Source organism: Stenotrophomonas sp. WZN-1, assembly GCF_002192255.1.
Lineage (GTDB): Bacteria > Pseudomonadota > Gammaproteobacteria > Xanthomonadales > Xanthomonadaceae > Stenotrophomonas.
Map to the genome: position 1 here is coordinate 3,321,868 of NZ_CP021768.1, position 457,972 is coordinate 3,779,839.

A 457,972-nucleotide genomic window follows, 5' to 3' on the forward strand; every position below is an offset into this window, starting at 1 on the left:
GGTCCACCTGCTTGATGCGCAGGTCGATCATCTGCATGCCAAGGCCGGCCACCGCTTCGTTGATCCCCTTCAGCTGCTCGGCGATCAGCTCGCTGCGGTCGCCGGACACCAGCTGCTGCAGCGTGCGCGAGTTGATCTGGTTGCGCAGGGAGTCGGTGATGATCGGTGCAAGGCGGGCATTGGCGATGCGCGGATCGCCGCCAGTGGCACGGAAGTAGTCACCCACGTTGGAGATGTAGCCGATGGCGAAGAAGTCGACGCTGACGTCCTTCTGCTCGGCGGTGAAGTAGCGCGCCGGCGCGGTGTCGAGCACCTGGAAGCGGCGGTCGAAGACCTTCACCGTTTCCACCACCGGCACCTTGAAGTGCAGGCCCGGCTTGATGTCCGAACGCACCACCTTGCCCAGGTTCAGGACCATGGCGGTCTGGTCCTCGCGGACCACGTACACCGAGCCGAGCAGGCCCAGCACCACCGCCACGATCACGGCGATCCAGATAGGACTCTTCATCGGCTGCCCTCCTCACGGCCGCTCGGTCGCCCGGTCGGGCGGCCCACCGGCCGGCCCGGATCACGGGAAGCTTCCACCGCTGCACCCGGCAGCGACGGCATCACCACGTCCGGGTTGGCCACTACGGCCGGGGCCGACGTGGTGGGACGGGTGTCGCCGGTCATCGGCACGTAGATCAGCTGGCGGCCATCGCCACCGATCACCTTGCGGTTCTCGCTCAGCACCTGCTGCACGGTCTCCAGCCACAGGCGCTTGCGGGTCACTTCCGGGGCGTCCTTGTACTGGGCCTGCAACAGGCTGAAGCGCTGCGCGTCACCCTCGGCCTTGGACACCACGGCCTGCTTGTAGCCTTCGGCGGTGGTACGGGCGCGCGAGGCCTGGCCTCGGGCTTCCGGCACGACCTTGGCGGCGTAGGCCTGGGCTTCGTTGATCAGGCGTTCCTTGACCTGCTGGGCACCGTTGACCTCATCGAAGGCCGGCTTCACTTCCTCCGGCGGACGGGCGTCCTGCAGGGTCAGGCCGGTCACGGTCAGGCCGGTCTTGAACGCCTTCAGCAGCGCCTGCAGGCGCTCCTCGGCGGCCACGGCCAGCGGGCCACGGTTGTTCAATACCGCGTTGAGGTCGGCGCGGCCGACTTCCTCGCGCACCGCGCTCTGCGCCGACTGCTCCAGCACCTGGTTGGCATCGACGGTGCCGAACAGGTACAGCTGCGGGTCGTCGATGCGGTACTGGACGTTCAGCGAGACGTTGACGATGTTCTCGTCGCGGGTCAGCACCGGCACCTGGATCGAGAAGGTTTTGATCTCGGTGGCATTGACCTTGGTGACCGATTCGATCGGCCAGGGCAGCTTGAAGTTCGGGCCGGGCTGCAGGATGCGCGAGAACTGGCCGAAGCGCAGCACCACGCCGCGCTGCTGTTCGCCGATCAGCTGGAAGCTGGAGAACAGCACCAGCAGCACCACGGCCGCCACCACCCAACGCATGATGCCGCCGTCGAACAGGTCCTTCAGCGGCCCGGGCAATCCGCCCCAGCCACCACCATTGCCACCGCCGCGCGACCCGAACGGCCCGCGTCGATTGTCCTCGGGGCCTTGTCCGCCCTTGTTGCCGCCGGGTGTATTCCAGGCCATGCACGCTCCATCAAGATGTGGGCTGCGGCGCGGGCCCTTCCCGCGGCGCCAGCCGTGAAACCATTACCGATCATACAAGATGGGGCGGATCGGCAGGATCGAAAGGGGGGCGACGGGGTAAGGTGGCGTTTTCCTCGAAGTCAGGCAACGCCGATGGCCCCCACCACCCCGTTCACCGCCTTCCGCATCGAAAACGACGACGCCGGCTACCGTAGCGGCCTGGCCCAGCTCGGTGTCGACGACCTCAACCCCGGCCAGGTGCTGATCCGCGCCCACTGGTCCTCGGTCAACTACAAGGACGCCCTGGCCGGCACCGGCAAAGGCAGGATCCTGCGCCGCTTCCCGCTGGTGGGCGGCATCGACGTGGCCGGCACCGTGGTCGCCAGCACCGATCCGACCTGGCGTGAAGGCGACGCAGTGCTGGCCACCGGCTGCGGCCTCAGCGAGACCCGTGACGGCGGTTACAGCCAGTATGTGCGGCTGGAGTCGCGTGCGGTGATTGCCCAACCGGCCGGGTTGAGCCCGCGCGAGGCAATGGTGCTGGGCACCGCCGGCTTCACGGCGGCGCTGGCCCTGCTGCGCATGCAGGACAACCGCCAAACCCCGGAACTCGGCCCGCTGGCGGTCACCGGCGCCAGCGGCGGCGTCGGTGCGCTGGCGCTGTCGATCTTCAGCCGTGCCGGCTATACCGTGCACGCGATCAGCGGCAAACCCGACCAGACCGATTTCCTGCGCGCCATCGGCGCCAGCGAGGTGCTGCCGCGCGAGGCGCTGTCCGACACCGGTCCGCTGCAGTCGGCGCGCTTCGGCGGAGGCCTGGACAATGCCGGCGGCGGAATGCTGGCCAGTCTGCTGGCGCAGACCGTGCCCTACGGCAGCGTGGTCAGTGCCGGCCTGGCGGCCAGTCCGGCGCTGGACATGACGGTGATGCCCTTCATCCTGCGCGGCGTGTCGCTGCTGGGGGTCTCTTCGGCCAATGCACCGCGTGCACTGCGCGAAGAGGTGTGGTCGCGCCTGGGCGGCGAATGGAAGCCACAGCACCTGGACCGCATCTGTACCGCCGAGGTCGGCCTTGATGGCCTGCCGGCGGTGTTCGAGCGGATGCTGGCCGGTGGCTCGCTGGGCCGCACCGTGGTGCGGATCGACTGAACGTCGCAGGCAGGCGACGGACGGCAGATGCGCCCCTCCCGCCGGTAATGAGCCCGCACTACACTGCGGGCATTACATGGGGAACAACATGGCACGCATTCTGATTGTCGACGACTCACCGTCGCAGCTGTTGGGGATACAGCGCATCGTCGAGAAGCTCGGGCACCAGATCCTGACCGCCACCGATGGCGCCGCCGGGGTCGAAACCGCCAAGGCCGAGCTGCCCGACCTGGTCCTGATGGACGTGGTGATGCCCAACCTCAACGGCTTCCAGGCCACCCGCACCCTCGCCCGCGACGAGGCGACCCGGCATATCCCGGTGATCCTGGTGACCACCAAGGACCAGGACACCGACCGCATGTGGGGCATGCGCCAGGGCGCCAAGGCCTACATCACCAAGCCGTTCTCGGAAGACGAGCTGTCCGAGGTGCTGGAGCGCGTGTTCGCCGGGCAGGGCTGAGACCGCCCTGGTAGGTGCCAACCTTGGTTGGCACGCGTTTGAAACCGCCGGGCATGGCCCGGAGCTACCGCACACGTGGTCAGATTGACTCGCCGAACGCCTTGGCCAGATTCCGGTACGCCTTCTTCTGCGCCTCGTCGGTCGCGGCCGGAGCCACGATCTCGATCTCGACGATCTGGTCGCCCTCCGGATTGCCCGGCAGGCCACGACCGCGCAGGCGCAGCTTGCGACCGGCATCGGAATCGGCCGGGATCTTCAACTCCACCGCACCGCCCAGGGTCGGCACGCTGATGCTGGTACCCAGCGCGGCCTGCCACGGCGTCACCGGCAACGTATAGAGGATGTTGCGGCCATCGACTTCGAACTGCGGGTGTGCGGCGTACTCCACTTCCAGCAGCAGGTTGCCGCCATGGTTGCCCTGCCCGGCCAGGCGGATCACCTGGCCCGGACGGATGCCCTTGGGCACGCGCACGTCCAGCTGCTTGCCATTGACGGTGATGCGCAGGCTGTCGCCGCTGTAGGCCGCTTCCAGCGGTACCGACAGCTTGGCGCGGGTATCGCGGTTGGGCGCATGTCCCTGGCTGCTGAAGCCCGGCCCCGGACCAGCGCCACCACCGCCACGCTGGCGCGCGAACAGGCTTTCGAAGAAGTCGCTGAAGCCGCCGTTGGGGCCACCACCGCCGAACACTTCCTCGAAATTGAAACCACCGGCGCCGCCGTAGTTCGGCGGCACGTTGAACTCCTCGCCCGGGCGATAGCCCTGCGCGCGCAGCTGGTCGTAGGCCGCGCGCTTTTCCGGATCGCGCAGCGCCTCGTAGGCCTCGTTGACCGCCTTGAACTTGTCTTCCGCCCCGGCCTCCTTGCTGACGTCCGGGTGGTACTTGCGTGCCAGCCGGCGGTAGGCGGTCTTGATCTCCGCCTCGCCCGCGCTCGGTTCCACCCCCAGGGTGGCGTAGTAATCCTTGAATTCCATCCAGCTACCTCGATCTGCTTCGGCCGCGCCGGTGGCGCCGCCCCGGGTTCATTCTACGCGCCGGCGATGCTACGCCGCCCCTCGTGCGGCCCCGGTGAGGCCGACTGATCCTGCGCAATGCGGCTGCCATCCCGATGCCCCAGGCTGTGGCTGGAAGCCGGCGCTTCAAAGCCTGAAGATGGGGCCTGCACACCGGTTTTCCAATGTCTTGACGTCCCTGTCCCATCCGGCCCACTAGCCTGCCCCAGCAAGGAGTTCCCCATGACCATCCATGTCGGCGACCGCATTCCGGAAGTGACCCTCAAGCGCATCCGCGAGGGCATCGAAACGCTCGATACGCATTCGCTGTTCGACGCGCGCAAGGTGGTGCTGTTCGCCGTGCCCGGCGCGTTCACCCCGACCTGCTCGGCGCGCCACCTGCCCGGCTACGTCGAGACGTTCCAGGCGTTCCGCCAGCGCGGCATCGACGTCTACTGCATGGCCGTCAACGATCCGTTCGTGATGAAGGCCTGGGCCGCCGACCAGAGCGTGCCCGAGGGCCTGCTGATGCTGTCCGACGGCAATGCCGAACTGACCCGCGCGCTTGGCCTGGAACTCGATGCCAGCGCCTCGGGCATGGGCATCCGCTCGCGGCGCTTCGCGCTCTACGTGGTCGATGGCGTGGTGCGCGCAGCCTGGATCGAGCAGCCGGGCCAGTTCGAGGTGTCTTCGGCCGAGTACGTGCTGGAGCACCTGCCTACCTGATTCCCCCACCGCAAGAGGAAACGGCCAGCCATGTCCAGCAAGCCAGCCAAAACCGCAAAGCCCGCCGCAATGGTGCCCGGCATCAGTGACCGCAAGACCCTGCGCGACCGCGCCCGGCGCAACATCGAAGACGGGGCGATCACCGACAGCTACAGCGCCGACCGCAAGGTGGTGATCAAGCTGCTCAACGACGCACTGGCCACCGAATACGTGTGCGTGCTGCGCTACTACCGGCACTACTTCATGGCCAAGGGCATGCTGGCCGACGCGGTCAAGGCCGAGTTCCTCGAGCATGCGCAGCAGGAACAGGCGCATGCCAGCAAGCTGGCCGAGCGCATCGTCCAGCTTGGCGGCGAGCCGGATCTCAACCCCGACACGCTGACCGCGCGCTCGCATGCCGAATACAAGGAGGGCAGCGACCTGCGCGACATGGTCCGCGAGAACCTGGTGGCCGAACGCATCGCCATCGACAGCTACCGCGAGATGATCAACTTCATCGGCGACCGCGATACCACCACCAAGCGTATCCTCGAAGAGATCCTGGCGCAGGAAGAGGAACACGCCGACGAGTTTGCCGACCTGCTGGATGGATGGATCGGGGAATGAGCTGGCAGATGCCCACCTTGGGGGGGCGCCTTTGCCGCGTGCCAACCAGGGTTGCCACCTACCGGAGGACGTTGAACCGCACCTGCGTCCACGCGCCGTCGGCCGCCAGTGCGGTCAGCGTATGTGCACCCGGTTCGGCGAATTCGCGCTGCATCAACTGCGCACCGTGGGTCTGCGCGATCCAGCGTCCATCCAGCAACCAGTCCACCGCCTGCTCGCTACCCAGCGCGCGCAGCTGCAGGCGTACGCCATGTTCCGAATTCGGCGCGCGCGCCAGGGTAGCGCCATCATTGAGCCCGTCCACATGCAGCGCCACGCTCGCCTCACGCCCATCGTCGCGGCAGTCCGGCGACAGCGCCGGCAGCTGCGAAGCCTCGCGCATGGCCTTGGGCAGCCACGGTGACAACAACGCCGGCCAACGCGCGATCTCTCGCGCGACTTCCTCATGCGGCAAACGGCAATCAGCGGATACACGCAGACCGGTCCGCGCGTCGGCCAGGTAACGCTGCCGCCCCGGCTGCCAGCGCCGCGCTTCGCGCTCGGGGAAGGTCGGCGGCACCGCGCCGTCCAGCAGATAGGCCGACATCCGCCGTTGGCACAGCGCCGCCGGGAGACCCTCGGCGCGTTCGCCGGTGGGCCAGCAGATGTCTTCCTGGCTGACACTGGCCGGCATCGGTGCGGCCGCAGAATCACCACGTTGGCGCGGCAGGCTGTCCACCACCTCGAACATCAGCGGCAGCGCAGTGACCGCGCCGTACTGGCCCGGCAACGGCGTGCCGTCCGGCCGGCCCACCCACACGCCCACGGTGTAGTGGCGGGTACTGCCGATCGCCCACGCATCGCGATAGCCATAGCTGGTGCCGGTCTTCCACGCTACCCGCGGACGGCCACCGACATCGAAGGTGCCGACGCTGTAGCCCGGGCGCGGGTTCGATTCCAGCATCTCGCGCACGATCCAATTGGCGCCCGGCGAGGCAAGTCGCCGCTCGATCATCGGCTCGTCGTTGGTGTAACGCACACGGCCGGCGATGCCGTTGCGGTTGAGCGCGGCGAAGGCGCCAACCAGATCCTCCAACCGCGCGCCGGTACCGCCCAGGATCAGCGACAGGTTGGGCGTGCTGCCGGGTGGGAAGCGCAGCTGGATGCCAGCGTGCGACAGGCGAGCAGCGAAGCGCGCCGCGCCCACCCGCTGCAGCAGGTCCACCGAGGGCACGTTGAGCGACAGCCGCAATGCGCTGGAGGCACCAATCGGCCCATTGAAGGCCATGTCGAAGTTGCCGGGGCGGTAGCTGCCGAAACTCTGCGGCGCATCGACCAGCAGGCTTTCCGAATGGATCAGGCCATCGTCCAGCGCCATCGCATACAGGAACGGCTTGAGCGTGGAGCCCGGCGAACGCCAGGCCTGCACCATGTCCACGTGGCCCAGCCGCTGGCGGTCACCGAACGCCAAGGTGCCAACATAGGCACGCGCCTGCAGGGTCTGGTTGTCGACCACCAGCAAGGCGGCCGAGGTGCGCTCGGGCAGCGTCGAGAAATAGCTGGCCACGCGTTCTTCCAGCGTGCGTTGCAGGCCGATGTCGATGCTGCTCTGGATGCGTGCCTGGCCGGGGTACGCCGAATGCAGTCGCTGCGCCAGCAGTGCGGCATGCAGTGGCGGCCGCAGCGAGCGCGCCACCACATTCTCGATGCGCGCGTCCTCCACCTCCTCCGGTGTCCACGCGCCCAGTTCGGCCATGCGTGACAGCACCTTGTCACGCGCCTTCTGCGCCGCTTCCGGGTGACGATCCGGGCGCAGCCGGCTCGGCGCCTGTGGCAGCACCGCCAGCAACGCGGCTTCGGCATGCGACAGCTGCGCCGCCGGCTTGCCCAGATAGGCCCAGCTGGCCGCTTCCACGCCCTCGATGGTGCCGCCGTAGGGCGCGCGCTCCAGATACAGGGCCAGGATCTGCTGCTTGCTCAGGTGCACTTCCAGCTGCACCGCGCGCAGCATCTGCTTGAGCTTGCCCCAGGGCGTGCGCGTATGCGGATCGAGGATGCGGGCGACCTGCATGGTCAGGGTCGAGCCACCGGACACAATGCGGCCGCCGCGCAGCAGCTGGCCGCTGGCACGCAGGATCGCCAGCGGGTTGATGCCCGGATGGCGCCAGAACCAGCGGTCCTCGTAGGTCAGCAGCGCCTGCAGGTACAGCGGCGAGACGCTGTCGATCGATGCCGGATAGCGCCACACGCCCTCGGCATCGGCAAACGCGCGCAATGGCGTGCCGTCGGCAGCCACCACCAGGGTGCTGGTATCGCGCTGCTTCGGCAGCGGCGGCGGGAAGGCGAAATCCAGCACCAGCAGCAGCGCCAGCGTGGCGGCCGTGCCCCAGCGCAGCCACGGCCACAGCGGCCGCAGCCGGCGGCGCAGGGCCGCCAGCCGGGTCGTCATCGTGTTGTTCATTGCGGCGTGCCGGATTGGAGCTTGCCAGCAGGACGGGCCGCGCCGTCGCGGCCCGTCCGCGCGGTCACGGCTGTACCACCGTGATCGTGGTCGGGTTGCTGCGGCCGACGCCGCGCAGCTGCGGCCGGTACATGTCCTCCACCAGCGGCGGCGGCACCGAGTAGGTCCCCGGCGTCACCGCGCGCACCAGGTAGAACACGTTGGCCTTGCTGCCACGCGAGAGCTTCAGCGCGGCCACGTAACGGTCGTCGCGGAACTCCTCGTGCTTGGTATCGGCGGCTTCACCACGATCGCTGATGGTGATGCCATCGACCACCACGTCGGCCCACTGCTTGGCATCGCCCAGGTTGAAGTTCTCGATCTCCAGGCCCGCCGGCAGCAGGTCGGTCAGCAGTGCATCGGGCATCGTGGTGTCGGCGGTGACGGTGACGCGCACGATCAGTGCTTCGCCCTCCTTCAGTGGGCGCGGCGACCACGGCTTGCCATCGGTGCCGTAGTAGCTGCGCTCGACGCCCAGCACGCTGTTGTCCGGCGCCGGTGCGCTGCGCGGAATGCCGGCCACGTCGATGCTGGCGAACATCGGCGGCTGCCCCTGCGGGGTGAAACGCACGCCGCTGGCCAGCTCGCTGGCGCTGAAGTTGCGGCCGAACAGCTTGCGCTCGCCGATGGCTTCGGTGTTGCCACCGATCACCAGCTCACCGGCCACCAGCGCCTTCTGGTTGGCAGCAAGCGCCTTGCCGAGGCGGGCAATCGCCACCTGTTCCTGCGTGCTCAGCCACATCCAGCCGGCACTGCGGCGGGCATCCAGGCCACGGCCGAGATCCACCGCACGCGCGTCCCACGCCGGCTTGGCCAGCTTGTTTTCGTGGGTCAGCGCGATCATCAGCGCGTCATCACGGATCGCACTGCCGTAGTCGCCGAAGTACGAGGGGCGTTCGCTGCTGGACTTGGCGAAGGCCGCCGCCAACGCGGCCTGGCCACGCTTGGCATCGCCCTGCAACGACAGCGCCACGCCCAGGTGGACCAACGACAGGCCGCCGACCGCCTTGCTGCGCTCGTTGTCGTACAGCGTGCGCAGGGTACCCAGCGGCGCACGGTTGACCCGGGCCAGCACGTAGCCCGAATACGCCTGGTTGGCGAACTTCAGCTTCTCGCGGTCGTCCTGGCCGTAGAACTGGTTGCCGCCGGAAAGCAGATCCTCGCTGAGACGGTTGAGCGCCTTCTGCAGCACGTTGTCGGGCACCGCGAAACCGGCGTCCTTGGCATCGAGCAGGAACTCGGTGATGTACGGGGTCAGCCACGGGTTCACGTAGCCGTCGTCACCCCACATCGAGAAGTTGCCATTGGCCACCTGCATCGACGCCAGGCGACCGAACGCACCTTCCATGCGTTCGCGACGGGTCTTGGCATCCAGGCCGTCGGCACCGAGCATCGACGACGTCGCCTGGTCCAGGATCAGCGCGGCGTAGCCCTTGCTGGTGGTCTGCTCGGCACAGCCGTACGGGTAGTTCAGCGCGCCCTGCAGCGCACTGGCGAACGGGATCGGCGGCAGCGGGCTGACCAGCAGGCGGGCATTCACCGACTCGGACATCAGGCCATCGGTCAGGCTGTTGTCGAGACTGACCGCGGCCAGCGGATCAAGCGTGCGCACCTGCGAACGCAGCACCTGCGGCCACGCCGCACGCACCGGCAGGTCGTAGCGGCGGTCGGCCTTGAAGCCGTTGCCATCCACCCGCACGCGCACCTTGGCCACGCTGTGGCCCTCGCGCGCCGACAACGGGAAGCTCAGCGTGGTCTTGGCATCGGCATTCAACTGCACGCTGCGGCTGCCCTCGCCCAGGTTCAACGGGCCTTCGCTCTCTACCTTCACGTTGAACTGGCCCGGCTTGCCGGTGAAGTTCTGCACGTCCAGTGTCACCGTGCTGCGGTCGCCCGGGGCCAGCACGCGCGGCATGCTGGCTTCGGCCAGGATCGGCGCGCGCACAATGGTTTCCACGTCGCGCTTGCCGTACTGGTCATCGCTGTAGACCAGCGCCGACACGCGCAGGGTGCCGTTGAAGTCCGGCACCTTCAGGCGGATGCGGGCATTGCCCTTGGCATCGAGCTGCACCGGGCCGGAGAACAGGTCCACGGTCTGCACGCGTGCCGTTGGGCGCTTGGCCTGCGGCAATGCCTGCAGCGCCATGTCGCCACCGAACTTCAGCTTGCCGCTGCCACCATCGAAGCTTTCGATCACGCGGCTGTAGATGTCATAGGCATCGATGCCGAGGCGACGCTGGGCGAAGAAGTGCGCGCCAGCGTCGGGCACCGGGAAACGGGTGATGTTGAGGATGCCCACGTCCACCGCCGAGACGGTCACGTGCGCGGTCTTGCCGGCCAGCTGCGGCGCGCTGACCGTCACCGGCAGGTCCTGTTCCGGCCGCATCTGCTTGGGTGCGACCAGGCCGACGGCCACGGTGCGGCCCTTGCGGTCCATCGGCACATGCACCACGCCCACGGCACGGGCCGGGGTGATCTTGCTCGGCGCACTGCCGCCGCGGAACACCAGCGCGGTGATGTAGACATCGTGGCGTTCCCAGTCGGCGGTGACCGGAATCTTGAAGGTCGAACCCGGCTTGGCCTCGATGTCCTGCACGTACAGCATGCGATCGGTCTCGACCATCAGGATGCCCTTGCCGGCATGCGGCGGGGTCACCGTCACTTCCAGGGTGTCACCGGCTTTGTAGCCGGTCTTGTCCAGGCCCAGCTTGACCTTGTCCGGACGTGCATCCAGGCCACGGTTGTCATCGCCCCAGCTCCAGCCGGCGCGGAACGGGTAGCGGCTGGTCAGGCCGGTGGACGGATCGAACACGTCCACCCGGTACTCGCCCCACTCCACCGGGAAATCGAAGGCGACCGCGCTGCTGCCGGCATCGACGGTGCGGGTTTCCTTGTTCTCGAAACGGCGGGTGAAATCGTAATCCCAGCGATTGTCGTTGAAGGTCCAGTGGTAGTCGCGCAGTTCGCGCACCAGGGTGATCTTCAGGCCCTTGGCTGGCTGCGGCGCACCGGCAGCATCCACACGCATCAGCTCGAAGCGCGCGTTGCCGTTGGAATCGGCACCATCGTCAGGGTTGAACAACGGGCGTACACCGACCAGCGCGTTGGCCGGCCACATCACCCGCTTCAGGGTACGGGTGACCGTGCGGCCACCGGTTTCATACAGGCTGCCGGACAGCACCACGGCGATCGGTGCCTTGGCCTTGGCCGCCTCTTCCGGCAACGCCACGTCCTCACGCAGCTGGCCATTGGCCGGCAGCGTGGTATCGATCACGTCCTTGGCCTCGCGCGGCAGCTGCAGGGTCGGGTCACCGAAGAAATAGCCCGGCAGGCCGTCCACCGGCTTCTGCTCGGCGGCCACCGCCATGCGCGCGGTGAAGCGGTTGCCATCGGCCGGCGCCCCATACAGATAGGCGCCATTGGCCTGCAGGCGCAGGTCCTCACCCGGCTTCAGCGTCTTCTGCGCGCTGTCCAGGTCAAGCTTCATGCGCTCGGGCAGGAACTCTTCGATGCGCAGGGTCATGCCTTGGATCGCTTCCTTGCTGGCAGGGTCGGTGCGGAACTCGACCTGCCAGCGCCCGGTCGGCGCCTCGGCGGGGATGACCTGCTCGAAATTGATGTAGCCCTGGTCACCCGGCTGCAGCCGGGTCTCGCGGAAGGTCTTGCCATCGGGCTGCTTCAGGCGCAGGAACACCGGCTGAGCCTTGACCGGCTTGCCGTCGTTGTCGCGCAGCAGCGCGGACAGGCGCACGGTTTCGCCCGGCCGGTACAGGTCGCGCCCGGACCAGGCATAGACGTCGAACCAGGCATTGTCACGGCCGGCCACGGCGAATTCGCTCAGGTCCAGCGCCGGCTGGTTGAACGGCAGGAAGCTGGTGTCCTTGCCACTGCTGGCGACCAGCACGTGGGTGGCATCCAGAGTGTAGTTCAGCAGCGCATTGCCATTGCCGTCGGTGCTGCCCTTCATTACCACCTCGCCCTTGGCGTCGAGCACGCGCAGGTCGATGCCCTTCAGCGGCGCACCGTCCTTGAGGCCGGCGGTGTGCACGAACAGCTTGTCCTTGTAGGCGCGGGTATGCAGGCCGATGTCGCTGACCGAGAAGAACGCGGTATCGAACTCGCCTTCGTAGTCACCGGTGCGCTTGAGCAGGGCGAAGTACAGGCCCGGCTCCTGCAGCTCCTTGATGTCCTGGGTCGGCAGGTAGGTCAGCACCCGCTCGTTCTTCTTGCCGCCGAGGATGAAGCGGTTGACGTAGACCGGCTCGGCCAGCTTGTTGATCGGGCTGCGCTCGTAGTCGCTGCTCAGCTCCCAGCTGCCGCGGCGGCCGCCGCGCTGGTACTGGCTGAAGAAGGTCGGCAGGTCCTTCTCGCGCACGCGCAGGAACTCGACGTCGACCTCGGGCACGTTCACCGACACCACCGGCAGGCCGCGGCTGTCCTTGGCCGGCAGCACGCTGCCCTGCGAGGCGAAGCCCACCACCGGCTTCAGCTCGCCGCTGAACACCTTCTGCTTCAGTTCCTTGCCCAGCCGGCTGCCATCGGCGGCCAGCAGGTCGGGCGAGACCACCAGGCTGAACTCCTTGCCGGCCTCGACGAACGGATAGCGCAGGGTCAGGCCGTCATCGGACAGCGTCCAGCTGCTGTCGTCGGTGCCGACCTTCTCCTCGAAGCGCACCAGCTTGTCGAAATCCTGGGTGCCGACCAGTGGGCGCGAGAACTCCAGCGCGAGCGACAGGCCGTCATTCTTCTGGTCCGGGTAGGCGCGCAGCAGGGTGAACTCCTTCACCTGCTCGGCCTTGGTGGTGATGGCTTCACCACTGGCCTTGGGCAGCTGCCCGCTGTCATTGCGGCAGCCGGCCAGGCCCAGCAACAGGCCTCCTGCCAGTATCGCCGCCGCCCATCCCCACCGCTTCCGCCGTGCCGGACCGCTCATGTCGTCACTCCTTGATCGAGGCGGCCATTATAGGCAGGCCGCGTCAAGGTGTTGGCGCGAATCCGGCAATTGCCCGGGGCGGGTAGTGCCGGCCGCTGGCCGGCAGGACCGGTAGCCGCCAACCTCGGTTGGCGATAGCCGTGGCAACCAAGGTTGGCACCTACCCAAGCGCCCCTCCCCCGCCGCGCCAGGCACAGGCCGATGCCGGCAACCTGTCTGGCTTGGGATCGGGCGCCCCTCCCAATCGTGGCCCGCAACGTCCCGGCGGAGAGAAGGCCGAAGTCGCCCCAAAGTGACGGGTTCAACCCTCGATTGAGCGACTTCCCAATCGGCCTTCAGTCGCCGCTGTAGCATCGGCATCAGGCCTTCTGAACAGCAGTGAACATTGCAATGACACGAGTACGCATGATTCAGGATCCAGCGACCGGTAAGGTCTGGGGTACGCGATGTGACCGAGGTACTGTCGAAGTCACCTCCGGAAGCCCCGGGAAGCTGAAGTCACAGTTGAAAGACTTCCCGAGTCCCGACGAGGCACTGAAATGGGCCATCAAACAGGAGTGGTCGCGGCTGAAAAAGGGCTTCGTACTCGTGAACCCTGCTGCTGCCGCAGGCGAACCCTGCATGCATCGTTACATTGGCGGGGGGTACACGGGAGCCCTGATGATTGCGGGTTGCAATGGGAAGCTGGCGACCAATCAGCACCAGGACGAAGACACGCATGGTGCGGCAACCGACATGTTGCTGCTCATTGGTGAAGACGCTGAGATCATCCATGGTTGGCGATCAAGCAAAACGGACCTTGCCTGGTCGGCACTACCTACGGATGACCGGACAGGATTCCTGATTCGATTCGACTCTGGAATCTACCTTTGGACTTCAGATGGCAGTCCTCCCCAGCGGATCAGCGATGCATCCGTACTGTCATCGCCCTTCCTGACAAGGTCCAACGGGCATGCCGCATGGCATGACGGTGAGCAGGTAACGGTAATGAGACTCGACGATGGAAGGCACATCATGCAGCTGGCGCGCTCCCCTGCGATGGTTGGCGGGCATTCCGAGCAGATGATGGGCACGCTCTCAGCGGATGCCACGATGCTTGCCTGCTGTGCCAATCCCGGTGAGATCGAGTACATCGATGTCGCCCAGGCCAAGACCGTGCGCCGACATCAGGCTGATTTTGAAATGATCGTCAAGATGGAGTGGAGCGCGGATGGACGCTGGTTGTTGGCCTTGGAAGAGTATGGACGGTGGCGCCTGCTGTGCCTGGACGCGGCAACAGGCGAATCCCGCCCCGGGTGGCCGGAGTTCACTGATATGACACGAACTGACTTTGCACTGGACTGCGATAGCAAGCGATTGGCCGTCATGCACCGCGGTCATATTGCACTTTATGACTTTGCAGACATGAGGGAAATTCGACGCTTTCCCGTCGATCATGTGGTCCGTACCGCGCATATTGCATGGACGGGAGACAATGCCATTTCGGTACGCACCGACTATGGATGCCTTTCCACATATGCGATCTGATCCGGCTTAGTCGATCGCTATCGCGGGATTACACTATCTCTGAGGAACCTCTGCAGACTGCAGCGTGGACCAAAGCATCCCGGTAGATGCCAACCCTGGTTGGCGTCGGCCGTGCCAACCAAGGTTGGCACCTACCAAAGCAGGTGCAGCCACGTGCCCAGCAAGCAGGCGCAGCGCCATATCCGGCGAAGCCCCCTACCCCGGCAGGTACAGGTCCACGTAGTCGGTCACCGGCATTGCCGCCAGCGCCACCGGGTCCAGCGATGCGGCCAGGATGCGTTGCTGCTGGGCGGTCGGGAAGCGGTGGGCCAGGTGCCGGCGGAACTTGTCCATCAGCAAGGGGATTCCCTCCTCGCGGCGACGGGCGTGGCCAAGTGGATATTCCACCAGCACCTCCGGCAGTTCGCTGCCATCGCTGAAGCGGACGCTCAGGCCATTGGCGATACTGCGCTTGTCCGGGTCCAGATAGTCGGCACTGAGCTGCGGATCCTCATGGCAGGCCATCTTCGCACGCAGTGCGTCGATGCGTGGATCCGCCGCCACGTCGTCCTCATAGTCCTCGGCCACCAGCCGCCCATGCAGCAGCGCGATGGCGACCATGTACTGCACGCAGTGGTCGCGGTCGGCCGGGTTGTGCAGCGGCCCCTGCTTGTCGATGATGCGGATGCAGGCTTCCTGGGTCCGGATCGCGATATGCGCGATGTCCTCGACCCGCCGCCCCATCGCACGCAGCTGCTGGTGCAGCACGATCGCTGCCTCCACTGCGGTCTGCCCGTGGAACTCGGCCGGGTAGCTGATCTTGAACAGCACGTTCTCCATCACGTAGCTGCCCAGCGGTCGCCCCAGCGTCAACCTCTGGCCATGCATGGACACCGCCTCGAAACCCCAGGTCGGCGCGCTCAGCACGCTGGGGTAGCCCATCTCGCCGCTGGCCGCCATCAGCGCCAGGCGCACGCCACGGCTGGTGGCGTCGCCGGCCGCCCAGCTCTTGCGCGAACCGGTGTTGGGCGCATGCCGGTAGGTTCGCAGCGCCTGGCCATCGACCCAGGCCAGCGACAGCGCATTGAGCATGCGTTCGCGATCCAGCCCGAGCAGCTGCGCCACCACCGCGGTGGTGGCCACCTTGACCAGCACCACGTGGTCCAGCCCAACCCGGTTGAAGGAATTCTGCAGGGCCAGCACGCCCTGGATCTCGTGTGCCTTGATCATCGCCAGCAGCACGTCATGCAGGGTCGGCGCCGGGCGATGCAGGGCCTGCGCGTTGCGCCCCAGCCAATCGCAGACAGACAGGATGCCGCCCAGGTTGTCCGACGGGTGGCCCCATTCGGCGGCCAGCCAGGTGTCGTTGAAATCCAGCCAGCGCACCATCGCGCCCAGGTTGAAGGCCGCCTGCACCGGGTCCAGCACGTAGTGCGTACCCGGCACGCGCGCACCGTTGACCACGCTGATGCCCGGCACCAGTGGACCGAGCAGCTTGCTGCAGGCCGGGAAGGACAGCGCTTCCAAACCGCAGCCCAGCGTGTCGAGCAGGCAATGGTGCGCGGTCTGGAAAGCAAGCGGTGAGTCGATGCGCGCGTCGCGCACGTAGTCGACGATGTCCACCAGCAGCGCATCCCACGCTGCACGCTCGTTGGAGGGGGTGTGGCTGTCGGACATCGTCGATCTCCTCTTCAGAAAGCAGGTCAGGCCGCGCATCCCGGTAGTCGCCAACCTTGGTTGGCGCTGGACGTTGCCCAGCGGGTGCCGATGCCATGCCAACCAAGGTTGGCATCTACCGAAGCGTGTGATGCCAGCGCCGACCGCCTGGTTACTCGACCGGCACCCGCACCTTGCCTTCCATCAGCACACGAGCGCTGCGGCTCATGATGGCCTTGGTCACTGTCCACTGGCCGTCAACGAGCCCTGCCTGCGCGCCGACACGCAGCGTGCCGGAGGGGTGACCGAAGGTCACCGCTTCGCGTTCACCACCACCGGCCGCACGATTGACCAGGGTGCCCGGAATCGCCGCTGCGGTGCCGATCGCCACGGCCGCAGTGCCCATCATCGCGTGGTGCAGCTTGCCCATCGACAGCGCACGTGCGTGCAGGTCGATGGCTGAGGCCGGAATGGCCTTGCCGCTGGACGACACGTAGTCCTGCGCCGGCGCCACGAAGGCCACCTTCGGCGTGTGCTGGCGGGTCGCTGCGTCTTCCAGGCTCTTGATCAGCCCCATGCGCAGCGCGCCATGTGCGCGGATGGTCTCGAATTTCTGCAGTGCGGCCTTGTCCTCGTTGATCGCCGGCTGCAGTTCGGTGCCGGTGTAGCCCAGGTCGGCGGCGTTGAGGAAGATGGTCGGGATGCCGGCGGTGATCATCGTCACCTCGAAGTTGCCCACGTCGGGGACCTCGAGGGTATCGACCAGGTTGCCGGTCGGGAACATCGCGCCCGCATCGCCGTCATCGGACGGATCGATGAATTCCAGCTGGATCTCGGCCGCCGGGAAGGTCACGCCATCCAGCTCGAAATCGCCGATCTCCTGCACTTCGCCATCGCGCATCGGCACGTGGGCGATGATGGTCTTGCCGATGTTGGCCTGCCAGATGCGCACGGTGCACAGGCCATCGCGCGGTATGCGGGCCGGATCGATCAGCCCATTGGCGATCGCGAACGGACCCACCGCAGTGCTGAGATTGCCGCAGTTGCCGCTCCAGTCGACGAAGGCGGTGTCGATCGACACCTGGCCATACAGGTAGTCCACGTCGTGGTCAGGCACCGAGGCGGTGGAAATGATCACGCACTTGCTGGTGCTGGAGGTGGCGCCGCCCATGCCATCGGTCTGCTTTCCATACGGATCGGGCGAGCCGATCACGCGCATCAGCAGCGCATCGCGCGCGGCGCCGGGCACCTGTGCGGCTTCGGGCAGGTCCTGCAGGCGAAAGAACACGCCCTTGCTGGTGCCGCCGCGCATGTAGGTGGCGGGAATACGGAGTTGCGGGAGGAAGGTCATGGATCAGTATCCTGGGTGCGACGAACCAATATCGGGGTTGAGCTCCTCGTCTTCGAACAGTGCTTCCATGCCCCGCGAAGCATTCCAGATGCGCACGATGGAAACGTGCGCAGGTAGCTCCACGTAGTAAACCAGGTAGCCGTCGAAGCGACGAACCGGATGAAAACGCAACGGCGCTGGCAGCAAGGTCAACAGACCCGCATGCAGTGCGGAACCAGCACCTGGGTGGGCCTCGATCAGCTTTACAACGGATTCCACCGCATCGATGAAGCCGATTTCCAGCACTTCTCCGCCTTGATCTGCATACCAGCCTGCTGCCTGGTCAAGATCTCGAACCGCTGCGGGGGACCAGTGCGAGGGCTTCACTTGCGGTTCCGTGCACGCTCACGCAGCTTGTCGAAGTGATCCGGCGGCAGAGGCGCCGAAGGCCCCGACGCCAGCCCCTCGGCTATCAACTGCTTGAGCAGCTCTTCAGCCTTGCTGCGCTGACGCTGGCGGATCAGGTCACGCACGTAGTCCGACGTACTGGAGTAGCCGCCTTCGCGCACTTCTTCGTCCACGAACTGCTTGAGCGGATCAGTCAGCGAAATGTTCATGGTGGCCATGGAACTCTCCTTTGGCAGTTTTTGCCAAGTCAGTGTGCGCCCCGCCCTGGTGTCGGACAAGCCCGCCCCCGGCCGCCGGGGGCAGGCATTCAGCCCGGCATCACGCCACCTTGGCCCCTTCCAGGAAGTCCTGGGCGAAGCGCTGCAGCACGCCGCCGGCTTCGTAGATCGCCACTTCCTCGTCGCTGTCCAGGCGGCAGGTGACCGGCACGATCACGTCCTGGCCGTCGCGGCGGTGGATGACCAGGGTCAGGTCGGCACGCGGGGTGCGCTCGCCGATCACATCGAAGGTCTCGGTGCCGTCGATGCCCAGGGTCAGGCGGGTGGTGCCCGGCTTGAACTCCAGCGGCAGCACGCCCATGCCGATCAGGTTGGTACGGTGAATCCGCTCGAAGCCTTCGGCCACGATCGCCTCCACGCCAGCCAGGCGCACGCCCTTGGCGGCCCAGTCACGCGAGCTGCCCTGGCCATAGTCGGCACCGGCAATGATGATGAGCGGCTGCTTGCGGTCCATGTAGGTCTCGATCGCCTCCCACATGCGCATCACCTTGCCTTCCGGCTCCACGCGCGCCAGCGAACCCTGCTTCACGCTGCCGTCGTCGTTGCGCACCATCTCGTTGAACAGCTTCGGGTTGGCGAAGGTGGCGCGCTGCGCGGTCAGGTGGTCACCGCGGTGGGTGGCGTAGGAATTGAAGTCCTCTTCCGGCAGGCCCATCTTCGCCAGGTACTCACCGGCGGCACTGGACGCCAGGATCGCGTTGGACGGCGACAGGTGGTCGGTGGTGATGTTGTCCGGCAGCACCGCCAGCGCGCGCATGCCAGACAGCGTGCGCTCACCGGCCAGTGCGCCCTCCCAGTACGGCGGACGGCGGATGTAGGTGCTCTGCGGGCGCCAGTCATACAGCGGGCTGACCGCTGCGCCATGCTCCACGCGCACGTTGAACATCGGGTTGTAGACCTTGCGGAACTGCTCCGGCTTCACCGAAGCCTTCACCACCGCATCGATCTCGGCGTCACTCGGCCAGATGTCCTTCAGGCGCACTTCGTTGCCATCGGCATCCACGCCCAGCACGTCCTTCTCGATATCGAAGCGCACGGTGCCGGCGATGGCATAGGCGATCACCAGCGGCGGCGAGGCCAGGAAGGCCTGCTTCGCGTACGGGTGGATGCGGCCATCGAAGTTGCGGTTGCCCGACAGCACGGCGGTGGAATACAGGTCGCGATCGATGATCTCCTGCTGGATCGCCGGATCCAGCGCGCCACTCATGCCGTTGCAGGTGGTGCAGGCGAAGGCGACGATGCCGAAGCCGAGCTTTTCCAGGTCCGGCAGCAGGCCCGCCTCTTCCAGGTACAGCTGCACCGCCTTCGAGCCCGGCGCCAGCGACGACTTCACCCACGGCTTGCGCAGCAGGCCACGCTCGTTGGCCTTGCGCGCCAGCAGTGCGGCGGCGATCACGTTGCGCGGATTGGACGTATTGGTGCAGCTGGTGATGGCGGCGATGATCACCGCGCCATCGGGCATCAGCCCCTGCGCCTGCTCGGCCTTGCCCGCTTCCAGCTTGGCTTCGTCGGCAATGCCGCGCTCGGCCAGCTCGGCGGTGGCCACGCGCTTGTGCGGGTTGGACGGGCCGGCCATGTTGCGCACCACGCTGGACAGGTCGAAGCGCAGCACGCGCTCGTACTGCGCGGTGGCCAGATCATCAGCCCACAGGCCGGTGGTACGCGCGTAGTTCTCCACCAGCGCCACCTGCGATTCCTCGCGGCCGGTCAGGCGCAGGTAATCGATGGTCTGCCCGTCGATGTAGAACATCGCGGCGGTCGCGCCGTACTCCGGGCACATGTTGGAGATGGTGGCGCGGTCACCGATGGTCAGCGCCGCGGCACCCTCGCCGAAGAATTCAAGATACGCACCCACCACGCGTTCCTTGCGCAGGAACTCGGTCAGTGCCAGTACCACGTCGGTGGCAGTGATGCCCGGCTGCGGCCTGCCGGTCAGCTCGACACCGATGATGTCCGGCAGGCGCATCCATGACGCGCGCCCCAGCATCACGTTCTCGGCTTCCAGGCCGCCAACACCAATCGCGATCACGCCCAGCGCATCCACGTGCGGGGTATGGCTGTCGGTACCCACGCAGGTATCCGGGAAGGCCACGCCGTCCTGCACGTAGACCACCGGCGACATTTTCTCCAGGTTGATCTGGTGCATGATGCCGTTGCCCGGCGGAATCACGTCCACGTTCTCGAACGCCAGCTTGGTCCAGTCGATGAAGTGGAAACGGTCTTCATTGCGGCGATCTTCGATGGCGCGGTTCTTCTCGAACGCCTGCGGATCGAAACCTCCGCACTCCACCGCCAGCGAGTGATCGACGATCAGCTGCACCGGCACCACCGGATTCACCTTGGCCGGGTCACCGCCCTTGTCGGCGATCGCATCACGCAGGCCGGCCAGGTCGACCAGTGCGGTCTGGCCGAGGATGTCGTGGCACACAACGCGCGCCGGAAACCACGGGAAATCGAGGTCCCGGCGGCGCTCGATCAGCTGCTTCAGCGAATCCCCGAGCGTGGCCGGATCGCAGCGGCGCACCAGGTTCTCGGCCAGCACGCGCGAGGTGTACGGCAGGGTGGCATAGGCGCCGGGCTGGATCGCATCGACAGCGGCGCGCGCGTCGAAATAATCCAGCGCGCTGCCGGGGAGGTTCTTGCGGTAATCGGTATTCATGGGCTGGCGGAGTGCTTGGGGCGGGCCGGGTGCCGGCGGTGCGGCGGCGAAAGCATCCGGCCGGCACGCGGCCGGCCGGATGGGTACAGCAGGTGGATCAGACGCGCTTGTCGATGGCGACGAAGTCGCGGTCTTCCGGACCGATGTAGTTGGCGCTCGGGCGGATGATCTTGCCGTCGATGCGCTGCTCGACGATGTGCGCGCTCCAGCCGGCGGTGCGGGCGATCACGAACAGGGGAGTGAACATCGCGGTCGGCACGCCCATCATGTGGTAGCTGACGGCACTGAACCAGTCCAGGTTCGGGAACATCTTCTTGATGTCCCACATCACCGATTCCAGGCGCTCGGCGATGTCGTACATCTTCATGCTCGACTGCTCTTCGGACAGCTCGCGGGCCACGTCCTTGATCACCTTGTTGCGCGGATCGGAGACGGTGTAGACCGGGTGGCCGAAACCGATCACCACTTCCTTGCGCTCGACGCGGGCCTTGATGTCTTCCTCGGCCTCATCGGGAGTGTCGTAGCGCTTCTGCACTTCGAACGCCACTTCGTTGGCGCCGCCATGCTTCGGGCCGCGCAGCGCGCCGATGCCACCGCAGATCGCGCTGTACATGTCGCTGCCGGTGCCGGCGATGACGCGGCAGGTGAAGGTCGAGGCGTTGAACTCGTGCTCGGCGTACAGGATCAGCGAGGTGTGCATCGCCTTCACCCACGACTCCTGCGGCTTCTCGCCGTGCAGCAGGTGCAGGAAGTGGCCACCGATCGAGTCGTCGTCGGTTTCCACGTCGATGGCGCGGCCGTTGTGGCTCCAGTGGTACCAGTACAGCAGCATCGAACCGAGGCAGGCCATCAGCTTGTCGGCGATGTCACGCGCGCCCGGATGGTTGTGGTCGTCCTTCTCCGGCGCCACGCAGCCGAGCACGGACACGCCAGTGCGCATCACGTCCATCGGGTGCGCCGACGGCGGCAGTTCTTCCAGCGCGGCCTTCACCGCGGCCGGGATGCCACGCAGCGACTTCAGCTTGGCCTTGTACGAAACCAGCTCGGCGCGGGTCGGCAGCTTGCCGTGCACCAGCAGGTAGGCGATTTCCTCGAACTCGCTGGTGTTGGCCAGGTCCAGGATGTCGTAGCCACGGTAGTGCAGGTCGTTGCCACTGCGGCCCACGCTGCACAGCGCGGTGTTGCCGGCAGCGGTGCCGGACAGGGCGACGGACTTCTTCGGCTTGAAGGTCGGGGTTGCGGTCGTATCGTTCATGTTTCCCTCCGAAAACTTGATGGTGCAGGGTACTGCTTATTTCTTGGCGGCGAACAGTGCGTCGAGCTGCTGCTCGAAGGCGTGGTAGCCGATGCGGTCGTACAGTTCTTCGCGGGTCTGCATGGTTTCCACCACGCTGCGCTGGTGTCCATCGCGGCGCACCGCTTGGTAGACGTTTTCGGCGGCCTTGTTGGCCGCACGGAACGCCGACAGCGGGAACAGCTGGATGGCGACGCCAGCCGAGGCCAGTTCGTCGCGGCTGAACAGCGGGGTGGCACCGAATTCGGTGATGTTGGCCAGCACCGGCACCTTCACCGCGTCGACGAAGCGGCGGTAGGTATCCAGGTCGTAGGCGGCCTCGGCGAAGATGCCATCGGCACCGGCCTCGACACAGGCGATGGCGCGCTCGATGGCCTTGTCCACGCCGTCCACCTGGATGGCGTCGGTACGTGCGATCAGGAAGAAGTCCGGATCGGTCTTGGCATCGGCGGCCGCCTTCACCCGGTCGACCATTTCACCCTGCGAGACGATCTCCTTGCCCGGGCGGTGACCGCAGCGCTTGGCGCCGACCTGGTCCTCGATGTGGCAGGCGGCCGCGCCGGCCTTGATCAGCGACTTCACGGTACGCGCGATGTTGAACGCGCTCGGGCCAAAGCCGGTGTCGATGTCGACCATCAGCGGCAAGTCGCAGACATCGGTGATGCGGCGCACGTCCACCAGCACGTCTTCCAGGGTGTTGATGCCCAGGTCCGGCAGGCCCAGCGAGCCCGCGGCAACGCCGCCACCCGACAGGTAGATGGCGCGGAAGCCGGCGCGCTTGGCCAGCAGGGCGTGGTTGGCGTTGATCGCGCCGATCACCTGCAGCGGCGATTCGGCAGCCAGCGCCTCACGGAAGCGGGCACCGGCGGAAAAAGGAGTGGAAGCAGTCATGCGGCAATCCAGGTTGAAGAACGGATGGGTAGGCGCAAGCACCATGCCAAGCTGCAAGCCGTTGATTTCACTGGAATGACCGTCGCACCATGGTGAAACATATGAAACACTGAAACAGATGTATCATGAAACATTCCACCCGACCCCACCCGCCATGTACCTGCCCCGCTCACCCCTGCGCCATGCCGATGCCGACCCCGGCCGCCCGGTGATCTGGACGGTCAGCGTCTCGCGGCTGACTGGCCTGCTCGGCGACGTCATTCCCGAGTTCGACCGCCGCGCGCGCATCGAGCAGATCAATCTCGGCTTCGAGGAAGCGGTGGAGGTGATCGGCCAGCGCCTGCGCCGCGAGCATTGCGATGTGGTGATTGCCGGCGGCTCCAACGCCGCCTGGCTGCGCGGCCGGCTGGAGCTGCCGCTGGTGCCGATCCAGGCCAACGGCTTCGACCTGATGGAAGCACTGGCCCGTGCCCGCCGCATCGCCAGCCGCATCGGCCTGGTCACCCACGCCAGCGACGTGCCGGTGTTCAGCAACTTCCAGCAGAGTTTCGGCCTGGATATCGAGCATCGCCGTTTCGTCACCCGCGAGGACGCGCGCGACTGCATCGCCGATCTGCGCGCCAACGGCATCGAAGTGATCGTCGGCACCGGCATGGCCATCGACCATGCCGAGCAGGCCGGGCTGCCCGGGGTGCTGCTGTATTCGGCCGACTCGGTGCGGCAGGCGTTCGAACATGCGCTGGAACTGACCCAGACCCTGGCACGTTCCGGCAGCAACCGCCCTGCCCCGCGCCGGCGCCCGGCAGCGCGTGCCGATGCGCATGAACTGCTCGGCGACAGCGACGCGATGGCGCAGGTGCGCGCGCAGATCGCGCTCTACGCCCCACATGACAGCACCGTGCTGGTCAGCGGCGAAACCGGCACCGGCAAGGAACTGGTGGCGCGCCAGCTGCACGCCGCCAGCGGTCGTCGCGGACGCTTCGTGGCACTGAACTGCGGCGCGATCAGCGAATCGCTGCTGGAAGCGGAGCTGTTCGGCTACAGCGATGGCGCCTTCACCGGCGCACGCCGTGGCGGCCGCGTCGGCCTGGTTGAAGCCGCAGACGGCGGTACGCTGTTCCTGGATGAGATCGGCGAACTGCCGCTACCACTGCAGACCCGCCTGCTACGTGTGCTGGAGGAACGTGAAGTGCTGCGTGTGGGTGCCACCGAACCGACACCGGTGGACCTGCGCGTGGTCGCCGCCACCCTGCAGTCGCTGGAGCAGCGCGCGGCCGTCGGCAGCTTCCGCCGCGACCTGTACTACCGCTTGGCAGCGCTACGCATTGCCCTGCCCTCGCTACGTGCCCGGCGCGGTGACATCCCGCTGCTGGCACAACATTTCTTCCGCCAGCTGCGTGGCATCGACGCGCCATTGGATGAGGATGCGCTGGCGGTGCTGACCGCCGCCGAGTGGCCAGGCAACGTGCGTGAGCTGCGTAATCTGGTGGATCGCCTGCGCATCCACTGGCAGCCAGGAGAAGGCCTGATTGATGCCGCGCGACTGCTGCAGCTGGCACCCGAGCTTGTGAATGAAGGTGTCGCGGCATTGACGGTGGAAAGCAACGGCAAGCGGCCACCGCGTGCGCAGCTGGAAACACTGCTGCAGGAACACCGCAATGACCGCGAGGGGATGGCGCAGGCGCTGGGCGTCTCACGCACCACGCTATGGCGCTGGCTGCGCGCGGAGGGCTTGTAACCACTCGTTGTCTGGTGGGTGCGAACCCTGGTTCGCACCGCTCTTCCGTCAAGCATCTCGTCCACGCATGGCGTGGATCTACCGGAACACACCAGATGCTACAGACGCGCTCCGGCTGCGTGCGGACGAGGAACGCTCACCGCGCCCAACGCGCCTCGAAGGCGAACCGACCGCTCCCCACCGCAGCAATCCACAGCAACAGCACGCCCAGCGGCACTTCGCTGAGGTAGAAGAACCAGCTCAACCAGTCCGGCACGCTCAGCCCCGCAGGAATGCGCGCTATGCCATCGGTAAGCGCCGCCACCGCGCAGATCCCCGCCAGCAGCAGGGCCGAAGGCCGGCTGAGCAGGCCCAGCACCAACATCCCGCCGGCGATCCATTCGATGCCGCCGAGGACCGGCGCACTGAACAGCGGGAACGGAATGCCCGCATCAACCAGCGTGTGCACCATGCGCTCGCGCCCCGCGTCGGTGAACACCTTGTTCCAGCCGGATACGCAGAACATCACGCCGGCGACGATGCGGGCAAGCAGCAGCAGGAAGGCTTCCACGCCGCGGCGCGGTGGAGGCACGGCAAACAGACAACGCCAGGAAGGCACGGCAATTCCGGAAGTCGAGAACATTCGTTGGAGTGTGCCGGTTGGTTGCCTGCCGGCAGATGAAGCGCATGGGCCCGAATGCGACAATCCGCTCTTGTAGAGTCGAGCCATGCTCGACTGCTTTACGCGCCAGAGCAAAAGCAGCCGAGCATGGCTCGGCTCTACAACAGCCGCCCGTCGGCCAGCAGCAGCTCGATTTCCTCCACCTGCACCACCGGCACCTGCCACGGGTGATGCGGCACGATGCCCTGTTCGAAGATGCGCTGCAGCCGCTGCGGATTACGAGGCAGGCAGAACTCCAGACGCACGCTGTCGACCACCTCGGTGCGACCCGCCTCACCCTGCCCGGGCGACGCGCCCACGCGCGGACGGAACTGCTCGAACCCCGGCGCCGACCACCACATTCCGTGCTCGTAGTCGCCGGCCGCCAGCGCGTCCACTGCGAGGATGCCCTGCTTCACCGCATCCAGTGCTGCCGGCGGCACGAACACCACCACACGGTACAGCGGCAGGCGTTGCATCGCGCAGCCTTACGGATACAGCAGGCGCTTGCTCCAACGCCCTTCGGCACCGGCTTCATAGCACCAGCGTTCATGCAGGCGGAACTGCGCGCCGTACCAGAACTCGATGCGGTCGGGCACCACGCGCAGGCCGCTCCAGCCATCCGGGCGCGGCACGTCCTTGCCCTCGAAGCGGGCTTCGATCTCGGCCACGCGCGCGTCGAATTCCTCGCGCGTCGACAGCGTCTTCGACTGCTGCGAGGCCCAGGCGCCGATCTGGCTCATGCGCGGGCGGCTGGCGAAATAGGCGTCGGCCTCGGCGTCGGCAACCTGCTCGACACGGCCTTCGATCCGCACCTGGATGCCGGCCTCGCGCAGGCTGCGCCACAGGAACAGCAGTGCAGCCTGCGGATTGGCCTGCAGTTCCTGGCCCTTGTGGCTGTCCAGGTGGGTGTAGAAGACGAAGCCGCGCTCGTCGAAGGCCTTCAGCAGCACGGTACGCGCCGAGGGACGGCCCTGCGTATCGGCGGTGGCCACGGTCATCGCGTTCGGCTCGACCTCGCGGCTCTGCTTGGCCTCTTCGAACAGGCCGGCAAACGTGGACAGGGCTTCGGCGTACAGGTCGCTCATGATTGCGTTCTTCTCACACGGATTGGGCTATTGTGGCTGCATGGCCGCTGCTGCGTATATGCCCCAGGTGAAAGGATTCCCCGAAACATTGGCCGAGCAGGCGCTGGATGATGCGCTGGACAGCGGTGCAGCGGTTCCAGTATTGGCGATCAGCGGCCTGCAGGGGAGTGGCAAATCGACGCTGGCCGCGCAGGTGGTGGCGCGCGCCCAGGCACGCGGCCTGAACGCGGCCACGCTGTCGATCGATGACGTCTACCTCACCCGTGCACAGCGCCAACGGCTGGCCCGCCAGGTGCACCCGTTGCTGATCACCCGCGGCCCGCCCGGCACCCACGACCTGCCGCTGGCCCACGCCGTGCTGGACGCCGTGGCCGCACGCAAGCTCTTCGCCATGCCGCGCTTCGACAAGCTGGCCGATGAACGCCTGTCCGAAGCGCAATGGCCGCAGCTGCAGCAACCATTGGACCTGCTGGTATTCGAGGGCTGGTTCCTGGGCACGCCCGCGCAGCATGACGATGCGCTGGACAGCCCGCTGAACGCGCTGGAACGCGAGGCCGACGCCGATGGCCGATGGCGTCGCTGGTGCAACCAGGCACTGGCCCGTGACTACCCGGCGCTGTGGCAGCGCTGCGACCGCCTGTGGTTCCTGCAGCCGCCGGATTTTTCGGTGGTGCCGCGCTGGCGCTGGCAGCAGGAGCAGAACCTGCAGGCCGCGCAGCCGGGCCGGCACGGAATGAGCCGGCCACAGCTGGAGCGCTTCGTGCAGTACTACGAGCGGGTCAGCCGGCAGGCACTGCGCGCCCTGCCCGGCCTGGCCGACCACGTGGTGGTGCTGGACGGCCAGCGCCAGGTGCAGGACGTGCGCTGAGCGCGCCTACTCCACCAGGAAGGTCACCCGCAGGTTGACCCGCCATTCGGTGATCTCGCCGCTGCCGTTGGTGACCACCTTGGTCTCGTTCACCCAGGCGCCCTGGATGCCCTTGACCGTCTCGGAGACCTTCTTCAGCCCGCTGCGTACGGCGTCTTCCACGCTCTTCGGCGAGGAGGCGGTGATTTCGATGACCTTGGCGACCGTCATGGCCTGTACTCCGGCTGGCGCGGGAGACCCCGCAGGAACGCCTACCCTGACGTGAAGAACGTAAAGGCCAGGGCACGGAGGTGTTAGCATCAGAGGGCATGAATCCTGCTCCGAACCTGATCCTGATCGGCCCGATGGGCGCCGGCAAAACCTGCATCGGCCGTCGCCTGGCCGAGCGATTCACGCTGGACTTCGTCGATGTCGACCAGGCCATCGTCGATGCCGCCGGCGCCAGCATTCCGACCATCTTCGAGCACTCCGGCGAAGCCGGCTTCCGCAGCCATGAACGCCAGGCGCTTGCGCGGGTGCTGGAAGGCCGCGGCCAGCTGGTCTCCACCGGTGGTGGCGCGGTACTGGATCCGGACAACCGTGCACTGATCGCCCGGCGCGGCTTCGTGGTCTATCTGCGGGTCAGCGTGGCCGAACAGCTGGAGCGCCTGGCCCGCGACAAGGGCCGGCCGCTGCTGCAGCGTCCGGACCGCGAGCAGGTGCTGCACGATCTGGCCGCACACCGCGACCCGCTGTACCGCGAGCTGGCCGACCTCATCCTCGACACCGACCCGTACACCGCTGCCGATGCGACCGCCCAGCTGGTGGTCAAGCTGGCCACGCAATGGCAGCGCCAGGACCTGACCGCATGACCTCCCCCGCCCTGCTGCAGGTCGCCGTTGGCGGCGACCGCCCCTACTCCATCACCATCGGCGCCGGTGCCCAGGCCGACGGCACCGCGCTGGCCTCGCACGTGCGCGGCCGTCATGTGCTGCTGCTCAGCGACAGCGAAGTCGCCCCGCGCTATCTGGCGTCGGTCAAACAGACGCTGCTGGCCGCACGCCCGGACCTGATCATCGGCGAGCACGTGCTGGCCGCCGGCGAAGCCTCCAAGACCCTGGCCGAGTTCGGCCGCGCGATCGAAGCGCTGGCCGCGCTTGGCGCCACCCGCGACGCCTGCGTGTTCGCCCTGGGCGGCGGCGTGGTCGGTGACCTTGCCGGTTTCGCTGCCGCCTGCTGGATGCGCGGGGTGGACTGTCTGCAGCTGCCGACCACCCTGCTGGCGATGGTTGATTCGTCGGTGGGCGGCAAGACCGCGGTCGACATCCCGGCCGGCAAGAACCTGGTCGGCGCCTTCCATCCTCCGCGTGCGGTCATCGCCGATACCCGCGTACTGACCACCCTGCCGCCGCGCGAGCTGCGCGCCGGCCTGGCCGAAGTGGTGAAGTACGGTGCACTGGGCGACGCGGTGTTCTTCGAATGGCTACAGCAGCATGCCGATGCACTGCTGGCCAGCGAAGACGCAGTGCTGGCCGAAGCCATCGCGCGCAGCTGCCGGCACAAGGCCGCCATCGTCGAACGCGATCCGTTCGAGAAGGGCGAGCGTGCCCTGCTCAACCTCGGCCACACCTTCGGCCACGCCATCGAGACCGAACAGGGCTATTCGGCCCCGGGCCGCGATGCGCTGAACCATGGCGAGGCGGTGGCGGTGGGCATGGTGCTGGCGGCGAAGCTGTCCACCGACCTGGGCCTGGCCGACGATGCCGACCGCGCACGCCTGCAGGCCCTGCTTGAGCGCCTCGGCCTGCCGGTGGCGATCCCGGCCGGGCTGGACCCGCAGGCCCTGCTCGGCCGCATGCGTCTGGACAAGAAGAACGTGGCTGGCCGCCTGCGCCTGGTGCTGTGGCGCGGCATGGGCCGCGCCGAAGTGGTGCCGGACGTGGATGAGGCGGCGGTGCTGAAGGTGCTGGGCGCGGCCTGACCGTTTCCGCGTTCGCCGGGCATGGCCCGGCGCTACCGGGGAGGTTTCATGACGTTGCCGGCCAGCGGCCGGCACGACCGCGTTGCGGCCGGGGTCACCCTGGCCCCGCTACAATCTGCACCATGCACGTCTACCTGCAACATCCCGGCGCCGGTGCGCAGGCACCGCGCTTCCTGCGCCTGAGCCTGCTGCCGGACCTGTTCGGCGGCTGGGAGCTGCTGCGCGAGAGCGGCCGCGTCGGCAGCCGCTCGCAGCTGCGGCGCGAACTGTTCCTGCAGGCCGACGAAGCCCGCCGCGCCTTCGAGAAGGCCCGCGATGCCGAACTGCATCGCGGCTTCCAGATCCTTTCGCACGGCGACTGACGCCGCTGCCAACTTTCGTCCAAGGAATGCCCATCGTGACCAGCCCTCTCCGCAACGATCGCCTGCTGCGCGCCCTGCGCCGCGAACCGGTGGACTGCACCCCCGTCTGGCTGATGCGCCAGGCCGGACGCTACCTGCCGGAGTACCGCGCGACCCGGGCCAAGGCCGGCAGCTTCCTGGCCATGGCCAAGAATCCGGAGATCGCCTGCGAAGTCACCCTGCAGCCGCTGCGCCGCTTCCCGCTGGACGCGGCCATCCTGTTCTCGGACATCCTCACCATTCCCGATGCGATGGGCCTGGAGCTGTACTTCGTCGAAGGCGAAGGCCCGAAGTTCCGCCATCCGGTACGTGATGAAGCGGCCATCGCCAAGCTGGCGGTGCCGGACATGGAACAGGACCTGGGCTACGTGATGGATGCGGTTCGCCTGATCCGCCGCGAGCTGGACGGCCAGGTGCCGCTGATCGGCTTCTCCGGCAGCCCGTGGACGCTGGCCTGCTACATGGTGGAAGGTGGCGGCAGCAAGGATTTCGCACGCATCAAGGCGATGGCGCTGAACCATCCGCAGGCCCTGCACCGCCTGCTGGAGGTCACCACCGACGCGGTGATCGCCTACCTCGGCGCGCAGCGCGCGGCCGGTGCGCAGGCGCTGCAGGTGTTCGACACCTGGGGCGGCGTGCTGTCACCGGCGATGTACCGCGAGTTCTCGCTGCGGTACCTGCAGCGGATTGCGCAGGGCCTGGACCGTGGCGAGGGCAGCGAGCGCACGCCGTTGATCCTGTTCGGCAAGGGCACCGGCCTGCACCTGGAAGCGCTGTCGCAGACCGGCGCCGATGCACTCGGCCTGGACTGGACGCTGGACCTGGACGAAGCGATGCGCCGTACCGGTGGCCGCGTCGCCCTGCAGGGCAACCTTGACCCGACCACGCTGTACGCCTCGCCGGATGCGATCGCCGCAGCCGCCGCGCGCGTGCTCGACACCTATGCGGCCGGCAACGGCGGTTCGCGCGAGGGCCATGTGTTCAACCTCGGCCATGGCATGTCACCGGACATGGACCCTGCGCACGTACAGGTCCTGGTCGACGCGGTGCACGCGCACAGCCAACGCTGAGCATTCCGCATGCAGGTACGGCGCGACCTTGATCGCGCCGTGACCCGCATTGCGCGATCATGACGACCCCCACGCTGCACCGGCCGCACGCCATGCCTACATCGTCATCGACCTACAACCGCCACCGCCCCCTGCTGTGGCTGGTGTCCTTGGCGATCTTCATGCAGATGCTGGACTCGACCATCGTCAACACGGCGTTGCCGGCGATGGCGGCCAGCCTGGGCGAGAGCCCGCTGCAGATGCAATCGGTGGTGTTCAGCTATGCGCTGGCGGTCGCGACCTTCATTCCCGCCTCGGGCTGGATCGCCGACCGCTACGGCACCCGGCGCACCTTCCTGGTGGCGATCATCCTGTTCACCCTCGGCTCGCTGGCCTGCGCGCTGGCCCAGCACCTGCACCAGCTGGTCGGCGCGCGCGTGCTGCAGGGCATCGGCGGTGCGATGCTGCTGCCGGTCGGCCGGCTGGCGGTGATGCGTTCGGTGCCGCGCGAGGATTTTCTGCGCGCGATGAGCTTCATCGCCATCCCCGCGCTGGTCGGTCCGCTGATCGGCCCGACACTCGGCGGCTGGCTGGTCGAGATCGCCTCATGGCACTGGGTGTTCCTGATCAACCTGCCGATCGGCGTGATCGGTTTCATCGCCGCGATGAAGATCATGCCCGATCACTACGCCAGCCATCGCACCCGCTTCGACCTGCGCGGCTACATCATGCTGGCCTTCGCGATGGTGGTGCTGTCACTGGCACTGGACGGCATCTCCGGGCTCGGCACGCCACACGCACTGGTGATGCTGATGACCGTGGCCGGCCTGGCCGCACTGGTCGGCTACTGGCTGCACGCGGCAAACTCGACTGCGCCGTTGTTCTCGCTGGCCCTGTTCCGCGTGCCCAGCTACCGCATCGGCATTCTCGGCAACCTGTTCTCGCGCATCGGCAGCAGCGCCATGCCGATGCTGATTCCGCTGCTGCTGCAGGTCGGCCTCGGCCTGGGCCCGATGCATGCCGGCCTGATGATGGTGCCGGTGGCGGCGGCCGGCATGGTCTCGAAGAAGCTGGCGGTCAAGCTGGTTGAGCGCTATGGCTACCGCCGCGTGCTGATGGTCAACACCATGCTGGTGGGCCTGGCGATGGCCAGCTTCATCCTGATGACACCCGGCCAGCACCTGGCCTGGCGCCTGCTGCAGCTGGCGTTCTTCGGTGCGGTCAATTCCCTGCAGTTCACCGTGATGAACACCGTGACCCTGCGCGATCTTGACCGCGAATTCGCCAGTTCCGGCAACAGCCTGCTGTCGATGGTGATGATGCTGGCCGCCGGTTTCGGCGCAGCCGCCGCCGGCAGCCTGCTGGCCGCGTTCGGCACCCACCTGGACAGCACCGATGCTACTGCGGCGTTGCATGCCACGTTCCTGTGCGTGGGCGCGATCACGCTGACTTCGACGATGATCTTCTGGCAGCTGCCCGACACCAAGCCCGAACCGCGGCAGGTCGAACACGTTGCGGAGTGAGGGTGGTTCGGCAGGACCTGCGGCCCTGCACCCGCAGAGGCCGAAGCCGAAGCAACAGCAACAGCAACAGCGAGCATTCCGTGGGTTGGCGAGGCGGTGTGGGCTTGCAGGACACGCCGTAAACCCGTCCATGGGGGCTCGATGGCGCCATCCATGGCGCCAACGGTCCTGCAAGCCCACACCGCCCCACCTCTGACAGATGGTCGCTGCTGTTGGTGGGTGTCGACCTTGGTCGACACATCTGTCAGATATCGAAATACATCTGGGGTCAGATCCGTTTTCCGAAGGAAAACGGATCTGACCCCGAGAGTCGTTCCAACAGATCGCGGAAAACTGTCGAAGGCGGGGTGGGTCCGGTTGCGGGAGTGTCCGCGGCATGGATGCCGCGGCCAAGCCCCCAGGGAGGGGTTTACGGCGTCTCCCGCCACCGGGCCCACCCCGCCATCCCACGGATTGCACGCTTTTGACGTTGATCCGGCAGGTGCAGGGCTGCAAGCCCTGCAATAATCCCTACCTTCCCATCACCCTGGCGATCGCTTCCACCAGCAGTTCGCCGGTCACCGGCTTGCGCAGGAAGCCGCCGATGCCGGCCGCTTCCACCTGCTGCTGAAGGTCCGGATCGGTGCGCGCGGTCACCGCCAGCAACGGCAGCATGTAGCCCTGGTTGCGCAGGTGCTGGGCCAGTTCGAAGCCGCTCAGGCCCGGCAGGTCCAGATCCAGCAGGCCGACGTCGAAATCGCCGGCACTGATCTCGCGCAGCGCCGCCAGCGCATGGCCGGCATGCACCACCTCGTGGCCGCGTGCACTCAGCAGCCCCCGCACCACATCGGCCACGGTGGCATCGTCCTCGACCAGCAGCACCCGCAGCGGTGGCATGTTCGCCGCCTCGTCGCGATGCCCCTCCCCGGACGCCTCGGCATCACTGTCCACCACCAGTGGCAACGGCAGGGTCACGCCGAAACAGGTGCCTCGGCCCAGCTGGCTCTCCACCTGGATCCGCCCCTGCATCGCATGTGCCAGCTCGCGGCAGATCGCCAGGCCGAGGCCGCTGCCACCGTACTGCGCTGCGGTACGTGCACCGTCGGCCTGCTCGAAGCGGCGGAACAGGCGCTGCTGCTGTTCCTGGCTGATGCCGGGGCCGGTATCGCGCACTTCGAAATGCAGCGCGCGCAGCTCGCCATCGCAACGTGCGTGCAGGGTGATGGTGCCGCGGCTGGTGAATTTCACTGCGTTCGACAGCAGGTTGAGCAGGATCTGCCGCACGCGCATGGCATCACCAGTGGCCTGCAGGCCCGGCGGCAGCTGGTTGTCGAGGGTGAAGCGCAGGCCCTTCTGTGCGGCCAGTGGGCCCATCAGCGCCGCCAGATCCTGCAACAGGCCATTCAACGCAAACGACTGCGACTGCAGTTCCAGGCGCCCGGACTCGATCCGCGCCAGGTCCAGCGCATCGTTCACCAGGTGCAGCAGGTGCTCGCCAGCATGCCGGATCGACTGCGTGTAGCCGCGCTGCTGCGGGTCCAGTGGCGAGGCCAGCAGCAGTTCGCTCATGCCCAGCACGCCGGTCATCGGCGTACGGATCTCATGGCCAAGGTTGGCCAGGAAGCGGGTCTTGGCCGCCGAGGCCTGCTCGGCCAGTTCCTGCTTGTGCAGCGCCAGCTGGTAGGCGTGGCGCCGCTGCAGGCGGCGTCGGTACAACCAGGCGAACCAGCTGGTCAGCAGCAGCCCGACCGACGCCAGCACCAGCAGGCCCGACAGGCTGCGCCACCACGGCGGCTGCACGCGGAATTCCAGGCTCTGCACCCGCGACCACACATGGTCGGCCGAGCGTGCCTGCACCTCCAGCCGGTAGCTGCCCGGCGCCAGGCGCGAGAACAGGCGCTCGCCAGCCGGCCCGACTTCGACCCAATCCGGGTCGTAGCCGGCCAGGCGGTAGCGATAGGTATTGGACGCCGAGTCGGCGAAGGACAACAGTCGCGCGACGATGCGCAGGTCGCGGTCGCCATCGGCGATCTGCAACGGCGCATCGTGGGTCATGTCCAGCACCTGCTCGTTGCGGCGCACTTCCACCCGCTCGATCACCAGTGGCGCGCGACGTACCGAAGGCCGCACCTGCTCCGGATCGAACACCACCGCGCCTGCCGCCGTTCCAGCCACCAGGTGGCCATCGGCCGCTGCAATCAAAGTGTGTTCGCGGAATTCCTGGCTTGGCAGGCCGTCGTGCACGCCGTACAGGCGCACGCTCTGCCCATCGGCACTGACACGGACCAGGCCGCGTGCGCTGGTCGCCCAGGCCACACCCTGCGCATCCACCACCAAGCCGGAGGCGGAGATCGCCGGATAGCCCTGTTCGGCACCGACCACCGCCTGCCGTTCCAGGCGCCCCTGGCTCCAGCGGTATCGCGACAGGCGCCCGTCCTCGGACAACCAGACCTGGCCGTCGCGGCCTACGTGCAGCGCATGGATGGCCGTTGCCGGCGCACCCGGCACCGGCTGGAAGCGCTCGCTTTCCGGCAGCCACTGCAGCAGGCCACGGCTGCTGGCCAGCCAGATATGGTCCTGCGGACCGCATTCCACATCGAGGTTGAGCTGGCCCTGCTGCAGGCCACGCTGGCCATTGTCCAGCTCGCGCCGCACGCGCCCGTCGAGGTCGCGCTGCTGCAGGCCCGCAGGCAGCATCAGCCAGAGGCTGTCGCCGTCGCAGGTCATCATCGCTTCGATGACACCTTCCATCGCCGCATCGGCGCCAGCGTCACGCCCCCAGCGGCGCAGCTCGCGCCGTTGCGGGTCGTAGCGCACCAGCGCATCGGTCGAGCCGATCCAGACCTGGCCACGCCGGTCCTCGCGCACCGACGACAGCCAGTGCATGCCGTTGACCCAGGTACGGTGCTGCTCGATCCTGCCGGTTTTCGGATCGAAGCGATCCAGCGCACCATGGCTGCCCACCGTCCAGACGCCGCCATTGCTGGATGGGCTGGTGCCCAGCACGAGCGCATTGCGCAGCGAGCTGGGGTCGTCCTCCAGGCGCGACAGCACCGAGAACTGCCACCAGCGTGGCAGCAGGTGCCACAGCCCGGCATTGGTGCTGGCCAACCAGATGCCACCTTCGCGGTCCTCGTAGGCACCGGTCCAGTTCGGCCGCACCGGACCGCGCGCGATCGCGCTGTACAGCGGCACGGTCTGGTACTGGCCATCAACCGCCCGCCCCAGACCGGTGCGCGTGTCCAGCCAGTGCCCGCCCTGCTCGTCGCGCAGCATCATGCCCAGCACCTGCTCGCCCGCCGGCAGCTTCCACGGGGGGGCTTCGAAGCGCCCATCCGGGCGGCGCACGGTGGCCCCGGCCAGCGTGCTGATCCACAGGCTGCCATCCGGTTCGGCGGTCAGCCCGTTGATCAGCAGGCTGGGAATGACGTCCGTACCGACACGCTCGAAGTCGGTCCCGGTCCAGCGCGCCACGCCATGCTTGGTCCCGATCCACAGGCTGCCATCGGCCAGCGTGGCCAGGTAGGGCACCGACGACGAGGGCAGGCTGCGCGGATTGTTCGGCTCAGGCAGGAAGCGCTGCAGGCGGTCCTGGCTGTCCAGGCGGTACAGGCCGCCTTCGTGGGTGCCAAACCAGATCGAGCCATCGGGCGTGCTGGCCAGGCTCCAGACCGTGTTGGTGCCCATCAACGGCTGGCTGCTGCGGTCGTAGAAGTGCAGCTGCCGGCGGTCGGCGGACATGCGCACCAGGCCGGCATTCTCGGTCCCTATCCACAGCTGGTTGCGGGCATCGACCAGCACCGTCCAGATGCGGTTGTCCCGCAGCCCGTCCTCCGAGCGCCACACCCGGTAGGTACGACCGTCATAACGGGCCAGGCCATCGTTGGTGGCGATCCACAGGTAGCCGTACCGGTCCTCGGCCATGCGGTTGACGGTATTGGACGGCAGGCCATCGAACACCGTCACCTGCCGCGGGCTCGGAGGCACCGGCTGTGCCGCAGCGGGCAACGCGCAGCACAGAAGGACCAGCAGCAGCATCGCCGCCCGCAGATACACCACCGATTGCCTCCTCACGCTGGTCCTGATCATTCCCGCGCTGCGGGCGTCGGCATGGTAAACCGAAAGTCGCGCCGTTCACGCCCGGCGCCGGCGCAGTCACGCAGTCGCCTGTCGTTTCGCACGCGCCTGGGCGATGGCCGCCACCAGCAGGTCGCCGGTCACCGGCTTGCGCAGGAAGCCATCGAAGCCTGCGGCCAGCACCTGGGTTTCGGCGTAGGCATCGGAACGGGCGGTCACTGCCACCAGCGGCAGTTCATAGCCCATGGTGCGCAGCTGGCGGGCGATGGCCGTACCGTCCAGCGCGGGCAGATCGAGATCGAGCAGGCCGACGTCGAAACCATCGGTGGCGATCTCCGACAGCGCGCCCAGGCCATGCAGCACGTGGACCACCTCATGCCCGCGCACCCGCAGCAGGCCGGCGATGACCTCGGCCACCGTGGCATCGTCCTCGACCAGCAGGATGCGCAGCGGCGGCAGTTCCGGCAGGGCCGCCACCTCGCCCGCGGTGCTGGCGGCCTGGCGCGTCCACGGCAATGGCAGCCGCACGCGGAACCGCGCGCCTTTGCCTGGCTGGCTGTCCACTTCGATGCATCCGCCCATCGCCATCGCCAGCTCCTGGCAGATCGCCAGCCCCAGCCCGCTGCCACCGTAGCGCGACGCGGTGCGCGGGCCGTCGGCCTGTTCAAAACGATGGAACAGGCGCTGCTGCTGCTCGGCATTGATGCCCGGGCCACTGTCATGCACTTCGAAACACAGCCCGCCCTTTTCTTCCAGGCGCACGGCCAGGCCGACGTGACCACGCTCGGTAAACTTGATGGCGTTGCCGAGCAGGTTCAGCAGGATCTGGCGCACGCGCATCTCGTCGCCGCTGACACTGACCGGCCCGGGCGGGTCTTCGCCGCGCTGGAACTCCAGCTGGCGCTGCTGCGCCATCGGCTGCATCAGGCCCTGCACCTGGTCGAGCAGCTCCCCCAGGTCGAACGGACGCAGGTCCAGTTCAAGCCGCCCGGCTTCGATGCGGGCCAGGTCCAGCGCATCGTTGACCAGCCGCAGCAGATGGCTGCCGGCCTGCTGGATCGACCCCGCATAGCCGCGCTGCACGGGATCCAGTGGGGTCGCCAGCAGCAGCTCGCTCATGCCCAGCACGCCAGTCATCGGCGTGCGTACTTCGTGGCCCAGCGTGGCCAGGAAACGGCTCTTGGCCTGCGAGGCCTGCTCGGCCAGCTGCTGCTTGTGCACCGTCAGCTGCCATTGCTGGCGACGGCGCAGCCGCGCGCGGATCGACCAGACCAGGACCACCAGCAGCAGCGACCCCAGCAGGATGTAGCCGAAGATCGCCATGCCACTTCGCCACCACGGCGGCAGCACCTTCACCTGCAACTGCTGCGAAGGTGTCCACGCGCCCCGGGCGGTCGCCGCCTGCACCTCGATGACATAGCTGCCGGTCGGTAGCCGCGACAGGGTGCGCTGGCCATCGCCGCCCTGCTCCACCCAGTCCTGATCGTAGCCCTGCACGCGGAAGCGGTAACGGTTGCCCTGCGGGCTGGCATAGGACAGCAGCCGCGCATCGATCTGCAGATCGCGGTCATCCGGTCCCAGCAACAGGGTGCCGGTGAGCGGCAACGGTTGCCAGCCGCGCGCATCGTCTCGGCGTACCCGCACTTCGGCGATCACCAGCGATGAAGACGGCAGCACGGTGTCGTCGGCATTCACATCGAAGGCTACCAACCCGGTCTGGGTGACGGCCAGCACGCGGCCATCGGCATTCACTGCCGGTGGCCGGCCGGTGAACTCCGCATCGGACAGGCCATCGCGCTCGTTGAACTGCTGCAGCCGCCGCGTTTTCGGGTCCCACCGCAGCAGGCCGCGCGGCGTCGTGGCCCACAACTGGCCATTCTCGGCCAGCGCCAGCCCACCCATGGTGACCGGCGGCACGCCTGCACTGCCGTCGATGCGCTGGATCAGGCGCAGGCTCATGCCATCCCACTGGTAGCGCTCGAACGCGCCTTGGCGCGCCAGCCACAACTGCTGCGGATCGATCCACACCAGGTCGTAGATGGGCCCGCGCGAAATACCCGGCACTGCCTCGAAGCGTCCAGCCTGCTCGCGCCAGATGCCCATGTCGCCCATCACCCAGGGCCGGCCATGGGCGTCGAAGCGGATCTGCTCGATCGGTGCATCGGCGGTCCCGCGGAAATGCTCCAGCGGATAGCTGTGCAGCAACCGACCCTCTGCATTGCGCTGCTGCAGGTCCAGTCCCATCACCGACACCCACACCGTGCCGTCAGGCGCCTGTCGCATCAGGTCGATGCGCTGGCGAAGATCCGCACTGCCATCGATCCGCAGATCGCGCAGCGCGCCGGTGGCCGGATCGTAGACGGTGATGCGACCGCCGCGTCCCAGCCACAGGCGACCATCCGGGCGCGGCAGCACCGACCACACCACGCCGTTGCCCAGCTGCCGGTCGCTGGCCAGCAGGCGCAGGGTGCCCTGCGCATCCAGCTGGTAGACCCCTCGCGCCGAGCCGACGTAGTAGTTCTTGCCGTCGCTGGCCGCGCTCAACAGGTACTGGCTGTCCAGCGGCTTGCCGTCGAGCTGGTTCCAGATCGAGAAGCGCCGCCAGTCCGGTGGCAGATAGGCCAGGCCCTGGGTCAGCAGCGCCACCCACAATCCGCCCTCGTGGTCCTGCAGCAGATCGAGCACACCGCTGTGCGCGGTCAGGAAGCCGCTGCCGCGGTCGCCCTCCAGCCGGCGCAGCGCCGCCGCATCCCCCCGCAACAGACCATCGGAGGTGCCGGCCCAGTACCCCCCCTGGCGATCGGCCAGGACCAGGGCCGAGCGCAGCTGGGCGCTGTCGGCCCATCGCGGACGACTCACCCGGTCCTGCCCATCGATGCGGTACAGGCCATCGTTCTGGCTGCCCACCCAGATCGAACCCTCCGCATCACGGCTCAACCGGAGCACGCTCAGCGTGCCCAGTTCCCGCGCGCCCACCGGCTCGAACCTGCTGCCGTTCCAACGCGCCACGCCGGCTTCGGTGCCCACCCACAGGCGGCCCCGCGTATCGACCAGGCTGGTGAAGATGCTGTTGCTGGGCAGCCCCCCCGGCTGCGCTGGATCATGGGTGTAGAGGCGCACGCTGCCGTCTTCGCCAAGCCGGCAGACGCCATGGTTGTTGGTCCCGATCCACAAGGCGTCGTCGACATAGGCCAGTGCCCAGAACTGCCCCTGGCAGGTGGAGTTGACCATGTCGAAGGTCCGGAAGCGCTCGCGGTCGGCATCCAGGCGGGCCACGCCCTTGCCGTTGATGCCCACCCAGATCCGGTCCAGCGGATCGATCAGCAGGGTCTCGATCTCGTTGCCAGGCAGCGAGCCCGGCTGCTCCGGGTCGTGCTCCCAGACCCGCAGGCTGTTGCCGTCATAACGGGCGAGCCCACCATCGGTGGCGGCCCAGATGTGGCCCTGGCGGTCCTCGGCCAGCGCCACCACCATGCGCGACGGCAAGCCTTCGGCGGCACCGAAGCGGCGCAGGCGCGGTGTTTCTGCCATGTCCAGGGTCGCAGCCGCCGTGGCCATCGCCATCAGCAGCAGTCCCATACCTGCGATGCCACGGCACCACCGGCGCCAGCCGCTCGTCATCCTGAACCCCCTGTCCTGGACCGATTGTCACACAGGGCCGGGTTCATGGCTGCAACAGCCCGTTTCCAGCGGTGGCACCACCACGAACTGTTGCAGCCATGCACGCAACGTTGGCAGGGGGCTGTGCGTATGATCACAGCGTCCCCTTCCGGAGCCCGCCATCGATGCGTCCCTGCCTGGCCCTGCTGCCGATGCTGCTCGCCACCGCCCCCGCCTGGGCGGCCACCGACACCTATCGCCTCGATCCGGTGCACACGCGGGTGCTGTTCTCCATCGACCACGCGGGCTACTCGCAGGCCATGGGCACGGTGTCCGGCAGCGAAGGCCGCGTGCAGTTCGATCCCGACAACTGGCGCGACGCCACCCTGCAAGTGGACATCCCGGTGTCGCGTCTGGACCTTGGCGACGCCAAGTGGAACCAGGCCACGCTGGCCCGCAGCCTGCTCGACGGCGAGCGATTCCCCAGCGCACGCTTCGTCTCCAGCCGGGTCGAGCCGATCGACGCCAAGCGTGCGCATGTGATCGGCACGCTGACCCTGCGCGGGGTCAGCCAGGAAGTCACCCTGGACGTGACCCTCAACGCGCTCAAGCGCTACCCGCTCCCTCCATTCCGACGCACCGCCGGGTTTTCCGCCAGCACGACGCTGAGCCGGCGCGCGTTCGGCATCACCGCCTGGCCGGGCGTCATCGGTAATGCGGTACAGGTGCGGATCGAGGCTGAGGCCACCCTCGACCGCAGCGACGCGCCGGGAACTCCGGCTCCCGTTCCACACTCCGACCACACGACGGCCCCCAAGGACCCTTCATGACCGCCAAGAACACCCCCGCCGCCTGGGGGAGTGTCAGCCAGATACTGCACTGGTTGATCGCACTGCTGATCCTCGCCCTGGGCGTGGTCGGCCTGACCATGGGCGAACTGCCCAAGACGCCCAAGTACTTCTGGGTCTACACCGCGCACAAGTCGATCGGCATCACCGTGCTGGCGCTGGTGCTGTTCCGTCTCGGCTGGCGCCTGTATGCCGGGGCACCGAAGCCGGTGCCGGGCGTGCCCAGCTGGCAGGAACGCATCGCCAGTGCCACCCACGTGCTGTTGTATGTGCTGATGTTCGCCATCCCGCTGTCGGGCTGGCTGTACGATTCGGCCAGTGGCCTGCGCCCGTTCCGTTGGTTCGGCCTGGTCGACGTGCCCAAGCTGAGCGGCCCCGACCCGCAGGTCGTCGCGGTGTCCCATGCCCTCCACGAATACGGCTTCTGGCTGTTGATCGCGGTGGTGCTGGCCCATGCCGGCGCTGCTTTCTACCACCACCTGTTCCAGCGCGATGCAACGCTGTCCCGCATGTTGCCGCGCGGCTGGCTCGCCTCCCCTCAGAAGGACTGACCGATGAACCTGAAACTGACCACTCCGGCCGCCGTGGCCGCCGCCCTGGCCGGCATGCTGGCAACCGCCCCGGCGCTCGCTGCGGACTATGCGCAGGCCCCGGGTGCCGGCTCGATCCTGGTGTTCGCCACCAAGTACGACGGCGAAGTGTTCACCGGCAGCTTCCCGGGCTTCGCCACCAAGCTCAGCTTCGATCCGGCCAACCCGGCCGCCGGTTCGCTGGATGTGGTGATTCCGCTGGCAGGCGCCAAGAGCGGCAACAGCGACCGTGACTCGACCCTGCAGGGCGCCGACTTTTTCAATGTCGGCAAGTTCGCCACTGCGCGTTACACCGCCAAGGGCTTCCGCGCCGTGGGCAACGATCAGTTCGCCGCCGATGGCACCCTGGAGCTGCGCGGCGTCAGCAAGCCGGTCACCCTGACCTTCACCTGGAAGCCGGGCACCCAGCCGGTGCTGACCGGCAAGGCCACGGTCAAGCGCCTGGACTTCGGCGTCGGCGGTGGTGACTGGGCTGATACCAAGACCATTCCGGACGACACCGCGATCAGCACGATCGTGAAGTTCGACGCGAAGTAAGACGCTTCCGGTTGTGCCGGCCGCTGGCCGGCATTAACGGATATCGGGTGGTTGCCGGCCAGCGGCCGGCACTACCTGACCGCCTTCGGCCAACCACGCCTGCACCGTGGCCGCATCGAACGGCCAGTCCAGCTCGCGCTCGCCGCGCTCGTCACGCAGCACCGGCACCCGCGCGCCATAGCGCGCTTCCAGCGCCGGCTGGTCATCCAGGAACACCGATTCGAACTCCGGCGTCCGCGCTTTGGCCAGTTCGGCCAGGGCCAGGTCGCACAGGTGGCAATCGTCACGCTGGATCAGGGTCAACACCAGTCAGGCTCCCGTGGCGGAAATGCTGCGCCGCAGCCATCGGATGGCCCGGCAAGCCGCTAGAATAGCCGCTTGTCCGGTACCCGCAGTTTGGCATCCATGGCTGTCAGCACGTTCGACGTTTTCAAGATCGGCATTGGCCCGAGTTCCTCGCACACCGTCGGGCCGATGAAGGCCGCCGAGCGATTCATCCATCGCTGGCTGCTCGATCCGGGCCGCCTGCACGAGGTCGCACGCATCCGCGCCGATGTCTATGGCTCGCTGGCGCTGACCGGCCGCGGCCATGGCACCGACAAGGCGATCCTGCTGGGCCTGGAGGGCCAGCGGCCGAACCTGATCGACCCGGACATCATCCCGGCCACTCTGGAGCGCATCCGCAGCAGCAAGCGCATCCAGTTGATGGGCCAGCATGAGATCGCCTTCGACGAGAAGCGCGACCTCGGCATGAACAAGCGCCAGAAGCTGCCGTACCACACCAACGGCATGCGCTTCACCGCGTACAACGCCGAGGACGAAGTGATCGCCACCCGCGATTACTACTCGGTCGGTGGCGGCTTCGTGGTCAACCAGGACGACGCCGCCGATGACCGCATCGTGCCCGACGAGACTCCGCTGCCCTATCCGTTCAAGAGCGGCGACGAGCTGCTGGCGCAGACCGCACGCAGCGGCCTGAGCATCGCCCAGCTGATGTTCGAGAACGAGAAGTGCTGGCGCAGCGAAGACGAGATCCGCGCCAACCTGCGCGAGATCTGGAGCGCGATGCAGTCGTGCGTCGCGCGTGGCATCCGCGAGGAAGGCGTGCTGCCGGGTGGCCTGAAGGTCGGCCGTCGCGCACCGGCGCTGTACCGTGAGCTGTCGTCGAAGCCGGAAGCGGCGATGCGCGATCCGCTCACCACGCTGGACTGGGTCAACCTGTACGCACTGGCGGTGAACGAAGAGAACGCCGCCGGTGGCCGCGTGGTGACCGCACCGACCAACGGCGCCGCTGGCGTGCTGCCGGCGGTGCTGCATTACTTCGACCGTTTCTGCCCCGGCGCCAACGAGCAGCGCGTGTTCGACTTCCTGCTGACCTCGGCGGCGATCGGCATCCTGTACAAGGAAAACGCTTCGATTTCCGGCGCCGAGGTGGGCTGCCAGGGCGAAGTGGGCGTGGCCTGCTCGATGGCGGCCGGTGGCCTGGTCGCGGCGCTGGGTGGCAACCCGAGCCAGATCGAGAACGCCGCGGAAATCGGCATGGAACACAACCTCGGCCTGACCTGCGACCCGATCGGCGGCCTGGTGCAGATTCCGTGCATCGAGCGCAACGCGATGGGCGCGGTGAAGGCGATCAATGCCTCGCGCATGGCGATGCGTGGCGACGGCAAGCACAAGGTGTCGCTGGACAAGGTCATCAAGACCATGCGCGATACCGGCCGCGACATGCAGGACAAGTACAAGGAAACCAGCCGCGGTGGCCTGGCGGTGAACGTCATCGAGTGCTGAGTTGTAGCGCCGGGCCCATGCCCGGCTCTACATCGAACGACACCGTCACCGCGTTCCGGTTAGGCTCGGGGCTCCCTCGCCCCGGATTGCCCCATGCGCGTGATCGCTGCCGCCCTGATTGCCTGCCTTCCGCTGCCTGCCCTGGCCGCGCCCACTTACGGGCCGCGGCTGGAGGGTTTCGATTACGGCTATCCGGTGAAGACCTTCGCGCTGGAGTCGCAGCGGCAGCCGCTGGAGATGGCGTACCTGGACATCGCGCCTAAGAAGGCGCCCATCGGCGTGGTGGTGCTGCTGCACGGCAAGAACTTCTGTGCCGCCACCTGGAAAGAATCCATCAAGCCGCTGGTTGCCGCTGGCTACCGGGTGATCGCCCCGGACCAGGTGGGTTTCTGCAAGTCCAGCAAGCCGGAGCGCTATCAGTACACGTTCGCGCAGCTGGCGGCCAATACCCATGCGCTGTTGCAGCAACTGCAGCTGGGGAATGTACCGGTGCACCTGGTCGGGCACTCGATGGGCGGCATGCTGGCGGTGCGCTACGCGCTGATGTTCCCGCAGGACCTGCGCAGCCTGTCGCTGGTCAATCCGATCGGCCTGGAAGACTGGAAGGCGCTGGGCGTCCCCTGGCGCAGCGTGGACGCGTGGTACGCCGGCGAAATGAACATCAGCTATGACAGCATCCGCCGCTACCAGCTGGAGGTGTACTACGACGGCAAATGGAAGCCGGCGTATGAGCCGTGGGCGCGGATGCAGTCGGGCATGTACGAAGGCCCAGGCAGGCAGGCCGTTGCATGGAGCCAGGCGCTGGCCTCGGACATGGTGTTCAACCAACCGGTGGTGTACGAACTGAAGAACCTGCAGGTGCCGACCACGCTGTTCATCGGCCAGAAAGACCGCACCGCGATCGGCCGCGACCAGGCACCGCCTGCGGTGAAGGCGGCGCTGGGCAACTATCCGGTACTCGGCAAGGCGGCGGCCGCAGCGATTCCCGGCGCGACGCTGGTCGAGTTCGCCGAACTGGGCCATTCGCCGCAGGTGCAGGACCCGAAGCAGTTCAACGCCGCATTGTTGAAGGCCTTGAAGTCCCGCTGACCGACGGCTCCCTTGTAGAGCCGAGCCCATGCTCGGCTCTACACAAGCGATGCGATCAACCCTTGATCCGCAGCACGTCATCCAGCAACGCGGCCGCAGTGACTTCCGCGCCGGCGCCCGGTCCCTGGATCAACAACGGCTGGCGGCGGTAGCGATCGCTGTGGATGGCCACGCGGTTGTCGGTGCCCGCGCCCTGCGCCAGGGGATGATCGGCCGGCAGCTCGCGCAGGCCTACCTGCGCACCTTCATCGTCAACACGGCCAACGAAACGCAGCACGCGACCGTTGTCACGTGCCTGCTGCCAACGCGCCTGCAGCGGCGCATCCAGCTGCTCCAAGGCAGCCACGGCATCTTCCAGCGGCAACGCCGCCAGCGCATCAGGCACCAGCGAATCCACCTGCACCTGCGACGCATCCAGTGCCAGCCCGCTGCTGCGCGCCAGGATCAACAGCTTGCGGCGCACATCCTCGCCGGACAGATCCAGGCGCGGATCGGGTTCGGTGTAACCGGCCGCCAGCGCCTCGCGCACCGCCGCCGAGAACGGCGACTGGCCGTCATAGCGATGGAACAGCCACGCCAGCGAACCGGACAGCACGCCCTCGATGGCATGGATGTGATCGCCACCGGCCACCAGCGCGCGCAGGCTGCTCAACAGCGGCAGGCCGGCGCCCACCGTGGCGCTGTCGCCATAACGTGCGCCACTGTCGGCACAGCTTTCGGCAATGGCCTGCGCGCGGGCGAGCTGCGCGCCTCGGCCCAGCTTGTTGGCGGTCACCACGTGCACGCCGCGCGCCAGCCATTGCACGTGGCGGGCGGCCACGTCTTCACTGGCCGTGGCATCAACCACCACGTCGCCACGCTCCAGCCCCTCGGCACTCGCCCACGGTGGCGAACTGTGGCCATCGCGTGGTGCCCGGCGTGCCAGTTCCAAGGGCAGCGCCAGGTCGCGATCGATCTCCAGCGCCGTGCGCGAGTTGGCCAGCCACTGCACGCTGGGCAGCTCCAACCCGCGTGCCTGCAGCGCCTGGTAGCGCTGTACGAAGGCCGTACCCACCGTACCTGTACCGAGCAGTGCCAGGCGCCCCGCGCCCAGCACGGGAATGTCAGCGGCGAGCGCGCTCATGCATCCACCACCTGTTTGCGACGCGCCGCTGCATCGATCACGACTTCGGCACGCTGCAGCGCAGCGCTCAGATCGGCCAGCAGGTCACGCTCGGCCTCGATGCCGACCGACAGGCGCAGCAGGCCTTCGCTGATGCCGGCCGCCGCGCGTGCTTCGGCGGTCATCGCTGCATGGGTCATGGTGGCCGGATGCGCGATCAGGCTTTCGACGCCGCCCAGCGATTCGGCCAGGGTGAAACAGCGCAGGCCATCGACAAACGCACGCACCGCCGCATGCGGATCATCACCGGCGCAGTGCGCCAGTTCGAACGACAGCATCGCGCCGAAGCCATGCTGCTGGCGCGCGGCGATGGCGTGGCCCGGGTGATCGGCCAGGCCCGGGTAGTACACCGCGCCGACCGCCGGATGCTGGTCCAGCAGGGCAACGATCGACGCAGTGTTTTCCTGGTGCACGCGCAGGCGCGCATCCAGCGTGCGCAGGCCGCGCAGGGTCAGGAAGGCATCGAACGGCGAACCGGTCAGGCCCAGCGCATTGCCCCACCACACCAGCTGCTCGTGCAGCGCCGGATCGCGCGCGACCACCGCGCCGCCCACCACATCGCTGTGGCCATTGATGTACTTGGTGGTGGAATGCAGCACCAGGTCCGCGCCAAACGACAGCGGCTGCTGCAGCGCCGGCGACAGGAAGGTGTTGTCGACCACCACGAGTGCACCGGCCTTGTGCGCGGCATCGATCACGAAGCGCAGGTCGGTGACGCGCAGCAGCGGATTGGACGGGGTTTCCACCAGCACCAGCTTCGGTTGCGTGGCCAGCGCCTGCGCCAGTGCGCGCGGATCGGTCAGGTCGGCGGTGACCAGTTCGAAGTGGCCCTTCTTCGCCAGCGCGTTGAACAGGCGCCAGCTGCCGCCGTAGGCATCGTGCGGCACCACCAGGGTATCGCCCGGCTGCAGCAACGCGTTCAGCACCAGGTTGATCGCACCCATCCCGGTCGCGGTGATGACGCCACCGGCGCCGCCTTCCAGTTCGGCCAGCGCTTCGCCCAGCAGGTCGCGGGTGGGGTTGCCGCTGCGCGTGTAGTCGTACTGGCGCTTGTTGCCGAAGCCTTCAAAACTGAAGTTCGACGACAGCACGATCGGCGGCGTGACCGCGCCATGTGCGGTGTCCCGATCGATGCCGGCACGGACGGCGGCAGTGGTGCGACTACAGGACGGCTCGTTGGCGTGCAGGCTCATGCGGACTCTCCAGAAGTGCGGAAGGCGGTGGCGAGGATCGCGTCGATGCGATCGGTTTCTTTGAGGAAGGCGTCGTGGCCATAGGGCGAGCGCAGCACGCGCAGGCTGCCGCGCGGGCCCAGCCCTTCGACCAGGCCGACCAGGTCGGCCAGCGGCACCAGGCGGTCGCCCTCCACCGCCACCACCACGGTCGGCGGCAGGATCGCGGTGGGATCGACGCGGTGCAGGTCGATCGATTCGGACAGGCGCAGGTAGGCGGTCACCGGCGTGCGCGCGACGTACTGCGCACCGGCCGCGTCGAGATAGTCTTCGGCAGCCACGCGCACGCGGCCATTGATGACCTCCGGCGCAGCATCGAAGCGCTCGCCGAACTCTTCCGGCGTGCGGTAGCTGAGCATGGCGAACTGCCGGGCCAACGCCAGCCCGTGGTCTTCACCGCACTGCAGCTGGCCCAGCGCAACCGCACGGCGTTGCAGTGCGCGCCAGGCGGCGGCATACGGATGCGGGCGATGTGCACCGCTGGCCAGCACCAGCTGGCGCACGCGGGCACGGTGGCGGATCGCAAACTGCTGGCCGACCAGCGCGCCATAGGAGTAGCCCACGAATGCCTTCAGCGCGCGGATGCCGAGGTGGTCCAGCAGCAGCGCCAATGCATCGGCCTGGTCGGCGGTATCGATCGGCACATCCAGTGCACCGTCGGCACCGATGAAATCGAAGGCCAGCACCCGCAACTGCTGCGGATCCAGCGCGCGCCCGCTGCCCACCAGGTCTTCGGCCCAGCCCTTCTCGCTGAACTGTGCGTTGGACGCCACATGGCGGTGGGCGGAAATGCCACCGGCCAGCACCACCACCGGTGCACTGGCCGGGCCGACCCACTCATAGCGCAGGCGCACCGGGCTGAGGCCGGCGTGGCGCATCGACAGCACCGCGGCGAACTCACCGCGCTCGGCATGCACGCAGTCTTCGACCGACACGCTGACGGGGACAAAGGGTTCGGGGCGATGCGCGGTACTGGCGGCGAAACTCATGGCGGGATCCGGTTGGGGAATCGGCCATCGAGCCTTCGCGGGGCCCGCGTTCGAGATGCACGTGTGGTGCATGGTTCGAACCATCTTTCGGTGGACGCCACGGTCCCCGCAGGATTTGGCACCTACGCAGACGCTTGCGCGCCTGCGGGCTGCCCCGGCTTCAAAGGGCCTGTCCCTCTGCCGGTCTCGATGGTGGGGCCACGATGCCAGCCCTTTTCCGCACTGTCAATCCCTTCATGCGGATAAAGCGATGAATATTTTTGGAGCCGCTATGCGAAGGCCGTCCCGGTCGTCCCGTTCAGGATCAGCTACAGTCCCGGCGGTCCTTTTCGCTGGAAACGCTGATGCCGCGCCTGCCCCTGTCCTGCCTGCTGTTGACTCTGCTGGCGAGCGCGACCGCACACGCCGGCGACTGGCGCCAGGGCTGGGGACTGGTTTCCTCGCCTGCCCCGGCAACCCGTGCAGGCAGCGCCGAGGGGCCCCCCCCCATGGCCCGGCTGCGCCTGCAAGCGGTCGGCGGGCAATGGCAGGCCCGGATCGATAACGGGCTGGCAGGGCCGCTGCAGATCCAGCTGCGCGCCGCCCCCGGACACCCGGTCGAAGGCCTGCCGGTCGAGTCGCTGATCCAAGGCGACAGCAGCCTGGTGGTCGGCCACCTGCCCGCCCCGAACGATGGCCGCATGCTCGATCTGCGCCTGCAGTCGGTGCCGGGCAACCCGGCCGCACAGGCCGAAGATGTCGCCTACCGCCTGCCGTTCGACGCGGCCCGCCTGCGCGTGGACCAGGCGCCGCAGGGACGCTTCAGCCATGACGACGAGGAGAACCGCGACGCGGTCGACTTCGCGCTGCCGGAGGGCACCCTGGTGCTGGCCGCGCGCGAGGGCACGGTGATGCAGATCCAGGATGGCTTCCGTGGCAACGGCCAGGACCGCGAGCGCGATGGTGCCCGCGCCAACTTCATCCGCGTGCTGCACAGCGACGGCAGCATGGCCCTGTACGGCCACCTGCAGGCCGGCGGCATGCGCGTGCGCCGCGGCCAGGCGATAGGGGCCGGACAGCCGATTGGCCTGTCCGGCAACAGCGGCTACAGCAGTGCCCCGCACCTGCACTTCGTGGTGCAGGTCAACCGCGGCATGGGCCTGCGTTCGGTGCCGGTGCGCATCTTCGCCGAGCAGGGGCAGCTGCAGTTCGCCCGCCAGGGCGACCCCAACGGCGGTACCGGGCGCTGACCGGCCCCGGCCGGTATAATCGGGCGCTTATCTCTTTGAAAAGCGCCCCGGGCGGGCGCCACTGCCATGTCCGAAGTCGCCAACGAAGCGTCGCGTCGCCGCACCTTCGCCATCATTTCCCACCCTGACGCCGGCAAGACCACGCTGACCGAAAAGCTGCTGCTGTTCGGAGGCGCGATCCAGATGGCCGGTTCGGTCAAGGGCCGCAAGGCCGCCCGCCACGCCACGTCCGACTGGATGGCGCTGGAAAAGGAACGCGGCATCTCCGTCACCTCCTCGGTGATGCAGTTCCCGTACGAAGGCAAGATCGTCAACCTGCTCGACACCCCTGGCCACGCCGACTTCGGCGAGGACACCTACCGCGTGCTGACTGCGGTGGACTCGGCGCTGATGGTGATCGACGTGGCCAAGGGCGTGGAAGAGCGCACCATCAAGCTGATGGAAGTCTGCCGCCTGCGCGACACCCCGATCATGACCTTCATCAACAAGCTCGACCGCGAGGGCAAGGACCCGATCGAGCTGCTGGATGAAGTGGAAACCGTGCTCGGCGTCCAGTGCGCGCCGGTGACCTGGCCGATCGGCATGGGCCAGCGCCTGAAGGGCGTGGTCCACCTGCTGACCGGCGAAGTGCACCTGTACGAACCGGGCCGCAACTTCACCCGCCAGGACTCGACCATCTTCCCGTCCATCGATGCCCCCGGCCTGGCCGAGAAGATCGGTGCACAGATGCTGGCCGACCTGCGCGACGAGCTGGAACTGGTGCAGGGCGCCAGCCATCCGTTCGACCTGGATGCCTACCGCGCCGGCAAGCAGACCCCGGTGTTCTTCGGTTCCGGCGTGAACAACTTCGGCGTGCAGCCGCTGCTGGACTTCTTCGTCGAGCATGCTCCGTCGCCGCAGGCACGCTCCACCACCGGCCGCGAGATCGCCCCGGAGGAAAACAAGCTGACCGGCTTCGTGTTCAAGATCCAGGCCAACATGGACCCGCAGCACCGCGACCGCGTGGCCTTCATGCGGGTCTGCTCGGGCCGCTTCAGCGCCGGCATGAAGACCTTCCACGTGCGCACCGGCAAGGACATGAAGCTGGCCAACGCGCTGACCTTCATGGCCAGCGACCGCGAAATCGCCGCCGAGGCGTGGCCGGGCGATGTGATCGGTATCCACAACCACGGCACCATCTCCATCGGCGACACCTTCACCGAAGGCGAAGCGGTGACCTTCACCGGCATCCCCAACTTTGCCCCGGAACTGTTCCGCCGCGCCCGCCTGCGCGATCCGCTCAAGCTCAAGCAGTTGCAGAAGGGCCTGGCCCAGTTGTCCGAGGAAGGCGCGACCCAGTTCTTCCGCCCACTCACCAGCAACGACCTGATCCTGGGTGCGGTCGGCGTGCTGCAGTTCGACGTGGCCGCCTACCGCCTGAAGGACGAATACGGCGTGGAAGCCACCTTCGAGCCGGTCAGCGTGACCACTGCGCGTTGGGTCCACTGCAGCAACGAGAAGAAGCTGGAAGAGTTCCGCGAGAAGAACGCGCTCAACCTGGCGCTGGATGCGGCCGGCCACCTGGTCTACCTGGCACCGACCCGGGTCAACCTGCAACTGGCCCAGGAACGCTCGCCGGACGTGCGCTTCTCGGCCACCCGCGAAGCGGCACATACCGTTTCGGTGGGCTGATGCCACGGGGTCGGATCCCTTTCCGGCAGGAAAGGGCTCTGACCCTGGCCGTCGCGGGCGGTTCATCCACGCAACACAGGGATTCACCGACCATACGGTGACGGGCGTGCACATGTCGCCCATCGCGGCGATGATAGGGGGGTGCGGGTCCCCCTCCCCGCGAACGATGCCTACGTCATGTCCACGACTTCCGTTGCTTCGATCCGCGAAGAAATCGCCAGCGCCCTGACCCACGGCCTCGGTGCCGTGTTCGCCCTGGGTGCCGGCGCTGTGCTGATCACCCTGGCCGCCATCTACAGCGATGGCTGGCAGCTGGCCGGTGCCATCGTGTTCGGCATCGCGCTGCTGCTGCTGTACACCGCCTCCACCCTCTACCACGCCATCCAGCACCCGGTCGCCAAGGGGCGGCTCAAGGTGTTCGACCACTGCGCGATCTACGTGCTGATCGCCGGCACCTACACCCCATTCACCCTGATCGGCCTGCGCGGCCCGTGGGGCTGGGGCCTGTTCGCCGCGATCTGGACCCTGGCCCTGGCCGGCGTGGTGTTCAAGCTGTTCTACACCGGCCGTTTCAAGCGCCTGTCCACCGCCATCTACGTCGCCATGGGCTGGCTGGTGATCGTCGCGGTCAAGCCGATGCTGGCCTCGATCGACGGCTGGACGCTGGGCTGGCTGCTGGCCGGCGGCCTGTCGTACACGCTGGGCACCTATTTCTACCACCGTGAATCGATCCCCTACTCGCATGCCATCTGGCACCTGTTCGTGATCGGTGGCAGCGTCTGTCACTTCGTCGCGGTCACCATGCAGGTGCTGTAGCACCGGCCCGCGCGTGGCGTGTGCACGCCACGCACATGGACGCTTCGCGCCCCGTCCACGATGAGGGGGCAACCATGGCAGCGTGAATGCTGCCGCCTCCCCTGCTGCAAAGCGCACGTCCCGCTGGCGCCTCCGCCGCCCCGGCCCACGAGGCCGGCGCTGGCTGACGCTGCTGATCTTCCTGCTGGCGGCGATCCTGGTACTGATCGCGCTGTGGGACTGGAACTGGTTCAAGGGCCCGGTTGAGCGTGCGGTGCAGGCCCGTACTGGCCGTGCGCTGCACATCGGCCACCTGGATGTCGACCTCGGCCGCACCAGTACGATCCGTGCCGATGCGATCACCTTCGCCAATGCAGGCTGGGCGAAGCAGCCGGACATGGCCAGCGCCGACCGCGTCGAGATCGACCTGCGGGTCTGGCCCCTGCTGCGCGGCAGCGTCCAGCTGCCCGAAGTGCGCCTGACCCGGCCGGACGTGCTGCTGGAAACCGCCCCGCGCAAGGGCGAACCGGGCAACTGGGATTTCCTCGGTGACCGCGCCGGCGGGGCAAGCCTCCAGCTCAAACGGTTGCGCATCGATGACGGTCGCCTGCAGTTCCTCGATGCGCTCGGACGCACCGATATCCGCGTGGACGTGCGCAGCGGGCAGCCGAAGCAGGCCGACGCCGCGCCACCGCTGCTGGTGCAGGGCAAGGGACACTGGCAGGGTAATCCATTCACCCTGCGCGGCGGCACTGAATCACCGCTGGAGCTGACCGACAGCGACCACCCGTTCCGCATCCACCTCGACGGCCGCGCCGGCGCCACTCACGCCGTCGCCAGCGGCACATTGACCAACCCCTTCCAGCTGCGCGTGTTCGACCTGCAGTTCGCGCTCAGCGGCCAGGACCTGGCCGACCTCTACCCCTTGCTCGGCATCGCCATTCCGCCGTCCCCGCCCTACGCGTTGAATGGTCGGCTCAAGCGTGACCACAACCTCTGGCGTTACGAGCAGTTCACCGGCAAGGTCGGCGACAGCGACCTAGGTGGCAACCTGCAGTTCGAAGTGGGCGGCGCGCGCCCGCGGCTGACCGCTACGCTGGAATCCAAACGCCTGGACTTCGACGATCTGGCCGGCTTTATCGGCGCCCCACCAAAGACTGGTGGCGGTGAAACCGCGAACGCAGAACAGAAAGCAGAAGCTGCGCGCATCACCGCAAGCGCGCGGGTATTGCCCGATACCCCCTACAACCTCGGCAAACTGCGTGCGATGGATGCCGACGTGCGCTGGAAGGCGCATCGCATCAACGCACCCTCGCTGCCGCTTGACGACATGGATGCACACCTGTTGCTGGATGACGGCGTGCTGCGGCTGGACCCGCTGAACTTCGGCGTCGCCGGCGGCGATATCCGCAGCACGATCCGCATGGACGCGCGCCACCCGCAGATCAGCACCGCGCTGAAGGCCAGCGTGCGCGGCGTGCAGTTGGGCCAGCTGTTCCCCGACGCGAAGCTGGCCGAGCAGGCCAAGGGCGGCATCGGCGGCGAAGTGGACCTGAGTGGCCGTGGCAATTCGATCGCCGCGATGCTCGGCAGCAGCAACGGCAAGGTCGGCCTGGCGATGGGCCGCGGCCATGTCGGCAACCTGGTGATGGAGCTGGCCGGCCTGGACATCACCGAGTCGCTGAAATTCCTGGTGACCGGCGACAAGCAGATCCCCCTGCGCTGCGCCTTCGCCGACTTCGGCGTGCGCGACGGCCTGATGACCAGCCAGGCGCTGGCGGTGGATACCACCGACACGATCCTCATCGGCGAAGGCACGGTCAGCCTGCGCGATGAGACCCTGGACCTGCTGTTGAAGCCACGCCCGAAGGACAGGAGCATCCTGGTACTGCGCTCGCCGTTGCACATCGCCGGCACCTTCAAGGACCCGTCATTCCGCCCTGACTTCAAGGCGCTGGGCATCCGCGGCGCGGTGGCCCTGGCACTGGGCAGCATCGCCCCGCCGGCGGCGTTGCTGGCGACCATCGAACTGGGGCCGGGCAAGGACGCCGACTGCGGTGGGCAGTATGCGAAGTAGGAGCGGGTGTTCGCGGCGCTTGGATTGATCGTGGTTTGAGGGGGACGGGTGACAATTTCCTGCGCGCGCGGAACGAGAGCGGAAATTCAAAGTCAAAAGAAAAAAGCAAAGTCAAAAGCTGTTGCCAACCAAGGTTGGCAGCTACCAAAGGCAGTCAACCGACGCTGCAATCCACCGCACTCGCGGGACGAGTCCAGAGGCGGAGAGGGTATGGCCGTGCAGCACCGTTGGCGCCATGGGCCCGAGGCATGCCTCGGGCGGGTTGGGCAGGACGCCCAACCCAGGTCTTGCCGTGTGCGCAGGACAGCGCACACGAGCAAGGCGCCATCGAGCCCCCATGGATGGGTTTACGGCGTGTCCTGCACGGCCATGCCCTCCGCCTGCCGACGTATCAGATAGGCGCTGCTTTGGCTTTGGCTTTGGCTTTGGCTTTGCCTTTGGCTTTGAGCTTCAAAAAGCGGGCCGGCGGGCCGCAGGCCCGCCAGCAACACCTCACCCTGCCACGATGTACTGCTGCAGCTGATCCAGCTCCCGCCGCTGCGCATCGATCACCGACTTCACCAGGTCGCCGATGGAGATCACACCCAGCACCTGCGCGCCCTCGACCACCGGCAGGTGGCGGATGCGGTAGTCAGTCACCAGTTGCAGGCAGTGCTCCACCTTCTCGCCCGGCGACACGGTTACCACCTGCGCCGTCATGATCTCCGCCACCGCGGTATCGCGCGACGAACGATCACGCAGCACGATCTTGCGCGCGTAATCACGCTCGGACAGGATCCCGACCAGCCGCGGCCCGTCCATCACCAGCACCGCACCGATGCCCTTTTCCGCCATCAACCGGATCGCATCGATCACCGCCGCATCCGGCGCGACCGCATGTACTTCAGGAGACTTGCCGTCCAACAGTTGCCGTACCGTCGTCATCTGCCTGCCCTCCGAGGGTGGGTTGCAGGGCCGAGTCTGCCACGGCGGATGCTAGCCACGCGTCAACCAGGTACAACGGCCGCTGCTTGGACTCTTCGTACAGCCGCCCCAGGTACTCACCGATCAGGCCCAGCGCGATCAGCTGCACCCCGCCAAGGAACAGGATCACCGCCATCATCGTCGGCCAGCCCGCCACCCGGTCGCCATACAGCGCCGCCTTCGCGATCACCCACAGGCCGAACACGAACGCGACTGCTGCGGTTGCCAGGCCCAGGTAGGTGGCGGTCCGCAGCGGCACGGTCGAGAAGCCGGTGATGCCTTCGAGGGCGAAATTCCACAGCCGCCACAGGCTGAACTTGCTGGTGCCGGCCACGCGCGCGTGGCGGTGATAGGGCACGGCAATCCGTTTGAAGCCTACCCAGCTGAAAAGCCCTTTCATGAAGCGGTGGCGCTCACGCATCCCGCGCAGGGCGCTCAGCGCGCGCGGCGACAGCAGGCGGAAATCTCCGGTATCGGCCGGAATCGGCGTACGCGACAGGCGGCCCATCACCCGATAGAACATCGCTGCCGTGGCGCGCTTGATCCAGGACTCGCCATCGCGGGCCATGCGCGTGCCGTACACGTTGTCATGGCCCTCGCGCCAGCGGGCGACGAACTGCGGCACCAGCTCCGGCGGGTCCTGGCCGTCGGCATCGAGGATCATCGCTGCCCCCTCGTGCACCAGATCCAGGCCTGCGGTCAGCGCCGCCTCCTTGCCGAAGTTGCGCGACAGTTTCAGCGCCGACACGCGCGCATCGGCCTGGGCCAGCCCCGCGATCACCTCCCATGTGCGGTCATGACTGCCGTCATCCACATAGAGGATGTGGCCGTCGATGTCGGGCATGCCGTCCAGCACCGCGCACAGCCGTGGATGCAGCAGCGGCAGTGCCAGGGCCTCGTTGTAGGCGGCGATGACGAAAGTAAGGCGTTCGCGGTTCATGCCCGGATTGTACGTTGCCTGCAGGCGCATGGCCCGCCGCCCCGAGGGCATCTGCCCTCAATCTTCCGACAGGTATGACGCGCCACCCAGCTGGCGTGCCTGGCGCTGGATCCATGCCGCGCGCCGCTGCACATACGGCCCTGGTTTTGCCGCGTTGTAGCGCCTCGGTGCCGGCAGTACCGCCGCCAGTCGCGCGCTCTCGGCCGGACTCAGCCGGGCCGCGTCCTTGCCCCAGAATTTCCGGGCTGCCGCCTGCGCGCCGTACACACCATCACCGAACTCGGCGATGTTGGCGTACATCTCCAGGATGCGCTCCTTCGGCCACAGCGCCTCGATCAGCACCGTGTACCAGACCTCCAGGCCCTTGCGGATCCAGCTGCGGCCCTGCCACAGGAACAGGTTCTTGGCCACCTGCTGGCTGATCGTGCTGGCGCCGCGCAGGCGCCCGCCCCTGGCATTGTGGTCGCGGGCCTTTTCGATGGCCTGCAGGTCGAAGCCATTGTGGTCGGGGAAGCGCTGGTCCTCGGCCGCCACCAGCGAGATGGGCAGGCTCGGGGCCATCTGGTCGAGGTCGCGCCACTGGTAATGCAGCCGATAGGACCAGTCGGCCTCGCCCAGCGCCTCGCCATAGCGCCACAGCATCACCATGGACACCGGCGGGTCGATGAACCGCAGCACCAGCACCTGCAGACAGCTGAAGGCGGCCAGCAGCACCGGCAGCCACAGCAGCCGCTTCCAGCGCCAGCGCCGCCGGCGCGGCGTGGCGACCACTGCCTCTACCTTGTGCTGCTCTCCCGCTGCCCCCATTACTGGTGCATCCTTCTTCTGTCTGGTTGTCGGCGCATTATCCGGCAACCGCCCCCGTTTACGCGCGATGTGAGCCGATGACCGCCAACTCCGATTCCCTGATCCGTTTCCTGCTTCCCGACGCCGGCGTCCGCGGCGTGCATGTGCACCTGCAGGCCACCTGGCAGGAAATCCTGTCCCACGCCGCATACCCGGACGCCGCTGCCGAGCTGCTCGGCGAGGCCTGTGTCGCCTCGGCACTGTTCACCGGCCACACCAAGATCGACGGCCGCCTGTCGGTGCAGCTGCGCAGCAGCACTGCCCTGCGCACCCTGTTTGCCGAATGCACCGCCGCCGGCACCCTGCGCGGCATCGCCCAGCTCAGCGAGGGCGCCGACGCGCCGCGTGACCTGTCCAGCCTCGGCGAGGATGCCATCCTCGCCATCACCATCGAGAACCCTGGCCTCGACCCGCGCGAGCCGCAGCGCTACCAGAGCCTGGTCGCGCTGACCGCGCCGGAACTGGACGAAGCCTTCGAGGACTACTTCCGCCAGTCGGAGCAGCTGCCGACCCGCCTGCTGCTGGCGGCCGACCGCAAGGGTGCCGCTGGCCTGCTGCTGCAGAAGCTGCCGGGCGACGAAGGCGACGAGGATGGCTGGGCCCGTGCCAGCGCCCTGTTCGAGACCCTGGGCAAGGCCGAACTGCTGGCCACCCCGGCCGAGCAGCTGCTGCACCGCCTGTTCCACGAGGAGCGACCGGAAATGCTGGGCGACAAGCCGCTGTCCTTCGCCTGCTCCTGCTCGCGCGAGCGGGTGGCCGGCATGCTGCAGTCGCTGGGGGAAGAGGAGGCCCGTGCGGCCGCCGAGGACACCGGCGCCGTCGAGGTGCGTTGCGAATTCTGCGGGCGTGAGTATCACTTTCCATTGACGGAGTTCGGCATACTGTTCCACGGCGCCCAGGGGGCTGTACCGGCGCCTGAACGACTTCAGTAAACGGCAGTCTTGTACCTGGGGAGGATCAAGGCTTGTTAAGAATTCATAAACACCCTAGGATCAGGTTCCCGTCCCCACGGGAACTTCCGTTGTCCGTCCCTGTCTGAACTGGTCCGATGCGTACCTACCTGCGTCTACCGCTGGCCCTGCTGATCGCCCTTGGCGCGATCACGGGCGTGCATGCGCAGAGCAAGGACACCCGCACCGTCCTGCCGGTATGGAACAAGGGGAGTGGCAAGGTCGAGGCGCTGCTGTACCTGGAGCCGACCGGTGAACAGGCAGCCGGCGCCCGCTGGCATTTCGGCCGCAATTCGCTGGACGCGGCCTTTGGCCTGTCCTCCGGCGATTCGCTGGGCCTGCTCTGCAACAGCAGCAGCGGTACCAGCATCAGCGGCCTGGCCAGCCATTGCATGCTGGCCAGCCTGGGCGACGAGGATGATCTGAACAGCCGTCGTTTCAGCGGTACCGCCGCGCTGAACCGCGGCAACAGCCGCCTGGGCATCACCGCCGGCACCGGCCGTGAAACCCTGCCCGCCTGGTTGTCTGGCCCGAACAAGACGCCCTCGCTGCGCGCCGAGCAGAACGATCTGACCGTGTTCGCGCAGAAGAACATCGGTCGCGAAGGCTTCGTCTCCATTGCCGGTACCTATGCCAAGGCGCGCCTGGTTCCGCTGGCCGACGCCTCGCCGGCCATCGTCGATCGCTGGGACAGCAAGAGCCTGAGCATCGGCGCCGGTTACGGCAACTTCACCGGCAGCATCATCGGCCGCGTGGTCGACGTCCCGGGCAAGCCCGGCAAGTGGGAAGGCCTGGGCATCGGCCTGACCTGGCGTACCCCGTGGTCCGGCCAGCTCACCGTCGGTGCCGAGAATGTGATCAGCCGCGGCAAGAATCCGTTCTCCCCGCGCAACGAAAGCAACGACGACGGCACCGTGCCGTATGTGCGCTACGAACAGGATCTCTGATCCGCTCACGCCGCTTCCGCAACGATTCCCGAAGGCGCCGTAAGGCGCCTTTTGCATATGCGTGCCTGCCACCGACCAATGGAAGCGATATCGCCGCAGGGTGATGAAATAGAACGCGTTGACATAGTGAGATACATATCAATCGAAACTTTTTTCATCATTCTGCGTTAACAAACGAGGCATAACGACATGACCATGCCAGCAACCTGTTGATTGGAATGACAAAAGCATGTTTTTACCAAAATCACAGACTTCATTAACACAGCTTTAATTCTTGGCGAGCGCCCGTTACTATCGGGTCAGCCTCGCGATTTGGGAGCGCTTTTTCGCTCCCCCGCCGGGCATTAACCCCAGCCAAGATTTCTTGGAGAGAGAGAGCCAATGAAACTCAAGTCCAGCCAGCTGCGTGACGCAGTTGTGATCGCGCTTGTCGCCGGTGCCACCACCGCGACGGCCCACGCCCAGGAAGCCACCAACCTCGACCGTATCGAGGTCACCGGTTCGCGCATCCGTCAGGTCGATACCGAAACCGCCCAGCCCGTCCTGAGCATCAGCCGTGCTTCGATCGAGAAGAGCGGCTTCAAGACGGTTGCCGACGTCCTGCAGAACATCGCTGCCGCCGGCAGCCCGGCCATCAGCCGTTCCGAGCCGCTGTCCTCCGGTGAAGCCGTCGGTGGCTTCTACATCGACCTGCGCAACCTCGGTGCCGAGCGCACCCTGGTGCTGGTCGACGGCAAGCGCCTCGGCGCCAGCGTCAGCGGCCTGCAGGACGTGTCGCAGATCCCGTCGGCCATCGTCGAGCGCATCGACGTGCTGAAGGACGGCGCCTCGTCGATCTACGGCTCCGACGCGATCGCCGGCGTGATCAACATCATCACCCGCAAGAACTTCCAGGGCCTGGAAGCCAACGCCTACGTCGGCCAGTACGGCGAAGGCGACGGCCAGAAGACCAGCTACGACTTCGTGGCCGGCTTCACCGGTGACCGTGGCTCGATCACCATCGGCGCCGAGTACGCCGAAGAAAAGGAAGTGTGGGCCAAGGACCGCTGGTTCAGCCGTTATCCGCGCACCACCTTCCACCCGGCCCAGAACTGGAGCCCGGTCAGCCAGTGGGGCACCATCATCGATCCGGACACCGATGACTGGCTGGTGCTGAATCGCGGTGGCGATTACCGCGACGTCAACCAGTACCACGACCAGGACTTCGCCGGCATCACCGGTGACACCAGCAACTCCAATACGCAGATGCACCTGCTGACGCCGACCAAGCGTCGCTCGGTGTTCGCCAACGTGCAGTACGACCTGACCGACAACATCCGCTTCGTCTCCGACCTGCTGTACACCCGTCGTGAGTCGCAGGCCCAGGTCGCCGGCTATCCGTTGCAGTCCGCGTCGTATGAGCGCCTGGGTGCCAAGTGGGACGCCGACAGCTACTACAACCCCTTCGGCAAGGACATGGGCTTCATGCGCCGTGGCTGGGAAGTGCCGCGCCTGTCGACCAACAAGCTGACCACCTTCCGCTTCACCGGCGCCCTGCAGGGCAGCTTCCAGTTCAATGACAAGTACTTCGACTGGGAAGCCGGCTACATCTACCAGAACTCGGAGAACCAGCAGAGCCAGACCGGCAACTACAACGTGCTGGCGGTCAATGCCGCCACCGGTCCGTCGTTCTTCAACCCGGCCACCGGCCGCGTCGAGTGCGGCACCGCCGCAGGCCTGGTCGACGGTTCCAATCCGATCTACGGCCCGGGCGCCGGCGGCTGCCTGCCGTGGAACCCGGCCATTCCGTACGGCCGTACCGGTGACGGTGGCCTGACCGGCAACCCGGATCTGCAGCAGTTCCTGTTCCCGACCACCAAGAACACCGGTGAAGTCACCACCAAGACCTACTACGCGAACATCGCCGGCAGCCTGTTCACCCTGCCCGCCGGCGACCTGGGCTTCGCGCTGGGTTACGAGTACCGCGAAGACAAGGGCTCGTACAATCCGGACGCCCTGTCGCAGACCGGCTACTCGACCGACCTGGCCGCCGGCCCGACCGGTGGTGGCTACAACGTCAACGAAGTGTATCTGGAGCTGAATGTTCCGATCCTGGCCGACCTGCCGGGTGCCAAGGAACTGAGCTTCAACGCCGCGACGCGCTACTCGAAGTACAACACCTTCGGCAACACCACCAACAACAAGTTCGGCCTGAAGTGGAAGCCGATCGACCAGTTGCTGGTGCGTGCGACCTACGCCGAAGGCTTCCGTGCGCCGACCATCGACAATCTGTACGGTGGCAGCTCGCAGACCTTCGCGTACTTCACCGATCCGTGCGACACCTCGTTCGGCTCAACTGATCAGCCGGGTGTCGCGGCCCGTTGTGCCGCGGCCATCGGCCCGACCGCCAGCACCTTCCGCCAGCTGCGCCAGGGCTATGTGCCGGCCAGCGGTCCGGATGAGCAGACGCCGGATCCGTTCAATGCCGTCTCCAATCCTGACCTGACCCCGGAGAAGTCGAAGTCCAAGACCGTCGGCCTGGTGTGGAGCCCGACCTTCGCCCAGGGCCTGAACATGAGCCTGGACTGGTGGAACATCAAGATCACCAACACCATCGTCGTTGACAGCCCGGATGACCAGTTGAACGACTGCTACGTACTCGGCATCGCCGAGCGCTGCAACTCGTTCACCCGTGATCCGAACCGTCACAACGTGACCAACCTGACCTACGCCCCGCGTAACGCCGGTTACCAGGAAACCGAAGGCTTCGACTTCGACGTGGCATACCGCTTCGAGACCGACAGCTGGGGTACCTTCAACGCCAACCTGCAGAACAGCTACGTTACCAAGAACGTGTTGAAGACCACCAACGCGCAGCAGGTGCCGGTGTCGATCCTCAACGGCTTCGGCAGCAACTTCCGCCTGCGTTCGAACCTGGTGCTGGGCTGGGAGCGTGGCGACTGGGGCGTGACCTGGGGCACCCGTTACTTCTCCAGCGTCAAGGAGCGTTGCTACTACAGCGACGAGTGCAGCCTGCCGGACTTCGGTTCGCCGGATCCGGTGCGCGACCAGGCGATGAACAAGCGTGGTTCGACCATGTTCCACGACGTCCAGGTCTCCTGGAACGCACCGTGGAATGCGACCATCGCCGTCGGTGCGCGCAACGTGTTCGACCACTACGGCCCGCAGATGTACTCGGCACCGAACTCGCAGTTCTCCTACTACGGTGGCTACGACATCGGTCGCTTCATGTACATGCAGTACAAGCAGAAGTTCTGATCGGCAGTCTGATCAGCTGATGCAGCAACGGCCCCGCAAGGGGCCGTTGTTCTTTGTACGCCATGGAAGGAGGCTGGCCGACGCGCAAAAAAAAGGCCGCGGCATCGCCGCGGCCTTGCTTCGGCATCATTCCCGGGCGCTCATCCGTTCGGAATCAGCGTCTCGATCAGATGCTCGACGTACGCTTCGAAATCCTCGCGCGCCTGCTTGGGCTGCTGCAGCTGCAACGACAACTGCAGGAAGCCGACGTAGGCGGCATAGGCCAGGCGCGCGCGATGGCGTGCATCGGTCGAGCTGAGCCCGGCCTGGCGGAACGAGGCGACCAGATAATCGAGGCGGCGCTGCGAGACGCGGTCGATCACCGGCCGCACCATCGGATGGTCCAACGCCTTCAGCAGCTCGCTGTAGATGATGTGCGGCTGCACTTCATGCGCCACCATCTGGAACAGCTGGCGCAGGCGCACGCGCGGATCCGGCACGTCTTCCAGGCTGCCGAACACCTGTTCCTGTTCGAACAGTTCCCAGCGCTCCAGCGCCGCCTGCAGCAATGCATCGCGCGAAGGGAAATGCCAGTAGAAACTGCCCTTGGTGACACCAAGCCGCCGTGCCAGCGGCTCCACCGCGACGGCGCCGACACCTTGTTCAGCAATCAGATCGAGGGCCGCCTGGGCCCAGTCTTCGGCACTCAGGCGGCTGTTGCGGCCGGCGCGCGGTTCGCCGGCGGAAGCGTCAGGTTGATTCATGGGCTGATTTAACCATACGCCGGGGTTCGTTGCAGTACGCGGTTGCGGTCGAAACCGTCGCAGGGGCTCCGGGGCGGTCCATTCAGGCGCCTTCCGCAGTGCACCATACCGTACAGTATTGACTTCCCCCCGAAGCAATCCATACTAGCAAGTATGGTTACGTCCCCACCTCCCGCTGCGTTCCATGACCTGCGCCTGGACGCCGCCCATGGCGCCCGCCTGGCAGCCACCGCCAGCGACCATGGCCGACGCGGCCGGGTGCTGTTCGCGCATGGCTTCGGCCAGACCCGCCACGCCTGGAATGCCACCGCCCGCGCACTGAACGCGGCCGGCCTGCAGACGCTGGCCTATGACGCCCGCGGCCACGGCGATTCGGACTGGAATGCCGCCGACCTGCCCTATCACGGCGAACAGTTCGCCGATGACCTGATCGTGCTGGCCGGCGAGCAGCCGCGCCCGCCGGTACTGGTTGCAGCATCGATGGGCGGGCTGTTCGGCCTGTTGGCCGAATCACGCTGGCCGGGCCTGTTCTCGGCGATGGTGCTGGTCGACATCACCCCGCGCTGGGACACGGCAGGCGTCGAGCGCATCCTGGCCTTCATGACCGCCCATCCCGACGGCTTCGCCTCGCTGACCCAGGCCGCTGACGTGATTTCGGCGTACATGCCGCACCGTCCGCGCAAATCCGAGCAGTCGCTGCGTGCACTGCTGCGCGAGGACGGCCATGGCCGCTGGCGCTGGCATTGGGACCCGCGCCTGGTGGCCGAGCTGGCCCGCGACAGCGAGCAGCACCAGGACGCACTGGCCGAGGCCGCGCGCCAGGTGAAGTGCCCGCTGCTGCTGGTCAGTGGCGGACGCAGCGACCTGGTCACGCCGCAGACCGTGGCCGAATTCCTGGCGTTGGCGCCGCATGCGCGCCATGTGCAGCTGCCGCAGGCCACTCACATGGTCGCGGGCGATGACAACGACGCCTTTACCGCTACTGTGTTGGACTATCTGGACGTGTTGCCCGCAGCGGACGCTGCGGCTTCGTCCGCCACAAACGAGCACGTCACCGGAGCACGCTCATGAGCATCGTTCTTCCCTTCCTCGCCCTGCTGCTGGCAGGCGCGTTCGTCGCCTACCACCGCATGCGGCTGGTTACCTGGACGCTGATCAGCGTGGCCCTGCTGGCCGCCTGCTGGTTCATTCCCTACGTCAACCAGACCGCCACGATCGTCGCGGCCGCCGTGCTGGCCGTCATCGCCGTGCCGCTGCTGCTGCCGTTCATCCGCAAGCCGCTGCTGACCGGCCCGATGATGAAGGTGTTCCGCAAGGTGCTGCCGCCGCTGTCGCAGACCGAGCGCATCGCACTGGAAACCGGTTCGGTCGGTTTCGAGGGCGAACTGTTCACCGGTGATCCGGACTGGAACATCCTGCTCAACTATCCCAAGCCGCAGCTGACCGCCGAAGAACAGGCCTTCCTTGATGGCCCGGTCGAAGAGCTGTGCACGATGGTCAACGACTGGGAAATCACCCACGTCCACGCGGACCTGCCGCCGGAGCTGTGGGCCTTCATCAAGAAGAACAAGTTCTTCGGCATGATCATCCCGAAGGAATATGGCGGCCTGGGCTTCTCCGCGCTGGCCCACCACAAGGTGATCCAGAAGCTGGCCTCGGTGTCCTCGGTGGTCAGCTCCACCGTCGGCGTGCCCAACTCGCTGGGCCCGGGTGAACTGCTGGTGCATTACGGTACCCAGGAACAGAAGGACCAGTACCTGCCGCGCCTGGCCGATGGCCGCGAAGTGCCCTGCTTCGGCCTGACCGGCCCGTTCGCCGGTTCCGACGCCACCTCGATTCCGGACTACGGCATCGTCTGCAAGGGCGAGTGGAACGGCGAGCAGGTGCTCGGCGTCAAGCTAACCTTCGACAAGCGCTACATCACCCTGGCTCCGGTCGCTTCGCTGATCGGCCTGGCCTTCCGCATGTACGACCCGGATGGCCTGATCGGCGATACCCGCGACATCGGCATCACCCTCGGCCTGCTGCCGCGCGACACCGCCGGTGTTGAAATCGGCCGTCGCCACTTCCCGCTGAACTCGACGTTCCAGAACGGCCCGATCCGCGGCAAGGACGTGTTCATTCCGCTGACCCAGCTGATCGGTGGCGCAGCCATGGCCGGCAAGGGCTGGAACATGCTCAACGAGTGCCTGGCCGTAGGCCGCTCGATCACCCTGCCGTCCACCGCCAGCGGCGGTGCCAAGGCCGGTGCCGCCGTGACCGGCGCCTATGCGCGCATCCGCAAGCAGTTCGGCCTGTCGGTTGGCCGCTTCGAGGGCGTGGAAGAAGCACTGGCCCGCATCGGCGGCAAGGCCTACAAGATCAGCGCGCTGTCGCAGGCCACCGCCGCCGCGGTTGACCGTGGCGATGTTCCGTCGGTGCCGTCGGCGATCGCCAAGTACCACTGCACCAGCATGAGCCGCGAAGTGATCTCGGACATGATGGACGTGATCGGCGGCAAGGGCATCATCCTGGGGCCGCGCAACTTCGCCGGCCGCAGCTGGCAGGCCGCGCCGATCGCGATCACCGTGGAAGGCGCCAACATCATGACCCGCAGCCTGCTGATCTTCGGCCAGGGTGCGATCCTCTGCCACCCGTGGGTGCTGAAGGAAATGAAGGCCGCGCAGGATCCGGATACCCGTGCCGGCCTGCAGGACTTCGACCGCAGCCTGTTCGGCCACATCCGCTTCGGCATCTCCAATGCCGTGCGTTCGTTCTGGTTCGGCCTGACCGGCGCGCGCTTCGGTGCCGCCCCGGGCGATGCCTATACCCGCCGCTACTTCCGCAAGCTGGACCGCTACTCGGCCAACCTGGCGCTGATGGCCGACATCTCGATGATGACCCTCGGCGGCAAGCTGAAGTTCAAGGAATCGCTGTCCGGCCGCCTGGGTGACGTGCTGAGCCATGTCTACATGACCAGCGCCATGCTCAAGCGCTACCACGACGAAGGCGCACCGCAGGCCGACCAGCCGCTGCTGGCCTGGGCCTTCCATGACAGCGTGCACAAGATCGAAGAGTCGCTGTCGGCCGCACTGCGCAACTTCCCGATCCGTCCGATCGGCTGGCTGATGTGGGCGCTGATCTTCCCGCTGGGCCGTCGCGCCGAGGCCCCGGGCGACCGCCTGAGCCGCCGTGTTGCCGCCCTGCTGATGGCACCGAATGAAGCCCGCGACCGTCTGGCCAGTGGCGTGTTCCTGACCCCGTGCGAGAACAACCCGGGCGGACGCATCAACAGCTACCTGAGCAAGGCGATCATGGCCGAGCCGGTGGAGCGCAAGTTCCTGAAGGCGCTGAAGAGCAAGGGCATCGAAGCGCTGGACTTCAAGAGCCAGCTGGATGAAGCCGTGGCCGAGGGCGTGATCACCCAGGACGAGCGCAGCCTGCTGGAAGAGCTGCGTACGCTGACCCTGGACACCATCACCGTGGACGACTTCGACACCCACGAACTGCGCGCGGCCAGCTACTACGACCGCCAGCACAAGGATCCGCACTCGCAGGCGGCCTGATCGCCCGCGACACGCGTTGCCTCGACGGCGGGCCTCGGCCCGCCGTCGCTTTATCCGCCGACCGGAATATCCACCATGTCCACGCCCCTGCTCTCGCTTTACCACCGCCTGCAGCGCTGGCCCGCCGGCAACTGGCTGTTCTCGCGTGCGGTGTGCTTCAAGGCGCCCTACTTCGCCAGCATCGCGCCGCGCATCACCCGCCTGGAACACGGCCGCTGCGAAGGCACGCTGGCCGACCGCCGCAGGGTGCGCAACCACATCGGCACGGTGCACGCCATCGCGATGTGCAACCTGGCCGAACTGACCGCCGGGCTGATGGTCGACGCCTCGCTGCCGAAGGGCATGCGCTGGATCCCGAAAGGAATGCAGGTTCAGTACCTGGCCAAGGCACGTGGCACGCTGCAGGCGGTGGCGTTGCCAGCGCAGCCGATTGCCGTTGCGGCCGAGGGCTATGCGCTGCCGGTGACGGTGAGCGTGCGCGACCGTGCGGGCACCGAGGTGTTCAGCGCGGTCATCGACATGTGGATGTCGCCGGCGAAGTAGGGTTCCCGCGAACGGCGCAGCCCCTCGTGGGTGGACGGTTGGTCACGGAAAGCCTGGGTTTGGCTGGGGGCGGTGGTTTCGCGGGGGACGCCGTGAACCCGTCCGTGGGGGCTTGGCCGCGGCATCCATGCCGCGGACACCCCCGCGAACCCACCGCCCCCAGCCTCTGACAGATCTCTGCGGCGTCCAGCCCACGGAAGAGAAAAAAGAAGAGCAACAGCAAAAGCGGCCCACCGGCCGCATTTTTTCATGCACGCAGAACCCACGAGCGCAGCGACCCGCTGTTGCCCTTGATCTTCTCTTTTCTTCTCCGTGGGCTGGCCGCGCACGGAACCTGTCAGGGGTGTGGCGGGTGGGCCGTGCAGGGGCGTTGGCGCCACGGATGGCGCCATCGAGCTTACATGGACGTACTTGCAGCGTCCCCTGCACGGCCCGCCCGCCACACCCATCACATGACCCGCTCTACGCGACCACCCCACGAGGGGCTGCGCCGTTGGCTGGAAACTACGCTACCGCGCGAAACACCAACGCCAGGATCGCCGGCACCGCCTGGATCATGAAAATGCGGCGGCTCACGCTGTAGGCGCCATAGCACCCGGCCACCACCACGCAGGCCAGCGAGAACGTCACCAGCACCGGCTGATCGATCAGCAGCCCCACCACGATGCCCGCCGCCAGGAAGCCGTTGTACAAGCCCTGGTTGGCCGCCAGCACGCGCGTGGTCTCGGCCTTCTCCGGCGTGTTGCGGAAGGTCTTCAGGCCCAGTGGACGGGCCCACAGGAACATCTCCAGCACCAGGAAGTACAGGTGCAGCACCGCGACCAGCACGGTCAGCAGCAGCGCGATCAGCGACATCGTTTCTCTCCTCGGGAAGATGGGGCCGCGTCAGCGGTCGCGCGGCAGTTTCTTTTCTTCGCGCAGCACGCCGAACGCGGCCAGGGTCATGAAGCCGGCCACCAGCACGCCGCCGATGAACACCACGTGCGAACCGAACAGGGTCAGCGCCTTGTGGACCCAGGTGAAACCCAGGTCCGCGCCGCGGTACACCACGGTATCGATCGCCGCGCCGGCCTTGTAGCGCCACTGCCGGTCCACGCGCGTGTAGATCGTCTCGCGTGCCGGCTTGGCCAGCGCGAACTCGCTGGCGCGGGTCATCACCTGTACCACCGCGACCATCAGCGGCATGGGCGAGGCCGCCAGTACCGAGAAGCCGATCAGGATCGCGAAACCGGGAATCAGCAGCGCCGGCGCGATGCCATGGCGCGACAGCAGCCAGCGGGTCAGGCCCACCTGCATCAGCAGCGCCAGCGCGTTCACCGCCAGGTCGATGCGCGAGAAGAACGCGGTACTGGCCGCCGGGTCAGTGAAGGCCGCGCGCACGATGCTGGCCTGCTGGTTGTACAGCAGCGTGCCGACGCCCACGCCGAACACCACCATCACCGCCAGCCAGCGCAGCAGCGGCTCGCGCACGATCAATTTCAGGCCGTCGAGCACGCTGCCGCCCATCGGCTGCTCGCCGGACACCAGCTGCTGCTCGCGTTCGCGCAGCAGCGCCCAGTGCCGCAGTCGCCAGATGCATAACAGGCACACGACCAGGAATCCCGCCGAGACCAGCATCAGGTTGGCGATGCCCACGCGCTGCACCAACGCACTGGTGATCAACGGACCCAGGAAGGCACCGAGGGTACCGGCGGCGCCGATGTAGCCGTAGTAGGCACGCGCCTGCGTGTTGGAGAACACATCGGCCATGAAGCTCCAGAACACCGCCACCGCGAACAGGTTGAACACCATGACCCAGAAGAAGAAGGCCATGCCCCGGCCGGGTACGCCGCTGTCGAACAGCACGTAGAACCCCAGCAGGGTGACGATGAAGAAGCCATATACCGCCGGCAGGAACACCCGCCGCGGGAAGCGGCTGACCAGCCAGCCGTACACCGGCTGCAGCACCAGCATGATCACGAACACGCAGGAGAACAGGAACTGCAGGACGAAGTCCTTCAACGCGATGCCGTGGCTGGCGAACCAGGCGATCAGCACGGGCGGGAACACCGTTTCCAGGTCTGCCGAGGCGGCCATGGCCTCACGCACCGGGCGCAGCACGTAGTAGCCGCTGAGCAGGCAGAAGAAATACAGGAACGACCACCACAGCGCAGGCGACTCGCGGAGCGCCGCCGTCAGCCCCCGCAGCGGCCCCTTGCCCGGTGCAGCGCTCACGCAGCGCCCCTCGCCCACAGACGGCGGTTGGACAGCAGCATGGCAGGCTCCGGGGCAGTGAAGCGCGTACGTTAGCCAATGCACTGCAACATCGCCAGCGTAACGCGCCATCGCGCCTGCGGATGGGTGCGACGACCGGCCGGGATGACACGTTCCGATACACACTTTCGGAGCGTCAAAATTCCAACTTTTTCAACGAGATGCGCATTCATCTTCGCTTTGTTTGTGCACAAGGGAAAAGCGGCGCTAGAATCGCCATCAGCAGTCGCGCACGGGTCCAACCGATGAAAAAGAACAGCCTGCGTCGTCCGATCCGTTCGGCGGCCACCGGTTTGCTGGGCATGTTGATGCCCGTTGCCTTGTCCACCACCGCGCAGACACCGCCGGCATTGCCGCCGATGCCGACCAACATCGAATCCGCGACGGCTCCCTCCGTCGCCCACACCCAGCCGGCGGCCTACCGCACCGGCCTGGTGCCGCACGTCCAGGCGCCGGCCGCCGGCTTCAACGTCGCCAACATCGAATCGATGGCGCAGCAGCTGACCTATGGCGAGCGCGTGCCGGGCATGGCGGTGGCGATCGTGCAGGGCGGTCGCATCCTCAGCGCGCGCGGCTATGGCGTCACCGACGTCAACAACCCGCTGCCGGTCGATGCGCACACCGTGTTCCGCCTGGCCTCGCTGTCCAAGGCTTTTGCCGGCACCATGGCCGGCCTGCTGGTCAACGACGGCACGCTGCGCTGGGACAGCAAGGTCACCGACTACGTGCCGGGCTTTCGCTTGAACTCGCCGGAAGCCACCGACCGCCTGACCGTGGCCGACGTGCTCAGCCATCGCGTCGGCCTGCCGTACAACGCCTACGACCGCGACATCGAAGGCAACGCCGAGTACTACTCGCTGACCCAGAAACTGGCCAACACCAGCCTGAAGTGCCTGCCGGGCGACTGCTACGCCTACCAGAACGTGGCCTTCAGCCTGATCGGCGACGTTGTCTATGCGGCCTCCGGCAGCTTCTACGAGCAGTCGGTCGAGCGCCGCATCTTCAAGCCGCTGGGCATGAATGATGCCAGCCTCGGCCTGGCCGGCATCCAGGCCAGCTCGCGCTGGGCGCGTCCGCACGTGCGCAGCCGCAACGGCTGGGTCTCGCTGACGCCCAAGCCCACCTATTACCGCGTTGCCCCGGCCGCTGGCGTCAACGCCAGCGCCAGCGACATGGCGCAGTGGCTGCTGGCCCACACCGGCCATCGCCCCGACGTGCTGCCGGCACCACTGCTGGCCACGCTGCATTCGAGCCTGATCAACACGCCAGGCGAGATGCGTTCGGGCTGGCGCCGTGAGCGCCTGCACTCGGCCGGCTATGCATTGGGCTGGCGTACCTTCGACTACGCCGGCCACGACGTGGTGTTCCATGCCGGTGCCGTGCAGGGCTATCGCGGCCTGGTGGCGCTGGTGCCGGAACGCGATCTCGGCATCGCCATCCTCTGGAATGGCGAAAGCGGCCTGCCAAGCGGCCTGTTGCCGACCGTGCTCGACTCGGCACTCGGCCTGCCGGCGCAGCGCTGGCTGGACGTCGACACCGACTTCGGCAGCGACAACCTGATGGCCGAGGGCGCAAGCCCGGCGCAGCAGGACAAGCGCAAGGGCAAGGGCGCCTCGGGCAATCGCGCGGTGGCTTCGCCGCGCTGATCAGGCGGGCCCGACCGTGAACGTAAAGGGCGGCCTGCGGGCCGCCTTTTTCATGCTTTTGACCCGTCCTGAATTGAGTTGACACCTTTTCCCACAGGAAGAGGAATGTTCAATGAATTCAACACTCAGGCGCAGCCAGCGGGATTACTCACTGGCCTTCAAATTGGCGGTGGTCGACCAGATCGAGCGTGGGGAGCTGACCTATCGTCAGGCCCAGGATCGGTACGGCATCCAAGGCAGCAGTACCGTGCTGAAGTGGCTTCGCCGACATGGTCGGCAGGACTGGTCGGGTGGTGCATCATCTGCCCCCATGACCACGTCACCCAAAAGCGGGGCGGCCAAGCCGCTGACGCCGGAACAACAGATCAAGGCCTTGCAGGTGCAACTGCGGGAAGCCAACGAGAAAGCGCAGCTTTTCGAAGCCATCGTCGATGTTCTCAAAGAGGACTACGGGGTACGCATCGTAAAAAAGCCTTCCGGCAAGTCCTCACGCAAGGGCGCCTCCAAGGCCTAAGCGTTGCGAGGGCTTGCCGACATTTCGGCATTAGTCGACAGGCGTACTACCAAGCCGGCCATCGCCAGCAACGGCAGCTGGTCCAGGGCGCACGGGCGATCGCTTTGGTGCGTGGCTATCGGGCGCGACAGCCCCGCATCGGCACTCGCAAGCTCCATGGTCTGATCAGGCCGGCACTGCAGGCATCGGGGATAGCGATGGGACGGGACCGCCTGTTTGGAGTCCTTCGTGATGCCCGGCTCCTGGTTCCGATGCGGCGGGCGTATCACAAGACAACCGACAGCCATCACCGCTTCCGGCGTCACCCCAACCTGCTCAAGGCTGGCGAGGGGCGCGTGGCGCCCACTGGCAGCGAACAAGTCTGGGTAGCCGACATCACCTACCTGCCGACGCAAGGGAAATTCGTGTATCTGAGCCTGATTACAGATGCGTGGTCACGCAAGATCGTAGGCTGGAGCGTGCATGACACGTTGCAGACAGAGCAGGTCGCCCAAGCCCTGCAAATGGCGTTGAAGGGGCGAAAAACGCGCCAACGGCTGGTCCACCACTCCGACCGAGGCATCCAATATTGCTCGGACTACTACCAGAAGATCCACGCCAAGCACGGCGTGACCTGCTCGATGACCGATGGCTACGACTGCTACCAGAACGCTCTCGCAGAGCGGGTAAATGGGATCTTGAAAGGCGAATTCCTGCTGTATCGGCCTCGAGACCTCGCGCAGGCACGCCAGATGGTGGCCGAGTCGGTAGAGATCTATAACGCCGAGCGGCCACATCTGTCCCTTAAAATGCAGACGCCCAATGCGGTGCATCGAGCGTCTTTGGCCGCCTGACGGCGGTCAGTCCATCCGCCACAGGTGTCAACCTATGGCAGGACGGGTCATTTTCTAGATCTGCGGCGCTAGTGCGCGAAGTAGTGCATGCCGCCATCCACCGGAATCACCGCACCGGTGATGTAGCCGGCCAGCGGCGAGGCCAGGAACGCCACCAGCGGCGCCACTTCCTCCGGTTCACCGAAACGTCCGATCGGGATGTTGCGGGCGATGAACGTGCGTCGGCTTCCCTCGGTGGGGTGCAGGCGCTCCAGGATCTGCGCGCTATTGATGCGCCCCGGTGCAATCGCGTTCACCGTGATGCCCTGCCCGGCCACCTCCGACGACAGGCCCTTGCTCCACAGGTGCAATGCCGCCTTCGCCGCGGTGGCGGCGTTCACCGCACGCGGTTCCATCGAACCGCTGAAATTGATCACCCGTCCCCATGCCTGCGCCTGCATGCCGGGCAACAGCGCCTGGGTCAGCCGTCGCGCGGCGGAGAAGTTCAGGGCGATCGCTTCCTCCCAGATATCATCATCGGCATCGACCGTGGTCGGCCGGGAACCGCCTGCGGCATTGACCAGGATGTCGACACGCTGCAATGCCTCACGGGATGCGTCCGCGATGTACCGGACGTCGCCGGCAACCGTGACATCGCCGGCCACGATGACCGGTGCAGCGCCGCCTTCGGCTTCGATCCGCGCCGCCAGCGCCTGCAGGGGTGCGCGCTGCCGCGAGGTGATGGCAACACGTACGCCCTGGGCCGCCAGCTGCCTGGCGACGGCGGCACCGATGCCGCTGGCCGCGCCCGTCACCAACGCGGTACGGCCTGCAAGATTCAAGTCCACGGTGTTCTCCTGTCAGCGCGGCCGGGGAATCCGGCCCGTGCACGACATGCTGTTTGATCACCCCTGATTGATAAACTCCGCGCAGGTTTCAGCATTCAACACCCGGGGTGTCAGATGAACCTGCTGGAAAGCATGCAGGTCTACGTGCTGATCGTGGACAAGGGCAGCCTCAGTGCGGCAGCCGCGGCGATGGACATCTCGGCGACGATGGCCGGCAAGCACCTGCGTGCATTGGAAGCACGGCTGGGCATGCAGCTGTTGAGCCGTACCACGCGCCGCCAGCACATGACGCCGTTCGGCGAGGACTACTACACCCGCTGCAGGGAGATCCTGCGCCTGGTAGAGGAAACCGACGCGCAGGCGCAGCACCAGCACCTGGCACCGGCAGGCACGCTGCGCATCAGTGCACCGGTGATCTTCGGCACGCATGCGCTGGTACCGGCACTGGCCGAGTACATGGCGCGCCATCCGGATGTCCGGGTCGACGCTACGTTGACGGATCGCGTGGTCGACCTTGCCGAAGAGGGCTTCGAAGCGGCGCTGCGCATCGGCACGCTGGCCGACAGCAGCATGCTGGTGGCGCGTGCGCTGACCCCTTATCGCCTGATGATGTGCGCCTCGCCGGCGTACCTGGCCAGGCATGGCACGCCACTCAGCGTGCAGGCACTTGCCGGCCATCAATGCCTGTCGTTCGAACCCAGCGCACTTGCACAGTGGCTGCAGGCCGATGCTGGCGGGCTCGACCGCGTGCCCGACGGCCGGCTGCAGATCAACAATGGCGAAGCGCTGCGTTCGGCGGCGCTGCAGGGTCTGGGCATCGTCCTGCAATCGACGTTGCTGCTGGCCGCCGATGTCGAGGCTGGGCGTCTGGTGCAGCTGCTTCCGGAACATGGCCAGGCCGGTCGGCCGATGCACGTGGTCTATGCGCACGACCGTTACCACTCCACCCGCCTGCGCAGCTTTCTCGACTTCCTGGTGGAGCGTTTTCCAGCGGCGCCGCACCGCTAGCGCCGCTACAGGCAGACCATAAAAAAACCCCCTCCCCGCTGGGCAGCCAGGGAAGGGGGTTTCAGGATGCGGCTATCGGGAAGTACTTAGATCAGCGGCGCCGGGGTTGCCGGCAGAGCGACCGGAGCGGCCTTCTTCTTGCGGGCGGCCGGCTTGCGCTTGGCAACCTTCTTCGCTGCCTTCTTCGGGGCAGCCTTCTTGGTGGCCTTCTTCGCGGTCTTCTTTACTGCCTTCTTGGCGGTCTTCTTGACGGCCTTCTTGGCAGTCGCCTTCTTCGCGACCTTCTTGGCCGGCTTGCGGGCCGTGGCCTTCTTGGCAGTCTTCTTGGTGGCCTTCTTGGCTACCTTCTTGACGGCCTTCTTCGCGGTCTTCTTGACGGCCTTCTTGGCAGTGGACTTCTTGGCTACCTTCTTCGCCGCCTTCTTCACTGCCTTCTTCGCAGTGGTCTTCTTGGCGACCTTCTTCGCAGCCTTCTTCACTGCCTTCTTGGCGGTCGCCTTCTTCGCGACCTTCTTCACTGCCTTCTTGGCAGCGGCCTTCTTCGCGACCTTCTTCACCGCTTTCTTGGCGGCGGGCTTCTTTTTCGCAGCTTTCTTGGTTGCCATGGGATGGCTCCTCGTCAGTGATAGGGAGTTGAAACGCCCAGTTGGATCAAACCCGCTGATGCTGCGTGCGGGGACCGCCGGCGCGTCAGGCGCGCCGTTACGGATGCGGCAATGCCCGCCTCGATCGGCGGAGCGGGCATCGGAACGGGAGTTGCCTTGCATTTCTCCGGGGGAAGCGGGGCCATATCCACCGTCATCAGGGTCGCGGTGGTCTTGAAGGGGCTGCTTCGCATCGGACGATTGATTCTGCGCACTCGGTTGGGCAGGCAAGGTCTGCTGAGGCGAAACCTAATCACGGTTTTTTTTACTGTCAACAACCCCCGCGAAAAATTTTCACATCCGCGCCGTTCCGGGCGCCTTCGGCGCCACCACTCTGCACGGCCTGCAACGACGGTGGAAGCGGCGCGCACGCGCGTTGCCTGCATTGATGCCAACGCAGGCGTTGATCAAAAAACACTTGAAATAAGCACTCCGCGCAGATAGGCGCAGGTTGGGCGCGACGGCGTGCGCGCATCGTCGATGGTCACCGGCACCGCCGCCAACGCCAGCACAACGGCGCCGCAACAGGGGGCGAAAAGTTTTCACATTCGAACGCCTCGGCGCGGGGCTGAAACGCGGATTTGCGCAAAACTGCGCACGTCCATCGGCACCGTTCGTCTGTCGGCTGATGCCACGCCGAGGGTGTGCAGCGAACCCCGCGTCATGAGTCCGACGCGGTCGCCAAAACAAAAACGGCCACCCGAAGGTGGCCGTTCCAGAATCCGGAAACGACGACTCAGTGGTCGTCGTTCTCCAGGACTCCAGCGTACGCGTCCGGGTCCAGCAGCTCGTTGAGCTCTTCGGCGTTGGTCAGTTCGACCACGAAGATCCAGCCTTCGCCGTAAGCATCTTCGTTGATGGTTTCCGGCTTGTCGGACAGGGCCGAGTTGACCTCGACGACCTTGCCGCTGATCGGGCTGTAGACGTCCGAGGCGGCCTTCACCGACTCGACGACGGCGATCTGTTCGCCGGCCTTGGCGTCGGCGCCGACTTCCGGCAGTTCGACGTAGACCAGGTCACCCAGCAGGCCCTGGGCGTGGTCGGAAATACCGACGGTGACGCGGCCATTGCCTTCGACACGGGCCCACTCATGGGACTTGAGGAACTTGAGGTCGCCGGGGATCTCGCTCATGGGACTGCTCCAGAGATATGCAGGGGTGGAAAAAACGGGGCTAGTGTAACCAACCGGCCGCCACTGCTGTCAGTGACGACCGGCACGTACGGATCAGGCGTCGGCGAGCACGCCGGGCTGGGCCTGGCCTTCGCGCACGAACGGGAACTTGACCACGCGCACCGGCACCTGCCGGCCGCGGATGTCGACGGTGACCTCGCCGAGTTCACCGGCCGGCACGCGGGCGAAGGCGATGCCCTTGGCCAGGGTCGGCGAGAAGGTGCCGGACAGGATCTCGCCCTGGCCGCCCGCGGTGGTCACCGCCTGGCCGTGGCGCAGCACGCCCTTCTCGTCCATCACCAGGCCGATCATCTGGCGCGCGGTGCCGGCGGCCTTCTGCGCCTCCAGCACGTCGCGGCCGATGAAGTCGCGGCCTTCGTCCAGCGACACGGTCCAGGCCAGCGCCGCTTCATACGGGCTGATCGCTTCGTCCATGTCCTGGCCGTACAGGTTCATGCCGGCTTCCAGGCGCAGGGTGTCGCGCGCACCGAGGCCGGCCGGCTTCACGCCTTTCGCCAGCAGGCGGTTCCAGAAGGCGACCACGGCATCCTGCGGCAGCAGGATCTCGAAACCGTCTTCACCGGTGTAGCCGGTGCGGGCGACAAACAGCTCGACGCCGTCGTCGGACTGCGCCTTCAGGGCGGCGAAGCGGCCCAGCTTGGTCAGCGCTGCACGGTCGGCTTCGCGGGCGAGGCGGATCACGTTGTCGCGCGCCTGCGGGCCCTGCACGGCGAGGATGGCCAGGTCCGGACGCTGCTCGACGGAAACGCCGAACGGCGCCGCCTGCTCGCGCAGCCAGGCCAGGTCCTTCTCGCGGGTGGAGGCGTTGACCACCATGCGGAAGAAGTCGTCGTCCAGGTAGTAGACGATCAGGTCGTCGATGACGCCGCCGCTCGGATTCAGCATGCACGAGTACAGCGCCTTGCCGGTCACCTTCAGCTTGTCGATCGAGTTGGCCAGCAGGCGGCGCAGGAACGGTTTGACCTGCTCACCGCGCAGGTCGACCACGGTCATGTGGCTGACGTCGAACACACCGGACTCACGGCGCACCAGGTGGTGCTCGTCCAGCTGCGAGCCGTAGTGGATGGGCATGTCCCAACCCCCGAAATCGACCATCTTGGCGCCAAGGGCGCGGTGGGTATCGTTGAGCAGCGTCTTCTGGGTCATGACCGGGTCCGGCAGCAGAGGAAACAAGAACCCCCATTATCCCAGATCGGTCGCCCGCAGGCGTGCCGCAGCGCAGCGGTGCGTGGAGGCGGAAGCGCGGCCCGCCCCGCCCTTTCCCTTTCGGGCGAGGCAATGGCTGCGCCCCTCCGCAACCGCCTGCTACAGGCGCACCCGCCCACGCAGGATGTCGGCGAACATGACCCAGTCACCCATGAATGAATACAGCGGATGCCGGAAGGTCGCCGGGCGGTTCTTCTCGAAGAAGAAATGGCCGACCCAGGCGAATCCGTAACCGCAGAACAGCGCGGCCAGCAGGAGCAGCGGCTGGCCGCGCAGCACGGCAGCAGCCACCAGCAGCAGCACCCCGCAGCTGCCGATGAAATGCAGGCGCCGCGAGACCGGGTGGCGGTGCTCGCTGAGATAGAACGGATAGAACTCGCGGAAGCTGGCGAAGCGGGACATGCGCGTGCTCCGGGGGCCGTGGTCACCGCCATCATGCGCCTTCCGGGGAGGTGGCGCTGCGCGCTTGCCGGGCATGGCCCGGCGGCCGTTGCAAAGCCTGGTTCGACGCTACACCGAAGGTGCGCGCGGACCGAACATGATCACCGCCATGCCGGCCAGGCACAGGGCTGCACCGAACAGGTCCCAGCGGCTGGGGCGGATGCCGTCGACCAGCCACAACCAGAACAGCGCGGTGCCGATGTAGACGCCACCGTAGGCGGCATAGACCCGTCCACTGGCGGTGGGGTGCAGGGTCAGCAGCCACGCGAACAGGGCCAGGCTGGCCGCCGCCGGCAGCAGCAACCAGGCGCTGCCCCCTTTGCGCAGCCACAGCCACGGCAGATAGCAACCGATGATCTCGGCCAGCGCGGTCAGCAGGAACAGGCCGAGCGTCTTCACGCCTTTTCCGCTGCCTTGGCGTGCTGCCACAGCGCTTCCTGCGCATCCAGGTCCAGTGCGGCCAGCGCCTCGCCCTGCGCGGCGGCCTGCGCTTCCATCGCGCGGAAGCGCCGTTCGAACTTGTGGTTGGCCCCGCGCAGTGCGGCGCCCAGATCGATATCGGCGTGCCGGGCCAGGTTGGCGCAGACGAACAGCAGGTCGCCCAGTTCTTCCTGCAGACGCGCCTTGTTGCCCGCGATATCGCCGCGCTCGAATTCCTCACGCAGCTCCTGCAGCTCCTCGGCCGCCTTGTCCAGCACCGGCAGCGGGCCCGGCCAGTCGAAACCGACCTTGGCCGCGCGCGACTGCAGCTTCACCGCCCGCTGCCATTCCGGCAGGCCACGCGAGATACCGGCCAGTGCGGAAGTGTCCTGATCGCCCTTGGCGGCACGCTCGGCGCGCTTGATCGCCTCCCAGTTGCGCATCACCCCGTCGGCATCGTCGACGCTGACATCGGCGAACACGTGCGGGTGGCGGCGCTGCATCTTGTCGCTGATCGCACGGGCGACCTCGGCGAAGGTAAATGCCCCCTGCTCCTCGGCCATGCGTGCATGGAACACCACCTGCAGCAGCAGGTCGCCGAGCTCGTCGCAGAGATCGTCCAGGTCACCCCGGTCGATCGCATCGGCGACCTCGTAGGCTTCCTCGATGGTGTACGGGGCGATGGTCGCGAAGTTCTGTTCCAGGTCCCACGGGCAGCCGCCCTGCGGGTCGCGCAGGCGCGCCATGATCGACAGCAGGCGCTCGAGTTCGTTGCTGGCGGCGCTGCCGGTGGTGGGGGTGTCGTGCGCGCTCATGCGGCCTCCAGGATCAGTCGGACAACCAGTCGCGCCACGGCAGGCTGGTATCACCAAGGGCAATGAAATCGCCGTTCAACAGGGTCTCGCGGCGGTTGTAGCGGAACGGCTTGCCGGTCGCGGCCGACAGCACCGCACCACCGGCGGCGTGCAGCACGCACTGGCCGGCGGCGGTATCCCATTCAGAGGTCGGGCCGAGCCGCGGATAGACATCCAGGCCGCCTTCGGCGATCCGGCAGAATTTCAGCGACGAGCCCTGCGCGATGGTCTCGATGCGGCCCATGCGCGCCAGCAGCGCCTCGGTTTCCGGCGAGCGGTGCGAACGACTGGCGGCGACGCGCAGCGGGGCAGTGGCCGGCGTGCGGGTGCGCAGCACGGTGTCGTGCAGGCCCTGCCGCCGATAGGCCAGTTCGCCGCGCATGGCATGCCAGACGATGCCGGTGACCGGCGCCAGCACCACGCCGAAGGCCGGCGCGCCCTGGTAGATCAAGGCGATGTTGACGCTGAACTCACCGTTGCGCTTGACGAACTCGCGGGTGCCGTCGAGTGGATCCACCAGCCAGTACGCGCCCCAGTGGCGGCGCTGCTCCCAGCCCACCTGCGCCGATTCCTCGGACAGGATCGGCAGGTCCGGGGTCAGCTGGCCCAGGCCCAGCTCAATGACCTGGTTGGCGGCCAGGTCGGCCGCGGTGACCGGGCTGTTGTCGTCCTTGATCTGCACGTCGAAGCCATCGGCATACACCTGCATGATGGCCTGGCCGGCTTCCTGGGCGATGGCGATGGCGGTCTCGCGCAGGTCCGTCGTCAGCTTGATCATCGCGTTCCCTGCAGCCACTGGCGGGCAATGAACAGCGCCGCCAGCGAGCGTCCCTCGGAGAAGTCCTCGCGCAGCATCAGCTGGTCCAGTTCGGCCAGCTTCCACGGCACCACTTCCAGCTCCTCCGGCTCGTCGCCGGCCAGTTTTTCCGGGTACAGGTCGCGCGCCACCACCAGCCACGACTGGTGGCTCATGTAGGTTGGGGCCAGGGTCATCGCGCGCAGCACGTCGACCCGGCGCGCACCATAGCCGGCCTCTTCCTTCAGTTCGCGGTCGGCCGCCTGCTCAGGCGTCTCGCCGGCATCGATCCGGCCTTTCACCAGCCCCAGTTCGTAACGGTGCATGCCGGCGGCGTATTCACGTACCAGCAGCACGGTTTCGTCGTCGAGCATCGGCACCACCACCACAGCACCGTGCCCACGGCTGACCAGGCGCTCGAAGCGGCGGCGTTCACCGTTGGAGAACTCCAGGTCCAGATGCTGGCGCTGGAAGGGGCCGTTCTCCTCATCGGTGATGCGATGGATGATCGGCAAGCGACGGCCGGCACGGTCATCGTTCATGCGGAACCTCCGCGGCGACCGGCGACTGCGCCGGGGCCGATAGAATGTGCAGGCAGCAACATGTTCATGAGCCCGAAATGCTAGCAGACCCAACCCCCTCCCCGCTGGCCCGCCACTGGCGGCAGCGCGACCTGCAGGTGCTGTGGCACCCGTGCACGCAGATGCGTGAGCATCCGGACACCCTGCCGCTGGTGCCGATCGCCCGTGGCGAAGGCGCGTGGCTGATCGACCACGACGGCAACCGCTATCTGGATGCTGTCAGCAGCTGGTGGACCAATCTGTTCGGCCACGCCGAACCACGCATCGGTGGCGCCATCGCCGCCCAGGCCGGGCAGCTGGAACAGGTGATGCTGGCCGGCTTCGGCCACGAACCTGCGATCACCCTGGCCGAGCGCCTGCTGGCACTGGCACCTCGCCAGCCCGGCCGCGAGCCGCTGGCCAAGGTGTTCTATGCCGACAATGGTTCGGCCGGCGTGGAAGTGGCGCTGAAGATGGCGTTCCAGTACTTCCAGAACCGGGGGGAGCCGCGGCGCACGCGCTTCATCGCGCTCGAGAACGGCTACCACGGCGAGACCCTGGGCGCGCTGGCGCTGGGCGACATTCCGCTGTATCGCCGCGTCTATGCACCGCTGCTGGCCGAAGGCCTGTTTGCCCCCTCGCCCGATGCCTACCTGGCCGAACCCGGCCAGAGCGCGGCCGATCGCGCGCGGCAGGCCGCCGATGGCCTGGCCACGCTGTTCGACCAGCACCCGGGCGAGATCTGCGCGGTGATCCTGGAACCGCGCCTGCAGTGTGCCGGCGGCATGCGCATGCATGACCCGGTCTACCTGCAGCGCGTGCGCGAACTGTGCGATGCCCATGGCGCGTTCATGATCGCCGACGAGATCGCCACCGGCTTCGGCCGCACCGGCACCCTGTTCGCCTGCGAGCAGGCCGGGGTGATGCCGGACCTGATGTGCCTGTCCAAGGGCCTGACCGGTGGCTTCCTGCCACTGGCCGCCGTGCTGGCGACGCAGGCGCTGTATGACGCCTTCCTCGACGACTCGCGCGAGCGCGCCTTCCTGCATTCGCACAGTTACACCGGCAACCCGCTGGCCTGCGCTGCGGCGCTGGCGACGCTGGACATCTTCCGCGACGACGATGTGATCGCGCGCAACCGGGACATCGCCTCGGTGATGGGCACGCTGGCGGCACCGTTTGCCGACCACCCGCACGTGGCCGACGTGCGCCAGGCCGGCATGGTGGTGGCGTTCGAGCTGTCGCGCGACGGCAACAAGCGCACGCCGTTCGACCCGGGCCTGCGGCTGGGCCTGCAGGCCTACAAGGCCGCCCTCAGGCGCGGCGTGGTGCTGCGCCCGCTGGGCGACGTGCTGTACTGGATGCCACCCTACTGCGTGGATGACGAACAACTGGAGCTGCTGGCACACACCACGCTGGCGGCCATCGACGAGGCGATTGCATGCGCGTGACCCGCTGCCCCATCGACCTGGCGCTGCACAGCGGCCAGACCGTGACCCTGCCGGAAGAGACCGCCAACCATCTGGTGCGGGTGATGCGCCTGCGCGAGGGAGACACCTGCGTGCTGTTCAACGGCGACGGCCATGACTACAGCGCAACGCTGACCGTGGCCGGCAAGCGCGAGGTGCAGGTGCGCATCGACGCGGTGCAGGCCATCGGCAACGAATCCCCACTGGCGATCACCCTGCTGCAGGGCATCGCCCGTGGCGAGAAGATGGACCTGATCCTGCAGAAGGCGACCGAGCTGGGCGTGGCCGCGATCCTTCCGGTCAACGCCGAGCGCACCGAGGTGAAGCTGGATGCGGCACGGGCCGAGAAGCGCGTGGCGCACTGGAACAACGTGGTGACCTCGGCCTGCGGACAATCCGGGCGTGCGCGCATTCCGCAGGTGGGCTCCCCGCTGTCGCTGGCGCAGGCTGCAGCGGCACTGCCAGCCGATTCGCTGCGGCTGACCCTGGATCCGCAGGGGGCGCATCGCCTGTCGACGCTGGAAGCCGCTCCCGCCGGCGGCATCGTGATTGCGATCGGCCCGGAAGGCGGCTGGTCGCCGCGCGACCGCGATCAACTGGCCGCGGCAGGATTCCAGGGGTTGCAGCTGGGGCCGCGGATCCTGCGCACGGAAACGGCCGGACTGGCCGCGATCGCGGCGTTGCAGGCGCGGTTGGGCGATCTGGGGTAAGGCTGGTTCGTAGTTGTGCCGGCCGCTGGCCGGCATCCACCGGATCATGAGGTTGCCGGCCAGCGGCCGGCATTACCGGGAATCCGACCGGCGGGTTCCCGATCAGGCCGCCAGCGAATCCAGCGCCGCTTCCAGCGCATCCAGGTTCGGCAGCAGCGCGCTCTGCTCACCCAGCAGCACGCGCATGTGCACGATCTGCGGCAGGGTTTCTTCGGAAGCGTCGGCCAACAGGCCGTCGCGCGGCACCGAGATCAGCTGCGGGAAGTTCTGCGTCAGCAGCGCGTAGTACGGGCGCTGCGCATTGCCGCTGAGGGACTTCAGTACCACCACTTTGTTGTGGCCGGCCACCGTCTCTTCGCCCAGCCCGGAAAGACGTGCGAACGACACCAGCGGTACCTGCCAGCCATGCCAGCCGATTTCACCAACCAGCCAGCGCGGGGCATCGGAGACCGGCTGCACCGGGACGCGCGACATCATTTCAGCCACGGTGGCATTGGGCAGCAGCACGCGCTCGTTGCCGGCCTGGATCAGGACGCCGCGGATTTCGTCATTGCTGGCGTAGCTCATGGTGCTTCTCCGTTGTCGTCCTGCTCACCCCAGCGCGCGGCAATCGCCTGCGCCAGTTCCTGCGGTTCACCAGCCACCATGCCGGCAGCAACCACCGCAGTGGCTGCAGCCGGGTCGTAGCAGCCCTCGCCCACCTGCCCGGCCACCCACGCACCGGCAGCCGCCAGGTCCAGCGCCGGGCCGACGTGGGCCAGGTCGGCGCCGCTGAGCAGCACCAGCGCGGTGTGTTCGGCCGGCAATGCAGCGAGCGAAATGCCAGTGGCATCGCTCTGGAAATGCAGGCCATCGCTGGCCGCGCGCACGCCAATATCATCGGCCAGCACGTGGACCTCGCCCGGTATGGCGTGCTGGCCGGCCTCGGCCAGCTGCACCGGCAACGGCGAAACGCGCGACATCTGCTTGACCAGGTTGCCGTAGCGGCCACCATCCAGGCGCATGTGCACCAGCACCGGCACGCTCAACGACGCGGGCAGCGCGCCGAGCAGGCGACGCAAGGCATCCGGGCCACCGATGCCGGCCAGCACCAGCAGCGATGCGGCGCGCGCACCGGCCGGGGCGGCGGCATCCAGATCGACCAGGCTCAGATGATCGGTATCGAAGGAGGGCTGCGGCGCGGCGACCGGCGCCACGGCTTCTGCCGGTACCGGCGCGTCGATCGATTCCTCGACCAGCGACCAGGCGGTGTGATCGAAGGAGACCGGCGGAGCCGCAGGCATCGCCGGTTCGGCCAGCGCCTGCGGCGGCGGCGAAGGCGGCTCCAGGGATTCGGGCAGGACCGGCTGCAGCGCCGCCAGGGCCTGCTCCAGCGCGATCGGTTCGTGCAGGTGTGCCGGAGGCGAATACAGGCCGTCTGCCGGAACCTCATCGGCCCAGCTCAGCGCCTGCTCCAGGTGCGGCTGCAGGGCTTCTTCCTGCGGCGCCGGCGCGGGCGCCGGATGGCCGGGCTCCAGCTGCAGGCTGGGCTCTTCCTCGGCACCCGGCGGCAACACCTGCTGGTGGCCATGCAGCTTGGCGGCCAGATGGCGCCCCCAGCGCTGGGCCTCCCAGCCGTCGCGGCGTGCGGCGAGCTCGGCCTCATCGAACACCAGGGTCAGCCCCGGTGCCGAGAGCACGGCTTCCAGCCGTTCCAGTGCGTCCTCGATGGCAGCTTCCAGCGCGATCACCACGAACTGCGGATCTGCCGCCTGCAGCACCTGTGGCTCCAGGCCGTTCGGATCATCTTCCAGGACCAGCTGCACATCTGCATGCGACAGCGCCTCGCGCAGGCGTTCGCGCGCCGCACCGGGGCGGGCCAGCAGGGCAACGGCCGGAGCCGGATGGGTTTCACTCACGGACACGGGCGATCCCCAGCAGGTCGTACACGTTACGCATCAGGTCCAGTTCCTGGTACGGCTTGCCCAGATAACGCTGGACACCGATCTCGAAGGCGCGCTGGCGGTGCTTGTCGCCGCTGCGCGAGGTGATCATCACGATCGGCACATCCTTGTAGCGCGGGTCGGCGCGCATCGCGGTGGCCAGCTCGTAGCCATCCATGCGTGGCATCTCGATATCCAGCAGCATCAGGTCCGGCACGCGCTCTTCCAGCCGCTCCAGCGCTTCCACGCCATCGCGGGCAACACTGACTTCGAAGTTGTGACGTTCGAGGATGCGGCCGGTCACCTTGCGCATGGTCAGCGAGTCATCGACCACCATCACCAGCGGCACCTGGCGTTCGTCGCGCGGCGCATTGGCCAGCACCGGTGCGGTCGGATTGGCCAGGAAACGGCGCACCAGCGGCGCGACGTCCAGGATCACCACCACGCGGCCATCGCCGGTGATGGTGGCACCGTAGATGCCCGGTACCGATGCGATCTGCAAGCCGACCGGCTTGACCACGATTTCGCGGTTGCCCAGCACCTGGTCGATCGCCACGGCAGCGCGCAGGTCACCGGCACGCACCAGCAGCAGCGGCACCTGGTCCTGGCCATCGGCACGTGCCGGGGCCTGCCCGACCAGGCTGCCGAGGTCATACAGCGGATAGTCTTCGCCGCTGTAGCGGTAGCTGCTGTCGGCGGCCTCGAAGCGCTCGCGCGACAGGCGGCCGATACCACTGACCGAGGCCACCGGCACGGCAAAGGTGGTTTCGCCGATCTGCACGAACACCGCCTGGGTGACGGCCAGCGTCTGCGGCAGGCGCAGGGTGAAGCGCACGCCCTGGCCACGCACCGACTGGATGTCGACCGAGCCGCCGAGCTGGCGCACTTCGTTGCGCACCACGTCCATGCCCACACCGCGACCGGCCAGCTGGCTGACCTGGTCGGCGGTCGAGAAACCGGAGGCGAAGATCAGGTTGTCCAGTTCCTGCTCGTTCGGCTGCGCGTCGGCGGCCAGCAGGCCACGATCGATGGCGCGGCGGCGGATCGCTTCACGGTCCAGACCGGCACCGTCATCGGCCACTTCCAGCACGATTTCCGAGCCTTCACGGTGCAGGCGGATGGCGACTTCGCCCTCTTCCGGCTTGCCGGCGGCACGACGCTGTTCCGGCGCTTCCAGGCCGTGGGCCACGGAGTTGCGCAGCATGTGCTCCAGCGGCGCGACCATGCGGTCGAGGACGTTGCGGTCCAGTTCGCCGTGGGTGCCTTCCAGGGTCAGGTGCACCTGCTTGCCGGTATCCATGCCGGACTGGCGGACCACGCGGCGCAGGCGCGGCACCAGGCCATCGAACGGCACCATGCGCGCGCGCATCAGGCCGTCCTGCAGCTCGGAGCTGACGCGCGACTGCTGTTGCAGCAGCGAGTCGTACTGGCGCGACAGGTCGTCGAGCACGCCCTGCAGGCCCCCGAGATCGGCCGCCGACTCGTTCAGCGCGCGGCTGAGCTGCTGCAGGGTGGAGAAGCGGTCCAGTTCCAGCGGATCGAACTTCTGATCGGCCTGGTCCTGCTCACGCTGGTAGCGGGCGACGATCTGCGCTTCGGTTTCCAGGTCGAGGCGGCGCAGCTGGTCGCGCAGTCGTGCATTGGTGCGCTCCAGTTCGCCCATCGCACCGCGGAAGGCGCCGAGCTGCTGTTCCAAGCGCGAGCGGTAGATCGCCACTTCACCGGCATGGTTGACCAGGCGGTCGAGCAGATCCGCGCGCACGCGCACCTGTTCCTGCTGCGGGCGCGCCAGCGGGTCTTCATCGACCACGCCTTCGGCCGGCAGCGGTGCCGACAACGGCGCATCGAGCAGTGCCGGCGCCGGGCTGGCGACCGGTGCCGACGCGGCTTCTGCGACGTTCGCCACGTTGGCGGCCGCTGCCGCGGCTGCCGCCGCAGCGGCGATATCGGTCGTGGTACGCACTTCGAACGCGTCGACCAGATCCTGCGCCGGTTCCACCACGCGGTGGTCACCGGTGCGGGTCAGCAGCTGGTGCAGGCGATCGAATCCGCGTTCCAGCAACTGCACATCGCGGCGTTCGATCTCGGTGCGACCGGCGGCGACGGCTTCCAGCAACGATTCGATGCTGTGGCCGAGATCGCCGATGGCGTTGATGCCGGCCATGCGTGCACCACCCTTCAGGGTGTGCAGGTCACGCTGCAGGCCGGCCAGCACCTCGCGGTCCTGCGGTGCATCACGCAGCTCGCTGATCAGGCCATCGCAGTGGTCGAGCAGGTCCTTGCCTTCCTCGACGAAGATGTCGACCAGCTCGCGATCGTAGACGCTGAAGTCGAGCGCATCGGCCCTGTCTTCCGGCACCGGGATGGCATGGACGTCAGGTGCCACGGTTTCAGGCACGTCGGCTTCAGGCACGCCGATTGCTGCGGCATCCGGCACGGCAACCGCATTGACGTCGGCGGCTTCGGCTTCGGCGTGGACATCCGCCTGGCCCGGCGCGTCTTCCAGTTCGAAGAAGCGCACCGGTTCGGCGGTGGCGGGCGCAGCGGCCTCCGCGATCTCCTCATTCACCGTCGCCGGGGACGGCTGATCGGCGCTCTCTCCTTCACCGATCGCCGCCTCCCCGCCGACGTCCGCATCCTCGGCAAAGGCTTCCGCCTCGCCCGGCGCGAGTTCGCTGGCCTGCAGGCCGAGCACGGGCCATTGCCCGTCGTCGGCCAGGGGCTGCTCTTCGTCGATCACGTGCAGGCCGGCCTCGAGCGCGGCTTCCAGCGAGACCGGTTCTGCAAACCCCGGCGCAGCCATTTCATCCTGCAGGCTCGACAGCTCGCTGTCGAGCGGCAGTGCAGCAGGCATTTCGAACGCCACGGCATCAGCGACGTACGCGTGATCGACCGATGGCGCATTCAGGTCAGATGCGACGGCTTCGACAGCAGCCGGGATCTCTTCGGCGTCGCGGTCGTCGACCGGCAGCGCACTGGCATCCAGGTATGGCGACAGATCATCTACGACGGTCAAACCGGCATCGTCGGACAACGGCGGCACGCCTTCGGACTCCGCCTCGACGCCGGCTACGGCAACGCCTGGCACATCGTCGGCCACCTGGATCGATTCGACCACCGACGGCCATCCGGCATCGAAGTAGCGCGAAAGATCGTCGCTGGCGGTCAGCTCACCGACCTCCAGCCCGGCCTCGATCGCCACGTCGGCGACCGGGGCTTGCGCAGCATCGGCATGTACCTCCGGTTCCTGCTCCGGTGCCACAAACGAAAGCGGCACGGCATCGGTTCCGGACGCAATGGCCGTCGATGCGTCCACATCCGATTCCGCTGCGGGTTCGTCATCCAACGCCAGGTCGTCTTCTTCGTCTTCCAGGCCTGCCATCGGCCAGCGCGCTTCCGGCAGCGCGCCGGCCAGCGCCTGCAGACGCTGTGCCAGTACCTGTTGCGGCGCAATGCGCGGCTGTTCGGCCTGCAATGCTTCCATGGTGGCGGTGATCGCCTGCGCGGTCGCATCCAGGGCGGCCACGCCTTCATCACCCGGTACCACCTCGGCGGCCAGTGCACGCTTGATGTAAGACTCGGCGCCGCCGGTCACAGCCGTGATCTCGGGCACTTCGGTCATCGCGAAGGCGCCGTTCATGGTATGCACCGCACGCAGCAGTGCATCGCTGACCGGTTGCGGTGCCTGCTGTGCCGAACGCAGCCAGTCCTGCAGGGTGGCCTGGTGGACTTCCACCTCGGCCTCGAGAATCTCGCGCAGCACGCTGTCGATGTTCGCCGGCGTGCCGGCGACTTCGGCCTCCACGGCGGCATCGGTCGGCGCCGAAGCGGCGGACTCGGCGTCGAGAATGCGGCTGATCTCGTCTTCACCGTCGGCTTCGGCAACCGGTACAACCGGCGCGCCCGCACCCGGCAGCGGTACGTAGTAGGTTTCCTCGCCTGCACCGACACGATCGGCAATGGCCTGCATGGCCTGCAGGTCGACGCTGATGCGCTGGCCGTGGCGCAGCGCTGCGTTCAGCTGTGGCAGCGCCGCATGTGCGTTGTCGACCATCGCCAGCACCGCCGGCGACGCGGCGCGGCTGCCATCCAGCACGCGGTTGAGCATGCCTTCGATTTTCCACGCGAACTCGCCCAGCGTGCGTGCGCCCACCAGGCGGCCACTGCCCTTCAGGGTATGGAAGATGCGGCGGATCGGACGCAGCCGGTCCATGTTGTCCGGCTGCATGCGCCACGCCGGCAGCAGCGTGCCGAGATTGGCCAGCTCGTCGTCAAACTCTTCCAGGAACACCTCGCGGATGTCCTCGTCGATGTTCTCGGCGTCGTCGTCGAAGCCGGCGTCGAAGCCCGCATTCGCGTCGGCATTGGCGTCGGCGTCGGTCGCAACCATCGCCTCCGGTGCCGCCGCAGCGGGCATCGCCTGCGGATTGAAGCCGGCAGCGGCTGCACTCAGCTCGGCAAAGAACTGGGCATCGGCCTCGCTGAAATCGATCGGCGCGATGGTGTCGATATCGATCATCGACACGGCCGGTGCCGAGGTTTCCGCTGCCTGGGCGGGTGCTTCGATCGACGGCGGTGTGATCGACGATGCCGGCAGGTCATCCGGAGCCTCACCCACATCCACCTCGACCTCTGCCGCTGGCGATGCATCGGCCGGCGGCGGCGCCACGGCGTCCACGATCTCCAGCGACGGATGCAACCCGGCGTCATCGTCCAGCGACAGCGTTTCCATCGCATGCAGCGACAGCACGTCGTCAGCGTTGTCCAATGCATCGGCGTCGAAGCGGAACACCACGTCGTCGGCCTCGGCAACCGCATCCTGCTCGGCCGCCACCGGATCGAACACCGGTGCAGCATCGAATCCGGTCGCGGACGAAACCACGGCGTCCGTCGTCTCGTCGATCGCAGGCGCTGCGCTTTCCTCAAGCACCTGCGGCGCCTCGGACAGCGACCACTGCGGTGCATCGGAGTGACCGCTGTCAGCCAGCTCGAAGCTGACTGGATCGAAACTGGCGAAGGTCGGGCTGCGCTCGTCATCGGCAGGCGCGACCGCGTCGGCCTCCGGATGGAACGGCGCCAGCTCCCATTGTGGGACATCCGGCGCAGGTGCGCTGGACGCCGCAAAGACCAGCGCTGCCTCCGCATCATCGTGCGTCGGCAACGGCGAGGCATCGGTATCAGCCGTGCTGGCAGCCACGGCTGCGACAGTGCCCAGTGCGCCGAACATCAGGCGGTTGTCGGACACCATCGGCGCCGGCGTGGCCGGCGGCGGATCAAAGGTGAAGTCCGGCAGCGGCACCGGCACGTCGCCGGCGGCGGGCGCGGCAGACTGCACCGGAATCTCGATGCGCTCCGGCTGCAGCGGTTCGGCCTGCAGGGTGACCGGCTCCGGTTCGACCGGCAGTACCGCCAGCGCTTCCGGCGCGACGGCATTGCGCTCGGGCAGCGGCCAGTAGCGCAGTGCCTCGAGGCTGCTGCGGGTGATTTCGAGGATATCTTCGCGGCCCGGGCGGCGGTCGCGCAGGGCTTCCAGGTAGTACTCCAGGCTGGCCATGGCATCGGCCAGGGTGTCCAGCTGGCGGCCGCTGGGCACGCGCTGGCGGCCGATCAGTTCGGCCTCGATGTATTGCTGTACGCCACGCAGGTAATCGGCGGCGGTGCCCAGGTCGAGCATTCGCAGCGCGCCGGACACATCGCCCAGCAGGCGCGGCACGTCCTGCAGCTCGGCATGGTTCCAGCTGGTTTCGATGAAGGCGACGAAATGCTCGCGGGCGGCGGCGAAGTTGGCGATGGCTTCATGGGCCAGCACTTCCACCGTGCGCCGGTTCTCGACCGCGCTCGGGTCGTCCTCGCCACTGCCGCCGGCGCCCAGATGGGCGACCTGGTCGTCCAACGAGGCATCGACGTACAGCAGTGCACCGGCAATATCCAGCAGCAGGTTCTCGTCGATCTGCTGACGGCCCTCGACCACGCCACGCAGCGCGTCGCGCTGCTGCACGACGACGCCGCGGGCCACGCCCAGGCCCATCATGCCCAGCGTATCGGCCACGGCGCCAAGCTCGTTGGCCTGGGTCTGCAGCTGTTCCGGCGCACCGCCGGTGCGCAGGTGCAGGTCAAGCGCATCCTTGATACGCAGCAGTTCTTCCTTCACCGCGCTGCCGACCGTATCGAGCAGCTCGCGGTTGCGCCCGCTCAGGCTGCCACGAGCATGGTCCAGCTCGGCCTCGGTGGCGGTGACGCTGTCCGGCGCAAAGGCCAGCAGCACGCTGTCAGTGACGCCCTCTTCGCCACGCGACGCGCGGATCTCGTTGAGCAGCGGCATCAGCACGATCGGAATGTCGCGATGGCCGTTCTGCAGGCGTTCCAGATAGTCCGGCAGCAGCACGCTGCCGCGCATCAGGGTCGCGCAGGCCTCATCACGGTCGGTCACGCGGCCGGCGCCGATGGCGTTGGCGAGCTGCTCCAGTTCCTCGGCCACCATCGCCGGGGCATACAGCTCGACCATGCGCAGGGTGCCCTGCACCTGGTGCAGGTAGCCGGCACAGATGCGCATGCGGCTGGCATCGGTCGGATCTTCCGCGTAGTACTCGACCTCGTTGCGCACCTGGCGCAGGGTCTCGTCCAGCTCGGGCTTGACCCAACCCAGCGCTGCATGGCTCATCGCATCGCGCAGACTGCTCATGGACGCGCTCCGTTCGCCGCCGCGCGGAAGCCGCGCGAGTTCTGGCGTGGGGAATGGAAATGCTTCATCGACTGGTTCCTTGCTCGCCGCCCTGCCCGCGTCACGCCGGCAGCTTGAAGTCGGCGACCGAACGGCGCAGGTCCGCCGCCAGCTGCGCGAGGTGGCCGATCGACTCTGCCGTCTGCCCTGCACCCTGCGAAGTCTGGCCGGTGATCTGCCGGATCACGCCCATCGTGCGGGTGATGTCCGAGGCGGCGGCCGACTGCTGCTGGGCGGCGATGGAGATGTTCTTGATGAGGGTGTTCAGGGCGTTGGACACGCGCTCGATCTCGGTCAGCGCGGTACCGGCGTCCTCGGCCAGGCGCGCACCGGACACCACTTCGGCCGTGGTCTGCTCCATCGAGGTAACCGCTTCGTTGGTGTCGGCCTGAATGGCCTGGACCAGGTTTTCGATGCGTCGGGTCGCGCCCGAGGTACGTTCTGCCAGGCGCTGCACTTCGTCGGCCACGACCGCGAAACCGCGGCCCGCTTCACCGGCCGACGCCGCCTGCACCGCCGCGTTCAACGCCAGGATGTTGGTCTGCTCGGAAATGTCGTTGATCAGTTCCACGATCGAGCCGATTTCCTGCGACGACTCGCCCAGGCGCTTGATGCGCTTGGAGGTTTCCTGGATCTGGTCACGGATCTGGTCCATGCCCTGGATGGTTTCGCGCACCACGCCGGCACCTTCGGCGGCGATCACCACCGAACGTTGTGCCACGTCGGCCGACTCGGCCGAGTTGCGCGACACCTGCTCGATGCTCGCCGCGATTTCGCCGATGCGGTCCGAGGCCGAGGTGATCTGGTTGGCCTGGTGGCCCGCCGCCTCTGCCAGCTGCATGGCGGTGGCCTGCGTTTCCTGGGTGGACATCGCGACCTTGGCCGAGGTGTCGTTGATGGTGGTCACCAGGTGGCGCAGCTCGTCGACGGCGTAGTTGATCGCGTCGGCGATCGCGCCGGTCATGTCCTCGGTCACCGAGGCCTTCACCGTCAGGTCGCCCTCACCGAGCGAGGAGATTTCGTCCAGCAGCCGCATGATCGCCTGCTGGTTGCGGCTGTTGAATTCCACCTGGGTCTGGTAGCGCAGTTCCTGCTCCCGCGAGCGGCTGCGCACGTTGGTGGAGACGAAGCCGATGATCGCGATCAGCGACAGCGCACCGGACACCACGCCGATCCAGAAATTCGGGAACAGGCGAGTGTCGGACACCGAGCCGAACGAGGAGAACGCGTCGAACAGCTTGCGGCTGTCATCCAGCATGTGGGCCGAGCCCTGGCCCAGCGCGGTGGCGGCGGACTGCGCCGCGAACAGCTGGCGCGAGCTGGCCAGGATCGCGTCGGCGTCCTGCTTCATCGCTTCCCACTTCTGCTGCGACTGCTCCAGCGCGGCCACGGCGGCGGCACCGCGCACGGCGGTGATGCCCAGTTCCTCGTTGCCGTTGCGCAGGCCGTCGAGCACCTGCGAGAACACGGTGATGTCACGCGCCAGTGCATCGCCGGAGGTCGCCGCGGCGCTGCCACCGGCACGCATTTCGGTCACGCGGCGGGCCATCGAACCGGCTACCACGACCTGCTGCAGTGCGCTGTACACCTGCGACGACGGCGCGCCGGAGGCGGACATCGCGCGCACCAGCTCGTTCAGCTGGGCCTGCAGGCCCGGCACCGCACCGGTGAAGTTGTTGGCATTGCCGGCCAGCGCCAGCACGGCCGGCTCACTGGCCACCAGCTGCCCGGCCTGCTTGCCCAGCGGCGCCCAGGTCTCGCCCAGGGTGGCGATGGCACCGGACACGCCCGGCTCCTTGCCATAGCGGCCCTGCAGCGTCGACACGTTCTGTTCGATCGCGTTGCGGGTGGCCTTGAAGGCGGTGAAGGCCTGGGCGTTGCCGCCGACCGCGTCACGTCCCTGGTTGGCCAGCTGCTGTGACAGCACCTGCAGGTCGGCGGCCTTGGAGCCGGCGTCGGCAAGGCGGCTGCCCTGCCAGGTGGCGACGCCGGTGTTGACGCCGAACAGGATCATCGATGCCAGCAGCAGGAACAGCCAGAGGTTGCTGCCGCCCAGCCGCAGCTTGCCGGTCTTGGTGGCGTCCGAAGCAGTACTCATCGTTCAACCTCGATCTTCAATGCAGGGGGCGATGCCCGGCCTCAGGCCGCGGCTTGCCGGAATTCAGGGGTGCGCGACAGCAGCGAGAGCGAGAACACGCCCCAGTCATGGCCGTCGGCATGGAAGGCACGGTCAACGAAATGGCCGTAGCGACCTTCGGCCAGGGTGCCGGCCTCGATCTGCTGGTCCAGCTCGAAGCTGCGCTGGCCGAACAGTTCATCGATGGTCAGTGCGACGTCGCCGCCGGCCTGGCGCATGATCAGCACGCGCTGGCCTTCCTGCTGCACGGTGCGCGTGCCTTCCAGGAAGTACTTCAGGTCGACCACCGGGAACAGGTTGCCGCGCAGGTTGCCCACGCCCAGCAGCCAGGGCTGCGCGCAGGGCACCGGGGTCACCGGCGGCATCGGCACGATTTCCACCACTTCGCGGAAATCGGACACCAGCCGGCGCTGGCCGACGCGGAAACCGACGCCACGCCACAGGTCCTGGGCGAACTGCCGCCCGGGCAGCTGCACCGCGTGGGCCAGGCTGCGCCGTTCGTAGGCTTCAAGGATGTCGAAGGGCGAGCGCATCAGGCCACCAGTTCGTTGATCCGCGCGATCAGTTCATCCTCGCGCGGCGGCTTGACGATGTAATCGGCTGCGCCCTGGCGCAGGCCCCAGGCCTTGTCGGTTTCCATCGCCTTGGTGCTGACGATGATCACCGGGATGTGCTTGATCGCTGCATCACGGGCCATTGCACGGGTGGCCTGGAACCCGCTCATGCCGGGCAGGACCACGTCCATCAGCACCAGCTGCGGCACCTGGTCGCGGACCAGCTGCAGGCCATCCTCGGCGTTGTCCGCTTCCAGCACCTCGTGGCCGGCACGGCGCAGCCACTGGGTGAACACCGCGCGGTCGGTCGGTGAATCCTCGATCAGGACGATACGAGCCATTGTGCCTTTCCCCCCTGGTCAGGCGTTGACGTATGTGCGGATGGCACCCAGCAGTTCTTCGCGCGTGAAAGGCTTGGTCAGGTATTGCTCCGAGCCGACAATGCGCCCCCGCGCCTTGTCGAACAGACCATCCTTGGATGACAGCATGATCACCGGGGTTGCCTTGAACAGCTGGTTGCCCTTGATCAGCGCGCAGGTCTGGTAGCCATCCAGGCGCGGCATCATGATGTCGACGAAGATGATCTGCGGCTGCTGGTCTGCGATCTTGGCAAGCGCTTCGAAGCCGTCGGTGGCGGTGACCACCTCGCAGCCTTCGCGCTTGAGCAGCGTTTCCGCAGTCCTGCGGATGGTCTTCGAATCATCGATGACCATCACCCGGAGTCCTGCGAGTTCCCCGCCCGCAGTCGTGTTTTCAGTCATTGCCTATCCCCAAGCGCACGGCCCAATCTCTGGCGGGAGCCGCTGCGAAAGCGTATCTATATCGCACTTTCCGCGCCCGCTTCAAGGCCGGCTTACCGCGCAGGGGGTGGCGCCCGGCTGAACGTGACCGGGTTCGCAATGACTGCGCCGCCGGCAGGCGGACGCTGCGTTGCAGTACGGCGGGGAGGCGCGCGGCCGGCGTTGCCGCTACCATCAACGCCTTGCCTGACAGGTGCGCCCATGCCGTTGAACGTCATCGTGGTGATGGACCCCATCGCCCACATCAAGATCGCCAAGGACACCACCTTCGCCATGCTGCTGGAAGCCCAGCGCCGCGGCCATGCCCTGCACTACGTGCGGCCGGGCGGGCTGGCCCTGGAAGGTGGCGTGGCGGTGGCCCAGACCGCACCGCTGCAGGTGCGCGACGACCCGGCCGGCTGGTATGAGCTGGGGGCGTTCAGCCGTACCGAGTTCGGTCCCGGCCAGATCGTGCTGATGCGCAAGGACCCGCCGGTCGACGCCGAGTACATCTACGACACCCAGGTGCTGGACGTGGCCGCCGCTGCCGGTGCCTGCGTGGTCAACAACCCGCAGGGCCTGCGCGACTACAACGAGAAGCTGGCCGCCCTGCTGTTCCCGCAGTGCTGCCCGCCGACCCTGGTCAGCCGCGATGCCAAGGCATTGAAGGCCTTCGCCCTGGAACACGGCCAGGCCGTGCTGAAGCCGCTGGATGGCATGGGCGGCCGCTCGATCTTCCGCAGCGGCCAGGGCGATCCGAACCTGAATGTGATCCTGGAAACCCTGACCGATGGCGGCCGCAAGCTGGCGCTGGCCCAGAGGTTCATTCCCGACATCACGGCCGGCGACAAGCGCATCCTGCTGGTCGACGGCGAACCGGTCGACTACTGCCTGGCGCGCATTCCCCAGGGTGACGAGTTCCGCGGCAACCTGGCGGCCGGTGGCCGTGGCGAAGGTCGCCCGCTGAGCGAGCGTGACCGCTGGATCGCCGGCCAGGTGGGCCCGGAGATGAAGCGTCGTGGCATGCGTTTCGTCGGCCTGGACGTGATCGGCGATTACCTGACCGAGGTCAACGTGACCAGCCCGACCTGCGTGCGCGAGCTGGACGCGCAGTACGGCCTGAACATCGCCGGCACCCTGTTCGACGCGCTCGAGGCCGGCCTGCGCTGATGGCGGCCGCACCTGCCGTCCTGCCCCCGCCGCCGCGTGAAGCGCAACGGCTGGGCGCGACCATCGCGCTGTCGGTCGTGGTCCACGCCCTGCTGATCGTGGGCGTGGGCTTTGCGGTGAAGGGCGACGCACCGCTGGTGCCGACGCTGGAGGTGATCTTCAGCCAGACCCGCACCGCACTGACGCCGAAGCAGGCCGATTTCCTTGCCGCCGCCAGCCAGCAAGGTGGTGGCGAGCACGACCGTGCGCAGCGCCCGCGCGACAACCAGGCCGGCATCGTGCCGCAGGCGCAGGCGGGGCTGAGCCCAGTGCCACAACAGCAGCAGTCGGCCGCACCGGTTCCGCCGCCGCAGGCGCGCGTGGTAAGCAGCCGCAATGGCGAAGAGACGGTGGCCCAGGCCCAGCCGCGGCCGACACCGGAGCAGCCCGAACCGGATGCACCGCTGACCGCGCGCGAACAGCGCGACGCCGAGATGGCACGACTGGCGGCGGAGGTGCATCTGCGTTCCGCGCAGTACGCCAAGCGCCCGAACCGCAAGTTCGTGTCGGCCAGCACGCGCGAATATGCCTATGCCAACTACCTGCGCGCCTGGGTCGACCGCGCCGAGCGCGTCGGCAACCTGAACTACCCGGACGAGGCCCGGCAGCGCCGGCTCGGCGGCCAGGTGGTGATCAGCGTGGGCGTGCGCCGCGATGGCAGCGTGGAAAGCAGCCGGATCCTGCGTTCAAGCGGGACGCCGTTGCTGGATGAGGCGGCGCTGCGGGTGGTGCAGCTCGCGCAGCCGTTCCCGCCGCTGCCGAAGACCGAGGACGAGATCGACATCCTGCAGGTGACCCGCACGTGGGTGTTCCTGCCCGGCGGCACCCTGCACGACGACCGGTAGGTTTTTGTTGCCCGGGCCTGCGGCCCGGGACCCGCAGAGGCGACGGCCACAACCGAAGCAACAGCAGAAGCGGCGGCGGAGATGCCGGACCTGGCGGGGCGGTGTGGGCTTGCAGGACACGCCGTAAACCCGTCCATGGGGGCTCGTTGGCGCCTTGCTCGTCTGCGCTGTCCTGCGCACACGGCAAGACCGGGGTTGGGCGTCCTGCCCAACCCGCCCGAGGCGTGCCTCGGGCCCATGGCGCCAACGGTCCTGCAAGCCCACACCGCCCCACCTCTGACAGATCCCGGCGCATCATTGCTATTGGTAGGTGTCGACCTTGGTCGACACACATCCACGCCAACCGTGGATGCTAGCGAAGCGACCCGCTTTTGACTTTGATTTTCTTTTGATTTTCCGTGGCGAACGCACACGGAAACTGTCAGAGGCCGGGCGGGGGGGGCGCGGGGGTGTCCGCGGCATGGATGCCGCGGCCAAGCCCCCAGGGACGGGTTCACGGCGTCCCCCGCGAACCCACCCCGCCCGGCCAAGCGCGGCTTTTGATTTACGCGATCAACCAACCCCGCCACGAGGGGCTCAGCCGTTGGCCTTCGCCTTCGCTTCGCGCGCCGCCTGCTGCTCGACCAGGGTCAGTGCCACGTTGTCGCGCAGGTAGGCCGGCTCGACCTTCTCCGGTGCGATGGCTTCACCGCGCGCGAAGGCCGGCACCGCCAGTGCCAGTACGTCCGACGCGCGCGGCAATGCGGCGGCATCGAATCCACGCAGGCCAGCACCAAGCTGCGCCACCAGTGCGCCCTCGGCTGCGCCGAAACCGGTACCCACACCGTAGGCGGACAGCCCATCCGGCAGCGCCACCGCGGCAGGCGCACAAACGCGCTCGGCATCCCGCGCGACCGGCAGGCCGTCCACCCGCTCGAAACGCGCGACATAGAGTTCGCCCATCCGCGCATCGATCGCTGACAGGATCTGCGTTTCTTCCGCCGGTGCCCGCAGCGCCAGCACCTGCAGCGTCGAGACCGGCAGCAGCGGGCGGTCCAGTGCCAGTGCGATGCCCTGGGCGATGGCAATCGCCAGGCGCACGCCGGTGAACGCACCCGGACCGCGACTGAGCGCGATGCCATCAAGCTGGCGACGGCTGATGCCGGCGTCGGCCAGCAGCGCCTCGGCCCACGGCAGGCTCAGTTCGGCGTGCCGGCGCGGGGCGATCTCGAAGCGTTCCAGCACCTGCCCATCGACGTGCAGGGCAACGGAGCAGGCTTCGGTGGCGGTTTCAAAGGCGAGCAGTTTCATCGGATCAGGTCAGAACAAGGGGAACGTGGCACCGGGAGCCGGCTCCGGCCCTGCCGCAACGGCGGCCGGGGCAGCTGCATCATCGGCCACGGGCAGCCATTGTGGCGCAAAGAAGGCCTGCACATCGGCCAGGCTGCGGGTGCGCCGGAACGGCGGCAGCGACTCAAGGAAGACCCGGCCATAGCCGCGGTTGAGCAGGCGCGGGTCGCACAGCACCAGCACGCCCCGGTCGCTTTCGCTGCGGATCAGGCGACCGACGCCCTGCTTCAGCGCGATCACCGCCTGCGGCAGCTGCTCGTCGCGGAAAGGATTGCCGCCCTGGCTGCGGATCGCCTCCAGCCGCGCCTCGTATACCGGGTCATCCGGTGCTGCGAAAGGCAGCTTGTCGATCACCACCACGCTCAGCGCTTCGCCGACCACGTCCACGCCCTCGCGGAAACTGGCCGAGCCCAGCAGCACGCCATTGCCCGATTCGCGGAAGCGCTGCAGCAGCGTCGCGCGCGGCGCCTCACCCTGCACGAACAACGGCCACGGCCCGTCGCGCAGTGCCTCGGCGGCCTCACGCAATGCACGGTGCGAGGCGAACAACAGGAACGCCCTGCCCTGCGAGGCCTGCAACACCGGCCGCAGGGTCTGGATCAGCGCGGTGCCGAACCCGCGCGCCGCCGGATCGGGCAGCCCTTCGGGCAGGTAGCACAACGCCTGCTCCGGCCAATTGAACGGGCTCGGCTGGACCAGCGTGTGCGGATCGTCCAGGCCCAGGCGCGTGGCGATGTGGTCGAAGCCACCGCCCACGGTCAGCGTGGCCGAGGTGAATATCCATGCCGCGCGGCTGCGCTCGCGATGCTCGCGCAGCGGGCCGGACACATCCATCGGCGTGCGCTGGCAACGGAAACCACGCGGCGTGAGCTCGTACCAGAGCACATCGGCGGCACGGGGGGCCTCTGCAGGATCGGCATCGAAATCGAGGGCAGGCTCATCATCGCCCAGCCAGCGCTGGAGCCGCGACACAGCTTCGCGCGCCCGCGCATGACAGGCATCAAGACCCGCCGCCGCTTCGCGCAGCGGCTGCAATGCCTGCTCCAGCGCCACCAGGCTGGCCATCACCGTATCGAATCCATCGCGCACCTGTGGCATCGCCAGCGCGCGCCACTGCGTACCACGTGGCGGCAGCCCCTCCATCGCCGAACGCAACGCCAGCAACGCCTGCTGCAACTGGTCGACCGGCTCCTGCAGGGCCGACTGCGCACCGCCCACGCCGCGTGCTTCGGCCAGGCAGTCACGGCCCAGTTCCTGCCACGGGCGCATGCCGAAGCCTTCGCCGAAGAACTGCGCGGCCAACTCGGGCAGCTGATGCGCCTCGTCGATGACAAAGGCCTGCGCCCCCGGCAGCAACTCACCGAAGCCATCCTGCTTCAGGGCCAGGTCAGCCAGCAGCAGGTGATGGTTGACCACCACCACGTCGGCGGCCTGCGCACGTTGGCGCGCACGCACCACGAAGCAGTCGTCCCAGAACGGGCAATCGGTGCCCAGGCAGTTGTCGACCGTGGAGGTGACCATCGGCAGCAGCGGCGAGTCATCGGCCAGGCCTTCCAGTTCTGCGATGTCACCGAACTCCGAACGACCGGACCAGGCCAGGATGCGTTGGAACTGCGCAGCCTGCTCCGGGCTGGAAAAACGCGGTTCGCCCCGCGCCTGCTGCAGTCGGTAGCGGCACAGGTAGTTCGCGCGCCCTTTCAGCAGCGCGCTGCGCAGGCCGACGCCCAGCGCCTGGCGCACGCGCGGCAGATCGCGGTGGTAGAGCTGGTCCTGCAGCGCGCGGGTGCCGGTGGAGATGATGGTGCGCAGCCCGGACAGCAGCACCGGCACCAGATAGGCGAAGGTCTTGCCGGTGCCGGTACCGGCCTCAGCCAACAGCAGGTCCCGCTGCTGCAGCGCATCGGCGATGGCCTCGGTCAGGTGCAGCTGTGCCGGACGCGGGACAAAGGCATCCAGGTGCGAGGCGAGCGCGCCGCCTTCGCTGAGGGCTTCGCGGCTGGCATGGACAAGGTCGGACATCAGAGGGAAAGGATACCCGGCCGGGCGCTGCCCGGCACCCGTTTCAAGCCAGAGCCAGAGCAACAACAACGGCAACGGCGTTGTTCACGGCTCTGGGTTTCTACGTGCTGGGTGGGGCGGGAGGGGCAGGCAGGACACGCCGTAAACCCATCCCTGGGGGCTCGATGGCGCCATCCATGGCGCCAACGGTCCTGCCTGCCCCACCCGCCCCACCCTCGACAGTTTCCCAGTGACGGATGCACGCGCGGCGTAGCGTCGAGCTTGCTCGACTGCCATTTCAGAAGCGGTTGGTGGAACGGGGAAGGAAAAGGAAAATGGCAAGTGCGCGCAGCGCGCGACCCGCTTTTGATTTTCTTTTTCTCTTCCGTGGCTGGCAGCACACGGAAACTGTCAGAGGTCGGGCGGGGTGGGTTCGCGGGGGTGTCCGCGGCATGGATGCCGCGGCCAAGCCCCCAGGGACGGGTTCACGGCGTCCCCCGCGAACCCACCCCGCCCGGCCAAGCGCGGCTTCTGCTTCTGGCTTCAGCGACCAACCCACAGCCACGAGGGGCTGCGCCGTTGGCTGAAAACTCAGTACCGCTTGATCCCCGGCACCGTGCAGCCTTCAATCTGCGCATGCGCCGACACCGCATTTTCCTTCTCGCCGCGCGCCAGGCGCGACTGCTCGATCGTCGCCCAGTGCCGGCGGCACAGCGGCCCGGTCTTCGAGCCCAGATCCACCGCCTTGCGCGCGAACGTTTCCGCCTGTGCCCACTGGCCCTGCAGCAGCGCCAGTTCGGCACGTTCCTGCAGCACCGCCGGGTCGCCGGCGACGATTTCCAGCGCATGGTCCAGGCTGCTGGCGGCACCGGCCAGATCGTTGGCCTGGCGCTGCGCCTGTGCGGTCAACCGCAGGTCTTCCACCTGCGAATCACGCAGCGGCTGCACCGACAGTTCCTTGTCGTCCGGGCCTGCTGCTGCATCCACCGCAGCCAGGCGCTGCGCCGGCGTGGTGGTATCGACCGGCTTGACCACTGGCGGTGCGCTGCTCACGCAGGCAGAAAGGGCCAGGCTGAGGCCGGTCAGGAACAGGGGCTGCAACAGGGATCGCATGTTCATCGGCATCATCGGCTCGGGGGAGGAGTAGCGGCGGCAGGTTCGGCAGGTGCATCCGGCTTGCGGTCCAGGCCGAACCAGCTGCGCCAGCCACCGCCCTCGCCTTCTGCCTCGCCCTGCCCGTCCGGCGACACCGCCGGTGCGCACGGCGCATAGGCCGGTGCATAGCCCACCACGAACGGGAAACGACGCGCGCCGGGGCAGCCTTCATCGGTGCTGTTGAGCCCGGTGGGCGCCACCGACTGCCAGTCCAGGCCCTTGTTGCTGACCCGCAGCGGCGCGCTCGGCAGGCGCTGGAAGATGCCCGACCAGACCCGCATCGCGCCGGTGGCGCCATACAGGCCGGCCTGTTCGTTCTGATCGTTGCCGATCCAGATCACCGCCAGATGATCACCGGTGTAGCCGGCATACCAGCTGTCACGGCCATCATTGGTGGTGCCGGTCTTGCCCGCGGGCTGCAGGCGGCCGAGGCCATCGGCATTGAGCCGCTGCGCGGTGCCGCTGGCAACCACCTGCTGCAGGCCGACACTGATCAGGTTGGCGGCAATCGAATCGCCTTCCTGTGCCGGTGCCGGGGTCTTGTCGTAGCGCTTGAGCAGCTTGCCCTGCGGATCGAGCACGCCACGCACCGCGTGCAGCGGCTGGATCTCTCCGCCGGACGCGAGGAACTGGTACAGCTGCGCCATCGCGTACGGACTCTGGTCGGTCGAGCCGAGGATCACCGCAGGGTTGGCCTCGGCCTTGATGCCGGCCAGTACGTGGATCAGCTGGGTCACGCGCTCGGGGCCAACCTGCATGCCCACGCGCACCGTGGCCTGGTTGTAGGAATGCGCCAGCGCGTCGATCAAGCGCACCGTACCGTGGCTGCGGTTGTCCGCGTTGCCTGGATTCCAGTTGCGGCCGCGGCCGAGCTGCACCGTGACCGGCGAATCATCGACCCAGCTGGCCAGCGAGTAGCGGTCCGGCTGCGCCAGCGCCAGCAGGTACACGAACGGCTTGAGCAGCGAACCGACCGGACGCTGCGCCTCGATCGCGCGGTTGAAGCCGACCTCGGACACCTCGCGGCTGCCGATCACTGCCAGCACGTCACCGTTGTGCACGTCGGTCAGCACCATGCCGGCCTGCAGTTCAGGACGACGCTGGCTTTCCAGCGACTTGATGGTGCGGGTCACCGCGCCTTCGGCATAGGCCTGCGCGGACGGCGACATGCCGGTCATCACGCTCAGGCCCGCGCCCTGCAGCGCCGATTCCGGATAGTCATGGCCGAGCTGGCGGCGGACCAGGTCAACGTAGGCGGGGAAGCGGTTGGCCGCCACCAGGCCCGGCGTCTTGGGCACGCCCAGCGGTGCCTTCAGCGCGCGCTGGTACTCGGCATCGTCGATCAGCGTGGCCTCGTGCAGCTTGCCCAGCACGAAGTTGCGGCGATCCAGCGCGCGCTCCGGGTTGCGCCGCGGGTCGTAGAAGGACGGACCCTTGACCAGGCCGATCAGCAGTGCGATCTGCTCGGTCTCCAGTGACTGCAGGTCACGCCCGAACCAGAACTCGGCGCCGGAGGACATGCCATGGATCGCCTGGCTGCCGCGCTGGCCCAGGTACACCTGGTTGAGATAGGCCTCGAAGATGGTGCGCTTGTCGTAACGCGCTTCCATGATCAGCGCGTACAGCACCTCATTGAACTTGCGGGTGACCGTCTGTTCCTTGCCGATGCCGAGCAGGCCGCTGCGCGCCAGCTGCTGGGTCAGCGTCGAAGCGCCCTGGCGGCTCTGGCCACCGGAACGGATCGTCACCCACACCGCGCGCGCAATGCCGGACAGGTCGATGCCGTGGTGGCGGTTGAAATCCTTATCTTCCACTGCCTGCAGGCCGGTCACCAGCAGGTCCGGCGCCTCGTCCATGCGGATCAGGCGACGCTCTTCCTGCTTCTGGCCGTACAGGGTGGCGATGCGCGCCGGATCCAGCCGCGCGGCCTTCAGCGCCTTGCGGTTGTCAGCGTCGCGCAGCGAGGCCACGCCGCCATCGGCCAGCGACAGCTCCACCCGGCGCGGGGCCACCCGGCCATCGACGTCGTTGTAGCCGCGGCTGGAGATGACAAAGCGCCCGCCGTTCACCGCATAGGTGGCCGGCTCCTTGCCCTGCCCGTCATCGCGGTAGGCAGAGGCGGCCAGCTCGGTCTTCAGCGTGGACGCATCCATCGCCTTGCCGGGGGTGAGCACCAGCGGGCGCGCGTACACGCGCGTCGGGATCTGCCAGCGCAGTTCACCGAAACGCTGGGTCACCTGTTGGTTCAGGTACAGCGTATAGGGAATGAGGAAACCCAATCCCAACGCGACCGCAGCCATGCTCCAGGTGATCAGCCGGCGCCGCCACAGCGGACCGTTGTCCTGCTGGTCGTCGTCGTCGAAATCGTCGATGTCGTCGGAATCGTAGCGTCGGGGCACGGGAGAAACATGGCAGGGGCGTCAGCGGAGTCTACCCCAGCCCATTTCCCCAAGGCAGGTTCACCAAACCGCCTGTTCAGTGACTTACCGGAGGCAGAGGCCCGGCTTTGCCCCGAATCCCATCCCACAGCCCTTTCAACATGAACCGCAACCGAACCCGGCGAGGGGCGAGGAACACGCTGTTGCCTATCAGCTTCAGCAGCAGACGCGGCACATCCTGGGCAATCCACACCCGTGGGGTATAGGCACGTCCATAGAGCAGGACACGATTGCGCATGATGAAGTAAAGGCGGAAGGGCTTGTGGACAATCACGCCATCCGACTTCGTGCGTGATGGCAGCAGCTCCTCGCCGATGCTATGGGTCATCTGCGCATCGCAGATGCCATACAGCGCATGGCCGCTGCGCTTGGCGCGGAAGCACCAGTCCATATCCAGATTGTCGATGAACAAGGCCTCGTCCATTGCGCCGATGTCCCGCAGTGCGGTCATCGGAATCAGCGAGCCGGATGTGATGAGGAAATCGCAGAAAATGCGTTGACCAGGCCCACCACGCAGCTTGTGATTGAACGGAAAGCCAAAGCGCACGAACGGCGCAAGCATGCCACTGCGTGAGTCCCGGAATTGTGGACCAACCGCCGCCACGCGCTCATCACTAGACAGTTCGACCAGTGCGGTACCCAGCAGATCGACCATTCCCGGGGCCAACAGGCTGTCCTGGTCCATCAGCAGCACATAGTCGAAACCCAGCACCTGTGCCCGCTCGTAGGCCCGGTTCAAAGCGCTACCCAGCCCGACATTGCACACCGAAACCACAATGCTGACCCCCTCTCGATTTCCCAGCAATGCCGCAACGTCAACGCTGCTGCTGCCATTGTCGAACACTACCAGATGCCCGACCTGCTGGAGTACGCTGTCGACCACCCTGCGCAGCAAAGCCGGATCGGGCCCATAGGTGACGATCACAGCGCAGACACGGGTGGCATCGAAGGCAGTCCCGGGCGTGGGCTTCTTCGGGATCACTGGATTCATGGCATCAGATCACTGGCTGCAGATCGCAGGCCGTTTGAAAAACGATGGTAGCGGCCGCTGGCCGCTTCGCGGAAAACCTGCAGCAACCGCACCGGCAACGAGGCAGCCAGTCCGGCGCGTGCCTGCGCGTGGTGCAGGCGTTGCTCAAGCGTCGCAGACTGCGCGGCGTCCAACAGTGGGCGTCCACTCTGCGCGCGCGCCTGCAATGAGCGCAGGCGCCGCAGTGCCGCCCTGAGGTAGTTGCGACGCACCGTTCCACTGCCCAGCGCGCGCTCGAGCACGCCCCGCCGATGTGCTCCCACCTGGTTGCCACCGTGCTGCCGGTAGTCGGTGGTGATGGCTTCGATGCAGTCCAGTCCACCGCCGACGGCAGCGACCAACGCCAGCCATTCGTCGTGGATCCAGCCATCGGCCACTGGCAGCGCCTCGGCGATCAGATCACGACGCAGCGCGGTGACTGCGCCGGTAACGATATTCCGGCCCATGAGCACCTCAAAGCCTTCGCCGCGATGCTCACGCTCGATATCACGGCTATCAATGGCCAACGCCTGGAACAAAGTCTCGCCCAGAGGCACACCATTACCATCAACCAGCTGCGCATCGCTGTGCAGGAGCTGCACGTCCGGGCGCGCATCAAAGGCATCCAGGAAGGTGGCGATCTTGTTGCCGCGCCAGAGGTCGTCCTGATCGCAAAGGAAAACGATCCCGCCACGGCACTGCGACAACGCGCTCTCGAAGTTGCGGACGTAGCCGACGTTCTGCGGCTGCTGGAAGAGCACCACCTCGATGCCCCGCGCACGCAGGGCGGCGGCCTCATGCCCGAGCACCGCCCATGTGCCATCGGTAGAGGCGTCATCGGCCACCACCACCTGCGCAGGCAGTATGCTCTGCGCACCGATGCTGCGCAGCTGGGCGGCGACGTAGCGCTCCCCCTGCCAGGTACACAAGGCAACAGAGACGGTGGGTGCGACGCTGGACATGATCACAAGAGCGGCCGGAGCGGCTGGACTATACCCGACTGGCACGACCTGCACGAATGGCGACACCATCAGTGTGACCTTGATTCGCCACCGGCGCGACGCAGGCGATCTTCGAACGCCGGCAGTTCGGCCAGATCCGGTTGCAGCAACCGCGCCTGTTCGGCGGCGTGCGCAGCGAAGGCCAGGTCGCCATTGCCGAGCCGTTCGCTGCCGATCGCCAGCCAGCGCTGGGCCAACCGCAGCCGCGCCGAGGGCAGGCCCGCTGCGGTCGGTGACAGCGTCTGCCAGGCCTGCAGGCAGGCGCCTGCCGCCTGTACCCGGTTCTGCCGCAGATTGTCGTCGAAGCAGCGGCGGCTGGCGGGCAGCAGGCGTGCTGCGGCGGCCTTCACCCGCGCGTCGCGGGGGGCCAGTGACTGGGCTTCGCGCAGTGCGTCGAACGCGCTGTGCCCCGGTGGGCTGATCCACTGCCCTGCACGCTCGGCACGCTCGATCTTGCGCAGGTGGTCGCGCAGCTGGCGTTCGCGCTGCGCCGTACTGATCGCGGGCTGCTGCAGGGCCTGTTGCGCCTGCTGCGCACGCTGCAGGCGCTGCGCCAGTTGTTGGCGTATGCCCTGCGATGCCCCCAGCTCCGCCGCCATGGCCGAATCGCGTTGTGCCGCATCGAACTGGAAGTCGTCGGCGGATTTCTGGCTGCGCGCCACCACCGCCTGCAGCGCCTGCTCACGCCCCCGCTGGGCGTTGGGATCATCGGCAGCCACCGCCAGCACTGCCAGGAAGCCCTTGGCCGCGGCTTCCAGCTGCTGCCGTTGCAGCGCCCGCTGCGCCTGCCGCAAGCGCTGGTCCACCGCGTGCGCCAGGGCTTCCTCGCTGGCCGGCAGATCGGCATGACCGGCATCGAACTGGCGGGCACGGCGCAGGATCGCGGCCGCCTCGGCCAGCTCTCCGCGCCCCGCCAGCGTGCGCGCCTGCAGCAGCAGGTCGCTCAGCGCATCTTCGCGCCCTTCCAGCGCCGGCAGGTTGTCCGGCTGCAAGGCGAGGATGCGCTGGAACAAGGGCAACGCACTGCTGTCGCCGTCATCCAGGCGTCCGGCCGCGAACGCGTTGCGCGCCTGTGCCAACAACGCACCAATACCCGCTCCGGCACTGCGTCGCGCCTGCAGCTGGCGGGCGACCGAATCGGCTTCACCCTGTGGCACCTGCAGCTCACGGGCCAGTGCCAGCGCCTGCGCGCTGCCATCCAGGTCATCGGCCTGCAGGCGATCGCGCGCCTGTTGCAGCGCTGCCGCGCCGGTATTGGCCAGTCCCTGGCGCGCCTGCGGGCGATCACCATCCAGCGCCAGCACCGCCTGGTAGCGCTCGCGCGCACCACTGCCATCGGCATCACTCAGGCGACCGGCAGCCAATGCACGGTCCCCCTCGGCCAGCAGTTGTTCGATCTGCGGCTCATCCCAGAACCAGTCGGCCAGCGGCTTGCGCAGCAGCACCAGCAGCACGAACACGGCCAGCGCGGCGAGCAGCGCCCAGCGCCAGATCCGGCGCGCATGGCGCGCCTGCAGCCACCACCACCGCCCCTCTCGACGGACGCGGTCCAGCGCAGGATGTTCAGCGCCATGCGGGCGATGCGGGGGCTCGCGTTCCATGCGTGCAGGGTAGCCGGGGCAGCGTGAAGCTCAGCCGAGGCGACGCGCCTCGCTCACGCCCGGCAGCGCATCCAGTTTGCCAAGCAGGGTCGACAACTGCCCGTAGTCGCTGACCTTCAGCCGCAGCCGCAGGTGGGCACGGCCACTGTTGCGCACGTTGTCACTATGGATGTCGAGCACGTAGGCGTCTTCCTGGGCGATCAGGTTGGTGATGTCCTTCAGCAGCCACCGGCGGTCAACGGCAGTCACCACCACGTCCACTTCGTAGCCGCCGCCGGCCTGGCCCCATTCCACCGGCAGGATGCGCTGCGGGCTGGTAGCGGCCAGCCGGGCCAGCGCGGCACAGTCTGCACGATGCACGGTGACACCACGGCTACGGGTCAGGTAGCCGACAATCGGCTCGCCGGCCACCGGCTGGCAGCAGCGTGCCAGCTGCACCAGCAGATTGCCCACGCCCTGCACGGTGAACTTGGACTTGCCCAGGTTCTCGCGGCGCGCGGTCGGCCGCGGCAGGGTCGGCGCGGGTGCGGGCTGGCTGGCGGCACGCTCTGCTTCCAGCAGCGTACGGCTGACCTGGTTCGGGCCGGTATCGCCCAGCGCCACCTGGATGTACAGGTCATCGACGCTGTCAGCATGGAACTTCTTCGCCGCTACCGCCAGGTCCGAGTGCTGCAGGCCCAGCCGCTTCAGTTCGCGCTCGAGCAGCTCGCGACCGGCCTGTACGTTGCGCGCACGGTCGAGCTTGTGGAACCAGCTGCGCACCTTCTCGCGCGAGCGGTTGCTGGCCAGGAAGCCGTTGGCCGGCATCAGCCAGTCGCGGCGCGGATCGGCCTCCTTGCCGGTCAGGATCTCGACGCGGTCGCCGCTGCGCAGCCGATAGGTCAGCGGCACGATACGGCCGTTGACCTTGGCGCCGCGGCAGCGGTGCCCGACCATGGTGTGCACCTGGTAGGCGAAATCGAGCGGCGTAGCACCCTGCGGCAGGTCCAGCACCTCGTCCTTCGGGCTCAGCGCATAGACCCGGTCCTCGGTCAGCTCGGCATCGAGCGCCCCGGCCAGTTCATTGCCCTGCCCGTCCTGCGCCTGTTCCAGCAGCTGGCGCATCCAGGTGATCTTGCGGTCGAAGGACTTCTCCGCGCCCTTGCCACCTTCCTTGTATTTCCAGTGCGCGGCCACGCCCAGCTCGGCCTGCGAGTGCATCTCGTGGGTACGGATCTGCACTTCGATGGTGCGCCCTTCCGGGCCGACCACGGCGGTGTGCAGCGAGCGATAGTCGTTGGCCTTGGGCCGGGCGATGTAATCATCGAATTCGCTCGGCACCGGCGCCCACAATGCATGCACCACGCCCAGCGCGGCGTAGCAGGCGGCGACGTCGTCCACCATCACCCGCACCGCACGGATGTCGTACAGCTGGTCGAAGGCCAGCCGCTTCTTCTGCATCTTCCGCCAGATGCTGTAGATGTGCTTCGGGCGGCCGCTGACTTCGGCCTTGATGCCCTGGGCAACCAGCTCGCGCGACAACACCTTCTTGACGTTCTCGACGTAACGCTCGCGGGCGATGCGGGTTTCGTCCACCTCCCGTGCGATGCGGCGGTAGGTCTCCGGTTCCAGGTGGCGGAACGCCAGGTCCTCCAGCTCCCACTTCAGCTGCCAGATGCCCAGGCGGTTGGCCAGGGGCGCGTGGATGTCGCGGGTCAGCTGGGCCAGCGCACGGCGCTGCTCTTCGTCCAGCTTGTCGGCCGCACGCATCCGCGCCAGCTGGCGTGCCAGCAGGATCGGCACCACGCGCAGGTCGCGGATGATGGCCAGCAGCAGCCGGCGCAGGCCTTCACTGTTGCGTCCGGCCTCACGGCCGGCATGCAGCGCCCACACCGGATCGGCGGCATCCTGGCCATCGAGCAGGCCGATCACCGCCGCCTTGTGGCTGCCCAGCGGCAGCTGGTCCAGGCTGGCGCGCAGGCCCGGCAGGTCGAACAGCAATGCTGCCACCACCGCTCCCTCGTCGGCCGAGAGCATCGACAGCGCATCAAGGGTATCGCCCAGTACCGACCAGGTAGCGCGCATCTGGTGGTCGCACTCCGGCGCTTCCCAATGCTCGCGCAGGGCCTGGCGCAACGGAGCAGGCAGCACTGCTGCCGAAGGACGGTTCAACAAGGCATCCAGGCCAGGGACGGAAGCGCGGTTCACAGCATCGAGCAGGCAAGACAGAGGCCTCTACACTAGCGCCGGCGCCGTTCAGGGACAATCACCGCGGCCACCATCACCCGGCATGAAGACATGCCGCTACACTCGCCAGCACACCCAGGAGAGACCTGCCATGCCTTCGATTGCCCTGCGCATCCATCCCCGGATGCTGGCCTGTGCCGCCGTGCTGCTGTCCCTTTCCGCGCCAGCGCTGGCCCAGCGCGTGGTGGAGGGCGACCTGCAGCAGCAGATGTCGCCCGCCGAGTTCAAGGCCGCCGGCCTGGAAAAGCTCAGTGCCAACGAACTGGCCACGCTCAATCGCTGGCTGCAGGGCAAAGTGGAGGCGGCCACCACCCAGGCCGTCGCCGCAGCGCGCGAAGAAGGCCGCCAGGAAGTGATCAAGAAGAACCGCGGCTTCCTCGACTTCGGCAGCAGCGAGCCGATCGAAAGCAACCTGCAGGGCGAATTCCGTGGCTTCAGCCAGGGCCGCCGCTACGTGCTGCAGAACGGCCAGGAGTGGGAGCAGATCGATGCCACGCACTATTCCGGTAGCCGCAAGGAAGCCCCCAGCGTCAGCATGCGCCCCGGCGTGATGGGGGCGTGGTACATGAAGGTGGACGGCGTGAACGTGCAGCCGAAGGTTCGCCGCACCAAGTAATACCCGGGCATTCCGGCCGCGCCGGATCCATGCCCGGCGGCAATGGCCGCCCGATGGGCGGCCATTGCACGCGTTTACGCCTGGCGCAGTGCGGCCACCCGCTGCGCCAGCTTCTTCGCTGAGATGCCGGTACGTGCGCCCAGCTCCTGGGCGAACAGCGATACCCGCAGCTCTTCCAGGTCCCAGCGCAGGGCCTGCCACTGCGGCCGCTCGCGCAGCCCCTGCTGCTCGCCCGTCTCCAGCGCCTCCAGGAACGGATGCAGTTCCAGCATGCGCGCCTGGTCGCGCGGCGGATCACGCTTGGCGCGCTCGGTGCGCAGGATCATCGCCTTCAGGTAGCGCGGGTACTGCGCCAGCGCATCGGCCGGCGTATCACGCAGGAACCCGGGGTGGATCAGGCCGGCCAGCTGCGCTTCCATATCGTCCAGGTTGCCGCGCGCCCAGCCCATCAACGGTGCTTCCAGCATCGGCTTCAGTTCCGCCACCAGCGCCAGGATGCTCTCGGCCAGCTTCAGTCGCGACATCGCCTCGCCGAACAGGGCCTTGGCGGCATGCTCGCGGCGCTGCTCGAAGGCCGCCGCATCGCGGATGTCTTCCAGGCCCTCGGCCAGCACTGCGTTCATCGCCGCATCGACCAGGTCACCGCGCAGGCGCTCCTGCGATTCGATGGCGGCATACAGCAGTCCGGTCTTGGCACCGACCGGCAACTGCTTGCGTGCCTGCTTCACCTTCTCGGCCAACGCGATCTCCAGCAGGCGGCGCACACCCAGCGGGTGGGCCTCCTGCGCCTGCTGGCGGTCGGCGAAGATACGCAGCGCCACGCTGTCGCCCTCGTCCAGCAACGCCGGATAGGCAGGTACACCCGCTTCACCGGGCACCTGCAGCGGAATCGGCGCGGCCGGGAAGGTGCGCAGGCCATCGGCCGCCATCTCGCGGCCGGCACGTGCAGCGAAGGCATCGCCGGCACGGCCGCCGAACTTCGCGCGCAGTGCGTCCAGATCGCGCGAAGTCGCCAGCACCTTGCCCTGTTCGTCGCGCAGGCGCAGGTTCATGTGCAGGTGCGGTTCGATCGAACCGGGTTCGAAATCGAGCGCGGTCACAGTGGCGCCGGTGGCGCGTGACAGGAAGCGCGCCAGTTCGCCGGTGATGGCATCGGCCCTGGGCTGCGGGAACGCCTCGTAGAACGCGTGGCCGAAGTCCGGCGCCGGCACGTAGTTGCGGCGCATCGCCTTGGGCAGGCTGCGGATCAGTGCCGAGGCCTTGTCGGCGACGAAGCCCGGCGCCAGCCAGCCCAGCTGCACCGGGTCCAGCGCATTGAGCAGGTGCAGCGGCACGTCCAGGGTGACGCCGTCATCGTCGGCCCCCGGCTCGAAGCGGTAATGCAGCGGCAGGCGTGCCTGGCCCAACGCCAGGTACTTCGGGTAGCGCTCCTGCTCGCTGCCCTCGCCCGGCAACAGGTCGACCAGTGACCACTGCAGGGTCTTGCGCTGTTCCGGCGCCAGCCCCTTCCACCAGGTATCCAGTCCTGCGGCCGAATGGATCTGCGGCGGCACCCGGTCCAGGTACCAGCGCGCCTGCCAGTCCTCGTCGGCCACGATGCCGGCGCGGCGCAGCTTCGCTTCTTCCTCGCGGGCGATCTCCAGCACTTTCTGGTTGTCGGCCACGAAACTGGCGCGGGTGTTGATCTCGCCGGTCACCAGCGCCTGGCGCACGAAGATGTCATGCGCTTCGCCCGGCGCGATGCGGCCGTAGTGCACCGGCTTCTTTGGCGCCAGCACCAGGCCGAACAGGCTGATCTGCTCGGAGGCCAGCACCTGGCCCTGCGCGCGCGACCAGTGCGGGTCGAAGTGCTTGCGCAGCAGCAGATGCGGCAGTTCAGCGATCACCCAGTCCGGCTCGATCGCGGCCAGGGTCATGCCCCACACCTTCTGCGTATCGAGCAGATTGGCCACCAGCAGCCACGGCGGCGGCCGCTTGGACAGCGCCGAACCCGGGAACGGCAGGAAGCGACGCTGGCGCGGCGCCTGGAAATCGCCCTTCTCGGTGCGGTGGCCGATCTGCGTCGGCAGGCCCGCCACCAGCGCGCGGTGCAGGGTCTGGTACGCAGCGGCACGCACGCGCTCGCTGAAACCGCCGCCCACCGGCGCCTGTTCCTTCTGTGCACGCACGGCCACTGGCGCCGGCGCCGCTTCGGCCTTGCCTTCGCGGGCCAGGCGCGCGGCACGGTGCAGCTGGCCACGGGTGGCTTTCACTGCGGCGGCATCATCACGCGCCGGGGCCGGTGCACTGCTGCCGGCCAGCAGCGGGGCCATCGAGGCATCACTTGCTTCTTCCTTCCAACCCAGTTCCTCGCACAGCAGGCGCAGCTGGCGGTGCAGCTCGCGCCACTCGCGCATGCGCAGGAAGCCGAGGAAATGACGGCCGCACCAGTCACGCAGCTTGGACTGGGTCAGGTCTTCATGGGCCTGCCGGTAGGCATCCCACAGGCGCAGCACGCCGACGAACTCGGAACGACCATCGGCGAACTGCGCATGCGCGCTGTCGGCTGCACCGCGGGCTTCGGGCGGGCGTTCGCGCGGGTCCTGGATGCCCAGGAACGAGGCGATCACCAGCATCGGCCGCAGGCAGCCGGCAGCCTGCGCGGCGACCAGCATGCGCGCCAGCTTCACGTCCACCGGCAGGCGTGCCATCTGCTTGCCGATGGTGGTCATGCGCCGCTCGGCGTCGATCGCGCCCAGTTCGGTCAGTTGCTGCCAGCCATCGGCCACCGCGCGCTCGTCCGGCGCCTCCAGGAACGGAAACTCCTCGATGCGGCCCAGCCCCAGCTGCAGCATGCGCAGGATCACCCCGGCCAGGCTGGAGCGGCGGATTTCCGGATCGGTGAACTCCGGTCGCGCCTGGAAATCGGCTTCGGCGTACAGGCGGTAGCAGATGCCCTCGGCGATACGTCCGCAGCGGCCCTTGCGCTGGTTGGCGCTGGCCTGCGAGATCGGCTCGATGTGCAGGCGGTCCAGCTTGTTGCGCGGACTGTAGCGCTTGACGCGGGCGAAGCCCGGATCGACCACGTAACGGATGCGCGGCACCGTCAGCGAGGTTTCCGCCACGTTGGTGGCCAGCACGATGCGCCGGTTCGGCCCGGGATTGAACACCCGGTCCTGGTCCTGGTTGGACAGGCGCGCGTACAGCGGCAGTACCTCGGTATTACGGTACTTGCGCCGTTCCAGCGACTGGTGCGCATCGCGGATCTCGCGTTCACCCGGCAGGAAGATCAGCACGTCGCCGCGCGCATCCAGGCGGGTGATTTCGTCGATGGCCGACACGATGGCGTCGTTGACGGTGCGTTCGCCCTGGTCTTCGCCCTCGCCTTCCAGCGCGCGATAGCGCACTTCCACCGGGTAGGTACGGCCTTCGACGCTGATCACCGGCGCATTGTCGAAATGCTGGGCGAAGCGTTCGGTGTCGATGGTGGCCGAGGTGACGATCAGCTTCAGGTCCGGGCGCTTGCGCAGCAGCTGCTTCAAATAGCCCAGCAGGAAGTCGATGTTGAGGCTGCGTTCGTGCGCCTCGTCGACGATGATCGTGTCGTAGTTCGACAACCAGCGATCGCTGGCGATCTCCGCCAGCAGGATGCCGTCGGTCATGAACTTGATGCGGCTGTCTTCGCTGACCTTGTCGTTGAAGCGCACCTGGTAGCCGACCAGCTGGCCCAGTTCGCTCTGCAGCTCCTGCGCCACGCGGCTGGCCACCGCACGTGCGGCAATCCGTCGCGGCTGGGTGCAGCCGATCATGCCGGCCTGGCCACGGCCTGCGGCCAGGCACAGTTTCGGCAGCTGGGTGGTCTTGCCCGAGCCGGTTTCACCGGCGATCACCACGACCTGGTGGTCGCGGATCAGCCCGATGATGGCGTCGGCTTCACGCGCAATCGGCAGCTGCGGGTCCAGAGTAATGGACGGCTGCTGCTGCGCCCGTGTCATCCGGCGCTGCACCGACGCCTGCAAGGCCTGCTCGAAGGTGGCGGCCAGTGCCGCATCCTTTGGCTTGGCCTGGCAACGCGAGAGCATCCCCAGCAAACGGCCCCGGTCGCGGCTCATGGCGCCGTCGATGGCGGCGCGCTGTTGGCGCAGGCGGGGCGATGGATTTTTATCGATAGAGTTCATCAATCGGTTCGTTCAAAACTTTGAAAGCGACCGGTCATCACGACCGGTTTATTGTGAAGGCCAACGATTCCACAAGGAGGAACCCCATGGCGAAGACCAAGAGCACGACCAAGGCCAAGACCGGCAAGCAGAAGCTTGCAGCGGCGGCACCGTCGGCGCCGAACATCGATATCGGGATCACCCAGGGCGACCGCAAGAAGATCGCCGACGGTCTGTCGCGCTTCCAGGCCGATGCGTTCACGCTCTACCTGAAGACGCACAACTTCCACTGGAACGTGACCGGGTCGATGTTCAACTCGCTGCACACCATGTTCGAGACGCAGTACACCGAGCAGTGGGCGGCGCTGGACGACGTGGCCGAGCGCATCCGCGCGCTGGGCTTCAATGCCCCGGGCTCCTACCGGGAATTCGCTGCGTTGACCTCGATCGCCGAGGAACCGGGCCTGACCGACAGTGCGGACTGGCGTGAAATGGTACGCCAGTTGGTGGTCGCCAACGAAGCGGTCTGCCGTACGGCACGTGAAGTGCTGGATGTGGCGGCCAAGGGGGACGACGCCCCGACCGAGGATCTGATGACCCAGCGTCTGCAGACGCACGAGAAGTACGCCTGGATGCTGCGCTCGCTGCTCCAGTAAGGATTGAGGGGGTCGGCAGGGCTTGCAGCCCTGCACCCGCCGAATCAACGTCAACATCAACGTCAAAAGCTGGTTTCCTGTGGGTAGGCGGGGTGGGTCCGGTGGCAGGGGACGCCGTAAACCCGTCCATGGGGGCTTGGCCGCGGCATCCATGCCGCGGACACCCCTGCCACCGGACCCACCCCGCCTTCGACAGGTCTCCGCGATCTGCCGGCAAAGCCATTGGGGTCAGATCCGTTTTCCTGCGGAAAGCGGACCTGACCCCATTTTGTTTGTCGATATCTGACAGATTTCATCCACGCATGGCGTGGATGGCCCCACCGTCACCGGGAATCGGTCAGGGGTGGGGCGGTGTGGGCTTGCAGGACCGTTGGCGCCATGGATGGCGCCATCGAGCCCCCATGGGTGAGGGCGCTTTGCTTGCGAAGCACTGCTTCGCAAGCGCCCGAACGCACAGCCGCCAGCGGCTGGGCCGGACCCCGGAGGGGGGTTTACGGCGTGTCCTGCAAGCCCACACCGCCCCGCCTAACCAGCAGACACCCCAGAGCCGGCTGTTGCCTTTGACGTTGCTCTGGCTTCTAGCAGGTGCAGGGCGCAGCCCTGCCGAGACACCCCCGCCGGGGTAAACTAGCCGGATGGCTTCCCGTCCCGCGCACGACCTGCTCCAACGCGTCTTTGGTTACGACGATTTCCGTGGTCCCCAGCAGGACATCGTGGAGCATGTGGCTGCCGGTCACGATGCCCTGGTGCTGATGCCCACCGGCGGCGGCAAGTCGCTGTGCTACCAGGTGCCGGCCCTGCTGCGTGATGGTTGCGGCATCGTCATCTCGCCGCTGATCGCGCTGATGCAGGACCAGGTCGAAGCCCTGCGCCAGCTCGGCGTGCGTGCCGAGTACCTGAACTCGACCCTTGATGCCGACACTGCCGGCCGCGTCGAGCGCGAACTGCTCGCCGGCGAGCTGGACATGCTCTATGTCGCCCCGGAGCGGCTGCTGACCGGTCGTTTCCTGTCGCTGCTGTCGCGCAGCCAGATCGCCCTGTTCGCCATCGACGAAGCACACTGCGTGTCGCAGTGGGGCCATGACTTCCGCCCCGAGTACCGCCAGCTGACCGTGCTGCACGAGCGCTGGCCGCAGATCCCGCGCATTGCGCTGACCGCGACGGCCGATCCGCCGACCCAGCGCGAGATCGCCGAGCGCCTCGACCTGCAGGAAGCGCGCCACTTCGTCAGCTCCTTCGATCGCCCCAACATCCGCTACACCGTGGTGCAGAAGGACAACGCCCGCAAGCAGCTGACCGATTTCCTGCGCGGCCACCGTGGCGAGGCCGGCATCGTCTACTGCATGTCGCGGCGCAAGGTCGAGGAGACAGCCGAATTCCTCTGCGGACAGGGCTTCAACGCCCTGCCCTACCATGCCGGCCTGCCGCCGGACGTGCGCGCCAGCAACCAGCGCCGCTTCCTGCGCGAGGACGGCATCGTGATGTGCGCCACCATCGCCTTCGGCATGGGCATCGACAAGCCGGATGTGCGCTTCGTGGCGCATACCGACCTGCCGAAGTCGATGGAGGGCTACTACCAGGAAACCGGCCGCGCCGGCCGCGATGGCGAAGCCGCCGAGGCCTGGCTGTGCTATGGCCTCGGCGACGTGGTGCTGCTCAAGCAGATGATCGAGCAGTCCGAGGCCGGTGAAGAGCGCAAGCAGCTCGAGCGGGCCAAGCTCGACCACCTGCTGGGCTACTGCGAATCCATGCAGTGCCGCCGCCAGGTGCTGCTGGCCGGCTTCGGTGAGACCTATCCCCGGCCCTGCGGCAACTGCGACAACTGCCTGACCCCGCCCGCCTCCTGGGACGCGACCATTCCTGCGCAGAAAGCCCTGAGCTGTGTCTACCGCAGCGGCCAGCGCTTCGGCGTCGGCCACCTGATCGCCATCCTGCGTGGCAGCGAGAACGAGAAGGTGAAGCAGCAGGGCCATGACAAGCTCAGCACCTATGCGATCGGCCGTGACCTGGATGCACGCACCTGGCGCAGCGTGTTCCGCCAGCTGGTCGCCGCCAGCCTGCTGGAAGTGGACAGCGAGGGCCACGGCGGCCTGCGCCTGACCGATGCCAGCCGCGACGTGCTGACCGGCCGTCGCCAGATCAGCATGCGCCGCGATCCCGCCAGCAGCTCCAGTGGCCGTGAGCGCAGTGCGCAGCGTACCGGGCTGTCCGTGCTGCCGCAGGACCTGGCACTGTTCAACGCCCTGCGCGGCCTGCGTGCCGAACTGGCCCGCGAACAGAACGTACCGGCCTTCGTGATCTTCCACGACAGCACCCTGCGCAACATCGCCGAGCAGCGCCCGACCAGCCTGGATGCGCTGGCCCGGGTCGGCGGCATCGGTGGCACCAAGCTGAGCCGCTACGGCCCGCGCCTGGTCGAGATCGTGCGCGAAGAGGGTTAGCGGCGGGCTGGGCTCTACATTGGTGTAGCTCCAACCTTGAACCGGCCATTCAGCCGGAAGTGCATCCGCGCCCACTTGCAGCTAGATTAGCGCCATGTCCCTGGCCTCGACCCTGCTCCGTGTCGTGCTCATGCTCAGCCTGTTGCTCAACGGGCTGAACGCGGCCATGGCCAGCGGTCACGAGGAAATGGGCCGGATGGCCCACGCCGTGGCCACTGCGGTTGATGGCGGCACTGCCGACTGCCACCACCACGCCGGCATGCAGGCCGACCCGGCCCCGCAGGCCAAGGCCCCGGCCCACGACGCCCACTGCCAGATCAAGGACTGCGTGCGCAGCTGCGCCCAGCACCCGCTGCTGGTGGTGCAGCCGCTGCCGTTCATGGCCGGCCCCGCACTGTCGCTGGCACCGCAGCCGATGCCGGCCACTGGCCGTCCGGCGCCGCCGCTGCCGCCGATCTCGCGTCCTCCCATCGGCTGATTCCACACGCACCGTGCGCCCTGCGCACCGTAGCCGGCCGCCTGCCGGCGTCTTTACGTGTCTGGAGTCACCACCATGAATACCCGCATTCCCCCCGGTCCGGGCGCTGTGCCCATGCCGTCGCGCCGCCTGTTCGTACAGGGCCTGGCCGCCGGTGGCGTAGTTGCCGGCATCGCCGCTGTCGGTGTGCCGCAGCGCGCGCTCGCCACCGCCACGGCCGCCCCACGCCTGGCCGGCGCCCCCGCCGTGCTCAGCGACACCCACATCGAACTGGCCATCGGTGAATCGCTGGCCAATTTCACTGGCCGCACCCGCCCGGCGATCACCGTCAACGGCTCGCTGCCGGCCCCGATCCTGCGCTGGCGCGAAGGCCAGACCGTGGACGTGTTCGTGCGCAATACGCTGGAACGCCACCCGACGTCGATCCACTGGCACGGCATCCTGCTACCGGCCAACATGGACGGCGTGCCGGGCCTGAGCTTCAACGGCATCGGCCCCGGTGAGACCTACCACTACCACTTCGAGCTGAAGCAGTCGGGCACCTACTGGTACCACAGCCACTCCATGTTCCAGGAGCAGGCCGGCCTGTACGGCGCGCTGATCATCGACCCGGCCGAGCCGGCGCCGTACCACCACGACCGCGAGCATGTGATCATGCTGTCCGACTGGACCGACATGGACCCGGGCGCGCTGTTCCGCCGCATGAAGAAGCTGGCGGCCTACGACAACTACTACATGCGCACGCTGCCGGACTTCCTGCGCGACGCGAAGCGCGACGGCTGGTCAGCGGCGCTGTCCGACCGCGGCATGTGGGGACGGATGCGGATGACGCCGACCGACCTGTCCGACGTCAACGCCAACACCTATACGTACCTGATGAACGGCACCGCCCCGGCCGGCAACTGGACCGGGCTGTTCCGCAGTGGCGAGAAGGTGCTGCTGCGCTTCATCAATGGCGGGTCGATGACTTACTTCGACGTGCGCATTCCCGGTCTGAAGATGACCGTGGTCGCCGCCGATGGCCAGTACATCCACCCGGTGAGCATCGATGAATTCCGCATCGCCCCGGCCGAAACCTACGATGTGATCGTCGAACCGAGCGGCCAGGATGCCTACACCATCTTCTGCCAGGACATGGGCCGCACCGGCTACGCCGCCGGCACGCTGGCGGTTCGCCACGGCCTGCAGGCGCCGATTCCCGAGCGCGACCCACGCGTGCTGCTGACCATGGCAGACATGGGCCATGGCATGTCGGGCCATGACATGGGTGGTGGTGGCCACGGCGGCCACGACATGGCCGCGATGAAGGGCATGGAAGGCGGCTGCGGCGCCAGCATGGGCCACGGCGCGCGCGCCGGCGGCGATACCGCCAGCAAGGCACCGAAGCATCCGGCCAGCGAGCACAACAACCCGCTGGTGGACATGCAGAGTTCGGCCACCGAACCGAAGCTGGACGACCCCGGCATCGGCCTGCGCGACAACGGCCGCCAGGTGTTGACCTACGGTGCGATGCGCAGCCTGTTCGAGGATCCCGATGGCCGCGAGCCGAGCCGCGAGATCGAGCTGCACCTGACCGGCCACATGGAGAAATTCTCCTGGTCGTTCGATGGCATTCCGTTCGCCAGCGCCGAACCGCTGCGGCTGAACTACGGCGAGCGCATGCGCATCGTGCTGGTCAACGACACCATGATGCAGCACCCGATCCACCTGCACGGCGTGTGGAGCGATCTGGAAAACGCGCAGGGCGAGTTCCAGCTGCGCAAGCACACCATCGACATGCCCCCGGGCACACGCCGCAGCTACCGCGTGCGCGCCGATGCACTCGGCCGCTGGGCCTACCACTGCCATCTGCTGTACCACATGGAAGCGGGCATGATGCGCGAAGTGAGGATCGAAGAATGAGCCGCTCGCTGTTTTCCCCCAGCCTGCTGGCGCTGGGCCTGGCCGCCGCGCTGCCGGTGTTCGCGCAGTCGCACGAAGGTCATGACATGGCCGTGATGGATCTGCCGGCAAAGACCGCGAAGGCACCCGTCGATCCGGTCGATCATTCGAAGATGGATCATTCGAAGATGGATTCGGGCGCAATGGACCACTCAGCCATGGATCACTCGAAGATGGACCATGGCGCGACGCGGCCGGCGGCGATGGACCACGCCGCGATGGGCCACCGCACGCCTGCGCCTACCGAACCGCGCGAACCCATCCCGGTGCCGACCGATGCCGACCGCGCCGCGGCCTTCCCGCCCATCGCCCATGGTGCGATGGAGCATGCGCCGGAGATCAACAGCCTGCTGCTAATCGACCGCCTCGAACACTGGGATGGCAAGAGCAGCAATGGCCAGGCCTGGGAGGCGACCGGCTGGATCGGCGGCAACATCAACCGCCTGTGGCTGCGTACCGATGGCGAACGCAGTCGTGGCCGCACCGAATCGTCGTCACTGGAAGCGCTGTACGGCCGCAGCGTGTCGCCGTGGTGGGACGTGCTGGTCGGCGTGCGCCAGGACTTCCGCCCGGCCGACTCACGCACGTGGGCAGCCGTCGGCATCCAGGGCCTGGCGCCGTACAAGTTCGAAAGCTCGGCCACGCTGTACATGGGCTCCGGTGGCCAGGTGCTGGCCAAGGCCGAGGTCGAGTACGACGTGCTGCTGACCAACCGTTTGATCCTGCAACCGCTGCTGGAAGCAACCGTCGCGGCCAAGGATGAACCGGAATATGGCATCGGCCGTGGCCTGAACAAGGTGGAGGCCGGTCTGCGCCTGCGCTATGAGTTCAGCCGCCGCTTCGCACCGTACATCGGCATCAGCCACGAACGCACGTTTGGCGACACCGCCGACCACGCCGGTGACCACGCGCGCGACACGCGCTGGGTGGCCGGCGTGCGCATGTGGTTCTGAGCAGCGGTTTGTGAGCAATGGCCAGCCCCGGCTGCCGCCGGGGCCGGCTACACTGCGCCACGCTCCGTTGCAGGCCCCGCCATGTCGTTGCAGATCCGCCGCGCCACCCTTGCCGATGTCGACGCCCTGTCGGCGATCGCCATCGCCACCTACAACGAAACCTGGGGCGACTCGTACCCAGCGCAGGAGCTGCAGGATTTCCTGCAGGCGCACTACAGCAGCGAACCGCAGCGGATCGAACTGTCCGACCCACGCAGTGCCATCTGGCTGCTGATGGATGGTGAAACCGTGGTCGGCTATCTGGCGGCCGGTGCCAATACCCTGCCGCATGCGGATGCGCGCGAAGGCGACGTCGAACTGAAGCGGTTCTACATCCTTGCCGCGCACCAGAACGGCGGCCACGGCGCACGCCTGATGGACGCGTTCATGGCCTGGCTGGACCAGCCGCAGCGCCGCACCCTGTGGGTGGGCGTGTGGGAAGAGAACTTCGGTGCGCAGCGCTTCTATGCACGCTATGGCTGCCGCAAGGTCGGCGAGTACGACTTCATCGTCGGCGACACCCACGACCGCGAGTTCATCCTGCGCCGGGCGTGATCTCGACGCTACAGACTAGAAGTCGAACAGCTCCGACAGGAAGCTGTCCTTCTTCTTTTTCCTGTACCCGTGGCCACGGTTGTCCTCGTAGCGCTGGCCGAGGTGGCGGGTATCACGATGCATCACCGGTGGCGGCACAGACGCCGGCTGAGCCTGCACGGGCGCTGGCGGCGGCACGGCCGCACCGGCACCGGCGCGCTCGATGATCTTGTCCAGCTCGCCACGATCCAGCCACACGCCCCGGCAACCCGGGCAATAGTCGATCTCGATGCCATGGCGTTCGGCCATCTGCAGGGTCTGGGTCTTGCACACGGGGCACAGCATCGGCGTCGCTCCTGTCGGTCTGGCTTCGACTGTACCTGCGTGGTGATGACTGTGCGGCAACGCATGACCGAAGGCACAGGGACTTCCGGCGCGTGCCCGCCTGCATGCTGCGCAGCACACTGCGGCCTCACCCCGCAGGAAGTACGTACATGACAGTGCTGTCCCGCCTGCCTGCCGCCGCACGCCTGTTGCTGGTCCTGCTGGGCGTTGGCCTGGGCCTGAACCTGCGCGATATCGCCGCAGCCGCAGGAACGCCGATTCCTGCTCTGCCGATACCCTACGGCGGCAGCCTGCTCGACAACGCACTGGCGATGCTGCTCGCCGTACTGCTGGCACTGCTGCTGCGCCCCCGAGGAACGGGCCTGCTGGCCAGCCTCGGGCTGCGCGGAAATGGCTGGGCCGGACCGATGTGGGTGCTGCTGGCCAGCCTGCCCTGCTGGCTGGGACTGGCGCTGCTCGGTACCCCGAACACGGCGCTGACCACGCTGGATGCCACGATGCTGGCCGTGCTGTTCCCACTGGCCGAGGAAGTGCTGTTCCGTGGCCTCGGCTTCGTGCTGCTGGTGAAGATCGTGCGCGGTCCGTGGCCGCTGCTCGCGCTGCCGCAGGCACTGCTGTTCGGCATGGTGCACTGGCTCGGCTTCGGCGGGTTCGACGGCGGCGGCATCGCACTGTTCATTGGCGCGGTGATCGCGCTGGGCGGCTTCATCTTCGCCTGGCTCGACCACCTCGACGGCGACACCCTGTGGTGCGGCCTGGTCCTGCATGTTTCGATGAACCTCGCCTGGAACGTGTTCAGCCTCGACGACGCCGTCGCACTGGGTTGGCAGGCCACCAGCCTGCGCATCGGCACCGCACTGCTGGCGGTCGCGGTACTGGCCTGGCACGTGCGACGTAGGCGCCAGACACGCCTGTAACGCCCACTTAGCCTGCCGTGCACGCCGGGCTCACTACTGGCTTGCGCATACTTGCGCGCCTTTTGCTCCCCCTGTTGTCCGGAGTTGCCGCGTCATGTTGCTGTCCAAGCGCTTTGTGGAACCACGCGTCCTGCTGATCGAGGACGCCGAGGAAACCCAGGAACTCAGTCGCCTCGCCCTGGAAAGCCAGGCCTGCCAGGTCACCGCTGTCAGCAGCGCCGAGGCCGCGCTGGGCCTGCTCAACGCAGGTGAACCGTTCGACCTGCTGTTCACCGACGTCTGCCTGGGCGGCATCAGCGGCATCGAAACCGCCAACCGCGTGCGCGAGCACCTGCCGCAGCTGCCGATCCTGGTCACCTCCGGCATGGACCAGCACCGCGTGCTGCCGCAGCTGCGCGCCGGCATCCACTTCCTGCCCAAGCCGTACAGCATGAGCGAACTGCTCGATGCCATCCGTCTGTGCTTCCGCCATGCAGCGGATGCCACGTTGATGCCGCCGCCGCAGGCCAGCGCGGCCTGAGGCAATCATCCACGCAGGGCGTGGATGCAACCGGCCGTCAACCGCTGCTGTACGGCCCGGTACCCGGGAACACCTTCATCAACGCACGGGTGATCATGTCCGGGTAGACCGTGAAGTGGTCCTCGTCGTCGATCACCATGTTGTCCACCGTCAGCGAGCGGCCACTGCCGCGCAGCTGCTCGGCGAACTCGGCATTGTGGCGCAGCATGTCGTTGCGGGTGAAATAGCGCGGCTCCGGCTTGACCGTTTCGAAGCTGCCGATCGACAGCACCACCGTGGTCGGCTGCGTGGGCACCTTGGCCTCGGCCTGCAGTCGCGGCACAAGGTGGTTGTCGAACCACAGCGACGGGCTGGACAGAATGTAGGTACGGAACATGTCCGGACGCGTGGTCAGCACGTAGGCGCCGAACAGGCCGCCATAGGAATGGCCGGCATAGGCACGCCGTGCCGGATCGGTGCGGTAGCGCGCATCGATCATCGGCAGCACGCGCTCGGCGAGGAAGTCGCGGTAATGCGCGGCGCCGCCGTAGCTGACGTCATCGCTGTAGTCACGCGGATCGCTACGCGCCGGATCGCTGGGCGTGTAATCCCGCGAGCGGCTCTGCTTGGACGTCAGGCCTTCCTGCGGCGGCAGCCCGACCAGGATGAAATCCTCGATGTTGACGCCCTTCTGCCCGACCATGTTGCGCACGCTGCGCACCAGCGGGAAGCTGTACAGCGCATCGGTCACGTACAGCACCGGATAGTGCTTTTCCGGATGTGCGGCGTAGTCGGCCGGCAACGCCACCCAGATCGGGTAATCGCGGCCGACCGGATCGTGCGCGCGCAGCGCCTCGGTATCCGGCAGCACCACGCCCGGCGCGGCGGTGGCCGCGCTTTCCTTCGCTTCATTCTGGGTTGCCGGTGGCGCCACCGACATCGCACAGCCACTCACGGCCAGGCAGGCCGCCACACTCCATCCACGCACACGCTGCATCCACACTCTCCCGTTGCGGGCGACGCACCCGGGTGGCGCCGCCACCGCATCCTCACACGTCGCGCGGCGCCGCGCCACGCGCGGTCAGGGCGAGGCCGGCGGCGGTGCCGGGAACAGAGTGCGCAGCGCCTGCAATGCGGCCGGGTGGTAGATCGTCGCGTGGGTTTCCTCCGGCAGCGGCAGGTACTTCACCAGCGGCGACGGCGAAGCCTGCTGCAGCAGCGCAGCCAGTCGTGCCGTGGAGGCGGCCAGTTCCGGCTGCCCGCTGCTGGCCAGGAACACGTGCGGCTGTGCACGCGCCACCGCCGGTAGCTGCTTGGCCGCCCCGGCCAGCATCGCGCCACGGTTCCACCACAGGCTGGGGTCCAGCGCGATATAGCTGTTGAACAGCGTCGGCTCCTGCAGCAATGTCTCGACCACGAACAGCCCGGCCAGCGACTCACCGATCAGCGCGCGCTCGTCGGTGGTCGGATAGCGCTGGCGTACCTGTGGCATCAGTTCATCGCGCAGGAAGCTGCGGTAGGCCGCCGAGCCACCGATGCGCGGCGCGATCTTCTGGTCCTGCGGGTCGCTGCTGGGGCCGGTCATGTCGCGGCGGCGCTCGGTGTTCTCGATGCCGACCAGCAGGAACGGACGCATGCTGCCATTGCCGGTCAGCACCTGCACCAGCCCTGCCACATGCAGGAAGTCCTCGCCGATACCGCCATCGGCCATGTACAGCACCGGCAGCGGCGCCTTCGGGTCCAGGCCCCAGGGCTGCGGCCGATAGACATTGATACGGCGAGTCTCGCCCAGTGCCTTCGACTGCACGGTGAAGGTCTCGCCGATCACCAATGGTGCGGCCGTAGCGGACGATGCCGGCGGCGCCTCCTGCGCAGCAGGACCCGCTGCAAGGGCCGGCCACGCGGTGGCCAGCAGGATCAGGGCGGAGAGAGCGACGACGCGCATGCGAACTTCCATTTTCGAGAGGACGGCCAGCATAACTGCGCCGGCGCCCTCAACGGCGATCCAGTTCGATCACGGCCTGGCAGGCACGGAGCTGGTCGTCGGCATCGCGTCCGATTCGAACAAGCGCTGCCGCAACCTCTGCTCGTAACTGGGCGCCCGCATCACGTTCGCCGGTGCGGGCGGCGGCTTCGGACAGACGGCCGGTGTGGCACGCGGCGAGGTCGTCGCGCAGGCGGAGAGTGCCAGCACGCAGGGCAGCCACCACATCAGCATCCACCTCGGCCGCGCGCTCACGATCTTGTTCATGTTGCTCCCCCAATGAGGCCATCGCCTCGCTCCGTTCTTCCTGTTCCCGGCGCAACCGTTGTTCGGACAGAACCGCGCCGGCGTGACGTGCCGCATCGGCCCGCACCATTGCCAGATCACTGCGATCACCGCGCCAGCGCCAGCCGGCCATGAACATCAGCAGCGACCACAGCAGCAGCGACGCCATCACCATCAACATGCGTGGCATATGTCACTGCTCCGCCAGGCAACGCGCATGGCGCTGCTGCTGGCGCTCCCACACGCCCCAGCACACGGTGTTGGGACGGCCATCGATGCGGGCCGAACAGTCATAGCCCCCTGCCCGCTTCCACAGCAGCAACGCATCGCAGGCCTGGCGATACTCACCCTGCAGCAGATGCCGGCGCATTGACGACGCGCGCCAGTTGCCGATGCCGTACTGGTAGAGGAAGTCGACATAGACGTCATACTCGCCCTGGCTGAGCGCCACGCCTGGCAGCGACGCGCGGAACTGCCCTTCCTCCCTGGCCAGATGGGCCTGCACGGTATGCAGCGCGCGTACCGGCGTGGTGCGGTCGCCCATCCTCACCGGGGTGCCATCCTCGCGAACGGTCGAGCCGAAGCCATAGGTTGGTCGGTCATTGCGCGTCGGTACCACTGCGGCGTCGGTGTATCCCTCGCGGTCAACGATGGCGATCAGGCCCGCAGCACTCAGCGCAAGCGCGGCGACCAGGCTGCGCACCGGCAATGTACTGCTGGGCCGGCTCATTCGCGCTCCCTGCGGCGCCATTCGCGCAGCCAGCGCCAGCCCAGATAGGCAATCTGCGCCGCCAGGTAGATGATGGTGAGGACCACGACTAGGCGGTCCAGGGTGATGCCGGCTGCAAGCGCACCGGCGACGGTGACCGGCGGCGCCGACTTGATGGCCGCCGCGCCGGCCGTACTGATGATTTCTTCTTTCATGATGGGTCCTGGAGGGAATGCAGGCCGCGTCGCATCGACATGGCCCGAAGAGATGCCCGCCCCGCTGCCGGCTCGGCACGAGGGTTGTTCCGGTCGGGAGGCGGGCGAAAGATCGGTTCCGCCGCTCATGCGGCCTGGGCGATACCCTCCATCCAACCGCGCACGCGCTGGAAGCCAAGTTCGACCAGGTTGAGGTAATGCCGGTTGGATACCGGTCGCTGCCCGCTGTTGGCCAGCAGCAGATTCGCCGTTTCGAATCGTTCGACCTTGCGTCGGCCACGGCCGCAGTAGTAGCCGCGCAGCGCACAGGCCATCGCCACGTTGTCACGCGCGACCGCCGTGATGATGTCTTCGATCTGCTGCGCCAGCTGATCGGTTTCCAGAGGCTTGTAGCCCTGGGCCCGCCCCGGCATGTCACCACGATGCTCGATCAGCACCGCCAGCAGGTTGCGCGACTGGAAGCCGAGGTATTCGCAGTCCCGATGCAGCGCATATTCGCCGCCCCAGTGCTCCAGGCGGCTGCGGACATACTCACCGAACGTATCAAGCTGCATGGGGGGCTTCTCCTTTGAGGGACGACGGGGCCGGACCGAACACATCCGGGCGCAGGGATTCGCGGCGCACGACGCCCGCAGTGGCCAGCTCGATGCGGCGGCACAGTCGCGCGCCGGGCAGCTTGTGGCCGCGGGCGATCATGTAGAGGGTCCGCAGTGCGCAACCGGTCTGGTGGGCCAGGCGGCGCATGACGGGGCAGCTGGGGGTGCCGTAGCCCCCTTGGGAGATGGCGTAGTCGATGAGGTTCATGGGCCACACATTACCGTCAAGGTAATGTGCAGTCAATACCGTTTTGGTCATTTGCTGGATTGGTAATGCAGCGCACCATCTACAGATGGACGCCAGTACTGCTCGCACCCTCAACATGCGCCTTCGCGTGGCCGCCGCCGGTGGCCCGGCCGAATGGGCCCGCCTGTTCGGTGGCACCCGCTGGGCGCAGCCCCAGGTCAGCCAGTGGATTTCCGAGAGCAACCCGAAGAGCATCGGCCATCGTCTTGCGCGCGATCTTGAATCAGTGATGCAGCTTCCACATGGAACGCTGGATCGCGTCGATCAGGACGGAGACGTGTCGCTTCAGTCTCAATCTACGGGACTGGATTTCGCGAAAATGAGCGCTGCGGTCAAGGTGCTTTCGCACTACCTGGAGCTGGTCGGCGATCCACCGGAATGGATCTACGATCCCGTGCTGCTGGAGACCGCATTCATGGTCGTGGACGAGTTCGGTCAGCCCTCTGCGCCGGACAATGTGCTCGACCTGACGAAGCTTCTGGCAAGACGGATCAGGGAGGCAAAGGATGACTCACACGCGACTCGAGGAGCTCGCACAGCGGTTGGCCGCTAGGACCCAGGAACTGCGCGGCGAGCGCACCCCGGCCCCGGCATTGCGGGTGGTGGCGGGAGACGCGCATGGGGTTCGCGGGGAGAGGCGCATGGACGCGATCATGCGCGAGTGGCATTGCCGCATGATCCGCAACGTACGCCGGCGCTGGGGCGAGCCCATGCAGCATGTGATCGACCAGGCCTGTTGCGGTGTGGTCAACATCGAGCAGCTCGCCGACGACGCACTGATCCAGCTGCACAAGGACATGGAGCGCGCCGAGGAGTGCATCCGCGAAGGCATTTCCTTCCATGACGCCGGGCTGCTGCGCGCGCATTACGGCTGAAAGAGGCCCTGGCCGGTCGGCGAGGACCGGCCAGAGGTGAATTTTAGTTACCAATTATTCCCAAATAACTACCTTTAAGGTAATTGCAAAGCTGTACCCGAGGCGGTTGATACGCCTCGCCCTCACCGCCAGACCCACAAGGAAGTACACATCATGCTGAGCGCCTTGATTGCTACCGTTCTCGCGGCCGCAGCGCCTGCGGTACCTGCGGCCGAGGCTGCATCGGCGCGCTACGCCGATTGCCTGCTGGGCCACCTGCAGGCGGGAATGTCCGACCAGACCGCGCAGCTGGTGCAGCAGGCATGCGCTGCCAAGTACCCGCAGGAGCGTGCCGATGCGGCGATTCTGGAAATGGAGGCGGGCAAGAGGCGCGAGGCCGAGTTCCAGCGGATCAACGCTGATGCGGTGAAGTCCGCCAACGAAGCGGCTGCCGCCGCCGCACAACAGGCCAACCAGGACGCTGCGGCAACATGGGAAGATGTTTCGCGCGGGAAGTGATGTCGATGGCGGTGCGTCGGCTGCGTGCTGGGGGTATCGATCAGGATTCAGCACGCATGCCGCTCGTGCACGTGGAACCACATTGGTTCTTCCGGCATTTTTTCCGACGGCACGAAAAAGGCGCCCATTGGGCGCCTAAGTCGTTGATGCAATGGTGGGCCGTGATGGATTCGAACCATCGACCAAAAGATTAAAAGTCTTCTGCTCTACCGACTGAGCTAACGGCCCATGCATGGCCCCAGCCTTTCGGCGGGGTGGGCATTCTACCCCACTTTGCCGGGCTGGGTGAAGCCGGGCATCTGCGAGGTTGCCGGCCAGCGGCCGGCACTACCTGGCAACGGGCCTCTAAACCCTTTCGCCGCGCGTCGCATCCCTACTGCAACCCGATCCCGGAGCAACGGATGCGCCTGCTACTGCCGCTGATTCTCGCCCTGCTGCTGCCAGCCACTGCCACCGCCGCGACGCCCACCCACGTGCGTACTGACGACATCACCCGCTTCTGGGCCACCTACGATGCGGTTCGCGCCGAATCCGATGCAGCCAGACAGGTGGCCCTGGTGCAGCAGCGCTACATCGATCCGGGAAGCCCGGGCCTGCAGGCGTTGATGCAGGTCCGCAACTACACCGCCCGCGAATATGCCGAGGCCATGCGCGCCTGGCCACGCTTCTGGTCTTCGGTACGGCCGTTGACCGCCAACGCGCAGCAGGCCAGCGCCACGTTGGAGCGGGACCTCGCCGCCTTCCGCGCGCTCTACCCAGCCCTGCGCCCTGCCACCATCACCTATGCGGTCGGCGTGCTGCGTACCGGTGGCACCACGCTGGGCGACAAGGTGCTGATCGGGGCGGAGATGGCGCTGGGCGACGAGCGCGTGGACGTGAGCGAGCTGCCCGAGCCGATGCGCAGCCGGCTGCGGATCTTCTACGACAGCCGACCCGGTGCGAACAACGCGCAGAACAACCTGCACGAATACGTGCATACCCAGCAGCGCGAGACCACCGGCAACCTGGCCCAGTATGCGGTGCGCGAAGGCGTGGCCGAGTACGTGGCGGAGCGCATCAGCGGGCGTCGGCCGGCGCTGCCCTTCTATGACTATGGTGCAACCCACGAGGCGGGGATCCGCGCGCGCTTCATCGCCGAGATGGACAGCGATGACCTGGACAACTGGCTCTACAACAGCGCCCGCAATCCGTTCGGTGTCAGTGATGTGGGCTACTACGCCGGCTATCGCATCGCGCAGGAGTACATGCGCCGGCAGTCGGACGAGAAGGCGGGTATCGCGCGGATGATCGAGCTGGATTATGCCGATCCGGAGGCGGTGCGTGCGTTCATCGAGACGTCGGGGTGGTTGCGGCAGCGGTAGCGCTGGGCCATGCCCGGCGCACAGTGCCAACCAAGGTTGGCACCCACCAAGGACGGTTCACCCCCACCGATGAAGCCGGCCAGCGGCCGGCTCTACCGCAAGGTCAGGCGTACAGCGTCGGGTCGGCGACGCCGGCCTCGGCGAAGCCCTGCGCGCGCAGGCGGCAGGCGTCGCAGTGGCCGCAAGCGGCGCCGTTGGCGTCGGCGTTGTAGCAGGACACGGTCAGGCCGAAGTCCACGCCCAGGCGCACGCCTTCGCTGACGATCTGGCCCTTGCTGAGGAACTGCAGCGGTGCGTGCACCTTGATGCCCGCACCTTCCACGCCCGACTTGGTGGCCAGGTTGGCCAGTGCCTGGAAGGCCGCGACGAACTCGGGACGGCAGTCCGGATAACCGGAGTAATCCACGGCGTTGACGCCGCAGAAGATGTCGTTGGCGCCGAGCACTTCGGCCCAGCCCAGGGCCAGCGACAGCATGATGGTGTTGCGTGCCGGCACGTAGGTGACTGGGATGCCGGCACCACCGGCCTCGGGCACGTCGATATCGTCGGTCAGTGCCGAACCGCCGATGCTGCGCAGGTCCACGTCCACGGTCTTGTGCGCGACCACGCCCTGGGCCTTTGCAACGCGGGCGGCGGCATCCAGTTCGGAGGTATGGCGCTGGCCATAGCGCACGCTCAGTGCATGCACGGCGAAGCCCTGTTCCTGGGCCATGGCGATGACGGCGGCTGAATCCATGCCGCCGGAGAGAAGCACGACTGCCTTCTTCATGGGAAAACGTCCGGTTGGGAGGGGAAAGCCAGCACGCTGTCCCGCGCCGGAGGTACATCAGGGAACGCTGCGCGGGCTCATCGGCCCGGCTCGTCGTTCCACAGGATTTTATGCAACTGCATCTGGAAGCGCACCGGCAGCCGGTCTTCGACGATCCAGTCGGCCAGCTGCCGCGCGGTGATCTCGCCCTTGCTCGGCGAGAAGAACACGGTGCAGCGCTTCACCAGACCGTGCTCGGCGACCATGGCCTTGGCCCAGTCGTAATCCTCACGGTTGCAGATGACGAACTTGATCTGATCGCGCGCGGTCAGCAGCGGCAGGTTTTCCAGGCGGTTGCGGGCGGCTTCGGCCGAGCCTGGCGTCTTGATGTCGACCACGCGCGACACGCGCGGGTCCACAGCGCTGACATCCAGCGCACCCGAGGTTTCCAGCGAGACGTCCATGCCGGCGTCGCACAGCTTCTGCAACAGCACCAGGCAACGCTTCTGCGCCAGCGGCTCGCCACCGGTCACGCAGACGTGGCGCACGCCCTGGGCCAGCACCTCGGCCACGATGTCGTCGATATCCCACCAGGTGCCGCCGTGGAAGGCATAGGCGGTGTCGCAGTACTGGCAGCGGAGCGGGCAGCCGGTCAGGCGCACGAACACGGTCGGCCAGCCGGCGGTATCGGCTTCGCCCTGCAGCGAGGTGAAGATCTCGGTGATCTTCAGGCGTGGCAGGGGCGACTGCACGATCTCACTGGGCGTGGCGGCGGCGCTGGACGGGGTAACGGCGGTCATGGGCGGGTACTTCTTGGTGGGACACGTGGCGGGGGAGCTACCGTGGCCGGTAACGAACGCAGCCGAGCATGGCTCGGCGCTACAGAGAACAACCGGTCCGGGCATGGCCCGGCGCTGCCGGATCCGGGCGGGTTTGCCGAGCCGGAAACGAAAGCAGCCGAGCGTGGGCTCGGCTCTACAGGACACGTAGTGTAAGCCCGGTCAGCGGATCAGCGGATCTGCCTGCCGAGGCGGATCGACTGCAGGCGGTCCTGCGCGGTGCGAGCGGCGTCCGAGCCGGGGTACTGCGCCACGACGGCCTCCAGCGTCTGCTGGGCCTGGTCGACCTTGCCCTCGCCATACTGCGAGAGGCCGACCTTGAGCAGGCCGCCTGCGGCCTTGTCGTGGGTCGGATAGCGCGAGAGCAGTTCACGGAACTGGGCCTCGGCCATCGGGAAATTGCGGGTGGCGTAGTAGCTCTCGCCCAGCCAGTACAGCGCGTTCGGCGCGTACACGCCGTTCGGGTACAGCTGCAGGAAGCTCAGGAACAGCTGCGCCGAATCATCGTACTTGCCAGCCTTCAGCGAATCGAAGGCGACGTTGTAGGAGGTGCGCTCGTCGCCGGTGGCGGCAAGGCTGCCGGCATCACCGTGGACGGAAGGCGGCCGCTCGGAAGTGGCCGCCACTGCGGGTTTTGCCGGGGCCGGGGCGGCCTTCGGCGCGCTGGCCGGAACGGGCGGCAGGGCCGGGGCGGCATTGCCCCCTTCCAACCGGTTCAGGCGGCTGTCCAGATCCAGGTACTGGTCCTGGGCGGACTGCTTGAGCTGGGCGTTGTCGTGCTGCAACTGCTCGATCGAGGCCTGCAGGCTGGTGACCTGCTGCCGCAGCTGATTGATCTGGTTCAACAGGTCCTGGTTGGCACTGTTGTTGTACATCTGCTGCTCGAGCGCGCCGACACGGTCGGCCAGGCTCTGTCGCTGTGCATGTGCCGGTGCGGCAGCCACGAGGGCTGCCGCAACGACCAGCATCAATTTGATGCCAATGCGCATGGATTACTGCGCGGTGTAGACGATTTCGACGCGACGGTTCTGCGACCAGCAGGACTCGTTCGACTCGGTGCAGACCGGACGCTCTTCACCGTAGGACACGACGGTCAGCTGCGAAGCCGAGCCACCGTTGGCCTGCAGGGCCGAGTTGACGCCGTTGCCACGACGCTCGCCCAGGGCCTGGTTGTACGCGCGCGAACCGCGCTCGTCGGTGTGGCCCTGCAGGGTGATGCGCGAGGACGGACGGTCACGCAGGTACTTGGCGTGGCAAGCCATGATGGCCTGGAATTCCGGCTTCACGTCTTCCTTGTCCAGGTCGAAGTAGACAACGCGCTGGCGCAGGCAAGCGTCGGTGTCCAGGTCGCCCGGGCCGTACAGGCCGGAGGTCGACGGACCGGTCGGGGTGGTGGTCGAGGTGCCGGTGTCAACCGGGGCTGCCGGCTCTTCCTTCACCTTCTTCGAGCAACCGGCCAGGACGGCCACAGACAGCAGGGAAACAAGCAGAACGCGGGTGGACTTGTTCATGGCGATACCTTTGTGGCTCCTAGGCCGATGAGGGGTTCAAGACAGCGAAAATATTAACACTCTTTTAGCGCTGGGTACGGTATGGGGACCATGCCGGTTCGCGCACATCTCCGTCAGCCAGAACCAACCGCTGGCGCACGCGCGCATCGGCGGAAACGGCGTACAGCACACCACGGCCACCCTCGCGGGCGGCGTACAACACCATGCTTGCGTTGGGCGCAAAGCTCGGAGATTCATCCAGCGAACCCGGGGACAGCGTGCTCCAGCGGGGCGAACCCAGCGAGCTGTCCATCATCGCGATCTTGTAGCTGTTGCCCGAGCCTTGTGCGACGGCGATCTTCTTGCCGTCGTAGGACACCGAGGGCTTGGCATTGTAGTTGCCCTGGAACGTCACGCGCTCGGCGCTGCCGCCACCGGCGCCGACCTTGTAGACCTGCGGACGGCCGCCACGGTCGGAGGTGAAGTACACCGCGCTGCCGTCCGGCGCCCAGGTCGGCTCGGTATCGATGGCGAAGTGGTTGGTCAGCTGGGTCAGCTGCTTGCTGCCAAGGTCCATCACGTAGATTTCCGGGTTGCCCGAACGCGACAGGGTCAGGGCCAGCTTGCGGCCGTCCGGCGAGAACGCCGGTGCGCTGTTGATGCCACGGAAGCTGGTGACCAGCTCGCGCGCGCCGGTGCCGATGTTTTGGATGTAGATCGCCGAATTGCCACGCTCGAAGCTGACGTAGGCCAGCTTGCTGCCATCCGGGCTCCACGACGGCGACAGCAGCGGCTCGGCCGAACGCACGATGGTCTGCGGGTTGTAGCCGTCGGAGTCGGCCACCATCAGCGCATAGCGCATGGCGTCGCCCTTGCCGCTGGCGGTCACGTAGGCGATGCGGGTCCAGAAGGCGCCGCGCACACCGGTGATCTTCTCGTAGATGGCGTCGGCCATCTGGTGGGCAACGTCGCGCATGGCGTTGCCTCGGGCGGTCATCGCCAGGCCCAGCAGGCGCTCGCCCTTGGGCACGTCGAACAGTTCGTACTCGACGCGGTAGGCGCCGGCACCGGCGTCAAGCACGCGGCCGACCACGATGTAGTTCTGCTTCAGCGCGCGCCAGGTGGCGAACTGGATGTCGCCGCCACGCACGGGCTTCTCGACGATCTGCGCTTCCGGCAGCGTGCGGAACTGGCCCGAACGCTCCAGGTCGGCGCGGACCACGCCGGCGACGTCGGTCTGCGGAGCGGCCGACGAACCCTGGTAGGGCATCGGCACGATGGTGATCGGCAGGGCGGAGGCATTGCCGCCGATGATGTCGATATCCAGCCCCTTCTGCTGCGCGACGGCAGCAAAGGGCAGCAACAGGGCCGCAAACACGGCAAGCCAGCGAGGCATCTTTTTCATGGAGCGCTCAATAGGGGGAAACCGGAACGAGGGATAACAAAGCGGGAGTGAACCGCTTCGCAATCATGAACCAAGGGTACGTGAATTCCGGGTCAGTTCCAGCCCGTTTTCTCACGCACCGTTAACGTCGTGGCTAACATCGCACCTGCCTGCCCCGGCCACACCGCCCCTACAAGGCAGTGTTCGACAGCAACCCACAGCCTGCCCGGTCGAAACCGAGCGCACCAGAGGCAAGCGCGACAGTCGTGGGCGCGGGTGGCCTGACGACCGCCCTGCCCCGCTCGATCAATCCTGCGCAGTAAAGGTCAGGTTGAGCGTGCGGTTGAACACTGACTCGAAGCCCCGGTACGGCAGCGGCTGGGCATTGAGCACGGCGGCCTCGATCGAGCGCTTGCCGGCCTCGTCATAGGGGCAGTTCGCACCAACCTTGGCCTGCAGCACCTGCCCACCCGGGATCTGGGTGATGGTCACCTGGCACTTCTGCCCCAGCGGCACGCTGTCCGGGCGGGTCCAGGTGTCGCGCACCTTGGCCTGGATCGCCGCAGCGTACTTGGCGGTCAGATCATCGCTGCTGCCACCCCCACCGGCGGCCGGCCGGGAGGCACCACTGGCACCGGCAGCGGCACTGCCGGCCGCGTTGCGCGCGGCGGCGACCTGGCGCAGCTTCTGCTCGGCCAGCTTGGCTTCCTTCTCGGCCTGCTCGCGGCGGGCACGGATCTCGGCGATCTTCTTCTGCTTCTCGGCCTCGGCCTTGTCAGCGGCCACGCGCTCCTGCTCGGCCTGCTTCTTCTTCTCGTCCGCTTCCTGCTGCTTGGCCAGGCGCAGCTTCTGCTCCGCTTCTTCCTGGCGCTTGCGTTCGGTCAGGTCGATCTGCTCCTGGCGGCGCTTGGCTTCCTGTTCCTGCTTGGCCTTCTCCTGCGAGATGGCCAGCGCACTCACCGCTTCCTGGTCCTTGGTATCCGGCTGCGCGACACGCTCCTGCGCTTGTTGCTGCTGGGGCGTGGGGGCATCCTGCGGGCGCGGCTCGGGAATCGGCTGCGGCGGCGGGATGGTGTCTTCCGGCACGGGGATCGGCTCGGCGACCGGCGGCGGCAGGTCCTCCAGCTTCTCCGACTGGCGCAGGGCCTGGCGTGCGGCGGAGGCCTCGGACGCGGACAGCGCCAGGCTGGCCTCGACCGACGGGTCGCCAGCGGCGGCGTCGGTGTTGCGCTCGGGCGACCAGAACCAGGCCACGATGAACACCAGCGCGACCAGCAGGTGCACCAGCAACGCCAGCGCCAAGGGCAGGCCCCAGCCGGGTTCGCGCTGATGCGGGGGTGGCAGGGCGTCAGCGTGCATCGGTGGCCAGGCCTACCTTGTCTACCTTGGCGCGCTTGATCACATCCATCGCGGCGATGACCTTTTCATAGGCCACGGCGCGGTCGGCGGCGACGATCACGCGCACGCCCTTGTCCTGGGCGGCGATGCCGGCCAGGCGGCCTTCCAGTTCCTCGGCCGACACGGCGGCCGGTTCCTTGGCGTCGGGCAGCTTCAGGCTGAGCTGGCCGTCCTGGCGCACCGAGACGATCACCGGGTCCTGCTTGCTCTCCAGCGCCTTGGCGTTGGACTGCGGCAGGTCGACGTCGAAGCTCAGGGTGAGCAGCGGTGCGGTGACCATGAAGATGATCAGCAGCACCAGCATGACGTCGATGTAGGGAACGACGTTGATTTCCGATTTCAGCTTGCGGCGCTTGCGGCGACCGATGGCAGCGGACATGGCATGGACTCCCGGGTCAGGCGCTTACTCGTCGCCAGCGCTCTGGCGCTGCAGGATGGAGCTGAACTCTTCGGCGAAGGTCTCGAACCGCACCGACATGCGCTCCACGCGGGTGGTGAAGCGGTTGTAGGCCCACACCGCCGGGATCGCCACGAACAGGCCGATGGCGGTGGCGAACAGCGCTTCGGAAATGCCCGGCGCGACAGCGGCGATACCGGCCTGCGCACCACTGCTGATCATGTCGTGCATGGTCACCATGATGCCGAACACGGTACCGACCAGGCCCACGTAAGGCGCGGTCGAGCCGATGTTGGCCAGCAGCTCCAGGTTGCGCTCGAGCTGGTCCACTTCGCGGGTGTAGGTGGTGCGCATGGCGCGCTGCGCGCCTTCCAGCTGCGCGCGGCCATCCAGGCGGCGCTTGTCGCGCAGGCGGGTGTACTCGCGGAAACCGGCCTCGAAGATGGCTTCCAGGCCGCCGACATTGCGGCTGCGGTCGGTGGCCGAGCTGTACAGCTTGCCCAGGTCGGCGCCGGACCAGAAGCGGTTCTCGAACTCGTCGGCTTCGCGGGTGGCCTGCTTGAACACGCGGGCCTTGCGGAAAATGATCACCCAGCTGACGAACGAGCCGACCAGCAGCAGCAGCACGATGATCTTCACCGGCAGGCTGGCCTTGGCCATCAGTTCGAGGTAGTTGATGCCGCCGCCGGTGGTGGCCTGGGCAAGGGTCTGTGTCGCGGCGTTGCTGACGTCGGCCGGCAGTGCCTCGGTGACCGTGGCCTGCAGGGCCAGGAGCGTTGCGATCATCCGTTGTTCCTCAGTGTTCGGATTCGGGGTGGAGGTGGGGTTGCAGCACGGCAAGGACGGCCTCGTCCATGCCACGCGGGCGGAAACTGGCCGCTTCCAGTGCGGCGATGCGGACCTGCGCCGACAGCAGCAGCTCGCCGTCGCGCAGGATCTGCTGGTCGAAGACCATGCTGGCCTTCTTCAGCTGGACCAGGCGGGCGCTCACCTGCAGGGTGTCATCCAGCCGTGCCGGCCTGATGAAATCCATCTGCATCGAGCGCACCGCGAAGACCATCCCGTGCTCGGCGCGCATGCGCTCCTGGCCGTAACCCAGCGCACGCATCCATTCGGTCCTGGCCCGTTCCATGAAGGCCACGTAGCGGGCGTGGTAGACCACGCCACCAGCGTCGGTATCTTCCCAGTAAATGCGTGTCGGCCAACTGAATCGGGGCTCAACCGACATCGGGAACCTCCGCGAACAGGTCCTGCGGCGGGTTCTTCGGCTTCAGGCCCATGTGCCGGTAGGCCTTGTGGGTGGCCATGCGGCCGCGCGCGGTGCGCACCAGGAAGCCCTGCTGGATCAGGTAGGGCTCGACCACGTCTTCCAGCGTGCCGCGCTCTTCGGACAGCGCCGCCGCCAGCGATTCGATGCCGACCGGGCCGCCATCGAAGTAGTCGACCATGGTCTTGAGCAGGCGCCGGTCGAGCTCGTCGAAGCCCTCCGGATCGACCTTGAGCATTTTCATCGCGGCCTGTGCCACGGCCTCGTCGATGTGGCCGCCGGCCTTGACCTGTGCGTAGTCGCGCACGCGGCGCAGCAGGCGGTTGGCGATACGCGGGGTGCCGCGCGCGCGGCGCGCGATCTCGCCGGCACCATCGGCGGTGCAGTCGATGGCCAGGATGGCCGCCGATCGGCGCACGATGCGGGTCAGCTCTTCAACGCTGTAGAACTCCAGCCGCTGGACGATGCCGAAGCGGTCGCGCAGCGGCGCAGTCAACAGGCCGGCACGCGTGGTGGCGCCGATCAGGGTGAACGGCGGCAGGTCGATCTTGATCGAACGGGCCGCAGGGCCCTCGCCGATCATGATGTCGATCTGGAAGTCTTCCATCGCCGGGTACAGCACTTCCTCGACCACCGGCGACAGGCGATGGATTTCGTCGATGAACAGCACATCGTGCGGCTGCAGGTTGGTGAGCAGTGCGGCGAGGTCACCGGCCTTCTCGATCACCGGGCCGGAGGTGACCCGCAGGGCCACGCCCAGTTCATTGGCGATGACGTGGCTGAGGGTGGTCTTGCCCAGGCCGGGCGGGCCGAAGATCAGCACATGGTCGAGCGCGTCGCCACGGGCCTTGGCCGCTTCGATGTAGATCTCCATCTGCTCGCGCACCGGGGCCTGGCCGAGGTAGTCGGCCAAGCGCTTGGGGCGGATGCTGGCGTCGGCGGCGTCATCCTCGCGGGTGGCGCCGGCGCCGATGATGCGGTCGTCGGTCATGTGCTGATTATGCGGCAAAAGCGCGGGTTTCGGCCGGGCTGCGCCCGGCACCCGCAGAAGCAACGGCAAAGGCCGAAGCAGAAGCGGGCATGCCGTGGAATGGCGGGGTGGGTCCGGTTGCGGGGGACGCCGTAAATACGTCCATGTAGGCTCGGTCGCGCCATCCATGGCGCTCACGCCCCCGCAACCGGACCCACCCCGCCTTCGACAGTTTCCTGCGGTCTGTCGTAACGGCATTCTGCTTTGGCGGGTGCCGACCGTTGGTCGGCACAGTAGATCCAGGCGTGGAGGAAACTGGAGAGCAGAGTGGGCCAAGCTTCAAGCGCGCGGCGCCTCCGCAAGTGGAGCCCCCTTGTTGTTCAAGGGGGCGCGCCGACAGGCGCGGGGATAAGGTGGAATGCGCGCGGGGCCCACGGTTTGCGCAGCAAATCGTGGGACGTAGCGCAGGTGGAGATTAAATCTCCACCTGCGCGCCCAGTTCCACCAATCTGTTGCCCGGAATCCGGAAGAAGCCGGTCGCCGGGGCGGCATTCCGGTGCATCAGCGCGAACAGCTTGTCGCGCCAGATCGGCATGCCGCGGTTGGCGGTGGCGACGATGGTCTCGCGGCTGGCGAAGAAGGTGGTATCCATCGGGTCGAAATAGATGCCGCCGTGGTCGCACGAGCGCATCAGCGCCAGCGGTACGTCCGGGGTTTCCATGAAACCGAAGCGCACGTAGACGCGATAGAACTCGTCGCCCACCGATTCGATCTTCAGTCGCTGCCCTTCCATCGCATACGGGATCGGCAGGGTTTCCACGTGCAGGAACACGTTGCGCTCGTGCAGCACCTTGTTGTGCTTGAGGTTGTGCATCAGCGCATGCGGCGCCACGGTCGGGTCGGCGGTGAGGAAGACCGCGGTGCCCGGCACGCGTACCGGCGGCGCCAGCATCAGGCCCGGCAGGAAGGTATCCAGGCGGATGCCGTCCTTGCGGATCTCATCGCGCAGCAGCTCGCGGCCACGGCGCCAGGTGCGCATCATGGTGAACAGGAAGATGCCCAGCACCACCGGGAACCATGCGCCCTGCAGCAGCTTGGCGCCGTTGGCGATGACGAAGCCGAGGTCGATGATGAAGAACACCACGCACAGCGGCAGGATCCACTTGCGGGCCTTCGGCCACAGCGAACGCGCGACCAGTGCCAGCAGCAGGGTGTCGATCAGCATCGTGGCCGACACCGAGATGCCGTAGGCCACGGCCAGGTTCGACGAGCTGCGGAAGGCAAGTACCAGGCCGATCACCATCACCGCGATACCCCAGTTGATGCCCGGGATGTAGATCTGGCCGATGGTGTCGTGCGAGGTGTGCTTGATGCGCATGCGCGGGATGTAACCCAGCTGCATGGCCTGGCGCGAGACCGAGAACGCACCGGTGATGACCGACTGCGACGCGATCACCGCCGCCATCGTGGCCAGGATGATCATCGGGTAGAGCGCCCACGGCGGCACCGCCTCGAAGAACGGGTTCTTCAGCGCCTCGGGGTGGTTGAGCACCAGTGCGCCCTGCCCCAGGTAGTTCAGCACCAGGCACGGCAGCACGAAGAAATACCAGGCGTGGCGGATGGGTTTGGCGCCGAAGTGGCCCATGTCGGCGTACAGCGCCTCGCCACCGGTCACCGCCAGCACCACCGCGCCAAGGATGAAGATGCCGTGCCAGCTGTGCTCCATGAAGAAGCGGATCGCCCACCACGGGTTGAAGGCCTTCAGCACTTCCGGCGCGTCGACGATGTTGTAGATGCCGATCGCGGCCAGCGAGATGAACCAGACCGAGGTGATCGGGCCGAACGCCTTGCCGATCTTTTCGGTACCAAAGCGCTGCGCGGCAAACACCATCAGCAGCACCACCACGGTGATCGGCACGATGAAGGCATGCAGGCCGGGCGCGGCCACCTCCAGGCCCTCGACCGCGCCAAGCACGGAGATCGCCGGGGTAATCACGCCGTCACCGAAGAACAGCGAGGCACCGAAGATACCGAGGATGCCGACCACGTAAGCCGAGCGCGACCCGTTGCGCAGCGTGCGCTGGGTCAGCGCCATCAGCGCCATGATGCCGCCCTCGCCGTCATTGTCGGCGCGCATGATGATGGTCACGTACTTCAGCGTGACCACGATGTTCAGCGCCCAGAACGCCAGCGACAGCACGCCCAGCACGGTGTCGTGGTCACTGTTGAGCCCGTAGTGCGGCGAGAACGCCTCCTTCAGGGTATACAGCGGGCTGGTACCGATATCGCCGAAGACCACGCCGATCGCACCGATGATCAGCGCCATGCCTCCGGCGGGAGGGGCGTGACCGTGGCCGCCGGGGGCAGCTGCGTGCGGGGTTTGACTGCTGGACATGGGACTCCTGGCGAAGCTCAGGCGGTTCGTTGAGGGAAAGGGAGGTAGGTCAGCGCAGCGCCGACTGCAGCGCCTTGCGGATCACGGTGGCCACTTCGTCGCCTTCATTGAAGGCGTCGCGGGCCATGCGTGCGGCTTCGGCCGGCTTGTAACCGAGCTGCTGCAGGGCCACGGTGGCATCGGACAGCGGGTCGGCCGGGGCCGGGCCACTGCCGGTGGGCAGCGCGCCACCGGCACCGAACTGGGCGGCGCGGTCACGCAGCTCCAGGACCATGCGTTCGGCGGTCTTCTTGCCGATGCCCGGAATGCGGGTCAGCGCGGTGATGTCACCGGCCTGGACCATGCGCGCGAACTCTTCGACGCTGACGCCGGACAGCACGGCCAGCGCGATCTTCGCGCCGATGCCGCTGACCTTCTGCACGTCGCGGAACAGGCGCCGCTCACCCTCGCGCAGGAAGCCGTACAGCGAGACGCTGTCTTCTTTCTGCGAGTAATGGGTGTACAGGGTGACCTCGCGGCCGAGCTCGGGCAGGTCGTAGAAGGTGCTCATCGGCGCCTCCAGTTCGTAGCCCACTCCGTTCACGTCCACCACCAGCCACGGCGGCCCCTTGTAGGCGATGATGCCGCGCAGTCGACCGATCATTGCGTGCAGCTCCTCATTTGCGGCCCCACGCCTGGCGGGCACTGAGCCCCAGGCGGTTGGCCGTTGCCCTTACGTGGGCATGGGTGATCGCCACCGCCAACGCGTCGGCCGCGTCGGCCTGCAGCTTGGTTTTCAGGTTGAGCATGAGCCCGACCATGTGTTGAACCTGTTGCTTTTCGGCGCCACCGCGCCCGACCACCGCGAGCTTGATCTCGCTGGCGGCGTATTCGTGCACCGGCAGGTCGCGCAGCACCACGGCCGAGATCGCCGCGCCACGGGCCTGGCCCAGCTTCAGCGCCGAATCGGGATTGCGGGCCATGAACACCTTTTCGATGGCCACTTCATTGGGCTGGTATTCCCGGCACAGGTCGGCCAGGCCCAGCACCAGCAGCTTCATGCGCTGCGGGAAATCGTCGGCGCCCAGCAGCACCAGCGGCTGGTGGTGCACGTGGCTGACGCGGCCGGCGGCGTCGACATCAATGATGCCGACCCCGGTCCGCTGCGAACCGGGGTCGATGCCGAGGATGCGGGTCATGCTGCGCTCCTGGCGGGGCGGAACGGGAGGCGCTGGCAGGCGTATGGGCTCATGACTGTCCGCGGTGACCGTTCAACGGCCCGCGCCCAAGCCGTCGAAGACGGCTCAGGCGTAGGCGTCGGCGCCGAGTTCGGCGTTGGAATACACGTCCTGCACGTCGTCCAGGTCTTCGAGCATGTCCAGCAGCTTCTTGACCTGAAGGGCAACGTCGCCTTCGACCTTGATGTCGTTGTCCGCGCGGAAGGTGACCTCGGCGTGGTCGGCGACATGGCCGGCGGCGGCCATTGCGTCCTTGACCGCGTTGAACGCGTCAGGGCTGGTGACCACGTCGATCGAGCCGTCGTCCGGGTAGACCACGATGTCATCGGCGCCGGCCTCGATGGCCGCTTCGGTGATGGCTTCCTCGTCGGCACCCGGGGCGAAGCTGAGTACGCCCAGGCGCTTGAACATGAAGGCGACCGAGCCTTCGGTGCCCATGTTGCCGCCGCACTTGCTGAACGCATGGCGGACATCGGCCACGGTGCGCACGCGGTTGTCGGTCAGGCAGTCGACGATCACGGCCACGCCACCCGGGGCGTAGCCCTCGTAGCGGATTTCCTCGTAATCGACGCCTTCCAGTTCACCGGTGGCCTTCTTGATGGCGCGCTCGATCACGTCCTTGGACATGTTCACGGCCAGGCCCTTGTCCACGGCCACGCGCAGGCGCGGGTTGTTGTTGGGGTCGCCTCCACCGCCGCGCGCGGCCACGCCGATCTCGCGGATGATCTTGGTGAAAATCTTGCCGCGCTTCGCGTCGGACGCGTTCTTGCGGGCTTCGATGGAGGGGCCTCTACCCATGGGTGCTACCGTCTGGCTGCTTCAGGATCAAGGCGCGGATTCTACCTGATCGGGCGCTGCAACCGTGTCTAGGGCGGAGGGATATCGGGAAGGCGCCATCCACGCATGGCGTGGATCTACTGCCGCCGGGCATGGCCCGGCGCTACCGAGAGTGCACCGCCCTGCCCGGCGAACCGCCTTACGCGGCGGCGGCGTCGCGGCTGTGGTCGAACTGGCCGTGGCGCAGGAAATGCGCGGTCTGCCGCGCGGCATCGGGCGACACCACCAGGCCACTGTGGCTGGTACGCACCACGCAATGGTCGGCCAGGCCCGGCAGGCGGGTCTCGGCCAGGGCCACGGTGCCGTCGGAGGCATCGTCGATCGCCCCCAGCAGGCTGCCCAGCCCATGCGGCACCGAGCCGGCGATCAACCCGACTTCGGCCTTGCCCTGCCAGTCCGGCAGCCCATCGAGCAACAGTTCGCTGCTGCGCCCCAGCGCCAGTCCCCAGCCGTGCTCGGACAACGAGCGCGCGGTGCCGCTGCCGCGCAGCGGCGAGCCCAGGCAGACCACGCGCTGCACGTCCAGCTGCGGCTGGCGGCGCAAGGCCTCCAGCGCGAGCAATCCGCCCAGGCTGTGGCCGACCAGCGACAGCGGCCCGGCATCGGCCAGGCGTTCCAGCAGCTGTGGCACGGCCACGTCGGGGCCACCGAACACCGAGGAATAGCCGAACGCGTGCACCTGGAAACCGCGCGCGCGCAGGCGCCAGGCCAGCGGCCCGACCCAGGCACGGGCATTCCAGATGCCATGCAGCAGCAATACGGGGGGAGTCATGCAAACAGCCTGGCGGTCAGCGGGGCAGGAACGTGAGGTGATTGAACACGCGCGCGCAGCAAGCGGCGGTGAACGTCAGGCCGCGCGCGGTGCGCGGCGCAGGATGAACTCGAGGTCCTGGGTGTCACCAACCGGGAACAGGTACTCGCCGGCCTTCTCGAAACCGTAGCGGGCGTAGAAGCGTTGCGCGCCGAAGTTCTCCGACCACACGCCCAGCCACAACGTGCGCGGGCCTTCGTGTTCCAGCCAGGCCAGCGCGGTTTCCAGCAGGCGGCTGCCCCAGCCGCAGCTCTGCTGCGTCTTGATCAGGTACAGGCGCTTGAGTTCGCCGTCACCGGGTTTCACATCCGGATGCGGCAGGCCGCAAGGGCCGGCGGCGGCATGGCCGACCGCCTCCCCATCCAGTTCCAGCAGCCACACCGCGTAGTCCGGGTGGGCCAGGATCACGCGCTGGCGCTCGACCGTGTAGGCCTCCTCGAGGAAGGCCTGCAGGTCCTGCGGCGGATACAGATGGCCGAAGGTTTCGGTGAACGTGCGTGCAGCCAGCGCCGACAGGGTCGGCGCGTCGTCCAAGGTGGCGCGGCGGATCGAATACATGCAGGAAGTTGACGTCAGGGCGAAGCGCGGGTCAAGCCTTTTCAGGCGATTCCGATTCCGCTTCTTCTTCCTCGTCCTCTTCCTCGTATTCCTCTTCGTCCTCGTCCTCTTCTTCCCCGCCTTCCTCGTCCTCGTCGTACTCTTCCTCTTCGTCGTCCTCGTAATCCTCGACGCCGAAGTCTTCACCGTCCCAACGGCCTTCGCCATCGGCGACGAAGGTCAGGGCCATCGCCGCCGGGTTGGTACCGACGCGGACCAGCCAACCACCGAACACGCGTGCACGCTCGGTGACCAGGGTGGCCTCGGAGCCTTCATTGCCCAGCATTTCCCACTCCAGCGAAAACGCAAACTCGGTCATTGCCTGGATCTCCTGATCAGTTGGTCTTGGGGCGAACCTGGATGTGCACTTCGGCCAGCTGCGCGTCGACGATCGGCGACGGCGCGTCGGTCATCAGATCCTGTGCACCGGTGGTCTTCGGGAACGGGATGACGTCGCGGATCGATTCGGTGCCGGCCATCAGCGCGGCGATGCGGTCGATGCCGAAGGCGATGCCACCGTGCGGCGGCGCACCGTAGTTCAGCGCGTCGAGCAGGAAGCCGAACTTGGCGCGGGCTTCCTCGGCACCGATGCCGAGCAGCTCGAACACCGCGCTCTGCATGTCCGGACGATGGATACGGATGGAACCGCCGCCGATCTCATTGCCGTTGAGCACCATGTCGTAGCCGCGCGAGACGGCGGTACGGGCGTTGGCGCGCAGGTCGGCGATGTCGTCCACGGCCGGTGCGGTGAAGGGGTGATGCAGGGCGACGTAACGCTGTTCTTCCTCGTCCCACTCGAACATCGGGAAGTCGGTGACCCACAGCGGCGCCCAGCCGTCGGCGACCAGGCCGAAGTCCTTGCCGGCCTTCAGGCGCAGCGCGCCCATGAAGTCGGAGACCTTGTTGTAGCCACCGGCACCGAAGAACACGATGTCGCCATTGCCGGCGCCGACGTGGGCCACCAGCGCAGCGAAGGATTCCTCGCTGAAGAACTTCTGGATCGGCGAGCTGACTTCGCCGTTGTCGGCGATCTTGATGTAGGCCAGGCCCTTGGCGCCGTACTTGGCGGCATGCGCGGCATACTCGTCGATCTGCTTGCGGCTCAGTGACGCACCGCCCGGAATGCGCAGCGCGGCGACGCGGCCTTCGGCATCGTTGGCCGGGCCGGTGAACACCGGGAACTCACTGTTCCTGACCAGCTCGGCCACGTCGACCAGTTCCAGCGCGATGCGCAGGTCGGGCTTGTCCGAACCGTAGCGACGCATCGCCTCGGCCCAGGTCATGCGCGGGAAGCTGGCATCCAGCTGGACGTCGACCACTTCCTTGAAGATGGCGCGGATCATGTCTTCGACGAAGTCCTGCACGTCGCGTTCGCGGACGAAGGCGAACTCCATGTCCAGCTGGGTGAATTCCAGCTGGCGATCGGCACGCAGGGCCTCGTCGCGGAAGCAGCGCGCGATCTGGTAGTAGCGGTCGAAGCCGGCCACCATCAGGATCTGCTTGAACAGCTGCGGGCTCTGCGGCAGGGCGTAGAACTCGCCCGGATGCATGCGCGCCGGCACCAGGAAGTCGCGCGCGCCCTCCGGGGTGGCCTTGGTCAGGATCGGGGTCTCGATGTCCTGGAAGCCCTTCTCGTCCAGGTGGCGGCGCAGCGCCTGCACCAGCTTGATGCGGGTGCGCTGCATGCGCTGCATTTCCGGGCGGCGCAGGTCCAGGTAACGGTACTTCAGGCGGGTTTCCTCGCCCGGGTTCTCGTGGGCGTGGAACGGCAGCGGCGCGGCCTTGTTCAGCACGGTGATGGCGGTGGCGATCACTTCCACCTTGCCGGTGCGCATCTTGTCGTTCACCGCATGGCGGGCGCGCACGACGCCTTCCACCTGCAGCACGTCCTCATAGCCCAGCGACGCGGCCACGGCGAACACGTCGGCGTTGTCGACTTCCACGGTCACCTGCACGATGCCTTCATGATCCCGGAGATCGATGAAGCAGACGCCGCCCTGGTTACGGGCCACGTCGGTCCAGCCGGCGAGGGTGACAGTCTGGCCAATCAGGGTCTCATCGACCAGGCCGCAGAAGTGGGTACGCATGGGGGGAAGCTCCGCTGGAGAACGCCGGCACCGGATGGGGGCCGGAAAGCTCCGTATTCTGCGGCCGAGGCCCCGGCCGGGGCAAATCCGGCCAGTCACACCGGCTTGATCGCCCCCTTCCCTATAGTCAGGCACCTGCCACCGTATGGGATGCCGCCATGAAACCGCTGTCCCTGGCCCGCCTGGCCGTGACCCTGAGCCTGGGCACCATCGCCACGTTCGCCCTGCCCTCCGCCCCGGCCGCCGCGCAGAACGGAGTGATCCGCTGCGAGAGCCAGAACAACCGAGAACGCGTCTGCACTACCGGCTGGCGCAATGCGCAGCTGGTCCGCCAGCTGTCCGGCAGCGCCTGCGACGAAGGCCGCACCTGGGGCAGCCGCAATGGCAGCATCTGGGTCACCAATGGCTGCCGTGCCGAATTCGTCGAGGCCCGTGGTGGCTGGAGCGGCGGCAATGGCGGTGGCTGGGGTGGCAACAACGGCCGGCCCGGCGAAACCATCCGCTGCGAGAGCCAGAACAACCGCGAGCGCAGCTGCCCGGTCGGCTGGCGCAATGCCCGCCTGGTCCGCCAGCTGTCCGGCAGCCCCTGCAACGAAGGCCGCACCTGGGGCGTGCGCAATGGCGCGATCTGGGTCAGTGGCGGCTGCCGCGCCGAATTCGCCGAGGCCCGCGGCTGGGGCGGTGGCGGTGGTGGATGGGGCGGCGGCAACAGCAACTACTCGATCACCTGCAGCAGCAACAACAACCGCACGCAGAACTGCGACTGGGATGAGCGCCAGGGTCGGCCGGTGCTGCAGCAGCAGCTGTCCGGCAGCGCCTGCCAGGAGGGCCGCAGCTGGGGCTACGCACGCGGCCAGGTGTGGGTGAGCAACGGCTGCCGGGCACGCTTCGGCACGCGCTGAGTGAAGGGTCGGTTCCCTGGCCCATGGCCAGGGCCCTGCCCCCCTGCCGGGTATCCCGCATCCACGCATGGCGTGGATCTACCGGGAATCTTTCTGGGGTCGGAGCCCTCCGCAGGAGGTATCCGACCCGAAGATCAGGGTGCGGGCGCCTTCTCGTCGCCCCACGGTGCGGGCGGCAGGTCGACCGGCTTGCTCAGGTCGAACTTCACGCGGAATCGGCGGCCCTCCGGGCGCGTCAGTTCGTAGACGAAGGTCTGGTCGGGGTCGATCTCCATCGCCCAGGTGTTGTGCGTGGACGCCAGCATGTCGGCACGCCGGAACATCGCCACCGAATCGGAGTCGGCCGGGAACTGCTGGCGCTCGGCGGTGCCCGGTGGCGTGCTGTCGCCGCCGTAGAGGGTGATGGCATCCGCGCTGCCATCCTGATGGCGGTGATCGTGCTTCAGGCGCAGGCCGTTTTCGGTGCGGGTCAGCACCCAGGTGCGTGAGTGGTCATCGCCGACATGGAAGGGAATCCGCAGTTCATGGGCGGGATCGGCACAGCCTCGCACATGCATGACCAGGCGCTGCCCGGCGAACGGGTCCTTGCCGGTCGGTGCCGGCGTGTCCTCCACCACCCGGCCCTCAAAGGCCTGGCCGCAATGCGCGGCGATGGCGGCCATGAAGGCATCGGCCGGTGCGGTCGCCAGATCATGGGCGACCGTATCGGAACGCTGCGAGCAGGCAGCGAGGCTGAGCAGGAGGGCGGAAGCGGCAACAACGGCAGGCAGTCTCATGCCCCAACCCTAACGGTCATGGCCGACGGGCGCAAACCGCGCGCGACAACCGATCAGCGTTCGGCGATGTGCGGTTCCGGCAGCGTCTCGGTGGCCGCCACCGGCGCGGACTCGCCCTCGCCCGCCGGCTCCTGTTCCACCGGATCGACATCGAACGGTGTGCGGAACACCAGCGACGGCAACAGCGTGGTCAGTGCGGCGTACAGCAGCAGCGCGCCGAACAGCACCGCCGGAATCTGGAAACGCTCGCGCATGATCGCCGCCAGCACCAGGGTGAAGATCAGGGTCGGGGCCAGCGCCAGCGAGACCCGCAGGCTGCTGCGGAAGCTCTCGCCGAACATCACCCGGCGCTGCAGCCAGACTACGCCGATGCGCAGCGGCAGCACCACCAGGGTGATCACGATGCCCAGCCCCAGCGCTTCGAAGCTCAGTGCTTCGCTGGGCACCTTGGTGCCGGCGTTGAAGAAATAGAACGGCACGAAGAACGAGGCGAACAGGCGCAGCGCATGCAGGTTCTCGTGCGAGGCCAGCAGCGGCATGCGCTGGTGCAGCAGGCGCGCGACCAGGCCGGCGATGAAGGCACCGACCAGGTAATACACACCCAGCAGATAGGTGATATAGGCGGCCACCATGCCGACCATCACCAGCAGCGAGAACTCCGAGCCCGGCGCGTGCGGCGCCACCCAGCGGCCCAGCGCGATGAACAGCAGCGGCAGGCCGATCATCATCGCCAGCAGCGCCAGACTGGACAGCGCCATGTGGCCAGGGTCGCCGGCCTGCAGCACGATGAACAAGGCGGCCAGCGCCAGCAGTTCGCCGGCGATGGCCTTGCTGGTCACCCAGAATCGCTCGTCCTCGCTCAGGCCCAGTCGCGACAGCGAGTCCATGATGAAGCCGGTGGAGGGCGTCAGCAGCGCCAGCGCCAGCAGCCCGGCGGCCTGCCACGGCAATCCCGCGTAACGCCAGGCCAGCCAGCCCACGCCGAACAGCGTGCCGGTACGGATCACCAGATGCGCCAGCAGCGGCCACATGCCACGGCGCAGGGCCTGCAGATCCACTTCCAGGCCGGCAAACAGGAACAGCGAGGAAATGCCCAGCGTGGCCAGCAGGCCGATCACCGCATCGTGCGCCTGGTCGCCCAGCCAGAGCATGCCGATGATGCCGAACAGCAGGCAGGTCAGCGGCGCGGGCAGGCTGAAGCGCTGCAGCGCGCGCGGGATCACCAGCAGCGCGAAGATCAGCAGCAGGTAGATCAACTCATGGCTCATCGGGGTCTTCCGTGGGGTGCGAACGCGCGCAGGATGCGCGTGCCCGACCGATCCGGCAAGCCATTTCCGAATGACCCCGGTTACCTCATCCGATCATCGCGTCGGCCAGCGCCCCCACCCGTGCAAGCACCGCTGCACGCTGGTCGTCATCGACCGACGCGCCCTGCAGATAGGCGGTGACCACCCACGCTGCGCCGCCCGCATGCGGCCACAGCACGGCGATGTCGTTGCGCGTGTCATCACCGTTGCTGCCGGTCTTGTCCCCCACCCGCCAGCGCTTGCCCAGCCCGGCGCGCAGGCAGGCATCGCCGGTCTGGTTGTCGATGAGCCAATCGGCGAACTGCTGGCGCGATGCGGGCTGCAGGCCATTGCCCACCGCGAAGCGGGCCAGGCTGGTGGCCATCGCGGCCGGGCTGGTGGTATCGCGCGGGTCTCCCTTCGCGAACAGATTCACGTCCGGCTCGTTGCGGTCATTGCGGGTAACGCTGTCGCCCTGCCCGCGCAGGAATGCCGTCAGCGCCGACGGCCCGCCCACCACCTCCAGCAGCAGGTTGGCCGCCGTGTTGTCACTGGTGGTCAGCGTGCCCCGGCACAGGTCGCGCACCGTCAGGTCCTTGTCCACATGGCGGCGCGCCACCGGGGCATAGGACAGCAGATCCTTCCCGGCGATGGGCACACGGGTGTCGAGCGAAACGCGGCCTGCATCGGCAAGGCTCAGCACATGGGCAACCAGCATCGACTTGAACGTGCTGCACATCGGGAAGCGCTCGTCCTGCCGATGCCCGCCGATGCGACGGCCATCACCGGTGTTCAGCACGGTGACGCCCAGGCGGCCACCGCTGGCTTTTTCCAGCGCGGCGAAATCGGCGGCGCCAGCAATGGCGGCGTTCGCGGCGGGTGTGCCGGACGAAGGGGCAACGTCCCGCGCCAGCGCCGGGACAAGCAGCGAGGAAGCAACGGCAGCACCACTGAACTGCAGGAATCGGCGACGGGCGAGCATAGGGGTTCTCCTGGTGACCGCCCGATTATTGAAGCCCCGCCCAGCGCCTACCAGCGCGAAAAATCAGCGAGAGCCATGAGCTGAATTCATACCTGCCGCAATCAACTCGTTGCAATTTACGAAATTCCTCATTGAACGGTAGGATCAGCCATCACCCTGGCTCACGGCTTCCCGATGCTGCACCCCACCCTGCCGCTGAACGCGCTGCGCGCTTTCGAAGCCGCCGCCCGCCACCAGAACTTCACCCGCGCCGCGCTGGAGCTGTGCGTCAGCCAGGCCGCGCTGAGCCACCAGATCCGCGGGCTGGAGGACCGGCTCGGCATCCGCCTGTTCCATCGCCTGCCGCGCGGCGTGGCGTTGACCGAAGAGGGCGCGGCGCTGTATCCGGTCCTCAACGAATCATTCGAGCGCATCTCGGCCAGCATCGCGCGCTACACCGGCGGGCCGGCCCGCGAAGTACTGACGCTGGGCGTGGTCGGCACCTTCGCCACCGGTTGGCTGCTGCCACGGCTGGCCGCGTTCGAAGCGACGCACCCGGACATCGAGCTGCGCCTGCAGACCCACAACAACCGCATCGACCTGGCCGGCGAAGGGCTGGACCTGGCCATCCGCTTCGGTGATGGCGACTGGCAGGGCCAGGCCTGCACGGCAATCCTCGATGCGCCCTTCGCACCGCTGTGCGCCCCGGCATTGGCGCGGCGGCTGAAGCAACCGCGCGACCTCGCCACACTGCCGTTGTTGCGCTCCTACCGCAGCGACGAATGGCCGCGCTGGCTTCAGGCAGCCGGGGTCAGCGGCGTGGAAGCCCGCGGGCCGGTGTTTGATTCGTCGCTGACGGTGGCGATGGCCGCCGCCGGGGGGGCCGGGGTGGCCTTGCTGCCCTTGCGCATGTTCGAGCAGGAACTGGCCGAAGGCCGCCTGCTGCAGCCCTTCGGCACCACTCTGGAGCTGGGCCGCTACTGGCTGACGCGGCTGCGCTCGCGCGCCGAGCGCGAGCCGGCCAAGCGCTTCCGCGAGTGGCTGCAGGCGCAGGGCGCATAACAAAAAGGAGTCAGGACTCCAGCAGCTCCATCCACGCCGCTTCGGCCTTCTCCAGCTGTGCGGCGGCGGTTTCGCGGTCGCGGCCGATCACTGCCATGCGGGTGGCGTCGGCGTAGTTGGCCGGGTCGGCCAGCTGGCGGTCCAGCTCGGCCACTGCGCCTTCCAGCTCGGCCACCTTTGCTTCGGCGGCAGCCAGCTTGTGCGGGTTCACCGGCTTCTTCTGCACCACCTGCGCCACCGGGGCGGTCTTGACCACCACCGGCTCTTCCACCTGTTCCATGCGCGCCTTGGTGCCCTGCGCCTGCGGACGGGTGCGCAGCCATGCGGCGTACGCGTCCAGGTCGCCGTCGAAGGGCTCGACCACGCCATCGGCCACGCGCCAGTAGGTATCGCAGACCAGGCCGATCAGGTGGCGGTCATGCGAGACCATCACGATCGCGCCTTCGAAGGTGGCCAGTGCTTCGGCCAGCGCTTCGCGCATTTCCAGGTCAAGGTGGTTGGTCGGTTCGTCCAGCAGCAGCACGTTCGGCTGCTGCCAGGCGATCAGCGCCAGCGCCAGGCGCGCACGCTCACCACCGGAGAAGCCATCGACCGGCTCGAATGCACGGTCGCCCGGGAAGTTCCACTTGCCGAGGAAATCGCGGAACGACTGGTTCGGTGCGTCCGGGGCGATCTCGCGGAAGTGCTCCATCGGCGACTGGCCTTCGTGCAGCGACTCCACCGTGTGCTGGGCGAAGTAGCCGATCTTCAGGTCCGGATGCGCCATGCGCTCACCGACGATCGGCGCCAGCTCGCCCACCAGGGTCTTCACCAGGGTGGTCTTACCGGCACCGTTCGGGCCGAGCAGGCCGATGCGCTGGCCCGCTTCCAGGCCGAAGCCGACGTTGTGCAGGATCACCGCGTCCTTGCCGTAGCCGGCCTCGACGTGGTTCAGGCGGATCAGCGAGAACGGCAGCTTGGCCGGCGGCGCGAACTCGATGCGGAACTCGCGCTCGGCGCGCACCGCTTCGGTGCCGGCCAGCTTGGCCAGGCGCTTCATGCGGCTCTGCGCCTGCGCCGCCTTGCTGGCCTGCGCCTTGAAGCGGTCGATGAAGCTCTGCAGGTGGGCGCGCTCGGCCTGCTCCTTCTCGTGCGCGATCTGCTGCTGGCGCAGCTGTTCGGCGCGCTGGCGCTCGAAGTCGGTGTAGCCGCCCGGGTAGAGCTTGGCGCCACCGCCGTGCAGATGCAGGGTGTGGGTAGCCACGTTGTCGAGGAACTCGCGGTCATGCGAGATCAGCAGCAGGGTGCCCGGGTACTTCAGCAGCCACTGTTCCAGCCAGTACACCGCGTCCAGGTCCAGGTGGTTGGTCGGTTCGTCCAGCAGCAGCAGGTCGCTGGGCATCATCAGCGCGCGCGCCAGGTTCAGGCGCACGCGCCAGCCACCGGAGAACGAGGACACCGCGCGGTGGTGAGTCTCGGCCGGGAAACCGAGGCCGTGCAGCAGCTTGCCGGCGCGCGCTTCGGCGTCGTAGGCATTGAGCTCGGCCATCTTCGTGTGCGCCTCGGCCACCGCTTCCCAGTCCTCGCGAGCGGTCGCCTCGGCCTCGGCGGCCAGCACCGCGGCCACTTCGATGTCACCGCCGAGCACGAAGCTCAGCGCCGGGTCGGGCAGCGACGGGGTTTCCTGGGCAACGCTGGCGATGCGCACCTTGCCGGGTAGGTCGACATCGCCCTTGTCCGCCTCCAGCTCGCCCTTCACCGCCGCGAACAGGCTGGACTTGCCAGCACCGTTGCGGCCGACCACACCCACCCGGTAACCGGCGTGCAGGGTCAGGTCGACATTGGACAACAGCAGCCGCTCGCCGCGGCGCAAGGCGAAATTACGAAGCGAAATCATGGGGGAAGGCGTCCATATAACCGAATGGAATGTGCTGGTGAGCACTGTTCCTGCGACGCAATTCTAGCGTTAACGAATACTTGACGCGCCCCGGGATGCGCGGCGGCCGGCGTTCCTCTCTCCCACGTCCTCGCCGCGCGCCTCCCGGGCCCCCTCCCCGCGAGTGCCAATCCGGGCTAAATGGTTGCTGCTGCAACGTTTTTCCCGATGACCGGCATTTGACAGCCACTGAATATCCCGTTAATTCCTGCTTTGCGCACCGCAACAACCGCCGTCCGCCTCACCCCCGTGATGTCGATTCCGGTGCCGCCCCCGCCAACCGGAGCCCCATCCCGATGACCCGCAAGACCAGCCTGATCGCCGCCGCCGTCGCTGTCGCACTCGGTGGCTCTCCGTTCGTCGCCGCTGCCCAGCAGACCGGCACCGCCGCCAACACCCTGGACACGGTGATCGTCACCGGCACCCGCGTGGCCGACCGCACGGTCGCCGAATCGCAGTCGCCAATCGACATCATCACCCCCGAAGCCCTGCAGTCCACCGGCACCAGTGAACTGGCCACCGCGCTGTCGCGCGCGCTGCCCTCGCTGAACTTCCCGCGCCCGGCCCTGACCGACGGCACCAGCGGCGTGCGCCCAGCACAGCTGCGCGGCCTGTCGCCGGACCAGGTGCTGGTGCTGGTCAACGGCAAGCGCCGCCATACCTCGGCGATGATCAACGTCAACGGCAGCATCGGCCGTGGTTCGTCGGCGGTGGACATCAACGCGATCCCGATCGCCGCCATCGAGCGCGTGGAGGTGCTGCGTGACGGCGCGTCGGCGCAGTACGGTTCGGACGCCATCGCCGGCGTCATCAACATCGTGCTCAAGGGCAGCGGCAGTGGCGGCAGCCTGGCGGTGGACTACGGCCAGTACTCGGCCGGTGACGGCAACAAGTACCAGCTCTCCGGCGATACCGGCGTCGAGTTCGGCAACGGCCGTGGCCGCGTGCACGTAGCCGGCCAGATCAGCCAGCAGGACGAGAGCAATCGTGCCGGCCCGTACCGCGGCACCACCCCGAACACCGGCAACTACCCGAGCATCGGCCAGAAGACCTTCATCGTCGGCGACCCGCGCGTGGATGCCACCGCTGCCTCGATCAATGCCAGCTTCGATTTCAGCGACCGCGTGACCGGCTACGCCAGCGCGCTGCTCAGCAACCGCGACATCACCTCGTTCGCGTTCTACCGCTCGCGCAACCACAACGGGCAGACCGCGCTGCTGGCGCAGACCTACCCGGACGGCTTCGTGCCGGAGATCAACCAGTACTCCAAGGACCGCTCGCTGGTGGCCGGGGTCAAGGGCAGCACCGACAACGGCTGGGCCTGGGACCTGAGCCTGAACCATGGCGAGAACACCCTGGACTTCCACACCCGCAACAGCATCAACTACAGCCTGGGTGCGACCAGCCCGCGCTCGTTCTACGACGGTACGCTGAAGTACCAGCAGGACATCTTCAATGCCGACCTGACCAAGTCGCTGGACTGGGGCCTGGCCTACCCGGTCACGCTGTCCTTCGGCGGTGAATACCGCAAGGAGAAGTGGGACCAGAAGCCGGGCGAGCTGAACTCGTACACCGGCAGTGGCGCGCAGGGCTTCGGTGGCTTCACCCCGACCAATGAAGTGCATGCCGACCGTCACAACTACGCGGTCTACGCCGGGCTGGAAGCGGACCTGACCGAGAAGTTCTCGGCCGGCATCACCGGCCGCTACGAGGATTACTCGGACTTCGGCGACCGCTTCTCCGGCAAGCTGTCGGCGCGCTACGCATTCACCGACAAGGTCGCGCTGCGGGCCACCGCCTCCAGCGGGTTCCGCGCACCGTCGCTGGCGCAGCAGGGCTACCAGGCGGTCACCAGCCAGTTCACCAACGGCGTGTTCGTCGAGCGCGGCACCTTCCCTACCACCAGCCAGGCCGCGCAGGCACTGGGCGCCTCACCGCTGAAGGCCGAGACCTCCACCTCCTACAGCCTGGGCCTGGTGCTGCAACCGGTCGATCGCCTGTACATCACCGTTGATGCGTATCAGATCGACATCGACGACCGCATCGCGCTGTCGTCGAGCATCACCACCAATGCCGCCAGCAGCGCGTTGCTGACCACGCTCGGCCTGCCGCAGGTGACCGCGTTCTCGTACTTCACTAACGGCCTGGATACGCGCACCCGCGGTGTCGACTTCGTGTCCAGCTACACGGTGCCGTTCAGTGCCAGCAGCCTGGAACTGACCGCTGCATACAGCTACAACGACACCGAAGTGCGCCGCGTTGGTGGCACCCCGGCGGTGTTCGGGACGCTGGGCCTGAACCAGTCGCTGATCGGCCGCGATGAGATCGGCCGCATCGAGGACAGCTACCCGCGCGACAAGGCGATCCTGAGCGGCACCTGGCGTTCGGACCACTGGGAACTGGGCCTGGCGGCGACCCGCTACGGCAAATTCACCGTGCGCAACTCGGCCACCGCACTGCGCGACCAGACCTACGGCGACGCCTGGGTGGTGGATGCCTCGGCCAGCTACAAGCCGAGCAGCAACTGGACCCTGACCGTGGGCGCCGACAACCTGCTGGACAAGTACCCGGACCGCACCGAAGACCTGCAGAACTCCACCTTCGGCATGCTGCCTTACAGCAACTACTCGCCGTTCGGCTTCAACGGCGCGTATGTGTACGGCCGGGTCAAGTACACCTGGTAAGCGAGGCTCTGGTAGTGCCGGCCGCTGGCCGGCAACCCCGCGCCGCATCTGGAGGAGAGCCCCTTCTTGTTGAAGGGGCGCGCCGAAGGCGGGGGTAGAGGAGAAATGCGTGGGCAAACCCGCCGGCCACGGCGCGTGGACGGCGGGTTTGCCGTATCTGGCCTCATCGGTGAAAATCGGGATACCCCCGATTGCCTGCGAGTGCCGATGCACCATGACACCGACCTGATCAACATCGTTGCCGTTGGCCTCGGGCTCGCCTTCATCTTCGGCGCGCTGGCCAACAAGCTCCGCTTGTCTCCCCTGGTCGGTTACCTGGTTGCTGGCATCTGCGTAGGCCCGTTCACCCCCGGCTTCGTCGCCGACCAGGCGCTGGCCAACCAGCTGGCCGAACTGGGCGTGATGCTGCTGATGTTCGGCGTCGGCCTGCACTTCTCGCTGAAGGACCTGATGGCGGTCAAGGCCATTGCCATCCCCGGTGCCATTGGGCAGATCGCGGTCGCTACCCTGCTCGGCTGGGGCGTGGCCTCGCTGATGGGATGGCCCGCCATCCATGGCGTCATCTTCGGTTTCTCGCTGGCCACCGCCAGTACCGTGGTGCTGCTGCGGGCGATGGAAGAACGCCGCCTTCTGGAGACCATGCGCGGCAAGATCGCGGTCGGCTGGCTGATCGTGGAAGACCTGGCCTGTGTGCTGGCGCTGGTGATGATGCCGGTGATGGCCGGTGTGTTCGGCCCCGATGCGGCGAAGGAGTCGCACTCGCTGGGCAGCGTGCTCGCCGACATCGGCTGGACCTTCGTGCAGCTGGGCCTGTTCGTAGCGGTGATGCTGGTGGTCGGCCGGAGGGTCATCCCGTGGATCCTCGAACGCATCGCCGGTACCGGTTCGCGCGAACTGTTCACCCTGTCGGTGCTGGCGATCGCGCTGGGCGTGGCGTTCGGCTCGGCGATGCTGTTCGGCGTCTCGTTCGCGTTGGGCGCGTTCTTCGCCGGCATGCTGCTCAACGAATCGGAGCTGAGCCACAAGGCCGCGCATGATTCGCTGCCGCTGCGCGATGCGTTCGCGGTGCTGTTCTTCGTCTCGGTCGGCATGCTGTTCGACCCGAACATCCTCATCCAGCACCCGTGGCAGGTGCTGGCCACCGTGCTGATCATCATGTTCGGCAAGTCGGCCGCCGCCTTCTTCATCGTGCGCGCGTTCGGCCACCCGACCAGCACTGCGCTGACCATCTCGGCCAGCCTGGCGCAGATCGGCGAATTCGCCTTCATCATCGCCGGCCTCGGCGTGGCGCTGCAGATCCTGCCGAAGGAAGGCCAGTCGCTGGTGCTTGCCGGCGCGCTGGTGTCGATCATGCTCAACCCGCTGGTGTTCGGCCTGCTCGACCGTTGGCAGGCCAAGCAGGAGCAGCAGCCCCAGCCGGCCGAGCCGGAAGAGGCGACCGGTCCCTCGCGCGATCTGCATGACCATGCCATCGTGATCGGTTACGGCCGGGTCGGCAGCGAGCTGGCGCAGGTGCTGCGCGATCGTGGCGTGCCGGTGCTGGTGATCGATGACAACAAGGAACATGTCGAGCAGGCACATGCCAAGGGCCTGGCGGCGATCCGCGGCAGTGCCGCCGCCGACCGGGTACTGGCCGAGGCCCATCCCGAGCGCGCGAAGATCGCAGTGCTGGCCATTCCGCAGCCGCTGGAGGCCGGTGAGGCACTGGCCAAGCTGCGGGCGATCAACCCGGAGTTGACCCTGCTGGCGCGCGCGCACAGCGATGCGGAGGTGAAGCATCTGTTGGAGCACGGTGCTGATGGCACGGTGATGGCCGAGCGCGAGCTGGCGTATTCGTTGGCGGAGATGGTGATGTCCACGCCGCCATACCGGAATCTGGGGCAGCACAGCATTCCGGTGGTGTAAGACGGGCGTGCGGCAGGGCTTGCAGCCCTGCACCTGCCGAAGCAACGGCAACAGCAAAAGCTGGCATAGCGTGGGATGGCGGGGTGGGTCCGGTTGCGGGGGCCGCTGCAAGTACGTCCATGTAAGCTCGGTCGCCGCATCCATGCGGCTCACGCCCCCGCAACCGGACCCACCCCGCCTTCGACAGTTTCTTGCGAGCTGTCGGAACGGCGCCCTGCTCTGGTAGGTGTCGACCTTGGTCGACACGGCGACGCATGGGGTCAGATCCGTTTTCCACAGGAAAACGGATCTGACCCCGGAAACAAAAAAATCCCCGGTCGACCCGCATCGACCGGGGATCTGGATCGCCACGTTGCCACTGCCTTGGAGAGGCAGATCCACCGTAGCGCATCGCGCTGCCAGTGGTGATCGCCTGTGGCGATATGCACCAAGCGTGCGGCTATCAGGCGCCGGCCAGTGCCTGCTCCAGGTCGGCGCGCAGGTCGCCGATGTGTTCGATGCCGATCGACAGCCGCACGGTGTCCTCGCTGACACCGGCCTTTGCCAGCTCCGCTGCATCCAGCTGGCGATGGGTGGTCGAGGCCGGATGGGTGGCCAGTGACTTCGCATCGCCCAGGTTGACCAGGCGGGTGAACAGCTTCAGTGCATCGAGGAAGCGCGCGCCGGCTTCTCGACCACCCGGCAGGCCGAAGGTCAACACGCCCGAGCCGTGCCCACCCAGGTAGCGCTGCGCGGCGGTATGCTCCGGGTCGTCGGCCAGTCCGGCGTAGCGCACCCAGGCCACCTTGGCATGCGCCTTCAGGAACTGCGCGACGGCCAGTGCGTTGGCGTTGATGCGTTCCATGCGCAAGGCCAGGGTCTCGATGCCCTGCAGGATCAGGAAGGCATTGAACGGCGACAGTGCCGCGCCGGTGTTGCGCAGCGGCACTACCCTCGCGCGGCCGATATAGGCCGCCGGCCCCAGCGCTTCGGTGTAGACCACGCCGTGGTAGCTCGGGTCAGGCTGGTTGAGGCGGGCGAAGCGTTGGGGCTGTGCGGCCCAGTCGAAGCGGCCCGAATCGATGATCGCACCGCCCAGGCTGTTGCCGTGGCCCCCGAGGTACTTGGTCAGCGAATGCACCACGATGTCGGCGCCGTGCTCGAACGGGCGCAGCAGGAACGGGGTGGCCACCGTGTTGTCGACGATCAGTGGCACGCCGGCGGCATGCGCGACCTCAGCAATGGCGGCAATGTCGGTGACGTTGCCGCGCGGGTTGCCGATCGATTCGACGAACACCGCCTTGGTGCGGTCGTCGATCAGCGCGGCGAACGCGGCAGGATCGGCCGGATCGGCGAAACGCGCCTGGATGCCGTACTGCGGCAGCGTGTGCGCCAGCAGGTTGAGGCTGCCGCCATACAGCGCACTGGAGGCGACGATGTTGTCGCCGGCCTCGGCGATGGTCTGGAGGGCATAGGTGATCGCGGCCTGCCCCGAGGCCAGCGCCAACGCGCCGATGCCGCCTTCCAGCGCGGCCAGGCGCTGCTCCAGCACGTCGGTGGTGGGGTTCATGATGCGGGTGTAGATGTTGCCCGGCACCTTCAGGTCGAACAGGTCGGCACCGTGCTGGGTGTCATCGAACGCATACGCCACGGTCTGGTAGATCGGCACCGCCACCGCGCGCGTGGTCGGGTCGGGACGGTAGCCGCCGTGCACGGCCAGGGTTTCCAGTTGCCACTGCGGGTCACTCATTGCACCAGGTTCCATCCGGGGAAACCGCCACCATAGGCCAGCCGGGGCCGGCCGCTGAAAGCCGCTGGCGATGACGTCCGTACCCGCGGTTATCAGGTTGGCCGCGATTCAGGCAGCCGTCATGGGCCGTTGCTAGGCTTCGCCGCCGGGCGCTCCTGCCCGGGCACGGAGGCCCCACGCATGCAGCCATCCCCTTGGACTCCCCCTGCCAGCAGTTCGCCCACGTCGGTCCTGCTGGTGGAGGACGACCGTCGCCTGGCCGAACTGGTCAGCGACTACCTGCACGAACATGGCTTCGCCGTGCAGCACGTGGCCCGCGGCGACCTTGCCGGTGCGGCCTGCCGCCAGCATGCCCCGGAACTGGTGGTGCTGGACCTGATGCTGCCCGGCCTCGGTGGCATCGATGTGTGCCGGCAGATCCGGAGCTTCTCCGATGTGCCGATCCTGATGCTGACCGCCTGCGAGGACGACATCGAACAGGTGCTGGGCCTGGAATCGGGTGCCGATGACTATGTGCACAAGCCGATCGAACCACGCCTGCTGCTGGCGCGCCTGCGCGCCCTGCTGCGCCGCCGCCATGGCAGCAGCAACACCGGCACCCCCTGCCGCCTGATGCACGGCGAGCTGCTGATCGACCGCATGCAGCGCGAGGTGCATCTGCACGGCCAGCCGGTGGACATGGGCACCACCGAATTCGAGATCCTGTGGCTGCTGGCCAGCCAGCCCGGGCAGATCCTGTCGCGTGACCAGATCCTGCAGGCGGTGCGCGGCATCGGCTTCGACGGCCTGGACCGCAGCGTTGACGTCTGCATCGGCAAGCTGCGCCGCAAGCTCGGCGATGATGCGCGCGAGCCACGGCGGATCAAGACCGTGTGGGGGCGCGGCTACCAGTTCAATCCTGCGGCCTGGTCGGAATGAAGCGCCTCTTCCTGTGGCTATGGTTCGTCACCGGCGCCTGCTTCCTGGTATCGGTGTTCTTCCTCAACCACATCCTGGATGGCATCTACACGCCCGTGCAGGATCGCGTGTTCGTGCAGCAGGTTCGCGGGCAGGTGTACGCCCTGCGCAGTGGCCTTGCCGGCCTGGACGCCGGCCAGCAGCGTGAGCGCCTGCGGCAGTGGCAACCACACTACGGCATCGCCCTGACCCTGCTCGACAATCCTCCCGCGCTCGAGCGGCAGGAACAGGCGGCCGTGCAGGCCGATGGCTTCATCGTGCGCGATCAGTACCAGCAGGTCCTGCTGCCCATCGATGGCGTCGGCGGCCGATGGCTGCACCTGCACCTGCCCGGCGCGGTGCAGATGACGATGTACATGACCATCGCCGCCTACCTCAGCATCCTGCTGCTGGTCGGCGCCAGCCTGTATGCCTGGGTACGCCTGCTCTGGCGCGACCTGGAAGCGCTGCGCCGGCACGCCGATCGCATCGGTGCCGGCGACCTGCAGGCGCGCGCGCAGGTTTCGCCACGCTCGCAGATACGCGTCATCGTCGACCATTCCAACCGCATGGCCGCACGCGTGGCCGAGCTGGTGCAGCGCCAGCGCGACCTCACGCATGCCATTTCGCACGAACTGCGCACGCCCATCGCACGCGTGGCCTTCGGCCTGGACCTGATGCAGGACAGCGACGATCGCGAACGCCGCGCGCGGCTGGCCCAGGGCCTGCATGGCGACCTGGCCGAGCTCAACCGGCTGGTCAGCGAACTGCTGGCCTACGAACGGCTGGAGCATCCCAATGAGGGCGAACCGATGCAGCGGATTGAAGCCAACGACTGGCTGCAGGCCTGCCTGGCCGATGCCCGCCGCGATGCCGAACGTGCCGGCCTGGCGCTGCGTGTGCAGCCTAGCGCCCTGCCGCGCGTGGATGCCGAGCCACGCCTGCTGCAGCTGGCGCTGAGCAACCTGCTCGGCAACGCACTGCGTCATGCGCGCTCGCAGGTCGAAGTCTCGCTGGTGGGTGTTGGCGGCCGCGCCTGCCTGCGCGTGGACGATGACGGCCCCGGCATCGCCGAGGCTGACCACGAAAAGGTGATGCGCCCGTTCACCCGCCTGGATGACAGCCGCAGCCGTGACACCGGCGGCTTCGGCCTGGGCCTGGCCATCGTCGGCCGTATTGCAGCCCGCCACGGCGGCGAGCTGCGCATCAGCCGCGCCACGCTGGGCGGCGCACGCCTGGAAATGCACTGGCCGCTGGCTGCCAGCTGAACGCGCTGGGCCGCGATTACAGTTGATTACAACTCCCGCACAACTGCGGACGGATCGGTCGCCGGCGTATCGCCACGCTGGCGACCCTGCAGCACTCGCCGGATGCGCGCGCTGCTTTCCTCCCATTGTCGAGAGTTTCCATGTCCCAGCTTCGCCGTTCCCCCACCCTGCTCTGCCTGGCCCTGCTGCCGCTGTTTGCCGCCCCGATCGCCCACGCCAAGGATGACCACTGGACCTTCGAGCTCGCCGCCGGTGGTGGCGTGACGCCGCGCTACAGCGGCAGCGAGGAGTATCGTGCGACGCCGTCACTCTCCTTCGATGTCACCTCGCCGGGGGGCTGGTTTCTGGGCACCAGTGGCATCGGCTGGGGCACCGCCCTCGGCGAGCACACCCGCGTGCGCGCCTACGTCGGCGGCAGCGGCATCCGCAAGGACAAGGACTCCCTGCTCGGCGGCTCGGACTTCCTGCGCGGCATGGGCGATATCGATACCCGTCCCCTGGTCGGCGTCTCGGCTGGTTATACGCTGGGCGAGGCCGTGCTGAGCGGCTCCTGGCAGTTCACCCGCAAGGACGAGGACAAGGCCGAGAACGGCCTGGCCACCCAGCAGATCCATCTGAACCTGACCCTGCCGCTGTTCGACCTGGCTGGCGGTGTGGTCAGCGGCAGCGTGTCCACCGACTACGGCAACCGCGGCTACATGCAGACCTGGTACGGCGTCAGCCCGGAACAGGCGGCGCGAACCGGCTTCGCCGAGCACAAACCGAAGGCCGGCCTGGTCAGCGCCGGTGTCGGCCTGAAGTGGAGCCACCGCGTGGGCCGCAACGGCAACTGGTATATCTCGGCCGAAGGCACGCGCCTGCTCGGCGATGCGGCCAACAGCCCGATCGTGCAGAAGCCCAACCAGTTCGGGCTGATGAGCGGGTACACGCACCGCTTCTGAGAAGTCGCCGGGCTGGGCGTTACTCACAGGAAACGGGGCGCTGCGGTCAGGCAGCGCCCCGATTGACTCACGCCTTGGCGAACACCAGGTGGCCGCCATCGTTTCCGACTTCGATGGTGTCACCGTTGACGAAGGCACCGGACAGGATCTGCTGCGCCAGCGGATTCTCCAGCTGCGACTGGATCGCGCGCTTCAGCGGGCGCGCGCCATACACCGGATCGAAGCCAACATTGCCGAGCAGGTCGAACGCCGCATCGGATACCTCCAGCTTCAGCCCGCGCTCGGCCAGGCGCTTTTCCAGGCCACGCATCTGGATGCGTGCGATCTGCTTGATCTGCTGCTTGTCCAGCGGGTGGAACACCACGATGTCGTCCAGGCGGTTGATGAACTCCGGGCGGAAATGCGCCTGCACCACGCCCATCACCGCCGCCTTCATCTGCGTGTAGGCCTCCGGGCTGTCATCAGCACTCATGTCCTGGATCTGGTGCGAACCCAGGTTCGAGGTCATCACGATGACGGTGTTGCGGAAGTCCACGGTGCGGCCCTGTCCATCGGTCAGGCGGCCATCGTCCAGCACCTGCAGCAGGATGTTGAACACATCCGGATGCGCCTTCTCCACTTCGTCCAGCAGGATCAGCGAATACGGACGGCGACGCACCGCCTCGGTCAGGTAGCCACCCTCTTCGTAACCGACGTAGCCCGGGGGCGCACCGATCAGGCGGGCGACGCTGTGCTTCTCCATGAACTCGCTCATGTCGATGCGGATCATCGCGTCGGCACTGTCGAACAGGAACTCGGCCAGCGACTTGCACAGCTCGGTCTTGCCGACGCCGGTCGGGCCGAGGAACAGGAACGAACCGGCCGGGCGATTCGGATCGGACAGGCCCGCACGCGAACGACGCACGGCATCGGAGACGACCCTGATCGCTTCCTCCTGGCCGACCACGCGGTTGTGCAGCACCTCTTCCATGCGCAGCAGCTTGTCGCGCTCGCCTTCGAGCATCTTGTTGACCGGGATGCCGGTCCAGCGCGACACGACCTCGGCGATCTCCTCGTCGGTGACCCGGTCCTGCACCAGCTTGAAGTCCTTGTGCTCGGCTTCCTGGGCGGCGGCCAGCTGCTTTTCCAGCTGCGGCAGCAGGCCGTACTGGATCTCGCTCATCTTGGCGAAATCCTGGCGGCGCTGCGCCGATTCCAGCTCCAGCTTGGCCTGCTCGACCTGCTCCTTGATCTTGGTTGCACCCTGCAGCGCGGCCTTCTCCGACTTCCAGATTTCATTGAGGTCGGAGAACTCGCGCTCCAGCGCATCGATGTCGTTTTCCAGGTCGGCCAGGCGCTGCCGCGAGGCCTCGTCCTTCTCCTTCTTCAGCATCTCGCGCTGGATCTTCAGCTGGATCACCCGGCGTTCCAGGCGGTCCAGTTCTTCCGGCTTGGAGTCGATCTCCATGCGCAGGCGCGAAGCGGCCTCGTCCATCAGGTCGATCGCCTTGTCCGGCAACTGGCGGTCGGTGATGTAGCGGTTGGACAGCGTCGCAGCGGCGACGATGGCCGGATCGGTGATCTCCACCCCGTGGTGCACCGCATACTTTTCCTTCAGCCCGCGCAGGATGGCGATGGTGTCCTCCACCGACGGCTCACCCACGAACACCTTCTGGAAACGGCGCTCCAGCGCAGCATCCTTTTCGATGTACTTGCGGTACTCATCCAGCGTGGTTGCACCCACGCAGTGCAGTTCGCCACGTGCCAGCGCCGGCTTGAGCATGTTGCCGGCATCCATCGCGCCGTCGGCCTTGCCGGCGCCAACCATGGTGTGCAGCTCATCGATGAACAGGATGATCTGCCCTTCGCTCTTGGCCAGGTCGTTGAGCACGCCCTTCAGGCGTTCCTCGAATTCACCACGGAACTTGGCGCCGGCGATCAGCGCGCCCATGTCCAGCGACAGCACGCGCTTGCCGCGCAGGCCCTCGGGCACTTCGTCGTTGATGATGCGCTGGGCCAGGCCTTCCACGATCGCGGTCTTGCCCACGCCGGGTTCGCCGATCAGCACCGGGTTGTTCTTGGTCCGGCGCTGCAGCACCTGGATGGTGCGGCGGATTTCCTCGTCACGGCCGATCACCGGATCGAGCTTGCCGCTCTCGGCACGCGCGGTCAGGTCGATGGTGTACTTCTCCAGCGCCTGCCGCTGTTCCTCGGCATTCTCCGACTGCACGTTCTCGCCGCCACGCAGCTTGTCGATGGCGGCCTGCAGGCGGGTCTTGTCGGCACCGGCGGCGCGCAGCGCCATGCCCAGCGTGCCGCCGTCGTCCAGCGCTGCCAGCACGAACCACTCGCTGGCGATAAAGGCATCGCCATTCTGCTGGGCCAGCTTGTCGGTCTGGTTCAGCAGGCGCCCCAGGTCATTGCCCATCGAGACGTTGCCGGCCTGCCCGGACACCTTCGGCAGTGCGTCCAGCGCCTCGGTCAGGCGCTCGCGCAGCACCGGCACGTTCACCCCGGCCTGGGCCAGCAACGGGCGCGTGCTGCCGCCCTGCTGGTCCAGCAGCGCGCTGAACAGGTGAACCGGTTCGATGATGCTGTTGTCGCGGCCCACGGCCAGCGACTGTGCGTCTGCCAGCGCCTGCTGGAAACGCGAGGTGAGCTTGTCCATCCGCATTGCGAATCCTCATCGGTCATCAGGGCCGGCCCGCGCCGGCGATGCTGGAAAGATGCGGTTGCCCCACCCCGTTTCAAGGGTGGCTGCGACTGCACCCCGAGGCCAGTCAGCCTGCGGCCAGCATGCCGGAACGGGTGTGGTCGGCGCGTTGATCCCGATCAGTTGCGCGCGTTGGGCGGGTTCAGCGTGTGATCGCGCTGCGGATTGCCCGCAGCTGCTGTTTGACCGCCCGCGCCTGCGCGGCGTCCATGCGCAGCAGGGCCTTCTGCCCGATCGAGCGGGACTGCAGGGTGGGATCGACGAAGCGATAGCGGCCGCGGTCATCGCGCTGTACCAGCGGCGCCTGGACCAGCTCCGGGGTCTCCAGCAGGTGGTCGATCACCGTGACTAGGCGGTCATTGAAATAGCCCTCGGGTCGACCAAGGTCGACATAGGCCTGCTGGATCAGCGGATAGAAGCGCTTGTAAGCCGTGGCCGTTGCCGCCGGGTCGAGTGCAGTGAACGCCTGCACGTAGGGCGCATAGCGCGCCGCATTGCTGGCGGCGATGCGTTCACCGCCTTCGCCTGGCTCGGCCTGCAGGTTGCCCGGCAGCGGGCGCGCGGCCAGCGCGGTCGGCGGCACGCTGGGCTTGTCCAGATTGTCGACCTGGGTAACCAGGCGCTGGATCAGATGATCACGCAGCAGCAGGGTCAGCGGACCCTCGCCCTGGAACAGCTGGCCCAGTGCGCCCCAGGCCGCGGCATCGCTGTCAGCCAGCTTCGGCAGTGCCGGGTCGGCGGCGGCCTCGGTATCCAGCGGATGTTTGATCGGGGGTGGTGCTGGCGCGGGTTCTGCGGCGGCCGTGGGTTGTGGCGGTGCGGCAGTACTGGCGGGAGTTGATTGCACCGGCACCGAGACACCGTCTGCCAGGCTCTTGAGCTGATCGCGGAACAACCAACCGCCCGCGCCACCGATCACCACAACGCCCAATATCCAGGGCCATACTGCCTTTCCACTCTGCATGATGCAGTCCCTCATCTATTCACCTGCATGGAGAAGGTGTGACCCGGCTGATTCCAGCCGGTTCCCCGCCTGTTCCGCTGCCGTTCGGGTTCAGGCCTGCACCAGAACCGCGCTCACGCCTGCTTTGCACTGCCCGCGCGAGGCTATGAGTTCTGTCCTGTGGAGACGCTGCCATGCAGTACGCGCTGTACTACTGGACCGGCATCCAGGGCCGTGGCGAGTTCGTGCGCTTGGCGCTGGAAGATGCCGGCGCCGACTACATCGACATGGCACGGGTGCACGGCGATGCGGTGATGCAGCCGTTTCTCGATGGCAGCAGTGACGGTGCGCAGCCCTTCGCACCACCATTCCTGAAGGCCGGTCGCCAGGTCATTGCGCAGGTCGCAGCGATCCTGGATTTCCTGGGCCCTACGTTGGACCTGGTGCCGCAGGCGGCCTCGCGTCGGATGCAGGCGTTGCAACTGCAGCTGACCATCGCCGACCTGGTGGCCGAGGTGCATGACACCCACCATCCGATCGCCGCATCGAAGTACTACGAACAGCAGAAGACCGAGGCCAAGGCACGTGCCACGTCCCTGCGCAGCGAACGGCTGCCGAAGTTCCTGGGCTACTTCGAACACGTGCTGGCCGCCAACGGTGGCCGCCATGCGCTTCGCGAGCATTCCTATGTGGACCTGTCACTGTTCCAGCTGCTGAGCGGGCTGGACTACATGTTCCCGCGCCGCATGCAGGCGCTCGGCCCCACCCTGCCCCTGCTGCGCGCGCTGCAGGAGCGGGTGGCGAAACGACCCAACATTGCCACCTATCTGGCCTCGGCGCGGCGGTTGCCGTTCAACACCAACGGCATCTTCCGCCACTACCCGGAGCTGGATGGGGAACGGTAGTGCCGGCCGCTGGCCGGCAATCGCACGATGTGTCCAAGTTCCATGAACATGCCGGCCAGCGGCCGGCAACTACCGTGGGGTCAGCTGCCCCCACCCAGCGGTTTCACCGCCTGCTTCTGCAGCGACAGCAGGCCCAGCAGCAGTGCCAGTGCCACGTAGGCGCCGGCGAACTGCCAGCTGATGATGCGTGCCAGCCCGTCCAGGTCCCACGGCAGGTAGATGCCACCGCGCGGATCCACCGAATGGATCAGGCCGAACAGGGTCAGACCCGCGGCAACCAGCAGGAAGCCGCAGGCACGGCGCAGGCGCCCATCGACCATCGCCGCCACCGCCGAAATCCACAGCATGGAGGTGATGATGAAGCCGTTGCCGAGGGTGAAGATCACCGCCAGCTCAGGCAGGCCGTGGCCGTCGAGCTTGGTCAGCAGCTGCGGCAGCTGGTCGGGCGCGATCCAGCCCGGCGCTTTGATCGCCAGCAGGTACGCCACTGACGGCAGGAAACCGAACACCATCGCGCCGGTGTGGTGGCGCGGCGTTGCCTGGAAGGCCTGCGTGGTGATGTCGATGGCCACGTACACGATGATCGGTGCCAGCACCGCCAGCGGCAGCCACTGCACCAGCCCGGAGATGATGCCGAGCATGCCGCCGATGCCGACGAACAGGCCGGTCAGTAGCGTGTAGCCGCTGCGCGCGCCCATGTGCTTGTACGCCGGCTGGCCGATGTACGGTGTGGTCTGCGCCACGCCGCCGCAGACACCGGCCACCAGCGTGGCCACCGCTTCCACCAGCAGGATGTCGCGGGTGCGGTAGTCATCACCGGCCGCGCGCGCGCTTTCGGACACGTTGATGCCACCGACCACCATCAGCAGGCCGAACGGCAGCAGCAGCGGCAGGTAGGTCATCGCAGTGGGCAGGCCGTCGAGGAAGCCCAGCGTCGGCAGCGGAAGCACCACCTGCGGCGGCACCCACTCCGGCACATGGAAGCCGGGTGCGCCCAGCCCGGCCAGGCCGAGGCCGTAATACAGCACGGTGCCGAACACGAAGGCCAGCAGCACGCCCGGGCCACGCACCGGCAGCTTGCCCTTGGCGATCAGCACGTACAGCAGCAAACCGAGCGTAGTGAAGCCGACCAGCGGCGAACGCAGCGTTTCCAGCAGCGGCAGCAGGCCCATCAGCACCAGCGCGATACCCGCGATGGAACCCAGCAGCGCGGCACGCGGCAGCGCGCGGGTAACCGCTTCGCCGAAGAACGACAGCACGAACTTGAGCACGCCCATGATGACCAGCGCGGCCATGCCCAGCTGCCAGGTGGCGATACCCGCCGCATGCGGGTCCATGCCATGCTGCTTGAAGGCGATGAAGGCCGGGCCGAGCACCAGCAACGCCATGCCGATGCTGGTCGGTGCATCCAGGCCCAGCGGCATGGCGGTGACATCGTCGCGGCCGGTACGCGCGGCCAGCCGGCGCGCCATCAGGGTGTACAGCAGGTTGCCGACCAGCACGCCAAAGGCGGTGCCGGGGAACATGCGGCCGAACACCACATCTGCGGGGAACTGGAAGATCCCGACCAGGGCCATGGCGATGAAGCCGAGGATGGAGAGGTTGTCGACGACCAGGCCGAAGAAGCCGTTGAAGTCGCCGGCGACAAACCAGCGACGCGGTGCGGCGGAAGCGGGAGCGGACATGGAAGGGGCGGTGGGGGTGGGGACCGCCGATGGTAGGCCCAGCGGGGCCGGCGCGCCAATTCCGTCGTGGAATGATGGGTTCCAGCCAACGGCGGAGCCCCTCGTGGCTGGGTTGGTCGCGGACAGCGATTTCTGGGTTGGGCCGGTCGGGATGGGCTGCGCAGGACACGCCGTAAACCCATCCTTGGGGGCTCGATGGCGCCATCCATGGCGCCAACGGTCCTGCACAGCCCGTCCCGCCCGGCCCCTGACAGTTTGCTGCGCGCGGCGGCCACGGAAGAGAATCAAAAGATCAAAAGCAAAGGCAGGCGCTCGTTGTAGAGCCGAGCCCATGCTCGGCTGCTGTACGCGAAGCCTCTGAGCCGAGCATGGCTCGGCTCTACAGAAGATCATTTCGATCATTCTTGCGTTATCCACGCATCGCGTGGATCTACCGGCAGATCGCGATGATCTGTCGAAGGCGGGGTGGATCCGGTTGCGGGGGCGTGAGCGCCATGGATGCGGCGACCGAGCTTACATGGACGTACTTGCAGCGCCCCCCGCTACCGGACCCACCCCGCCCACTCACGGTAAACCAGCTTTTGACCTTGCTTCGGCGGTTGCCGTGGTTTCGGCGGGTGCAGGGCGCAGCCCTGCATCGACCAACCACTACTTCTTCAGGAAGTTGTCCACCAGCAGATGCTTCACGTCGTCGAAGCGGCCATTCAACACCGCTTTGGCGGCATACAGCGCCGTACCGGCCACCTGCTTGGCCTCGATCTGCGGCGGCATCACCAGCTCGGCGCGGCTGGTATGCACGTCCAGCAACGCCGGACCGCGCTGGGACAGGAAATCCTGCACCGCCTCCTCCAGATCCTCGCTGCGGGTAACCGTGCGGCCATGGAAGCCGATCACCTCGGCGAGGCGGCCGAAGTCCGGGTTCTTCAGGTCGGTGTAGTTGTCCAGCAAGCCTTCCACTTTCTGCTCCAGCTCGACGAAATTCAGCGAGCCGTTGTTGAACACCACCACCTTGATCGGCAGATTCTCCTGTACCGCCGTCAGCAGGTCGCCCAACAGCATTGCCAGACCGCCATCGCCGGACAGCGAGATCACCTGCCGGCCGGGGAACGCCTTCTGCAGGCCCAGCGCCTGCGGCATCGCGTTGGCCATCGTGCCGTGCAGCAAGCTGGTCAGCGTGCGGCGGCGGCCATTCACCCGGATATGCCGCAGCACCCACACCATCGGCGAGCCGCCGTCGGCGGTGAACAGCGCATCGTCGCTGGCATGCTTCGACAGCAGCGCGGTCAGGTGCTGCGGATGGATCAATTCGCCTTCACCCGGCTGTTCTTCCTTTTCGCGCTTGTTCAGTGCCTTGTCACGACGCTCGATGCATTCGTCCAGGAAGCTGCTGTCCTCGCGTGGCGGCAGCATCGGCAGCAAGGCGTCCAGCGTTGGTGCGACATCACCGACCACGCCCAGATTCACCGGATGGCGGCGGCCGAGGTGACTGCCATCGCGGTCGACCTGGATGATCGTGGCCTTGTCCGGGTAGAACTGGCCCCACGCGAAATCGGCACCGAGCAGCAGCAGCGTGTCGCACTCCATCAGCGTGTGGAAGCCGGATTCGATGCCGAAGATGCCGGTCATGCCCATGTTGTACGGGTTGTCCGGCTCGACGAAATCCTTGGCGCGTGAGGTATGCGCGACCGGGGCCTGCAGGCGCCGGGCCAGTTCCAGCAGTTGCGCGTGCGCACCCTGGCAACCGGCACCGGCGTAGACACCAATGCGCTTGCCCTGCCCCAACAACTCGGCGATCCGCTGCAGTTCAGCGTCGGAAGGTCGCAGCACCGGGTGGGTGTAGTGCACCGAGAACGGCACATCGTGCTTCACCTCGGCCTGGCTGATATCGGCCGGCAGGATCACCACCGCCACGCCGCGGCGACTGATTGCGGCCTGGCAGGCCAGTGTCACCACGCGGCGCGCCTGTTCGGCGCTGTGCACCTGCTCGCAGAACACCGAACAACTGGCGTACACCGCCTTGAAGTCCACTTCCTGCGGGAATTCCATGCCCAGCTCGCTGGTCACCACCTGGCTGGCGATCAGTACCATCGGCGCACGGTTGCGGTTGCTCTCGAAGACGCCGTTGATGAAATGCAGGCTGCCGGGGCCGCAGGAACCGGCGCAGGCGGTCAGCTCGCCGCTCACCAGCGAATCGGCGCCGGCAGCGAATGCGGCCACTTCCTCATGGCGTACATGCACCCAGGCGATCTCACTGCCATGCATCGCATCGGTCACATGGTTGAGCGTATCGCCCACGATGCCGTAGCAACGGCGGACACCGGCCTGCTGCAGGGCATCCACCACGATTTCGGCCACGCGCTTGCTCATCGGATACATCCTCGAACGGGGGAACGTCCGAGGCTAGACCCCGCGAAGTGATGCCCCCGTGGGCAAGACGCGCATCGCCTCGTTCTGCAAACCCGGGGCGGATCCCTCGTCAATCGTTGACGTTGATCCAGCCCACCACCGCGCCCTGCTTCGGGTTGCGGTAGCGCAGCTTCATCCAGCCATCCTGTTCATCCAGCATTTCCACGCGGTCGCCCTGCACCAGGTAACGCTTGGTGCTGGACGCGCCGGGCCGGTCGAACAGGAACAGGCGCGCGGGTACCACGGTGGCCTGCTGACCACGCAGCGGCCCGTCGGGCGGTGCGCCCAGGCCATCGGCAATCGCGCTCTCCAGCACGCGACCGGCAGGATCGTAAGTACGCCAGACCGCCAGCGGCCCCTGCTCGTCGGTCTGTTCCCAATGCAGCGCGGCGTTCAGCGTGTCGCCCAGCATCAACACGCTCTCGGAGCGGTACAGATAGAGCTTCGTACCTGCAAACCGGTACTGATCGGTGTACCACATCGGGCCACTGCGGCAGCTGCTGGTCAGGGTGCGGCTCGAACGATCAACCGTCAGCCCCATCAGGTCACCGCAGCTGTCCTTGCCATGGGTGTCGGCCTGCAGCGCGCGGAACCCGGCACTGGCCGGGTCGAAGCGGTACACCGCCACCGCCTCGTTGACCATGCCCACCGAAGCGCGTGCGACCAGTTCCGGGTAGCCATCGAAATCGGCGTCCTCCAGACCCCAGCGCGAATTGCCGTCGGCGTCCGCCGCGCCCGCCAGCGTCTGACGCTTGCCCGACGGTGACAGCTGCACCGCGATGCTGCCGTCCTGCTGGGGATCCGCGTGCGCCTGTACGTGCGCGGCCACTTGGAACCGCAGCGTTTCGCCGTCATCCCCACGCGCCTGCGCCGACGCTGCCAGCACGCCTGCCAACACCAGGCCCAGCATGCACTCCATGTAGTTCATCATCGCTCCCTGCGGCACCGCACTGGCACCTTCACCTCAGAACGATACGTCAACCGCCTGCCGCGACCACAGCACCGACTGATGCTTGGTCTGCTGCTTCCAAGCCAGGCGGATCGCTTCGATGTCGGCGCGGCGCTGGGGGGTGTCCTCGTGCAGCACCACCAGCACCTTGGTGCGCAGGCGGTTGGGCGCGGCATCGCCGCGGAACAGCCACTGGCCGTAGGCATCGAACACGGTCAGGCCATCCGGGAAGCGCGGGGTCACTTCCTTGTCCAGGAAGGTGCGCCACTGCGCCTCGCTGATGGTGTCGGCCTGCGGGCGGTTGCCGGCGCCCTGCTCCTCGCCCACGCCGAAGTACAGCTCACTGCGCACCCAGCCGTGGCCGGCGGACGGGCGTGCGGCATCACCCTTCAGTTCGGCGGTGGTGGCTGTGGCATAGGCACTGGGCGCCTGCGAAGAGAGGCTGGCGCAGCCGCTGGTGGCCAGCAGCACGGCGAAGACGAGGCCAAGGTGTTTCATCGGTACAGCTCCGGGGAAGGGGGACAAGGCGAGCCGGCAGCGTACAGCGCCACCGGCCCGGCATGCTGATGCCAGCAGGACATCAACTCATGCCGGACCGGCAGGGGCTTGCATCCGCAGCGGTCATCACGCGAAGATAATATATCGCTTCATCCGGATGGATGTAAGTGAAACTACCCCCCCCTTCCCCGTCGTCGTTGTTGCCGGAGCCCCTCAATGTCCGCCCGCCTGCCCGCGTCGCCGCTCGGCCTCGCCATTGCCCTCGCGCTTTCCTCTGCCGCCGTCCCGGCCCTGGCCCAGGACGCCACCAACCTGGACACGGTGATCGTCACCGGCACCCGTGCCGCCGACCGCACTGTGCTCGAATCCACCTCGCCGGTGGATGTACTCACCGCCGAGGACATCCGCAAGGCCGGCGTGGTCAATGGTGAACTGGGCAGTGCGCTGCAGGCATTGCTGCCCTCGTTCAACTTCCCGCGCCAGTCCAACTCCGGCGGCGCCGACCACGTGCGCGCGGCGCAGCTGCGTGGCCTGTCGCCGGACCAGGTGCTGGTGCTGGTCAATGGCAAGCGCCGCCACCACACTGCGCTGGTCAACACCGACAGCAAGATCGGCAAGGGCACCACGCCGGTCGACTTCAACTCGATCCCGGTCAGTGCGATCAAGCGCATCGAAGTGCTGCGTGACGGCGCTGGTGCGCTGTACGGCTCGGATGCGGTGGCCGGCGTGATCAACGTGATCCTCGACAACGGCGGTGACGGCGGCGAGATCGAGGCCAGCTACGGTTCCAACCACACCGACCTCAAGCCGATCGGCCGCACTCTCACCGACGGCCAGACCGGCAACATCAGCGCCAAGGTCGGCACCTCGCTGGGCGAAGATGGCGGCTTCCTGCGCGTCGGCCTGGAGTACAAGCACCGCAACGGCACCAACCGCGCCGGCTTCGACCAGATTCCGCCGTGGGACCAGACGCCGGACAACCTGGCGCTGCAGGGCAAGCGCAACTATGTGCTGGGCGATGGCAAGAGCAAGGACATCAACCTGTGGCTGAACACCGAGATCCCGGTGGGCCAGACGTCGACGTTCTACGCGTTCGGCACCTTCAACCAGCGGGATACCGAAGGCGCGAACTACTTCCGCTATCCCGATGGCGATGCCAACTGGAAGCAGGTCTATCCGAACGGTTACCGACCGATCTCCGAAGGCGAGAACCGCGACGTGCAGGCCGTGGCCGGCGTACGCGGCCAGTGGGGTGAATGGAGCTACGACGGCAGCCTGGATTACGGCCAGAACGACTTCACCTACCGACTGCGTGATTCGCTCAACGCCTCGCTGGGCCCGACCAGCCCGACCCGCTTCAAGACCGCCGACTACGAGTACGCGCAGACCGTGGGCAACCTCGACCTGAGCCGCGTGTTCACCCAGAGCGACAGCATCAGCCACACCCTGGGCCTGGGCGTGGAAGCGCGCCATGAGCGCTACCAGACCCGTCCCGGCGACCCGGCCAGCTACGCCGCCGGCCCCTACACCGATCGCCCGACCGGCTCGCAGGCCGGTGGTGGCCTGACGCCGCAGGATGCGGCCCGCCTGTCGCGCGACGTGGCCAGTGCCTACGCCAGCCTGTCCAGCCAGTTCGGCGAGAAGTTCTCCACCGATCTGGCCGCGCGCTACGAGCACAACGACGACTTCGGCGGTGAACTGACCGGCAAGCTCGGCCTGCGCTATGAATTCACCCCGGCGTTCGCGTTGCGCGGTGCCATCTCCAACAACTTCCGTGCTCCGTCGCTGGCGCAGATCGGCTACGAGTCCACGTCCACCGGCTACAACGCCGGCGGACAGCTGGTGCAGGGCCGCCTGTTGTCGGTCAACAATCCGATCGCGCGTGGCTTGGGTGCGCAGAACCTGCAGCCGGAGAAGTCGATCAACACCTCGCTCGGCTTCACCAGCCGCATCGGCGAGCACCTCGACCTGTCGCTGGACTTCTTCCAGATCGATATCGATGACCGCATCGCGCTGTCGGAGAGCATCACCGGTGACGCACTGACCGATTACGTGGCCGCCAACTACGGCGTCAGCGGCCTGCAGAGCGCCAGCTTCTTCGTCAATGCCGCCGATACCCGCACCCGTGGCGCCGAGCTTGTCACCAACTGGCGCCAGTCGCTGGGCGATGGCCAGCTGCTGCTGACCGGCACCTATGCGTACACCAAAACCACGCTGAAGAACGTGCTGGCCACGCCGGCGCAGCTGCGCGCGCTGAACCCGGACTACGTGCTGTTCGGCATCGAAGAGACCAACACCCTCACCGATGCCACGCCGCGCACGCGTGGCAGTTTCTCGGCCGCATGGAGCAACGACCACTGGTCGCTGAGCACCCGCGTGAACCGCTATGGCAGCGCCACCCGCGTGTTCAACTTCGGTGATGGCTACATCCCGCGCCAGACCTACCAGGCCGAATGGCAGCTGGATGCGGAAGTGGAGTACCGCATCACCCCGCGCTTGAGCGTGGCCATCGGCGGGCAGAACCTGACCGACAACTACCCGGATCGATCCAACAGCGATATCCACTACTTCGGCAACCTGCCATATGACGTGCTGTCGCCGATCGGCAGCAACGGCGCGTACTACTACGGCCGCGTCCGCTACACGTTCTGATTGCATTGGGTGTAACTGCCTTGGGTGGGTGCGGACCGTTGGTCGGCACTACCCAATCCGTAGCCTGCCCTCGACCCGACGTACACGCCCACGCTGGCAAGCTGGGCGTCATGGCTGAACCGCTCCCCCTGCGTCCGCCACCGCCATTGCTGGACGACGCCTGTGCGTTGTTCCTCGATGTCGACGGCACCCTGATCGAATTCGCTGCACGCCCGGATGCCGTGCAGTTGCTGCCGGATGTGCGTGAAGCCATCGGCCGCATCAGCGACCGCCTGGAAGGTGCCGTGGCACTGGTCAGTGGTCGCCCACTTGAACAGCTGGATCAACTGTTCGCGCCTTTGAAGCTGCCCGCCGCCGGCCTGCATGGCCACGAACTGCGTGGCGAAGACGGTCGCGTACTGCGTGACGAACATGACGACGACACCGCCGAGTGGCTGCACGCGCTGCACCAGCAGGCGATGCGCTTTGCCCACGGCCATCCCGGCGTGCTGGTGGAAGACAAGGGCGTCGGCCTGGCACTGCACTGGCGCGGTGCGCCGCACGCGGCAAGTGATGTGCGCGCCTTCGCCGACCGCCACGTGCGTGGCCGTGCCAGCTACCGCCTGCAACCGGGCGACCACGTCGTTGAGTTCGTTCCCGTCGGCACCGACAAGGGCCGCGCCGTGCGGCGGATGATGCAGTACCTGCCGTTCCGTGGCCGCCTGCCGGTGTTCCTCGGCGATGACCTGACCGATGAGTTCGGCTTCGACGCCGCCAACGTCCAGCATGGCTGGAGTGTGCTGGTGGGCGAACGTGAACCCAGCAAGGCGGTGTTCGCGCTGCCTGACATACGCAGCGTGCACGCCTGGCTGCGTGAGAATGCCTATTGACCCGGCCAACCCCACGGCCGCAACCGAGATGTACCGCGTGATGACCCAACCCGATCTTGATCTGGGCGTGGTCGGCAACGGCAGCTTCGGCGCCCTGGTCGACAAGCGCGCCCGCGTTGTCTGGAGCTGCCTGCCCACCTTCGACGGCGACCCCACCTTCTGTGCCCTGCTCGGCCCCAACCAGCAGACCGGTGGCGACTTCGCCATCGAGCTGGAGGACTTCGCCAGCAGCGAGCAGGAATACCTGACCAACACGGCGATCCTGCGCACCGTGCTGCGCGACGCGCACGGCGGCGAACTGGAAATCCTCGATTTCGCCCCGCGCTGGCGGCAGAACGACCGCTTCTACCGCCCGGTCAGCCTGATCCGCCAGGTGCGCCCGCTGGCCGGCAGCCCACGCATCACCGTGCGCGCACGGCCGCTGGCCGACTGGGGCGCGCGCGTGCCCGAGTCCACCTGGGGCAGCAACCATGTGCGCTGGATCCTGCCCGAGCACGTGCTGCGGTTGACCACCGACGTACCGGTACGCTTCATCCGCGATGGCCTGCCGTTCGTGCTCAACCACCCCATCCACCTGATCCTGGGCGTGGATGAATCGCTCAACCGCTCGATCAGCGGCTACGTACAGGAAGCCTTCCAGCGCACCCGCGACTACTGGCGTGAATGGGTGCGTTACCTGTCCATTCCGCTGGAATGGCAGGACGCAGTGATCCGCAGTGCGATCACGTTGAAGCTGTGCCAGTACGAGGACAGCGGCGCGATCATCGCGGCGATGACCACCTCCATACCGGAAGCCCCCGGCAGCGTGCGCAACTGGGACTACCGCTACTGCTGGCTGCGCGATGCAGCGTTCGTGGTGCGTGCACTGAACCGCCTCGGCGCGACGCGCACGATGGAGCAGTTCCTCGGCTATATCTTCAACCTGGCCACCACCGATGGCACGCTGCAGCCGCTGTACGGCATCGGCTTCGAGGCCAAGCTGGACGAAGACGAAGTACCCAGCCTGTCGGGCTATCGCGGCATGGGCCCGGTGCGGCGCGGCAACCTGGCCTGGGTGCAGCGCCAGCACGATGTCTACGGCAGCGTAGTGCTGGCCTCCACCCAGCTGTTCTTCGACCGGCGCCTGCAGGACCCGGGTGATGCGCACACCTTTGCCCGCCTGGAGCCCCTCGGCGAGCAGGCCTTCGCCCTGCACGACGTACCCGATGCCGGCCTGTGGGAGTTCCGTGGCCGCACCGAAGTGCACACCTACACCAGCGCGATGTGCTGGGCCGCCTGCGACCGCCTGTGCAAGATCGCCGTGCGCCTGAAGCGCGACGACCGCGCCCATTACTGGCGCGAGCGCGCAGACACCATCCACGCGCGCATCATGGCCGAGTCCTGGAGCGAAGAACGGGGCCACTTCACCGATACCTTCGGCGGCCATCGGCTGGACGCTTCGCTGCTGCTGCTGGCCGACATCGGCTTCATCGATGCGCTGGACGCGCGCTTCATCGCCACCGTCGAAGCCATCGGCCGCGACCTCAAGCATGGCAATTCGCTGTACCGCTATGTCGCACCAGATGACTTCGGTGAGCCGGAAACCAGCTTCACCATCTGCACCTTCTGGTACATCGATGCGCTGGCCGCCATCGGGCGCCTCGACGAGGCACGCGGGATGTTCGAACTGCTGTTGAAGCAGCGCAACCACCTGGGCCTGCTGTCGGAGGACCTGGCCTTCGACAGCGGCGAAGCCTGGGGCAACTTCCCGCAGACCTATTCGCACGTCGGCCTGATCACCGCCGCGATGCGCCTGTCGCGGTCCTGGCAGGAGGCATCGTGAGTCGTCTGGTAGTGGTTTCAAACCGCGTGGCCGTGCCGGGTGAAAATCGTGCCGGCGGCCTGGCCGTCGGCCTGCTGGCCGCGCTGAAGGAGCGCGGCGGCATGTGGTTCGGCTGGAGTGGCAAAAGCGTGCGCGAGGGTAGTGGCACGCTGCACACGCAGAAGGACGGCGACATCGAGTTCGTCACCCTGGACCTGAGCAAGCGCGAGGTCGATGGCTACTACAACGGCTTCGCCAACCGCACGCTGTGGCCGCTGCTGCACTTCCGCCTCGATCTGGTCGACTACGACCGTGGCACCCGCGAGACCTATCACAAGGTCAATGCGCTGTTCGCCGACAAGCTCGCGCCGCTGCTGCGCGAAGATGACATCGTCTGGATCCACGACTACCACCTGATCCCGCTTGGCGCGCTGCTGCGCGAGCGTGGCATCGGCTGCCGCATCGGCTTCTTCCTGCACATCCCGATGCCGTCGGCCGACCTGCTGCAGGCGATGCCGGACCACCTGCGCCTGTTCTCCGCCCTGTATGCCTACGATCTGGTCGGTTTCCAGACCCAGCGCGATGCCGATCGCTTCCAGACCTACCTGCGCCTGTTCGGCGGTGGCCGCGTACTCGACAACGGCGAACTGGAAGCACCGGGCGGGCGCCGTTTCCGCGCCGCGGCCTTCCCGATCGGCATCGACACCGAACTGATCGCACGCCAGGCCGGCACCGCCGCCACCAAGGCCGCCGTAAAGAACCTGCGCGCCAGCCTGCGTGATCGCCAGCTGGCGATCGGCGTCGATCGCCTGGATTATTCCAAGGGCCTGCCCGAACGCTTCCTCGGCTTCGAACGGTATCTTGAGCGCCATCCCGACCAGCGCGGCTCGCTGACCTACCTGCAGATCGCTCCGGTCTCGCGCGGCGATGTCACCGAGTACCGGCAGCTGCGCAGCCAGCTGGAGCAGATCGCCGGCCACATCAACGGTGGCCACGCCGAGCCTGACTGGACACCGCTGCGCTACGTCAACCAGAACTTCACCCATGCCACCCTCACTGGTTTCTACCGAGCGGCGGCCGTCGGCCTGGTCACGCCGCTGCGCGATGGCATGAACCTGGTGGCCAAGGAATACGTAGCCTCGCAGGACCCGGAGGATCCCGGCGTGCTGGTGCTGTCGCTGCTGGCCGGTGCCGCCGACGAGATGAAGCAGGCGCTGCTGGTGAATCCGCACGACCTGGACGGCGTGGCCGACGCCATCGCCACCGCGGCAACCATGTCGCTGCACAGGCGCAAGGAACGCTGGCACGCGATGATGGAGCACCTGCGCACTTACGACATCAACCACTGGCGACGCAGCTACCTGGACGCACTGGAAGGTTGAGGCACGCGTTCCTGTAGCCGAGCCATGCTCGGCTGCATTTTGTAGAGTCGAGCTTGCTCAACTGTTGTCGGCAGGCAGTCAAGCAAGCTCGACGCTACAGGGAATGCCAGCCGAGCATGGGCTCGGCTCTACAACAGGCGGTCAATCCAAAAACCGCCCAGCCTGCTCGGGTGCGGGCAGATGGCAGGCGTCATGCCGCCCGAACCAGCGATAGCGGTTGCGCGCCAGCGCGCGGTACGCCGCGTCGCGCAAGCCGCGCGGCAGCGCCTTCAGTACGCCGCTCAGGCGCCAGGCGCCGCCCAGCCCCGCCAGTACGCGCAGGATGGCATCGGTATCGGTCCAGGCGCCCTGCGCGTCCAGCAGCAGGAACGACGCGGGATCCTGCGGGTCCAACCCGTGCGAACGCAGCAGCGCACTGCCCTGCTCGCCCTGCATCGCCGCAAAGCGGTAGCGCCCTCTGCGGTCGAAACGCAGCAGGAAGCGCACCCAGCGGTTGCACAGTGCGCACACGCCATCGAACACGATCACCGCGCTGCCAGCCTCGGCGGTGCCGTCACTGCGGTTCGAGCCAGCCTTCATAGCGGATCAGGGCTCCGGCCCAGGGCAGCGTCACATCGACCAGGAAAGTGTAACGCTCGCCCTGCCAGGCTTCACGGCAGCGCACACCACCAAACCAGCGCCTCGGCAGCGGCAACAGCCCGAACGCCCAGACCCGCCGCACCGACCAGTCGATGCCACCCTCGCGGGCCTGCAGGTCGAACTCGAACCGCACCGCACCCAATTGCTCGCGCAGAAACCCTTCGTGCGCCCACAGCCGCGACACCATCGGCCAGCAGCCAAACCGCCGCGCCCACTGCTCGCCCTCCCCACGTGCACTGAACGCCACTTCGGTGGGCAGCGCGTCGCCGTCCTTCGGCAACCGCGCCAACGCGGCCAGCAGCGGCACCAGCCAGTGCCGTCCCCTCACGATGCGCGCCTGCCCAACGTAGCGGCAGGGCAACGGCGCGGCATGCAGGGCCTGTACCGGCGCTGCCAGGGTGGCGAAGGCCGGCCCCAGCACGCGCGCGAACAGCGGCGGGGTCAGGGCGCGATCCAGGCCAGGGTCGCCATGCGCCCGGTACGACGGTCGCGCCGGTGCGAATACAGGTCAGGATCGGCCATGGTCGACACCGTGCCGCCATACACCTGCGCCGGGTCCATCCCCGCCGCCTGCAAGCGCTGCCGCGCCAGCCCGAACAGGTCCACCTTCCAGTGGCCTGCGCGGGTGGCCACGAACGCCGCCTCGGCGGCCGGATCATGCCCGACGAAGGCGTGGTAGACCTCCTCGCCGATCTCGTAGTCGGCCGGCCCGGCGGCCGGCCCCAGCCAGGCCCGCAGCTGCGCAGGCGGCGTCTGCATGGCGGCCACCGTGGCCTCCAGCATGCCGTCGGCCAGCCCACGCCAACCTGCATGGGCCGCGCCCACCTCGCTGCCATCGGCCGCAGCAAACACCACCGGCAGGCAGTCGGCGGTCAGGATCGCCAGCACCACGCCCGGCACCGAAGTCACCGCAGCGTCGGCCACCGGTTCGCTGGCGCCGGCCACCGGCGGCGCGGTGAAGCGCAGCACGGTGCTGCTGTGCACCTGGCGCAGCCAATGCGGTGCCGAGGGCAGCGCCAGACCCTGCTGCAGCAGCTGGCGGTTGTGTTCCACATTGGCGGGGGTATCACCATCGGCCGCGTGCCGGTTGCCCAGGTTGAACTGCGCGAACGGCGCCGGCGAAATGCCCGCACCGTGCCGACGCGTGGTCAGCGCATGGACGCCCGGAGGTGCCGGCCAGTCCGCCTGCAGCAACGGCAGCGCGGCCGCCATCACCAGCGATCCCGCTCGCGGGCAGCGAAGGCTTCGCTGTCTTCGCGCAGCACCTTCATCAGGTGCAGCATGTCCTCCGGCACCGGCGCGGTATTGCGCACCGGCTCACCGGTGATCGGGTGCATGAACTCCAGGGTCTCGGCGTGCAGGGCCTGGCGCTTGAAGCCGCGCAGCGCAGCCACCAGCTCGTCGCTGGCGCCCTTGGGCAGCTTCAGCGCGCCGCCGTACAGCGGGTCACCGATGATCGGGTGGCGCACGTGCGCCATGTGCACGCGGATCTGGTGGGTACGGCCGGTTTCCAGGCGGCACTCCAGCGCGGTGTGCGCACGGAAGCGCTCGCGCAGGCGGTAATGGGTCACCGCTTCCTTGCCGTCCTCGCGCACCGCCATCTTCAGGCGGTCGCGCGGGTGGCGGTCGATCGGGGCATCGGCGGTACCGCCGGCCACCAGCGCGCCCATCACGATGGCCAGGTACTGGCGGTGCACGTCACGGGCCGCCAGCTGCTCGACCAGCGCGGTCTGCGCTTCCAGGGTCTTGGCCACCACCATCACGCCGCTGGTGTCCTTGTCCAGGCGGTGCACGATGCCCGCGCGCGGCAGCACCGCCACCGACGGGTCGCGGAACAGCAGGGCGTTGACCAGGGTGCCGCTGTGGTTGCCGGCACCGGGGTGGACCACCAGGCCGACCGGCTTGTTGATCACCAGCACGTGCTCGTCCTCGAACAGCACGTCCAGCGGGATGTCCTCCGGCTGGGCGTCGGTCTGGGTTTCCAGCACCACCTGGAGGGTCACCACCTCGCCGCCGCGCAGCGGATCGCGCGGGCGCACCTGGGCGCCGTCCAGCAGGACGTCACCGGACTTGATCCACTCGGTCAGGCGCGAACGCGAGTATTCGGGGAACAGTTCGGCCACGACGGCGTCGAAACGGCGGCCGGCAGCGGTGTCGGGGACGATGGCTTGGCGGGCCGATTCAGAGGGTTGTTCAGACATGGCAGGGGGCATTCTTTGAAATTTTGGGGTCCCGGCGGCCGGTTTCAGTCGCTGGACAGGACACTAGGCTATCATCGACCCTTCGTATTCCAGCCGCGTCCCGCCTCGACCCCATGATCCGACGCTCCGCCATGCTCTCCGCGCCCGTCCGCCTCACCGCCCTGCTGCTGGTGCTGGTCATCGCCGCCACCGGCTGCCACCGCGGCGCCAAGAAGGGTGATCGCCCCGATGAAGGCGTGCCGGTCGAACAGCTGTACGAGAAAAGCCACAAGCTGATGCAGGGCGGCAACTGGAGCGGCGCCGAGGCCAGCTTCCGCCGCCTGGTGGCCCAGTATCCGTACGGTCCGTACACCGAGCAGGCGATGATCGAAACCGCCTACGCCCAGTACAAGGCCGGCAAGCACGATGACGCGGTGTCCAGCATCGACCGCTTCATCCGTACCTACCCGACCCACCGCAACATTGCCTATCTGTACTACCTGCGCGGCCTGGCCAACTCCAACCGCAGTACGGTTTTCCTGCGCCGCGTATGGTCGCTGGATGCCAGCCGCCGCGATCTGTCCACGCCGCACCAGGCGTACTCGGACTTCAACATCGTGGTTGATCGTTACCCGAACAGCCGCTACGCCGCCGATGCGCGCCAGCGCATGCTGGAGCTGCGTGACGTGTTCGCCCAGCACGAGCTGGACAACGCCCTGTACTACATGCGCCGCGGCGCCTGGGTCTCGGCCGTGGGCCGCGCCAACTACCTGCTGGAAACCTACCCGCAGAGCGCCTTCCAGTACGACGCCGTAGCCGTGCTGGCCGATTCCTACACCCACCTGGGTAACAAGACCCTGGCCGACGACGCCCGTCGCGTCCTGCAGCTGAACCAGCCGGACCACCCGTGGCTGGAAGGCAAGTGGCCGAAGTACCCGTGGATGATCCGCAAGCTGAACCCGTTCGCCGGCGAGAAGTCCGCCAGCACCGGCCAGCGCAACGCGCGACTGGAAAAGAAGTAAGAGAGGGCCCCGAAAGGGGCCTTTTCTTTGTCTGCAGATCCACGCCATGCGTGGATGATTCGTGCGCCAATGGACCACGACACTAGGAATGCTACGAATCCCCGGCGGATGCGACGCCGGTCGCAACCCGCCCGGGCGAGGCGCTCCACACTGCGGCGCAACGGCCATTCCGGCCGTCAAGGAGCGCCCATGTCCCCACTGCCCCTTCGTTTCCGGCCTTTCTCGTGCGTCATCGCCAGCGCCCTGCTGGCGCTGTCGTCGGCCCCCCTGACAGCTGCACCGGTCGCACCGGGCGACCTGCTGTCTGCTGCCCCCTATCGCGCGTCATGGGTGCCGTCCAAGGCCGCGCAGGCTTACAAACTGCACTACCGCACCCCGGACCATCGCGGCCAGCTGGCCGAAGGCACTGGCCTGCTGTACCTGCCCGCCGGCGCGGCACCTGCTGGCGGATGGCCGGTGGTGTCCTGGGCACATGGCACCCAGGGCATTGCGGATCGCTGTGCGCCCTCGGTGTCCGGCCCCTACCAGCCCGAACGCGATGGGCGTTTCCTCGATCAGTTCCTGGCCCAGGGCTATGCGGTGGTCGCTGCGGACTACCAGGGGCTCGGAAGTCCAGGCGACCATGCCTATCTGCACGTCCGCACCGCCGCGCGCAATTCCATCGATCTGGTCAAGGCCAGCCGCCAGTACCTGGGCAACGCAACGCTGTCGCCACGCTGGGTCTCGGTCGGCCATTCGCAGGGAGGTGCCGCCGCGCTCACCGCAGGCCACATCGCACCCACCTATGGTGGTTCTTCCCTGCACTACCGCGGCAGCTTCACCACCGGTACGCCCACCGCAGTCGAGCTGACCGCGCTGGTGATGAAGCCCGACAACCGCACCGCCAATCCCGGCGCCCTCAATGCGTATCACGCGTATCTGCTCGACGGGCTGCTGCAGGTCGCACCGCAGATCGATCGCGTCCTCAGCGACACGGGCCGCGCCCGCGTGGCAGTGGCACGCGAGCAGTGCCTGGGCGAATTGGCCACCACGCTGGACGGCGCGGACACCGGCAGCATGTTCACCGCACCGCTGACCGGCGTGCCGGGCATCTGGGCGGTGCTCTACGACTATCTCGGCGTACCCCGCCGCGGCTTCAGCCAACCGCTGATGCTGGGCCACGGCAGCGAGGACCGCGATGTGCCCTATCTGACCACCCTGCTGTATGCCGCAGGCCTGGCCCTGCGTGGCGAGCCGGTCGGGTTCCGGCGCTACCCGGTCGACCATCGCGGCACACTGGACGCAGCGGCGGCCGATGGCCTGGCGTTCGTGCGTGCACGACTGGAGGATGGTCACTTCGACGAAGCCGCCGAAACCGCCGGCCTCGAACAACTGCTCGACGACGTTCGGTAGATCCATGCCATGCGTGGATGATCTTCGACCATCGTGCGGACCAAGGTCCGCACCCACCGGAGAGGGGCCAACGGCCGGCACTACCTGCCAACCGCTGCCTCAGCCCTTGTAACCGTTGCTGATCGGGTAACGCCGCTCGCGGCCAAATGCGCGGCGCGAGACCTTCGGCCCCGGCGCGGCCTGGTGCCGCTTCCACTCGCTGATGCGCACCAGGCGCAGCACGCGGTCGACCACCGCCGCGTCGTAGCCGGCGGCCACGATCTCCGTGCGCGACTGCTCCTGGTCGATGTAGCGGTACAGGATGCCGTCCAGCACGTCATACGCCGGCAACGAATCCTGGTCCAGCTGGTTCTCGCGCAGCTCGGCCGACGGCGGGCGGCTGATCACCGCCGGCGGGATCACCGGCGCGCCGCCCACGGTATTGCGCCACTTGGACAGGCCGAACACCTCGGTCTTGTACAGATCCTTCAGCGGCGCATAGCCACCGCACATGTCGCCGTAGATGGTGGCGTAGCCGACCGCATACTCGCTCTTGTTGCCGGTGGTCAGCAGCAGGCCACCGAACTTGTTGGCCAGCGCCATCAGGATCACGCCACGGCTGCGCGACTGCAGGTTCTCTTCGGTCACGTCCGGCGCGGTGCCCTCGAACATCGGCGCCAACGCTTCCATCAGGCCCTTGAATGCCGGCTCGATCGACACCGCCTCCAGCTTCACGCCCAGCGCCTGGCACTGCTCGGCCGCCAGGTCGTTGGACAGGCCCGCGGTGTAGCGCGAGGGCAGGCGCACGGCGGTCACGTTTTCCGCGCCCATCGCGTCCACCGCCATGGCCAGCACGATCGCCGAGTCGATGCCGCCGGACAAGCCCAGCCACACCTTCTTGAAGCCGTTCTTGCGGCAATAGTCCTGGATGCCACGGGTCACCGCGCGCCAGGCCAGCGCGTCCATGCTCTCGTCGCCGTCGTCCATCCACACGTGCGGCATGAAGCGGCGGGTTTCACCGTCGTACTCCACCACCAGCCACTGGTCGACGAAGGCGGCGGCGGCCGGGTGCACCGTGCCGTCACCGTCGGCCACCACCGAAGCGCCGTCGAACACCAGCGCGTCCTGGCCGCCGACCACGTTGAGATAGGCGATCGCCGCCCCGCTTTCGCGGGTGCGCGCGGCCAGCACCGCGTCACGCTGCGCGTGCTTGCCACGCTCGTAGGGCGAAGCATTCGGCACCACCACCAGCTGTGCACCGGCGCGCATGGTGTCGGCCAGCGGCTCGGCAAACCACAGGTCCTCGCAGATCAGCAGGCCGACCGGAATGCCGTTGACCTCGAACACGCAGCTGCCGCCATCCGGATCGACGTCGAAGTAGCGGCGCTCGTCGAACACCGCGTAGTTGGGCAGCTCGCGCTTGCGGTAGGTCCGCTCCACCAGGCCATCACGCAACACGCTGGCGGCGTTGTAGACCACCGCGCCGGCGGCCTGCGGCCAGCCGACCACGGCGGTGATGCCACGGCAGGCGGCAGCGATGCGGGCCATCGCCTGCTCGCACTCGTACAGGAAGCCCGGGCGCAGCAGCAGGTCTTCCGGCGGGTAGCCGCTCACCGCCAGCTCGGGGAACATCACCAGCTCGGCGCCGTACTCATCGCGCGCCTGGCCGATCATCTCGATGATGCGCTCAGTGTTGCCGGCGACATCGCCGACCGGGAAGTCGAACTGCGCCATCGCGATGCGGATCGAAGCCATGGGATTCCAGCCTGTGGTTGCAATGCGCCCATTGTAGCGCCGCGCCATGCGCGCGCCGGGCGCGCCCACTGCGTGGACAGCCCCGGCTCAGTAGATCCACGCCACGCGTGGATGGGCTTGCCCGGATGGCCGGGCGCAAGATGCAGAAAGGCCGCCCGGAGGCGGCCCTTCTGTTTAGAGCGTGCCGGCCGAGGGCCGGCAACACTCTTATTTCACCAGCTTGGCGATGGCAGCGCCCAGGTCGCCCGGCGAACGGACGGTGACGACGCCAGCGGCTTCCATCGCGGCGAACTTGCCTTCGGCAGTACCCTTGCCGCCCGAAGCAATCGCACCGGCGTGGCCCATGCGCTTGCCGGCCGGAGCCGACGCACCGGCGATGAAACCGACGACCGGCTTCTTCACGTGGTTCTTGATGTACTCGGCGCCGGCTTCTTCGGCGTCACCGCCGATTTCGCCCACCATGATGATGCCTTCGGTCTGCGGATCTTCGTTGAACAGCTTCAGGCAGTCGACGAAGTTCAGGCCGTTGATCGGGTCACCACCGATGCCGATGCAGGTGGACTGGCCCAGGCCGACTTCGGTGGTCTGCTTGACCGCTTCATAGGTCAGGGTGCCCGAACGCGACACGATACCGATCTTGCCCGGCTGGTGGATGTGGCCCGGCATGATGCCGATCTTGCACTCACCCGGGGTGATGACGCCCGGGCAGTTCGGCCCGATCAGCACGGTGTCCGGATGCGAACGGGTCAGCACGTTCTTGACGCGCAGCATGTCCAGCACCGGGATGCCTTCGGTGATGCAGACGATGACCTTGATGCCGGCAGCAGCGGCTTCCAGGATCGCGTCGGCCGCGTACGGCGGCGGCACGTAGATGACCGAAGCGTTGGCGCCGGTGCTCTGCACGGCGTCGGCAACGGTATTGAAGACCGGCAGGTCGATGTGGGTGGTGCCCCCCTTGCCCGGGGTCACGCCGCCAACAACCTGGGTGCCGTACTCAATCATCTGAGTGGCGTGGAAGGTGCCCTGCTGGCCGGTGAAGCCCTGCACGATCACCTTGGTGTTCTTGTTAATCAAAACAGACATGGGAATTCCTTGGTGTCGAATCAGGCAGCGTTCTTGACAGCTTCAACGATCTTCTTGGCGCCATCGTTGATGTTGTCAGCCGGGATGATGGCCATGCCGCTGTCGCGCAGCAGCTGCTTGCCTTCTTCCACGTTGGTGCCTTCCAGGCGCACCACGACCGGAACCTTGACGCCCACTTCCTTCACGGCGGCGATGATGCCTTCGGCAATCATGTCGCAGCGGACGATGCCGCCGAAGATGTTGACGAAGATGCCTTCAACCTTGTCCGAGGACAGGATCAGCTTGAACGCTTCGATGACGCGCTGCTTGTTGGCACCGCCGCCCACGTCCAGGAAGTTCGCCGGCTCGCCGCCGTTGAGCTTGATGACGTCCATGGTGGCCATGGCCAGGCCGGCGCCGTTCACCATGCAGCCGATGTTGCCGTCCATGGTGACGTAGTTGATGTCCAGCTCCGAAGCGATCACTTCGGTCGGATCTTCCTGGGTCTTGTCGCGCATGGCGACCAGGGCCTTCTGGCGGAACGCGGCGTTGTCGTCGCTGTCGAACTTGCCGTCCAGCGCGTACAGGTTGCCGTCGTCCAGGATGGCCAGCGGGTTGATTTCAACCAGGGCCAGGTCCTTTTCGTTGAACAGGCGGTACAGGTTCACCATGATGCTGGCGAACTGGCCGGCCTGCTTGGCGGTCAGGCCCAGCTTGAAGCCGAAATCACGGCCGTGGTAACCCTGCACGCCTTCGACGAAGTCGACGTTCAGCGAGTGGATCAGCTCCGGGGTTTCAGCAGCAACCTGCTCGATTTCCACGCCGCCTTCCGAAGAGGCGATGTAGGTGATGGTCTTGGTGCCACGGTCGACCAGCACCGACAGGTACAGTTCCTTGACGATCTCGCCGGCGGTGGTCACCAGCACCAGGTTGACCGGCAGTTCAACGCCAGCGGTCTGGTAGGTGGCCATCTTGGTGCCGAGCATCTTGGCCGCAGCGGCCTTCACGTCGTCGGTGGTCTTGCAGAACTTGACGCCGCCAGCCTTGCCGCGGCCGCCAGCGTGGATCTGCGCCTTGACCATCCAGGGGCCCTGGCCCAGGGAGTTGGCAGCGGCAACCGCTTCGTCCGGGGTCGCAGCGACCTTGCCGGCCGGGACCGGGATGCCGTACTCGGCAAGCAGTTGTTTTGACTGGTATTCGTGGAAATTCATGCGTCACCGTGGGAATAGGAACGACCGCACGCAATTCCTCAGGGCCCCGGCGGGGCGCCGGCATGGACCGCGGCGGGCCCACTATTGTGGCCGAGCCAGCGCCGGGGCGCAAAGAAGTCTGTACAAAACGCCAGACCCGGCCAGATTTCCGCCGCCATTCAGGCAGTTGCGCCCAGCGGCCTGCTGGCCACCGGTATCCATCCCGGGCCAAATGCGCGATCCGGGCCGCTCCGGCGGCGCCGTGCCGGGGGCCCTATACTGGTCAACCAGGGTGTGTAGAGTCGAGCCAGCTCGACGGCTTCCACCGCAGGCCACATCGAAGCGACGTGCCCGCCCGGCCTCAGGGGACGCCAGGCAGGCCCGCCGCAGATTCCAGACCCAGGCAGCCAGAAGGGGAGTTCCGGCGTGTCACCCAGTGCTTCATTGATCGACCGCATCGAATCGATTCCGCGGCGTGAGCTGTATTTCTTCGCGCTGTACCGGGTGCTGATCGCCTCGGTCATCGCCGCCCTGCTCTACAGCCCGCTGTCGGCCATGGTCGGCGAAGCCCACCACCCGCGGCTGGCCGACACCGTCGCCGCCATTTACCTGGTGCTTTCGCTGCTGGCCCTGGTGATCGGCCGCAACGAACGCTGGCTGCGCCCGATCGTGGTCAGCGGCGTGCTGGTGGACATCGTCGCCGCCACCCTGCTGTCACATGCCCTGCCCGGTGCCAGCGCTGGCATCTCGATGTCGCTGCTGTTCAACATCGCCGCCGCCGCCACCCTGCTCCCGCTCAGCCTGGGGCTGGGCCTGGCGCTGGCCGCCAGCCTCGCCACCGGCGTGGAATACACCTGGAAGCTGCTGGAAGGCGGCGACCCCACCCGTACCCTGGCCGAACTGGCGATGTTCGCCACCAGCTACCTGGCGCTGGCCTTCATCAGTTACCAGGTCGGCAGCCGCGCGCGCCGCAACCAGCAGCTGGCCAACCAGCGCGGCGATGAAGTGGCCAACCTGTTCCAGATCAACGAGCTGATCATCCGCCGCATGCGTACCGGCGTGCTGGTGGTCGACGCCGACAACCGCGTCACCCTGGCCAACGAGGCCGCCTCGATGCTGCTCGGTGACAGCGATGGGAGTGGCGAAAGCGGCCGCCTGGACCTGGCCAGCGCCGCCCCGGAACTTGCCCGTCGCCTGCAGCGCTGGCGCAATGGCTGGGCGCAGGACGAACTGCCGCTGCAGCTCAACCCCGACCAGCCCGAAGTGCAGCCGCGTTTTGCCCGCCTGCTGGCCGGCAGCGAACTGGCCCTGGTGTTCCTGGACGACTCCAGCGTGGTCTCGCGCCGTGCCGAATCGCTCACCCTGTCAGCGATGGGGCGCTTCTCGGCCAGCCTCGCCCACGAGATCCGCAATCCGCTGGCCGCGATCAACTACGCAGTGCAGCTGCTGGAAGAAGGCACCGGCTTCAACGAAAGCGACCGCCGCCTGCTGCAGATCATCCGCCAGCAGTGCCAGCGCACCAACGGCATCGTCGAAAGCGTGCTGGGCCTGGCCCGGCGCGAGCGCGCCACGCCCGAGAACGTCGACCTGGCCGCTTTCGTGCGCCGCTTCGTGCTGGAGTACAAGCAGGGCCAGACGCTGGAAACCGACAGCATCGAGCCGATCATCAACGACACCTCGGTGCTGGCCCAGGTCGACACCAAGCACCTCTACCAGGTGCTGACCGTGCTGGTGCACAACGCCCTCAAGTACGGCCGCATCGGCCAGCAACCGGCACGGGTGCGCCTGCGCGTGGCCCAGCACGAGCGCAGTGCGGTCATCGACGTGATGGATCGTGGCCCCGGCATTCCCGAAAGCGTGGCCGCGCAGCTGTTCCGGCCGTTCTTCACCACTTCCGAGCATGGCACCGGACTGGGCCTGTACATCGCCCGCGAGCTGTGCCGGGCCAACCAGGCACGGCTGGACTACATCCCGGTGCCCGCCGGTGGCTCGTGCTTCCGCCTGGTACTGCCCGGCCCGCATACGTTGTTGCCCACCTGATCCCGATTCTGTGCGTCAAACATTTGTCGCTTCCAGCCCCCTCGTTTATCTTTCACGCCCATGAACGAAACCCGCAGCGCCCTCGTCGTCGACGACGAACGCGACATCCGCGAACTGCTGGTACTGACGCTCGGCCGCATGGGGCTGCGCATCAGTACGGCAGCCAACCTTGCCGAAGCGCGCGAACTGCTGGCCAGCAATCCGTACGACCTGTGCATCACCGACATGCGCCTGCCGGACGGCAACGGCATCGAGCTGGTCAGCGAGATCGCCCAGCACTACCCGCGCACGCCGGTAGCGATGATCACCGCCTTCGGCAGCATGGACCTGGCGGTGGAAGCGTTGAAGGCCGGTGCCTTCGACTTCGTCAGCAAGCCGGTGGACATCGCCGTGCTGCGTGGCCTGGTCAAGCACGCGCTGGAGCTCAACAACACCGAGCGCCCCGCGCCCGGTCCCGCCGCCGAACAGGGCGCGCGCCTGCTTGGCGACTCGCCGGCCATGGAGGTGCTGCGCACCACCATCGGCAAGGTCGCGCGCAGCCAGGCGCCGGTCTACATCCTCGGTGAATCCGGCGTGGGCAAGGAGCTGGTCGCACGCACCATCCACGCGCAGGGCGCGCGCGCGGCCGGCCCGTTCGTGCCGGTCAACTGCGGCGCCATTCCCGGCGAGCTGATGGAGAGCGAATTCTTCGGCCACCGCAAGGGCAGCTTCAGCGGCGCCCACGCCGACAAGCCCGGGCTGTTCCAGGCCGCGCATGGCGGCACCCTGTTCCTCGACGAAGTGGCCGAACTGCCGCTGCAGATGCAGGTGAAGCTGCTGCGCGCGATCCAGGAAAAGTCGGTGCGCGCGGTCGGCGCCGCCAACGAAGAGCCGGTGGACGTGCGCATCCTTTCGGCCACCCACAAGGACCTGGCCGAGCTGGTCGAGGACGGGCGCTTCCGCCACGACCTCTACTACCGCATCAACGTGATCGAACTGAAGGTGCCGCCGCTGCGCGAGCGTCGCCAGGACCTGCCGGAACTGGCCGCGTCGGTGCTGGCACGGCTGGCCCGCAGCCACGGCCGCCCGACGCCGCTGCTGGCGCCGTCTGCACTGGACGCGCTGGCCCAGTACGCCTTCCCCGGCAACGTGCGCGAACTGGAGAACATCCTGGAACGCGCGCTGGCCCTGGCCGAAGAAGACCGCATCGGCGCCGACGACCTGCGCCTGCCGCAGCACGCCCCGCGCACGCCCGGCAGCGCAGCGCACGCCGAAGCCGTGGTGGACCTGCAGCCCGGCAGCGCCGCCCTGCCCTCGTACATCGAACAGCTCGAGCGCAGCGCCATCCAGCGCGCGCTGGAGGAGAACCGCTGGAACAAGACCCGCACCGCCGCGCAGCTGGGCATCACCTTCCGCGCGCTGCGCTACAAGCTGAAGAAGCTGGGGATGGAGTAAGCGGTCGGGCACGAAGTCGGCCCCCTTTCCGAGGGAAAGGCCATCAAAAGGCCATCAGATGGTCCAACAAACTGAACAAATAAATGGACGCAACATCATTGATCAGGCCACCTTGTTGTCGCCCGAGTGATCTGATAGCGTCCGCCCCATGCCCCGGAAATCACCCCCGCAGCCATTCAGGCAAACGCTTGTGGTCGCCAACCGCGTTGCCGCCGCCCCCCAGAAGCCGGGTGCCAAGAAGGCCACGGACAACTGGCGCCAGATTCAGTTCGGCTCGGTGCTTATCAATAGTCCAGCGCTGGACGCCAAGGCTGGTCGGCAAGGCCGCGCGGAAAGCCAGCGCGCGCTACAAGCACTTGGCCAGGCACTAGGCCGCCCTGGCGTCACACTCAAGGAAACGCGGGGCGTTCCTTACTACAGTGCAGACCCACAGCACCCTGGCGTGATCATCCGCCGCCTCGATGGAAAGACAGTCCAAGGACGGTTTGTCAATGGCAAGTTCAAGGAAAACGCCGCCTGATCTGGCGAGTGCATTCGAACGCATAGAACGGGCAAGGGCGGAGACCAATCGTCCGCTTGCGGTCATTCTTGCCGGCCACAATGGATCTGGCAAATCAACGTTGTGGTATGAGCACCTCGCCGATTCGTTGAAGATTCCGCTGATCAATGCAGATCGCATGATGCTGTCCATCCTGCCGGATGCGAACAAGCAGGCGCTCCCACAATGGGCGGTGCAACTACGAGACGAAAATGCCGCGTGGATGAAGGTCGCACAACAAGGAGTCCAGGCTTTCGTCGGCCACGCGATGACGGCAAACGTGCCCTTTGCGCTTGAGACAGTGTTCTCGCACTGGCAACCTCGTGGCGACGGCACGTTTGAATCAAAAATTGATCAGATCCAACAACTGCAGATAGCGGGCTACTTCGTCATTCTGGTTTTTGTTGGGTTGGCCAATGATCAACTTTCCATTGCCCGGGTTCTGACGCGTGTTGCAAGCGGCGGACACAACGTCCAGCTGGGGAAGCTGACCACGCGCTTTCCTCGAACGCAAACGGCCATTGCAGCTGCTGCGGGCGTGGCTGATGCCTGTATTCTGACCGACAACAGCCTGAACGAGGAAGAAGCCTTTACGGTATGTCGGATACAACTCGGCAGTATCGAAGTTTTCGACTGCCGTACGGGCGACCAAGCAGTCGCCAAGCCCATCCTTGAATGGATGAACATCGTCAGTCCGATCGCTGCGTGACCACAGGAAGAGCTCCGCCATGCGGAGCTCTTCACTGATCACTCTCTACCTCAATCCTTGGTAACGCGATTGATCTCGGCCAGGCTGGTGACGCCCGCAGCCGCCTTCTTCAACGCCGACTGGCGCAGATCGTTCACCCCGATCTGCTGGGCAGCTTCAGCAATCTGCAACGCATTGCCACCGGCCAGCACGATCGTGGCGATCTCGTCGGTCATCGGCATCACCTGGTAGAGACCGGTACGGCCCTTGTAGCCCTCGGTGCACTCATCGCAGCCCACTGCCTCGTACAGTTCAATACCCGCATCCAGCTGCGCCTGGGTGAAGCCTTCGGCCAGCAACGCATGCTCGGGCAGATTGGACGGGCGCTTGCAGGTGTTGCACAGCCGGCGCGCCAGGCGCTGGGCGATCACCAGGGTCACCGAGCTGGTGATGTTGTACGGCGCGATGCCCATGTTCATCAGGCGCGCGATGGTCTGCGGCGCATCGTTGGTATGCAGCGTGGACAGCACCATGTGACCGGTCTGCGCCGCCTTGATCGCGATCTCGGCCGTCTCCAGGTCGCGGATTTCGCCGACCATGATGATGTCCGGATCCTGTCGCAGGAACGAACGCAGCGCCGCGGCGAAGGTCATGCCGCGCTTGTTGTTCTGCTGCACCTGGTTGACGCCGGGCAGGCGGATTTCCACCGGGTCTTCGGCGGTGGAGATGTTGCGCGTCTCGTCGTTGAGAATGCCCAGCGCGGTGTACAGCGACACCGTCTTGCCCGAACCGGTCGGGCCGGTCACCAGCACCATGCCGTACGGCTTGTGGATGGCTTCCAGGAACAGCTTCTGCTGGTCCGGCTCGTAACCCAGCTTGTCGATGCCCAGCTTGGCCGCGCTGCCGTCCAGGATACGCAGCACCACCTTCTCGCCGAACAGGGTCGGCAGCGTGCTCACGCGGAAATCGATCTGCTTGCTCTTGGACAGGTTGAGCTTGATGCGTCCGTCCTGCGGCACGCGCTTCTCGGCGATGTCCAGCTGCGCCATCACCTTCAGGCGCGCGGCGATGCGCTGGTTCAGCTTCACCGGCGCGCGCGCCACCATCTTCAGCAGGCCGTCGATGCGCAGGCGCACGCGGTAGTCGTCTTCATAGGGCTCGAAGTGGATGTCCGAGGCGCCCTTGCGGATCGCGTCCACCAGCACCTTGTTGACGAACTTCACCACCGGGGTGTCATCGCCCTTGGCATCGATGCCGGAGTCGCCACCGGCACCGAGATCCTCGTCTCCGGCCGCAACGTCCAGGTTGCCCATGCCATCGTCATCGCCCCCCAGCGCGTCGCCCAGCGTGTCGTGGCTGGCATGCCACTGCTCGAGCGTGCGGCGGATCTGGTCTTCATCCACCAGGATCGGCTCCACCACCAGGTTGGTGTGGAACTTGATCTCGTCCAGCGAATGGGTCGGGTTGCTGGTGCCCACGAACAGCTTGCCGCCGCGTTTGAACAGCGGCAGCACGTTGTGCTTGCGCAGCAGCTCCTCGCTGACCAGGCTCATCGCGTTCTGGCTGGCGTCGAACGTGGACACGTCGAACAGCGGCATGCCGAACTCGACCGCGTTGGCGGCCGCCAGCTGGGCCGCCCCAACCACCTTGTTCTGCGCGAACCAGGTCGGCAGCGGCTGCCGGGCGGCAGCGGCCTTGGCCATGGCATCGCGGGCGGAAGCCTCGTCCAGCGCACCATCCTGGACCAGGCGACGGGCCAGGCCGGTGATGCCGACGAGATTGGCGGTGGTTACGGCGTTCATATGGATCCTTGGCTCATCATGGGTCAGGCAGTGCGGCGCGCCTTCCAGGGGCACCGCACAGGGCAGCAGAACCTGCCGCGACCCGATGGCCGACGACGACGCCAATCCTTCAGCATGACTGCCTCGCCCGGCACTCCCAGCCCGGCAGGCACGATCCTGACTCCCCCGGGGATGATAGCCCCGTCAACGGCCCGCCAACATCCCATTGGCAGGCCGAAGTGTGATCAACAGCCGGTTGGACGATAGCGCGCTTCGAAGGCGCTGCCGTCGCAGGTCCAGGTGCCGTCGGCTGCGCGGCGGAGGATGAGGTCTTTGCCGTTAACGGCAGGCCCACCAATGACGGTACAGCCTATGCTGGCCACGCCACTGGCCGCGAGCTCTGCCGATACATCCGAACAGCGCACAGTAGGCCTCAAGCCCACGTAGGTCGCGTCAATCAACGAACTATCGCGGTTGTCCTGCACTGTCGTTTCAATTGTCGTCTTGCCCGGACGGATATCGGCGAAAGCTGCCGACAACTGCGCCCTCGCAACATAGTCCTGATAGATCGGCAATGCAATTGCCGCAAGGATCGCAATGATCGCCACGGCAATCATTAACTCAATCAAAGAAAACCCACGCTCCCGGCTCATATGGAACGCTCCCCAATGGTTCCAGACCTACTGCAACAATTCTGACTGCCCAGGCAATCAGCCCCAAAAAAGAGGCCCCGACGAGCGGGGCCTCTGATCAATCAATGTGGGTCACATTAACCGGTGACGCAGCCGCTCGGGATGTACTTCTTTTCCGCTGCGGTGATATCGGTCTTGCAAGCCCAGGTGCCATCAGCAGCACGCTCCACACGGATCTTCTTGCCGACGATCTTCGTGTTGCCCGCAAGGGTGCACTCGATCGAGCCAGTCTCGCTCAGCGCAGTGATCGGGGTGATGGTGCAGCGATCGGAATCCTTCAGACCCAGCTCGGCAATATCAGCAACAGTGGTCTTGCCTTCGTTCAAGGCAACTTCGTACTGGGTCTTGCCAGGGGTGATTTCAGCCAGGCCAGCAGTAACCTGCGACTTGGCCACATAGTCCTGATACATCGGCAGGGCGATGGCGGCCAGGATGGCGATGATCGCAACGACGATCATCAGTTCGATAAGGGTGAAGCCCTTCTGGTTCTTCATTTGGTACATCCCCAAGATAAGTGGTGGTTGATATCAGAAGACAGGATCGGTCTGACCAGCGGCCAGCTGAGCGGGTCCTGCCCCCTGCGGGTGGATCAACGCAGGTTGCGTGCCAACCCCGGCACGCCTCCCCCTGGATTTCCCCGCACCCATGATGGCAGCTATTTCACGGATGGGAACCCCCTGAATGCGAATCTGCGATGGACGCGGCAATGTGACGCAGTGCGTCACCTTTGGTCGGCAACCGGCACGAATTCGCATGATGGCGCCTCCAACAACTGCCCAGACGGGCGTGAACCCGCTACCATCAACGGCTAGACGCCCGCCTGGGGATGGCGGGTCTTGGGGAGCCGATATGTCTGTCAGTCGCAGTGCGATCAAGAAGGAGCCCGTGGCTCGCAACACCACGGACTTGCAGCCGTTTGTCTGGGTGGGGACCGACAAGCGGGGTGTGAAGATGAAAGGCGAGCAGGCCGCGAAAAATGCGAACCTGCTGCGGGCTGAGTTGCGCCGCCAAGGCATTACGCCAGGCACGGTCAAACTCAAGCCCAAGCCGTTGTTCGGCGGCTCCGGGAGCCGAATCTCGCCGAAGGACATCGCGTTCTTCAGCCGGCAGATGGCCACCATGATGAAGTCCGGTGTGCCTATCGTCAGTTCGCTGGAAATCATCGCCAGCGGGCACAAGAACCCGCGCATGAAGAAGATGGTGGATGGCCTGCGCACTGATATCGAAGGCGGATCATCGCTCTACGAAGCGGTCAGCAAGCATCCGGTTCAATTCGACGAGCTCTACCGCAATCTGGTCAAGGCCGGCGAAGGCGCAGGTGTTCTGGAGACGGTGCTGGACACCGTCGCCAACTACAAAGAGAACATTGAAGCGCTGAAGGGCAAGATCAAGAAGGCGATGTTCTATCCCGCCATGGTACTGGCGGTTGCCCTGTTGGTCAGCGGAATCCTGCTGGTCTGGGTGGTGCCGCAGTTCGAGGACGTATTCAAAGGCTTCGGCGCGGACCTACCCGCTTTCACCCAGATGATCGTGAATCTGTCCCGCTTCATGGTCTCGTGGTGGTGGCTGATCCTGCTGGTCATCATCGGATCGATCGTCGGCTTCATCGCGGCCTACAAACGCTCGCCCAAGATGCAGCACAGCATGGACCGACTGGTGCTCAAGGTGCCTGTCATCGGGCAGATCATGCACAACAGCTCCATCGCCCGCTTTGCCCGTACCACCGCCGTCACCTTCAAGGCCGGCGTGCCTTTGGTGGAGGCTTTGGGGATCGTGGCCGGCGCCACCGGCAATACGGTTTACGAACATGCCGTATTGCGCATGCGCGATGACGTGTCGGTCGGTTACCCAGTCAACATGGCCATGAAGCAGACCGCCCTGTTCCCGCACATGGTCATCCAGATGACCGGCATCGGTGAAGAGGCCGGTGCCCTGGACGCCATGCTGTTCAAGGTGGCCGAGTACTATGAGCAGGAGGTCAACAATGCCGTTGACGCCCTCAGCAGCCTGCTGGAACCGATCATCATGGTGATCATTGGTACCATCGTCGGCGGCATGGTCATCGGCATGTACCTGCCGATCTTCAAGCTCGCTTCCGTCGTCGGATAATCACTACATGGCATTTCTCGACCAGCATCCCGGCCTCGGCTACCCCGCCGCGGCCGCCCTGGGGCTGCTGCTGGGCAGTTTCCTCAACGTCGTCATCCTGCGCCTGCCCAAGCGGCTGGAGTGGCAGTGGAAGCGCGATGCGCGCGAGGTCCTGGAGGAACCGGACTTCTACGAGCCCCCGCCACCGGGGATCGTGGTCGAGCCCTCGCACTGCCCGCACTGCAAGCACAAGCTGAGCTGGTACGAGAACATCCCGCTGTTCAGCTGGATCATCCAGGGCGGCAAGTGCCGCCACTGCAAGGCGCCGATCTCGCTGCAGTACCCGCTGGTCGAGGCCCTGACCTCGGTGCTGGTACTGGCCTGCGTCTGGCAGTTCGGCTTCGGCTGGCAGGGCTTCGGTGCCATCGTGCTGACCTGCTTCCTGATCGCCCTGTCCGGCATCGACCTGCGCACCCAGCTGCTGCCCGACCAGTTGACCCTGCCACTGATGTGGCTGGGCCTGATAGGCAACATCGACAACCTGTACATGCCCGCCAAGCCGGCATTGGTCGGCGCGGCGGTGGGCTACCTGTCGCTGTGGATGGTCTGGTGGCTGTTCAAGCAGCTGACCGGCAAGGAAGGCATGGGCCACGGCGATTTCAAGCTGCTGGCCGCCCTCGGTGCCTGGTGCGGGCTGAAGGGCATCCTGCCGATCATCCTGCTGTCGTCGGTGCTGGGCGCCATCATCGGCTCGATCTGGCTGTACACCCGGGGCCGTGACCGCGCCACGCCGATCCCGTTCGGCCCCTACCTGGCCATCGCGGGCTGGCTGTACTTCATGTGGGGCGCTCCCGTGGTGGAGCAGTACCTGGTGTTGAGCGGACTGCGCTGAGGGGAATCCCCATGAGCCGGTATGTGGTTGGCCTGACCGGCGGCATTGCCGCCGGCAAGAGCGAGGTGACCCGGCGCTTCGAGGCGCTGGGCATCGTGGTGGCCGACGCCGATCTGGCAGCCCGCGCGGTGGTCGCTGCCGGCAGCCCCGCCCTGGGCCGCATTGCCGAGCGCTTCGGCACCGACATGCTGCAGGCGGACGGCAGCCTGGACCGGACGCGCCTGCGGGCCCACGTGTTCGCCGATCCGGCCGAACGGACGGCATTGGAAGCGATCACCCACCCGGCCATCCGCCTGCTGATGCAACAGCAGTGCGAGCAGGCCACCAGCCCCTATGCGATTGCCGCCATTCCGCTGCTGACCGAGGTCGGTGGGCGGCAGGCCTACCCGTGGTTGGACCGGGTACTGCTGGTGGATGCGCCCGAAGCCGTGCAGCACGCCCGGCTGATGCAGCGCGACGGCATCGACGCCGCGCTGGCCGACAAGATGATCGCCGCCCAGGCCAGCCGCACGCAGCGGTTGGCACTGGCTGATGATGTGGTGGTCAACGATGGTCACCCGGAAGATCTGCAGGCGCAGGTGGAAGCGCTGCATGAGCGGTATCTGGGGTTGGCTGGGGATTGAGTCCTAGTGTTGCGCGGGAATGCATTCGCGCATGGCTTGGATCCACTGAGACATTGCCACCCCCTCATCTCGATCAACGTCGACGTTGCCTTTTCCGCCTACGCCTATCCGCCGATCCTTTTCCGTGCCAAACCACAACGGAAACAAAAATGAACATCACTCCCGCGACAGCCCAGGAAAAGCCCATCAGTTTGTTATAGGCCGACTGCCCGAACAGACGAATCAAGGCGCTGTACAGGCTGCAGTTCGCTCGGCAAGGCCCCGTTCCAATCAATGCATCGTCCATGACCGCCGCGCCATAGACGACCATCAGCACACCCACGAGACATCCGAAAATACGCACGGCAAGCATCTGTCTTCCTGCGTGGGCGTCATAGACTCTGCAACGGGCGCAAAGAACTCCAACCCTTTGGCGGATTACTCAAGCACCTCAGCTCTACGACTCAGAACTTCCTGATCGACCCCGCTCGATCAAAGTGAAGTCTTGATCTGTATCTAGACAATGCAGTAGACCGAATCCAGGCGCTCGCAACAACGCACCTCGTCCGAGGTGCTGCCATTCTTCCGCGGAAAAGCCAACTGCATAAGAATCATCATCGATCACGGCAACCACGATCCCGCGCGCTCCGCCACCAAGATCAACGGTGTCGCCACGCAGCACCTTTTCCCCATCCGGGTAGTTCATAGGAGGCACTCAGGCAAGTCCATGAGCGCCGACGAGATCAGAGCGCGCTTCGAGCTCAAGCATGCCTTCGGATAGCACCATACGGGGCGGTCGATTCGGATTTCCAATTGTCGGCCACCAACAGGACCACGCTAGACATACGGATCGAAATCCAATGAGACCCCACCAGACGCCATCAGTCTGATCACGTCACAAGAGAGATTAAAACCCGGCCACACCCCGCGCTGACTCGACAGGCGTATTCCCACCTGCAGCGCCCACAGCTTTGCCTTTCCCTCCACCTTCTCGAGGCCGCGCTGCAACGCTTCATGAACTCCTCCCTGGATGTCGCCAGTTCTGTATTGCTGGCGCTCGACTCTGGAAAGGATGACTTCTTCACCACTTACAGGAGAGTCACCAACGAGAACGACAACCAGCTCAGGTCGCGTAGATGGAGCACTTTCCTCCTCCAATTCCAATCCATCTGCGCCACCGTCTCCAGCCAACTCGGGATCGAAATTCAATGAAGCGAATATAGACGCCATCTTTTCAACGGTTACGGAAGAGAGGTTTAGACACGCCCTCGCCCCCCCCTCGCCAATCCGAACTCGCACATCGACCTCAAGAGCCTGATGAGTCGGCTCGGCGAGGCTTGCCGCTCCGCGACAATCAATGACGTTCCTGATCAGTACATCCGCAGCATCCACCTCATTCACTTCGCGCGAAAGCTGCGCCATCAAGTCATAGCTCGCACAGCCAGCTGCCGAAGCCGTCAATTTCACTTCAATCTCAGGATGCATCACTTCCACCGACAATTGGCAACTTCCACGAATAGAGCAGCGAATTATACGAATACCAGAATGATGCATTCGTAGGTTCGCTGGGGACCGAGCCGCTTGCAATGCGCAGAAGCGCTTTCACGCATGACTTGGACCTCCTGAGATATTTCATCCACTCATCTCTATCGACGCCGACGTCCCTTGTTCCGCCTACGCCTTCCCGCGGATCCTTTTCCGCGCCAAACCACGACGGAAACAAAAATGAATATCACTCCCGCGACAATCCAGGAAAGGCCCATCAGCTTGTTATAGGCCGACTGCCCGAACAAACGGATTAGGGCGCTGTACAGACCGCAGTTCGCCCGGCAAGGCCCCGTTCCAATCAATGCATCGTCCATGACTGCAACGCCATAGACGACCATCAATAGACCCACAAGAAAGCCAAATATCCGTAGGAACACCACTTACCTGCGCCCCTTCCAATTGATTAACGTGTCGCGCACTACCTCAATGATATCGGCAGACTCGACCTCGGGCCTTGAGAGAAGTGGCGGATACGGATTTATACAGTAGGCGCTCGCACAAGAGCAGCCGCGCGCATGAACCTGCGCCACAAACGATGGCCAGCCCGAGGACCTGCAGGCGCAGGTGGAAGCGCTGCATGAGCGGCATCTGGGGTTGGCTGGGGGCTGAGGCCTAGCTACCGGCCAGCGGCCGGCACTACCAAAGCAAATCCACGCATGGCGTGGATCTACTGGACGGCTCGATTGCCGGCCAGCGGCCGGCACTACCGGAGCGAATCCACGCATGGCGTGGATCTACTGGACGGTTTGGTTGCCGGCCAGCGGCCGGCACTACCGAAGCCAATCCACGCGCTACCGAAGCGCATCCACGCATGGCGTGAACCTACTCCAGCTGCAGGCGGGCATAGCGGGCCAGTTCTCGTGCGCCGAGCAGCAGGCCGTCGACGACATCCGGGCTGAGCTGCTGATGGGCACCGCCCTGCTCGCGGGCGGCTTCGGCGGCGTGCAGCACCTGCATGAGTGCATTCAAGCCGGCCAGGGTGCGGCTGAGGCCGGCCATGGTGGCCGCCTGTGCCGGGCTGAGGCCCGCAGCTTCCAGCCGCCGGCCGTCGGCGGCATCGCGGCCGTCCATGCGGGCCAGCAGCGCAGGCAGCAGATCCTTGGGATCATCGAGCAGGGTTTCGATGCGCTCGGCGACGTCGGCTGGCAGCAGGTCGGCGGCTTCGCCGATCAGGGCGTGAAGTTGAGGGAACAGTGGGCGTGCGGACATGGTGTGGCTCCTCGCAGTCGGCAGGCCACCTGCGGATGCAAGGTGGCGGACGGTGCGGGTTGGCGTACCGGAGGCCCAACAACTCAAGCGCGAGGAAAAAACTCCAGCGGATTCTGATGAATCCCCACGCACCGTCCGCCGAAAGAGGCAGGCGATGCATTTTCCATGATGAGCCGCAGCACACCCGGAGCGCTTGAGTCGAAGGATTTTTTCAGGACGCCAATCCCGGCCAGGGCACCTGCCCCAGCCGCTCCATCTGGCCATCCCGCAGCACCGTGATCTGTAAGGAAATTCTCAAGCCACAGTTGGGTGCACGAATGCGTGCATGCGGACACGCGCGCGGCGTGGCGGCGATCACGGTGATGTCGTGTTGGGCTTCTGGCCGATCATTCCTGCGAGGGGGATACGGTGGCACAAGCGACACAGGGCGCGATGCGAGGTCGGCAGGATTTGTGCCGACCAAGGTCGGCACCCACCAAAGCAGGGGCTCTTACAACGGCTTCGGCGAGAACGTCAGGGTGGCGATCACGCCGCGCTCGCCACCGGGGCGCACGCTCACCTGCCAGCCGTACAGATCACACAGGCGGCTGACGATCGACAGGCCGATGCCACCGCCCTGCGAATGGCCAGCATGCGTACCGCGATAGCCACGCTGGAACAGCTTGGCGGCGTCTTCTTCGCTCAGGCCCGGGCCACTGTCAGTCACCGACACCGAATTGCTGCCGACAAAGACGCGCACTTCCCCATCCTGCGAGTACTTCACCGCGTTGCCGATCAGGTTGCCCAACGCCACCGACAACGCCGCCTCGGGCGCATCGATCACCAGGTTGCGCTCGCCTTCCAGCGCCAGCTCCAGCGGCTTGCCACCCAACTGGGCGCGGTGCGCGTCCAGCAGCTGTTCGGCCACGCGGGCAACATTGCTGGTGCCCTGCCCGCGCTCGTTGCGCGACAGCAGCAGCAGCGCGCCGATCAGGTCGCTGCACTGCTGTTCGGCACGCTGGATGCGCTGCAGGCGCTGCAGCACCTTCTCATCCAGGCCGGGCCGGGTCAGCAGCAGCTCGGTGGCGCCACGGATCACCGCCAGCGGCGTGCGCAGCTCGTGGCTGACGTCGGCATTGAACTCACGGTCGCGCTGCACCACTTCGGTCAGCCGCGACGAATAATCATCCAGCGCCTGTGCCAGCTGCCCCACTTCGTCATCGGGGAAACGCGGTGCCAGCGGCTCGGGATCACTGGTGCCGCCGCGATAGGCACGCAACCGCGCGGCCAGGTCCGAGACCGGCTTCATCACCTTTGATGCCGACCACCAGCCCAGCACCAGCGACAACAGGCTGAACACCAGCACCGACAGCACCAGTGCGCGGTTGAGCTGCTGCCCACCGCGCACGCTGTCGGTCATGTCGTAGGCCAGGAACGCCCAGGCGTCGGGCGTCTTGCGCACGGCCAGCTTGTAGGAATAGCGCTGACCACGCTCGTCCACGCCGCCCATGTTGTACAGGCCATCCTTGAACTCGTACCAGTCCGGCTCTTCCTCGCGCAGCGCATCAAACTTGTCAGGCTTGATCAGGCGCGCGCGCATCTGCTGCACGGGCAGGTCGGGGTTGCGATCCGGGCTCTCGTAGAACCGCCGCACATACTCGTTGATGTTGCGGTTCATCACGTCTTCCACCAGCTGGTTTTCCACGCGCATGCGGGCCCAGTTGGTGGCGAACGCAAACAGGGTCGTCAGGCAGAAGCCCAACAACACGAACGAGACGATGATGCGGCTGCGCAGGCGCCGCCGATACGGCGAACGCCGGCGCTCCCCCTTGGTTGCCACGGAATCAGGCTTCCGGGGTGGCGATGCGGTATCCGATGCCATGGCGGGTCTGGATCAGCGGTACTTCAAACGGCTTGTCGACCACCGCACGCAGGCCGTGGATGTGGACACGCAGCGAATCCGAGTCGGGCAGTTCTTCGCCCCAGACGCGGGTTTCCAGCTCCTGGCGGGTCACCACGGCCGGCGCGGCCTCCATCAGGGCCTGCAGGATCTTCAGCGCGGTCGGGTTGAGCTGCAGCAGCTTGCCCTGGCGGCGCACTTCCAGCGTGTCCAGGTTGTATTCCAGGTCGCCGGTTTCCAGCACGCGGGTCTGCACGCCCTTGCCGCGGCGCGACAGTGCGTTCAAGCGCACTTCCACTTCCTGCAGCGCGAACGGCTTGATCAGGTAGTCATCGGCGCCGGAATCGAAACCGGCCAGCTTGTTGTCCAGCGAGTCGCGGGCGGTCAGCATCAACACCGGCGTCTGCTTGCGCGCTTCGTTGCGCAGCTTGCGGCACACTTCGATGCCATCCATGCCCGGCAGGTTCAGGTCCAGCACGATGGCGTCGAACTCGTGGACCACGGCCAGGTGCAGGCCGGTCACGCCGTCGGCGGCGAAGTCCACGGTGTGGCCACGATCCTCAAGGTAGTCGCCAAGGTTGGCGGCGATGTCGCTGTTGTCTTCGATTACGAGAATGCGCACTGGGACCTCTGGTTCTTGAAGGGTCGTCGGGGGGCCAGGCCCACCTGCTCAGGATGCCCCTGTGCGGGTGGACGCGACGTCTACCTGCTGAACGATACAGGTTCCATTCTTAACATTTCGTACCGAAGGGGCGACACCGGCAGAAGCCCCGGGGCGAGCGGTCAGCGGCTGATGCGCTGCTGGTCGGTCAGCGCCCGGCGACTGTCTTCCTGGGCCTTGCGACGCTGGGCCACGGTCAGGCAGACGCTGGTCGGCAAGTTGCTGCCGGTAAGGCGCTCGCGGCGGCAGATCATGCGGCTGTCGGCCTGGGCGCGGGTCATGATGGTGTTGACGATCTCCTGCTCGTTGAACAGGTCGTTGCGCTCCTGCGGTGCGAGCTCATCCACCTTCTCGCGGCCATTCATCTTGATCCGGATCCTGTTCAGTGCCTGCTGCACGCGGCTCTTGTCCTCCAGCCCGATCTCGCTGTAATCCTCGCTGCCCATGGCCGTTTCAACGCGGCGGATCTGTTCGGACACCGGGGTGAAGGAATCCATCTGCACGGTGTCCTTCTGCGCCTTGGCCTGCACGGTGGCAACCAGGCCCAACGACAGCATCAGGGTGAGCGCAGTCTTGCGGTACATGACGAGCTCCATGTTCGTCCATGAATAGGGTCTGGACTTTACGGTTCCGCCAATGCGTCCACAAGGGACGCACGGCAGGGTGACCGGTGGCGGCGTGCAATCGGTCCGGCAGCGATCAGGGCTTGTAGTTGTTGAAGCGCTGGTTGTCGTTGAGCGCCTTGCGGCTGTCTTCCTGCGCCTTGCGGCGCTGGGCCACGGTCAGGCAGACGCTCTGCGGCATGTTGCTGCCGGTGGTGCGCTCGCGGCGGCAGACCATGCGGCTGTCGGCGTGGGCGCGGGTCATGATCGTGTTGATCACTTCCTGGTCGTTGAAGATCTCGGTGCGGTCGTGCGGACTCAGCTGCTCCACACGCTCGTGGTCGCCCATCTTGATCTTGATGCGGCCCAGCGCCTGCTGCACACGGCTCTTGTCTTCCAGCCCGATCTCGCTGTAGTCCTCGGTGTTGATCGCCGCTTCAACGTTGCGGATCTGTTCGGCCACCGGGGCGTTGGCGTCGAACTTCACCTGCCCTTTCTCGGGCTTGGCGTGGGCGGTGGTGGCCAGGGCCAGGCCCAGCATCAGGGCGACGGGGATCATGCGCTGCATCGTTACCTCCAGGTTCTTCCATGAGTGGAACATCGACCCTGCGGTGCCACCGATACGCCGTCACGGCACGTTCGGTGGGCCGAAAGGCAGTGCGGTCAACGCCCTGCGGGCGGTGGGCTGAGCGTGTTGTAGCTGCGCTGGTCGTTGATCAGCGCCTTGCCTTTCTCTTCGATCCGGCGCCGTTCGGCCACGGTCAGGCAGCGGCTCTTGGGCATGTTGCTGCCGGTGGTGCGTTCGTACCTGCAGATCTGGCGGCTGTCTTCATGGCCACGCGCCAACAGGGTGTTGATGCGTTCCTGCTCGTTGAAGACCTCGGCCTGCAGCTGCGGCGGCAGCTCCTGCACGGTCTGGCGCTCGCCCATGTGCTGGCGGATGCGCGACAGCGACTGCTGAACCTGGCTGCGATCGTCGGCAGACAGTTCGGCATAGTCGGGGGCGGCCAGGGCGGTTTCCACCTGGCGCATCTGCTCGGCGACCGACCCCTGCCGGTCCATCTGTACAGCGGCCTTCTCCGGCTTGGCGGCAACAGCGCCAGACAGGCCCAGCAGCAACGCGATCGTCATGATGCGGTACATCGCCAACCTCCCGATCCATCCCGGAACGAAGGGCCAACTCTACGACCGTCACGCGGCGTCCACAAGAGACCTTGGGCACAGGGCCGAGCAGGCATAAAAAAGGCCCAGACGGTGCACCCGCCTGGGCCTGAAGTCGTATCCCGATACCGATCCTGCTGAGAGGCAGAGCTGCGGTTCGCTGAAGCCTACGCCGGGGCCGATTAAAGCCTCGTTAAAGCGCCGGATCATTTCGCCATGAGAATCATAACCGACTGAATGATCAGGGCTTTTTCAACTTTTCCACGTGCTCGATGATGCGTGTGGCCACGTCGACGCCGCAGGCCGCTTCGATGCCCTCCAGGCCCGGCGTGGAGTTGACCTCCAGCACCAGCGGGCCACGCGCAGAGCGGATCAGGTCCACGCCGCACACCGACAGGCCCAGCGCCTTGGCCGAACGCACCGCCACCTGCTGCTCGGCGCGGCTGGCCTTGGCGGCCACGGCGGTACCGCCGGCGTGCAGGTTGGAGCGGAAGTCCCCCTCCGGTGCCTGCCGCTGCATCGACGCCACCACCTGGTCGCCCACCACGAAGCAGCGCAGGTCCGCGCCCTTGGCCTCGCCGATGAATTCCTGCATCAGGAAGTTGGCGTACAGGCCGCGCAGCGCTTCGACGATGCCGCGCGAGGCACTGGCCTTCTCGGTCAGGATCACGCCGCGCCCCTGGGTGCCTTCATTGAGCTTCACCACATGCGGCGGCGGGCCGAGCATGGACAGCAGATCGACGGTGTCGTCGGGGTTGTCGCCGAACACGGTGACCGGCATGTCGATGCCCTTGGCCGCCAGCAGCTGGTGCGCGCGCAGCTTGTCGCGCGAACGCAGGATGGCATCGGACGGATTGGGCGTGCGCGCGCCCATCAGCTCGAACTGGCGCAGCACCGCGGTGCCGTAGCGGGTGATCGAGGCACCGATGCGCGGAATGACCATGTCCACGCCGGTCATTGGCCGGCCCTTGTAGTGCATGGAAAAGCCATCGGCGGCGATGCGCATGTAGCAGCGCAACGGGTCCAGGATGCGCACGGTGTGGCCGCGCGCGCGCGCCGCCTCGACCAGCCGACGGGTGGAATACAGAGAGCTGTTGCGGGACAGGATGGCGAGCTTCATCGCAGTGGGATCGGTCGGCAGGCGCGCAGCATAGCGCGGGCGTGTGGCGGGTGGATGATGCCCTGCCGGCAGGCGCATCTGCGTGCCTGCCGGGGCTGTGCGAAGATGCCTGTCGCCGGCTGCAGGACAGGACACGGCCGGCTTACACAACCCAAGGAGAACCACAGATGCGAATGGGAATTCCGCTGTTGTTGCTGTTTGGCCTGGTGGGAAGCGCCGCTGGAGTGCAGGCCGCGCCGACCCACGCAGTCTCCCGGCTCTACTTCGATGCCAACAGCACCCTGATCGGCCAGGGCCTGCGCTACTGCACGGGCAAGACCCAGCACCAGGGCATTGCCTCACACGCCAATACCCGCTGGATCGATGTGTCCTACGCCTGCCAGGGTGACTCGACCGACGTCTCCTACGGCAGCTGGGTACCTGCGCAACTGCGGCAGGACTTCTGCACGCTGTATGACGCCTGCACGTCACTGATGCCGTGGCCGGAACCCGGCCTGCCCGGCACGCTCGGCAACGGCTTCTACTCGGACTGACGGCCGGTAGCGCTGTGCCATCTCCGGCGATGGCAGCACCGTCGCCGGGGACTCCACCCGCTATGCCCCGGAGACTTCATGCCACTGACGATCCTTCCGCGCTTCTCCGAAGTGGATGTACTCGGCCACGTCACCAACACCGCCCTTCCCGTCTGGTTCGAGGAAGGTCGCCAGGAGATCTTCCGGCATTTCAGCCGCGAGGCCAGCATGCGCGACCTGACGCTGATCCTGCGCCGCTACGAGATCGACTTCCTGCAGCAGATACAACCGGGACACGAAGTGCGCATCGAGACCCGCATCGAGAACATTGGCCGCTCCTCGCTGTCGATCGTGCAGCAGGCGTTCCAGTTCGAGGCCCTGGTGGCCAGCGGGCGCTGCGTGATGGTGCATTTCGACTACACAACCAACGCCTCGCGCGCCATCGATGCGGAGCAGCGCCGGGCGTTGTCAGGGCTGTTTACCGAGGAGTATGCGCAGCGGGTGCAGGCGGCAGGCGCATGAGCCATGCGGAAATCCGGTCATCCGCGTTCGGTACTGCCCGCAGCCCACTCTTCAGCGCTTCCAGCACTTTCCCGGCATGCATCCTGGTGTGCAACGTGAGCGTCATGATGCCTTCCACTTGCCCGTCTCCGGCGGTGGGAAGGCCATCGCCGGAGACGTCCCCATGACTCATCCAGGGGATACGTGCCGCTGATCCGCGCGGGGAAGGCGCAGCGAGAAGCATCCATCGCGGACACGCACGGCCAGTGCGGTTTCCCGCCATTCCACAGGCAGTGCCAACGCCGTGTGGGGCGTGGGGATGCGTGTGATCGCCTCGAACGTCCAGCGTTCCTCATAGGCTCCGCAGCGAAGCGTTCCGTCATCGCCGACCTCGATCACATCGATCCAGGCCCCACTCCGGGCCTTGCCGCTGCCGCCCATCGCACGGCGGCCAATGGCCTGCCAATGCCCCTGCCAGTGCACGAGCCATACGCCCTCGATGGGACGCAGATCTCCATCAAGCACGCTGCCCGCTACTACCACGCATCGTCCGGACGGGCTGGCGATGACCGTTTCCAGATCGCAGGCGTGACGGTCACTGCGCTCGCCATCAAGACAGAGGGCGTACGGACAGATGCGTGTAAAGAGAGTCGGATGCGCGGTCAGGCGCAGGTCGTCGGGAAGCAGCGGGATGGCCTGCAGCACCCGGGCATCAGGCAGGACATGCCGCACTACCTGCGGCAACCCGGCGGCCAGCGCCGGGTGCTCCTGTTCCAGCCATAGACCCCGGCAGGGGCGCAGCGTGGTTGATCGACCGGGAAGATCCCTCAACCACATCGCGGCTTCGGCATCCCCGCCAAGCTGCCGGCGCTCGTGCAGTTCCTGCCAGAACAGACTGGGAACAATCGCCAGCAGGTGGATCACCCTCTTGTCCGCTTCGTCGTAGACGATCACCGCTTCGCTGCGATCGCTGTAGCCACTGGCCACACGCAGCGCGCTGCCCGCCAGCGCCTGCCACTCGCCGCTGGCATCGTGGCTGCCTGCGGTGGATACACCCTCGACAATGGCGCCATCGCGCAGCATCACGGTGCCGTAGGCTGGCCCACCCATGCCCAGCTCGCCCCAATCCAACAGGACATCATGCGTGGGCGGCCGGACGGCGAAGGGCAGCTTCGCCCGTGAGCGCAGCAGTGCGCCACCTACGGCATCGCCGACCAGATCCAAGCGCTGCAGCACGCCGCCCAGGGCAAGGCATGCGGCCAGGCCAACGACCACACCCCAAGGCGACCACCACGCCACGCAGATGGCGACCCATATCAGGAATGGCAGCCACTGGGTGAAACGGCGGAGGGCGATTCGATCAACGGTCATGCGGTCTTGGTGGCGGCGACTGCGCACCATTCAAACCTTCAACGCTGTGCCAGGCAATGGGGCTTGAACCGGCAATGCCGCTAGACTCTCCCTGATGATGGAATCGATGACTGCCGTGAAGCGCCGGAATCGGCTGCAGGAAATCTTGCCGCGATGGAGAGCACTGGCCAAGGCCCCGGGCCTACCGCGCCGCACGCTTCGGCTGCCTGATTGGCAGGCGGACTGGAACGCAGGCATGGCCTTGCTTGCACGCCATGCGCGCAATGGCGGTGAATCTGCGGAGGAACCGCTGCAGGGGCATGCGGCCCTGGAGCATGCCTACGGCTGGGAAACGGCCGCACAGACCGGCAGCAACCTGCTGCTGAAAGGCATCGACCGGGGCTTCGCCCCCGCCGCATTGCAGCAGATGCATGCCGACGTAGCAGATCTCTGGCTCGAGCATGCGCGTTTGCTGGCCATTGCCCGGGGCAGCCTGCAACAGCAAGGCCACGACATCGCGCTGGCTGCGCCGTTGCAATCGCGCACAACGCAGCACTACGAGTACGCGCTGCAACTGTTATCACTGGGCGTGCTGCTGGATGCGCAGGAGCGCCTGCCGGCGCTGGTGGAGAAGGTGCTCTGCTTCGACACCGACCGCGTGCTGGACTACCTCACCGCGCCGGCGCTGGGCCTGGTGGAAGCCAGTGATGAGGTCTTTCATCCGCGACCGTTCGCCGAGCTGTTCGCACCGCTGCGCGACGATGAAGCGTTCGACCCTTCGCTGCTGGCCGGCTACCTGCAGGTGCAGTACCGCGACTTCTTCCTGCTGGCGCCAAAGGCCCAGAAGCGGACCCGACGCCTGACTGGACCGAATGCATGGGGATACTGGGCGCTTGAGGTGGCAGCGCTGGTGGTGCTGTATGGCGGTGACGACGCCACACTGCGCACCTGCCCGCACTACCCTTCCGACCTGGTGGACTTCGCCCGGCGCTGAGTCACGCACCCGGCAGGCCGGAAACATCGCCGAATCGATTCTCTTCCTCGTTGCCCGGCAGGAGCATGAGAGGGAAGAGGACGAATACACCCAGCGGGATGAAGGCGATCACAACGTACCAGCCAGACTCGTCGATGTCGTGCAGTCGTCGAACGGCCAGGGCCAGCATCGGCGGAAGAAGGACGATGACCGCGCAAACCGTCATCACGCTTCCCAGTGTCCGGAACGGCCCGAAGGCCTCCCAATCGAGCAGCACGGTGCCTGTCAGCCAGTATCCGCTGTCCATCAAGGTGTAGCCCACTGCCACCGCAAGCGCAGCAAACAGAGAGTACGACCAGAACTCCTTCCGGTTGGATCGCCCTGAAAAATCAAAGCAACGCCTGATGGGCACGAGTGTGGCGATCATTCACGCTCCGGGCAGCGGACGAGGAGGCAGGGGTTAACGATCTTTTAGCATCCCCAAACCCAGCATCAACTGAACCCTGCGGCACGACGGGCGCGGCAGACAGCGGAAGTTGCAAGAGCCCGCGTCGACGATTCAAACGCGATTGCAATGCGCCTTGTAAACAAGTCACTCGGCCGTGGTTCGGAGAAGCCACAGTCCAACGCATTGAAGAGAGAAATCAGGGCGTTGCCGCCACACGCTGGACTTCGGCGCGGTTCAGCGAGTGCGCCGCGTCTGCTTGGGGGTGAATACCCCGGAGACATGGAGCGGGCGATGGGAATCGAACCCACGTCAGTAGCTTGGGAAGCTACAGCTCTACCATTGAGCTACGCCCGCATTGCGGGTGAAAGTCTATGCGGAGCGGCCGGTGTTGCGCAATGGCACCATGCCGCGAGGGGTCAGAGCCCTTTCCTTGCGGAAAGGGATCCGACCCCGGCGGTTGCTGCTTAGAACGTGCCGCTGAAGTTGGCGAACAGGGTGGCGTCCTGCGCGCGCTTCTGGCCGGTCGATGCGCTCAGGCCGAAGTTGCTCTGCAGGCCGAACAGTTCGGTACGGGCACCCAGCACGACGGTGGCGTAGTTCTTGTCGAAGTTCAGGCCCGGCACGCGGTAGTTGCCCAGTTCCGGCAGGGTCTGCAGCCAGGCGCTGGCCTGCTTGGTGTCCTCGAACTCGTGATCGTAGGTCACCTGCGCGTACGGCTTGACGGTGCCGCCATCGAAGCGGGCCTGCCAGCCGATGCGGCCGACGGTCGAATCGACGTTCTGGCGGTCGTAGCCCAGCGCGGTGGCCAGGGTGCCGGCCGCAGCGCTTTCGGTGTAGCCGTCGATCTTCACCTTCTGCCAGATCACCGAGGCGATCGGGCCGTGGCGGAAGCCGCCTTCGGTGCCGAACTCGTAACCGGCGTTCAGGGCGGCGGTCAGGTTGCTGCCGTCCGGCGAACCGCCGTGTTCGCGGGTGGCCGGGCCCAGCTGGACCTTGCGGTTCACGTCATAGGACAGCCAGGTGTAGCTGACCTGGCCGTTGACCCAGATGCGGTCGCCGTACCAGCCGGCGAACAGACCGGCGGTGGTGTCCTTCTGGGTGAAGTCGCCGCGGCTGTTGCCGAAGTCGGCATTGAGGCGGCCGAAGCCGGCGAAGCCGCCGAACACCATGCCGTCGCGCGCCCAGTCGATACCGAACAGGCCGGCCGGGGCCAGGCCGTCGTACAGATCGGCGTGGTCGTAGCGCTGCAGGTCACCCCGCACGCCACCCCACCAGGACAGGCCGTCAGCCGGACGACCGCCCAGGTGCATGCTGACCTGGTCCGCACGCGAACGGCCGATGGTCTGTGCCGAGTGGCTCAGCACCTGCTGCAGGCGCGGGCCTTCCAGCACCGAGACCGCGTACTGGCCCAGCAGCTGATGACCGGCGGTGGTCGGGTGCACGCCATCGGCGAACAGGTAGGTGTTGGCCGCATCCGGGCTGACGTAGCTGGTCGGATTGCAGGTCAGGATGCTCTGCGTCGAGTTGGCCGGATCAATCTTGCAGGCGGTGCTGGTGACATTGGTGAAGCCATACATGGCCGGATTGGCGGTCACTTCACGCAGGATGCTGAAGGTGTCGAGCGGAATGAACTCGATGCCCGCCTGCTTCAGGCCACCGTACAGGGCCTTGTTGTAACCGGCCGACAGTGCGGTGGCGGCGGCGGCGTTGGGGCCGCGGAACTGCGGAGTGATGCCCACGTCCGGCAGATTCGGCACCAGCACGTACTGGGCACCGGCCTGCTTCAACGCGCCCACCAGCGCGATCTGGTCGGTGACCGCGGCGCCGATGATGCCCTGCACCTGCGCCTGCGATGCACCACCGGCCGCTGCGCGCGTGGCCGCGAACAGATCATTGGCACCGCCCCAGACGGTGTACAGGGCATTGGCGTCAGCCTTGCCACCATTTGCGGCAAGGTAACGGGTCGCCTGCGACTTCAGCGACGGAATGGCTCCCAGGCCACCGGCTTCGTCGACCGATACACGGGCGCCGCCAACGGCGTAGTTGTCACCGTTCTGGCCATTGCCATTGGGCGTGCCGTTGACGCCGTAGTAGTTGGCGACCTGCTGCGACCACACCCAGCCCGGGTTGGTGGTGAACTGGCCGGTGACCGGCTGCACGCCGGGCGGCAGCAGCGGGCGGAAATAGCCGGCATCGGTGAGGCTGTCACCGAAGAACACGGCCTTGGAATACGGGGATTCGCCTGCCATGGCCGGAAGCGCGGCCAGCGCGATCGCGGCCGCCATCAGGGAGCGGATCGGGCGTTTGCTGAGCAGCATGTAAGAAACTCCTGTGGGGAAATCGTTGAGGACCCGGCGGACGTACGCCGGCGCACGGTGAATGGTTTCACTGCGCCGCGTTTTGCTCACGCTGCGCCGCCGCATGGATTGTCGCCCGACCACGTCAAAACAGGCTGTGCCAGAGCTGGCGCCCGGTTCAAATTGCAAACGTTCCGATCCCGGCGGGCTATCAGCGACAATGCGCGGATGAACATCCAGCTCAATGGCGAATCCCGCACCCTGCCCGCTTCGGCGACCCTCCATGACCTGCTGCTGGCCGAGCAGCTGCTGCAGCGCCGGGTGGCGGTGGAGGTCAACGGCGAGATCGTCAGCCGCAGCCGCCACGGCGAGCACGTCCTGGCCGAAGGCGATGTGGTGGAGATCGTGCACGCGCTGGGCGGGGGTTGAGGCCTGCGCGGGTGTTCAGGGGTCAGACCCCTTTGCCGGTGGCAAAGGGATCTGACCCCACACTCGACCCCGCCCTCCACGTGACCCCATCTTCAGGCGGATAGGCGATAATCGCGCCATGAACGTTCATGTCTCCCCCGATTCGCTGGTGATCGCCGGCAAGACCTATGGCTCGCGGCTGCTGACCGGCACCGGCAAGTTCAAGGACCTGGAAGAAACCCGCCTGGCCACCGAGGCCGCTGGCGCCCAGATCGTCACCGTGGCCATCCGCCGCACCAACATCGGGCAGAACCCGGGCGAGCCGAACCTGCTGGACGTGCTGCCGCCGGAGCGCTTCACCATCCTGCCCAACACCGCCGGCTGCTACACCGCCGAGGACGCGGTGCGCACCTGCCGCCTGGCCCGTGAGCTGCTGGACGGCCACAACCTGACCAAGCTGGAAGTGCTGGGCGACCAGAAGACCCTCTACCCGGACGTGATGCAGACCCTCAAGGCGGCCGAGCAGCTGGTCAAGGACGGCTTCGAGGTGATGGTCTACACCTCCGACGACCCGATCCTGGCCAAGCGCCTGGAAGAGATCGGCTGCGCTGCGGTGATGCCGCTGGCCGCGCCGATCGGCTCGGGCCTGGGCATCCAGAACAAGTACAACCTGCTGCAGATCATCGAAGACGCCAAGGTGCCGATCATTGTTGACGCTGGCGTGGGCACCGCGTCGGACGCGGCGATCGCGATGGAGCTGGGCTGCGACGGCGTGCTGATGAATACCGCCATCGCCGGCGCGCGCAGCCCGGTGCTGATGGCCAGTGCGATGCGCAAGGCGGTCGAGGCCGGCCGCGAGGCCTTCCTGGCCGGGCGCATTCCGCGCAAGCGCTACGCCAGCGCTTCCTCCCCGGTGGATGGGCTGATCGGCTGATGACCAATCCTTTCGACAGCGCCGGTTCCAAGGCTCCGCCCAAGCCCTTCACCGTGAGCGAGGGCCGCCGCGAGGTGCGCAGCTTCGTGTTGCGCCAGGGACGCTTCACTCCCGCCCAGCAGCGCGCGTTCGACGAACGCTGGCCGCGCTTCGGCATCGACTACAACGGCCAGCCGCGTGACCTGGACGCCACCTTCGGCCGCCCAGCGCACAAGGTGCTGGAAATCGGCTTCGGCAACGGTGCCGCGCTGCGCTTCGCCGCCCAACACGACCCGTCACGCGACTACATCGGCATCGAAGTGCACGCGCCCGGCGTGGGCCGGCTGCTGAACGCGCTGGCCGACGACAACGCCGACCACGTGCGCCTGTACCACCACGATGCGGTGGAAGTGCTGCAGAACGAGATCGCCGACGGCGCGCTCGATGAAGTGCGCATCTACTTCCCGGACCCGTGGCACAAGAAGCGCCACAACAAGCGCCGCCTGCTGCAGCCGGCGTTCGCCGACCTGCTGGTGCGCAAGCTGCGCCCGGGTGGCCGCCTGCACTGCGCGACCGACTGGGAAGACTACGCTGAGCAGATGTGGGACGTGCTCGATGCCACCGCCGGCCTGGTCAACCGCGCCGGCCCGCGTGGCAGCGTGCCGCGCCCGGACTGGCGCCCGCAGACCCACTTCGAGACCCGCGGCCAGAAGCTCGGCCACGGCGTCTGGGACCTGCTGTACGACCGCACCTGACGATCGCCTGAGGACACTGCGCCCCACATGGATACCGCGCTGACGCTGACCAACGACATGAAGCTCGTGCTCGGGCTGGTCGGCTTCACGATGGCGATGTTCCTGTTCGAGCGCATCCGCGCCGACGTGGTGGCGCTGGTGGTGCTGGTGGTGCTCGGCGTCACCGGCCTGATCGCGCCGGAGGAGATCTTCGGCGGTTTCTCCGGTAACGCGGTGATGAGCATCATCGCCACCACCATCCTCGGTGCGGGCCTGGACCGCACCGGGGCGCTGAACCGGCTGGCCGCCTGGCTGCTGCGGCGCGGCCACGGTGTCGAGCAGCGTCTGCTGATGATGACCACGGCCATTGCCGGCCTGAATTCCTCTTTCATGCAGAACCCGTCGGTAATGGCGCTGTACCTGCCGGTCGCCTCGCGACTGGCGGCGCGCACCGGGCTGACGATGCAGCGCCTGCTGCTGCCGATCTCGGCGGCGATCGTGATGGGCGGCGCGCTGACCATGGTCGGCAATTCGCCGCTGATCCTGCTGAACGATCTGCTGGCCTCCGCCAACAACAACCTGCCTTCCGGCCTGGCCACCATCGAGCCGCTGCGCATGTTCGCGCCGCTGCCGATCGGCGTGGCGCTGCTGATCGCCTCGTTGCTGTACTTCCGCTACTACGGCGACCGCAAGCTGATCGAAGAGGAAAGCCTGGTCAACGACGGGGTCACCCCGGCGCGCACCGAGAGCTACTTCGCCAAGACCTATGGCATCGAAGGCGATGTGTTCGAGCTGGTGGTGACCGCCGAAAGCCCGCTGGTCGGCATGACCCTGGGCGAAGCCGAAACCTTGCACGACGCGCCGCTGCTGCTGGCCCTGAAGACCGGCAATGACACCCGCCTCGCGCCGCCGGCGGAGATGCGCATCTGGGTCGGCAGCGTGCTCGGTGCGATGGGCCCGCGCGGGCAGATCAGCGACTTCGCGCAGAACCAGTTCCTGCGCATGTCCTCGCGCCTGAAGCACCTGGGCGACCTGTTCAACCCCAGCCGCGCCGGCATTTCCGAGGCGGTGGTGCCGCCGACCTCGAACGTGATCGGCAAGAGTGCGGCCGACCTGCGCCTGCGCAAGGAGCGCGGCATCAGCCTGCTGGCGATCAACCGCGACAAGCAGGTGATCCGCGAGGACGTGCGCGACGTGCAGCTGCGTGCCGGTGACATGCTGGTGTTCCACAGCATCTGGACTGACCTGGCGCAGGCCGCCCGCAGCCGCGACTTCGTGGTGGTGACCGACTACCCGACTGGCGAGCAGCGCCCGCACAAGTTCAAGATCGCGATGGCGATCTTCGCGCTGACCATCCTGATCGCGCTGACCAGCAAGCTGCCGGTGGCGCTGACGCTGATGACCGGCGTGGCCGGCATGCTGCTGACCGGCGTGCTGCGCATGGACGAGGCCTATGCCTCGATCAACTGGAAGACGGTGTTCATGATGGCCGGGCTGATTCCGCTCGGCTGGGCGATGGACTCCAGTGGCGCGGCGGCGTGGGTGGCCGGCCACACCATCGACAAGCTGCCGACCGGCATACCGGTGTGGGTACTGGAGGTGGCGCTGGCGCTGCTGACCACGGCGTTCTCGCTGGTGATCAGCCATGTGGGCGCGACCATCGTGATGGTGCCGATCGCGGTGAACCTGGCGTTGGCGGCCGGTGGCAACCCGACCGCGTTCGCGCTGATCGTGGCGCTGTCGGCGTCCAACAACCTGATGACGGCCTCCAACCCGGTGATCTCGATGATCACCGGCCCGGCCAACTACACCCCACGCGAGATGTGGCGGGTCGGCGGACCGTTGTCGCTGATCTACACCTGCGTGGTGGTGTTGATGATCAACCTGATGTTTTGAGGTTGGGGTTTGTTGGCAGGGCTGCGCCCTGCACCTGCAGAAGCAACGTCAACGTCAAAAGCTAGTTTCCTGGGGGATGGCGGGGCGTGTCCGGTTGCGGGGGACGCCGTAAACCCATCCATGGGGGCTTGGTCGCGGCATCCATGCCGCTCACACCCCCGCAACCGGACCCACCCCGCCTTCGACAATTTCCGTCGATCTGTCGGTGGATGAATCTCTGGATACCCATTGATGTGGATACCCATTGATCCTGTGGGGGCGAACCTTGGTTCGCACCAGGCTTGTCCGCAGCAGGGCGTGCGGACCAACGGTCCGCACCCACCTCAAGCAATATCGCCTGGCATCAGGCCAGGTACACCTGCCCGTCGCGCACGTCCACCGGCACCGCGCGCAGGCGGTCGCCCTTGCACGGGCCGGCGATGCAGTCGCCGCTGTCCAGCGCGAACGAGGCGCCATGCGCGGCGCACACCAGGTGGCCCTCGCGGCTCTTCAGGAACTGGCCCGGGGCCCAGTCCAGGCGGCGGCCAGCGTGCGGGCAGATGTTCAGGAACGCGCGCACCTGCGCGCCGTCGCGGTACAGCACCAACGATTCGGCATCGCCATCGACCACCGCTTCGACCTCGGCAAACGCGCCATCGGCAATGGCTTCAAGGGCGATCAAGGCAGCAGCGGCAGTCATGGCGAAGGCTCGGACAATAAACCCACATTGTCGCACGCCCACTCAGGTGACTGGCTGCGACATGAACACAAGTCATTGATCCGTAATAAGCACAGGCTATATTTAACGAGTTTTTCACTCAATGACAGTGGCGCGTCCCGATACTCTGGTTTCGCTGATCCCAGCCTATCGAGCCGCCATGTTCAATCGCGCATCCGCCTTCAACCAGTTCCGCACCCTGTTCGCGCCGCGCAAGCCGCGCCACCCGCTGGTGCGCGTAGCCGTGGGCCTGCTTGGCCTGGCGATCCTGGCGGCAATGGTGTTCATCGGTGTGTTCGTCGGTGCGGCAATGATCTTGGTCGGCCTGGCGTGGAAGCTGCTGGCCTCGCGCAAGCCGGGCGTTGCCCGTCCGGTCGACCCGACCGTGGTCGAAGGCGAGTACCGCGTGGTGCGCAAGCCGGTGTTGCCGGCCTCGCGTTGATCCAGGCCTTCCGCGCCCGCTGACGGCGGGCGCCATGCGTTCTAGACTGCGGGCACGCCCTTCCTGGATGCCCGCATGTCCGATGTCTCCGATGTGATTCCTGCCGTAGCCCTGCCGCGTGTTCCGGTAGCCGGCGGCGGCAGTTTCCCCGTACACCGCATCTACTGTGTCGGCCGCAACTTTGCCGACCACGCCCGCGAAATGGGCGCGGCGGTGCCGGCAGCCGATGACCGCGGCCGCCCGATGTTCTTCAGCAAGCCGGCCGACGCCATCGTGGTCGGCCACGACGATGCCATCCCTTACCCGCCGGCAACTGCCAACCTGCACCACGAAGTGGAGCTGGTGGTGGCGATCGGCCGCGATGCGCCCGCCGGCGAGCTGGCCGTGGCCGACGCCGATGCGCTGGTCTATGGCTACGCCGTCGGCCTGGACCTGACCCGCCGCGACCTGCAGGCCGCGGCCAAGGACAAGGGCCACCCGTGGGATGCGGCCAAGGGCTTCGATGCCTCCGCGCCGATCAGCGAAATCGTCCACGCCGAGGAAGTCGGCGATCTGGCCGCGCTGAACCTGTCGCTGGAGGTCAACGGCGAGGTGCGCCAGCAGGCGCTGCTCGACCAGATGATCTGGAACGTGCCGGAGATCCTGCATGAGCTGTCCAAGCTGTGGCAGCTGCGTGCCGGCGACCTGGTGTTCATGGGCACCCCGTCCGGGGTGGCTGCACTGAAGCCCGGCGACCGCTTCAGTGCCCGCCTGGAAAACGTGGCCGAGCGCCACGGCGTGATCGCCGGCTGACACCACCTGCGTTACCCTGCGCGCTGTCCACTTCCCCACCGGAGAAAAACAACAATGGGAATGCTCACCGAGTTCAAGGAATTCGCGATGCGCGGCAACGTCATCGACCTCGCCGTCGGCGTGGTGATCGGCGCGGCCTTCGGCAAGATCGTGACCGCGCTGGTCGAGAAGATCATCATGCCGCCGCTGGGCTACCTGATCGGCCGCGTGGACTTCTCCAGCCTGGCCTGGACCCTGTCGCCGGCTCACCTGGGGCCTGATGGCAAGGAGATTCCGGCTGTGGTGGTTGGCTACGGCGACTTCATCAATACCGTCATCCAGTTCCTGATCGTGGCCTTCGCCATCTTCATCGTGGTCAAGGCGATCAACCGCCTGTCGCGCAAGCAGGAAGCCGCCCCGGCCGCACCGGCCGAGGAAGTGGTGCTGCTGCGCGAGATCCGCGACAGCCTGAAGAAATAAGGCGGTAGCGCCGGGCCATGCCCGGCGGGACGCCATCTTGCCGCTGCGCTCGCCGGGCATGGCCCGGCGCTACCGCAGAAGCATGGGAAAGCCCCGCCCCGGCGGGGCTTTCGCTTTGCCGGACATGGCGGAAAACAGCGTTCGCGCCAGCCATGACCTCCCGCCCATGCGCCGGACTGAACGACTGTTAAGCTCCAAGGCTTAGGTCCCTTCCCGGAGTTGTCCATGCGTCGCCGCCTCCTTGCCATCGCATCCTCCCTCGCCCTGCTGGCCGGCCCGGCCTTCGCGGCCCCGCACACCACCACCCTGCCCCCCGCCTCGCTGGCGACTGCCGCGCAGCTGCGCGACCAGGCGCTGGCCGATGACACCGGCTGGAAGGTGGTCGAATCGCTCACCACCGAGATCGGCCCACGCATCGCCGGCAGCGAGGCCGACGCCCGCGCCGTGGCCTGGGCCGAGGCCAAGTTCAAGGCCCTCGGCTTCGACAAGGTGTGGAAGGAGCCGGTGACGTTCCCGAAGTGGGAGCGCCGCAGCGAACAGGCCGCCGTGACCGGCAGGAACCCGCAGCCGCTGCAGATCACGGCACTGGGCGGCAGCCCGGGCGGCACCGTGGAAGCCGAGGTGGTGCGCTTCGCCGACCTGGCCGCGCTGCAGGCCGCACCGGCGGGTTCGCTGAAGGGCAAGATCGCCTTCGTCGATTACCAGATGCTGCCCTTCCGCGATGGCCGCGACTACGGCCGTGGCGGCGCGATCCGCAGCAAGGGCCCGTCCGAGGCGATCCGCAAGGGCGCGGTCGGCTTCCTGATGCGCTCGGCAGGTACCGACTCGCACCGCGTGCCGCACACCGGCATCACCCGCTTCGACGATGGCCTGACGCCGGTGCCATCGGCGGCGCTGTCGGTGCCGGATGCCGACCAGCTGGCGCGCCTGCTGGCCCGTGGCAGCACCACGGTGAAGGTGGCGCTGGATTGCGGCTGGGACGGCACCGCCACCTCGTACAACGTGATCGGCGAGATCACCGGCCGCAGCCTGCCGAAGGAAGTGGTGGTGATCGGTGGTCACCTGGATTCGTGGGACCTGGGCACCGGCGCGGTGGATGACGGCGCGGGCGTGGGCATCACCATGGCTGCCGGCCACCTGATCGGCCAGCTGAAGCAGGCGCCGAAGCGCACCATCCGCGTGATCGCCTTCGCCAACGAGGAACAGGGCCTGTACGGCGGCAAGGCCTATGCCGAGGCACACGCCAAGGACGTGGCCCTGCACCAGCTGGCTGCGGAGAGCGACTTCGGTGCCGGCCGCATCTATGCCTTCAACACCGGTTCGCCGAACCCGGAAGGCTCGCGCGAGGCAACGAAGCAGATTGCCGAGGTGATGAAGCCGCTGGGCATCGAGTACCAGGCCGACAAGGGCGGCCCTGGCCCGGACGTCGGCCCGCTGGCTGCCAAGGGCGGTGCGTGGGCGTGGCTGGCGCAGGATGGCTCGGACTACTTCCACCTGCACCACACCGCCGACGACACGCTGGACAAGATCGACCCGAAGGCGCTGGCGCAGAACGTGGCCGCATACACCGTGTTCGCGTACCTGGCGGCGGAAGCCGATGGCAGCTTCGGCAGCGAGGCCAAGGCGACCACGCCGCCGAACGAATGATGCGCTGCGCCGGGCCATGCCCGGCGAGCACAGCGGGAAGAGCGGTGCGAACCGAGGTTCGCACCCACAAGGCAAAGTCGCACCCACCGGGCAAAGACGCACTCACCGGGCCAAGGCGCGGGTCAGAGCCCTCGCCTTGGCGAGGGATCCGACCCCAGTCCTGTCAGCCTTGCCACACGCTGGTGTTGCGCACACCCAGCAGCTTCGGGTTGTACAGCGGATCCTTGCCGGCCTGGCGATGCTGCTCGTAATCGCGCAGCGCCGCCAACGCCGGCTTCTGCAGCAGCAGGATGGCAATGATGTTCAACCAGCTCATCAGGCCCACGCCGATATCGCCCAGCGACCAGGCCACCGTTGCACTGTTCACCGCCGAGTAGCCGGTCGCCGCCAGGAACAGCAGCTGGAACATGCTTACCACCCACGGCGCCGGACGATCACGGCACAGGTAGCTGATGTTGGTCTCTGCCATGTAGTACAGCGCCAGGATGGTGGTGAACGCGAACGGCAGGATCGCCAGCGCCACGAATGAGCGGCCGAAGCCAGGCAGCGCCGATTCCACCGCATGCTGCACGAAGCGCGGCCCGGCCTCGACGCCCGGCAGGTTGCCCAGCAGCAGGCGTGCCTCATCCGGAATGCCGTTCACCGCCGGGTCGTAGACGTTGTACAGGCCGGTGGACAGGATCAGGAACGCGGTGGCGCTGCACACCACCATGGTGTCGATGTAGACCGAGAACGACTGCACCAGCCCCTGCTTGACCGGATGCGAGACCTCCGCGGCAGCGGCCGGATGCGCGCCGCTGCCCATGCCGGCCTCGTTGGACAGCACGCCGCGACGCACGCCCCACTGGATGGCGGTACCGATCATTGCGCCGAACGCTGCATCCACGCCGAAGGCACTGCGCAGCACCAGCATGATCACCTCCGGCACCTTCTCCGCGTTGAGCACCATCACCAGCGCCGCGACCAGCAGGTAGGCCACGGCCATCAGCGGCACCACCCATTCGGCCACGCGCGCAATGCGGCGCACGCCGCCGATCAGGATCGCGCCCAGCACCACCAGCAATACCGCAGTAGTGGTCATCACCGGCACATCCCAGGCTTCGTTGACCGCACTGGTGATCGCGTTGGACTGCGTGCCGGCCAGCATCGCGCCCGCAAGCACGGTCACCAGTGCGAACAGCACCGCATACCAGCGCTGGCCGAGGCCTTTTTCGATGTAGTAGGCCGGGCCGCCGCGGTACTGGCCCTTGGCATCGCGATCCTTGTAGATCTGCGCAAGCGTGGATTCGACGAAGGCACTGGACGCACCGAGGAAGGCAACGATCCACATCCAGAAGATCGCGCCGGGGCCGCCGAAGGCGATGGCCATGGCGACGCCGGCGATGTTGCCGACGCCCACGCGGCTGGACAGCGAAAGGGACAACGCCTGGAACGGCGAGACGCCGGCATCGGAACGCTCATGACGGAACATCAGGCGCAGCATGTCCGGCAATGCCCGCAACTGGATGAAGCGCGTGCGCACGCTGAAGTACAGGCCGGTGAGCAGGCACAGCACCACCAGGTAGGGACTCCAGACGATGCCGAGGATCGCGTTGACGATGGATTCGATGTTCATCGGCGGCCCCTCAGAAGAACATGCCCAGGGCGACCTGGGGGCTGATGATGCGGCCGGTGTTGCGACCGGCCACGCTGAACTCGACACCGGCGATCAGGCCCAGTGACGGGCTGAAGTGGTACTCCACGGCCGGCGCCAGGGTGACGCTGCGGCTGGCCGGGCGATGCTCTTCGATCCGTTCGATCGCACCGCTGCTGTTGCGTGCGAAGCCGCTCAGGCGCTGGCCGGTCTCGCGGCTGGCGGCCACCTCCATCACGCCCACCCAGCGCGAATTGAAGCTGTACTCGGCACCCACCGACAGGCCCAGCACCGACCCGCGGGAGATATGCCCCTGGAAGCTGTCATCGGTGCCGTAGACGCTGGTGCCGGAAATGGCGGTGCGCGACGGAGCCGGCCCGGCACTGAGCTGAGCGCGCCAGCGCACGGGGCGGTCATTGCCCAGCCACACCACCTGCTGCACGCCCAGCGCTGCGGTGGTGCGCTGCACGCCGTCGCCCTGCGCATCGAGCGGATTGCCGGTGATGCGGTCATGGCTGCCGGTGCTGAAGCGCTGCACCAGTGCAACCGAGATGGCCGGACGGGTGCCATCGGCATTCGGCGCCTGCAGCAGGTACTGCAGCCGCGCGGTGGTATCACCGGCACGGAAGCCGCTACTGCGCGCACTGCCGGACTCCGAGCGCGAGGCACTGAGATTGACCTGGCCCATCACCCGGTCGCTGAAGCCATAGATGATCGGCACCACCGTGGCCCATGCGCCGCTGTGCTCGGCACTCCGGCGGCGATCACCGTTGTTGTCGTAGTGGGCACGGCTGTCGACCCGCACCAGATAGGGTTCGATGTACCAGTTGCCCTGCGGCAGGCCGGCCGGATTGGGGGTGATCAACGGCCCGGTGAAATTGACCCCGTCCAGGCTGCGCTCTTCGGCCTGCACCGCGGGGGCTGCAAGCGCGCACGCCACCAGCAGCACGGATGCGCGCATTGCGTGGTGTTGGATTCGATGCATGGGAACCACTCCTGTTCGACGTTGGATGGAGGTCCACCGTGCGATGCGGGATGCGGCTCAACAATGAGACAAATTCTAAAAGTGCGTACTCACGCATCAAGCATGCTTGATGCATCGTGATCGGTCGCAATCAGCATGTTTTGCAGGTGGCATCCAGAATGCGACCCGCGTGATCACACAGGGGTCCTGCAGGACCCGCGCAAAAAACCCGGCCACGAGGCCGGGTTCCAGGTCACCACGCCATGAAACAGCCGCGTCAATCGTCGCAACGGCTCGCCCATTGCGCCAGCAACACCGCCGTGGCCGAGGCGACGTTCAGGCTCTCCACCGCGCCGCTGCCGGGAATCGAGACCTGCAGGTCGCACGCACCCGCCAGGCTGCGGTCCATGCCCTCGCCTTCGGCGCCCATCACATACACCAGGCGTTGCGGCAGCGCGGTGCGGAACACGTCGTCACCGCCCTCCACCAGGGTCGCGGCCAGGCCGAAACCGGCGGCACGCAGCTGTGCCATCGCCTGAGCGGTCTCCGGCAGCTGTACCAGCGGCACCGCCTCGGCACCGCCCTCGGCCACGCGCGCGGCGGCACCGGACAGCGCCAGCGTGCTGCCGGCCGGCAGCAGCAGCGCCTTGGCACCGAAGTGCGCGGCCGAGCGCAGGATCGCGCCGAGGTTGTGCGGGTTGCCCACGCCATCCAGCCACAATGCCAGCGCCGGACCGTCACCGACCTGCTGCAGCCACTGCGCCAGCGGCAGTGCCGGTGCGCGCAGCACGTCAGCCACCACGCCTTCGTGGTGGGTGGTGCCGGCAAGCTTGTTCAGATCGCCGTCCTCAACCACGCGGTATCCGACGCGGTTGGCCACGCACCACTTCAGCAGCGGCTGCAGGCGCGGAATGCGCGCCTCCAGCAGGTACAGCTTGCGCAGTGCCTGCGGCCGCGCTTCGAACGCGGCCAGCACGGCATTCAGGCCATACAGGCGCAGCTCGTCGCTGCCACCGCGCCCACCACCGCCCGTTGCCGGCCCCTCCGGGCGCGGCAACGGTGTTGCGCGCGGCGGACGGGCGGACGGGCGGCGGTTGTTCCAAGGGTTGTTCACTTACACACTCTCCTGCTTGCGCTGGCGCCAGAAATCGGCGTTCTTGATGCCCAGGGCATCCGGGTCGAACACCGGATCCAGGCCCAGCTTCTTCTGTCGTTCGTAGTCACGCAGGGCCAGCATCGCCGGCTTCTGGATGATGAGGATGGCGATGATGTTCAGCCAAGCCATCAGGCCGACGCCGATGTCACCCAGCGCCCAGGCCAGGGTCGCATTGTGGAACGCGCCGAACACCACCATGCCGATGATGCCCAGGCGCAGCACCAGCACGGTCAGCGGGCGCTTCCTGTTGTGGTTCACATAGCTGAGGTTGGTCTCGGCCATGTAGTAGTACGCCATGATGGTGGTGAAGGCGAAGAAGAAGATGGCGATCGATACGAACGCCGAACCCCAGCCCGGCAGCACCGCTTCCACGCCGGCCTGCGCATAGCCCGCGCCTTCCGGAATGCCGGCCAGGCCCTGGAACAGCGGCGGCGCGCCTTCCACCGGCGAGTACACGTTGTAGGTGCCGCTGGCCAGGATCAGGAATGCGGTGGCGGTGCACACCATCATGGTGTCGAAGTAGATGGCAAAGGCCTGCACGTAACCCTGCTTGGCCGGGTGCGAAACCTCCGAAGCGGCCGCCGCATGCGGGCCCGAGCCCTGGCCGGCTTCGTTGGCATAGATGCCGCGCTTGATGCCCCACTCCACCGCCAGGCCCATCATCGCGCCGAACGCGGCGTGGGTACCGAAGGCACTCTTGAAGATGATGCCGAACATCTCCGGCACGCGGTCGTAGTTGATGACCATGATGACGATGGCGGTCAGGATGAAGGCCGCCGCCATGAACGGCACCACCACCTCGGCGAAGTTGGCGATGCGCTTGACGCCGCCGAAGATCACCACGCCCAGCAGCAGCGCGACCACGATGCCGATGCCCAGCTTCAGCGCCTGCACCGATTCCATGCCCAGCGTCTGGCCGTCCAACGGACCGCACAGCGCGGTGCCACGGCAGGCATTGATGATGCTGTCGGCGATGGCATTGGCCTGCACGCCCGGCATCAGGAAGCCGGCGGCGATGATCGTGGCGATGGCGAAGGCCAACGCGTACCACTTCAGGCCCATGGCTTTTTCGATGTAGTACGCCGGGCCACCGCGGTAACGGCCTTCGGCATCCTTGGTCTTGTAGATCTGCGCCAGGGTGCATTCCACGTACGACGTGGATGCGCCGAGGAAGCCCATCACCCACATCCAGAAGATCGCACCGGGGCCACCGAAGGCGATGGCGGTGGCCACGCCGGCGATGTTGCCGATGCCCATGCGGCCAGCCATCGACATGGCCAGCGCCTGGAACGAGGACACGCCGGCGTCGGACTTCTCGCCCTTGACGGTGAGGCGGCACATCTCGAGGAAACCGCGGATCTGCATGAAGCGCGTGCGCAGGCTGAAGAACAGGCCGGCGCCCAGGCACACGAAGATCAGTGCCTTGCTCCAGATGATGCTGTTGATGAAGTGTACGGTTGCTTCCACGCGCGCTCTCTCCAGTCGGCGGGTTGTAAGGACGTCCCGTCGGCTGGAAGGGACCGGTCGATTCTCCCTGATCGAAGGCCGCTGCGGTAGCGCTGTCTTGCAGGGCCGGGCCCATGCTCGGCGCCACAGCCGCCTGCGCGCGTGTTCAGGGCAGCTGCGTGCGCACCCGGGCGAAACGGCGCAGGTCGTGCAGCGCGCCGCGCTTGTAGACCGCACAACGGTCTACGCCCTCCTCCTGGAAGCCGTTCTTTTCCAGCACCCGGGCCGAGCCGAGATTGAAGTCGACCACCCCGGCCTGCAGCCTGAACAGGCGAAGTTCGTCCATCACCCAGGGGGCGAACAGGCCGACCACCCGGGTCATCACTCCTTGGCCCCAGTAGGCCTGGCCCAGCCAGTAGCCCAGCTCGGCCATGTGTCCGCGCTCGGCCACGCCCTGCTGGGCACCGACGCTGCCGCAGGCCTGGCCGTCGATCTCGATGGCCAGGTTCAGGGTGCCGGGGGCCAGCACGCGGCCGGCCAGGAAGGCCTCCCCATCCTCGCGCGTATACGGGTACGGGAAGCGATCACGCAGGCCGCGCGACACCTCGGCGTCGTTGGCATGGCGCAGCAGCGATTCCAGATCATCCGGGCGCCAGGGGCGCAGCTGGAAGCCGTCGCCCCGCAGCACTGTGGTCCGATCAGGCATGACCACCCACCGATGGCGATTCCGCTTCCTGCTTCTCCAGCTCGCGCTTCACCGCTTCCGGCGAGCGGGTATACGGCGCCAACCGCGCGTAGAACGCCGGCACCACGAACAGCGACAGGAACGTCGAGAGAGTCACGCCGAAGATGATCACGATGCCGATCGTGCCACGGCTGGCCGAACCCGGGCCGCCGGCCACGACCAGCGGAATGGCGCCGACCACGGTGGCGATCGAGGTCATCAGGATCGGGCGCAGTCGCACCATCGCCGATTCGATGATCGCCTCGCGCACGCTGCGGCCGTCGTCGCGCAGCTGGTTGGCGAATTCGACGATGAGGATGCCGTTCTTCGCGGCCAGGCCGACCAGCATCACGATGCCGATCTGGCTGAACAGGTTCACCGTACCGCCACTGACCCACAACCCGACCAGCGCACCGAGCACGCCCAGCGGCACGGTCAGCATGATGGTCAGCGGATGGATGAAGCTCTCGAACTGCGCAGCCAGCACCAGGTACACCACCAGCAGGGCCATGGCGAAGGTCAGCAGCACGGCGCCACCGGCGCTCTGGTACTCGCGCGATTCGCCCTTCCAGTTCACCTGCGCGTACTGCGGCAGCTCCTCGCGCGTGACCTGCTGCGCCCAGGCAATGGCCTCACCCAGCGGATACCCCGGCGCCAGGCCGGCGTTGATGGTGATCGAGCGCAGTCGGTTGAAGCGGTTCAGGGTGCCGGCCTCGGCCACTTCGCTCAGCGTAACCAGGTTGGACAGCGGCACCAGCTCGCCGGAAGTGGCACGCACGCGGATCGCCGCCAGGTCGGCCGGGCTGGCGCGACCGTCACGACCGGCCTGCACCAACACGTCGTATTCCTCGCCGTTGTCGACGAAGGTGGTGACGCGGCGCGAGCCCATCATGGTTTCCAGCGCCGAACCGATCGCGGTGACCGGCACGCCGAGGTCGGCCGCACGCTGGCGGTCGATGTTCACCCGCATCTGCGGCCGGGTTTCCTTGTAGTCCGAGTCCGGGCCGACAAGGCCGGGGTTGTCGGCCATGCGCAGCAGGATGCGGTCGCGCCATTGCGCGATCTCGGCGTATTCCGGCCCACCCAGCACGATCTGGAACGGCTGGCCGCCGCTGCGCACCAGGCCTCCGCCGACCTGCGTGCGCACGCGCACGCCACGGATGGTATCCAGTTCCTTCTGCAGCTCGTTGGCCACTTCCGGCGTGCCTTCGCTGCGCTGCCGCCACGGCTGCAGGAAGATGCTGACGCGACCGGTGTGCATTTCCTCGCTGGCGCCCCAGCCACCCGGCACGCGCGGGTTGGCGCGCACGATGGGCTTGTCCGGGCCGACATGCGGCGCCAGCATCGCTTCCACCTGCTGCACCTGCTGCACGGTGTAGTCGTAGCCGGCGCCTTCCGGGCCATCGATCATGATCTGGAATGATCCGCGGTCTTCGGCCGGTGCCAGTTCCGACGGCAGCAGCTTGAGCAGGCCCCAGCTCGCGGCCAGCGCAGCCACCATCACCAGCAGGTAGATCCAGGTGCGATCGACATGGTGCTGCAGCACGCGACCATAGGCGCCCGCCAGGCGTTCCAGGTTGCGGTTGACGAAGCCATGCAGGCCACGTGGCGCTTGCCCGGTGTGCGGCTTGAGCAGCTTGGAGGCCATCATCGGCGTCAGTGTCAGTGCCACGAACGCGGACAACGCCACGGCGGCGGCCAGCGCCACCGCCAGTTCGCGGAACAGGCGCCCGGTGTTGCCTTCCAGGAACCCGACCGGCAGGAACACCGCCACCAGCACGGCGGTGGTGGCGATCACCGCGAAGGCGACCTGCGCAGTGCCGCGCTTGGACGCCACCAGCGGTGGCTCGCCCAGGTCGATGCGGCGCTGCACGTTCTCCACCACCACGATCGCATCGTCCACCACCAGGCCGATGCACAGCACCAGGGCAAGCAGGGTCAGCAGGTTGATCGAGAAGTCGAACGCATACAGCGCGATGAACGCCGCGACCAGGCAGACCGGCACCGTCACCGCCGGAATCAACGCGGCACGGAAGCTGCCAAGGAACAGCCAGATCACTGCCAGCACCAGGATCATCGCCTCCACCAGCGTGGCGTAGACGCGATCCACGGCGGCTTCGATGAAGGTGGTGTTGTCGAAGGCGACGAAGATCTGCGTACCCTTGGGCAGGGTCAGCGCCACCCGCTCGGCTTCAGCGCGCGCAGTGCGCGCCACGTCCAGCGAGTTGGCGGTGGAGGTCTTGACGATGCCCAGGCCGATGCCCGGCTCGCCGTTGCTGCGGTAGTACGCGCGGCGTTCGGCCGAGGCCAGCTCGATCTTCGCCACGTCGCCCATGCGTACCACGTAGCCGTCGCGGCCCTTGCCCAGCGGGATGGTCGCGAAATCCTCGGGCTTGATGTAGTTGCGCTCCACGCGCAGGGTGAAGTCGCGGTCGGTCGACTCGATGCGGCCGGCCGGCAGCTCCACGTTCTCGTTGCGCAGCGCGGTTTCCACGTCGCCGGTGGTCAGGCCGCGTGCGGCCAGCTGGTCACGGTCCAGCCAGATCCGCATCGCATAGCGCTGGCGGCCACCGATACGGACCTGGGCCACGCCATCGAGGCTGGAGAAACGGTCGACCACGTAGCGGTCGGCGTAGTCGCTCAATTCCAGCGTGTCCATGGTCGAGGAAACCATGTTGAACCAGATGATCGGGTCTGCATCGCTTTCGACCTTGGCGATTTCCGGCGGCCGTGCTTCTTCCGGCATGCGGTCGGCCACGCGGCTGACCGCATCGCGCACGTCGTTGGCCGCCGCTTCGATATCGCGGTTGGAAGTGAATTCGATGCTGACCTGCGAGCGGCCGTTGGTGCTGCGCGCGTTGATCGTATCGATGCCTTCGATGCCGGCCAGTGCGTCTTCCAGCACCTGGGTGATGCGGCTTTCGATGACCGCCGCCGAGGCACCGGTGTAATCCACCGACACCGACACGATTGGCGGATCGATGGCCGGCAGTTCACGCAGGGTCAGGCGGGTGAAGGACATCACGCCCAGCACCAGCAGCAACAGGCTCATCACCACGGCGAACACCGGCCGCTGGATGGAGATGTCGGACAGCTTCATCCGCCGTGGCCCTCGGCCGCGATCGGTGCAGCGGCTTCAGCGGGCTTTGCACCACTGGCCGGTGCCGCGTCCTTCGCCGCGACCTTCAGGCCCGGGCGCAGCTTGCCGGTGCCATCCACCACGATGCGCTGGCCCGCTTCCAGGCCCTGCCTGATCTCGACCACGCCGGCACGGCGTGCGCCGGTCACCACGTCCACGCGCTCGACGCTGTCGTCTGCGGTGATGCGATACACGTAGGTATCGCGGCCGACCTGCACCACGGCGATTTCCGGAATCACCAGCGCCGGGCGCTCGGGGCGGAACAGGCGCACGTCCAGCAGCATGCCCGGGCGCAGCGCATGGTCGCCATTGGCGAAGTCGGCGCGCACGGTCACCGCACGGGTGGCCGGATCGATGCGCGCATCGATGGTGCTGACCACGCCCTCGAAGGTGCGGCCGGGCCACGCCACGCTGGTGGCACTGACCTTGTCACCGACGCCCAGCGCGGCCAGCTCCACTTCCGGCACCTGGAAATCGATGTGCATGTGCTCGATATCGTCGAGCGTGGCGATCACCGTGGTCGGCGTCAGCAGCGCGCCCGGACTGACCTGGCGGATGCCAAGCACACCGGCGAACGGCGCACGCACGCGGCGGTCACCGATGTCCGACTGCATCTGCGCCACGCGCGCTTCGGCGGCATCGCGGATCGACTTCTGCGTATCCAGCGTGGCGCTGGACACCAGTCGCTGGGTGGCCAGCTCACGCTGGCGCTTGTACAGCTGATCAGCTTCATGGAAGGTGGCCTGCGCCTGCACCAGCGCGGCCTCCTGGGCCTGGCCGCGCAGGGTCACGATCGGTGCACCGGCCGCAATGTGCTGGCCACTTTCGAAATGCACTTTCTCGACGATCTCGCTGACCTTGGCGGTCACGCTGATCGATTCGCGCGCTTTGGCCGTGCCCAGTGCCTGCAGGGTGTCGCTCCACTGACGGGACTGCACGACCTGCGCGGTGACCGGCACCGCTTCTCCCTGCCGACGTGCGGCGGCCTCCTGTTTGCCTGCGCACCCGGCCAGCACGGCCAGGCTGAGGCCAAGGGCCAGGGTCGAAGCGATACGAGCCAACATGAACGGTCCTGATTGATCCACGGCCGCCGAGTGTAGGCAAGCGCCCCCAAAAGCGGTATGTGCCAAGCGTTTACCAGCGTGGAACCGAAGCCGTGATAGCGCCTTGAACCCGTTCCGTGCAAGGCTGCCCTTGGCGGTGTCGGCGTGTGTCGGGTTGTATCCAGCCGTGCACCACGGGCGTTGCCATCGTAGAGTCGAATCTGCCCGACGGAGGGCGTCGGGCGGGGACGGATCCTGGCGGGGATCCGGCCCCGTTTTTTTGCCCGTTGCCTCAATACCGGTAATTCAGCTTCATCCAGACGCTGCGCCCCGGCTCATTGATGCGCACCGGATCGGCCGGGAAGCCGAAGTCGGCGCTGCCCGCCAGATTCAGGTGCTCGCTGTAGGCACGGTCGAACAGGTTGTCGACACCCGCGCTGAGCTGCAGCTGCGAACTGAAACGGTACGCGGCATTGAGCGCAAAGGTGGCAAAGCCAGCGCTCGGCCCGAGGTCCTGTGCGACCACATTGCCCTGGCCATTTGCGACACGATGCTGGTGGGTCACCGCACGCAGCAGCGCACCGGCGCTCCAGCGCTGGCCTTCCCAGTTCGCACTCAGCCGCGCTTCCAGCGGCGGCATCTGCGGCAGCGGACGCTGTTGGTCGCGGTTCTCGCCCCAGGCATAGGCCAGCGTGCCACCCAGCTTCCACTGTTCGGCCACACTCACTTCCAGCCCCGCCTCGGCACCGGCAATGCGCGCATCGACGTTGCTGGCCTGGCTCATGCCCATCATGCCGCTGCCGTGGTAGGTGAACAGGATGTAGTCCTGGATCTGCCCGGCGTACGCCGAAACCCATGCCTGCACGCGCGGCCCCTTGTACTGCAGGCCGACGTCAAGCTGGGTCGTACGCTCGGGCTGGATGCCGGCAAACGCGTTCACCGCACCGGCCGGGCCGTGGTCGGGCGAGAACAGCTCCCAGTAGTCGGGCATGCGTTCACTGTGGCCGAGGCCGGCATACCAGGTCAGGCCGTCGGCCAGGTCCTGCTCGTAGCGCAGGAAACCACTGCCGAGCCATTCCTTGCGACGCTGGCCGGCGGTCGGGTTCGGCCGGTTGCCCATCATCCCGCGGATCGACTGCCGCTCGTCGCGCACGCTGGCGCGATCAATGCGCAGGCCGCTGATCCAGCGCTGGCCGGTGCCAGCGCCGAGGGTCAACTCGGTGAACGCGCCGTAGCGGCGGAAGTTGGCATCGGTTTCCCACGCCGCCAGGCGGTAGGTGCCGCGGCCCATGCCCATGCGCCCACGATGGCGGCTGTCTTCGCCATCCACACCCGCCACCAGCTGCACGTCCTGCCAGCGCCACTCGGAACTGACCCGGCCACCCTGGGTACGGCGATCCACGTTCGAGGCCATCGGCATCGGCATCATGCTGTTCGGGTTCGGCGTGCGCAGCGTGTAGTTGTCCATCACGTGGTCGGCCTCGTTGTAGTACACGTTGGCCTGCACCGTGTCCCACGCGCCCGGCAGGTTGCGCTTCTCGAAGCGCGCGGCATAGCTGGTGCGTTCGAACGCGGCCCCGTCCATGCCGCGTCCCGCGTAGCGTGCGATGGCATCACCGGCACCGGCGGAGATTTCCAGCAGCGTGTCGGCATCCGGCGTCCAGCCGATAGCCACGTCACCGTTCCACTTGCGCCACTTCGACGGCACCACATCACCGTTGCCATCCTTGTAGTCATCGGCTTCGGAACGGTTGCCACTCGCGCGCACGTAACCGGTCGGGTTGCCCACGGTCAGGTCCAGCACCTGGTCGTTGCGGTTGCGCGAACCAACCAGCGCACTGGCATCGGCACGCAGGCCCGGTTCCTCGAAGCGCGGTGTGTCGCGCTCGAAGCGCACGGTGCCGGCCGAGGCACCTGCCCCCCAGCGCACGCTCTGCGGGCCCTTGATGATGGTCAGCCGGTCGAAGCTCTCCGGCGCGATGTAGGACAGCGGATTGTCCATGCGCGACGGGCAGGCACCGATCAGGTTGCCATCGTTGCTGAGGATGTTCAGGCGCGAACCGAACATGCCGCGCAGCACCGGGTCACCGTTGGTGCCGCCGTTGCGGATGGCGGAGAAACCGGGAACGGTCTTCAGGTAATCGGCGCCATCACTGGCGGGCACCGGCTGCCGCGGCAGGCGCGGGTCGGTCACCCAGTGCAGCGGCGAGGACGGTGCGGCGGCGGTCACCACCAGCGTGTCCAGGGTGCGCGCCTCTTCGGCTGGCGCGGCGTGGGCCAGTGATGCGGCCACGGCCAGGCCAAGGGCAACCGGCAGGCGCGCACAGGCGCCCGCAGGGCGGGAAGTCATTTTCATCGGAACAGCTCCAAAGTACGCATGCGCGCACGGCGCCCGGTCAGGCGTCGTGCGGCAGATTCGATAGGGACATCAGCGAACGATGGAGAAACGCGGTGGCCCGCGCGCGGCATGCGCCGGCCAGCGCAGCGCAGGCGGTACCTGTTGTGACCAGGGAAATACCAGCCGCGGTCGCCACAGCAGCGGCAACAGCAGTACCAGCACCGCCAGCCACGGCAGCAGGCGCATCGCCAGCACGCAGTATTCGCAGGCTTCGCCGTGCATGGCGTGGGGATCGGCCGGGCGGTTGCGCTCTGCCGGCGCGGTGCCGTGCTGATCGTGCCCGGCCATGGCCATGTCGTGCATGTCATGGCCCATCGCAGCGTGGTCCATGCCGGCCATCGCCGCGCGCTCCATCGGCTGCGCCTGCAGCGCGCGACTGACCAGCGGCGCAAGCATCATCAGCAGCGTCGCCAGAACGGCGAGCTGGAGCAGAAGGCGCTGCGGGCGGGACAGGCGGGTCACGCTGCTAGTGTAGAGCCGGGTCCCGGGTTGCCCGTGCGACGAACCGTCGCAGGCATTTGCGACACCCGTCGCGGGGGTGTTCGGCAGGGCTGCAAGCCCTGCCCGACCAACCTCACACCGTGATGGTCTGGGTGAGTGACTCCCACGTTGGTGGCACCGGCCACGCGGCGACCTGATTGCCATCCAGCACCCTGCGCAGATCGCGTGGATCGATCTGCGGTGCCAGCACATGCACCAGCTCCAGTGCGTAGTCACGCAGCACGCGGTCGCGCGGCAGCACCGCCCAGGCGATGCACTCGGCGATGGGGGCGGGCGCCGGCCACGCCTTCAGGTCTTCATCGTTGGAACTGACCGCCATCTCGGCCAGGAGGCCCACGCCCAGTCCAGTGCGCACATAGGTTTTGATCAGGTCGGCATCGAGCGCGGTCAAGGCTAGGTCGGGCACCAGGCCCTGTGCGGCAAAGGCGCGCTGCAGCGACGAATTCGGGCGGGTCGAGGATTCGTAGCTGATCAATGGTTGCCGGGCCAGCGCGGCCAGGTCCGGTGCGCGCCCGGCGCGATCCAGCGGGTGGCCCTTGGGCACCACCACCAGGCGTCGCCAACGGAACAGCGGCACCGCGATGCCATCGGTCGGCTCACCGCCAGCGGTGCTGATGATCGCAATGTCGGCATCACCCTGGTTCAAGCGATCCAGCGCATCGGCTTCACCGGCCTGCTGGAGGTGCACGCTCACCTGTGGGTAAGCCTGCTTGATCGCTGCCACCGCCGGCGGCAGCACGAAGCGCGCCTGGGTGTGGGTGGTGGTCAGGATCAGCTGACCCTGGCTCTCGCGCCGCTGGTTAGCCGCGTAGGTGCGGATGTTGTTGGCCTCGGCCAGCACCGCGCGGGCACGGGCGATCACCTCGGTGCCGGCCGGGGTGACCGACTCCAGGCTGCGGCCCTTGCGCACGAACAACAGGAAACCCAGCTCGTCCTCCAGCTGCTTGAGCTGCTTGGACAGGCCGGGCTGGGTGGCGTGCACGCGCGAGGCGGCCAGCGTGATGTTCAGCTCGGCGTCGGCGATGGCAACCAGGTAGCGCAGCTGGGTCAGCGTCATGGGCAGGCAGGCGGCGTGGGGCGGAGGTCCACTCTAGGGTCAATTGCCGTCACCAGCTTATAACCAAAGGTTGTTTAAGAAAGGTATCTGGTCATTTCCGGGCGTCATATGCCGGCGCTACGGTCAGCCGGCAGCCGCTGGCCTGAACAGCCAGCCCTCCCCCTTCGCCCGCCGAAGCCCGGCGCGGCCCCGTTTCCGGAGCGCTTCCATGGCCCTGTACGACTCCATTCTCGATACCGTCGGCAACACCCCCATCGTCAGGCTGCAGCGCCTGGCACCGCCACAGGTCAGCGTCTACGCCAAGGTCGAGTCATTCAACCCGGGCGGCTCGGTGAAGGACCGCCTGGCGCTGGCGATCATCCTCGACGCCGAAGCACGGGGCCTGCTCAAGCCGGGCGACACCATCGTGGAGGCCACCTCCGGCAACACCGGCGTGGCCCTGGCGATGGTCGCCGCCGCGCGCGGCTACAAGTTCGTGGCGACCATGGTCGAGACCTTCTCGGTCGAGCGCCGCAAGCTGATGCGTGCCTATGGTGCCAAGGTGATCCTGACCCCGGCCGCCGAGCGCGGCAGCGGCATGGTGCGCAAGGCAGCCGAGCTGGCCGAACAGCACGGTTGGTTCCTGGCCAGCCAGTTCGCCAACCCGGCCAACCCGGCCTATCACCGCAACACCACCGCCGCGGAAATCCTGCGCGACTTCGCTGGCAAGCGGCTGGACTATTTCGTCAGCGGCTGGGGCACCGGCGGCACGCTCACCGGTGTTGGCGAAGTGCTGAAGGTCGCGCGCCCGCAGACCCGCATCATCGCCACCGAGCCGGCCGGCGCCGCCCTGCTCAAGGGCGATGACTGGAAGCCGCACAAGATCCAGGGCTGGACCCCGGACTTCGTGCCGGACGTGCTCAACCGCGATGTGGTGGACGAACTGGTCTCGGTCGACGATGACCGCGCGATCGCCACCGCGCGCCGCCTGGCGGCCGAGGAAGGCATCTTCGTCGGCATCTCCGCCGGCGCCACCGTCGCCAGTGCGCTGGACGTGGCCGCGCGCGCTGAACCGGGCTCGGTGATCCTGGCGATGCTGCCGGACACCGGTGAACGCTATTTCTCCACGCCGCTGTTCGCCGATGTGAACGAAGGCTCCGACGACGACTGGCTGGCAGGCCTGCCGTGAGCCAGGGTCGGCTCCCGTTTTCGTTCAAGGTAGCGCCGGGCCATGCCCGGCGTTGCTGTTTCCGGCATTCGCTTCGTTCACCATCCGCCGGGCATGGCCCGGCGCTACCGTTTCGCCACATCCCCCTTCCTGCTTCAGCCTGCGTGAAGGCGCCGCCCGCCATCGTGCGTGAAGGCCGTCGGATCGCAGCGCGTGAGACGGTCATGACGCAGTATCGATGCGCTGTCCCCTACCGTGGGAACAGCCGGCGCAGATGCTGCGCGGATCACCTCACAGGCAGGAGACGGACGCATGAAGATCGAGGTTTGGCAGGGCGACATCACGACCCTGGCGGTGGATGCGATCGTCAACGCGGCCAATGAAACACTGCTCGGTGGCGGCGGTGTCGACGGCGCGATCCATCGTGCAGCCGGCCCCGCACTGCTGGCCGAGTGCGCGCAATTGCCGGAGCTGCGCCCGGGCGTGCGTTGCCCGACCGGCGAAGTGCGCGCCACCGACGCTTACGCATTGCCGGCGCGGCATGTACTGCACACAGTGGGCCCGGTCTGGCACGACGGCCAGCGCGACGAACCGGCCTTGCTGGCCAACTGCTACTGGAAGTCGCTGCAGCTGGCCGAGTCGCTGGGCGTGCAGTCGATCGCGTTTCCCGCGATCAGCTGCGGCGTGTATGGCTACCCGCTGTACCAGGCGGCGCAGATCGCAGTGACGGAAACACTGGCGTGGCAACGCAGCCACGCACAACCGATGCGCATCGTGCTGGTGGCGTTCAATACCGCTACGGCCAAGGCCTACCAGCAGGCGCTGAGCGCCGCCGGGCAAAGCGCGGACAGCGAACCGCGCGTGTCGATGCTGCCGCCCTTGGGTGATGCGGGCTTTGCCGCCGCGCATTGAACCCGGGTGCGCGACGTAAAGGAAAAGGCCGGGCATTGCCCGGCCTTTTCCGTTGCACCATTGTCCTCATCCACGCGCGGCGTGGATCACACTCAACGGCTGGCAGCTTCCACCGCGGCGGCCGCGTCGGCCGCCGCGCGTGCCGCCGAGGCCGCAGCCCCATCGGCGCTGGCGCCATCCACCTGCACGCGCACTTCCACCATGCCCGCGCCATTGTTCAGGCTGGACACGTCGACCGTGTAGTGACCCGCTGGCAGGGTCTCTTCCAGGCGCGAGTTGGTCCCGTTGCCACCGTCGTCGTCGGCCAGCTCGACATCGCCGCCGACCACGCGCAGCACGGTATCGACCTGGCTGGAGATCGCATCCAGGCGCACATCGGCCGGGCGATCCAGGGACAGCAGGAAGCGGCGGCGGCCATCGTTGTCAAGCATCGTGTACACGCTGCCCGACTTCGGCAGCGCCGTGCCATCGCGCTCGACCAGATTGCCCGGCAGCTCGATGCGTTTGGCCGACAGGGTGAACATGCCCGTGACGCCGTCGCCGAGGCCACGCGCGGTCAGGGTGTACTTGCCCGGCTTCAGTGACAGGGTCAGGCGCGAGTTGGTGCTGTCGCCGCCATCGTCATTCTCGGCGTCCACGCCCTGGCCCGACAGCTTCAGCACCGGATCGAAGACGTCCGACACCAGGCGGATCTCGTACAGGCCAGCCTTGTCCACCTGCAGGGTGTAATCCTGGGAACCACCGGCCAGCATGTCGGCGATCTCGCCACTGCCCGCCAGCGGCTTGCCGTCGTACGGCACCAGCTTCTCGGCGCGCAGGCGGTACGGACCGTAATCGGTCGAGCCATTGGCGTTGACCGCCACCTGGTAGGTGCCGCCGCCGTTGGCACGGAACGCCAGCGAGACGTCGCCTTCGCGCTCGTAGCCGGTGTTGCTGCTGGCCACCAGGCTGCCGTTGCTGAACACGGCGATCGAGCCGCTCAGCGAACCGGTCAGCTTCAGCCCGACCAGCTGCTTGTCTTCCAGCTTGATCTGGTAGAGCTGGTGGTGGCTGCCGTCGTTGTAGTTGATGCCGCTGCGCGAGGTGATCTCGCCGGACACCGGCTTGTCGAAATCGAGCGACGCGGCCTTGCCCGCGTCCGCGCCGCCGCCGATGCGGTTGCAACCGCCGGCGACCAGGACCGTGGCAACGGCCAGTGTGATTGCTGCCAAACGCATGTTGTTTCTCCTTGGCCTTCCATGTGGTTCCCGCACGCCGGCCGGGCATGCGGGGGCGGAAAAGATACCCGCAAAAGCAAACGCCGGCGTAAAGCCGGCGTTGCCCTGTTCATCCTGCAAGGGAACGGATCAACCGTTCCACTTGCCCAGCGCGGCCAGGCCATTGTCCTTGGCGCGCTCGTACACGGTCTTCTGGGCGGCGGCGTAGTTGCCCTTCATGTCCTTGGCCCACAGCTTCAGCGCGGCCTGCTGCATGGCGCGGCCGTAGGAGAAGCTCAGCGGCCACGGCAGGTTGCCCAGCTGGTTCATCGCGTTCAGGTGCTCGGTGGACTGCTCGTCGCTCTGGCCACCGGACAGGAACACCACGCCCGGCAGGATCGCCGGCACGGTGCTCTTCAGGCACATCACGGTCGACTCGGCCACTTCCTCGACGTCGGCCTGCTCATCGCAGCCCTTGCCGGAGATGACCATCGACGCCTTCAGGATGGTGCCTTCCAGCAGCACGTTCTGCTGGTACAGGGCGTCGAACAGCGAACGCAGGGTGGCTTCGGTGACTTCGTAGCAGGTCTCGATGTCGTGGTCGCCGTCCATGATCACTTCCGGCTCAACCATCGGCACCAGGCCGCATTCCTGGCACAGCGCTGCATAGCGGGCCAGCGCGTGGGCGTTGGACTCGATGCAGGTACCCGACGGGATGCTCTCGCCGATGTTGATGACCGCACGCCACTTGGCGAAGCGCGCGCCCAGCTTGTAGTACTCCTGCAGGCGCTCGCGCAGGCCATCGAGGCCTTCGGTCACCAGCTCGCCCGGGCAGCCGGCCAGCGGGTGCGCACCCTTGTCCACCTTGATGCCCGGAATCATGCCGTGGTCGGCCATGTACTTGGCGAACGGCACGCCGTCCCTGGTCGACTGGCGGATGGTTTCGTCGTACAGGATGGCGCCGGAAATGTGCTCGTTGAGCTTCGGCGTGGTCAGCAGCAGCTCGCGGTAGGCGCGACGGTTCTCCTCGGTGTTCTCGATACCGACGCCAGCGAAGCGCTTGGCGATGGTAGCGGTGGATTCGTCGATCGCGATGATGCCCTTGCCCGGGGCGACCATGGCCTGGGCGGTTTCAGCCAGCTGTTCGATGCTCATGTATTTCCTGTGGCGGGTGCGGGAAAAACGTAAGTATAGCCCCGCTGCCCGTTGCCTCGCCGTGGAGGACAGGATGGAAACGCTTCCACGCCGGCGCAGGACAAAAGATGTCCTGCGGCATGGGGTCAGAGCCCGTGCGGGGATCTGACTCTGGGGTCAGACCCGCAACGCGGCTCCGACCCCGGGCCAACACTCCTTACAGGTCGCCCAGGCCGCTGGCGCGGCCGTCTTCGCCCACTTCCAGCAGGCGCAGGGTGTTGGTCGCGCCCAGGGTTTCCATGTGCTCGCCGCTGGTGAACACGACGCGGTCGCCGGCCTGCAGCAGCTCGGATTCGACCAGCAGGCGGATGCTGCCGCGCGCGGCTTCGCGTGGGGTCAGGCCGCGGCTGTCGAAGTTGATCGGGTAGACATCACGCATCAGCGCCATCTGGCGACGCGCGCCGTCATGGCGGGTCACCGCGAACACCGGTGCCTTGGCGCGGAAACGCGACAGGTAGCGCGCGGTGCCACCGGATTCGGTCATCGCCACGATCGCACGCACGCCCACGTGTTGCGACAGGAACATGGTGGCCATGGCAATCGCCTGGTCGGCACGTTCCAGGTTGCGCGGCGAGGCGTTGAAGTCGGTCTCGGTCTGGAACTGGCGCTCGGCCCCCAGGCAGATGCGCGCCATCGCTTCCACGGCCTTGACCGGATAGGCGCCAGCGGCGGTTTCCGCCGACAGCATCACCGCATCGGTGCCGTCGATGACCGAGTTGGCCACGTCCAGCACTTCGGCACGGGTCGGGATCGGGCTTTCAACCATCGACTGCAGCATCTGCGTGGCGGTGATCACCACCTTGTTCTGCGCCAGCGAGGCCTTGATGATCTTCTTCTGCAGGCCCGGCAGCTCGGCATCGCCGATTTCCACGCCGAGGTCGCCGCGGGCGACCATCACCACGTCGCTGGCCTCGACGATTTCTTCCAGGTTCTCGATCGCTTCGGTACGTTCGATTTTCGACACCAGCGCGGCATCGCAGCCGTGCGAGCGGGCGATGTCACGCGCGTCGTTCATGTCCTGCGCGTTGCGGCAGAACGACACGGCGATGAAGTCGACGCCGATCTTGGCAACGATGCCGATCAGTTCCTTGTCGCGCTCGGTCAGCGCGCCCAGCGACAGGCCACCGCCCTGCTTGTTCAGGCCCTTGCGGTCGGACAGCACGCCATCGTTGAGCACGGTGTTGACGATGCGGTCGCCCTGCACTTCCACCACCTGCAACTGCATCAGGCCGTCGTCGAGCAGCAGCACATCACCCGGGCCCACGTCCTGCGGCAGGCCGAGGTAGCTCACGCCCACCTGGCTGGTCGTGCCCGGGCCGGCGTTCTCGCTGGCGATCAGGTCGAAGCGGTCGCCCGCCTTCAGCTGCACCTTGCCTTCGGCGAAGCGCTCGATGCGGATCTTCGGGCCCGGCAGGTCGGCCAGGATGCCCACTTCCACGCCCACGCGGGCCGCAGCGGCACGCACTTCGGCGGCACGCTTGGCCTGGCCGGACGGATCGCCATGGCTGAAGTTCAGGCGCACCACATTGACGCCGGCGCGGAACAGATCCTCCAGCACGCCCGGCGGATCAGTGGCCGGACCGAGGGTGGCAAGGATCTTGGTGCGACGCTGACGCTCGAACATGGTGGATGGGCCTCTCCCGTTAAAGAACGGAAATTAGCACATCCTTCACGCCGCATGTATACGGTTACAGCCTTGTGCTGCCTGACTCCGCGGGTCATGGAACGGACATGGTCCGGACATACGCTGGCGCAGGGTCGTAGTAGCGCCGGGCCATGCCCGGCGGTGCTGGGCAAAGCCGCCGGGCATGGCCCGGCGCTACCGATCAAAGGCGCATCACGCCAGCAGCGTTTCCAGCTGTACGGGCTCACGGGCGAGCTGGCCAGCACCGGCGGCAGTGAGTTCCTCCTCACCGCCAAAGCCCCACAGCACGCCGACATTGCGCAGGCCGTGGTGGCGCGCGCCTTCGATGTCCATGCGCCGGTCGCCGATCATCCAGCACCGCGCAGGCTGCACCTGCAGCCGACGCAGTGCCTCGCCAACCAGTTCCGGCTTGTGGCTGCGCGAGCCATCCAGGGTCGAACCGACGATCTCCTCGAACAGCCCACCGAAGGGCAGGTGGGCGAGGATGCGGCGCGCGTGCGGCTCGTTCTTGGCGGTGACCACCGCCAGGCGGTGGCCACGGCCATGCAGCGTGCGCAGGGTGTCTTCCACCTGCGGGTACACCGTGTGCTCGCGCCAGCCCTCGGCATCGAAGCGCTCACGGTAGTAGCCCACCGCCTGTTCCACCCGCGCCGGTTCGACGAACAGCGGCGCGAAGGTGGTGCGCAGCGATGGACCGATCCAGCCCAGCAGCGTCTCCTGCGGCGGCACCGGATGGTCCATCTTCTGCAGCGCATAGGCGATGCAGGCGGTGATGCCCACCTGCGAATCGATCAGCGTGCCGTCGAGGTCGAAGAACAGGACATCCTTGCTGCGGTCGGCACTCATGCGCCGCGCGCGTCGAGTGCGGCGACGGCCGGCAGGGTCTTGCCTTCCAGGAACTCCAGGAACGCACCACCGCCGGTGGAGATGTAGCTGACCTGCTTGGCGATATCGAACTTGTCCACCGCCGCCAGCGTGTCACCGCCGCCGGCGATGGAGAATGCCTTCGAGTTCGCGATGGCGCGGGCCAGCGCTTCGGTGCCCTTGCTGAAGGCTTCGAACTCGAACACACCGACCGGACCGTTCCAGACCACAGTGCCGGCCTTCTCGATCAGCTGTGCGTACTGCGCGGCGGTCTGCGGGCCGATGTCCAGGATCAGATCGTCTTCGGCAACAGCGTCGACCGCCTTCACTTCGGCAACAGCGTCCGGCATGAACTGCTTGGCGGTAACCACGTCGACCGGCAGCGGGATATCGGCGCCACGTGCCTTGGCATCAGCGACGATCTTCTTCGCGGTGTCCAGCAGGTCCGGCTCGTACAGCGACTTGCCGACGTTGTAGCCAGCAGCGGCGATGAAGGTGTTGGCGATGCCACCACCGACGATCAGCTGGTCGACCTTGCCGACCAGGTTGGCCAGCAGTTCCAGCTTGGTGCTGACCTTGCTGCCGGCGACGATGGCGAGCAGCGGCTTGGCCGGTGCATCCAGCGCCTGCGCCAGCGCGTCCAGCTCGGCCATCAGCAACGGGCCACCGGCCGCCACCGGGGCGAAGCGGATGACGCCATGGGTCGAGGCCTGCGCGCGGTGTGCGGTACCGAAGGCATCCATCACGAACACATCGCACAGGGCGGCGTACTTCTTCGACAGGGCTTCGTCGTCCTTGCCCTCGCCGACATTCATGCGGCAGTTTTCCAGCAGCACCAGCTGGCCAGGCTGCACGTCGACACCTTCGACCCAGTCACGCACCAGCGGAACCTCGCGGCCCAGCAGCTCGGACAGGCGCTGCGCGACCGGCGCCAGCGAGTCGGCCTCGCTCCACACGCCTTCCTTCGGGCGCCCCAGGTGCGAGGTGACCATCACCGCCGCGCCCTGCTCCAGCGCACGCTTGAGCGTCGGCAGCGAAGCAGTGATGCGCTGTTCGGAAGTGATGCGGCCATTCTCGATCGGCACGTTCAGATCCTGGCGGATCAGCACGCGCTTGCCGGAGAGGTCGAGGTCGGTCATGCGGACGATGGACATGGGCAACTCTTTGGCTCAGGGACGGGATGCCGGGGTACGGCAGGCGGCCATTGTATCGGGTGCGGCTGGCGGGAGGGTCGATGCCTGCGGCAGGCAGAGGCGCAGGGCAACAGCAACGGCAACGGCCAAAGCCAAAACGCTGGCGCTTCGTGGTGCTGTGAATGGGCCGGGGTGGTGTGGGCTGGCAGGGGACGCCGTAAACCCATCCATGGGGGCTTGGCCGCGGCATCCATGCCGCGGACACCCCTGCCAGCCCACACCGCCCCGGCCTCGACAGGTTCATGAGGCAGAGCGGATGGCAAAGGCACAAGCAGTGTGTGGTGTCGGATGAAGAACGAAGCGGTCAGATCCGTTTTCCTACGGAAAACGGATCTGGCCCCGAGGGTCGTCGAGCGAAGCGACCCGCTTCCGCTCTTGCTCTTCTTATTTCTCTTCCGTGGGTGGACGCACACGGAAACTGTCAGAGGCCGGGCGGGTGGGCTGGGCAGGGGTATCCGCGCCATGGATGGCGCGGCTAAGCCTACAGGGACGTACTTGCGGCGTCCCCCTGCCCAGCCCACCCGCCCGGCCAGGCGCGGCTTTTGCTTTACGCGACCACCCACAAGGGGCTGCGCCGTTCGCCGGAACCTATTCCGAAGGCGCCGGCTTCTGCCGAAGCAGGCTGACCGCCAGGCCACCAACAACCAACACACCCAGCCCCAGCAACGCCCACAGCAGCCACGACTTCCAGTCGTGCTGCGGTTTCAGTGCCGACTCGCCGGCCAGTGGCTCCGGGCTGCCTTCCAGACGAGCCAGCGTCGGCTGCCACGACGGATCATTGCGCTGCCGCAGCTCCTCGATCAGCACCCCGATCGGCGCGTCCGTGCGGCGCGCGGTCGCGCTGCCCACCGCCAGTGCGTAGGGCGCTGCACCCTGGCTCAGGAACACCAGCACTTCCGGCTGGTAACCCAGGCGCAGCGTCGGCGCGGTGGCGGTTTCCGCCGGATTCGCCACCAGCTTCCAATAGCGGTCGCGGTGCACGCCGCCCAGCGGCTGCGCCGCCGACTGCTGGCGCTGGCCCTGCGTGCCCTGTTGCACCTGGTAGGCGATCCACGGCGCGCTGCGGCGCTGCCACTCCGCGCCCTCGTCATCGCGACTGAACAGCGTCCATTGCACCAGGCTGTTGTCGGTGCTGGCCACATCGGCGCGCGCCACCGGGAACCGGCCATCCATCTCGAAGGTGTACTCGCCCTTGCCTTTCGACGTTGGCTCCAGCGACAGCCATTCCCACGGCACGGTCGCCGGCGCTGGCGGCAGTTCCGCCAGTACGCCGCGCAGGGTCGGCAGGCGCGAATCACCCTGCGCCAGGATGCGCAGGTAGCGTGCAGTGCCGTCCACCTGCAGGCGGCGCTGCAGCAGGCGCTTGCCCGCGCGCTGCAGATCCACCAGGGGCACATCGCGGCCAATCGAGCGCCAATGCTGCAGGTCGTCGCTCGCGTCCAGCTGCACCTGTGCCTGCAGTGGCTGGCCGCTGTCGGCCCAGTCCAGCACCAGCGCTGCCAACGGCTGCTGGTCGAGCATGCTGGCGTCGATCAACCAACCGCCGTGCCCGTTCGCCACCGCCCCGCCACTCACCCGTGCCTCGACCCGGCGTACCCGGCCATCGGCATCGCGCTCGGTCAGCAGCTGCAGGTCGTTGCGCTGGGCATCGGGCAGCGGCGGCAACACGAACCACGGCAGTTCACGCTGCACCGGCGGTTGCGCCAGCGGCTGGTCCGGTGCCAGCAGTGCCGACGGCAACAGCTGGCTGGCCGCATTGAACACCTGCAGGTCGCTGAGGTCGGGGCTCACGGCACGGCGGTAGATCGCCGGCTCCAGCACGATGCGGTAAGCACCGGACTGCGCGCTGGACAACGTCAGCGGCCATTGCTCGGCATACTGCGTGCGGTAATCGGCCGCCTGCACCACGACGGCGGCCAGCATGCCGAACATCGCCGGCAGCAGCGCCCTGCTCCACTTCCTCATTGTTTTTCCTCCACGGACGGCGCCGCGCTCGGCGGTGCCGGTGCCAGATAACCCACGACCGTGCACAGCAGGCCGTAGGCGATGAACGATGCGATGCCCAGCAGATTGCCCAGGTGCTGGCGATCGACAACAACCAGCTTGGCCAGCACCACGCCCATCAGCACGGCACCGACCATCCACAACACACGCTGGCCACGACGCGAACCCCACACCCAGGCGATCACGCCGAGCACGCTCCACAACACGGTCAGGCTGGTCTGCGCCAGGCTGAAGCGCATCATCGACGCGTTCCACGACAGGCCACCCCACTGGTGCACGCCATGCAGCACCAGGCTGGTCAGCGCGACGAAGGCCGCCAATGCCAGCAGCGGCATGCGGATGTTCAGCAGTGCCTGCGGTGCCTGCGGCCGCTGACCGCCATAAAGCCAGCGCGCCAGCAGAAGCAGGCTCAACCACTGGCCGATCTCGGCCGGATTCAGTATCGGCAGCCACAACAGCGGCGCGGCGTCGCCCGGCAGCAGCTGGCCGAACAGCCAACCGATCGACAGCAGGCCGAACAGCACGCATTGCAGTGGCACGCGCACGCTGTCGAAGGCCTGCCCCAGCGGCCAGCGCAGCGCGTTCCAGCGCCACAGCGACAGCGCCGCCATCAGCAGCCACGGCAAGGTCACCAGCAGGGTCGTCCAGCCCTGCGCCAGATCGGCTTCGCCACCGCCCCACAGGGCCAGCAGCGAAAGCAGCGACGGCCACAGCAGCCACCACAGGAACTGCGCGATGCGGGCCACGGTGTCGCCGCCCTGGCGCAGGCACAGCAGGGTACGCACGCCCAGCACCGCGAACACCGCCCAGGCCAGCGCGCCGTAGCCGGCGAACGGCTGGTGGTGCGCGTCGCTCTGCATCAGCGCCAGCGGGAAACCCAGCGCAAGCATGGCCAGTGCGGTCACACCCAGCGCACGCGCCGGCTGGCGACGCTGCACTTCGGCGGCCAGCCAGGCAGTGACCGCAGCCAGCACCAGCAACGCGTCCACTTCGGTGCGATAGGGGAAGAAGCGGGTGATCTCATGGACCAGGCCGCCCAGCCACCACAGCAGGCCCCACAGGTAGTACACCAGTGCGACCTCATGACGCGGCCTGCGCTGGTAGCTCCACGCCGACGCGAAGCCAGCCAGGGCCAGCAACAGCGCGCCAATGGCGGTCGGGTTGATCAGGAAGCGCAGGTCTTCGTGCCAGTGGTCGCCACCGGCGACGAAGGCGAATGCGGCGCCGATCTGCAGCAACGCGCCGGATACCTGCGGCAGCCAGCGCTTCTGGCGCAGACCCAGCCAGGCCAGGCCGGCACCTTCCAACGCAAACACCGCACCGGTGGCGCGCGCCGACAGTGCCAGCGGCACCGCCAGCGTGGCGAAGCCCACCGCAAGCACGGCATGCGACTGCGCCAGCACGGTGTACGACGCACGTGCGATCAGTGCCCGTGCCAGTACCGCGTAGATCGCGGCCAGGCCCAGCGCACACAGTGCCAGTGTCATCGGCTGCTCATGCAGCATGCCCGCCTGCAGCGAGAACGCGACCAGCGGCGTGCCGAACACCAGGCTGCCATCGATCAGGTCGCGTCGGCCGGCCGGCTGGCGGCGCGCGTACAGCAACGGTATCAGCAGGTAGAACACGAAGAACAACACCAGGAACGGCTCGGTGCTGCTGAACTTGTCCGGTGCGTACTGCAGTACGCCCCAGAAGGTGCCGATGCCGAAGGTGAAGGCGAAGCCCAGCAGGTTCAACGCGCGCCATGGGCGGAACCCGGCGATGGCGAAGATGCCCGCGTTGAGCACGGCGTAATAGCTGAACAGCCCCACGTGGTTGCCACTGCCGGTGGACAGCCACAGCGGTGCCATGAAGCCGGCCAGGATGCCCAGCACGGCCAGCGTGCGCGAGTTCTGCACCACCGCCAGCACGCACAGCCCGGCCACCAGTGCAATGGAGCTGACGAAGGCAACGCCCGGGGGAATCAGGTCGAAGCGCTTGAAAGCCGCGAAGATGGTCAGCAGCAGCACGCCGATGGCACCACCCTGCAACGCCAGCGCGAACAGGCGCCGGCGCTCGCGCTGGTGCCAACCGAAGGCCAGCAGGCCCAGCGCACCCACGGTGATGCCAGCCAGGCGCAGTTCGATCGGCAACACCAGCCAGCCCTGGTCGCTGACGTACTTCAGCAGTGCCGCGACACCGGCCAGCAGCACCAGCATGCCGATCTTGACCGGCACGTTGCCCTCGGTGAACCAGCGCTTGACCGCACCGATGCCGCGCTCGATGACGTTGGGCGGTGCAGGTTCGGAAGGCAGCGGCGGCTGCACCGGCACCGGTGGTACCGGCGGTGGCACAGCGGGACGGGGAACAGTCGACTCGGTCGGCGCTGCTTCACGCACCGGGGGCTGCGGGGGTTGCGGCGCGGCAGCGGCGACCGGCCGCAGGAACGGTGGATCGTCGCTGGCCGCAGGCGTGGCCACAGGCCGTTCAGGCGCGGGCGCGGTGGCGGCCGGCCTGGCGGTGGCAGGCGCGACGGCCATCGCGCTTTCCAGTGCAGCGACGCGGCGGCGCAGGCCAGCGATCATCACCAGCGCCACCACCAGCAGCAGCGGGATGGCCAACAGGACCAGTACGACCAGGGCGATCAGTGCTTCCATTGCGTGCTTCCATTGCGTTCCCGCGCCCCAGCGGCAGCGGTCGACCGCCCCATGCTACGACAGGGTGGGTCCCATAAACGACGAACCCCGGCCAGGCCGGGGTTCGTCTGCGATCTGCGCCGGCCTTACTTGGCGGCGATGACCTTGGCCATTTCCAGGCACTTGTTCGAGTAGCCCCACTCGTTGTCGTACCAGGTCACCAGCTTGACGAAAGTGCCGTCCAGGGCGATGCCGGCATCGGCGTCGAACACCGAGGTGCAGGTTTCGCCGCGGAAATCGGTGGCCACGACCTTGTCTTCGGTGTAGCCCAGGATGCCCTTCAACGGGCCTTCGCTCTGTGCCTTCACTTCAGCGCAGATCTCGGCGTAAGTGGCTTCCTTCTCCAGCTCGACGGTCAGGTCGACCACCGACACGTCCGAGGTCGGGACGCGGAAGCTCATGCCGGTCAGCTTCTTGTTCAGTTCCGGAATGACCACGCCGACGGCCTTGGCCGCACCAGTGGACGAGGGAATGATGTTTTCCAGGATGCCACGGCCGCCGCGCCAGTCCTTGTTGGACGGGCCATCGACGGTCTTCTGGGTGGCGGTGGCCGCATGCACGGTGGTCATCAGGCCGCGCTTGATGCCCCACTTGTCGTTGATGACCTTGGCCAGCGGCGCCAGGCAGTTGGTGGTGCACGACGCGTTGGAGATGATCGCCTGGCCAGCGTAGGTCTTGTCGTTCACGCCGTACACGAACATCGGCGTGTCGTCCTTCGACGGGGCCGACATGATGACCTTCCTGGCGCCGGCATCGATGTGCTTCTGCGCGGTTTCCTTGGTCAGGAACAGGCCGGTGGCTTCCAGCACCACATCGGCGCCGACTTCGTCCCACTTCAGGTTGGCCGGGTCGCGTTCCTGGGTCAGGCGGATCTTCTTGCCGTTGACCAGCAGGTCGTTGCCCTGCACCGCCACGTCGGCCTTGAAGCGGCCGTGCACGGAGTCGTACTTGAGCATGTACGCCAGGTAGTCCGGCTCCAGCAGATCGTTGATGGCCACGATTTCGATGTCGTCGCCGAAGTTCAGCACCGCCGAGCGCAGGACGTTACGCCCGATGCGACCGAAACCGTTGATACCAACCTTGATTGCCATTTCTCAAGCTCCTGCGGCCGCGACAGGTGCGGCGGGATGGATAGGGCCCACAAGTCTAGCAAACCGCCGCTGGCCACCGTGGGCCAGCCGGGACCGCCGGCCGGCCCACGGACAGGATTTGATCCGGATCAAAGCGTTAGCGCGGCGTGAGGCCGAGACTGTCGCCATCCACCCAGCAACGAGAACACCCCCATGCGCAAGACCTCCCCCCTGATCGTGGCCAGCCTGGCCGCCGCCCTGTCCCTCGCCGCCGCCCCGGCCATGGCCCAGTCCAAGGGCGACTGGACCGTTTCGGCCGGCGTGCACCAGGTGGCACCGAAGTCGAACAACGGCTGGCTGGCCGGCGGCACCCTGAAGGTCGACGTCGACAACGACGTCAAGCCGACCATCACCGGCGAGTACTTCATCGCTGACAACCTGGGCATCGAAGTGCTGGCCGCGCTGCCGTTCAAGCACGACATCAACATCAACGGCCTGGGCCGCGTGGGCAGCACCAAGCAGCTGCCGCCGGTGGTGACCCTGCAGTACCACTTCAACAGCAAGGGCAAGGTGTCGCCGTTCATCGGTGCGGGCGTGAACTACACCACCTTCTTCAGCGAAGACACCACTGGCGCGCTGGCCGGCAGCAAGCTGAAGCTGCAGGATTCGTGGGGCCTGGCCGCACACGCCGGCGTGGATTTCGCGATCGGCGAGAAGGGTGCCCTGCGCGTGGACATGCGCTGGATCGACATCGACAGCAAGGTGAAGTTGAACGGCGAGAAGATCGGCACGGTCAACATCGATCCGCTGGTCTACGGCGCTTCGTACGTCTTCAAGTTCTAAGCGGAGTGTTGAACGCGGGGGCCTCGCCCCCGCTCCCCTGCTACACGCAAAACCCTCGCAGCATGTTGCCCCGGTGATTGCCGGGGCTTTTTTTGTGCCTGGGACTGAAGCGGTTCCGGAGCTGGGGCAAGGCGGGGAGCGGAGCCGGGACACGCCGTAAACCCATCCCTGGGGGCTCGATGGCGCCATCCATGGCGCCAACGGTCCCGGCTCCGCTCCCCGCCTTGCCCCTTCCCATCACCGCGTGCGTACCAGCTCAAGCAAAGGCAAGGGCAGAGCCTGTACATCCGAGGCGTAATGATTGCCTGCAATTGCAGAAGGCGGATTTTGATCCTGCATTTGTTCTTGATGTTGCCTTTGACGTTTGCATCCGCCTCCGCGGCCATGTTGGATGGGGGCTGCAGGGGCAGGCGCTGCGGGACCGTCTGCGGCATGGATGCCGCGGCCGAGCTTACAGGGACGTACTTGCAGCGTGTCCCGCAGCGCCTGCCCCTGCAGCCAGCCCCCAGCAGACAGGAACGCGCCGCTCTTCAATCCACCTACCCCGCTAGAATGGGCGCATGAAAGCCCTGCAATCCCTCTCCCTCGCCGCCGCCCTGGCGCCGGCCCTGCTGTCCGTCTCCGCCCCCGCCTATGCCTGGGGCGCGCAAGGCCACCGCCTGGTCGCCGAAGTCGCCGACGCCCGCCTCACCCCCACCGCCCGTGCCGAAGTGGACCGCCTGCTGGCCACCGAACCGGACGCCACTCTGGCCAGCATCGCGCCATGGGCCGACCAGCTGCGTGCCAAGGACCCGGGCCTGGGCCGTCGCTCGGCCGGCTGGCACTACGTCAACATCGCCGAAGACAACTGCCATTACGAAGCACCGAAGCACTGCAGGAACGGCAACTGCATCGTCGAGGCACTGAAAGCACAGAGCGCCATCCTTGGCGACCGCAGCCTGACTGACGGCGAGCGCCTGCAGGCACTGAAGTTCGTCGTGCACCTGGTGGGCGACATCCACCAGCCGATGCACGCCGGCTACGCCCACGACAAGGGCGGCAACGATTTCCAGCTGCAGTTCGGCAACCGCGGCACCAACCTGCATTCGCTGTGGGACAGCGGCATGCTCAACACCCGCAAGCTGGACGATGCCGGCTACCTGCCGGTGCTGCAGAGCCAGCGCGCGCCGAAGCTGGCGCGCCAGGCCAACCCGCAACGCGACCCGCAGACGTGGGCCGAGGCCAGCTGCCGCATCTCCATGCAGGCTGGCGTTTATCCGGCGTCGCGTAAAATCGGTGACGAATACACCGAGCGCTACCGGCCGCTGGCCGAGGCGCAGCTGCGACTGGCCGGTGAAAACCTGGCGCAGTTGCTGAACCGCGTGCTCGGCACGCGCTGAGGAGGGTTCCGATGTCGGTCCAGGTGAAGTCGTTCTTCCACCGTGACAGCAATACCTTCAGCTACCTGGTCAGCGACCCGGCCAGCGGCGAGGCGGCGCTGATCGACCCGGTCCTGGACTACGACCCGGATACCGACGCCAGCAGTGAAGCGCCGCTGCATGCCGCGTTGCAGGCCATCGAACAACAAGGCCTGCAGCTGCGCTGGTTGCTGGAAACCCACGCCCACGCCGACCATGTGTCAGCCGGGCGCCGGCTCAAGCAGCGCTTTCCGCAGGCCACGCTGGCCATCGGTGAAGGCATCCGCGCGGTGCAGGCGACCTTCGCACCACGCTATGGCCTGCAGCTTCCAGCTGCGGATGAGATCTTCGACCATCTGTTCAGCGATGGCGAAACCTTTGCCGTTGGCGAACTGCTTGGACAGGTGATCGCCGTGCCCGGCCACACCAGCGACAGCATCGCCTACCTGATCGGCGATGCGCTGTTCACCGGCGACTCGCTGTTCATGCCCGACGGCGGCACTGCCCGCTGCGACTTCCCGGGCGGTGATGCCGCACAACTGTACCGTTCGATCCAGCGCCTGCTGGCCCTGCCCGATGCCACCCGCGTGTTCATCTGCCACGACTACGGCCCGGGCGGCCGTGATTTCGCCAACGAAACCACCATCGGCGAACAGCGCGCGCACAACATCCACGTGCATGACGGCGTGGCCGAGGCGGAGTTCGTCAGCGTGCGCGAGGCACGCGATGCCACACTGGCCGAACCGGTGCTGATGCAGCCCGCGGTGAAGGCCAATATCCAGGGCGGGGCCTGATACGCACCGGTGCGCTCGGGTAGGGCCCGGCGCTATCGGTTTCCATCACGGACCACGGGCGCTCATTTTCCCTGCGTCCGCACTACATGCTGCCCCTTCACGATCTCGAAGGTGAAGGCGTACTGCAGGGTGACCGCCACCGGCTCGACCCGTTCGGCGCCGCGACAGTCGCCGCGGTCGGCAGGCACCTTGCCAGCCGCGAAATGGCAGACCGCTGCGGACGAGTACTTCCACATCGCCACGGCGTCCTGGGCAGCCTGCAGCAGGGGCGCATTCTCGCGTGCAGCCCCTGCGGCGCAGTCCTGCCGATCGGTCAGCGGCATGCTGCGTTCGACGCTGCCCTGCGCATCCACTACCACCTGCAGGCAGATGGTGGTCGGCGCCAGTTCCGCGCGCGGATCACGATCGCCGACCTCCGGGTCCGGTGCCGCGTAGAGCTGCGGCATCCGGTAGCCCTCGGTCGCACCCAGCGAATACACCTGCAGCTGCCCACTGCCGCCGCCCGCCTGCGGCTGCAGGCGCTGGTGGCCGACATTCTCGCTGCGGGTATCCACCGTGGTCAGCCGCTCCTGGCTCGCGCATCCGGCCAACAGCGCCGCGGTCATCAGCAGCGGCGCGCACTTCACTTCGCGTCCTCGGTATCGTCCATGGCAAAGGTGATCGGAATCTTCACTGCGCCTGCCACCGGCTTGCCGTTCTTCATTGCCGGACGATAGGTCCAGCTGCGCGCTGCAGCGATCGACACCGCGTCGAACACGCCCGGATTGGTGGCACTGAGCACCTGGACATCAGTGGGACGCCCCTGCGCATCCACTTCCACGCGCAGGTTCACCACGCCTACCTGGCGCTGCTCGATCGCAGACTTCGGGTAGGACGGCGGTGGCATCTTGTCGACCTGTATCTCCCGATCCATGACCGCCGCTGCCGGGCTGCCGGCCATCGTAGTGCCCTGGCTGGCCCACGCCACCGCGCCCATTCCCAGGCACAGGCCGACCACCAGCACCTGACCCGACACCCACGGCAATGCCTTCCGCTTGGACTGCTTCAACATGGCGATACGCTCCTTCAACACGGGTTGGCTGCGCCAATGGCAGACCGCGGGCGCAACCGGGTGGACCAGCTGCGCCTTCAGCAGCGTGCCGGCATAAAGGCCACGCAGCGCAGGCTGCGGGGCGATGGTACGGGCATCGCAGGCCAGCTCCTGGTCGCGCAGGAAGCGGCCCGCAGCCCACGACAGAAGCGGGTGGAACCAGAACACCGCGCGCACCAGCAGCAGTGCACCGTTGGCCCAGTGATCGCCATTGCGCCGGTGGCTGCGCTCGTGCTGCAGGATCAGGCTCTGTTCCTGTGCACTGAACTGCTGGTCGAAGTCGGGGCCAACCACGATGCGGGGGCGCCACAGACCGACCAGTGCGGGCAAGCCGGGATCGCCACTGGCCTGCCAGCTGCCATCGGAGCGCGGCCTCAGTGGCCCCATGTTGCGTTCAAAGCGACGCTGCGCGCGCAGGTCGCGCAGAAGGCAGATGCCCATGCCCAACGCCCAGGCCATCAGCAACAACCACGCCCCAGGCAACGACCGCGCAGCCACACCGTCGGCAGCCCCCGGCACCACTTTCAACGGCAACGTCGGCACATGCTGCAACAGCGCAACCTGTGGCAGCGGCAGCAGCAGGGCCACCAGCAGCAGCGGCAGCAGCCACCAGCTGCGGTAGGCCAGCCCGGCCCCCCCCAACCGCACCAGCAGCGGTCGCAGCACCGCCAGCAGGACCACGCCCACTGCCAGCCACAGGCTGGCCTGCCACAGTCCGTCGAGCAGCTCAGTCATGGTCCAGCTCCTGGATCAGCTTCTTCAGTTCGGCGATGTCCTGCGCACTCAGCTGGCCCCGTTCGCTGAAGTGCGCGACCAGCGGCGCCACACGCCCTTCGAAGACACGCCCGATGAAGTCCTGGCTCTGCGCCTCCACCCACGCCTGTCGCTGCAGCAGCGGCCGGTACAGGTAACGCCGTCCATCGCGCTCGGCGGCGATCGCGCCCTTGGTCAGCAGGCGGTTGAGCAGGGTCTTGATGGTCGGCTCGGCCCAGTCGCGATGGGCCAGCGCGGCCACCACGTCATCGGCGCTGCGCGGTGCCTGCTGCCACAGCACTTCCATCACAACGGCTTCGGCTTCGCTGATCGGGGTCATGGTTTACATCCGTAATCGACGGATTGATTACGCGCGTAATCAGACCTCATGTCAAGCCCCTCGACTCCGGGTTCATCCCGGCTGCGCCAGCATGGTTTCCCCCTGCCCCAGGGCCCCGGATGAAAGCACTGCCCAAGAAGGATTTCCCTGTCGAGCAGGCCCGCCGCTTCCTCGAACCCGGCCCGATCGTGCTGGTCAGCACGGCGTGGCGCGGCCAGCGCAACCTGATGACGATGGGCTGGCACATGGTGATGGGCTTCTCGCCTTCGCTGGTCGCCACCTACCTGTGGCACGAGAACCACAGCCATGCGCTGGCGCGCGGCAGCGGCGAGTGCGTGATCAACGTGCCCGGCGTGGAGCTGCTCGATACGGTGGTGGACATCGGCAACTGCAGTGGCCGCGAGGTCGACAAGTTCGCCCGTTTCAAGCTCGACGCGCTGCCCGCGCGCGAGGTCGGCGCGCCGCTGGTCGGGCAATGCCATTCGTGCTTCGAATGCCGCCTGTACGACGACAGCCAGGTGGCAGCGAGCAATCTATTCATCTGGGAAATCGTGCGCGCCCATGTTGCGCCCCGGCCGAAGCTGCCGCGCACGGTGCATTACCGCGGCGATGGGCAGTTCATGGTGTCCGGCGCGGAAGTCTCGCGTCGACGGCGGTTCAAGCCCGACATGCTGTAATGCCCGCACTCCCCCACACGCAGGACCACCGCGCATGACCGAACACCTCACCGACCTGGACGCCGCCGTCGACTGGTTGTTTGCGCGCGTGGACGGGCCGCTGCGGATCGGAGCACCGCTGGCACTGGGCAAGCCGCATCGGTTGCTCAATGCGCTGTACGCGCGCGTCGAACAGGACCCGTCGCGACCGTTGCAGTTGTATACCGCGCTGTCGCTGAACCCGCCGAAGGCACGCGGCAATGGCCTGGAGGCGCGCTTCCTGGCACCGTTCGCGCAGCGCCATTTCGGCGACGATTTCCCGCGCCTGGCCTATGCCGATGCGATCGCGCGCGACGCGTTGCCAGCACATGTGCAGGTGGAAGAGTTCTACATGCAGTCCGGCGCCCTGCTCGGTTCGCGGCAGGCGCAGTCCAGCTACACCAGCCTGAACTACACCCACGCCGCCGATGCGGTGGCGCAGCGCGCGCCGCAGGTGATCGTGCAGAAGGTGGCGATGCGGCCGGACGATCGCCGGCTGTCGTTGTCGTGCAACAACGACATCACCCAGGACACGCTGGATGCGATGAGCGCACGTGGCCTGCCGCGCCCGCTGCTGGTCGCCGAGATCGATCCGCAGCTGCCCTACCTGGGCGGCTCGGCCACGGTCGACGTGTCGTTCTTCGATCTGGTGATCACCCCGCCGCCGCCGTATCCGGCGCTGTTCGGCCTGCCGCGCCAGCCGGTCGGCGACGCCGACTACGCCATCGGACTGTATGCCAGCACGCTGGTGCGCGACGGCGGCACCCTGCAGATCGGCATCGGCACGCTGGCCGACGCGCTCAGCCATGCGCTGGTGCTGCGCCACACCGACAACGCGCGCTACCGCCGCGTGCTGCACGCGCTGGATCCGCAGCTGGCCAGCCACCCCCTGGTGCAGGAAATCGGTGGTGTGGACCCATTCGAGGTGGGACTGTACGGCTGCAGCGAGATGCTCAACGAAGGCTTCCGCCGGCTGGTGCAGACCGGGGTGATCAAGCGCAAGGTGCACGACGACCTGGCGCTGATGCAGCGCATCGAGAACGGCAGCACGCTGTCCATCGACCATGCCACCCTGGCCGCTGAAGGCGAGTACCTGCACGGCGCGTTCTACCTGGGCTCGCCGGAATTCTACGAGTGGCTGCGCACGCTGCCGGAAGACGAGTGCCGCGCCATCGGCATGCGCCGGATCAGCGAGATCAACCAGTTGTACGGTGGCAACGAGACGCTGGAACGCCTGCAGCGCCGCCATGCCCGCTTCTTCAACTCCTGCATGATGGCCACCGCGCTGGGCGCGGCGGTGTCGGACGCGCTGGACGATGGACGCGTGGTATCCGGTGTGGGCGGCCAGTACAACTTCGTGGCGATGGCGCATGCGCTGCCGGAAGCCCGCAGCGTGCTGATGTTCCGCGCCGCGCGCGATGACAAGGGCCGGCGCGAATCGAACGTGCGCTGGAACTACGGCCACACCACCATTCCGCGCCACCTGCGCGACATCTACCTCAACGAGTATGGCATCGCCGATCTGCGCGGCCTGACCGACGAGGACTGCGTGCACGCGATGACCGCGATCACCGAAGCACCGTTCCAGGGTGGCCTGCTGCAGCAGGCCCTCGCCTCGCGCAAGCTGCTGGCAGCTGCGCAACCGGATCCTGAGCGCCAGCAGCGCAATACGCCGCAGGCACTGGCTGCTGCACTGGCACCGTTCCGCGCCGACGGCAGCCTGCCCGACTATCCATTGGGCAGCGACTTCAACGAGATCGAGCAGGTGCTGGTGAAGGCATTGGGCTGGCTGAAGGCCAACACGCAGACCCGCGGCGACAAGCTGCGCACGGTCTGGGCAGCGCTGCGTCAACCTGCCGGCGACGGCGATGCGGTGTACCTGCAGCGCATGGGCCTGCAGGCACCGAAGGATTTCGCAGAGCGCCTGGACGCACGCCTGCTGCGGCTGGCACTGGCGCGTACCGCCTGAGAAAAGGGGACGGAGGGGTTTAAGTCGCATGTGCACAAACGACTTAATCCCCTCCGTCCCCTTTTTCTTCCGGCAACGAGAAAGGCCGGCTTGCGCCGGCCTTTCCCTTGTTGCACCGCGAGGCGGCTTACAGCGCCTTGGCGGCTTCCACCACGTGGGCGGTGGTGATGCCGAAGTGCTTGTACAGCTGGTCGGCCGGGGCCGAGGCACCGAAGGTGTCGATACCGATCACCGCACCGTCCAGGCCGACGAACTGGCGCCAGAAACCGGTGACGCCGGCTTCCACGGCCACGCGCTTGCGCACGGCGTTCGGCAGCACCGATTCACGGTAGGCCGCATCCTGGCGCAGGAACACGTCGGTGGACGGCATCGAAACCACGCGGGTCTTGATACCGGCCGCGTCCAGCTGGGCCTTGGCTTCGGTGGCCAGCGAGACTTCCGAACCCGTGGCGATCAGGATCACGTCCGGGGTACCGGCGGCATCGGCCAGCACGTAGCCACCGCGCTCGATCTGGGCGATCTGCTCGGCGTTGCGCGGCTGGTGCGGCAGGTTCTGGCGGCTGAACACCAGGCAGCTCGGGCCGTCCTGGCGGGTGATCGCGGCCTTCCAGCTCACCGCCGACTCGACCGCATCGCACGGACGCCACACGTCGTTGTTCGGGATGTAGCGCAGCGAGGCCAGATGCTCCACCGGCTGGTGGGTCGGGCCGTCTTCGCCCAGGCCGATCGAGTCGTGGGTGTAGACGTGGATGGCGTGGGCCGGGATCAGCGCGCTCATGCGCACGCCGTTGCGGGCGTAATCGCTGAACACCAGGAAGGTGGCGTCGAACGGAATGAAACCACCGTGCAGGGCAAGGCCATTGGCGATCGCGGTCATGCCGAACTCGCGCACGCCGTAATACACGTAGTTGGCGTTGGCGTCGTCGCTTGCGACCGACTTGCTGCCCTTCCACAGGGTCAGGTTGGAGTGCGCCAGGTCGGCCGAGCCGCCGACGATTTCCGGCAGCAGCGGGGCATAGGCTTCGATGGCCAGCTGCGAGGCCTTGCGCGAGGCGATCGTCGGGCCTTCAGCGGCCACCTGGGCGATGTAGGCATCGGCCTTGGCAACGAAGTCGGCCGGCAGCTCGCCGTGCGAACGGCGGGTCAGCTCGGACGCTTCAGCCGGGTACTGGCTGGCGTACTTGTCGAACAGCTGTTCCCACTCGGCCTGGCGCAGGGTGCCGGCGCCATTGGCGCGCCAGCCGTCGTAGATCGCCTGCGGGATCTCGAACGGACCGTATTCCCAGCCCAGCTGCTTGCGGGTGGCTTCCAGCTCGTCCTTGCCCAGCGGTGCGCCGTGGCTGGATTCCTTGCCCGCCTTGTTCGGCGAACCGAAACCAATGGTGGTGCGGCAGCAGATCAGGGTCGGCTTGTCGCTCTGCGACAGCGCGGCCTCGATGCCGGCCTTGATGCTTTCCGGGTCATGGCCATCGACGTCGCGAACCACGTTCCAGCCATAGGCCTCGAAACGCTCCGGGGTGTTGTCGGTGAACCAGCCCTCGACGTTGCCGTCGATGGAGATGTGGTTGTTGTCCCAGAAGCAGACCAGCTTGTGCAGGCCCCAGGTACCGGCCAGCGAGGCCGCTTCATGCGACACGCCTTCCATCAGGCAGCCATCGCCCATGAACACCCAGGTGCGGTGGTCGACCACTTCCAGCTCCGGGCGGTTGAAGCGCTGTGCCAGCAGCTTCTCGGCCAGGGCGAAGCCCACGGCGTTGGCGAAACCCTGGCCCAGCGGGCCGGTGGTGGTTTCCACGCCCGGGGTCTCGTGGCGTTCCGGGTGACCGGCGGTGTGGCTGCCCAGCTGGCGGAACAGCTTCAGCTGCTCGATCGGCAGGTCGTAACCGCTCAGGTGCAGCAGCGCGTACTGCAGCATCGAACCGTGGCCGTTGGACAGCACGAAACGGTCGCGGTTGAACCAGTGCGGGTTGCTCGGGTTATGGCGGAGATAGTCGTTCCAGAGGACTTCGGCGATGTCGGCCATGCCCATGGGCATGCCGGGGTGGCCGGACTTTGCGGTTTCAACCGCATCGGCGGCAAGGAAGCGGATGGCGTTGGCCAACTGGCGACGGGTAGGCTGCGTCATGGTTCTGTCGGAATCGGGAGGCGGCCGCGGACGTGCGGGCGGCCTATTGTCCCATAGTCGCCGGGTGGGGGGGGTCGGTTCACCTTGCCCGGTCGTGCCGGCCGCTGGCCGGCAGTTGCACGATCGCCGCCGGATTCCGCATGTGAAACGGGGTCGGAGCCCTTTCCCCGCGGAAAGGAATCCGACCCCGATCAGGCCGCCAGCAGTGGCGCGGGACTCAGTCCTGCTGCGGGCCCAGCGCCGGGCCGTCGTGGGACTCGCCCTTGGCCACCAGCGTGGTCAGGGCCAGGTCGCCGGTCACGTTCAGCGCGGTACGGCACATGTCCAGGAAGTGATTCACGCCCAGGATCAGGCCGATGCCCAGCGGATTCACACCGACCATCGCGCAGATCATCGCCACCACCGGCAGCGATCCCGACGGCACGCCGGCGGTACCGATGCCACCGAGGATGCAGACCGCCATCACCATGATCTGCTGGCCGATGCTCAGGTCCACGCCGAAGAACTGGGCCAGGAAGATCACCGTCACACCCTCGAACAGCGCGGTGCCGTTCTGGTTGGCGGTGGCGCCCACGGTCAACACGAAGCGCGACACCCGCTGCGGCAGGCCCATCTGGTCGGCCACGCGCAGCGCGGTCGGCAGGGTCGCGTTGCTGGAGGCGGTGGAGAACGCCATCACCGTCGCTTCCTGGGTATCGCGGAAGAACGACAGCGGCGAGCGGCCCGACAACCAAACGGCGGTGCCATAGGTCACGATCATGTGCAGGCCCAGCGCCAGCACCACCACGCCCACGTAGGCACCGAGGCGGATGATCAGCTCGAAGCCGAACAGCGCGGCCAGGTTGAACATGAAGCAGGCCACCGCGTACGGGGCCAGGCGGATGACCAGGTTGATCAGGGTCATCGAGATTTCGAACACGCCCTCGATGGCGCGGCGCAGCGGGGCGACCTTCTCGTTGTCGGTCAGCACCATGCCGATGCCGAACATCAGCGCGAAGAACATCAGCGACAGGATCGCGCCGTTGTCCGACGCCGCCTGCAGCACGTTGCTCGGCACGATCGACAGCAGCATGTCCATGCCCTTCGGCGTGCCATGGATGCCAGCGACAATCTCCTTGCTGCGCTCGGCGTTCTCCGACAGCATCAGTGCTGCCGTCTGCGGATCGACGCCCGCACCCGGCTTGAGCAGGTTGACCAGCACCAGGCCGATGCCCACCGCGATGCCGGACAGCAGCACGGTGTAGGCCAGCGTCTTCCAGCCGATGCGGCCGAGGGCGCGGATATCGCCCATCTCCGACACGCCCATGATCAGCGCCGAGAAGATCAGCGGCACGATCAGCATGAAGATCAGGTTGAGGAACAGGCCCGACGCCGGGGTGGTGACGTAGTCCATTACCCACTTGGCACCGGCCTGCAGACCATCGACGCTGCCGCCCAGGGCGTGCACGATCAGTCCCAAGACCAGGCCGATCGCAAAGCCGATGCCCATCTTCCAATGCAGGGGCAACTTCTTCTTGTCGGCAGCAGCTGCTGTCATACGCGGGTTTCCTCGAAAAATGAATGCACTCTAACAAAGCGCACAAGCGGCGCCGGTTCAGGTTCGCCGCGGTGGATACAGCGGCGCCAGGCCAGTGTCTGCGGTGCCCGTAGCCGCCGACCAGTGCGGTCCGTCACGGAAGGCCTCGCGCAGGCGCGAACGCAGCGGCGCCAGATCACCCTGCCCGCCCCAGCGCGCCTGCTGCAGGTCCTGCAGCACCTGGCGCTGGGCTGCATCCCCAAGCCGCGCGATGACCTGCTCGATGCGTTCAACACCGGCCATCGCACACAGCTGTGCTTCCACCTGGTCGAAGCCTTCGCCATCCAGCGCGCGGCGCAGTTCGGCCAGGCCGGCACGTCCGCTCGCCACAGTCGGCACAGATGACTTGCCGGCTGCAGGCGCCGCCGCACGCGGGCGGCGACCTCTCTGCCAGCCCCACAGCAGGGTCAGCAGCCACAGCAACGCCAGGCCGATGGCCGCCGCCATCCACGGCCACGGACGCTCGGACAGGCCGCTGGCACGCGGATCGGTCGCTGCGATGCGGCTATCCTGGCCATCGGTACCGGGCAGCGCGGCGTCGGTGTCGATCGGCGGCAACGGTGCCGGTGAGGCAGTGCCAGTAACGGTGCCGGCCGCGACGGCCAGCGTCAGGTCCGGCAGCTTCGCCTCCTGCGCCTTGCCGTTACGCACATCCCACCAGGGCAGGCGCGGCCCCGGCACCACCAGCGAACCCGGCTGGCGCGGCACGATCGAATAACGGCGGGTGATCTTCAGGCGTGGCGTACTGCCGTTGAAGGTCTCTTCGTACTGCGCGGGTTCGGCGAACACCTGCGCATTGGCGCCGACATCCGGCACCGGCAGGTCGGTGAACTGCGCGCGCGTCGCGCCTTCGGCAACCGCTTCGACCACCACGTTGGCCGCCTCACCGGTGCGGGCACTGGTCGGCGCACTGGTGTAGCGCAGTTGCAGGCTCTGCAGGGGCAACCACGGCTGCGGGGCCTGCGCCGGCTGTGCCTGCACCTGCAGCGTGCGGTCGGCGCTGGTGGCATTCATGCGACCATCGCCGCCGCCGAAGAAATCATCGAAGAAGCCACCGGCACTGCGGCCACTGAACCGCGCACCGGCCAGCTTCAACGCGCCACTGCGCTCGGGGATCAGCAGGAAACGCCGTTCGACCACGTTGTAGCGGCGCCCGTTGACCTGGCGCACATCGGTGCGATCGTCGCCCACGCGCTGCAACGACGCGCCCGCGGGGGTATCCAGCACCAGTTCGCCGGAGGCCAGCTGCGAGGCGAAATACAAGCGCACCACCACGCCCACGCTCTGCTGCACATACGGCGTATCGTCATCGACAACGGTTTCGATGAAGGCCATCGCATTGCTGTCCGGCCCGGCCACGACGGCCGCATCCACCTGCAGCGTCAGCGGCGCGGTGCGCACACTGCCCACCTGCAGGCCCGGCACCACCAGCGCACCGCTGCGCCGTGGGGTCAGCGCCACGCCATACAGATTGCGCTGCTGCATGCTGCCATTGCTCCACTCCACCTGGCGGCTGCTGGTCTGCCCGCTCAGGTCGAAGTCGGTACGCAATGGCGTGAAGTCTGGCGCGCCCTGATCGCTCTCGACATTGAGGGTGACGGTGTCGCCCATCGCGATGCGGTCGCGGTCCAGCCACGCGCGCGGCTGCGCCCAGGCGATGAGCGGCAGCCACAGCAGCAGCGCCGCCAGCACCTGTCGTGGCCAGTGCCCGTGCATCTTGATCGCCCGCGTCATCGCCCTTCCCTCTTCCTGCGTTCGTTTTCCAGTTGGAACTTGGCCCGCAGCAATGCGCCCGGATCATCCGGCACGCGTCGCATCCACGCCTCCACGGCCTGTTGCTCCTCGCGCTGGCGCGAGGTGGCGCCCTCGCTGCCTGGCACGGGCTTGCCCTCCTGTTCGGCCTTGCCCTCGCGTGCCTGCTGCATTGCCTGCTGCATGCGCTGGCGTTGCTGTTCGTCGGCCTGCGCCTGTGCCTTGGCATCCTCCACCTGCGGCGGCGCCTGCTGGCCATCGCGACCACGCTCGCCAGGCTGTGGGTTCGACCGCGGGGTGTCATCGCCAGGCTTGGATTGCCCTTGCTGGCCTGAAGACGGCTGGCCCTGCCCGGGCGACTTCTGGCCCTGCTGCGGCTGCCCCTGTGGGTTCTGCTGGCCCTGCGGGCTCTGCGGTTGCTTCTGCTGCCCGTTCTGCGGCGGCTTCTGCTGATCCTGGCCCTGGCCGCCACCGGATTGCCTGCGCTTGCGTGCAGCATCGACCACGGCACGGTTGGCCACCGCATCGGCCATGCCCGGATGCAGTGCCAGCGCACGGTCGTAGGCGGCAATGGCGTCGTCGTAGTGGCCTTCGCGTGCGAGCGTGTTGGCCAGGTTGTACCAGCCGGCATCGTTGTCGATGCCTTCGAACAGTTTGCGTGCAGTGGCGAAATCGCCGTTGCGGTACGCCTGAACACCTTCGGCCAAGCGCTGGTGCTGCACCTGGTCGCTACGCTTCCACAGCGTGCCCTGTGCCGGCTGTGAGGCAGGCGTCGCAGGGGCCTGCGCCTGCGCGTCATTCATCCACGGCAGCAGGCCGACCGCGAGCACCGCGGCCAGCACCGCGCGACGACGGAAGGCCAGCAATGCCAGCAGCATCACCGGCGGCAGCAGCCAGAAGCCTTCGTCACGCCACTGCTTGCCTTCGCCCGGCCGCTGCGCCGCCGTGCCTTCGCGCGCGTCGAGTACACCGAGCGCACGCAGATCACTGTCATCGGCGGAGATGCGTGCATAGCGGCCGCCCCCTGCAGTGGCGACCGCACGCAGGCTGCCCTCATCCAGCGCAGCCTGGCGGATCTGCCCACTGCCATCGCGGTAGGCCGCACCGGCAGGCGTGCCCAGGCCCAGCACCGACACCTGCAGGCCCAGGCTGCGCGCCTGCGCCGCCGCGAGTGCAGCTTCGCTGTCCGCCTGATCGCTGACCAGCAGGATCTGCCCCTGCAACGCACCGATCTGCCGCATCAAGCGTGCCGCCCAGTCGATGCCGCGGTCGGCACGCTGGCCATCGCGCGGCATCACGTCCGGCGACAGCGCATCCAGATACAGCGCAACATTGCTGCCGTCGTCGGTCAGCGGTGCCACGGTGTAGGCATCATCGGCGTACACCACCAGCCCCACCTGCCCGCCTTGGCGTGCGCGCAGCAGCTCGCCCACTTTCGCCCGCGCCTGCAGCAGGCGCGACGGTGGCAGATCGGTTGCGGTGATCCGGCTGGACAGGTCCAGTACCACCAGCAACGGTGCGCTGGCCTGGAACATCGGTTGTGCCTGCTGCCGCCAGCTCGGACCGGCCATGGCCAGCGATGCCAGCGTCCAGCCGAGCAGCACCGCCCAAGGCAGACGTGCCCGCCGCCTTGCACCGGCGGCCAGCAGGTGCGGCAACAGATGTGCGTCCACCGCCTGCCGCCACACATCACTGCGCCGTTGCCGGTACAGCGCCAACGCGATGATCAGCGGCAGCGCCAGCAGTGCCCACAACCACTCGGGCCGCAGGAAGTGCAGCGCGTCCCAGTCGGGAAGATTCGAAGCAAACGCGATCATCGGCGACGCTCCGGCCACAGCCAGGCCAATGCGCCCAGCAGCAACGCCAGGCCCAACGGCCACGCATAGCGCTCCTCGCGCGGGCGCAGGCTCGGGCCCTTTGCGGCCACTGGCTCCAGGCGATCAAGCTCGGCATAGATGCCGGCCAGCTGCGCGGTGTCCCGCGCACGGAAGAACTGGCCGCCGGTCATGCTGGCGATCTTCTTCAGGGTGGCCTCATCGACCGGATCCTGGTCGGTGGAAATCGGAATGCCGAACAACCGCATGCTGCCATCGCCGCCAAACGCAACGGTGTGGATGCGCACGCCTTCGGCGCGCGCCACTTCCGCGGCGCGCAGCGGTTCCAGCACACCGGCATTGCTGACACCATCGGTCAACAGGATCAGCACCCGCTGCCCCTCCGGCTGGCTGCGCAGGCGCTTCACCGCCAGGCCGATGGCATCACCGATGGCGGTCTCGCGCCCGGCCAGGCCGACCACGCTGTCGCGCAGCTGGTCGCGCACGCTGGCCAGGTCCGCGGTCAGCGGCGTGAGCGTGTAGGCGCGGTCGCCGAAGATCAGCAGGCCGACGCGGTCGCCGGCACGACGATCAAGGAAGTCGGCCAGCACGGCCTTGGCTGCGGTAAGGCGATCCACGGCCTGGCCGCCCAGCACCATGTCGCCCTCGCCCATGCTGCCGGACACATCCATCGCCAGCATCATCTGCCGGCCCTGCTGCGGCGGCGTGACGGCTTCGCCCAGCTGCTGCGGTCGCGCCAACGCGATGCACAGCGCACACCAGCCCAGCCACAGCAGCAGCGTGCGCAACCACGACACGTCAACACGGCCGCCACCAGACAGCGCTTCCAGTTCAGCAGCCGCATAAGGCACCCGCAGTGCGGCGCCCGGTTCTGCACGGCACTTCCACCAGTGCATCAGCAGCGGCAACGGCAGCGCCAGCAAAGCCAGCGGCCATGCCAGCTGCAGGTCCGGCCATGGCCAATAGGTCGTCCACAGGTTCATCGGCGGCGCTCCAGCAGCATCGCCAGATAGCGTTCGCGGGCCCAGCTGCGAACAGCGGCCACGTCGTTGCTGTCGACGCGCGGTCGATAGGCGCCTTCGGCCAGCAGGCTGCGACGTGCGGCGGGCAGCGTGCCCTGCGGGTCCACACGCTGCCACCAGGCGTCATCGCGCAGCGATTCACTGCCCGGCGCCGCATGACGCGCGGCCCGGCGCAGCAGCCCTGCGATCGCCGCCAGTTCTGCTGCAGCGTCGGTGGTGGCTGCCAGCTCCTGATCGAACAGCTGCAACCAGCGCTGGCGACGGCGGCGACGCTGCCACATCACCACGGCGATCACCAGCAGCACCAGCACGACCGCTGCGCCGATCATCAGGTAACCGGGGGCGGGCGGCCACCATGACGGTGCCGGTGGCAGCTGCACATCGCGCAGCGGCAGAGCGGCGCTCATGCCGGCACCTCGGTCGGCGACGGCGCGAGCCAGGCGTCGCTGGGCGCATCGGAGGACAGCACCTGCACGTCGACGCGGCGCGCGCCGAGCTGGCGCCGCAGTTCCTGCAGCGGCTCGACAAAATGCGCCTGCCAGTGTGCCTGCACGTCGCTGCGGCGCAGGTCGAGGCCGATACGCTGCTGTGCGGTCTGGAACTGCAGCGCCGCCGAGGGGGGATGCAGCTCCAGTGGATCGACCAGCAGCACCAGGCTGAGGTCGTGATGCTGGGCCAGCGCGCTCCAGCGCGCCGGTGGAATACGGATGGCCTGCTGCGGATCGGCCAGCACCAGCATGCGTGCCCCGGGGCGCAGCACGCGACCGGCATGATCCAACGCGCGCTCCAGGCCCAGATCGTCGGCAGGCGGCTGTGCATACCAGCGGGTAAGCGCGTCGAGCACGCGCAACACGCCACGTGGGCCACCGGCAGGCGCGATCGGCGCTTCGCGGTCGCTGCCACGCAGCGCACCCACGCGATCACCACGGCGCTGCGCCGACCACGCGGCAACAGCACCGGCGCGTGCGGCCTGCACTGATTTGAAGCGCACGCGGGTGCCGAAGTACAGCGCCGGCGAGGTATCGGCCACGATCAGGCTGACCCGCTCGCGTTCGGCCTGGAACAGTTTGGTATGGGCGCGGCCGGTGCGTGCGGTCACGCGCCAATCGATGTGGCGCGCGTCGTCGCCAGCTACATATTCGCGCGACTCGGCGTATTCCATGCCGCGGCCGCGCAGTTGGGACGGTGCCTGGCCCGCGTTGCCGGTGCGGCCACGGCGCGGCGGCGGCGGACGCTGTGCCAGCCGCCGTAGCGCGACCAGTTCGGCCAGCTGCGGGCGCAGCCCGTCACCTTCGAGCGCGGACGGTGCCTGTTCCAGGGATGGATCGGTCATGCGCAGGCTCAGGGTGCCGGCACCCGGGCCAGCAGCTCCTGCACCAGGCGCTCGCCGTCCCAGCCCTCGGCGGTGGCTTCATAGCTGGGCAGCACGCGATGGCGCAGCACGTCGGCGGCGACCGCACGCACGTCATCGGGGGTGACGAAGTCGCGGCCGGCCAGCCAGGCGCGCGCACGTGCGCAGCGTTCCAGTGCGATGGAGCCACGCGGGCTGGCACCCCAGGCGATGCGGCGGCCGAGGCCGGCGTCATAGCGCGACGGGTCGCGCGAGGCCAGCACCAGTTCGATCAGGTACCGCTCCAGCGCCGGAGCCATGTGCAGGTCCAGCACTTCGCGGCGGGCATCGAACACGTCCTGCATCGGCATCTTGTCCGGCGCCGGCGCGGCCTCGCCCAACGCGCCACGGGCGCGCTCGCGGGCCAGCCGCAGGATTTCCGATTCGGCCGCCTGGTCCGGGTAGCCGATGCGCACATGCATCAGGAAGCGGTCCAGCTGCGCTTCCGGCAGCGGGAAAGTGCCTTCCTGCTCGATCGGGTTCTGCGTGGCCATCACCAGGAACAGCGGCGGCAGCGCATAGGTGTGGCGGCCAACGGTGACCTGGCGCTCGCCCATGGCCTCCAGCAGCGCCGACTGCACCTTGGCCGGTGCACGGTTGATCTCGTCGGCCAGCAGGATCGGGTGGAAGATCGGGCCAGGCACGAACTCGAATCGGCCTTCCTGCGGGCGCCAGATCTCGGTGCCGGTCAAGTCGGCCGGCAGCAGGTCGGGGGTGAACTGCACACGGGCAAAGTCTGCTTCCAGGCGCGAGGCCAGTGCACGGATCGCCGTGGTCTTGGCCAGGCCCGGCGCGCCCTCCACCAGCAGGTGGCCGTCGGCCAGCAGCGCGATCAGCAGGCGTTCGACCAGTGCCGCCTGGCCGACGATCTCGGTCGACAACGCATCGCGCAACTGGGTGAACGCCGCATGCAGGCGGGAAGTGGTCGGCGCGGGCGGCGGCGAGACGGTTTCGGGCATCGGCGGTGGCAGGTTCATGGGGGCCTTTGACCGGCGCAGGATGGCACGGGTTCCCGACATCATCGCAGGGTGCCTTGCGATTGGCATCAAGATCGGCTGAACAGCCATCCGCGCAGGGCGTAGATCTGCTTCGTGCATGCCGCCAGCCCAAACGGAAAAGGGCCGCACGGGGCGGCCCTTCTTCGAAGACTTCGGTGCGTTGCCTCAGTTCTGCTTGGCCACGCGCAGCACCTTCGGGGTGACGAACACCAGCAGCTCGGCCTTGTCCTTGTTGCGACCGCGCTTCTTGAACAGGTTGCCCAGGAACGGCACGTCGCCCAGGAACGGCACCTTGCTGATGCTGTTGCGATCGGTGAACTCGTAGACGCCACCGATCACCACGGTCTGCCCATCCTCGACCAGCACCGCGGTGTTGACTTCGCGTCGGTTGATCGACGGCACGGTGCCGTAGCCCTCCAGCTGGATCAGCTGGTCGACTTCGTCCTTCTTCACCTGCATGTTGAGGAACACGCGGTTGTCGTTGGTGATGGTCGGGGTGACCTTCAGCTCCAACACCACTTCCTTGAACTGCACGTTCGGCGTCGCCACGCCGCCCGCGGTACCACCGCTGATGGTGACGTAACCGATCTCCTTGCCCTGCTTGATCATCGCTTCGCGCTGGTTGGTGGTGACCACGCGCGGGTTGGAGATCACCTCGCCTCGCGACTCCTGCTGCATGGCCGACAGCTCCACGTCCAGCAGGTAACCGGCATTGAGGATCGACAGCGCCAGCGAACCCGGGTTGCTGGCGGCGGCCACCGGCAGGTTCCAGTTCAGGCCACGGGTGATCGCCGAACCGGACTTCACCGGCGGCGGGCCGACCCGGCCACCGGCTTCCCAGTCACGCTCGGCCTTGGCATTGGCCAGGTCGGTTGCGACCTGCGACTTGCGGGTCTCGGCATTGGCATCCAGGCTGCCGCTGAAGTACACGTTGTCACGGCTGCCGCTGACACCGAACTTCGCGCCCAGCTCGCGGGCGAAGGTATCGGTGGCGATGACGATGCGGCTTTCGATCAGCACCTGGTCGACCGGGCGGTCGATCACGTTGATCAGCTCGCGCATGCGCGCGATCTTCTTCGGGATGTCGCTGATCATCAGCGTGTTGGTGCGCTCGTCGGCCACGATGCGACCACGCGAGGACAGGAAGCCACTGTCTTCCTGCGAGGAACCACCACCACCGCCACCACTGCCACCACCACCGCCGCCGCCGCCGATGCCCTTGGCCTCGGTCAGCGCTTTGAAGATCTGCGTGGCGCTGTGGTAGTTGATCTGGATGTAGTCGGTCTGCAGGTCTTCGCGGTTCTCGATGGCGATGCGCGCGTCTTCCTTTTCCTGCTCGAACTTGGCCAGTTCAGCCTGCGGCGCCACCCAGATCACGCTGCCGTCGCGACGCTTGTCCAGGCCCTTGGCGCGCAGGACGATGTCCAGCGCCTGGTCCCACGGCACATTGACCAGGCGCAGGGTCACGTTGCCCTGCACCGAGTCGGACGCCACCACGTTCAGGTTGGACTCCTCGGCGATCAACTGCAGCACGGTGCGCACCGGCACGTCCTGGAAGTTGAAGGTCACCGGCTTGCCGGTGAAGCCGCGCTGGCCGACGGCCTTGGCCGCCTGGGTGACGCTGCCGGCGGTGACCGCACCCACGGCGGCCTGGGCCTGCCGCGGGCTGATCTCGACCACGTACTCGTTGCCGCTCTGGTAGGCCAGCGATTCCACGGCGCCGCCAGTGCTCAGCACCAGCTGGGTGCCGGCACCGGACGGCTTGGCGTCGATGCGCTGTACCGGCGTGGCGAAGTCGGTGACGTTCATCGGCTTCTGCAGGTTGGCCGGCAGCCGGGCATTGCCGACGTCGACCACCACGCTGTTGCCCTGCGTGCGCAGGTCAGGGATCGCGCCCTGCCCGTCGAACTGCACGATCAGGCGCCCGGCGCCGTCATCGCCACGCTTGAAATCGATCTTGGCCACCGACAGGCCGGCCGGCGCGGCGGCCGGTGCCACGGTGGCGCCCACCGGCTTTTCCGCCGGTGCGGCGGCCAGCGCCGGAGCGCAGGCCAGCATCAGCGCGACTCCCAGCGCGCTGACACGGTTCAAGGTAGAGCGCCGGATGGGACGCAGCCCCTTGGCTTGGTGAAAGGTCATCGTGCTATCCCCAGTAAACGATCATTGATCTTCAAGCGAGAGCGTTGCCGGCCGTTCCAGCCAGCCACCCGCGCCATCCGGCACCAGTTCGATCAGCTCCACGCGGTCTTCGAAGACCGCCGTGACCCGCCCGTCGCTCTGCCCCAGGTAACCGCCCGGGCGAACCCGGTAGGTGACCTTGTCCGGCCCCATCACCAGCGCCACGGTGCCTGCACCGGTGCCGATGGTGCCGACCATGTCCAGCGCATCCAGCGGGAAGCCTTCCAACGGCTCCTTGCGCCGGTTCGGGTCCGGTCGCAATCCGCCATTCCCCTGCTGCGGATTGGTCCAGGCATCGGTGAACGGATCGCGCATGCCCTGCGCGGAGTATTCAAAGGTCTCGAACTGCTGCATCACCGGCAGCGGCTCCAGCGGTTGCGCCGGTCGCGCACGCTCGCCTTCCACCCACTTCTCAAGGTTCGGTGCGTCGCCGGGCGTGCTGGTCACGCCACGGCCGCAACCGGCCAGCAGCAGCACAGCCAGCACCATCGCACCACGTACGGTCTGCGCGCGCATCACTTCTTGCCCTCCTTGCCAGCGTCGGCCGCCTGCTGCGCCTGCACCTCGGTCTCGTCCAGGTAGCGGTAGGTCTTGACCGTACCGGACAGTTCCAGTGCACCGCTGCGGACGTTGCCGCCGCTCTTTTCCTTGGGCTTGAGGTTGATGTCATGCATGGTCAGGATCACCACCCGCGGCAGCGAGGCCACGCCACTGACGAACGCACCGAACTGGTGGTAACTGCCCACCATGCGCAGCTTGATCGGCTTCTCGGCGTAGAACTCCTTGATCTGCTCCTGCTCCGGCTCGAACAGCTCGTTGGTCAGGCCGCTGGACAGCGCGGTCTGCGAGATGTCGATGATCAGGTCGGGCATTTCGGTCTTGCTCGGCAGCTGCCGCAGCATCTGCTGCAGCACCTGCTCCATCTGCGCCAGCTGCTGCTTCAGCGGCCCCAGGTTCACCGCGCGTTCCTGCTGCTTGGTGAACTCGGTGCGCAGCTCGGTTTCCTTCGATTCCAGGCCGGCCAGTTCCTCGCGCTTGCCGCTGATCAGCAGCATCCACGCCACGAACATGATGACCAGTGCCAGCAACGAGCAGAAGACGATCTTGGCCTTCTGCGGCCAGTTGCCGATGTCGTTGAAATCCAGGTTCTTGATGTCGATCTTCTGGCTCATGCGCGGTCCCCCTGCAGCAGCGCATTGAAGGCCTGCGGCGGCTGCGCCAGGCGGCTGCCCTCAGGCTTCGGGGCAGGTGCTGGGGCCGGCGCGGCGGCCGGTGCGGCCGGCTGGTTGGGCTTGGCCGGAGTGGCCGACGGTGCAGCGGCCGGTGCGGCGGGAGCCGCTGCCGGCTGGCCTGCTGCCGGAGCCGCAGGCGTCGCGGCATCCGGACCTGCGGCCAACGGAGCCACCGGTGCCGGCGCAGCCGTCGCCACCGAGCCATCGGCGTTCAGGCCCGGCGTCGCCGAAACCTCTTCGCTCTGTGCCGGCAGCTTCACCTTGACCACGAACACATACGGCAGCGCCTTGATGTCGGCCAGCGGGCCGGCCTTGCCGTCCTTGTCCTTCTCCGGGTCACGCGCTTCGATGATCGACAGCTCCGGGTTGGTCATCCAGCCGGACGTTTCCAGGTTGCGCATGTAGGCCGAAACGCGGGCGTTGGACTGGGTGCGGCCTTCCAGCGTCAGCACATCCCCTTCCTGCTTCAGCGCGGTCAGCACCACACCATCGGGGATGGTGCGCACCAGCGCGTCGAACAGGTGGACCATCTGCGAGCGCTTGGCCTGCAGTTCCTCGATCACCTTCTTGCGGGCCAGCAGGCGTTCCTTCTGCGCGTCGAGGCGGTCGATCTCCTTGTTCTGTTCCTTGACCTTCTCGATCTCGGCTTCCAGATAGGCGTTGCGGTCCATCTGGCCGCTCACCTGACGGTCGTAATAGAACCAGATCATCAGCGACAACAGCAGGCCACCGACAGCGGCCATGCCCAGCATTGCGTAGAACTCGCGCTGGCGTTGCTTGCGCCGCTCGGCGCGCCAGGGCAATAGATTGATGCGTGCCATCAGTCAAAGCTCCTCAGCGCCAGACCGGTCGCGATCATCAGCGCGGGGGCGTCCTGGGCCAACGCATGCGCGTTCACCTTCGGCCCCAGGGTCATCTGCGCCAGCGGGTTGGCGACCACGGTCGGCACGCCCAGCTGTTCCTCGACCATCTCCGGCAGGCCACCCAACACGGCGCAACCGCCGGCCAGCACGATGTGATCGACGCGGTTGAATTCGCTGCCTGCATAGAAGAACTGCAGCAGGCGGCTGATCTGCTGGACCGTGGCTTCCTTGAACGGCTCCAGCACTTCCATCTCGTAGCTTTCCGGCAGGCCGCCCTGGCGCTTGGCCAGCCCGGCTTCCTCGTAGCTCAGGCCATAACGGCGCATGATCTCGTCGGTCAGCTGCTTGCCACCGAACACCTGCTCGCGGCTGTAGAGGCTACGGCCGCCGCGCAGGACATTGAGGGTGGTCATGGTGGCGCCGATGTCGACCAGCGCGACCACGCCGTCGATGGACACCGGCAGCTCGCTGGCGACCAGGGCGTAGGCGTTCTCGACCGCGAAGGCCTCCACGTCCATCACCTTGGCCTGCAGGCCACCGAGTTCCAGCGCGGACTGGCGCAGCTCGACATTCTCCGAACGCGACGCGGCCAGCAGCACCTGGACCATCTCCGGATTGTTCGGGATCGACCCGATCACCTCGAAGTCCAGGTTCACTTCCTCGATCGGATACGGAATGTAGTTGACCGCTTCCAGCTCGATCTGGGCTTCCATGTCGTTTTCGTCGAGATCGGCCGGCATCGGGATCACCTTGGTGATCACCGCCGACCCCGCGACGGCGGCAGCGGCCAGTTTGGCCTTGCTGCCTGAGCGGTTCATCGCCCGGCGGATGGCCTCACCCACGGCCTCCACTTCAACGATGTTCTTCTCCACCACCGCATTCGGCGGAAGAGGTTCCACAGCATAATGTTCCACGCGGAAACGATTGCCGCTGCGGGACAGCTGCAAAAGCTTTACCGCAGTCGAACTGATGTCGACGCCAACAAGCGGCGACTGACTTTTTGGGATGAGCCCCACGGTTTCTCCCCTGCCGACGGGCACTTGGACGCAAGAGCTGCGTCCGCGCATTAATAACGTATTCTTAGCAAATGGCAACCGCCCTGCTGTGAAATCCCTCACGGATTCACGATGCAGCCCCTGGCAATTCCCCTTGCGCTCCCCGGTGCCGACCCCAGCCGCCACCTTGCGTAATCTATACTCTGCGACCACGAAATTCGCAATCGGAATCTGAACCCGATGACTCGACTCCGCCGCTGGCTGCGCTGGATCTTCCTGATTGTCCTGGTCCTGGCGCTGATCGGCGCGGCCGCCGTGGGCGGTCTGTACTATGCCGTTTCCTCCAAGCTTCCCGACGTGCAGACCCTGCGCGACGTGGAAATGCAGGAGCCGATGTACGTCTATGCTGCCGACGGCAAGCTGATGGCGGTGTTCGGCGAGACCCGGCGCACCCCGATCACCATGAAGGACGTGCCCGAGAAGCTGAAACAGGCATTCCTGGCCACCGAGGATGCCCGCTTCTACGAGCATGGCGGTGTGGACTACAAGGGCATCGGCCGCGCGGTGTGGCTGCTGGCCACCACCAACGACAAGCGCGTGCCGGGTGGTTCCACCATCACCCAGCAGGTCGCCCGCCAGTTCTTCCTCAGCTCCGAGTACAGCTACACCCGCAAGCTGGCCGAGATCCTGCTGGCGCGGAAGATCGAGTCCGAGCTGAGCAAGGACGAGATCTTCGAGCTCTACCTGAACAAGAGTTTCTTCGGCAACCGCGCCTACGGCGTGGCCGCCGCCGCCGAGTTCTATTACGGCAAGAAGTTGAACGAGCTGGACCTGGACGAGATGGCCTCGCTGGCCGGCATCCCCAAGTTCCCCTCGTCGGGCAACCCGATCTCCAACCCGGAACGTGCCCGCCAGCGCCGCGACAACTATGTGCTGCAGCGAATGGCCGACCTGAAGTTCGTCAGCCAGGCCGAGGCCGACGCGGCCAAGGCCGTGCCGATGCACGCCACCGCGCATGAGCCGCCGGTGCAGGTCGATGCGCCCTACGTGGCCGAGCTGGTCCGCCAGGAAATGATCGCCCGCTTCGGCGGCGACGTGGTCAACAAGGGCTATCACGTCACCACCACCATCGACTCCACCCTGCAGACCGCCGCCAACCAGTCGGTGCGCGACGGCCTGCTGCTGTACGACCACCGCCACGGCTGGCACGGCGTGGAAAAGCAGGTGCAGCTGGGCGCCGGCGACGATACCGCCGCCCTCGCCGAGCACCTGCGCGGCATGTTCGGCCAGGCCGGCCTGCTGCCGGCGATCGTCGCCAGCACCGGTGCCGACGGCAGCGCCACCGTGGTGCTCGCCAACCGCACCGAGATCGTGCTGCCGGCCGGTGCTGCCAAGTGGACCAACAAGACCCCGGGCAAGCTGGTGCAGCGCGGTGACATCGTGCGCGTGCGCGCCGGTGCCAAGGAAGGTGAGTGGCTGCTGGACCAGATCCCGCGCGGCCAGTCCGCGCTGGTCTCGCTGGACGCCCACAACGGCGCGTTGAAGGCGCTGGTGGGTGGCTTCAGCTTCTCCGGCAACAAGTTCAACCGCGCCACCCAGGCCCGTCGCCAGCCGGGTTCGAGCTTCAAGCCGTTCGTCTATGCGGCCGCCTTCGACAAGGGCTACAACCCGGCCTCGATCGTGCTCGACGCCCCGGTCGTGTTCCGCGACCGCCGCGGCAAGACCTGGGCCCCGCAGAACGACGGCGGCGGCTTCCGCGGCCCGATGCGTCTGCGCGAAGCGCTGGTGCAGTCGCGCAACCTGGTGTCGGTACGCCTGCTGGATGGCATGGGCGTGGACTACGCACGCAAGTACATCAGTGAGTTTGGCTTTGCCGAATCGGAGCTGCCGCCGAACCTGTCGATGTCGCTGGGTACCGCCTCGCTGACCCCGCTGTCGGTGGCGCGTGGCTACGCCGTGTTCGCCAACGGCGGCTCGCGCGTGGACACCTGGCTGATCGACCAGGTCAACGACCGCGACGGCAACCTGGTGTTCAAGGAAAACCCGGCGCTGGCCTGCCGCGACTGCGCCGGCAGCAGCGACCAGCCGGTCAACCAGGTGGTGGACGGCTTCAACTTCGGCGCCCCGGCCCCGAAGGTGGACCCGGCCGCTGCGGCCAAGGCCGAAGCCAAGGTCGAAACCCCGGCGGCACCGGCCAACCCGGATGCCCGCACCGCCCCGCGCGCGATCGATGCCCGCACCGCCTACCAGCTGGTGTCGATGATGCGCGACGTGGTCCAGCGCGGTACCGGCGTCCAGGCCAAGGTGCTCGGCCGCGAGGACGTGGGCGGCAAGACCGGCTCCACCAACGACCACCGCGATGCCTGGTTCTCCGGCTTCGGCGGGCCGTACGTGACCACCGTGTGGGTGGGCCGCGACGACTTCCGCTCGCTGGGTTACCGCGAATACGGTGGCAAGGCCGCCCTGCCGATCTGGATCGACTACATGCGCACCGCGCTGAAGGACACCCCGATCGCGCAGAACGACCCGCCCAGCGGCATGGTCCAGGCCACCCTCAACGGCGCCACCGAGTGGGTGAAGGTGGAAGACATGGACCGCCTGACCGACTACGACCTGAACCTCAATACGCCGCAGGCCGACGCCGCCGCGTTCGATATCTTCTGAGGAAGGGTGCGGTGGGTGCCAACCGTGGGTTGGCACCGATGCGGCCCTGGTAGAGGCCAACCCTGGTCGGCACCTACCAAAGCGTTGGTGGGTGCCAACCGTGGGTTGGCATCGATGCTGCCCCTGGTAGCCGCCAACCTTGGTTGGCGCCCCGTGCCGACCAAGGTCGACACCTACCAAAGCGTTGGTGGGTGCCATCCGTGGGTTGGCATCGATGCTGCCCCTGGTAGCCGCCAACCTTGGTTGGCGCCTCGTGCCGACCAAGGTCGGCACCTACCAAAGCGTTGGTGGGTGCCAACCGTGGGTTGGCATCGATGCTGCCCCTGGTAGCCGCCAACCTTGGTTGGCGCCCCGTGCCGACCAAGGTCGGCACCTACCAAAGCGTTGGTGGGTGCCAACCGTGGGTTGGCACCGATGCGGCCCTGGTAGAGGCCAGCCGTTGGTTGGTGCCTCCGTGAAATACCCACGCAGATGTCACATCCGTGCGCTAGTCTGTAGCCAGGTCGCAACAGGGAGTCATCGCATGCATCGCGCCCGTCAGCATGCTGCCAGCCAGACCCGCGAGCGGCGCCACCGCCTCGCCCACGAAGCCGCCCGCCTGATGGCCGAAGGCGGCATCCGCGACTACCACCAGGCCAAGTTGAAGGCCGCCAGCCGGCTCGGCATCCACGATGATGCCTCCCTTCCCCGCAATACCGAGATCGAGGACGCCCTGCGCGAGTACCAGCGGCTGTTCTCCGGGCCCCAGCATGGCAACGAACTGCAGCGCCGCCGCGAAGCCGCGATGCGCGCGCTGGAGTTCCTGCACGGCTTCGCCCCGCGCCTGGCCGGTCCCGTGCTGGACGGCACCGCCGACGCCAACAGCCCCGTGCAGCTGCACCTGCACAGCGACGACCCGGAGGCCGTGCACCGCTTCCTGGACGAACACGGCATTCCTGCCGAGTCGCGGACGCGCCGCCTGCGCATGGACCGCGAACGCTGCCTGGACGTGCCGGTGTGGGTGTTCAGTGCCGAAGAGCTGACCTTCGACCTCGCCGTGCTGCCCTACGACGCCCTGCGCCAGGCGCCGCTGTCACCGGTGGATGAGAAGCCGATGCGGCGCGCGTCGGTGGCGCAGCTGCGGCAGGTGCTGGCCGAAGCGGAGATCACCGCGTACATCGGCGGGTGACGGTAGCTACGGTCTCTTGGTGGGTGCGGACCGTTGGTCCGCGCTCGCCTTTGGTAGGTGCGGACCGTTGGTCCGCACGGTCCTTCAGGCGTCCGGATACCTGACCGAAGAGCAGTCGAGCCTGGCTCAAGCCCGCCTACCGCAGCTCATGCGGCTCCTTGGCATCACCAGTCAGCAGGCGTGCCAGCCACGGCGCACCCGCGCGCCGTGGATACTCCATCATCATCCGGGCGTGCATGTCCTGCAGGTCAGCCAACAGCCAGGTCTGGTTGTAGACGTCGCCGAACGTGTCGGACCAGGCCGTCTGTATCCGCGCGCGCTCCCCCCCGTTGAGGTTGGGCATCCTGTCCAGCGGCACCTCCAGCACCGGCGCCAGCGCCTCGTTGATGGCCGTGTTCTCCGTCTCCGCAGCCCGGAGGAGCGACAGCCGATGCTTCAGCTGCCAGCACGGGTACGGGAAGCAGCTGCCCGTGGCCTCGATGTACGCCGCCATGTCGGCCAGCATGTGAGCTTTCAGCTGCCACACCATCGAACTGTCCAGCAGCTCCCGCACCCGCATCGTGCGCAGCGTACCGGCCCGGACTTCTTCCGGCGTAGTGAACGGCTCGCCGGGTGTGGTTCCGCCATGCTGCACCAGCACGATGCGATGGATCGCCTCGCCGGTGATGTTCTCCACGCGCAGCGCTGCCACCTCCGGATGCACGCGCGGCGGCGGGACGCTCACCACCCGCCAGTGGTACCAGAGCACCAGCACCATGCCGGTCAGGCACAACAGGGTGAACAGGACCCAGCTGTCCAGATTGCGGGTGTAGTAGAAGTACCGCGCCCGCCACAGATAGAACGTGCGGTAGCTGACGAACCGGCTTACCCAACCATACATTGCCATCTCCTCGGCAAGGACCCCGGCGCGACGGGGTGGATTACGCGCGTCACGCCAGGGCTCCATGGCTTACCAGCCGATGCCCACACCGACGCCCATGCTGCGCTCACCGCTGTTGGTGAACGCACCATTGAGGCTGAAGGTGGCCGAGCCCTTCTCGTTGAGCACGCGCTGGTAGCCCACCGCCATGGCCGACTCACCCTCGCTGTAGCCCACGCCCGCACCGAGGCGGTTGTAGGTGGCCAGGCCGGCGGTGTTCATCGCCATCGCGCTCTGTGCACTGCTCATCGCCGCCATGCGGTTGAAGCGCTTGTCCATCTTGTCCAGGCGGCGCTCGAAGTTGCTGATCGCACCATCGGTGTACTCGTTGGCACGGGCCAGCATCTTCTCCAGTTCAGCGGTGTCGACCTGCGGCTTCGGCGAGTCGTCCTTGTTGGCCTTCGGCTGCGGCGTGGGCCTATCACCCTCGCCTACCGAGGCAACCTGCTGGGAGCCCTTGCCTTCCGGTACCACAGGAGTTTCCTCCGCCTGCGGCTTCGGCACCGAGGACGACGCCAGTGCGCGCGGTGCCGGGGCATCGTCGATGCGCTGCTCCAGCCCATCCATGCGGCCATTGAGCTGCTGCTGCATCGAATGCAGCTGGCCACCGTTGACCGCATCACGGCTGCCGGCCGCGATCAGGCCGTTGGCCACGTTGGAGATGACCATGCCATTAGCACCGGCGAGGATGAGCTGGTTGACACCGTCGGCGCGGACCGAGGGAGCGTCCTGGAAGACGGAGCGGAGCTGGGTTTCGACCTGGTTCACGCGCGAGGTGTTGGTGACGACCGCACCATCCAGCGCCTCCAGCGCACCATTCAACGTGGACTGCGTCTGGCCCTGGACGTTGAAGCGCGGGCCGACGATGTTGCCGTTGGCATCCACCTCGCCGCCAAGGGCGGAGAGCGCACCGCGCAGCTGGCCGACGGTGGCGGCGTTGTGGTTGGCGGTGCCGTTGGCGATGTTTACGAGGCGGCGCTTCATACCGACGCCCCCAAATGATGCAACTTCCGCCTCGTTTGCGTAAGAACCCGTACCGAGTGCCAGCGACCGATCCGCACCAGCTTCCACCCTGGCGGCCGCACCGATCGCCACACCTCCACGCGCACCGCCAGCGTCCCCGCCGACAAGTGCGCCGGCTCCCATTGCGAACCCACTCTCGGAATCCACAGAGACAGTTGAGCCTCTACCGATAGCAGTGGAGTTCTTCCCCATCGCCTCTGCAAACGTGCCTACCGCAGTTCCCCCGTCCAGTCCCGTCTTTGCTGAATTTCCGACCGCGACCCCTGCCACACCCGCTTCTGCGCGTTCACTAAAGGGGGCTGACCCGATACTCACAAACTGCGCAGCACCCTCAAGTTCCGAAATACGGCTATTGGTCTCATACAGCTGACTGCCGCGCACAACGTCCGAACTGTCAGCCGAAAGCTTCGCCTCGGCCACTCCAGTCAAACGCGCACCACCGTAGTCGATGACACTTGCATCCAACCCTCGCATTGCCTGCTGCCCCATCTCCCGCTCCTTGCGCATCGCGTCCAGATCATTCCGATTCTGCGAGATCTTCTGCTCTGCGGCGTACAGCTGGTTGCCTGTTACGGCATCACGGCTTCCTGGGGCCACCCGGCCATCGGCAAGATTGGTCAACACCACGCCGTTCACGCCATTCAGCGCGATCTGGCTCATGCCGTCGGCGCGGGCCGAAGGTGAATCCTGGAAAATCGAACTGAGCTGATCTTCCACCTTGTCCGCGCGACGGCTGGCGGTGATGACGGCGCCATCGAGTGCCATCAGCGCATCTTCGACGGTGCTCTGCGTTCCGCCCTGCACCGTGTAGGTCGGGGCGAGGATGTTGCCACTGCCGTCCATGCCTGCGCCGCCGCCGAGGGTGGCGAGGGAATCCTTGAGCTGGGAGACAGTGGTGGCGTTGTGGTCGGCGGTGCCGCGGGCGATGTTTACAAGGCGGCGCTGGATGCCAACGCCGCCAAATGACGCAACTCCTTCTTCATCTGCCAGGGAACCGTTTCCAAGTGCCAGGGAGCCATGAGCTCCGCCTTCAACTCTTGCGGCAGCACCAATCGCGATACCTTCATTCGCACCGCCCACGCCTCCACCGACCTGTGCACCGACTCCCATTGCAAATCCATTCGCAGAGTCCACAGAGACAGTCGCCGCTCTACCAATTGCGGTCGAGTTCTTTCCCATGGCCTCTGCAAATGTCCCTACCGCAGTTCCCCCCTCCAGTCCCGTCTTTGCTGAGTTCCCCACCGCAACGCCTGCCGCACCCGCTTCTGCGCGCTCACTGAAGGGCGCCGAGCCTATACTCACAAACTGCGCGACATCCTCAAGATCTGAGACGCGTGAATTGGTTGAATGCAGCTGCTTACCAGACACAGCCTCGGCACTGCTTGCGCTCAAGAGCCCATCTGCAACACCACTGATCTTCCGATTGGCATTCGCGCCGTTGCGCACATCCAAGATCGTGCCACTGTTCTTCTCGCCCAAACGCACACTCCCAGACGCAGATACCTGCGCAACAAGCCCACCCAGCGCCGCTGTCTCGGCCAGCGCCGTGGCTGCATCCGTCTTCGCCACGGCAGCTTCCTTGCCCGCAGTCCTGGCAATGTCCTCCACCGTCGTCACCTTGTCATTGGTGGCATTGAGCTGCCTGCCGTTGACGGCCTCATCGCTGCTGGCGCTGACCGCACCATCGGCCACGCCGATCAGCGTCCGATTCGCGTTCGCGCTGTTACGCACATCCAGCACGGTGCCGCTGTTCTTCTGTCCCAGGCGAACACTCTCATTGACAGCTGTCTGGTTGACAAGGCCACCCAGCACCACCGTTTCGGCCAGCGCCTTGCCCGATTCCACCTTTGCGTCGTTGGCGGTGGTCCTCGCTCCGTCAGCTGCTGTCTGGGCCTTGGTCACGGCCTGGTTGGTGGCATGAAGCTGGTTGCCGGTGATGGCATCGGTACTGCCGGCGCCCACCACACCATCGGCGATGTACTGGATCTTCCGCTTCCTGCTGGCGCTGCCAACCGATACCGAATTGGCCGAGGCGGTCACCGCACCTGCACCCAAGGCAACGGCGTTCTCATGCGTGGCCTGAGCGCGGTCACCCAATGCCACGGAGCTGGTATTCGTTGCCTTGGCCAGATTGCCCAGCGCACTGGCGAACTGTGCCGTCGCTTCGCTACCGCGACCCAGTGCCGTTGTCTGGGTGGCGCTGGCTTTGCTCAGATAGCCAACCGCAGTGCCATGCTCTGCCTCGGCCTTGGCGTCGCCGCCGACGGCAATGGAGAAGTTGCCGCTTGCATTTGCACGGAAGCCCGTTGCAACCGCACCGTTTGCGCTGCGGGTTCCGGCGCCGACCGAGACACCCGCGTTCTGGTTGGCTACCTTGTTGCCGTCCGCATCCACGCCAGAACGCGCGTCGTCGCCCAGCGCCACGCTGCGGCCGTTGTACGCTTTTGCGTTGTTGCCGAGTGCGGTGCTGATGCCGTAGCTGCCATTCTCTGCGGTGGCGCCTCTGCCCAAAGCCAAGGTCGTTGCATCGATGCGGTTCGTGGCGGCCTGCGCGATGGTCCGTACCGCTGCCACCTCCACTTTCGCAGCATCTGCGGTCTTCTCAACAGTCCCCAGCTTGGTGTTGGTGGCATGAAGCTGCTTGCCAGACACTGCCTCAGTGCTGGTTGTGCTCAGCGTTGCGTCTGCCACTCCTGTGACTTTGCGATTGGCATTTGCGCTGTTGCGGACATCCAGCACCGTGCCAGTGTTGCTGCCGCCCAGGCGGACATTCTCAGACGCGGAGGCTTGACTCAACAGCCCACTCAGCGTGTTCGCCTTGCTCAGCGCATTGTCGGCATTGGTTCTGGCCGTATTGGCCGTGGTCTGGGCCGCACCTGCAACGGAATAAGCTGAATCTGCGCGACTACGTGCGGCACTCACCGCCTGATTCGTGTCGTACAGCTGACCACCGGTCACCGCATCTGCGCTACCGGAGGACACACCACCTGGTGCAACGTTTACGATCCGCCGCTTCATGCTGCTACTTCCCACTGAGACCGTATTGCCAGCATTGGCTACGGAGTTGGCCCCAATGGCGACCGAATTTGCCGAAGTTGCAGACGCCCCACTCCCGATTGCGACAGTGTTCTCGCCTTGCGCTTTTGAGCCATTTCCCACCGCTGTAGCACCGATGTAATCGGCAAATGCGTTGGTTCCGACAGCGAGGTTGTGCCCCCCATTACCTCCCGTTTTTGCATTCTCCCCAATAGCAATGCTATCCACATCTTGGGTTGTAGCGTGATAGCCAAACGCAACACTATTTCGCTTCCCGATAGTGGCACCCTGCCCGAAGGCAAATGAATAACTCCCATTTATCCGAGACCCCGCACCGATCGCCATCGAGTTCTCAACCCCCGGGCCAAGATCGGCATATCCTATTGACATGCGCGGATTCCAATGTCCCATGAACGGAAGGCAGTCTCGATAAACAGCGCCATCCGTAGGCGAACATCCGAAATCGTGACCAGCGCTCGCGTTCCCGGTAGCGCCTCCCATCGCCAGGAGAGTCAATAGCGCCGCCTTTCGCCGATCACGCAGGGAACCCGTCCTTTTACCCCTAGCGGTGGCCGATTCGCTCGCCACAACCCAGCATTGCTTTGCGTGATTCCAGATACGGCGATAGATTCTGTTCATTCTTTTTTCCTTAACAGGACAAGGGAAATGAAGCCCCGCGCTTGCGCGGGGCGATAGAAGGTCAGGCGCTCGGCGCCAGGGTCGTTACGTGATCGCGATAGCTGTCGTTCGACAGTCGGTACTGCAACTGCAGGGTGCTGCCCGGCTTGAGCTGGAATGGCAAGGTCAGCGCAGCGTCGGGGTAGAGACTTCTGGACAGCTCAAGCGGCGTGCACACGCCACCGGCGCTGCACTCGGCAGCACCGGTGATGCCCACACGCAACGTGCCGGTGTTGCGCAGGGTGTTGCCCTGCAGTTGCAGATCCACGCTGCCTTTGGCGGGCACTACGTTCACCAGCGCACCCCAGACCAGGCTTACGCCGACGTTGGCCTGCGCCGCCTGTTCATCGCCTTCCAGGATCGTGCCGTCGGGACCTTTCACCCCCTCGAAGTAGATGCGGTAGGCCGCCTCCTTCTCGACGGTCCGCAGCGGGATTACCCGGATCAGGCGATTGCCACCACCGCTGAGTGCGAACTTGCCAGGCGTGATGGCAATCGCCGCATCGGCAGCTTCCACTTCGATCTCTTCCTCATCCACCTGTGCCGGGTTGGTGATGCGCAGCAGGCGTGCCTGCACGTATTGCGGCTGGGTGGATTGCGAGTACACGCGGATCTTCGTGCCGTGCTTGGCATCCACCGTTGCGCGCATCGGATGAATGGATAGATTGGCCTGTGCCGGCGGGGCCAGCAGTGCGCTCAACGGCAACAGGCAGAACAGCAGCTTCTTCATGATGAGCCTCCGTGGGGATCAGGGTTTGGCGGTCGGCACGCGCAGCTCTACCGTCAGCTCGCCCTCGTAGAGACCGGGGCGTTTGCTGGCGATGGGCGTGGGCGGTGTTTCCAGCGTCAGTGGCGTGGGTACGCAGTACACCGGTTGGCTGATGCCCGGCAGCAGCACCATGCGCAGTTGTGCGCTGTCGATGCCGCGCAGCAACTGTTCTTCGCCGTGCTTCATTGCCAGCAGATTGCCGCCGTAGTTCAGGCCGACCTGGTAGTCGAGGCGCTGGGTGTCATCGCTGCCTCCGTCCTGATGCCAAACCGCAAAGTCGCGCCCCGGCGGTGGGCGTGGCCCGCTGTCGCGCACGGTGACACCGAGGAATTCGCTCTGCGAACCCACCCCGTCGTAGAGGCACATGTCCACGTCCTTGCGCCCGGCGACGACCTTGCGGATGGGGTCGTAGCGCAGGTCCATGTTGACCAGGGGTGCAACGCCATCGAAGCCGGGGAAGTAGATCGAGATGGCGTCGTAGTCGGTGACGGTGAAGTCGAAGTTGAAGGTGGCTGTTGCAACCGGTGCGGCGGCTGGGTCGGTCTTGATGTTCAGGCGCATCGTTGCCTTCCAGTGGCCGGCAACGAGCCTCGCAAGCTCATATGCTGGAATAGTCAGAGCAGCACCTGTGCCGACTGGTTCGTCCGATACACATTGGTACCAGAACGCTTCATTCAGAATGCGCTTCTGATCGTCCCAGTAATCGATATTGCAACGAGGACCCGACATAACCCGCAACACGCTTCCTACCGCACGAACTTCCGTACGCAGGCCGGTCCTAAGATCAACGAGACGCAACGCTATCTCAGTTGTTCCCACTGACATTTTCGGCTCACTTTCCGTCGGGCACTTCCCAAACTCACTATCAGAAGCAGACCCACAAACCACATGGATCTGCCCATACTTCAGCGCCAGGTCGTGACTGAACCCCAACACCGTCCGCGGTGCCCACAACTCCACATCCCCCGGCACCGCCGAGCGATCCCACGACATCACGATGTCCCTGCTCTGATCCGTCGGGTGCGTTTCCGGCGGCCACTGCGCCCACGCCCTCGGCGCCAGCGCCACCAGCGCACACACCAGCATCAACACCAACAACACACGCCGGTTCATGGCGTTCCTCCTGCAGCAGCGGTCTGGGGCGTGGCGGCAATCAACGCGCGTTCCTGCAGCAGGCGGGTAACGCGGGCCTGCTGGCGTATCTGCGGCGGCAGCTGGGCCACGGCCAGCGGCTCGCAGTGCACGGCGCCGACCAGCAGCACCACCTGGCGGCGCTCGCGCACCTGCAGCGGGCAGTGCAGCAGGCGGTCGTCCTGCAGCAGGTACAGCGTTGTCTCGCGACGCGGGAAATCGGCGACGAAGCCACCGTTGGCGCTGGTGCCGGGCACCGGCGCGTTGAGGATGCGGGCGCCACCCAGCGGCGCTCCGGCAAGATCCTTGGCGTTGCCGATGAAGGTGTAGGTCACCTCGATCGGCACCGGCATGCGCATCAGCCGCCCGGGGCTGAGGAACATTGGGCGTGCACCGCCCACGCCGGTCACGCGGATGGCGGCGATGCTGTCCAGCGTGCTGGCATCCTGCACTTCGGCACGGTGCGACTGGTACGACGACAACGGCAGCAACCGGCGCTCGCCAATCTGCAGGCGTTGCCGGCGCAGGCCGCCCACCTGCAGTTCGGCCGCCACGCCACGCAGGTCGACGTCGTCGGTGTCGGCCACCTGTACGGCCAGGCCGGCATCGGCGCCGTTGCTGCCGCTCCAGTAGAAGCCGCGCTTGCCCAGCGCGAAGCCGGAGCTGTGCATGCCGCTGTAGGCGGTCTCGCTACGGCCGCGCTGCTGGTAGTGCGCCAGCGTGGCGCCGCTCTGGCCGAGGCTGTTCTGCAGCTGGCCGCTGAGCGTGGCGCTGTAGCGGTCGCTGTTGTTGGCACGCAGTTCGGCCGACAGCTCGCGGTACTGCGCGTCCACGTCTTGGCGCAGGCTGTGGCCGACGCTGTAGTTGATGTCCGGGCGCTGGTGCTGCGGCTGGCGCACGTCCACGCTGTAGCGGCGCTGGCCGCTGCCGACGGTGCCGCGCAGCAGGCGGGTCAGGCTCAGGTTGAAGTAGATGCCGCGATCACGTTGATCATTGCCGCGCAGGCTGTCGCTGGCGCGCTGCTGCCACACACCCACGCGCGTGGAGACACTGAAATCCTGCCAGCGATGGCTGCGGCTGAAGCTGGCCTGCCAGGTGCGGCTGAGCTGCGGCTCGCGGCGCGGTTGCCATGGCGGCGGCGGTGGCAGCAGCGGGTCCAGCCCGGCCAGCGGGTCGTCTTCCGCACCGGGCAGGACACGCCCGGCGCGCCAGGTCTGGCGCCGCGTGTAGCCCACATAGGCACTGCCACCGGCCAGCGGCAGCGCCATCGAGGCGGTGAGCGAGTTGGTGCAGCCCAGCTGGTCGCGCGCGTCGGCCTCGAACTGGCAGGCCTTGCCGCGCATGCGCTGCTGGTAGATGTTCCAGGACGCAGTGCGGCGGTACGACAGCTGGTACTGCTGGCCGGTGCTGCCATCGTTGCCGCGCATGCCGCCGAAGCTGGCGCGCAGTTCCTGGGTGGCGTACAGGCGGCGCAGGTCCACGCGCAGTTCGCCGTAGCGGAAGCCGCCGAGGTCGGCGGCACCGGCCACCACCGCCACGTCCCGGCCCAGCGGCACGCGCATGCCGGCCACCGCCACGCGTTCACCATCGAAGCGATCACTACGGCGCTCGTTGCGCTTGCCGCCCTGCACGAACCACTGCCACTGGCTGTTGGTCCAGTCGCCGCCCTTGTCGAACGGCGCGTCTTCGCTGCGCACCAGCACGCCGTCTTCGTAGATGCGCAGGGTGACGTTGTAGTTGCCGAACGGGAAGTTACGGGTGTCGATCTGGTTGATGCCGGCCTGCAGGTAGGAGGTCTGCAGCAGCCGCGTGCCATCGTAGGCATCGACGCGTGCGTCGCGCGCCAGCAGCACGGTCAGAGGCGTGGCCTGCACGGCGGCATCGGCGTCCACATAGGCGTGGGTGGTACCCACGCGCAGGCCCTGCAGCCGGTCCAGCGGCAGCATGCTGAAACTGAAGGTGCCGCCCTGCGGGCTGGATAGATTGCGGCGGTCCATGCGCCCGGCCTGCAGGTAGTGCGCCTGCCCCAGGTCGTGGCGGTAATAGACGTTGTCGAACTCGAACGCGCTGTCACTGCCGCGGCTGCGGTAGCGCTGCTGGTTGAAGTTCCATTCGGCGGAGACATGCCCGCGATCGAACAGGCCCAGCACGCCGGTGCCACGCGCGGACAGCGTCTGGTAGTCGCGGCTGCCACTCACGTTGATCACCTGCTGGTGCAGGAAGGCGTTCTCGGCGTTGGCGCTGACTGTGTGGAAGCGCGCGGCGGCCGGTTTGCCGGGAATCCACTGGCGGGCGACGAACAGGCGCAACGCGCCCTCGCCTTCGTCGTACAGCGCGCGCACGGCGGCGGGGTCGTCCGGTGGATCGAGATAGCCGCAGCCGGCGGTGGCGCCACCGAAGCGGCAGGCCAGATGGCTGTTGCGCGGCATGGGTTGCGAGAGCGCCGGCAACAGCGCGGCCTGTGCTTCGGCGGGCAGGTCCAGCGCCTGCAGCACGCTTGCGGGATCTTCCAGCTGTACGTGCTCCAGGGTCACGCGCACCGGCGACAGCCCGGCCGAGCGGCCGAACAGCTGGATGTCGAGTTGTTCGGTCTGGCCTTCGACCAGATCCTCGAAGCCGGGCGGGACGCCGCGCGCGGCCACCAGCGGCGTTGCCAGCGCCAGGGCGAGCGCGACCGCCAGCCGGGTGATGGCGGGGGCGTGTGATGTCATGGGGGTACCACTGGAGAAACAGCCGGCCCGCAGTACGGGCCGGCACTGGGGAAGCCTTCGATCAGGGCTTCTGGCTCAGCACGATGTTGACGACGCCCGAGTAGCGCCCTTGGGTCGTAAGCGGCGCCGGTGCGGTCTGGGCGATGACCAGCGGCATCGAGATCGAGGCGCCCGGGGTCGAACCGGCACCGGTGAACAGATCGGCTGCCTTGAATTCGACAGCAGTGAGGCCCAGTGCGCGGTTGTTGAGGCTGACCGTCATCGGCACGGTGATCTTGCCGTCACCATTGGCCAGCACGAATGCACCGCCAATCTTGGCTTCGATATCGGCGGTGTCATCGTTGGAGTGGATGCGCACGTGCTGGGTGTCCGGAATCAGGCCACGCAACGGATCGTGGGTCAGGGTGACGGCGTCCGGCAGCGCGCTGCCGTCATCACGCAGCAGTGCCAGGGTCGGGTCGACATCGGCGTAGACGGAGATCTTGGTTTCCACGGCATGCGCGGACAGCGAAGCCGTGGCCAGCGCTGCAGCGAGCGCGGCCTTCTTGATAATGGCGTGCATGGGTTGTCTCTCTCGGACAAGGGGGAATATGAAAGCTCCCCTCCCCAAGGAGAAAAGGGAGGGAAGCGCCGCCCGCGGGGATGGGTGCGGGCGACGGAGAGAATGTTAGAAACCCCTTGCTGTGCAGACCATTCAAGCTTTCCTAAAACACTGAACGTTAAGGAGAATCCTTGAGGGGGTTCAATGTTTGAGGGTTATGCAATTCCCCTCATTTGTGGAATGCAATAAACCTCATTGCATTTCCTTTGTAGAGTCGACTGTTAGTCGGCTGCTCTTCTGATACGCGTTTGGCGCGTGAGTCGAGCGTGGCTCGACTCACGCCATGTCGCTACCGCAAGCGAGCCTCAACCCGCAGGCACCACGGTAACGCGGTCAACATCAATGTCGGTCGGCTTGAACCGATGCGTGTCGACCTTGCCACGCAACTCGACCACGGTATCGGCGCCGACGGCCTGCGGCGGCATGTCTTCGTCGTCGATCTCCACTTCGATCTGGCCGCTCGCATCGCGGAACTGATAGCGCTCGTGACCGAGCTTGGCGACGAGGTTGCCACGCAGCACCACCGGATGGTCATCGCGCTGGGCACGCGCGTCGTTTACTGTACTGACAGCGGTTCCTGCGCCTGGGCCGGTGTACTGGGCAAATGCGTGCGGGCTCAGCAGAGCCAGCGGCGTGGCGATGAGGGCAATGGCAAGCAGTCGGTTCATGGTGTTCTCCTTGGCTGAGTAAGTGCCCTCAGGTTCTATCGCCTCGGATGTGATGCCTATGAAATAGATCCGAAAAGATGTGAAAGCGACATTCAGTGTCAGAAGGCATTCAGATCTTGAAGCGGGCTCTACAGCGATCACTCGGGGATCGTGCGGACCAACGGTCCGCACCCACCATCCGTCGAACACGATCAGGACAAAAAAACGCCCCGCGGATGCGGGGCGTTCTCGGCACAACCTACGCGGGGCGATCAGCCCTGGTAGTCGCGCACGTCGCTGCCGGTGTAGACCTGGCGCGGGCGGCCGATTTTCATTTCCGGATCGACCTGCTGTTCCAGCCAATGCGAGACCCAGCCGGAGGTACGGCCCAGGGCGAACATGACCGTGAACATTTCGGTCGGGATCTGCAGCGCCTTGTAGATGATGCCGCTGTAGAAATCGACGTTCGGGTACAGCTTGCGGGCGACGAAGTACTCGTCCTGCAGCGCGGCCTGTTCCAGCTTCACGGCCACGTCCAGCAGCGGGTCCTGCACGCCCAGCTGCTTGAGTACCTTGCTGGTCATCTCGCCGATGACCTTGGCGCGCGGGTCGAAGTTCTTGTAGACGCGGTGGCCGAAGCCCATCAGGCGGAAGCCGGAGGTCTTGTCCTTGGCCTTGACCACGGCGGACTCGACATTGTCGGCGCTGCCGATCTCTTCCAGCATCTTCAGCACGGCTTCGTTGGCACCGCCGTGGGCCGGACCCCACAGCGCGGTGACGCCAGCGGCGACCGACGCGTACGGGTTGGCACCGGTCGAGCCGACCAGGCGCACGGTCGAGGTCGAGGCGTTCTGCTCGTGGTCGGCATGCAGGATGAACAGCAGGTCCAGCGCCTTGACCACGTCCGGGTTCAGATCGTACTGGCCATCAGCCGACTCGAAGGTCTGCTTCAGGAAGCGGCTGACGTAGTCCAGCGAGGTGTCCGGCTTGTTGGCCGGCAGGCCCTTGCCGTGGCGGTAGATCAGCGCCGACAGGGTCGGCACCTTGGCGATCAGGCGCACGGCGGCCTGGCGGCGCTGTTCGGCGTCGGACAGGTCCAGCGAGTCGTGATAGATGGCCGACAGCTGCGCGATCGCGGCAGCCAGGATGGCCATCGGGTGGGCATCCTTGGCGAAGCTGCCGATCAGGGTGTTGATCGAATCATCGACGTTGGCTTCGGCGGTCAGCTCATCGGTGAAGGCCTTCAGCTGCTCGGCGCTCGGGCGCTCGCCGTTGATCAGCAGGTAGGCCACTTCGACGTAGCTCGACTTTTCCGACAGCTGTTCGATCGGGTAGCCGCGGTACAGCAGCACGCCCTTGTCGCCGTCGATGTAGGTGATGGCGGACTTGCAGCTGGCCGTCGCGGTGAAGCCGGAATCGTAGGTGAAGAACCCCGTTTCCTTGGTCAGCTTCGCGATGTCGACGCAGTCGTTGCCAAGGGTGGGTTTGATGACGGGCAGAACGACCGACTTATCGCCGGCGTTGAGCGTGACCTGATCAAGATCGGACACTGTGTGCGCTCCTTCATGGGAAGGCGCCTGCCCAAGCGCATTGGTCAGGCACGTGAATGACGTCCACGACCTGTGTCGTGGATCACGCCATTATCGCACAGCAGCATTTGCCCGGCGCTAGACAGAAGTCGTAGACGGCAGGCGGCCAGAACCCGGCCAGCAAGCGGCCCGGATCGGCAAAAGCGTTGTCATACGAACGCAGTGTTCCGTCCATCCAAACGCCCGTTGGGTAGGCGTTGGGGAAAAACAAACGGCCGCGCAGAGCGCGGCCGTCGGTTCGAAGCGGGATCGACAGATCAGCGCGCGTAGCGCTTCTGGAACTTGTCGATACGGCCCGAGGTGTCGATGACCTTGTGCTTGCCCGTGTAGAACGGGTGCGAAGCAGAGGAAATTTCAACCTTGACCAGCGGGTATTCGTTGCCGTCTTCCCACTGGATGGTTTCCTTCGTGCCCATGGTCGAGCGGGTCAGGAACTTGAAATCGGAGGTGACGTCATGGAAGACGACGTCGCGGTAGTTCGGATGGATATCGGCCTTCATGGGCTCACACCGTAAATGGGCTGGTGGTCAAGAGCGGCATTATAAGCACCGGTTGCCGCCCGGGGCAACCGGTGCCGGTCGATCGGCTTCAGTCCGCGCCCAGGGCCTGGCGTACCAGGGCCTCGAAACGCTGCTGGTCGTAGGCCATCAGCAGATCGCAGTTGTCCGGCTGGCCGGTCTGGCGGTTCCAGTCGACGATGGTGGCGCCGCGGCTGAACGTGCCGTTCAGCTCCACGTTCAGCGGCCGCGATTCGACCCGCAACTGCCCTTCCGGGTTCAGCGCCCACGCCATGGCGACCGCGTCGGCGGTGTACCAGCGCCCGCCTTTGCTGTCTTCGGACAGGCCACGGGTCTTGCGCGAGATCAGCTCGTAGAAGCGGGCACGATCGGAGTCGGCCTGCAGCCACTTCTCGGCTTCTTCCAGCGGCAGGCCGTGGGCGACGGTGGCCTCCCAGTCCGACACCAGCAGGTGCTTGAACGAGGTGAACACCACGTGCGCGGCTTCCGGATCGAAGGCGATGTTGAATTCGGCCGCCGGCGTGATGTTGCCGTGGCAGGTGACCGCTCCGCCCATCACCACGATGCGCTTGATGCGCTGGGGCAGGGTCGGGTCCAGCTTCAGGGCCAGCGCCAGGTTGGTCAGCGGGCCAAGCATCACCAGCATCAGGTCGCCGGCATGCTCGTGCGACAGGCGCAGGATGGCCAGCGCAGCGTGTTCGGCTTCAGCCTGGCGGCTCGGCGGCGGCAGATCCACGTCACCATAGCCGTCACGGCCGTGCACGTGGGCAGCGTCGACGGAGGGATGCAGCAGCGGATCCGGGCTTCCGGCAAACACCGGCACGTCGGCGCGGCCGACGATGTCGCAGAGCTTGAGGGCGTTGCGGACGGTGTACTGCAGGCCGACATTGCCAGCGGCGATGGTCAGGGCGACCACGTCATGCCGCTCATCGGCAAAGGCCATCAGCAGGGCCAGGGCGTCGTCCACACCGGGGTCGGTGTCGATCAACAGGGGGATCTTGTGGGTCATCGTTGCCGTCTTCAGATCGGCAACGAAGTGTGGACCGGGATGATGACCGTTGCAAGTACGGGGATTGGGGTTCGGCAGGGCTGCGCCCTGCACCCGCAGAAGCCGGAGCAACGGCAAGAGCAAAAGCTGGCTATCCGTGGGATGGCGGGGTGGGTCCGATGGCGGGGGACGGCGTGAATACATCCATGTAGCCTCGGTCGCGCCATCCATGGCGCTCACGCCCCCGCCACCGGACCCACCCCGCCTTCGACAATTTCCCGCGGTCTGTCGGAACGGCGTTCTGCTCTGGTAGGTGTCGACCTTGGTCGACACATCCACGGATTGATCGAAAAGGCTCTCTGTAGAGTCGAGCCATGCTCGACTCACGCGCGCAGCGTGGATGTGTGGACCAAGGACCACACCCACCAAGGCAGCATTACGCCGAGGCGTAGCGCACGGCGGTGCCGATCCAGCGCTGCACCACGCGGTCGGCCAGCGCGGGTTGCTGGTCCAGCAGGCGCTCGGCCAGCGCGTGCACGCCGGGCAGCAGGCCGGCGTCGCGGGCCAGGTCGGCAATGCGGAAACCGGCCAGGCCGGTCTGGCGCGTACCCAGCAGTTCACCCGGGCCACGCAGCTCCAGATCCTTCTCGGCGATGACGAAACCATCGTTGGTTTCGCGCATGGTCTGCAGGCGCTCGCGCGCCATCTGCGAGAGCGGCGCCTGGTACAGCAGCACGCAGCGTGATACCGCCGAACCACGGCCGACGCGGCCGCGCAGCTGGTGCAGCTGGGCCAGGCCGAGGCGCTCGGCGTTCTCGATCACCATCAACGAGGCATTCGGCACGTCCACGCCCACTTCGATGACGGTGGTGGCGACCAGCAGGTCGATGTCGCCGGCCTTGAACGCCACCATCGTCGCCAGCTTCTCGGCGGCCTTCAGGCGGCCGTGCACCAGCCCAACGCGCACGCCCGGCAGCAGCGCCTGCAGCGATTCGAAGGTGGCCTGCGCGGGCGTTGCATCCAGCTCCTCGCTTTCCTCGATGAGCGTGCACACCCAGTACACCTGCCGCCCCTCCTGGCAGGCCAGCGCAATGCGCTCGATCAGCTCCGGGCGGCGGTCATTGTTGAGTGCGACGGTCTGCACCGGCGTGCGGCCTGGCGGCAGTTCGTCGATGGCCGAGACATCCAGATCCGCGTATTCGGACATCGCCAGCGTGCGCGGAATCGGCGTGGCAGTCATCACCAGCTGGTGCGGCACGCTGTTGCCGCCCGCGCCCTTGTCGCGCAGCGCCAGCCGCTGGTGCACGCCGAAGCGGTGCTGCTCATCGACGATGGCCAGGGCCAGATCCTGGAATACAACCGCTTCCTGCATCAGTGCATGGGTACCGACCACCACCTGCGCTTCGCCGTTGGCGACCTGCTCCATCACCTTCGCGCGCGCCTTGCCGGTGACCTTGCCGGCCAGCCAGGCGATACGCACGCCGAGCGGTTCCAGCCAGCCGCGCAGGTTGTTGAGATGTTGCTCGGCCAGCAGTTCGGTGGGGGCGGCCAATGCGACCTGCTTGCCCTGCTCCACCGCCAGCATCGCCGCCAGTGCGGCAACCACGGTCTTGCCGGAGCCGACGTCGCCCTGCACCAGCCGCAGCATCGGGCTGGGGCGCGCGAGGTCTTCACGGATCTGCTTGAACACACGCGCCTGTGCGCCGGTCAGGGCGAACGGCAGCTGTTTCAGCAGCGCCTTGGCCAGTTTGCCGGGGCCGGCCAGCGGCGGCGCATGGTGCGCCTGCAAGGCAATGCGCTGGCGACGCAGGCTGAGGTGATGGGCCAGCAGTTCTTCCATCGCCAGGCGACGCTGCGCCGGGTGCGTGCCTGCTGCCAGGGCGGCCAGATCGGCATCCGGCGGCGGCCGGTGCACGGTCAGCAACGCACTGCGCAGCGACGGCAGGCCGAGGCCATCCAGCCAGCCGCTGGGCAGCAGTTCCAGCGCGCTTTCCTCGGGCAGGCGATCCAGGGCCTGGCCGATCAGCTTGCGCATCGTCATCGGGCCCACGCCTTCGACGGTGGGATACACCGGGTCGAGGCGGTCGCCAAGTTCGGGATCGTCGTTGCGGCCCAGCACCTGGTAGCTGGGATGGACGATTTCCAGGCCGAGGTGGCCCGGCTTGGGGGTGCCGAAGCAGCGCAGCCGGTTGCCGACCGCGAACTGGCCGACCTGCTGCTGGCGGAAATGGAAGAAGCGCAGCACCAGGGTGCCCTGCCCTTCGTCCTCCACCGCGACCTTCAGCATCGGCCGGTAACGCATGCCGCGCTCGACCGCGACCACCCGCCCTTCCACCTGCGCCGGCACGCCGTTGCGCAGGTCTTCGATGCGGGTCAGCCGGGTCCGGTCTTCATAGCGCAGCGGCAGGTGAAGCCAGAGATCCTGCAGGGTGGCTAGGCCACGCGCCTGCAGTTTGGCGGCCACGGCCGGGCCCACGCCCGCAAGCATCGCCAGGGATGCTTCGCCGGACGGTGACAGGACCGGGGTGACCGCCGCCTTGCGTGCCACGTGGCGGTCAGTCGATGACCATCACCGCGTCGACCTCGAAGTTGGCGCCCTTCGGCAGGCCGGAGACTTCGATGGTGGAACGGGCCGGGTACGGGGCCTGGAAATAGTCCTGCATGACCGCGTTGACCTTGGCGAACTCGCCCAGGTCGGTCAGGTACAGGCCCAGACGCACGACCTTGTCCAGCGAGCCGCCCGCGGCTTCGGCCACGGCCTTGAGGTTGTCGAAGGCGCGACGGGCCTGTGCTTCGACGTCACCAGCGCCGACGACGTCGCCGGTAGCCGGGTCGAGCGGGATCTGGCCTGAGAAGTACACGGTGTTGCCGGCGCGCACGGCCTGCGAGTACGGGCCGATCGCGGCGGGGGCCTTTTCGGTGTTGATGATCTGGCGGGACATGGGTCGCTCCGGTGCTTGGGGGAAAACAGAGCGGTGATTGTACCGGGTGGGGGCGGTATCGGCTGGGGTCGGATCCGTTTCCCGGTGGGAAATGGATCCGACCCCATGCGTCGTGTGCGCGGGACATCATCCACGCATGGCGTGGATCTACTGGCGGCGTACCGACTGCACGACCGACAGGCGACGCAGGCGGCGCATCACTTCAGCCAGGTGGTTGCGGTCGCGTACCTGGATGTTGAACGCCAGCACCGCGGCGTTGAAGTCGCGGTCCAGGTAGTCCACGCGCTCGATGTTGGAGTGGCTTTGGGCGATGGCGGCGGCCAGCTGCGCCAGCACGCCGGTGCCGTTCTCCACTTCCACCACCAGCGAGGTGTCGTAGTCGCCGGAGACGGTGGTGTCCCAGCCGATCGGCACCCAGCGCTCGGGTGACTTGCGCAGCTCGGCCAGGTTCGGGCAGTCCATGCGGTGCACCACGATGCCCTTGCCGGCGGTGTGGTAGCCCATGATCTCGTCGCCCGGAATCGGCTGGCAGCAGCCGGCGAAGGTGACCACGCCACGCTCGCTGCCGTTGATCAGGATCTTTTCCTGCGAATGGTGGCGCGAATGCGGGCCGCCACGCAGTTCGGCGTAGGCCATCAGCGCCTGCGCGGCCTGGGTCGGCATCCAGTTGCCCAGTGCGACCTCGGCCAGCAGCGCCTCCAGGCGCGGGAAGCGGTGTTCGGCCAGGAACGCATCCAGGCGCCCCTTCGGCAGCCGCTCCAGCGACGAATCCATCGCTTCCAGCGCACGGTCGAGCATGCGATGGCCCAGCTGCACGGCATCTTCGTGCTCCAGCTGCTTGAGCTGGTGGCGGATGGCAGTGCGTGCCTTGCTGGTGACCACGAATTCCAGCCACTGCGGCTTCGGCGTGGCCGAGCGCGCGGTGATGATCTCCACCGACTGGCCCGACACCAGCTTGGTGCGCAGTGGCACCAGTTTCTTGTCCACGCGCGAAGCCACCGCCATGTTGCCGACGTCGGTATGCACGGCATAGGCGAAATCGAGCGCGGTGGAGTTGCGCGGCAGGGCCAGGATCTTGCCCTTCGGGGTGAACAGATAGACCTCGTCCGGGAACAGGTCGACCTTGACGTTGTCGAGGAACTCCAGCGAGGAACCGGCGGCGCGCTGCGAGTCGATCAGCTCGACGATCCAGGCGTGGGCGCGGCTCTGCGCGCTGTTGGGTGAATCGCCACCGAACTTGTAGGTCCAGTGCGCGGCCACGCCACGTTCGGCGATCAGGTCCATTTCCTCGGTACGGATCTGCACTTCAATCGGCGAACCATACGGCCCGAACAGCACGGTGTGCAGCGACTGGTAACCGTTGGCCTTGGGAATGGCGATGAAGTCGCGGAAGCGGCCATCCAGCGGCTTGAAGGTGGCATGCACCGAACCCAGCGCGTGGTAGCAGCTGGGCACGCTGCGCACGACCAGGCGGAAGCCGAACACATCCATCACCTGGTCGAAGGATTTGTTCTCGTCGCGCATCTTGTTGTAGATGCTCCACGGGGTCTTGATGCGGCTGATCAGCCGATGCTCGATCCCCTCCTTGGCCAGGCGCTGCGACAGCTGCACTTCCACCTGTGCCATCGCTTCGCGGCGCACCACCGGCTGGCTGCGGATGTGTTTCTCGATGATGGCGTGGCGCCACGGGTACAGCGCCTTGAAACCGAGATTCTGCAGTTCGCTCTTGACCAGGCTCATGCCCAGGCGCTGGGCGATGGGCGCGTAGATCTCCAGCGTCTCGCGGGCGATGCGGCCACGTGCCTCGCGGCTCTGCGCGCCCAGCGTGCGCATGTTGTGCAGGCGATCGGCCAGCTTGATCATGATCACACGCAGGTCGCGCGACATCGCCAGCAGCATCTTGCGGAAGCTCTCGGCGGCCGCCTCCTGGCGGTCGCGGAACTTCAGCTTGTCCAGCTTGGTGACGCCGTCGACCAGTTCGGCCACGGCTTCGCCGAACTCGGCGGCCAATGCCTCGCGGGTCAGCGGCGTGTCTTCGATGGTGTCGTGCAGGATCGCGGCGATCAGCGCTTCCACGTCCAGGCCGAGCTCGGCCAGCACCTGGGCCACGGCCACCGGATGGGTGATATAGGGCTCGCCCGACTTGCGCGTCTGCCCAGCGTGCGCGGAGGCTCCGACTTCCCAGGCACGGCGCAACAGCGGCAGCTGTTCCGGCGGCAGGTAATGGGCGGCGCGTTCAAGCTGGAGGACGTAGTCGGGTACGGCGGCAGTGGGGGCTGCGGCGACCTTGGCAGTGGGGCCTGGGTTCATGCCCGCAGCCTATTCCAGCGCGACGTTTACGGCAAATCCTGAATGCGAAACAGCCCGCACGGGGCGGGCTGTTCGGCATATCCAACGATTACGTTGATCGATGCGATCAATCGTCGTTCTTGGACATGTCTTCGTCGGCGACCACTTCCGCGGCGGCCCACTCCAGCGCTTCGCGCTCGGCACGCTCACGCTCGGCCTTCTCGACTTCGTCGATCAGCGCGTTGTCGATCTTGCGGGCGGCGATTTCGCGCAGCGCCAGCACGGTCGGCTTGTCCTCGGTCTCGCTGTTGTCCAGCGTGGCCTGCACGCCGTTGGCGAGCTGGCGGGCACGCTTGGACGCCATCATGACCAGTTCGAAACGGTTGTTAACGACTTCCAGGCAATCTTCTACGGTGATGCGGGCCATACGGGCTCCCGGCGACCGGTCGGCCGCTCAGTCGAATGAGGGAAAGGGGACGGAGTGTACTGGCAGGGGCTGGACAAAATCAAGCCAACCCCTACCCGATTCTTTTGGAATCAGTCAGTTGCACCCGGATCGGGGGTCAGCAGGGCCTGGATCAGGCCGGCGTGGCGGACCTTCTGGGCCTCCCGGCGCAGGCGGCTGGCGGTGAAGATGGCGCACAGCTCGTCCACGGCGGTGTCGAACACCTCGTTGACGATGACGTAGTCGAACTCGTTGAAGTGCAGCATCTCGTCACGGGCCGCGCCCAGGCGCTGGGCGATGACGGCCTCGCTGTCCTGGCCGCGCTTGCGCATGCGGTCCTGCAGGGCCTGCTTGGACGGCGGCAGGATGAACACGGTGACCGTGCCCGGCACCAGCTGGCGCACCTGCTGCGCGCCCTGCCAGTCGATCTCCAGCAGCACGTCCTGGCCGGCGGCCAGCTGCGGTTCCACCGACTGGCGGGCGGTGCCCTTCCAGTCGCCGTGCACCCAGGCATGCTCGAAGAAGTCGCCGGCGGCGATCATTTCCTCGAACTTCTCCGCAGAGACGAAATGGTAGTGCTGGCCGTTCACCTCACCGGGGCGCATCGCGCGCGACGTGAAGGAGATCGACAGGGCGATCTGCGGGTCACGGGCCAGGGTGGCATTGACGATGCTGCTCTTGCCGGCGCCGGACGGGGCGGCAACGATGTACAGCGTGCCGCGCGCAACGGCGTCCGACGGCTTCGACGGGGCGCTCATGCGGCGGATCCAACGGGTTGATTTCGCAAAATTTTTCCTCGGTGTTCCAGATCCGGCGCGGAGGATCGCGCCAGGACGGCGGGGGCTGCGCGGAACATCCTGGAACCAGGCCCGGCAGACGCTTCCCCGGGGGCGGGCACGCAACTTTACCAGAGCGGCCCCGGTGCGCGCCCTCCCGGCAGGCGCCGGGCCTTGTGCCACATGGGCATCCGGGCGCCTGTGCTATAACCGGGCTGTACCCAACGACAGCCCGGAGGCCTGCGCCTCCCCGCCATCCCAGGAGAACGGCATGCCATCGATGAGCCGCCGCCAGTTCCTGAAAGTGACCGGGACAACCCTGGTCGGCTCCAGCCTGGCATTGATGGGCTTCGCGCCCGGCATCGCGCTCGCGGAGGTCAGGCAGTACAAGCTGACCCGCGCGACCGAGACCCGCAACACCTGTACGTACTGTTCGGTGGCCTGCGGCATCCTGATGTACAGCCTCGGCGACGGTGCCAAGAACGCCGAGCCGAGCATCTTCCATATCGAGGGCGACCCGGATCACCCGGTCAACCGCGGCACGCTGTGCCCGAAGGGTGCCGGCCTGGCCGACATCATCCACAGCAAGTCGCGCCTGCTCTACCCCGAGTACCGCGCACCGGGCTCCAACGAGTGGAAGCGGCTGAGCTGGGACGATGCGCTGGACCGCATCGCACGGCTGATGAAGGAAGACCGCGATGCCAACTTCGTGCAGAAGAACGAAGCCGGGCAGACGGTCAACCGCTGGCTGACCACCGGCATGCTGGCCGCCTCGGCCACCAGCAATGAAACCGCGGTGCTGACCCACAAGGTCGTCCGTTCCCTTGGCATGTTGGCATTCGACAACCAGGCACGTGTCTGACACGGCCCGACGGTGGCAGGTCTTGCCCCGACGCTAGGCCGTGGTGCGATGACGAATCACTGGGTCGACATCAAGAATGCCGACCTGATCCTGATCATGGGTGGCAATGCCGCCGAGGCACACCCGTGCGGGTTCAAATGGGTGACCGAGGCCAAGGCACACAACAAGGCCAGGCTGATCGTGGTCGATCCGCGCTTCAACCGCTCGGCCGCGGTGGCCGACGTGTACGCGCCGATCCGTACCGGCACCGACATCGTGTTCCTGGGCGGCCTGATCAACTACCTGTTGACCGAGGACCGCATCCAGCACGAGTACGTGCTGAACTACACCGACATGTCGTTCCTGGTGAAGGACGAGTTCGCCTTCAAGGACGGCCTGTATTCGGGCTACAACGAAGAGAAGCGCAGCTACGACCGTTCCAGCTGGGACTACGCGTACGGTGACGATGGCTTCGTGCGCAGCGACCCGACGCTGAAGGACCCGCGCTGCGTCTACGCCCTGCTCAAGCAGCACTACGCGCGCTACACCGTGGAGATGGTCGAGCGCATCTGCGGCACGCCGGCCGACAGCATCCGCCAGGTGTGGGAGATGATCGCGTCCACCGCCGGCAAGGACAAGGCGATGACCATCCTGTACGCGCTGGGCTGGACGCAGCACTCGGTGGGTGCGCAGAACGTGCGCGCCGGTACCATGGTGCAGCTGCTGCTGGGCAACATCGGCGTGGCCGGTGGTGGCATGAACGCGCTGCGCGGGCATTCCAACATCCAGGGCCTGACCGACATCGGCCTGATGTCGGACCTGCTGCCCGGCTACCTGACCCTGCCGAAACAGGACGAGCAGGACTACGACGCCTACATCGCCAAGCGCACGCAGAAGCCGCTGCGCGCCAACCAGATGTCGTTCTGGCAGAACTACCCGAAGTTCCACGTCAGCCTGATGAAGTCGTGGTGGGGCGACGCCGCCACCGCCGACAACAACTGGTGCTTCGACCACCTGCCCAAGCTCGACAAGCCGTACGACATGCTGCAGGCCTACGAGCTGATGAACGAAGGCAAGATCCACGGCTACATCTGCCAGGGCTTCAATCCGCTGGCCTCGGCGCCGAACAAGGGCAAGCTGATCAGTGCGTTCTCCAAGCTGAAGTTCATGGTCAGCATGGATCCGCTGGAAACCGAGACCATCGCCTTCTGGCAGAACCATGGTGCGCTGAACGACGTCGACCCGGGCACGATCCAGACCGAAGTATTCCGCCTGCCGACCACCTCCTTCGCCGAGGAGAACGGCGCGGTGGTGAACTCCTCGCGCTGGCTGCAGTGGCACTGGAAGGGGGCCAATCCGCCGGGTGAAGCGCGCAGCGACATCGAGATCATGTCCGAGCTTTTCCATCGCATCAAGGCGATGTACGAGAAGGACGGCGGTGCGTGGTGGGAGCCGGTGCGCGACTTGGCCTGGAAGTATTCCAACCCGGAACTGCCGACGCCGGAAGAACTGGCAATGGAATATAACGGCAAGGCGCTGGCCGATGTGTTCGATCCGAAGGACCCGACCAAGCTGGTGCGCAAGGCCGGCGAGCAGCTGGCCGCGTTCGGCGACCTGCGCGACGACGGCAGCACCTCCTCCGGCTGCTGGATCTACATCGGCGCCTGGGGCCCGACCGGCAACATGATGGCGCGGCGTGACAACAGCGACCCCACCGGCATCGGCAACACGCTGGGCTGGGCATGGGCGTGGCCGGCCAACCGCCGGGTGATGTACAACCGCGCCTCGTGCGACGTGGCCGGCCAGCCGTTCGATCCGCGCCGCACGCTGCTGGCCTGGAACGGCAAGAACTGGGGCAACGTGGACGTGCCGGACTTCAAGGCCGACGAAGATCCCGCCGGCGGGATGGGCCCGTTCATCATGAATCCGGAAGGCATCGCCCGCTTCTTCGCCAAGGCCGGCATGGCCGAGGGACCATTCCCGGAGCACTACGAGCCCTTCGATACCCCGCTGCGCAGCAATCCGCTCAGCCCGGGGCAGGCACTGACGCTGAACAACCCGGCGGCACGCGTGTTCGCCAGCGATCGCGCACAGATCGGCTCGCCGGACGAGTTCCCGCATGTGGCCACCACCTACCGCCTGACCGAGCATTTCCACTTCTGGACCAAGCACGGCAAGTTGAACGCCATCATCCAGCCCGAGCAGTTCGTCGAGATCGGCGCGGCCCTGGCCGATGAGCTGGGCATCACCAACGGCAGCCGCGTGCGGGTCAGTTCCAAGCGCGGCCACATCGAAGCGGTGGCGATGGTGACCAAGCGCATCAAGGCCCTGCAGATCGATGGCCGGACCGTGCACCAGGTGGGTGTGCCAATCCACTGGGGCTTCCTCGGTGCGGCCAAGCCCGGATACATCGCCAATACGCTGACCAACGCCATCGGTGACGGCAACTCGCAGACGCCCGAATCGAAGTGCATCCTGGTCAAGGTCGAGAAGGTGTAGGAGACACGCCATGTCACTGCAATCGCTGGACATCATCCGCCGCTCGGCCACCACCACGCCCTCGCCGGAGGCGCGTGGTGCGCACACTGGCCAGGTCGCCAAGCTGATCGATGTGAGCAAGTGCATCGGCTGCAAGGCCTGCCAGGTCGCTTGCATGGAATGGAACGACCTGCGCGACGAGGTCGGCAGCTGCGTCGGCAGCTATGACAACCCGCCCGACCTGAGCGAACAGTCGTGGACGGTGATGAAGTTCCGCGAGTACGAGGACGAGAAAGGCAAGCTGGAGTGGCTGATCCGCAAGGAAGGCTGCATGCACTGCAGCGACCCGGGCTGCCTGAAGGCCTGCCCGTCGCCGGGCGCGATCATCCAGTACGCCAACGGCATCGTCGACTTCCAGGAGGAGAACTGCATCGGCTGCGGCTACTGCGTGACCGGCTGCCCGTTCGACGTGCCGCGCATTTCCAAGAAGGACCACAAGGCCTACAAGTGCACGCTCTGTTCGGACCGGGTGGCGGTGGGCCAGGAACCGGCGTGCGTGAAGACCTGCCCGACCGGCGCGATCACCTTCGGCAGCAAGCAGGCGATGACCGAGCATGCCGCCGGGCGCGTGGAAGACCTGAAATCGCGTGGCTACGAGAATGCCGGCCTGTACGACCCGCAGGGCGTTGGCGGCACCCACGTGATGTACGTGCTGCAGCACGTGGACAAGCCGGAGCTGTACGCCGACCTGCCCAAGGACCCGCGCATCAGCCCGATGGTGGAAGTCTGGAAGGGCGTGGCCAAGCCGCTGGGCGTGCTTGCGATTGCCGCTACCGCCTTCGCCGGGTTCCTGCACTACATCGGCATCGGCCGCAACACGGTCAATGACGAGGAAGAAGAGGAAGCCGAGCACGAGGCGAAGGAGATCGAAGAGGAGCAGCGGCCATGAAGTACGCCCCGCACCCGCGGCAGATCGTGCGCTACCGCGCGCCGACCCGCATCAATCACTGGATCGTGGCGATCTGCTTCGTGCTGACGGCGCTGTCCGGGCTGGCGCTGTTCCACCCTGCCCTGTTCCCGTTGACGCAGCTGTTCGGTGGCGGCCCGTGGACACGCATCCTGCATCCGTTCATCGGCCTGGCCATGGTGGTGGGATTTGCGCTGCTGGCGTTCCGCATGTGGCGCGACAATCTGCCGACCGCCGACGATGGCAAGTGGATGCGCGGCATGCGCGATGTGCTGCGCAACGAAGACGAGAAGCTGCCGCCGGTGGGTCGCTTCAATGCCGGCCAGAAACTGCTGTTCTGGGCGATCATTGGTTGCCTGTCGGCGCTGTTGCTGACCGGCTTTGTGATCTGGCGGCAGTACTTCAGCCACTTCTTCCCGATCGGGGTGATCCGCTTCTCGGTCCTTGCCCATGCGCTGTTCGGCTGGGTGCTGGTGTGCGCGATCGTGGTGCACATCTACGCGGCGATCTGGATCAAGGGCTCGGTGCGGGCGATGACCCAGGGCAAGGTGACCTACGGGTGGGCGTACAAGCACCACCGGCAGTGGTTCCGGGACATCCTGCGCGGGCGGCGGGAACAGGGTTAGCGGCAGGGCCTGCGGCCCTGCACCCGCAGAATCAACGTCAACGTCAACGTCAAAAGCTGGCTATACGTGGGATGGCGGTGCACTGTGGATTTGCGGGGACGCCGTGAACCCGTCCCTGGGGGCTTGGCCGCGGCATCCATGCCGCGGACACCCCGCAAACCCACAGTGCCCCGCCTTCGACAGTTCCCCGGTGCTGTTGGTAGATGTCGACCTTGGTCGACACGATGAACATGACCCCAACCATTTCAAATGGCCGGCTGTGCGCTGGACGCCGGCGCCTACAACGGCGAGGATGGAGGCTGGTTCTTCTGGCTGGCCCTGCATGGCGCAACGCATCCTTGAACCCGGTGAGATCGAGACGCTGGCCTCGCGCGATGTTCCGCGCATCATCCTGCCCGATACCGAGTCGCTGTTCGCCGCTCGTGCGGACCGGCTGCGCAGCCTGGCCGCGCACAGCGCCATCGGCGGCTACCTGCAACTGCTGGCGGCGCTGGCAGATGCACAGCAGGCGCTGCTGGAGGACCTGACACCGCAGCAGCGCGAGGAACTTCAGGCGCAGGCGCGCGCGCAGCAGTCTAGTGCGGCGGCCAGTGCCGGCATGCCGTTGCGGCCGGCCAACACGCTTCATCTGGATGGGCGCTGGCGCGACTGGCTGCGCACGCTGTGCCGGCACTGCGCCGATGAAGCGGGGCTGCCGGCGGAAACGCGGCAGGAACTGCTGCGCGTGGCCGCCGCCAATGACACCTGGTTGGATGCGCAGGCCCACGCCGTGCTGGAACGCGATGACGCGCCCGCGGTCGACGCGGTCGCTGCGCTGCTGGTGATGAATGCATTGCAGGTGTACTGGGCCGTGCTCGCAGCCAGCTTCCGCTCCACCGAGCTGAAGCCGTTGGCCGATGCGCCAGGGCTGTGCCCGCTGTGCGGCACGTTGCCTGTGACCAGCGTAGTGCAGGCGCGCCCGCCCTATGCGTCCTACCGCTACCTGTCGTGCTCGCTGTGCGCCTGCCAATGGCACTTCGTGCGCGTTCAGTGCAGCCAGTGCGGTGCCGCCGGCAAGGACATCGCCTATCGCGCCCTGGCCGATGCCGACGGCGATACCGGCCATGCCGTGCGCGAGAGCGCGGTGCGTGCCGAGACCTGCGACCACTGCCACAGCTACCGCAAGATCCTGTATCTGGAAAAAGACCCATCATTGGAACCGGTGGCCGATGACCTCGGCACACTGGCGCTGGACCTGCTGCTGGGCGAGGAAGGCTACGCGCGTGCCAGCCAGAATCCACTGCTGTGGCAATCCGACAGCGACTGACCGATGCCACGCACGCCCCCCACCCCTGCATCGGCCGCCGCCCTGCCTTCGCTGGACAAGCTGCTGCGCCTGCCTGCCTTGGCAGCCCTGATCGAGGGCCACGGCCGTACCCGCATCACCCAGTTTTTGCGCGTACATCTGCAAGCGCTGCGTGAGCGCATCAGTACCGCGCAGCTCTCGACCGGACAGCTGCAGCAGGCCATTGAGGGTCCGGCTCTGGTCGAGGCGCTCGACGCCGCCCTTGCCGCCGATGCACGGCTGGACCTGCAGCCGATGTTCAACCTGACCGGCACCGTGCTGCATACCAACTTGGGCCGCGCACTGTTGCCCGATGCCGCCGTGCAGGCGGTCATCCGCGCAATGACCGCGCCGGTCGATCTGGAATTCGACATCACCCGCGGCCGCCGCGGCGATCGCGATGCCCGAGTGCAGGCGCTGGTCTGCGAACTGACCGGCGCTGAAGCCGCCACCGTGGTCAACAACAATGCGGCGGCGGTCCTGTTGCTGCTCAACAGCCTGGCCAACCGCCGCGAGGTGGTGGTGTCGCGCGGCGAACTGGTGGAGATCGGCGGTGCCTTCCGTATTCCCGATGTGATGCGCAGTGCCGGCGCGCGGCTGCTGGAAGTGGGCACTACCAATCGCACCCACCCGACCGATTTCACCCATGCCATCGGCACCCGCACCGCACTGCTGATGGAAGTGCATGCCAGCAACTACGCGATCACCGGCTTCACCGCCAAGGTCGACACGGCGGCAATGGCGGCCATCGCGCACGACCACGGCCTGCCGCTGGTGGTGGACCTGGGCAGCGGCAGCCTGTGCGACCTGGCGGCATTCGGCTTGCCACACGAGCCGACCGTGCAGGAAACACTGGCGGCCGGCGCCGACCTGGTCTCATTCAGCGGCGACAAGCTGCTGGGCGGGCCACAGGCTGGCATCATCGCCGGTCGCGCTGACCTGATCGCACGGATCAATCGCAACCCGCTCAAGCGCGCACTGCGCATGGACAAGATGGGCCTGGCCGCGCTGGAAGCGGTGCTGGCCCTGTACCGCGAACCGGAGTTGCTGGCGCAACGGCTGCCGACCCTGCGCACCCTGTCTCGCACGCAGGAGGACATGGATATGCAGGCTCACCGCCTGCTGCAACCGATGCGTTCCGCGCTCGCGGCCGACTACGATCTTGAACGGGCATCGATGCACAGCCAGATCGGCAGTGGTGCACAACCACAGGCGCAGCTGGCCAGTACCGGACTGCGCATTACCAGCGCGCGCCGTGGCGGCCTGGATCGTCTGGCCAAGCGCTTGCGTCAACTGCCGCGACCCGTACTGGGGCGCATCGCCGACGAGACGCTGTGGCTGGACCTGCGCTGCCTGGAACCTGCCGACGAAGCGGACTTCCTCGCCCAATGGAGCGCGCTGCAGGCATGATCGTCGGCACCGCCGGGCATATCGACCATGGCAAGACGAGCCTGGTGCGGGCACTGACTGGCATCGAAACCGATCGCCTGCAGGAAGAACGCGCGCGCGGCATCTCCATCGAGCTGGGTTACGCCTATGTTCCGGTGGAAGGAACGGGCGCGGATGCTTCTGCGACGCTGGGTTTCGTCGATGTGCCGGGCCATGAGCGCTTCGTACATACGATGGTGGCCGGCGCCACCGGCATCGATGTGGCGTTGCTGGTGATCGCCGCCGATGACGGTGTGATGCCGCAGACCCGCGAGCATCTTGCGATCCTGCAGCTGCTGGGCATCGACCGCGGCGCGGTGGCGCTGACCAAGATCGACCGGGTGGATGCCGCGCGCATCGCCCGGGTCGAAATCGAGATCGCTGCACTGCTGGCCGGCACGCCGCTGCAGGATTCCCGCGTATTCGCCTGCAACAGCATTTCAGCCGATGACGCAGGCATCAAGGCCTTGCGCGCCCACCTGCACGCATGGGCCGCGCGCGATGCCCACGCGCGCCGGACGGCGCTGCGCAGCGAGCTGTTCCGCATGCCGGTGGACCGCGTGTTCTCGTTGGCGGGCCACGGCACATTGGTGACCGGCGCGGTGCATGGCGGCGTCGCCACGGTGGGCGAGCACCTGCAACTGATGCCCGCCGCCACCGATGTCCGCGTGCGCAGCATCCACGCGCAGAACCAGCCCAGCGAACACGCCATGGCCGGGCAGCGCTGTGCGATGAACCTGGCCGCCATCGCCCGCGACGAGATTCATCGTGGCGACTGGATTGCCGACCCGCGCGCGCTGCTGGCCACCACCCGCATCGATGTGCGCCTTCGGCTGTCCGCACGAGCGGCACCACTGCGCGACTGGGCACCCCTGCACATCCACTGGGGCACGATGCACCGGCAGGCCCATGTGGTGCTGCTGGAGGACGACGATCACGGCAATGGGCAGCTCGTGCAGCTGGTGTTCGAGGCGCCGGTCTGTGCGATGTGTGGTGATCGCTTCATCGCCCGCGATTCCGCCGCCACCCACACGCTGGGCGGTGGCGTCGTGCTCGACCCGGACCCGCCACAGCGGCGCCGGCGCAGCCCGGCACGGCTCGCCTGGCTGGGGGCACTGCAGCGGCTTGCCGCGGGTGCGGGAATCGGCCCGCTGTTGCAGCAGGCTCCCTTCGGCATTGCCATGGCCGCGCTGCAACGCTACTGCCGGCGCGCCGCCGACCAGATCGATCTGCCTGCAGACGCACAACGTATCGTCACCAGCGATGACACGGTGATCATCCTCGCCTCGCACTGGCAGGCATTGCGCGAGCAGGTGATCACCTCGCTGCGTGGATGGCACGAGCGGCGCCCGGACGAACCCGGTGTCGACAGCGGACGCCTGCAGCGCAGCACCCTGCCGTCGCTTGCAGCGAGCCTCTGGAATGCGCTGCTGCAGGACCTGCTGACCGATGGCACGCTGCTACGCGCGGGTGCCTGGTGGCGCCTGCCCGGCCATGACCACGCACCACCGGAACGCGAACACCTCCTGCTGGAACGCGTGCTTCCGCAGCTGCACGCCGGTGGTTTCGATCCGCCGTGGGTGCGCACCCTGGCTGCCGATATCGGTCTGGCCGAGGAGGATATCCGCGCGGTCCTGCGCCGGGCCGCAGCCCGCGGCGATCTGTTCCAGGTGGTACCGGACCTGTTCTATGCACCGGCCCGCATCGCCGAGCTGGCCGCGATCATCGCGCAGCTGTCACAGGCCACCGGCACGGTGGATGCGGCGGCCTTCCGCGATGCCATCGGCCTGGGCCGCAAACGCAGCATCCAGATCTTGGAGTTCTTCAATCGCGTTGGCTACACTCGACGCGTCGGTGACCAACATCGGCCGCGCGGCGACCTGCAGTGGAGCGCAGCCCGCGACTGAGCCCACCGGTACCGCCGTACTTTCGGAAGGCATGCGCATCCGGGCATGCGGCTGGGCTTCAAACCCAGTAGGGGGCGTCGATCGTTCCCTGGTAGGTTCGACTCCTGCTGCCTTCCGCCATTCGTGTTTCCGCAGGAGATGTCGGCATGGCCACGCACGCGCAGTCCCCCGCTCCTTCCACGGCCGATGCCCCGCAACGACTGACCTCGCTGGCCCACGGTGGCGGCTGCGGCTGCAAGATCGCGCCCGGCGTGCTGTCCGAACTGCTGCGCGGCGTTCCAGCGCTTCCGGCACCGGCTGAGCTGCTGGTCGGCCGCGAGACCAGCGACGACGCAGCCGTGTATCGCCTCGATGACCGGCAGGCGATCGTCGCCACCACCGATTTCTTCATGCCGATCGTCGACGACCCGTTCGACTTCGGCCGCATTGCCGCCACCAACGCGCTGTCGGACCTGTACGCGATGGGCGCGCGCCCGCTGTTCGCACTGGCCATCGTCGGCATGCCGATCAACAGCCTGCCGCAGGACACCATCCGCGGCATCCTGCAGGGCGGCGAACGCGCCTGCGCCGATGCCGGTATCGTGGTGGCCGGCGGGCACAGCATCGATTCGGTGGAACCCATCTACGGCCTGGCCGCGATCGGTGTGCTCGATCCGCAGCGGCTCAAGCGCAATGCCGATGCCCGCGCCGGCGATGTGCTGGTGCTGGGCAAGCCGTTGGGCGTGGGCGTGTATTCGTCGGCGCTGAAGAAAGAAGTCCTGGATGCCGACGGCTACCGACAGATGATCGCGTCGACCACCCGCTTGAACAGCGTGGGCGTGCCACTGGCCGCACTGGACGGCGTGCACGCGATGACCGACGTCACCGGCTTCGGCCTGCTCGGCCACCTGCTGGAAGTGTGCCGCGCCAGCGGCGTCGCCGCCGAAGTGGACAGTGCACAGGTGCCGCTGCTGCCGCAGAGCCTGGACCTGCTGCAGCGTGGCTGCGTGACCGGTGCCTCCAGCCGCAACTGGGCCTCGTATGGCGCCGAAGTGCGCTTCGCCGAGGGCTTGGCCGCCCATTGGCAACCATTGCTGACCGATCCGCAGACCAGTGGCGGGCTGCTGGTGTCCTGTGCCCCGGAAGCGGTGGATGCGGTGCTGGCCTGCTTCCACGACGCCGGGTTCGGCCAGGCGGCCGTGGTGGGGCATTTGGGCGATGGAGCGGCGGGCGTCAACGTGCGCTGATGCGCTGAAACGACAAGGGCGCCCGAAGGCGCCCCTGCTGTATCGCTGGATGCAACATCACTCGATGTTCTGCACCTGTTCGCGGATCTGGTCGATCAGCACTTTCAGCTCCACCGCGGCATTGGACGTACGGCTGTCCACCGACTTCGACCCCAGCGTGTTGGCCTCGCGGTTGAACTCCTGCAGCAGGAAGTCCAGGCGGCGGCCGACCGGTTCGCGCTGCTTGAGCACGCGGCGGATCTCGACGATGTGGCTGCCGAGGCGGTCCAGCTCTTCATCCACGTCCAGCTTCTGCAGCCACAGCACCAGTTCCTGCTCAGCGCGGCCGGGGTCGACCGGGTGCGGCAGATCGGCCAGGCGTGCGGCCAGCTTGGCGCGCTGGCCGTCGCGAATGGCCGGAATCAAGGTGCGGACTTCGGTGGCGATGCGTTCGATGCCGTCCACACGCTCGCTGATGGCGGCCGACAACTTGCCGCCTTCGCGCTCACGGGCCTCGACGAAGCCGTCCAGCACCTGGTCCAGCAGGGCCAGTGCCTCGACCTGCAGGGCGGCGGCATCGGTGGCCTCGCCGCGGGTCACGCCCGGCAGCTGCAGCAGGTCGGTGAAGCTGACCTGCAGGTTGGGGAAATCGGAGGTCAGGCGGTGCGCCAGGCGGCCCAGCTGGCCCAGCAGGGCCTCGTCCACCTGCAGGTTGGCGGCCGCTTCCGGCGCGCGCAGGCGCATCACCAGATCCAGCTTGCCGCGGCTCAGGCGCGCGGCGATGCGCTCGCGCAGCTGCGGTTCGAGCGCCCGCAGTTCCTCGGGCAGGCGGGTGCCGACCTCCAGGAAGCGGTGGTTGACCGAGCGCAGCTCGCAGCCCAGCGTGCCCCACGGGGTAACCCGCTCGCCGCCGGCGTAGGCGGTCATGCTTCGAATCATGGATTGTGTCCGGTGCGTGCAAAGGGGGAATGGTACCCTAGCGCCCTCACCACAGCCCCCTTGCCCGCCCCGTGAAGGCTGCGGGCGTGGCGGCGTACTCCCACGCCATTACGGAACCCGCACCATGTCCGATTCCCGCCCCAGCGGCCGCCAGCCCGACCAGCTCCGCCCGGTCGTCATCCAACGCGGCTTCACCCGCCACGCCGAAGGTTCGGTGCTGGTGTGCTTCGGTGAAACCCGCGTGCTGTGCACCGCCAGCGTCGAGAACCGCGTGCCGGGCTTCCTGCGCGGCAAGGGCGAAGGCTGGGTGACCGCCGAGTACGGCATGCTGCCGCGCGCCACCCACACCCGCAGCGACCGCGAAGCCGCCCGTGGCAAGCAGGGCGGCCGCACGCTGGAGATCCAGCGCCTGATCGGCCGCAGCCTGCGTGCCTGCGTGGACCGCAACGCGCTGGGCGAGCGCACCATCACCCTCGACTGCGACGTGCTGCAGGCCGACGGTGGCACCCGCACCGCTGCCATCACCGGCGCCTACGTGGCCCTGGTCGATGCGGTGAACGTGCTGATGAAGCGTGGCGACATCAAGCGCAACCCGATCCTGGGCGCGGTGGCCGCCGTGTCCGTGGGCGTGTACCGCGGCACTCCGGTGCTGGACCTGGACTACGCCGAAGACAGCGACTGCGACACCGACATGAACGTGGTGATGAACGACGGCGGCGGTTTCATCGAACTGCAGGGCACCGCCGAAGGCCATGCCTTCCGTCGCGATGAACTGGACGCGCTGCTGGGCCTGGCCGAAAAGGGCGTGCGCGAGCTGCTGGACGCACAGCAGGCGGCGCTGTCGGCATGAACCGGCGCATCGCCCTGACCACCCTGGTGGTGGCCGACTACGACGAAGCCATCGCCTGGTACACCGGCAAGCTCGGCTTCGCGCTGCTGGAGGACATCGACCAGGGCCACAAGCGCTGGGTGGTGGTGGGCCCGACCGACGGCAGCGCCACCGCCCTGCTGCTGGCCCGTGCCAGCGATGAGGAACAGCGCAGCCGCATCGGCAACCAGACCGGTGGCCGCGTCGCTTTCTTCCTCAACACCGACGACTTCCACCGCGACCACGCGGCGATGCTGGCCGCCGGGGTCGAGTTCCTGGAAGCGCCGCGCGAAGAACCCTATGCAACGGTCGCGGTGTTCCGCGATCTGTATGGCAACACCTGGGACCTGCTGGAGCCCCGTCAATGAAGAAACTGGTACTGGCCAGCCACAACGCCGGCAAGCTGGTGGAGATGCAGGAGATTCTCGCCGACCTGCCGCTGCAGATCACCTCGGCCGCCGAGCTGGGCCTGGGCGACGTGGAAGAGACCGGCCTGACCTTCGTCGAGAACGCGCTGCTGAAGGCGCGCGCGGCCTGCGAAGCGACCGGCCTGCCGGCGCTGGCCGATGATTCGGGCCTGATCGTCGATGCCCTCGGCGGTGCACCGGGCCTGTACAGCGCGCGCTATGCCGGCCACCCGACCAACGCCGCAGCCAACAACGCGAAGCTGCTGGAGGCGATGGCCGACGTTCCCGATGGCCAGCGCGGCGCCCGCTTCTATGCGGTGATCGTGCTGCTGCGCCACGCCACGGACCCGCAGCCGCTGATCTGCGAGGGCCGCTGGGAAGGGCAGATCATCCGCGAACTGCGTGGCACCAATGGCTTCGGCTACAACCCGGTGTTCCTGGATACCACCCACGGCCTGACCGCCGCGGAGATGGAGCCGGCCCTGAAAAATGCCATCAGCCATCGTGCCCTCGCCCTGCAGCAGCTCAAGCAGCAGCTGGCCACCTGGCTTTGACGCCTTGCTGAATACCCCAGGGAAGCCGGCCAGCGGCCGGCACTACCGATGAAGCCCATGCCGCACGCCCACGACCACTGCAACCACCTGCCCGGCGAAACCTGCCCGGCGGATCACAACGCGGCGCCGCGCCTCGTACCGCCCCCGCTGTCGCTGTACGTGCACCTGCCGTGGTGCGTGCGCAAATGCCCGTACTGCGATTTCAATTCGCACCAGGCCAAGGGCGAACTGCCGTTCGATGCCTACATCGATGCGCTGCTGCGCGACCTCGACCAGGACCTGCCGCTGGTCTGGGGCCGGGTGGTGCACAGCGTGTTCTTCGGTGGCGGCACGCCCAGCCTGTTCCCGCCGGAAGCGATCGACCGCTTCCTGCAGCAGGCCAGCGCGCGCCTGCGCTTCGCGCCCAACGCCGAAATCACCCTGGAAACCAACCCGGGCACGGCCGAGCATGGCCGTTTCGACCGCTACCGCGCGGCCGGCGTGAACCGCCTCAGCTTCGGCATCCAGAGTTTCGACGACGCCATGCTCAAGCGCCTGGGCCGCATCCACGACAGTGGCGAAGCCGAGCGCGCGGTGAAGATGGCGCAGGACGCGGGCTACGACAACTTCAACATCGACCTGATGTACGCGCTGCCGGAACAGACCCTGGCCGGCGCAGAGGCCGATCTGGAGCGCGCCTTCGCACTGCAGCCTGCGCATATCTCGCACTACCAGTTGACCCTGGAACCGAACACGGTGTTCTTCGCGCGGCCGCCGCAGGGTATTCCCGATGAAGACAATGCCTGGGACATGCAGGAACACTGCCAGGCGCTGCTGGCACAGGCCGGCTTCGGCCAGTACGAGGTCAGCGCCTACGCGCGCCCCGGTCGGCAGAGCGCGCACAACCTGAACTACTGGCGTTTTGGCGACTACCTGGGCATCGGTGCCGGCGCACACGGCAAGATCAGCTCGGGCGCCGAGGAACACGTGCTGCGCCGCTGGAAGCTGAAGCATCCGCAGGCTTACCTGGACAGCGCCGGCACCCCGGCCTCGTTCGGGGGTGACGATGTGATCGCGCCCGAGCGCCTGCCGTTCGAGTACATGCTGAACCTGCTGCGCCTGCACGAAGGTTTCGGCCTGCGCGATTTCGAGTCGCGCACCGGGCTGCCGCGCAGCGTGCTCGACGCACCGCTGGCCGAGGCCGTTCAGCGCGGCTGGCTGGACGTGACGGATGGCCATGTGCTGCCAACCGAGCTGGGCCGCCGCTTCACCAACGATGTGGTGAGCCTGTTCCTGGAGGAGTGATCTTCCTGCCTCGCATCCGCCGGGCATGGCCCGGCGCTACCCAGCAGGCAAGCGCCCGGTAGCGCCGGGCCATGCCCGGCGAACAAGGTGCACGTTCACCCTAAAGTAGCGCCGACTGCGGCCGACACGGTAGATTCACAGGATCGATCCGCGGGAATCCGGGTACCGCTCGCCGATGTCAGCTGTCTTTTCCATCACCTCTGCCGACAAAGCCCGCCTGGCCGCCAGCGACCTGCCACCGCGGGTGCGTGAGCTGCTGGGTGCGTTGATCGGCCTGTGCCGGCAAACGCTGGCCGCGCCCCTGATCCTGACCGTCGAAGCGCTGGAGCAGACGCTGCTGCACGACGCCGACCGCGCACGCAATCCGATGCAGCAGGCGGACCTGATGGCCCAGCGTGGCCAGCTGCATGCGTTCGCCGGCCACTTCGCCGACCGCATGCTCGATGCCGTGGCCGAGGCGCTGGCGGGCCTGCGCGAGCCACCCACCGTCGCTGCGGCGAATACTTCTCCACCGCCGCTGCCGGGCATGCTCGGCCTGTCGCTGGTCGATGAGCATGAGGTGGATCGCGACCTGCTGCTGACCGAAATGATCCGGCGCGAGACGCTGCGCTCGACCAACACGCTGAACCTGCTGGGCCAGCGCCTGGGCGTGCTCGCTGCGGCGCCAGCCTTCGAGGCCGACACCCTGCCACTGGCACCGCAGGCCCTGTGCGCGATGGTGCGCCGGATCGCCGAACAGGACGCGCTCGGCGCGGAGGTGCAGCTTGCGCTGTACCGCAGCTTCGAGCGGCAGGTGCTGGAGCGCCTGGGCGATGTGCTGGACCGCGCCAACGCGCTGCTGGCCCAGCACGGCGTGCTGCCGGGGCTGGTCTACACCCCGTACCTGGCGCGCTCGTCGAGCACCCGGCGGATCCTCACCCAGTCGGTGGGCGGCGGCCGCGCAACCCAGCCTGCCAAGCGTGCCGCCGCGCCGTTGACCGGCTGGAACGGCTCTGCTCCCGCCGGGTCCTGGTCGAACCTGGTGCAGGACGCCTTCAACGATGCGGCCACCCCGGGTGCCGCAGCCCCGGGCGTGACCACGTCTACCGGCAGTGCGCTGCATGAACTGCTGCAACAGGCGCGCCACGCCACGGCGCCCCCCGCGGATGCCGCTGCCGTGCCCAGTGCGGCGGTCGATGCGGTCCTCGCGCGGCTGCAGGCCCAGTCCAGCGCGGCTACCGGCGTCGCCGACCTGCAGGCTGCGGTAGTCGCCCAGCTGCGCAGCGAGCACGGCGCGCAGGCCCAGCTGGGCAGCCACGACCGCGACAACCTCGACCTGCTGCGCATGCTGATGCAGCAGGTCCAGCAACAGCAGCGCCCCGACCCGGTACCGGCCGCCCTGCTGGCGCGCCTGCAGGTTCCACTGGCGCGTGCGGCGATGGCCGACCCTGGCTTCTTCGTACGCGACGAACACCCCGCACGCGAACTGCTCAACCAGATTGCCGAAGTCGGCGCCAACTGGCTGGGCGACGACGATGTGGACCCCCAGCTGCTGCAACGCATGGCGCAGAGCGTGCAGGCCCTGCTCGGCCAGGATGCGCGCTCGCCCGAAGCCTTCGCCACCGCCAACGAAGACGTGCAGCAGCACCAGCGCGCGGCGGCCCATCGCGCCGAACTGGCCGAGCGCCGCCACGTCGAGGCCGCGCGTGGCAAGGAACGGCTGGAACTGGCGCGTCGCCAGGCCAATGCACAGATCGACCAGTGCTGCGACGCACAGGAACCGCCGCGCTTCGTGCAGACCCTGCTGCGCCAGGCCTGGGCCGATGCACTCACCCTCACCCGCCTGCGCCATGGCGACGATTCACCGCAGTGGCAGGAGCGCCTGCACCAGACCGAGCGCATCGCCGCGGTGACCGCGCAGGCCGTCGACGCGCCCGGCGGTACCGATGCATCGCTGGCCAGCGATGTCGAGTCCGCGCTGGTGCAGGTCGGCTATCACGCCGAAGAAGCGGCCGCCGTTGCGCGCCGCCTGGCCACGCCCGGTGGCGAGGACGAAAGCACCTCGCGCACTGAACTCAGTGCCCGGCTGAAGGCGCGTGCACGGTTGGGCGAACATGCCGCCAGCGGCAGCGGCAATACCCCGCTCGCACCGCGCAGCAGCGCCGAAGAGGCCGCCTACCAGCAGCTGGCCACCCTGCCCTTCGGCAGCTGGTTCGACATCGACACCGGTGACGGCACCCTGCGCCGGCAGCGACTGTCCTGGTACAGCCTGCTGACCGGCCACGCGCTGTTCGTCAATCCGCGCGGGCAGAAGATCGCCGATACCGACCTCGATACGCTGGCCCGGCAGATCAGCGCCGGGCGCGCGCAGCTGGTCACCGAAGACAAGGGCCGGCTGGTCGATCGCGCGTGGCAGGCCAGCCTCGGCGCGCTGCGTGCGCTGGCCGGCGGCCGTTCCAAGGAGACGTCCGCTTGAACACGCAACCGCCGCAGGACACCCGCCGCGCGCCGCGCCGCCAGGTCTCGGACCTGGTGCCGGTCACCGACCAGATGCGCGAAAGCGTGGTGGGCCGGCTCGGCAATGTCTCCGAGACCGGCATGCTGATGCTGGCCAGCACGCCGCTACGCGAGGATGCGCTGTACCAGTTCCGCTTCCCGTTGCCGATGGGCGACGGCCGCCACGAGGCCATCGACGTGGGCGTGCACCTGCTGTGGAGCGAACCGGCGCATGCGCCGGGCCAGAGCTGGACCGGCTTCCGTTTCCTCACCCTGTCGCGCGAGCATCGGCAGCTGCTGCGCCAGTGGGTAGGCGAAGACAGCGACGAGGGGCCGGTTTCGACGGCCTGAGTGCCGGTTCCAGCACAGCGGTTTTTCCCGGTATGCGGCAGAATCTAGGGCCGTTTTCCGTGTCGAGCCACCGCAATGATCCAGCAAGACCCCGGCGCCCTGTATCCCGACCACCTGGCCGTGCTGTGCCGACGTGCCGAACAGGCGCTGGCCCGCGGCGGCTTCGATCACCTGGTGGTGCCCAGTGGCACCCTGCACTACCAGGTGTTCGATGATCGCGACTACCCGTACGCGGTCAATCCGCAGTTCAAGGCCTGGCTGCCGCTGACCCGCGTATCCAACAGCTGGATCGTGTTCACCCCCGGCAGGCGCCCCGCGGTGATCTTCCACCAGCCCTTCGACTACTGGCACGTGGTGCCGGATGCGCCGAGCGGCTGGTGGGTGGACCACTTCGACATCCACATCATCCGCAAGCCCGAAGAAGCACTGGCCCTGCTGCCGGCCGATCCGTCGCGCTGCGCGATCCTCGGCGAGCCGCAGAGCGCGCTGGGCAACTACGTGCCGAACAACCCGGCGGCGGTAGTGAACTACCTGGAATGGCACCGCGGCAGCAAGACGCCGTATGAAATCGCGCTGATGCGCCAGGCGCAGGTGCTGGGCGTGCGCGGCCACCGCGCCGCCGAGGCCGCATTCCGCAACGGCGCCGACGAATTCAGCATCCACATGGCGTACTGCCAGGCGGTCGGCCAGGATGCCAACGAGCTGCCCTACGGCAACATCGTGGCGCTGAATGAACATGCCGCCGTGCTGCATTACACCGAGCTGGGCCGCAAGGCACCGCAGCCGCTGCGCAGCTTCCTGATCGATGCCGGCGCCAGCGCGCACGGCTATGCCAGCGACATCACCCGCACCTACGCCGCGCAGGGCCACGACGAATTCGCCGCGATGATCGCCGCCGTCGATGCGGCCCAGAAGCAGATGTGCGCAGCCGTGCGCCCGGGCTTCGACTACAAGCAGCTGCACGTGGACGCACATCTTTCGCTGATGGGCGTGCTGAAGGACTTCGGCGTGATCAAGGTCTCGCCGCAGACCGCGCTGGAAACCGGCGTCAGTGCCGCATTCTTCCCGCACGGCATCGGCCACCTGATCGGCCTGCAGGTGCACGACGTGGCGGGTTTCGCAGCCAGCGACGAGGGTGGCCGCATCGAGCGCCCGGCGGGCCATCCGTACCTGCGCCTGACCCGCGTACTGGAACCGGGCATGGTGGTGACCATCGAACCCGGCCTATACTTCATCGACATGCTGTTGAACGAAGTGAAGGACGCCAGCCATGGCGATGCGATCAACTGGGAGCGCGTGGACTTCTTCCGTCCGTATGGCGGCATCCGCATCGAAGACGAAGTGCTGTGCACCGAGGGCGAAGCGGACAACCTGACGCGGCCGGAGTTTGCGGCGGCGAACGGCTGAGCCCCTCGTGGTTTGACGCGTAGAGCAAAAGCCGCGCTTGGCCGGGCGGGTGGGCCATGCAGGGGACGCTGCAAGTACGTCCCTGTAAGCTCGATGGCGCCATCCATGGCGCCAACGCCCCTGCATGGCCCACCCGCACCGCCTTTGACAGTTTCCTGCGCGCGTCCAACCACGGAAAAGAAAAAAGAAAAGCAAAAGCGGGTCGCTTTCTGCGCTCGCTCTGTGTCGACCAAGGTCGACACCTACCAATCGTCGTTCGTTCCAACAACCGCAATTGCCAGTGGATCCACGCCATGCGTGGATGATTCATTCGATATCTGACAGATGTGCCGACCAACGGTCGGCACCCACCAACAGCCGCAGGAATCTGTCAGAGGTGGGGCGGTGTGGGTGGGCAGGACCGTTGGCGCCATGGATGGCGCCATCGAGCCCCCATGGATGGGTTTACGGCGTGTCCTGACCACCCACACCGCCCCGCCATCCCACGGAATGCGCGCTGTTGCTGTTGCTGTTGCCTCTGCGGGTGCAGGGCTGCAAGCCCTGCAGAACAACCCCTTACCCCGCCATCACCGCTTCGATCTCGTCGGCGCTGCGCGCCAGGCCTTCGGTCAGTACGCGATGGCCATCATCGGTGATCAGCACGTCATCCTCGGTGCGGATGCCGATACCGCGCCAGCGCGGTTCCACCGTCGTGTCGTCCACGCCGATGTACAGCCCCGGCTCGATGGTGAACGCCATGCCCGGCTCCAGCAGGCGCGAATCGCCCGCCAGGCGGTAATCGCCCACATCGTGCACGTCCAGCCCGATCCAGTGCCCGGTCTTGTGCCGGTAGAAACGCTGGTACAGGCCCTCGGACAGGTTCTTTTCCAGCGTGCCCTTCAGCAGGCCCAGCCGCAACAGGCCTTCGGTCAGGGTCTGCACCGCCGCCAGGTGACCCATCTCGTAGGCCACGCCCGGCTTGGCCTGGGCCAGTGCCGCGGCCTGCGCATCACCGACCAGGTCGTGCAGTGCACGCTGCTCGGCACTGAAGCGACCGTTCACCGGGAAGGTGCGGGTGATGTCGCTGGCATAGCCGCGATATTCGGCACCGGCGTCGATCAGCACCAGTTCGCCGTCGCGCGAACGTGCGTTGTTGTCGCGGTAATGCAGGATGCAGCCATTACGGCCCGCACCGACGATGCTGCAATACGCCGGCACGGCGTCGTTGGCGCGGAACACGCGTTCCAGCTCCGCCTGCAGTTCGTACTCGTGGATGCCGGCCCTGGCTGCCTTCATCGCGGCCAGATGCGCACGCACGCTGATCTGCGCGGCGTGGTGCATCAACGCCACTTCGGCGCCGGACTTGAACAGGCGCTGCTCATGCAGCAGGTGGCCCAGCTCCAGGAACTCATGCGGCGGCTGCGCGCCGTGGCGCACCTGCGAGCGAACGCGGTTGACCCAGCCGATCAGCTTCAGGTCGAAGTCGGCATCGCGGCCGAAGTGGTAATAGACGCGCGAACGCCCTTCCAGCAGGCCCGGCAGGATCTCGTCCAGATCATCGATCGGATAGGCATCATCCATGCCGAACTGCGATACAGCGCCCTCCTGACCGGCACGGCTGCCGTCCCAGGCCTCGCGCTCGGCATCGCGCTCGCGGCAGAACAGGATGGCTTCGCCGTGGCGTCGCCCCGGGATCAGCACCAGCACTGCTTCCGGCTCGGGGAAGCCGCTCAGGTACTGGAAGTCCGAATCCTGCCGAAACGGGTAATGGGTATCGAGGCTGCGCACCTTCTCGGCCGCGGCCGGCAGCACCAGGATCGCGTCCTCGCCGGCCATGTCCATCAGCTGGCGGCGCCGACGCTTGTATTCGCCGGCCGCGATGCCGGTGCGCTGCTTGATGTCCATCAGTTCAGGCGCTGCCGATGGCGCGAGGCCAGCACCACGTCACCGTGCAGCAGCAGAACCGCCACGCGGATGAATTCCTCGATCTCCGACAGGGCTTCGTCATCGTCATCGCCGCCGGCCTCGAAATCCTCGCTGGAGGCACGGGCCAGGCTGGCCATGTCGGTCAGCGCTTCTTCGCCCTCTTCGGACAGGGTCGGGCGGCGGCCGCCGCTGCCCAGGCCGAAACCGCCCAGGAACGAGCGGGTCCAGCTGAACATGGCATCGGCCTGCGCGGACACGTCGTCGCCGTCGGTCAGCAGCAGTTCGAAGGCGAAGTCGCGGTCTTCCAGCTGCTTGATGGTCACCTGCAGCAGCTGCCCTAGCACGCTGTCGGCGGCCACCGGCGGCAGGTTGTCGTCGGCCAGCACGCGCGCCGGCCAGTCGTTGCCGGGGGCGCCGCCGGCGGCCAGCCAGCCACACAGCGCGCCGTGCAGCTCGGCAGCGGTGGCGCCCAGGCCCAGTTCCTGGCTGGCGCGGGTAACGTCGTCGACGGAGGGAAGTTCGGTCATCGTGCGGCTCGTTCGGAAAGGAAACCCGGGCCGCGCACGCGCGCGCCCGTGAGACCCCGTAGTGTAGCAACCCCACGGCATCCTCTCTGCGGCCGTCAGGCCTTGCTGCGACAACGCTTGACCGCCCTGACCCGGCTTGCCTATCGTGCCTGCATGGAACCCGCCGATCCCCTTGCCCAGCTGCAGGACTTCGCCGCCCGCGTGGAAGCGTTGCTTGAACGCAACCAGCGCCTGGCCGAGGAGAACCGCAGCCTGCGCCACCAGCAGGAACAGCTGGTGGCCGAGCGTTCCACGCTGCTGGCCAAGAACGAGCAGGCACGCTCGCGGGTGGAAGCAATGATCAGCCGGCTCAAATCCCTGGAGCAGCACACATGAGCGCCGAACCGGTCAGTGTCCGCATCCTCGATCGTGAATACACCGTGGGTGTCGGCGGCGATGAACGCGACAGCCTGATGGCCGCCGCGCGCCTGCTCGATGCACGCATGCGCGAAATCCGCGGCAGCAACCGCATGGCCGCCGTCGACCGCGTCGCCGTGCTGGCCGCGCTGAACCTGGCCCATGAACTGCAGCTGCTGCGCGACGAGAACGCCCGCCAGGCCGTGGCCCTGCAGCAGACGCTGGCCGACCTGAACCGGCGCCTGGACCGCGCGATCGACAGCACCCCATAGAAGAGGGGACGGAGGGGATCAAGGCGCATTCGCCCCTTCCGTGCCGGAAACGTCTTGATTCCCTCCGTCCCCTTTTCGCGTATCTGAATTGGCACGGACTGTTGCCGACGAACGGCCTATCCAGATCCTGCGCGCTGGCTATAATGGCCACGCGTTCTCTGCGGTACTCGACGGCATGTGCAAACATTCGCCTTGTCCCTTAAGAACGACACCGGGAGCGCGACAGCGCCGGGAGTGCAGGTCCGCCTTGTAGCGGGAAGCCCGATGGTTCTCCAGCGTTCCCACTTGAGCCCCCGGGTTCAAGGTCGTTTCGCATGCATCGACATTGCGGAGAATGCAATATTCCAGCAAGGGCGGCGTCTTCGGGCGTCGCCCTTGTTCTTTCCGGCACAATGGCGGCTGATCCTTGCCGCACGCTGCCATGACCGACACGCGCCAGGCCCTGCGCCACGACCTGCGGCAACGCCGCCGCGACCTTTCCGCCGCTGAGCGCATCGCCGCCGCCGAATCGCTTGCCGATGCCCTGCTGGCCCTGCCGTTCGCCCCGCGCGAAGGCGCGGTGGCCGGCTACTGGGCGCTGGATGGCGAAATCGCCCTGCACCGCTGGCAACTGCAGCTACCCGAAGGACTCACCTACTGCCTGCCGGTGCTGGCCGGCGACGTGCTGCGCTTCGCGCCGTGGCGGCCCGGGCAGCCGCTGACCAGCAACCGCTACGGCATTCCCGAGCCGGACGTGGCGATGGAAGACACCCTGGAACCGGCGCAGATGACGCTGGTGGTGACCCCACTGGTGGGCTTCGACACACAGTGCCGGCGGCTGGGCATGGGGGGCGGCTGGTATGATCGCAGCTTCGCCTTCCGCCACGACCGGCCGGCGCCGCCCTGGCTGGTCGGTGCTGCGTTCGCGGTGCAGCAGGTCGAGTCCTTGCCGGTGGCGTCGTGGGACGTGCCGGTGGATGCGATCTGCACCGAAGACGGCACCCTGTTCCCCTCCGCTGCCCCCGTGAACGCATGACCGCCCGCAAGCGCTACTGGCTGATGAAGTCCGAACCGGACGCCTTCTCCATCGATGACCTGGCCAAGGTCAAGGTCGAACCCTGGAACGGGGTGCGCAACTACCAGGCGCGCAACTTCATGCGCGATGGCATGCAGGTCGGCGACGGCATCCTGTTCTACCACTCCAATACCAAGGTGCCCGGCATCGTCGGCCTGGCCACGGTGGCCAGCCCGGCCTATCCGGACGACACCCAGTTTGATCCCGAATCCGACTACCACGACCCCAAGAGCACGCGCGAGAACCCGCGCTGGATGCTGGTGGACGTGGGCTTCGACCGCAAGCTCAAGCAGGTGATCGCGCTGGACGAGATCAAGCTGCACGCCGAAGCGCTCGGTGAAGGCTTCCCGCTGGTTGCCAAGGGCAACCGCCTGTCGGTGTTCCCGGTGACCGCCGCGCAGTGGAAGCTGCTGCTGTCGCTGGAAAAGAAATCCTGATTCCCTGCCTGAGAGTTCTCCCATGTCCGAAGCCAAGCGCCTGGCCGCCGAGAAAGCCATCGAGTACGTTGAAGACGGCATGATCGTCGGTGTCGGCACCGGTTCCACCGTGGCCTATTTCATCGATGCCCTGGCCCGCATCCAGCACCGCATCAAGGGTGCCGTGTCCAGCTCCGAGCAGAGCACCGCGCGCCTGAAGCAACACGGCATCGAAGTGATCGAGCTGAACCACAGCGGCAACCTGTCTCTGTACGTGGACGGCGCCGATGAGTGCGACGCCAACAAGTGCCTGATCAAGGGCGGCGGTGCCGCGCTGACCCGCGAGAAGATCATCGCCGAGGCCAGCGAGCGCTTCATCTGCATCGTCGACCCGAGCAAGCAAGTGCCGGTGCTGGGCAAGTTCCCGCTGCCGGTGGAAGTGATCCCGATGGCGCGCAGCCTGGTCGCCCGCCAGATCCGCGACATGACCGGCGGCCAGCCGACCTGGCGCGAAGGCGTGGTCACCGACAACGGCAACCAGATCCTGGATATCCACAACCTGCAGATCACCGATCCGGAAAAGCTGGAACGCGAGCTCAACCAGCTGCCGGGCGTGGTCTGCGTCGGCCTGTTCGCGCGCCGTCGCGCCGACGTGGTGATCGTCGGCGGCGAGCCGCCGATCGTGCTCTGACCCTTCCGAAGGATCCTGACGATGTCGCTGTTGCGTTCGCTGCTGATGCTTCCGCTGCTGGCCCTGGCCGGCTGTGCCACCGACGCGGCCCGTCATTGGGTCGAGCTGGATGGCGCCCGCTACCAGGTGGAGCTGGCCACCAACGATGAAACCCGCGCGCGCGGGCTGATGTTCCGCGATCAGATGTCGGCCGACCACGGCATGCTGTTCATCCACGACCGCGAAGAAATGCAGGCGTACTGGATGAAGAACACCAAGATCGCGCTGGACATCCTGTACTTCGACAGCCAGCGCAAGCTGGTCAGCCAGCAGCGCGATGTGCCGCCGTGCTCGGCCGGCGACATGTGCCCGCCCTATCCCAGCGGCGGCCCGGCGCGCTACGTGCTGGAGCTCAACGCTGGCCAGGCCGAGAAGCTGCAGCTGAAGGATGGCACGGAGCTGAAGCTCGGCCCGGGCATCGAGTAGATCCTCGCCCTGCGTTGAGGAGGACCGGTAGGTGCCGACCTTGGTCGGCACTGACTTGCCGCGCGCGGGCAGGCTGTGGTGTGGGCCAAGGTCCACACCCACCGGAAGCCCATCGACCCAGGCCGTGACTTTTTCACGCGGCACCGCTTGAAACCGCCTGCGAATGACGCCAGTCTGTGGCCATGCAGGACCGGATCACACTCCCCGACTGGGATGCACTGGCCGACCTCGAAGACGAGGCGCTGCCACTGTTGCCGACCGCGCTGCTGATCGCGCGCGATGAATACCCCGATCTGCAGCCGTCAACCTACGACGCGCTGATCCAGAGCCACGTCGAGCATCTCCGTTCGGAAGTGGACAGCATCGACAACAGCCCGTTGAAGATGGCGGCGATCAACCGCCACCTGTTCGACGAACTGGGCTACAGCGGCGACCACGACGAGTACTACGATCCGCGCAACAGCTACCTCAACCAGGTATTCGAGCGCCGCCTGGGCAACCCGATCTCGCTGGCGCTGGTGCAGATGGAAGTCGCGCGCCGGCTGGGCATTCCGCTCGACGGCGTGTCCTTCCCCGGCCACTTCCTGGTGCGCCTGCCGGTGGACGACGGCGTGCTGGTGATGGATCCGTTCAATGGCGGCCGCCCGCTGGACGTGGACGAACTGCGCGAGCGGGCCAAGTCACACCTGGGCGGGCAGATGCCCGACGACCAGGTGCTGGCGCAGATCCTCGACCCGGCGCCGGCGCGCGCGATCCTGATGCGCATGCTGCGCAACCTGCACGGCGTGTATGCCGAGGCCGGCGAATGGGACCGCGCCGCGCGCAGTGCCGACCGCCTGCTGAAGCTCGCCCCGGAGCAGGACGATGCGCTGCGTGATCGCGGCCTGGCCTACCTGCAGCTGGAGTACCTGGCCGGTGCCCGCCACGATCTGGGGCAATACCTGAAGCGCAACCCGGAAGCCAGCGATGCGCAGTGGCTGCGCGAGAAGCTGATCGACCTCGGGGGGCCAGTGCCGCGGCTGCATTGAGGGCGTCGGTGTGCGCACCCACCGGTAGCGCCGGGCCATGCCCGGCGGCCATTGCAATCAATCGACCTCGACCATCTCGAAATCGGCCTTGGTCACGCCACAGTCCGGGCAGGTCCAGGTCTCGGGAATGTCCTCCCAGCGCGTCCCCGGCGCGATGCCCTCCTCCGGCAAGCCGTCCGCTTCGCTGTAAAGGAAGCCGCAGACCACGCACATCCAGGTGCGCAAGGTGGTGGGGGTGGCATCGCTCATCGGATAATCAGGGCTGGATTCACGGGCCGCCATTGTCCCATCGCGGTCCACTCACCGGTAGCCATCGATGACTTCTGCTTCCCCGGCGCCCCGCGGCGTCTACCTGATCACCCCGGACGAGCCCGATACCGCGCGCCTGCTGGCCCGCACCGCGCCGCTGCTGGCCGCGGGCGCCACCTGGCTGCAGTACCGCAACAAGACCGCCCGTGACGCGCTGCGGCGCGAGCAGGCCACCGCTCTGCAGGCGCTGTGCATGGAACACGGCGTGCCGCTGATCGTCAACGACGACCCGGCGCTGGCCAAGGCGGTCGGCGCGGCCGGCGTGCATCTGGGCGGCACCGACGGCGACATCCCCAGCGCGCGCGCCCGGCTCGGCCCCGATGCCATCATCGGCGCGTCCTGCTACGACCAGCTGGACAATGCCAAGAAGGCCGTGGCCGCCGGCGCCAGCTACGTGGCCTTCGGCGCGTTCTTCCCGACCACCACCAAGATCACCAGCAGCCGCGCCCATACCGACCTGCTGCGGCAAAGCGCCGCACTGGGCGTGCCGCGGGTGGCGATCGGCGGCCTGACGCCGGACAATGTCGGTCCCATCATCGACGCCGGCGCCGATCTGGTCGCCGTGGTCAGCAGCGTGTTCGCCGCCGAAGACCCGGTTGCGGTCCAGCGCGCCTACCTCGCCCAGTTCGCGTAACGCCCAGGAAATCCGCATGAACCACGACCAGTCCCACGCCCTGTTCTCCCGCGCCCAGCAGCTGCTGCCGGGCGGCGTCAATTCGCCGGTACGCGCGTTCAAGTCGGTCGGTGGGGAACCGTTCTTCGTCGAGCGCGCCGACGGCGCCTACCTGTACGACGTCGATGGCAACCGCTACATCGACTACGTCGGTTCCTGGGGACCGATGATCGTCGGCCACAACCACCCGGCCGTGCGCCAGGCGGTGAAGAAGGCGATCGACAACGGCCTGTCGTTCGGTGCGCCGTGCGCGGCCGAAGTGACCATGGCCGAGACCATCACCCGCCTGGTGCCGTCGTGCGAGATGGTGCGCATGGTCAACTCCGGCACCGAAGCCACGCTGTCGGCGATCCGGCTGGCGCGTGGTGCGACCGGCCGCAACCGCATCGTGAAGTTCGAAGGCTGCTACCACGGCCATGGCGACTCGTTCCTGGTCAAGGCCGGCAGCGGCATGCTGACCCTGGGCGTGCCGACCTCGCCGGGCGTCCCGGCCGGCCTGAGCGAACTGACCCTGACCCTGCCCTACAACGACTTCGAAGCGGCCACTGCCCTGTTCGAACAGCAGGGTAACGACATCGCCGGCCTGATCATCGAACCGGTGGTCGGCAACGCCAACTGCATCCCGCCGCGCGAGGGTTACCTGCAGCACCTGCGCGAACTGTGCACGAAGCACGGCGCGCTGCTGATCTTCGACGAGGTGATGACCGGCTTCCGCGTCGCCCTCGGCGGCGCGCAGGCGCACTACGGCATCACACCGGACCTGACCACCTTCGGCAAGATCATCGGCGGCGGCATGCCGGTGGGTGCCTACGGCGGCCGCCGCGAGCTGATGCAGCAGATCGCCCCGGCCGGCCCGATCTACCAGGCCGGCACGCTGAGCGGCAACCCGGTGGCGATGGCTGCTGGCCTGGCGATGCTGGAACTGATCCGGCAGCCGGGCTTCCACGCCGACCTGGCCGAGCGCACCGCGCGCCTGTGTGCCGGCCTGGAAGCGGCCGCCGCCGAAGCCGGCGTGGCCGTGACCACCACCCGCGTGGGTGCGATGTTCGGCCTGTTCTTCACCAGTGAGAAGGTGGAGACCTATGCGCAGGCCACTGCCTGTGACATCCCGGCGTTCAACCGCTTCTTCCACGCGATGCTGGACCAGGGCGTGTTCCTGGCACCGTCGGCGTACGAGGCCGGTTTCCTGTCCAGCGCCCACGACGATGCCGTGATCGAGGCCACCCTGGCCGCCGCACGCGTGGCATTCAAGGCCGCCAAGGGCTGAGGCTCGCCCTGGTAGGTGCCAACCTTGGTTGGCACAAAAAGGGGACGGAGGGGATCTACTGGTAGAGCCACGCCATGCGTGGCCGCTCAACCGAAGACGAATTTGCCCTTCATCATCGCGAAGTGGCCGGGGAACGAGCAGAAGAAGGTGTAGTCACCGCCCTTCTGCAGCCCCTGGGTAGAGAAGCGCACGCGCGTGGTCTCGCCGCCGCCGATCACTTTGGTATGCGCCAGCACGCGCTTGTCAGCCTTCGGCAGGTAGCTGTCGGCCAAGGTCATGCGCATGCCCGCCATGGCCACCGGCTGGTAATCGGCGGTGCGGGTCAGCACCCAGTTGTGTCCCATCGCGGTGGCGGCGAGCTTGCCGGTGTGGCGCAGGGTCAGGTCCACCGCACTGCAGTCGGCGGCAACCTTGATCTCGCGGCTGCTGAAGCTCATCTGGTCGGTGCTGTCGATGCTCACCGCACACACCCGTGCCATCGCCGACGGCGCCAGCATCAGCGCACCCAGTCCCACTGCCACCATCCAAGCTTTCATCGCTGCATCTCCTGCGGATTCAAGCGCCATTCTAGGCAGGCTCCTGCGGCGCCGTCTGCGACCGTCTGTCGCATGCCAACTCCAGGGTTTCCCGCGCACTCACTGCAGTGGCATGCTCGGCCGATGCGGATCGACCTGTTGCTGCTGGATGTGGATGGCGTTCTGGTGCAGTACCAGCGCGCGCAGCGCGTGCTGCACCTCGCGCAGGCGCTGGAGGTTCCTACGCTGGCCGTGCAGGCCGCGCTGTACGACAGCGGGCTGGAAGCCGCGCACGACAATGGCACGGTGAACGGTCCGGACTATCTGGCACGGCTGGGCGCACTGCTGGGCAGACCCGTCGATGTGACGACATGGACCGCCGCGCGCCAGGCCGCCAGCCATCCGCAGCGCGCGGTGCTGCAGCGACTGCAGGCCCTGCAGCTGCCAATCGCGGTACTGACCAACAATGGCGCACTGATGGTGCAGGCATTGCCCACCCTGCTGCCGGAACTGTTTCCTGCGCTGCAGGGCCGCGTGTTCTGCAGCGCGGATTTCGGCCTGCGCAAACCTGCGCCCGCGGTATTCCTGCGCACACTCGACGTACTCGGCGTGGCGCCTTCGCGCACGCTGTTCGTCGATGATCTGTTCGCCAATGTGCGTGGCGCGCGCGCTGCCGGCCTGCACGCGGAAACCGTGCGCGATGGCCGAGGGTTGGGCAAGGTGTTGAAGCGTTACGCGATGGGCTGATCGGGGGTCAGAGCCCTCTCCTCAGAAGAGGGATCCGACCCCAGCGCCTGGGCTTCAGCGCGCTGCGATGAACGCGGCAATGGCCGCGCGCAGGCGCTTCAGGCCTTCGGCCACTTCTTCGTCGGTGATGTTCAGCGACGGCACGAAGCGCAGCACGTCCGGGCCGGCCTGCAGGGTCAGCAGGCCCTGCTCGGCGGCGTGGTCAAGGATCGCACCGGCCTGGCCGGCAAAGCCCTTGCTCAGCACCGCGCCCAGCATCAGGCCACGGCCACGCACGTCGCTGAACACGCCGAACTCGTCGTTGATGCGGGCGAAGCCATCGCGCAACGCCTTCGACTGGCGGCTGACGTTGGCGGCGATCTCCGCCGAGGCCAGCTTGCGCAGCGCCACGCGGGCCACCGCCGCAGCCAGCGGGTTGCCTCCGAAGGTGGTGCCATGCGCGCCGAACTGCATGGTCTCGGCCACCTTCGGGCCGGCCAGCATCGCGCCGATCGGGAAGCCGCCGCCGAGTGCCTTGGCCAGGGTGACCATGTCCGGCACCACGTCGTCCTGCCAGTGCGCGAACAGCGTGCCGGTACGGCCCATGCCAGCCTGGATCTCGTCCAGCACCAGCAGTGCGTTGTGCTGGTCGCACAGTTCGCGCACGCGCTTGAGGAAGCCGGCCTTGGCCGGCATCACGCCGCCCTCGCCCTGGATCGGCTCCAGCATCACCGCCGCCACGTCGCCGGCGGCCATCGCGGTTTCCAGCTGCACCTCATCGTTGAAATCGATATAGCGGAAGCCACCGGGCAGCGGCTCATAGCCTTCCTGGTACTTCGGCTGGGCGGTGGCCGTCACCGCACCCATGGTGCGACCGTGGAAGCTGCCACGGAAGGTGATGATCACCCGCTTGTCGGCCGGGCGGCCCTGGCTGGAGGCCCACTTGCGGACCATCTTGATCGCCACTTCGTTGGCTTCGGCGCCGGAATTGCACAGGAACACGCGCTCGGCGAAGCGGCTGGCCTTCACCAGCTCCTCGGCCAGGTGCAGCGGCGGCGCGCTGTAGAACACGTTGCTGGTGTGCCAGAGCTTGCCGGCCTGCTCGACCAGCGCGGCCACCAGGTCCGGATCGTTGTGGCCCAGGCCACACACGGCGATGCCGGCGGCCAGGTCGATGAACTCACGGCCCTGGCTGTCCCACACGCGGGCGCCCTGGCCTCGCTCCAGAACCACCTGGCGGGGCTTGTAGACCGGCAGGTAGTAGTGCGAAAGGGAGATCAGCGGATCGGTAGCGGCGGTCATGGCAGTCGGCAGGGTTCAGGAATCCCCATTCTCGCGCCGGAACCCCTGCGGCACAATGCGCCCATGCGACCGTTTTCTGCCCCCCAGCTGAACCCCGCCACCGAGACCGGCTGGCGCCGCCGGTGGTTCGACATCATCTATCGCCACGACTCGCGGCCCTCGCGCAATTTCGACCTGATCCTGGTGGTGGCGATCGTCGCCAGCATCCTGGTGGTGATGATCGACAGCGTGCAGCACCTGCACGCCGAATGGTCCACCGGCCTGTACATCCTGGAATGGGCCTTCACGATCATCTTCACCGCCGAGTACCTGCTGCGGCTGGCGGTGGTCAAACGCCCGCTGCGTTACGCGGTGAGCATCTGGGGCATCATCGACCTGCTGTCGATCCTGCCCGCCTACCTGTCGATGTTCATCCCCGGCGCGCAGAGCCTGCTGGTGGTGCGCGCGCTGCGCATCCTGCGCGTGTTCCGCATCCTCAAGCTGACCCGCTACATCGAGGAAAGCGGCGTCCTCATGACCTCGCTGTGGCGCAGCCGGCGCAAGGTGCTGGTGTTCCTGTTCACGGTGATCACCATCACCATCATCGCCGGTGCGCTGATGTATGTGATCGAAGGACCGGAGCACGGCTTCACCAATATTCCAGCCAGCATGTACTGGGCGGTGGTGACCATGGCCACGGTCGGCTTCGGCGACATCGTGCCGCAGACCGTGCTCGGCCGCTTCGTCACCTCGGTGCTGATCCTGATCGGCTACAGCATCATCGCCGTGCCCACCGGCATCTACACCGCCGAACTGGCCAGCACCATGCGCGAAGCCGAACTGGCTGCGCGCCGTGACGCGCGCGGGTGCCCGCACTGCGGGCTGGAAGGTCACGAACCCGACGCCCGCCACTGCCGCAGATGCGGCGGTGAACTGCCGGATGCGTTCAGCCATTGAGGGTCATGCCGGCCAACGGCCGGCGCTACCGAAACTGCCTGGTGCGCGCCGGGCATGACCCGGCGCGACCCTCGGTAGATCCACGCCCTGCGTGGATCCTCCTCAATGCATGCGGTTGCTGGTGGTCACCAGGTCGTTGTAGGCATCCAGAATCGTCGACTGCGCGCCTTCGGGATCGGTGGTGAGCCAGCTGCCCGATGCCTTGCGCTCGGCCGCCAGCGCATCAGCGGTGATCGGCTTGCCCTGCTCCAGGCGCTCGACACCGCGGCCCGCCGTGCGGACCAGCTTGTCCGCCGAGCGCTGCACATGGCCCCACATCGGGTCGTCCTTGCCGACACCCCCGTTCTGGATTTCCGTCACCAGCGCCTGATAGTCGGCCAGCTGCCTGCGCAGCACCGCCACATCCGGTGCGTCGCCCTGGAACGCCATCGCCAGCTGCTTGCCGTCACCGACAAGGCGCAGGTGGTAATACGCCAGCGAACGGCCCTCGCGTTCCTCGATCTGCTTCAGCTGAGCGGCGCGACGACCGTTCTCGTTCTTTTCCAGCGCCGCATCCATCGCTTCGCTGGCCTTGAAAAACTCAGCATAGGCCTGCATCAGCGGAGCATGCTGGCTGCGCATTCCTTCACCGCCGTCACGACGATAGTCTTCGCGGGTGAAATAGCCATCGGCGCGCTCGACCAGGGTGTTCAGAGCCTGGAACGCCTGCTGGTACTGCCGCGCGGGCGCATCCAGCGGCGTCGCGGGGGACTTTGCCAGCGCATCGGTCAGCGGCTGGCCGCAGTACTCGACGCGGTGCGACAGCACCTTGCCGGGTGAGCGCGGCTGCGCTTCCTTGCCGGTCGGGCCCGCCTTGGGGTCCTTCATCCAGCCCGTGTAGGTCTGGAAGCCTTCATGGATGGGCTGTTCGACGCCGTTGTAGCACTCGATGTAGGCGTTGATCTTTTCCAACCCGGGATCGGCGACAGCCAGGCCCGCCGGGCTGTTGCAGCCGGCCAGCGCGCCGAGCAGGAGAACAGGAAGCAGGCGTATGGATGTGTTCAAATCAGTTCCTTGCACCAGTGATAACTGCAGCCATCGTCCTGCATGGCGCGGGCGCGCGCTCCAGCACCTCGGGAAGGTGCTGGTATTCGGGGCTGCGGGGTGTGTCATACCGCAATCAACCTGCTCAATCGCGACAAAAATGACGCGCTGAGCTTCCCGCTTACTGGCGGTTGCTCTGGAAAACCAGCGAGTTGTATTCCTGCATCAGCTTGCTGGCCGAGCCGCGCGGCGCCATCGAGGGCGAATCCAGCATGCGCCGTTCGAAATCGCTGTAGGGCGTCTTGCTGCTGACCCGCTGCAGCCGCTCCTTGCCTTCGCGCCGGAAGTTCTCGGCTTCGCGCTCGAAGCTGTTCCAGTCCAGCTTGCCCGGCTCCTGATCGGCCACCTTGGCATGCGCCTCGTCGGAAATACGGTTGAAGGCGTCGAGTCGTTCACGGGCTTGAGCCGGATCAAAGTCGTCCTCGCTCATCAGCTCCACGATGGCCTTGGCTTCCAGCATCATCGCCAGACGGTAGTACGCGCGCGTGCGCCCCTCGGCCTGCTCCAGCGCCTTGAGCTGCTCGCGCTGGGCAGCGTCGTTCTGGCGCTCCAGCTCGGCATTGAACGTTTCGCTGGCAGCCACGAAATCCTTGAAGGCAGCCATCAAGGGCGCGTGCAGCTGCTTGCCCCTGGCAAACTGGTCGTCTTCGTAGTCCTGGCGATCATAGTAGTCATGGGCGTCCTTGCTGAGCGGCACCAGCGCCTTCAGCACCTGCTGGTAATGGCTGGCAGCGGCATCGAGATCGGCCAGCGCCGGCTTGGCAGCCATCGCCTCGGTCACCGGGGCGTCGCACTGCTTCATGTCGTAGTCGCTGATCTCGAACGGCCCGTACACATGCGTCTCGCGCCCGGTCGGGCCAGCCTCGACGTCCTTGATCCAGCGCGTGTAGGACTGGAGGCTGTCGTGCGTCTTCGAATCAAGCGTGTTGAAGCAGCCGATGTAGGCGTTGAGCTTGGCGGTCAACTGCTGCTGTGTGTCGGACGGGGCCGTGCTGGCGTCCGGCGTGCCGGAAGCAGCGGCGCCACCCGCAGCTGCGGGGGCCTTGCCACCGCAGGCGGTCAGGATCAACGACAGCGAAGCGGCCAGCGCCGCGACGGAAAGAGTGCGTGACATCAGTTCACATCCCTGTTGAAAACGATTACAGCCGCATATTCTAGCGCAGCAGGCCGAGGGTCGCAGCCCTCGGCCTCATCCCGCGACGCGCGGTCAATCCAGGAACAGATCCGGCAACAACGGCCGCGACGGATCCACCGCATAGCCGGACAGATCGGTGACGCCCGCCTGCGCCAGCACTTCATCGTCGATCAGGAACTGGCCGTGGAAGCCGGCCGCTTCACGCACCAGCACCGCATGGGCAGCGTCGGCCATGATCTGCGGCGTACGGCAGCCGGCCGCATCCACGCCGGGAATCATGTTGATCGCATCCGTGGCGATCACCGTGCGCGGCCACAGCGCATTCACCGCCACACCCTGCGGGCCGAATTCCGCGGCCAGACCGAGCGTGACGAAGCTCATGCCCATCTTCGCCAGCGTGTAGCCGGTATGCGCGCCCCACCACTTCGGTTCCAGGCTCGGCGGCGGTGCCAGGGTGAGGATGTGCGGGTTCGGCGCCTGCAGCAGGTACGGCAGGCAGGCCTGCGCACACAGGAAGCTGCCACGCGAATTGACCTGCTGCATCAGGTCGAAGCGCTTCATCGGCGTATCCAGCGTGCCACGCAGCCAGATCGCACTGGCGTTGTTGATCAGGATATCGATGCCACCGAAGGTGTCGACCGTAGCAGCAACTGCGGCCTGTACCTGCTCCTCCTCGCGGATGTCGCACTTCAGCGCCAGCCCTTGGCCGCCGGCCGCCGTAACGGCCTCGGCTGCGGTGTGGATGGTGCCCGGCAGCTTCGGATTCGGCACCGACGACTTGGCCGCGATCGCCACGTTGGCCCCGTCGCGCGCAGCGCGCAGTGCGATGGCCAGGCCGATGCCGCGCGAGGCTCCGGTGATGAAAAGGGTTTTGCCCTGCAGACTGCCCACGTTCCACACTCCAGCGTATGCATTGAACGGCTAGTATGCCGCGCCGACGCGGAGTTCACCCGGCCTTGACGATACTCGGGCCTCCAGTCAACGCACGAGGTCCACGCCATGCGCCGTTCCCGCCTGTTGCTGCCTGCCCTGGGGCTTGCCCTGCTGACCGCCTGCCAAGGCCGTTCGCCGGAACCCGGCAAGGAGCCTCCTGCCGGTGACGCGCCCAGCGCAGAGCAGGCCGCCGCCGACGGCAAGCTGCGCTGGAGTGAGGCAGTGGTGTGGGATGGCGACCTCAACGCCTGCCGCCAGGGCGAGAATGCGGCCACCCGCGAGTGCCTGCGCGATGCGATGCGCGCCGGTGGTGCCAGCGCCGATGCGATCACCGCCGCCGAACAGTTGTCCACCGGCGGCGAGCTGGCCTATGTGACCGCCTGGCACGAGAACGAAGGACTGGGCATTGCCACGGTCGAATACCCGTTCCGCGCCAACACCAACGAAGGCACCCGCCTGGTCGACGCCAGCGGCAAGCGCATCGACGTGGATGCCGTGCAATTGGACGACACCCTGCGTGCCGACCCCGCCGTGCAGGAACTGCTGAAGGCCAACCCGCAGGCCACGCCGTTCGCACCGGCGCAGTCGGCCGGGGCCACGCCGCTGGAGAACGGCGGCATCCGCCTGCTGTACCGCACGCCGCTGCGCGACTGCCACGCCTGCCCGGATGTGGGCCAGCTGCAGATCGCCTACGACTTCGACGCCAAGCGCAACTTCATCGGCCAGCAGGTAGTGCCAGCGACGCCGTAAGCAGGTAGCGGCGGGCCATGCCCGGCGGACGCAACGTCCAATGCCGCCGGGCATGGCCCGGCGCTACCGATAGGCGCGCACCTGCTTTTTCAACAGGTGCGGCACGATCAATCGATGTACCGGCGCCACCGGCAGCATGTACACGCGCCCGAACGCGTTGTGCGTATGCACCACCGTCGCCACTTCCAGCACGTCACCCCGCCACTGCAGGGCCAGCTGCACACGCAGGTGGCGGTCGTCGTCTTCCAGCACGATGGCATCGTCGTCCAGCGACTGCAGGGTGAAGATGCCCAGCCGTTGCCCCGGACGCGGCTGCGCGATGTCCTGCACCGCACGCAACGAGCCCAGGTGCTTCATGCCGAGCAGGCGCATGCCGCGATTGCGCAGCGCCATCAGCCCATCGAACCAGCCGGGAATGGTCGCCGCCATATCGCGATAGGCCTGCAAGGCCGAGCGCCCATCACGACGGGTCGTCGCCTGGCAGGCGTGCACGAAGTCGGCGCCAGCCAACTGTGGGCGCAGGACGCTGCCCGCGCTCGGCGGGCCGGTCACCACCTGCGCAGGGCTCACGGCTTCGGCCCCTGCCCCTCGTTGTCTTCCCAATGCAGGATGCGGCGGGTGACGAAGCGATAGACCGGCTTGCCGGTGGCGAACCACAGGTCGCGCACCCACGAGGTGCGCTTGAGCACGCGCTTCTCCACCGGGGTGAGCGACTCGCGGCAATACATGCGCTTGTGCTTGAGGAGATGGCGCAGGTCCTCGCGGGCCAGCAGGCGCATCCAGCGCGAGCGCGGGTTGCCGATCACCGCCAGCTGGAAGTCGATCAATGCCGGGCGGCCGCCGTCGGTGACCAGCCAGTTGGCTTCCTTGGCCAGATCATTGTGTGCCACGCCATTGCGATGCAGCTGCTGCAGCAGGCGACGCGCGGCGCGGAACCAGGCCAGGTCACCGCGTGGCGGACGCTGGTACATGGCATCGCCGGCCATGAAGCTGCGGTCGAGATGACGGCCATCCCACGCCAGCAGCCGCGGCACATCGGCCATGCCGTGGAGGTGGCGCAGCGCGCGTGCTTCGCGGCGGGCCAGCCACCAGGCCGGCAGCCGCAACCACAGCGGCGTGGCGCCCAGATCACGGCGTACGAAGGGGCCGGCAGGCCCTTCCACAAGGAGGATGCGACCGAAGCTGTCGGCCTTCAGGGCGTGCGAGGGCGTGTCTGGCGAATGCGGCATGTGCCCATTCTAGGCGATGGCGACGGTTGCAAACGGTCACGAAGCGGCTGGGAACCAGTCACCTTCACGCCCCTATAATCGGGCAATGGACTCTTCATGGATCGACGCCACCCTCGCGTGGATTGCCGCTCACCCCGTGCTGGCGGGTGCCGTTATCTTCCTCATCGCCTTCTGCGATGCGGTGATCATTCTCGGTGCCATCGTGCCGGCCCTGCCACTGTTGTTCGCAGTGGGCGTGTTCATCGGCCTGGGCCAGATCTCCGGGCCGTATGCGGTGGCGGCGGCGGCGCTGGGTGCGTTCGCCGGTGATGGCATCAGCTACTGGATCGGCCGCCGCTGGGGCGACCGCCTGCGTGGCGTGTGGCCGTTCAGCCGCTACCCGCAGCTGCTCGACCGCGGCGAGAACCTGTTCCGCCGCAATGCCTTCAAGAGCATCCTGATCGCACGCTACGTGGGCGCCATCCGCCCGTTCGTGCCGGCCATCGCCGGCATGATGAAGATGCCCGCCAGCCGCTACGTGCAGGCCAGTGGTATCGCCAGCATTTCGTGGGCGGTGCTGTTCCTGGCACCGGGCTGGGTGCTTGGCGAGGCCTACGACGCGGTGGCTGCGGTGGCCGGGCGGCTGGTGGTGGTGGTCGGCCTGCTGGCGGTGATCCTCGGCCTGGTCTGGGCGATCGTGCTGTACGGCTACCGCTGGTCGGCCGCACGCATGGACAACTGGCTGGCACGCCTGCTCGACTGGTCCAACCGCCATCCGACACTGGGCCGCTATACCGTCGGTGTACTGGACCCGAAGCGGCGTGAGTCGGTGCCGCTGGCAATGCTGGCGTTGATGCTGCTGGTGCTGGGCTGGGGCTGGTTCGCGCTGCTGACCGTGGTGGTCGCGCACGGTGAACCGCTGGCGATCGACCTGCTGGTGCACCAGGCCATGCTGGCCCTGCGCAACCCGTTGGCCGATTACCCGATGGCCGCTCTGGCGTCGCTGGGTGCCTGGCAGGTATTGCTGCCGGCCACCGCGGCGGCGATGGGCTACCTGATCTGGCGCCGGCGCTGGATGGCGGCCGCGCACTGGCTGGCCGCCCTCGCCTTCGGCCTGGCATTGACCATGCTGCTCGGTGCCACGGTGGATGTGGTGCGACCGGTCGATGCCAGCAGTGGCTTCGGCTTCCCGTCGGTGTCGGTGACCATGGCCACCATCACCTTCGGCTTCTTCGCGGTGCTGATCGCCCGCGAGATGCCCGGCCGCACCCGCGTCTGGCCGTACCTGGTGTCGGGCATCGTGGTCAGCCTGATCGGCTTCTCGCGCCTGTACCTGGGCGCGCATTGGCTGAGCGACGTGATCGGCGGCATGCTGTTCGGCACGTTCTGGCTGCTGGTGCTGGGCATCGCCTACCGCCGCCGGTTCAACCGCTCGTTCTGGGTGAAGCCGGTGGCGTGGCTGTTCTACGGCGTCTTTGCCGTCGCCGCGATGTGGTACGCACCGCGCCATATTCCGGTGAAGCTGGAACGCTTCGAGCCGACCCTGCCGGCCCCGCAGGCGATGGACATGCAGGCCTGGTGGCAGCACGACTGGGCGAAGCTGCCGGCGCGCCGCAACGAGTTCGACGACGACCAGCGCTGGCCGCTGGACGTGCAGGTGGCAGGCCCGCTGGCGCCGCTGCAGGCGCAGCTGGAAGTACGCGGCTGGAAGCGGCAGGAACAGGCCGGCTGGCAGGAAGCGCTGCTGATGCTGGACAAGAACACCGGTGCCGACGAACTGCCGGTGCTGCCGGCCACGCTGGAAACGCGCGTGGAAGCGCTGCTGATGGTGCGCCAGGGTGCGCAGCCGGATGAGCGCTATGTGCTGCGCCTGTGGCCGGCGCCGGCCCGGCTGCAACCGGGCAACACGCCGCTATGGCTGGGCAGCGCGCAGACCCTGCGCTACGAGCGTCATTTCGAGTGGATCGGCATGTGGCACCCGCTGCGTGGCGTCGACCCGGCGCTGAACGCGGTGAAGGACGCCGTGCAGGACCTGCCGCAGCGCGAGGATGTGCACAGCGAAACCGGGTTGCCGGTGCTGCGGTTGAAGACGACGCCGTGATGGAGCCGCCGGGCATGGCCCGGCGCTACCGCCGCGCTCTGGCCGTCGCCACCGCTGGTGGGGGTTTACTGGCTACGGCATCCAGCCCAGCAACTGCTGCAGGCGCTGGTGCGGGTCGTCCATCTGCAGCAGTTGCAGGCGCTGCTGCTCGCTCAGCGGCAACAGCTCGGCCAGCCGCCAGCCGACCCAGCTGGCCTGGTCCAGCAACGCCGGGTTGGCCGGCGCATAGGCCTCGCCGGCCTGTTCGATGATGTGCCCCAGCACTGTGGCCAGCAGCGCGTGCTGCGGCCGCAGTTCGTCGTCGGGGTCTTCCTCGCACCAGCGCACGTCGGCCACCACCAGGCCGTTGTCACGCACGCGGGTACGCTCCACATGGAAGCGGCGGGTACCGCGCAGGCGCAGCTGCAGCACGCCATCTGCGCCGACATCGAAGTCTTCGATGCGTACCTGCACGCCATAGGCCGCCGGTGTCGCTGGTGCGCCAACTTCCTCGCCATCGAGGATCAGGCAGACACCAAACCCCTCACCACTGCGGCCGCTGTCGCGGACCAGGTCCAGATAGCGCCGCTCGAATACACGCAGGCCCACCGCCGCACCCGGTACCAGCGTGGTGTGCAGCGGAAACAGCGGCAGCGGGTTGTCGACGCTCATCGGGCCTGCAGGGCGGCGAGGAAGCGGCGCGGAGCGCCGTCGAAGCCACCATTGGACATGAACACCACGTGGTCGCCGCTGCGCGCGCTGGACTGCAGCTGCGCCAGCAATGCATCGGTATCCGGCACCGCGTGGGCTTCACCACGTACCGCCGCGATCACTGCAGCAGCATCCCAGGCCAGTTCCGGACGATGCAGGAACACCACTTCATCGGCCAGCGCCAGCGACGGTGCCAGTGCCTGCGCATGTGCGCCCAGCCGCATCGAGTTGCTGCGCGGTTCCATCGCGACCACGATGCGCGCATCGCCCACCTTGGCACGCAGGCCTTCCAGCGTGGTGGCGATTGCGGTCGGGTGATGGGCGAAATCGTCGTACACGGTGATGCCGTCATGGCTGCCGATCACTTCCATGCGGCGCTTGACGCTGCGGAAGCGCGCCAGCGCCGGAATCACCTCGGCCGGCGCCACGCCCACTGCATGCGCGGCGGCCAGCGCGGCCAGGCCGTTGAGCACGTTGTGGCGGCCCAGCAGCGACCACTGCACATCGCCCAGCGCCTGCCCGCGATGGTGCACGCGGAACGCACTACCATCGGCGGCCAGCAGTTCGGCATGCCATTCCAGCGACGGATCGAATCCGAAACGCTCGACCGGGGTCCAGCAGCCCATCGCCAGCACTTCGGCCAGGTGCTGATCCTCGCCGTTGACGATCAGGCGGCCACGCGCCGGTACCGTCCGCACCAGGTGATGGAACTGGCGCTGGATCGCCGCCACGTCCGGGAAGATATCAGCGTGGTCGTATTCGAGGTTGTTGAGGATGGCCACCAGCGGCCGGTAGTGCACGAACTTGCTGCGCTTGTCGAAGAAGGCCGTGTCGTACTCATCGGCTTCGACCACGAACTCGCGTCCCTGGCCCAGGCGCGCGGAGACGCCGAAATCCTCGGCGACGCCCCCGATCAGGAAGCCCGGCGAGCGCCCGGCGCTTTCCAGCAGCCAGGTGAGGATGGTGGTGGTGGTGGTCTTGCCGTGGGTGCCGGCCACGGCCAGCGTGTCGCGCCCCGGCAGGACCTGCTCGGAGAGCCACTGGGCGCCGGAAATGTAGCGCTGGCCGGCATCGAGCACGGCCTCGACCGCGGCATTGCCGCGCGACAGTGCGTTGCCGATCACCACCTCGTCGGTGCCGGCCGGCACGCTGTCGGCGCGGTAGCCCTGGTCCAGAGTGATGCCCAGCTGCTCGAGCTGGGTGGACATCGGCGGGTAGATGGCCTGGTCGCTGCCGCTGACCGAGTGGCCCAGTTCCCGCGCCAGGGCGGCCACGCCGCCCATGAAGGTGCCGGCGATTGCAAGGATATGTACGCTGCTCATGACCGAGGATTGTGACCGATGACGGCTGTATAGGGCCAATGTCCGATCCCGGGTAAGACAACCCCTACACGGGATGTGAGAAAACTCCAAGCAGCTGTCAGGGAATTCCCGATAGCGATGTTCTGTGAACCCGGACACAATTCGAACTGCCAGCCGCAGTACCCGAACCGGTCCTACTCCCCAAGAGGCCATCCCCAAGGGAGCTCATGCTGCGGGGCCCTGAGCAAGCCCTTCGCTGGCGCCTATCAAACGACACAGGCCTGATCCTCGCGGACCAGGCCTGTGTTTTTTTGCGCCCGAGGAGCCGGCAGTTCGCGCCGGCCCAGTCGGATCAGGCCTTGATCGCCGCCAGGATGCGGGCTTCGATCTCGTCCAGCTCACCGACGCCATCGACGCGGGCCAGGGTGCCACGGCCGGCGTAGAAATCGACCACCGGGGCGGTCTGGTCGTTGTAGACCTGCAGACGCTGGCGCACCGCTTCCGGATTGTCATCGGCGCGGCCCTGCTCCTTGGCACGGCCGGCGATGCGGTCGACCAGCAGTTCGGTGGCCACGTCCAGCTGCACCACGGCGTCCAGCGGCTGGCCGATCTTGGCCAGCAGGCCGTCCATCGCATTGGCCTGGGCCACGTTGCGCGGGTAACCATCGAGGATGAAGCCCTTGGCGACATCAGCCTGGGTCAGGCGCGACTCCAGCATGCCCAGCAGGATGTCGTCCGACACCAGGTTGCCGGCATCCATCACCGTCTTGGCCTGCTTGCCCAGCTCCGTGCCGGCGGCGATTTCCGCGCGCAGCATGTCACCGGTCGAAATGTGGGCGATCCCCAGCTTTTCCTTCAGGCGCGTCGCCTGTGTCCCCTTGCCCGAACCGGGCGGTCCCAACAGAACCAATCGCATTGACCTGACTCCAACGTGTTGAAAACAAAGAAGGTTCGCGTCCCGGACGGTCCGGTATCGCTGCACCGCAATAGCGCCACTTTACCGCATCCGGGTAATGTCCCTGCAATGTCCCCTCCCCCGAGCAGGTAGAAGCATGCGCAACGGTACTCTCCTTTATGCCCAGTCCGGCGGTGTCACCGCCGTCATCAATGCCACGGCAGCAGCGGTGATCGAGCAGGCACGGGCCAAGGGCATCAAGGTCCTGGCCGCCCGCAACGGCATCCTCGGCGCCCTGCGCGAGGAGCTGATCGACACCAGCAAGGAGAGCGCCGCAGCCATTCGCGCGCTGGCCCATACCCCGGGCGGCGCCTTCGGCTCGTGCCGGGTCAAGCTGAAATCGCTGGACGCCGACCGCGCCCGCTACGACCGTCTGCTGGAGGTGCTGCGCGCGCATGACGTACGCTGGTTCCTCTACAACGGTGGCAACGATTCGGCCGATACCGCGCTGAAGGTCTCGCAGCTGGCCAAGGCCTCCGGCTACGACCTGACCTGCATCGGCGTGCCCAAGACCATCGACAACGATCTGGCGGTGACCGACACCTGCCCCGGCTTCGGCTCGGCGGCCAAATACACCGCCGTCTCGGTGCGCGAGGCGGCGCTGGACGTGGCGGCCATGGCCGAGACCTCCACCCGCGTCTTCATCTACGAGGCCATGGGCCGCCACGCCGGCTGGCTGGCCGCAGCCGCCGGCCTGGCCGGCAACGGCGATGACGAAGCACCGCACATCATCCTGCTGCCCGAGCGCGCCTACGACGAAGCCGTCTTCCTGGCCAAGGTGAAGGCCGTGGTCGAGCGCGTCGGCTACTGCGTGGTGGTGGCGTCGGAAGGTATCGCGACCGCCGATGGCCGCTTCGTCGCCGACGCCGGTGGCGGCAAGGATTCGTTCGGTCATTCGCAGCTGGGCGGCGTGGCGGCCCATCTTGCGGGACGGGTCAAGGACCAGCTCGGCCTGAAGGTGCATTGGGCACTGCCCGACTACCTGCAGCGCTCGGCCCGCCACCTGGCCAGCAGGACCGACTGGGAGCAGGCCCAGGCAGTCGGCAAGGCCGCCGTGCAGCTGGCACTGAAGGGACAGAACGGTGTGATGCCGGTGATCGTGCGCAGCAGCGATGCGCCCTATCGCTGGAAGATCGAAGCCGCACCACTGTCGAAGATCGCCAACCACGAGAAGAAGATGCCGGCCGGCTTCATCCGCCGCGATGGCTTCGGCATCACTGCCAAGGCACGCGCCTACCTGTCGCCGCTGATCAAGGGTGAAGCACCGCTGCCGTACGGCACCGACGGCGTGCCGAAGTACGTGACGCTGAAGAACGTGGCAGTGAAGCAGAAGCTGCCGGCCTTCGAGGGCTGAGGTGCACCCGCGCCCTGTGTGGAGCACAGGGCGCATTGCGGTAGCCGCCGAAGCGCCCCACAATCGGGCTCCGGCCCGGGGCAAAGGGGCCGCCGCAAACCAGATTCGACGCTGCCCAGCCTTCAAGGCCCGGGCCTGTGCTGCCATTTCACAAGGACTGTAACCATGAAGCACCCGATCCTGATCGCCGCGCTGCTGTGCGGTGCTGCCGCGCCGGCCTTCGCTGCGACCTGCGAAAGCAACTTCCAGAAGAAGGGCAATCCCTTCGTCGGCACTACCTTCACTTCATCGGTCACCCACCCGGACCTGACCGTGGCCAGCGCCATCGGCCAGATGCGGGTGATCGCCAAAAACGCCAACATGGACGTCCTCAGCGAGGACGTGGAAGGTGGCTCGATGCTGATCGAAGAGCCGGAATCCATGGCCCACAAGCCGATTCCGATGATCATCAGTGCCACCGCCGAAGGCGGCCAGGGCACCGTCGGCATGGTGGTGAAGGTCAACAAGGGCGCCATTGCCTCGGCCGACGGCGTGCGCGAAGAAATGTGCAAGCTGCTCAACCAGATCAAGCCGGGCAAGGCTGGCGAACAGGCGGCCAAGGCGACTCCGCAGGCGTCGGTGGTAACGATTGCCGCCGACCGTTTCGGCTTCCAGCTGCGCAACCAGAACAAGGACAACCCGGCCGCAGTCGAGCCGCGCTACAAGGGCAAGACCTACGCCATTACCGGCCGCATCACCACCGTCCTGCGCAGTGGCGGCACCTACAACACCAGCTTCGACCTGCCCAGCGATGGCAGCATCGACTTTGAACGCGTGGCCATTTCCTGCTCGTTCGCAGCCAACCAGGCCGCGTATGCGCTGGCCCTGCGTCCGCGCGAGAAGGTGACGCTGACCGGCGTGGTCGACAGCTACGACCAGATTGGTCGTGTGTTGTGGCTGAAGGACTGCCGCGGCAATTGATCGCTGCCGGCATGGGGAAAGGCCCGGGTGCGCAAGCGCCCGGGCCTTTTCGTTTCCACAACGGTTCACGCCTGGCGCACGTGCGTCGCAGCAGGATGGATGCCCCGCCTGGAGATCACCATGGCACTGCGTGTTGTTCGACTGGGTACGCCGCGCCACCCCAACGAAGGGCTGCGTATCGGCACCGTTCGGCGCCCGCCGCGCGGCGTACCACGCAGCGAATTCGCCAGACAGGACTGGTACGACGTCTGGTTCCCGACCCTGTCACCCAGCGCGGAGCTGGTGAAGCAGGCCCATGAAGCGAAGACCGCCGCCGACTGGACTGCGTTCTTCCGCCACTACAAGGCCGAGATGAAGGCCCCCGATGCCGCTCACGCGCTGGAGCTGCTGGCCGCGATGTCGCAGCACAGCGACATCAGCGTGGGCTGCTACTGCGAGGATGAAGCGCACTGCCATCGCAGGGCGCTGCGCGAGCTGCTGGTGGCGCGCGGGGCGACGTTGGCGGATTGATGATTGCAGGGTTGCCGGCCAGCGGCCGGCACTACCTGTGGATGACCGCGTGGGTACACCGTCCAAACAATTTCAATTGCAGCCCTTGCCTTCCATCTGCAGCTGCGCGGCGAACATCGTCACCTGCGGAATCTGGCCGGCTGCGGCCTGCTTCTTCGCCTCTTCCAGATAGATGCGCGACTGGCCCTGCCCATCCAGCTCGACCTTGTTGCTCGACGGCAGGCGCCACACCCGCACCACCGCCTGCTGCGCCGGGCACGCGGCATTGGGCACGCGGATCACATCGTTCAGCTTCCAGCCCTTGTCGGTACTCGGCTGTGCCTTGGTGTAATCGACGAAACGCGCACGCGGCTGGCACTGCTCGCTGGTACGCACGGCCGAGAAGCGGTACGGCGCAGCGGCATCGCCGGTGAACACGCCTTCCAGGCGCGCGCAGGCCTCAGGGATCTGGCGCAGGGTATGCACCGCGCCCACGGCCTGGGGGGCACCCACGGCGCGCTGCAGCTCCGGGGTTTCCGCGGCGAGTGCCGGCACGGCCGGGACCAGGGCGGCAAGCATCAACAGGGACAGGCGCATGGGGGATCTCCTTCAGGACTCCGCGCAGGCTTGCAGAGACTGGCTTAACGGGGTGCAAAGGCGCATCCATCGAGCAGCCTCCGCGCTCGCCGGGCATGGCCCGGCGCTACCATCCGGGCGCAGGTGCACGCATACTGCGGGGCACCAGGGAATGCTGAACACCGCCATACGTCGGACGACCACCAAGGTCGGTACGGGTTGGTTCCAGGCTGCAGCCCGTCGTCCCCCTCGTGGTGCCGTTCATCGCCACTGGATGCCTACATCCATTCTGCGGAGGGGTCTAATGCTGGAACGTCACGGGCTGTCACTGGCGCTGGGCTGCGCCATTCTCGCGATCCTGTTCGGAATCGTCTCGGCGCGCTGGATCCTGCGCCAACCCACCGGCAATGAGCGCATGATCGCGATCGCCACCGCGATCCAGGAAGGTGCACGTGCCTACCTCAACCGCCAGTACCTGACCATCGGCATCGCCGGCGTGGTGCTGTTCGTGCTGGTCGGCATCTTCCTCAGCTGGTACACCGCGATTGGATTCGCGGTCGGCGCGGTGTTGTCCGGCGCCGCCGGCTATATCGGCATGAACGTCTCGGTGCGCGCCAATGTACGCACCGCCGAGGCGGCGCGCCACGGCATCAGCGCGGCGATGGATGTCGCCTTCCGCGGCGGCGCGATCACCGGCATGCTGGTGGTCGGTCTGGGCCTGCTGGGCGTGGCCGGCTACTACGCGCTGCTGCTGCGCATGGGCCTGCCGATGGTACAGGCGCTGCATGCCCTGGTCGGGCTGGCCTTCGGCTCCTCGCTGATCTCGATCTTCGCGCGCCTGGGCGGCGGCATCTTCACCAAGGGCGCGGACGTCGGTGCCGACCTGGTCGGCAAGGTGGAAGCCGGCATTCCCGAGGACGACCCGCGCAACCCGGCGGTGATCGCCGACAACGTCGGTGACAACGTCGGTGACTGCGCTGGCATGGCCGCCGACCTGTTCGAGACCTACGCGGTGACCGTGATCGCCACCATGCTGCTGGGCAGCCTGATGCTGGCCGAGGCCGGCGCCAATGCGGTGCTGTATCCGTTGGTGCTGGGCGGCGTATCGATCATCGCTTCGATCATCGGCGCTCTGTTCGTCAAGGTGAAGCCAGGCGGTTCGATCATGGGCGCGCTGTACAAGGGCGTGATCGTCTCCGGCGTGCTGGCCGCGATTGCGTTCTACCCGATCACCACTGGGTTGATGAGTGACAACGTGCATGGGCCGACGGCGCTGTATGGCTGCGCGTTGATCGGTTTGGTGCTGACCGGCCTGATCGTGTGGATCACCGAGTACTACACCGGCACCCAGTACAAGCCGGTGCAGCACGTGGCGCAGGCCTCGACCACCGGCCACGGCACCAACATCATCGCCGGCCTCGGCATCTCGATGAAGTCCACCGCACTGCCGGTAGTTGCGGTGTGTGCGGCCATCTGGGGCGCGTTCGCGCTTGGGGGCCTGTACGGCATCGCCATCGCCGCCACCGCGATGCTGTCGATGGCCGGCATGATCGTTGCCCTCGATGCCTACGGTCCGATCACCGACAACGCCGGTGGCATCGCAGAAATGGCCGAGCTGCCCTCGGAGATCCGCGACATCACCGATCCGCTGGATGCAGTGGGCAACACCACCAAGGCGGTGACCAAGGGTTACGCGATCGGCTCGGCGGCGCTGGCGGCACTGGTGCTGTTCGCCGACTACACCCACAACCTGCAGGCAGCACATCCCGGGCAGGAATTCCGTTTCGACCTCAGCGACCACACGGTGATCATCGGCCTGCTGATCGGCGGCCTGATTCCGTACCTGTTCGGTGCGATGGCGATGGAAGCGGTCGGCCGCGCTGCCGGTGCGGTGGTGGAAGAAGTGCGCCGCCAGTTCCGCGAGATCCCCGGCATCATGCAGGGCACCGGCAAGCCGCAGTACGACAGAGCGGTGGACATGCTGACCCGCTCGGCGATCCGCGAAATGATTGTGCCGTCATTGCTGCCGGTGGCGGTGCCGGTGGTGGTCGGCCTGCTGCTGGGGCCGCGAGCACTGGGCGGGCTGCTGATCGGCACCATCGTGACCGGCCTGTTCGTGGCCATCTCGATGACCACTGGTGGCGGTGCCTGGGACAACGCCAAGAAGTACATCGAGGATGGCCACTTCGGCGGCAAGGGCAGCGAGGCACACAAGGCTGCGGTGACCGGCGATACCGTCGGTGATCCCTACAAGGACACCGCCGGTCCGGCGATCAATCCGCTGATCAAGATCATCAACATCGTGGCGCTGCTGCTGGTGCCGTTGCTGTAGATTCGCGCCCTGCGCAAAGCCTGTAGAGTCGAGCTTGCTCGACTCTACGGCCGCGCCCGCCTCAGCCACCGGACGACAAGCAGCACGACGGCGATCATCCAACAGGCGTAGATCGGCCGGTCCCAGCCATCGAAGAGGCTCAGCGGGCTGCCGATGAAGGCGAACGAGGCCAGCCACGCGCAGAGTACGCCGGGCAGCCACGAGCCACGCCAGATGCAGAAGGCCGCGAACAACAGCAAGGGCAAGGTCAGCATGATCGCCGGCGTGAACGGTGCCAGCGAAAGAACGGCCACGCATGCAGCCAGGAACACGCTGCACCAGGCCAGCACCCGTAACGTCCGTGTCGTCATGCCAGCCTCCGCGCGTCCATTGACGGTCATGCACGAGCATAACGCCTGCGCGCTGCCGTGAATTCCGGTTGGGGTCAGAGCCCTTACCTGCGGAAAGGGATCCGACCCCACGGCGGGTCACCGCCCGCGCAGGAAGAACGACACCGGCACCATCACTTCCACCGGGTCGCCGGACACTTCGGCCGGCGGCACCGGTACCGGGCTTGCCCGCTGCACGGTGTCCAGCGTCTCCTGGTCGAGCAGCGCGAAGCCACTGCTGCGGCCCAGCTTCAACCCCGAGACCGCGCCATCGCGGGCCACGGCAAAGCGCACGTAGACCACGCCCTGCTGGCGCAGCCGCTCGGCCTGGCGCGGATAGCGCCGGTGCTTCTGCAGGTGCCCGAGCAGGCGTCCTTCCCAGGTCGCCTCGGCACGACTGCGCTCGCCCGCCGTGGTCTGCGGTGCGGTGTAGCGTGCGGCCCCGTCAGCAGCCACCTGCGGCGGTGCGCTGGTCTGCGCGACATTGGCCTCGGCGGTGTCCGGCGACGGCGTTGGCTCCGGTGTACGCGGTGGTGGCAGGTCACCCTGCGGCTGCACCGGCGCCTTGGGCTGGTCACGCACGGCCGGCGTCGGCACCTGCCGCTGTTGTTGCTGCCGCAAAGGCCCGGTCGCGACCTCGCGCGGCGGCACCGGCGGTGCCTGTACCATCGGTGCCAGTTCCAGCATCAGTGCCGCAGGCGGCACCGTTGCGGCCAGCGCTGGCGCACGGGCCGCCCACCAGCAGGCCGCGCCGATCAACAGCGCGTGCACCAGCATCACGATCGCCAGGCTGGTCGCCCAGCGCCGCAGTCCACTCATCGTGCGCCCTGCTCCAGGCCAACCAGCGCCACCTTCAGGTAGCCGGCCGCTCGCAGCGCGTCCAGGGTGCGCATCAGTTCGCCGTAGGGCACACGGGTATCGGCACGCAGGAAGATGCGCTGTGCGGTGTCATCGTGGGTGGCGGCCTTCAATGCGGCAGCCAGTCCCACGCGCGCCACCGGCTGCTCGCCAACACGCAGCGACAGATCGGCCTGCACGGTCACGTACACCGGCGCCGGTTCCGGCGGCGTGGCGCTGGCACTGCTGGCCGGCAGCTGCACCGGCACCGACACGGTGGCCAGCGGTGCAGCCACCATGAAGATGATCAGCAGTACCAGCATCACGTCGATGAAGGGTGTGACGTTGATCTCGTGCGCTTCTTCCGGTGCATCGTCACGGTCGGACGCGGTCCTGATCGCCATCGTCGTGCCTCAGTGCACCGCACGCAGCGGTGTTGCCGCGGTGCGGGGAGCGGTGCGATCGAGATCACGCGAGACCAGCTGCTGCACGGCCGCGGACAGATCGCCGAGCAGCCCACGCAGGCCAGCCAGCACGCGGCTGAAATGGTTGTAGACCAGTACCGCGGGAATCGCCGCGACCAGGCCCAGCGCGGTCGCCAGCAGGGCCTCGGCGATGCCGGGCGCGACCACCGCCAGGTTGGTGGTGTTGCTGTGGGCGATGCCGATGAAACTGTTCATGATGCCCCACACCGTGCCGAACAGGCCGACGAACGGCGCCACGGCGCCGATGCTGGCCAGCACGCCGATGCCGCGCCGCTGCATGCGCGCGGTTTCCAGTTCGATGCGGTCCAGGCGCGAGGCAACGCGTTCCTTGGTGCCATCGCGGCTGTCCAGCTCCTGCGACAGGCGCAGTTCGGTTCGCGCTGCGTCCAGCATGGCGAGTGCGGTGCCCTGCTGCAGGCTGGCCTCTACGCTCCCGCCGGGCAGGCTCGGCACCTGCAGCAACAGCGCGCGCGCTGCACGCAGCTGCCGGCCCTGCCGGGCCAGCTCCCAGCCCTTGGCCAGCAGCACGGTCCAGGTGGCCAGCGAGGCAAGTGCCAGCGCGATCATCACCGTCTTCACCACCACGTCGGCGGCCAGATACATACTCCACGGGGTCAGAGCAGGAGCAGCCACGGGGGCCAGGTCAGCAGGCAGCATCGTCTCGGTTTCCATCAGCATCGGGGGTCGCGGCGCGACGACGGGCCGCGCGCGGATCATTGGCGTCATCCACTTCCACCACCGGATTGGGCTCCAGCCGCGGTGCCGGGCGGCTGAGCACGTAGCCGGCGCTGACCGCGAAGAAGAGGCCCACGCCCAACAGCAGGCGCCACGACGGGTGCGCGCCCCAGCAGAACAGCGCGAAGCCCACCGCCATGCCGACGGTGGCGAACGCCTTGCCCTTGCGCGACACCGCGCCCTGTTCGCGCCACAGCCGCAACGACGGGCCGTAGCGCGGATGCGCCAGCAGGCGCTGCTCGAACTTCGGCGAACTGCGCGCGAAGCAGCCCACGGCCAGGATCAGGAAGATGGTGGTCGGCATCACCGGCAGCAGCGCGCCGATCACCCCGAGGCCGACCATCAGCCAGCCCAGCGCGAACCAGAGCCAGCGCATCAGCGTTGGGCCTGCGGGCGGGCGCCGTGCATCAGGCGAATTCCACTTCGACGTGGCCGTGCACGCTGCGGAATGCGGTGTCGGCCGCGTCGATCACCTGCTGCTCCTGCTCGGCACTCAGCGGCACCGCGTCCAGCGCGGCGGTGAACTCACGCCAGTGGCGCGCGGCGCCATCGGGGTGCGCAGCCAGGTGGCGGGCGCCGAAATCACGATCCAGGCCGAGCTTGGCGGCCATCTTGTACAGCACGGTGCCTCCCAGGTTGGAACCTTCGGCCACATACAGCCACCCCAATGCGGCGGGCAGTTCCAGATCGGACGGCAACGCCGCGATGTCGGCCCCCGGCAGCGTCTGCTCCAGGTCCTGCAGGTCGCGCGCCACCTGGGTCAGGCGGCGGCGCTCGCCCAGGTCCGGCAGCAGTGCGTCCAGCGCAGGGTTGGCGTACAGCGCATCGATGCTGCGATGGAAGCGGTACTGCACGCGCAGGAAACGGGCGAAGTTGCTGCGGTCGGCGAAGATGTCGCCGGCCATGATGCGCTTGTCCAACGCGCCATGGCTGTCGCGGGTGGCGGCCTTGAGCCGCAGGCTGCGGCTGTCTTCAGGGGCGATGTGTGCGTTCATGGGGGGATGCCAAGGGGGGTCGTCCTGCTGTAGACGTTCGCCATGGGGCTTTCCCCAAGGCCATGTGCACCGATAATGGCGTATCCCTTCTTTCCGCAGGAACCGACGATGATCACCACCGAACCGCGCATGACCAACCTGTTCCTGCAGCTGGGCCTGGACGCCAGCGCCGAGGGCATCGCCCGCTTCATCCGCGAGCACCAGCTGGCCACCGATGTGGAAGTGGTCGAAGCGCCGTACTGGAACGATGCCCAGCGCCAGTTCCTGTCCGAATCACTGCAGGCCGATGCGGCATGGACCACGGTGGTGGATGAGCTGAACGAGTCGCTGCACGAAGATGCCGTGAAGGCGGCGACCGGGTTGTAAGCGGACGCCGGACGTGACCAGGCACTGGCGATTGCACGGCAGAAGCGGTGCGGACCAAGGTCCGCACCCACCGAGGGCGGTCGGGGCTCGCTGGAGTCAGAGCCCTTTCCGCAGGAAAGGGATCCGGCCCCAGCGCTCATCCGCGACCGATCAGTACTTCCAGGTCAGCGCCAGCCGCGCGGTGCGGCCCGGGGCCGGCATCACGCCCAGGGCCAGCGGGTCCAGGTAGTAGCGGTCGGTCAGGTTGTCCACGCCGGCTTCCACCGACAGCTGGTCGTTGAAGCTCCAGCTGGCGAACAGGTCGACCAGGGTGGTCGGCCGGTACAGCTGCTGGATCGCCGACAGGCCCACGTTCCAGTCCTTGTCCAGCTTGCTGATCGGGCCGGCGTTGTGGACCACGCGGGTACCGAAGGTCAGGCGCTCGTCGAACAGGCGCGAGCCCAGGGTCAGGTTGACCATGTAGCGCGGCGGGTTCTGGGTATTGGTGTACGAACCCTCGAAGCCGCCATCCACGCAGTCGGGCGTGTTGGCCAGCTCATCGTTCCTGCGCTGTGCACCATAGGCACGGCGCTCGGCGGCGATGTCCGGCGCGCAGGTCTTCGCCTTGAAGTAATAGTGCGCGGACAGATCGGCAAACACCTTGCCGCTGTCATAGCTGGACTGGAACTCCATGCCCGAGACCTTGAACTGGTCGACGTTGCGGATCAGGCCGGCCGACAGCGTGCGGTAGTCACGAGTGATCAGGTCGTCGATGCGGGTATCGAAATACGCCAGCTTCAGCGCCAGGCGGTCGCCCGCGGTGAACAGGTCATAGCGGATGGTGCTGGCGCCGATTTCCCAGCTGCGCGCACGCTCCGGCTTCAGCTCGCCGACCGGCTTGGCAGCGGTGAACAGGCCCAGCGTGGTCTCGAACAGGCTCGGCAGCTTGGTGCCTTCGGCGTACTTCACGTAGACCATGGTGTCTTCGCTGAAGCGGTAGGCCACGCTGGCGGTCGGCGAGAACGCGGTATCACGGCGGCGGATCGGCTGCGACCAGGTCCAGCTGACCGGCACTTCCAGGTCCTGCGCCTTGCCGGCGTCGTAGAAGTTCCAGCCACCGATGTCACCCACCGTACCCTTCTTGTACGGTGAAGCCAGCAGCGATTCCTGGGTGAAGTTGCCGTTGGCATCCGGATACCAGTTCAGCAGCGCGATGCGCTTGGCCCGCCACGACGGCAGCGCCGGGTTGCCATTGAGCAGCTCGGTGTAGCGGTACTGGCCCTGCACCTCGTAGGCATCGGGTGTGGCCAGGCGGTTGCGATCGTGCACATCCACGCGGTTCCAGCGACCACCGGCCAGCAGTTCCCAATGCTCGTCGGGCTGCCACTTCAGCGAGGCCACGGCGCTGTATTCCTTGCGCTCGGCGTTGCGCAGGAAGCGGTTGTTGACCAGGTCGTCGTACATGATCGGGCCCGAGCTGCCCGGGGCGATGTCTTCGTCGCTGTAGGACAGGCCGTAGTCGAGGGTGAACGCGCCGGCACGAGTATCGAACTTCGAGGTGTTGCTGGCATCCAGGCCGAAGCGTTTCTGTCGCAGCGGATTGCGGTAGGCATCCTTGTAGCCGGGGTCGCCGCTGAAGCTGGGCGCGTCATACCACTCGGTGCGGCGATCGAAGTACCACGGCGTGATGCCGGTCAGGCTGTTGTACATCACGCTGTCGGTGTCGGTGTAGGCGGCATTGACGCGCAGGTCGACCAGCTCGCTGTCCGGGTTGAAGCGGTAGCGCAGGCTGTAACTGTCCATGTCGACATGGCCCGGATCCCATTGCGGAATGCGGTCACGATCCACGCGGATGATCTGCGAGGCCATGATCTCGCCGGCGGCGCCTTCATAACGGCGGTAACCGGCCTCCAACGTCTGCGCGTCGTCGATGCGCCAGGTGCCCTTGAGCAGCGCCGACGTCGAGCGCGACGAGGTATTGAACACCTCGGTACGCGGCGGATTCAGCGGCGCCAGCGTGCGCCGGGTCTGCGGGAAATCGTCGTAGCCATGCTTGCCGGAGAAGTAGTTGCCGTTGTCGCGGTGGGCGTAGGCGGCGACCAGATCGAAGCGGTCCCAGTGACCTGCGCCGGCCACGTTGAAGAACTGGCTGCCGGTGGCACTGCGATCGGTACGTGGCGCGGCACTGTAGGACGGCAGGTTGTTGGCGCTGCCATTGGCCAGGCCACCGCGCACGCGCACGCCGAAGTCGCGGCCCTCGCGCAGCACGTCACCGATCTTCAGCGTTTCCATCTCGACCACGCCGCCGATGCCGCCGGAGGCATTGGCCTGCAGGCTCGGGCCCTTGGTGATGGTCAGGCTGGAGATCAGGTCCGGGTCGAGGTAGGTGCGCTGTGACTGGCCTGCGTAGCCTCGGTAGGTGTCCATGCTGGACTGGCCACCGTCGATGATCACCGGCACGCGGCCCTGGCCCTGGATGCCGCGGATATTGACGTCGAAGCCGTTGCCCACGCGCGGATCACCAGCCGTGACACCGGCCACGCCCTTGACGATGTCGCCGTTGGAGGTACCGCGGAAACGCTCCAGGTGCGTGCGATTGAGCGTGGTGGTGGAGCCCACGCTGCGGTAGCTGTCGAGCAGGCGCGCTTCATCACTGGTCGCACCGCTGTCGACACGGTCTCCGGCCACGCTCAGCGTGTCGGTGACGATCACGCCGCTGTCAGCCTGCACCGGCGTTGCGGCCTCCAGGGTGACCGCATCGGCGCTGACCCGGCGCACCGCCAGGCCACTGCCCTGCAGCAGGTGCTGCAACGCCTCGTTGGCCGGCAGGCTGCCGCTGACTGCGCGCGAGGTTACGCCACGCGCCAGCGATGCGGGGTACACCACCTGCACGCCGGACTGGCGCATGTAGCTGCGCAGCGCGTCATCCAGCGGTTGCGCCGGAATGTCGAAGCGCTGCACGGCAGCGTGATCGCCGCTGGCGCTCTGCGCCAGTACGGACGGCGCGGCACTGGCCAGGCCGGCCGCGAGCAACGCGATGCACAGGCGGGACGGGCGCAGCACGCGGCCCGGACGATGGGAGTCGAACATGGGGGAACCTGTCAGGTAATCGGTGCCGCGAACGCGGCGTCATCCGCAACACGGGCGGACACGGCGACGTACGTGGCGGCGGCGGGTACGTTCGCGGAGTAAGACGGATGAAAGCGTGGCAACCCCAAGGGGATTTGCAGTCGCGGCAGGTGCCGACGCTTGGCCGGCGGTTGTAGCGGCGGATGCCGGCCCTGATCGGCTGATTGCAGTGGTGGGTGCCGACCGTTGGTCGGCTGGTTGCAGTGGTGGGTGCCGACCGTTGGTCGGCACAGGGGGAATGACGTGGATCTACCGATGGACGATGGCGACGCCGAGCGGCAGCCGGGTCACCTGCAGTCCGGCCGTGGCGGCCAGCGCATCCAGCGCCTGCTCCGGGCGGTCGATGCGCAACGCCGCACTGACCGCTGGCAACCGTGACAGATCGCCACGCACGAAGGTCGGGCCAGCGCGATAGCGCCCCACCCATCGCACCGCGTCGGCGACGCGGGCCTGTTCCAGCAGCAGCTCACCCTGACGCCAGGCGCCGACGCTGTCGGCCGCCACGTCCCCCAGTCGCGTCACGCCGCCGTGTTCACCGTAGGCCGCGCGCTGGCCCTGCTGCAGGTAGGTCCAGCCACCGTCAACCGGGCTGGCCATCCGTACCCTGCCCTGCCCGACCTGGGTTTCCACCTGGTCATGGCCCCGCGCCACGGTGAAGGCGGTCGAGATGTCCTCGACCACGCCATTGCCGGCGCGCACGCTGAAACGTCGCTGCGCATCCGGACTGACCTCGAACCAGGCACGCCCGCGCAGCAGCTCGACCTGGCGGGCGTTCGCATCAAAGTGCACCGCAATCGCACTGTCGGCGTCCAGGACCGCACGGCTGCCATCAGGCAGCAGCACGTTCTGCACCTGATGCGTGCTGCGGTGATCGGACTGCAGGCGCAGCCACGCCTCCGGCCATGCCACCAGCATTGCCAGCATTGCTGCCGCAGCCATGGCCCAACGCAGTCGGCGCGGGCGTCGACGATCCACCCGCGCGGGCTGCGCTCGCGGCCCGACGCTGCGCCACAGCGCGCGCTCATGCTCGAAGGCCCTGCGGTGCCCCGGCTGTTGCAGCCAGTGTTCGAACGCCTGCATGCGCGCGTCGCTGATATCGCCCGAGGCCAACCACGCGATCCAGCCCCGGGCCTGTTCGGCCAGGGCATCGTCATTGGCGGCGGGCAGCATGTTCGGCGGGCTCATCGGCTGGCGGACAGGCGCATTCAAGCGCGGGCGGGGGAACTAGACCGCATCCACGGTCCAGTGATCAAGACGTTTGTGCGAAGGCCAGCCCCAAGCTGGCGCGATCATCGACCGCTGCGCGCCCAGGCCAGGCGTTGCAGCGCGGCACGTACGTGATTCTCCACCGTGGTCACCGATACTCCAAGGCGACGCGCGATCTCGGCCTGGGTCAGGCCCTGGAGGCGGTTGAGCCGGAAGATGGTGCGGGTCGGCTCCGGCAGATGGCTGGCCGCGTCGAGTACCCGCTGCAGCTCGTCCTGCGCCATGGCCTGCGCTTCGGTGGAGATCACCTCGTCCGGCCCCCACAGGTAGTGATCGGCCAACAGGCGGTTGCGCCGGGTCGACTCACGGCCGTGGTCGGTGGCCAGATTGGCGGCCAGCCGGTACAGATAGGCGCGCGGATTGTCGATGGGCTGGCTGTCATCGACCCCGCGGGCCTTGAACCACACCGCCTGGATCACGTCCTCGGCGCCGTTGTCGCCCCCCAGGATGCGCTGCACCCGGCGCAGCAGCGCTGGCCGCTCGCGGATCAGCAGTTCGGTGAGGGAGGCAGCATTGGAGGACATGCGCGGAGCCGGGACGACAGACGGAAGGCGCCGCGCATGCTACTCCGTTAATGCGAATCAGTCACGTTCGCATCATCCGCAGGATCATAGGCAGTCGGTCAACCCGTCATAGACATGGGTCCGGGTGCCGGGCAGCGTCGCATGCAGGGCGTCGTACCCGGTTGCTGCATCCCACACAGCCAGCAGCTCGGCCAGACGGGTTCCCGGTGCAAGCGGGAGCACACAGGCATAGCTCCCATGGTCGACGTTGATCTGCCCGGTCTGTTGCACCTGGGTATAGCTTCCAGCGAAGGTCCAGATGCAGCTACCCACCACGCCGGTGGTTCGATGCACCGAACAGCGCAGGCGCATGGGCCGGAGGTTGTAGTACTGCCCTTCGCAGAAGGTGTCGCCGCAGATATCGTCGAAGCCGCGCACCAAAAGGCGCTCAGCGGCAAGGAAGCGCTCGCGGCCGGCCGCCGGATCGGGATGGTCACGGGCATCGACATATGGCGGCGCTGCCTGGGCGCCCGCTGCCATCAGCAGCCCACAGGCCAGCCATCGGGCGAGGAAGATGCGCATCAGCCCGCCCTCCCGGTCTTCCGGATGCAGTCAGGCAGCGCGTCGAACAGGCCATGGTCGAGGCCTGGCAGAGCGGCGGTCAGACCATCGGGCGCTTCCAGCGAAGCGTGGAAGGCTTCTACAGGCACGCCCGGCTGCAGCTCCACCGGACAGGCCCAACGACCATTGTCGACCTGCACTTCACCCGTGTCGGCCTGCACGACCAGCTCGCTGGCCGCCACCACCCACACGCATCGCTGCACCGTCCCGCGATGCGCCAGCACCGCGCAGCGGAACTCCATCACCCGGTAGTTGCTGTACTCCCCCTCGCACCAGGTATCGCCGCATAGCCTGTCGAATTCACGCACGAGGGCGGCCTCCAACCCATAGGCGCGTTCCCAGTTGGCCTCGGGCGCGGGGTAATCGATCAGGTCCACGTGCAGGCCGCGGGCGAGGACAGGCAGGGATACCAGCAACAGCACGGCCCCGATGCATCGGGCATACCAGGACATGGCAGGACTCCTTGGGAATGGGCATCCAGCCTGCGCCAGCACGCCCCCCGGCCCCATCAGCCCAGGCCGTAGTGCTCCGTCAGGCCTTGCCGCGCGGGCGGGTCGGCGCCCTCCCCCTGCACAGCGCCCGGCAAAGGCATAAAATGGTGAGCTATCCGTCTATATCCCCCACCTGGAGCACACCATGGGCCTGGAACTCGTCTCGCCCGGCAAGAACCCGCCGGAAGAAATCAACGTCATCATCGAGATTCCGAAGGACTCGGAGCCGGTGAAGTACGAAGTGGACAAGGAAACCGGCGCGATCTTCGTCGACCGCATCCTCTCCACCCCGATGCGCTACCCGTGCAACTACGGCTACGTGCCGAGCACCCTGTGTGGCGACGGCGATCCGGCCGACGTTCTGGTAGTGCTGCCGCTGCCGCTGGTGCCGGGCTCGGTCGTGCGCTGCCGTCCGGTCGGCGTGCTGAAGATGAGCGATGAGGCAGGCAGCGACGAGAAGATCCTGGCCGTGCCGGTCTCGAAGATCTTCAGCGGCTACGCCCACGTCGAAGACATCGCCCAGGTCTCGAGCCACTGGCTGGAGCGCATCGGCCACTTCTTCGAGCACTACAAGGACCTGGAGAAGGGCAAGTGGGTCAAGCTGGACGGTTGGGGCGGCGCCGCTGAGGCCAAGCAGATCCTGATCGAGGCGCACCAGCGCCATCTCGACAGCAAGGCCTGAGCCTGAACCGGATCGCTCCGGCGGTACCCTGCCGGAGCGATGCGGGTCACGTTTCATGACGACGGCACATCACTCTTGCTGCCGTATTAGGTAAATTGCGTCACTTCACACGTCATCGACATCCATCGTCGAGACAGCCAGGGGAATGTGTCGTGCGTATTCTGCTTGTTGGGGATGCAGCCAGCCTGCCGGCCGAGCTGACCGAATTCATTGCCGATCTTGGGGAAGACTGGCAGCCGTTGACCGCCACCGATGGCCAGGCCGCGATGACCGCGGTGGCCACGCAGGGCGTGGACGCGGTGATCGTCTGCCCGCAGTTGCCCGATCTCAATGCCACCACGCTGCTGGGCCAGATCCGGACCCTGCGCCCGGAGACCATCCGCATCGCGCTGGTCGATGCACAGCATGGCAACCGGCCACCGCCGGCGCGCCTGATCGGCGTCGCCCACCGCTTCCTGCCGCTGCCACTGGCGCCGGAAGTGCTGCTGGAGGCGCTGACCAGCCTGGAAGAACTGCGCGAAGTGCTGGACAGCCCGCGCCTGCGCGATGCCATCGGCCGTATCGAGAAACTGCCCTCGCCGCCGCACCTGTACCTGAGCCTGACCCAGGCCCTGGAACATGACGACGACGCCGACAGTGCCGATGTAGCCAAGCTGGTCGCCGCCGATCCGGCGATCGCGGCCAAGGTGCTGCAGCTGTCGAACTCGGCCTTCTTCAGCCAGGGCCGCACCATTGCCGATCTGCGTACCGCGGTAACCCGGCTGGGCCTGGCCACGCTGCGTGACCTGGTGCTGGCCAGCGAAGTGTTCTCCGCACCGACGCTGTCGGCCGCCGAGCGCAACTCGCTGCAGCAGCGCGCACTGCTCGCCTCGCGGCTGGCCGCACGCCTGCTGCCCGAATCCAGTGCCGAACTGGGGGCGACCGCTGCGCTGCTGGCCGACATCGGCCTGCTGCTGCCGGGTGTGCGCAACGAGCGCAGCGAGCCTTCGCTGGCCGGTGACACCCGCCCCGGCCATGCCGAGGCCGGCGCCTACCTGCTGGGGCTGTGGGGCCTGCCGATGCCGATCATCGAAGCGGTGGCATTCCACCTGCAGCCACAGCGCGCCAACACCCGCAGCTTCTGGGTGACCGGCGCGGTGCACGTGGCGCTGGCGCTGGTCAATGGCGATCCGGTGGACGAGGACTACCTGCAGCGTGCAGGCGTGCTGAACAAGCTGCCGCAATGGCGCGAGCACGCCAATGCACTGATGGGTCTGGTGCCCAGCGACGCCTGAGCGACACGCAGGCGACTGTCGTCACCTCGCATGAGGGCGCGTCCAACGGACGCGCCCTTTTTCCTCTCTCAGCGCTGCGGACAGGCGTCCAGCACGCACAGACGCCATTGGCGCTCGCACAGGGCCGGGGCGTTGCCCTTGGCCAGGCACTCCAGCCGGAGTTCCTCGCAGTACACACCGCCGCCGCAGACGATGATGTTCTGTGCGGACAGCGAGCCCACCAGCGTTGCATAGATCAGGACGGCGGCCGATACCTGGCGGAAAAGCGTGCGCTTCATATCCATCTCCCAGTGTCCGGTATTGGACGCACCTACTGTGCTGAATGCGACAAGAGCAGACAGTGACCGCACTCACTTTCCCGACCTGATCAGAATTCCCTTACAGAAATGAAAAGGGCGGACCTTGCGGTCCGCCCTCCTCGTTCTGCTACCGCACTTCGATGGATCAGAAGCGCTGGGTGTACTTCATGTACAGGAAGCGACCCACGTCGAAGCCGCCGTAGTAGGCGAAGTTCGAGTTCGGCTGGGTGAACATGACCGGACCCTTGTGGTCGAACACGTTGTTGGCACCCAGGGCGATCGTGGCATCCCACGGCGCCTTCCAGCTGACCTGCAGGTCGTGGAAGGTGTTGGAGCCGGTCTTGCGCAGCGGAGCACCTTCGCCGTTCTGCATGCGGTCCGGCAGGTCGCACGGACGGTTGGCCACGCAGGCTTCGTTCATGCCCGAGTAGTAACGCGCCGTGTAAGCCACGCCGAAATCGCCCTTCGACCAGGTCAGGCCCAGATTGGAGCGCACGCGGAACAGGCCCGGTTCACCCACACGACCGATGGTGATGTTGTCACCGTCGGCGTTCTGGCCCTGCTCGTCGTACTTGGCCAGGTAGCTGGTCTGCCAGTCGACTGCGAACTGGCCGATAGCCAGTTCCGGCAAGCGGTACTTGATACCCAGGTCATAGCCCTGGGTTTCCATCTGGCCGAGATTGGCCAGGCCGTAGGTCATGCCATTGATGTGGCCGTCGCCTGCACGGGTGTGCGCGGCGCAGCGCGAAGCATCGCCCAGCACGTAGCAGTCACGCAGGATGCGGTCGACGCTGTCGGCGATGATCATGTCGCTGATTTCGTACTTGTACCAATCCAGCGAAATGTCCAGGCCCTGCACCCAGCGCGGGCTCCAGACCAGGCCCACGGTGGTGCTCTTGGAGGTTTCCGGCTTCAGGTTCGGGTTGGCACCCGAGATGAACTGGTCCGGCGTCGCACACGGGGTCGAGGTGCACGGAATCAGGCCTTGGCCCAGCTGGGTGTAACCCACCGGAACGCCCGCAGCCGAGCAGGCCGCATTGCCGTTAACCGAGCCCGGCGCGGTGATGCCGCACGGATCGGTGTACGACTCGAAGCTGCTGCTCAGGCCACCGTAGAGGTTGTCGATGGTCGGAGCGCGGAAGCCTTCAGCCCAGGTACCACGTACCAGCAGCTCGTCCAGCGGGCGCCAGGTGAAGCCGAACTTCGAGTTCAGGGTATTGCCGAAGTTGCTGTAATCCGAGTAACGGCTCGCAGCATTCAGGGTCAGTTCCTTCGCGAACGGCATGTCAGCCAGGACCGGCACGTTCAGCTCGAGGTAGACCTCGTCCAGCGAGTACTGGCCCTGGGTGGTCTGCGCGCCCAGGCCGGTGGACTGGCCCGACTGTGCGAAGGCGTCCGGCGAGAAGCGACCTTCTTCCTTGCGGTGCTCGACGCCCACGGCGAAGCCCAGGTCACCGGCCGGCAGGGTCACGATCGAACCCGACAGGTTGGCGGTGAAGCTGGTGGTCTTGGTCAGGCCGGTATCGGTGAAGTACGGGAACAGGAAGTCCTGGGTCGCCTGGTCGGCCAGCGAGCCCGGGCCGCCAACGCCGAAGGGCAGCAGCGGGTTCCACGGACGGCAGCCGCTGGTGGCCAGCGGATCGGACATGCTGGTGCCGCAGCGGGCAACACCGTCAGCACCGATGAACGAAGCGCCCAGCGCCTGTTCAGAGGCGATCAGGCTCATGTCGCCGTGACCACGCTTGGTGGACTCGTTGCGGTTCCACAGCGCGCCCACATCCCAGTCGAAGGTCTTGCCAGCGAACTCGAAGAAGCCGCTGATGCTCGGCGCGAAGCGCAGGGTCTTCAGCTGGCTTTCGGTGGTACGCGGCACTTCCCACAGGCGACGTCGGAAGGTCAGGTCTTCGCCGGTCGGGTTGAACGCGCTGTCGGCCGACAGCGGAGTGCCGAACGAGGCCGACTGGTAGGGGTAGCCCGCGATCTGCTGGGTCGTGTTGCGCTCATTGTAGAGCACGTCAGCATTGAACGAAATCGAGTCGGTGAAATCATAGTTGCCGTTGACGTACAGCGACTTACGCTCGATGCCAGTCTGCACCATCATCTGCTCGTTGGCATTGACGGCGTCGGCGGAAGTTTCCAGGCGGTAGTCGGCACGGTTGGCCGGGTTGCCGCCGTCGCGCAGGGTGTACCAGCGCTGGTCGCTCGGGCCGACGTAGCCCGGCTCGCCCTTCTTCAGGTTGGGGGTCACGCAGGGGTCGCAGAAGCCACCCTTCTGGTTGATCGGGCTGGCGCCGGAACCCGGGTAGTTCGGGCCCGCATTGCCATCACGGCTGAACCAACGGTCCTTGGCCCAGACCGGATCCTGCTTGGAATACTCGGCGGACATCGTGACACCGCCACGCTCGCCCACGCTTCCGAGGGTGAACGAATAGGTTTCGGTATCGCCGTCGCCCTTGCCGTACTGGCCGACATAGACGCTGGCTTCAGCGCCGTCGAAGCGCTTGCGGGTGATCACGTTGACCACGGCCGCGATCGCATCCGAGCCATAGATGGCCGAGGCGCCGTCCTTCAGGATTTCGATGCGCTCGATGGCCGCCATCGGGATCTGGCTCAGATCCTGGTAGCCGGCCGTGGTCGCGCCCAGGCGCTTGCCGTTCATCAGCACCAGGGTGCGCTGCGCGCCCAGGTTGCGGATGTCGACGTAGTAGCCACCCACGTTCTCGCCCGAGGCCAGCGATTCCGAACGCGAGATGGCCGGGGAACCGGCCGAGGTCAGGTTCTGCAGGACATCTGCAACCGAGGTGTAGCCCTGCTTCTCCAGGTTCTCACGGCTCAGCGTGACGATCGGCTGCTGGGTTTCGACGGCTGCGCCGCGGATGCGCGAACCGGTGACCGAAATGCGGTCCAGATCAGTGGTGCCCTTTGCTTCCTGAGCCGAAGCAAAGGCCGGCGCCAGCGCCAGCGCAATGCCGGCCGGCAGCAAGCCGAACCGCACTGCGGGATTACGAACGTTCATCTATCTCTCCAAGGTACGTGTTAGCAGCGTGTTAAAACACCCCAGCACGTTACGATTGCGTTGCAGCGCTGTATTTGCGCGAACCAACCGGAGACTTTGCGGATTGTGGCGGGAGCAAGCCACCGTTCTCCCTGAAGCGCGATGCGGACTGGCCGTAGCGGGCGCGGAACGCACGCGCGAAGCTGCAGCAGTTGTCGAAGCCACTGGCGGCGGCGACCTCGCCCACCATCATGTCGGTGTCGCGCAGCAGGTCGGCGGCGCGTTCGAGACGCAGTCGTGCCGAAAGCGACTGCGGGCTTTCCTCGTACAGGCTCTGGAAGGTCTTGGAGAGGTACCAGCTGGAGAAGTTGGTCAGCTCGGCCAGTTCGCCGATGCGCACCACCCGGTGGCTGTTGCCTTCCAGATAGAGGCGAGCACGCTGCATGCGGCCGAACACCTGGCGCTTGCGGCTGCGCGAGCGGCCCGGGCAGCGCTGTACGTTGTCGGCCAGGCCACGCTGCAGGCCAGCCAGGTGCAGCAGCAGCGGACGCAGGGCCTGGGCCGGCTGGCCGCTGGCCAGCGCATCGCGCCACAGGCGTAGCGCCACGCGGGCGTCACTGCGGTTCATGCGGCCACGACCGGCGTACAGGCCGCAGTCGGCCATCTCGGTCAGCACGCGAAGCGCTTCGATGTTCAGGTTCAGGCCAACGCACAGTCCATTGCGACCGGCCTGCACCAGTGGCCGCGATTCCTTCTCGAAGGCGATCCACTCGCCCTGGCGCAGGCGGAAGCGTCCTTCCTTGGCTTCGACCCAAGAGCTGCCACGCACCTGCATCCAGACGGTGAAGCTGGAGCCGGCGGTCTGCAGGCTGCCCAGCCGGGCCACACCCAGGCAGGTCGGCGCGACATCGTCGAGCGACCGGTCCAGGGAGACGGTTTGGCCGCGATCGGCCAGCGAGAGTTGACGCATGGGGGCACCACGGATTTGCCTAGTACAGGACTCCGTTTTGCCTAATCAGGTGGCATCGCGTCAGGAAGGTCCGACGAGATCGCAACGAATTCGCGACGATATCCCGACGAAGAAATTACGAAGGCCCATTTCCCTTGAACAACAACAACTTGGAGAACGCCGGGAACAGCGTGGGCGGGCGTTCGGGCAACCGCATCACGCCGATGTCGGCGCCATCGCTGACCGCCATCGCCACGAACAGGTCATGCCCGTCAGTGCTGGCGCTGAGCCCGTTGCCGGCACTGAGCCGCTCTGCGTCCAGGCAGCGTTCCGGCTCCTCGCGACCGGGCTGGATGCGCACGAGGGTGGTGCCACACGTGGTCGAGGTGCCGAGGTAACCGATGCCGCTGTTGCCGGCCACGGTCCAGGCCCGGTATCGCCAGCGGCTGGGCCGGTCATCGCTGATCTGCTGCACGCTGCCCGACGACAACGCGGCATCGGCCGACCACAGGCCACCGGCGGCCAGGCGGGTGAACAACACGCGGCCACTGCTGCGGTCGAAGCGCGCCTGCGACACCCCATCGATGCTGGCCAACCGGCGCCAGGGCTGGGTGCTGCGGTCGAACAGGCTCAACCGGGTGCGCTGGTCGGCATCGCGCTCGACCACGAACAACTGCTCCGGCGACGCGCCATACAGCGCCTGCAGCGGCTGTTCGGCCGGGATCGGCAAAGGCTGCAGTCGTTCATCGCGTGGTGCGATCTCGTAGACCACCGTGCGCCCGTGCGCGTCGCGGCCGACCACGAGCAGCTGACGGCTGTCGGCCGACCAGTCCGGTGCCTGCCGCGCTTCCGGCCGCAGCCCTTCGATGGGGCGCAGCGAATCCGGCCGCTGCATGTCCGCCCACCACAGGGCGAAGCTGCCGGAGCGATCCGAGGTGAAGACCAGTTGGCGGCCATCGGGTGCTGCCATCGGCTGTCCATCGCGGCCACTGGAGGCAAACAGGCGCTCGGGCGCGCCGCCGCCCTGCATCGGCACCTTGAACACGCCGAACTGCGCGCGCCGGTGGACGAAGGCCAGCATGCCACCACGTCGCGACACGGCGGGCCACTGCGCATCATCCAGGCCGGCATCGCGCAGCGTGCGCCGCTCGACGTCCAGGTAATAGAGCCGCGCCTCACTGTCGACGCGGCGGCCGAACACGATGGTGCGGCCATCGTCCAGCCAGGCCCAGCCACGCAGCTCTGCCGCCTCGTCGGTCAACTGCTCGGGTGTACCGCCCGCGGCCGGCACCCGCCACAGATCACCCAGCTGCGGGTTGCGCACGAACACCAGCCATTGCCCGTCGGGCGAATAACGCGGTGCGTAGTCGAAGTCATCCTGGTCGACGCTGTAGGCCAGCGCGCGCCACTCGCCGCTGGCCAGGTCCAGCACGCGGATGCCACGGTGGGCGTAGCGCCCGACCATGCTGCCGAACACCAGGCCGCGACCATCGGGTGTCCAGTCGAAGCTGAGCAGCTCGGTGCCATCGCAGCGCGTGGCCTGGCGCAGTGCGCCACCGGTAGCGCTGGCGATCAGCACCTGGCAGCCACCGTCGGCGGAAAACCGTGCGAAGGCAATCTCACGACCATCCGGCGACCAGTTCGGGAATCGATCGACCGCGCCGGCCGGCGGCACCAGCAACTGGCGTGCCGGCGCGTTGCCGGAGGTCTGCACCTTGATCGCACCACCGCCGTTGCCATCTTCGTTGGCGCCTTCATAGGCCACCAGCGAACCATCCGGTGACAGCGTGGGATAGGTTTCAAAGCCGCTGGTCGCGGTGATCAACCGATAGGGACGCTGCGGGCTGCCGATCACCCGCGTACCGTTCTCCACGGCGGCCTCCACCGGTGAACTGCTGGCCGGTGCGCGGCGCAGCAGCAGCGTGGTCATCACCAGCAGCGTGGCCAGCATCAATACGCCCAGCGCCAGCAGCACGCGGCGACGGACATGGCGCCAGCGGCGGCGCGATTCCTGCGCGCGCGCGGGCAGCACAGCGGCGCCGGTAGCTGCCGGCTGCACGTCAACGCCTTCGTCGTCAGGCAAACCCACCGCCGATGGCTCCGCATCGTCCAGCACCTGTACCGGCACCAGAAGCCGATAGCCGGTCTTGGCAATGGTTTCGATGTAGGCCAGGCCGTTGTCGTCGTCGTTGCTGAACGCCTTGCGCAGCTGGGTGATGGCCTGGGTCAGCACGTCGTTGGTCGGCAGGGTGTCCGGCCACACCTCGGCGAACAAATCGTCGCGGGTGACAACGCGGCCCGGCTGCCGCAGCAGCACGCGCAGCACGCCCAACGCCTTCGGCGTCAGCCGGCGCGGGCGACGCGCACCGACGACCTCGACCTCGCGCGAGGACAGAGTGACGATGCACTCTCCTATCCGTATCCGATCGGATACGGGGGGCTGGATTTCGCTGCTGTTCATTTTCTGCTACACAGTAGAGACAGGTCCCGGGCAGTGTTTGCCTTCGATACCGCCCCGTCCTGGGAACAGCGAAAAGCCAGACTCCGCACAAAGCATCGGCGCATACCGCAAAAACAATCGAGCGCGCGAATACTAGCCTATGCAAGTTACCTCGCCTATCGCGTGGTCGACATCAGGCTCTCTCTCGCCGACGCATTCACATAATTCGCGACACTATTCGCGCCCTGTTGGGCGCGAAATTTTTATCTGGCGTTCATTTTCACATGCGCCGCAACATGGTCAGTCCGACCAGCCGCGAAACCACCAAAGCCACGTACATCACGCCGGAAAACTGCTCCAGCATGACCAATGCGCGTGCCTGTGGATGCAAGGGAACGACGTCACTCAAGCCAACTCCAGACAGCAAGCTGAAGCTGAGATAAAGCAGCTCCATCCAACTGCGCTGCGCACCACCGCCGGTGCCCTGGAAACTGCCCGGGTACCACTGCTGGCATACCGCGAATGCGAAGGCGAAAGCCCACGCCAGCAGGGTGAAGGTCGCACCTGCGGCGAACAGCTCGTCGCGGGTGACCTTGTGGTCCTGGAGCATGTAGGCGATCAGGGCGCCGGCCGTATAGAAGTACAGCAGGCTCTCCAGCAGCTGCGCCGTGGTAAGCAGACCGGTGCGATCCAACAGCGCGCCAGCCAGCGAGAACACCACCGCGGGAATGGCCAGCAACAGCGCCAGCCAGGTGCCCAGCGGGCTGCGCTGGACTACCCACAGCGCCAGGCCGAGTACCGCCATGCCGAACATGCCCAGTGCCGCGCGGCCGGCAGCGGTGTCATCCAGCGCGGGATACAGCAGCACCGCCAGCAGTTGCGCGCCCAGCAACCAGGCCGAAGGATGACGGCGGGCGATGGCCAGCCAACGCGTGGTCATGGCAACGGGCATGGTGTCCTTTCCCCTGGGCGATGGACGGAGCATAGCGGGGTACAGCGTGATGGACGGTCGTGCCGGCCGCTGGCCGGCACCCCCGTTTCCGCATCAGCCCTGGCGGTAGACCTCGGCGCCGGCGGCGCGGAACTCTTCCGACTTCTCCTTCATGCCGGCCTCCGCGTAGTCACGCACGTCCTGGGTGATCTTCATCGAACAGAAATGCGGGCCGCACATCGAGCAGAAGTGGGCCAGCTTGTGCGCATCCTTCGGCAGCGTCTCGTCATGGAACTCCTTGGCCTTCTCCGGATCCAGGCCAAGGTGGAACTGGTCTTCCCAGCGGAACTCGAAGCGCGCCTTGCTCAGCGCGTTGTCGCGCACCTGCGCGCCCGGATGGCCCTTGGCCAGGTCGGCCGCATGCGCGGCGATGCGGTAGGCCATGATGCCGTCACGCACGTCCTGGCGATTGGGCAGGCCGAGGTGCTCCTTCGGCGTCACGTAGCAGAGCATTGCCGTGCCGAACCAGCCGATCATCGCCGCACCGATCGCGCTGGTGATGTGGTCGTAGCCCGGTGCTATATCGGTGGTCAGCGGTCCCAGCGTATAGAACGGCGCTTCGCCGCACTCGCGCAGCTGCTTGTCCATGTTCTCCTTGATCAGCTGCATCGGCACGTGGCCGGGGCCTTCGATCATGGTCTGCACATCATGCTTCCAGGCGATCTTCGTCAGCTCACCCAGCGTCTCCAGTTCACCGAACTGCGCCGCGTCGTTGGCATCGGCGATGCAGCCCGGGCGCAGGCCGTCACCCAGCGAGAAGGTCACGTCGTAGGCCTTCATGATCTCGCAGATCTCTTCGAAGTGCGTGTAGAGGAAGTTCTCCTTGTGATGCGCCAGGCACCACTTGGCCATGATCGAGCCACCGCGGCTGACGATGCCGGTCACGCGCTTGGCGGTGAGCGGCACATAGCGCAGCAGCACGCCGGCGTGGATGGTGAAGTAGTCCACGCCCTGTTCGGCCTGCTCGATCAGCGTGTCGCGGAAGATCTCCCAGGTGAGCGCTTCGGCACGGCCATCAACCTTCTCCAGCGCCTGGTAGATCGGCACAGTACCGATCGCCACCGGCGAGTTGCGGATGATCCACTCGCGGGTCTCATGGATGTGCTTGCCGGTGGACAGGTCCATCACCGTGTCACCGCCCCAGCGGATCGCCCACACCAGTTTCTCCACCTCCTCGGCAATGCCCGAGGACACGGCGCTGTTGCCGATGTTGGCATTGATCTTGGTCAGGAAATTGCGGCCGATGATCATCGGCTCGCTTTCCGGATGGTTGATGTTGTTGGGCAGCACCGCGCGGCCGCGCGCGATCTCATCGCGCACGAATTCCGGCGTGATGATCTTCTGGATCGAGGCACCAAATGCCTCGCCCGGGTGCTGGTGCAGCAGGCCGGCATCGCGGATCGCGTCCAGCCGCTGGTTCTCGCGGATGGCGACAAATTCCATCTCCGGCGTGATGATGCCGCGGCGCGCGTAGTGCATCTGCGTGACATTCGCCCCTGCGCGTGCACGGCGCGGCAGGCTGCGCGCAGGGAAACGCACGGCATCGAGCTTCGGATCATGCTCGCGGTCGCGGCCGAACGACGAACTCAGGCCGCCAAGCTGCTCGGTATCACCACGTTCCTCCACCCAACCGCGACGCAGCGCCGGCAGACCTGCGGACAGATCGATACGCACGTCCGGATCGGTGTAGGGGCCCGACGTGTCGTAGACCGTAACCGGTGCATTCTCTTCGCCGCCGAACAACGTCGGCGTGCGGGTCAGCGCGATCTCGCGCATCGGCACCTGCAGATCCGGACGCGAACCGGGTACGTGGATCTTGCGCGAACCGGGAATCGGCCGGGTTACGGATTCGGAGAGTTGCTGGGCCTGTTGCTGCAGGGCGGAGAGCTGTGCGTTCATCGGGCATCGTCCAGGAGGGTCAGGGACGAAGCGGCGGCGCACTGCGGCTGCCCCCGGACGGTCCTTGGGCGGAGTCCGGGCACGGCTGCACTGCAAAGCTTCCCTACGCCGGTATGAGCCGGATCAGGTTCCAAGGGACTGTCTCAACCGTGGCCACATGGCCGCGGTACCCCCGCTTCTTGATGTGCATTAGAGCATAGAAAGCGCTTGGTCCCAGTGCCGCATATCGCGGCATGGCGTGGATCTGCCGCACTGGCTTTAACGGAACCGTGACATCGCGTTCAGTAACGTGCACGCGCATCGTGTCATTGCGACCGATGTATCCGTCGCCGTCTTCGTGGCCCCTGCCCGGTTCGCGCTGCATGCCACCGGCCCTCCGCTGCAAGCTCTGCTCACTCCCCTCAATCCCTTGATCGGAGAAGCTCCTTCATGGTGTTTCGCGTTTCCATCGCACTGGTCCTGCTGCTGGTGCTGCTTGCCGGTATTGCGCCCGGCCCCTTCAATACCGTGGTGCAGAGCATCCTCGGTGAACTCATCCGCGGCATCGGCTGGCTGTACCTGCTGGTGGTGTTCCTGACGCTGGTGTTCCTGATGTACCTGGCTTTCGGTCGTTTCGGCAACCTGCGCATCGGTGGCGAAGACGCTGAACCCGAATTCTCGCGGGCCAGCTGGATGTCGATGCTGTTCGCCGCCGGCATGGGTATCGGCCTGGTGTTCTGGGGCGCGGCCGAGCCCATCTCGCACTTCAGCAAGCCACCGGAAGGGCTGGCACCTGAAAGCATGGATGCCGCTCGTGCCGCCATGCGCTACGTGTTCTTCCATTGGGGCCTGCATCCGTGGGCCATCTATGCACTGATCGGGCTGGCAATGGCCTGGTTCCAGTTCAACCGCAACGGCCGTGGCCAGGTCAGCGACATGCTGCAGCCGATCATCGGCCGCCACCATCGTGGATGGATCGGGCGCGTGGTCAACATCTCCGCCGTCGTCGCCACCGCGATCGGTGTGGCCACGGCACTGGGCTTCGGTACGGTGCAGATCGCGGCGGGCGTGGAGCGCGTGTTCGGCGTACAGGCCGGCGTACCGCTGCAGCTGACGATCATTGCGGTGGCCTTCGTGCTGTACATGGCATCCACGCTCAGCGGCGTCGGCCGCGGCATGAAGTGGCTGTCCAACTTCAACCTCGCGCTGGCCGCACTGCTGCTGGCGCTGGTGCTGGTACTCGGCCCCACCGGTGCGATCTTCAACACCTTCACCACGACGCTGGGGTCCTATCTCAACCAGCTGGTCACGATGAGCCTGCGCATGTCGCCGTTCTCGTCCAGCACCTGGGTCGCCGACTGGACGATCTTCTACTGGGCCTGGTGGATTTCCTGGGCGCCGTTCGTCGGCTCCTTCATTGCACGCATCTCGCGGGGACGCAGCGTGCGCGAATTCGTGATCGGCGTGGTGATGGCACCGACCCTGCTGGGCTTCTTCTGGTTCTCGGTGTTTGGCGGAACCGCAATCTGGATGCAGATCTTCGGCCAGGCCGACCTCCTGCAGGCGCTGGGCAACGGCTACGAGACGGTGCTGTTCACCATGTTCGACAGCCTTCCATTGCCTCTTCTTCTGTCGAGCATCGCGCTGGTGCTGCTGATGATCTTCTTCGTGACCTCGGCTGATTCTGCGGTTCTGGTGCTGGCCAGCATGTCCACCGATGAAGCTGGCGAGCCGCTGCCGAAACACAAGGTGGCCTGGGGCGTGGGCATCGCATTGATCGCCGGCGCGTTGCTGTTGGCAGGCGGGCTGGAGGCGCTGCAGGGCATGATCACGATCGCGGCGTTGCCATTCGCGCTGCTGATGCTGCTGGTGATGGTGTCACTGCACCGGGTACTGGACCAGGAGTACACGCGCGAGCGGCGGCAGGCGCAGCGCCAGCGGCACATGATCGATGCGTGGATCGCGCGCGAGATGGCAGCGCAGGAAGAGACGCAGGCGGAGGCCGCGCGCGCGCACGATCAGGATTGAGGGGGTTTTGCAGCCTGCGGCTGCACTGCTTTTCTCAAACAACAGCAACAGCAACAGCAACTTCAACAGCGGCTCTGGGTTGCTGCTGGTTGGGCGGGTCGGTGTGGGCTGGCAGGACACGCCGTAAACCCGTCCATGGGGGCTCGATGGCGCCATCCATGGCGCCAACGGTCCTGCCAGCCCACACCGGCCCACCCCCGACAGATTCCCGGTGACGGTGGGACCATCCACGCCATGCGTGGATGAGGTGTATCGGAAAACACGAAGGGGTCGGATCCGTTTTCCTTCGGAAAACGGATCCGACCTCAACCCACAGCGCGCGGCTGTTGCTGTTGCCTTTGCTCTTGATCTTCCTCTTTCTCTTCCTGCGGTGGCGGCCGCAGGAAACTGTCAGGGGCCGGGCGGGTGGGCTGGGCGGGGGTGTCCGCGGCATGGATGCCGCGGCCAAGTCTCCAGGGACGGATTCACGGCGTCCCCCGACCAGCCCACCCGCCCGGCCCAATCACATGATCCCGCTTCCACGAACCATCACCGCAGAGGGGGCTCAGCCCGGTGGCCGGAAAACCTCAATACCCCGCCGCCTGCCCATCCTTGCGGCTCTCCGAGGCACCGTAGTAAACCCCGGTCTCGGGATCACGCATGATCGCCTGGTACCCGCCATACGGGCCATCGGCGAACACGATGCGATGCCCCTTGCGCATCAGCGCACGCACCGTCTCGTACGGGAACCCGGTTTCCAGATTCACTTCGCCGCCATCGGTCATCGCCGTGGCCTGTCCGGTCGGTTCGGTCGAGCCTTCATGCTGGATGCGCGGTGCGTCACCGGCTTCCTGCAGGTTCATCCCGAAATCCACCAGGTTCATCACGATCTGCGCGTGGCCCTGAGGCTGCATCGCACCGCCCATCACCCCGAAGCTGGCATACGGCTTGCCGCCCTTGGTGATGAAGGCCGGAATGATCGTCTGGAACGGCCGCTTGCCCGGTGCATAGCCGTTGGGATGATTCTTCTGCAGCACGAACATCTCGCCACGGTCCTGCAGGATGAAGCCCAGCCCCGGCGGTGCCATGCCGCTGCCCATGCCGCGGTAGTTGGACTGGATCAGCGACACCATCATGCCGTCGGCGTCGGCCACGGTCATGTAGATCGTGTCGCCCTCTTCCAGCTGCTTCGGGGTGCCCGGCTGCGCTTCCTTCAGCGCCTTGTCCATCGATATCAGCGCACGGCGCTGTGCGGCGTATTCCTTGGAGATCAGCTTCTGCACCGGCGCTGGCTGGAACGCCATGTCGGCGTAGAAGCGCGCACGGTCGGCAAAGGCCAGCTTCTTCGCTTCAACGAACAGGTGCACATGCTCCGGTGAACCAAACAGGATCTTCGAGAAATCGTAGCCTTCCAGCACGTTGAGGATCTGCAGCGCGGCGATGCCCTGGCTGTTCGGCGGCAGCTCCCACACGTCATAGCCACGGTAATTGCTGCTGACCGGTTCGACCCACTCACCGTGGTGGTCGGCCATGTCCTGGTAGCTCAGGTAGCCACCATTTGCCTTGAAGTAGTCGCCGATGGTGCGGGCGATGTCTCCCTTGTAGAAGGCGTCGCGTCCGCCGTCGGCGATCTTCTGCAGCGTGCTGGCCAGATTCGGGTTCTTCCACATCTCGCCCTTGCGCGGGGCGTGGCCGTTGATCGTGAACTGTTCCTTGAAGCCCGGGTACTGCGACAGCTTGGGCACCGAGCGGTCCCAGTAGTAGGCGATCACCTCGGCCACCGGATGGCCCTCGCGGGCGTAGCGGATCGCCGGCGCCAGGTTGTCGGCCATCGGCTTGCGACCGAAGCGGTCGTGCAGCGCGAACCAGCCGTCGACTGCACCGGGCACGGAAACCGGCAGCGGGCCGGTAGCCGGGATGTCCTTCAGGCCACGACGCTGGAACTCGGCCAGGGTCAGCGACTTCGGCGAGCGGCCCGAACCGTTGTAGCCATAGAGCTTCTGCGTCTTCGGGTCCCAGACGATGGCGAACAGGTCGCCGCCGATGCCGTTGCCGGTCGGCTCCATCAGGCCAAGCGCGGCGTTGGCGGCGATCGCCGCGTCCACCGCCGAGCCACCGCCCTTCATCACGTCCAGCGCGATCTGGGTGGCCAGCGGCTGCGAGGTGGCGGCCATCGCATGCGGGGCGATCACCTCCGAACGGGTGGCGAAGGTGTGGCCGGTAATCCGGTCGGCGGCGGAAGACAGCGCGGGCACGGAGGCCAGTAGAGCGGCGGCCAGCAGGGAACGGGCAAGGCGTCGGGACACGGTCAGGTTCCGATGGAAGGGTGGTCCCTCGATCTTCGCCGCTGCGGCCTTCATGCGGTATCGGGCAGAGGTCATGGACGTTGATCCTGGAGTGGGTGCCGAAGGCCCGCACCCACCAAGGTGAAAATCCGCCAGATTCCGCGCAAAAACCGCCCTGAAAGGAGTGAATTCGGGTTCACCGAAACACTTTCAGCGGCAACCATCCTTGTGCCACAAGCGATTGCGCTGGATGCACTGGAAACCGACAAGAAATCCAACGCCAGGGTTGACATCGCCAAAACGGCTGTGTTTCTCTCGATCACATGTTGCATCACAACACGCCACCGCGAACCCACATCGAAGCCGCCGACACCGGCGCCGCCTCGCTGCGTTCGATTCTTGTGCTCGTACTTATTACCCAACCAACAGGTGCGGGACGAGCCAGCGTGTAAGCAACAAACACACCGGAACTCATCAAAACCCGCACCCGCCCCGGTGCGGGTTTTTTCATTTCAGGACCTGGTTTCAGACGCAACCACCATGAACAACGCCAACTTCAAAACCTGGGCCAGCACCACCACGACGCCTCGTGGTCGCTGTGCCTGTGCGACGCATGGCGCCTCCTCCACCGCTTTCCCCTGACCGGCCGGCACGTCACCTCGACGACCGGCCGTTCTTTTTTCTTCCCACCGCAAGGAACCTCCCCCATGAGCACCAACGACCTGCCCCAGACCAAGATCGCCGTCATCGGCTACGGCAGCCAGGGCCGCGCCCACGCACTGAACCTGCGCGAATCCGGCTTCGACGTGGTGGTAGGCCTGCGTCCGGGTGGCCCGACCGAGGTCAAGGCGCAAGCCGACGGCTTCACCGTGAAAGCACCGGCCGACGCGGTGAAGGATGCCGACCTGGTTGCCGTGCTGACGCCGGACATGGTGCAGAAGAAGCTCTACGACGATGTGTTGGCGCCGAACATGAAGCAGGGTGCAGTGCTGTTGTTCGCGCACGGCCTGAACGTGCACTTCGACATGATCAAGCCGCGCGAGGACCTGGACGTGGTGCTGGTCGCGCCCAAGGGCCCGGGTGCGCTGGTGCGCCGCGAGTACGAGATCGGCCGTGGCGTGCCGTGCATCTGGGCCGTGTACCAGGACAAGAGCGGCAAGGCGGCCGAGTACGCCCTGGCCTATGCCGGCGGTCTGGGCGGCGCGCGCGCCAACCTGATCCAGACCACCTTCAAGGAAGAGACCGAGACCGATCTGTTCGGCGAACAGGCGGTGCTGTGCGGCGGCGCCTCGGCGCTGGTGCAGGCAGGTTTCGAAACCCTGGTCGAAGCCGGCTACCAGCCGGAGATCGCCTACTACGAAGTACTGCACGAACTGAAGCTGATCGTCGACCTGTTCTACGAAGGCGGCATCTCGCGCATGCTGGAGTTCATCTCCGAGACCGCGCAGTACGGCGACTACGTCAGCGGCCCGCGGGTGATCGACGCCGGCACCAAGGCGCGCATGAAGGAAGTGCTGAAGGACATCCAGGACGGCACGTTCACCAAGAACTGGGTGGCCGAGTACGAAGCGGGCCTGCCGAACTACAACAGGTTCAAGCAGGCCGACCTGGAGCACCCGATCGAAAAGGTAGGCAAGGAACTGCGCGCCAAGATGGTCTGGTTGCAAGGACAGGCCGCGTAACCGCGCGGCCCTCCCCCACCCGCTTTGCAAGGTTCCCCCATGAACTCTTCCACACATCGCAGCGCGGCGCCCAACGGCGCGCGCTGGCTGACCCAGGCGCTGGAGGCCGAGGGCGTCCACACGCTGTTCGGCTATCCCGGCGGCACCATCATGCCGTTCTACGACGCGCTGGTGGATTCGTCGCTGAAGCACGTCCTGGTCCGCCATGAGCAGGGCGCGGCACTGGCCGCCAATGGCTTTGCCCGCGCCAGCAACCAGGTGGGCGTCTGCGTGGCCACCTCCGGCCCGGGCGCCTCCAACCTGGTCACCGGCATCGCCGACGCGATGCTGGATTCGGTACCGATGGTCTGCATCACCGGCCAGGTCGCCACGCCGCTGCTGGGCACTGACGCCTTCCAGGAACTGGATGTGTTCGGCCTGACCATGCCGATCGTCAAGCACAGCTGGCTGGTGCGCAGCGTCGATGACCTGCCGGGCGTGGTCGCCGATGCCTTCCGCATCGCCCGCGAGGGCCGGCCCGGCCCGGTGCTGATCGACCTGCCCAAGGACGTGCAGCTGGCCGATGCCAGTCATCTGCCGGCGCACGTGCCGAGCAGCGTCGAACCGCCACCGGCGCCGGCCGAAGTCGCCATCGCCGAGGCCATCGCGGCACTGGCAGCCGCCGAAAAGCCGGTGGTCTACGCCGGTGGTGGCATCGCGCTGAGCGACGCGGTACAGGACCTGCGCGACTTCGTCGAGGCCAGTGCCATCCCCACCGTGATGACCCTGCGTGGGCTGGGCGCGCTGCCGGCCAACCACCCGCAGTCGCTGGGCATGCTGGGCATGCACGGTACCCGCGCGGCCAACATGGCGGTGCAGGAAAGCGACCTGCTGCTGGTGTTGGGCGCACGCTTCGACGACCGTGCCACCGGCAAGCTGGCCGAGTTCGCACCGTTCGCCCGTGTCGTCCACATCGATGCCGACGCCTACGAGATTTCCAAGCTGCGCAGCGCCGATGTCGCCGTGCCCGGCAATGTCGGCCATGCTATCCGCGCCCTGCGTGCGGCCTTCCCCTCCCCCAAGGCCCACCAGGACGCATGGCGCAGGCGCTGTGCACAGCATCGTGATCGTTTCGCTGCGCGTTACGACGCCCCCGGCCAGCACATCTACGCCCCGGCGCTGCTGAAGCGCCTGAGCGAGCTGGCACCGGCCGATGCAGTGATCGCCTGCGATGTCGGCCAGCACCAGATGTGGGTGGCGCAGCACTGCCGCTTCAACCACCCGCGCAACCACCTGACCAGTGGCGCGTTGGGCACCATGGGCTTCGGCCTGCCGGCAGCGATGGGTGCGCAGTTCGCCTGCCCCGATCGCACCGTGGTGCTGGTGTCCGGCGACGGCAGCTTCATGATGAACGTGCAGGAGCTGGCGACCATCGCGCGTTGCCGCCTGCCGGTGAAGATCGTGCTGCTGGACAACAGTTCGCTGGGCATGGTGCGGCAGTGGCAGGAGCTGTTCTTCGCCGAGCGTTACAGCGAGATCGACCTGTCCGACAACCCGGACTTCGTGGCGCTGGCGCAGGTGTTCGGGATTGCCGCGACCCGCATCGACGCGCGGGATGACGTCGAAGGTGGGCTGGCCGCGCTGCTGGCCGAGCCCGGCCCGGCGCTGCTGCACGTGGCCATCGATGCACGCGCCAACGTGTGGCCGCTGGTGCCGCCGAACACCGCCAACAGCACGATGCTGGAAAGCAATCCCGCCCACGCACGCCAGGAGACCCCCAATGCAATACCGGCTTGACCTGGTGCTGCACCCGGCCGAAGGCGCGCTGCTGCGCGTGATCGGCATGGCCGAACGCCGTGGCTTCGCGCCGCGTGCGATCAGCGGTGCGCCGGTGGCCGCCGACGATGGCCGCTGGCACCTGCAGCTGGTGGTGGATGGCCAGCGCCCGGCGGAAACGCTGTGCCGGCAGATCGAGAAGATCTACGACTGCGTGTCCGTGCAGGTCACCGCCATGGAAGGAGCATCCGTATGAACACCCGTACCGTAGCGACCACGGTGCCGGTACGGAGGCGTCTTCTTCGCCGCCCGTGCCCGCATGCGGCGGTCGCCCGCACCCCGCGGGTGGCCCATGCCGGCCGCTGATGCCAGCCAGGAAAGCGATGTCGGCGACGTAAGCGTCGCCGACGTACTGGCGGCGCAGGCCCGGCTGCGCCGCTTCCTGCCGCCTACCCCGCTGCACCATGCCGAGCGCTTCGGCACCTGGCTGAAGCTGGAGAACCTGCAGCGCACCGGGTCCTACAAAGTGCGCGGCGCGTTGAACGCGCTGCTGGCCGGCCGCGAGCGCGGCGATACCCGGCCGGTGATCTGCGCCTCGGCCGGCAACCATGCCCAGGGCGTGGCGTGGGCGGCCTACCGCCTGGATGTGCCGGCGATCACCGTGATGCCGCACGGCGCACCGGCCACCAAGATCGCCGGCGTCGCCCACTGGGGCGCCACCGTGCGCCAGCACGGCACCAGCTATGACGAGGCCTACGCCTTCGCGGTCGAACTGGCACAACGCCACGGCTACCGCTTCCTGTCCGCGTTCGACGATGCTGATGTGATCGCCGGGCAGGGCACGGTCGGCATCGAGCTGGCCGCACACGCGCCGGACGTGGTGATCGTTCCGATCGGCGGCGGTGGGCTGGCCTCCGGCGTTGCATTGGCACTGAAATCACAGGGCGTGCGCGTGGTCGGCGCGCAGGTGGAAGGTGTCGATTCGATGGCGCGTGCGATCCGTGGCGACGTGCGCGAGATCGCCCCCGTCGCTTCGCTGGCCGATGGCGTCCGGGTGAAGATTCCCGGCTTCCTGACCCGCCGCCTGTGCGCCTCGCTGCTGGACGATGTGGTGATCGTGCGCGAGGCCGAACTGCGCGAAACCCTGGTCCGGCTGGCGCTGGAGGAACACATCATCGCCGAGGGCGCGGGTGCGTTGGCGCTGGCGGCGGGCCGCCGTGTCGCCGGCCGCCGCAAGTGCGCGGTGGTCTCCGGCGGCAACATCGATGCCGGCGTACTGGCCGGCCTGCTCACCGACATCCGTCCGCGCCCGCCACGCAAACCGCGGCGACGGCGCAGTGAAACCCCGCGCTCGCCGACCAAGGCCAGCGCTCCCGCATCCCCCATGCCTTCCCCTTCCCCCCTGCAAGCCGTCGCACCCGCTGTCGAGGAGATTTCCCTGTGACCACCATCGAACGAATTACCACCCCGCGCATCCGCATCTTCGACACCACCCTGCGTGACGGCGAGCAGTCCCCCGGCTGCAGCATGAGCCCGCCGCAGAAGCTGGTGATGGCGCGTGCGCTGGATGAACTGGGCGTGGACATCATCGAGACCGGCTTCCCGGCCAGCTCGCAGTCCGACCGCGAAGCAATGGCACTGATCGGCCGCGAACTGCGCCGCCCGAGCCTGAGCCTGGCAGTGCTGTCGCGCTGCCTGCAGGCCGACATCGAGACCTCTGCACGTGCCCTGGAGGCCGCAGCCAACCCGCGCCTGCACGTATTCCTGTCGACCAGCCCGCTGCACCGCGAGCACAAGCTGCGGATGACCCGCGAGCAGGTACTGGAGTCGGTACGCAAGCACGTCTCGCTGGCCCGCTCCTACATTGACGACGTCGAGTTCTCGGCCGAGGACGCCACCCGTACCGAGCTGGACTACCTGATCGAGGTTTCGCGCGTGGCCATTGCCGCCGGCGCCACCACCATCAACCTGCCAGACACCGTTGGCTTCACCACGCCGGAAGAGATCCGCGCGATGTTCCAGCAGGTCATCGCCGGCGTCGCCGACGTGCCGAATGCCGCCAATGTGATCTTCAGCGCACACTGCCACAATGACCTGGGCCTGGCGGTGGCCAACTCGCTGGCCGCCATCGAAGGCGGTGCACGCCAGGTCGAGTGCACCGTCAACGGCATCGGCGAACGTGCCGGCAACTGTTCGCTGGAAGAGATCGCGATGGTGCTGAAGGTGCGCCAGGCCTTCTACGAGCAGGACAGCTCGATCAACACCCCGCGCATCGTCGGCACCTCGCAGCTGCTGCAGCGCTTGGTCGGCATGCCGGTACAGCGCAACAAGGCCATCGTCGGTGCCAACGCCTTCGCGCACGAATCGGGCATCCACCAGCACGGCATGCTGCGCCACCGCGGCACTTACGAAATCATGCGGCCGGAAGACGTGGGCTGGGAGGATTCACAGATGGTGCTGGGCCGCCACAGTGGCCGCGCCGCCGTCGAAGCCCGCCTGCGTGCGCTGGGCTTCTGGCTGGACGAAGACGAACTGAAGCTGGTGTTCGAGCAGTTCAAGGGCCTGTGCGAACAGCAGCGCGTGGTCACCGATGCCGACCTGCAAACCTTGATGCAGGGCGGCTCCAACGCGCAGGGATATCGCCTGGCGTCGATGACCATCAGCGACGTCGGCAGCCGCGCCAATGCACTGGTCGAACTGTCCGACCCGGACGGCAACCGCGTCGCCGAGACCGCGCAGGGCGACGGCCCGGTCGATGCGCTGTTCGGCGCTCTGTCGGCTGCCACCGGCGTGCAGCTGTTGCTGGACAGCTACCACGTGCACAGTGTCGGCATCGGCGCCGATGCGCGCGGCGAAGCCAACCTGAGCGTGCGCCACGAAGGCGTGGAGTACGACGGCACCGGCACCAGCAAGGACATCATCGAAGCCTCCGCGCTGGCCTGGCTGGATGTAGCCAACCGCCTGCTGCGCCAGCGCCAGGCCACCACCCACAGCGGCACCGACGTTCCCACCCCCGCCACCGCCTGAGGAACCCGACATGAGCGCCTTCGACACCACGGCACTGCCCGCAGGGCAGCACTGGAATGCCCAGGACTATGCGATCGACGCCGGCTTCGTGCCACTGCTCGGCAGCGCGGTATCGCGCCTGCTCGACCCACGCGCCGGTGAACGCATCCTCGACCTGGGCTGTGGCGACGGCGTGCTCAGCACTGAGTTGGCGCTCAGCGGTGCACGCATCCACGGTGTGGATGCGTCGCCGGAGCTGGTGATCGCTGCGCGTGCGCGCGGCGTCGATGCACAGGTGATGGACGGCCACGCGCTGTCGTTCGACAGCGAGTTCGATGCGGTGTTCAGCAACGCGGCACTGCATTGGATGGGTAGTCCCGACCACGTGCTGGAAGGCGTGCGCCGCGCGCTGCGCCCCGGGGGCCGCTTCGTCGCCGAGTTCGGCGGCCATGGCAACGTGGCCACGATCATCGCGGCGGTGCAGGCCGCGCGCGTGGCCCACGGCCACGGTGCCAGCGCCTTCCAGTGGTACTTCCCCACTGCCGATGCCTACGCCGACCGCCTGCGCCAGCATGGCTTCCAGGTGCAGCTGATCGAGTGCACGCCGCGCCCGACCGCACTGCCCACCGGCGTAGCCGGCTGGCTGCGGGTGTTCGCCGCACCACTGCTGGACGACCTGCCGGCCGAGGCACGCGCCACCGTGCGCGAGGCCGCCACCGCGCTGCTGGCCGATCTGCCGCGCAACACCGCCGGCCAGCCGCTGGCCGATTACGTGCGGCTGCGGGTACTTGCCCGTCGCCGCTGACATGATCCATTCGTTATCTTTTCCGATGTCCGCAACTTCGTACTTCTGCCAGGCACACGCATGACTTCCGCACCCCGCACCCTGTACGACAAACTGTGGGACGCCCACGTGGTTGTCCCTGAATCCGACAGCGCGCCCGCCGTGCTGTACATCGACCTGCACCTGATCCACGAGGTGACCTCGCCGCAGGCGTTCACCGAACTGCGCGAGCGCGGCCTGTCGCCGCGCAGGCCGGACCGGACCAAGGCGACGATGGACCACTCAACGCCGACCCTGCCGGCCGCCGCCGACGGCACGCTGCCCTACGCCAGCGCCGCTTCCGAGGCGCAGGTCGCCACGCTGGCGCGCAACTGCGCCGAGCACGGCATCGAACTGTTCGACATGGCCTCGGACAACCGTGGCATCGTCCACGTGATCGCGCCGGAACAGGGCTTTACCCAACCCGGCATGACCATCGTCTGTGGCGACAGCCACACCTCCACCCATGGTGCGTTCGGCTCGCTGGCGTTCGGCATCGGCACCAGTGAAGTCGGCCACGTGCTGGCCACGCAGTGCCTGCTGCAGCGCAAGGCCAGGACGCTGGCCATCACCGTCGATGGCCCGCTGGCGCCGGGCGTCGGCGCCAAGGATGTGGTCCTGCACATCATCGGCGTGATCGGCGTCAACGGTGGCACCGGCCACGTGATCGAGTTCCGTGGCAGCACCATCGAAGCGATGGACATGGAACAGCGCATGACCCTGTGCAACATGTCGATCGAGGCCGGCGCACGCGCCGGCATGGTGGCACCGGACCAGGTCACCTTCGACTTCGTCGCCGCGACCCCGCGTGGTCCCAAGGGCGCCGACTTCGACGCCGCCGTGGCGCGCTGGCGGCAACTGCGCAGCGATGACGGCGCGCGCTTCGACAACGAAGTGCACATCGACGCCGCTGATATCCGCCCGACCCTGACCTGGGGCACCCATCCGGGCACCGCCATCGCAGTGGATGCGCCGATTCCCGCAGCCAACGATGCCGCCGCACAGAAGGGCCTGGACTACATGCACTTCCAGGCCGGCAAGGCGCTGGCGGGTACGCCGGTGGACGTGGTGTTCGTCGGCTCGTGCACCAACGGCCGCCTGAGTGACATGCGCGAAGTGGCGCAGGTGTTGCGTGGTCGTCGCGTCGCTGACCGCGTTCGCATGCTGGTGGTGCCGGGCTCGGAGATCGTCAAGCGCGAGGCCGAGGCCGAAGGCATCCATGAGATCGTGCGCGCGGCCGGTGCCGAATGGCGCGAGCCGGGCTGCTCGATGTGCATCGCCATGAATGGCGATCTGGTCGCGCCCGGCCAGCTGGCCGTGAGCACCAGCAACCGCAATTTCGAGGGCCGCCAGGGCCCCGGTTCGCGCACGCTGCTGGCCTCGCCGATGAGCGCGGCGTGGGCCGCGGTGAAGGGGCACGTTGCCGATACCCGCGAACTGTTCGCACAGGAGGTGGCGTGATGGCCGGCTTCCGTACTTTGACCTCGGCCAGCGTGGTGCTGCGCCAGACCAACATCGACACCGACCAGATCATTCCGGCGCGGTTCCTGTCCACCACCGAGCGCGCCGGCCTGGGCCGCAACGCCTTCAATGACTGGCGCTGGCAGGCCGATGGCGCACCAGTGGCCGACTTCGCCTTCAACCAGCCGCACAACGCCGGCCGCAGCATTCTGCTGGCCGGCCGCAACTTCGGCTGCGGCTCCTCGCGCGAGCATGCGCCGTGGGCGCTCACCGACCTGGGCCTGCGCGCCATCGTCAGCAGCGAGATCGCCGACATCTTCCGGGGCAACTCGCTGAAGAACGGCCTGCTGCCGATCGTACTGGACGAGGCCGATGTGCAGACGCTGATGCAGCGCCCGGATGATGAGCTGACCATCGACGTGGCCTCGCGCGAACTGCGCACGCCGGACGGCCGCGTCTATTCCTTCCCGCTGGATGGCTTCTCGCAGACCTGCCTGCTGGAAGGTGTCGACCAGTTGGGGTATCTGTTGGGCCGTGTCCCTGAAATCGAACGCTACGAGAGTGAGCATGCACGCTGAGATTGTTGTCCTGCCCGGTGATGGCATCGGCCCGGAAGTGGCCGCCGCCGCGGTTGCCGTCCTGAAGGCCGTCGCCGAACGCTTCAACCACACCTTCACCTTCAGCGAGCACGATATCGGTGGCATCGCCATCGACCGCCACGGCGAGCCGCTGCCGGCGTCGACCCTGGCGGCCTGCCAGGCCGCGAATGCGGTGCTGCTGGGCGCGGTCGGTGGGCCGAAGTGGTCCGACCCGAACGCCAAGGTGCGCCCGGAGCAGGGCCTGCTGGCGATCCGCAAGGCGCTGGGCCTGTATGCCAACCTGCGCCCGGTGCGTACCCACGAAGCCGCACTGCACGCCTCGCCGATCAAGGCCGAGCTGCTGCAGGGGGTGGACTTCGTGGTGGTGCGTGAACTGACCGGCGGCATCTACTTCGGCGACAAGACCCGCGATACCGACAGCGCCAGCGACCTGTGCCGCTACACCGTGGCCGAGATCGAGCGCGTGCTGCGCAGTGCGTTCCGCCTGGCGCAGCAGCGTCGCGGCAAGGTCACCTCGGTGGACAAGGCCAACGTGCTGGAAACCTCGCGCCTGTGGCGTGACGTGGCCGCGCGCATCGGTCGCGAGGAGTTCCCGGACGTGGCGCTGGAGCACCAGCTGGTTGATTCGATGGCGATGCACCTGCTGGCCAAGCCGCGCGAGTACGACGTGATCGTCACCGAGAACATGTTCGGCGACATCCTCACCGATGAAGCGTCGATGCTGGCCGGCTCGCTGGGCCTGCTGCCGTCGGCCTCGCTGGGCGAGCCGGGTGCGGTCGGCATCTACGAACCGATCCACGGTTCGGCCCCGGACATCGCCGGCAAGGGCATTGCCAATCCTTACGCGACGATCTTCAGCGCGGCGATGCTGCTGCGCCATTCGCTGGGCCTGGAAGCGGAAGCCGCTGCGGTTGAAGCCGCCGTGCACGCCGTGCTGGACGACGGCGTGTTCACCGCCGATCTGGCCGCCAAGGGCCAGGCAGTGAGCACCGCTGCCGCAACGGATGCGGTGCTGGCACGCCTGAGCGCGTAATCGCCGCGCAGTAGAGCCACGCCATGCGTGGCTGTTGCCCGGCATTGAACCATGCGCAGCCGCCCGTGGGGTGGCTCTACTGTAGATTCGCGCCATGCGTGGATGCAGCCTTCCGTGCCAACCAAGGTTGGCACCCACCACCGCAGTAGAGCCACGCCATGCGTGGCTGCGTTATTTGGTGGTGTAACCACCATTGACCAGGATGGTCTGCCCGGTCATCCACCAGCCATCGGTGACCAGGAAGCGGATCCACGGCACGATGTCGGCGATGTCGGTCAGGCCGGTGCGGGTGAACGCGGACAGCGCCGCCGCAGTCTTGTGATACGCCTGCGCATCGGCACTCTCGGCCGGATAGAAGAACGGCGTGTCCATCGGACCCGGGCCGATCGCGGTCACCGAGATGCCACGCTCACCGAACTCCTTCGACGCCGCGCGGGTGAAGTGCTCGACCGGTGCCTTGGTGCCGGCATAGCTGGAGTAGAACGGCGTGAATGCGCCCAGCAGTGAGGTGACCAGGGTGCAGATGCGGCCACCGTCGTTGACGTGGCGGCCGGCCTCCTTCAGGAAGAAGAAGGCAGCCTTGGCGTTGACCGCACTCATCTCGTCGTACTCCGCTTCACTGATCTCCAGCAGCGGCTTTTTCAGTACCTTGCCGACCGTGTTGATGGCGATGTCGGGGCGGCCGACCGTTGCCACGGCATCGGCGAACAGGCGCTCCATCGCGGCCGCCGACGTCAGGTCTCCCTGCAGGGCCACCGCCTTGCTGCCGGCCGCCTGCACGGCGGCAACGGTCGCTTCTGCATCGGCCTGGGTGGCGGCGCTGTTGTAGTGGATGACGATGGCTTTGGCGCCCTGGCTGGCGAAGTCGCGGGCGATCAGTCCGCCCAGGTTCTTGGCGCCACCGGCGATCAGCACGGTCTTGCCCTTGAGGGAATGGTCGGTCATGGCGTCTGTCTCAGGAGGGGGCTGCCCGGGGTGGCAACCCTGCCCTGACGACGATATCGTGCAGAAAATGCGGATAAAGCCCGCCACATTGACTTAACTTTCCAGAGCAAGCGAACAATGGACCGGATCGACCGCTTCCGCATCTTCACCCGGGTCGTGGAATGCGCCAGCTTCACCCGCGCCGCCGATCAGCTCGGCCTGCCCCGCTCCACCGTTTCGGCAGCCATTGCGGAGCTGGAGCAGCGGCTCGGCACCCGCCTGCTGCAGCGCTCGACCCGGCGGGTCTCCACCACCCACGATGGCGACGTGTTCCATGCCCGCTGCCTGCGCCTGATCACCGAAGTTGAAGACGCCGAATCGCTGTTCCGGCAAGACGACGCGCAGCCGGTAGGCCTGCTGAAGATCGATGTGCCCAGCCGCATCGGCCGCCGCATCCTCGCCCCGGCCCTGCCCGACTTCTTCGCGCGCCATCCACAGGTGGAAGTGGACCTGGGCATGACCGACCGCGCGGTGAACCTGATCGAAGACGGCTGCGATGCGGTGCTGCGGGTCGGCCAGCTTGGCGACTCCAGCCTGGTGGCCCGCACGCTGGGCCAGCTCGACTTCGTCAACGTTGCCGCGCCGGCCTACCTGCGCGAGCACGGCGTACCGCAGCATCCTGCCGACCTGCAGCAGCACCGCGCGGTGAACTACGCGTCGCCGACCACGGCGCGGGTGGAATCGTGGGAATGGCAGGACGGTGGCCAGCTGCGCACACTGCCGATGCCCGGCTGGGTAAGGGTGAACAGCGCCGAGGCTTCGATCGCGTGCTGTGTGGCGGGGCTCGGCCTGCTGCAGATACCACGCTACGACGTGCAGGACGAACTGCAATCCGGTGCGCTGGTGGAAGTGATGCCGCAGTATGTGGCGCAATCGTTGCCGGTAACCCTGCTGCAGCCGCATCGGCAGCATCGTGCGCAACGCGTGCAGGTGTTCATCGAATGGCTGCTGCCAGTGCTACGGACCGGGCTGCAGCTGCAGTAGATCCACGCCATGCGTGGATGCATGCATCAGCGCCAACCAAGGTTGGCACCCACCAGGCCCACCGCGGTAGATCCACGCCATGCGTGGATGCATGCATCAGCGCCAACCAAGGTTGGCACCCACCAGGACCACCGCGGTAGATCCACGCCATGCGTGGATGCATGCATCAGCGCCAACCAAGGTTGGCACCCACCAGGCCCACCGTAGTAGGTCCACGCCATGCGTGGATGCACGCATCAGTGCCAACCAAGGTTGGCACCCACCAGGCCCACCGCAGTAGATCCACGCCATGCGTGGATGCACGCATCAGCGCCAACCAAGGTTGGCACCTGCCAGGACCACCGCAGTAGGTCCACGCCATGCGTGGATGCATGCATCAGCGCCAACCAAGGTTGGCACCCACCAGGCCCACCGCAGTAGATCCACGCCATGCGTGGATGCACGCATCAGTGCCAACCAAGGTTGGCACCCACCAGGCCCACCGCAGTAGATCCACGCCATGCGTGGATGCACGCATCAGTGCCAACCAAGGTTGGCACCTGCCAGGACCACCGCAGTAGGTCCACGCCATGCGTGGATGCATGCATCAGCGCCAACCAAGGTTGGCACCCACCAGGACCACCACAGTAGATCCACGCCATGCGTGGATGCACGCATCAGTGCCAACCAAGGTTGGCACCCACCAGGCCCACCGCAGTAGATCCACGCCATGCGTGGATGCATGCATCAGTGCCAACCAAGGTTGGCACCCACCAGGCCCACCGCAGTAGATCCACGCCATGCGTGGATGCACGCATCAGTGCCAACCGAAGGTTGGCACCCACCAGGCCCACCACAGTAGATCCACGCCATGCGTGGATGTGCACAGCGTGGATGGGGTCAGAGCCCATTCCCAGCGGGAAAGGGATCCGACCCCGGCCGGAGAAACCGGGGCTTCACGCCCCGGATTCATCCGGCTTGACCCGGAACCACGCCGCGTACAGCGCCGGCAGGAACACCAGGGTCAGCACCGTGCCGACGATCAGGCCGCCCATGATCGAGATCGCCATCGAGCCATAGAACGCGCTGCGCGACAGCGGAATCATCGCCAGCACGGCCGCCAGCGCGGTCAGCACGATCGGGCGGAAACGGCGCACCGTGGCATCGATGATCGAATGCCAGCGGTCATGCCCAGCGTCGATGTCCTGCTGGATCTGGTCGATCAGGATCACCGAGTTGCGCATGATCATGCCGGCCAGTGCGATCGTGCCCAGCAACGCCACGAAGCCGAACGGCGCGCGGAACAGCAGCAGGAACAACGTAGCGCCAATGATGCCCAGCGGCGCGGTCACCAGCACCATCGCTGCACGCGAGAAGCTGCGCAGCTGCAGCATCAGCAGCGTGGCCACCACGATCAGGAACAGCGGCATGCCGGCCTTGATCGAGTTCTGGCCACGTGCCGAATCCTCAACCGAGCCACCGGTTTCCAGCAGGTAGCCACTGGGCAGTTCGGCACGGATGCCGTCCAGCGTCGGCACGATCTGCTGCACCACGTCCAGCGCCTGCATGCCATCGCTGATGTCGGCACGCACGGTCACCGTCGGCAGGCGGTTGCGATGCCAGATGATGCCGTCCTCGAACGCGTATTCCAGCCGCGCGACCTGCGACAGCGTCACCGCCGTGCCGCTGCTGGTGGGCATCGCCAGGCTGCCGATCAGGTCCAGCTGCGCGCGCTCGTTGTCCGGGCCACGCAGCAGCATCTCGATCTGGCGGTTGCCTTCGCGGTAGGTGCTGACGCTCATGCCCGACAGCGAACTGCTGAGGAACTGGCTGACCTGCGCGCTGCTGACGCCCAGCGCGCGCGCACGGTCCTGGTCGATCACCAGCCGCACCACCTTGCTCGGCTCGCTCCAGTCCAGATTGACGTTCATGACGTGCGGGTTCTCCCTCACCTTGGCCTCGACCTGGCGCGCGATCGCCTGCACCTGCGCAATGTGCTCGCCGGATACGCGCATCTGTACCGGGTAGCCAACCGGCGGGCCGTTCTCAAGCCGGGTCACGCGCATCTGCACGTCCGGGAACTGCTTGATCACGTCCTTCAGCATCCAGTCGCGGGTCGCTTCGCGGGCCTTGGCGTCTTCGGTAAGCACCACGAACTGGGCGAAGTTGGTCGCCGGCAGCTGCTGGTCCAGCGGCAGGTAGAAGCGCGGCGAACCGGTGCCGACGTAGGCCACGTAGTTGCTGATGCCCTCGCGCTGCTTCAGCAGCTTTTCCAGCTTGCTGGCCTGCGCCTGGGTGGCGGCCAGCGAAGCGCCTTCGGCCAGTTCGATGTCCACCATCAGCTCGGGCCGGGTGGAATCGGGGAAGAACTGCTGCGGAACGAAGCGGAACAGCATCAGCGAGCCGATGAACAGCGCGATGGTCGCACCGATCACCCACCAGCGATGGCGCAGGCAGGTATCCAGGAAACCACGGAAGCGGGTGTAGAACGGCCGCTGGTACGGGTCATGGTCGTGCGCATGCTCCTTCGGCGCGATCCAGCGCGCGAGCGCAGGATGGCGGTCGGCCCACTGCAAACGCCTAGCACGCCAGCGACCGGCCAGGCTGTCAGGCTTTGGCAGCTGCGGGTTGAACAGGTCCGGCAGCATCTTGTCGCCCAGGTACGGGATGAACAGCACCGCTGCGATCCAGGACACCACCAGGGCGATGGTCACCACCTGGAACAGCGAACGGGTGTACTCGCCGGTGCTCGAAGCCGCCGTTGCGATGGGCAGGAAGCCGGCCGCGGTGATCAGCGTGCCGGTCAGCATCGGGAACGCGGTCGATTCCCAGGCGAAACTGGCCGCACGCAGGCGGTCGTAGCCCTGCTCCATCTTGGTGGCCATCATTTCCACCGCGATGATCGCATCGTCCACCAGCAGGCCCAGTGCCAGCACCAGCGCGCCCAGCGAGATCTTGTGCAGGCCGATGTCGAAGTAATGCATGACGAAGAAGGTCATCGCCAGCACCAGCGGAATGGTCACGCCCACCACCAGGCCGGTGCGCAGGCCCAACGAGAAGAAGCTGACCAGCAGCACGATCACCACCGCTTCGGTCAGCACCTGCACGAACTCGCCAACCGACTCTTCCACCGCGTGCGGCTGGTCGGACACCTTGCGCAGTTGCATGCCGGCCGGCAGGGTCTTCTGCAGGCGCTCGAACTCGGCATCCAGGGTGGCACCGAGTTTCAGGATGTCGCCGCCATCCTTCATGGCCACCGCCAGGCCGATCGCATCCTGGCCCATGAAGCGCATCTTCGGCGATGCCGGATCGGCAAAGCCACGCTTCACCTCGGCGATGTCGCCCAGGTGCAGGGTCCGCTCGCCGGCCTGGATCGGGAATTTGCGGATGTCCTCGATCGAATCGAACTGGCCGGTCACGCGCAGCTGCACGCGGTCGGTCGGGGTTTCGAAGAAGCTGGTGGCGGTCACCGCGTTCTGGTCGGCCAACGCCTGCTGTACCTGCTGCAGCGACACGCCCAGCGTGGCCAGCTTGGTGTTGGACAGTTCGATCCAGACCTTCTCGTCCTGCAGGCCGACCAGGTCGATCTTGCCGACGTCAGGCACGCGCTGCAGTTCCAGCTGGATGCGGTCTGCATAATCGCGCATCACCGCGTAATCGAAGCCTTCGCCGGTCAGTGCATAGATGTTGCCGAAGGTATCGCCGAACTCATCGTTGTAGAACGGCCCGACGATCTCGCGCGGCAGCGTCGCCTTGATGTCACCCACGCGCTTGCGCACCTGGTACCAGAGGTCGGGAATCTGCTTGGAGCGCAGGCTGTCGCGGGCCATGAAGATCACCTGCGATTCGCCCGGGCGGGAGTACGAGCGGATGAACTCGTACTCGCCGGTGTTCATCAGCGCCTTCTCGATCGGCTCGGTCACCTGCCGCGAGACCTGCTCGGCGGTGGCGCCAGGCCACATCGTGCGCACCACCATCGCCTTGAAGGTGAACGGAGGATCTTCAGACTGGCCCAGGTGCTTGTAGGACCAGGCGCCGATGACCGCGAAGGCCAGCATCGCAAACAGCACCAGCGGGCGATTGCCCAACGCCCATTCGGAGAGATTGAAGCGGCGCACGGATCAGTGCCCCTTGCCTGCGGCCGGCGCATCGGCCGGCGTAGCCGCCGGTGCCAGCACTGGACGATTCTGGCGGTCGACCGGCGTCACCACCTGGCCTTCGCGCAGAAGATGGCCACCGGCAGCCACCACCCAGTCACCCGCGGCCACGCCGGACAGCACCGGCACCGCCTGCGCACCATAGGCGCCGATCGTCACCGGGGTGGCCTTCAACGCACCATTGGACGGATTGACCACCCACACACTGGCCTTGCCATCACTCCCGCGCAGCACCGAGCCGAGCGGCAGCTGCAGGGTGCCACGGCGGCCAGCGGCGGCGAACACCCGCGCGCTCTGGCCCAGCTCCACTTCGCTCAAGGCTTCCGGGGCCAGGCTGACCCGCGTGGCATAGGTGCGTGCCTGCGCATCGGCGGCCGGTGCGATCTCGCGCAGGGTACCCGGCAGCAGCTGGCCCGGGCGGTTCCACAGTTCCACCTGCACCGGCTGCCCGACCTTGTAATCACGGATGTTGCTTTCCGGCAGCGCGATCAGCACTTCGCGGCCACCATCTGCGGCCAGGGTGAACACCGTCTGCCCGGCACTGACCACCTGCCCGGCTTCGGCCTGGCGGCTGGCGATCACGCCGTCGGCCGGCGCGCGCAGCTGCGCGTACTCGGCCTGGTTGCGAGCCACCGCCAGGTTGGCGCGGGCGGCATTGGCCTGGCCCTGCGCGGCCTTGAACGCGGCGGTCTGCTGGTCCAGCGCCGAGCGGCTGACCAGTTGGTCTTCGGCCAGCTTGGCATAGCGCTTCTGGTCATCGCGGGCGCGCACCAGGTCGGCTTCGGCCGCCGCCAGCTGCGCCTGCGAGGCGGCCGCCTGCGAGGCGTAGTCGGCCACGTCCAGCTCGGCCAGCAGCTGGCCCTTCTTCACGCGTTGCCCGGCGTCGACATGACGCTTGACCAGGTTGCCGCCGACCCGGAACGACAGCGGGCTCTCCTGGCGGGCACGTACCTCGCCGGGGTAGGCCGCCGGCGCCTGTCCGTCCTGCGTGGTGGGATGCACCACCAGCACCGGAATGGCCGCCACCGGTTCGGCGGCCTGCCTGCCACAGGCTGCCACCACCACCGCCAGTACGCCAACACCCAACCAACGCATGTTCTTCATGAGGTACAAGACCTGAAAAGGGGATCCGGGGGAACGCGCCGGCAACATACTGTTGCGACACGGACATTAGTGAACCAGCCGGTATAGTATAAATATCGAACCGCTTGGTCTAGTATTGCCGTGATGAGTTCTCACACTTCCCGCAAGCCGTCGGCCAAGCCCGCTGCCAAGGCCGCCGGACCCGGGCGCCCCAAGGACCTCGGCAAGCGCGCGGCGATCCTTGAAGCAGCCAAGGCACTGTTCATCGAACAGGGCTATACCGGCGTGAGCATGGACACCATCGCCGCTCAGGCCGGCGTCTCGAAGCTGACTGTGTACAGCCACTTCGGCGACAAGGAGACACTGTTCTCCGAGGCCGTGCAGTCAAAGTGCATCGAAATGCTGCCCGACGCGCTGTTCGTGGCCGACGCGGACGGTCCGCTGCGCGACCAGCTGATCGGCATCGGCCTGGCCTTCTTCGAGCTGATCACCTCCGACGCAGCGATCTCGATCCAGCGCATGATGATGGCGCCGGAGACCGACGAGCGCCTGCGCGAGCTGTTCTGGCAGGCCGGCCCGGAACGTACCTGCGAGGCCCTGGCCGACTTCCTGCGCGCCCGCGGCGAACGCGGCGAGCTGGAGATCCCTGACTATTACCTGGCTGGCCAGCAGTTCCTGACCCTGGTCAAGGGCGAAGTGCACATGCATATGATGTGCGGCATGCCGCTGTCACCGGTGGAGTGCGACCCTCTCACCCACGTGACCGCCAGCATCGACTTCTTCCTGCGCGCCTATGCGCCGCGAGGGGCCGGGACGGCTGAATAACCAAAACTGAACGAACCGGAGGTCGCGATGACTTCCGGCACTGCGACCCCGGCCACCCGGCAGCTGATGCTCTGGGCGCGCCGCCGGCCTCCGGCACCGGTAAAATGGCCGGCCCACTGCGCTGGATTTGAACCTCATGACGATTGATTACGCCCACGCCCGCGAACTGATGGTGGAACAGCAGATCCGTCCCTGGGACGTGCTGGACATCAAGGTGCTCGACGTCCTGGCCCGCCTGCCGCGCGAGGCCTTTGTCGCCGATGCACACCGGGCACTGGCCTACGCCGATGTCGAACTGCCGATCGGCCATGGCCAGAAGATGATGAAGCCGGTCATCGAGGGCCGTACCCTGCAGGCGCTGGACCTGCAGCCGGGTGACGAAGTGCTGGAAATCGGCACCGGCAGCGGCTTCCTGTCGGCCTGCATCGGCGCGCTGGCGCGCGACGTGCTGAGCCTGGAAATCGACCCCGAGCTGGCCGCCGCCGCGCGCGCCCGCCTGGATGCTTCCGGCCTGGGCACCAATGTCCGCGTGGAAGTGGCCGACGCCCTGTCCTGGCAGACCGAACGCCGCTTTGACGTGATCTGTGTCACTGGTGCGGTCGACGTCGTGCCGTCACAGTTCGCTTCGTGGCTGCGTCCGGGTGGTCGCCTGTTCGTGATCCACGGCCGCTCGCCGGCGATGGAGGCCCTGCTGGTCAAGGCCGACGGCAGCAGCGAGTCCCTGTTCGAGACCGATATCGATTACCTGCGTGGTGCCGCCCCGGCCCCCCAGTTCCACCTCTGAGTCCAAGGAAGCCGCAATGATCCGCCGATCCCTCGCTGTTGCGCTGGCCACTGCCCTGCTGCCGTTGTCCGCCCATGCCGCCGACCTGCTGCAGGTCTACGAAATGGCGCGCAATGGCGATCCGCAGCTGTCCGCCGCCGAATCGACCCGGCTGTACGACAAGGAAGGCGCCGTGCAGGCCCGCGCTGCCCTGCTGCCGCAGATCAACGGCCAGGCCCAGCTGAACCGCACGCGCAGCGAGCCCAATGCCGACGCCAACTCCGGCTCGTTCACCAGCAAGCGCCGCACTTACACGATCGACGGCAGCCAGACGCTGTTCAACTGGACCCAGATCAACAATCTGCGCTCGCAGCGTGAACTGAGCAAGGCGGCGGACTTCACCCTCGATTCGGCCAACGACAGCCTGATCGTGCGCACCTCGGCGGCCTACTTCAACGTGCTGGTGGCGATCGAATCGCTGAACGCTGCACAGACCAATGAAGCAGCCGCGAAGAAGCAGTTCGACTTCGCCGACAAGCGCCTGGAAGTGGGCCTGGCGCCGATCACCGACGTGCACGAAGCACGCGCCCAGTACGACCAGGCGCGTGCCAACACCATCGTTGCGCAGAACACCCTGGCCGATAACTACCAGGCCCTGACCGAACTGACCGGCCAGCCGGTGGTCAACCTGCGCGGCCTGCCGGCCGACTTCCGTCCGGAAGTACCGGCCAACCGCGGCAACATCGATGAGCTGGTGCACCAGGCCACCAACCAGAATCCGGCGCTGAAGGCCCAGGAACTGAAGGTCAGCGCCGCCGAAGCCGGCGTGCAGGCTGCCCGCGGTGGCCATTACCCGACCCTGTCGCTGGGCGGCAGCTGGGGCAAGAGCGCAACCTGGGGTGACAGCACCGGTTCCGGTTCGCTGTCGCCGGACGCCCGCACCAACAGCATCGGCCTGACCCTGAGCGTGCCGATCTTCTCCGGTGGTGCCACCCAGTCGGGCGTGCGCCAGGCGCTGGCCCAGCGTGACATCGCCCAGGACGGCTACGAGCAGCAGAAGCGCGCCCTGGACCGCAACACCCGCAATGCCTACCAGACCCTGGTTCAGGGCATCAGCGAAGTGGAAGCACGCCGCCTGGCGGTGGTCTCGGCGCAGAGCGCGTACGACGCCTCGCAGGTCGGCCTGGAAGTCGGTACCCGTACCGTGCTGGACGTGATCCAGAACCAGCGCATCCTGTTCTCGGCGCAGCTGGATTACGCCCAGGCCCGCTACACCTTCCTGCAGAACCGCCTGCTGCTGAGCCAGTCGCTGGGTGCGCTGGACGTGGCCGAGCTGCAGGACGTCAACCGCCTGCTGACCCAGGACGCGGGCAACCCGGCAACGACCACACACTGATCCGTCGCCCTGCCGGCAACGAAGAAGCCACCCGCAAGGGTGGCTTTTTTGCAGACGGTGCATCCACACGCACCCTCCTGTTGCGTGGTCCCGCGGATCCTCAGCCTGGCCATGCCCACAGGCGCTCCAGCGCCGCAAGCAGGCACAGGGCCGCCGCCAAGGGGGCCAGCATCGGCAGCATCAGCTCGCGGCCGGTTGCGCCCTGCCGCGTGTCTTTCCATCGACGCAGCACCGCCAGGCACAGCGCCGCCATCACCAGCAGGGTTGCCGGACCCGGCAGCGTCGGCAGGGTGCCCAGCGGCAGCCACAACTCCAGCATCACCGCTGGCAGCCCGACCACCGCCACGGTCAGGCCGGCGCGGGATCGTCCCACCGCATCACCCCTCCCCGGCCATAGCGACGTTGCCAGCCGCACGGCCAGCATCAGCAGCACCAGCTGCAGCGCGGCCAGGCCCGCTGCCCCCGCCAGGGGCAACAACGGCAGCATCCACTGCAGTTGCGGATGCATCTGCAGCGCCACCGACAGCGGCCGGGTACTGGCCAGCGCGGAAAACTCGACCAGCCCGGCCTGCAATGCTGCCAGCACGATCAGCAGCAACATCGCCAGCAACGAGACCAGCGCCAGCACGGCCGGCTGCCACATCGCACCCTGGCGGCGCAGCGCAGGAAAGCCCAGTGCCAGGCCGACGCTGGCAAATACCCCCAGCAGCGGCACCGCAGCCGCCAGCACACCGCCCAGCCCAAAGCGATAGGGCGCGGTCGCGGGTGGAAGCCAGGGAATCCAGTGGGCGTAGTGCACGTAACGTGCCGCGAGCGCCAGCAGCAACACCCCCGCACCGACCTTCACCGTCAGCAGGGCACAGGCCACCAGCACCGCACGCCGAGGCGGCAGCAACGCCAGCGCGCCCAGCATCAGCAGACCCATCGCCGCCGTCACCTGTTCCGGTAGCCAGTCGCTGGCCTGGAGGCCTTCCGCAGCCAGCACCGCGTATACATGGTGTGCCATGGACTGCGCCACGCCCGCCGTGGTCGCCACCAGCTCCAGCAGCAGGGCCACGCCCAGCACGCCAGCCACCCGCGGCCCCCAGCTGGCAGCCAGCAGCCCGTGCAGGCCCTCTGCCGCCGGCAGCCGCAGCACCATATCCTGCAGGCAGCACAGCACCAGGCCGGCCCCCAGTGCGGCCAGCAACAGGCTCAGCACGATGGCCGGGCCGGCCTGCGCCGCCGTGTGCTGGCCCACCAGCGCGATCACGCTGCCGCCCACCAGAAGCGTCAGCGCCACCACTGCCAGGTGGTCCATGCCCAGCCGGGCCCCACCGGTGCCGTCCCTGCCCCTGTCGCCGTCCATCGCAAGTTCCCTTGATATCCGCCCAAGCGCGGTCGACAGCAGGCTGGCAGCCTGCGTCGCCCTGCGGAATCAGAATCGGTGCCGTGTGCGCCACGATGTGATGGCAGGCACGCTGCCATTGGCAGGGTCGGTCCAGCAACGACAGAAAAATCGTCGCTAAGCAGAATTGATGAAGTTGATCACGACAATGCTCGACAGCGTCGCTGACGCCGCGCTGCCGGGATCACTCGCGCGGCGGGGGCAGGTGCGGCGCGACCAGGGCAAGCGTGCGCTGCAGCGCGCCGCGGCCGTTGCTGACCAGCGTGCAACCGGCGCGTGCCATGTCCTCGCGGGCCTGGGCATCTTCGAGCAGGTGCTGCAGCAGATCGCCCACCGCCTGCGCATCCTCGCCGATCAGCAGCGCACCAGCCTCGCGCATGCGCCGGGAAATTTCCGCGAAATTGTGCAGGTGCGGACCAGTCACCGCCGCCGTTCCCATCGCGGCCGGCTCCAGCAGGTTGTGGCCGCCGATGGCCTGCAGGCTGCCGCCGACGAAGGCGACCTGGGCGCAGGCATAGAACGGCATCAGCTCGCCAAGAGTATCGATGACGAACACGTCGGTGGCCGCGTGCGGCCACTGGTCCACGCGGCGGGTCGCCACGCTCCAGCCCTGTTCGCGCGCCAGCGCTTCCACCTTCGGGAAGCGCTCGGGATGGCGCGGTGCCCACAGCAGCAGCAGGTCCGGATGCTGCTGGCGCAGGCGCCGGTGCAGGTCGATCACCGCCTGCTCCTCGCCATCATGGGTACTGGCGGCGATCCATACCGGGCGAGCGGCCGGTACCCGCGCATGGAACTGGTCGACGAAGCCTTGGACATCCGGCGTTGCGATGTCGAACTTCAGGTTGCCCAGCGCCTGCACCTGGCCGGGCTCCGCCCCCAGCTGCACGAAGCGCTCGGCATCATCCTGCGACTGCGCGGCCACGCAGGTGACGGTGCGCAGCGCGCGGCGGATCAGTGCGGCAAGCAGCCGGTAGCCGCGCAGCGAACGCGCCGACAACCGGGCATTGAGGATGTACACCGGAATACCGCGGTCACGGCAGCCGAACAGCATGTTCGGCCACAGCTCGGTTTCCAGGATCAGCGCCAGGCTGGGCTGGAAATGGCCGAGGAAACGGTTGACGCTGCCCGGCACGTCGTACGGCAGGTAGACGTGGTCCAGGGCGTCGCCCCACAGCGCGCGTACGCGCTCGGAGCCGGTCGGGGTGATGGTGGTGATCACCCAGCGGATATCCGGGCGCTGCTGGCGCAGGGCATTGACCAGCGGCGCGGCGGCATTGACCTCGCCTACAGAGACCGCGTGCAGCCAGACCCGCGGCTGGCCGGTCGGCTGCGGATAGGAGGCGTAGCGTTCATCCCAGCGCCGGAAGTATTCACGGACCCGGAAGCCGCGCCAGACCAGGTGGTACACGGTGATCGGCAGCAGGATGTAGAGCACGACCGAATACAGGCCGCGCAGGATCCATTCGACAGGGTCTTTACGCATGCGGCAAGGATACGGGAGCCCCCGGGGAAAGACACGCGGCCGCCTTGGTAGAATGGCCCCATGTCAGATGCCTCCACCGCCGTCCGCCCATCGCTGCGCGATCCGCGCAACTGGCCGATGTTCGCCGCCATGTTCGGCGCCTTCGCCATCGCCCGCCTGCCGTGGATGCTGCAGCGCGCGCTGGGCCGGGGCGTCGGCTGGATCACCTGGCGCCTGCTCGGCAGCCGCCGCCGCGCCGCCGAGGTCAACCTGCAGCTGTGCTTCCCCGAGAAGGACGAAGCCTGGCGCCAGCGCCTGGTGCGCGACAGTTTCGATGCGCTTGGCGTGGGCGTATTCGAGTGCATCCGTGCCTGGTGGGGCAGCATCGACCGCATCCGCCCGCACGTGCGGATCGAAGGCCTGGAACACCTGCGGCAGATGCAGGCTGAAGGCCGCGGCGTGCTGCTGGTCTCCGGCCACTTCATGACCCTGGAAATGTGCGGACGCCTGCTGTGCGACTACGTTGACCTGTCCGGCATGTACCGCAAGCACAAGAACCCGGTGTACGAGTGGGCGGTGAAGTTCGGCCGGCTGCGCTATGCCAAGGCGATGTTCGCCAACGAGGACATCCGCGCGACCGTGCGCCATCTGAAGAAGGGCGGTTTCCTCTGGTACGCGCCGGACCAGGACATGCGTGGCAAGGACACCGTGTTCGTGCCGTTCTTCGGCCATACCGCGTCGACCATCACCGCGACCCACCAGCTGGCGCGGATGACCGGTTGCGCGGTGATCCCGTACTTCCACCGCCGCGAAGGCGGGAAGTACGTGCTGAAGATCGGCGCCCCGCTGGAGAACTTCCCCAGCGAAGACGTGGAAGCCGATACCACGCGGGTCAATCAGGCCATCGAGGAAATGGTGCGCGAGGCCCCCGACCAGTACCTGTGGATCCACCGCCGCTTCAAGCGCCAGCCAGGTGGCCGGAGCGATTTCTACAAATAACGGTGGGGCGGGATGGTTTCATCCACGCATGGCGTGGATTTGTTGAAGCGGAGCATTCTGAAGTAGATCCACGCCATGCGTGGATGCTCTCCGTTCCGATGCCGGCAACTACAACGGCCAACGGCACCATGCGTGCGGGTACTCACCCAATGCGCTGGCCAGGCCCGCACGGACCGGATTGGCCAGGATGTACATCGCCTTCTCATGAAGGGATTCATCACTGCGTACGGCGTGATCGTGGTACCCGTGCTGCCACAGCACCCCTCGCCGCTCCAATCGCCGGTTCAGCAGCCGACTGCTGCGCGACTTCAGCAGGGCCATGCACTCGGCCAAGGTTTCGCTGCGCAGCTCCATCAGCCAGTGCAGATGGTCGGGCATGACCACCCAGGCGAGGCTGTGGCTGAAGCCCTTCCGCTCTACGAAGCGCAGGGTTTCGATAAGGATCGCCACGTTTGCCGCATCAGCGAACAACGGTTCGCGGTCGAGGGGTGCTGTGGTCAATGAGTACACGTTGCCAGAACGGGAGTACCGACCGTAGCGAAGTCTGGGGCTGGCCATGCCTCCAGCGTGCGCGAACTGCCGGGGCACCGATATTGGAGATGTTGCCGTGTTCAGGTCGGGGAAGCCCCATCCACGCATGGCGTGGATCTACTGATCGGCTCCATGGTTGATCCCTGCCATGCGCGGATGTGCGGTCACTGCATCGGCGGGGAATCATCTGCGTCGCGGGCCAGCAGGCTGCCGGCGAACAGGGCCGCCAGCAGCACGGTCAGGCCACCCCAGAACGCGGAATAGAACGCCAGGTGCGTATTGAGCGGGAACACGGTAACCGCCAGCGCCAGCATCGCCGGGCGGGCGCGATCACGCGCGGCCGGCGGTGCATAGCGCCAGGCCCGCCAGGCCTGCGCCACCGCCGCCAGCCACAACAGCAGGCCGAGCACGCCAGTCTCTGCAAGGATTTCCAGCACGATCTGGTGGGCGTGCAATGCCGGTTGATTGCCCCACACGGCGGGGCCCTCGTCAGCCACGCAGGCGGGATACGCATCGCGGAAACCACGCGCACCGACACCGTTGACCGGATGTTCCTCGATCATGCACACGGCCGCGGCCCAGATGCGCGCGCGCCCCGACAGTGCCTCGTCAACGCCCTGCCCGTCTTCGTTCCATGCCTGCGCCGTGCGCGCAACACGCTCGCGCAGCTGTGGCACGCCCGCTGCCAGTGCGGCCGTGCCCATCGCCGCCACCAGGGCAATCAGGAGCAGCCGCGTCCAGCCGAACTGGCGCACGCCGCTGTAGGCCAGCACCAGTGCAAAGGTGATCCACGAGGCGCGCGAACCGGCCAGCAGCAGCACGCATCCCAGTGCGGCGGCGGCCAGCAGCCACCCCGCACTGCCGAACCGCCGCGCCATCGGCAGCAGCAGGAACGGTGACAGGCTGGCCAGCACCTGGCCGAACTTCAGGTTGCACGGCCCGAGCGCGCCACTGAGGCGGTCGGCCAGCGCGGCTTCGTCGGCCGGGCACAGCGCGTGGCCACTCACGGCCAGCTTCAGGTGCTGCAGCGACCAGAACCATGGGCTGGTGCCAGCCAGCGCCTGCACCAGTGCGTCCAGCGTCCACGCGCCGGTGATCAGTGCGAGGCCGCCGAAGGTCAGCCGCCGCCGTTCCGGCGTGGCCACCGCGATCGCCACCAGCCACATGAAGGGCAGGTAGCGCAGGCCGGCGGCCGCCTTCGTCCACGACGCTGCCGGATCGATCGCATCAAACGCCGAGAACGCCTGCGGCAGCCAGTAGCCGAGGAACAGGATCGAGGTCAGCGCCCAGGCGGCCGTGCTCAACAGGTGCGGGCGGCGCTGCAGCCGGCGCATGACCATGTGCGCGGCAGCATAGAGCGCGCCAAGGCCCAGCACGGTTTCGGCGATGCCCGGCAACGGCCACATCGCCACGTACGCCAGCACCCACCAGGGCGCCCAGCGCCCGGCGCGGTCGTCGCGCACGATGGCAGAGGGGTCAGCCGGCGAGATCGGCATAGAGGCGGAGGGTATCGCGCTGCATGGCCTGCAGGGTAAACGGGATGCGGGTCGGCAAGGACGGCGGCTGCGCCAGCAGGGCCAGCAGGGCCAGCGCACGTTCACCCAGCGCGCGTGCATCACCGAGCGGCACCGCGCCGCTGGGCTGCAGCTGCTGCAGCAGTTCGCCGACGCCACCGTGGTCCCAGCCCAGCACCGGGCGGCCGACCGACAGCGCCTCGACCACGGTGCGGCCGAAGGCTTCCGGCTTGTCCGACAGCTGCAGCACCAGATCGCTGGCGGCGTACGCCTGGGCGATGCGTGCGGTCGGCGCGGAGATCTGCACGGCCCCGGCCACGCCCAATGCCGCAGCCTGGCGGCGCAGATCAGCCACGTAGGCTTCGCGCCCGGGTTCGTCGGTGCCCAGCATCCACAGCTGGGCAGGCACGCCGGCGGCACGCACGTCGGCCAGCAGTTGCAGCGCGTGGGCGTGCCCCTTCAGCCGGGTGCCCCGCCCCGGCAGCAGCAGCAACGGGCCTTCCACCTGGGCAAGCCAGGGGTAATCGGCCGCCAGGGCCAGCCGCGGGCGACGGTCGGCGCGGGCAACGCGCGGAAACTGGCCGACATCGACGCCGCGCGGAATCACCTGCAGTTTTTCTTCCGGCACCGTCGGGTAGTGGCGTTGCACGTAGGCACGCACGGTATTGGACACGCAGATCACGCGTACGCCGCTGGTCATCACCGCGCTGTAGCGGCTGGGCGAATTCAACCCGTGCACGGTGGTCACCCAATGCGGGCGCTGCGAGGCGGGCATGGCGCGGATCGCGTACAGGCCCAGCCAGGCCGGCAGCCGCGAACGGGCATGCACGATGTCCGCGCCAACCTCGGCAAACAGCCGGCGCAGGGTCGGCAGGTGGCGCAGGGTCAGCAGCGACTTGCGGCCGATGTCCAGCGTGAGGTGCTCGGCACCGCTGTCCAGCAGCGGCTGCACCAGGCGGCCACCGGCGGACACCACCAGCGCGCGATGGCCGGCAGCGACCAGGGCCGCAGCGATTTCCAAGGTCGAGCGCTCGACACCGCCGGAGTGCAGCGCCGGCAGCAACTGCACCACGGTCAATCGGCGCATCGAAGGGGCCGCCGTTTAGTCGGCCAGCACGAACACGGAACCGCAGTACGGGCACTGTGCTTCGCCGTTGGGCTCGTCTTCGATCGGCAGGTACACGCGCGGATGCGAGTTCCACAGCGCCATTTCCGGGGTCGGGCAGCTCAGCGGCAGATCGCTGCGGTGCACGGTGTAGCGCTTCTCGGCGTTGGCGGGCGCGGTGGCGGTATGGCTCATGGCGGATGTCGGTGAACGGGTTGCGAGGCCTGCGATTCTAGCATCTGGGCCGCACCGACATTACGCCATAACGGGCCGTTGCACGCGCCCGCCGACGCCTGGCGGCGGCAGTGCCGGGGATTTCGCGGTCGTTCCGGCAGGTTCGCTCGCCGGAATCGACTCCAGCGATATTTCTCGCATTTGGATCGAACTAAATGGCACTTGCCAGCACGCAGCGGCTGTTGCAGGATCGGGCCAGGTCGCACTCCGACCCGCCCAATCCAACCCGATCGCATGGCCCGCCCCCACCGGACCGGCATCGCCTCTTCCACTGCCAGCCCGGCGGGCGGAGCGATGCTGTCCGTGGTGTCCGCCGATGCGGGTTCTGCCCGCCGCCAGCCCTTCCGGGAGACCCTTGCATGACCCTGTCCGATCCGCACCGCGCCCTGCTTCCGCTCTCCCTGGCCCTGGCCTGTGCGACCTCTGCGATGCCGGTGCTGGCGCAGGGGCTGCAGACCTCGTTCGAACCGGGCGAACCTGCCCCGACGCAGGCGGCGGGTGGACTGCGGGTCACGATCGGCAATGGGCCGGCCGCGCCCTACACCGCCAAGCGCAACGCCGGCTACAGCGGCCTGCATGCACTGCGCTACAGCAGCGAGGGCGGCAGCGCGCGGCGCGAACTGTTCAAGGCCGACCTGCCCATCCAGGCCGATACCACGCTGTCGTGGCTGGTGCTGCCGGAGATCGTCGGCAAGGACACCGTCGCCTCCACCTATGTATCGCTGGACCTGCTGCTGGACGATGGCAGCCGCGTTTCGGCCGGTGCGGCGCGCGACCAGCATGGGGTGGCGATCGGCGCACGCGCGCAGGGCGAGTCGAAGACGCTGTACCCGCAGCAGTGGGCGCGCAAGGCAGTGCGGCTGGGCGACGTGCCGGCGCTGAAGGGGCGCCGCGTGGTGGCGATCGAGCTGGAGGTGGCCAGCGCCGAGGGCGCGCCGGTCTCCGGCTGGATCGATGACGTGCGCCTGGACACGGTGCCAAGGCAGCAGCCGCAGCGCGTCTCGGACTGGGTGCTGACCACCCGCGGCACCCAGGCCAACGGCACCTTCTCGCGCGGCAACAATTTCCCGGCCACGGCGGTGCCGCACGGGTTCAACTTCTGGACTCCGGTCACCGATGCCGGCGCCCTGAACTGGCTGTACCGCTGGAACGAGCAGAACGATGCGCGGAACCGCCCGCAGCTGCAGGCGCTTGCGCTGAGCCACCAGCCCAGCCCGTGGATGGGCGACCGCCAGACCTTCCAGGTGATGCCCTCGTCCAGCCGTGGCGCGCCGGAGGCCGACCGCCGCAAGCGCGCGCTGTCGTTCGACCGCAGCCATGAAAGCGCACGCCCGTATCGCTACGACGTGCGCTTCGACAACGGCATCGCTGCCGCAATCGCGCCGACCGACCATGCCGCGTTGTTCCGCTTCGACTTCCCCGAAGGCGGTGACGCCAACCTGCTGTTCGACAACGTCGATGCGCGTGGTGGCCTGACCCTGGACGCCGCCACGCAGACGCTGTCCGGCTACACCGATACGCGCAGCGGCCTGTCCAACGGCGCCAGCCGCATGTACGTGGTCGCCAGCTTCGACAAGCCCTGGCGCAGCAACGGCCGCCTCGACACCGGTCGCCCGACCGGCTACATCAAGTTCGACGCCGGCAGCGACCGGCGGGTGACGATGCGCATCGCCACCTCGCTGATCTCAGTCGAGCAGGCGCGGCACAACCTGGCACTGGAGATCGCCGCCACCGATACGCTGGAGAGCGTGGCCGGCCGCGCGCAGGATGCATGGGACGCGCGCCTGGCCCGCTTCGACATCGGCGATGCCAGCGACGACCAGAAGACCACGCTGTACTCCAGCCTGTACCGGCTGTACCTGTATCCCAATTCCGGCCACGAGAATGCCGGCAGCGCGGCGATGCCGGACTGGCGCTACGCCAACCAGGCCAGCGCCAGCGATGACAACACAGAGGGCAGCGCGAACCGCAGCTTCACCGGCGTACGCGATGGCAAGGTGTTCGTCAACAACGGCTTCTGGGACACCTTCCGCACCACTTGGCCGGCCTACGCACTGTTCACGCCCGACGATGCCGGGCAGATGGTGCAGGGCTTCATCGAGCAGTACCGCGCCGGTGGCTGGATCGCACGCTGGTCGTCGCCGGGTTACGCCGACCTGATGGTCGGCACCAGCTCGGACGTGGCCTTCGCCGATGCATGGCTGAAGGGCATCGGCGGTTTCGATCCGGCCGAGGCCTATGCCGCCGCGCTGAAGAACGCGACCGTGGTCCCCCCCGACCGCCATGTCGGCCGCAAGGGCATGGACCGTTCAACCTTCCGTGGCTACGCCAGCGCAGACGTGCACGAAGGCATGTCGTGGACGATGGAAGGCGCACTCAATGATTTCGGCATCGCCAACATGGCCGATGCGCTGGCCAAGCGCGCGACCACGCCGGCAGCACGCGAGCGCTACAGCACCGAGGCCGAGTACTTCCGCTATCGCGCCGCCAGCTACACGACGATGTTCGATCCGGCCGCCGGATTCTTCCAGGGCCGCACTGCCGATGGCCGCTGGCGCGTGGATGCGAAGGACTACGACCCGCGCGTGTGGGGCCACGACTACACCGAATCCAATGGCTGGACCTTCGCCTTCACCGCCGCCCACGATGGCGAAGGCCTGGCCGCGCTGTACGGTGGCCGCGGCAAGCTGGCGGCGAAGCTGGATGCCTTCTTCGCCACGCCGGAAACCGCGGACCCGGCACTGGCCGGCTCCTACGGCAGCACCATCCACGAGATGACCGAAGCGCGCGACGTGCGCATGGGCATGTACGCGCACAGCAACCAGCCGGCGCACCACATCCCGTGGATGTACCTGTACGCCGGGCAGCCGTGGAAGACCCAGCAGCACGTGCGCGAGATCCTGTCGCGGCTGTACGTCGGCAGCGAGATCGGCCAGGGTTATCCAGGCGACGAGGACAATGGCGAGACCTCGGCGTGGTACGTGCTGGCCTCGCTGGGCCTGTACCCGCTGCGCATGGGCGCCCCGGAGTACGTGATCGGTTCGCCGGCCTTCCAGCACGCACGGGTGGAACTGCAGGGCGGCGCGGTGCTGACCGTCAACGCGGCCAACAACTCACGCGAGAACGTCTACGTGCAGTCGCTGAAGATCAACGGCACGCCATGGACCAAGACCTGGGTTCCGCACGACCTGATTGCCAAGGGTGCGACGCTGGACTTCGTGATGGGGCCGCAGCCGTCGCGTTGGGGCAGCGGTGTGGATGACGTGCCGCGTTCGTTGACCGCGCGCGGCCAGCGCCCGCAGCTGCTGCATGACCTGCTCGGCAGCGGCGCGAAGGCGACGCTGGCCGATGGCCGCGCCCTGCCCGCGCTGGTCGATGACGATGCGGCCACCACTGTCGGCCTGGGCGGCGGCGCAACCATCGCGCTGACCGACGTGGCCGAAGGCAGCCCAACGATGTACACGCTGACCAGCGGTGATGGCCGCGTCCAGGGAGGCGAATGGTCGTTGGAGGCACGCAACGGCAATGGCCGCTGGATCGTACTCGACCAGCGCAGCGGCGAAGCTTTCGAATCCGCCCGCCAGACCCGTCCTTTCCGCATCGCCAAACCCGGTCGTTACAGCGAGTACCGGCTGCGCCTGGCCGCACCGGGCCGGCTGCCGCTGGCGGAGATCGAACTGTTGGCGCCCAGCGCCGTACAATGAGCCCTATGCGCTACCGTCTGTTGCCTCTGGCCCTTGTTGCCCTTTCCTTCTCCAGCTTCGGCCAGACCCAAGCCTTTGATGCGCAGCTGACCCGCGACGGCGTGACGCTGAACTACCAGGACGCCCGTGGCGCCCTGGCCGCGCCGCAGCGCAAGCGGGTGATCGATACGTTCTACTTCGCCTACCTGCGCGAACGTGCGGACTTCCACCCGGCCGCGCCGTCGATGGTGCGCATCGTGATCGATCCGGCCTACACCGGGATCGCCTTCGTCGGTGACAAGGACCAGGCGGCGACGATCACCATCAACCCGGGTTGGCTGGCGCAGCACCCGAATGACATCGACCTGGTCACCCATGAGGCCATGCACATCGTGCAGGGCTATCCGGGCTATGGCGACGCACGGGTGCCGGGATGGCTGGTGGAAGGCATCGCCGACTACGCACGCGACCGCTACGGCATGGACAATGCCGCGGCCGGTTGGGCACTGCCGGGCAAGGTCGAGAAGGGCCAGAACTTCGACAGCGGCTACCGGGTCACCGGCGCGTTCCTGAAATGGGCCGACGCCGAACACCCAGGCCTGGTGCTGGCTCTGGACAAGGCCCTGCGCGATGGCCGCTATGCACCGGCGCTGTGGCAGAAGCACACCGGCAAGGCACTGCCGGCGCTGTGGGCGCAGTACGCCAAGCCGCGTTCCGACGCACCGCCGCCGGCCCCGGCACGCCGCGGCAAGCGGCACTGACACCCACGCATTGCACGTTCGCCGGGTATTGCCCGGCGCTACCGCATCGCTGCGTCAGCGCGACTGCACGAAACCTGCGTACAGCGCGAACAGCTGCTGGAAATACCGCCGGGTCACTCGATTGCGCATGACACTTTCGCCGATGGGGAGGTGGTCGGGCCCAGGGTGGGAAGGCCGGTCCGGTCCCTTCCCACGGCCGGGCCGCGTGGGCGTATTGGGCCGCAATGGCGTTGCAGGCACATGACCGGGCTGCGTAGCGCGTGTGGCAGGTTCGGCGGCCGTTGCGACAAATGAAAACACCGGGCAGTGCCCGGTGTTTTCATTTGCGCCGACATCCAACCGCGCCAGCGCCATCATTCTTCCGGCCAGGAGCCCCTTCTTGTTGAAGGGGCGCGCCGAAGGCGGGGGTAGAGGAAGAATGCGTGGGCAGCGGAAGTGGGAAAGAAGGTTTACGCCTTCTTTTCCGCTTCCAGCTGCTTCCTGATCTGCGCATCGACCGCGGCGATCGCGGTCATGTTCAGGATCCGGCGCGAGGTCGCGCTGGTGGTCAGGATGTGCACCGGCTTGTTCACGCCCATCAGGATCGGACCGATCGCCACGCCGTCGGTGAACACGCGCACCAGGTTGTAGGCGATGTTGGCCGCTTCCAGGTTCGGCAGCACGAACAGGTTGGCGCGGCCCTGCAGGGTCGAGCCCGGCAGCAGCTTCTGGCGCAGCGCTTCATCCCACGCGGTGTCACCCTGCATTTCGCCATCCACGTTCAGACGCGGGTTGCGCTTGAGCAGCAGCTCGCGCACCTGGCGCATCTTCAGCGCGTCCTTCGAATCATGGCTGCCGAAGTTGGAGTGCGACAGCAGCGCGACCTTCGGCTCGATGCCGAACAGCTTCATGCGGTAGGCCGCCTGCAGGGTCGCTTCGCACAGCTGCTCGGCGGTCGGGTCTTCCTGCACGTGGGTATCGACGAAGAAGAACACGCCCTGCTGGTTGATCACGCCGGTCATCGCCGAGGTCGAGGTGACCTTCGGTTCCAGCGGCAGCACGCTGCGCACGTAGCCCAGCTTCTTGTGGAAGCGGCCGACGATGCCGGTCAGCATCGCATCGGCTTCGCCACGCGCCACCATCACTGCGGCGATCAGGGTCGGGCGCGAACGCATCAGGTTCTTCGCCGCGGCCACGGTCACGCCACGACGGCCGGTCAGGCCGTGGTAGTACTGCCAGTATTCGTTGAAGCGCGGATCGTCGTTGATGTTAGTGACTTCAACGTTCTCGCCGATCTTCAGGCGCAGGCCGAGGCGCTCGATGCGCGACTCGATCACTTCCGGGCGGCCGATCAGGATCGGGTGCGCCAGGCCGTCATCGACCACGTTCTGCACCGCCTGCAGCACCACTTCCTCTTCGCCTTCGGCGTACACCACACGCTGCTTGTCGCTGCGCGCGCGGTCGTAGACCGGCTTCATCATCAGGCTGGTGCGGTAGACGAACTGGGCCAGCTTGTCGCGGTAGGCGCCCATGTCCTCGATCGGGCGCGAGGCCACGCCCGAGTCCATCGCGGCCTGGGCCACGGCGGCCGACAGCTCCACCAGCAGGCGGCGGTCGAACGGACGCGGGATCAGGTATTCACGGCCGAAGCTCGGGGTGTCGCCGCCGTAGGCCGAGCCCATGTCGGTGGCGGCGCGGCGGGCCAGTGCAGCGATGGCACGCACGCAGGCGATCTTCATTTCCTCGTTGATCGCGGTGGCGCCCACGTCCAGCGCACCACGGAACAGGTACGGGAAGCACAGCACGTTGTTGACCTGGTTCGGGTAGTCCGAACGGCCGGTGCCGATGATCGCGTCCGGACGCGCGGCGCGCGCCAGTTCCGGCATGATTTCCGGGGTCGGGTTGGCCAGCGCGAAGATCACCGGATCCGGCGCCATGGTCTTGACCATGTCGGCAGTCAGGATGCCCGGCGCCGACAGGCCCAGGAAGATATCCGCGCCGTCGACGATCTCGGCCAGGGTGCGCTTGTCGGTGTCGCGCGCATAGCGCTGCTTTTCCGGGTCCAGGTCGGTACGGCCGGTGTGGATCACGCCTTCGCGGTCGAAGGCCAGGATGTTCTCCGGCTTCAGGCCCAGTTGCACCAGCATGTTCACGCAGGAAATGCCGGCCGCGCCCATGCCCGTGGTCGCCAGCTTCACTTCCTCGATCTTCTTGCCGGTGATCGCCATGGCGTTGAGCACCGCCGCGCCGACGATGATCGCCGTGCCGTGCTGGTCGTCATGGAACACCGGGATCTTCATGCGCTCGCGCAGCTTGCGCTCGACCACGAAGCATTCCGGTGCCTTGATGTCTTCCAGGTTGATGCCGCCGAAGGTCGGCTCCAGCGAGGCGATGATGTCGACCAGCTTGTCCGGGTCGGTCTCATCGACTTCGATGTCGAACACATCGATGCCGGCGAACTTCTGGAACAGCACGCCCTTGCCTTCCATCACCGGCTTGCCGGCCAGCGCACCGATGTTGCCCAGGCCCAGCACCGCGGTGCCGTTGGAGATCACCGCCACCAGGTTGCCGCGGGCGGTCAGCTCGCTGGCCTGCTGCGGGTCGGCCTTGATCGCTTCACAGGCGTACGCCACACCCGGCGAATACGCCAGCGACAGGTCGCGCTGGGTCAGCATGGGCTTGGTAGCGGAAACCTTGATCTTTCCCGGCGGGGACATCCGGTGGTAATCGAGGGCGGCCTGTTTGAAATCTTCGTTGGACATCGATGTGGGTTACATGAATGGGCAGAAGGGACAGGGGATGATACCCCCGTTGGAGCGTCTGGACCTGTCGCTATCCTGTCGCAGGCATGCTGCGACCGCACAATTCCGTGCCGTATGCGACGGTACCGCGACACCAGCTTCGGCGCTGCCCATGACAGCCATGGGACGCCCTGAAACGCCGCGGGGCCGTACCACTGTCGTGACCGGCCCCGCGGTACCACACACCTGGATCAGCCCTTGGCCGGCAGTGCCTCGGGCAGCGCATCGACCGGCGGCGGCAGTTCGCTTTCGCGGCCATCCAGCGCCAGTGTCAGGCGGTTGCGGTCCAGCGCGCCTTCCCAGCGCGAGACCACCACGGTGGCCACCGCATTGCCGATGAAGTTGGTCAGCGAGCGGCACTCGCTCATGAAACGGTCCACGCCCAGGATCAGCGCCATGCCGGCCACCGGCACTTCCGGCACCACGGCCAGTGTGGCGGCCAGGGTGATGAAGCCGGCACCGGTGACGCCGGCCGCGCCCTTGGAGCTGAGCATGGCGACCAGCAGCAGGGCGATCTGGTGGCCCAGGGTCAGTTCGGTATTGGTGGCCTGGGCAATGAACAGCGCGGCCAGGGTCATGTAGATGTTGGTGCCGTCCAGGTTGAACGAGTAGCCGGTCGGGACCACCAGGCCCACCACCGACTTGCTGCAACCGGCACGTTCCATCTTCTCCATCAGCGACGGCAGCGCCGACTCCGACGAAGAGGTGCCAAGCACCAGCAGCAGTTCGGCCTTCAGGTAGCGCGCCAGCTTGAACACCGAGAAGCCACACAGGCGACAGACCAGGCCGAGGATCACCGCCACGAACAGGAAGGCGGTGAGGTAGAACGAGCCCACCAGCCAGGCCAGGTTGATCAGCGAACCGACGCCGTACTTGCCAATGGTGAAGGCGATCGCACCGAAGGCGCCGATCGGGGCGGCCTTCATCAGGATGTGCACCAGCTTGAACACCGGGGCGACCAGCGCCTCCAGGAAATTCACGATCGGCTTGCCCTTCTCGCCCACCGATGCCAGCGCGATGCCGAACAGCACGGCCACGAACAGCACCTGCAGGATGTTGCCATCGACGAAGGCGCTGAGCAGCGTCTTCGGGATGATGTCCATCAGGAAGCCGACCAGGGTCAGGTCATGCGATTTCTTGACGTAGTTGTTGACGTCGGTCTGGTCCAGGTCGAGCGGATTGATGTTCATGCCCGCGCCGGGCTGCACCACGTGCGCCACGATCATGCCGACGACCAGCGCCAGCGTGGAGAAGAACAGGAAATACACCATCGCCTTGATGAACACACGGCCCACGGTGCGCAGGTGGGTCATTCCCGCGATGCCGGTGACGATGGTCAGGAAGATCACCGGCGCGATGATCATCTTCACCAGGTTGATGAAGGCATCGCCGAGCGGCTTCATCTTCTCGCCGACCAGCGGTTCGTAGTGGCCGAGGATGGCGCCCAGGACGATCGCCACGATCACCTGGAAGTACAGCTGGCGATAGATCGGCAACGGCTTTGCAGGCACCGGTGCTGCGGTCGGGATGTGCATGGCGGACTCCGGAAGGGGCGTTTTCAGGCACGTACGGCCCCGGGACTGCACGGGAACCGTTACCGTGGAAACTGATCGCAGGCCCTGTGCTGCACGCGCAGGGGGTGCGACCAATGGACGCCTTTGTACGCGGCAGGCACGCCGGCGCAGATAACCTATTGGTACTAGCCCCCCGGTTCAGGTGGCCGCGATGCCTACACTGGCGCCGCACCGCCCGATCACGGGGAGGCCGGTGGCCCGAGCTGAACGGCTGGGTGAGTCTTTGCGAAAGTTCCGGCCCTCGCGGCCGTTGATGTCCTGTCCACACGCAATCTGAGAGAGCCGCACCCAACATGCGCCCGAATCCCACCTTGCTGGCCCTGTCGCTGGCCGCCCTTCCCGCCTTCGCCTCGGCTGCCGATTTCGACAACTGGCCGACCAAGTACACCTTCGGTGATGGCACCGAGCTGGCGGCCACCGCCAACATCGCCTACGACTACAACGACTTCTCCTCGGCCAGTGGCCTCGAGGACGACGATGCCGTGCGCCGCAAGGAATTCGGCGCGACGCTGAAAAAGAAGGGCGTCTACGATGCGATGGTCTACTACGACTTCCAGTCCGATACCTGGCTGGACGTGTTCGTGCGCTTCGAGAGCAAGGCCTTCTTCGGCCGTGACGTCGGCCGCTTCCGCTTCGGCTACATGAAGACTCCGGTCGGCCTGGACGCGAACACATCCTCGCGCGCCGGCACGTTCCTGGAAACCGCGCTGCCCGTGCAGGCCTTCTACGCCGGCCGCCGTACCGGCGTGGAATGGGTGCTGGAGCGCCCGCAGTACCTGCTGCAGGCCGGCGCCTATGGCGGCAAGGACCTGCAGGGCGACAACCCCGGCACCACCCAGGCCGTGCGTGCGGTGTGGACGCCGGTGAAGGCACCGGGTGATGTGATCCACCTGGGCCTGGCCTACTCGCAGGAGAATCCGCGTGGCTACAGCGATGGCCGCGACGTGCACCACGAAGCCAGCGCCCGCCTGCGCGCGCGCCCGGAAGCCGGCCTGACCGACATCCGCTACGTCGATTCCGGTGCGCTGGTTACCGCCGACCAGATCCGCCGCACCGGCCTGGAAGGCATCTGGATCCGCGGCCCGTTCTCGCTGCAGGCCGAAGCCCTGCGCGCCACGGTCACCCGCCATGACGGCAAGCCCGACTACACCGGCAGCGGCCAGTACGCGATGGCCAGCTGGGTGCTGACCGGTGAGTCGCGCCCGTACAACGCCGGCGCGGTGGCCAACATCAAGCCGGCGCACAACTACGGTGCGGTCGAACTGGTGGCGCGCTACAGCCGCCTGGATCTCGATGACGGCGACATCCTCGGTGGCCGCCAGCACGACCTCACCCTGGGTGCGAACTGGTACCTGACCAGCCACTTCAAGTTCCAGGCCAACTACGTGAAGGTCGATGCCAGCCGTCGTGGCGTGCACAGCACGCCGGAGATCTTCGAACTGCGCGCGCAGATGCACTTCTGACCCCTTCCACGTCAGACCCCGGCGGGCGTGCACGCCACGCCCGCCGGCCCTGCGTAGACTGCCGCCATGTACTGGCTCAGCCGCCACCGGATGCTGTTGCTGACGATCCTGGTGATGGTCGGTGGCACCGTGCTGTGCGCGGTCGCCGCTGGTCACTACGCCTGGCGGCGCGCGCTCGGCGACGAAAGCAGCCAGGTGCAGCGACAGCTGCAGCTGCATGGCCAGGGCCTGCAGCAGCGCATCGACCGCTTCGGCACCTTGCCGCAGGTGCTGGCGCTGGATCCGGATCTGCTGCACGCGCTGCGCGTGCCGCCCTCGCCCACTGAACGGCAGCGGCTGAACCTCAAGCTGCAACGTGCCAACGAAGTCACCCGTGCTTCGACCCTGACCCTGGTCGGCCACGACGGCGTGGCGGTGGCGGCCAGCAACTGGGACCAGCCGACCACCAATGTCGGCGAGAACTACAGCTACCGCCCCTACTACCGCCAGGCACTGGCGCAGGGCCGTGGCCGCTTCTATGGCATCGGCATGACCACCGGCGTTCCCGGTTACTACCTCTCCCAGGCGATCGAGGAAGACGGCAAGCGGCTGGGCGTGGTGGTGATCAAGGTCGAGCTGTCCGCGCTGGAACAGGAATGGTTGAGCAGCCCGGATGTGGTGCTGGCCAGCGACGACCACGACGTGGTGTTCCTGGCCAACCGTGACAGCTGGCGCTACCGGCTGCTGCGCCCGCTGGGCGCCGATGAGCGCCGCGAGATGCTGGACGCCCGCCAGTACGCCGACCGCGCATTGCAGCCGCTGCGCGCACGGACCCAGGATGTGCTGGCCGACGGCGGCCGCATGGTGCGCCTGCTGGACCCTGCGCTGCCGCAGCCAATGCTGTGGCAAAGCCTGCCGCTGCCCGCCGAAGGCTGGAACCTGCACCTGCTGCACGACGCCAGTGCCGCCACCGCTGCCGGCCGTGCTGCGGCACTCACCGGTGGCGCCGCATGGCTGGCGTTGGGCTTCCTGGTGCTGTTCGTGCAGCAGCGCCGGCGCCTGGCCAAGCATCGCCTGCGCAGCCGCCGCGAACTGGAAACCCTGCTCAAGCAGCACGCACAGGAACTGCGCACCGCGCAGGATGGCCTGCTGCAGGCCGCCACCGATGCCGACAGCGGCCTCAGCCGCAGCCTCGAACACCTGCCCCAGGGCGTGGTGGTGATCGACCGGGACCTGCGCCTGGTCGCGTGGAATTCGCGCTATCTGGAATTGTTCCGCTTCCCGCTGGACCTGGTGCGCGTGGGCCGGCCGATCGAAGACCTGTTCCGCTTCAATGCACGCCGTGGCCTGCTCGGTCCCGGCCCGGTGGACGAGGCCATCGAGCGCCGCCTGAACCACCTGCGCAGCGGCCGCCCGCACATGCGCGAGAGCGAGAAGGACGACGGCACGGTGCTCGAGATCCGTGGCAATCCCCTGCCCGATGGCGGCTTCGTCACCAGCTACGCCGACATCACCAGCTACAAGAACGCTGCGCGCGAACTGCGCTCGCTGGCCGATGCGCTGGAGCACCGCATCGCCGAGCGTACCCACGATCTGGACGAAGCACGCCGCGAAGCCGAACAGGCCAACCGCTACAAGACCCGCTTCGTGGCCTCGGCCGTGCACGACCTGCTGCAACCGCTCAATGCGGCGCGCATGTTCGTCTCGGTGCTGCGCGGCAAGCTGAGCGACCCGGCGCAGCAGCAGACCAGCGATCACATCGACGCTGCATTGGCCGCGCAGGATGCGATTCTCAACAGCCTGCTTGACATTGCGCGGCTGGAATCGGGCAGCCTTCCCACCCGCGTGCAGGCGTTCCGGCTGGGCCCGCTGCTGCAGACGCTGGCGCGCGAGTTCGGTATCGCCGCGCAGTCACGCGGCCTGGTGGTCGACTGGGTTGATACCAATGCTGTGGTGGTCAGCGATGAAGCGCTGCTGCGGCGCATCCTGCAGAATTTCCTTTCCAACGCACTGCGCTACAGCGAACGCGGCCGTGTGCTGCTCGGCTGCCGTCGCCGCGAAGGCCTGCTGTGGATCGAAGTGCACGATCAGGGGCCCGGCATTCCCGACGCGTTGCAGTGCGAGATCTTCGAGGAGTTCCGCCGCCTGCACGACGGCCAGCAGCGCGGTGCCGGCCTTGGCCTGGCCATCGTCGACCGCATCGGCCGCCTGCTCGGACATCCGATCCGGCTGCGCTCGCAGCTGGGCCAGGGCAGCGTGTTCGCCGTGGGCGTGCCGTTCGGCGAGGCCAGCGCGATTCCCGCCACGGCACCACCACCGGTGCTGGTGCAGGAGCCTGCTGCAGACAATCCGCTGCGCGGGCGCCGGGTGTGGGTGATCGACGACGACCCGCACGTGTGCGCCGCCAGCCGCGCGCTGCTGGAGCGCTGGGGCTGCGAGGTGCTTCTGGCCGATGGCCCGCAGGCGGCGCTGCAGCTGGCAGCAACAGGCGCGGTACCGGAGCTGGTGCTGCTGGATGTGCGCATGGGTGACCACCACGGCCCGGTGCTGTACGAGACATTGGCCGAACTGTGGCAGGCCCGCCCGCCGGTGGTGCTGGTCACTGCCGAGCGCGATGCGGGATTGCGTGAGATAGCCGCCGAGCGTGGCTGGGGAATGATGGCCAAGCCGGTGAAGCCGCCGGCGCTGCGGGCGCTGATGAGTCAGCTGTTGATCCGGCATCGCGGGTAGTTTCCAGCCAACGGCGCAGCCCCTCGTGGGTGGTGCCTGGTTTGTCGTGGAAAGCAGAAGCCGTGGGTGGGCCGGTCGGGATGGGTTCGCGGGGGACGCCGTGAATCCGTCCTTGGAGGCTTGGCAGCCGCATCCATGCGGCTGACACCCCCGCGAACCCAACCCGACCGACCTCTGACAGATTTCGGTGGCCTGCCACCCACGGAGAAGAAAAAGAAGAACAAAAGCCGGTCGCGCGCTGCGCTTGCTCGTGTAGAGCCGAGCCCATGCTCGGCATCGCGGACTGACCGCAAAGCAGCCGAGCGTGGGCTCGGCTCTACAAAAGGCGGCCTGCCAGGCTGCCTTTGCTTTTGATCTTCTTTTCTCTTCCGTGGATGGATGCGCACGGAACCTGCCCGGCCTCACCCATGAACTGCTCTACGTGTCCACCCACGAGGGGCTGCGCCGTTGGCTGGAAACTACAACCCGATGCCCGCGTCGCCTTCCGGCTCCAGCGCCTTCACCAGCACCGCTGCCTGCGTTCGGCTATGGCACTCGAGCTTCTTCAGGATCGCGGTGACGTGCACCTTCACCGTGTTCTCGGCCAGCCCCAGCGTGTAGGCGATCTGCTTGTTGAGCAGGCCATCGGCCAGGCACAGCAGCACGCGGAACTGCTGCGGGGTCAGCTGCGCCAGGCGGCTGGCCAGCAGTGCGTCGGCCTCCGAGCGTTCGGCGGCCATCGCCGGGAACCACAGGCCACCATCAAGTACCGCCTGCACCGCCTCGCCGATGGTCTCGGCCGGGGCCGACTTCGGAATGAAACCGGCCGCACCGAACTGCTGGGCACGGCGGATCACCCGCGGATGATCGTTGGACGAGAGGATCACCACCGGGATGTCCGGATGCGAGCCGCGCACGTGCAGCAGCGCGGAAAAACCGTGTGCGCCGGGCATGGTCAGGTCCAGCAGCACCAGGTCCACGTCCGGGTGCGCGTCGAGTGCTTCGGCCAATGCCTCGGCGCTGGCGACCTCGCGCACCTGCGCCAGCGGCAGGCTCTGCCGCAATGACTGCACCACCGCCGAACGCAGCAGCGGGTGGTCATCGGCGATCAGGATGGTGTATTCGCTCATGCCACCATTGTACGGGCAGGCCGCCGCGTCAGCGCCCCGCCGGCTCCACGCTGCTGCGCCAGGCATCGAGGAACTGGCGGCGCTTGAGCGCATCCAGGTACACCAGCAGGCCCGGGCCGAGCTGGATCGGACGGCGGCTGCGGCCGGGCGCATCGTCGCCACGTGCGTTGCCGGTCACGATCGGCATCAGCCGTGCCTCGCGTGACAGCACCTGCTGGCCGCGTGGCGACAGCAGGTAATCGAGGAAGCGCCGGGCTTCTTCCGGGTGTGGGCCGGTACGCGGAATCACCGCAGTCCGCAGCACCACCAGCGTGTAGTCCTCGGGCTCGACGATGGCCAGCGGCGCGCCGGCATCGACGCGTGCCTGCGCATAGGAGCCGAGCACGTTGTAGACCAGCGACAGCTGGCCGCTGGCCACCTTGTCCAGCAGTACGCCGGTGCGCTCCTCGCGGACCACGTCGTTGTCGCCGAGCGCACCCAGCAACGCGCCGGCGATGCTGCCACGCTGCGCATCCTGGGTTGCCAGCAGGTAGCCGACACTGCTGCGCTCGATGTCATAGGTGCCGACCTTTCCGCGCAGCGGTGCGCCCTCGGCGCGCAGCCGTTCCAGCAGCTGGCGGCGCGTGTGCGGCACCTTCGCCGACGGCAGTACACGGGTGTTGTAGACCATCACCACCGGCTCATAGCTGATGCCGAACGCCTCGTTGCGCCACTGTGCCCAGGCCGGCAGCGCAGCGGTCTGCGCCGAGCGATGTGGCAGCGCATGGCCATCGTTGACCAGCTTGGTCTGCAGGTCCATGCCGCTGGAGATCAGCAGGTCCGGCGATGCCGGTCCGACACGGTCATGCAGGTATCGCGCGTACAGGTCCTGGGTGATGATGTCCTCGTACACCACCTCGGTGCCCGGGTGCAGGCGCTGGTAGTCGGCGATGACCACCGCGAACACTTCGATGTCGGTGGTGCCGTGGATGCGCAGCTGCGCGGTCGCGGCTCCCTGCGCGGGAAAACGGCGCACATCGCCCGGCGCGGCCAGCACCGGCAGGGCCAGCAGCAGGGCAACGGCCGTGGCGAACAGGCGGATCATGAACTGCTCCGGGGCAGGCGGATGGTGGCGATCAGCCCGCCCTGCGGGCGGTTGCTGAGGTCGATGCGGCCGCCATGGCTGTCGACCACGCGCTTGACGATGGCCAGGCCGAGCCCGGCACCGCCGGAGGGTGCGCCTTCGCCACGGGCGAAGCGTTCGAACACGCGCTCGGCATCGGCGGCCGCGATGCCTGCGCCATGGTCGGCGATGGTCAGCACGGCCTGCTCGCTTTCCACGGTCAGGGCGATCTGCAACGGGCCGTCGCCGCCGTACTTCAATGCGTTGTCGACCAGGTTCTTGATCGCCTCGCGCAGCAGCAGCGCATCGCCATGCACCTGTACAGGCTCAGCGGTCATCGCCAACTGCACGCGCGGCGCAGGGCCAGCCTGCGGCAGCGCTTCATGCAGGGCCTGGTGCACGGTCTCGGCCAGATCCACTGCAGCAAAGCGCTGCAGGTGCGAACGATGGATCACGCTGGCATCGCTGAGCAGCTGGTTGAGCAGCCGGCTCATGTGGGTGGCGTTGCGCTCGATCGCCTGCAGGCTGCGCCGCATGTCCTCCGGATCGTCGTCGTCCAGCGCCAGCTGTGCCTGCGCACGCAATGCCGCCAACGGCGTGCGCATCTGGTGTGCGGCCTCGGCCATGAACGCGCGCAGCGTCTCGTTGCTGCTGGACAGGCGATCCATGAAGCGGTTCAACGCGGCCACCATCTGATCCATCTCACGCGGCACGCGGGCATCGAGCGGCTTCAGGTCGGACGGTTCCCGTCGCGACAGCTCGCGCTCCACCCGAACCAGCGGCCGGAATGCGCGATGCACGCCGAAGGCCACCAGCGCCAGCAGCAGGCCAGACAACACACCGATCGCCAGCAGTGCGCGATTGACCATGTCCTGCGCGACGGCTTCCCGCGCACGCCGGGTCTGGCCGACCTGCACCTGCACCTCGCCCTGCGCCGAGGCAGCGGCGAAGCTGCGGCCGACCACCACGAAGCGCACGGTCTCGCCGCTGTAGGGGGCATCGAACAGCTGCGGTTGCGTGCCGGGCCTGCGCGGCGGTGCCGGCAGGTCACCGTAGCCGGTGATCAGCGTGCCGCGGCTGTCGGCCACCCGGTAGAACACGCGGTCTTCCGGCGCCATCGCCAGCAGGTCCAGCGCCGCATACGGCAGATCGACCTGCCACTGGCCATCGACCAGGGCCACCGAATCGGCAATGGACAGCGCCGAGGACACCAGCAGGTGATCGTAGGATCGGTTTGCGGCGCGCTGGCCGTAATCGCGCGCGGCGAACAGCAGGGCCACCGCGAACACCGCCAGCAGCACGCCGAGGTAGAGCAGCAGCGTGCGCCGCAGCGAGCCCGGTGCGGCGTTCGCAACGCGGGCGTCAGCCATCGGCGTCGGTGCTGCCATCACTGGCTTCCAGCAGATAGCCCACGCCACGCACCGTGGTGATGCGCAGCGGCGCGGCGGCCAGCTTCTTTCTCAGGCGGCCGACATACAGCTCGATGGCATTCGGGCCCGCTTCGTCATCGAAGCCGAACAGGCCGTTGCCGATCTCGTCCTTTCCGACCACCTGGCCAAGGCGGCCGACCAGGATCTCCAGCAGGCGGTATTCGCGGTTGGGCAGTTCGATCGGCTCCCCGTCGAGGCTGACCCGGTGTGCAGCATTGTCGAACTGGAAGCCGCCGATCTGCACCACTTCGCTGGCCTGGCCGCGCGCACGCCGCAGCAGCACGCGGCAGCGCGCTTCGAACTCCCGGAAATCGAACGGCTTGCCCAGGTAGTCGTCGGCGCCGACGTCCAGCGCCTGCACGCGATCTTCGATGCCATCGCGCGCGGTCAGCATCAGCACCGGCGTGCTGTCGCCGCGCTCGCGCATGCCGGCCAGCACACGCAGGCCATCGAGCTTGGGCAGGCCGATATCCAGCACCACCAGGTCGAAGCTCTGGTAGCGCAGCACGCTGGCGGCGGCCAGGCCGTCGGCCTGCCAGTCCACGGCGTGCCCGCTGCGGCGCATCCGGCGGATGATCGCATCGGCCAGATCCGGGTTGTCTTCGACCAGCAGCAGGCGCATGGGCACATGGGTGGGAGGGGAAACGAATGCTACCGCATGACGCCGGGGCCGCCCGCCGGTCATGGACCGGCGCTACCGGGATACACCGCCTGGGTAGCGCCGGGCCGTGGCCGGCGGTCTTTTACGCTGCACCGCACAATCCGTTGACAGGACGATGACAGCTTGCCCGACCCAGACTGCGGCCGCGCACCGTCCGGTGCCCACGATTGCCGCGCGCCTGGCGTGCACCTGGGAGGGTTTGTGGAATTCACGTTTGCCTGGCGGCGTCCTGCCGCCATGATGGCGCTGGCTGCCCTGTCGGCGCCGGCCTTCGCCGCCGAAGACGACCGTCCGGTCACTGCCACCCTCGGTGGCCGCCTGCACCTGGACTTCGCCACCTTCGACAACGACAACCGCGGCACGCCGAACAAGGACGACACCGAGATCCGCCGTGCCTGGGTCGATGTGTCCGGCAAGTTCTTCGTGGTCGACTACAAGCTGGAAACCGACTTCTCCGGCGACCGCGTCGAGGCCAAGGACGTGTACCTGGCACGCAGCTTCGGCAAGGCCGGCAAGCTGACCGTCGGCCAGTTCAAGCAGTACTTCTCGCTGGATGACCGCACCAGTTCCAACTACGGCAGCTTCCTGGAGCGCGGCAACGCCGGCACCACGCTGGCGCCGCTGTACCGCCTGGGTGCGTCGTGGCAGGCCAACCCGGGGGACTTCACCTGGGCCGCCAGCATCTACAGCCTGGAGAGCATCGACGCCTGGCAGGTGAAGGGCCGCGCCGCGGGTGGCCGCGTCACCTGGGCACCTTCACCCAGCGACGGCGACGTGCTGCACCTGGGCCTGTCGCTGGCCCGCGAGGCCTATGACAACCCGGGCGCGAATGGCGTTCCGGGCCTGAAGATCCGCCCGCGCCCGGCCGGCCACCTGTCCGACGAGAGCCGCCTGACCCTGGTCGACTTCTCCGCTGGCCGCGATACCGACGTCAACAAGTGGTCGCTGGAATATGCGCAGGTGCGCGGCCCGCTGTCGTGGCAGGGCGAATTCAGTGGCGCCACCTTCGATGACGGCGCCCAGCGTGGCGACGTGATGGCGGCCTACGGCATGCTCAGCTGGTTCGTCACCGGCGAAAGCCGCGCCTACGACCGCAAGACCGGCCGCTTCGCGCGGATCAAGGACATCCGCCACAAGGCCGGTGCCTTCGAAGTGGCGCTGCGCTACGACCAGATGTGGGGCGCGCAGCACCTCGACGGTGCACCCGACCTGCGCCGTGGCAGCACCGAAGCGTGGACGCTGGGCGGCAACTGGTACCTGCGCGACAACCTGCGCTTCATGCTCAACGTGATCGAAAGCCGCAACCGCGACCGCCTGGCCGGAGTCACGGTGGACCGCACGCGCGCGGTCACCGGCCGCCTGCAGTACGACTTCTAAGCCCGGCATCCCGGGCACGCCGCCCGGGCCCCTTCCACTCCCCCACGTCCTGTTTTCGCAAGGAGTCCGCAGATGATGCTGAGCATCCTCGGCTTTGGCATGGTCATTACGTTCATGTACTTGATCATGAGCAAGCGCCTGTCGCCGCTCGTCGCCCTGATCACCATCCCCATCCTGTTCGCGCTGATCGGCGGCTTCGGCGCCGGCCTCGACGAGATGATGCTGGAGGGCATCAAGAAGATCGCGCCGACCGGCGTGATGCTGATGTTCGCCATCCTCTACTTCGGCGTGATGATCGATGCGGGTCTGTTCGATCCGCTGGTGCGGGTGATCCTGCGCTTCGTCAAGGGCGATCCGATGAAAATCGTGCTCGGCACCGCGGTGCTGGCGATGCTGATCTCGCTCGACGGTGATGGCTCGACCACCTACATGATCACCGTCTCGGCGATGCTGCCGCTGTACCAGCGGCTGGGCATGAACGCGCTGAACATGACCTGCGTGACCATCCTCGCCGGCGGCGTGATGAACCTGACCCCGTGGGGCGGCCCGACCGCACGCGCGGCCACCGCGCTGCACGTGGACCCGGCCGATGTGTTCGTGCCGCTGATCCCGTCGATGGTGATCGCCTGTGCCGGCGTGCTGCTGCTGGCCTGGTACCTGGGCCTGAAGGAACGCCGCCGCCTCGGCGTGGTGACCCTGCCCAAGGGCGGCAGCTGGATGGACAACAGCGTGTCCGACGACAGCAATGCGTTGCCGACGGTGGAAGACGCCGAAGACATCAAGCGTCCGAAGCTGCTGTGGGTGAACCTGGCCCTGACCGTGGCGCTGATGACCGCGCTGATCATCGGCGTGCTGCCGATGCCGGTGCTGTTCATGGTCGGCTTCGCCATCGCCCTGGTGATCAACTACCCGAACCTGGCCGAGCAGCGCCGCCGCGTGGTCAACCACGCCGGCAACGTGCTGTCGGTGGTGTCGCTGATCTTCGCTGCAGGCATCTTCACCGGCATCCTCAACAACACCGGCATGGTGGAAGCGATGTCGCACAGCTTCCTGGCGGTGATTCCGGAATCGTGGGGCCCATACCTGGCGGTGATCACTGCGGTGGCATCGATGCCGTTCACCTTCTTCATGTCCAACGACGCGTTCTACTTCGGCGTGCTGCCGATCCTGTCCGAGGCCGCCGGCAACTACGGCATTACCCCGGTGGAAATGGCGCGTGCCTCGCTGGCCGGACAGCCGGTGCACCTGCTCAGCCCGCTGGTGCCGTCCACCTACCTGCTGGTGGGGCTGGCCAAGGTCGAATTCGCCGACCACCAGAAATTCACCCTGAAGTGGGCCATCGCCATCTCGATGCTGCTGATGATCGGCAGCCTGTTGTTCGGCCTGTACCCGCTCGCTGCCTGACCCCCTACCAAAGGAGCCTTCTGCAATGACGCTTCGAATCGCTTACGTCACCAGCGGCATGGGCAGTGTCGGTACTGCCATCTGCCAGAGCCTGGCCCGCAGCGGCCACACCGTGGTCGCCGGTTGCGCGCCGAACTCGCCGCGCAAGGCCAACTGGCTGCGCGAGCAGCGCGAACAGGGCTTCGACTTCATCGCCTCCGAAGGCAACGCGACCGACTGGGCCTCGACCAGCGCGGCGTTCGCCAAGGTCCGCGCCGAAGTCGGCGAGGTGGATGTACTGGTCAACAATTCCGGCGGCAGCCGCGACCTGCTGTTCCGGCAGATGACGGTGGAAGACTGGAACGCGGTGATCGCCTCCAACCTCAATGCGCTGTTCAACCTGACCAAGCAGGTGGTCGACGGCATGGCCACGCGTGGCTGGGGCCGCATCATCAACATCGGTTCGGTCAGCGCCCACAAGGGCCAGATCGGGCAGGTGAACTACGCAACGGCGAAGGCGGCGATGCATGGATTCAGCCGTGCACTGGCGGCTGAAGTGGCCTCGCGCGGCGTCACCGTCAACACGCTGTCGCCGGGCTACATCGCCAGCCAGGCGATCAGCAGCTTCCCGCCGGATGTGCTGGACCGGCTGGCCGCGTCGGTGCCGGTGCGCCGCCTCGGCCGCCCCGAGGAAGTAGCCGGGCTGTGCGCCTGGTTGGCCTCGGATGAAGCCTCGTACGTGACCGGCGCCGACTATCCGGTCAACGGTGGCCTGTACATGGGCTGAGCCCTCCTCCACGCGACGCGTGGAGCGCCTCCCCCACGGAGTGCGCGGGGCCGGTGAACCTTCGCTCGCGAGGGGAATCCGGCCCCTTTTTCATTCGGCGGCAGGACACCCGCGGGTGCCCTGCACCGTTCGTTGGTTTTTCGTAAAGAAGGTTTCATGTTCCGTTCGCATAGTGGCCATGCACCGCGCACGCGTGCCGGTGACCAACCCCAATGCAACGGACCACCATGCAGACCCGACACCTGACGATCGCCGTGGCGATCGCGCTCTCCGCCGCCGCCAGCGCCCATGCCGCCACCGCCGCCGATACCGGCGCCAGCACCGAGGCCGCGCTGAGCGCGCAGACGCTGGATACCGTCTCCGTGATCGGCCAGGGCGAGACCCGCCAAGTGCAGCGCATCACCACCGTCGACAAGCAGGTGCTGCCGCCGGGCACCAGCGGCCAGAAGATCCTCGACCGCCTGCCGGGCGTGTCGGTGCAGTCCAACGATGCCTTCGGCGCCAACGAGGAATCGCAGACCATCAGCCTGCGCGGCTTCGACAAGAGCCGCCTGGGTTACACGCTGGACGGCATCCCGCTGGGCGACAACAGCTACGGCAACTACAACGGCCTGAGCATCGCCCGCGCGATCATCGCCGAGAACCTGGCCGGCGCCGAGTTGTCGCAGGGCATCGGTTCGCTGGGCGTGGCCTCGACCAGCAACCTGGGCGGCACCATCCAGTACTTCTCGATGGACCCGTCAACCGAATTCGGTGGGCGCGCCAGCGTCACCGTCGGCGACAACAACCAGCGCCGCGGCTACCTGCGCGTGGATACCGGCGACCTCAACGGCTTCTCGGCCTATGTGTCCGGCGTGCACCAGGACCAGGACATGTGGGCCGCGCCGTACCAGAACCAGACCACCCGCCAGTTCAACGCCAAGGCAGTGTGGAATGCCGGCGACCACCGCTTCGGTGCGTTCGTGGCCACCTCGCGCGCCAGCCAGGCCAACTACGCCTACCTGTCCAAGGACATGCTGGCCCGCGGCCTGGGCTATGACTGGAACATCTACGCACCGGACTGGGATCGCGCCGTCGCTGCCGCGTACTGCGCGCCGGGCACCTACAACAAGGCGCGCTGCGCGTTCAGCGGCGGCGTCAACAGCATCGACGATGCGTACTACCAGAGCCGTGCGCTGCGTGACGACAACCTGTACTCGGTCGATGCCGACCTGCGCCTGGGCGAGCAGGGCCGCCTGAAGCTGCTGGCCTACCACCACGACAACCGTGGCCAGGGCCACTGGTGGGCACCGGGCCAGCCGTCCTACCCGGGCACCGACAGGATGCTGCCGATCTCGATCCGCAGCACCAACTACACGATCAACCGCGATGGCCTGACCGCCGCGCTGTCGTGGACGGTGGGCATCCACGAACTGGAAGCCGGCCTGTGGTATGAGCAGAACGACCACAACGTCTCGCGCAACTTCTACTACATCAGCGGCCCGTTCCTGGACGACCTGTACCTGAAGAACCCGGATCGCCTGCTGTTCAACCAGGACTTCGACATCCGCACGCGCCAGTTCTACGTGCAGGACCGCATGCGCTTCCTGGACCAGCGCCTGACCGTGGACGTGGGCATCAAGAGCCCCAACACCCGCATGCGCGCCACCGCGAAGCCGGGCGTGGAAACCAGCATCGCCTCGGGCACGCTGACCGCCAAGGAATCGGTGCTGCCGCAGGTGGGCGTGGGCTTCAAGCTCAACGCCAACAACGAGCTGTTCGCCTCGTATGCCGAGAACATCGCCGCCTTCGTCGGCGGTGGCAGCGGCGGCCCGCTGCAGGTGTCGCCGGAATCGTTCGCGGCCAGCGCCGGGCTCGAGCCTGAGAAGTCCAAGAGCCTGGAAGCCGGCTTCCGTACCTTCGGCGAGAAGTACCAGGCGTCGATCGCCGCCTACAACGTCAAGTTCGACAACCGCCTGCTGTCGCTGAACCCATGCTCGAGCATCGAAGTGGGCACGCGCCCGGAGTGCGTGACGCGCTTCATCAACGTCGGTTCGGTGAAGAGCCATGGTGCGGAACTGACCTTCATCTTCAAGCCGATCGACGGCCTGCAGTGGTACAACGCGCTGTCCTGGAACAAGACCACCTACGAGGATGACTACACCTCGGGCGGTGCGATCGTTCCGGTGGCCGGCAAGATCACGGTGGATACGCCGCAGCGCATGGCCTCCAGCGAAATCAGCTGGAACCGCGACGGCTTCTTCGCCAGCCTGCGTGCGAAGTACACCGGCAAGCGCTACTACACCTACACCAACGACCAGTCGGTGCCGGGCGTGACCACCTTCGACGCAGGTGCGGGCTACGACTTCGGCCCGGGCCTGGGCCTGCGCAACGTGCGGGTGTCGTTGAACGCGACCAACCTGACCAACAAGCGCTACGCCGGCCAGCTGAGCTCGTTCGCACCGACTGATCCGAAGGGCACGCGCTATGCGATCCATGCGAGCGCGCCGCGGCAGTTGTTCATGACGGTGGCGGCGGAGTTCTAAATCGAAAGCGGGCGCTGCGGCGCGTTGATTGTTCCTGCATGGCGTGGGTAGGCAGGCCCATGCAGGACACGCCGTAAACCCATCCATGGGGGCTCGATCGGCGCATCCATGCGCCTCACGGTCCTGCATGGGCCTGCCTACCCACGCTGGACAGTTCCCCGCGCCGGCGCGGAGGCAATTGAAAGCAAGAGCAAAAGCAAAAGCAAAGAGCCGGGCATTGCCCGGCTCTTTGCTTTTCAAGCTCCTCAAGCGCAATCCCTCTGGTGGATTGCTGGCCGTCTCGCGGGAAATTGTCTGGAGCGAGGGGCTTGCGCTGGCCAGGACCGTCCAGGGCATGGATGCCGTGGCCGAGCCTACAGGGACGTACTTGCGGCGTGTCCTGGCCAGCGCAAGCCGCCCGCTCTCCCCGATAACAATCGAGGCGCCAGCGCATCATCCCGCCAACGCATTTCATTCCGGCGCCAGCTGGTCCATCCGTATCCGGTTGGCAAACAGCGAGAACGCCAGCATGCCGGCCAGGCCGTTCGCCCGGCTCACCCAGTGCGGCAGCCAGCGCGGCGGCTTCAGCACACCCGCCTCGAACAACGGTGCGAACGCGATCGCATCGGCCAGGCTCATCTTGCCGGCAAACAACCAGCGGCAGACCTGCAGGCGGTCCTCGGCCAGCATGTGGCGGAAGAAGGTGTGCACCGACACCAGGCCACGCAGGTACACCGTGTCCTTGGTGAACGCCAGGCCGCCACTCGGCGGCACGCCGCGGAACACGCGCTGCGCCGAGGCGAAACTCTCTTCCGCGTTCTGCCCGGCATCGCAGAAGTAGCGGAACACTTCGATGAAATCGGCGCCTTCGCGCGCCATGGCAATCGCTTCGGTACGCAGGCTGATGCGTTTCAGGCGCTCGATGTCGATGCTGCCGGTGATCTGCTCGGCGAAGGTGGCCAGCCCTTCCTGCGTTGCCGTCACCCGCGGCGAGGACAATGCCAGGCTCGGCAGCACCGGCTGCTCGCGGCCGTTCAACGCGGTCAGTGAATGCACCAGCGCTTCATGGTGGAACAGCTGCGCGCGGTCGTAGGCGCTGAAGCGTGCACTGGTGCGCAGGCGGATGCGGGTCGGGCCGGCAGCGGCCTTGGATACCAGTTCCGGATCGAGCTGCACCTGGATGATGCGTGATTCGAAGAAGGCATCCAGATCGTTCTGCAGCTGCAGCTGCAACGCAATGGCCGAGACCGGCACCTGCTCTTCCGGTGCCAGCAGTTCGTGGTCCAGCTCGGCGGCGATCTGGATGAAGTGCCGCGCCGCTTCGCGCGTGCTCGGGCCATTGCCCGGCAGCGGCTGCTCGGGTGCGCCGAACAGCTGCACCGAACAGGTATCGACGGCGGCGGTGCCCAGCCCTTCCAACAGCTGCGCGGCCAGGTCCCAGCTCTGCGCCGACTGCCGCACGTAGTGGCCGAGTGGATGGCTGTCGTCACAGTCGGCAGCGATCGCGGCCAGCGCGCGGCGCTCTTCGCTGAAGTCGAGCCGGGGGTAATCCACCTTCGGCAGCACCGGCTGGCCGCGCGCCACGCTGTCCAGGAACGGTGCCTGCACCGTTGCCGGCCAGCTGGTCAGCCCCAGCAGGCGGATGCCTCCCACGGCCTCGACCAGGCGCGCATCGAGCGCTGCATGGTGGGCCACCTCACGGTCCAGCGTCGCGGTCGGTTCCATGCGCGGACTATAGCGCTCTGCCCGAACGTTGGTAGGTGCCTGCCTTGGTTGGCATCCGCCGCAGGCGGCTTCGGACACATTCGTGCCAACCAAGGTTGGCACCCACCAGGAACAGGTTTCCGGCACCGCGGGGTCAGCGCCGGCGCGGCTTGCCCGCCGGGCGGAACTGCTGGCCCTTGCCCTTCTTGCCGCCGCGCTCCTGCGCGGTCTCGGCCTGGCGTACTGCCAGCTTGGCGGCAGCGGCGGCCACTTCTTCCTTCAGCTTGAAGTAGTTCAGCAGCCGGCTCTCTTCGATCTCACCCGCCTCGATCGCCGCACGTACCGCACAACCCGGTTCCTGCTGGTGCTTGCAGTCGTTGAAGCGGCACTGTGCGGCCAGCGCTTCGATATCGGCGAAGCCACCTTCGGACAGCGTTTCTTCGCCGGTCGGCTTCAGCTCGCGCATGCCGGGGGTGTCGATCAGGCAGGCGCCGGTCGGCAGCGGCATCAGCGCGCGATGGGTGGTGGTATGGCGGCCACGTGAATCGTTGGCGCGCACCGCGTTGGTCTTCATCCGCTGCTCGCCGAGCAGGGTGTTGGTCAATGTGGACTTGCCGGCACCGGAGGAACCGACCAGCACCACGGTGCGACCCGGGCCCAGCCACGGTTGCAGCACCGCCACGCTGCCGGCATCCAGGCCGTTGATCGCATGCAGGGCAATTCCCTGCATCTCCAGTTCTTCCAGCACCGCCAGCGCATCCTCGCTGTACTCGGTCTGGTCGGCCTTGGTCAGCACCACCACTGGTTCGGCACCGCCACCGCCGACCAGCAGCAGGTAGCGTTCGATGCGGCGCGGATTGAAGTCGGCATCCAGGCCGCAGACGATGAACACCGTATCGATGTTGGCCGCGATCACCTGCTGGTGGTAGTGCTCACCGGCGGCGCCACGCTTGATCGCGGTGCGACGCGGCAGCAGCGCGACGATGCGGATGCCATCGAGCAGCACCCAGTCACCCACCGCTGGCCGTTCATGGCTGGGGAAGCGCGGGCGCTGCCATTCCGGCAGCGACTCGGCTTTGATCGACGCATCCGGGCCATCGGCCACCACGTAGTGGGTGCGGTGCTGTTCGATCACCCGCGCCGGGCGGGCCTGCGGATGTGCGGCCATGGCGGCCTGCCAGTCGGCCTGCTGTGCCGGGCCCGGCCAGGGCCAGCCGATGGTCTGCAGGGCGATGAAATCGGGGGTCTGGGTCATCGCCACCATTCTACCTGTGACGGCGCCCTGCCAGCCCAGCAATGGCAAGCCCGGCGCCCTTGCCATGCACTGCAGCAATTCCGGTAGGATGGAATCCCCATGCCTTTTGACGGCCCAGCCCCCATGTCCACCAACTCGCCCAAGCCCCTGGCCATCCGCGAGCGCCTTTCCGAAGTGCGCTACGAAATCCGCGGAGAACTGGCGCGGCGAGCCCGGGAGCTGGAGGCGCAGGGCCGCAAGCTGATCAAGCTCAACATCGGCAATCCGGGCAACTTCGGTTTCCGCGCACCCGAGCACCTGCAGCGCGCGATCGCCGACGACATGGGCCGCACCGACCCGTACACCCACCAGCAGGGCCTGCCGGTCGCACGCGAAGCCATCGCGGCGTACTACGCCCGCCGTGGCGCGCCGGATGCGCACCCGGACCGCGTGTTCGTCGGCAACGGCGTCAGCGAACTGATCGACCTGTCGCTGCGCGCATTGCTCAACCCGGGCGACGAAGTCCTGGTGCCCTCGCCGGACTACCCGCTGTGGTCGGCCTCGACCATCCTCAACGATGGCCGCCCGGTGTACTACCGCTGCGCCGCCGAGAACGGCTTCCAACCGGACCCGAGCGAGATCGAGACGCTGGTGTCCTCGCGCACCCGCGCCATCGTGCTGATCAACCCGAACAACCCCAGCGGCGCCAGCTACCCGCGTGAACTGCTCGAGCGCGTGGTCGAGATCGCACGCCGCCACAACCTGCTGCTGCTGGTCGATGAGATCTACGACCAGATCCTGTACGACGATGCGGTGTTCCAGCCGGTCGCGCCGCTGGCCGGCGACCACCCGTGCCTGACCTTCAGCGGCCTGAGCAAGGTGCACCGTGCCTGCGGCTGGCGCGTGGGCTGGGCCCACCTCAGCGGCGACGACGCGCGCCTGGGCGACTTCCGCGCCGCGCTGGACCTGCTCGGCGCGCTGCGCCTGTGCGCCAACGTGCCGGGCCAGTACGCCATCGAGGCCGCAGTGAATGGCCCGGACACCATCTCCGAGCTGTGCACCCCGGGTGGCCGCCTGTATGAAACCCGCCGCGCGGTGATCGAGGCCTGCGAAGCCAGTGAACACCTGTCGCTGGTCGCGCCGGCCGGTGCGCTGTACGCGTTCCCGGCCGTGGTCGGTGCCGCCGCCAAGGGCTTTGACGACCACAATTTCGCGCTGGACCTGATGAACAACGAAGGCGTGCTGGTGGTACCGGGTTCCAGCTTCAACGTGCCCTACCGCCATCATTTCCGCGTGACCCTGCTGCCGGAAGCCTCGGTGATGCGCGATGTGTTCGCCCGCATCGACCGCGTGCTGGCCCGCCGTGCCGAGGACGCCACCAAGGTCGTGCCGCTGAAGCCACGCCGTTCGGTGGCCTGAGCCGTGGCGCTGACCTACCTGGCGCTGGGCGACTCGTACACCATCGGTGAAGCGGTTGCAGTCGAAGGCCGCTGGCCGCACCAGCTGGCCGCCGCGCTGCGTGCGCAGGAGGTGGCGCTGGCCGACCCGCAGACCATCGCCACCACCGGCTGGACCACCGACGAGCTGGACGCCGGCATCGATGCGGCCGCACCACAGGGCCCGTTCGATTTCGTCAGCCTGCTGATCGGCGTCAACAACCAGTACCGCGGCCGTCCGCTGGACGAGTACCGCGTGCAGTTCCAGGCCCTGCTGCAACGGGCGATCGGCTTCGCCGGCGGCCGCCCCGGGCGCGTGCTGGTGCTGTCCTTCCCCGACTGGGGTGCGACGCCGTTCGGTGCCGGCAGTGGCCGCGACCTGGCCACCATCGAGATCGAAACCGACGAGTACAACGCAGCCGCCGAGGTGATCAGCACCCAGCAGGGCGTGGCCTTCGTCGATATCACCGACATCAGCCGTGACCAGGGTGACAATCCGGCGATGATCGCCGAAGACGGCCTGCACCCGTCGGCGCGGATGTACGCACTGTGGAGCGCGCGCGCGCTGCCGGTCGCCGCACACCTGCTCGACGGAGCGGACTGAAGCGATGGATGGCGCGCCACGGAACGGCCTCCCCCTGCCCTGCACGCCCCTGAGCGCCGCGCAGGCCCGCGCGATCGCCGAGGCGTTCCGCCCGGCACAGGCCTGGGGCAGCCGCCGCGACTACTATTACACCCGCGGCAAACTCGGCAGCGACCCGTTGTACGACGGGGTGCTGCAGCATCTGCCTGACGACGGGCACCCATTGCTGGACCTGGGCTGCGGGCTGGGCCTGTTCGCCCATGTGCTGCGCCAGCGCGGCAGTACCCAGCGCTACCTCGGCGTGGACGTGGACGCCGGCAAGATCACCCGCGCCCAGCGTGCCGCCACCGGCCTGCACGATGTGCGCTTCGACTGTCTGGACGTGCAGGCGCCGCTGCCGGCGCAGGCCGGGCACGTGCTTCTGCTGGACGTGCTGCAGTACCTGGATGCAGGCCCACAGCAGGCACTGCTGCGCGCGGCCAGTGCGCGGGTCGCGCCTGGCGGCCGCCTGCTGCTGCGCACGCCGCTGGCCACCGGCGACGGCCGCGACCGCACCACGCGGGTGGCGGACCGGCTGGCCTGGCTGGTCGGCTGGATGGGCACGCGGCCGCGTCATTACCCCGACCCGCAGGTGCTGCAGGCGACATTGATCGAGGCCGGATTGCAGGTGACGGCGCCCCGGCCCCTGCACGGGCGCACGCCGTTCAATAGCTGGTTGCTGGTGGCGCACCGCATCCGGTAGCGCCGGGCCATGCCCGGCGGATTCCGTCCATGCCGATGCGCTCGCCGGGCGTGGCCCGGCGCTACCGGTTATCCGGCCGGCAGCTGGGCCTTCAGCCCGCGCTCGTCCAGCGCCTGCAGCACGCGCTCGATGATCGCCAGGTTGTGGCCATGGGCGGCCCCCTCATGCAGCAGCACGATGGCGCCCGGGCGCAGGTCCGGCAGCAGGCGGTCGAGCACGCCCTGCGCCGTGCAGCCGATGCCGTCGAAGCCGCGCGCGCTCCAACCGACCCGGACCAGGCCCAGCCGCTGCAGCACCGGTGCCACGAACGGATTGGTCATGCCCACCACCGAACGGTACCAGCGCACCGGGCGGCCGCTTACCGCCTGCAGTGCATGCTGGCAGCCCTCGATCTCGGCGCGCATCGCCGCCGGGCCCAGCCGCCAGAAGCGCGCCTGCGGATGGCTGTGGCTGTGGTTGCCCAGGTCGTGGCCGCGGCGCAGGATCTCCTGCACCAGTTCCGGCTGCGCCAGCGCGCGCTCGCCCACCAGGAAGAAGGTGGCACGGGCCTGGTGGCGGTCCAGCAGGTCGAGCACGGCACGGGTTTCCGGGCCAGGACCGTCATCGATGGTCAACCAGACGCTGTTGCCAGCCTCTGGCAACCGGCTCAGCACCGGCGCGTAGAAACGGCTGTTGGGCAGGAACACCGGCACCATGAACAGTGCGTGGCTGGCCACCATCAACGGCAGCCCCCAGTGCCAGCCGGCCAGGGCCCACGCCAGGATCACGGCCAGCTGCGACGCCACCAGCCAGGGCAGCCAGCGCCAGGGCCGGGTCGGGATGCGATGCAATGTTCCTGCGTTGCTCATCCCCCATGATGCCATGAGGGTTAGAATTGATGATTCGAATTCCCGGAACCCCGACGTCCATGTCCCTCGATCCCGCCCTGCGTTCGCGCATCGAATCCATCCTCAACGCCAACCGCGTCGTGCTGTTCATGAAGGGCCAGCCGTCGATGCCGCAGTGTGGTTTCTCGGCCAAGGCCGTGGGCGCCCTGCAGGACCTCGGCGTCGAGTTCGCCCACGTCAACGTGCTGGCCGACCAGGAAATCCGTGAAGGCATCAAGGCCTATGGCGACTGGCCGACCATCCCGCAGCTGTACATCGACGGCGAACTGGTCGGCGGCAGCGATATCGTGCTGCAGATGGCGGCCAGCGGCGAGCTGAGCAGCGTGCTGGGCCTGGCCGCGCCGGACCGTACCCCGCCGAGCATCACCGTCACCCCGGCAGCCGTGGAAATGCTCAAGGGCGCGCTGGCCGATGCTCCGGGCGCTGCCCTGCAGCTGTCCATTGACGCCGGTTTCCAGCCGAACTTCCAGCTGGCTCCGCACGACGAAGGCGCCATCGCCGCTGAGTCCAACGGCCTGCGCGTGCAGTTCGACCTGGCCAGCGCCCGTCGCGCCAACGGCATCACCATCGACTGGGTGGACGACATCCGCGGCAAGGGCCTGGCCATCGACAACCCGAATGCGCCCAAGCCGGTGCAGGAAATCAGCGTGCGCGATGCCGACGACCTGGTGCGTGCCGGCAACATCACCCTGGTGGACGTGCGCCCGGCCGACGAGCGTGAAATCGCCGCTGTTGGCGTGCCGTTCAAGACCTTCGACGGCAACGGCCGCGCCGCGCTGGAAGCCCTGCCCAAGGACACCGCGCTGGCCTTCATGTGCCACCACGGTGGCCGCAGCGCGCAGGCCGCCGAGCAGTTCCGCGCCCTGGGCTTCACCAAGGTGTTCAACGTCACCGGCGGCATCAACGCCTGGTCGGAAGACGTCGACAACGGCGTGCCGAAGTACTGATCGGCAGCGGTTGAAACCTGCGAAAAACGCCGGCGAACGCCGGCGTTTTTTTACATCCACGCATGGCGTGGATCTACCCCGCAAATCCGCCTTCGGCCAGGTAGTCCAGCTCTTCCGGTGAGGGAATGCGGCCCAGCACGGCGTTACGGTGCGGGAAGCGACCGAAGCGGCGGATGATGTCGCGGTGCAGCTCGGCGTACTGCAGGTATTCCTTGTCGCCCAGCACATCGAACATCGCCACCGAGCGGTCCTGGTCCAGCGGGTCCTCGGAGTGCTCGAACGGCAGGTAGATGAAGGCGCGCAGCTTGGGCACCAGCTGCAGGTCCAGGCCTTCCTCGATGGCGCGCATGGCGTAGTGCCGGGCCAGGCCATCGGTCGCGTAGGAATGTGCGCTACCGCGGAAGCAGTTGCGCGGGAACTGGTCCAGCAGCAGCATCAGCGCCAGTGCGCCCTCGGCACTGCCCAGCCAGTGTTCGCGCGCGCGCGAGGCAGCTGCGAAATGCTCATCCAGGAACAACTGGCGGAACTGCGCGTCGAACGCATCGTCGCGGGCGAACCACTTCGCAGGGCCCGCCTCTTTCCAGAATTCCACCACTTGCGCGGCAACGTCCATCACCTACTCCCCAGGGCCGGCGCGCCGCGCCAGGCCATCATCATCATTCGTCGAAGCGCAGGTGGCGGACCGACTTGCCGTTGCGCCGGATAAGCTTAAGCGCCTCGATACCGATCTGGATATGGTTTTCCACGAACTGGGAGCTGACTTTGGCATCGGAGGCCTCGGTCTTGATCCCGTCGGGGATCATCGGCTGGTCCGACACCAGCAGCAGCGCACCGCTGGGGATGTGGTTGGCGAAACCGGCCGCGAACACGGTGGCGGTTTCCATGTCGATGGCCATGCAGCGCATCGCCCGCAGCCGCTCCTTGAACGCCTCGTCGTGCTCCCAGACCCGGCGGTTGGTGGTGTAGACGGTGCCGGTCCAGTAGTCGTGGCCGAGGTCGCGGATCATGGTCGAGACCGCACGCTGCAGCGCGAAGGCCGGCAGCGCCGGCACTTCCGGCAGCAGGTAGTCGCCGGAGGTGCCCTCACCGCGGATCGCCGCAATCGGCAGCACCAGGTCACCCAGCTGGTTCTTGCGCTTCAGGCCACCGCACTTGCCCAGGAACAGCACCGCCTTGGGCATCACCGCCGACAGCAGGTCCATGATGATCGCGGCATTGGGGCTGCCCATGCCGAAGTTGATCATGGTGATGCCATCGAAGGTGGCACTGGCCATCGGCCGGTCCAGGCCGATGACCGGGGCGCCGGTCAGCTCGGAAAAGGTATGCAGGTAGCCGCCGAAGTTGGTCAGCAGGATGTGCTGACCGAACTGGTCCAGCGGCACGCCGGTGTAGCGCGGCAGCCAGTTGTCGACGATTTCCTGCTTGCTCTTCATGGGCGGTGGTCCGGAGTACGGCGTGGGGACCGGCTATTTTCAGCCAGCCGGGCGGCCCCGTCGAGGCATTGCCGGCACGCGTGTGAAGAAGGTCACTTGGCAAGCACGCCGCCGTCCGGCTAGCGTCGGCGGCTGGACTACGCTGCGAGGGGAACTGCATGGCATCGACGTTGTTGCGCGCCGGGGTGGCACTGGCGCTGCTTTCATTGAGCACCGCGCCCGCAGTGGGTGCCTCGCGCTTCGTCGCCGATCCCTACCCCAGTACGTACCAGGCCCATCCCGATGCGCCGGTGCTGATCCAGAACGCCACCGTGCTGACCGGCACCGGCCAGCGCCTGGACAACGCCGACGTGCTGCTGCGCGAGGGCCGCATCGTCGCCGTAGGCCGCCAGCTGCAGGCCGATGCCGGGGTCACCCGCATCGATGCGCAGGGCAAGTGGGTCACGCCGGGCCTGATCGACGTGCACTCGCACCTTGGCGTGTACCCCAGCCCGGGCGTCGGCGCGCACAGTGACGGCAACGAGATGACCGCTCCGGTCACCGCCAACGTCTGGGCCGAGCACTCGGTGTGGCCGCAGGACCCGGGCTTCGCCACTGCGTTGGCCGGCGGCGTGACCAGCATGCAGGTGCTTCCCGGCTCGGCCAACCTGGTCGGTGGCCGTGGCGTGACCTTGAAGAACGTACCGGCCATCACCTACCAGGCGATGAAGTTTCCAGGCGCACCGTGGGGGCTGAAAATGGCCTGCGGCGAGAACCCGAAACGGGTCTACGGCGAAGGAAAGGGCGTCGCCCCAGCCACGCGGATGGGCAATGTTGCCGGCTACCGCGCCGCCTTCATCGATGCCGCCGACTACATCGCCAAGAACACACCCAAGCCGGCCAAGCGCACGGGCTGGTTCGGCAGCGACAAGGGCGACAGCGCCGGTGACGCCGGCGGCAAGCGCGATCTCAAGCTGGACACGCTGGCCGGCGCGATCGAAGGCGACATCCGCGTGCACATCCACTGCTACCGCGCCGACGAGATGGCGACCATGCTCGACCTGGCCAAGGAATTCGGCTTCAAGGTGGCCGCCTTCCACCACGGCGTGGAGGCTTACAAGCTGGCTGACCGGCTGGCCGCCGACGGCGTCTGCGGCGCGCTGTGGGCCGACTGGTGGGGCTTCAAGATGGAAGCCTTCGATGGCATTCCGGAGAACATCGCACTGGTGGACCGGCCGAAGAACAGCTGCGCCATCGTCCATTCCGATTCACCCGAAGGCATCCAGCGCTTGAACCAGGAAGCGGCCAAGGTAATCGCCGCTGCGCGCCGCGCACGCATGCCGGAGATCAGCCCCGAACACGCCATCACCTGGATGACCGCCAACGCCGCCAAGGCGCTGGGCATTGAAGGCCAGACTGGCACCCTGGAGGCCGGCAAGATGGCCGATGTGGTGGTGTGGAACGGCAACCCCTTCAGTTCCTACGCGCTGGCCGAACAGGTCTTCATTGATGGCCGCAGGTTGTACGACCGCAGTGCACCGGTAGCGACGCCGCGTTCCGATTTCCAGCTTGGCCAGGAGGTGCGCTGATGTACGTGTTGAGCAAGCGTCGCCGGGCATGGCCCGGCGCTACCTTGGTTGCGCTGTTGTTGATGACAACCGCAGCCTCGGCGCAGGACCTGCTGGTGCGCAACGCCACCGTGCATACCGCCGGCACGCGCGGCAGCCTGCAGCACACCGATGTGCTGGTGCAGGGTGGCATCATCCGCGCAGTCGGCAGCGGGCTGTCCGCACCGGCCGGGGCCAGCGTGGTCGAGGCCGATGGCCGCCCGCTGACACCGGCGCTGTTCGGCGGCATCACCGAGATCGGCATCGAAGAGGTCTCCGGCGAAGCGAGTACGGTCGACAGCACGTTGAAGATCGGCGAACAACCGTTGCGCCCCGAATTCGATGTCACCCTGGCCTATAACCCGGCCTCGGTGCTGATCCCGGTGGCACGCCTGGACGGCATCGGCTTCACCGCCCTGGGGGCGGCCACCGGTGGCGGCTTCGTTGCAGGCCAGGGCGGTGTGATGCGGCTGGACGGCAGCGCCGATCCACTCGGGCCGCGCGCGCTGTTCCTGCGCCTGGGGTCGGCCGCAGTGGAACTGACCGGGCATTCGCGTGCCGCGCAGTGGATGCTGCTGCAGCAGATGGTGGACGAGGCGCGCGGACAGGTGGCTGCGGACTCACCGCATGCACTGCTGACGCCGGCCGGGCGCCGCACGCTGGGCCGCTACCTGGCAGGCCAGGGCCGCATCGTGGTGGAGGTGGACCGAGCGGCGGACATCCGCCAGCTGCTGCGCTGGGCTGCCCGCGAGAAAGTGAAGATCGCCATCGCCGGCGCCAGCGAAGCCTGGCAGGTGGCGCCAGAACTGGCCGCCGCCCAGGTACCGGTGTTCGTCGATGTACTGGCCAACCTGCCGGCCAGCTTCGACCAGATCGGTGCCACGCTGGAAAATGCGGCACGCCTGCAACGTTCCGGCGTGGCCGTCTCGTTCGTGCAGCGTGGCGATGCCTCGCACAACGCACGCAAGATGCGCCAGCTGGCAGGCAATGCCGTGGCCAATGGCCTGCCTTGGGCCGACGGCCTGGCCGGACTGACCCGGGTGCCGGCGCAGGCGTTCGGCGTGGGCGAACAGATCGGCAGCATCGAACCGGGCAAGCGCGCCGACCTGGTGCTGTGGGAAGGTGACCCGCTAGACGTGGCGCACTATGCCGAGCAGGTCTGGCTGGGCGGCCGTGCAATGCCGATGCGCTCGCGCCAGACCGAACTGCGCGACCGCTACCTGCTGCGCAACGCGCAGCCCTGACTGCCTGCAAGGAGCCGCCAATGGCCACGCTGCGCTGGTACTTCGATTTCGTCTCGCCCTATTCCTACCTGCACTGGCAGAAGCTGAAGCGGTTGCCACAGTTTGCCCAGATCCAGACCGTGCCGATCGCCTTCGGTGCCGTGCTGCACCACCTGGGCAACCTCGGGCCGGCCGAGATTCCGGCCAAGCGCCGCTTCATCTACCGCCAGCTGCTGTGGACCGCGCAGGCCGAAGGCATACCGCTGAGGTTCCCGCCGGGCCACCCGTTCAATCCGCTGTCCGCGCTGCGCCTGTGCCTGGCTGCGGGTGGCAGCGTGCAGGCGGTGGATATGCTGTTCGACTGGATCTGGCGCGATGGCAATGCCGCCGACAGCGCCGAGGCCCTGCGCGAGCCGGCTGCGCGACTGGGGATCGAGGATGTCGCCGGCGCCATCGCTGACCCGGCGGTCAAGGAGCAGCTGCGGCGCAACACCGAGGCCGCCATTGCTGCCGGCGTGTTCGGCGTGCCGACCCTGGCCATCGATGACCAACTGTTCTGGGGCAACGATGCGCACCCGCTGATGGCGGCGGTGCTGGCCGATCCGGGCCTGCTGCAGCAACCCGAATGGCAGCGCCTGGCCAGCCTGCCGGTAGCGGTGCAGCGCAGTCGCTGAACAGGCCTGGCGCGTTTCCCTCGCGCGCCACGCCAGGTTTTGAGATAGATTTCACGTTTCCGAACCTACAACCGCCCTGGAGGGGGAGCCGCGGATGCGCATCGGAATCGTCGTCGACTCGGCCTGCGACCTGCCGCAGGACTTCATTGCCCAGCACAACATCGTGCTGCTGCCGATCACCGTACGAATCGGCGAAGCCGTGCTGGCCGATCATCGCGATGAGCAGGCCACCCTGAGCTTCCTGCACGCGCATGTGGCCGAACATGGCGCTGAAGCGGAGACCATCCCCTTCAGCGTCAACCAGATCCGCGACCTGTTCCTGCAGCAGCTGGTGATCGATTACGACCACGTATTCTGCATGACCATCACCAAGACCCGCAGCCCGATCCACGACAACGCGCTGCAGGCCAGCTTCGCCATCCTCAATGATTACAAGCCGGTGCGGCAGGCAGCGGGCTACAACTCGCCGTTCGCGCTGCGCGTGCTCGATACCCAGAACCTGTTCGCCGCGCAGGCAGTGACCGCGGTGGAGGCGGTTCGCCTGCGCGACAGCGGCGCCAGCGTGCAGCAGATCCGCGAACGGCTGGAAGAACTGGCCGGCAACGTGCACGGCTACATGATCACCCGCGACCTGTACTACATGCGCGCACGCGCTCGGCACAAGGGTGACCGCAGTGTCGGCCTGCTCAGCGCCGCGCTGGGCAGCGCACTGGACATCAAGCCGGTGCTGCACGGCTACCGTGGCGAGACCGGGCCGGTGGCCAAGATCAAGGGTTTCGACAGTGCCGTGCAGAAGCTGTTCGCGGTGGTCGGCCAGCGCGTGCGTGCCGGGCTGATGACGCCGACGGTGTGCGTCAGCTACGGCGGCGAACTGGACGAGCTGCGCACCCTGCCCGGCTATGCACAGATGAAGGAGGTATGCGCCGGCCACGGCGTGACCGTGTACGAATCGGTGATGAGCCTGACCGGCATGGTCAACGTCGGCAAGGGCGCGGTCACCGTGGGCTTTGCCGATGGGCCGCATCGGTTCGAATGAGCGCTGGCCGCGGCCGGAATCTGCACATCGATTCCACTGCGGTTGTGCCAGCCTTGCCGCACTTCAAGGAGAACTCCATGCCTGCGCAGTACCACATCAGCCTGCCCGACCCGTCCAAGGCCCGCGGCAATGACCCCGACCTGTCCTTCCATTCACAGGGCGCCGCCGGTTTCGCCGAAGAGCTGCAGGATGCCCTGCGCAACGGCACGCTGTTCGAGCGCTGGAAGGCCAAGCAGCCCGACCCGGATGCGGTGGAACCGCAGTGGGGCGTGACCGACCCGGATGCCACCGTGACCGGCGAGCAGAAGGACCTGCGCATCAACCTGGTCGCCACCACCCGCATCGACAGTGACGTGTTCAAGCAGCGCCTGCGCCTGCTGGCCGGCCATCACTGGGAACTGCGCGACGTGCGTTGAGGCCCCGCTCTGGTAGATGCCAACCAAGGTTGGCAACTACCGGGGCACACAGTAGTGCCGGCCGCTGGCCGGCAACCGCAACATCCATGGAGGTGCCGGCCAGCGGCCGGCACTACCAGCCGCCGCCCAGCGCGCGGTACAGCTCCACCCGTGCGATCGCGGCCGTGGCCTGGCTGTTGGCCAGCGCGGCCTGGTTGTCCAGCGCGATACGCTGGGTGCTCAGCACATCCAGCATGTCGACCACACCGGCCTGGTACTGCCGGCGCGCCGCACCCAGTGCGGTCTCGCTCTCGTCCACCGCCACATGCAGCTGCACGGTGCGCTGCTGCTCCGTTGCATAGCCATCGATGGCGTCGTCCACTTCATGCCAGGCCTGCAGCACGGTGCGGCGGAACTGCAGCGCCGACTGTTGCTGCTGCAGCCGGCTCAGCGCCAGGCTGGCCTTCAGCCGGCCACCCTGGAAGATCGGCACGCTGATCGACGGCCCGATGCTGAAACGGTGCGCGTTCCAACCGTCCAGATCATCCAGCTGTCTGGCCTGGAAGCCGGCATCGCCATTCAAGGTGATGCGTGGCAGGAAACTGGCCTTGGCCACGCCGATGCCGGCCGTTGCCGCATGCAGTGCCGCTTCGGCGCGACGGATGTCCGGACGGCGCTCGGCCAGTTCACTGGGCAGCCCTACCGCCACGGCCGGCAACGCCGGCCAGTCACGGCGCACGCCTTGCAGCTGCACATCCAGCGCCTGTGGCGGTTGCGCCAGCAGGAACGCCAGCGCGTTGCGCAGCTGCGATTCGCGATGTTGCAGCGGCGCGATGCGCGCCTGCAGCGATGCCACCTGCGCGGCCGCACTGGACACCTGCAGCGTGCTGGCCACGCCCTGCCGCTGGCGCGCCTCGGTCAGCCGTTTGATGTCATGCGCGATGCTGAGGTTGTCCTCGGTGATCGCCCGCAGCTGCCGCGTCGCGCGCAGCTGCAGGTAATCTCGCGCGGTTTCCGCCAACAGCGCGATGCGCACCGCGTGTGCATCTTCCTCGGCCATCTGCACGCGTGCGTCCGCGGCTTCCACCTGGCGACGCACGCGGCCCCACAGGTCCAGTTCCCAGCTCAGGCCGATACCGGCCTGGAACAGGCCGTAGTCATCACGGCCGCCGTTGCCGGACGGATCGTTCAGGCCCACTTCGCTGTTGCGTGCACGCACGCCACTGGCGCTCGCGCTGACATTGGGCAGCCGGTCGGCGGCGGTGATGCCGCGTGCGGTGCGGCTCTGCTGCACGCGGTTGGCGGCCAGCTGCAGGTCAAGGTTGGCCGCGAGCACCTGGCCGGCAAGCTGCCCCAGCAGCGGATCGTCGAAGCCGGCCCACCAGGCCGCATCCTGGTCGATGGCGTTGCCGGCGACAGCCTCGCCCTGCCAATGGCTGGGCAGTTCCGCCTGCGGGCGTACGAAGTCCGGACCCATCGTGCAGGCAGCCAGGGCCGTGCACAGGGTGGCCGCAACGAGGGTGCGGAACACGGTGACGGCGCTCATGCGCCCTCCCCGCCCGCATGGCCCGGACTGTGCTGAACACTCTGCACGCGCGCGCGGCTGCCCAGGTCAACGCTGGCTTCCACCGACATGCCGGCACGCAGCTGGTCCAGTAGCGGCTGGCCCGGCTCCAGCACGATCTTCACCGGAATGCGCTGCACCACCTTGGTGAAGTTGCCGGTGGCGTTTTCCGGCGCGACGGCTGCAAAGGTGACGCCGGTCGCCGGTGCGATGCTGTCGATGTGCCCGCGCAGCGGCTTGCCCGGGAACACGTCCACCTTCAGTTCGACCTGCTGGCCGGCCTGCATGCGGGTCATCTGCGTTTCCTGGAAGTTGGCGACCACGAAGGCGCGCTTCAGCGGCACCACCGCAGCCACCGGTGTTCCCGGAGTCAGGTAGGCACCCACGCGCACTGCACGACGACCGACCATGCCGTCGATCGGCGCGCGCAGCACGGTGTGCGACAGATCCAGTTCGGCGCGTGCCTGCGCCGCTTCTGCACGCTGCACCGCCGCCTGCGCGGCCTGCACGCCAGCGTTGAGGATGTCGGTGCGCTGGCGTGCGGTCGACAGTGCGGCCCGGCCCTGCTGCAGATGGGCACTGGCCACGGCCTGCTTCGATTGCGCCTGCTGCGCGTTCTGCACGGTGCCGGCGCCATCACGGGCCAGTTCGCGGTAACGCTGCTGGTCGGCGCTGGCCAGGGTCAGTTCGGAACGGCTGACATCGACACTGGCCCTGGCCTGTTCGATCAGCGAGCTCTGCTGGGCCAATGCGGCCTGTGCGTTGGCCAGCTGTGCACGGGCGTTGGCGAGGTCGGCACGGGCTGCCTGCAAGGCCACCTGATAGTCGCGGTCGTCGATGCGGGCGAGCACGTCACCGGCCTTCACCGATTGGTTGTCCTCTACTTCCACGGCACTGACGAAGCCGGCCACCTTCGGTGCGACCACGGTGAAATCCGCATTGACGTAGGCGTTGTCGGTGCGCTGGTAGCGCCCGTCGCGCAGCAGAAGCCAGCTGCCGATCGCCAGGGCCAGCACGCCCAGCACAAGGCCGGTGTTGAGGGTTGTCTTGTTGAGGCTCATGGGGGGAGTCCTTGCGGGTGAGAGTCAGGCCACGGCACGTGGCGGATGGACACGGGTGGCCCACGGCAGCAGCGGCAGGCAGCCCAGGGCCACCAGCGCGACCAGCCAGTACAGGTCCGCCGAAGTGAGCGCCTGTACCTGGGCGTGCAGGCGCGCGGGTAGATCGGCGCTGGCGGACAACCACGGCTGGTTGCCCAGGTGGTCGACCAGCGTGGTGGAATGGAGGTGGCGCCGTGACTGTCCGACCGCATCAAGCACGCCGCCGGCAAACACCGCCGAAAAGCCTTTCACGGTGTTGAACCAGGCCGAGGCATAGGGACCGTCCTGCGGCGCCAGGCCGGTGGTCGCCAGCAGCAGCAACGGCAGTACCGCCATCGGCTGCGCCACGACCTGCAGCAGCTGCACCCACAGGAAGGTGTCGCGGTTCCACTGCACATCCAGATGTGCCCCCATGAAGCACGCCGCCGCCAGCAGCAGCAGCCCGGCCGCCTGCACCCAGCGGCAATCCACCGCACGCTGGTTCATCAGCGCAGCGACCAGCGGCAGCGCAATGGCCTGTGGCAGCGCCACCCACAAGAGCATCGGCGCGGTCTGCAACGGGCGGTAGCCCTGCACACTGGCCAGGAATCCGGACGGGATCGAGATCACCGCCAGCAACACGAACAACACGCCCACGCAGGTGACCAGCGAATAGCTGAGATTGCGATGGGCCAGCAGTTGCAGCTTGAAGAACGGCAGCGGGTGGAACCACTCGTTGATGAAGAACAACACCAGCAGGCCGCTGCCGCCGCCCAGCAGCACTGTGATCAGCGGCGACTCGAACCAGTTCAGGCGTGCGCCCTGGGTGAGGCCCAGCACCAGCATCACCAGCGCTGGCAGCCCCAGGGCCAGGCCCACGCCGTTGAACTGGGCAAAGCGCTCCAGGCGCATCGGGTCCTGCGGCAGGCCCCAACCGACCATCACCATGCCGGCCACGCAGAACGGCACGATCTGCCAGAACGCGAACTGCCAGCCCGCGTGCTCGACCCACAACGCGGCCAGCGGTGTACCCATGCTCGGCCCGAATGTTGCGGTGAGCGCGTAGCCCGCCAGGCCGTACAGCTTGATGCCCGGCGGCAGGAAGCGTAGCGCCACGCTCATCAGCAGCGGCGGCAGTGCACCACCGGCCAGGCCCTGCAATGCGCGCAGCAGCAGGAAGGACGGCAGGTTCGGCGCCAGCGGGCACAGCACACCCAGCACCATGAAGGCCGCGATCATCACCAGGCCGAAGCGGCGCAATGAGAAGGTGGCCGCGCACCACGGGGCGAAGGCCATCGCGCTGACCGACATGGCACTGTAGATGCCGGTGATCCAGTTGCCGTCATCGGCACTGAATCCCATCGCGCCGCGGATGTCGGCCAGCGCGACCTTGGTGACGTTTTCGTTGAAGCCCGACAGCAGCACCACCAGCAGTACGCCGCACAAGCCGACCACGATGCGGCGATCGAAGGTGGGGGCAAGCGGCGCGGCCGAGGCTGGGACCGGGGCTTGCGGCAGGGTGATCGCGCTCATCGGTGCGGGCCGATCCGTGCAGCGCACGGCAGGTGAAGCGACATGGCGTGCGCTCCGTGAATGTGGGGAGCGCAGTCTAGGTCGGCCTACCACTGCAAAAAATGGCGTGGAGGCAATGCCAGGCATGCGCTGGACGCACGGGTTTGGGTGGGTACCGACCGTTGGTCGGTACACGTTTACACAGCGTCGGCGTCGCACATGCCCTTGATCGCACGGCGCAGCCAGCGGTGCGCCGGGTCGTTGTCCATGCGCGGGTGCCAGGCCTGCACCAGCGCCACCGTGCGTACTGGCACCGGCAACGGGAACATGCGCAATGGCAGCCCCATGTAGGCGATGCGATCGAGCATCACGCTTGGCATCTGCGGCAGCACCAGGTCCGAGGCGGCTGCGGCGAAGATCGCACCATGGAAGGTGGGGATGACCATCGCCACCCGCCGCTGCAAGCCCAGCTGTGCCAGTTCGTCGTCGATCGGCCCATGCGCGATGCCGCGCCGCGAGACGGCGATGTGGTCACAGGCGGCAAACCGTTCGGCGGTGATATCGTCGTCGAACAGCGGATGATCCTTGCGCGCAGCGCCCAGCAGGGCTGTGGTGAACAGGTTCTGCACCTTGGTTTCCTGCGTATGCTTGCCGGCGGTGCTGATATACAGATCAATCCGGCCCTGCACCATCGCGTCGTCGTCGGTATCGCCCTCGGGCATGAACCGCAACGTGCAGCGTGGCGCCTGCTGGCGGAACACTTCCCGCAGGCGGCCACCGTAGCTGCCGATGAAGACGTCGTTGGCGCGGATGCTGAAGGTATGTTCCAGGGTCTGGATGTCCACCTCACGTCCATCGTTGAACACCCGATGGGCCTGCTCGATCACGTCGCGTACCTGCTCGCGCAGTTCCAGCGCGCGCGGCGTCGGCGCCAGGCCGCGGCCGGCGCGTACCAGCACCGGGTCGCCCAACGCGTCGCGGATCCGGCCCAGGGTTCGGCTCATGGCAGGCGCGCTCAGATTCATGCGCCGGGCCGCCCCGGCAACGCTGCCCTCGTCCAGCAGGACATCCAGGGCCAGCAGCAGGTTGAGGTCGGGCAAGGGCATGGCAGTCTCCAATGGATGGAATGACTCTACGACACTCCAAGTAAAAGTCGATTGCATGCAGTGCACTTATTGCCTGCACCGCACGGCATGGGTGCGCGCGCCGACATCGGCGACCATCCCCGGCCTGCCAAGGAGACATCCATGTTCAACACCCTGCTGGTCGCCCTGGACGGCGGCCCCCAGCACGCACGCGTGCTGGACCTGGCCGCGGCCATCGCCGGCCCGCGCAGCCGCCTGCACCTGCTGTGCGTGCTGGACCCCGAATTCGCGCTGGCTGCCGACGCCAGCGACGCCGACCGCCGGGAGTACCCGGAGGCCGCGCGCCAGCGCTCGCGGGCCGAGGCGGTGCTGGCCGAAGCCCTGGCCGAACTACGCGAGCGCGGCATAGATGCCATCGCACAGATTCCCTCCGGCGACCCCGGTGAAGTGATCAGCGAACAGGCGCGGCGCCTGAAGTGCGACCTGATCGTCATCGGCCATCGTCACCTGTCCCGGCTGGAACGCCTGTTCGAACCCTCGATCGGGCAATGGACCATCGACCACGCGCCCTGCCCCGTGCTGGTGGAAACCCGCGACCCGCAACCCTAGCCCCCATGGCCTCACGATCCCCATTGTTTCCCACCCGGGTCAACTACCGGGTCAACTACCGCGCCTTTGGCCGCCAGTTCGGTCGTGGCGAGCAGGCACTGCTGGGCGCGCTCCGCCAGCTGCACGATCCCGATCTGCAGCCTGACGGCGTCGCCCAGCTGAGCGCGCTCGGGCTCGATGCGGCGGGCTGCGACGCCTTCATCGGCCTGTTGCCGCTGCTGGCCACGCCCGCCGCCCCCATCGACCTGCTGCCTGCCGGCTCGCCGTTCATTGCCGCCAGCGAACTGGACCTGCTGGTCTGCCTGCTGCGCATCGCGCAATGGCGGCATGCACGGCCTCGCGAGGATCAACCGCTGGCAGCGCTGCGCCAACAGCTGGCCCGCTGCGCCAGCGCCGTGCAGGCAGCACACCTGCCGCTGCGGCAGCGCTCGTTGTCACCGGTCGGGCTGAGGCTGCTCGATCCCGGCGGCTGGGTGCGGCAGCGATGAGCTACCCGCTGTGCGGCCGCGCCATCGCATACCGGGGCGGGACACAGAACGTGGTCAGCAGTCCATCCTGCCGTGCGCGCTGCCTTCATCGTCCAGCACGTGCGCATGCAGGATCACCTGGTTGCGGCCGGCGCGCTTGGCGGCATAGAGCCCGGCATCGGCGTCGGCCAGCAACTGATCGGCGCTGGCCAGGGCTGGTGGATGCAGGTAACCCACGCCGATGCTGATGCTGACCGATCCTTCCGGCAACGGCAGCGCTTCCACCGCTTCGCGCAGGCGCTCGGCCAGCGCCAGCACGCCTGACAGTGCACTTCCGGGCACGATCACCGCGAATTCCTCGCCGCCATAACGTGCGACGCTGTCACCGGCGCGGCCGGCGCTCGCCTTCAGCACCGCAGCCACGGCCTGCAGGCAGCGGTCGCCGGCGGGATGACCGTAGCGGTCGTTGAAGACCTTGAAATGATCGATATCCAGCAGCAGCAGGCCCAGCTCGGTCCCACTGCGCCGTGCGCGGTTCCATTCGGCCAACAGCAGCGCGTCGAACTCGCGACGATTGGCCACGCCTGTCAAACCATCCTGGCGCGCCAGCTGATCCAGCGACGCCTGCCGTTCCATCAGGTCGATCTGCAGCAGGATGCTGCGCAGGCCGAAGCCCAGCGTGGCCACCACGAACCCGCTTACCGCCAATGGCCGTGCATGATCAACCACCAGCGTGCCCACCACCAGCAGCAGCAACGGCAGGATCATCGGCCCGGCCGCCTGCACCGTGCGCGCCAGCCGCGGATGCGGCACGAAGACCGGCGCGGGTGCCTGGCTCAGTGCCAGCAGCGCCAGCAGCAGGAACGGCAGATCGATCAGCAGATCGTTGTAGGCACCGAAGGAATCTTCCGAGGTGAAGTGGTTGATGTAGTAGGCCACCACCAGGTAAGCCAGCGCGTACAGCGCCAGCGCGCGGAAGAAGCTGCGCCGCTCGGGCACATCAACGGCCAGCCAGCGCACCACCGCGAACCCGGCGATGCACAGATTCTGGATGTCGAACATGCGTTGCATGTTGGACAGCGCGTGGTCGTCGATGTCGACGCGGGCAGCGAATGACTGCGCATGCACGAAGAACAGTACGCCAAGCAACGCCGCCATCGCGGCGTCGATCAGGCTGATGCTCATTCGCTCGCGGCGCGCGCGGGCCAGGATGAACACCAGCGGGACCCCGTACAGCACGTACAGGAACAGGCTGGCCTGCGGCGTCGCATCCGCGCGCCCTGCCCCCAGCGCATCTACCATGTTCAAGGCCATGCCACCCGCCCACAGCAGCAGCGCCAGCGCGGTGGCGCGCCAGCCCAGGGCCGCCCGGTCGCGACGCGCCCGCCACAGGCAGGCGGCGGCAGCCAGCAACGGTGCACCGGTCAGGAACACGAAGGAGCCCGCGCCGGTCACCCCAGGCCACACGGTGACGACCAGGCCATGGCACACCACGTACAGCAGCGCCAGCACTACCGGCATGCTTCCCCCGATCCGCAAGGCCGTATGCGCGCACCATAGCCCCGCCCGCGCCACAACGGCGTGATCCACTGCGGCAAAACGACACACCGCGTGTCCGCAATGGTAGTGCTGGCCGCTGGCCGGCAATCCCGGGGAATCACTGGCTGCAGGTTGCCGGCCAGCGGAAAGCCGTCAGCCGTGCAGGGCCTGGGCGTGGTGGGCGATATGCTCGCCGATGAAGCTGCCAATGAAGTAGTAGCTGTGGTCGTAGCCGGGCTGCAGGCGCAGAGTCAGTGGATGGCCGGCGGCTGCGCAGGCCTCCCGCAGGCGCTGCGGCTGCAGCTGGCTCTGCAGGAACTCATCCGCCTCGCCCTGGTCAACCAGCAGCGGCAGGCGCTCATCGGCCACGGCGATCAGCTCGCAGGCATCCCATTGCGCCCAGTCGGCCGGGTTGTCACCCAGATAGGCATGGAACGCCTTCTGCCCCCACGGCACGTGGCTGGGCGCGACGATCGGCGAGAACGCCGACACGCTGCGGTAGCGCCCCGGATTGCGCAGCGCGATCACCAGCGCGCCATGGCCGCCCATCGAGTGGCCACTGATCGCGCGCGCATCGGTCACCGAGAAGTTCGCCTCGATCAGCGCCGGCAGCTCCTGCGCCACGTAGTCGTGCATGCGGTAGTGCTTCGCCCATGGTGCGCAGGTGGCATTGAGGTAGAAGCCTGCTCCCTTGCCCAGGTCGTAGCCCTCGACATCGGCCACGTCATCGCCGCGCGGGCTGGTGTCGGGCGCGACGATGATCACACCGTGCTCGGCCGCATAGCGCTGCGCGCCGGCCTTGGTGATGAAATTCTGCTCGGTGCAGGTCAAGCCGCTCAGCCAGTACAGCACCGGCAGCTTCTGCGTTTCCGCCTGCGGCGGCAGGTACACGGCGAACTGCATGTCGCAGCCCAGCGTGGCCGAATGATGGCGATAGACGTCCTGCCAGCCGCCGAAACAGGCGCGGTGTTCAATGCGTTCCATGGGTTCCTCCCGGGGGGCGGCAGGCACAGCAGCCTGCCACCCGGCGTGGCTCAGTAGTGGACCACCGAACGGATCGACTTGCCTTCATGCATCAGGTCGAAGGCGTCGTTGATCTTGTCCAGGTCCATGGTGTGGGTGACGAACGGAGCCAGTTCGATATCACCCTTCATCGCATCCTCGACCATGCCGGGCAGCTGGCTGCGGCCCTTCACGCCACCGAAGGCGGTGCCCATCCACTTGCGGCCAGTCACCAGCTGGAACGGACGGGTGGAGATCTCCTGGCCCGAACCGGCCACGCCGATCACCACGCTCTGGCCCCAGCCACGGTGCGCGCATTCCAGCGCCGCGCGCATCACGTTGACGTTGCCGATGCACTCGAAGCTGTGGTCCACGCCCCAGGTGGTCATCTCAACGATGACCTGCTGGATGGGCTTGTCGAAATCCTTCGGATTGATGCAGTCGGTGGCACCGAATTCGCGGGCCAGCTCGAACTTGGACGGGTTGGTATCCACCGCGATGATGCGGCCGGCCTTGGCCTGGCGCGCGCCCTGGATCACCGCCAGGCCGATGCCACCGAGGCCGAACACCGCCACGCTGTCGCCTTCCTGCACCTTTGCGGTGTTGTGCACCGCGCCAATGCCGGTGGTGACGCCGCAGCCGAGCAGGCAGACATGTTCCGGGTTCGCGTCCGGATTGATCTTGGCCAGCGAGACTTCGGCAACGACGGTGTACTCGCTGAAGGTCGAGCAGCCCATGTAGTGGTACAGCGGCTCGCCGTTGTAGCTGAAGCGGCTGGTGCCGTCGGGCATCACGCCCTTGCCCTGGGTAGCACGCACCGACACGCACAGGTTGGTCTTGCCGCTCTTGCAGAACAGGCACTCGCCGCACTCGGCGGTGTACAGCGGAATCACGTGGTCGCCCGGCTTGACGCTGGTCACGCCCTCGCCCACTTCCACCACGATGCCGGCGCCTTCATGGCCCAGCACCACCGGGAACAGGCCTTCCGGATCATCGCCGGACAGCGTGAACGCATCGGTGTGGCAGACACCGGTATGGGTGATCTTGACCAGCACTTCGCCCTTCTTCGGCGGGGCGACGTCGATCTCGACGATCTGCAGCGGCTGGCCGGGACCAAAGGCGACGGCGGCTCGGGACTTCATGGTGGTTTCTCCAAAGACAGGCAATGACAGGATGGGCGGCGCCATGTTGCGCCATCGTTTACTTCAGGTACGAGCGGATCAACGCGCTCATGTCGCGCACGCGCTCGGCACGTTGTTCGTCGGAGGCTGCGGGCTGGCCAAACTCCTCGCGCAGATGGGCCTCCATCACCTCGGACATCAGACCGTTGACCGCGCCACGGATGGCGGCGATCTGCTGCAGCACCGGCCCGCAGTCGGCACCGGCTTCCAGCGCGCGGTCCAGCGCATCGCACTGGCCACGGATGCGGCGCACGCGGGCCAGGACCTTCTTCTTCTCTTCGGGGGAGTGCGGCATGGCGAGGCCACCTTGGAACTATACTGGGGGATAGTATACAAACCGCAGCCACGGACTCAATCCCGGCCGGCTCAATCGAACAATCCCGCGCCCGCCAACCGCGTCAGTTCATCCACCACGTAGCGCACCTTCGGCCGCAGGTGGCGCGTCGGTGGCCACAGCGCATGGATGTCGATGTGCCGCTGCATGTGCGCATCCAGCACCGATTGCAGCGCACCGGATTCCAGGTGGCGGCGCACCAGTGAAATGGGCATCTGGCAGATGCCCAGCCCGGCGATGGCCGCGTCGATCACCGCGTCGCCGTCGTTGAGCTGGTAGGCCGCGTTCGGAATGAACGTTCCCTCGGCATCGTCACTGCCAATCCGCCACCACACCGGCTGCCCGTGGCGGAAGCCGACGATGCTGCGGTGTTGTGCCAGGTCCTCCACGGTGGCTGGCACGCCATGCGCCTGCAGGTACTCCGGCGATGCACAGGTGACCAGGCGTTGGCGACCCAGCCGACGCGCGACCAGGTGCTCTGCGTGGTGCAGCCCGCCGAAACGGATCAGCAGGTCGATGCCCTCTTCGACCGGATCGACGAAGTGATCGGTGAAGGTCATCGTCAGCTGCAGGTCCGGGTACTGCCGGCACAGGCGCAACAGCACCGGCAGCACCACCAGCCGCCCGAACGAGGACGGCATGTCGATGCGCAGCCGTCCGCTGGGCAGGCCAGCCGAACCCAGGCAGGCCTCGGCGGCGGAGATTTCTTCCAGCGCCGCCGCACACGATGCGTAGTACGCCTCGCCGTCGGTGGTCAGCGCGATGCGCCGCGTGGTGCGGTGGAACAGGCGCACCCCCAGCCGCGCTTCCAGCCGGGCGATGGCCTTGCCCACCGCCGAACGCGAGATGCCCAGCGCGTCGGCAGCCTCGGTGAAGCTGCCCGAGCGGGCCGTGGTGACGAAGGTCACCAGGCCATTCAACGATTCCAGCGGCAGCATTCTCTGCTCCATATTGGGGACAAATAGTCCCGTACCGAGGGAGATCGAAGCGCTTTATGCGTCCGCATGTCAACTCCATCCTGTGTGCATCGCGCCGCTGGCGCCCCTCCCCCCGCACCGAGATGACCGACATGACCGCCGCCCTGTTCCACCCCTTCGACCTGGCAGGCACCGCCCTGCGCAACCGCATCGTGATGGCCCCGATGACCCGCGCCCGCAACCCCGGTGCGGTCGCCACTGAACTCACCGCGCAGTACTACCGGCAGCGCGCCAGCGCCGGCCTGATCATCAGCGAAGGCACGCCGGTCTCGCCGCAGGGCCAAGGCTACATCGACGTGCCGGGTATCTGGTCGGCCGCGCAGGTGGCCGGGTGGAAGCTCGTCACCGAGGCGGTGCATGCCGCGCAGGGCACGATCTTCGCCCAGCTCTGGCATGTCGGCCGCATGTCGCATTCCTCGCTGCAGCCTGACGGTGGGCAACCGGTCAGTGCCGGTACCCGCCCGGTCGCCAGTGCACCGAAGAATACCTCGTTCGTCTATCTGGACGACGGCAGCCGCGGCCATGCCGATCCCACCCCGGCGCGTACGCTGGCCACCGAAGAGATCCCCGGCATCATTGCCGACTTCGCACGCGGCGCAGACAACGCCATCGCCGCCGGCTTCGACGGCATCGAGCTGCATGCCGCCAACGGCTACCTGTTCGAACAGTTCCTCAACCCGCTCATCAACGAACGCGAGGACCGCTACGGCGGCTCGCTGCCCAACCGTGCGCGATTGATCCTGGAGACGGTCGATGCGATGGCCGAGCGCATCGGCGCGCACCGCATCGGCGTGCGCCTGGCGCCGAACAACCTCACCTTCGACATGCCGTTCTACCCCGACAACGAAGCCACCTACCTGTACCTGGCCGAGGAACTGGGCACGCGCGGGCTGGCCTATGTGCATCTCAACGACAACCTGCAGGCGGGCCAGTCGGTGCTGGGCGAGGCGTTCCTGCAGCAGTTCAAGCAGGCCTACGGTGGCACCGTGATCCTGGCCGGTGGCATGACCCGTGAACGCGCCCTGCAGCTGGTCGAGGCCGGCACCATCGACCTGGCCGCGTTCGGCCAGCCGTTCATCGCCAACCCGGATCTGGTCGAACGCCTGCAGCGGAACATCGCGCTGGCCACGCCCGACCGCAGCACCTACTACGGTGGCGGCAGGGAAGGCTATCTGGACTACCCGGCCGCAGGCTGATCCAGCATGGGGTCGGATCCCCGCCACAGGTGGGGCTCCGACCTTTGGTTCAGGCGTCCTCGCGCACGTAGGCGAACGACTCGTCCAACCGCGCAAAGCCGATCACTTCAGCGACGATCGCCTGCGCGTCGTCTTCACTGATGTTGCCCTCTTCAATATCGTCAACGCGGGCGAACATACGCTGCAACGCTGCGTACTGGTCGCCGCGCAGGAAGGACTGGTGGGTCTGCAGCCAGCGCTGCAGATTCCCGGCCAGTTCGCCGTGCGACAGCAGCGTGTATGGCCGCTGGTAGTCGGCAACGGCTTCGACCATCTTGCGGAACAGGAAATCCTGGTAGCTGGCGGCCAGCACATCGGCACGGTCGTCGTCATGCCACACCATCACCACCGGCGGCTCGCTGAAACCGGGCGCGTTGCTCCAGAAGCAGTAGCTGTCACCCGCGCCCGTCCGCGCAAAGGGCAGCAGTTGCAGGTCAGTGCGCAGAGGATTGTAATGATCCTCGGCGGTCAGCTCCTGCCACGCCTCGAGCAGCTCATCGTGTTCCAACGGCTCGTAGTCCTGGGCGTACAGCAGCACCGGCGGATCCGCCTGCAGCGTCGGGAACACCACCTCGGACCATTCCGGATGGGAAGTGCCCCAGCTCAACCGTCCCGCTGCATGCAACTGCTTGTACAAGAGCGGAAAGGACTGGCCGGTGGCCTGTTCGATCTCAGATAGCGCGCTCATGGATGTCCTTGTCGAGAGAAGCCGCCCAGCTTGCCCGAATGCGCACAGAAGATGAACCGGCAGCAGCAGGCGGCGGGACTAGACTGCGACCACCGGATGCCGCCCACCGCTGCCATGAACGCGACTGCCCACAGTTTCATCGTCAACATCGACGTGCCCGACCTCGCCGCCGCCGAAGTGTTCTACCTGGCCGCGTTTGGATTGCGTATCGGACGTCGGCTCGGTGCCGGCGCGGTGGAGCTGCTCGGTGGACCAACACCGCTGTACCTGTTGCAGAACGAGGCTGGCAGCGCCGCCACCGAAGACGGCGAGGTACGCGATTACGAACGCCACTGGACGCCGCTGCACCTGGACTGGGTGGTGGATGACATCGACGCCGCGCTGGTACGCGCGGTAACGGCTGGGGCAACACTCGAACAGCCGGTGCGCAACCGCCCCTGGGGGTGGATCGCCGTACTGGCCGATCCGTTCGGCCACGGCTTCTGCCTGATCCAGTTCAGCCGCGAAGGCTATGATGCGCTGGTCGAGTAGCTGATCGTGGTGGGTGCCGACCGCTGGTCGCCACTGCATCTGCTACTGCAGCTACCCGCGCAGCATGTCCACGAACGCGCGCAGCGCACCTGGCATCTGCCGCTGCTTCGGGTAGTACAGCGCGAAGCCGGCGAACGGTTCGTTCCAGTCTTCCAGCACCGCCACCATCTGGCCGGATTCGATGTACGGTCGCGCGGTGTCTTCCAGCACGTAAGCCAGGCCGATGCCATCGAGCACGGCACTGACCACGGTGCCCTGCTCGCCCAAGGTCAACCGCCCCGGCACGTCGATCTCCAGCGCCTGCCCCTCGCGTTCGAACTGCCACTTGTACAGATGGCCGCTGGCGAAGCGGAAGCGGATGCACTCGTGCATGGCCAGGTCGCGCGGATGCTGCGGCGCCGGGCGTCTGCGCAGGTAGTCCGGCGAGCCGACGATCAGCCCGCGCAACGGCGGCCCCATCGGCACCGCCACCATGTCCTCAGGGATGAACTCATGCAGGCGCACGCCAGCGTCGTAGCCCTCGGCGACGATGTCGACCAGGCCATCGTTCTCGGTCAGCTCCACCCGCACGTCGGGATGGGCGTGCAGGAAGCGCGCCAGCCGCGGCCCCAACTGGGTCGGCACCGCCGCGCGGGTGGCATTGATGCGCAGCAGGCCCGCCGGAGCGGCGCGGAACTGGTTCATCTCTTCCAGTGCGTCATGCACCTGCCCCAAGGCCGGCTGCAACCGCTCCAGCAGGCGCTGCCCGGCCTCGGTCAGGGCCACGCTGCGGGTGGTGCGATGGAACAGGCCCACGCCCAACCGTTCTTCCAGCGCGCGGATCGCATAGCTCACCGCCGAGGTCGACAGCGCCAGCTCGGCGCCGGCGCGGCGGAAGCTGCGGTGGCGGGCGACCGCGGCGAACGCAGCCAGGTGGGTGAGGTTGTCAGTGGCCACGATTGTGTAGTTTCACTTGATGAATCATGCCGATATCCGCGCTTCTTGCCGCTGGGTACGGGGCGTATTGTAAAACGCCTTTCGACAAACCCTGCCAAGGATTCCCCATGTCCCTCGCCCGTGGTTACGCCGCCCATTCACATACCGACCCGCTGATCCCGTACGAGTTCGAACGCCGCGCGGTCGGCCCGGACGATGTGCGCATCGAGATCCTCTACAGCGGCATCTGCCACTCCGACCTGCACCAGGCCCGCGACGACTGGGGTGGCTCGATCTACCCGATGGTGCCGGGCCACGAGATCATCGGCCGCGTCACCGAGGTCGGCAGCAACGTCACCCGCTTCAAGGTCGGCGACCACGCTGGCGTGGGCTGCATGGTCGACTCGTGCCGCCACTGCGACGCCTGCGAGCACGACCTGGAGCAGTACTGCGCCGAAGGCGCGACCTGGACCTACAACGGCCGTGAACGCGAAAGCGGCGCGCCGACCTACGGCGGCTATTCCGACCACGTAGTGGTCGAGCAGCGCTTCGTGGTGAAGGTGTCCGACACGCTCGACCTGAAGGCGGCCGCGCCGCTGTTGTGCGCCGGCATCACCACCTGGTCGCCGCTGCGCCACTGGAAGGTCGGCCCCGGCCAGAAGGTCGGCGTGATCGGCCTCGGTGGCCTCGGCCACATGGGCGTGAAGTTCGCCAAGGCGCTCGGCGCGCATGTGGTGATGATCACCACGACGCCAGAAAAGGGCGCCGACGCCAAGCGCCTGGGCGCTGACGAAGTGCTGGTCTCGCGCGACGCTGCGCAGATGAAGGCGCACGCCGGCAGCTTCGACTTCCTGCTCAACACCATTCCGGTCGGCCATGACACCAACCCGTACATGGGCCTGCTCAAGCGCGAGGCCACCATGTGCCTGGTCGGCGTGCTGACCGAACTGGACCCGCCGCTGACCGGTGGCAGCGTGATCTTCGGCCGCAAGCACCTGACCGGCTCGGCGATCGGCGGCATGGCCGAAACCCAGGAAATGATGGACTTCTGTGCCGAGCACGGCATCGTCAGCGATGTCGAGATGATCGACATCAAGAACGTCAACGAAGCCTGGGAACGCATGGCGAAGAACGATGTGCGCTACCGCTTCGTGATCGACATGGCGACGATGAAGAACGCCGCCTGATCGATCGGCGACGGTGAACGAAGAACCCCGGCACTGCCGGGGTTTTTTCTGGTCGTGCATTGGGCATGACGAAGGTCAAGGAAGCGGCAACCGCCCGGGCGCAGACTCACCGCATGGCCCGCCTGCCCTCCCCTGCGATGCTGATGCGTGCGCCGCATCGACTGCTGTTCTTCATCGGCGCCAGCAACCTGCTGCTGGCGATGCTGTGGTGGGCGTTGTGGCTGGGCGCATTGCGCGGGTTGTGGACGCCGCAGCCATCGCCCCTGCCACCGGCCTGGTTGCACGCGCTGCTGATGCAGTACCTGGTGCTGCCCAGTTTCATCTTCGGTTTCCTGCTCACGGTGTTCCCGCGCTGGATGGCGCAACCTGAACTACCACGCAGCCGCTATGCGCCGGTCGGCATCGGCCTGTTTGGCGGGCAGGCGCTGCTGATTGCCGCCGCCTGCGGCTGGACACCCGGGTTGTGGCCCGGCCTGCTGCTGGCACTGGCCGGCTGGAGCGCCGGACTGATCGTGCTGGGACGCGTGCTCAAGGCCGCCGGCCCCAACCGTAACTGGCACGCGCGTGCGTGCTATGCCGCACTGCTGTTGGGCTGGCTGGGGCTGCTGCTGTTCATGGCGGTGGTGCGCGGCCACGCCACGCTGATGCCGGTCACTGTGGCACTCGGCACGTTCGGCCTGCTGCTGCCGGTCTACCTCACCGTCGCGCACCGGATGATCCCGTTCTTCGCCAACAACGTGGTGGACGGCTATGCGCCGTGGCGGCCGCTGCGCTGGCTGGCCGCGATGTGGGCGCTGCTGATGCTGCGCCTGCTGTTGAGTGCGTTGCAGATCGACAACCTGCTGTGGCTGTTCGATGCGCCGCTGCTGGTGTTGTCGCTGCAGGCGCTCTGGCACTGGTGGCCACGCGGGCCGATGCCGGGCCTGCTCGCAGCCCTGTTCCTGGCGCTGGCGTGGCTGCCGGTCAGCTTCGCGCTGTACCTGCTGCAGGACGTGGGTCAACTGCTCGGCCATCCGCAGCTGCTCGGCCGCGCGCCGCTGCACGCACTCGCCGTGGGCCTGTTCGGCAGCCTGCTGGTGGCGATGGTGACCCGGGTCACCCAGGGTCATTCCGGGCGACCGCTGGTAATGCCGGCAGTGGCCTGGTTCGCGTTCGTCGCGCTGCAGGCAGTGGCGATCATGCGCATCCTCGCCGAGCTGACGCCCGATGCCTATGCGTGGCATTTCGCCGCCGCCATCGGTTGGCTGTTGGCACTGGCCCCATGGGTGGCCCGGCTGGGCTGGATCTACCTGAGCCCACGGCGCGACGGCAAACCGGGCTGACTGCATCGCCGGCCAGGCGACGTCCATCGGTAGTGCCGGGCCATACCCGGCGGCCACCACAATCCACTCAGTACGCGAACTCGCGGAACACCGGATCGACGTCGCCGTGCCAGCGGCCATGGAACAGCGCCAGCTTGCGCTCGGCCGGGGTCAGGCCGGATTCGACGATCTCCTGCAGCACGTCCAGGAACTTGCTCTCGTCCTGGCCGTCGGCATTGCGCGCCGCGCGGCGCTTGAGGCCTTCCACCGAAATCTTCACCGCTTCGCGGGCCAGGTCGCGCACGCTGCCATTACGGAACGGCAGGTTCATCGCATGCTTTGGCACGCCGTCACGCAGCGCATGGCGCTCGGCCAGGGTGAAGTCACGCACCAGGTCCCACGCCGCATCCAGCGCGGTGTCGTCGTACAGCAGGCCGACCCAGAACGCCGGCAGCGCACACAGGCGGCTCCACGGGCCACCGTCGGCACCACGCATCTCCAGGTACTTCTTCAGGCGCACTTCCGGGAACGCGGTGGTCATGTGGTCCGACCAGTCGCGCAGCGTCGGCAGCGCACCCGGCAGCACCGGCAGCCTGGCCTGCATGAAATCGCGGAAGCTCTGCCCGCTGGCGTCGTGGTAGATGCCATCGCGGTAGGAGAAATACATCGGCACGTCGATCAGGTAGTCGACATAGCGCTCGTAACCGAAGCCATCCTCGAACACGAAGTCGAGCATGCCGGTGCGGTCAGCGTCGGTGTCGGTCCAGATGTGCGAGCGGTAGCTCAGGTAGCCGTTCGGCTTGCCTTCGGTGAACGGCGAATCGGCGAACAGCGCGGTGGCGATCGGCTGCAGCGCCAGCGACACGCGGAACTTCTTCACCATGTCCGCTTCGGTGGCGTAATCCAGGTTCACCTGCACCGTGCAGGTGCGGGTCATCATATCCAGGCCCAGCGAGCCGACCTTGGGCATGTACGCGCGCATGATCTTGTAGCGGCCCTTCGGCATCCACGGCATTTCATCGCGCTTCCACTTCGGCTGGAAACCCATGCCGAGGAAACCCAGCTGCAGTTCGCCGGCCACCTGCGCCACTTCGTTCAGATGGGTGCCGGTTTCCACGCAGGTCTGGTGGATGGTCTCCAGCGCCGCGCCGGACAGTTCCAGCTGGCCGGCCGGTTCCAGCGTCACCGAGGCGCCATCGCGCAGCAGGGCGATGGTGTTGCCGTTCTCCTGCACCGGCTCCCAGCCAAAGCGGACCAGGCCATTGAGCAACGCCTCGATGCCGCGCTCGCCTTCGAAGGTCGGCGGTCGCAGGTCATCCAGGCGGAATCCGAACTTCTCGTGCTCGGTACCGATGCGCCACTGTGCGCGGGGCTTCTCGCCGGAGGCGATCACCTCCACCAGCTGCGAGCGGTCGGTAATGGGGGTATCGGCGACGTGGCTGGGGCTCGACAAGGGGAAGGCTCGCTGGACAGTGGCGGGGGATGTGGGGCCCGGGGCCTTCCATCACAAGGGCGCACTATAGCGTGGCGACCCGTTGCGTCATGCGACGGTGGCAGGTTTCAGCATCCTACCGACGCCCTCTTGACCCTCGTACACTCAGAGCCATGAGCCGTCATTCACGACACCCCGAACTGCACCGCTCCGAGCGCGTCGGCTGGCTGCGTGCCGCCGTGCTGGGGGCCAACGATGGCATTGTCTCGGTGGCCGGCCTGGTGGTCGGCGTGGCCGCCAGCGGCGCCTCCGCGGCGACCATCCTGGCCACCGGCGTGGCTGGCACCGTGGCCGGCGCGATGTCGATGGCCGCCGGCGAGTACGTCTCGGTGCAGACCCAGGCCGACACCGAAGACGCCGACCTGGCGATGGAAAAGCGCGAACTGCACGAAGACCCGCACAGCGAGCTGGAAGAGCTGGCCGCGATCTACCGCCACCGCGGCCTGGAGCCTGCCCTGGCACGGCAGGTGGCCGAACAGCTCACCGCCCACGACGCGCTGGGCGCCCATGCCCGTGACGAACTCGGCATCACCGATACCCTGCGCGCGCGCCCGTTGCAGGCGGCGCTGGCCTCGGCCGGTGCGTTCACCTGTGGCGCGGCGCTGCCGGTGCTGACCGCCCTGCTCGCGCCGGTCGACAAGGTCGCACTGATGACCACCACCAGTACCCTGCTCGGCCTGTGCCTGACCGGCGCGATGGCGGCGCAGGCCGGGGGCGCCCCGCCTGTTCGCGGCGCAATCCGGGTGATGTTCTGGGGCGCGTTGGCGATGGCTGCGGCGGCCGGCGTCGGTCGCCTGTTCGGTGCCCAGGTCTCATGACCGGCATGCTGCCACCGACCACCGCACTGCTGGCCGAGATGGCCAGCCTGGCCGGGTGCGCACGCGCCGAGGGCTATGCGTGCATCACCGCTCGCCGGGAACATGGCGCCAGTTCGGTGGAGATTCCGCAGCCGCAGTTCGCGATCCTGCTGGAAGGCCGCAAGCAGGTGCGCACCGTACACCAGTCGCTGGAATTCCTCCCCGGCGACATCCTGCTGCTGACCCAGCGCTGCCGCATCGATGTGGTCAACACCCCCGACCCACGCAGCGGCCGCTACCTCAGCGCCATCGTGCCACTGTGTGCCGAAGTGCTGGCGGCCGCACGCACGCTGTGGAGCGAGGAACTTCCCGCCCCTGGCCAGGCGATGGCGCGACTGCCGTTGATCGACCATGGCGCGGTGCTGCGCCAGTGGCGGCAAGCGCTGCAGGACGGCCGTTACAGCGAAGCACGGCTGGCCCTGGCCTCGCTGGTACTGACCCTGTGCCGGCAGGGCCACGGCAACCTGCTGCTGCCGCAGGCACCGAGCCTGGGCGAACAGATCCGCGACCGCATCGCCGCCGAACCGGCGCGCGACTGGCAATCGCGTGATGTGGAAGAACAGTTCGCGCTGAGCGGCGCGACCCTGCGCCGTCGCCTTGCGGCCGAAGACACCAGCCTGCGCCAGCTGCTCACCGAGGCCCGGCTGGCGCATGGCATGCAGCTGCTCTACACCACCGACCTGCCGTTGAAGACCGTCGCCGCACGCGCGGGCTACCGGTCTGCGGCCAGTTTCAGCAAGCGCTTCGCCGAGCAGTACGGACTGGCTCCCACAGACATTTGAGGGGGTTCGGCAGGGCTGCGCCCTGCACCTGCAGAGGCAACGGCAACGGCAACGGCCGAGGCAACAGCAACAGCGGGCTATCCGTGGGATGGCGGGGCACTGTGGGTTTGCGGGGACGCCGTCCCCCCCCCCCCTCCGGGGTCCGGCCCAGCCGCTGGCGGCTGTTGGTGGGTGTCGACCTTGGTCGACACATCTGTCAGATATCGAATGATTCATCCACGCATGGCGTGGATCTACTGTGTCGACCAAGGTCGACACCCACCAGAGCAGTTTGCCGTTCCGACAGATCGCAGAAAACTGTCGAAGGCGGGGTGGGTCCGGTTGCGGGGGCGTGAGCGCCATGGATGGCGCGACCGAGCCTACATGGACGTATTTACGGCGTCCCCCGCAACCGGACCCACCCCGCCATCCCACGGATAGCCGCTGTTGCTTCGGCCGTTGCCGTTGCCTCTGCAGGTGCAGGGCGCAGCCCTGCAGACAACACCCCTCCCTGAGCATTCCGCGCAGTGGTTTGAGCGCCGTGCACACGCCGGCCACGGCACGCTGGGCACAACGGAATCGCCCGTCATCCACCGAGAACCGCCATGACCCTGCGTCCCCTGCCGCTGCGCGGCGCCCTGCTGCTGGCCTTGTCATCCCTGCCGCTGGCCGCGCTGGCCGAAGCCACCTCGCCCGCTCCCGCCCAGCAGGTGCCCGGCGTCTACCACCAGCGCGTCGGTGCGCTGCAGGTCACCGCCCTGTTCGATGGCGTGGTCGCGCTGGGCCGGCAGGAAGTGGTCGACGTGCCGCCAACACTGGTCAGCCGCCTGCTGGAAGGCCGCTACGTGCCGGAAGACAAGAAGGGCCTGCAGACCGCGATCAACGCCTTCCTGGTGCGCCAGGGCAACCACCTGACCCTGGTCGATACCGGCACCGCGCAGTGCTTCGGCCCCGGCCTGGGCCAGGTGCTGGGCAACCTGCGCGCCTCCGGCGTGGACCCGGCCGAGGTGGACGAGGTGCTGCTGACCCACGCCCATCCTGACCACCTGTGCGGGGTGCTCGACGCGCAGGGCAAGCCGGCCTACCCGAATGCCACGGTGTGGCTGTCCAAGGCCGATGCCGATTACTGGCTCAACCCGGCCAGCGAGGCCACGGCGCCGGAGGGCGTGCGCTTCGCCTTCCCGCTGGCACGCAACGCGGTCGCGCCGTACCAGGCCAGCGGCCACCTGCGCACCTTCAGCCCCGGCGAAGCCCTGCCCGGCGGCGCGGTGGCGATGGACACCCATGGCCACACCCCCGGCCATGTTTCCTACCGGTTCGACAGCCAGGGCCAGTCCCTGCTGGTGTGGGGCGATGTGCTGCACTTCCATGCGGTGCAGTTCGCCCACCCGGAGGCCGCGTTCGAGGCCGATTCGGACCGCAAGGCGGCCATCGCGAGCCGTCGCGGCCTGCTGCAGCAGGCCACCGCCAACGGTTGGTGGGTGGCCGGTGCACACCTGCCGTTCCCCGGCCTGGGCCATGTGCGTGGCGAGGGCAAGGCCTATGCGTGGGTGCCGGCGGAATATTCGCCGTTGTGAGGGTGTGCCGATCAAGGTCGGCACCCACCCGATCCGGTAGCGCCCGGCTGCCAGCCGGGCGACGGGGAACGCTTACTCCAACCCCAGCCAGCCGCCGATCACGCCGCGGGCTTCGTCCACGCCGGTGCGGTCTTCGCCGGAGAACACCTGCACGCTGACGCTGTCACCGTAAGCCGATTGCAGCTCCTTGCGCACCTTCTGCAGGGACTGCATCTGCTGGCTGCGGCTGAGCTTGTCGGCCTTGGTCAGCAGCACATGCGCCGGCAGGCCACGCTGCACGGCGTAGGACAGCATCTGCCGGTCGTAGTCCTTCAGCGGATGACGGATGT

At 67.1% G+C, this 457,972-nt stretch carries 392 protein-coding genes, 3 tRNA genes, 1 other RNA gene and 2 riboswitches (2 of these 398 running past the window's edge); of the genes, 166 read left to right on the plus strand and 230 right to left on the minus strand.

Annotation, left to right across the window (positions count from 1 at the left end):
- Positions 1-508 carry the 5' portion of a protease modulator HflC gene (locus tag CCR98_RS15675; RefSeq protein WP_010482785.1) on the minus strand. 356 nt of this gene lie to the left of the window's left edge, so 508 of the gene's 864 nt are visible here — the first part of the coding sequence; the start codon lies at positions 506-508; its stop codon lies off the left edge, out of view.
- On the minus strand, positions 505-1,638 hold the full coding sequence (gene hflK / locus CCR98_RS15680) for an FtsH protease activity modulator HflK (RefSeq protein ID WP_087923324.1): 1,134 nt from the start codon (positions 1,636-1,638) through the stop codon (positions 505-507). The genes CCR98_RS15675 and hflK overlap by 4 nt, the downstream gene beginning before the upstream one ends.
- 153 nt (positions 1,639-1,791) lie before the next feature.
- On the opposite strand from hflK, the gene CCR98_RS15685 reads away from it, so the two are divergent.
- Positions 1,792-2,787 (plus strand): YhdH/YhfP family quinone oxidoreductase, encoded by a 996-nt coding sequence (locus CCR98_RS15685; RefSeq protein ID WP_087923326.1) that lies wholly within the window; start codon positions 1,792-1,794, stop codon positions 2,785-2,787.
- Positions 2,788-2,875: 88 nt separating this feature from the next.
- Positions 2,876-3,247 carry a twitching motility response regulator PilH gene (pilH, locus tag CCR98_RS15690; RefSeq protein WP_005410644.1) on the plus strand — a complete coding sequence of 124 codons (372 nt, stop codon included), beginning with the start codon at positions 2,876-2,878 and terminating at the stop codon, positions 3,245-3,247.
- Positions 3,248-3,326: 79 nt separating this feature from the next.
- Here the strand turns inward: pilH and CCR98_RS15695 are convergent, their stop codons facing one another.
- Positions 3,327-4,220: a DnaJ C-terminal domain-containing protein gene (locus tag CCR98_RS15695; protein WP_071228113.1), complete on the minus strand. Its 894-nt coding sequence runs from the start codon at positions 4,218-4,220 to the stop codon at positions 3,327-3,329.
- Positions 4,221-4,481: 261 nt separating this feature from the next.
- Here CCR98_RS15695 and CCR98_RS15700 point away from each other — a divergent pair, with 261 nt between their 5' ends.
- Both CCR98_RS15700 and CCR98_RS15705 read left to right on the plus strand, forming a co-directional pair.
- The gene (locus CCR98_RS15700; protein WP_087923327.1) at positions 4,482-4,964 is read left to right on the plus strand and encodes a peroxiredoxin; all 483 of its coding nucleotides are present in this window, start codon (positions 4,482-4,484) and stop codon (positions 4,962-4,964) included.
- A gap of 30 nt (positions 4,965-4,994) precedes the next feature.
- A complete protein-coding gene (locus CCR98_RS15705; RefSeq protein ID WP_087923328.1) occupies positions 4,995-5,570 on the plus strand; it encodes a ferritin-like domain-containing protein in 576 nt (191 codons plus the stop codon).
- A 58-nt stretch (positions 5,571-5,628) separates the two neighbouring features.
- Here the strand turns inward: CCR98_RS15705 and pbpC are convergent, their stop codons facing one another.
- Together pbpC and CCR98_RS15715 are read right to left on the minus strand one after the other, a co-directional pair.
- The gene (gene pbpC, locus CCR98_RS15710) at positions 5,629-8,010 is read right to left on the minus strand and encodes a penicillin-binding protein 1C (RefSeq protein ID WP_087923329.1); all 2,382 of its coding nucleotides are present in this window, start codon (positions 8,008-8,010) and stop codon (positions 5,629-5,631) included.
- 64 nt (positions 8,011-8,074) lie between these two features.
- Positions 8,075-12,982, minus strand: coding sequence for an alpha-2-macroglobulin (locus CCR98_RS15715; RefSeq protein ID WP_087923331.1), 4,908 nt, complete (start codon positions 12,980-12,982; stop codon positions 8,075-8,077).
- A gap of 504 nt (positions 12,983-13,486) precedes the next feature.
- Here CCR98_RS15715 and CCR98_RS21110 point away from each other — a divergent pair.
- On the plus strand, positions 13,487-14,509 hold the full coding sequence (locus CCR98_RS21110) for a hypothetical protein (RefSeq protein WP_152593488.1): 1,023 nt from the start codon (positions 13,487-13,489) through the stop codon (positions 14,507-14,509).
- Positions 14,510-14,704: 195 nt separating this feature from the next.
- On the opposite strand, the gene CCR98_RS15725 is transcribed toward CCR98_RS21110, so the two are convergent.
- The 7 genes from CCR98_RS15725 to prpB form a co-directional block, all read right to left on the minus strand.
- Positions 14,705-16,165: a bifunctional 2-methylcitrate dehydratase/aconitate hydratase gene (locus CCR98_RS15725; protein WP_087923333.1), complete on the minus strand. Its 1,461-nt coding sequence runs from the start codon at positions 16,163-16,165 to the stop codon at positions 14,705-14,707.
- A gap of 151 nt (positions 16,166-16,316) precedes the next feature.
- A complete protein-coding gene (gene prpF, locus CCR98_RS15730) occupies positions 16,317-17,495 on the minus strand; it encodes a 2-methylaconitate cis-trans isomerase PrpF (protein ID WP_087923334.1) in 1,179 nt (392 codons plus the stop codon).
- 3 nt (positions 17,496-17,498) lie between these two features.
- Positions 17,499-17,861, minus strand: a complete 363-nt coding sequence (locus CCR98_RS15735; protein ID WP_087923335.1) for a type II toxin-antitoxin system RelE/ParE family toxin — start codon at positions 17,859-17,861, stop codon at positions 17,499-17,501.
- A complete protein-coding gene (locus CCR98_RS15740; RefSeq protein ID WP_087923336.1) occupies positions 17,858-18,100 on the minus strand; it encodes a type II toxin-antitoxin system ParD family antitoxin in 243 nt (80 codons plus the stop codon). Before CCR98_RS15740 ends, CCR98_RS15735 begins: the two co-directional genes overlap by 4 nt.
- Before the next feature lie 100 nt (positions 18,101-18,200).
- Positions 18,201-20,819: a Fe/S-dependent 2-methylisocitrate dehydratase AcnD gene (gene acnD, locus CCR98_RS15745; protein WP_087923337.1), complete on the minus strand. Its 2,619-nt coding sequence runs from the start codon at positions 20,817-20,819 to the stop codon at positions 18,201-18,203.
- A 97-nt stretch (positions 20,820-20,916) separates the two neighbouring features.
- On the minus strand, positions 20,917-22,074 hold the full coding sequence (gene prpC, locus CCR98_RS15750; RefSeq protein ID WP_010482770.1) for a 2-methylcitrate synthase: 1,158 nt from the start codon (positions 22,072-22,074) through the stop codon (positions 20,917-20,919).
- A gap of 36 nt (positions 22,075-22,110) precedes the next feature.
- Entirely contained in the window at positions 22,111-23,004 is an 894-nt protein-coding gene (prpB, locus tag CCR98_RS15755) for a methylisocitrate lyase (protein WP_087924212.1), read from the minus strand.
- Positions 23,005-23,158: 154 nt separating this feature from the next.
- Here prpB and prpR point away from each other — a divergent pair, with 154 nt between their 5' ends.
- A complete protein-coding gene (gene prpR / locus CCR98_RS15760) occupies positions 23,159-24,742 on the plus strand; it encodes a propionate catabolism operon regulatory protein PrpR (protein ID WP_087923338.1) in 1,584 nt (527 codons plus the stop codon).
- A gap of 136 nt (positions 24,743-24,878) precedes the next feature.
- On the opposite strand, the gene CCR98_RS15765 is transcribed toward prpR, so the two are convergent.
- From CCR98_RS15765 to pdxH, 3 genes are all read right to left on the minus strand, one after another.
- Positions 24,879-25,340 carry a DoxX family protein gene (locus CCR98_RS15765; protein ID WP_087924213.1) on the minus strand — a complete coding sequence of 154 codons (462 nt, stop codon included), beginning with the start codon at positions 25,338-25,340 and terminating at the stop codon, positions 24,879-24,881.
- 161 nt (positions 25,341-25,501) lie between these two features.
- Positions 25,502-25,861: a hypothetical protein gene (locus CCR98_RS15770; RefSeq protein WP_087923339.1), complete on the minus strand. Its 360-nt coding sequence runs from the start codon at positions 25,859-25,861 to the stop codon at positions 25,502-25,504.
- Positions 25,862-25,870: 9 nt separating this feature from the next.
- The gene (gene pdxH / locus CCR98_RS15775) at positions 25,871-26,470 is read right to left on the minus strand and encodes a pyridoxamine 5'-phosphate oxidase (protein WP_087923340.1); all 600 of its coding nucleotides are present in this window, start codon (positions 26,468-26,470) and stop codon (positions 25,871-25,873) included.
- A 40-nt stretch (positions 26,471-26,510) separates the two neighbouring features.
- Here pdxH and CCR98_RS15780 point away from each other — a divergent pair, with 40 nt between their 5' ends.
- Positions 26,511-27,338, plus strand: a complete 828-nt coding sequence (locus CCR98_RS15780) for a kinase (RefSeq protein ID WP_087923341.1) — start codon at positions 26,511-26,513, stop codon at positions 27,336-27,338.
- A 6-nt stretch (positions 27,339-27,344) separates the two neighbouring features.
- On the opposite strand, the gene CCR98_RS15785 is transcribed toward CCR98_RS15780, so the two are convergent.
- On the minus strand, positions 27,345-27,548 hold the full coding sequence (locus CCR98_RS15785) for a dodecin family protein (RefSeq protein ID WP_005410663.1): 204 nt from the start codon (positions 27,546-27,548) through the stop codon (positions 27,345-27,347).
- 98 nt (positions 27,549-27,646) lie between these two features.
- Here CCR98_RS15785 and CCR98_RS15790 point away from each other — a divergent pair, with 98 nt between their 5' ends.
- The 5 genes from CCR98_RS15790 (at position 27,647) to mdtD (ending at position 32,271) form a co-directional block, all read left to right on the plus strand.
- Positions 27,647-28,189 (plus strand): shikimate kinase, encoded by a 543-nt coding sequence (locus CCR98_RS15790; protein WP_087923342.1) that lies wholly within the window; start codon positions 27,647-27,649, stop codon positions 28,187-28,189.
- Positions 28,186-29,298, plus strand: coding sequence for a 3-dehydroquinate synthase (gene aroB, locus CCR98_RS15795; RefSeq protein ID WP_087923343.1), 1,113 nt, complete (start codon positions 28,186-28,188; stop codon positions 29,296-29,298). Before CCR98_RS15790 ends, aroB begins: the two co-directional genes overlap by 4 nt.
- 122 nt (positions 29,299-29,420) lie before the next feature.
- The gene (locus CCR98_RS15800; RefSeq protein ID WP_087923344.1) at positions 29,421-29,660 is read left to right on the plus strand and encodes a WGR domain-containing protein; all 240 of its coding nucleotides are present in this window, start codon (positions 29,421-29,423) and stop codon (positions 29,658-29,660) included.
- Positions 29,661-29,686: 26 nt separating this feature from the next.
- Positions 29,687-30,769 (plus strand): uroporphyrinogen decarboxylase, encoded by a 1,083-nt coding sequence (hemE, locus tag CCR98_RS15805; protein WP_087923346.1) that lies wholly within the window; start codon positions 29,687-29,689, stop codon positions 30,767-30,769.
- 92 nt (positions 30,770-30,861) lie between these two features.
- The gene (mdtD, locus tag CCR98_RS15810) at positions 30,862-32,271 is read left to right on the plus strand and encodes a multidrug transporter subunit MdtD (RefSeq protein WP_087923348.1); all 1,410 of its coding nucleotides are present in this window, start codon (positions 30,862-30,864) and stop codon (positions 32,269-32,271) included.
- A gap of 510 nt (positions 32,272-32,781) precedes the next feature.
- On the opposite strand, the gene CCR98_RS15815 is transcribed toward mdtD, so the two are convergent.
- Positions 32,782-36,309: a hybrid sensor histidine kinase/response regulator gene (locus CCR98_RS15815; protein ID WP_087923349.1), complete on the minus strand. Its 3,528-nt coding sequence runs from the start codon at positions 36,307-36,309 to the stop codon at positions 32,782-32,784.
- Between the two features lie 96 nt (positions 36,310-36,405).
- Positions 36,406-39,948: an ATP-binding protein gene (locus CCR98_RS15820; protein ID WP_087923351.1), complete on the minus strand. Its 3,543-nt coding sequence runs from the start codon at positions 39,946-39,948 to the stop codon at positions 36,406-36,408.
- 164 nt (positions 39,949-40,112) lie between these two features.
- Here CCR98_RS15820 and CCR98_RS15825 point away from each other — a divergent pair, with 164 nt between their 5' ends.
- From CCR98_RS15825 to CCR98_RS15835, 3 genes are read left to right on the plus strand one after another with little or no spacing between them, the layout of a single operon-like run.
- Positions 40,113-40,757 carry a YceI family protein gene (locus CCR98_RS15825; protein ID WP_087923353.1) on the plus strand — a complete coding sequence of 215 codons (645 nt, stop codon included), beginning with the start codon at positions 40,113-40,115 and terminating at the stop codon, positions 40,755-40,757.
- On the plus strand, positions 40,754-41,326 hold the full coding sequence (locus CCR98_RS15830; RefSeq protein ID WP_005418388.1) for a cytochrome b: 573 nt from the start codon (positions 40,754-40,756) through the stop codon (positions 41,324-41,326). The genes CCR98_RS15825 and CCR98_RS15830 overlap by 4 nt, the downstream gene beginning before the upstream one ends.
- A 3-nt stretch (positions 41,327-41,329) precedes the next feature.
- Positions 41,330-41,902, plus strand: coding sequence for a YceI family protein (locus tag CCR98_RS15835; protein ID WP_014038147.1), 573 nt, complete (start codon positions 41,330-41,332; stop codon positions 41,900-41,902).
- 33 nt (positions 41,903-41,935) lie between these two features.
- Here CCR98_RS15835 and CCR98_RS15840 read toward each other — a convergent pair whose 3' ends face one another.
- Positions 41,936-42,211 carry a glutaredoxin family protein gene (locus CCR98_RS15840; RefSeq protein ID WP_198361095.1) on the minus strand — a complete coding sequence of 92 codons (276 nt, stop codon included), beginning with the start codon at positions 42,209-42,211 and terminating at the stop codon, positions 41,936-41,938.
- Positions 42,212-42,307: 96 nt separating this feature from the next.
- Here CCR98_RS15840 and CCR98_RS15845 point away from each other — a divergent pair, with 96 nt between their 5' ends.
- Both CCR98_RS15845 and CCR98_RS15850 read left to right on the plus strand, forming a co-directional pair.
- Complete coding sequence (locus tag CCR98_RS15845) at positions 42,308-43,690, plus strand: L-serine ammonia-lyase (RefSeq protein ID WP_024956918.1); 1,383 nt, start codon at positions 42,308-42,310, stop codon at positions 43,688-43,690.
- 93 nt (positions 43,691-43,783) lie between these two features.
- On the plus strand, positions 43,784-44,779 hold the full coding sequence (locus tag CCR98_RS15850) for an alpha/beta hydrolase (RefSeq protein WP_087923356.1): 996 nt from the start codon (positions 43,784-43,786) through the stop codon (positions 44,777-44,779).
- Positions 44,780-44,834: 55 nt separating this feature from the next.
- On the opposite strand, the gene CCR98_RS15855 is transcribed toward CCR98_RS15850, so the two are convergent.
- From CCR98_RS15855 to CCR98_RS15865, 3 genes are read right to left on the minus strand one after another with little or no spacing between them, the layout of a single operon-like run.
- On the minus strand, positions 44,835-45,902 hold the full coding sequence (locus CCR98_RS15855) for a homoserine dehydrogenase (RefSeq protein ID WP_087923357.1): 1,068 nt from the start codon (positions 45,900-45,902) through the stop codon (positions 44,835-44,837).
- Positions 45,899-47,134, minus strand: a complete 1,236-nt coding sequence (locus CCR98_RS15860) for an O-succinylhomoserine (thiol)-lyase (protein ID WP_087923359.1) — start codon at positions 47,132-47,134, stop codon at positions 45,899-45,901. Before CCR98_RS15860 ends, CCR98_RS15855 begins: the two co-directional genes overlap by 4 nt.
- Complete coding sequence (locus tag CCR98_RS15865) at positions 47,131-48,162, minus strand: homoserine O-succinyltransferase (protein WP_087923360.1); 1,032 nt, start codon at positions 48,160-48,162, stop codon at positions 47,131-47,133. The genes CCR98_RS15860 and CCR98_RS15865 overlap by 4 nt, the downstream gene beginning before the upstream one ends.
- 77 nt (positions 48,163-48,239) lie before the next feature.
- Positions 48,240-48,358: riboswitch (SAM riboswitch) on the minus strand.
- Positions 48,359-48,506: 148 nt separating this feature from the next.
- Here CCR98_RS15865 and CCR98_RS15870 point away from each other — a divergent pair.
- From CCR98_RS15870 to CCR98_RS15885, 4 genes are all read left to right on the plus strand, one after another.
- Complete coding sequence (locus CCR98_RS15870) at positions 48,507-49,391, plus strand: M23 family metallopeptidase (RefSeq protein WP_087923361.1); 885 nt, start codon at positions 48,507-48,509, stop codon at positions 49,389-49,391.
- Between the two features lie 66 nt (positions 49,392-49,457).
- The gene (locus CCR98_RS15875) at positions 49,458-51,062 is read left to right on the plus strand and encodes a peptide chain release factor 3 (protein ID WP_087923363.1); all 1,605 of its coding nucleotides are present in this window, start codon (positions 49,458-49,460) and stop codon (positions 51,060-51,062) included.
- Positions 51,063-51,239: 177 nt separating this feature from the next.
- Entirely contained in the window at positions 51,240-51,878 is a 639-nt protein-coding gene (locus CCR98_RS15880; protein ID WP_014038156.1) for a hemolysin III family protein, read from the plus strand.
- Positions 51,879-51,960: 82 nt separating this feature from the next.
- Positions 51,961-53,934 carry an AsmA family protein gene (locus tag CCR98_RS15885; protein WP_087923364.1) on the plus strand — a complete coding sequence of 658 codons (1,974 nt, stop codon included), beginning with the start codon at positions 51,961-51,963 and terminating at the stop codon, positions 53,932-53,934.
- Positions 53,935-54,426: 492 nt separating this feature from the next.
- Here CCR98_RS15885 and CCR98_RS15890 read toward each other — a convergent pair whose 3' ends face one another.
- From CCR98_RS15890 to mtgA, 3 genes are read right to left on the minus strand one after another with little or no spacing between them, the layout of a single operon-like run.
- Positions 54,427-54,858 (minus strand): CBS domain-containing protein, encoded by a 432-nt coding sequence (locus tag CCR98_RS15890; protein ID WP_014038158.1) that lies wholly within the window; start codon positions 54,856-54,858, stop codon positions 54,427-54,429.
- Positions 54,818-55,837, minus strand: a complete 1,020-nt coding sequence (locus CCR98_RS15895) for a glycosyltransferase family 2 protein (RefSeq protein ID WP_087924214.1) — start codon at positions 55,835-55,837, stop codon at positions 54,818-54,820. Before CCR98_RS15895 ends, CCR98_RS15890 begins: the two co-directional genes overlap by 41 nt.
- 57 nt (positions 55,838-55,894) lie before the next feature.
- Positions 55,895-56,644: a monofunctional biosynthetic peptidoglycan transglycosylase gene (gene mtgA / locus CCR98_RS15900; protein WP_087923365.1), complete on the minus strand. Its 750-nt coding sequence runs from the start codon at positions 56,642-56,644 to the stop codon at positions 55,895-55,897.
- Positions 56,645-56,721: 77 nt separating this feature from the next.
- On the opposite strand from mtgA, the gene CCR98_RS15905 reads away from it, so the two are divergent.
- The 3 genes from CCR98_RS15905 (at position 56,722) to CCR98_RS15915 (ending at position 61,838) form a co-directional block, all read left to right on the plus strand.
- The gene (locus tag CCR98_RS15905; RefSeq protein WP_087923366.1) at positions 56,722-57,615 is read left to right on the plus strand and encodes an Hsp33 family molecular chaperone HslO; all 894 of its coding nucleotides are present in this window, start codon (positions 56,722-56,724) and stop codon (positions 57,613-57,615) included.
- Between the two features lie 116 nt (positions 57,616-57,731).
- On the plus strand, positions 57,732-58,580 hold the full coding sequence (locus CCR98_RS15910) for a hypothetical protein (RefSeq protein ID WP_014038162.1): 849 nt from the start codon (positions 57,732-57,734) through the stop codon (positions 58,578-58,580).
- 381 nt (positions 58,581-58,961) lie between these two features.
- The gene (locus tag CCR98_RS15915; RefSeq protein WP_087923367.1) at positions 58,962-61,838 is read left to right on the plus strand and encodes a TonB-dependent receptor; all 2,877 of its coding nucleotides are present in this window, start codon (positions 58,962-58,964) and stop codon (positions 61,836-61,838) included.
- Positions 61,839-61,978: 140 nt separating this feature from the next.
- On the opposite strand, the gene CCR98_RS15920 is transcribed toward CCR98_RS15915, so the two are convergent.
- A complete protein-coding gene (locus CCR98_RS15920) occupies positions 61,979-62,581 on the minus strand; it encodes a TetR/AcrR family transcriptional regulator (protein ID WP_005418411.1) in 603 nt (200 codons plus the stop codon).
- A gap of 153 nt (positions 62,582-62,734) precedes the next feature.
- Between CCR98_RS15920 and CCR98_RS15925 the strand changes: the two genes are divergently transcribed.
- The 3 genes from CCR98_RS15925 to CCR98_RS15935 all read left to right on the plus strand — a co-directional run bounded on the left by CCR98_RS15925 (position 62,735) and on the right by CCR98_RS15935 (position 66,669).
- Entirely contained in the window at positions 62,735-63,652 is a 918-nt protein-coding gene (locus CCR98_RS15925; RefSeq protein ID WP_014038164.1) for an alpha/beta hydrolase, read from the plus strand.
- A complete protein-coding gene (locus CCR98_RS15930) occupies positions 63,649-66,126 on the plus strand; it encodes an acyl-CoA dehydrogenase (protein WP_087923368.1) in 2,478 nt (825 codons plus the stop codon). Before CCR98_RS15925 ends, CCR98_RS15930 begins: the two co-directional genes overlap by 4 nt.
- 75 nt (positions 66,127-66,201) lie before the next feature.
- On the plus strand, positions 66,202-66,669 hold the full coding sequence (locus tag CCR98_RS15935) for a hotdog fold domain-containing protein (RefSeq protein WP_087923369.1): 468 nt from the start codon (positions 66,202-66,204) through the stop codon (positions 66,667-66,669).
- Positions 66,670-67,173: 504 nt separating this feature from the next.
- Here CCR98_RS15935 and CCR98_RS15940 read toward each other — a convergent pair.
- Both CCR98_RS15940 and CCR98_RS15945 read right to left on the minus strand, forming a co-directional pair.
- Positions 67,174-67,524, minus strand: coding sequence for a DUF1304 domain-containing protein (locus CCR98_RS15940; RefSeq protein WP_087923370.1), 351 nt, complete (start codon positions 67,522-67,524; stop codon positions 67,174-67,176).
- A gap of 30 nt (positions 67,525-67,554) precedes the next feature.
- Positions 67,555-68,883 carry an MFS transporter gene (locus CCR98_RS15945; protein WP_087924215.1) on the minus strand — a complete coding sequence of 443 codons (1,329 nt, stop codon included), beginning with the start codon at positions 68,881-68,883 and terminating at the stop codon, positions 67,555-67,557.
- Positions 68,884-69,167: 284 nt separating this feature from the next.
- On the opposite strand from CCR98_RS15945, the gene CCR98_RS15950 reads away from it, so the two are divergent.
- Together CCR98_RS15950 and CCR98_RS15955 are read left to right on the plus strand one after the other, a co-directional pair.
- A complete protein-coding gene (locus CCR98_RS15950) occupies positions 69,168-70,568 on the plus strand; it encodes a serine hydrolase domain-containing protein (RefSeq protein ID WP_087923371.1) in 1,401 nt (466 codons plus the stop codon).
- A 112-nt stretch (positions 70,569-70,680) separates the two neighbouring features.
- A protein-coding gene (locus CCR98_RS15955) for an IS3 family transposase (RefSeq protein ID WP_232463037.1) occupies positions 70,681-71,915 on the plus strand; the annotation gives its coding sequence in 2 pieces (ribosomal slippage) (positions 70,681-71,032 and positions 71,032-71,915; 1,236 coding nt in all).
- Between the two features lie 68 nt (positions 71,916-71,983).
- Here the strand turns inward: CCR98_RS15955 and CCR98_RS15960 are convergent.
- Positions 71,984-72,742, minus strand: coding sequence for an SDR family oxidoreductase (locus CCR98_RS15960; RefSeq protein ID WP_087923372.1), 759 nt, complete (start codon positions 72,740-72,742; stop codon positions 71,984-71,986).
- A gap of 114 nt (positions 72,743-72,856) precedes the next feature.
- On the opposite strand from CCR98_RS15960, the gene CCR98_RS15965 reads away from it, so the two are divergent.
- On the plus strand, positions 72,857-73,750 hold the full coding sequence (locus tag CCR98_RS15965) for a LysR family transcriptional regulator (RefSeq protein WP_087923373.1): 894 nt from the start codon (positions 72,857-72,859) through the stop codon (positions 73,748-73,750).
- 86 nt (positions 73,751-73,836) lie between these two features.
- Here the strand turns inward: CCR98_RS15965 and CCR98_RS15970 are convergent, their stop codons facing one another.
- The 8 genes from CCR98_RS15970 to nudE all read right to left on the minus strand — a co-directional run bounded on the left by CCR98_RS15970 (position 73,837) and on the right by nudE (position 79,845).
- Positions 73,837-74,517, minus strand: a complete 681-nt coding sequence (locus CCR98_RS15970; RefSeq protein WP_198361026.1) for a histone — start codon at positions 74,515-74,517, stop codon at positions 73,837-73,839.
- Between the two features lie 613 nt (positions 74,518-75,130).
- Positions 75,131-75,526: a glycine cleavage system protein GcvH gene (gene gcvH / locus CCR98_RS15975; protein WP_087923374.1), complete on the minus strand. Its 396-nt coding sequence runs from the start codon at positions 75,524-75,526 to the stop codon at positions 75,131-75,133.
- A 93-nt stretch (positions 75,527-75,619) separates the two neighbouring features.
- Positions 75,620-76,732, minus strand: a complete 1,113-nt coding sequence (gene gcvT, locus CCR98_RS15980) for a glycine cleavage system aminomethyltransferase GcvT (RefSeq protein ID WP_087923375.1) — start codon at positions 76,730-76,732, stop codon at positions 75,620-75,622.
- A 159-nt stretch (positions 76,733-76,891) separates the two neighbouring features.
- A complete protein-coding gene (locus CCR98_RS15985; RefSeq protein ID WP_049442982.1) occupies positions 76,892-77,194 on the minus strand; it encodes a DUF962 domain-containing protein in 303 nt (100 codons plus the stop codon).
- Positions 77,195-77,302: 108 nt separating this feature from the next.
- Entirely contained in the window at positions 77,303-77,632 is a 330-nt protein-coding gene (locus tag CCR98_RS15990) for a YnfA family protein (protein ID WP_075676844.1), read from the minus strand.
- Complete coding sequence (gene mazG, locus CCR98_RS15995; RefSeq protein ID WP_087923376.1) at positions 77,629-78,468, minus strand: nucleoside triphosphate pyrophosphohydrolase; 840 nt, start codon at positions 78,466-78,468, stop codon at positions 77,629-77,631. Before mazG ends, CCR98_RS15990 begins: the two co-directional genes overlap by 4 nt.
- Positions 78,469-78,481: 13 nt before the next feature.
- Positions 78,482-79,285, minus strand: a complete 804-nt coding sequence (gene cysQ / locus CCR98_RS16000; RefSeq protein WP_087923377.1) for a 3'(2'),5'-bisphosphate nucleotidase CysQ — start codon at positions 79,283-79,285, stop codon at positions 78,482-78,484.
- Positions 79,282-79,845: an ADP compounds hydrolase NudE gene (gene nudE, locus CCR98_RS16005; RefSeq protein ID WP_005418435.1), complete on the minus strand. Its 564-nt coding sequence runs from the start codon at positions 79,843-79,845 to the stop codon at positions 79,282-79,284. The genes cysQ and nudE overlap by 4 nt, the downstream gene beginning before the upstream one ends.
- 77 nt (positions 79,846-79,922) lie before the next feature.
- Here nudE and bioA point away from each other — a divergent pair, with 77 nt between their 5' ends.
- The gene (gene bioA, locus CCR98_RS16010; protein ID WP_232463038.1) at positions 79,923-81,314 is read left to right on the plus strand and encodes an adenosylmethionine--8-amino-7-oxononanoate transaminase; all 1,392 of its coding nucleotides are present in this window, start codon (positions 79,923-79,925) and stop codon (positions 81,312-81,314) included.
- Positions 81,305-82,042 carry a 16S rRNA (uracil(1498)-N(3))-methyltransferase gene (locus CCR98_RS16015; RefSeq protein ID WP_087923379.1) on the plus strand — a complete coding sequence of 246 codons (738 nt, stop codon included), beginning with the start codon at positions 81,305-81,307 and terminating at the stop codon, positions 82,040-82,042. Before bioA ends, CCR98_RS16015 begins: the two co-directional genes overlap by 10 nt.
- 102 nt (positions 82,043-82,144) lie before the next feature.
- Here CCR98_RS16015 and CCR98_RS16020 read toward each other — a convergent pair whose 3' ends face one another.
- From CCR98_RS16020 to pilG, 7 genes are all read right to left on the minus strand, one after another.
- Positions 82,145-82,609 (minus strand): chemotaxis protein CheW, encoded by a 465-nt coding sequence (locus CCR98_RS16020; RefSeq protein ID WP_014648089.1) that lies wholly within the window; start codon positions 82,607-82,609, stop codon positions 82,145-82,147.
- The gene (locus CCR98_RS16025; RefSeq protein WP_087923380.1) at positions 82,606-83,946 is read right to left on the minus strand and encodes a chemotaxis protein CheB; all 1,341 of its coding nucleotides are present in this window, start codon (positions 83,944-83,946) and stop codon (positions 82,606-82,608) included. Before CCR98_RS16025 ends, CCR98_RS16020 begins: the two co-directional genes overlap by 4 nt.
- Positions 83,933-90,646, minus strand: coding sequence for an Hpt domain-containing protein (locus CCR98_RS16030; protein ID WP_087923381.1), 6,714 nt, complete (start codon positions 90,644-90,646; stop codon positions 83,933-83,935). Before CCR98_RS16030 ends, CCR98_RS16025 begins: the two co-directional genes overlap by 14 nt.
- Positions 90,647-90,746: 100 nt before the next feature.
- Positions 90,747-92,783: a methyl-accepting chemotaxis protein gene (locus CCR98_RS16035; protein WP_014038185.1), complete on the minus strand. Its 2,037-nt coding sequence runs from the start codon at positions 92,781-92,783 to the stop codon at positions 90,747-90,749.
- Between the two features lie 41 nt (positions 92,784-92,824).
- Complete coding sequence (locus CCR98_RS16040; protein ID WP_087923382.1) at positions 92,825-93,355, minus strand: chemotaxis protein CheW; 531 nt, start codon at positions 93,353-93,355, stop codon at positions 92,825-92,827.
- Positions 93,355-93,717 (minus strand): response regulator, encoded by a 363-nt coding sequence (locus tag CCR98_RS16045; RefSeq protein WP_005410717.1) that lies wholly within the window; start codon positions 93,715-93,717, stop codon positions 93,355-93,357. The genes CCR98_RS16040 and CCR98_RS16045 overlap by 1 nt, the downstream gene beginning before the upstream one ends.
- An 18-nt stretch (positions 93,718-93,735) precedes the next feature.
- Complete coding sequence (gene pilG / locus CCR98_RS16050; RefSeq protein WP_005418455.1) at positions 93,736-94,137, minus strand: twitching motility response regulator PilG; 402 nt, start codon at positions 94,135-94,137, stop codon at positions 93,736-93,738.
- Positions 94,138-94,377: 240 nt separating this feature from the next.
- On the opposite strand from pilG, the gene gshB reads away from it, so the two are divergent.
- Positions 94,378-95,325 (plus strand): glutathione synthase, encoded by a 948-nt coding sequence (gene gshB, locus CCR98_RS16055; protein WP_087923383.1) that lies wholly within the window; start codon positions 94,378-94,380, stop codon positions 95,323-95,325.
- Complete coding sequence (locus tag CCR98_RS16060; RefSeq protein WP_087923384.1) at positions 95,325-96,209, plus strand: energy transducer TonB; 885 nt, start codon at positions 95,325-95,327, stop codon at positions 96,207-96,209. The genes gshB and CCR98_RS16060 overlap by 1 nt, the downstream gene beginning before the upstream one ends.
- A 576-nt stretch (positions 96,210-96,785) precedes the next feature.
- Here the strand turns inward: CCR98_RS16060 and tsaB are convergent.
- From tsaB to CCR98_RS16100, 8 genes are all read right to left on the minus strand, one after another.
- A complete protein-coding gene (gene tsaB / locus CCR98_RS16065) occupies positions 96,786-97,499 on the minus strand; it encodes a tRNA (adenosine(37)-N6)-threonylcarbamoyltransferase complex dimerization subunit type 1 TsaB (protein ID WP_087923385.1) in 714 nt (237 codons plus the stop codon).
- A gap of 9 nt (positions 97,500-97,508) precedes the next feature.
- Positions 97,509-99,557 (minus strand): ATP-dependent DNA helicase, encoded by a 2,049-nt coding sequence (locus tag CCR98_RS16070; RefSeq protein WP_087923386.1) that lies wholly within the window; start codon positions 99,555-99,557, stop codon positions 97,509-97,511.
- 570 nt (positions 99,558-100,127) lie between these two features.
- Positions 100,128-100,649 carry a hypothetical protein gene (locus tag CCR98_RS16075; RefSeq protein WP_232463124.1) on the minus strand — a complete coding sequence of 174 codons (522 nt, stop codon included), beginning with the start codon at positions 100,647-100,649 and terminating at the stop codon, positions 100,128-100,130.
- Positions 100,650-100,660: 11 nt separating this feature from the next.
- On the minus strand, positions 100,661-103,090 hold the full coding sequence (gene mrcB / locus CCR98_RS16080) for a penicillin-binding protein 1B (RefSeq protein WP_087923388.1): 2,430 nt from the start codon (positions 103,088-103,090) through the stop codon (positions 100,661-100,663).
- A 76-nt stretch (positions 103,091-103,166) separates the two neighbouring features.
- Positions 103,167-104,120: a glycosyltransferase family 2 protein gene (locus tag CCR98_RS16085; RefSeq protein WP_087923389.1), complete on the minus strand. Its 954-nt coding sequence runs from the start codon at positions 104,118-104,120 to the stop codon at positions 103,167-103,169.
- Positions 104,117-105,100, minus strand: a complete 984-nt coding sequence (locus CCR98_RS16090) for a glycosyltransferase family 2 protein (protein ID WP_087923390.1) — start codon at positions 105,098-105,100, stop codon at positions 104,117-104,119. Before CCR98_RS16090 ends, CCR98_RS16085 begins: the two co-directional genes overlap by 4 nt.
- Positions 105,101-105,168: 68 nt before the next feature.
- Positions 105,169-106,740 (minus strand): hypothetical protein, encoded by a 1,572-nt coding sequence (locus CCR98_RS16095; protein WP_087923391.1) that lies wholly within the window; start codon positions 106,738-106,740, stop codon positions 105,169-105,171.
- 30 nt (positions 106,741-106,770) lie between these two features.
- Positions 106,771-108,927 carry a bifunctional (p)ppGpp synthetase/guanosine-3',5'-bis(diphosphate) 3'-pyrophosphohydrolase gene (locus CCR98_RS16100; RefSeq protein WP_087923392.1) on the minus strand — a complete coding sequence of 719 codons (2,157 nt, stop codon included), beginning with the start codon at positions 108,925-108,927 and terminating at the stop codon, positions 106,771-106,773.
- Positions 108,928-109,057: 130 nt separating this feature from the next.
- Between CCR98_RS16100 and CCR98_RS16105 the strand changes: the two genes are divergently transcribed.
- Positions 109,058-109,582 carry a hypothetical protein gene (locus CCR98_RS16105; RefSeq protein ID WP_087923393.1) on the plus strand — a complete coding sequence of 175 codons (525 nt, stop codon included), beginning with the start codon at positions 109,058-109,060 and terminating at the stop codon, positions 109,580-109,582.
- 74 nt (positions 109,583-109,656) lie between these two features.
- Here the strand turns inward: CCR98_RS16105 and hrpA are convergent, their stop codons facing one another.
- A complete protein-coding gene (hrpA, locus tag CCR98_RS16110) occupies positions 109,657-113,739 on the minus strand; it encodes an ATP-dependent RNA helicase HrpA (RefSeq protein ID WP_087923394.1) in 4,083 nt (1,360 codons plus the stop codon).
- Positions 113,740-113,825: 86 nt separating this feature from the next.
- Here hrpA and CCR98_RS16115 point away from each other — a divergent pair, with 86 nt between their 5' ends.
- The 6 genes from CCR98_RS16115 to CCR98_RS16140 all read left to right on the plus strand — a co-directional run bounded on the left by CCR98_RS16115 (position 113,826) and on the right by CCR98_RS16140 (position 120,781).
- Positions 113,826-114,374 (plus strand): Dps family protein, encoded by a 549-nt coding sequence (locus tag CCR98_RS16115; protein WP_006439098.1) that lies wholly within the window; start codon positions 113,826-113,828, stop codon positions 114,372-114,374.
- 635 nt (positions 114,375-115,009) lie between these two features.
- Positions 115,010-116,815 (plus strand): DNA helicase RecQ, encoded by a 1,806-nt coding sequence (gene recQ / locus CCR98_RS16120; protein WP_087923395.1) that lies wholly within the window; start codon positions 115,010-115,012, stop codon positions 116,813-116,815.
- Positions 116,816-116,909: 94 nt separating this feature from the next.
- Positions 116,910-117,293, plus strand: coding sequence for a CopL family metal-binding regulatory protein (locus tag CCR98_RS16125; RefSeq protein ID WP_087923396.1), 384 nt, complete (start codon positions 116,910-116,912; stop codon positions 117,291-117,293).
- Between the two features lie 75 nt (positions 117,294-117,368).
- Positions 117,369-119,195, plus strand: a complete 1,827-nt coding sequence (locus CCR98_RS16130) for a copper resistance system multicopper oxidase (RefSeq protein WP_087923397.1) — start codon at positions 117,369-117,371, stop codon at positions 119,193-119,195.
- On the plus strand, positions 119,192-120,187 hold the full coding sequence (locus tag CCR98_RS16135; RefSeq protein ID WP_087923398.1) for a copper resistance protein B: 996 nt from the start codon (positions 119,192-119,194) through the stop codon (positions 120,185-120,187). Before CCR98_RS16130 ends, CCR98_RS16135 begins: the two co-directional genes overlap by 4 nt.
- 81 nt (positions 120,188-120,268) lie before the next feature.
- Positions 120,269-120,781, plus strand: coding sequence for a GNAT family N-acetyltransferase (locus CCR98_RS16140; RefSeq protein WP_087923399.1), 513 nt, complete (start codon positions 120,269-120,271; stop codon positions 120,779-120,781).
- A gap of 15 nt (positions 120,782-120,796) precedes the next feature.
- Here the strand turns inward: CCR98_RS16140 and CCR98_RS16145 are convergent, their stop codons facing one another.
- Positions 120,797-121,105 (minus strand): zf-TFIIB domain-containing protein, encoded by a 309-nt coding sequence (locus tag CCR98_RS16145; protein WP_087923400.1) that lies wholly within the window; start codon positions 121,103-121,105, stop codon positions 120,797-120,799.
- A gap of 149 nt (positions 121,106-121,254) precedes the next feature.
- On the opposite strand from CCR98_RS16145, the gene CCR98_RS16150 reads away from it, so the two are divergent.
- Positions 121,255-122,022, plus strand: coding sequence for a CPBP family glutamic-type intramembrane protease (locus CCR98_RS16150; RefSeq protein WP_087923401.1), 768 nt, complete (start codon positions 121,255-121,257; stop codon positions 122,020-122,022).
- A 94-nt stretch (positions 122,023-122,116) separates the two neighbouring features.
- The gene (locus tag CCR98_RS16155) at positions 122,117-122,542 is read left to right on the plus strand and encodes a response regulator (RefSeq protein ID WP_006385818.1); all 426 of its coding nucleotides are present in this window, start codon (positions 122,117-122,119) and stop codon (positions 122,540-122,542) included.
- A 37-nt stretch (positions 122,543-122,579) separates the two neighbouring features.
- Here the strand turns inward: CCR98_RS16155 and CCR98_RS16160 are convergent, their stop codons facing one another.
- From CCR98_RS16160 to CCR98_RS16190, 7 genes are all read right to left on the minus strand, one after another.
- On the minus strand, positions 122,580-123,518 hold the full coding sequence (locus CCR98_RS16160) for an alpha/beta hydrolase-fold protein (RefSeq protein WP_087923402.1): 939 nt from the start codon (positions 123,516-123,518) through the stop codon (positions 122,580-122,582).
- 84 nt (positions 123,519-123,602) lie between these two features.
- Positions 123,603-124,466, minus strand: coding sequence for an alpha/beta hydrolase-fold protein (locus CCR98_RS16165; RefSeq protein WP_087923403.1), 864 nt, complete (start codon positions 124,464-124,466; stop codon positions 123,603-123,605).
- A 49-nt stretch (positions 124,467-124,515) separates the two neighbouring features.
- On the minus strand, positions 124,516-124,959 hold the full coding sequence (locus CCR98_RS16170; RefSeq protein WP_232463039.1) for a lysozyme: 444 nt from the start codon (positions 124,957-124,959) through the stop codon (positions 124,516-124,518).
- 24 nt (positions 124,960-124,983) lie between these two features.
- Positions 124,984-125,520: a glycoside hydrolase family protein gene (locus CCR98_RS16175; protein WP_087923405.1), complete on the minus strand. Its 537-nt coding sequence runs from the start codon at positions 125,518-125,520 to the stop codon at positions 124,984-124,986.
- On the minus strand, positions 125,517-125,714 hold the full coding sequence (locus tag CCR98_RS16180; protein ID WP_014038210.1) for a hypothetical protein: 198 nt from the start codon (positions 125,712-125,714) through the stop codon (positions 125,517-125,519). The genes CCR98_RS16175 and CCR98_RS16180 overlap by 4 nt, the downstream gene beginning before the upstream one ends.
- A 125-nt stretch (positions 125,715-125,839) precedes the next feature.
- On the minus strand, positions 125,840-126,268 hold the full coding sequence (locus tag CCR98_RS16185; protein ID WP_014038211.1) for a hypothetical protein: 429 nt from the start codon (positions 126,266-126,268) through the stop codon (positions 125,840-125,842).
- Positions 126,258-126,518 carry a YdaS family helix-turn-helix protein gene (locus CCR98_RS16190; RefSeq protein ID WP_087923406.1) on the minus strand — a complete coding sequence of 87 codons (261 nt, stop codon included), beginning with the start codon at positions 126,516-126,518 and terminating at the stop codon, positions 126,258-126,260. The genes CCR98_RS16185 and CCR98_RS16190 overlap by 11 nt, the downstream gene beginning before the upstream one ends.
- A gap of 85 nt (positions 126,519-126,603) precedes the next feature.
- Between CCR98_RS16190 and CCR98_RS16195 the strand changes: the two genes are divergently transcribed.
- From CCR98_RS16195 to CCR98_RS16205, 3 genes are all read left to right on the plus strand, one after another.
- Positions 126,604-127,110, plus strand: coding sequence for a hypothetical protein (locus CCR98_RS16195; RefSeq protein WP_014038213.1), 507 nt, complete (start codon positions 126,604-126,606; stop codon positions 127,108-127,110).
- A gap of 88 nt (positions 127,111-127,198) precedes the next feature.
- Positions 127,199-127,432 carry a hypothetical protein gene (locus CCR98_RS16200; protein ID WP_032958956.1) on the plus strand — a complete coding sequence of 78 codons (234 nt, stop codon included), beginning with the start codon at positions 127,199-127,201 and terminating at the stop codon, positions 127,430-127,432.
- A 153-nt stretch (positions 127,433-127,585) separates the two neighbouring features.
- Positions 127,586-127,930, plus strand: coding sequence for a hypothetical protein (locus tag CCR98_RS16205; RefSeq protein ID WP_087923407.1), 345 nt, complete (start codon positions 127,586-127,588; stop codon positions 127,928-127,930).
- 152 nt (positions 127,931-128,082) lie between these two features.
- On the opposite strand, the gene CCR98_RS16210 is transcribed toward CCR98_RS16205, so the two are convergent.
- Positions 128,083-128,158: transfer RNA gene (locus CCR98_RS16210), tRNA-Lys, on the minus strand.
- 173 nt (positions 128,159-128,331) lie between these two features.
- Between CCR98_RS16210 and CCR98_RS16215 the strand changes: the two genes are divergently transcribed.
- Positions 128,332-129,291, plus strand: a complete 960-nt coding sequence (locus CCR98_RS16215; protein ID WP_087923408.1) for a DUF2268 domain-containing putative Zn-dependent protease — start codon at positions 128,332-128,334, stop codon at positions 129,289-129,291.
- Between the two features lie 103 nt (positions 129,292-129,394).
- On the opposite strand, the gene queC is transcribed toward CCR98_RS16215, so the two are convergent.
- The 18 genes from queC to aspS form a co-directional block, all read right to left on the minus strand.
- Positions 129,395-130,060, minus strand: a complete 666-nt coding sequence (gene queC / locus CCR98_RS16220; RefSeq protein WP_014038216.1) for a 7-cyano-7-deazaguanine synthase QueC — start codon at positions 130,058-130,060, stop codon at positions 129,395-129,397.
- A 77-nt stretch (positions 130,061-130,137) separates the two neighbouring features.
- Entirely contained in the window at positions 130,138-130,839 is a 702-nt protein-coding gene (gene queE, locus CCR98_RS16225; RefSeq protein ID WP_014038217.1) for a 7-carboxy-7-deazaguanine synthase QueE, read from the minus strand.
- Between the two features lie 209 nt (positions 130,840-131,048).
- Positions 131,049-131,867 (minus strand): tol-pal system protein YbgF, encoded by an 819-nt coding sequence (ybgF, locus tag CCR98_RS16230; protein WP_087923409.1) that lies wholly within the window; start codon positions 131,865-131,867, stop codon positions 131,049-131,051.
- A 3-nt stretch (positions 131,868-131,870) separates the two neighbouring features.
- Entirely contained in the window at positions 131,871-132,389 is a 519-nt protein-coding gene (gene pal, locus CCR98_RS16235; RefSeq protein ID WP_005410748.1) for a peptidoglycan-associated lipoprotein Pal, read from the minus strand.
- Positions 132,390-132,453: 64 nt separating this feature from the next.
- Positions 132,454-133,773 carry a Tol-Pal system beta propeller repeat protein TolB gene (gene tolB / locus CCR98_RS16240; RefSeq protein WP_014038220.1) on the minus strand — a complete coding sequence of 440 codons (1,320 nt, stop codon included), beginning with the start codon at positions 133,771-133,773 and terminating at the stop codon, positions 132,454-132,456.
- A gap of 285 nt (positions 133,774-134,058) precedes the next feature.
- Positions 134,059-135,111, minus strand: a complete 1,053-nt coding sequence (tolA, locus tag CCR98_RS16245; RefSeq protein WP_087923410.1) for a cell envelope integrity protein TolA — start codon at positions 135,109-135,111, stop codon at positions 134,059-134,061.
- Complete coding sequence (tolR, locus tag CCR98_RS16250) at positions 135,101-135,529, minus strand: protein TolR (protein ID WP_006438804.1); 429 nt, start codon at positions 135,527-135,529, stop codon at positions 135,101-135,103. The genes tolA and tolR overlap by 11 nt, the downstream gene beginning before the upstream one ends.
- Positions 135,530-135,553: 24 nt before the next feature.
- Positions 135,554-136,333, minus strand: coding sequence for a protein TolQ (tolQ, locus tag CCR98_RS16255; RefSeq protein WP_006438802.1), 780 nt, complete (start codon positions 136,331-136,333; stop codon positions 135,554-135,556).
- Positions 136,334-136,343: 10 nt separating this feature from the next.
- Entirely contained in the window at positions 136,344-136,775 is a 432-nt protein-coding gene (gene ybgC / locus CCR98_RS16260; RefSeq protein ID WP_010481597.1) for a tol-pal system-associated acyl-CoA thioesterase, read from the minus strand.
- The gene (gene ruvB / locus CCR98_RS16265) at positions 136,765-137,805 is read right to left on the minus strand and encodes a Holliday junction branch migration DNA helicase RuvB (protein WP_087923411.1); all 1,041 of its coding nucleotides are present in this window, start codon (positions 137,803-137,805) and stop codon (positions 136,765-136,767) included. Before ruvB ends, ybgC begins: the two co-directional genes overlap by 11 nt.
- Positions 137,806-138,259: 454 nt before the next feature.
- Positions 138,260-140,110, minus strand: a complete 1,851-nt coding sequence (locus CCR98_RS16270; protein WP_005418516.1) for a potassium transporter Kup — start codon at positions 140,108-140,110, stop codon at positions 138,260-138,262.
- Between the two features lie 118 nt (positions 140,111-140,228).
- Positions 140,229-140,822 (minus strand): Holliday junction branch migration protein RuvA, encoded by a 594-nt coding sequence (gene ruvA / locus CCR98_RS16275; protein ID WP_087923412.1) that lies wholly within the window; start codon positions 140,820-140,822, stop codon positions 140,229-140,231.
- A 13-nt stretch (positions 140,823-140,835) separates the two neighbouring features.
- Positions 140,836-141,357: a crossover junction endodeoxyribonuclease RuvC gene (gene ruvC, locus CCR98_RS16280; RefSeq protein WP_008268142.1), complete on the minus strand. Its 522-nt coding sequence runs from the start codon at positions 141,355-141,357 to the stop codon at positions 140,836-140,838.
- Between the two features lie 105 nt (positions 141,358-141,462).
- Positions 141,463-142,194 carry a YebC/PmpR family DNA-binding transcriptional regulator gene (locus tag CCR98_RS16285; RefSeq protein WP_014038227.1) on the minus strand — a complete coding sequence of 244 codons (732 nt, stop codon included), beginning with the start codon at positions 142,192-142,194 and terminating at the stop codon, positions 141,463-141,465.
- Positions 142,195-142,372: 178 nt separating this feature from the next.
- Positions 142,373-143,005 carry an alpha/beta fold hydrolase gene (locus CCR98_RS16290; RefSeq protein WP_014038228.1) on the minus strand — a complete coding sequence of 211 codons (633 nt, stop codon included), beginning with the start codon at positions 143,003-143,005 and terminating at the stop codon, positions 142,373-142,375.
- Between the two features lie 75 nt (positions 143,006-143,080).
- Positions 143,081-143,602 (minus strand): GNAT family N-acetyltransferase, encoded by a 522-nt coding sequence (locus tag CCR98_RS16295; protein WP_087923413.1) that lies wholly within the window; start codon positions 143,600-143,602, stop codon positions 143,081-143,083.
- Positions 143,603-143,633: 31 nt separating this feature from the next.
- Positions 143,634-143,960 (minus strand): DNA primase, encoded by a 327-nt coding sequence (locus CCR98_RS16300; RefSeq protein ID WP_087923414.1) that lies wholly within the window; start codon positions 143,958-143,960, stop codon positions 143,634-143,636.
- A 16-nt stretch (positions 143,961-143,976) separates the two neighbouring features.
- Positions 143,977-145,728, minus strand: coding sequence for an aspartate--tRNA ligase (gene aspS, locus CCR98_RS16305; RefSeq protein WP_087923415.1), 1,752 nt, complete (start codon positions 145,726-145,728; stop codon positions 143,977-143,979).
- Positions 145,729-145,886: 158 nt separating this feature from the next.
- Here aspS and CCR98_RS16310 point away from each other — a divergent pair, with 158 nt between their 5' ends.
- Positions 145,887-146,630 (plus strand): DUF3011 domain-containing protein, encoded by a 744-nt coding sequence (locus CCR98_RS16310; protein ID WP_087923416.1) that lies wholly within the window; start codon positions 145,887-145,889, stop codon positions 146,628-146,630.
- Positions 146,631-146,764: 134 nt separating this feature from the next.
- Here CCR98_RS16310 and CCR98_RS16315 read toward each other — a convergent pair whose 3' ends face one another.
- From CCR98_RS16315 to blaL2, 3 genes are all read right to left on the minus strand, one after another.
- A complete protein-coding gene (locus tag CCR98_RS16315; protein WP_087923417.1) occupies positions 146,765-147,406 on the minus strand; it encodes a hypothetical protein in 642 nt (213 codons plus the stop codon).
- Between the two features lie 53 nt (positions 147,407-147,459).
- On the minus strand, positions 147,460-148,674 hold the full coding sequence (locus tag CCR98_RS16320) for a cation:proton antiporter (protein WP_087923418.1): 1,215 nt from the start codon (positions 148,672-148,674) through the stop codon (positions 147,460-147,462).
- Between the two features lie 85 nt (positions 148,675-148,759).
- The gene (gene blaL2, locus CCR98_RS16325) at positions 148,760-149,674 is read right to left on the minus strand and encodes a L2 family extended-spectrum class A beta-lactamase (protein WP_087923419.1); all 915 of its coding nucleotides are present in this window, start codon (positions 149,672-149,674) and stop codon (positions 148,760-148,762) included.
- Positions 149,675-149,848: 174 nt separating this feature from the next.
- Between blaL2 and ampR the strand changes: the two genes are divergently transcribed.
- Positions 149,849-150,715, plus strand: a complete 867-nt coding sequence (ampR, locus tag CCR98_RS16330) for a LysR family transcriptional regulator AmpR (protein ID WP_087923420.1) — start codon at positions 149,849-149,851, stop codon at positions 150,713-150,715.
- 10 nt (positions 150,716-150,725) lie between these two features.
- On the opposite strand, the gene CCR98_RS16335 is transcribed toward ampR, so the two are convergent.
- Positions 150,726-152,591, minus strand: a complete 1,866-nt coding sequence (locus tag CCR98_RS16335; RefSeq protein ID WP_049443063.1) for an ABC-F family ATP-binding cassette domain-containing protein — start codon at positions 152,589-152,591, stop codon at positions 150,726-150,728.
- A 335-nt stretch (positions 152,592-152,926) separates the two neighbouring features.
- Here CCR98_RS16335 and CCR98_RS16340 point away from each other — a divergent pair, with 335 nt between their 5' ends.
- Entirely contained in the window at positions 152,927-155,314 is a 2,388-nt protein-coding gene (locus CCR98_RS16340; RefSeq protein ID WP_087923421.1) for a TonB-dependent receptor, read from the plus strand.
- Between the two features lie 207 nt (positions 155,315-155,521).
- A complete protein-coding gene (gene ybaL / locus CCR98_RS16345; RefSeq protein ID WP_087923422.1) occupies positions 155,522-157,219 on the plus strand; it encodes a YbaL family putative K(+) efflux transporter in 1,698 nt (565 codons plus the stop codon).
- Positions 157,220-157,661: 442 nt separating this feature from the next.
- On the opposite strand, the gene CCR98_RS16350 is transcribed toward ybaL, so the two are convergent.
- Complete coding sequence (locus CCR98_RS16350; RefSeq protein ID WP_087923423.1) at positions 157,662-158,948, minus strand: aminotransferase class V-fold PLP-dependent enzyme; 1,287 nt, start codon at positions 158,946-158,948, stop codon at positions 157,662-157,664.
- Positions 158,949-159,128: 180 nt separating this feature from the next.
- Here CCR98_RS16350 and CCR98_RS16355 point away from each other — a divergent pair, with 180 nt between their 5' ends.
- The 3 genes from CCR98_RS16355 (at position 159,129) to CCR98_RS16365 (ending at position 162,093) form a co-directional block, all read left to right on the plus strand.
- The gene (locus CCR98_RS16355) at positions 159,129-159,866 is read left to right on the plus strand and encodes a response regulator transcription factor (RefSeq protein ID WP_087923424.1); all 738 of its coding nucleotides are present in this window, start codon (positions 159,129-159,131) and stop codon (positions 159,864-159,866) included.
- Complete coding sequence (locus tag CCR98_RS16360; RefSeq protein ID WP_087923425.1) at positions 159,863-161,152, plus strand: ATP-binding protein; 1,290 nt, start codon at positions 159,863-159,865, stop codon at positions 161,150-161,152. The genes CCR98_RS16355 and CCR98_RS16360 overlap by 4 nt, the downstream gene beginning before the upstream one ends.
- Before the next feature lie 140 nt (positions 161,153-161,292).
- Positions 161,293-162,093, plus strand: coding sequence for a MipA/OmpV family protein (locus tag CCR98_RS16365; RefSeq protein ID WP_087923426.1), 801 nt, complete (start codon positions 161,293-161,295; stop codon positions 162,091-162,093).
- A 67-nt stretch (positions 162,094-162,160) separates the two neighbouring features.
- Here CCR98_RS16365 and clpB read toward each other — a convergent pair whose 3' ends face one another.
- Both clpB and CCR98_RS16375 read right to left on the minus strand, forming a co-directional pair.
- Positions 162,161-164,746, minus strand: a complete 2,586-nt coding sequence (gene clpB, locus CCR98_RS16370; protein ID WP_087923427.1) for an ATP-dependent chaperone ClpB — start codon at positions 164,744-164,746, stop codon at positions 162,161-162,163.
- Between the two features lie 181 nt (positions 164,747-164,927).
- On the minus strand, positions 164,928-165,749 hold the full coding sequence (locus CCR98_RS16375; RefSeq protein WP_087923428.1) for a DUF3014 domain-containing protein: 822 nt from the start codon (positions 165,747-165,749) through the stop codon (positions 164,928-164,930).
- 173 nt (positions 165,750-165,922) lie between these two features.
- On the opposite strand from CCR98_RS16375, the gene CCR98_RS16380 reads away from it, so the two are divergent.
- Positions 165,923-166,633, plus strand: coding sequence for a glutathione S-transferase (locus tag CCR98_RS16380; protein ID WP_087923429.1), 711 nt, complete (start codon positions 165,923-165,925; stop codon positions 166,631-166,633).
- Between the two features lie 80 nt (positions 166,634-166,713).
- Here the strand turns inward: CCR98_RS16380 and CCR98_RS16385 are convergent, their stop codons facing one another.
- The 4 genes from CCR98_RS16385 to CCR98_RS16400 form a co-directional block, all read right to left on the minus strand.
- Positions 166,714-168,318, minus strand: a complete 1,605-nt coding sequence (locus CCR98_RS16385) for a hypothetical protein (RefSeq protein ID WP_087923430.1) — start codon at positions 168,316-168,318, stop codon at positions 166,714-166,716.
- A 648-nt stretch (positions 168,319-168,966) separates the two neighbouring features.
- The gene (locus CCR98_RS16390) at positions 168,967-170,685 is read right to left on the minus strand and encodes a thiamine pyrophosphate-dependent enzyme (protein WP_087923431.1); all 1,719 of its coding nucleotides are present in this window, start codon (positions 170,683-170,685) and stop codon (positions 168,967-168,969) included.
- A 109-nt stretch (positions 170,686-170,794) separates the two neighbouring features.
- Positions 170,795-171,652 (minus strand): hypothetical protein, encoded by an 858-nt coding sequence (locus tag CCR98_RS16395; RefSeq protein ID WP_087923432.1) that lies wholly within the window; start codon positions 171,650-171,652, stop codon positions 170,795-170,797.
- Between the two features lie 36 nt (positions 171,653-171,688).
- Entirely contained in the window at positions 171,689-172,171 is a 483-nt protein-coding gene (locus CCR98_RS16400) for a DUF3574 domain-containing protein (protein WP_087923433.1), read from the minus strand.
- A gap of 216 nt (positions 172,172-172,387) precedes the next feature.
- On the opposite strand from CCR98_RS16400, the gene CCR98_RS16405 reads away from it, so the two are divergent.
- The 4 genes from CCR98_RS16405 to otsA all read left to right on the plus strand — a co-directional run bounded on the left by CCR98_RS16405 (position 172,388) and on the right by otsA (position 178,875).
- Entirely contained in the window at positions 172,388-174,823 is a 2,436-nt protein-coding gene (locus tag CCR98_RS16405; protein ID WP_087923434.1) for a TonB-dependent receptor, read from the plus strand.
- Positions 174,824-174,933: 110 nt separating this feature from the next.
- Entirely contained in the window at positions 174,934-175,692 is a 759-nt protein-coding gene (otsB, locus tag CCR98_RS16410; protein WP_087923435.1) for a trehalose-phosphatase, read from the plus strand.
- A 40-nt stretch (positions 175,693-175,732) separates the two neighbouring features.
- Entirely contained in the window at positions 175,733-177,514 is a 1,782-nt protein-coding gene (locus tag CCR98_RS16415) for a glycoside hydrolase family 15 protein (protein ID WP_087924216.1), read from the plus strand.
- Entirely contained in the window at positions 177,511-178,875 is a 1,365-nt protein-coding gene (gene otsA / locus CCR98_RS16420) for an alpha,alpha-trehalose-phosphate synthase (UDP-forming) (RefSeq protein WP_087923436.1), read from the plus strand. Before CCR98_RS16415 ends, otsA begins: the two co-directional genes overlap by 4 nt.
- A 141-nt stretch (positions 178,876-179,016) precedes the next feature.
- Here otsA and CCR98_RS16425 read toward each other — a convergent pair whose 3' ends face one another.
- The 4 genes from CCR98_RS16425 to rluD are packed head-to-tail and all read right to left on the minus strand — an operon-like array spanning position 179,017 to position 181,715.
- Complete coding sequence (locus tag CCR98_RS16425) at positions 179,017-179,454, minus strand: thiol-disulfide oxidoreductase DCC family protein (RefSeq protein ID WP_087923437.1); 438 nt, start codon at positions 179,452-179,454, stop codon at positions 179,017-179,019.
- A complete protein-coding gene (locus tag CCR98_RS16430) occupies positions 179,429-179,935 on the minus strand; it encodes a DUF4166 domain-containing protein (RefSeq protein ID WP_087923438.1) in 507 nt (168 codons plus the stop codon). Before CCR98_RS16430 ends, CCR98_RS16425 begins: the two co-directional genes overlap by 26 nt.
- Before the next feature lie 20 nt (positions 179,936-179,955).
- Complete coding sequence (gene pgeF, locus CCR98_RS16435) at positions 179,956-180,726, minus strand: peptidoglycan editing factor PgeF (RefSeq protein ID WP_087923439.1); 771 nt, start codon at positions 180,724-180,726, stop codon at positions 179,956-179,958.
- The gene (rluD, locus tag CCR98_RS16440) at positions 180,726-181,715 is read right to left on the minus strand and encodes a 23S rRNA pseudouridine(1911/1915/1917) synthase RluD (protein WP_087923440.1); all 990 of its coding nucleotides are present in this window, start codon (positions 181,713-181,715) and stop codon (positions 180,726-180,728) included. The genes pgeF and rluD overlap by 1 nt, the downstream gene beginning before the upstream one ends.
- A 113-nt stretch (positions 181,716-181,828) precedes the next feature.
- On the opposite strand from rluD, the gene CCR98_RS16445 reads away from it, so the two are divergent.
- Together CCR98_RS16445 and CCR98_RS16450 are read left to right on the plus strand one after the other, a co-directional pair.
- On the plus strand, positions 181,829-182,716 hold the full coding sequence (locus CCR98_RS16445; RefSeq protein ID WP_032960726.1) for an outer membrane protein assembly factor BamD: 888 nt from the start codon (positions 181,829-181,831) through the stop codon (positions 182,714-182,716).
- A 189-nt stretch (positions 182,717-182,905) separates the two neighbouring features.
- Positions 182,906-184,108: a lipase family protein gene (locus tag CCR98_RS16450; protein ID WP_087923441.1), complete on the plus strand. Its 1,203-nt coding sequence runs from the start codon at positions 182,906-182,908 to the stop codon at positions 184,106-184,108.
- Positions 184,109-184,207: 99 nt separating this feature from the next.
- On the opposite strand, the gene CCR98_RS16455 is transcribed toward CCR98_RS16450, so the two are convergent.
- From CCR98_RS16455 to sucC, 3 genes are all read right to left on the minus strand, one after another.
- Positions 184,208-185,842, minus strand: coding sequence for an NAD+ synthase (locus CCR98_RS16455; protein ID WP_087923442.1), 1,635 nt, complete (start codon positions 185,840-185,842; stop codon positions 184,208-184,210).
- A gap of 207 nt (positions 185,843-186,049) precedes the next feature.
- Positions 186,050-186,925 (minus strand): succinate--CoA ligase subunit alpha, encoded by an 876-nt coding sequence (sucD, locus tag CCR98_RS16460; protein ID WP_005410793.1) that lies wholly within the window; start codon positions 186,923-186,925, stop codon positions 186,050-186,052.
- 20 nt (positions 186,926-186,945) lie between these two features.
- Positions 186,946-188,115: an ADP-forming succinate--CoA ligase subunit beta gene (gene sucC / locus CCR98_RS16465; protein WP_004154430.1), complete on the minus strand. Its 1,170-nt coding sequence runs from the start codon at positions 188,113-188,115 to the stop codon at positions 186,946-186,948.
- A 405-nt stretch (positions 188,116-188,520) separates the two neighbouring features.
- Between sucC and CCR98_RS16470 the strand changes: the two genes are divergently transcribed.
- The 4 genes from CCR98_RS16470 to CCR98_RS16480 all read left to right on the plus strand — a co-directional run bounded on the left by CCR98_RS16470 (position 188,521) and on the right by CCR98_RS16480 (position 192,815).
- Positions 188,521-190,134: an ATP-binding protein gene (locus tag CCR98_RS16470; RefSeq protein ID WP_087923443.1), complete on the plus strand. Its 1,614-nt coding sequence runs from the start codon at positions 188,521-188,523 to the stop codon at positions 190,132-190,134.
- Positions 190,135-190,194: 60 nt separating this feature from the next.
- Positions 190,195-191,568 (plus strand): sigma-54 dependent transcriptional regulator, encoded by a 1,374-nt coding sequence (locus CCR98_RS16475; protein WP_087923444.1) that lies wholly within the window; start codon positions 190,195-190,197, stop codon positions 191,566-191,568.
- A 190-nt stretch (positions 191,569-191,758) separates the two neighbouring features.
- Complete coding sequence (locus CCR98_RS21115; protein WP_157721540.1) at positions 191,759-192,088, plus strand: hypothetical protein; 330 nt, start codon at positions 191,759-191,761, stop codon at positions 192,086-192,088.
- Positions 192,060-192,815 (plus strand): zeta toxin family protein, encoded by a 756-nt coding sequence (locus tag CCR98_RS16480; protein WP_087923445.1) that lies wholly within the window; start codon positions 192,060-192,062, stop codon positions 192,813-192,815. Before CCR98_RS21115 ends, CCR98_RS16480 begins: the two co-directional genes overlap by 29 nt.
- Before the next feature lie 50 nt (positions 192,816-192,865).
- On the opposite strand, the gene pilB is transcribed toward CCR98_RS16480, so the two are convergent.
- The 3 genes from pilB to CCR98_RS16495 form a co-directional block, all read right to left on the minus strand.
- Positions 192,866-194,596, minus strand: coding sequence for a type IV-A pilus assembly ATPase PilB (gene pilB, locus CCR98_RS16485; protein ID WP_087923446.1), 1,731 nt, complete (start codon positions 194,594-194,596; stop codon positions 192,866-192,868).
- Between the two features lie 224 nt (positions 194,597-194,820).
- On the minus strand, positions 194,821-195,228 hold the full coding sequence (locus tag CCR98_RS16490; protein WP_087923447.1) for a pilin: 408 nt from the start codon (positions 195,226-195,228) through the stop codon (positions 194,821-194,823).
- A 116-nt stretch (positions 195,229-195,344) separates the two neighbouring features.
- Positions 195,345-195,761, minus strand: a complete 417-nt coding sequence (locus CCR98_RS16495; RefSeq protein WP_087923448.1) for a pilin — start codon at positions 195,759-195,761, stop codon at positions 195,345-195,347.
- Between the two features lie 355 nt (positions 195,762-196,116).
- Here CCR98_RS16495 and CCR98_RS16500 point away from each other — a divergent pair, with 355 nt between their 5' ends.
- The 3 genes from CCR98_RS16500 to coaE are packed head-to-tail and all read left to right on the plus strand — an operon-like array spanning position 196,117 to position 198,870.
- On the plus strand, positions 196,117-197,376 hold the full coding sequence (locus tag CCR98_RS16500; RefSeq protein ID WP_087923449.1) for a type II secretion system F family protein: 1,260 nt from the start codon (positions 196,117-196,119) through the stop codon (positions 197,374-197,376).
- A 7-nt stretch (positions 197,377-197,383) separates the two neighbouring features.
- The gene (locus tag CCR98_RS16505) at positions 197,384-198,247 is read left to right on the plus strand and encodes an A24 family peptidase (protein WP_005418626.1); all 864 of its coding nucleotides are present in this window, start codon (positions 197,384-197,386) and stop codon (positions 198,245-198,247) included.
- A gap of 11 nt (positions 198,248-198,258) precedes the next feature.
- On the plus strand, positions 198,259-198,870 hold the full coding sequence (gene coaE / locus CCR98_RS16510; protein WP_087923450.1) for a dephospho-CoA kinase: 612 nt from the start codon (positions 198,259-198,261) through the stop codon (positions 198,868-198,870).
- A gap of 73 nt (positions 198,871-198,943) precedes the next feature.
- On the opposite strand, the gene CCR98_RS21120 is transcribed toward coaE, so the two are convergent.
- The 9 genes from CCR98_RS21120 to rimK form a co-directional block, all read right to left on the minus strand.
- Entirely contained in the window at positions 198,944-199,222 is a 279-nt protein-coding gene (locus tag CCR98_RS21120; RefSeq protein WP_157721541.1) for a hypothetical protein, read from the minus strand.
- Positions 199,223-199,686: 464 nt separating this feature from the next.
- Positions 199,687-200,334 carry a hypothetical protein gene (locus CCR98_RS21125; protein WP_157721542.1) on the minus strand — a complete coding sequence of 216 codons (648 nt, stop codon included), beginning with the start codon at positions 200,332-200,334 and terminating at the stop codon, positions 199,687-199,689.
- 885 nt (positions 200,335-201,219) lie between these two features.
- Positions 201,220-201,606, minus strand: coding sequence for a hypothetical protein (locus CCR98_RS16525; protein ID WP_087923453.1), 387 nt, complete (start codon positions 201,604-201,606; stop codon positions 201,220-201,222).
- Positions 201,607-202,096: 490 nt separating this feature from the next.
- On the minus strand, positions 202,097-203,467 hold the full coding sequence (locus CCR98_RS16530) for a HAMP domain-containing sensor histidine kinase (RefSeq protein ID WP_032957212.1): 1,371 nt from the start codon (positions 203,465-203,467) through the stop codon (positions 202,097-202,099).
- Positions 203,430-204,107, minus strand: coding sequence for a response regulator transcription factor (locus CCR98_RS16535; protein ID WP_005410804.1), 678 nt, complete (start codon positions 204,105-204,107; stop codon positions 203,430-203,432). The genes CCR98_RS16530 and CCR98_RS16535 overlap by 38 nt, the downstream gene beginning before the upstream one ends.
- 161 nt (positions 204,108-204,268) lie before the next feature.
- Positions 204,269-204,730 carry a hypothetical protein gene (locus CCR98_RS16540; protein ID WP_087923454.1) on the minus strand — a complete coding sequence of 154 codons (462 nt, stop codon included), beginning with the start codon at positions 204,728-204,730 and terminating at the stop codon, positions 204,269-204,271.
- A gap of 115 nt (positions 204,731-204,845) precedes the next feature.
- The gene (locus tag CCR98_RS16545; protein ID WP_087923455.1) at positions 204,846-205,316 is read right to left on the minus strand and encodes a hypothetical protein; all 471 of its coding nucleotides are present in this window, start codon (positions 205,314-205,316) and stop codon (positions 204,846-204,848) included.
- Positions 205,317-205,411: 95 nt separating this feature from the next.
- On the minus strand, positions 205,412-205,891 hold the full coding sequence (locus CCR98_RS16550; RefSeq protein WP_087923456.1) for a hypothetical protein: 480 nt from the start codon (positions 205,889-205,891) through the stop codon (positions 205,412-205,414).
- A gap of 259 nt (positions 205,892-206,150) precedes the next feature.
- Positions 206,151-207,029 (minus strand): 30S ribosomal protein S6--L-glutamate ligase, encoded by an 879-nt coding sequence (gene rimK, locus CCR98_RS16555; RefSeq protein ID WP_005410807.1) that lies wholly within the window; start codon positions 207,027-207,029, stop codon positions 206,151-206,153.
- 167 nt (positions 207,030-207,196) lie between these two features.
- Between rimK and CCR98_RS16560 the strand changes: the two genes are divergently transcribed.
- Together CCR98_RS16560 and CCR98_RS16565 are read left to right on the plus strand one after the other, a co-directional pair.
- Positions 207,197-207,562 carry a hypothetical protein gene (locus CCR98_RS16560; protein WP_232463040.1) on the plus strand — a complete coding sequence of 122 codons (366 nt, stop codon included), beginning with the start codon at positions 207,197-207,199 and terminating at the stop codon, positions 207,560-207,562.
- A gap of 78 nt (positions 207,563-207,640) precedes the next feature.
- Positions 207,641-208,063 carry a thioesterase family protein gene (locus tag CCR98_RS16565; RefSeq protein ID WP_087923458.1) on the plus strand — a complete coding sequence of 141 codons (423 nt, stop codon included), beginning with the start codon at positions 207,641-207,643 and terminating at the stop codon, positions 208,061-208,063.
- 168 nt (positions 208,064-208,231) lie between these two features.
- Here CCR98_RS16565 and CCR98_RS16570 read toward each other — a convergent pair whose 3' ends face one another.
- Positions 208,232-209,266, minus strand: a complete 1,035-nt coding sequence (locus CCR98_RS16570; protein ID WP_232463041.1) for a hypothetical protein — start codon at positions 209,264-209,266, stop codon at positions 208,232-208,234.
- 241 nt (positions 209,267-209,507) lie between these two features.
- On the opposite strand from CCR98_RS16570, the gene CCR98_RS16575 reads away from it, so the two are divergent.
- Entirely contained in the window at positions 209,508-210,386 is an 879-nt protein-coding gene (locus tag CCR98_RS16575; protein ID WP_232463042.1) for a PoNe immunity protein domain-containing protein, read from the plus strand.
- Between the two features lies 1 nt (position 210,387).
- Here the strand turns inward: CCR98_RS16575 and CCR98_RS16580 are convergent, their stop codons facing one another.
- From CCR98_RS16580 to CCR98_RS16590, 3 genes are all read right to left on the minus strand, one after another.
- Positions 210,388-210,792, minus strand: a complete 405-nt coding sequence (locus CCR98_RS16580) for a DUF805 domain-containing protein (RefSeq protein WP_087923461.1) — start codon at positions 210,790-210,792, stop codon at positions 210,388-210,390.
- Between the two features lie 301 nt (positions 210,793-211,093).
- Positions 211,094-211,167, minus strand: a tRNA-Gly gene (locus CCR98_RS16585).
- 110 nt (positions 211,168-211,277) lie between these two features.
- Complete coding sequence (locus CCR98_RS16590; RefSeq protein WP_198361096.1) at positions 211,278-213,098, minus strand: autotransporter domain-containing protein; 1,821 nt, start codon at positions 213,096-213,098, stop codon at positions 211,278-211,280.
- Between the two features lie 240 nt (positions 213,099-213,338).
- On the opposite strand from CCR98_RS16590, the gene thiS reads away from it, so the two are divergent.
- The 4 genes from thiS (at position 213,339) to CCR98_RS16610 (ending at position 217,061) form a co-directional block, all read left to right on the plus strand.
- Positions 213,339-213,539 carry a sulfur carrier protein ThiS gene (gene thiS, locus CCR98_RS16595; RefSeq protein WP_087923463.1) on the plus strand — a complete coding sequence of 67 codons (201 nt, stop codon included), beginning with the start codon at positions 213,339-213,341 and terminating at the stop codon, positions 213,537-213,539.
- Positions 213,540-213,657: 118 nt separating this feature from the next.
- A complete protein-coding gene (locus tag CCR98_RS16600; protein WP_005418798.1) occupies positions 213,658-214,452 on the plus strand; it encodes a thiazole synthase in 795 nt (264 codons plus the stop codon).
- A complete protein-coding gene (gene trmB / locus CCR98_RS16605; protein WP_008268324.1) occupies positions 214,452-215,186 on the plus strand; it encodes a tRNA (guanosine(46)-N7)-methyltransferase TrmB in 735 nt (244 codons plus the stop codon). The genes CCR98_RS16600 and trmB overlap by 1 nt, the downstream gene beginning before the upstream one ends.
- Positions 215,187-215,213: 27 nt before the next feature.
- The gene (locus CCR98_RS16610; RefSeq protein WP_087923464.1) at positions 215,214-217,061 is read left to right on the plus strand and encodes an SLC13 family permease; all 1,848 of its coding nucleotides are present in this window, start codon (positions 215,214-215,216) and stop codon (positions 217,059-217,061) included.
- Between the two features lie 343 nt (positions 217,062-217,404).
- Here CCR98_RS16610 and CCR98_RS16615 read toward each other — a convergent pair whose 3' ends face one another.
- On the minus strand, positions 217,405-217,740 hold the full coding sequence (locus CCR98_RS16615) for a Rieske (2Fe-2S) protein (RefSeq protein ID WP_087923465.1): 336 nt from the start codon (positions 217,738-217,740) through the stop codon (positions 217,405-217,407).
- Between the two features lie 178 nt (positions 217,741-217,918).
- Between CCR98_RS16615 and CCR98_RS16620 the strand changes: the two genes are divergently transcribed.
- The 4 genes from CCR98_RS16620 to CCR98_RS16635 all read left to right on the plus strand — a co-directional run bounded on the left by CCR98_RS16620 (position 217,919) and on the right by CCR98_RS16635 (position 221,098).
- Positions 217,919-218,200, plus strand: coding sequence for a hypothetical protein (locus tag CCR98_RS16620; protein ID WP_005410817.1), 282 nt, complete (start codon positions 217,919-217,921; stop codon positions 218,198-218,200).
- 75 nt (positions 218,201-218,275) lie between these two features.
- On the plus strand, positions 218,276-218,992 hold the full coding sequence (locus CCR98_RS16625; protein ID WP_019660190.1) for a fumarylacetoacetate hydrolase family protein: 717 nt from the start codon (positions 218,276-218,278) through the stop codon (positions 218,990-218,992).
- A gap of 54 nt (positions 218,993-219,046) precedes the next feature.
- Positions 219,047-219,451: a large-conductance mechanosensitive channel protein MscL gene (gene mscL, locus CCR98_RS16630; RefSeq protein ID WP_087923466.1), complete on the plus strand. Its 405-nt coding sequence runs from the start codon at positions 219,047-219,049 to the stop codon at positions 219,449-219,451.
- 225 nt (positions 219,452-219,676) lie between these two features.
- Complete coding sequence (locus tag CCR98_RS16635; RefSeq protein WP_087923467.1) at positions 219,677-221,098, plus strand: M28 family peptidase; 1,422 nt, start codon at positions 219,677-219,679, stop codon at positions 221,096-221,098.
- A gap of 163 nt (positions 221,099-221,261) precedes the next feature.
- Here the strand turns inward: CCR98_RS16635 and CCR98_RS16640 are convergent, their stop codons facing one another.
- The 10 genes from CCR98_RS16640 to CCR98_RS16685 all read right to left on the minus strand — a co-directional run bounded on the left by CCR98_RS16640 (position 221,262) and on the right by CCR98_RS16685 (position 235,159).
- Positions 221,262-222,713 (minus strand): alanine/glycine:cation symporter family protein, encoded by a 1,452-nt coding sequence (locus tag CCR98_RS16640; protein WP_087923468.1) that lies wholly within the window; start codon positions 222,711-222,713, stop codon positions 221,262-221,264.
- 10 nt (positions 222,714-222,723) lie between these two features.
- Positions 222,724-223,716 (minus strand): hypothetical protein, encoded by a 993-nt coding sequence (locus CCR98_RS16645; RefSeq protein WP_087923469.1) that lies wholly within the window; start codon positions 223,714-223,716, stop codon positions 222,724-222,726.
- A 256-nt stretch (positions 223,717-223,972) separates the two neighbouring features.
- On the minus strand, positions 223,973-224,809 hold the full coding sequence (locus CCR98_RS16650) for a TrmH family RNA methyltransferase (RefSeq protein WP_087923470.1): 837 nt from the start codon (positions 224,807-224,809) through the stop codon (positions 223,973-223,975).
- Positions 224,810-226,318 (minus strand): alanine/glycine:cation symporter family protein, encoded by a 1,509-nt coding sequence (locus CCR98_RS16655; protein ID WP_087923471.1) that lies wholly within the window; start codon positions 226,316-226,318, stop codon positions 224,810-224,812.
- A 145-nt stretch (positions 226,319-226,463) separates the two neighbouring features.
- Positions 226,464-227,003, minus strand: coding sequence for a GNAT family protein (locus tag CCR98_RS16660; RefSeq protein ID WP_087923472.1), 540 nt, complete (start codon positions 227,001-227,003; stop codon positions 226,464-226,466).
- Entirely contained in the window at positions 226,996-230,121 is a 3,126-nt protein-coding gene (locus CCR98_RS16665) for an efflux RND transporter permease subunit (RefSeq protein ID WP_087923473.1), read from the minus strand. Before CCR98_RS16665 ends, CCR98_RS16660 begins: the two co-directional genes overlap by 8 nt.
- Positions 230,118-231,224 carry an efflux RND transporter periplasmic adaptor subunit gene (locus CCR98_RS16670; protein ID WP_087923474.1) on the minus strand — a complete coding sequence of 369 codons (1,107 nt, stop codon included), beginning with the start codon at positions 231,222-231,224 and terminating at the stop codon, positions 230,118-230,120. The genes CCR98_RS16665 and CCR98_RS16670 overlap by 4 nt, the downstream gene beginning before the upstream one ends.
- A 271-nt stretch (positions 231,225-231,495) precedes the next feature.
- Positions 231,496-233,559 (minus strand): TonB-dependent copper receptor, encoded by a 2,064-nt coding sequence (locus CCR98_RS16675; protein WP_087923475.1) that lies wholly within the window; start codon positions 233,557-233,559, stop codon positions 231,496-231,498.
- Between the two features lie 72 nt (positions 233,560-233,631).
- Entirely contained in the window at positions 233,632-234,063 is a 432-nt protein-coding gene (locus tag CCR98_RS16680; RefSeq protein ID WP_087923476.1) for a DUF2946 family protein, read from the minus strand.
- A gap of 112 nt (positions 234,064-234,175) precedes the next feature.
- A complete protein-coding gene (locus CCR98_RS16685) occupies positions 234,176-235,159 on the minus strand; it encodes a LysR family transcriptional regulator (RefSeq protein ID WP_087923477.1) in 984 nt (327 codons plus the stop codon).
- A gap of 208 nt (positions 235,160-235,367) precedes the next feature.
- Between CCR98_RS16685 and cysK the strand changes: the two genes are divergently transcribed.
- Both cysK and CCR98_RS16695 read left to right on the plus strand, forming a co-directional pair.
- A complete protein-coding gene (gene cysK, locus CCR98_RS16690) occupies positions 235,368-236,327 on the plus strand; it encodes a cysteine synthase A (protein WP_087923478.1) in 960 nt (319 codons plus the stop codon).
- Positions 236,328-236,618: 291 nt separating this feature from the next.
- Positions 236,619-237,218, plus strand: coding sequence for an O-acetyl-ADP-ribose deacetylase (locus CCR98_RS16695; protein ID WP_087923479.1), 600 nt, complete (start codon positions 236,619-236,621; stop codon positions 237,216-237,218).
- 92 nt (positions 237,219-237,310) lie between these two features.
- On the opposite strand, the gene CCR98_RS16700 is transcribed toward CCR98_RS16695, so the two are convergent.
- The 8 genes from CCR98_RS16700 to gap all read right to left on the minus strand — a co-directional run bounded on the left by CCR98_RS16700 (position 237,311) and on the right by gap (position 249,080).
- The gene (locus CCR98_RS16700) at positions 237,311-238,435 is read right to left on the minus strand and encodes an ABC transporter substrate-binding protein (protein ID WP_087923480.1); all 1,125 of its coding nucleotides are present in this window, start codon (positions 238,433-238,435) and stop codon (positions 237,311-237,313) included.
- Positions 238,436-238,564: 129 nt separating this feature from the next.
- Positions 238,565-239,569 (minus strand): class I fructose-bisphosphate aldolase, encoded by a 1,005-nt coding sequence (locus CCR98_RS16705; protein WP_087923481.1) that lies wholly within the window; start codon positions 239,567-239,569, stop codon positions 238,565-238,567.
- Between the two features lie 196 nt (positions 239,570-239,765).
- Positions 239,766-241,232 (minus strand): pyruvate kinase, encoded by a 1,467-nt coding sequence (gene pyk, locus CCR98_RS16710; RefSeq protein WP_014038297.1) that lies wholly within the window; start codon positions 241,230-241,232, stop codon positions 239,766-239,768.
- Between the two features lie 213 nt (positions 241,233-241,445).
- Positions 241,446-242,099: an HAD hydrolase-like protein gene (locus CCR98_RS16715; protein ID WP_087923482.1), complete on the minus strand. Its 654-nt coding sequence runs from the start codon at positions 242,097-242,099 to the stop codon at positions 241,446-241,448.
- Positions 242,096-243,271 carry a phosphoglycerate kinase gene (locus CCR98_RS16720; RefSeq protein ID WP_087923483.1) on the minus strand — a complete coding sequence of 392 codons (1,176 nt, stop codon included), beginning with the start codon at positions 243,269-243,271 and terminating at the stop codon, positions 242,096-242,098. The genes CCR98_RS16715 and CCR98_RS16720 overlap by 4 nt, the downstream gene beginning before the upstream one ends.
- A 627-nt stretch (positions 243,272-243,898) precedes the next feature.
- Positions 243,899-245,275: a DUF3999 domain-containing protein gene (locus CCR98_RS16725; protein ID WP_087923484.1), complete on the minus strand. Its 1,377-nt coding sequence runs from the start codon at positions 245,273-245,275 to the stop codon at positions 243,899-243,901.
- Positions 245,272-247,950 carry a DUF2339 domain-containing protein gene (locus CCR98_RS16730; protein ID WP_087923485.1) on the minus strand — a complete coding sequence of 893 codons (2,679 nt, stop codon included), beginning with the start codon at positions 247,948-247,950 and terminating at the stop codon, positions 245,272-245,274. Before CCR98_RS16730 ends, CCR98_RS16725 begins: the two co-directional genes overlap by 4 nt.
- A 125-nt stretch (positions 247,951-248,075) precedes the next feature.
- Positions 248,076-249,080, minus strand: coding sequence for a type I glyceraldehyde-3-phosphate dehydrogenase (gene gap, locus CCR98_RS16735; RefSeq protein ID WP_005410838.1), 1,005 nt, complete (start codon positions 249,078-249,080; stop codon positions 248,076-248,078).
- A gap of 192 nt (positions 249,081-249,272) precedes the next feature.
- Between gap and CCR98_RS16740 the strand changes: the two genes are divergently transcribed.
- From CCR98_RS16740 to CCR98_RS16755, 3 genes are all read left to right on the plus strand, one after another.
- Entirely contained in the window at positions 249,273-249,902 is a 630-nt protein-coding gene (locus CCR98_RS16740; RefSeq protein ID WP_049465611.1) for an OmpW family outer membrane protein, read from the plus strand.
- Between the two features lie 560 nt (positions 249,903-250,462).
- Positions 250,463-251,281: a S1/P1 nuclease gene (locus CCR98_RS16750; protein WP_087923487.1), complete on the plus strand. Its 819-nt coding sequence runs from the start codon at positions 250,463-250,465 to the stop codon at positions 251,279-251,281.
- 11 nt (positions 251,282-251,292) lie between these two features.
- Positions 251,293-252,093, plus strand: coding sequence for an MBL fold metallo-hydrolase (locus CCR98_RS16755; protein WP_087923488.1), 801 nt, complete (start codon positions 251,293-251,295; stop codon positions 252,091-252,093).
- Positions 252,094-252,155: 62 nt separating this feature from the next.
- Here the strand turns inward: CCR98_RS16755 and CCR98_RS16760 are convergent, their stop codons facing one another.
- The 3 genes from CCR98_RS16760 to CCR98_RS16770 are packed head-to-tail and all read right to left on the minus strand — an operon-like array spanning position 252,156 to position 254,276.
- Positions 252,156-252,719: a hypothetical protein gene (locus CCR98_RS16760; protein WP_087923489.1), complete on the minus strand. Its 564-nt coding sequence runs from the start codon at positions 252,717-252,719 to the stop codon at positions 252,156-252,158.
- Positions 252,716-253,918, minus strand: coding sequence for a TonB family protein (locus tag CCR98_RS16765; protein ID WP_087923490.1), 1,203 nt, complete (start codon positions 253,916-253,918; stop codon positions 252,716-252,718). The genes CCR98_RS16760 and CCR98_RS16765 overlap by 4 nt, the downstream gene beginning before the upstream one ends.
- The gene (locus CCR98_RS16770; protein ID WP_010484077.1) at positions 253,911-254,276 is read right to left on the minus strand and encodes a BlaI/MecI/CopY family transcriptional regulator; all 366 of its coding nucleotides are present in this window, start codon (positions 254,274-254,276) and stop codon (positions 253,911-253,913) included. The genes CCR98_RS16765 and CCR98_RS16770 overlap by 8 nt, the downstream gene beginning before the upstream one ends.
- A 119-nt stretch (positions 254,277-254,395) precedes the next feature.
- On the opposite strand from CCR98_RS16770, the gene CCR98_RS16775 reads away from it, so the two are divergent.
- The gene (locus tag CCR98_RS16775; protein ID WP_087923491.1) at positions 254,396-254,953 is read left to right on the plus strand and encodes a flavin reductase family protein; all 558 of its coding nucleotides are present in this window, start codon (positions 254,396-254,398) and stop codon (positions 254,951-254,953) included.
- A 34-nt stretch (positions 254,954-254,987) separates the two neighbouring features.
- Positions 254,988-256,940 carry an acetyl-CoA hydrolase/transferase C-terminal domain-containing protein gene (locus CCR98_RS16780; RefSeq protein WP_087923492.1) on the plus strand — a complete coding sequence of 651 codons (1,953 nt, stop codon included), beginning with the start codon at positions 254,988-254,990 and terminating at the stop codon, positions 256,938-256,940.
- Positions 256,941-257,067: 127 nt separating this feature from the next.
- On the opposite strand, the gene tkt is transcribed toward CCR98_RS16780, so the two are convergent.
- The 13 genes from tkt to CCR98_RS16845 all read right to left on the minus strand — a co-directional run bounded on the left by tkt (position 257,068) and on the right by CCR98_RS16845 (position 272,927).
- On the minus strand, positions 257,068-259,065 hold the full coding sequence (tkt, locus tag CCR98_RS16785; RefSeq protein ID WP_049442708.1) for a transketolase: 1,998 nt from the start codon (positions 259,063-259,065) through the stop codon (positions 257,068-257,070).
- A 217-nt stretch (positions 259,066-259,282) separates the two neighbouring features.
- Positions 259,283-260,602 (minus strand): dicarboxylate/amino acid:cation symporter, encoded by a 1,320-nt coding sequence (locus tag CCR98_RS16790; RefSeq protein ID WP_014648249.1) that lies wholly within the window; start codon positions 260,600-260,602, stop codon positions 259,283-259,285.
- 57 nt (positions 260,603-260,659) lie between these two features.
- Positions 260,660-262,375 (minus strand): BatD family protein, encoded by a 1,716-nt coding sequence (locus CCR98_RS16795; RefSeq protein WP_087923493.1) that lies wholly within the window; start codon positions 262,373-262,375, stop codon positions 260,660-260,662.
- Positions 262,372-264,210 (minus strand): VWA domain-containing protein, encoded by a 1,839-nt coding sequence (locus CCR98_RS16800; protein WP_087923494.1) that lies wholly within the window; start codon positions 264,208-264,210, stop codon positions 262,372-262,374. Before CCR98_RS16800 ends, CCR98_RS16795 begins: the two co-directional genes overlap by 4 nt.
- The gene (locus tag CCR98_RS16805) at positions 264,207-265,211 is read right to left on the minus strand and encodes a VWA domain-containing protein (RefSeq protein ID WP_087923495.1); all 1,005 of its coding nucleotides are present in this window, start codon (positions 265,209-265,211) and stop codon (positions 264,207-264,209) included. Before CCR98_RS16805 ends, CCR98_RS16800 begins: the two co-directional genes overlap by 4 nt.
- The gene (locus tag CCR98_RS16810) at positions 265,208-265,657 is read right to left on the minus strand and encodes a DUF4381 family protein (protein ID WP_087923496.1); all 450 of its coding nucleotides are present in this window, start codon (positions 265,655-265,657) and stop codon (positions 265,208-265,210) included. Before CCR98_RS16810 ends, CCR98_RS16805 begins: the two co-directional genes overlap by 4 nt.
- Entirely contained in the window at positions 265,654-266,583 is a 930-nt protein-coding gene (locus CCR98_RS16815; RefSeq protein WP_087923497.1) for a DUF58 domain-containing protein, read from the minus strand. Before CCR98_RS16815 ends, CCR98_RS16810 begins: the two co-directional genes overlap by 4 nt.
- Positions 266,584-266,591: 8 nt before the next feature.
- Positions 266,592-267,617: a MoxR family ATPase gene (locus tag CCR98_RS16820; RefSeq protein ID WP_087923498.1), complete on the minus strand. Its 1,026-nt coding sequence runs from the start codon at positions 267,615-267,617 to the stop codon at positions 266,592-266,594.
- Between the two features lie 186 nt (positions 267,618-267,803).
- Positions 267,804-269,777: a type IV pilus secretin PilQ family protein gene (locus tag CCR98_RS16825; protein ID WP_087923499.1), complete on the minus strand. Its 1,974-nt coding sequence runs from the start codon at positions 269,775-269,777 to the stop codon at positions 267,804-267,806.
- A 21-nt stretch (positions 269,778-269,798) separates the two neighbouring features.
- Entirely contained in the window at positions 269,799-270,332 is a 534-nt protein-coding gene (locus CCR98_RS16830) for a pilus assembly protein PilP (RefSeq protein ID WP_005418914.1), read from the minus strand.
- Complete coding sequence (pilO, locus tag CCR98_RS16835; protein WP_087923500.1) at positions 270,332-270,988, minus strand: type 4a pilus biogenesis protein PilO; 657 nt, start codon at positions 270,986-270,988, stop codon at positions 270,332-270,334. Before pilO ends, CCR98_RS16830 begins: the two co-directional genes overlap by 1 nt.
- A complete protein-coding gene (locus tag CCR98_RS16840; protein WP_087923501.1) occupies positions 270,985-271,869 on the minus strand; it encodes a PilN domain-containing protein in 885 nt (294 codons plus the stop codon). The genes pilO and CCR98_RS16840 overlap by 4 nt, the downstream gene beginning before the upstream one ends.
- Positions 271,869-272,927: a pilus assembly protein PilM gene (locus CCR98_RS16845; RefSeq protein WP_014038321.1), complete on the minus strand. Its 1,059-nt coding sequence runs from the start codon at positions 272,925-272,927 to the stop codon at positions 271,869-271,871. The genes CCR98_RS16840 and CCR98_RS16845 overlap by 1 nt, the downstream gene beginning before the upstream one ends.
- Before the next feature lie 219 nt (positions 272,928-273,146).
- Here CCR98_RS16845 and CCR98_RS16850 point away from each other — a divergent pair, with 219 nt between their 5' ends.
- Complete coding sequence (locus CCR98_RS16850) at positions 273,147-275,570, plus strand: penicillin-binding protein 1A (RefSeq protein WP_087923502.1); 2,424 nt, start codon at positions 273,147-273,149, stop codon at positions 275,568-275,570.
- 523 nt (positions 275,571-276,093) lie between these two features.
- The gene (locus CCR98_RS16855) at positions 276,094-276,738 is read left to right on the plus strand and encodes a hypothetical protein (protein ID WP_012511978.1); all 645 of its coding nucleotides are present in this window, start codon (positions 276,094-276,096) and stop codon (positions 276,736-276,738) included.
- A gap of 136 nt (positions 276,739-276,874) precedes the next feature.
- Here the strand turns inward: CCR98_RS16855 and CCR98_RS16860 are convergent, their stop codons facing one another.
- The 15 genes from CCR98_RS16860 to gmk all read right to left on the minus strand — a co-directional run bounded on the left by CCR98_RS16860 (position 276,875) and on the right by gmk (position 297,782).
- Positions 276,875-277,618, minus strand: coding sequence for a hypothetical protein (locus tag CCR98_RS16860; RefSeq protein ID WP_087923503.1), 744 nt, complete (start codon positions 277,616-277,618; stop codon positions 276,875-276,877).
- Between the two features lie 69 nt (positions 277,619-277,687).
- Positions 277,688-282,355, minus strand: coding sequence for an ESPR-type extended signal peptide-containing protein (locus CCR98_RS16865; protein WP_087923504.1), 4,668 nt, complete (start codon positions 282,353-282,355; stop codon positions 277,688-277,690).
- Between the two features lie 61 nt (positions 282,356-282,416).
- The gene (locus CCR98_RS16870) at positions 282,417-283,124 is read right to left on the minus strand and encodes a pilus assembly protein (protein WP_087923505.1); all 708 of its coding nucleotides are present in this window, start codon (positions 283,122-283,124) and stop codon (positions 282,417-282,419) included.
- 18 nt (positions 283,125-283,142) lie between these two features.
- Complete coding sequence (locus CCR98_RS16875; RefSeq protein ID WP_087923506.1) at positions 283,143-284,276, minus strand: CfaE/CblD family pilus tip adhesin; 1,134 nt, start codon at positions 284,274-284,276, stop codon at positions 283,143-283,145.
- A complete protein-coding gene (locus CCR98_RS16880; RefSeq protein ID WP_087923507.1) occupies positions 284,273-287,005 on the minus strand; it encodes a TcfC E-set like domain-containing protein in 2,733 nt (910 codons plus the stop codon). The genes CCR98_RS16875 and CCR98_RS16880 overlap by 4 nt, the downstream gene beginning before the upstream one ends.
- 61 nt (positions 287,006-287,066) lie before the next feature.
- Entirely contained in the window at positions 287,067-287,567 is a 501-nt protein-coding gene (locus CCR98_RS16885; protein ID WP_087923508.1) for a CS1 type fimbrial major subunit, read from the minus strand.
- A 344-nt stretch (positions 287,568-287,911) separates the two neighbouring features.
- Positions 287,912-288,274, minus strand: coding sequence for a NirD/YgiW/YdeI family stress tolerance protein (locus CCR98_RS16890; protein WP_087923509.1), 363 nt, complete (start codon positions 288,272-288,274; stop codon positions 287,912-287,914).
- Positions 288,275-288,525: 251 nt separating this feature from the next.
- Positions 288,526-289,803 carry a citrate synthase gene (locus CCR98_RS16895; RefSeq protein ID WP_014038331.1) on the minus strand — a complete coding sequence of 426 codons (1,278 nt, stop codon included), beginning with the start codon at positions 289,801-289,803 and terminating at the stop codon, positions 288,526-288,528.
- A gap of 296 nt (positions 289,804-290,099) precedes the next feature.
- A complete protein-coding gene (locus CCR98_RS16900; RefSeq protein WP_005418951.1) occupies positions 290,100-290,342 on the minus strand; it encodes a type B 50S ribosomal protein L31 in 243 nt (80 codons plus the stop codon).
- Positions 290,343-290,430: 88 nt separating this feature from the next.
- The gene (locus CCR98_RS16905) at positions 290,431-291,369 is read right to left on the minus strand and encodes a nucleoside hydrolase (protein WP_087923510.1); all 939 of its coding nucleotides are present in this window, start codon (positions 291,367-291,369) and stop codon (positions 290,431-290,433) included.
- A gap of 415 nt (positions 291,370-291,784) precedes the next feature.
- A complete protein-coding gene (gene recG, locus CCR98_RS16910) occupies positions 291,785-293,896 on the minus strand; it encodes an ATP-dependent DNA helicase RecG (protein ID WP_087923511.1) in 2,112 nt (703 codons plus the stop codon).
- A gap of 7 nt (positions 293,897-293,903) precedes the next feature.
- Positions 293,904-294,290, minus strand: a complete 387-nt coding sequence (locus tag CCR98_RS16915; RefSeq protein ID WP_049461736.1) for a RidA family protein — start codon at positions 294,288-294,290, stop codon at positions 293,904-293,906.
- Between the two features lie 147 nt (positions 294,291-294,437).
- Positions 294,438-296,600: a bifunctional (p)ppGpp synthetase/guanosine-3',5'-bis(diphosphate) 3'-pyrophosphohydrolase gene (locus CCR98_RS16920; RefSeq protein ID WP_005418955.1), complete on the minus strand. Its 2,163-nt coding sequence runs from the start codon at positions 296,598-296,600 to the stop codon at positions 294,438-294,440.
- A 106-nt stretch (positions 296,601-296,706) separates the two neighbouring features.
- The gene (gene rpoZ / locus CCR98_RS16925) at positions 296,707-297,006 is read right to left on the minus strand and encodes a DNA-directed RNA polymerase subunit omega (protein ID WP_005410877.1); all 300 of its coding nucleotides are present in this window, start codon (positions 297,004-297,006) and stop codon (positions 296,707-296,709) included.
- Positions 297,007-297,116: 110 nt separating this feature from the next.
- Positions 297,117-297,782, minus strand: a complete 666-nt coding sequence (gmk, locus tag CCR98_RS16930) for a guanylate kinase (protein WP_014038334.1) — start codon at positions 297,780-297,782, stop codon at positions 297,117-297,119.
- A 289-nt stretch (positions 297,783-298,071) separates the two neighbouring features.
- Between gmk and fdnG the strand changes: the two genes are divergently transcribed.
- The 8 genes from fdnG (at position 298,072) to selD (ending at position 308,597) form a co-directional block, all read left to right on the plus strand.
- On the plus strand, positions 298,072-301,140 hold the full coding sequence (gene fdnG, locus CCR98_RS16940; RefSeq protein ID WP_157721543.1) for a formate dehydrogenase-N subunit alpha: 3,069 nt from the start codon (positions 298,072-298,074) through the stop codon (positions 301,138-301,140).
- Between the two features lie 10 nt (positions 301,141-301,150).
- Positions 301,151-302,068: a formate dehydrogenase subunit beta gene (gene fdxH, locus CCR98_RS16945; protein ID WP_087923513.1), complete on the plus strand. Its 918-nt coding sequence runs from the start codon at positions 301,151-301,153 to the stop codon at positions 302,066-302,068.
- Entirely contained in the window at positions 302,065-302,712 is a 648-nt protein-coding gene (locus CCR98_RS16950) for a formate dehydrogenase subunit gamma (protein ID WP_087923514.1), read from the plus strand. The genes fdxH and CCR98_RS16950 overlap by 4 nt, the downstream gene beginning before the upstream one ends.
- Before the next feature lie 322 nt (positions 302,713-303,034).
- Entirely contained in the window at positions 303,035-304,018 is a 984-nt protein-coding gene (gene fdhE, locus CCR98_RS16955) for a formate dehydrogenase accessory protein FdhE (RefSeq protein ID WP_087923515.1), read from the plus strand.
- 3 nt (positions 304,019-304,021) lie between these two features.
- Positions 304,022-305,446 (plus strand): L-seryl-tRNA(Sec) selenium transferase, encoded by a 1,425-nt coding sequence (gene selA, locus CCR98_RS16960; protein ID WP_087923516.1) that lies wholly within the window; start codon positions 304,022-304,024, stop codon positions 305,444-305,446.
- The gene (gene selB / locus CCR98_RS16965) at positions 305,443-307,371 is read left to right on the plus strand and encodes a selenocysteine-specific translation elongation factor (RefSeq protein ID WP_087924217.1); all 1,929 of its coding nucleotides are present in this window, start codon (positions 305,443-305,445) and stop codon (positions 307,369-307,371) included. Before selA ends, selB begins: the two co-directional genes overlap by 4 nt.
- Positions 307,372-307,395: 24 nt before the next feature.
- Positions 307,396-307,491 (plus strand) — tRNA-Sec (locus CCR98_RS16970).
- A gap of 26 nt (positions 307,492-307,517) precedes the next feature.
- Positions 307,518-308,597: a selenide, water dikinase SelD gene (selD, locus tag CCR98_RS16975; RefSeq protein ID WP_087923517.1), complete on the plus strand. Its 1,080-nt coding sequence runs from the start codon at positions 307,518-307,520 to the stop codon at positions 308,595-308,597.
- 57 nt (positions 308,598-308,654) lie between these two features.
- Here the strand turns inward: selD and CCR98_RS16980 are convergent, their stop codons facing one another.
- Positions 308,655-309,515: a YicC/YloC family endoribonuclease gene (locus CCR98_RS16980; RefSeq protein WP_019661992.1), complete on the minus strand. Its 861-nt coding sequence runs from the start codon at positions 309,513-309,515 to the stop codon at positions 308,655-308,657.
- A 124-nt stretch (positions 309,516-309,639) separates the two neighbouring features.
- On the opposite strand from CCR98_RS16980, the gene rph reads away from it, so the two are divergent.
- The 7 genes from rph (at position 309,640) to pepQ (ending at position 316,861) form a co-directional block, all read left to right on the plus strand.
- On the plus strand, positions 309,640-310,365 hold the full coding sequence (rph, locus tag CCR98_RS16985; RefSeq protein ID WP_012512000.1) for a ribonuclease PH: 726 nt from the start codon (positions 309,640-309,642) through the stop codon (positions 310,363-310,365).
- Positions 310,362-310,751, plus strand: coding sequence for a VOC family protein (locus tag CCR98_RS16990; RefSeq protein ID WP_087923518.1), 390 nt, complete (start codon positions 310,362-310,364; stop codon positions 310,749-310,751). Before rph ends, CCR98_RS16990 begins: the two co-directional genes overlap by 4 nt.
- The gene (gene rdgB, locus CCR98_RS16995) at positions 310,748-311,344 is read left to right on the plus strand and encodes an RdgB/HAM1 family non-canonical purine NTP pyrophosphatase (RefSeq protein ID WP_087923519.1); all 597 of its coding nucleotides are present in this window, start codon (positions 310,748-310,750) and stop codon (positions 311,342-311,344) included. The genes CCR98_RS16990 and rdgB overlap by 4 nt, the downstream gene beginning before the upstream one ends.
- 57 nt (positions 311,345-311,401) lie before the next feature.
- The gene (hemW, locus tag CCR98_RS17000) at positions 311,402-312,628 is read left to right on the plus strand and encodes a radical SAM family heme chaperone HemW (protein WP_087924218.1); all 1,227 of its coding nucleotides are present in this window, start codon (positions 311,402-311,404) and stop codon (positions 312,626-312,628) included.
- A 175-nt stretch (positions 312,629-312,803) separates the two neighbouring features.
- The gene (locus tag CCR98_RS17005) at positions 312,804-315,083 is read left to right on the plus strand and encodes a DUF1631 family protein (protein WP_087923520.1); all 2,280 of its coding nucleotides are present in this window, start codon (positions 312,804-312,806) and stop codon (positions 315,081-315,083) included.
- The gene (locus CCR98_RS17010) at positions 315,080-315,454 is read left to right on the plus strand and encodes a PilZ domain-containing protein (protein WP_014038349.1); all 375 of its coding nucleotides are present in this window, start codon (positions 315,080-315,082) and stop codon (positions 315,452-315,454) included. The genes CCR98_RS17005 and CCR98_RS17010 overlap by 4 nt, the downstream gene beginning before the upstream one ends.
- 75 nt (positions 315,455-315,529) lie before the next feature.
- Positions 315,530-316,861 carry a Xaa-Pro dipeptidase gene (pepQ, locus tag CCR98_RS17015; protein ID WP_087923521.1) on the plus strand — a complete coding sequence of 444 codons (1,332 nt, stop codon included), beginning with the start codon at positions 315,530-315,532 and terminating at the stop codon, positions 316,859-316,861.
- A gap of 555 nt (positions 316,862-317,416) precedes the next feature.
- Here the strand turns inward: pepQ and CCR98_RS17020 are convergent.
- Positions 317,417-318,739, minus strand: a complete 1,323-nt coding sequence (locus CCR98_RS17020; RefSeq protein ID WP_087924219.1) for an aminopeptidase P N-terminal domain-containing protein — start codon at positions 318,737-318,739, stop codon at positions 317,417-317,419.
- A gap of 5 nt (positions 318,740-318,744) precedes the next feature.
- Positions 318,745-319,293, minus strand: a complete 549-nt coding sequence (locus tag CCR98_RS17025) for a YecA family protein (protein ID WP_032128368.1) — start codon at positions 319,291-319,293, stop codon at positions 318,745-318,747.
- A 153-nt stretch (positions 319,294-319,446) separates the two neighbouring features.
- Here CCR98_RS17025 and CCR98_RS17030 point away from each other — a divergent pair, with 153 nt between their 5' ends.
- The 8 genes from CCR98_RS17030 to CCR98_RS17065 all read left to right on the plus strand — a co-directional run bounded on the left by CCR98_RS17030 (position 319,447) and on the right by CCR98_RS17065 (position 323,615).
- Positions 319,447-319,668, plus strand: a complete 222-nt coding sequence (locus tag CCR98_RS17030; RefSeq protein ID WP_005410898.1) for a TIGR02449 family protein — start codon at positions 319,447-319,449, stop codon at positions 319,666-319,668.
- Positions 319,665-319,961, plus strand: coding sequence for a cell division protein ZapA (locus tag CCR98_RS17035; RefSeq protein WP_087923522.1), 297 nt, complete (start codon positions 319,665-319,667; stop codon positions 319,959-319,961). Before CCR98_RS17030 ends, CCR98_RS17035 begins: the two co-directional genes overlap by 4 nt.
- A 152-nt stretch (positions 319,962-320,113) precedes the next feature.
- Positions 320,114-320,299, plus strand: a non-coding RNA gene (gene ssrS, locus CCR98_RS17040) — 6S RNA.
- An 83-nt stretch (positions 320,300-320,382) separates the two neighbouring features.
- Complete coding sequence (locus CCR98_RS17045) at positions 320,383-320,976, plus strand: 5-formyltetrahydrofolate cyclo-ligase (RefSeq protein ID WP_087923523.1); 594 nt, start codon at positions 320,383-320,385, stop codon at positions 320,974-320,976.
- Positions 320,973-321,452 carry an EVE domain-containing protein gene (locus tag CCR98_RS17050; RefSeq protein ID WP_087923524.1) on the plus strand — a complete coding sequence of 160 codons (480 nt, stop codon included), beginning with the start codon at positions 320,973-320,975 and terminating at the stop codon, positions 321,450-321,452. Before CCR98_RS17045 ends, CCR98_RS17050 begins: the two co-directional genes overlap by 4 nt.
- 22 nt (positions 321,453-321,474) lie before the next feature.
- Positions 321,475-322,122, plus strand: a complete 648-nt coding sequence (rpiA, locus tag CCR98_RS17055; RefSeq protein WP_014038355.1) for a ribose-5-phosphate isomerase RpiA — start codon at positions 321,475-321,477, stop codon at positions 322,120-322,122.
- A 21-nt stretch (positions 322,123-322,143) separates the two neighbouring features.
- A complete protein-coding gene (locus CCR98_RS17060) occupies positions 322,144-322,587 on the plus strand; it encodes a DUF192 domain-containing protein (protein WP_087923525.1) in 444 nt (147 codons plus the stop codon).
- A gap of 182 nt (positions 322,588-322,769) precedes the next feature.
- Positions 322,770-323,615, plus strand: a complete 846-nt coding sequence (locus CCR98_RS17065) for a SirB1 family protein (RefSeq protein WP_049446553.1) — start codon at positions 322,770-322,772, stop codon at positions 323,613-323,615.
- Positions 323,616-323,672: 57 nt separating this feature from the next.
- On the opposite strand, the gene CCR98_RS17070 is transcribed toward CCR98_RS17065, so the two are convergent.
- Positions 323,673-323,897 (minus strand): rubredoxin, encoded by a 225-nt coding sequence (locus CCR98_RS17070; protein ID WP_006467103.1) that lies wholly within the window; start codon positions 323,895-323,897, stop codon positions 323,673-323,675.
- Between the two features lie 34 nt (positions 323,898-323,931).
- Between CCR98_RS17070 and thiE the strand changes: the two genes are divergently transcribed.
- Positions 323,932-324,558 (plus strand): thiamine phosphate synthase, encoded by a 627-nt coding sequence (gene thiE, locus CCR98_RS17075; RefSeq protein ID WP_087923526.1) that lies wholly within the window; start codon positions 323,932-323,934, stop codon positions 324,556-324,558.
- Positions 324,559-324,574: 16 nt separating this feature from the next.
- Positions 324,575-325,864, plus strand: coding sequence for a glutamate-1-semialdehyde 2,1-aminomutase (gene hemL, locus CCR98_RS17080; protein WP_087923527.1), 1,290 nt, complete (start codon positions 324,575-324,577; stop codon positions 325,862-325,864).
- A gap of 86 nt (positions 325,865-325,950) precedes the next feature.
- Here hemL and azu read toward each other — a convergent pair whose 3' ends face one another.
- A complete protein-coding gene (gene azu, locus CCR98_RS17085) occupies positions 325,951-326,400 on the minus strand; it encodes an azurin (protein ID WP_075676335.1) in 450 nt (149 codons plus the stop codon).
- A gap of 123 nt (positions 326,401-326,523) precedes the next feature.
- Between azu and CCR98_RS17090 the strand changes: the two genes are divergently transcribed.
- Positions 326,524-327,126: an HAD-IA family hydrolase gene (locus CCR98_RS17090; RefSeq protein WP_087923528.1), complete on the plus strand. Its 603-nt coding sequence runs from the start codon at positions 326,524-326,526 to the stop codon at positions 327,124-327,126.
- A gap of 54 nt (positions 327,127-327,180) precedes the next feature.
- Here CCR98_RS17090 and CCR98_RS17095 read toward each other — a convergent pair whose 3' ends face one another.
- Positions 327,181-328,407: an acetylornithine transaminase gene (locus CCR98_RS17095; RefSeq protein ID WP_087923529.1), complete on the minus strand. Its 1,227-nt coding sequence runs from the start codon at positions 328,405-328,407 to the stop codon at positions 327,181-327,183.
- A 63-nt stretch (positions 328,408-328,470) separates the two neighbouring features.
- Between CCR98_RS17095 and CCR98_RS17100 the strand changes: the two genes are divergently transcribed.
- Positions 328,471-329,343, plus strand: a complete 873-nt coding sequence (locus tag CCR98_RS17100; RefSeq protein WP_087923530.1) for an ion transporter — start codon at positions 328,471-328,473, stop codon at positions 329,341-329,343.
- Positions 329,344-329,445: 102 nt separating this feature from the next.
- Here the strand turns inward: CCR98_RS17100 and CCR98_RS17105 are convergent, their stop codons facing one another.
- The 3 genes from CCR98_RS17105 to CCR98_RS17115 form a co-directional block, all read right to left on the minus strand.
- On the minus strand, positions 329,446-330,387 hold the full coding sequence (locus tag CCR98_RS17105) for a YiiG family protein (RefSeq protein WP_087923531.1): 942 nt from the start codon (positions 330,385-330,387) through the stop codon (positions 329,446-329,448).
- A gap of 160 nt (positions 330,388-330,547) precedes the next feature.
- A complete protein-coding gene (locus CCR98_RS17110; RefSeq protein ID WP_087923532.1) occupies positions 330,548-331,540 on the minus strand; it encodes a YiiG family protein in 993 nt (330 codons plus the stop codon).
- A 93-nt stretch (positions 331,541-331,633) separates the two neighbouring features.
- Positions 331,634-332,452 carry an NAD(P)-dependent oxidoreductase gene (locus CCR98_RS17115; protein ID WP_014038366.1) on the minus strand — a complete coding sequence of 273 codons (819 nt, stop codon included), beginning with the start codon at positions 332,450-332,452 and terminating at the stop codon, positions 331,634-331,636.
- 108 nt (positions 332,453-332,560) lie between these two features.
- Between CCR98_RS17115 and CCR98_RS17120 the strand changes: the two genes are divergently transcribed.
- The gene (locus CCR98_RS17120) at positions 332,561-333,244 is read left to right on the plus strand and encodes a hypothetical protein (protein WP_087923533.1); all 684 of its coding nucleotides are present in this window, start codon (positions 332,561-332,563) and stop codon (positions 333,242-333,244) included.
- A gap of 63 nt (positions 333,245-333,307) precedes the next feature.
- Here the strand turns inward: CCR98_RS17120 and CCR98_RS17125 are convergent, their stop codons facing one another.
- Together CCR98_RS17125 and CCR98_RS17130 are read right to left on the minus strand one after the other, a co-directional pair.
- Entirely contained in the window at positions 333,308-333,814 is a 507-nt protein-coding gene (locus CCR98_RS17125; protein WP_087923534.1) for a DUF2867 domain-containing protein, read from the minus strand.
- On the minus strand, positions 333,811-334,473 hold the full coding sequence (locus tag CCR98_RS17130) for a serine/threonine-protein kinase (RefSeq protein WP_087923535.1): 663 nt from the start codon (positions 334,471-334,473) through the stop codon (positions 333,811-333,813). Before CCR98_RS17130 ends, CCR98_RS17125 begins: the two co-directional genes overlap by 4 nt.
- Positions 334,474-334,558: 85 nt before the next feature.
- On the opposite strand from CCR98_RS17130, the gene CCR98_RS17135 reads away from it, so the two are divergent.
- A complete protein-coding gene (locus tag CCR98_RS17135; protein ID WP_087923536.1) occupies positions 334,559-336,553 on the plus strand; it encodes a bifunctional DedA family/phosphatase PAP2 family protein in 1,995 nt (664 codons plus the stop codon).
- Positions 336,554-336,625: 72 nt separating this feature from the next.
- Here CCR98_RS17135 and CCR98_RS17140 read toward each other — a convergent pair whose 3' ends face one another.
- The 3 genes from CCR98_RS17140 to CCR98_RS17150 all read right to left on the minus strand — a co-directional run bounded on the left by CCR98_RS17140 (position 336,626) and on the right by CCR98_RS17150 (position 339,460).
- Positions 336,626-337,204, minus strand: coding sequence for an LON peptidase substrate-binding domain-containing protein (locus CCR98_RS17140; protein ID WP_087923537.1), 579 nt, complete (start codon positions 337,202-337,204; stop codon positions 336,626-336,628).
- Positions 337,201-338,565 carry a UDP-N-acetylmuramate:L-alanyl-gamma-D-glutamyl-meso-diaminopimelate ligase gene (gene mpl / locus CCR98_RS17145; protein WP_087923538.1) on the minus strand — a complete coding sequence of 455 codons (1,365 nt, stop codon included), beginning with the start codon at positions 338,563-338,565 and terminating at the stop codon, positions 337,201-337,203. Before mpl ends, CCR98_RS17140 begins: the two co-directional genes overlap by 4 nt.
- 331 nt (positions 338,566-338,896) lie before the next feature.
- Positions 338,897-339,460 (minus strand): adenylate kinase, encoded by a 564-nt coding sequence (locus CCR98_RS17150; RefSeq protein WP_014038375.1) that lies wholly within the window; start codon positions 339,458-339,460, stop codon positions 338,897-338,899.
- A gap of 136 nt (positions 339,461-339,596) precedes the next feature.
- Here CCR98_RS17150 and CCR98_RS17155 point away from each other — a divergent pair, with 136 nt between their 5' ends.
- The 3 genes from CCR98_RS17155 to CCR98_RS17165 all read left to right on the plus strand — a co-directional run bounded on the left by CCR98_RS17155 (position 339,597) and on the right by CCR98_RS17165 (position 342,323).
- A complete protein-coding gene (locus tag CCR98_RS17155) occupies positions 339,597-340,853 on the plus strand; it encodes a 6-phosphofructokinase (protein ID WP_087923539.1) in 1,257 nt (418 codons plus the stop codon).
- A 165-nt stretch (positions 340,854-341,018) separates the two neighbouring features.
- Positions 341,019-341,813 carry a hypothetical protein gene (locus tag CCR98_RS17160; RefSeq protein WP_087923540.1) on the plus strand — a complete coding sequence of 265 codons (795 nt, stop codon included), beginning with the start codon at positions 341,019-341,021 and terminating at the stop codon, positions 341,811-341,813.
- 120 nt (positions 341,814-341,933) lie between these two features.
- Complete coding sequence (locus CCR98_RS17165) at positions 341,934-342,323, plus strand: DUF488 family protein (RefSeq protein WP_087924220.1); 390 nt, start codon at positions 341,934-341,936, stop codon at positions 342,321-342,323.
- 72 nt (positions 342,324-342,395) lie between these two features.
- Here the strand turns inward: CCR98_RS17165 and CCR98_RS17170 are convergent, their stop codons facing one another.
- A complete protein-coding gene (locus CCR98_RS17170; protein WP_087923541.1) occupies positions 342,396-342,899 on the minus strand; it encodes a hypothetical protein in 504 nt (167 codons plus the stop codon).
- 283 nt (positions 342,900-343,182) lie between these two features.
- Between CCR98_RS17170 and CCR98_RS17175 the strand changes: the two genes are divergently transcribed.
- Positions 343,183-345,210, plus strand: a complete 2,028-nt coding sequence (locus tag CCR98_RS17175; protein ID WP_087923542.1) for a sodium-translocating pyrophosphatase — start codon at positions 343,183-343,185, stop codon at positions 345,208-345,210.
- A 44-nt stretch (positions 345,211-345,254) separates the two neighbouring features.
- On the opposite strand, the gene CCR98_RS17180 is transcribed toward CCR98_RS17175, so the two are convergent.
- The 6 genes from CCR98_RS17180 to CCR98_RS17205 form a co-directional block, all read right to left on the minus strand.
- Positions 345,255-345,590, minus strand: coding sequence for a hypothetical protein (locus CCR98_RS17180; protein ID WP_232463043.1), 336 nt, complete (start codon positions 345,588-345,590; stop codon positions 345,255-345,257).
- 87 nt (positions 345,591-345,677) lie between these two features.
- Positions 345,678-346,397, minus strand: coding sequence for an energy transducer TonB (locus tag CCR98_RS17185; RefSeq protein ID WP_087923543.1), 720 nt, complete (start codon positions 346,395-346,397; stop codon positions 345,678-345,680).
- Positions 346,394-346,819, minus strand: coding sequence for a TonB system transport protein ExbD (gene exbD / locus CCR98_RS17190; RefSeq protein ID WP_087923544.1), 426 nt, complete (start codon positions 346,817-346,819; stop codon positions 346,394-346,396). Before exbD ends, CCR98_RS17185 begins: the two co-directional genes overlap by 4 nt.
- A 9-nt stretch (positions 346,820-346,828) precedes the next feature.
- Entirely contained in the window at positions 346,829-347,557 is a 729-nt protein-coding gene (gene exbB / locus CCR98_RS17195) for a tonB-system energizer ExbB (RefSeq protein ID WP_087923545.1), read from the minus strand.
- Positions 347,544-348,011 (minus strand): YbaN family protein, encoded by a 468-nt coding sequence (locus tag CCR98_RS17200; protein ID WP_087923546.1) that lies wholly within the window; start codon positions 348,009-348,011, stop codon positions 347,544-347,546. Before CCR98_RS17200 ends, exbB begins: the two co-directional genes overlap by 14 nt.
- 31 nt (positions 348,012-348,042) lie before the next feature.
- Positions 348,043-348,630, minus strand: coding sequence for a biliverdin-producing heme oxygenase (locus CCR98_RS17205; protein WP_087923547.1), 588 nt, complete (start codon positions 348,628-348,630; stop codon positions 348,043-348,045).
- A gap of 108 nt (positions 348,631-348,738) precedes the next feature.
- Here CCR98_RS17205 and CCR98_RS17210 point away from each other — a divergent pair, with 108 nt between their 5' ends.
- Positions 348,739-348,996, plus strand: a complete 258-nt coding sequence (locus tag CCR98_RS17210) for a DUF2789 domain-containing protein (protein WP_006390068.1) — start codon at positions 348,739-348,741, stop codon at positions 348,994-348,996.
- Between the two features lie 150 nt (positions 348,997-349,146).
- On the opposite strand, the gene CCR98_RS17215 is transcribed toward CCR98_RS17210, so the two are convergent.
- The 5 genes from CCR98_RS17215 to CCR98_RS17235 all read right to left on the minus strand — a co-directional run bounded on the left by CCR98_RS17215 (position 349,147) and on the right by CCR98_RS17235 (position 354,946).
- The gene (locus CCR98_RS17215; protein ID WP_087923548.1) at positions 349,147-352,065 is read right to left on the minus strand and encodes a TonB-dependent receptor; all 2,919 of its coding nucleotides are present in this window, start codon (positions 352,063-352,065) and stop codon (positions 349,147-349,149) included.
- A 288-nt stretch (positions 352,066-352,353) separates the two neighbouring features.
- A complete protein-coding gene (locus CCR98_RS17220) occupies positions 352,354-353,289 on the minus strand; it encodes a FecR domain-containing protein (protein WP_087923549.1) in 936 nt (311 codons plus the stop codon).
- Between the two features lie 104 nt (positions 353,290-353,393).
- Positions 353,394-353,894 carry an RNA polymerase sigma factor gene (locus CCR98_RS17225; protein ID WP_087923550.1) on the minus strand — a complete coding sequence of 167 codons (501 nt, stop codon included), beginning with the start codon at positions 353,892-353,894 and terminating at the stop codon, positions 353,394-353,396.
- Between the two features lie 84 nt (positions 353,895-353,978).
- Positions 353,979-354,455 (minus strand): hypothetical protein, encoded by a 477-nt coding sequence (locus CCR98_RS17230; RefSeq protein ID WP_087923551.1) that lies wholly within the window; start codon positions 354,453-354,455, stop codon positions 353,979-353,981.
- Positions 354,455-354,946 (minus strand): hypothetical protein, encoded by a 492-nt coding sequence (locus tag CCR98_RS17235; protein WP_087923552.1) that lies wholly within the window; start codon positions 354,944-354,946, stop codon positions 354,455-354,457. Before CCR98_RS17235 ends, CCR98_RS17230 begins: the two co-directional genes overlap by 1 nt.
- Positions 354,947-355,130: 184 nt before the next feature.
- Here CCR98_RS17235 and ppa point away from each other — a divergent pair, with 184 nt between their 5' ends.
- On the plus strand, positions 355,131-355,667 hold the full coding sequence (ppa, locus tag CCR98_RS17240) for an inorganic diphosphatase (protein ID WP_005410935.1): 537 nt from the start codon (positions 355,131-355,133) through the stop codon (positions 355,665-355,667).
- Positions 355,668-355,819: 152 nt separating this feature from the next.
- The gene (locus tag CCR98_RS17245) at positions 355,820-356,941 is read left to right on the plus strand and encodes an HDOD domain-containing protein (RefSeq protein ID WP_014038392.1); all 1,122 of its coding nucleotides are present in this window, start codon (positions 355,820-355,822) and stop codon (positions 356,939-356,941) included.
- Between the two features lie 68 nt (positions 356,942-357,009).
- Here the strand turns inward: CCR98_RS17245 and CCR98_RS17250 are convergent, their stop codons facing one another.
- The 6 genes from CCR98_RS17250 to thiC all read right to left on the minus strand — a co-directional run bounded on the left by CCR98_RS17250 (position 357,010) and on the right by thiC (position 366,514).
- The gene (locus tag CCR98_RS17250; protein ID WP_074899728.1) at positions 357,010-357,219 is read right to left on the minus strand and encodes a hypothetical protein; all 210 of its coding nucleotides are present in this window, start codon (positions 357,217-357,219) and stop codon (positions 357,010-357,012) included.
- 166 nt (positions 357,220-357,385) lie between these two features.
- Positions 357,386-360,256: a TonB-dependent receptor gene (locus CCR98_RS17255; protein WP_087923553.1), complete on the minus strand. Its 2,871-nt coding sequence runs from the start codon at positions 360,254-360,256 to the stop codon at positions 357,386-357,388.
- 49 nt (positions 360,257-360,305) lie between these two features.
- Positions 360,306-361,205 (minus strand): helix-turn-helix transcriptional regulator, encoded by a 900-nt coding sequence (locus CCR98_RS17260; RefSeq protein ID WP_087923554.1) that lies wholly within the window; start codon positions 361,203-361,205, stop codon positions 360,306-360,308.
- A gap of 115 nt (positions 361,206-361,320) precedes the next feature.
- A complete protein-coding gene (locus CCR98_RS17265; protein WP_087923555.1) occupies positions 361,321-363,645 on the minus strand; it encodes a winged helix-turn-helix domain-containing protein in 2,325 nt (774 codons plus the stop codon).
- Positions 363,646-363,904: 259 nt separating this feature from the next.
- Positions 363,905-364,576 (minus strand): ion channel, encoded by a 672-nt coding sequence (locus CCR98_RS17270; protein ID WP_087923556.1) that lies wholly within the window; start codon positions 364,574-364,576, stop codon positions 363,905-363,907.
- 93 nt (positions 364,577-364,669) lie between these two features.
- The gene (thiC, locus tag CCR98_RS17275; RefSeq protein ID WP_087923557.1) at positions 364,670-366,514 is read right to left on the minus strand and encodes a phosphomethylpyrimidine synthase ThiC; all 1,845 of its coding nucleotides are present in this window, start codon (positions 366,512-366,514) and stop codon (positions 364,670-364,672) included.
- A gap of 82 nt (positions 366,515-366,596) precedes the next feature.
- Positions 366,597-366,698: riboswitch (TPP riboswitch) on the minus strand.
- Between the two features lie 245 nt (positions 366,699-366,943).
- Between thiC and CCR98_RS17280 the strand changes: the two genes are divergently transcribed.
- Entirely contained in the window at positions 366,944-368,521 is a 1,578-nt protein-coding gene (locus CCR98_RS17280) for a BCCT family transporter (protein WP_087923558.1), read from the plus strand.
- A gap of 566 nt (positions 368,522-369,087) precedes the next feature.
- Here the strand turns inward: CCR98_RS17280 and ggt are convergent.
- On the minus strand, positions 369,088-370,881 hold the full coding sequence (gene ggt / locus CCR98_RS17285) for a gamma-glutamyltransferase (protein ID WP_232463044.1): 1,794 nt from the start codon (positions 370,879-370,881) through the stop codon (positions 369,088-369,090).
- Positions 370,882-370,926: 45 nt separating this feature from the next.
- Between ggt and CCR98_RS21135 the strand changes: the two genes are divergently transcribed.
- From CCR98_RS21135 to leuB, 10 genes are all read left to right on the plus strand, one after another.
- Positions 370,927-371,427 (plus strand): hypothetical protein, encoded by a 501-nt coding sequence (locus tag CCR98_RS21135; RefSeq protein ID WP_157721544.1) that lies wholly within the window; start codon positions 370,927-370,929, stop codon positions 371,425-371,427.
- Between the two features lie 65 nt (positions 371,428-371,492).
- Positions 371,493-372,467: a ketol-acid reductoisomerase gene (ilvC, locus tag CCR98_RS17290; RefSeq protein WP_012512037.1), complete on the plus strand. Its 975-nt coding sequence runs from the start codon at positions 371,493-371,495 to the stop codon at positions 372,465-372,467.
- 39 nt (positions 372,468-372,506) lie between these two features.
- Complete coding sequence (gene ilvG, locus CCR98_RS17295) at positions 372,507-374,243, plus strand: acetolactate synthase 2 catalytic subunit (RefSeq protein ID WP_087923559.1); 1,737 nt, start codon at positions 372,507-372,509, stop codon at positions 374,241-374,243.
- The gene (locus CCR98_RS17300) at positions 374,227-374,478 is read left to right on the plus strand and encodes an ACT domain-containing protein (protein WP_087923560.1); all 252 of its coding nucleotides are present in this window, start codon (positions 374,227-374,229) and stop codon (positions 374,476-374,478) included. The genes ilvG and CCR98_RS17300 overlap by 17 nt, the downstream gene beginning before the upstream one ends.
- Positions 374,479-374,574: 96 nt before the next feature.
- Positions 374,575-375,666 carry a threonine dehydratase gene (locus CCR98_RS17305; protein WP_087923561.1) on the plus strand — a complete coding sequence of 364 codons (1,092 nt, stop codon included), beginning with the start codon at positions 374,575-374,577 and terminating at the stop codon, positions 375,664-375,666.
- Complete coding sequence (locus CCR98_RS17310) at positions 375,663-377,249, plus strand: 2-isopropylmalate synthase (RefSeq protein ID WP_087923562.1); 1,587 nt, start codon at positions 375,663-375,665, stop codon at positions 377,247-377,249. The genes CCR98_RS17305 and CCR98_RS17310 overlap by 4 nt, the downstream gene beginning before the upstream one ends.
- Before the next feature lie 10 nt (positions 377,250-377,259).
- Positions 377,260-378,033: a class I SAM-dependent methyltransferase gene (locus CCR98_RS17315; protein WP_087923563.1), complete on the plus strand. Its 774-nt coding sequence runs from the start codon at positions 377,260-377,262 to the stop codon at positions 378,031-378,033.
- A gap of 60 nt (positions 378,034-378,093) precedes the next feature.
- Positions 378,094-379,512: a 3-isopropylmalate dehydratase large subunit gene (gene leuC / locus CCR98_RS17320; RefSeq protein ID WP_087923564.1), complete on the plus strand. Its 1,419-nt coding sequence runs from the start codon at positions 378,094-378,096 to the stop codon at positions 379,510-379,512.
- Complete coding sequence (gene leuD / locus CCR98_RS17325) at positions 379,512-380,090, plus strand: 3-isopropylmalate dehydratase small subunit (protein ID WP_087923565.1); 579 nt, start codon at positions 379,512-379,514, stop codon at positions 380,088-380,090. The genes leuC and leuD overlap by 1 nt, the downstream gene beginning before the upstream one ends.
- A complete protein-coding gene (gene leuB, locus CCR98_RS17330; RefSeq protein ID WP_087923566.1) occupies positions 380,080-381,144 on the plus strand; it encodes a 3-isopropylmalate dehydrogenase in 1,065 nt (354 codons plus the stop codon). Before leuD ends, leuB begins: the two co-directional genes overlap by 11 nt.
- 171 nt (positions 381,145-381,315) lie before the next feature.
- Here the strand turns inward: leuB and CCR98_RS17335 are convergent, their stop codons facing one another.
- Positions 381,316-382,089 carry an SDR family oxidoreductase gene (locus tag CCR98_RS17335; protein WP_087923567.1) on the minus strand — a complete coding sequence of 258 codons (774 nt, stop codon included), beginning with the start codon at positions 382,087-382,089 and terminating at the stop codon, positions 381,316-381,318.
- Between the two features lie 117 nt (positions 382,090-382,206).
- On the opposite strand from CCR98_RS17335, the gene CCR98_RS17340 reads away from it, so the two are divergent.
- Positions 382,207-383,112: a LysR family transcriptional regulator gene (locus CCR98_RS17340; RefSeq protein ID WP_087923568.1), complete on the plus strand. Its 906-nt coding sequence runs from the start codon at positions 382,207-382,209 to the stop codon at positions 383,110-383,112.
- A gap of 935 nt (positions 383,113-384,047) precedes the next feature.
- Here CCR98_RS17340 and CCR98_RS17345 read toward each other — a convergent pair.
- Positions 384,048-387,209, minus strand: a complete 3,162-nt coding sequence (locus CCR98_RS17345) for an efflux RND transporter permease subunit (RefSeq protein ID WP_087923569.1) — start codon at positions 387,207-387,209, stop codon at positions 384,048-384,050.
- A gap of 3 nt (positions 387,210-387,212) precedes the next feature.
- Positions 387,213-388,352 carry an efflux RND transporter periplasmic adaptor subunit gene (locus CCR98_RS17350; protein ID WP_087923570.1) on the minus strand — a complete coding sequence of 380 codons (1,140 nt, stop codon included), beginning with the start codon at positions 388,350-388,352 and terminating at the stop codon, positions 387,213-387,215.
- Between the two features lie 123 nt (positions 388,353-388,475).
- On the opposite strand from CCR98_RS17350, the gene CCR98_RS17355 reads away from it, so the two are divergent.
- The 3 genes from CCR98_RS17355 (at position 388,476) to CCR98_RS17365 (ending at position 391,315) form a co-directional block, all read left to right on the plus strand.
- On the plus strand, positions 388,476-389,156 hold the full coding sequence (locus CCR98_RS17355; protein ID WP_014038415.1) for a TetR/AcrR family transcriptional regulator: 681 nt from the start codon (positions 388,476-388,478) through the stop codon (positions 389,154-389,156).
- 136 nt (positions 389,157-389,292) lie between these two features.
- Complete coding sequence (locus tag CCR98_RS17360) at positions 389,293-389,940, plus strand: protein-L-isoaspartate O-methyltransferase (protein ID WP_014648346.1); 648 nt, start codon at positions 389,293-389,295, stop codon at positions 389,938-389,940.
- 16 nt (positions 389,941-389,956) lie between these two features.
- Positions 389,957-391,315, plus strand: coding sequence for a TolC family outer membrane protein (locus CCR98_RS17365; protein ID WP_014038417.1), 1,359 nt, complete (start codon positions 389,957-389,959; stop codon positions 391,313-391,315).
- Between the two features lie 100 nt (positions 391,316-391,415).
- Here the strand turns inward: CCR98_RS17365 and CCR98_RS17370 are convergent, their stop codons facing one another.
- Both CCR98_RS17370 and waaA read right to left on the minus strand, forming a co-directional pair.
- Positions 391,416-392,663, minus strand: a complete 1,248-nt coding sequence (locus CCR98_RS17370; protein ID WP_087923571.1) for an amino acid transporter — start codon at positions 392,661-392,663, stop codon at positions 391,416-391,418.
- A gap of 223 nt (positions 392,664-392,886) precedes the next feature.
- Positions 392,887-394,185, minus strand: a complete 1,299-nt coding sequence (waaA, locus tag CCR98_RS17375; RefSeq protein ID WP_087923572.1) for a lipid IV(A) 3-deoxy-D-manno-octulosonic acid transferase — start codon at positions 394,183-394,185, stop codon at positions 392,887-392,889.
- A gap of 60 nt (positions 394,186-394,245) precedes the next feature.
- On the opposite strand from waaA, the gene CCR98_RS17380 reads away from it, so the two are divergent.
- Positions 394,246-395,163 (plus strand): LpxL/LpxP family Kdo(2)-lipid IV(A) lauroyl/palmitoleoyl acyltransferase, encoded by a 918-nt coding sequence (locus tag CCR98_RS17380; RefSeq protein ID WP_087923573.1) that lies wholly within the window; start codon positions 394,246-394,248, stop codon positions 395,161-395,163.
- Positions 395,164-395,271: 108 nt separating this feature from the next.
- Here the strand turns inward: CCR98_RS17380 and CCR98_RS17385 are convergent, their stop codons facing one another.
- From CCR98_RS17385 to CCR98_RS17400, 4 genes are all read right to left on the minus strand, one after another.
- Entirely contained in the window at positions 395,272-395,721 is a 450-nt protein-coding gene (locus CCR98_RS17385; RefSeq protein WP_087923574.1) for a transposase, read from the minus strand.
- A gap of 137 nt (positions 395,722-395,858) precedes the next feature.
- A complete protein-coding gene (locus CCR98_RS17390) occupies positions 395,859-397,190 on the minus strand; it encodes an O-antigen ligase family protein (protein WP_087923575.1) in 1,332 nt (443 codons plus the stop codon).
- Positions 397,171-398,295 (minus strand): glycosyltransferase, encoded by a 1,125-nt coding sequence (locus tag CCR98_RS17395; RefSeq protein ID WP_087923576.1) that lies wholly within the window; start codon positions 398,293-398,295, stop codon positions 397,171-397,173. The genes CCR98_RS17390 and CCR98_RS17395 overlap by 20 nt, the downstream gene beginning before the upstream one ends.
- A gap of 15 nt (positions 398,296-398,310) precedes the next feature.
- The gene (locus CCR98_RS17400; RefSeq protein WP_005410967.1) at positions 398,311-398,508 is read right to left on the minus strand and encodes a zinc-finger domain-containing protein; all 198 of its coding nucleotides are present in this window, start codon (positions 398,506-398,508) and stop codon (positions 398,311-398,313) included.
- A gap of 398 nt (positions 398,509-398,906) precedes the next feature.
- Here CCR98_RS17400 and CCR98_RS17405 point away from each other — a divergent pair, with 398 nt between their 5' ends.
- Positions 398,907-402,251 carry a GH92 family glycosyl hydrolase gene (locus CCR98_RS17405; RefSeq protein ID WP_087923577.1) on the plus strand — a complete coding sequence of 1,115 codons (3,345 nt, stop codon included), beginning with the start codon at positions 398,907-398,909 and terminating at the stop codon, positions 402,249-402,251.
- Complete coding sequence (locus CCR98_RS17410) at positions 402,248-402,991, plus strand: basic secretory protein-like protein (protein WP_014038425.1); 744 nt, start codon at positions 402,248-402,250, stop codon at positions 402,989-402,991. The genes CCR98_RS17405 and CCR98_RS17410 overlap by 4 nt, the downstream gene beginning before the upstream one ends.
- Positions 402,992-403,440: 449 nt before the next feature.
- Here the strand turns inward: CCR98_RS17410 and CCR98_RS17415 are convergent, their stop codons facing one another.
- Together CCR98_RS17415 and CCR98_RS17420 are read right to left on the minus strand one after the other, a co-directional pair.
- Positions 403,441-405,732 carry an NADP-dependent malic enzyme gene (locus tag CCR98_RS17415; protein WP_087923578.1) on the minus strand — a complete coding sequence of 764 codons (2,292 nt, stop codon included), beginning with the start codon at positions 405,730-405,732 and terminating at the stop codon, positions 403,441-403,443.
- Between the two features lie 230 nt (positions 405,733-405,962).
- Complete coding sequence (locus tag CCR98_RS17420) at positions 405,963-407,306, minus strand: dicarboxylate/amino acid:cation symporter (RefSeq protein ID WP_087923579.1); 1,344 nt, start codon at positions 407,304-407,306, stop codon at positions 405,963-405,965.
- A gap of 332 nt (positions 407,307-407,638) precedes the next feature.
- On the opposite strand from CCR98_RS17420, the gene CCR98_RS17425 reads away from it, so the two are divergent.
- Positions 407,639-408,808 carry a porin gene (locus CCR98_RS17425; RefSeq protein WP_087923580.1) on the plus strand — a complete coding sequence of 390 codons (1,170 nt, stop codon included), beginning with the start codon at positions 407,639-407,641 and terminating at the stop codon, positions 408,806-408,808.
- A gap of 66 nt (positions 408,809-408,874) precedes the next feature.
- Complete coding sequence (locus CCR98_RS17430) at positions 408,875-411,517, plus strand: PAS-domain containing protein (protein ID WP_087923581.1); 2,643 nt, start codon at positions 408,875-408,877, stop codon at positions 411,515-411,517.
- Positions 411,518-411,975: 458 nt separating this feature from the next.
- Here the strand turns inward: CCR98_RS17430 and CCR98_RS17435 are convergent, their stop codons facing one another.
- Genes CCR98_RS17435 through CCR98_RS17450 form a run of 4 tightly spaced genes read right to left on the minus strand, consistent with a single transcriptional unit; the run spans position 411,976 to position 415,780 of the window.
- Positions 411,976-412,626, minus strand: coding sequence for a response regulator transcription factor (locus tag CCR98_RS17435; RefSeq protein WP_005414428.1), 651 nt, complete (start codon positions 412,624-412,626; stop codon positions 411,976-411,978).
- Positions 412,627-412,654: 28 nt separating this feature from the next.
- Entirely contained in the window at positions 412,655-413,710 is a 1,056-nt protein-coding gene (locus CCR98_RS17440) for an ABC transporter substrate-binding protein (RefSeq protein WP_087923582.1), read from the minus strand.
- Positions 413,707-415,098 (minus strand): sensor histidine kinase, encoded by a 1,392-nt coding sequence (locus tag CCR98_RS17445; RefSeq protein WP_087924223.1) that lies wholly within the window; start codon positions 415,096-415,098, stop codon positions 413,707-413,709. The genes CCR98_RS17440 and CCR98_RS17445 overlap by 4 nt, the downstream gene beginning before the upstream one ends.
- Entirely contained in the window at positions 415,091-415,780 is a 690-nt protein-coding gene (locus tag CCR98_RS17450) for a response regulator transcription factor (protein WP_087923583.1), read from the minus strand. Before CCR98_RS17450 ends, CCR98_RS17445 begins: the two co-directional genes overlap by 8 nt.
- Positions 415,781-416,056: 276 nt before the next feature.
- Here CCR98_RS17450 and CCR98_RS17455 point away from each other — a divergent pair, with 276 nt between their 5' ends.
- The 4 genes from CCR98_RS17455 to CCR98_RS17470 all read left to right on the plus strand — a co-directional run bounded on the left by CCR98_RS17455 (position 416,057) and on the right by CCR98_RS17470 (position 421,891).
- Positions 416,057-417,196 carry a porin gene (locus CCR98_RS17455; protein WP_087923584.1) on the plus strand — a complete coding sequence of 380 codons (1,140 nt, stop codon included), beginning with the start codon at positions 416,057-416,059 and terminating at the stop codon, positions 417,194-417,196.
- 75 nt (positions 417,197-417,271) lie between these two features.
- Positions 417,272-418,600 (plus strand): CitMHS family transporter, encoded by a 1,329-nt coding sequence (locus tag CCR98_RS17460; RefSeq protein ID WP_087924224.1) that lies wholly within the window; start codon positions 417,272-417,274, stop codon positions 418,598-418,600.
- Between the two features lie 25 nt (positions 418,601-418,625).
- Positions 418,626-419,366 carry an acetoacetyl-CoA reductase gene (gene phbB / locus CCR98_RS17465; RefSeq protein WP_005419193.1) on the plus strand — a complete coding sequence of 247 codons (741 nt, stop codon included), beginning with the start codon at positions 418,626-418,628 and terminating at the stop codon, positions 419,364-419,366.
- Between the two features lie 227 nt (positions 419,367-419,593).
- Positions 419,594-421,891 (plus strand): TonB-dependent receptor, encoded by a 2,298-nt coding sequence (locus CCR98_RS17470; RefSeq protein ID WP_087923585.1) that lies wholly within the window; start codon positions 419,594-419,596, stop codon positions 421,889-421,891.
- Positions 421,892-422,341: 450 nt separating this feature from the next.
- Here CCR98_RS17470 and CCR98_RS17475 read toward each other — a convergent pair whose 3' ends face one another.
- A complete protein-coding gene (locus tag CCR98_RS17475; RefSeq protein ID WP_087923586.1) occupies positions 422,342-423,595 on the minus strand; it encodes a flavohemoglobin expression-modulating QEGLA motif protein in 1,254 nt (417 codons plus the stop codon).
- Between the two features lie 133 nt (positions 423,596-423,728).
- The gene (gene rsgA / locus CCR98_RS17480; protein ID WP_087923587.1) at positions 423,729-424,838 is read right to left on the minus strand and encodes a ribosome small subunit-dependent GTPase A; all 1,110 of its coding nucleotides are present in this window, start codon (positions 424,836-424,838) and stop codon (positions 423,729-423,731) included.
- A gap of 114 nt (positions 424,839-424,952) precedes the next feature.
- Between rsgA and CCR98_RS17485 the strand changes: the two genes are divergently transcribed.
- The 3 genes from CCR98_RS17485 to CCR98_RS17495 are packed head-to-tail and all read left to right on the plus strand — an operon-like array spanning position 424,953 to position 427,569.
- On the plus strand, positions 424,953-426,227 hold the full coding sequence (locus tag CCR98_RS17485) for a pyridoxal phosphate-dependent aminotransferase (protein ID WP_046432453.1): 1,275 nt from the start codon (positions 424,953-424,955) through the stop codon (positions 426,225-426,227).
- Positions 426,228-426,230: 3 nt separating this feature from the next.
- Positions 426,231-426,848 (plus strand): SGNH/GDSL hydrolase family protein, encoded by a 618-nt coding sequence (locus CCR98_RS17490; RefSeq protein ID WP_087923588.1) that lies wholly within the window; start codon positions 426,231-426,233, stop codon positions 426,846-426,848.
- Between the two features lie 4 nt (positions 426,849-426,852).
- The gene (locus CCR98_RS17495; protein WP_087923589.1) at positions 426,853-427,569 is read left to right on the plus strand and encodes a class I SAM-dependent methyltransferase; all 717 of its coding nucleotides are present in this window, start codon (positions 426,853-426,855) and stop codon (positions 427,567-427,569) included.
- 68 nt (positions 427,570-427,637) lie between these two features.
- Here CCR98_RS17495 and CCR98_RS17500 read toward each other — a convergent pair whose 3' ends face one another.
- The gene (locus CCR98_RS17500) at positions 427,638-428,417 is read right to left on the minus strand and encodes a polysaccharide deacetylase family protein (RefSeq protein ID WP_087923590.1); all 780 of its coding nucleotides are present in this window, start codon (positions 428,415-428,417) and stop codon (positions 427,638-427,640) included.
- 59 nt (positions 428,418-428,476) lie between these two features.
- Here CCR98_RS17500 and grxD point away from each other — a divergent pair, with 59 nt between their 5' ends.
- Positions 428,477-429,403 (plus strand): Grx4 family monothiol glutaredoxin, encoded by a 927-nt coding sequence (grxD, locus tag CCR98_RS17505; protein WP_032956577.1) that lies wholly within the window; start codon positions 428,477-428,479, stop codon positions 429,401-429,403.
- Positions 429,404-429,476: 73 nt separating this feature from the next.
- Here the strand turns inward: grxD and CCR98_RS17510 are convergent, their stop codons facing one another.
- Together CCR98_RS17510 and CCR98_RS17515 are read right to left on the minus strand one after the other, a co-directional pair.
- On the minus strand, positions 429,477-430,016 hold the full coding sequence (locus CCR98_RS17510) for a DUF924 family protein (RefSeq protein WP_014038444.1): 540 nt from the start codon (positions 430,014-430,016) through the stop codon (positions 429,477-429,479).
- 43 nt (positions 430,017-430,059) lie between these two features.
- Positions 430,060-430,836 (minus strand): AMP nucleosidase, encoded by a 777-nt coding sequence (locus CCR98_RS17515; RefSeq protein WP_087923591.1) that lies wholly within the window; start codon positions 430,834-430,836, stop codon positions 430,060-430,062.
- Positions 430,837-430,994: 158 nt separating this feature from the next.
- On the opposite strand from CCR98_RS17515, the gene CCR98_RS17520 reads away from it, so the two are divergent.
- From CCR98_RS17520 to CCR98_RS17540, 5 genes are all read left to right on the plus strand, one after another.
- On the plus strand, positions 430,995-432,404 hold the full coding sequence (locus CCR98_RS17520) for an amidohydrolase (protein WP_087923592.1): 1,410 nt from the start codon (positions 430,995-430,997) through the stop codon (positions 432,402-432,404).
- Entirely contained in the window at positions 432,404-433,666 is a 1,263-nt protein-coding gene (locus CCR98_RS17525) for an amidohydrolase family protein (protein WP_087923593.1), read from the plus strand. Before CCR98_RS17520 ends, CCR98_RS17525 begins: the two co-directional genes overlap by 1 nt.
- Positions 433,667-433,686: 20 nt before the next feature.
- Positions 433,687-434,319: a 2-hydroxychromene-2-carboxylate isomerase gene (locus CCR98_RS17530; RefSeq protein ID WP_087923594.1), complete on the plus strand. Its 633-nt coding sequence runs from the start codon at positions 433,687-433,689 to the stop codon at positions 434,317-434,319.
- 94 nt (positions 434,320-434,413) lie between these two features.
- Positions 434,414-435,355, plus strand: coding sequence for a DegV family protein (locus tag CCR98_RS17535; protein WP_087923595.1), 942 nt, complete (start codon positions 434,414-434,416; stop codon positions 435,353-435,355).
- Positions 435,356-435,432: 77 nt separating this feature from the next.
- A complete protein-coding gene (locus CCR98_RS17540; RefSeq protein WP_040007100.1) occupies positions 435,433-435,771 on the plus strand; it encodes a hypothetical protein in 339 nt (112 codons plus the stop codon).
- Positions 435,772-435,883: 112 nt separating this feature from the next.
- Here CCR98_RS17540 and CCR98_RS17545 read toward each other — a convergent pair whose 3' ends face one another.
- The 4 genes from CCR98_RS17545 to CCR98_RS17560 all read right to left on the minus strand — a co-directional run bounded on the left by CCR98_RS17545 (position 435,884) and on the right by CCR98_RS17560 (position 441,011).
- Positions 435,884-437,296 (minus strand): efflux transporter outer membrane subunit, encoded by a 1,413-nt coding sequence (locus CCR98_RS17545; RefSeq protein WP_087923596.1) that lies wholly within the window; start codon positions 437,294-437,296, stop codon positions 435,884-435,886.
- Positions 437,293-438,375, minus strand: coding sequence for an HlyD family secretion protein (locus CCR98_RS17550; protein WP_087923597.1), 1,083 nt, complete (start codon positions 438,373-438,375; stop codon positions 437,293-437,295). The genes CCR98_RS17545 and CCR98_RS17550 overlap by 4 nt, the downstream gene beginning before the upstream one ends.
- Positions 438,376-438,399: 24 nt before the next feature.
- Positions 438,400-439,917, minus strand: coding sequence for an MFS transporter (locus CCR98_RS17555; protein WP_087924225.1), 1,518 nt, complete (start codon positions 439,915-439,917; stop codon positions 438,400-438,402).
- 185 nt (positions 439,918-440,102) lie between these two features.
- The gene (locus tag CCR98_RS17560; protein ID WP_087923598.1) at positions 440,103-441,011 is read right to left on the minus strand and encodes a LysR family transcriptional regulator; all 909 of its coding nucleotides are present in this window, start codon (positions 441,009-441,011) and stop codon (positions 440,103-440,105) included.
- Between the two features lie 141 nt (positions 441,012-441,152).
- Between CCR98_RS17560 and CCR98_RS17565 the strand changes: the two genes are divergently transcribed.
- Positions 441,153-441,599, plus strand: coding sequence for a universal stress protein (locus CCR98_RS17565; RefSeq protein ID WP_087924226.1), 447 nt, complete (start codon positions 441,153-441,155; stop codon positions 441,597-441,599).
- Between the two features lie 5 nt (positions 441,600-441,604).
- Positions 441,605-442,087, plus strand: coding sequence for a hypothetical protein (locus CCR98_RS17570; RefSeq protein ID WP_087923599.1), 483 nt, complete (start codon positions 441,605-441,607; stop codon positions 442,085-442,087).
- Between the two features lie 54 nt (positions 442,088-442,141).
- Here CCR98_RS17570 and CCR98_RS17575 read toward each other — a convergent pair whose 3' ends face one another.
- The 5 genes from CCR98_RS17575 to CCR98_RS17595 all read right to left on the minus strand — a co-directional run bounded on the left by CCR98_RS17575 (position 442,142) and on the right by CCR98_RS17595 (position 447,060).
- The gene (locus CCR98_RS17575; RefSeq protein ID WP_087923600.1) at positions 442,142-443,587 is read right to left on the minus strand and encodes a GGDEF domain-containing protein; all 1,446 of its coding nucleotides are present in this window, start codon (positions 443,585-443,587) and stop codon (positions 442,142-442,144) included.
- Between the two features lie 171 nt (positions 443,588-443,758).
- A complete protein-coding gene (gene fghA / locus CCR98_RS17580) occupies positions 443,759-444,589 on the minus strand; it encodes an S-formylglutathione hydrolase (RefSeq protein WP_087923601.1) in 831 nt (276 codons plus the stop codon).
- A 50-nt stretch (positions 444,590-444,639) separates the two neighbouring features.
- Positions 444,640-445,749 (minus strand): S-(hydroxymethyl)glutathione dehydrogenase/class III alcohol dehydrogenase, encoded by a 1,110-nt coding sequence (locus CCR98_RS17585; RefSeq protein WP_005414457.1) that lies wholly within the window; start codon positions 445,747-445,749, stop codon positions 444,640-444,642.
- A gap of 58 nt (positions 445,750-445,807) precedes the next feature.
- Entirely contained in the window at positions 445,808-446,083 is a 276-nt protein-coding gene (gene frmR / locus CCR98_RS17590; RefSeq protein WP_005411009.1) for a formaldehyde-responsive transcriptional repressor FrmR, read from the minus strand.
- Positions 446,084-446,154: 71 nt separating this feature from the next.
- Positions 446,155-447,060 (minus strand): LysR family transcriptional regulator, encoded by a 906-nt coding sequence (locus tag CCR98_RS17595; RefSeq protein WP_087923602.1) that lies wholly within the window; start codon positions 447,058-447,060, stop codon positions 446,155-446,157.
- 131 nt (positions 447,061-447,191) lie between these two features.
- Here CCR98_RS17595 and CCR98_RS17600 point away from each other — a divergent pair, with 131 nt between their 5' ends.
- Positions 447,192-448,295 carry an alkene reductase gene (locus CCR98_RS17600; protein ID WP_087924227.1) on the plus strand — a complete coding sequence of 368 codons (1,104 nt, stop codon included), beginning with the start codon at positions 447,192-447,194 and terminating at the stop codon, positions 448,293-448,295.
- Positions 448,296-448,344: 49 nt separating this feature from the next.
- On the opposite strand, the gene CCR98_RS17605 is transcribed toward CCR98_RS17600, so the two are convergent.
- Positions 448,345-449,022 (minus strand): SMI1/KNR4 family protein, encoded by a 678-nt coding sequence (locus CCR98_RS17605; protein WP_087923603.1) that lies wholly within the window; start codon positions 449,020-449,022, stop codon positions 448,345-448,347.
- A 114-nt stretch (positions 449,023-449,136) separates the two neighbouring features.
- Here CCR98_RS17605 and CCR98_RS17610 point away from each other — a divergent pair, with 114 nt between their 5' ends.
- Complete coding sequence (locus CCR98_RS17610; protein WP_087924228.1) at positions 449,137-449,553, plus strand: VOC family protein; 417 nt, start codon at positions 449,137-449,139, stop codon at positions 449,551-449,553.
- Between the two features lie 51 nt (positions 449,554-449,604).
- On the opposite strand, the gene CCR98_RS17615 is transcribed toward CCR98_RS17610, so the two are convergent.
- The gene (locus CCR98_RS17615) at positions 449,605-450,489 is read right to left on the minus strand and encodes a LysR family transcriptional regulator (RefSeq protein ID WP_087923604.1); all 885 of its coding nucleotides are present in this window, start codon (positions 450,487-450,489) and stop codon (positions 449,605-449,607) included.
- A 107-nt stretch (positions 450,490-450,596) separates the two neighbouring features.
- Between CCR98_RS17615 and CCR98_RS17620 the strand changes: the two genes are divergently transcribed.
- Together CCR98_RS17620 and CCR98_RS17625 are read left to right on the plus strand one after the other, a co-directional pair.
- Positions 450,597-451,655: an NAD(P)-dependent alcohol dehydrogenase gene (locus CCR98_RS17620; protein ID WP_005419275.1), complete on the plus strand. Its 1,059-nt coding sequence runs from the start codon at positions 450,597-450,599 to the stop codon at positions 451,653-451,655.
- Positions 451,656-451,720: 65 nt separating this feature from the next.
- Complete coding sequence (locus CCR98_RS17625) at positions 451,721-452,977, plus strand: NnrS family protein (protein WP_087923605.1); 1,257 nt, start codon at positions 451,721-451,723, stop codon at positions 452,975-452,977.
- A 67-nt stretch (positions 452,978-453,044) separates the two neighbouring features.
- On the opposite strand, the gene CCR98_RS17630 is transcribed toward CCR98_RS17625, so the two are convergent.
- Entirely contained in the window at positions 453,045-454,409 is a 1,365-nt protein-coding gene (locus CCR98_RS17630) for a glutamate--cysteine ligase (protein WP_087923606.1), read from the minus strand.
- A 152-nt stretch (positions 454,410-454,561) separates the two neighbouring features.
- Here CCR98_RS17630 and CCR98_RS17635 point away from each other — a divergent pair, with 152 nt between their 5' ends.
- From CCR98_RS17635 to CCR98_RS17645, 3 genes are all read left to right on the plus strand, one after another.
- Positions 454,562-455,266, plus strand: coding sequence for a VIT family protein (locus CCR98_RS17635; RefSeq protein ID WP_087923607.1), 705 nt, complete (start codon positions 454,562-454,564; stop codon positions 455,264-455,266).
- The gene (locus CCR98_RS17640; RefSeq protein WP_087923608.1) at positions 455,263-456,087 is read left to right on the plus strand and encodes a helix-turn-helix transcriptional regulator; all 825 of its coding nucleotides are present in this window, start codon (positions 455,263-455,265) and stop codon (positions 456,085-456,087) included. The genes CCR98_RS17635 and CCR98_RS17640 overlap by 4 nt, the downstream gene beginning before the upstream one ends.
- A gap of 584 nt (positions 456,088-456,671) precedes the next feature.
- Positions 456,672-457,643, plus strand: coding sequence for an MBL fold metallo-hydrolase (locus tag CCR98_RS17645; protein WP_087923609.1), 972 nt, complete (start codon positions 456,672-456,674; stop codon positions 457,641-457,643).
- A 72-nt stretch (positions 457,644-457,715) separates the two neighbouring features.
- Here CCR98_RS17645 and yihA read toward each other — a convergent pair whose 3' ends face one another.
- A protein-coding gene (gene yihA / locus CCR98_RS17650) for a ribosome biogenesis GTP-binding protein YihA/YsxC (RefSeq protein WP_087923610.1) crosses the window boundary here: on the minus strand, positions 457,716-457,972 show its 3' portion. Its footprint extends 346 nt past the window's final position; 257 of the gene's 603 nt are visible here — the last part of the coding sequence; its start codon lies beyond the right edge, outside the window — the gene reads right to left on this strand; its stop codon occupies positions 457,716-457,718.

Excerpts from the sequence above, each read along its gene's own strand:
- hflK (WP_087923324.1), bottom strand. The coding sequence starts at position 1,638 with ATGGCCTGGAATACACCCGGCGGCAACAAGGGCGGACAAGGCCCCGAG.
- CCR98_RS15685 (WP_087923326.1), top strand. The coding sequence starts at position 1,792 with ATGGCCCCCACCACCCCGTTCACCGCCTTCCGCATCGAAAACGACGAC.
- pilH (WP_005410644.1), top strand. The coding sequence starts at position 2,876 with ATGGCACGCATTCTGATTGTCGACGACTCACCGTCGCAGCTGTTGGGG.
- CCR98_RS15695 (WP_071228113.1), bottom strand. The coding sequence starts at position 4,220 with ATGGAATTCAAGGATTACTACGCCACCCTGGGGGTGGAACCGAGCGCG.
- CCR98_RS15700 (WP_087923327.1), top strand. The coding sequence starts at position 4,482 with ATGACCATCCATGTCGGCGACCGCATTCCGGAAGTGACCCTCAAGCGC.
- CCR98_RS15705 (WP_087923328.1), top strand. The coding sequence starts at position 4,995 with ATGTCCAGCAAGCCAGCCAAAACCGCAAAGCCCGCCGCAATGGTGCCC.
- pbpC (WP_087923329.1), bottom strand. The coding sequence starts at position 8,010 with ATGAACAACACGATGACGACCCGGCTGGCGGCCCTGCGCCGCCGGCTG.
- CCR98_RS15715 (WP_087923331.1), bottom strand. The coding sequence starts at position 12,982 with ATGAGCGGTCCGGCACGGCGGAAGCGGTGGGGATGGGCGGCGGCGATA.
- CCR98_RS15725 (WP_087923333.1), bottom strand. The coding sequence starts at position 16,165 with ATGTCCGACAGCCACACCCCCTCCAACGAGCGTGCAGCGTGGGATGCG.
- prpF (WP_087923334.1), bottom strand. The coding sequence starts at position 17,495 with ATGACCTTCCTCCCGCAACTCCGTATTCCCGCCACCTACATGCGCGGC.
- CCR98_RS15740 (WP_087923336.1), bottom strand. The coding sequence starts at position 18,100 with ATGGCCACCATGAACATTTCGCTGACTGATCCGCTCAAGCAGTTCGTG.
- acnD (WP_087923337.1), bottom strand. The coding sequence starts at position 20,819 with ATGAATACCGATTACCGCAAGAACCTCCCCGGCAGCGCGCTGGATTAT.
- prpC (WP_010482770.1), bottom strand. The coding sequence starts at position 22,074 with ATGAACGATACGACCGCAACCCCGACCTTCAAGCCGAAGAAGTCCGTC.
- prpB (WP_087924212.1), bottom strand. The coding sequence starts at position 23,004 with ATGACTGCTTCCACTCCTTTTTCCGCCGGTGCCCGCTTCCGTGAGGCG.
- prpR (WP_087923338.1), top strand. The coding sequence starts at position 23,159 with ATGTACCTGCCCCGCTCACCCCTGCGCCATGCCGATGCCGACCCCGGC.
- CCR98_RS15770 (WP_087923339.1), bottom strand. The coding sequence starts at position 25,861 with ATGCAACGCCTGCCGCTGTACCGTGTGGTGGTGTTCGTGCCGCCGGCA.
- pdxH (WP_087923340.1), bottom strand. The coding sequence starts at position 26,470 with ATGAGCGACCTGTACGCCGAAGCCCTGTCCACGTTTGCCGGCCTGTTC.
- CCR98_RS15780 (WP_087923341.1), top strand. The coding sequence starts at position 26,511 with ATGGCCGCTGCTGCGTATATGCCCCAGGTGAAAGGATTCCCCGAAACA.
- CCR98_RS15785 (WP_005410663.1), bottom strand. The coding sequence starts at position 27,548 with ATGACGGTCGCCAAGGTCATCGAAATCACCGCCTCCTCGCCGAAGAGC.
- CCR98_RS15790 (WP_087923342.1), top strand. The coding sequence starts at position 27,647 with ATGAATCCTGCTCCGAACCTGATCCTGATCGGCCCGATGGGCGCCGGC.
- aroB (WP_087923343.1), top strand. The coding sequence starts at position 28,186 with ATGACCTCCCCCGCCCTGCTGCAGGTCGCCGTTGGCGGCGACCGCCCC.
- CCR98_RS15800 (WP_087923344.1), top strand. The coding sequence starts at position 29,421 with ATGCACGTCTACCTGCAACATCCCGGCGCCGGTGCGCAGGCACCGCGC.
- hemE (WP_087923346.1), top strand. The coding sequence starts at position 29,687 with ATGCCCATCGTGACCAGCCCTCTCCGCAACGATCGCCTGCTGCGCGCC.
- mdtD (WP_087923348.1), top strand. The coding sequence starts at position 30,862 with ATGCCTACATCGTCATCGACCTACAACCGCCACCGCCCCCTGCTGTGG.
- CCR98_RS15820 (WP_087923351.1), bottom strand. The coding sequence starts at position 39,948 with ATGACGAGCGGCTGGCGCCGGTGGTGCCGTGGCATCGCAGGTATGGGA.
- CCR98_RS15825 (WP_087923353.1), top strand. The coding sequence starts at position 40,113 with ATGCGTCCCTGCCTGGCCCTGCTGCCGATGCTGCTCGCCACCGCCCCC.
- CCR98_RS15830 (WP_005418388.1), top strand. The coding sequence starts at position 40,754 with ATGACCGCCAAGAACACCCCCGCCGCCTGGGGGAGTGTCAGCCAGATA.
- CCR98_RS15835 (WP_014038147.1), top strand. The coding sequence starts at position 41,330 with ATGAACCTGAAACTGACCACTCCGGCCGCCGTGGCCGCCGCCCTGGCC.
- CCR98_RS15845 (WP_024956918.1), top strand. The coding sequence starts at position 42,308 with ATGGCTGTCAGCACGTTCGACGTTTTCAAGATCGGCATTGGCCCGAGT.
- CCR98_RS15850 (WP_087923356.1), top strand. The coding sequence starts at position 43,784 with ATGCGCGTGATCGCTGCCGCCCTGATTGCCTGCCTTCCGCTGCCTGCC.
- CCR98_RS15855 (WP_087923357.1), bottom strand. The coding sequence starts at position 45,902 with ATGAGCGCGCTCGCCGCTGACATTCCCGTGCTGGGCGCGGGGCGCCTG.
- CCR98_RS15860 (WP_087923359.1), bottom strand. The coding sequence starts at position 47,134 with ATGAGCCTGCACGCCAACGAGCCGTCCTGTAGTCGCACCACTGCCGCC.
- CCR98_RS15865 (WP_087923360.1), bottom strand. The coding sequence starts at position 48,162 with ATGAGTTTCGCCGCCAGTACCGCGCATCGCCCCGAACCCTTTGTCCCC.
- CCR98_RS15870 (WP_087923361.1), top strand. The coding sequence starts at position 48,507 with ATGCCGCGCCTGCCCCTGTCCTGCCTGCTGTTGACTCTGCTGGCGAGC.
- CCR98_RS15875 (WP_087923363.1), top strand. The coding sequence starts at position 49,458 with ATGTCCGAAGTCGCCAACGAAGCGTCGCGTCGCCGCACCTTCGCCATC.
- CCR98_RS15880 (WP_014038156.1), top strand. The coding sequence starts at position 51,240 with ATGTCCACGACTTCCGTTGCTTCGATCCGCGAAGAAATCGCCAGCGCC.
- CCR98_RS15890 (WP_014038158.1), bottom strand. The coding sequence starts at position 54,858 with ATGACGACGGTACGGCAACTGTTGGACGGCAAGTCTCCTGAAGTACAT.
- CCR98_RS15895 (WP_087924214.1), bottom strand. The coding sequence starts at position 55,837 with ATGAACCGCGAACGCCTTACTTTCGTCATCGCCGCCTACAACGAGGCC.
- mtgA (WP_087923365.1), bottom strand. The coding sequence starts at position 56,644 with ATGGGGGCAGCGGGAGAGCAGCACAAGGTAGAGGCAGTGGTCGCCACG.
- CCR98_RS15905 (WP_087923366.1), top strand. The coding sequence starts at position 56,722 with ATGACCGCCAACTCCGATTCCCTGATCCGTTTCCTGCTTCCCGACGCC.
- CCR98_RS15910 (WP_014038162.1), top strand. The coding sequence starts at position 57,732 with ATGCGTACCTACCTGCGTCTACCGCTGGCCCTGCTGATCGCCCTTGGC.
- CCR98_RS15915 (WP_087923367.1), top strand. The coding sequence starts at position 58,962 with ATGAAACTCAAGTCCAGCCAGCTGCGTGACGCAGTTGTGATCGCGCTT.
- CCR98_RS15920 (WP_005418411.1), bottom strand. The coding sequence starts at position 62,581 with ATGAATCAACCTGACGCTTCCGCCGGCGAACCGCGCGCCGGCCGCAAC.
- CCR98_RS15925 (WP_014038164.1), top strand. The coding sequence starts at position 62,735 with ATGGTTACGTCCCCACCTCCCGCTGCGTTCCATGACCTGCGCCTGGAC.
- CCR98_RS15930 (WP_087923368.1), top strand. The coding sequence starts at position 63,649 with ATGAGCATCGTTCTTCCCTTCCTCGCCCTGCTGCTGGCAGGCGCGTTC.
- CCR98_RS15935 (WP_087923369.1), top strand. The coding sequence starts at position 66,202 with ATGTCCACGCCCCTGCTCTCGCTTTACCACCGCCTGCAGCGCTGGCCC.
- CCR98_RS15940 (WP_087923370.1), bottom strand. The coding sequence starts at position 67,524 with ATGTCGCTGATCGCGCTGCTGCTGACCGTGCTGGTCGCGGTGCTGCAC.
- CCR98_RS15950 (WP_087923371.1), top strand. The coding sequence starts at position 69,168 with ATGAAAAAGAACAGCCTGCGTCGTCCGATCCGTTCGGCGGCCACCGGT.
- CCR98_RS15965 (WP_087923373.1), top strand. The coding sequence starts at position 72,857 with ATGAACCTGCTGGAAAGCATGCAGGTCTACGTGCTGATCGTGGACAAG.
- CCR98_RS15970 (WP_198361026.1), bottom strand. The coding sequence starts at position 74,517 with ATGCAAGGCAACTCCCGTTCCGATGCCCGCTCCGCCGATCGAGGCGGG.
- gcvH (WP_087923374.1), bottom strand. The coding sequence starts at position 75,526 with ATGAGCGAGATCCCCGGCGACCTCAAGTTCCTCAAGTCCCATGAGTGG.
- gcvT (WP_087923375.1), bottom strand. The coding sequence starts at position 76,732 with ATGACCCAGAAGACGCTGCTCAACGATACCCACCGCGCCCTTGGCGCC.
- CCR98_RS15985 (WP_049442982.1), bottom strand. The coding sequence starts at position 77,194 with ATGTCCCGCTTCGCCAGCTTCCGCGAGTTCTATCCGTTCTATCTCAGC.
- mazG (WP_087923376.1), bottom strand. The coding sequence starts at position 78,468 with ATGAGCGCGCACGACACCCCCACCACCGGCAGCGCCGCCAGCAACGAA.
- cysQ (WP_087923377.1), bottom strand. The coding sequence starts at position 79,285 with ATGATCAAGCTGACGACGGACCTGCGCGAGACCGCCATCGCCATCGCC.
- nudE (WP_005418435.1), bottom strand. The coding sequence starts at position 79,845 with ATGAACGATGACCGTGCCGGCCGTCGCTTGCCGATCATCCATCGCATC.
- bioA (WP_232463038.1), top strand. The coding sequence starts at position 79,923 with ATGCTAGCAGACCCAACCCCCTCCCCGCTGGCCCGCCACTGGCGGCAG.
- CCR98_RS16015 (WP_087923379.1), top strand. The coding sequence starts at position 81,305 with ATGCGCGTGACCCGCTGCCCCATCGACCTGGCGCTGCACAGCGGCCAG.
- CCR98_RS16020 (WP_014648089.1), bottom strand. The coding sequence starts at position 82,609 with ATGAGCTACGCCAGCAATGACGAAATCCGCGGCGTCCTGATCCAGGCC.
- CCR98_RS16030 (WP_087923381.1), bottom strand. The coding sequence starts at position 90,646 with ATGAGCAGTCTGCGCGATGCGATGAGCCATGCAGCGCTGGGTTGGGTC.
- CCR98_RS16035 (WP_014038185.1), bottom strand. The coding sequence starts at position 92,783 with ATGAGTACTGCTTCGGACGCCACCAAGACCGGCAAGCTGCGGCTGGGC.
- CCR98_RS16040 (WP_087923382.1), bottom strand. The coding sequence starts at position 93,355 with ATGCGCTCGCCCTTCGACATCCTTGAAGCCTACGAACGGCGCAGCCTG.
- CCR98_RS16045 (WP_005410717.1), bottom strand. The coding sequence starts at position 93,717 with ATGGCTCGTATCGTCCTGATCGAGGATTCACCGACCGACCGCGCGGTG.
- pilG (WP_005418455.1), bottom strand. The coding sequence starts at position 94,137 with ATGACTGAAAACACGACTGCGGGCGGGGAACTCGCAGGACTCCGGGTG.
- gshB (WP_087923383.1), top strand. The coding sequence starts at position 94,378 with ATGCCGTTGAACGTCATCGTGGTGATGGACCCCATCGCCCACATCAAG.
- CCR98_RS16060 (WP_087923384.1), top strand. The coding sequence starts at position 95,325 with ATGGCGGCCGCACCTGCCGTCCTGCCCCCGCCGCCGCGTGAAGCGCAA.
- tsaB (WP_087923385.1), bottom strand. The coding sequence starts at position 97,499 with ATGAAACTGCTCGCCTTTGAAACCGCCACCGAAGCCTGCTCCGTTGCC.
- CCR98_RS16070 (WP_087923386.1), bottom strand. The coding sequence starts at position 99,557 with ATGTCCGACCTTGTCCATGCCAGCCGCGAAGCCCTCAGCGAAGGCGGC.
- CCR98_RS16075 (WP_232463124.1), bottom strand. The coding sequence starts at position 100,649 with ATGCGATCCCTGTTGCAGCCCCTGTTCCTGACCGGCCTCAGCCTGGCC.
- CCR98_RS16085 (WP_087923389.1), bottom strand. The coding sequence starts at position 104,120 with ATGAATCCAGTGATCCCGAAGAAGCCCACGCCCGGGACTGCCTTCGAT.
- CCR98_RS16090 (WP_087923390.1), bottom strand. The coding sequence starts at position 105,100 with ATGTCCAGCGTCGCACCCACCGTCTCTGTTGCCTTGTGTACCTGGCAG.
- CCR98_RS16095 (WP_087923391.1), bottom strand. The coding sequence starts at position 106,740 with ATGGAACGCGAGCCCCCGCATCGCCCGCATGGCGCTGAACATCCTGCG.
- CCR98_RS16105 (WP_087923393.1), top strand. The coding sequence starts at position 109,058 with ATGCCTTCGATTGCCCTGCGCATCCATCCCCGGATGCTGGCCTGTGCC.
- hrpA (WP_087923394.1), bottom strand. The coding sequence starts at position 113,739 with ATGAACTCTATCGATAAAAATCCATCGCCCCGCCTGCGCCAACAGCGC.
- CCR98_RS16115 (WP_006439098.1), top strand. The coding sequence starts at position 113,826 with ATGGCGAAGACCAAGAGCACGACCAAGGCCAAGACCGGCAAGCAGAAG.
- recQ (WP_087923395.1), top strand. The coding sequence starts at position 115,010 with ATGGCTTCCCGTCCCGCGCACGACCTGCTCCAACGCGTCTTTGGTTAC.
- CCR98_RS16125 (WP_087923396.1), top strand. The coding sequence starts at position 116,910 with ATGTCCCTGGCCTCGACCCTGCTCCGTGTCGTGCTCATGCTCAGCCTG.
- CCR98_RS16130 (WP_087923397.1), top strand. The coding sequence starts at position 117,369 with ATGAATACCCGCATTCCCCCCGGTCCGGGCGCTGTGCCCATGCCGTCG.
- CCR98_RS16135 (WP_087923398.1), top strand. The coding sequence starts at position 119,192 with ATGAGCCGCTCGCTGTTTTCCCCCAGCCTGCTGGCGCTGGGCCTGGCC.
- CCR98_RS16140 (WP_087923399.1), top strand. The coding sequence starts at position 120,269 with ATGTCGTTGCAGATCCGCCGCGCCACCCTTGCCGATGTCGACGCCCTG.
- CCR98_RS16145 (WP_087923400.1), bottom strand. The coding sequence starts at position 121,105 with ATGCTGTGCCCCGTGTGCAAGACCCAGACCCTGCAGATGGCCGAACGC.
- CCR98_RS16150 (WP_087923401.1), top strand. The coding sequence starts at position 121,255 with ATGACAGTGCTGTCCCGCCTGCCTGCCGCCGCACGCCTGTTGCTGGTC.
- CCR98_RS16155 (WP_006385818.1), top strand. The coding sequence starts at position 122,117 with ATGTTGCTGTCCAAGCGCTTTGTGGAACCACGCGTCCTGCTGATCGAG.
- CCR98_RS16160 (WP_087923402.1), bottom strand. The coding sequence starts at position 123,518 with ATGCAGCGTGTGCGTGGATGGAGTGTGGCGGCCTGCCTGGCCGTGAGT.
- CCR98_RS16165 (WP_087923403.1), bottom strand. The coding sequence starts at position 124,466 with ATGCGCGTCGTCGCTCTCTCCGCCCTGATCCTGCTGGCCACCGCGTGG.
- CCR98_RS16170 (WP_232463039.1), bottom strand. The coding sequence starts at position 124,959 with ATGGCGTCGCTGCTGCTGTGGTCGCTGCTGATGTTCATGGCCGGCTGG.
- CCR98_RS16175 (WP_087923405.1), bottom strand. The coding sequence starts at position 125,520 with ATGAGCCGGCCCAGCAGTACATTGCCGGTGCGCAGCCTGGTCGCCGCG.
- CCR98_RS16180 (WP_014038210.1), bottom strand. The coding sequence starts at position 125,714 with ATGAAAGAAGAAATCATCAGTACGGCCGGCGCGGCGGCCATCAAGTCG.
- CCR98_RS16185 (WP_014038211.1), bottom strand. The coding sequence starts at position 126,268 with ATGCAGCTTGATACGTTCGGTGAGTATGTCCGCAGCCGCCTGGAGCAC.
- CCR98_RS16190 (WP_087923406.1), bottom strand. The coding sequence starts at position 126,518 with ATGAACCTCATCGACTACGCCATCTCCCAAGGGGGCTACGGCACCCCC.
- CCR98_RS16195 (WP_014038213.1), top strand. The coding sequence starts at position 126,604 with ATGGACGCCAGTACTGCTCGCACCCTCAACATGCGCCTTCGCGTGGCC.
- CCR98_RS16200 (WP_032958956.1), top strand. The coding sequence starts at position 127,199 with ATGGACGCGATCATGCGCGAGTGGCATTGCCGCATGATCCGCAACGTA.
- CCR98_RS16205 (WP_087923407.1), top strand. The coding sequence starts at position 127,586 with ATGCTGAGCGCCTTGATTGCTACCGTTCTCGCGGCCGCAGCGCCTGCG.
- CCR98_RS16215 (WP_087923408.1), top strand. The coding sequence starts at position 128,332 with ATGCGCCTGCTACTGCCGCTGATTCTCGCCCTGCTGCTGCCAGCCACT.
- queC (WP_014038216.1), bottom strand. The coding sequence starts at position 130,060 with ATGAAGAAGGCAGTCGTGCTTCTCTCCGGCGGCATGGATTCAGCCGCC.
- queE (WP_014038217.1), bottom strand. The coding sequence starts at position 130,839 with ATGACCGCCGTTACCCCGTCCAGCGCCGCCGCCACGCCCAGTGAGATC.
- ybgF (WP_087923409.1), bottom strand. The coding sequence starts at position 131,867 with ATGCGCATTGGCATCAAATTGATGCTGGTCGTTGCGGCAGCCCTCGTG.
- pal (WP_005410748.1), bottom strand. The coding sequence starts at position 132,389 with ATGAACAAGTCCACCCGCGTTCTGCTTGTTTCCCTGCTGTCTGTGGCC.
- tolB (WP_014038220.1), bottom strand. The coding sequence starts at position 133,773 with ATGAAAAAGATGCCTCGCTGGCTTGCCGTGTTTGCGGCCCTGTTGCTG.
- tolA (WP_087923410.1), bottom strand. The coding sequence starts at position 135,111 with ATGCACGCTGACGCCCTGCCACCCCCGCATCAGCGCGAACCCGGCTGG.
- tolR (WP_006438804.1), bottom strand. The coding sequence starts at position 135,529 with ATGTCCGCTGCCATCGGTCGCCGCAAGCGCCGCAAGCTGAAATCGGAA.
- tolQ (WP_006438802.1), bottom strand. The coding sequence starts at position 136,333 with ATGATCGCAACGCTCCTGGCCCTGCAGGCCACGGTCACCGAGGCACTG.
- ybgC (WP_010481597.1), bottom strand. The coding sequence starts at position 136,775 with ATGTCGGTTGAGCCCCGATTCAGTTGGCCGACACGCATTTACTGGGAA.
- ruvB (WP_087923411.1), bottom strand. The coding sequence starts at position 137,805 with ATGACCGACGACCGCATCATCGGCGCCGGCGCCACCCGCGAGGATGAC.
- CCR98_RS16270 (WP_005418516.1), bottom strand. The coding sequence starts at position 140,110 with ATGGCGCTGATCATCGGTGCGATCGGCGTGGTCTTCGGCGATATCGGT.
- ruvA (WP_087923412.1), bottom strand. The coding sequence starts at position 140,822 with ATGATCGGTCGACTGCGCGGCATCATCGCCTACAAGGGGCCGCCGTGG.
- ruvC (WP_008268142.1), bottom strand. The coding sequence starts at position 141,357 with ATGACCCGCATCCTCGGCATCGACCCCGGTTCGCAGCGGACCGGGGTC.
- CCR98_RS16285 (WP_014038227.1), bottom strand. The coding sequence starts at position 142,194 with ATGGGTAGAGGCCCCTCCATCGAAGCCCGCAAGAACGCGTCCGACGCG.
- CCR98_RS16290 (WP_014038228.1), bottom strand. The coding sequence starts at position 143,005 with ATGACTCCCCCCGTATTGCTGCTGCATGGCATCTGGAATGCCCGTGCC.
- CCR98_RS16295 (WP_087923413.1), bottom strand. The coding sequence starts at position 143,602 with ATGTATTCGATCCGCCGCGCCACCTTGGACGACGCGCCGACCCTGTCG.
- CCR98_RS16300 (WP_087923414.1), bottom strand. The coding sequence starts at position 143,960 with ATGACCGAGTTTGCGTTTTCGCTGGAGTGGGAAATGCTGGGCAATGAA.
- aspS (WP_087923415.1), bottom strand. The coding sequence starts at position 145,728 with ATGCGTACCCACTTCTGCGGCCTGGTCGATGAGACCCTGATTGGCCAG.
- CCR98_RS16310 (WP_087923416.1), top strand. The coding sequence starts at position 145,887 with ATGAAACCGCTGTCCCTGGCCCGCCTGGCCGTGACCCTGAGCCTGGGC.
- CCR98_RS16315 (WP_087923417.1), bottom strand. The coding sequence starts at position 147,406 with ATGAGACTGCCTGCCGTTGTTGCCGCTTCCGCCCTCCTGCTCAGCCTC.
- CCR98_RS16320 (WP_087923418.1), bottom strand. The coding sequence starts at position 148,674 with ATGAGCCATGAGTTGATCTACCTGCTGCTGATCTTCGCGCTGCTGGTG.
- blaL2 (WP_087923419.1), bottom strand. The coding sequence starts at position 149,674 with ATGCTCGCCCGTCGCCGATTCCTGCAGTTCAGTGGTGCTGCCGTTGCT.
- ampR (WP_087923420.1), top strand. The coding sequence starts at position 149,849 with ATGCTGCACCCCACCCTGCCGCTGAACGCGCTGCGCGCTTTCGAAGCC.
- CCR98_RS16335 (WP_049443063.1), bottom strand. The coding sequence starts at position 152,591 with ATGATTTCGCTTCGTAATTTCGCCTTGCGCCGCGGCGAGCGGCTGCTG.
- CCR98_RS16340 (WP_087923421.1), top strand. The coding sequence starts at position 152,927 with ATGACCCGCAAGACCAGCCTGATCGCCGCCGCCGTCGCTGTCGCACTC.
- ybaL (WP_087923422.1), top strand. The coding sequence starts at position 155,522 with ATGCACCATGACACCGACCTGATCAACATCGTTGCCGTTGGCCTCGGG.
- CCR98_RS16350 (WP_087923423.1), bottom strand. The coding sequence starts at position 158,948 with ATGAGTGACCCGCAGTGGCAACTGGAAACCCTGGCCGTGCACGGCGGC.
- CCR98_RS16355 (WP_087923424.1), top strand. The coding sequence starts at position 159,129 with ATGCAGCCATCCCCTTGGACTCCCCCTGCCAGCAGTTCGCCCACGTCG.
- CCR98_RS16360 (WP_087923425.1), top strand. The coding sequence starts at position 159,863 with ATGAAGCGCCTCTTCCTGTGGCTATGGTTCGTCACCGGCGCCTGCTTC.
- CCR98_RS16365 (WP_087923426.1), top strand. The coding sequence starts at position 161,293 with ATGTCCCAGCTTCGCCGTTCCCCCACCCTGCTCTGCCTGGCCCTGCTG.
- clpB (WP_087923427.1), bottom strand. The coding sequence starts at position 164,746 with ATGCGGATGGACAAGCTCACCTCGCGTTTCCAGCAGGCGCTGGCAGAC.
- CCR98_RS16375 (WP_087923428.1), bottom strand. The coding sequence starts at position 165,749 with ATGCAGAGTGGAAAGGCAGTATGGCCCTGGATATTGGGCGTTGTGGTG.
- CCR98_RS16380 (WP_087923429.1), top strand. The coding sequence starts at position 165,923 with ATGCAGTACGCGCTGTACTACTGGACCGGCATCCAGGGCCGTGGCGAG.
- CCR98_RS16385 (WP_087923430.1), bottom strand. The coding sequence starts at position 168,318 with ATGTCCGCTCCCGCTTCCGCCGCACCGCGTCGCTGGTTTGTCGCCGGC.
- CCR98_RS16390 (WP_087923431.1), bottom strand. The coding sequence starts at position 170,685 with ATGAGCAAGCGCGTGGCCGAAATCGTGGTGGATGCCCTGCAGCAGGCC.
- CCR98_RS16395 (WP_087923432.1), bottom strand. The coding sequence starts at position 171,652 with ATGAACTACATGGAGTGCATGCTGGGCCTGGTGTTGGCAGGCGTGCTG.
- CCR98_RS16400 (WP_087923433.1), bottom strand. The coding sequence starts at position 172,171 with ATGAAACACCTTGGCCTCGTCTTCGCCGTGCTGCTGGCCACCAGCGGC.
- CCR98_RS16405 (WP_087923434.1), top strand. The coding sequence starts at position 172,388 with ATGTCCGCCCGCCTGCCCGCGTCGCCGCTCGGCCTCGCCATTGCCCTC.
- otsB (WP_087923435.1), top strand. The coding sequence starts at position 174,934 with ATGGCTGAACCGCTCCCCCTGCGTCCGCCACCGCCATTGCTGGACGAC.
- CCR98_RS16415 (WP_087924216.1), top strand. The coding sequence starts at position 175,733 with ATGACCCAACCCGATCTTGATCTGGGCGTGGTCGGCAACGGCAGCTTC.
- CCR98_RS16425 (WP_087923437.1), bottom strand. The coding sequence starts at position 179,454 with ATGAAGGCTGGCTCGAACCGCAGTGACGGCACCGCCGAGGCTGGCAGC.
- pgeF (WP_087923439.1), bottom strand. The coding sequence starts at position 180,726 with ATGGCGGCCGCGCTGCCGTTGCTGCAGGCGGACTGGCCGGCACCTCCG.
- rluD (WP_087923440.1), bottom strand. The coding sequence starts at position 181,715 with ATGTCTGAACAACCCTCTGAATCGGCCCGCCAAGCCATCGTCCCCGAC.
- CCR98_RS16445 (WP_032960726.1), top strand. The coding sequence starts at position 181,829 with ATGATCCGACGCTCCGCCATGCTCTCCGCGCCCGTCCGCCTCACCGCC.
- CCR98_RS16450 (WP_087923441.1), top strand. The coding sequence starts at position 182,906 with ATGTCCCCACTGCCCCTTCGTTTCCGGCCTTTCTCGTGCGTCATCGCC.
- CCR98_RS16455 (WP_087923442.1), bottom strand. The coding sequence starts at position 185,842 with ATGGCTTCGATCCGCATCGCGATGGCGCAGTTCGACTTCCCGGTCGGC.
- sucD (WP_005410793.1), bottom strand. The coding sequence starts at position 186,925 with ATGTCTGTTTTGATTAACAAGAACACCAAGGTGATCGTGCAGGGCTTC.
- sucC (WP_004154430.1), bottom strand. The coding sequence starts at position 188,115 with ATGAATTTCCACGAATACCAGTCAAAACAACTGCTTGCCGAGTACGGC.
- CCR98_RS16475 (WP_087923444.1), top strand. The coding sequence starts at position 190,195 with ATGAACGAAACCCGCAGCGCCCTCGTCGTCGACGACGAACGCGACATC.
- CCR98_RS16480 (WP_087923445.1), top strand. The coding sequence starts at position 192,060 with ATGGCAAGTTCAAGGAAAACGCCGCCTGATCTGGCGAGTGCATTCGAA.
- pilB (WP_087923446.1), bottom strand. The coding sequence starts at position 194,596 with ATGAACGCCGTAACCACCGCCAATCTCGTCGGCATCACCGGCCTGGCC.
- CCR98_RS16490 (WP_087923447.1), bottom strand. The coding sequence starts at position 195,228 with ATGAGCCGGGAGCGTGGGTTTTCTTTGATTGAGTTAATGATTGCCGTG.
- CCR98_RS16495 (WP_087923448.1), bottom strand. The coding sequence starts at position 195,761 with ATGAAGAACCAGAAGGGCTTCACCCTTATCGAACTGATGATCGTCGTT.
- CCR98_RS16500 (WP_087923449.1), top strand. The coding sequence starts at position 196,117 with ATGTCTGTCAGTCGCAGTGCGATCAAGAAGGAGCCCGTGGCTCGCAAC.
- CCR98_RS16505 (WP_005418626.1), top strand. The coding sequence starts at position 197,384 with ATGGCATTTCTCGACCAGCATCCCGGCCTCGGCTACCCCGCCGCGGCC.
- coaE (WP_087923450.1), top strand. The coding sequence starts at position 198,259 with ATGAGCCGGTATGTGGTTGGCCTGACCGGCGGCATTGCCGCCGGCAAG.
- CCR98_RS21120 (WP_157721541.1), bottom strand. The coding sequence starts at position 199,222 with ATGCTTGCCGTGCGTATTTTCGGATGTCTCGTGGGTGTGCTGATGGTC.
- CCR98_RS21125 (WP_157721542.1), bottom strand. The coding sequence starts at position 200,334 with ATGCATCCTGAGATTGAAGTGAAATTGACGGCTTCGGCAGCTGGCTGT.
- CCR98_RS16525 (WP_087923453.1), bottom strand. The coding sequence starts at position 201,606 with ATGTCCGCACGCCCACTGTTCCCTCAACTTCACGCCCTGATCGGCGAA.
- CCR98_RS16530 (WP_032957212.1), bottom strand. The coding sequence starts at position 203,467 with ATGGCATCGGATACCGCATCGCCACCCCGGAAGCCTGATTCCGTGGCA.
- CCR98_RS16540 (WP_087923454.1), bottom strand. The coding sequence starts at position 204,730 with ATGTACCGCAAGACTGCGCTCACCCTGATGCTGTCGTTGGGCCTGGTT.
- CCR98_RS16545 (WP_087923455.1), bottom strand. The coding sequence starts at position 205,316 with ATGCAGCGCATGATCCCCGTCGCCCTGATGCTGGGCCTGGCCCTGGCC.
- CCR98_RS16550 (WP_087923456.1), bottom strand. The coding sequence starts at position 205,891 with ATGTACCGCATCATGACGATCGCGTTGCTGCTGGGCCTGTCTGGCGCT.
- rimK (WP_005410807.1), bottom strand. The coding sequence starts at position 207,029 with ATGAAGCTCGCCATCCTGTCCCGCAACAGCTCTCTGTATTCCACCCGT.
- CCR98_RS16560 (WP_232463040.1), top strand. The coding sequence starts at position 207,197 with ATGCGAATGGGAATTCCGCTGTTGTTGCTGTTTGGCCTGGTGGGAAGC.
- CCR98_RS16565 (WP_087923458.1), top strand. The coding sequence starts at position 207,641 with ATGCCACTGACGATCCTTCCGCGCTTCTCCGAAGTGGATGTACTCGGC.
- CCR98_RS16575 (WP_232463042.1), top strand. The coding sequence starts at position 209,508 with ATGATGGAATCGATGACTGCCGTGAAGCGCCGGAATCGGCTGCAGGAA.
- CCR98_RS16580 (WP_087923461.1), bottom strand. The coding sequence starts at position 210,792 with ATGATCGCCACACTCGTGCCCATCAGGCGTTGCTTTGATTTTTCAGGG.
- CCR98_RS16590 (WP_198361096.1), bottom strand. The coding sequence starts at position 213,098 with ATGGCGGCCGCGATCGCGCTGGCCGCGCTTCCGGCCATGGCAGGCGAA.
- thiS (WP_087923463.1), top strand. The coding sequence starts at position 213,339 with ATGAACATCCAGCTCAATGGCGAATCCCGCACCCTGCCCGCTTCGGCG.
- CCR98_RS16600 (WP_005418798.1), top strand. The coding sequence starts at position 213,658 with ATGAACGTTCATGTCTCCCCCGATTCGCTGGTGATCGCCGGCAAGACC.
- trmB (WP_008268324.1), top strand. The coding sequence starts at position 214,452 with ATGACCAATCCTTTCGACAGCGCCGGTTCCAAGGCTCCGCCCAAGCCC.
- CCR98_RS16610 (WP_087923464.1), top strand. The coding sequence starts at position 215,214 with ATGGATACCGCGCTGACGCTGACCAACGACATGAAGCTCGTGCTCGGG.
- CCR98_RS16615 (WP_087923465.1), bottom strand. The coding sequence starts at position 217,740 with ATGACTGCCGCTGCTGCCTTGATCGCCCTTGAAGCCATTGCCGATGGC.
- CCR98_RS16620 (WP_005410817.1), top strand. The coding sequence starts at position 217,919 with ATGTTCAATCGCGCATCCGCCTTCAACCAGTTCCGCACCCTGTTCGCG.
- CCR98_RS16625 (WP_019660190.1), top strand. The coding sequence starts at position 218,276 with ATGTCCGATGTCTCCGATGTGATTCCTGCCGTAGCCCTGCCGCGTGTT.
- mscL (WP_087923466.1), top strand. The coding sequence starts at position 219,047 with ATGGGAATGCTCACCGAGTTCAAGGAATTCGCGATGCGCGGCAACGTC.
- CCR98_RS16635 (WP_087923467.1), top strand. The coding sequence starts at position 219,677 with ATGCGTCGCCGCCTCCTTGCCATCGCATCCTCCCTCGCCCTGCTGGCC.
- CCR98_RS16640 (WP_087923468.1), bottom strand. The coding sequence starts at position 222,713 with ATGAACATCGAATCCATCGTCAACGCGATCCTCGGCATCGTCTGGAGT.
- CCR98_RS16645 (WP_087923469.1), bottom strand. The coding sequence starts at position 223,716 with ATGCATCGAATCCAACACCACGCAATGCGCGCATCCGTGCTGCTGGTG.
- CCR98_RS16660 (WP_087923472.1), bottom strand. The coding sequence starts at position 227,003 with ATGCCTGATCGGACCACAGTGCTGCGGGGCGACGGCTTCCAGCTGCGC.
- CCR98_RS16665 (WP_087923473.1), bottom strand. The coding sequence starts at position 230,121 with ATGAAGCTGTCCGACATCTCCATCCAGCGGCCGGTGTTCGCCGTGGTG.
- CCR98_RS16670 (WP_087923474.1), bottom strand. The coding sequence starts at position 231,224 with ATGTTGGCTCGTATCGCTTCGACCCTGGCCCTTGGCCTCAGCCTGGCC.
- CCR98_RS16675 (WP_087923475.1), bottom strand. The coding sequence starts at position 233,559 with ATGAAAATGACTTCCCGCCCTGCGGGCGCCTGTGCGCGCCTGCCGGTT.
- CCR98_RS16685 (WP_087923477.1), bottom strand. The coding sequence starts at position 235,159 with ATGACGCTGACCCAGCTGCGCTACCTGGTTGCCATCGCCGACGCCGAG.
- cysK (WP_087923478.1), top strand. The coding sequence starts at position 235,368 with ATGGCCCTGTACGACTCCATTCTCGATACCGTCGGCAACACCCCCATC.
- CCR98_RS16695 (WP_087923479.1), top strand. The coding sequence starts at position 236,619 with ATGAAGATCGAGGTTTGGCAGGGCGACATCACGACCCTGGCGGTGGAT.
- CCR98_RS16700 (WP_087923480.1), bottom strand. The coding sequence starts at position 238,435 with ATGCGTTTGGCAGCAATCACACTGGCCGTTGCCACGGTCCTGGTCGCC.
- CCR98_RS16705 (WP_087923481.1), bottom strand. The coding sequence starts at position 239,569 with ATGAGCATCGAACAGCTGGCTGAAACCGCCCAGGCCATGGTCGCCCCG.
- pyk (WP_014038297.1), bottom strand. The coding sequence starts at position 241,232 with ATGTTCGAGCGTCAGCGTCGCACCAAGATCCTTGCCACCCTCGGTCCG.
- CCR98_RS16715 (WP_087923482.1), bottom strand. The coding sequence starts at position 242,099 with ATGAGTGCCGACCGCAGCAAGGATGTCCTGTTCTTCGACCTCGACGGC.
- CCR98_RS16720 (WP_087923483.1), bottom strand. The coding sequence starts at position 243,271 with ATGTCCATCGTCCGCATGACCGACCTCGACCTCTCCGGCAAGCGCGTG.
- CCR98_RS16725 (WP_087923484.1), bottom strand. The coding sequence starts at position 245,275 with ATGAGGAAGTGGAGCAGGGCGCTGCTGCCGGCGATGTTCGGCATGCTG.
- CCR98_RS16730 (WP_087923485.1), bottom strand. The coding sequence starts at position 247,950 with ATGGAAGCACTGATCGCCCTGGTCGTACTGGTCCTGTTGGCCATCCCG.
- gap (WP_005410838.1), bottom strand. The coding sequence starts at position 249,080 with ATGGCAATCAAGGTTGGTATCAACGGTTTCGGTCGCATCGGGCGTAAC.
- CCR98_RS16740 (WP_049465611.1), top strand. The coding sequence starts at position 249,273 with ATGCGCAAGACCTCCCCCCTGATCGTGGCCAGCCTGGCCGCCGCCCTG.
- CCR98_RS16750 (WP_087923487.1), top strand. The coding sequence starts at position 250,463 with ATGAAAGCCCTGCAATCCCTCTCCCTCGCCGCCGCCCTGGCGCCGGCC.
- CCR98_RS16755 (WP_087923488.1), top strand. The coding sequence starts at position 251,293 with ATGTCGGTCCAGGTGAAGTCGTTCTTCCACCGTGACAGCAATACCTTC.
- CCR98_RS16765 (WP_087923490.1), bottom strand. The coding sequence starts at position 253,918 with ATGACTGAGCTGCTCGACGGACTGTGGCAGGCCAGCCTGTGGCTGGCA.
- CCR98_RS16770 (WP_010484077.1), bottom strand. The coding sequence starts at position 254,276 with ATGACCCCGATCAGCGAAGCCGAAGCCGTTGTGATGGAAGTGCTGTGG.
- CCR98_RS16775 (WP_087923491.1), top strand. The coding sequence starts at position 254,396 with ATGAAAGCACTGCCCAAGAAGGATTTCCCTGTCGAGCAGGCCCGCCGC.
- CCR98_RS16780 (WP_087923492.1), top strand. The coding sequence starts at position 254,988 with ATGACCGAACACCTCACCGACCTGGACGCCGCCGTCGACTGGTTGTTT.
- tkt (WP_049442708.1), bottom strand. The coding sequence starts at position 259,065 with ATGACGCAGCCTACCCGTCGCCAGTTGGCCAACGCCATCCGCTTCCTT.
- CCR98_RS16790 (WP_014648249.1), bottom strand. The coding sequence starts at position 260,602 with ATGACAGCAGCTGCTGCCGACAAGAAGAAGTTGCCCCTGCATTGGAAG.
- CCR98_RS16795 (WP_087923493.1), bottom strand. The coding sequence starts at position 262,375 with ATGACGCGGGCGATCAAGATGCACGGGCACTGGCCACGACAGGTGCTG.
- CCR98_RS16800 (WP_087923494.1), bottom strand. The coding sequence starts at position 264,210 with ATGATCGCGTTTGCTTCGAATCTTCCCGACTGGGACGCGCTGCACTTC.
- CCR98_RS16805 (WP_087923495.1), bottom strand. The coding sequence starts at position 265,211 with ATGAACCTGTGGACGACCTATTGGCCATGGCCGGACCTGCAGCTGGCA.
- CCR98_RS16810 (WP_087923496.1), bottom strand. The coding sequence starts at position 265,657 with ATGAGCGCCGCTCTGCCGCTGCGCGATGTGCAGCTGCCACCGGCACCG.
- CCR98_RS16815 (WP_087923497.1), bottom strand. The coding sequence starts at position 266,583 with ATGACCGATCCATCCCTGGAACAGGCACCGTCCGCGCTCGAAGGTGAC.
- CCR98_RS16820 (WP_087923498.1), bottom strand. The coding sequence starts at position 267,617 with ATGAACCTGCCACCGCCGATGCCCGAAACCGTCTCGCCGCCGCCCGCG.
- CCR98_RS16825 (WP_087923499.1), bottom strand. The coding sequence starts at position 269,777 with ATGACCTTTCACCAAGCCAAGGGGCTGCGTCCCATCCGGCGCTCTACC.
- CCR98_RS16830 (WP_005418914.1), bottom strand. The coding sequence starts at position 270,332 with ATGCGCGCGCAGACCGTACGTGGTGCGATGGTGCTGGCTGTGCTGCTG.
- pilO (WP_087923500.1), bottom strand. The coding sequence starts at position 270,988 with ATGAGCCAGAAGATCGACATCAAGAACCTGGATTTCAACGACATCGGC.
- CCR98_RS16840 (WP_087923501.1), bottom strand. The coding sequence starts at position 271,869 with ATGGCACGCATCAATCTATTGCCCTGGCGCGCCGAGCGGCGCAAGCAA.
- CCR98_RS16850 (WP_087923502.1), top strand. The coding sequence starts at position 273,147 with ATGACTCGACTCCGCCGCTGGCTGCGCTGGATCTTCCTGATTGTCCTG.
- CCR98_RS16855 (WP_012511978.1), top strand. The coding sequence starts at position 276,094 with ATGCATCGCGCCCGTCAGCATGCTGCCAGCCAGACCCGCGAGCGGCGC.
- CCR98_RS16860 (WP_087923503.1), bottom strand. The coding sequence starts at position 277,618 with ATGTATGGTTGGGTAAGCCGGTTCGTCAGCTACCGCACGTTCTATCTG.
- CCR98_RS16865 (WP_087923504.1), bottom strand. The coding sequence starts at position 282,355 with ATGAACAGAATCTATCGCCGTATCTGGAATCACGCAAAGCAATGCTGG.
- CCR98_RS16870 (WP_087923505.1), bottom strand. The coding sequence starts at position 283,124 with ATGAAGAAGCTGCTGTTCTGCCTGTTGCCGTTGAGCGCACTGCTGGCC.
- CCR98_RS16875 (WP_087923506.1), bottom strand. The coding sequence starts at position 284,276 with ATGAACCGGCGTGTGTTGTTGGTGTTGATGCTGGTGTGTGCGCTGGTG.
- CCR98_RS16880 (WP_087923507.1), bottom strand. The coding sequence starts at position 287,005 with ATGACATCACACGCCCCCGCCATCACCCGGCTGGCGGTCGCGCTCGCC.
- CCR98_RS16885 (WP_087923508.1), bottom strand. The coding sequence starts at position 287,567 with ATGCACGCCATTATCAAGAAGGCCGCGCTCGCTGCAGCGCTGGCCACG.
- CCR98_RS16890 (WP_087923509.1), bottom strand. The coding sequence starts at position 288,274 with ATGAACCGACTGCTTGCCATTGCCCTCATCGCCACGCCGCTGGCTCTG.
- CCR98_RS16900 (WP_005418951.1), bottom strand. The coding sequence starts at position 290,342 with ATGAAGGCCGATATCCATCCGAACTACCGCGACGTCGTCTTCCATGAC.
- CCR98_RS16905 (WP_087923510.1), bottom strand. The coding sequence starts at position 291,369 with ATGACCCACAAGATCCCCCTGTTGATCGACACCGACCCCGGTGTGGAC.
- CCR98_RS16915 (WP_049461736.1), bottom strand. The coding sequence starts at position 294,290 with ATGTCCCGCCAGATCATCAACACCGAAAAGGCCCCCGCCGCGATCGGC.
- CCR98_RS16920 (WP_005418955.1), bottom strand. The coding sequence starts at position 296,600 with ATGAACCCAGGCCCCACTGCCAAGGTCGCCGCAGCCCCCACTGCCGCC.
- rpoZ (WP_005410877.1), bottom strand. The coding sequence starts at position 297,006 with ATGGCCCGCATCACCGTAGAAGATTGCCTGGAAGTCGTTAACAACCGT.
- gmk (WP_014038334.1), bottom strand. The coding sequence starts at position 297,782 with ATGAGCGCCCCGTCGAAGCCGTCGGACGCCGTTGCGCGCGGCACGCTG.
- fdxH (WP_087923513.1), top strand. The coding sequence starts at position 301,151 with ATGTCACTGCAATCGCTGGACATCATCCGCCGCTCGGCCACCACCACG.
- CCR98_RS16950 (WP_087923514.1), top strand. The coding sequence starts at position 302,065 with ATGAAGTACGCCCCGCACCCGCGGCAGATCGTGCGCTACCGCGCGCCG.
- fdhE (WP_087923515.1), top strand. The coding sequence starts at position 303,035 with ATGGCGCAACGCATCCTTGAACCCGGTGAGATCGAGACGCTGGCCTCG.
- selA (WP_087923516.1), top strand. The coding sequence starts at position 304,022 with ATGCCACGCACGCCCCCCACCCCTGCATCGGCCGCCGCCCTGCCTTCG.
- selB (WP_087924217.1), top strand. The coding sequence starts at position 305,443 with ATGATCGTCGGCACCGCCGGGCATATCGACCATGGCAAGACGAGCCTG.
- selD (WP_087923517.1), top strand. The coding sequence starts at position 307,518 with ATGGCCACGCACGCGCAGTCCCCCGCTCCTTCCACGGCCGATGCCCCG.
- CCR98_RS16980 (WP_019661992.1), bottom strand. The coding sequence starts at position 309,515 with ATGATTCGAAGCATGACCGCCTACGCCGGCGGCGAGCGGGTTACCCCG.
- rph (WP_012512000.1), top strand. The coding sequence starts at position 309,640 with ATGTCCGATTCCCGCCCCAGCGGCCGCCAGCCCGACCAGCTCCGCCCG.
- CCR98_RS16990 (WP_087923518.1), top strand. The coding sequence starts at position 310,362 with ATGAACCGGCGCATCGCCCTGACCACCCTGGTGGTGGCCGACTACGAC.
- rdgB (WP_087923519.1), top strand. The coding sequence starts at position 310,748 with ATGAAGAAACTGGTACTGGCCAGCCACAACGCCGGCAAGCTGGTGGAG.
- hemW (WP_087924218.1), top strand. The coding sequence starts at position 311,402 with ATGCCGCACGCCCACGACCACTGCAACCACCTGCCCGGCGAAACCTGC.
- CCR98_RS17005 (WP_087923520.1), top strand. The coding sequence starts at position 312,804 with ATGTCAGCTGTCTTTTCCATCACCTCTGCCGACAAAGCCCGCCTGGCC.
- pepQ (WP_087923521.1), top strand. The coding sequence starts at position 315,530 with ATGATCCAGCAAGACCCCGGCGCCCTGTATCCCGACCACCTGGCCGTG.
- CCR98_RS17025 (WP_032128368.1), bottom strand. The coding sequence starts at position 319,293 with ATGACCGAACTTCCCTCCGTCGACGACGTTACCCGCGCCAGCCAGGAA.
- CCR98_RS17030 (WP_005410898.1), top strand. The coding sequence starts at position 319,447 with ATGGAACCCGCCGATCCCCTTGCCCAGCTGCAGGACTTCGCCGCCCGC.
- CCR98_RS17035 (WP_087923522.1), top strand. The coding sequence starts at position 319,665 with ATGAGCGCCGAACCGGTCAGTGTCCGCATCCTCGATCGTGAATACACC.
- CCR98_RS17045 (WP_087923523.1), top strand. The coding sequence starts at position 320,383 with ATGACCGACACGCGCCAGGCCCTGCGCCACGACCTGCGGCAACGCCGC.
- CCR98_RS17050 (WP_087923524.1), top strand. The coding sequence starts at position 320,973 with ATGACCGCCCGCAAGCGCTACTGGCTGATGAAGTCCGAACCGGACGCC.
- rpiA (WP_014038355.1), top strand. The coding sequence starts at position 321,475 with ATGTCCGAAGCCAAGCGCCTGGCCGCCGAGAAAGCCATCGAGTACGTT.
- CCR98_RS17060 (WP_087923525.1), top strand. The coding sequence starts at position 322,144 with ATGTCGCTGTTGCGTTCGCTGCTGATGCTTCCGCTGCTGGCCCTGGCC.
- CCR98_RS17065 (WP_049446553.1), top strand. The coding sequence starts at position 322,770 with ATGCAGGACCGGATCACACTCCCCGACTGGGATGCACTGGCCGACCTC.
- CCR98_RS17070 (WP_006467103.1), bottom strand. The coding sequence starts at position 323,897 with ATGGCGGCCCGTGAATCCAGCCCTGATTATCCGATGAGCGATGCCACC.
- thiE (WP_087923526.1), top strand. The coding sequence starts at position 323,932 with ATGACTTCTGCTTCCCCGGCGCCCCGCGGCGTCTACCTGATCACCCCG.
- hemL (WP_087923527.1), top strand. The coding sequence starts at position 324,575 with ATGAACCACGACCAGTCCCACGCCCTGTTCTCCCGCGCCCAGCAGCTG.
- azu (WP_075676335.1), bottom strand. The coding sequence starts at position 326,400 with ATGAAAGCTTGGATGGTGGCAGTGGGACTGGGTGCGCTGATGCTGGCG.
- CCR98_RS17090 (WP_087923528.1), top strand. The coding sequence starts at position 326,524 with ATGCGGATCGACCTGTTGCTGCTGGATGTGGATGGCGTTCTGGTGCAG.
- CCR98_RS17095 (WP_087923529.1), bottom strand. The coding sequence starts at position 328,407 with ATGACCGCCGCTACCGATCCGCTGATCTCCCTTTCGCACTACTACCTG.
- CCR98_RS17100 (WP_087923530.1), top strand. The coding sequence starts at position 328,471 with ATGCGACCGTTTTCTGCCCCCCAGCTGAACCCCGCCACCGAGACCGGC.
- CCR98_RS17110 (WP_087923532.1), bottom strand. The coding sequence starts at position 331,540 with ATGTCACGCACTCTTTCCGTCGCGGCGCTGGCCGCTTCGCTGTCGTTG.
- CCR98_RS17120 (WP_087923533.1), top strand. The coding sequence starts at position 332,561 with ATGCGCCGTTCCCGCCTGTTGCTGCCTGCCCTGGGGCTTGCCCTGCTG.
- CCR98_RS17130 (WP_087923535.1), bottom strand. The coding sequence starts at position 334,473 with ATGCCGCATTCGCCAGACACGCCCTCGCACGCCCTGAAGGCCGACAGC.
- CCR98_RS17135 (WP_087923536.1), top strand. The coding sequence starts at position 334,559 with ATGGACTCTTCATGGATCGACGCCACCCTCGCGTGGATTGCCGCTCAC.
- CCR98_RS17140 (WP_087923537.1), bottom strand. The coding sequence starts at position 337,204 with ATGAGCGTCGACAACCCGCTGCCGCTGTTTCCGCTGCACACCACGCTG.
- mpl (WP_087923538.1), bottom strand. The coding sequence starts at position 338,565 with ATGAGCAGCGTACATATCCTTGCAATCGCCGGCACCTTCATGGGCGGC.
- CCR98_RS17150 (WP_014038375.1), bottom strand. The coding sequence starts at position 339,460 with ATGCGATTGGTTCTGTTGGGACCGCCCGGTTCGGGCAAGGGGACACAG.
- CCR98_RS17155 (WP_087923539.1), top strand. The coding sequence starts at position 339,597 with ATGCGCAACGGTACTCTCCTTTATGCCCAGTCCGGCGGTGTCACCGCC.
- CCR98_RS17160 (WP_087923540.1), top strand. The coding sequence starts at position 341,019 with ATGAAGCACCCGATCCTGATCGCCGCGCTGCTGTGCGGTGCTGCCGCG.
- CCR98_RS17165 (WP_087924220.1), top strand. The coding sequence starts at position 341,934 with ATGGCACTGCGTGTTGTTCGACTGGGTACGCCGCGCCACCCCAACGAA.
- CCR98_RS17170 (WP_087923541.1), bottom strand. The coding sequence starts at position 342,899 with ATGCGCCTGTCCCTGTTGATGCTTGCCGCCCTGGTCCCGGCCGTGCCG.
- CCR98_RS17175 (WP_087923542.1), top strand. The coding sequence starts at position 343,183 with ATGCTGGAACGTCACGGGCTGTCACTGGCGCTGGGCTGCGCCATTCTC.
- CCR98_RS17180 (WP_232463043.1), bottom strand. The coding sequence starts at position 345,590 with ATGACCGTCAATGGACGCGCGGAGGCTGGCATGACGACACGGACGTTA.
- CCR98_RS17185 (WP_087923543.1), bottom strand. The coding sequence starts at position 346,397 with ATGAGTGGACTGCGGCGCTGGGCGACCAGCCTGGCGATCGTGATGCTG.
- exbD (WP_087923544.1), bottom strand. The coding sequence starts at position 346,819 with ATGGCGATCAGGACCGCGTCCGACCGTGACGATGCACCGGAAGAAGCG.
- exbB (WP_087923545.1), bottom strand. The coding sequence starts at position 347,557 with ATGCTGCCTGCTGACCTGGCCCCCGTGGCTGCTCCTGCTCTGACCCCG.
- CCR98_RS17200 (WP_087923546.1), bottom strand. The coding sequence starts at position 348,011 with ATGCGCTGGCTCTGGTTCGCGCTGGGCTGGCTGATGGTCGGCCTCGGG.
- CCR98_RS17205 (WP_087923547.1), bottom strand. The coding sequence starts at position 348,630 with ATGAACGCACACATCGCCCCTGAAGACAGCCGCAGCCTGCGGCTCAAG.
- CCR98_RS17210 (WP_006390068.1), top strand. The coding sequence starts at position 348,739 with ATGATCACCACCGAACCGCGCATGACCAACCTGTTCCTGCAGCTGGGC.
- CCR98_RS17215 (WP_087923548.1), bottom strand. The coding sequence starts at position 352,065 with ATGTTCGACTCCCATCGTCCGGGCCGCGTGCTGCGCCCGTCCCGCCTG.
- CCR98_RS17220 (WP_087923549.1), bottom strand. The coding sequence starts at position 353,289 with ATGAGCCCGCCGAACATGCTGCCCGCCGCCAATGACGATGCCCTGGCC.
- CCR98_RS17225 (WP_087923550.1), bottom strand. The coding sequence starts at position 353,894 with ATGTCCTCCAATGCTGCCTCCCTCACCGAACTGCTGATCCGCGAGCGG.
- CCR98_RS17230 (WP_087923551.1), bottom strand. The coding sequence starts at position 354,455 with ATGCGCATCTTCCTCGCCCGATGGCTGGCCTGTGGGCTGCTGATGGCA.
- CCR98_RS17235 (WP_087923552.1), bottom strand. The coding sequence starts at position 354,946 with ATGTCCTGGTATGCCCGATGCATCGGGGCCGTGCTGTTGCTGGTATCC.
- ppa (WP_005410935.1), top strand. The coding sequence starts at position 355,131 with ATGGGCCTGGAACTCGTCTCGCCCGGCAAGAACCCGCCGGAAGAAATC.
- CCR98_RS17250 (WP_074899728.1), bottom strand. The coding sequence starts at position 357,219 with ATGAAGCGCACGCTTTTCCGCCAGGTATCGGCCGCCGTCCTGATCTAT.
- CCR98_RS17255 (WP_087923553.1), bottom strand. The coding sequence starts at position 360,256 with ATGAACGTTCGTAATCCCGCAGTGCGGTTCGGCTTGCTGCCGGCCGGC.
- CCR98_RS17260 (WP_087923554.1), bottom strand. The coding sequence starts at position 361,205 with ATGCGTCAACTCTCGCTGGCCGATCGCGGCCAAACCGTCTCCCTGGAC.
- CCR98_RS17265 (WP_087923555.1), bottom strand. The coding sequence starts at position 363,645 with ATGAACAGCAGCGAAATCCAGCCCCCCGTATCCGATCGGATACGGATA.
- CCR98_RS17270 (WP_087923556.1), bottom strand. The coding sequence starts at position 364,576 with ATGCCCGTTGCCATGACCACGCGTTGGCTGGCCATCGCCCGCCGTCAT.
- thiC (WP_087923557.1), bottom strand. The coding sequence starts at position 366,514 with ATGAACGCACAGCTCTCCGCCCTGCAGCAACAGGCCCAGCAACTCTCC.
- CCR98_RS17280 (WP_087923558.1), top strand. The coding sequence starts at position 366,944 with ATGGTGTTTCGCGTTTCCATCGCACTGGTCCTGCTGCTGGTGCTGCTT.
- ggt (WP_232463044.1), bottom strand. The coding sequence starts at position 370,881 with ATGACCTCTGCCCGATACCGCATGAAGGCCGCAGCGGCGAAGATCGAG.
- ilvC (WP_012512037.1), top strand. The coding sequence starts at position 371,493 with ATGAGCACCAACGACCTGCCCCAGACCAAGATCGCCGTCATCGGCTAC.
- ilvG (WP_087923559.1), top strand. The coding sequence starts at position 372,507 with ATGAACTCTTCCACACATCGCAGCGCGGCGCCCAACGGCGCGCGCTGG.
- CCR98_RS17300 (WP_087923560.1), top strand. The coding sequence starts at position 374,227 with ATGCAATACCGGCTTGACCTGGTGCTGCACCCGGCCGAAGGCGCGCTG.
- CCR98_RS17305 (WP_087923561.1), top strand. The coding sequence starts at position 374,575 with ATGCCGGCCGCTGATGCCAGCCAGGAAAGCGATGTCGGCGACGTAAGC.
- CCR98_RS17315 (WP_087923563.1), top strand. The coding sequence starts at position 377,260 with ATGAGCGCCTTCGACACCACGGCACTGCCCGCAGGGCAGCACTGGAAT.
- leuC (WP_087923564.1), top strand. The coding sequence starts at position 378,094 with ATGACTTCCGCACCCCGCACCCTGTACGACAAACTGTGGGACGCCCAC.
- leuD (WP_087923565.1), top strand. The coding sequence starts at position 379,512 with ATGGCCGGCTTCCGTACTTTGACCTCGGCCAGCGTGGTGCTGCGCCAG.
- leuB (WP_087923566.1), top strand. The coding sequence starts at position 380,080 with ATGCACGCTGAGATTGTTGTCCTGCCCGGTGATGGCATCGGCCCGGAA.
- CCR98_RS17335 (WP_087923567.1), bottom strand. The coding sequence starts at position 382,089 with ATGACCGACCATTCCCTCAAGGGCAAGACCGTGCTGATCGCCGGTGGC.
- CCR98_RS17340 (WP_087923568.1), top strand. The coding sequence starts at position 382,207 with ATGGACCGGATCGACCGCTTCCGCATCTTCACCCGGGTCGTGGAATGC.
- CCR98_RS17350 (WP_087923570.1), bottom strand. The coding sequence starts at position 388,352 with ATGAAGAACATGCGTTGGTTGGGTGTTGGCGTACTGGCGGTGGTGGTG.
- CCR98_RS17355 (WP_014038415.1), top strand. The coding sequence starts at position 388,476 with ATGAGTTCTCACACTTCCCGCAAGCCGTCGGCCAAGCCCGCTGCCAAG.
- CCR98_RS17360 (WP_014648346.1), top strand. The coding sequence starts at position 389,293 with ATGACGATTGATTACGCCCACGCCCGCGAACTGATGGTGGAACAGCAG.
- CCR98_RS17365 (WP_014038417.1), top strand. The coding sequence starts at position 389,957 with ATGATCCGCCGATCCCTCGCTGTTGCGCTGGCCACTGCCCTGCTGCCG.
- CCR98_RS17370 (WP_087923571.1), bottom strand. The coding sequence starts at position 392,663 with ATGGACGGCGACAGGGGCAGGGACGGCACCGGTGGGGCCCGGCTGGGC.
- waaA (WP_087923572.1), bottom strand. The coding sequence starts at position 394,185 with ATGCGTAAAGACCCTGTCGAATGGATCCTGCGCGGCCTGTATTCGGTC.
- CCR98_RS17380 (WP_087923573.1), top strand. The coding sequence starts at position 394,246 with ATGTCAGATGCCTCCACCGCCGTCCGCCCATCGCTGCGCGATCCGCGC.
- CCR98_RS17385 (WP_087923574.1), bottom strand. The coding sequence starts at position 395,721 with ATGGCCAGCCCCAGACTTCGCTACGGTCGGTACTCCCGTTCTGGCAAC.
- CCR98_RS17390 (WP_087923575.1), bottom strand. The coding sequence starts at position 397,190 with ATGCCGATCTCGCCGGCTGACCCCTCTGCCATCGTGCGCGACGACCGC.
- CCR98_RS17395 (WP_087923576.1), bottom strand. The coding sequence starts at position 398,295 with ATGCGCCGATTGACCGTGGTGCAGTTGCTGCCGGCGCTGCACTCCGGC.
- CCR98_RS17400 (WP_005410967.1), bottom strand. The coding sequence starts at position 398,508 with ATGAGCCATACCGCCACCGCGCCCGCCAACGCCGAGAAGCGCTACACC.
- CCR98_RS17405 (WP_087923577.1), top strand. The coding sequence starts at position 398,907 with ATGACCCTGTCCGATCCGCACCGCGCCCTGCTTCCGCTCTCCCTGGCC.
- CCR98_RS17410 (WP_014038425.1), top strand. The coding sequence starts at position 402,248 with ATGAGCCCTATGCGCTACCGTCTGTTGCCTCTGGCCCTTGTTGCCCTT.
- CCR98_RS17415 (WP_087923578.1), bottom strand. The coding sequence starts at position 405,732 with ATGTCCAACGAAGATTTCAAACAGGCCGCCCTCGATTACCACCGGATG.
- CCR98_RS17420 (WP_087923579.1), bottom strand. The coding sequence starts at position 407,306 with ATGCACATCCCGACCGCAGCACCGGTGCCTGCAAAGCCGTTGCCGATC.
- CCR98_RS17425 (WP_087923580.1), top strand. The coding sequence starts at position 407,639 with ATGCGCCCGAATCCCACCTTGCTGGCCCTGTCGCTGGCCGCCCTTCCC.
- CCR98_RS17430 (WP_087923581.1), top strand. The coding sequence starts at position 408,875 with ATGTACTGGCTCAGCCGCCACCGGATGCTGTTGCTGACGATCCTGGTG.
- CCR98_RS17435 (WP_005414428.1), bottom strand. The coding sequence starts at position 412,626 with ATGAGCGAATACACCATCCTGATCGCCGATGACCACCCGCTGCTGCGT.
- CCR98_RS17440 (WP_087923582.1), bottom strand. The coding sequence starts at position 413,710 with ATGATCCGCCTGTTCGCCACGGCCGTTGCCCTGCTGCTGGCCCTGCCG.
- CCR98_RS17445 (WP_087924223.1), bottom strand. The coding sequence starts at position 415,098 with ATGGCTGACGCCCGCGTTGCGAACGCCGCACCGGGCTCGCTGCGGCGC.
- CCR98_RS17450 (WP_087923583.1), bottom strand. The coding sequence starts at position 415,780 with ATGCGCCTGCTGCTGGTCGAAGACAACCCGGATCTGGCCGATGCGATC.
- CCR98_RS17455 (WP_087923584.1), top strand. The coding sequence starts at position 416,057 with ATGATGGCGCTGGCTGCCCTGTCGGCGCCGGCCTTCGCCGCCGAAGAC.
- CCR98_RS17460 (WP_087924224.1), top strand. The coding sequence starts at position 417,272 with ATGCTGAGCATCCTCGGCTTTGGCATGGTCATTACGTTCATGTACTTG.
- phbB (WP_005419193.1), top strand. The coding sequence starts at position 418,626 with ATGACGCTTCGAATCGCTTACGTCACCAGCGGCATGGGCAGTGTCGGT.
- CCR98_RS17470 (WP_087923585.1), top strand. The coding sequence starts at position 419,594 with ATGCAGACCCGACACCTGACGATCGCCGTGGCGATCGCGCTCTCCGCC.
- CCR98_RS17475 (WP_087923586.1), bottom strand. The coding sequence starts at position 423,595 with ATGGAACCGACCGCGACGCTGGACCGTGAGGTGGCCCACCATGCAGCG.
- rsgA (WP_087923587.1), bottom strand. The coding sequence starts at position 424,838 with ATGGTGGCGATGACCCAGACCCCCGATTTCATCGCCCTGCAGACCATC.
- CCR98_RS17485 (WP_046432453.1), top strand. The coding sequence starts at position 424,953 with ATGTCCACCAACTCGCCCAAGCCCCTGGCCATCCGCGAGCGCCTTTCC.
- CCR98_RS17495 (WP_087923589.1), top strand. The coding sequence starts at position 426,853 with ATGGATGGCGCGCCACGGAACGGCCTCCCCCTGCCCTGCACGCCCCTG.
- CCR98_RS17500 (WP_087923590.1), bottom strand. The coding sequence starts at position 428,417 with ATGAGCAACGCAGGAACATTGCATCGCATCCCGACCCGGCCCTGGCGC.
- grxD (WP_032956577.1), top strand. The coding sequence starts at position 428,477 with ATGTCCCTCGATCCCGCCCTGCGTTCGCGCATCGAATCCATCCTCAAC.
- CCR98_RS17510 (WP_014038444.1), bottom strand. The coding sequence starts at position 430,016 with ATGGACGTTGCCGCGCAAGTGGTGGAATTCTGGAAAGAGGCGGGCCCT.
- CCR98_RS17515 (WP_087923591.1), bottom strand. The coding sequence starts at position 430,836 with ATGAAGAGCAAGCAGGAAATCGTCGACAACTGGCTGCCGCGCTACACC.
- CCR98_RS17520 (WP_087923592.1), top strand. The coding sequence starts at position 430,995 with ATGGCATCGACGTTGTTGCGCGCCGGGGTGGCACTGGCGCTGCTTTCA.
- CCR98_RS17525 (WP_087923593.1), top strand. The coding sequence starts at position 432,404 with ATGTACGTGTTGAGCAAGCGTCGCCGGGCATGGCCCGGCGCTACCTTG.
- CCR98_RS17530 (WP_087923594.1), top strand. The coding sequence starts at position 433,687 with ATGGCCACGCTGCGCTGGTACTTCGATTTCGTCTCGCCCTATTCCTAC.
- CCR98_RS17535 (WP_087923595.1), top strand. The coding sequence starts at position 434,414 with ATGCGCATCGGAATCGTCGTCGACTCGGCCTGCGACCTGCCGCAGGAC.
- CCR98_RS17540 (WP_040007100.1), top strand. The coding sequence starts at position 435,433 with ATGCCTGCGCAGTACCACATCAGCCTGCCCGACCCGTCCAAGGCCCGC.
- CCR98_RS17545 (WP_087923596.1), bottom strand. The coding sequence starts at position 437,296 with ATGAGCGCCGTCACCGTGTTCCGCACCCTCGTTGCGGCCACCCTGTGC.
- CCR98_RS17550 (WP_087923597.1), bottom strand. The coding sequence starts at position 438,375 with ATGAGCCTCAACAAGACAACCCTCAACACCGGCCTTGTGCTGGGCGTG.
- CCR98_RS17560 (WP_087923598.1), bottom strand. The coding sequence starts at position 441,011 with ATGCCCTTGCCCGACCTCAACCTGCTGCTGGCCCTGGATGTCCTGCTG.
- CCR98_RS17565 (WP_087924226.1), top strand. The coding sequence starts at position 441,153 with ATGTTCAACACCCTGCTGGTCGCCCTGGACGGCGGCCCCCAGCACGCA.
- CCR98_RS17570 (WP_087923599.1), top strand. The coding sequence starts at position 441,605 with ATGGCCTCACGATCCCCATTGTTTCCCACCCGGGTCAACTACCGGGTC.
- CCR98_RS17575 (WP_087923600.1), bottom strand. The coding sequence starts at position 443,587 with ATGCCGGTAGTGCTGGCGCTGCTGTACGTGGTGTGCCATGGCCTGGTC.
- fghA (WP_087923601.1), bottom strand. The coding sequence starts at position 444,589 with ATGGAACGCATTGAACACCGCGCCTGTTTCGGCGGCTGGCAGGACGTC.
- CCR98_RS17585 (WP_005414457.1), bottom strand. The coding sequence starts at position 445,749 with ATGAAGTCCCGAGCCGCCGTCGCCTTTGGTCCCGGCCAGCCGCTGCAG.
- frmR (WP_005411009.1), bottom strand. The coding sequence starts at position 446,083 with ATGCCGCACTCCCCCGAAGAGAAGAAGAAGGTCCTGGCCCGCGTGCGC.
- CCR98_RS17595 (WP_087923602.1), bottom strand. The coding sequence starts at position 447,060 with ATGCTGCCGCTGGAATCGTTGAATGGCCTGGTGACCTTCGTCACCACG.
- CCR98_RS17600 (WP_087924227.1), top strand. The coding sequence starts at position 447,192 with ATGACCGCCGCCCTGTTCCACCCCTTCGACCTGGCAGGCACCGCCCTG.
- CCR98_RS17605 (WP_087923603.1), bottom strand. The coding sequence starts at position 449,022 with ATGAGCGCGCTATCTGAGATCGAACAGGCCACCGGCCAGTCCTTTCCG.
- CCR98_RS17610 (WP_087924228.1), top strand. The coding sequence starts at position 449,137 with ATGAACGCGACTGCCCACAGTTTCATCGTCAACATCGACGTGCCCGAC.
- CCR98_RS17620 (WP_005419275.1), top strand. The coding sequence starts at position 450,597 with ATGTCCCTCGCCCGTGGTTACGCCGCCCATTCACATACCGACCCGCTG.
- CCR98_RS17625 (WP_087923605.1), top strand. The coding sequence starts at position 451,721 with ATGACGAAGGTCAAGGAAGCGGCAACCGCCCGGGCGCAGACTCACCGC.
- CCR98_RS17635 (WP_087923607.1), top strand. The coding sequence starts at position 454,562 with ATGAGCCGTCATTCACGACACCCCGAACTGCACCGCTCCGAGCGCGTC.
- CCR98_RS17640 (WP_087923608.1), top strand. The coding sequence starts at position 455,263 with ATGACCGGCATGCTGCCACCGACCACCGCACTGCTGGCCGAGATGGCC.
- CCR98_RS17645 (WP_087923609.1), top strand. The coding sequence starts at position 456,672 with ATGACCCTGCGTCCCCTGCCGCTGCGCGGCGCCCTGCTGCTGGCCTTG.